The organism is Rhizobium sp. RM (assembly GCF_013390595.1).
Taxonomy (GTDB): Bacteria; Pseudomonadota; Alphaproteobacteria; order Rhizobiales; family Rhizobiaceae; genus Agrobacterium.
Genome location: NZ_JACAWV010000003.1, coordinates 1 through 376,869, shown reverse-complemented (window position 1 = coordinate 376,869; position 376,869 = coordinate 1). Strand labels below are relative to the sequence as shown.

331 protein-coding genes, 2 pseudogenes and 4 riboswitches are annotated in these 376,869 nt (G+C 56.9%); of the genes and pseudogenes, 144 read left to right on the top strand and 189 right to left on the bottom strand.

From position 1 onward, the window contains the following. Positions 1 to 322 precede the first annotated feature (322 nt). The 5 genes from HWX89_RS03885 to HWX89_RS03865 all read left to right on the top strand — a co-directional run bounded on the left by HWX89_RS03885 (position 323) and on the right by HWX89_RS03865 (position 8,057). Positions 323 to 1,273, top strand: a complete 951-nt coding sequence (locus tag HWX89_RS03885; RefSeq protein ID WP_138795386.1) for a phosphoribosylaminoimidazolesuccinocarboxamide synthase — start codon at positions 323 to 325, stop codon at positions 1,271 to 1,273. 2 nt (positions 1,274 to 1,275) lie between these two features. After that, positions 1,276 to 1,935: a TetR family transcriptional regulator gene (locus HWX89_RS03880; RefSeq protein ID WP_138795385.1), complete on the top strand. Its 660-nt coding sequence runs from the start codon at positions 1,276 to 1,278 to the stop codon at positions 1,933 to 1,935. A gap of 191 nt (positions 1,936 to 2,126) precedes the next feature. Continuing rightward, positions 2,127 to 3,323 carry an efflux RND transporter periplasmic adaptor subunit gene (locus HWX89_RS03875; RefSeq protein ID WP_138795384.1) on the top strand — a complete coding sequence of 399 codons (1,197 nt, stop codon included), beginning with the start codon at positions 2,127 to 2,129 and terminating at the stop codon, positions 3,321 to 3,323. 54 nt (positions 3,324 to 3,377) lie between these two features. Then, entirely contained in the window at positions 3,378 to 6,467 is a 3,090-nt protein-coding gene (locus tag HWX89_RS03870) for an efflux RND transporter permease subunit (RefSeq protein WP_138795383.1), read from the top strand. A gap of 150 nt (positions 6,468 to 6,617) precedes the next feature. Next, the gene (locus HWX89_RS03865) at positions 6,618 to 8,057 is read left to right on the top strand and encodes an efflux transporter outer membrane subunit (RefSeq protein ID WP_138795382.1); all 1,440 of its coding nucleotides are present in this window, start codon (positions 6,618 to 6,620) and stop codon (positions 8,055 to 8,057) included. A 186-nt stretch (positions 8,058 to 8,243) separates the two neighbouring features. On the opposite strand, the gene efp is transcribed toward HWX89_RS03865, so the two are convergent. Further along, positions 8,244 to 8,813, bottom strand: a complete 570-nt coding sequence (efp, locus tag HWX89_RS03860; RefSeq protein WP_138795381.1) for an elongation factor P — start codon at positions 8,811 to 8,813, stop codon at positions 8,244 to 8,246. A gap of 252 nt (positions 8,814 to 9,065) precedes the next feature. Here efp and epmA point away from each other — a divergent pair, with 252 nt between their 5' ends. From epmA to HWX89_RS03845, 3 genes are all read left to right on the top strand, one after another. Further along, a complete protein-coding gene (gene epmA, locus HWX89_RS03855) occupies positions 9,066 to 10,130 on the top strand; it encodes an EF-P lysine aminoacylase EpmA (protein WP_138795380.1) in 1,065 nt (354 codons plus the stop codon). Continuing rightward, entirely contained in the window at positions 10,127 to 11,191 is a 1,065-nt protein-coding gene (locus HWX89_RS03850; protein ID WP_138795379.1) for a lysine-2,3-aminomutase-like protein, read from the top strand. The genes epmA and HWX89_RS03850 overlap by 4 nt, the downstream gene beginning before the upstream one ends. A 382-nt stretch (positions 11,192 to 11,573) precedes the next feature. Beyond that, positions 11,574 to 11,765, top strand: a complete 192-nt coding sequence (locus HWX89_RS03845; RefSeq protein WP_138795378.1) for a hypothetical protein — start codon at positions 11,574 to 11,576, stop codon at positions 11,763 to 11,765. A gap of 101 nt (positions 11,766 to 11,866) precedes the next feature. On the opposite strand, the gene HWX89_RS03840 is transcribed toward HWX89_RS03845, so the two are convergent. Continuing rightward, entirely contained in the window at positions 11,867 to 12,103 is a 237-nt protein-coding gene (locus HWX89_RS03840; protein ID WP_138795377.1) for an Lrp/AsnC ligand binding domain-containing protein, read from the bottom strand. 149 nt (positions 12,104 to 12,252) lie between these two features. Then, entirely contained in the window at positions 12,253 to 13,179 is a 927-nt protein-coding gene (locus tag HWX89_RS03835; protein ID WP_138795376.1) for a LysR family transcriptional regulator, read from the bottom strand. 130 nt (positions 13,180 to 13,309) lie between these two features. Between HWX89_RS03835 and HWX89_RS03830 the strand changes: the two genes are divergently transcribed. The 7 genes from HWX89_RS03830 (at position 13,310) to modC (ending at position 19,917) form a co-directional block, all read left to right on the top strand. Next, positions 13,310 to 14,593, top strand: coding sequence for an NAD(P)/FAD-dependent oxidoreductase (locus HWX89_RS03830; protein ID WP_138795375.1), 1,284 nt, complete (start codon positions 13,310 to 13,312; stop codon positions 14,591 to 14,593). A gap of 369 nt (positions 14,594 to 14,962) precedes the next feature. After that, positions 14,963 to 15,364 carry a DUF350 domain-containing protein gene (locus tag HWX89_RS03825; protein ID WP_138795374.1) on the top strand — a complete coding sequence of 134 codons (402 nt, stop codon included), beginning with the start codon at positions 14,963 to 14,965 and terminating at the stop codon, positions 15,362 to 15,364. A 9-nt stretch (positions 15,365 to 15,373) separates the two neighbouring features. Then, positions 15,374 to 15,982: a DUF1190 domain-containing protein gene (locus tag HWX89_RS03820; protein ID WP_138795373.1), complete on the top strand. Its 609-nt coding sequence runs from the start codon at positions 15,374 to 15,376 to the stop codon at positions 15,980 to 15,982. Position 15,983: 1 nt separating this feature from the next. Beyond that, complete coding sequence (locus tag HWX89_RS03815) at positions 15,984 to 17,141, top strand: glutathionylspermidine synthase family protein (protein ID WP_138795372.1); 1,158 nt, start codon at positions 15,984 to 15,986, stop codon at positions 17,139 to 17,141. Between the two features lie 147 nt (positions 17,142 to 17,288). After that, positions 17,289 to 18,080, top strand: coding sequence for a molybdate ABC transporter substrate-binding protein (modA, locus tag HWX89_RS03810; RefSeq protein ID WP_138795371.1), 792 nt, complete (start codon positions 17,289 to 17,291; stop codon positions 18,078 to 18,080). A 56-nt stretch (positions 18,081 to 18,136) separates the two neighbouring features. Further along, positions 18,137 to 18,844, top strand: coding sequence for a molybdate ABC transporter permease subunit (gene modB, locus HWX89_RS03805; protein ID WP_138795370.1), 708 nt, complete (start codon positions 18,137 to 18,139; stop codon positions 18,842 to 18,844). Then, entirely contained in the window at positions 18,841 to 19,917 is a 1,077-nt protein-coding gene (gene modC, locus HWX89_RS03800) for a molybdenum ABC transporter ATP-binding protein (RefSeq protein WP_138795369.1), read from the top strand. The genes modB and modC overlap by 4 nt, the downstream gene beginning before the upstream one ends. On the opposite strand, the gene HWX89_RS03795 is transcribed toward modC, so the two are convergent. The 6 genes from HWX89_RS03795 to thiC all read right to left on the bottom strand — a co-directional run bounded on the left by HWX89_RS03795 (position 19,886) and on the right by thiC (position 25,140). After that, positions 19,886 to 20,287: a winged helix-turn-helix domain-containing protein gene (locus tag HWX89_RS03795; RefSeq protein WP_138795368.1), complete on the bottom strand. Its 402-nt coding sequence runs from the start codon at positions 20,285 to 20,287 to the stop codon at positions 19,886 to 19,888. The genes modC and HWX89_RS03795 overlap by 32 nt on opposite strands. Next, entirely contained in the window at positions 20,284 to 21,282 is a 999-nt protein-coding gene (locus HWX89_RS03790) for a P1 family peptidase (RefSeq protein ID WP_138795367.1), read from the bottom strand. Before HWX89_RS03790 ends, HWX89_RS03795 begins: the two co-directional genes overlap by 4 nt. A gap of 84 nt (positions 21,283 to 21,366) precedes the next feature. After that, a complete protein-coding gene (locus tag HWX89_RS03785; protein WP_138795366.1) occupies positions 21,367 to 22,140 on the bottom strand; it encodes a thiazole synthase in 774 nt (257 codons plus the stop codon). Positions 22,141 to 22,144: 4 nt separating this feature from the next. Continuing rightward, positions 22,145 to 22,342 carry a sulfur carrier protein ThiS gene (thiS, locus tag HWX89_RS03780; RefSeq protein WP_138795365.1) on the bottom strand — a complete coding sequence of 66 codons (198 nt, stop codon included), beginning with the start codon at positions 22,340 to 22,342 and terminating at the stop codon, positions 22,145 to 22,147. Beyond that, positions 22,311 to 23,318, bottom strand: a complete 1,008-nt coding sequence (gene thiO, locus HWX89_RS03775; protein WP_138795364.1) for a glycine oxidase ThiO — start codon at positions 23,316 to 23,318, stop codon at positions 22,311 to 22,313. The genes thiS and thiO overlap by 32 nt, the downstream gene beginning before the upstream one ends. Position 23,319: 1 nt before the next feature. Next, positions 23,320 to 25,140, bottom strand: a complete 1,821-nt coding sequence (thiC, locus tag HWX89_RS03770) for a phosphomethylpyrimidine synthase ThiC (RefSeq protein WP_138795363.1) — start codon at positions 25,138 to 25,140, stop codon at positions 23,320 to 23,322. Positions 25,141 to 25,235: 95 nt separating this feature from the next. Further along, positions 25,236 to 25,346: riboswitch (TPP riboswitch) on the bottom strand. 181 nt (positions 25,347 to 25,527) lie between these two features. On the opposite strand from thiC, the gene HWX89_RS03765 reads away from it, so the two are divergent. Genes HWX89_RS03765 through HWX89_RS03745 form a run of 5 tightly spaced genes read left to right on the top strand, consistent with a single transcriptional unit; the run spans position 25,528 to position 31,316 of the window. Further along, the gene (locus tag HWX89_RS03765; RefSeq protein WP_138795362.1) at positions 25,528 to 25,779 is read left to right on the top strand and encodes an acyl carrier protein; all 252 of its coding nucleotides are present in this window, start codon (positions 25,528 to 25,530) and stop codon (positions 25,777 to 25,779) included. Then, positions 25,779 to 26,960, top strand: a complete 1,182-nt coding sequence (locus HWX89_RS03760) for an acyl-CoA dehydrogenase family protein (RefSeq protein ID WP_138795361.1) — start codon at positions 25,779 to 25,781, stop codon at positions 26,958 to 26,960. Before HWX89_RS03765 ends, HWX89_RS03760 begins: the two co-directional genes overlap by 1 nt. A 4-nt stretch (positions 26,961 to 26,964) precedes the next feature. After that, positions 26,965 to 27,873, top strand: coding sequence for an amino acid--[acyl-carrier-protein] ligase (locus HWX89_RS03755; protein WP_138795360.1), 909 nt, complete (start codon positions 26,965 to 26,967; stop codon positions 27,871 to 27,873). 6 nt (positions 27,874 to 27,879) lie between these two features. Continuing rightward, entirely contained in the window at positions 27,880 to 28,863 is a 984-nt protein-coding gene (locus HWX89_RS03750) for a DUF1839 family protein (RefSeq protein ID WP_138795359.1), read from the top strand. After that, complete coding sequence (locus HWX89_RS03745) at positions 28,860 to 31,316, top strand: glycoside hydrolase family 2 protein (RefSeq protein ID WP_138795358.1); 2,457 nt, start codon at positions 28,860 to 28,862, stop codon at positions 31,314 to 31,316. The genes HWX89_RS03750 and HWX89_RS03745 overlap by 4 nt, the downstream gene beginning before the upstream one ends. 24 nt (positions 31,317 to 31,340) lie before the next feature. Here HWX89_RS03745 and HWX89_RS03740 read toward each other — a convergent pair whose 3' ends face one another. After that, positions 31,341 to 33,092 carry an alpha/beta hydrolase family protein gene (locus HWX89_RS03740; protein ID WP_138795357.1) on the bottom strand — a complete coding sequence of 584 codons (1,752 nt, stop codon included), beginning with the start codon at positions 33,090 to 33,092 and terminating at the stop codon, positions 31,341 to 31,343. A gap of 261 nt (positions 33,093 to 33,353) precedes the next feature. Here HWX89_RS03740 and HWX89_RS03735 point away from each other — a divergent pair, with 261 nt between their 5' ends. The 4 genes from HWX89_RS03735 (at position 33,354) to HWX89_RS03720 (ending at position 39,548) form a co-directional block, all read left to right on the top strand. Further along, positions 33,354 to 36,071, top strand: coding sequence for an ABC transporter ATP-binding protein (locus HWX89_RS03735; protein WP_138795356.1), 2,718 nt, complete (start codon positions 33,354 to 33,356; stop codon positions 36,069 to 36,071). Between the two features lie 44 nt (positions 36,072 to 36,115). After that, on the top strand, positions 36,116 to 36,571 hold the full coding sequence (locus HWX89_RS03730; RefSeq protein ID WP_138795355.1) for a cyclic nucleotide-binding domain-containing protein: 456 nt from the start codon (positions 36,116 to 36,118) through the stop codon (positions 36,569 to 36,571). A 185-nt stretch (positions 36,572 to 36,756) separates the two neighbouring features. Next, positions 36,757 to 37,617 (top strand): MBL fold metallo-hydrolase, encoded by an 861-nt coding sequence (locus HWX89_RS03725; RefSeq protein WP_138795354.1) that lies wholly within the window; start codon positions 36,757 to 36,759, stop codon positions 37,615 to 37,617. Positions 37,618 to 37,853: 236 nt separating this feature from the next. After that, entirely contained in the window at positions 37,854 to 39,548 is a 1,695-nt protein-coding gene (locus HWX89_RS03720; protein WP_138795353.1) for an adenylate/guanylate cyclase domain-containing protein, read from the top strand. 14 nt (positions 39,549 to 39,562) lie between these two features. On the opposite strand, the gene HWX89_RS03715 is transcribed toward HWX89_RS03720, so the two are convergent. Beyond that, the gene (locus HWX89_RS03715) at positions 39,563 to 40,045 is read right to left on the bottom strand and encodes a class I SAM-dependent methyltransferase (protein WP_138795352.1); all 483 of its coding nucleotides are present in this window, start codon (positions 40,043 to 40,045) and stop codon (positions 39,563 to 39,565) included. Between the two features lie 34 nt (positions 40,046 to 40,079). Beyond that, positions 40,080 to 41,420: a nucleotide sugar dehydrogenase gene (locus HWX89_RS03710; RefSeq protein WP_178340612.1), complete on the bottom strand. Its 1,341-nt coding sequence runs from the start codon at positions 41,418 to 41,420 to the stop codon at positions 40,080 to 40,082. A 127-nt stretch (positions 41,421 to 41,547) separates the two neighbouring features. Between HWX89_RS03710 and HWX89_RS03705 the strand changes: the two genes are divergently transcribed. Next, complete coding sequence (locus tag HWX89_RS03705; protein WP_138795351.1) at positions 41,548 to 42,645, top strand: glycosyltransferase family 4 protein; 1,098 nt, start codon at positions 41,548 to 41,550, stop codon at positions 42,643 to 42,645. Further along, positions 42,642 to 43,385, top strand: coding sequence for a polysaccharide deacetylase family protein (locus HWX89_RS03700; RefSeq protein WP_138795350.1), 744 nt, complete (start codon positions 42,642 to 42,644; stop codon positions 43,383 to 43,385). The genes HWX89_RS03705 and HWX89_RS03700 overlap by 4 nt, the downstream gene beginning before the upstream one ends. On the opposite strand, the gene HWX89_RS03695 is transcribed toward HWX89_RS03700, so the two are convergent. Beyond that, complete coding sequence (locus HWX89_RS03695) at positions 43,377 to 44,339, bottom strand: glycosyltransferase family 32 protein (protein ID WP_138795349.1); 963 nt, start codon at positions 44,337 to 44,339, stop codon at positions 43,377 to 43,379. The two genes, HWX89_RS03700 and HWX89_RS03695, sit on opposite strands and share 9 nt — an antisense overlap. 212 nt (positions 44,340 to 44,551) lie before the next feature. Between HWX89_RS03695 and HWX89_RS03690 the strand changes: the two genes are divergently transcribed. The 7 genes from HWX89_RS03690 to HWX89_RS03660 all read left to right on the top strand — a co-directional run bounded on the left by HWX89_RS03690 (position 44,552) and on the right by HWX89_RS03660 (position 54,248). Continuing rightward, the gene (locus tag HWX89_RS03690) at positions 44,552 to 46,447 is read left to right on the top strand and encodes an ABC transporter ATP-binding protein (protein WP_138795348.1); all 1,896 of its coding nucleotides are present in this window, start codon (positions 44,552 to 44,554) and stop codon (positions 46,445 to 46,447) included. Continuing rightward, the gene (locus HWX89_RS03685) at positions 46,444 to 48,345 is read left to right on the top strand and encodes an ABC transporter substrate-binding protein (RefSeq protein ID WP_138795347.1); all 1,902 of its coding nucleotides are present in this window, start codon (positions 46,444 to 46,446) and stop codon (positions 48,343 to 48,345) included. Before HWX89_RS03690 ends, HWX89_RS03685 begins: the two co-directional genes overlap by 4 nt. A gap of 1 nt (position 48,346) precedes the next feature. Next, positions 48,347 to 49,345 carry an ABC transporter permease gene (locus HWX89_RS03680; protein ID WP_138795346.1) on the top strand — a complete coding sequence of 333 codons (999 nt, stop codon included), beginning with the start codon at positions 48,347 to 48,349 and terminating at the stop codon, positions 49,343 to 49,345. Continuing rightward, positions 49,342 to 50,529 (top strand): ABC transporter permease, encoded by a 1,188-nt coding sequence (locus HWX89_RS03675; RefSeq protein ID WP_138795345.1) that lies wholly within the window; start codon positions 49,342 to 49,344, stop codon positions 50,527 to 50,529. Before HWX89_RS03680 ends, HWX89_RS03675 begins: the two co-directional genes overlap by 4 nt. 72 nt (positions 50,530 to 50,601) lie before the next feature. Then, positions 50,602 to 51,810 carry a glycosyltransferase family protein gene (locus tag HWX89_RS03670; RefSeq protein WP_138795344.1) on the top strand — a complete coding sequence of 403 codons (1,209 nt, stop codon included), beginning with the start codon at positions 50,602 to 50,604 and terminating at the stop codon, positions 51,808 to 51,810. 42 nt (positions 51,811 to 51,852) lie between these two features. After that, entirely contained in the window at positions 51,853 to 53,100 is a 1,248-nt protein-coding gene (locus HWX89_RS03665; protein ID WP_178340611.1) for a glycosyltransferase family 4 protein, read from the top strand. Further along, positions 53,082 to 54,248, top strand: a complete 1,167-nt coding sequence (locus HWX89_RS03660; protein ID WP_210271274.1) for a glycosyltransferase family protein — start codon at positions 53,082 to 53,084, stop codon at positions 54,246 to 54,248. Before HWX89_RS03665 ends, HWX89_RS03660 begins: the two co-directional genes overlap by 19 nt. Here HWX89_RS03660 and HWX89_RS03655 read toward each other — a convergent pair. From HWX89_RS03655 to HWX89_RS03630, 6 genes are all read right to left on the bottom strand, one after another. Next, complete coding sequence (locus tag HWX89_RS03655) at positions 54,214 to 54,954, bottom strand: copper homeostasis protein CutC (protein WP_138795342.1); 741 nt, start codon at positions 54,952 to 54,954, stop codon at positions 54,214 to 54,216. The genes HWX89_RS03660 and HWX89_RS03655 overlap by 35 nt on opposite strands. Before the next feature lie 25 nt (positions 54,955 to 54,979). Then, positions 54,980 to 56,185 carry an MFS transporter gene (locus HWX89_RS03650; protein ID WP_138795341.1) on the bottom strand — a complete coding sequence of 402 codons (1,206 nt, stop codon included), beginning with the start codon at positions 56,183 to 56,185 and terminating at the stop codon, positions 54,980 to 54,982. A 64-nt stretch (positions 56,186 to 56,249) separates the two neighbouring features. Then, entirely contained in the window at positions 56,250 to 57,683 is a 1,434-nt protein-coding gene (locus HWX89_RS03645) for a M81 family metallopeptidase (RefSeq protein WP_138795340.1), read from the bottom strand. A gap of 11 nt (positions 57,684 to 57,694) precedes the next feature. Next, the gene (locus tag HWX89_RS03640) at positions 57,695 to 59,614 is read right to left on the bottom strand and encodes a beta-N-acetylhexosaminidase (protein ID WP_138795339.1); all 1,920 of its coding nucleotides are present in this window, start codon (positions 59,612 to 59,614) and stop codon (positions 57,695 to 57,697) included. A gap of 45 nt (positions 59,615 to 59,659) precedes the next feature. Beyond that, the gene (locus tag HWX89_RS03635) at positions 59,660 to 60,442 is read right to left on the bottom strand and encodes an SDR family oxidoreductase (protein WP_138795338.1); all 783 of its coding nucleotides are present in this window, start codon (positions 60,440 to 60,442) and stop codon (positions 59,660 to 59,662) included. A gap of 33 nt (positions 60,443 to 60,475) precedes the next feature. Beyond that, positions 60,476 to 61,339 (bottom strand): MurR/RpiR family transcriptional regulator, encoded by an 864-nt coding sequence (locus HWX89_RS03630; RefSeq protein WP_138795337.1) that lies wholly within the window; start codon positions 61,337 to 61,339, stop codon positions 60,476 to 60,478. 242 nt (positions 61,340 to 61,581) lie between these two features. Here HWX89_RS03630 and HWX89_RS03625 point away from each other — a divergent pair, with 242 nt between their 5' ends. Next, complete coding sequence (locus HWX89_RS03625) at positions 61,582 to 62,067, top strand: hypothetical protein (RefSeq protein ID WP_138795336.1); 486 nt, start codon at positions 61,582 to 61,584, stop codon at positions 62,065 to 62,067. A 134-nt stretch (positions 62,068 to 62,201) separates the two neighbouring features. Here HWX89_RS03625 and HWX89_RS03620 read toward each other — a convergent pair whose 3' ends face one another. From HWX89_RS03620 to HWX89_RS03600, 5 genes are all read right to left on the bottom strand, one after another. Continuing rightward, complete coding sequence (locus HWX89_RS03620; protein ID WP_138795335.1) at positions 62,202 to 63,314, bottom strand: ABC transporter ATP-binding protein; 1,113 nt, start codon at positions 63,312 to 63,314, stop codon at positions 62,202 to 62,204. Positions 63,315 to 63,510: 196 nt separating this feature from the next. Further along, positions 63,511 to 64,743: an extracellular solute-binding protein gene (locus HWX89_RS03615; RefSeq protein WP_138795334.1), complete on the bottom strand. Its 1,233-nt coding sequence runs from the start codon at positions 64,741 to 64,743 to the stop codon at positions 63,511 to 63,513. 40 nt (positions 64,744 to 64,783) lie between these two features. After that, positions 64,784 to 65,641 (bottom strand): carbohydrate ABC transporter permease, encoded by an 858-nt coding sequence (locus HWX89_RS03610; RefSeq protein ID WP_138795333.1) that lies wholly within the window; start codon positions 65,639 to 65,641, stop codon positions 64,784 to 64,786. Beyond that, positions 65,638 to 66,522 (bottom strand): carbohydrate ABC transporter permease, encoded by an 885-nt coding sequence (locus tag HWX89_RS03605; protein WP_138795332.1) that lies wholly within the window; start codon positions 66,520 to 66,522, stop codon positions 65,638 to 65,640. Before HWX89_RS03605 ends, HWX89_RS03610 begins: the two co-directional genes overlap by 4 nt. An 11-nt stretch (positions 66,523 to 66,533) precedes the next feature. Then, positions 66,534 to 67,715, bottom strand: a complete 1,182-nt coding sequence (locus HWX89_RS03600) for a Gfo/Idh/MocA family protein (RefSeq protein ID WP_138795331.1) — start codon at positions 67,713 to 67,715, stop codon at positions 66,534 to 66,536. 429 nt (positions 67,716 to 68,144) lie between these two features. On the opposite strand from HWX89_RS03600, the gene HWX89_RS03595 reads away from it, so the two are divergent. From HWX89_RS03595 to HWX89_RS03580, 4 genes are read left to right on the top strand one after another with little or no spacing between them, the layout of a single operon-like run. Beyond that, complete coding sequence (locus HWX89_RS03595; RefSeq protein ID WP_138795330.1) at positions 68,145 to 68,900, top strand: GntR family transcriptional regulator; 756 nt, start codon at positions 68,145 to 68,147, stop codon at positions 68,898 to 68,900. Positions 68,901 to 68,925: 25 nt separating this feature from the next. Then, on the top strand, positions 68,926 to 69,948 hold the full coding sequence (locus HWX89_RS03590; RefSeq protein WP_138795329.1) for an SIS domain-containing protein: 1,023 nt from the start codon (positions 68,926 to 68,928) through the stop codon (positions 69,946 to 69,948). After that, positions 69,945 to 71,117: an N-acetylglucosamine-6-phosphate deacetylase gene (gene nagA / locus HWX89_RS03585; RefSeq protein ID WP_138795328.1), complete on the top strand. Its 1,173-nt coding sequence runs from the start codon at positions 69,945 to 69,947 to the stop codon at positions 71,115 to 71,117. The genes HWX89_RS03590 and nagA overlap by 4 nt, the downstream gene beginning before the upstream one ends. Positions 71,118 to 71,120: 3 nt before the next feature. Further along, a complete protein-coding gene (locus tag HWX89_RS03580; RefSeq protein ID WP_138795406.1) occupies positions 71,121 to 72,044 on the top strand; it encodes an ROK family protein in 924 nt (307 codons plus the stop codon). A 14-nt stretch (positions 72,045 to 72,058) separates the two neighbouring features. Here the strand turns inward: HWX89_RS03580 and HWX89_RS03575 are convergent, their stop codons facing one another. After that, positions 72,059 to 73,309 carry an FAD-dependent oxidoreductase gene (locus HWX89_RS03575; RefSeq protein WP_138795405.1) on the bottom strand — a complete coding sequence of 417 codons (1,251 nt, stop codon included), beginning with the start codon at positions 73,307 to 73,309 and terminating at the stop codon, positions 72,059 to 72,061. A gap of 36 nt (positions 73,310 to 73,345) precedes the next feature. Further along, positions 73,346 to 74,035 carry a phosphatase PAP2 family protein gene (locus HWX89_RS03570; protein ID WP_138795327.1) on the bottom strand — a complete coding sequence of 230 codons (690 nt, stop codon included), beginning with the start codon at positions 74,033 to 74,035 and terminating at the stop codon, positions 73,346 to 73,348. A gap of 134 nt (positions 74,036 to 74,169) precedes the next feature. Between HWX89_RS03570 and dxr the strand changes: the two genes are divergently transcribed. Beyond that, on the top strand, positions 74,170 to 75,363 hold the full coding sequence (gene dxr, locus HWX89_RS03565) for a 1-deoxy-D-xylulose-5-phosphate reductoisomerase (protein WP_138795404.1): 1,194 nt from the start codon (positions 74,170 to 74,172) through the stop codon (positions 75,361 to 75,363). 34 nt (positions 75,364 to 75,397) lie between these two features. On the opposite strand, the gene hemA is transcribed toward dxr, so the two are convergent. After that, positions 75,398 to 76,615: a 5-aminolevulinate synthase gene (gene hemA / locus HWX89_RS03560; protein ID WP_138795326.1), complete on the bottom strand. Its 1,218-nt coding sequence runs from the start codon at positions 76,613 to 76,615 to the stop codon at positions 75,398 to 75,400. 374 nt (positions 76,616 to 76,989) lie between these two features. Between hemA and HWX89_RS03555 the strand changes: the two genes are divergently transcribed. From HWX89_RS03555 to HWX89_RS03535, 5 genes are all read left to right on the top strand, one after another. Beyond that, on the top strand, positions 76,990 to 77,241 hold the full coding sequence (locus tag HWX89_RS03555; RefSeq protein ID WP_004443753.1) for a YMGG-like glycine zipper-containing protein: 252 nt from the start codon (positions 76,990 to 76,992) through the stop codon (positions 77,239 to 77,241). A gap of 174 nt (positions 77,242 to 77,415) precedes the next feature. Then, positions 77,416 to 79,341, top strand: a complete 1,926-nt coding sequence (locus tag HWX89_RS03550; protein WP_138795325.1) for an autotransporter assembly complex protein TamA — start codon at positions 77,416 to 77,418, stop codon at positions 79,339 to 79,341. 45 nt (positions 79,342 to 79,386) lie between these two features. Further along, positions 79,387 to 83,541, top strand: a complete 4,155-nt coding sequence (locus tag HWX89_RS03545) for a translocation/assembly module TamB domain-containing protein (protein ID WP_138795324.1) — start codon at positions 79,387 to 79,389, stop codon at positions 83,539 to 83,541. A 167-nt stretch (positions 83,542 to 83,708) separates the two neighbouring features. Further along, positions 83,709 to 84,185, top strand: coding sequence for a chemotaxis protein CheW (locus HWX89_RS03540; protein ID WP_003504949.1), 477 nt, complete (start codon positions 83,709 to 83,711; stop codon positions 84,183 to 84,185). A gap of 334 nt (positions 84,186 to 84,519) precedes the next feature. Further along, positions 84,520 to 86,295: a methyl-accepting chemotaxis protein gene (locus HWX89_RS03535; RefSeq protein ID WP_138795323.1), complete on the top strand. Its 1,776-nt coding sequence runs from the start codon at positions 84,520 to 84,522 to the stop codon at positions 86,293 to 86,295. Positions 86,296 to 86,307: 12 nt separating this feature from the next. Here the strand turns inward: HWX89_RS03535 and fdhD are convergent, their stop codons facing one another. From fdhD to HWX89_RS03495, 8 genes are all read right to left on the bottom strand, one after another. After that, complete coding sequence (fdhD, locus tag HWX89_RS03530) at positions 86,308 to 87,120, bottom strand: formate dehydrogenase accessory sulfurtransferase FdhD (RefSeq protein WP_138795322.1); 813 nt, start codon at positions 87,118 to 87,120, stop codon at positions 86,308 to 86,310. 232 nt (positions 87,121 to 87,352) lie between these two features. After that, positions 87,353 to 87,763 carry a F0F1 ATP synthase subunit epsilon gene (locus HWX89_RS03525; RefSeq protein WP_138795321.1) on the bottom strand — a complete coding sequence of 137 codons (411 nt, stop codon included), beginning with the start codon at positions 87,761 to 87,763 and terminating at the stop codon, positions 87,353 to 87,355. A gap of 125 nt (positions 87,764 to 87,888) precedes the next feature. Further along, positions 87,889 to 89,340: a F0F1 ATP synthase subunit beta gene (gene atpD, locus HWX89_RS03520; protein WP_138795320.1), complete on the bottom strand. Its 1,452-nt coding sequence runs from the start codon at positions 89,338 to 89,340 to the stop codon at positions 87,889 to 87,891. A gap of 23 nt (positions 89,341 to 89,363) precedes the next feature. Beyond that, positions 89,364 to 90,242, bottom strand: coding sequence for a F0F1 ATP synthase subunit gamma (locus tag HWX89_RS03515; protein WP_138795319.1), 879 nt, complete (start codon positions 90,240 to 90,242; stop codon positions 89,364 to 89,366). Positions 90,243 to 90,270: 28 nt separating this feature from the next. Then, entirely contained in the window at positions 90,271 to 91,800 is a 1,530-nt protein-coding gene (atpA, locus tag HWX89_RS03510) for a F0F1 ATP synthase subunit alpha (protein ID WP_138795318.1), read from the bottom strand. Beyond that, complete coding sequence (locus HWX89_RS03505) at positions 91,800 to 92,366, bottom strand: F0F1 ATP synthase subunit delta (protein ID WP_178340610.1); 567 nt, start codon at positions 92,364 to 92,366, stop codon at positions 91,800 to 91,802. The genes atpA and HWX89_RS03505 overlap by 1 nt, the downstream gene beginning before the upstream one ends. Positions 92,367 to 92,627: 261 nt before the next feature. Beyond that, a complete protein-coding gene (locus HWX89_RS03500; RefSeq protein WP_138795316.1) occupies positions 92,628 to 93,014 on the bottom strand; it encodes an AGROH133_08824 family phage infection protein in 387 nt (128 codons plus the stop codon). Between the two features lie 78 nt (positions 93,015 to 93,092). Further along, complete coding sequence (locus HWX89_RS03495) at positions 93,093 to 95,309, bottom strand: primosomal protein N' (protein ID WP_138795315.1); 2,217 nt, start codon at positions 95,307 to 95,309, stop codon at positions 93,093 to 93,095. Positions 95,310 to 95,430: 121 nt separating this feature from the next. Between HWX89_RS03495 and HWX89_RS03490 the strand changes: the two genes are divergently transcribed. Both HWX89_RS03490 and HWX89_RS03485 read left to right on the top strand, forming a co-directional pair. Beyond that, a complete protein-coding gene (locus HWX89_RS03490; RefSeq protein ID WP_138795314.1) occupies positions 95,431 to 96,378 on the top strand; it encodes a tyrosine recombinase XerC in 948 nt (315 codons plus the stop codon). Positions 96,379 to 96,458: 80 nt separating this feature from the next. Further along, positions 96,459 to 97,553 (top strand): TraB/GumN family protein, encoded by a 1,095-nt coding sequence (locus HWX89_RS03485; protein WP_138795313.1) that lies wholly within the window; start codon positions 96,459 to 96,461, stop codon positions 97,551 to 97,553. On the opposite strand, the gene HWX89_RS03480 is transcribed toward HWX89_RS03485, so the two are convergent. The 15 genes from HWX89_RS03480 to sdhC all read right to left on the bottom strand — a co-directional run bounded on the left by HWX89_RS03480 (position 97,537) and on the right by sdhC (position 114,075). Further along, entirely contained in the window at positions 97,537 to 98,025 is a 489-nt protein-coding gene (locus HWX89_RS03480; protein ID WP_138795312.1) for a DUF2867 domain-containing protein, read from the bottom strand. The genes HWX89_RS03485 and HWX89_RS03480 overlap by 17 nt on opposite strands. 121 nt (positions 98,026 to 98,146) lie before the next feature. Continuing rightward, on the bottom strand, positions 98,147 to 98,647 hold the full coding sequence (locus HWX89_RS03475; RefSeq protein WP_138795311.1) for a cytochrome b: 501 nt from the start codon (positions 98,645 to 98,647) through the stop codon (positions 98,147 to 98,149). A gap of 110 nt (positions 98,648 to 98,757) precedes the next feature. Beyond that, on the bottom strand, positions 98,758 to 100,164 hold the full coding sequence (gene lpdA, locus HWX89_RS03470; protein WP_138795310.1) for a dihydrolipoyl dehydrogenase: 1,407 nt from the start codon (positions 100,162 to 100,164) through the stop codon (positions 98,758 to 98,760). Positions 100,165 to 100,228: 64 nt separating this feature from the next. Next, positions 100,229 to 100,876 (bottom strand): LysE family translocator, encoded by a 648-nt coding sequence (locus tag HWX89_RS03465; protein WP_178340609.1) that lies wholly within the window; start codon positions 100,874 to 100,876, stop codon positions 100,229 to 100,231. Between the two features lie 65 nt (positions 100,877 to 100,941). Beyond that, positions 100,942 to 102,168, bottom strand: a complete 1,227-nt coding sequence (gene odhB / locus HWX89_RS03460) for a 2-oxoglutarate dehydrogenase complex dihydrolipoyllysine-residue succinyltransferase (RefSeq protein ID WP_138795309.1) — start codon at positions 102,166 to 102,168, stop codon at positions 100,942 to 100,944. Between the two features lie 56 nt (positions 102,169 to 102,224). Next, a complete protein-coding gene (locus HWX89_RS03455; protein WP_138795308.1) occupies positions 102,225 to 105,221 on the bottom strand; it encodes a 2-oxoglutarate dehydrogenase E1 component in 2,997 nt (998 codons plus the stop codon). 171 nt (positions 105,222 to 105,392) lie between these two features. Continuing rightward, on the bottom strand, positions 105,393 to 106,295 hold the full coding sequence (gene sucD / locus HWX89_RS03450) for a succinate--CoA ligase subunit alpha (RefSeq protein WP_138795307.1): 903 nt from the start codon (positions 106,293 to 106,295) through the stop codon (positions 105,393 to 105,395). A gap of 19 nt (positions 106,296 to 106,314) precedes the next feature. Next, complete coding sequence (gene sucC / locus HWX89_RS03445; protein ID WP_138795306.1) at positions 106,315 to 107,508, bottom strand: ADP-forming succinate--CoA ligase subunit beta; 1,194 nt, start codon at positions 107,506 to 107,508, stop codon at positions 106,315 to 106,317. Positions 107,509 to 107,539: 31 nt separating this feature from the next. Then, positions 107,540 to 108,502, bottom strand: a complete 963-nt coding sequence (gene mdh, locus HWX89_RS03440) for a malate dehydrogenase (protein WP_138795305.1) — start codon at positions 108,500 to 108,502, stop codon at positions 107,540 to 107,542. A 179-nt stretch (positions 108,503 to 108,681) separates the two neighbouring features. After that, positions 108,682 to 109,845, bottom strand: a complete 1,164-nt coding sequence (zapE, locus tag HWX89_RS03435) for a cell division protein ZapE (RefSeq protein ID WP_138795304.1) — start codon at positions 109,843 to 109,845, stop codon at positions 108,682 to 108,684. A 50-nt stretch (positions 109,846 to 109,895) separates the two neighbouring features. Then, positions 109,896 to 110,435 carry a protease inhibitor Inh/omp19 family protein gene (locus HWX89_RS03430; RefSeq protein ID WP_138795303.1) on the bottom strand — a complete coding sequence of 180 codons (540 nt, stop codon included), beginning with the start codon at positions 110,433 to 110,435 and terminating at the stop codon, positions 109,896 to 109,898. Between the two features lie 205 nt (positions 110,436 to 110,640). Next, positions 110,641 to 111,420 (bottom strand): succinate dehydrogenase iron-sulfur subunit, encoded by a 780-nt coding sequence (locus HWX89_RS03425; RefSeq protein WP_138795302.1) that lies wholly within the window; start codon positions 111,418 to 111,420, stop codon positions 110,641 to 110,643. Positions 111,421 to 111,437: 17 nt separating this feature from the next. Continuing rightward, complete coding sequence (sdhA, locus tag HWX89_RS03420) at positions 111,438 to 113,282, bottom strand: succinate dehydrogenase flavoprotein subunit (protein WP_138795301.1); 1,845 nt, start codon at positions 113,280 to 113,282, stop codon at positions 111,438 to 111,440. Positions 113,283 to 113,289: 7 nt separating this feature from the next. Next, positions 113,290 to 113,670 (bottom strand): succinate dehydrogenase, hydrophobic membrane anchor protein, encoded by a 381-nt coding sequence (gene sdhD / locus HWX89_RS03415; RefSeq protein WP_138795300.1) that lies wholly within the window; start codon positions 113,668 to 113,670, stop codon positions 113,290 to 113,292. Between the two features lie 12 nt (positions 113,671 to 113,682). Further along, complete coding sequence (gene sdhC / locus HWX89_RS03410) at positions 113,683 to 114,075, bottom strand: succinate dehydrogenase, cytochrome b556 subunit (protein WP_138795299.1); 393 nt, start codon at positions 114,073 to 114,075, stop codon at positions 113,683 to 113,685. Positions 114,076 to 114,380: 305 nt separating this feature from the next. On the opposite strand from sdhC, the gene HWX89_RS03405 reads away from it, so the two are divergent. Next, positions 114,381 to 114,746, top strand: a complete 366-nt coding sequence (locus HWX89_RS03405) for a hypothetical protein (RefSeq protein ID WP_138795298.1) — start codon at positions 114,381 to 114,383, stop codon at positions 114,744 to 114,746. Positions 114,747 to 114,789: 43 nt separating this feature from the next. On the opposite strand, the gene HWX89_RS03400 is transcribed toward HWX89_RS03405, so the two are convergent. The 5 genes from HWX89_RS03400 to tsaD are packed head-to-tail and all read right to left on the bottom strand — an operon-like array spanning position 114,790 to position 118,297. Further along, positions 114,790 to 115,434: a class I SAM-dependent methyltransferase gene (locus tag HWX89_RS03400; RefSeq protein ID WP_138795297.1), complete on the bottom strand. Its 645-nt coding sequence runs from the start codon at positions 115,432 to 115,434 to the stop codon at positions 114,790 to 114,792. Between the two features lie 10 nt (positions 115,435 to 115,444). After that, positions 115,445 to 115,888, bottom strand: a complete 444-nt coding sequence (locus HWX89_RS03395; protein ID WP_138795296.1) for an EVE domain-containing protein — start codon at positions 115,886 to 115,888, stop codon at positions 115,445 to 115,447. Between the two features lie 6 nt (positions 115,889 to 115,894). After that, positions 115,895 to 116,188 (bottom strand): YciI-like protein, encoded by a 294-nt coding sequence (locus tag HWX89_RS03390; RefSeq protein ID WP_138795295.1) that lies wholly within the window; start codon positions 116,186 to 116,188, stop codon positions 115,895 to 115,897. Between the two features lie 28 nt (positions 116,189 to 116,216). After that, entirely contained in the window at positions 116,217 to 117,200 is a 984-nt protein-coding gene (locus tag HWX89_RS03385; RefSeq protein WP_138795294.1) for an NAD(P)H-dependent glycerol-3-phosphate dehydrogenase, read from the bottom strand. Continuing rightward, positions 117,200 to 118,297 carry a tRNA (adenosine(37)-N6)-threonylcarbamoyltransferase complex transferase subunit TsaD gene (gene tsaD / locus HWX89_RS03380; protein WP_138795293.1) on the bottom strand — a complete coding sequence of 366 codons (1,098 nt, stop codon included), beginning with the start codon at positions 118,295 to 118,297 and terminating at the stop codon, positions 117,200 to 117,202. The genes HWX89_RS03385 and tsaD overlap by 1 nt, the downstream gene beginning before the upstream one ends. A 72-nt stretch (positions 118,298 to 118,369) precedes the next feature. Between tsaD and hemC the strand changes: the two genes are divergently transcribed. From hemC to HWX89_RS03350, 6 genes are all read left to right on the top strand, one after another. Then, a complete protein-coding gene (gene hemC, locus HWX89_RS03375) occupies positions 118,370 to 119,299 on the top strand; it encodes a hydroxymethylbilane synthase (protein ID WP_138795292.1) in 930 nt (309 codons plus the stop codon). A gap of 4 nt (positions 119,300 to 119,303) precedes the next feature. Beyond that, positions 119,304 to 120,044: a uroporphyrinogen-III synthase gene (locus HWX89_RS03370; protein WP_138795291.1), complete on the top strand. Its 741-nt coding sequence runs from the start codon at positions 119,304 to 119,306 to the stop codon at positions 120,042 to 120,044. 73 nt (positions 120,045 to 120,117) lie between these two features. Beyond that, positions 120,118 to 121,473 (top strand): COG4223 family protein, encoded by a 1,356-nt coding sequence (locus HWX89_RS03365; protein WP_138795290.1) that lies wholly within the window; start codon positions 120,118 to 120,120, stop codon positions 121,471 to 121,473. A 4-nt stretch (positions 121,474 to 121,477) separates the two neighbouring features. Continuing rightward, on the top strand, positions 121,478 to 123,094 hold the full coding sequence (locus tag HWX89_RS03360; RefSeq protein ID WP_138795289.1) for a heme biosynthesis protein HemY: 1,617 nt from the start codon (positions 121,478 to 121,480) through the stop codon (positions 123,092 to 123,094). A gap of 16 nt (positions 123,095 to 123,110) precedes the next feature. Then, complete coding sequence (locus HWX89_RS03355; protein WP_138795288.1) at positions 123,111 to 123,599, top strand: tellurite resistance TerB family protein; 489 nt, start codon at positions 123,111 to 123,113, stop codon at positions 123,597 to 123,599. Continuing rightward, entirely contained in the window at positions 123,589 to 124,320 is a 732-nt protein-coding gene (locus tag HWX89_RS03350) for a glutamine amidotransferase (RefSeq protein ID WP_138795287.1), read from the top strand. Before HWX89_RS03355 ends, HWX89_RS03350 begins: the two co-directional genes overlap by 11 nt. A gap of 15 nt (positions 124,321 to 124,335) precedes the next feature. Here HWX89_RS03350 and HWX89_RS03345 read toward each other — a convergent pair whose 3' ends face one another. After that, positions 124,336 to 125,571, bottom strand: coding sequence for an MFS transporter (locus HWX89_RS03345; protein WP_138795286.1), 1,236 nt, complete (start codon positions 125,569 to 125,571; stop codon positions 124,336 to 124,338). Positions 125,572 to 125,706: 135 nt separating this feature from the next. Here HWX89_RS03345 and HWX89_RS03340 point away from each other — a divergent pair, with 135 nt between their 5' ends. Then, entirely contained in the window at positions 125,707 to 125,997 is a 291-nt protein-coding gene (locus HWX89_RS03340; protein WP_138795285.1) for a YggT family protein, read from the top strand. Between the two features lie 107 nt (positions 125,998 to 126,104). Here the strand turns inward: HWX89_RS03340 and ppa are convergent, their stop codons facing one another. The 4 genes from ppa to HWX89_RS03320 form a co-directional block, all read right to left on the bottom strand. After that, complete coding sequence (ppa, locus tag HWX89_RS03335) at positions 126,105 to 126,638, bottom strand: inorganic diphosphatase (protein ID WP_138795284.1); 534 nt, start codon at positions 126,636 to 126,638, stop codon at positions 126,105 to 126,107. Between the two features lie 174 nt (positions 126,639 to 126,812). Continuing rightward, positions 126,813 to 127,319, bottom strand: coding sequence for a GNAT family N-acetyltransferase (locus HWX89_RS03330; protein ID WP_138795283.1), 507 nt, complete (start codon positions 127,317 to 127,319; stop codon positions 126,813 to 126,815). 198 nt (positions 127,320 to 127,517) lie between these two features. Then, positions 127,518 to 129,338 carry a translational GTPase TypA gene (typA, locus tag HWX89_RS03325; protein WP_138795282.1) on the bottom strand — a complete coding sequence of 607 codons (1,821 nt, stop codon included), beginning with the start codon at positions 129,336 to 129,338 and terminating at the stop codon, positions 127,518 to 127,520. Positions 129,339 to 129,486: 148 nt separating this feature from the next. Then, on the bottom strand, positions 129,487 to 131,547 hold the full coding sequence (locus HWX89_RS03320; protein WP_138795281.1) for a M3 family metallopeptidase: 2,061 nt from the start codon (positions 131,545 to 131,547) through the stop codon (positions 129,487 to 129,489). 171 nt (positions 131,548 to 131,718) lie between these two features. Between HWX89_RS03320 and HWX89_RS03315 the strand changes: the two genes are divergently transcribed. The 3 genes from HWX89_RS03315 to HWX89_RS03305 all read left to right on the top strand — a co-directional run bounded on the left by HWX89_RS03315 (position 131,719) and on the right by HWX89_RS03305 (position 133,941). Further along, complete coding sequence (locus HWX89_RS03315) at positions 131,719 to 132,144, top strand: hypothetical protein (protein ID WP_138795280.1); 426 nt, start codon at positions 131,719 to 131,721, stop codon at positions 132,142 to 132,144. 135 nt (positions 132,145 to 132,279) lie between these two features. Beyond that, complete coding sequence (locus tag HWX89_RS03310; RefSeq protein WP_138795279.1) at positions 132,280 to 132,741, top strand: MarR family winged helix-turn-helix transcriptional regulator; 462 nt, start codon at positions 132,280 to 132,282, stop codon at positions 132,739 to 132,741. Positions 132,742 to 132,744: 3 nt separating this feature from the next. Continuing rightward, positions 132,745 to 133,941 (top strand): multidrug effflux MFS transporter, encoded by a 1,197-nt coding sequence (locus HWX89_RS03305; protein ID WP_178340607.1) that lies wholly within the window; start codon positions 132,745 to 132,747, stop codon positions 133,939 to 133,941. Positions 133,942 to 134,001: 60 nt separating this feature from the next. Here HWX89_RS03305 and HWX89_RS03300 read toward each other — a convergent pair whose 3' ends face one another. Then, positions 134,002 to 135,225, bottom strand: a complete 1,224-nt coding sequence (locus HWX89_RS03300; RefSeq protein ID WP_138795402.1) for an argininosuccinate synthase — start codon at positions 135,223 to 135,225, stop codon at positions 134,002 to 134,004. Positions 135,226 to 135,559: 334 nt separating this feature from the next. On the opposite strand from HWX89_RS03300, the gene HWX89_RS03295 reads away from it, so the two are divergent. Beyond that, the gene (locus HWX89_RS03295; RefSeq protein ID WP_138795277.1) at positions 135,560 to 136,414 is read left to right on the top strand and encodes an SDR family NAD(P)-dependent oxidoreductase; all 855 of its coding nucleotides are present in this window, start codon (positions 135,560 to 135,562) and stop codon (positions 136,412 to 136,414) included. 123 nt (positions 136,415 to 136,537) lie between these two features. Next, positions 136,538 to 137,185, top strand: coding sequence for a LysE family translocator (locus tag HWX89_RS03290; protein WP_138795276.1), 648 nt, complete (start codon positions 136,538 to 136,540; stop codon positions 137,183 to 137,185). A 30-nt stretch (positions 137,186 to 137,215) separates the two neighbouring features. Here HWX89_RS03290 and HWX89_RS03285 read toward each other — a convergent pair whose 3' ends face one another. The 7 genes from HWX89_RS03285 to HWX89_RS03255 all read right to left on the bottom strand — a co-directional run bounded on the left by HWX89_RS03285 (position 137,216) and on the right by HWX89_RS03255 (position 143,015). Continuing rightward, positions 137,216 to 138,010, bottom strand: coding sequence for an ABC transporter ATP-binding protein (locus HWX89_RS03285; protein ID WP_138795275.1), 795 nt, complete (start codon positions 138,008 to 138,010; stop codon positions 137,216 to 137,218). After that, the gene (locus HWX89_RS03280; protein ID WP_138795274.1) at positions 138,007 to 138,885 is read right to left on the bottom strand and encodes an ABC transporter permease; all 879 of its coding nucleotides are present in this window, start codon (positions 138,883 to 138,885) and stop codon (positions 138,007 to 138,009) included. Before HWX89_RS03280 ends, HWX89_RS03285 begins: the two co-directional genes overlap by 4 nt. Before the next feature lie 87 nt (positions 138,886 to 138,972). Further along, the gene (locus HWX89_RS03275) at positions 138,973 to 139,926 is read right to left on the bottom strand and encodes an ABC transporter substrate-binding protein (RefSeq protein WP_138795273.1); all 954 of its coding nucleotides are present in this window, start codon (positions 139,924 to 139,926) and stop codon (positions 138,973 to 138,975) included. Positions 139,927 to 140,034: 108 nt separating this feature from the next. Then, a complete protein-coding gene (rlmN, locus tag HWX89_RS03270) occupies positions 140,035 to 141,273 on the bottom strand; it encodes a dual-specificity RNA methyltransferase RlmN (protein WP_178340606.1) in 1,239 nt (412 codons plus the stop codon). Positions 141,274 to 141,477: 204 nt separating this feature from the next. Beyond that, on the bottom strand, positions 141,478 to 141,981 hold the full coding sequence (locus tag HWX89_RS03265; protein ID WP_138795272.1) for an invasion associated locus B family protein: 504 nt from the start codon (positions 141,979 to 141,981) through the stop codon (positions 141,478 to 141,480). A 296-nt stretch (positions 141,982 to 142,277) separates the two neighbouring features. Further along, positions 142,278 to 142,658, bottom strand: coding sequence for a YkvA family protein (locus HWX89_RS03260; RefSeq protein ID WP_138795271.1), 381 nt, complete (start codon positions 142,656 to 142,658; stop codon positions 142,278 to 142,280). Between the two features lie 51 nt (positions 142,659 to 142,709). Further along, positions 142,710 to 143,015 carry a 4a-hydroxytetrahydrobiopterin dehydratase gene (locus HWX89_RS03255; protein WP_138795270.1) on the bottom strand — a complete coding sequence of 102 codons (306 nt, stop codon included), beginning with the start codon at positions 143,013 to 143,015 and terminating at the stop codon, positions 142,710 to 142,712. Positions 143,016 to 143,097: 82 nt separating this feature from the next. Between HWX89_RS03255 and HWX89_RS03250 the strand changes: the two are divergent. Further along, a pseudogene (locus HWX89_RS03250) lies at positions 143,098 to 143,578 on the top strand (low molecular weight protein-tyrosine-phosphatase). Here the strand turns inward: HWX89_RS03250 and thpR are convergent. Then, on the bottom strand, positions 143,512 to 144,105 hold the full coding sequence (thpR, locus tag HWX89_RS03245; protein ID WP_138795269.1) for an RNA 2',3'-cyclic phosphodiesterase: 594 nt from the start codon (positions 144,103 to 144,105) through the stop codon (positions 143,512 to 143,514). The pseudogene HWX89_RS03250 and the gene thpR overlap by 67 nt on opposite strands. A gap of 68 nt (positions 144,106 to 144,173) precedes the next feature. After that, positions 144,174 to 144,824, bottom strand: a complete 651-nt coding sequence (locus HWX89_RS03240; RefSeq protein WP_138795268.1) for an arylesterase — start codon at positions 144,822 to 144,824, stop codon at positions 144,174 to 144,176. 92 nt (positions 144,825 to 144,916) lie between these two features. On the opposite strand from HWX89_RS03240, the gene HWX89_RS03235 reads away from it, so the two are divergent. From HWX89_RS03235 to HWX89_RS03225, 3 genes are all read left to right on the top strand, one after another. Beyond that, a complete protein-coding gene (locus tag HWX89_RS03235; RefSeq protein ID WP_138795267.1) occupies positions 144,917 to 145,627 on the top strand; it encodes an ABC transporter ATP-binding protein in 711 nt (236 codons plus the stop codon). Then, positions 145,624 to 148,173: an ABC transporter permease gene (locus HWX89_RS03230; protein ID WP_138795266.1), complete on the top strand. Its 2,550-nt coding sequence runs from the start codon at positions 145,624 to 145,626 to the stop codon at positions 148,171 to 148,173. Before HWX89_RS03235 ends, HWX89_RS03230 begins: the two co-directional genes overlap by 4 nt. Positions 148,174 to 148,390: 217 nt before the next feature. After that, positions 148,391 to 149,128 (top strand): Bax inhibitor-1/YccA family protein, encoded by a 738-nt coding sequence (locus HWX89_RS03225; protein WP_138795265.1) that lies wholly within the window; start codon positions 148,391 to 148,393, stop codon positions 149,126 to 149,128. Positions 149,129 to 149,237: 109 nt separating this feature from the next. On the opposite strand, the gene HWX89_RS03220 is transcribed toward HWX89_RS03225, so the two are convergent. From HWX89_RS03220 to acnA, 3 genes are all read right to left on the bottom strand, one after another. Beyond that, positions 149,238 to 149,630 carry a DUF2794 domain-containing protein gene (locus tag HWX89_RS03220; protein WP_138795264.1) on the bottom strand — a complete coding sequence of 131 codons (393 nt, stop codon included), beginning with the start codon at positions 149,628 to 149,630 and terminating at the stop codon, positions 149,238 to 149,240. A gap of 296 nt (positions 149,631 to 149,926) precedes the next feature. Next, on the bottom strand, positions 149,927 to 150,667 hold the full coding sequence (locus HWX89_RS03215) for a DUF1223 domain-containing protein (RefSeq protein WP_138795263.1): 741 nt from the start codon (positions 150,665 to 150,667) through the stop codon (positions 149,927 to 149,929). A gap of 201 nt (positions 150,668 to 150,868) precedes the next feature. After that, positions 150,869 to 153,562 (bottom strand): aconitate hydratase AcnA, encoded by a 2,694-nt coding sequence (acnA, locus tag HWX89_RS03210; RefSeq protein WP_138795262.1) that lies wholly within the window; start codon positions 153,560 to 153,562, stop codon positions 150,869 to 150,871. Between the two features lie 272 nt (positions 153,563 to 153,834). On the opposite strand from acnA, the gene ccmA reads away from it, so the two are divergent. Genes ccmA through HWX89_RS03185 form a run of 5 tightly spaced genes read left to right on the top strand, consistent with a single transcriptional unit; the run spans position 153,835 to position 156,730 of the window. Then, positions 153,835 to 154,476, top strand: a complete 642-nt coding sequence (ccmA, locus tag HWX89_RS03205) for a heme ABC exporter ATP-binding protein CcmA (RefSeq protein WP_138795261.1) — start codon at positions 153,835 to 153,837, stop codon at positions 154,474 to 154,476. Next, a complete protein-coding gene (ccmB, locus tag HWX89_RS03200) occupies positions 154,476 to 155,135 on the top strand; it encodes a heme exporter protein CcmB (RefSeq protein ID WP_138795260.1) in 660 nt (219 codons plus the stop codon). Before ccmA ends, ccmB begins: the two co-directional genes overlap by 1 nt. A gap of 59 nt (positions 155,136 to 155,194) precedes the next feature. After that, complete coding sequence (locus tag HWX89_RS03195; protein ID WP_138795259.1) at positions 155,195 to 155,956, top strand: heme ABC transporter permease; 762 nt, start codon at positions 155,195 to 155,197, stop codon at positions 155,954 to 155,956. Between the two features lie 4 nt (positions 155,957 to 155,960). Continuing rightward, positions 155,961 to 156,134: a heme exporter protein CcmD gene (ccmD, locus tag HWX89_RS03190; protein WP_138795258.1), complete on the top strand. Its 174-nt coding sequence runs from the start codon at positions 155,961 to 155,963 to the stop codon at positions 156,132 to 156,134. Next, positions 156,131 to 156,730, top strand: coding sequence for a DsbE family thiol:disulfide interchange protein (locus HWX89_RS03185; RefSeq protein WP_138795257.1), 600 nt, complete (start codon positions 156,131 to 156,133; stop codon positions 156,728 to 156,730). Before ccmD ends, HWX89_RS03185 begins: the two co-directional genes overlap by 4 nt. A gap of 21 nt (positions 156,731 to 156,751) precedes the next feature. Here HWX89_RS03185 and HWX89_RS03180 read toward each other — a convergent pair whose 3' ends face one another. From HWX89_RS03180 to HWX89_RS03150, 7 genes are all read right to left on the bottom strand, one after another. Then, entirely contained in the window at positions 156,752 to 157,939 is a 1,188-nt protein-coding gene (locus HWX89_RS03180) for a GGDEF domain-containing protein (RefSeq protein WP_178340605.1), read from the bottom strand. Positions 157,940 to 158,062: 123 nt separating this feature from the next. Continuing rightward, positions 158,063 to 158,659 carry a DUF2585 domain-containing protein gene (locus HWX89_RS03175; RefSeq protein ID WP_138795256.1) on the bottom strand — a complete coding sequence of 199 codons (597 nt, stop codon included), beginning with the start codon at positions 158,657 to 158,659 and terminating at the stop codon, positions 158,063 to 158,065. Further along, positions 158,656 to 159,306 carry a septation protein A gene (locus tag HWX89_RS03170; protein WP_138795255.1) on the bottom strand — a complete coding sequence of 217 codons (651 nt, stop codon included), beginning with the start codon at positions 159,304 to 159,306 and terminating at the stop codon, positions 158,656 to 158,658. The genes HWX89_RS03175 and HWX89_RS03170 overlap by 4 nt, the downstream gene beginning before the upstream one ends. Before the next feature lie 2 nt (positions 159,307 to 159,308). Then, positions 159,309 to 160,772, bottom strand: a complete 1,464-nt coding sequence (ftsY, locus tag HWX89_RS03165; protein WP_138795254.1) for a signal recognition particle-docking protein FtsY — start codon at positions 160,770 to 160,772, stop codon at positions 159,309 to 159,311. Between the two features lie 23 nt (positions 160,773 to 160,795). After that, complete coding sequence (gene mtaB / locus HWX89_RS03160) at positions 160,796 to 162,070, bottom strand: tRNA (N(6)-L-threonylcarbamoyladenosine(37)-C(2))-methylthiotransferase MtaB (protein ID WP_138795253.1); 1,275 nt, start codon at positions 162,068 to 162,070, stop codon at positions 160,796 to 160,798. After that, positions 162,067 to 162,969: a diaminopimelate epimerase gene (gene dapF / locus HWX89_RS03155; RefSeq protein ID WP_138795252.1), complete on the bottom strand. Its 903-nt coding sequence runs from the start codon at positions 162,967 to 162,969 to the stop codon at positions 162,067 to 162,069. Before dapF ends, mtaB begins: the two co-directional genes overlap by 4 nt. 113 nt (positions 162,970 to 163,082) lie before the next feature. Then, positions 163,083 to 164,162 carry an MBL fold metallo-hydrolase gene (locus HWX89_RS03150; protein WP_138795251.1) on the bottom strand — a complete coding sequence of 360 codons (1,080 nt, stop codon included), beginning with the start codon at positions 164,160 to 164,162 and terminating at the stop codon, positions 163,083 to 163,085. A gap of 328 nt (positions 164,163 to 164,490) precedes the next feature. Here HWX89_RS03150 and ffh point away from each other — a divergent pair, with 328 nt between their 5' ends. The 5 genes from ffh (at position 164,491) to trmD (ending at position 168,195) form a co-directional block, all read left to right on the top strand. Beyond that, positions 164,491 to 166,059, top strand: a complete 1,569-nt coding sequence (ffh, locus tag HWX89_RS03145; RefSeq protein ID WP_138795250.1) for a signal recognition particle protein — start codon at positions 164,491 to 164,493, stop codon at positions 166,057 to 166,059. A gap of 14 nt (positions 166,060 to 166,073) precedes the next feature. Beyond that, positions 166,074 to 166,391, top strand: coding sequence for a chorismate mutase (locus HWX89_RS03140; protein ID WP_138795249.1), 318 nt, complete (start codon positions 166,074 to 166,076; stop codon positions 166,389 to 166,391). 31 nt (positions 166,392 to 166,422) lie between these two features. After that, positions 166,423 to 166,800 (top strand): 30S ribosomal protein S16, encoded by a 378-nt coding sequence (rpsP, locus tag HWX89_RS03135; protein WP_138795248.1) that lies wholly within the window; start codon positions 166,423 to 166,425, stop codon positions 166,798 to 166,800. A gap of 120 nt (positions 166,801 to 166,920) precedes the next feature. Further along, entirely contained in the window at positions 166,921 to 167,487 is a 567-nt protein-coding gene (rimM, locus tag HWX89_RS03130) for a ribosome maturation factor RimM (RefSeq protein WP_138795247.1), read from the top strand. A 3-nt stretch (positions 167,488 to 167,490) separates the two neighbouring features. Continuing rightward, positions 167,491 to 168,195, top strand: coding sequence for a tRNA (guanosine(37)-N1)-methyltransferase TrmD (gene trmD / locus HWX89_RS03125; RefSeq protein ID WP_138795246.1), 705 nt, complete (start codon positions 167,491 to 167,493; stop codon positions 168,193 to 168,195). Here the strand turns inward: trmD and HWX89_RS03120 are convergent. After that, complete coding sequence (locus tag HWX89_RS03120) at positions 168,177 to 168,923, bottom strand: sulfite exporter TauE/SafE family protein (protein ID WP_138795245.1); 747 nt, start codon at positions 168,921 to 168,923, stop codon at positions 168,177 to 168,179. The genes trmD and HWX89_RS03120 overlap by 19 nt on opposite strands. A gap of 266 nt (positions 168,924 to 169,189) precedes the next feature. Between HWX89_RS03120 and rplS the strand changes: the two genes are divergently transcribed. The 3 genes from rplS (at position 169,190) to HWX89_RS03105 (ending at position 171,497) form a co-directional block, all read left to right on the top strand. Beyond that, positions 169,190 to 169,729 carry a 50S ribosomal protein L19 gene (gene rplS, locus HWX89_RS03115; RefSeq protein WP_138795244.1) on the top strand — a complete coding sequence of 180 codons (540 nt, stop codon included), beginning with the start codon at positions 169,190 to 169,192 and terminating at the stop codon, positions 169,727 to 169,729. 125 nt (positions 169,730 to 169,854) lie between these two features. Beyond that, a complete protein-coding gene (locus HWX89_RS03110) occupies positions 169,855 to 170,652 on the top strand; it encodes a transporter substrate-binding domain-containing protein (RefSeq protein ID WP_138795243.1) in 798 nt (265 codons plus the stop codon). A gap of 83 nt (positions 170,653 to 170,735) precedes the next feature. Further along, on the top strand, positions 170,736 to 171,497 hold the full coding sequence (locus HWX89_RS03105; protein WP_138795399.1) for an amino acid ABC transporter permease: 762 nt from the start codon (positions 170,736 to 170,738) through the stop codon (positions 171,495 to 171,497). A gap of 46 nt (positions 171,498 to 171,543) precedes the next feature. On the opposite strand, the gene HWX89_RS03100 is transcribed toward HWX89_RS03105, so the two are convergent. Beyond that, entirely contained in the window at positions 171,544 to 172,824 is a 1,281-nt protein-coding gene (locus HWX89_RS03100; protein WP_138795242.1) for an MFS transporter, read from the bottom strand. Between the two features lie 226 nt (positions 172,825 to 173,050). Between HWX89_RS03100 and HWX89_RS26410 the strand changes: the two genes are divergently transcribed. Continuing rightward, the gene (locus HWX89_RS26410) at positions 173,051 to 173,173 is read left to right on the top strand and encodes a hypothetical protein (RefSeq protein WP_262523428.1); all 123 of its coding nucleotides are present in this window, start codon (positions 173,051 to 173,053) and stop codon (positions 173,171 to 173,173) included. Positions 173,174 to 173,237: 64 nt separating this feature from the next. Further along, positions 173,238 to 174,647: a 3-isopropylmalate dehydratase large subunit gene (gene leuC / locus HWX89_RS03095; protein ID WP_138795240.1), complete on the top strand. Its 1,410-nt coding sequence runs from the start codon at positions 173,238 to 173,240 to the stop codon at positions 174,645 to 174,647. Between the two features lie 60 nt (positions 174,648 to 174,707). Here leuC and HWX89_RS03090 read toward each other — a convergent pair whose 3' ends face one another. The 7 genes from HWX89_RS03090 to HWX89_RS03060 form a co-directional block, all read right to left on the bottom strand. Next, positions 174,708 to 176,234, bottom strand: a complete 1,527-nt coding sequence (locus tag HWX89_RS03090) for a M48 family metalloprotease (protein ID WP_138795239.1) — start codon at positions 176,232 to 176,234, stop codon at positions 174,708 to 174,710. A 243-nt stretch (positions 176,235 to 176,477) separates the two neighbouring features. After that, positions 176,478 to 177,194, bottom strand: coding sequence for a thiamine ABC transporter ATP-binding protein (gene thiQ / locus HWX89_RS03085; RefSeq protein ID WP_138795238.1), 717 nt, complete (start codon positions 177,192 to 177,194; stop codon positions 176,478 to 176,480). After that, on the bottom strand, positions 177,191 to 178,813 hold the full coding sequence (gene thiP / locus HWX89_RS03080; protein WP_138795237.1) for a thiamine/thiamine pyrophosphate ABC transporter permease ThiP: 1,623 nt from the start codon (positions 178,811 to 178,813) through the stop codon (positions 177,191 to 177,193). The genes thiQ and thiP overlap by 4 nt, the downstream gene beginning before the upstream one ends. Before the next feature lie 19 nt (positions 178,814 to 178,832). Next, the gene (gene thiB / locus HWX89_RS03075; protein ID WP_138795236.1) at positions 178,833 to 179,846 is read right to left on the bottom strand and encodes a thiamine ABC transporter substrate binding subunit; all 1,014 of its coding nucleotides are present in this window, start codon (positions 179,844 to 179,846) and stop codon (positions 178,833 to 178,835) included. 38 nt (positions 179,847 to 179,884) lie between these two features. Beyond that, a riboswitch (TPP riboswitch) is annotated at positions 179,885 to 179,996 on the bottom strand. Positions 179,997 to 180,042: 46 nt separating this feature from the next. Beyond that, complete coding sequence (locus HWX89_RS03070; RefSeq protein WP_138795235.1) at positions 180,043 to 180,435, bottom strand: VOC family protein; 393 nt, start codon at positions 180,433 to 180,435, stop codon at positions 180,043 to 180,045. A 92-nt stretch (positions 180,436 to 180,527) separates the two neighbouring features. After that, the gene (locus HWX89_RS03065; protein ID WP_138795234.1) at positions 180,528 to 182,354 is read right to left on the bottom strand and encodes an ABC-F family ATP-binding cassette domain-containing protein; all 1,827 of its coding nucleotides are present in this window, start codon (positions 182,352 to 182,354) and stop codon (positions 180,528 to 180,530) included. A 4-nt stretch (positions 182,355 to 182,358) separates the two neighbouring features. After that, the gene (locus HWX89_RS03060) at positions 182,359 to 183,012 is read right to left on the bottom strand and encodes a thiamine diphosphokinase (RefSeq protein WP_138795233.1); all 654 of its coding nucleotides are present in this window, start codon (positions 183,010 to 183,012) and stop codon (positions 182,359 to 182,361) included. Positions 183,013 to 183,102: 90 nt separating this feature from the next. Continuing rightward, positions 183,103 to 183,179, top strand: a riboswitch (SAM riboswitch). Positions 183,180 to 183,258: 79 nt separating this feature from the next. On the opposite strand from HWX89_RS03060, the gene metA reads away from it, so the two are divergent. Both metA and HWX89_RS03050 read left to right on the top strand, forming a co-directional pair. After that, the gene (metA, locus tag HWX89_RS03055) at positions 183,259 to 184,185 is read left to right on the top strand and encodes a homoserine O-acetyltransferase MetA (RefSeq protein WP_138795232.1); all 927 of its coding nucleotides are present in this window, start codon (positions 183,259 to 183,261) and stop codon (positions 184,183 to 184,185) included. Between the two features lie 67 nt (positions 184,186 to 184,252). Beyond that, positions 184,253 to 185,272: an aldose epimerase family protein gene (locus HWX89_RS03050; RefSeq protein WP_138795231.1), complete on the top strand. Its 1,020-nt coding sequence runs from the start codon at positions 184,253 to 184,255 to the stop codon at positions 185,270 to 185,272. A 5-nt stretch (positions 185,273 to 185,277) separates the two neighbouring features. Here HWX89_RS03050 and mtgA read toward each other — a convergent pair whose 3' ends face one another. Further along, positions 185,278 to 185,988 carry a monofunctional biosynthetic peptidoglycan transglycosylase gene (gene mtgA, locus HWX89_RS03045; RefSeq protein WP_178340615.1) on the bottom strand — a complete coding sequence of 237 codons (711 nt, stop codon included), beginning with the start codon at positions 185,986 to 185,988 and terminating at the stop codon, positions 185,278 to 185,280. 171 nt (positions 185,989 to 186,159) lie between these two features. Here mtgA and HWX89_RS03040 point away from each other — a divergent pair, with 171 nt between their 5' ends. Then, complete coding sequence (locus HWX89_RS03040; RefSeq protein ID WP_138795229.1) at positions 186,160 to 187,074, top strand: polyprenyl synthetase family protein; 915 nt, start codon at positions 186,160 to 186,162, stop codon at positions 187,072 to 187,074. Positions 187,075 to 187,109: 35 nt separating this feature from the next. Here HWX89_RS03040 and HWX89_RS03035 read toward each other — a convergent pair whose 3' ends face one another. The 6 genes from HWX89_RS03035 to HWX89_RS03010 form a co-directional block, all read right to left on the bottom strand. After that, complete coding sequence (locus HWX89_RS03035) at positions 187,110 to 187,772, bottom strand: YiaD family glycine zipper/OmpA-like lipoprotein (RefSeq protein WP_138795228.1); 663 nt, start codon at positions 187,770 to 187,772, stop codon at positions 187,110 to 187,112. 66 nt (positions 187,773 to 187,838) lie between these two features. Continuing rightward, positions 187,839 to 189,089, bottom strand: coding sequence for a flavodoxin-dependent (E)-4-hydroxy-3-methylbut-2-enyl-diphosphate synthase (gene ispG / locus HWX89_RS03030; RefSeq protein WP_138795227.1), 1,251 nt, complete (start codon positions 189,087 to 189,089; stop codon positions 187,839 to 187,841). 119 nt (positions 189,090 to 189,208) lie between these two features. Continuing rightward, positions 189,209 to 190,399, bottom strand: coding sequence for an MFS transporter (locus tag HWX89_RS03025; RefSeq protein WP_138795226.1), 1,191 nt, complete (start codon positions 190,397 to 190,399; stop codon positions 189,209 to 189,211). Positions 190,400 to 190,431: 32 nt separating this feature from the next. Then, entirely contained in the window at positions 190,432 to 191,211 is a 780-nt protein-coding gene (locus HWX89_RS03020; protein WP_138795225.1) for a DeoR/GlpR family DNA-binding transcription regulator, read from the bottom strand. 132 nt (positions 191,212 to 191,343) lie between these two features. Next, complete coding sequence (gene pyc, locus HWX89_RS03015; RefSeq protein WP_138795224.1) at positions 191,344 to 194,805, bottom strand: pyruvate carboxylase; 3,462 nt, start codon at positions 194,803 to 194,805, stop codon at positions 191,344 to 191,346. A gap of 189 nt (positions 194,806 to 194,994) precedes the next feature. Next, positions 194,995 to 195,732, bottom strand: coding sequence for a helix-turn-helix transcriptional regulator (locus tag HWX89_RS03010; protein WP_138795223.1), 738 nt, complete (start codon positions 195,730 to 195,732; stop codon positions 194,995 to 194,997). A 327-nt stretch (positions 195,733 to 196,059) separates the two neighbouring features. On the opposite strand from HWX89_RS03010, the gene HWX89_RS03005 reads away from it, so the two are divergent. After that, positions 196,060 to 197,823 carry a glucan ABC transporter ATP-binding protein/ permease gene (locus HWX89_RS03005; RefSeq protein WP_138795222.1) on the top strand — a complete coding sequence of 588 codons (1,764 nt, stop codon included), beginning with the start codon at positions 196,060 to 196,062 and terminating at the stop codon, positions 197,821 to 197,823. A 452-nt stretch (positions 197,824 to 198,275) separates the two neighbouring features. Here the strand turns inward: HWX89_RS03005 and HWX89_RS03000 are convergent, their stop codons facing one another. Beyond that, entirely contained in the window at positions 198,276 to 206,768 is an 8,493-nt protein-coding gene (locus HWX89_RS03000) for a glycoside hydrolase family 94 protein (protein ID WP_138795221.1), read from the bottom strand. A 582-nt stretch (positions 206,769 to 207,350) separates the two neighbouring features. On the opposite strand from HWX89_RS03000, the gene HWX89_RS02995 reads away from it, so the two are divergent. Further along, positions 207,351 to 208,529 (top strand): M20 aminoacylase family protein, encoded by a 1,179-nt coding sequence (locus HWX89_RS02995; RefSeq protein WP_178340604.1) that lies wholly within the window; start codon positions 207,351 to 207,353, stop codon positions 208,527 to 208,529. A gap of 69 nt (positions 208,530 to 208,598) precedes the next feature. Here HWX89_RS02995 and HWX89_RS02990 read toward each other — a convergent pair whose 3' ends face one another. Then, complete coding sequence (locus HWX89_RS02990; RefSeq protein ID WP_178340603.1) at positions 208,599 to 208,742, bottom strand: hypothetical protein; 144 nt, start codon at positions 208,740 to 208,742, stop codon at positions 208,599 to 208,601. 224 nt (positions 208,743 to 208,966) lie between these two features. On the opposite strand from HWX89_RS02990, the gene HWX89_RS02985 reads away from it, so the two are divergent. After that, complete coding sequence (locus HWX89_RS02985; RefSeq protein ID WP_138795220.1) at positions 208,967 to 210,067, top strand: NAD(P)/FAD-dependent oxidoreductase; 1,101 nt, start codon at positions 208,967 to 208,969, stop codon at positions 210,065 to 210,067. 3 nt (positions 210,068 to 210,070) lie between these two features. Here the strand turns inward: HWX89_RS02985 and HWX89_RS02980 are convergent, their stop codons facing one another. From HWX89_RS02980 to denD, 4 genes are all read right to left on the bottom strand, one after another. Further along, entirely contained in the window at positions 210,071 to 211,045 is a 975-nt protein-coding gene (locus HWX89_RS02980) for a threonine ammonia-lyase (RefSeq protein ID WP_138795219.1), read from the bottom strand. Positions 211,046 to 211,163: 118 nt separating this feature from the next. After that, a complete protein-coding gene (locus tag HWX89_RS02975; protein WP_138795218.1) occupies positions 211,164 to 212,948 on the bottom strand; it encodes an IlvD/Edd family dehydratase in 1,785 nt (594 codons plus the stop codon). An 8-nt stretch (positions 212,949 to 212,956) separates the two neighbouring features. Then, positions 212,957 to 213,859 carry an NAD(P)-dependent oxidoreductase gene (locus tag HWX89_RS02970; RefSeq protein ID WP_138795217.1) on the bottom strand — a complete coding sequence of 301 codons (903 nt, stop codon included), beginning with the start codon at positions 213,857 to 213,859 and terminating at the stop codon, positions 212,957 to 212,959. Beyond that, complete coding sequence (denD, locus tag HWX89_RS02965; RefSeq protein WP_138795216.1) at positions 213,856 to 214,842, bottom strand: D-erythronate dehydrogenase; 987 nt, start codon at positions 214,840 to 214,842, stop codon at positions 213,856 to 213,858. Before denD ends, HWX89_RS02970 begins: the two co-directional genes overlap by 4 nt. Positions 214,843 to 215,053: 211 nt before the next feature. Here denD and HWX89_RS02960 point away from each other — a divergent pair, with 211 nt between their 5' ends. The 6 genes from HWX89_RS02960 to HWX89_RS02935 all read left to right on the top strand — a co-directional run bounded on the left by HWX89_RS02960 (position 215,054) and on the right by HWX89_RS02935 (position 221,570). Beyond that, a complete protein-coding gene (locus HWX89_RS02960; RefSeq protein WP_138795215.1) occupies positions 215,054 to 216,499 on the top strand; it encodes an FAD-binding oxidoreductase in 1,446 nt (481 codons plus the stop codon). 115 nt (positions 216,500 to 216,614) lie between these two features. Then, a complete protein-coding gene (locus tag HWX89_RS02955) occupies positions 216,615 to 217,331 on the top strand; it encodes a FadR/GntR family transcriptional regulator (RefSeq protein WP_138795214.1) in 717 nt (238 codons plus the stop codon). Between the two features lie 194 nt (positions 217,332 to 217,525). Further along, entirely contained in the window at positions 217,526 to 218,686 is a 1,161-nt protein-coding gene (locus tag HWX89_RS02950) for a fumarylacetoacetate hydrolase family protein (protein ID WP_138795213.1), read from the top strand. A 21-nt stretch (positions 218,687 to 218,707) separates the two neighbouring features. Beyond that, the gene (locus HWX89_RS02945) at positions 218,708 to 219,238 is read left to right on the top strand and encodes a TRAP transporter small permease (protein ID WP_138795212.1); all 531 of its coding nucleotides are present in this window, start codon (positions 218,708 to 218,710) and stop codon (positions 219,236 to 219,238) included. 4 nt (positions 219,239 to 219,242) lie between these two features. Next, positions 219,243 to 220,520, top strand: coding sequence for a TRAP transporter large permease (locus HWX89_RS02940; RefSeq protein ID WP_138795211.1), 1,278 nt, complete (start codon positions 219,243 to 219,245; stop codon positions 220,518 to 220,520). 42 nt (positions 220,521 to 220,562) lie between these two features. Next, a complete protein-coding gene (locus tag HWX89_RS02935) occupies positions 220,563 to 221,570 on the top strand; it encodes a TRAP transporter substrate-binding protein (protein ID WP_138795210.1) in 1,008 nt (335 codons plus the stop codon). Between the two features lie 113 nt (positions 221,571 to 221,683). Here the strand turns inward: HWX89_RS02935 and acs are convergent, their stop codons facing one another. Then, entirely contained in the window at positions 221,684 to 223,642 is a 1,959-nt protein-coding gene (gene acs / locus HWX89_RS02930; protein WP_138795209.1) for an acetate--CoA ligase, read from the bottom strand. A 231-nt stretch (positions 223,643 to 223,873) separates the two neighbouring features. On the opposite strand from acs, the gene HWX89_RS02925 reads away from it, so the two are divergent. Continuing rightward, on the top strand, positions 223,874 to 224,575 hold the full coding sequence (locus HWX89_RS02925) for a DUF1013 domain-containing protein (protein ID WP_178340602.1): 702 nt from the start codon (positions 223,874 to 223,876) through the stop codon (positions 224,573 to 224,575). Positions 224,576 to 224,660: 85 nt separating this feature from the next. On the opposite strand, the gene HWX89_RS02920 is transcribed toward HWX89_RS02925, so the two are convergent. Further along, a complete protein-coding gene (locus HWX89_RS02920) occupies positions 224,661 to 225,320 on the bottom strand; it encodes a YggS family pyridoxal phosphate-dependent enzyme (RefSeq protein ID WP_138795208.1) in 660 nt (219 codons plus the stop codon). A gap of 194 nt (positions 225,321 to 225,514) precedes the next feature. On the opposite strand from HWX89_RS02920, the gene leuS reads away from it, so the two are divergent. From leuS to holA, 3 genes are read left to right on the top strand one after another with little or no spacing between them, the layout of a single operon-like run. Beyond that, entirely contained in the window at positions 225,515 to 228,145 is a 2,631-nt protein-coding gene (leuS, locus tag HWX89_RS02915; RefSeq protein WP_138795207.1) for a leucine--tRNA ligase, read from the top strand. After that, positions 228,138 to 228,683, top strand: a complete 546-nt coding sequence (locus HWX89_RS02910) for an LPS assembly lipoprotein LptE (RefSeq protein WP_178340601.1) — start codon at positions 228,138 to 228,140, stop codon at positions 228,681 to 228,683. Before leuS ends, HWX89_RS02910 begins: the two co-directional genes overlap by 8 nt. Before the next feature lie 11 nt (positions 228,684 to 228,694). Continuing rightward, positions 228,695 to 229,732, top strand: a complete 1,038-nt coding sequence (gene holA, locus HWX89_RS02905) for a DNA polymerase III subunit delta (RefSeq protein WP_138795206.1) — start codon at positions 228,695 to 228,697, stop codon at positions 229,730 to 229,732. Positions 229,733 to 229,785: 53 nt separating this feature from the next. On the opposite strand, the gene fdxA is transcribed toward holA, so the two are convergent. The 4 genes from fdxA to HWX89_RS02885 form a co-directional block, all read right to left on the bottom strand. Then, on the bottom strand, positions 229,786 to 230,124 hold the full coding sequence (gene fdxA, locus HWX89_RS02900; protein WP_138795205.1) for a ferredoxin FdxA: 339 nt from the start codon (positions 230,122 to 230,124) through the stop codon (positions 229,786 to 229,788). A 158-nt stretch (positions 230,125 to 230,282) separates the two neighbouring features. Further along, complete coding sequence (locus HWX89_RS02895; RefSeq protein ID WP_138795204.1) at positions 230,283 to 230,699, bottom strand: RNA-binding S4 domain-containing protein; 417 nt, start codon at positions 230,697 to 230,699, stop codon at positions 230,283 to 230,285. A 4-nt stretch (positions 230,700 to 230,703) separates the two neighbouring features. Next, on the bottom strand, positions 230,704 to 233,724 hold the full coding sequence (locus HWX89_RS02890; protein ID WP_138795203.1) for a helicase-related protein: 3,021 nt from the start codon (positions 233,722 to 233,724) through the stop codon (positions 230,704 to 230,706). Positions 233,725 to 234,171: 447 nt separating this feature from the next. After that, positions 234,172 to 235,401: a ubiquinone biosynthesis hydroxylase gene (locus HWX89_RS02885; RefSeq protein ID WP_286086198.1), complete on the bottom strand. Its 1,230-nt coding sequence runs from the start codon at positions 235,399 to 235,401 to the stop codon at positions 234,172 to 234,174. Between the two features lie 72 nt (positions 235,402 to 235,473). Here HWX89_RS02885 and tesB point away from each other — a divergent pair, with 72 nt between their 5' ends. The 6 genes from tesB (at position 235,474) to HWX89_RS02855 (ending at position 242,939) form a co-directional block, all read left to right on the top strand. Then, the gene (gene tesB, locus HWX89_RS02880; protein WP_138795201.1) at positions 235,474 to 236,358 is read left to right on the top strand and encodes an acyl-CoA thioesterase II; all 885 of its coding nucleotides are present in this window, start codon (positions 235,474 to 235,476) and stop codon (positions 236,356 to 236,358) included. Positions 236,359 to 236,570: 212 nt separating this feature from the next. Beyond that, positions 236,571 to 236,921, top strand: a complete 351-nt coding sequence (locus tag HWX89_RS02875; protein ID WP_178340600.1) for a P-II family nitrogen regulator — start codon at positions 236,571 to 236,573, stop codon at positions 236,919 to 236,921. A gap of 28 nt (positions 236,922 to 236,949) precedes the next feature. Next, positions 236,950 to 238,302: an ammonium transporter gene (locus HWX89_RS02870; RefSeq protein WP_138795199.1), complete on the top strand. Its 1,353-nt coding sequence runs from the start codon at positions 236,950 to 236,952 to the stop codon at positions 238,300 to 238,302. Between the two features lie 217 nt (positions 238,303 to 238,519). Then, complete coding sequence (locus HWX89_RS02865; protein ID WP_138795198.1) at positions 238,520 to 241,192, top strand: DNA translocase FtsK; 2,673 nt, start codon at positions 238,520 to 238,522, stop codon at positions 241,190 to 241,192. A 99-nt stretch (positions 241,193 to 241,291) separates the two neighbouring features. Beyond that, positions 241,292 to 241,966 carry an outer membrane lipoprotein carrier protein LolA gene (locus HWX89_RS02860; RefSeq protein WP_138795197.1) on the top strand — a complete coding sequence of 225 codons (675 nt, stop codon included), beginning with the start codon at positions 241,292 to 241,294 and terminating at the stop codon, positions 241,964 to 241,966. Between the two features lie 169 nt (positions 241,967 to 242,135). Continuing rightward, positions 242,136 to 242,939, top strand: coding sequence for an exodeoxyribonuclease III (locus tag HWX89_RS02855; protein ID WP_138795196.1), 804 nt, complete (start codon positions 242,136 to 242,138; stop codon positions 242,937 to 242,939). A 13-nt stretch (positions 242,940 to 242,952) separates the two neighbouring features. Here the strand turns inward: HWX89_RS02855 and HWX89_RS02850 are convergent, their stop codons facing one another. Together HWX89_RS02850 and HWX89_RS02845 are read right to left on the bottom strand one after the other, a co-directional pair. After that, complete coding sequence (locus HWX89_RS02850) at positions 242,953 to 243,408, bottom strand: cyclic nucleotide-binding domain-containing protein (RefSeq protein ID WP_138795195.1); 456 nt, start codon at positions 243,406 to 243,408, stop codon at positions 242,953 to 242,955. 99 nt (positions 243,409 to 243,507) lie between these two features. After that, positions 243,508 to 244,191 carry a response regulator transcription factor gene (locus tag HWX89_RS02845; RefSeq protein ID WP_138795194.1) on the bottom strand — a complete coding sequence of 228 codons (684 nt, stop codon included), beginning with the start codon at positions 244,189 to 244,191 and terminating at the stop codon, positions 243,508 to 243,510. A gap of 184 nt (positions 244,192 to 244,375) precedes the next feature. Here HWX89_RS02845 and HWX89_RS02840 point away from each other — a divergent pair, with 184 nt between their 5' ends. After that, positions 244,376 to 244,879 (top strand): L,D-transpeptidase family protein, encoded by a 504-nt coding sequence (locus HWX89_RS02840; protein WP_138795395.1) that lies wholly within the window; start codon positions 244,376 to 244,378, stop codon positions 244,877 to 244,879. A gap of 56 nt (positions 244,880 to 244,935) precedes the next feature. On the opposite strand, the gene HWX89_RS02835 is transcribed toward HWX89_RS02840, so the two are convergent. Beyond that, positions 244,936 to 245,505 (bottom strand): CarD family transcriptional regulator, encoded by a 570-nt coding sequence (locus HWX89_RS02835; RefSeq protein ID WP_138795193.1) that lies wholly within the window; start codon positions 245,503 to 245,505, stop codon positions 244,936 to 244,938. Positions 245,506 to 246,047: 542 nt separating this feature from the next. Here HWX89_RS02835 and HWX89_RS02830 point away from each other — a divergent pair. Next, positions 246,048 to 250,808 (top strand): NAD-glutamate dehydrogenase, encoded by a 4,761-nt coding sequence (locus HWX89_RS02830; protein WP_138795192.1) that lies wholly within the window; start codon positions 246,048 to 246,050, stop codon positions 250,806 to 250,808. 135 nt (positions 250,809 to 250,943) lie between these two features. Then, positions 250,944 to 252,338 carry an MFS transporter gene (locus HWX89_RS02825; protein WP_138795191.1) on the top strand — a complete coding sequence of 465 codons (1,395 nt, stop codon included), beginning with the start codon at positions 250,944 to 250,946 and terminating at the stop codon, positions 252,336 to 252,338. A 35-nt stretch (positions 252,339 to 252,373) separates the two neighbouring features. Here HWX89_RS02825 and phaR read toward each other — a convergent pair whose 3' ends face one another. Beyond that, positions 252,374 to 252,949 carry a polyhydroxyalkanoate synthesis repressor PhaR gene (phaR, locus tag HWX89_RS02820; RefSeq protein WP_138795190.1) on the bottom strand — a complete coding sequence of 192 codons (576 nt, stop codon included), beginning with the start codon at positions 252,947 to 252,949 and terminating at the stop codon, positions 252,374 to 252,376. A gap of 244 nt (positions 252,950 to 253,193) precedes the next feature. On the opposite strand from phaR, the gene HWX89_RS02815 reads away from it, so the two are divergent. The 4 genes from HWX89_RS02815 to bfr all read left to right on the top strand — a co-directional run bounded on the left by HWX89_RS02815 (position 253,194) and on the right by bfr (position 256,242). Next, positions 253,194 to 254,375 (top strand): acetyl-CoA C-acetyltransferase, encoded by a 1,182-nt coding sequence (locus HWX89_RS02815; RefSeq protein ID WP_138795189.1) that lies wholly within the window; start codon positions 253,194 to 253,196, stop codon positions 254,373 to 254,375. A gap of 101 nt (positions 254,376 to 254,476) precedes the next feature. Continuing rightward, positions 254,477 to 255,202, top strand: a complete 726-nt coding sequence (gene phbB / locus HWX89_RS02810; protein WP_138795188.1) for an acetoacetyl-CoA reductase — start codon at positions 254,477 to 254,479, stop codon at positions 255,200 to 255,202. 271 nt (positions 255,203 to 255,473) lie between these two features. Further along, the gene (locus HWX89_RS02805) at positions 255,474 to 255,785 is read left to right on the top strand and encodes a (2Fe-2S)-binding protein (RefSeq protein WP_138795187.1); all 312 of its coding nucleotides are present in this window, start codon (positions 255,474 to 255,476) and stop codon (positions 255,783 to 255,785) included. Continuing rightward, positions 255,751 to 256,242 carry a bacterioferritin gene (bfr, locus tag HWX89_RS02800; RefSeq protein WP_138795186.1) on the top strand — a complete coding sequence of 164 codons (492 nt, stop codon included), beginning with the start codon at positions 255,751 to 255,753 and terminating at the stop codon, positions 256,240 to 256,242. The genes HWX89_RS02805 and bfr overlap by 35 nt, the downstream gene beginning before the upstream one ends. 53 nt (positions 256,243 to 256,295) lie before the next feature. Here bfr and HWX89_RS02795 read toward each other — a convergent pair whose 3' ends face one another. From HWX89_RS02795 to rplU, 14 genes and pseudogenes are all read right to left on the bottom strand, one after another. Further along, positions 256,296 to 256,808 (bottom strand): RNA pyrophosphohydrolase, encoded by a 513-nt coding sequence (locus tag HWX89_RS02795; RefSeq protein ID WP_138795185.1) that lies wholly within the window; start codon positions 256,806 to 256,808, stop codon positions 256,296 to 256,298. Between the two features lie 59 nt (positions 256,809 to 256,867). Beyond that, positions 256,868 to 258,064 carry a divergent polysaccharide deacetylase family protein gene (locus tag HWX89_RS02790; RefSeq protein ID WP_138795184.1) on the bottom strand — a complete coding sequence of 399 codons (1,197 nt, stop codon included), beginning with the start codon at positions 258,062 to 258,064 and terminating at the stop codon, positions 256,868 to 256,870. 65 nt (positions 258,065 to 258,129) lie between these two features. After that, positions 258,130 to 259,455, bottom strand: coding sequence for a S41 family peptidase (locus HWX89_RS02785; protein ID WP_138795183.1), 1,326 nt, complete (start codon positions 259,453 to 259,455; stop codon positions 258,130 to 258,132). Continuing rightward, entirely contained in the window at positions 259,445 to 260,851 is a 1,407-nt protein-coding gene (locus HWX89_RS02780) for a murein hydrolase activator EnvC family protein (RefSeq protein WP_138795182.1), read from the bottom strand. The genes HWX89_RS02785 and HWX89_RS02780 overlap by 11 nt, the downstream gene beginning before the upstream one ends. A gap of 152 nt (positions 260,852 to 261,003) precedes the next feature. Continuing rightward, complete coding sequence (gene rlmH, locus HWX89_RS02775; protein WP_138795181.1) at positions 261,004 to 261,486, bottom strand: 23S rRNA (pseudouridine(1915)-N(3))-methyltransferase RlmH; 483 nt, start codon at positions 261,484 to 261,486, stop codon at positions 261,004 to 261,006. Positions 261,487 to 261,584: 98 nt separating this feature from the next. Then, positions 261,585 to 262,074, bottom strand: a pseudogene (rsfS, locus tag HWX89_RS02770) (ribosome silencing factor). 50 nt (positions 262,075 to 262,124) lie between these two features. Next, positions 262,125 to 262,709, bottom strand: a complete 585-nt coding sequence (locus tag HWX89_RS02765; RefSeq protein ID WP_138795394.1) for a nicotinate-nucleotide adenylyltransferase — start codon at positions 262,707 to 262,709, stop codon at positions 262,125 to 262,127. A 42-nt stretch (positions 262,710 to 262,751) separates the two neighbouring features. Then, positions 262,752 to 264,038 (bottom strand): glutamate-5-semialdehyde dehydrogenase, encoded by a 1,287-nt coding sequence (locus HWX89_RS02760; protein ID WP_178340598.1) that lies wholly within the window; start codon positions 264,036 to 264,038, stop codon positions 262,752 to 262,754. Next, positions 264,031 to 265,206, bottom strand: a complete 1,176-nt coding sequence (proB, locus tag HWX89_RS02755) for a glutamate 5-kinase (protein WP_138795179.1) — start codon at positions 265,204 to 265,206, stop codon at positions 264,031 to 264,033. Before proB ends, HWX89_RS02760 begins: the two co-directional genes overlap by 8 nt. Further along, on the bottom strand, positions 265,203 to 266,267 hold the full coding sequence (gene obgE, locus HWX89_RS02750; RefSeq protein ID WP_138795178.1) for a GTPase ObgE: 1,065 nt from the start codon (positions 266,265 to 266,267) through the stop codon (positions 265,203 to 265,205). Before obgE ends, proB begins: the two co-directional genes overlap by 4 nt. A 173-nt stretch (positions 266,268 to 266,440) precedes the next feature. Continuing rightward, on the bottom strand, positions 266,441 to 267,034 hold the full coding sequence (locus tag HWX89_RS02745) for a GNAT family N-acetyltransferase (RefSeq protein WP_138795177.1): 594 nt from the start codon (positions 267,032 to 267,034) through the stop codon (positions 266,441 to 266,443). After that, positions 267,031 to 267,663, bottom strand: coding sequence for a GNAT family N-acetyltransferase (locus HWX89_RS02740; RefSeq protein ID WP_138795176.1), 633 nt, complete (start codon positions 267,661 to 267,663; stop codon positions 267,031 to 267,033). The genes HWX89_RS02745 and HWX89_RS02740 overlap by 4 nt, the downstream gene beginning before the upstream one ends. A gap of 129 nt (positions 267,664 to 267,792) precedes the next feature. After that, positions 267,793 to 268,062, bottom strand: coding sequence for a 50S ribosomal protein L27 (gene rpmA, locus HWX89_RS02735; protein WP_138795175.1), 270 nt, complete (start codon positions 268,060 to 268,062; stop codon positions 267,793 to 267,795). 40 nt (positions 268,063 to 268,102) lie between these two features. After that, positions 268,103 to 268,417, bottom strand: a complete 315-nt coding sequence (rplU, locus tag HWX89_RS02730) for a 50S ribosomal protein L21 (RefSeq protein WP_138795174.1) — start codon at positions 268,415 to 268,417, stop codon at positions 268,103 to 268,105. Between the two features lie 328 nt (positions 268,418 to 268,745). Here rplU and HWX89_RS02725 point away from each other — a divergent pair, with 328 nt between their 5' ends. Continuing rightward, on the top strand, positions 268,746 to 269,183 hold the full coding sequence (locus HWX89_RS02725; RefSeq protein WP_138795173.1) for a metallopeptidase family protein: 438 nt from the start codon (positions 268,746 to 268,748) through the stop codon (positions 269,181 to 269,183). Between the two features lie 23 nt (positions 269,184 to 269,206). Here the strand turns inward: HWX89_RS02725 and HWX89_RS02720 are convergent, their stop codons facing one another. Together HWX89_RS02720 and HWX89_RS02715 are read right to left on the bottom strand one after the other, a co-directional pair. After that, positions 269,207 to 269,413 carry a DUF1737 domain-containing protein gene (locus HWX89_RS02720; RefSeq protein ID WP_138795172.1) on the bottom strand — a complete coding sequence of 69 codons (207 nt, stop codon included), beginning with the start codon at positions 269,411 to 269,413 and terminating at the stop codon, positions 269,207 to 269,209. 66 nt (positions 269,414 to 269,479) lie between these two features. Then, a complete protein-coding gene (locus tag HWX89_RS02715; RefSeq protein ID WP_138795171.1) occupies positions 269,480 to 270,394 on the bottom strand; it encodes an HpcH/HpaI aldolase/citrate lyase family protein in 915 nt (304 codons plus the stop codon). Positions 270,395 to 270,504: 110 nt separating this feature from the next. On the opposite strand from HWX89_RS02715, the gene HWX89_RS02710 reads away from it, so the two are divergent. From HWX89_RS02710 to leuB, 3 genes are all read left to right on the top strand, one after another. Beyond that, the gene (locus tag HWX89_RS02710; protein WP_138795170.1) at positions 270,505 to 270,738 is read left to right on the top strand and encodes a hypothetical protein; all 234 of its coding nucleotides are present in this window, start codon (positions 270,505 to 270,507) and stop codon (positions 270,736 to 270,738) included. Between the two features lie 158 nt (positions 270,739 to 270,896). Further along, entirely contained in the window at positions 270,897 to 271,502 is a 606-nt protein-coding gene (leuD, locus tag HWX89_RS02705) for a 3-isopropylmalate dehydratase small subunit (RefSeq protein WP_138795169.1), read from the top strand. A gap of 217 nt (positions 271,503 to 271,719) precedes the next feature. Continuing rightward, positions 271,720 to 272,832 carry a 3-isopropylmalate dehydrogenase gene (leuB, locus tag HWX89_RS02700; RefSeq protein WP_138795168.1) on the top strand — a complete coding sequence of 371 codons (1,113 nt, stop codon included), beginning with the start codon at positions 271,720 to 271,722 and terminating at the stop codon, positions 272,830 to 272,832. Here leuB and HWX89_RS02695 read toward each other — a convergent pair. From HWX89_RS02695 to cobA, 3 genes are all read right to left on the bottom strand, one after another. Continuing rightward, a complete protein-coding gene (locus HWX89_RS02695) occupies positions 272,813 to 274,063 on the bottom strand; it encodes a cytochrome-c peroxidase (protein ID WP_138795167.1) in 1,251 nt (416 codons plus the stop codon). The two genes, leuB and HWX89_RS02695, sit on opposite strands and share 20 nt — an antisense overlap. A 112-nt stretch (positions 274,064 to 274,175) precedes the next feature. Next, entirely contained in the window at positions 274,176 to 275,492 is a 1,317-nt protein-coding gene (locus tag HWX89_RS02690) for a cobyrinic acid a,c-diamide synthase CobB (RefSeq protein WP_138795166.1), read from the bottom strand. Positions 275,493 to 275,494: 2 nt separating this feature from the next. Then, positions 275,495 to 276,277 (bottom strand): uroporphyrinogen-III C-methyltransferase, encoded by a 783-nt coding sequence (gene cobA, locus HWX89_RS02685; RefSeq protein WP_138795165.1) that lies wholly within the window; start codon positions 276,275 to 276,277, stop codon positions 275,495 to 275,497. 58 nt (positions 276,278 to 276,335) lie between these two features. Here cobA and HWX89_RS02680 point away from each other — a divergent pair, with 58 nt between their 5' ends. After that, positions 276,336 to 277,466 carry a cobalt-precorrin-5B (C(1))-methyltransferase gene (locus HWX89_RS02680; protein WP_178340597.1) on the top strand — a complete coding sequence of 377 codons (1,131 nt, stop codon included), beginning with the start codon at positions 276,336 to 276,338 and terminating at the stop codon, positions 277,464 to 277,466. On the opposite strand, the gene cobM is transcribed toward HWX89_RS02680, so the two are convergent. From cobM to cbiE, 3 genes are read right to left on the bottom strand one after another with little or no spacing between them, the layout of a single operon-like run. Continuing rightward, entirely contained in the window at positions 277,421 to 278,194 is a 774-nt protein-coding gene (cobM, locus tag HWX89_RS02675) for a precorrin-4 C(11)-methyltransferase (RefSeq protein ID WP_138795164.1), read from the bottom strand. The two genes, HWX89_RS02680 and cobM, sit on opposite strands and share 46 nt — an antisense overlap. Next, on the bottom strand, positions 278,191 to 278,568 hold the full coding sequence (locus HWX89_RS02670; protein ID WP_353505652.1) for a cobalamin biosynthesis protein: 378 nt from the start codon (positions 278,566 to 278,568) through the stop codon (positions 278,191 to 278,193). The genes cobM and HWX89_RS02670 overlap by 4 nt, the downstream gene beginning before the upstream one ends. Further along, positions 278,565 to 279,836 carry a precorrin-6y C5,15-methyltransferase (decarboxylating) subunit CbiE gene (cbiE, locus tag HWX89_RS02665; protein ID WP_138795163.1) on the bottom strand — a complete coding sequence of 424 codons (1,272 nt, stop codon included), beginning with the start codon at positions 279,834 to 279,836 and terminating at the stop codon, positions 278,565 to 278,567. The genes HWX89_RS02670 and cbiE overlap by 4 nt, the downstream gene beginning before the upstream one ends. On the opposite strand from cbiE, the gene HWX89_RS02660 reads away from it, so the two are divergent. Continuing rightward, positions 279,835 to 280,602, top strand: a complete 768-nt coding sequence (locus HWX89_RS02660) for a cobalt-precorrin-6A reductase (protein WP_138795162.1) — start codon at positions 279,835 to 279,837, stop codon at positions 280,600 to 280,602. The genes cbiE and HWX89_RS02660 overlap by 2 nt on opposite strands. Here HWX89_RS02660 and HWX89_RS02655 read toward each other — a convergent pair. From HWX89_RS02655 to HWX89_RS02625, 7 genes are read right to left on the bottom strand one after another with little or no spacing between them, the layout of a single operon-like run. Beyond that, the gene (locus HWX89_RS02655; RefSeq protein ID WP_138795161.1) at positions 280,569 to 281,330 is read right to left on the bottom strand and encodes a precorrin-3B C(17)-methyltransferase; all 762 of its coding nucleotides are present in this window, start codon (positions 281,328 to 281,330) and stop codon (positions 280,569 to 280,571) included. The two genes, HWX89_RS02660 and HWX89_RS02655, sit on opposite strands and share 34 nt — an antisense overlap. Next, positions 281,327 to 282,109 carry a precorrin-2 C(20)-methyltransferase gene (locus tag HWX89_RS02650; protein WP_138795160.1) on the bottom strand — a complete coding sequence of 261 codons (783 nt, stop codon included), beginning with the start codon at positions 282,107 to 282,109 and terminating at the stop codon, positions 281,327 to 281,329. Before HWX89_RS02650 ends, HWX89_RS02655 begins: the two co-directional genes overlap by 4 nt. Next, positions 282,106 to 282,738 (bottom strand): precorrin-8X methylmutase, encoded by a 633-nt coding sequence (locus HWX89_RS02645; RefSeq protein ID WP_138795159.1) that lies wholly within the window; start codon positions 282,736 to 282,738, stop codon positions 282,106 to 282,108. Before HWX89_RS02645 ends, HWX89_RS02650 begins: the two co-directional genes overlap by 4 nt. Further along, positions 282,735 to 284,093: a precorrin-3B synthase gene (cobG, locus tag HWX89_RS02640; RefSeq protein WP_138795158.1), complete on the bottom strand. Its 1,359-nt coding sequence runs from the start codon at positions 284,091 to 284,093 to the stop codon at positions 282,735 to 282,737. The genes HWX89_RS02645 and cobG overlap by 4 nt, the downstream gene beginning before the upstream one ends. Beyond that, positions 284,090 to 287,437 (bottom strand): cobaltochelatase subunit CobN, encoded by a 3,348-nt coding sequence (cobN, locus tag HWX89_RS02635; protein ID WP_138795157.1) that lies wholly within the window; start codon positions 287,435 to 287,437, stop codon positions 284,090 to 284,092. The genes cobG and cobN overlap by 4 nt, the downstream gene beginning before the upstream one ends. A 2-nt stretch (positions 287,438 to 287,439) precedes the next feature. Then, the gene (gene cobW / locus HWX89_RS02630) at positions 287,440 to 288,477 is read right to left on the bottom strand and encodes a cobalamin biosynthesis protein CobW (protein ID WP_138795156.1); all 1,038 of its coding nucleotides are present in this window, start codon (positions 288,475 to 288,477) and stop codon (positions 287,440 to 287,442) included. Then, positions 288,474 to 288,899, bottom strand: a complete 426-nt coding sequence (locus HWX89_RS02625) for a DUF1636 family protein (RefSeq protein ID WP_502707569.1) — start codon at positions 288,897 to 288,899, stop codon at positions 288,474 to 288,476. Before HWX89_RS02625 ends, cobW begins: the two co-directional genes overlap by 4 nt. 118 nt (positions 288,900 to 289,017) lie before the next feature. Continuing rightward, a riboswitch (cobalamin riboswitch) is annotated at positions 289,018 to 289,233 on the bottom strand. A 131-nt stretch (positions 289,234 to 289,364) separates the two neighbouring features. Between HWX89_RS02625 and cobO the strand changes: the two genes are divergently transcribed. Both cobO and HWX89_RS02615 read left to right on the top strand, forming a co-directional pair. Then, the gene (gene cobO / locus HWX89_RS02620; RefSeq protein WP_138795390.1) at positions 289,365 to 289,982 is read left to right on the top strand and encodes a cob(I)yrinic acid a,c-diamide adenosyltransferase; all 618 of its coding nucleotides are present in this window, start codon (positions 289,365 to 289,367) and stop codon (positions 289,980 to 289,982) included. A 3-nt stretch (positions 289,983 to 289,985) separates the two neighbouring features. After that, positions 289,986 to 291,443, top strand: a complete 1,458-nt coding sequence (locus tag HWX89_RS02615) for a cobyric acid synthase (protein ID WP_138795154.1) — start codon at positions 289,986 to 289,988, stop codon at positions 291,441 to 291,443. Here HWX89_RS02615 and cbiB read toward each other — a convergent pair. Beyond that, positions 291,430 to 292,395, bottom strand: a complete 966-nt coding sequence (gene cbiB / locus HWX89_RS02610) for an adenosylcobinamide-phosphate synthase CbiB (protein WP_138795153.1) — start codon at positions 292,393 to 292,395, stop codon at positions 291,430 to 291,432. The two genes, HWX89_RS02615 and cbiB, sit on opposite strands and share 14 nt — an antisense overlap. On the opposite strand from cbiB, the gene cobD reads away from it, so the two are divergent. Continuing rightward, positions 292,394 to 293,440, top strand: a complete 1,047-nt coding sequence (gene cobD, locus HWX89_RS02605) for a threonine-phosphate decarboxylase CobD (RefSeq protein WP_138795152.1) — start codon at positions 292,394 to 292,396, stop codon at positions 293,438 to 293,440. The two genes, cbiB and cobD, sit on opposite strands and share 2 nt — an antisense overlap. Here the strand turns inward: cobD and HWX89_RS02600 are convergent. The 9 genes from HWX89_RS02600 to HWX89_RS02560 all read right to left on the bottom strand — a co-directional run bounded on the left by HWX89_RS02600 (position 293,422) and on the right by HWX89_RS02560 (position 302,830). Further along, positions 293,422 to 294,699 carry an L-fuconate dehydratase gene (locus HWX89_RS02600; RefSeq protein WP_138795151.1) on the bottom strand — a complete coding sequence of 426 codons (1,278 nt, stop codon included), beginning with the start codon at positions 294,697 to 294,699 and terminating at the stop codon, positions 293,422 to 293,424. The two genes, cobD and HWX89_RS02600, sit on opposite strands and share 19 nt — an antisense overlap. A 114-nt stretch (positions 294,700 to 294,813) precedes the next feature. Further along, the gene (locus HWX89_RS02595; RefSeq protein ID WP_138795150.1) at positions 294,814 to 295,143 is read right to left on the bottom strand and encodes an L-rhamnose mutarotase; all 330 of its coding nucleotides are present in this window, start codon (positions 295,141 to 295,143) and stop codon (positions 294,814 to 294,816) included. Positions 295,144 to 295,145: 2 nt separating this feature from the next. Next, positions 295,146 to 296,285 carry a mannitol dehydrogenase family protein gene (locus HWX89_RS02590; protein WP_138795149.1) on the bottom strand — a complete coding sequence of 380 codons (1,140 nt, stop codon included), beginning with the start codon at positions 296,283 to 296,285 and terminating at the stop codon, positions 295,146 to 295,148. Next, the gene (locus HWX89_RS02585; protein ID WP_138795148.1) at positions 296,282 to 297,292 is read right to left on the bottom strand and encodes a zinc-binding alcohol dehydrogenase family protein; all 1,011 of its coding nucleotides are present in this window, start codon (positions 297,290 to 297,292) and stop codon (positions 296,282 to 296,284) included. Before HWX89_RS02585 ends, HWX89_RS02590 begins: the two co-directional genes overlap by 4 nt. Positions 297,293 to 297,295: 3 nt before the next feature. Continuing rightward, entirely contained in the window at positions 297,296 to 298,117 is an 822-nt protein-coding gene (locus HWX89_RS02580; protein WP_138795147.1) for an amidohydrolase family protein, read from the bottom strand. Positions 298,118 to 298,121: 4 nt separating this feature from the next. Continuing rightward, a complete protein-coding gene (locus tag HWX89_RS02575; protein WP_138795146.1) occupies positions 298,122 to 299,135 on the bottom strand; it encodes an aldo/keto reductase in 1,014 nt (337 codons plus the stop codon). A gap of 77 nt (positions 299,136 to 299,212) precedes the next feature. Next, positions 299,213 to 300,154 carry an ABC transporter substrate-binding protein gene (locus tag HWX89_RS02570; RefSeq protein WP_138795145.1) on the bottom strand — a complete coding sequence of 314 codons (942 nt, stop codon included), beginning with the start codon at positions 300,152 to 300,154 and terminating at the stop codon, positions 299,213 to 299,215. Between the two features lie 79 nt (positions 300,155 to 300,233). Continuing rightward, positions 300,234 to 301,256 carry an ABC transporter permease gene (locus HWX89_RS02565; protein ID WP_138795144.1) on the bottom strand — a complete coding sequence of 341 codons (1,023 nt, stop codon included), beginning with the start codon at positions 301,254 to 301,256 and terminating at the stop codon, positions 300,234 to 300,236. 8 nt (positions 301,257 to 301,264) lie between these two features. Further along, a complete protein-coding gene (locus HWX89_RS02560) occupies positions 301,265 to 302,830 on the bottom strand; it encodes a sugar ABC transporter ATP-binding protein (RefSeq protein WP_178340596.1) in 1,566 nt (521 codons plus the stop codon). 254 nt (positions 302,831 to 303,084) lie between these two features. Between HWX89_RS02560 and HWX89_RS02555 the strand changes: the two genes are divergently transcribed. Next, positions 303,085 to 303,777, top strand: a complete 693-nt coding sequence (locus HWX89_RS02555; protein WP_138795143.1) for a FadR/GntR family transcriptional regulator — start codon at positions 303,085 to 303,087, stop codon at positions 303,775 to 303,777. 46 nt (positions 303,778 to 303,823) lie between these two features. Further along, positions 303,824 to 305,356 (top strand): UxaA family hydrolase, encoded by a 1,533-nt coding sequence (locus tag HWX89_RS02550; RefSeq protein WP_138795142.1) that lies wholly within the window; start codon positions 303,824 to 303,826, stop codon positions 305,354 to 305,356. 77 nt (positions 305,357 to 305,433) lie between these two features. Here HWX89_RS02550 and purH read toward each other — a convergent pair whose 3' ends face one another. From purH to htpX, 4 genes are all read right to left on the bottom strand, one after another. Beyond that, complete coding sequence (gene purH / locus HWX89_RS02545; protein ID WP_138795141.1) at positions 305,434 to 307,050, bottom strand: bifunctional phosphoribosylaminoimidazolecarboxamide formyltransferase/IMP cyclohydrolase; 1,617 nt, start codon at positions 307,048 to 307,050, stop codon at positions 305,434 to 305,436. Positions 307,051 to 307,144: 94 nt separating this feature from the next. Continuing rightward, positions 307,145 to 308,803, bottom strand: coding sequence for a heparinase II/III family protein (locus tag HWX89_RS02540; protein WP_178340595.1), 1,659 nt, complete (start codon positions 308,801 to 308,803; stop codon positions 307,145 to 307,147). 126 nt (positions 308,804 to 308,929) lie between these two features. After that, positions 308,930 to 310,315 (bottom strand): RsmB/NOP family class I SAM-dependent RNA methyltransferase, encoded by a 1,386-nt coding sequence (locus HWX89_RS02535; RefSeq protein WP_138795140.1) that lies wholly within the window; start codon positions 310,313 to 310,315, stop codon positions 308,930 to 308,932. Beyond that, positions 310,312 to 311,277, bottom strand: a complete 966-nt coding sequence (gene htpX / locus HWX89_RS02530) for a zinc metalloprotease HtpX (RefSeq protein ID WP_138795139.1) — start codon at positions 311,275 to 311,277, stop codon at positions 310,312 to 310,314. The genes HWX89_RS02535 and htpX overlap by 4 nt, the downstream gene beginning before the upstream one ends. Before the next feature lie 118 nt (positions 311,278 to 311,395). On the opposite strand from htpX, the gene HWX89_RS02525 reads away from it, so the two are divergent. Then, a complete protein-coding gene (locus HWX89_RS02525) occupies positions 311,396 to 311,596 on the top strand; it encodes a DUF1674 domain-containing protein (protein ID WP_138795138.1) in 201 nt (66 codons plus the stop codon). 73 nt (positions 311,597 to 311,669) lie between these two features. Here HWX89_RS02525 and HWX89_RS02520 read toward each other — a convergent pair whose 3' ends face one another. From HWX89_RS02520 to hemE, 8 genes are all read right to left on the bottom strand, one after another. Continuing rightward, entirely contained in the window at positions 311,670 to 312,551 is an 882-nt protein-coding gene (locus HWX89_RS02520; protein WP_138795137.1) for a ParB/RepB/Spo0J family partition protein, read from the bottom strand. 31 nt (positions 312,552 to 312,582) lie between these two features. After that, a complete protein-coding gene (locus tag HWX89_RS02515) occupies positions 312,583 to 313,377 on the bottom strand; it encodes a ParA family protein (RefSeq protein ID WP_138795136.1) in 795 nt (264 codons plus the stop codon). A gap of 19 nt (positions 313,378 to 313,396) precedes the next feature. After that, positions 313,397 to 314,014 (bottom strand): 16S rRNA (guanine(527)-N(7))-methyltransferase RsmG, encoded by a 618-nt coding sequence (gene rsmG / locus HWX89_RS02510; RefSeq protein ID WP_138795135.1) that lies wholly within the window; start codon positions 314,012 to 314,014, stop codon positions 313,397 to 313,399. Positions 314,015 to 314,025: 11 nt separating this feature from the next. Beyond that, positions 314,026 to 315,909, bottom strand: coding sequence for a tRNA uridine-5-carboxymethylaminomethyl(34) synthesis enzyme MnmG (mnmG, locus tag HWX89_RS02505; RefSeq protein ID WP_138795134.1), 1,884 nt, complete (start codon positions 315,907 to 315,909; stop codon positions 314,026 to 314,028). A 60-nt stretch (positions 315,910 to 315,969) separates the two neighbouring features. Continuing rightward, the gene (gene mnmE / locus HWX89_RS02500) at positions 315,970 to 317,298 is read right to left on the bottom strand and encodes a tRNA uridine-5-carboxymethylaminomethyl(34) synthesis GTPase MnmE (protein ID WP_138795133.1); all 1,329 of its coding nucleotides are present in this window, start codon (positions 317,296 to 317,298) and stop codon (positions 315,970 to 315,972) included. A gap of 85 nt (positions 317,299 to 317,383) precedes the next feature. After that, positions 317,384 to 318,649 (bottom strand): transcription termination factor Rho, encoded by a 1,266-nt coding sequence (gene rho, locus HWX89_RS02495; protein ID WP_004444236.1) that lies wholly within the window; start codon positions 318,647 to 318,649, stop codon positions 317,384 to 317,386. 186 nt (positions 318,650 to 318,835) lie between these two features. Then, complete coding sequence (gene hemJ, locus HWX89_RS02490; RefSeq protein ID WP_178340594.1) at positions 318,836 to 319,381, bottom strand: protoporphyrinogen oxidase HemJ; 546 nt, start codon at positions 319,379 to 319,381, stop codon at positions 318,836 to 318,838. Beyond that, a complete protein-coding gene (gene hemE / locus HWX89_RS02485; RefSeq protein ID WP_138795132.1) occupies positions 319,378 to 320,412 on the bottom strand; it encodes a uroporphyrinogen decarboxylase in 1,035 nt (344 codons plus the stop codon). The genes hemJ and hemE overlap by 4 nt, the downstream gene beginning before the upstream one ends. A gap of 409 nt (positions 320,413 to 320,821) precedes the next feature. On the opposite strand from hemE, the gene HWX89_RS02480 reads away from it, so the two are divergent. From HWX89_RS02480 to dnaQ, 5 genes are read left to right on the top strand one after another with little or no spacing between them, the layout of a single operon-like run. Then, positions 320,822 to 321,643, top strand: coding sequence for a pyruvate, water dikinase regulatory protein (locus tag HWX89_RS02480; RefSeq protein WP_138795131.1), 822 nt, complete (start codon positions 320,822 to 320,824; stop codon positions 321,641 to 321,643). Between the two features lie 31 nt (positions 321,644 to 321,674). Further along, complete coding sequence (locus HWX89_RS02475; RefSeq protein ID WP_138795130.1) at positions 321,675 to 322,274, top strand: Maf-like protein; 600 nt, start codon at positions 321,675 to 321,677, stop codon at positions 322,272 to 322,274. Then, positions 322,267 to 323,127 carry a shikimate dehydrogenase gene (locus tag HWX89_RS02470; RefSeq protein ID WP_138795129.1) on the top strand — a complete coding sequence of 287 codons (861 nt, stop codon included), beginning with the start codon at positions 322,267 to 322,269 and terminating at the stop codon, positions 323,125 to 323,127. The genes HWX89_RS02475 and HWX89_RS02470 overlap by 8 nt, the downstream gene beginning before the upstream one ends. Continuing rightward, entirely contained in the window at positions 323,127 to 323,735 is a 609-nt protein-coding gene (coaE, locus tag HWX89_RS02465; RefSeq protein ID WP_138795128.1) for a dephospho-CoA kinase, read from the top strand. The genes HWX89_RS02470 and coaE overlap by 1 nt, the downstream gene beginning before the upstream one ends. Further along, a complete protein-coding gene (gene dnaQ / locus HWX89_RS02460; protein WP_138795127.1) occupies positions 323,728 to 324,426 on the top strand; it encodes a DNA polymerase III subunit epsilon in 699 nt (232 codons plus the stop codon). The genes coaE and dnaQ overlap by 8 nt, the downstream gene beginning before the upstream one ends. A gap of 92 nt (positions 324,427 to 324,518) precedes the next feature. Here the strand turns inward: dnaQ and secB are convergent, their stop codons facing one another. Then, positions 324,519 to 325,001: a protein-export chaperone SecB gene (gene secB, locus HWX89_RS02455; RefSeq protein ID WP_138795126.1), complete on the bottom strand. Its 483-nt coding sequence runs from the start codon at positions 324,999 to 325,001 to the stop codon at positions 324,519 to 324,521. A gap of 83 nt (positions 325,002 to 325,084) precedes the next feature. Continuing rightward, positions 325,085 to 325,621, bottom strand: a complete 537-nt coding sequence (locus tag HWX89_RS02450) for an FxsA family protein (protein ID WP_138795125.1) — start codon at positions 325,619 to 325,621, stop codon at positions 325,085 to 325,087. A gap of 140 nt (positions 325,622 to 325,761) precedes the next feature. Between HWX89_RS02450 and HWX89_RS02445 the strand changes: the two genes are divergently transcribed. The 5 genes from HWX89_RS02445 to gyrB all read left to right on the top strand — a co-directional run bounded on the left by HWX89_RS02445 (position 325,762) and on the right by gyrB (position 331,095). Further along, positions 325,762 to 326,460: a Tim44/TimA family putative adaptor protein gene (locus HWX89_RS02445; protein ID WP_138795124.1), complete on the top strand. Its 699-nt coding sequence runs from the start codon at positions 325,762 to 325,764 to the stop codon at positions 326,458 to 326,460. Next, positions 326,457 to 327,578, top strand: coding sequence for a murein transglycosylase A (gene mltA, locus HWX89_RS02440; RefSeq protein ID WP_138795123.1), 1,122 nt, complete (start codon positions 326,457 to 326,459; stop codon positions 327,576 to 327,578). The genes HWX89_RS02445 and mltA overlap by 4 nt, the downstream gene beginning before the upstream one ends. Then, on the top strand, positions 327,575 to 328,144 hold the full coding sequence (locus tag HWX89_RS02435; RefSeq protein WP_138795122.1) for a Smr/MutS family protein: 570 nt from the start codon (positions 327,575 to 327,577) through the stop codon (positions 328,142 to 328,144). Before mltA ends, HWX89_RS02435 begins: the two co-directional genes overlap by 4 nt. After that, positions 328,141 to 328,506: a helix-turn-helix domain-containing protein gene (locus HWX89_RS02430; RefSeq protein ID WP_138795121.1), complete on the top strand. Its 366-nt coding sequence runs from the start codon at positions 328,141 to 328,143 to the stop codon at positions 328,504 to 328,506. Before HWX89_RS02435 ends, HWX89_RS02430 begins: the two co-directional genes overlap by 4 nt. Before the next feature lie 153 nt (positions 328,507 to 328,659). Continuing rightward, positions 328,660 to 331,095 (top strand): DNA topoisomerase (ATP-hydrolyzing) subunit B, encoded by a 2,436-nt coding sequence (gene gyrB / locus HWX89_RS02425; protein WP_138795120.1) that lies wholly within the window; start codon positions 328,660 to 328,662, stop codon positions 331,093 to 331,095. 87 nt (positions 331,096 to 331,182) lie between these two features. Here gyrB and HWX89_RS02420 read toward each other — a convergent pair whose 3' ends face one another. Then, positions 331,183 to 331,785 (bottom strand): nitroreductase family protein, encoded by a 603-nt coding sequence (locus HWX89_RS02420; protein WP_138795119.1) that lies wholly within the window; start codon positions 331,783 to 331,785, stop codon positions 331,183 to 331,185. Positions 331,786 to 331,912: 127 nt separating this feature from the next. Here HWX89_RS02420 and HWX89_RS02415 point away from each other — a divergent pair, with 127 nt between their 5' ends. From HWX89_RS02415 to HWX89_RS02380, 8 genes are all read left to right on the top strand, one after another. Continuing rightward, positions 331,913 to 332,755: a fumarylacetoacetate hydrolase family protein gene (locus tag HWX89_RS02415; protein ID WP_138795118.1), complete on the top strand. Its 843-nt coding sequence runs from the start codon at positions 331,913 to 331,915 to the stop codon at positions 332,753 to 332,755. A gap of 123 nt (positions 332,756 to 332,878) precedes the next feature. After that, positions 332,879 to 334,111 carry a polyhydroxyalkanoate depolymerase gene (locus tag HWX89_RS02410; protein ID WP_138795117.1) on the top strand — a complete coding sequence of 411 codons (1,233 nt, stop codon included), beginning with the start codon at positions 332,879 to 332,881 and terminating at the stop codon, positions 334,109 to 334,111. Positions 334,112 to 334,177: 66 nt separating this feature from the next. After that, positions 334,178 to 334,945, top strand: coding sequence for a M48 family metallopeptidase (locus HWX89_RS02405; RefSeq protein ID WP_138795116.1), 768 nt, complete (start codon positions 334,178 to 334,180; stop codon positions 334,943 to 334,945). 147 nt (positions 334,946 to 335,092) lie between these two features. After that, positions 335,093 to 335,755 carry a phosphoribosylanthranilate isomerase gene (locus tag HWX89_RS02400; RefSeq protein WP_138795115.1) on the top strand — a complete coding sequence of 221 codons (663 nt, stop codon included), beginning with the start codon at positions 335,093 to 335,095 and terminating at the stop codon, positions 335,753 to 335,755. Position 335,756: 1 nt separating this feature from the next. Next, positions 335,757 to 336,977, top strand: coding sequence for a tryptophan synthase subunit beta (trpB, locus tag HWX89_RS02395; protein WP_138795114.1), 1,221 nt, complete (start codon positions 335,757 to 335,759; stop codon positions 336,975 to 336,977). A 4-nt stretch (positions 336,978 to 336,981) separates the two neighbouring features. Further along, positions 336,982 to 337,821: a tryptophan synthase subunit alpha gene (gene trpA, locus HWX89_RS02390; RefSeq protein ID WP_138795113.1), complete on the top strand. Its 840-nt coding sequence runs from the start codon at positions 336,982 to 336,984 to the stop codon at positions 337,819 to 337,821. Between the two features lie 40 nt (positions 337,822 to 337,861). Beyond that, complete coding sequence (gene accD / locus HWX89_RS02385; RefSeq protein WP_138795112.1) at positions 337,862 to 338,761, top strand: acetyl-CoA carboxylase, carboxyltransferase subunit beta; 900 nt, start codon at positions 337,862 to 337,864, stop codon at positions 338,759 to 338,761. Positions 338,762 to 338,849: 88 nt separating this feature from the next. After that, on the top strand, positions 338,850 to 340,229 hold the full coding sequence (locus tag HWX89_RS02380; protein WP_422646305.1) for a bifunctional folylpolyglutamate synthase/dihydrofolate synthase: 1,380 nt from the start codon (positions 338,850 to 338,852) through the stop codon (positions 340,227 to 340,229). Positions 340,230 to 340,277: 48 nt separating this feature from the next. Here HWX89_RS02380 and trxA read toward each other — a convergent pair whose 3' ends face one another. The 12 genes from trxA to chvI form a co-directional block, all read right to left on the bottom strand. Further along, positions 340,278 to 340,598 (bottom strand): thioredoxin, encoded by a 321-nt coding sequence (gene trxA / locus HWX89_RS02375; protein WP_138795110.1) that lies wholly within the window; start codon positions 340,596 to 340,598, stop codon positions 340,278 to 340,280. A 78-nt stretch (positions 340,599 to 340,676) separates the two neighbouring features. After that, positions 340,677 to 344,231, bottom strand: coding sequence for a double-strand break repair helicase AddA (gene addA, locus HWX89_RS02370; RefSeq protein ID WP_138795109.1), 3,555 nt, complete (start codon positions 344,229 to 344,231; stop codon positions 340,677 to 340,679). Next, a complete protein-coding gene (addB, locus tag HWX89_RS02365; RefSeq protein WP_138795108.1) occupies positions 344,221 to 347,394 on the bottom strand; it encodes a double-strand break repair protein AddB in 3,174 nt (1,057 codons plus the stop codon). Before addB ends, addA begins: the two co-directional genes overlap by 11 nt. A 9-nt stretch (positions 347,395 to 347,403) precedes the next feature. Then, positions 347,404 to 348,135 (bottom strand): nucleotidyltransferase family protein, encoded by a 732-nt coding sequence (locus HWX89_RS02360; protein ID WP_138795107.1) that lies wholly within the window; start codon positions 348,133 to 348,135, stop codon positions 347,404 to 347,406. 13 nt (positions 348,136 to 348,148) lie between these two features. Further along, complete coding sequence (gene tsaE, locus HWX89_RS02355) at positions 348,149 to 349,663, bottom strand: tRNA (adenosine(37)-N6)-threonylcarbamoyltransferase complex ATPase subunit type 1 TsaE (RefSeq protein ID WP_138795106.1); 1,515 nt, start codon at positions 349,661 to 349,663, stop codon at positions 348,149 to 348,151. Next, the gene (locus HWX89_RS02350) at positions 349,660 to 352,161 is read right to left on the bottom strand and encodes a sensor histidine kinase (RefSeq protein WP_502707573.1); all 2,502 of its coding nucleotides are present in this window, start codon (positions 352,159 to 352,161) and stop codon (positions 349,660 to 349,662) included. The genes tsaE and HWX89_RS02350 overlap by 4 nt, the downstream gene beginning before the upstream one ends. 288 nt (positions 352,162 to 352,449) lie before the next feature. Next, positions 352,450 to 353,850 carry an adenosylhomocysteinase gene (gene ahcY, locus HWX89_RS02345; protein WP_138795104.1) on the bottom strand — a complete coding sequence of 467 codons (1,401 nt, stop codon included), beginning with the start codon at positions 353,848 to 353,850 and terminating at the stop codon, positions 352,450 to 352,452. A 130-nt stretch (positions 353,851 to 353,980) separates the two neighbouring features. Further along, positions 353,981 to 354,256: an HPr family phosphocarrier protein gene (locus tag HWX89_RS02340; protein ID WP_138795103.1), complete on the bottom strand. Its 276-nt coding sequence runs from the start codon at positions 354,254 to 354,256 to the stop codon at positions 353,981 to 353,983. A gap of 11 nt (positions 354,257 to 354,267) precedes the next feature. Beyond that, a complete protein-coding gene (locus HWX89_RS02335; protein ID WP_138795102.1) occupies positions 354,268 to 354,669 on the bottom strand; it encodes a PTS sugar transporter subunit IIA in 402 nt (133 codons plus the stop codon). A gap of 125 nt (positions 354,670 to 354,794) precedes the next feature. Continuing rightward, a complete protein-coding gene (locus HWX89_RS02330) occupies positions 354,795 to 355,259 on the bottom strand; it encodes an HPr kinase/phosphorylase (protein WP_138795101.1) in 465 nt (154 codons plus the stop codon). Next, positions 355,249 to 357,039 carry a two-component system sensor histidine kinase ChvG gene (chvG, locus tag HWX89_RS02325; protein ID WP_138795100.1) on the bottom strand — a complete coding sequence of 597 codons (1,791 nt, stop codon included), beginning with the start codon at positions 357,037 to 357,039 and terminating at the stop codon, positions 355,249 to 355,251. The genes HWX89_RS02330 and chvG overlap by 11 nt, the downstream gene beginning before the upstream one ends. 51 nt (positions 357,040 to 357,090) lie before the next feature. Continuing rightward, complete coding sequence (gene chvI, locus HWX89_RS02320) at positions 357,091 to 357,816, bottom strand: two-component system response regulator ChvI (protein WP_080827537.1); 726 nt, start codon at positions 357,814 to 357,816, stop codon at positions 357,091 to 357,093. Between the two features lie 338 nt (positions 357,817 to 358,154). On the opposite strand from chvI, the gene HWX89_RS02315 reads away from it, so the two are divergent. Next, entirely contained in the window at positions 358,155 to 359,765 is a 1,611-nt protein-coding gene (locus HWX89_RS02315; protein WP_138795099.1) for a phosphoenolpyruvate carboxykinase, read from the top strand. Between the two features lie 116 nt (positions 359,766 to 359,881). Then, positions 359,882 to 360,316 carry an alternative ribosome rescue aminoacyl-tRNA hydrolase ArfB gene (arfB, locus tag HWX89_RS02310; protein ID WP_138795098.1) on the top strand — a complete coding sequence of 145 codons (435 nt, stop codon included), beginning with the start codon at positions 359,882 to 359,884 and terminating at the stop codon, positions 360,314 to 360,316. A gap of 47 nt (positions 360,317 to 360,363) precedes the next feature. Here arfB and coaA read toward each other — a convergent pair whose 3' ends face one another. From coaA to hisB, 7 genes are read right to left on the bottom strand one after another with little or no spacing between them, the layout of a single operon-like run. Beyond that, positions 360,364 to 361,356 (bottom strand): type I pantothenate kinase, encoded by a 993-nt coding sequence (gene coaA, locus HWX89_RS02305; protein ID WP_178340614.1) that lies wholly within the window; start codon positions 361,354 to 361,356, stop codon positions 360,364 to 360,366. A 5-nt stretch (positions 361,357 to 361,361) separates the two neighbouring features. Continuing rightward, the gene (locus tag HWX89_RS02300; RefSeq protein WP_138795096.1) at positions 361,362 to 361,685 is read right to left on the bottom strand and encodes a phosphoribosyl-ATP diphosphatase; all 324 of its coding nucleotides are present in this window, start codon (positions 361,683 to 361,685) and stop codon (positions 361,362 to 361,364) included. A gap of 14 nt (positions 361,686 to 361,699) precedes the next feature. After that, positions 361,700 to 362,476, bottom strand: a complete 777-nt coding sequence (gene hisF / locus HWX89_RS02295) for an imidazole glycerol phosphate synthase subunit HisF (protein ID WP_138795095.1) — start codon at positions 362,474 to 362,476, stop codon at positions 361,700 to 361,702. Further along, the gene (gene hisA / locus HWX89_RS02290) at positions 362,473 to 363,222 is read right to left on the bottom strand and encodes a 1-(5-phosphoribosyl)-5-[(5-phosphoribosylamino)methylideneamino]imidazole-4-carboxamide isomerase (RefSeq protein ID WP_138795094.1); all 750 of its coding nucleotides are present in this window, start codon (positions 363,220 to 363,222) and stop codon (positions 362,473 to 362,475) included. The genes hisF and hisA overlap by 4 nt, the downstream gene beginning before the upstream one ends. Before the next feature lies 1 nt (position 363,223). Further along, entirely contained in the window at positions 363,224 to 363,874 is a 651-nt protein-coding gene (gene hisH, locus HWX89_RS02285; RefSeq protein WP_138795093.1) for an imidazole glycerol phosphate synthase subunit HisH, read from the bottom strand. 1 nt (position 363,875) lies between these two features. After that, positions 363,876 to 364,367, bottom strand: coding sequence for a DUF2628 domain-containing protein (locus HWX89_RS02280; protein WP_138795092.1), 492 nt, complete (start codon positions 364,365 to 364,367; stop codon positions 363,876 to 363,878). 23 nt (positions 364,368 to 364,390) lie between these two features. Then, positions 364,391 to 364,987, bottom strand: a complete 597-nt coding sequence (gene hisB / locus HWX89_RS02275) for an imidazoleglycerol-phosphate dehydratase HisB (protein ID WP_138795091.1) — start codon at positions 364,985 to 364,987, stop codon at positions 364,391 to 364,393. 200 nt (positions 364,988 to 365,187) lie between these two features. On the opposite strand from hisB, the gene hslV reads away from it, so the two are divergent. The 4 genes from hslV to HWX89_RS02255 all read left to right on the top strand — a co-directional run bounded on the left by hslV (position 365,188) and on the right by HWX89_RS02255 (position 370,539). After that, positions 365,188 to 365,712, top strand: coding sequence for an ATP-dependent protease subunit HslV (gene hslV, locus HWX89_RS02270; RefSeq protein ID WP_004444336.1), 525 nt, complete (start codon positions 365,188 to 365,190; stop codon positions 365,710 to 365,712). Positions 365,713 to 365,787: 75 nt separating this feature from the next. Further along, complete coding sequence (gene hslU, locus HWX89_RS02265) at positions 365,788 to 367,095, top strand: ATP-dependent protease ATPase subunit HslU (protein ID WP_138795090.1); 1,308 nt, start codon at positions 365,788 to 365,790, stop codon at positions 367,093 to 367,095. 195 nt (positions 367,096 to 367,290) lie between these two features. Beyond that, positions 367,291 to 368,250, top strand: a complete 960-nt coding sequence (locus HWX89_RS02260; protein ID WP_138795089.1) for a DUF1402 family protein — start codon at positions 367,291 to 367,293, stop codon at positions 368,248 to 368,250. Positions 368,251 to 368,370: 120 nt separating this feature from the next. Beyond that, positions 368,371 to 370,539 carry a malate synthase G gene (locus tag HWX89_RS02255; RefSeq protein WP_138795088.1) on the top strand — a complete coding sequence of 723 codons (2,169 nt, stop codon included), beginning with the start codon at positions 368,371 to 368,373 and terminating at the stop codon, positions 370,537 to 370,539. Between the two features lie 94 nt (positions 370,540 to 370,633). Here the strand turns inward: HWX89_RS02255 and HWX89_RS02250 are convergent, their stop codons facing one another. Next, positions 370,634 to 371,329: a L,D-transpeptidase gene (locus HWX89_RS02250; RefSeq protein WP_138795087.1), complete on the bottom strand. Its 696-nt coding sequence runs from the start codon at positions 371,327 to 371,329 to the stop codon at positions 370,634 to 370,636. 183 nt (positions 371,330 to 371,512) lie between these two features. Between HWX89_RS02250 and HWX89_RS02245 the strand changes: the two genes are divergently transcribed. Further along, the gene (locus HWX89_RS02245) at positions 371,513 to 371,998 is read left to right on the top strand and encodes an MmcB family DNA repair protein (RefSeq protein WP_138795086.1); all 486 of its coding nucleotides are present in this window, start codon (positions 371,513 to 371,515) and stop codon (positions 371,996 to 371,998) included. 7 nt (positions 371,999 to 372,005) lie between these two features. Here the strand turns inward: HWX89_RS02245 and HWX89_RS02240 are convergent, their stop codons facing one another. The 3 genes from HWX89_RS02240 to hrpB all read right to left on the bottom strand — a co-directional run bounded on the left by HWX89_RS02240 (position 372,006) and on the right by hrpB (position 376,487). Then, positions 372,006 to 372,596, bottom strand: a complete 591-nt coding sequence (locus tag HWX89_RS02240; RefSeq protein ID WP_138795085.1) for an ActR/PrrA/RegA family redox response regulator transcription factor — start codon at positions 372,594 to 372,596, stop codon at positions 372,006 to 372,008. A 72-nt stretch (positions 372,597 to 372,668) separates the two neighbouring features. Beyond that, the gene (locus HWX89_RS02235) at positions 372,669 to 373,997 is read right to left on the bottom strand and encodes an ActS/PrrB/RegB family redox-sensitive histidine kinase (protein ID WP_138795084.1); all 1,329 of its coding nucleotides are present in this window, start codon (positions 373,995 to 373,997) and stop codon (positions 372,669 to 372,671) included. Between the two features lie 3 nt (positions 373,998 to 374,000). Then, on the bottom strand, positions 374,001 to 376,487 hold the full coding sequence (gene hrpB / locus HWX89_RS02230) for an ATP-dependent helicase HrpB (protein ID WP_138795083.1): 2,487 nt from the start codon (positions 376,485 to 376,487) through the stop codon (positions 374,001 to 374,003). Between the last annotated feature and the right edge of the window lie 382 nt (positions 376,488 to 376,869).

The window sequence follows — 376,869 nt, the reverse complement described above, 5'->3', positions numbered from 1 at the left end:
ACAAACCAGCAAGTCAGCCAATCCGCTTGATTTCTCTAGAACGAAGCAGTTCGTCGCCAGCAGCGCCGCCGCCCTCGTTCAGTGAGCGGACTTATAAACCCACCCCATGAAACAAGTCAACACACCAATTTTCAAAAAACTGTCACTTTCTTACATACCATTGAAATTAAAAGGTATTTTCAGGTTTCGGGCATGGAGGCCCGTAAACGCGTTCCAATACGCCTTATACTGGCCCTCGCCCATGAAACATGCGATAGGAAAAAGGCCTAAGCCCGCGCAGGATGCGGGCCACAGGAGCGATATTGTCGAGATTGGAAAGCCCGTGCGTATCCTTGAAGAAGCCGTCATACCCGAACTGCCCAACTATTATCGCGGCAAGGTCCGTGAGAATTACGACCTGCCTGATGGAAACCGGATCATCATATCGACAGACCGTCTTAGCGCGTTCGACCGTATTTTGACCTGTATTCCATATAAGGGACAGGTTCTGACCCAGACGGCGCGCTACTGGTTCGAGCAAACCAAGGATATCTGCCCCAATCACGTCGTCAGTTACCCCGACCCGAATGTGGTGATCGGCAAGCGTCTCGAAATCCTGCCTGTGGAGATCGTCGTGCGCGGCTATCTGGCAGGCACCACAGGCACGTCTATCCTGACGCTTTATAAGAAGGGGCAACGCCAGATGTATGGCATTACCCTTCCAGATGGGTTGAAGGACAACCAGGTCCTGCCTGAACCGATCATTACCCCAACAAGCAAGGCCTTCGATGGCGGTCACGATGAACCGCTGACACCCGAAGAGATCGTCGAGAAGAAGCTGTTGACGCAGGACCAGTGGGATACACTTTCCCGCTATGCACTGGCGCTCTTCAAGCGCGGGCAAGAGGTTTCGGCAAAACACGGTCTCATTCTCGTCGACACCAAATACGAATTCGGCACTGACGAGAACGGCACAATCATTCTGGCGGATGAAATCCATACGCCAGACAGCAGCCGCTACTGGATTGCCGAAACATACAATCAAAGTTTCGAGAATGGTTCCCGCCCTGCAAGTTTCGACAAGGACTTCGTCAGGGCCTGGGTGGCCGAACGCTGCGACCCTTATAAGGATGACATCCCGCACATTCCCGAGGATCTCGTTCTGCAGACCTCGAAGGTCTATATTGATGCTTACGAGCGCATCACCGGCCAGAGTTTCATTCCTGACGATAACGGCGCAACGCCTCTGGATAGAGTGCGCAAAAATCTGGAGCCATATTTCCCCGGAGCCTGACCGTGAGCAAACCGAGCGGACAAACGCGGAAAAATGACAAGAACAACGGTCGCCCGGCAATTCGTCGGGCGCGTCGTTCCGCAGAGGAAACGCGGCGCGACATTCTCAACAAGGCCGAAGAGCTTTTCAGAGAGCGTGGCTTCGGCGCGGTTGCGATCGCCGATATCGCCGCAGCACTTTTGATGTCGCCTGCCAATGTCTTCAAGCATTTCAGCTCCAGAAATGCCCTGGTCGATGCAATCGCCCTGGAGCAGATCGGCCTCTTCGAGAGAGAAACCCACCTGCTCGACAAAGGCCACCCCCCCGTCGAAAGACTGAAACACCTTGCTCGTACGCTGATGGCAAAACATCATCAGGACCTGAACGACAATCCCTATATCTTCGAAATGATTCTGCTGACGGCCAAGCAGGATTTGAAATGTGGCGACTATTACAAGACGATGATTGCCAACAGGCTCGCCGAAATCATTCAAGACGGTGTCGCCGACGGCACCTACCCCATTGCCGAACTATCAACAGAACCAGAAACGGTTCTGCACGCTCTCACGAGCGTCATTCATCCTGTCCTCATCGCCAGGGAAGGCATCGACAATTTGGCAACACGTTGTGATGAACTCGTCAAATTGATCGATGCGGGCCTGCGTAATCCGCTTGCCAGGTGACGATTCTCAATTTACGTCACCTTCTCGCGACAGCTTGCGAAGCTGAGGCACCTGCGCTTCTATGAAGATTACGCATCGGACAAGAAAGAGTGCCGGTTCGTCTTCTGAAGAAGCAGCTTCGTTTTCGTATCCGCATTCATGCCGTCGCAAGCCAAAGAACTCAGAGTTCGACTGATACGCAGGGAAGAAAGATGAGCCGACGTAAATTACCTATTTTCGCTTCTCTGTGCATGGCTGCGATCCTGGCGGGATGCAGCGACAGCGGTGAGAACAAGCAGGCGGCAGGTCAGGGCAATGAGCGCCCACCGTCTCCCGTAAGCGTCATTCCGATGAAAGTCAGTGAATATCCCCTGACAACGGTCCTTCCCGGTCGCGCCAGCGCCTTCCAGACGGCAGAGATCCGTCCTCGTGTCACCGGTATCATCCGCGAAATTCCCTTCAAGGAGGGTAGCGAGGTCAAGCAGGGCGATATTCTCTATCAGATCGACGACGATACCTATCTGGCGGAAGTCGCGCAGGCCAAGGCAACCGTTGCCAAGGCCGAAGCCAGCATTCCCAGCGCCCAGGCAAACCTGAGCCGCTACGAGCGCCTGGTCAACAGCGGCGCAACGCAGATCGAATATGAAAATGCCAAGGTCACTCTGCTGCAGGCTGAGGCCGATGTCGCTCAGGCCAAGGCAGCTCTGGAAACCTCCGAGATCAATCTCAATCTTACCAAGGTCCGGGCACCCTTTGACGGCATCACCAGCACCACCGCGTTCAGCATCGGCAACGTCGTCACCGCCAATCAGACGACGGCTCTGACAACATTGCGTCGGATTGATCCGATCTACATCGAACTGATGGAATCGAGCACCAATCTTCTGCGGCTGCGAAATGCCATCGCCTCCGGCCAGCTCGGCGGAGACGCAAAAGCCACCGGTATTCACCTGACACTCGAAGACGGCACCGAATACAAGCAGGACGGCAAGATCGACATGTCCGATATGGCCGTCAGCGAAACGACGGGCAGCTTCTCGATCCGCGCTTTGTTCGACAATCCGGATGACCTCATTCTCCCTGGAACCTATGTCCGCGCAACGCTGAACATCGGCAAGGAAAAGGGCTATCTCATTCCGCAGCGCGCCGCGAACCGGGATGCCAGCGGCAACCTGACTGCCAAATTCGTCACAGCCGAAAACAAGGTGGAAACACGCACCTTCGCGTCCAGCCAGCAATCCGGCAACGCCTGGCTGGTCACCGAAAACGTCAAGGATGGCGACAAGCTCATCGTCGACGGCTTCCAGTGGATCGCCGACGGCGCAACCGTCGCACCCGTTGAAGTCACCATCGATGACCGGGGCATCGTCGTGCAGCCGGCCCAACCGGCCGCCGCTCCCTCGAAATAAGCATAGGCAGAGAACCTTTGTTCGAAGCTCGAAAAAGATAAGGCAAGGACTGCCATGGCCCATTTCTTTATCCGGCGCCCCGTTTTCGCATGGGTTATCGCCATCGTCATCATGCTTGGCGGTGCCTTGGCCATCGCGACGCTTTCCATATCGCAGTATCCGGACATTGCGCCGACGACGGTGCGCATCAGCGCTACATATAACGGTGCAAGTGCGGAGACAGTCGAGAAATCGGTGACGACAATCATCGAAGACGGCATGACCGGTCTTGATGATCTCACCTATATGACCTCGTCATCCTCGACCGGCAGCTCCGAAGTCACACTGACGTTCGGCAACAGCATTCTGCCGGATATTGCCCAGGTTCAGGTGCAGAACAAACTGCAGCTGGTCCAGTCGCAACTGCCGGATACCGTGCAGCAGCAGGGTATCCAGGTCAGTCGCTCGACATCGAGCATCCTGATGGTCGGCGCATTGATTTCAACAGATGGGAAGCGCAACTCCGCTGACCTCGGCGACGTCTTTTCCACCCGCATCGAAGATCAGATCAAGCGTCTTGAAGGCGTCGGCAGCATCAACGTGTTCGGTTCCGAATATGCGATGCGCATCTGGCTGGACCCATTCAAACTCAACAAATATCAACTCACCACCGCAGATGTAACGAGCGCAATCGAAAGCCAGAACACGCAGGTCTCGGTCGGCTCGCTCGGAGCGCTGCCGGCCGTAAAGGGTCAGCAGCTCAACGTGACGGTGACGGCGCAGAGCCAGCTCACGACGGTTGCGGATTTCGAATCCGTCATCCTCAAAGTCGAGAAGGACGGGGCGACCGTTCGTTTGAGCGACGTCGCACGCATCGAAATCGGCCAGGAAAGCTACGGCGGCGATTCCCGCTCCAACAGCCGCCCGGCAGCAGGTTTCGCGGTCAATCTGGCAACAGGCGCAAACGCCCTCGACACGGCGGCCCGCGTGAAGGATGCATTGACGAGGGTTGAAGGCTCTCTGCCGGAAGGCGTTTCGATCGAATATCCCTACGACACGACGCCCTTCGTCAAATTGTCGATCGAGAAGGTGGTTCACACCCTGATCGAGGCGATCATTCTCGTCTTCGTCGTGCTTCTGGTGTTCCTGCAGAATCTCAGGGCAACATTCATCCCGATGATCGCGGTTCCCGTCGTTCTGCTTGGAACCTTCGGCATTCTTGCGCTCACGGGCTATTCGATCAACACGCTCACCATGTTTGCCATGGTGCTGGCGATCGGTCTTCTCGTCGATGACGCCATCGTCGTCGTTGAAAACGTCGAACGTATCATGTCGGAAGAGGGCCTTTCGCCTGTCGAAGCAACGGAAAAGTCGATGGGTGAAATTACCGGCGCAATCGTCGGTATCGCCCTCGTCTTGACTGCCGTGTTCATTCCGATGGCCTTCTTCGGCGGGTCCACCGGCATTATCTACCGCCAGTTCTCCGTGACGATCGTATCGGCAATGTTGCTTTCGGCCGTTGTCGCTATCGTACTGACGCCAGCGCTTTGCGCCACCATGCTGAAGCCGATTGACCATCACAAGAAGCAGCGTGGACCTGGCGCGTGGTTTAACCGCGGCTTCGGGAAAACCACTGACGGTTACGTTTCGACCATTGGTTATCTTCTGAAGCGTCCGCTGCGTGTCATGGTGCTTTTCGTCGCCATCATTGGCGGTTGCGCATGGTTCTTCACGAAACTGCCAAGCTCGTTCCTGCCGCAGGAAGACCAGGGCGTTTTGCTGACCATCGTACAAACGCCAACCGGCTCGAACATCGAGCGGACCAACGAAGTGGTCAAACAGGTCGAAGCCTATTTCCGTGAAAAGGAAGGCAACAACGTTGAATCCGTATTCGGCGTGCTTGGCTTCAGCTTCACCGGCTCCGGCCAGAACAACGCTATGGTGTTCACCAAGCTCAAGGACTTTTCCGAGCGCACGGCACCGGATCAGCACGCAGCAGCGATTGTCCAGCGCGCAATGGGAACATTCTTCGGTTTCCGCGATGCGCAGGTATTCCCGCTTCTGCCGCCAGCAATTCAGGGCATGGGAACGTCCAGCGGCTTCTCGATGTACCTTGTCGACAGCGGCCGTAACGGTACTGACGCCCTGACAGCAGCATCGAAGGAACTGATCCAGCTCACCAACGGCAACCCCAACATCAGTTCGCTGCGAAGCAACAGCCGTGACAACGAATCGCAGATGAAGATCATTCTCGATCAGGAAAAGATGGGGGCCATGAGCGTCGATCTTGCCTCGGTGAATCTCATGCTGTCGACGATCTTTGCCGGACGCGATGTCAACGACTTCACGCTGAACGGTGAGTTGAAGCCGGTCTACGTGCAGGGTGATGCCCCCTATCGCATGCAACCAGATGACCTGAAATACTGGTATGCCCGCAACACGAATGGTGAAATGGTACCGTTCTCGTCCTTCAGCGAAGTCACCTGGATCAATGCACCGCCGACGCTTGCGCGGTTCAACGGCACGGGCGCCATTTCGCTTGAAGGAACCGCCGGACCGGGCGTTGCGTCTGGTGACGCGATGAACGAGATGGAGCGTCTGACGGCAAGCATGCCAGGTGGTTACACCGTCGCGTGGCAGGGCATTTCCTATCAGGAACGTTTGTCCGGCTCACAGGCACCGATGCTCTATGCGCTTTCGGTCCTGATCGTCTTCCTCTGCCTTGCCGCCCTTTACGAAAGCTGGTCGATCCCGTTCTCGGTCATCATGGCCGTGCCGGTCGGCGTGCTGGGCGCATTGGGTGCTGCGCTGCTCTTCGATCAATCGAACGACGTTTATTTCAAGGTTGGTCTTTTGACGACCATCGGTCTCGCTGCCAAGAACGCCATTCTGATCGTCGAGTTTGCGAAGGAGAGGCAAGAACACGGGCTTAGTCTGGTGGATGCGACGCTGGAAGCTGCGAAGCTTCGTCTGCGCCCAATCATCATGACCTCGCTGGCCTTTATCCTCGGTGTTGTTCCTCTTGCAATCGCAACCGGAGCAGGATCGTCGGCCCAAAATGCGATCGGTATCGGGGTGCTGGGTGGTATGCTTTCTGCAACACTCCTCGGAATTTTCTTCGTTCCGTCGTTTTTCGTGGTCATTCGCCGCCTTTCTAGGCGTTAACAAAACAAAAATGGGCTGTGCCAATTGTAAATACGCTGCTAGAAATGTTGCTGATTTGGCAGATGCTCGTTTCTACGGCACATGAGCGGCTTTGTTCGCTTCGTCATGACGCTGCATTCGGTAAGCCAACCGGAGAATTGGGAAAAATATATGCTGTCTATTCGTGCTACCATTCCCCTGACAATGCTTTTGCTGTCTGGCTGCGTTGTCGGACCAGATCACAAGACCCCGGAAATTCAGCTTCCCGGAAAATATGCAGAAGGTGGAAAAACCAGTAACGGTGACATCAGCAGTGTTGCCTGGTGGACGGCCTTCAACGATAGCCGCCTGAACGGCTATGTCTCGACCGGTCTTGCGCAGAACCTCACGGTCCTGCAGGCCCTCGAGCGCATCAATCAGGCTGAGGCCAACGTTGTCGCAGCCGGCGCCGGTTCGCTTCCAAGCCTCACGGCAAGTGGCCAGCACACCACAAGCCAGACCAAGGGCAGCTATCGCGACGTTCCCGTCACGAACGCCTCGTCCGGTGGCCTGAGCGTTTCCTGGCTGCTTGACCTGTTCGGTCAGTATCGTCGTGCCAAGGAAAGCGCCAATGCCTCGCTCGACGCGGCGTATTCCAACGTCGACACCCAGCGTCTGACGCTGATTTCCGCAGTGGCAGCCGCCTATATCGACGCTCGCTACTACCAGGAGCGTATCGCGATCGCCAAACAGAACCTCGGTTCTCGCCGCGAAACGCTCGACCTGACCAAGCTGCAGCTCGAAGCAGGTGCTGCATCGCGCCTCGACGTTGTGCAGTCCGAGGGCCTGGTGAATTCGACATTGTCGGAAATTCCGGGTCTTGAGACGAATTTCCGTCGCTCGGCTCACCGCATCGCCACCCTGCTCGGCATGCCGGCTTCGTCGCTTCTGACGGAGCTTCAGAAGGGTTCTCGCCAGCCAGTTGCCCGCAGCGTCCCGCGCACCGGCATTCCGGCAGATCTCATTCGCAATCGTCCGGACATCCGTGCGGCCGAACGCGAACTGGCCGCGGCCGTTGCGAGCATCGGTGTTGCCGAATCGCGACTTTATCCGAGCATCGAGCTCGGCGGCTCCATCACGCCAAGCTACAACTTCATCAGCGGCGGCAGCCGCGGATCGGCAAATAGCTGGTCGTTTGGTCCGAGCATCGTCCTGCCGATTCTGGATGGCGGCACCATCCGCGCCAACATCGATCTGACGAACTCGCAGGCTCGCGAACAGTATCTCGTCTGGAAGGCGACGGTTCTGAACGCTGTGGAAGAAGTTGAAAACGCGCTGGCCGCCATCAATCGCGATCAGCGGACTGCCGATGCGTTGCGCAAGACGGTTGCCTCCTATCAGGAAGCCCTGCAGCTCTCGACCGCGAGCTATCGTGACGGTGCGTCCTCGCTGCTCGACGTTCTCGATGCGCAGCGTCAGGTTTCCACCGCTCAGGCAAGCCTTGCTCAGGCCGTACAACAGACCGCCCAGGACTATGTTTCTCTGAGCGTCGCTCTCGGTGGCGGTTATGCCTATGGCCAGACCGCACCGAAGAAGGTCACGGAAACACAGACTGTCGCAAAGGGCATGTAACAAGCCTTTCGCAACAACAAAAAAGCCCGCGCTTTGCGCGGGTTTTTTTATGCCAACACATCCGTCAAATCAGGCAATAAAAAAGCACCGGTTTCCCGGTGCTTTTTGCATTTTCGGATCTGGATCGGCGCATCACCTCAAATAGCTGAAACGCTCCGAATGCGCCCGCGAGCACACATCCAGTGATCAGTTCTTGGCGCGCTCAACGTAGGAGTTGTCTTCCGTCGCGATCACAACACGAATACCGGCATCGATGTGCGGCGGAACCATGGTGCGAATACCGTTGGAGAGAATTGCCGGCTTGTAGGACGACGACGCGGTCTGGCCCTTGACGACCGGTTCGGTCTCAGAGATTTCCAGCGTGACATGGCGCGGCAGTTCTACAGAAAGCGGAACGCCTTCGTGGATGGAAAGAACGCAGGTCATGCCTTCCTGGAGGTAAGCCTTCTGGTCACCCATCGTATCAACATCGACAACGACCTGATCGTAGCTCTCAGGGTTCATGAAGTGGAAGCCTTCGCCGTCTTCATAAAGGAACTGGAAATTCAGGTCTTCAACAAACGCGCGCTCGACTTGTTCGGTGGTGCGCCAGCGCTCGGAAACCTTCACGCCATCGACGATGCGGCGCATGTCGACCTGCGTAACCGGGGTACCCTTGCCAGGGTGAAAGTTCTGGGCAGTGAGGACGACGTACAGCTTGCCGTCGACGTCGAGAACATTGCCCTTGCGGACGGATGAGGCGATAACCTTGACCATATGAGTTCCTTGTAACTCGATGAAATGCGTCGTAAAGGACTGCGCGGCTGCACCGACCCGGTAGACGTTTTGTCTTTTTTCTGGGGCGCAACTACCTTAAATCCGTGCGAATTGCCAGCCTTCTACAGCAATTCCGGGAAGAGTGCCTAGCGCTTTTCGGTCCAGAACTGCTTTAAATGGTATGATCGCACATGTAGCGGAGAAAAATCTCTGCAATGCCGCCGCCGCAACGACGGAAAAGAAGACAGGAAAATGGATTCAAGCAAACAGAAAGTATCGTCCTGGTGGAGGCCTGATGTTCATGCAGACCGTCGCGCTTTTCTGATCGGACGAAATGCGATCCAGTCTGCCTTCCGCGGTTATTTCGCCCGCAAGGATTTTCTCGAAGTCGATACTGCGACCCTGCAGATCTCGCCCGGAAACGAGGCTCATCTACACGCTTTCACGACACAGGGCATCACCACAAGTGGCGACAGGGCCGCACTTTACCTTCACACCTCGCCCGAATTCGCCTGCAAGAAATTGCTTGCAGCGGGTGAAAAACGCATCTCCTGTTTCGCCCATGTTTACAGAAACCGTGAGCGCGGCCCCCTGCATCATCCTGAATTTACGATGCTTGAATGGTACCGTTCCGGCGAGACATATGAAACGCTGATGAATGACAGTGCCGAACTTCTGGCACTTGCGGCCGAAACGGCGAAAACCAGAACCTTTAGCTATCGTGGCCGCAGCGTCGATCCGTTTCTGGCGCCTGAACGCTTGAGCGTCGCGGAAGCGTTTGAGCGATATGCGGGTATCGATCTTCTCGCAACGATCAGCCGGAATGGTGAAACCGACGCCAGGCACCTCGCCGCGAACCTCATCAACGCAGGCATCCGTGTTGCCGACGACGACACATGGGCGGACATGTTCAGCCGTGTCATCGTCGAACGGGTGGAGCCTGAACTCGGTTTCGGACGAGCCACCATTCTTGATGAGTATCCGACAAGTGAAGCCGCCCTCGCTCGAAAATCGCCGGCAGATGCACGTGTTGCAGAACGCTTCGAGCTTTATGCCTGCGGCGTGGAACTCGCTAATGCCTTTGGCGAATTGACCGACGCGACAGAACAACGGCGACGCTTTGAAGCTGAAATGCTAGAAAAGCAGCGCGTCTATGGAGAGATCTATCCGCTCGACGAGGATTTTCTTGCTGCGTTGGACATCATGCCGGCAGCAAGTGGAATAGCACTTGGTTTCGACCGGCTTGTCATGCTGGCAACCGGCGCGCCGCGCATCGATCTCGTTATGTGGGCACCCGTTGCGGAATATGGGCAATGACAGCAGCCGAAACCATCAAGACACCCGAAGCGCTGTTTGATGCAGGTCTGATAGACGCCAGTGCGCTTGATGGCCTGCGAGCAGTGGCACAACGTTATGCCGTGGCAATCACGCCCTCGATTGCCGCGTTGGTCGATCCGGCTGATCCGGCCGACCCGATTGCATTGCAGTTTGTTCCGACCGAAGCCGAGCTTCTACAGTTTCCAGAAGAACGTGACGACCCGATCGGCGACAAGCCGCATAGTCCCGTCCACGGCATCGTCCACCGATATCCGGACAGGGTGTTGCTGAAGGCCGTGCATGTCTGCCCCGTCTATTGTCGTTTCTGCTTCCGCCGTGAAACGGTCGGCCCGCAAGGAAGTGGTACGATGAGCCCGGACGAACTGGATGCAGCATTCGACTACATCAGATCTCGCCCGGAAATATGGGAAGTAATTCTGACGGGTGGCGATCCGCTCGTGCTATCGCCACGCAGACTTTGCGGTCTGATGCAGCGACTGCGCGACATTCCGCATGTCAAAATCGTCCGTTTCCATACGCGGGTGCCGGTTGTTGATCCGGCCCGTATTGACAGCGCACTGATCGATGCGCTGAAGGCGAGCGGCAAGACGACCTATGTTGCACTTCATGCAAACCATGCGCGTGAGCTCACAGATGTGGCAAGGGAAGCCTGCGCCCGTTTGGTGGATGCTGGAATTGTCATGATCAGCCAGACGGTATTGCTGCGGGGCATCAATGATGACCCAGCGGTTCTTGTGGACCTTATGCGTGCCTTCGTCGAAACCCGTATCAAACCTTATTACCTGCATCATCCGGATCTTGCGCCCGGCACCAGCCATTTCCGGCTGAGCATAGAAGACGGGCAGCGAATCGTTTCGGCGCTGCGCGGGCGAATCTCTGGTCTGTGCCAGCCGACCTATGTTCTCGATATTCCCGGCGGATATGGCAAAGCCGTTATCGGCGAGAATGCGGCGAAAAAAACACCAGAAGGTTGTTACTCAGTCTATGATTTCAACGGAAACGATCATATCTACCCACCCATGGACGGGAACGGCAATTAAAAAGCCAATCAAAAGCCCGCATTTCCGGGCTTTTGAAACCTGACGTTTTCAGAAACAAAAATTTCACATTTCCGCCCATCTCCTGTCATCATACAGAAAAATATTCTACCTATAACAATCGGTATTGATTTTAACGCCGATCCGGACTATCTGTCGTTTGAACTGGAGAACGAGTCTCCTGATATTCCGGGTCAACACCAACACAGGGAGTGTGTCATGTCGAAATATCCGCGCATCGTCGCAATCCTTGGTCTTGAATCCCGGGATGGTGGATTTAAATCCACATGTTCCCGCTGCTGTCGAATGTGACTTAACCGTCTCAATCATCTGAAAATTCAGTTCGACAACATGCTGTGAGATATAGCCACAGCGGGAGTGTATTATGCAGAAGCAAGTTATTGAATTCGCTGGCGAACCCGTCGGCATCGTTATTCCGGACAATGACCGGTTGAAGTTCATCGCAGTCAAGTTTCACGTCCATGATCTGGACGAACAGAAATTTGACAGCGCCGACGACGTACGCATTGCAATCCGCAATCTCGTGCGCGAGCGGAACTTCGCCGCTGTCGCTTGATGGAATGCATTTTCCGACAGTTTAAAAACCGATCAGAAAAACAAAAGCGCGCCCGATACTGATATCGACGGCGCGCTTTTTTGTTGTAACGCGTTTCGGCTTCAGAACGCAGTGAACGTCAAGGTGGTCAAAGACCGCACGATGCCGGGAATGTTGACGATGTTCTGGTTGATGAACTTGCCGATATCTTCTTCCGGCCCCAGATAGATTTTCAGCAGCAGATCATATTCGCCGCTCGTCGAATACAGTTCGGAAACGAGTTCGGTCTTGTAGATGGCGTCGGCGACATCGTAGGTCTTGCCGGGTTCACATTGAAGCTGAACAAAGATTGGCTTCACGGACGTCTCCCGTGGTTGGATTCGCAATAAATGGCTTTGCCCCGTGGGCATGCCGCACTATTGGCGCACCCGCATTCGTCTTGCAAGACCGTTCCGAGCCCGCCGTAAAAAAGTGTGCGACCATTTTGACCATGTTACGTAGAGCTACGTCAGCCGCGCGACGCGCCACGCAATTGAATATCGCCCTTTTTTGCCTGCCCGACGATCCAGTTCCTAAAACTTTCAAGCGGCAAATAACCTGCCCTGTCCGACATGCAGGCCAGATAATAGGCCTCTTCACTTTCAAGCGTTCCTGAAACTGCTTTGACCAGTTTGCCGGTTTGTATCTCATCTTCGATCATGAAGGAGGGAATGAGTGCCACTCCAACACCGAAAGACGCCGCCTCGGCAATCGTCGTAAACTGGTCAAACAGCATGCCATGCAGATTGTCGAAACCCACATCATGGCTTCGGAACCACTTTTCCCAGGCATCGGGACGGGTCGTCATGTGCAACAGCGGCACATTCAGCAAATGAGCCGGATCAGAAAGACCATGTCGTTCCTTGAAGTCAGGGCTACAGACCGGCACCACGCTTTCATGCATCAGGAAAACGAGTTCCGCTCCCGGCCAATGCGGCAGACCGAAATGAATGGCCGCATCGACGGTTTCGGTCCTGAAGTCGAACACAGACGAGCGCGTCAGGAGATTGACCGATATTCCCGGACAGGCCGCAATGAAATCGGGGAGGCGCGGTACTAGCCAGCGTGTCCCGAAACTCGGCAGAACTGCGAGATTGAGCGTGCCACCGTCGGGATTGGCGCGCAGATTGAGCGAGGCGGTGGAAATGCGGCGCAAAGCCTCGCGAATTTCGCGTGCATAACCCTCCCCCGCGCGGGTAAGCCGGATCGTCTGGCGTTCGCGTAAAAAAAGCGCCACGCCAAGCTGCTCCTCAAGCGCGAGAATTTGTCGACTGACCGCTCCTTGTGTCAGCCCCAATTCCCGGGCCGCCGCCGATACGCTGCCGATACGCGAGGCAGCCTCGAACGCCGCGAGAAGAGACAATGACGGCAAAAATCTACGCGGCGGAAGAACCATATTCCCTCACGGAATGAACTCTTGACGATATGTCGATATTCACCATGCGCGCCCGGCTGTAAAGTCTTCGGAACAAGGGCTTATCACTCATATATAATCAGCATGGATAGGCCCAAAAAATGGTGGAACGATGTACAACAACCCCCGCTCTCATGGCCTTTGGGAAAAGACCGCGCCCCAGCCCCCTGCGACCTCTTCATTGACGGACACGGTCCATGCCGACGTCGTCATCGTTGGAGGCGGTTTCACCGGCCAGTCAGCAGCACTTCATCTGGCGGAAAGAGGTGTGAACGTCGTTCTTCTCGAAGCAAAACAGATCGGCTTCGGGGGCGCTGGCCGCAATGTCGGCCTGATCAATGGCGGCATGTGGGTCATGCCTCAGGAACTGCCGGGGGTTCTGGGCCCGGTCTATGGTGAGCGCCTTCTCAACCTGCTGGGCGATGCGCCGCTCACCGTCCGAAACCTGATCGAAAAACACGACATCGCCTGCGAGATGGAAAAAAACGGCACCCTGCATTGCGCGGTCGGCGAAAAGGGGCTGGCGGAAATCCAGGCCCGATGTGAACAGTGGGCAGCGCGCGGCGCACCGGTCCGGGTTCTCGACGCCGACGAGACAGCAAAGCGTATCGGCAGCCCGGCCTACTCCGGTGCGCTTCTCGATACCCGCGCAGGCACACTGCAACCGCTTGCCTATGTCCGCGGCCTTGCAAAGGCTGCCGCGAAGGCCGGGGCAAGTATCTTCACCGAAAGCCCTGTCATCGCTACGGAACGTGACGGAAACCGATGGGTCGTCAAGACACCGCAGGGCGCTGTCTCATCCGACTGGATCATCGTCGCAACCGAGGCTTACAGCACGGGACCTTGGAAAATCGTGCGGGAAGAGCAGGTTTACCTTCCCTACTTCAACCTTGCCACTCGGCCACTGAGCGACAACCTGCAAAAAAGCGTCCTGCCAAACCGCGAAGGGTGCTGGGATACCAAGGAAATCCTGTCGTCTTTCCGGATGGACAAGGCCGGCAGATTGGTGTTCGGCAGCGTTGGCGCCTTGCGTGGAACGGGTACTGCCATCCACAGGAGCTGGGCAAGACGATCGCTGAAACGGCTCTTTCCGCAGCTTGCCGACATCGAGTTCGAATGCGAATGGTATGGCCAGATCGGTATGACGGACAACGCACTGCCGCGCTTCCACAAATTTGCAGACAAGGTCGTGGGCTTCTCCGGCTATAACGGCAGAGGCATCGCACCAGGCACGATTTTCGGCCGTACGATTGCCGACCACGTCCTGGGTGACCTCTCCGAAGATGACCTGCCCTTGCCCGTGACCGATCCTCAAGCCCAGCCATTTCGTGCGCTGAAGGAAAGCTACTACGAAGCAGGCGCGCAACTTGCCCATTTTGCCGGCGAGCGCTTCTAAAAATCGTCACACACAATAAAGCCACCTGACCATTGGGCGTCTCCATTGCCAAAGATAGCAGCTCTGCGTATTGATTTCAGGGTTGAGTTGAGCAGGAGAATCTTCTCAACCTGACCTTGCCTTGGCGGATATGGAGCCACAAGTCGAACTTGGCGCGTTCTGGTGGAGCAAACGGCGGGACCACAGGCCGAATGGAACATCCGGAGTGGTCATTTAAATTGAAGATATTGAGACTATGCATCTGATCGATCAGAGGCAAAATCATGGTCAGAGATGCAGCCGACACGACATCGATTTGTTGATCGTGTGGCCCTGGTGCCTGCCATCTGCATGGTACTGACGGTATTATATGTATTGGGGGACTTTTAAGTGATTGATTACGTTGCGGGCCTGCCCGCATTTTTGGGATATTTCTTCATCGGACTTGCCGCATACGCTGCTTTCGCTGCCATATACACCCGACTGACCCCTCATCGGGAGGCGGAGCTTATCCACGAGGGAAACCTTGCAGCCGTTATAGCTTTTCTCGGCGCACTGATCGGTTTCAGCCTGCCGCTTGCATCTGCGGCAGCCCATTCTGTCAGCATCGTCGACTACGTCATCTGGGCCGTAATTGGCATCGCCGCCCAAGTGCTCGCTTTCTACATTGCCAATTTCACGATGAAGAACCTCCATGACAAGATCACAAGCGGCGATATCGCAGCCGGATTGTGGGGTGGCGGTGTGGCGCTCGCGATCGGCATCCTCAATGCCGCCTGCATGACGTATTGAGGAGAGAAAATGCGCAGACGTTTGAGCGGGCACAGACGCCCAATCCTCATTTTCGGCTCCTTCGCCGCATACGCTTTGTTTCTTCACAACTGTACCAAGACCCCGCCCTACAACGTCATGTTCACCTCCGTGGATGAGTGCGTTTCCTCTGGCATGGATACGCAGGTCTGCCAGACCGCCTATCAAGATGCCATGCAGACGCATCTCACAAACGCTCCGCGTTTCGATGGCATGGCGGCCTGCGAGGATGAGTACGGAAAATTTCAGTGCACGGAACAACGAGGGCTAAAGTCGAGCGGGACGAGCGGCGGCTCCTTTACGCCGTTCATGACCGGATATTTTCTGTCTTCAACGATCAAAAACATCGCTGACTATAACAACTACCGTCGAGAGGAAAACGAAGAGGAAAGCAGCTCTTCCGGCGGCGCAGGTATCAGCGCCTCCCAACCGGTCTATCGCAACCGCACTGGCCAGACGGTAACACCGATGATGACGGCAAGCGGCGCGCACAGCGATACTGAAATCACAACAACGCGCGCCACCCAGATGGTCAATGTAAAAACCCAGAGCGTTTCGCGTGAAGGTTTCGGCGGCCGTTCCTTTAGCAGCAGCGGTTGATATGAAACGCATAGGCATTACGGCCCGACCCGACTGGCGCGAGAAAGCGCGCGCCGTCGGCTTTGGCTTTCATGAAATGTACGGCGAACCCTATTGGGTCGACGACACCGCTTACGTCTTTTCGTTTGACGAAATCGAGACAGAAATCGAGGCCCCGAGCCAGGAACTGCACGATATGTGCATGGACATGGTCGGCGACATCGTCACCAGTGAAGAGATGCTCGACAGGCTGGCCATACCACACGACATGCGCGACGTGGTCCTGCGATCCTGGCAACGCGGAGATCGCCATCTCTATGGACGGTTCGATCTGGCGTATGACGGATCGGGGCCGGTCAAACTGCTCGAATACAATGCGGACACGCCGACATCCATATTCGAGGCAGCCTATTTCCAGTATGATTGGCTGACAGATCAAATCTTGAGCGGCCAACTGCCGGACAGTGCGGATCAATACAATCTTCTGCAGGAAAGCCTGATCGAGGCTTTTGCGCAGTTCTCCAGGGAACCGATTTTCCATTTCGCTGCCGCGACCCGAAATGAAGAGGATCGCGGCACGACGGTGTACCTGATGGATTGCGCCCTGCAGGCAGGTCATCGCGTCGAGCTTATCGACATCAACGACATCGGGATCGACGCGAAAGGGCGATATACCGATCTTCAAGATCGGGTAATCGATCGCTGTTTCAAACTTTATCCTTGGGAACATATGCTGCGCGAGCCCTACGCCCGCCAATTGGCAAAATCCGGCGACGTGTTCATCGAACCGGCCTGGAAATCGGTTCTCTCCAACAAGGGGCTACTGCCGCTTTTATGGCAACGGCATCCCAATCATCCCAACCTGTTGCCGAGCTTCTTTGCCGACACCCCGGCAGCAACAGGCCTGATGGATTACGTGCGCAAACCGCTTCTTTCCCGTGAGGGAGAAAACGTCACCATTGTTCGCGAAGGACACGACGTGATCGAAGCTCCTGGCGAATATGGCGAAGAGGGCTTTATCATACAGGCCTATTCGCCACTTTTCGAAAGCGAGGCGGGCTACGCCGTGCTCGGAAGTTGGGTGATCGGCGACCGCGCTTGTGGTCTGGGCGTCCGTGAGGATCAATCACGAATTACCGCCAACTTGTCCCGCTTCGTACCGCACGTCATCATCGACTGATTTGATCAAAAGCGGCCATTTTCCATCCTGATCCCGCAAAGACGTCTCGACGTTTTCCCAAGATCGATATGTTCTTGAAAATATAATGATGGCGATGTACGGCTAGCGTTATATTCACGAAAATATCTCGATACCGGGGGAATGATTATGAAGCTTCTGCGCCGCACTTTTTTCAGATCCGTTGCTGCCGCCACATCCATGGTGCTGGCCGTGTCATTTGGCGCCCTACCGGCCAACGCCGCCGAAAAGGTGACTGTTTTTGCAGCCGCGAGCATGAAGAATGCTCTTGATGCCATCAATGGCGAATGGGCCACGGAGAGCGGCAACGAGGCCACGGTTTCTTATGCGGCAAGCTCTGCACTTGCCAAACAGATCGAAGCCGGCGCGCCTGCCGATATCTTCATTTCCGCCGATCTCGCATGGATGGATTACGTTGCAGACAAGAAGCTGATCGACACCGCGACCCGCTCCAATCTTCTTGGCAACCGGATCGTTCTCGTCGCTCCTGCCGACAAGGCCAAACCCGTTGAGATCAGCCAGGGCTTTGATCTTGCCGGCCTGGTTGGCGATGGCCGATTGGCGATGGGCGCCGTGGATTCCGTTCCGGCTGGAAAATATGGCAAGGCTGCACTGGAAAAGCTTGGCGTGTGGGCGTCAGTCGAGAAGAAAGTCGCGGGCGCTGAAAGCGTGCGCGCCGCACTGCTTCTCGTTTCGCGCGGCGAAGCACCTTATGGCATCGTCTACCAGACAGATGCTGCCGCCGACCCGGGCGTGAAGATTGTCGGCACCTTCCCTGAAGACAGCCATCCGGCAATCATCTATCCGGTTGCTGTACTTACGGAAGCCAAGTCCCCGGCGGCCAAATCCTATCTCGAATTCCTGAACTCGGAAAAAGCCAAGCCATTCTTTGAACAGCAAGGCTTTACGGTTTTGAAGTAAGGTGATCGCCGTGGCTTCCGAACAACGGCAGCCACGGCTTTTCACGACGACAGGATATGCATTTGGACTGGTGGACGCTCAGCCCTGAAGAATGGACTGCAATCAAGCTCAGCCTGCGGGTGTCCCTGGTCGCAATGTTCGCAAGCCTGCCACTGGGAATTCTCGTGGCGCTTGCCTTGGCGCGTGGTCGCTTCTGGGGAAAATCCATCCTCAACGGCATCGTACACCTGCCACTCATTCTCCCGCCCGTAGTCACGGGCTTTCTCCTCCTCGTGCTGTTTGGCCGAAGAGGCATGATCGGCCAGTTTCTCGATACCTATTTCGGCATTGTCTTCTCATTTCGATGGACAGGCGCCGCACTCGCCTGCGCGGTCATGGGATTTCCATTGCTGGTCCGCTCCATCCGTCTTTCGCTTGAAGCGGTAGACGGCAAGCTGGAAGAAGCAGCGGCGACGCTCGGTGCCAGTCCCTTGCGCGTCTTTCTCACCGTTACATTGCCTCTGATTTTACCAGGCATCATTGCCGGCATGATCCTGGCCTTTGCCAAGGCAATGGGCGAATTTGGTGCGACAATCACCTTCGTCTCGAACATTCCAGGGGAAACCCAGACACTCTCAGCCGCCATCTACACCTTCACCCAGGTTCCCGGCGGCGATTCCGGCGCGCTTCGCCTCACCATCGTCTCCGTCATCATTTCCATGCTGGCGCTGCTCGGTTCGGAATTTCTGGCGCGGATCATCGGCAAAAAGGTGAGCATGGAATGACGCTCTCGGTTAAAGTTCGCCACCGCCTTGGTTCTTTTGCGCTGGACGCGTCCTTTGAATCGCAGAGCGGGGTCACGGCTTTGTTTGGGCGCTCCGGCTCCGGAAAAACGTCGATGATCCGAATTATCGCGGGTCTTTTACGGCCGGAGAACGGGCAGGTTTCGCTTGATGGCGAGGTTTTGGCAGACAGTGACAAGAAGCTGTTCGTGCCCGTCCACAAACGTCGTTTCGGCTATGTTTTTCAGGAAGCACGCCTTTTTCCGCATCTCAGCGTGGCTCAGAACCTCAATTACGGGAAATGGTTCACGTCCGCCAAACTGACGAGGGCTGACGACCGCCGCATCATTGATATGCTCGGTATCGACCACCTGTTGCAGCGGCATCCCAACAAACTGTCCGGGGGCGAAAAACAACGCGTTGCGATCGGACGCGCGCTCATGTCATCACCGCGACTGCTGTTGATGGATGAGCCGCTGGCGTCTCTCGATGAGGCGCGCAAGGCCGAGATAATTCCCTATCTGGAACGGCTGCGTGACGAGATGAACATTCCGATTGTCTATGTCAGCCATTCGATCCAGGAAGTCGCACGCCTGGCCGACAACATCGTAGTCATGAAAGACGGCAGGATCGAAACGCAGGGCAAAGCGGCCGATGTTCTTGCCCGACCCGCTCTTAGTGTTCATCTTGAGAGGCGCGAGACCGGCAGCATTGTTTCCGGCCATCTGGACAGCTTCGATGCACACCATAACCTTGCTGCCGTGCGCCTCTCGAATGTCGTCCTGCAGGTTCCAGCCAAGTCTGGAACGGCTGGAGCAGCGGTGCGTGTCCTGATCCCCGCTCGCGATGTCATGCTGGCAACAGTAAGACCGGAAGGCTTGAGTGCTCTTAACATTCTTGAGGGAACGATTGCCGATATCACGGCCTCCGGCGACGGGATGGTTACGGTTCAGGTTGACTGCGGCGGCAACCTCATCCAATCGCGCATCACCGATCTGTCGCGTGAGCGTATGCAGCTTGAACCGGGCAAAGCCATCCACGCGATCATAAAATCGGCGGCTCTTGATCCCTATTGATCGCATCGCCCGCTTCAAGATTGCGATTGGCCTCCAGCCAGTCGAGATCGGCGCGTAAGGCATCGTTCATGCGCAGTTCCATGGCGCGATACCGCTCCAGGACTTCAACACCAAATGGGGTCAGGGACGCGCCGCCCCCCTGCTTGCCGCCGCGCTGCGATTCGATCACAGGCTGCCGGAACATGTGGTTCAGAGCATCCACCAGCAGCCATGTCCGTCGGTAGGACATGTCCATTGCCCGCCCGGCAGCGGAAATCGACCCCGTGTCGGCAATAAGCTCCATCAGCTCGATCCTGCCATGACCGAGGCGATCGCCAGGTGGAAAATCGATCCGAAGAACCGGCTTCAACGGTAAAGATGCGTTGCTCATTGCCCTGTGCTCCGGTGAACATCGCGAAATGCCTTTTGGGCACCGGCAACCGGCAGAGCCGTCGCTTCATAGACGCCACGCGCCACGGCGCGTGCCATGGTGATTGTCGCAAGGTGGCAGAGTTCTGCGAAGTGAACACCGGCCTGAAGTGTTTTTTCACCCGTTGCGGCAGAAAACATCGTGTCGCCATCGCTTGGCAGATGAGCTGGCAAAACGGCACGGGCAAGGCCATCATGCGCCATGATCGACAAACGATGTGCCTGTGCTTTTGTCAGCGCGGCATCGGTCACCACAGCGCCAATGGTTGTTGCCGTAAGGTTCACACCCTTCAAACGAAGCGCAGTATCGTGCGTCGCGAATTGCGAAGGATACCCAAAAGCCCCAAACTCGCCGTCCGCTTCAAACGGCGCGGACCAGAAATGGCGCCCCTCCCCGACAGTTGCAGAACCAAGTGCATTGACCGCAACAATCGCCGCAATCTTGTAGCCGCCGGAACTCATGGCACTGGCCGAACCAAGACCGCCTTTGAAGGTAGCAGTCGTTGCCCCCGTCCCGGCACCGACTGTGCCAAGATCAAACGGTCCTGTGGCAGCCGCCTTGAAGGCAGCATAACCCATGTCGCGGTAAGGAGAATTGAGGCCCCAATCCTTGTTCCCGCCATTCAATAGATCCATCAGGATCGCCTGCGGTACGATCGGCACCCGCGTGGTGCCTACCTGCAAGCCACGACCAATCTCGCGCAAACCGGCCTGAACGCCACCTGCCGCATCCAGCCCGAATGCTGAACCGCCGGAAAGCACGAGAGCATCCACCGTCTCGACCGTCATGGACGGGTCCAGCAAGGCTGTGTCCCTGCCGCCGGGCGCGCCTCCCAGCACGCTGCCAGAGGCAACAGCCGGTCGATCGAACACGATGGCGGTCACACCCGAGCCAAGTTGAAGGTCGGTGACGTTTCCGACTGAAACACCATCGATATCGGTGAGAAGATTATGCATAGCGGCGTTGTTCCCTCTTTTATGCCGGTATCCCGCCACGACTGAAGAGTGTCAACGTAAAACCAGCCTTCCGGAAAACGACGATCAGGAAAACACTGCCGTACCGATGATCGGCGTTGAGGGCACGGCCATGTCCCTTGGCTCAAGTAGCCCGGCTTGAAACGCATCACGCCCGGCAGCGATCGCACGGGCAAATGCCTGCGCCATGATGACCGGATGAGCTGCACCCGCAACCGCTGTATTGAGCAGGACCGCGTCATAGCCCAGTTCCATCACTGTAACCGCGTGGGATGGGCGACCAATCCCGGCATCGACGATCAGCGGTATGTCAGGGAAATGCGCCCGCATCGATTTGAGTGCCGTCACATTGAGGGGTCCCATGGCACTTCCGATGGGCGCGCACCAGGGCATCAGCACCTTGCAGCCGGCATCCAGCAGTTTTTCCGCCACGACTAGATCGTCGGTGGTATAGGGAAAAACCTCGAAACCCTCGTCGCAGAGAATTTTCGCGGCCTCGACCAGGGCAAAGACATCTGGCTGCAAGGTATCGTGATTGCCGATGACCTCGAGCTTGATCCAGTTCGTCGCGAACACCTCGCGCGCCATTTTCGCAGTCAAAACCGCTTCCTTGGCGGTATGGCAACCCGCCGTATTGGGCAGGATGTGGCAACTAAGGTCACGCAGCAGTTCAAAAAACTGCCCACCCTTCTTGCCGCCCGCCGTTTCCCGGCGCAATGAAACTGTCAGGATTTCCGTGCCACTTGCCCGGATAGCCTCTTCAAGAATGGCGGGCGATGGATAGCGGGCCGTACCAAGCAGCAGACGGGAAGAGATTTCGCGACCGTAAAACGTTAACATTCCGTCAGCCCCCCTGCATCGGCGAGAGAATTTCGATACGGTCGCGATCCTTCAACCTGCACGCGGCACGCTCGTCCGAATGGATGAGGTCGCCATTGACCGCCGTCGCCAGCCATTCGCCTTCATATTCAAGATCGGCAAGCAGAGCTGCCAATGTGTCTGCGGCGAAATCAAGTTCCTCGCCATTCACCAGAAGTTTCATGTTGTTTGTCCTTTGCAGATAGATCACTGAAGACGATACGCGCAGCTTCGCGCGCCATCGCTGGCGACAAAAGAAAGCCGTGCCGGTGCGCACCGTTGACGAGAATGGTCCTGCCGCTTTCGCTGATCTTCGGCAGATTATCGGGAAATGCAGGGCGGATACCGGTGCCTGTTTCGAGTATCTCCGCTTCGGCGAAAGCCGGATGGATGGTGTAGGCAGCATTGAGGAATTCCATCATCGAGCGGGCCGAGATCGGTCCGGTATGCTCAGATTCAATCATCGTTGCCCCGACCATGAAGCGCCCGCCTTCACGCGGCACAATGTAAAGCGGGATACGCGGATGCAGCAGGCGGACAGGGCGGGCCAGCGAAACATCCTGTGTGGCGAGATAAAGCATTTCGCCACGAACACCGCGAAGCCGGGGAAGCCGACCGACTCCCGCATGGCCGACACAATCGACCACACGGTCGAACGTATTTTCCTCCAGCTGGCCCATGCCCAGATGGAAGGCGACACCCATGTCCTGAAGGCGCGCATGAAGAGCTTTCAGCGCAAGGCGCGGATCGAGATGGCCTTCTTGCGGAAAATACAGCCCGAAACGGAAACGCCCCGAAAGATCGGGCTCGAGAGCTGCAATCCCATCCTCATCCAGCCATCTGTAACCACTGGTTCTGGAGGCAAAACGCGAAAGCTCGGCGCGATCGCGCGCCGGTGCAACGACAAGCGTGCCGTTGCGAAAAACGAGGCCGGGGGTGGCCCGTTCCCACCAGTCCAGTGCGGACTGACCAAGCGTTAGTACAGCCTCTTCTGCACTCTCGCGTTCACACCAGGGGGCCAGCATTCCGCCCGCATACCAGGAAGCACCGCGAAACGGTTCGGCAGCGGTATCAGAAACCTCGACCGAAGCACCCGCCAAAGCCAGTTCGAACGCCGCGGTTAAACCCGCGACGCCCGTTCCCTTGATGAGGATACGCATGCTAAGCGCCAGTCGAAGGATCGACAGGCAGATAGAGCTCCCCACCCTCCTGGAACCTGGCCGCCATTGCTTCCAGTCCTTCCTTCTGCGCCTCGGCGCGGATGTCATGCGAAATCCGCATGGAGCAGAATTTGGGACCACACATCGAGCAGAAATGCGCGACCTTGTGCGCCTCCTTCGGCAGCGTTTCATCATGGAAGGAGCGCGCCGTGTCGGGATCGAGCGAAAGGTTGAACTGATCTTCCCAACGAAACTCGAAACGGGCGCGCGACAACGCGTCGTCACGCACCTGTGCAGCCGGGTGTCCCTTGGCGAGATCGGCTGCGTGGGCGGCGATCTTGTAGGTAATGACACCCACCTTGACGTCATTGCGATCAGGCAGACCGAGATGTTCTTTCGGCGTCACATAACAAAGCATTGCCGTGCCGAACCAGCCGATCATCGCGGCGCCGATACCGGACGTAATGTGGTCATAACCCGGAGCAATATCCGTCGTCAGCGGCCCGAGTGTGTAGAACGGTGCCTCGCCGCAGACTTCAAGCTGCTTGTCCATGTTCTCCTTGATCTTGTGCATTGGCACATGACCAGGGCCTTCGATCATCACCTGGCAATCCTTGGCCCAGGCGATCTTGGTCAACTCACCCAGCGTTTCCAGCTCGGCAAATTGCGCCGCATCATTGGCATCGGCAATTGAACCCGGACGCAGACCGTCGCCGAGCGAGAAAGAAACATCATAGGCGCGGCAGATGTCGCAGATTTCCTCGAAATGTTCGTAGAGGAAACTCTCCTTGTGATGATGCAGACACCACTTGGCCATGATCGAACCGCCACGCGATACGATACCGGTAACGCGGTTGACGGTGAGCGGAATGTAATGCAGCCGGACGCCGGCATGGATTGTGAAATAGTCTACGCCCTGCTCCGCCTGCTCGATCAGCGTATCGCGGAAAACCTCCCAGGTCAGGTCTTCGGCAATGCCGTTCACCTTTTCCAGCGCCTGATAGAGCGGCACAGTGCCAATCGGCACCGGCGAATTGCGGATGATCCACTCTCTGATATTGTGAATGTTGCGACCCGTTGAAAGATCCATAACGGTGTCGGCGCCCCAACGGATCGCCCAGACCATTTTCTCGACCTCTTCCGCCATTGAGGACGTAACGGCCGAATTGCCGATATTGGCGTTGATCTTCACCAGGAAATTGCGGCCGATGATCATCGGCTCCAGTTCAGGATGATTGATGTTGGCGGGGATGATCGCCCTGCCCGCCGCCACCTCCTGACGAACGAATTCCGCACTGACATGATCGGGAACATGCGCGCCGAAACTCTCGCCGTCGCGCACAAGCTTTTCCCTGGCCGCCTCACGTCCAAGGTTTTCCCGGATGGCGATGAACTCCATTTCCGGCGTGATGATACCGGCCCGAGCATAGGCAAGCTGGGTGACGGCTTTGCCGTCTTTGGCCCTGAGCGGTTGATAGCGTAACGGAAATTCAGGCGTCAGGCGGGTGCCAGTCGCAAAACCGTTGTCCTCGGGTTTGACGTGACGTCCGTCGTAAGCCTCCACATCACCTCCGGCGAGCGTCCAGTCGCGACGCTGGCGTGGAAGGCCACGCTCAATGGCGGCACCGTAGGAAGGGTCGGTGTAGAGGCCGGAGGAATCATAGACTGTTACGGGCGGTTCGCCCGCTGTCGGATGGACCGCGATCTCGCGCATCGGCACGCGAATTTCTGGATGCAGGACACCTTGCCTGTAGACTTTCGTGGAGGCAGGCAACGGCCCGGTGGTGACGACGGGTGGGGTACTCTTGGCAACGATATTCATCTTGAGGCTCCAAAGTTTGACAGTGGAGACCCAGTTCGAGCCGGAATGATGGAAAATACCGCAAGGTGCTGCATGAACGTCAAGCGTCAGCAAACCCTTTGGTCTTTGCACCGTCCCTACGCCAGTATGAACTGGATCAGGTTCAACGGGTCACTGCGCATAACAGCAGAATCTCAGCCCCTTGCGGGACACCCCTGGTGAATGACCGAAAGAAAATGCACATCCCTGCTTTTGTCAAGGAGCGATATCGACACTTGGCAGCACCAACCGTTTGTCGCATGCTGCTGTTAGTTGCAGTTAACCTAACGGTTTAGTTGAATGTTATCGTTTGGAATGTAACCATAACATTCAAAGCGTCTAATATGACTTCATGGGAGACACGTCCAAATGAACGCGACTATTCGTGAAATACTGGCAAAGTTCGGCCAGCTTCCCACCCCTGTCGAAACGATCGCCGATGAGGCTGATCTTTACGCGGCGGGGCTTTCGTCTTTTGCGTCGGTACAATTGATGCTCGGCATCGAAGAGGCATTCGATATCGAGTTCCCCGACAATCTTCTCAACCGCAAATCCTTTGCGAGCATCAAGGCGATCGAAGAAACGGTCAAGCTCATCCTCGACGGAAAAGAGGCCGCCTGATGAACGTCACCGTGGCGCCGATAGATGAAGCTCTGTCCGCGCGTGCGGGCAAAGTCGCGGCGATTGCCGCAAAACATGCCGATGATGTCGATGCTGCCGGCCGGTTTCCCCATGAGGCCGTCGCAGCACTGCGGCACGAACGGCTGCTGGGAATTCAAATTCCTGAAAACCTTGGCGGCGAAGCTGCCTCCCTGCAGGCGATCGCTGATATCTGCGTCCGCCTGGGACAGGCATGCTCGGCCACGGCGATGATTTTCGCCATGCATCATATCAAACTGTCGAGCCTCGTTGAGCACGGCGAACAAAGCGACTGGCACGCGGCTTTCATGCGCCGTGTTGCGGGCGAACAGCTCCTGCTCGGATCGGCGACGACGGAAGGCGGCATCGGCGGTAATCTCCGCAACTCCATCTGCGCAATCGATATCCAGGGCGATATCTGCCAGCTGGAAAAGGACGCCACCGTCATTTCCTACGGTAGCGACGCCGACGCCATTTTGATCACCTCGCGCTCGCATTCTGACGCCGCTCCCACCGATCAGGTGATGACGGTTTTCCTGAAAGACCAGTATACGCTCGAGAAGACCCACGTATGGGACACGCTCGGCATGCGCGGCACCTGCTCCGACGGCTTCCTGTTTCGCGGCAAGGCGCCGGCCACCCAGATTTTTCCGAAACCCTTTGCCGAGATCGCTGCACAATCGATGCTTGCAACATCGCATCTGCTGTGGAGCGCGGTCTGGTACGGTATCGCTTCTGACGCTGTCTTGAGAGCGCAATCTTTCGTACGCGCTGCGGCACGCAAATCGCCAGGCACCGCACCACCAGGCGCCATCCGCCTTGCCGAAGTCTCGACCAAGCTGCAGGTGGTGAAATCCAACATCATCGCTGGCATCAAAGCCTACAATGACACCAAGAGCGATCCGGAAAAGCTCATGTCCATGGCCTTCGCCGTGGCCATGAACAATGTGAAGATCTGCTCTTCGGAATCCATTCTCGAAATCATCGACCACGCCATGCTGATCTGCGGCATCATGGGCTACAAGAACGGTACGCCCTACAGCCTCGGCCGGCATCTGCGCGATGCGCATTCCGCGCGCCTGATGATTTCCAACGACCGCATACTCGGCAATTCCGCCAACCTCCTGCTCGTTCACAAGCAGGACACCAGCCTCTTGGGATAAGACCATGGACATGCAGACATCGTTTGTTGATCGACTGTTTGAAGAGGGCCTGCTGATCGAGACGGGCGTGGATGGTCTTTATGGCCGCAGCGGTCAGTTCGAAGACGTCATCGCCGCGTTCGAGCGCCTGATTGATCGGACCGGTGGTCCGGATGGTGCAGAAGCGATCCGCTTCCCGCCGGGCATCAACCGCGCCTATTTCGAAAAAAGCGGCTACATGAAGAGCTTTCCGCAGCTTGCAGGCACGGTTCACTCCTTCTGCGGTTGCGAACTGGACCATGTCAGCCTGCTGAAGACGATGGATGAAGGTGGCGACTGGACGAAAGACCAGAAGGCCACCGATATCGTTCTGACACCGGCCGCGTGCTACCCGCTTTACCCGACGATTGCCAAGCGCGGCAACCTGCCATCCGGCGGTGGTCTCTACGATATCCAGTCCTATTGCTTCCGCCATGAGCCGTCCAAGGACCCGGCCCGGCAACAGCTTTTCCGCATGCGCGAATACGTTCGCATGGGCACCGAAACGGATGTCACGGAGTTCCGTCAGATCTGGATGGATCGTGGTGTCGCGATGATGGCTGCCGTTGGCCTCGACGTAACGATTGACGTGGCAAACGATCCGTTCTTCGGCCGCGCCGGCAAGATGCTTGCCAACAATCAGCGCGACCAGAACCTGAAGTTTGAGCTGCTGATCCCGGTGACATCCACTACCAATCCGACAGCCTGCATGAGCTTCAACTACCATCAGGATGCCTTCGGCCAGAAGTGGGGTCTGAACCTCGACAGCGGCGACGTTGCGCATACGGCGTGTGTTGGCTTCGGCCTCGAGCGCATTGCGCTTGCACTGTTTGCACATCACGGTCTCGACGTGAAAAAATGGCCTGAAAAGGTCGTGAAGACGCTCTGGGGCTGACCCGCGATGAAGCAGATATTTCCTGGCCTCGATCCTCAGAACTATGCGCAGCATCCCCTGCATTCCTCAGAGAGAATGTGGCCGGAAACCAATTGCTACGTCGATTTGTGGATCGAAGTGCTGGCGTCCCGAGGCCTGCCTCCGGAAGCCATGCTCGGCTTCACGCTGGCTCAGGATTTCGAAGGCGACCAGTTCACCTTTTTCAAGGTGCCGCTGGAAGACCTCGAAGCACTATACGACATCCGCGCCACCGAACTGGCGATCTTCGATCAGGTGGAAAACCACGTCGAGGCACAGCTTCAGCGCGGCCGCATCTGCCTCATCGAAATGGACAGTTTCTACATGCCTGATACCCATGGTGTGGGCTATCAAAAAGAGCATGGCAAAACGACTATCGCCATCAATCGGCTCGACAGAGACAAGCGCGAGCTGGACTATTTCCACAATGCCGGTTTTTTCCATCTGGCAGGTGACGACTTCGACGGTCTGTTCCAGCACCATCTGCAGGAAACCGACCCGCCTTTCCTGCCCTATACGGAATTCGCGAAATTCCCCGACAGCAACAATTCTGAAACGCATATCCGCAAGACGGCTGCGCGCCTGCTGAAACTGCATTTCTCCAGGCGTCCATCCGCCAATCCGGTCAGGGCGTTCTCGGCCGTATTTCCGGCTCAGGTGGAAAAAGTGGCAGACAGACCCTTCGGCTTTTTTCACAAATATGCTTTCAACACGTTACGACAGCTCGGCGCAAATTTCGAGCTGGCGGCAAGCCACCTGGAATGGCTGGATAGGGATGGCTTGCAAGAGGCGTCGCAACACGCTTTGCGCATATCGGAGGTCGCCAAGACCGTTCAGTTCCAGCTGGCGCGGGCTGTCACGCGCCGCAAATTCGATGCGCTTGCAACTGTTCTCGATCCCGCCGCAGATGCATGGGATGCTTTGATGCAGGCCCTCGACAAGAAACTGTCCGATGCCAGCGAGGCCGCGTGAGAGTGAGCCTTCCGGGAGAGACGGCGACCCTGTTGAGCGAAGGCTGGACGCTGACGCTGACATCAGCGGATGCCTATGATCTCCCGTCGGACATTCCGGCACACCTTGAAAGCCTGCCCGCCGACGTTCCGGGCACCGTGGCGCAGGCACTGGAGATCTCAGGCGAGTTCGATCGCTTTGCCCCAGAAGCCCTGAACGACAAAGACGCATGGTATCGCCTGACCCTGATTTCGGAGGTTAAGGGACGCGCGATATTGCGTTTCGATGGACTGGCGACCGTCACTGAGGTCTTTTTCAACGGCACATTGGTCGCCGCATCCCAGAGCATGTTCGAGGTTCTGGAAATTCCGGTTGAGTTGACGGGAGCGGACGAGCTGGCGATGTGTTTCCGGGCCTTATCCCCAAGGCTCGAGAAGACCGGCCCCCGCGCCAGATGGCGCCCCCAGATGATGAATTCACAGGGTTTGCGGCTGATCCGCACAACGGCACTCGGTTACATGCCGGGCTGGTGCCCTGAAATTCATGCAGCCGGCCCCTGGCGTCCTGTCAGCCTCACAAGGCAACCGCAAATCCATTACTCCATTCGTTCTTCTCTGGACGAAGCAGGAACCGGAACGCTCAGCATCGCTCTGGAAACGGATAGCGACGTATCGTTGGCGCGTTTGATATGCGGCGAGCACGCAGTCGACCTGAATACCGATGCAATTGGCAGGCTTTCCGGCGAGCTTACGATACCAGAGGTCACGCCATGGTGGCCACACACACATGGCGAACCGACCCTCCATGAGATCGCTTTGGAACTGGACGGCAAGCGCATCAGCCTTGGAACGACAGGCTTTCGACGGATTAACATCGACCACGGCAAAGATGGCAATGGTTTCGGACTGCGGATCAACGGAGAACCTGTGTTCTGCCGCGGTGCCGTCTGGACGACAGCCGATATCGTCCGGCTGCCCGGCGGGCGCGCGGATTACGAACCATGGCTCAAACGGGCTCTGGACGCCGGTATGAACATGATCCGCATTGGCGGTACCATGGCCTATGAGACCGCGGAGTTTTTTACACTTTGCGACGAACTCGGCATCATGGTCTGGCAGGATGCCATGCTTGCGAACTTCGACTATCCGGCCAAGGATGATGCGTTTCGCGAGCACCTAACGACCGAGATATCGCAGCTTCTTGACGCTACCGCATTATCGCCTTCGCTCACCGTCTTTTGCGGTGGCAGCGAGATGTATCAGCAGGGAGCGATGCTGGGCCTTCCCGAGCAAATCTGGAAAGGTCCATTGACGGAAGTGGTCCTTCCCGACCTTTTGAAAACAAAACGCCCTGACATCGCTTACGTGGCGAATTCACCGTCGGGCGGCGCGTTGCCATTTTTTCCCAATTCTGGCGTCGGCCATTATTACGGTGTCGGAGCCTATTGCCGCCCCCTCGACGATGCGCGCCGTGCTGATGTTCGTTTTGCCGCCGAGTGCCTGGCCTTTGCCAATATTCCCGAGCAGGAAACACTGGACCGCCATCTTGCCGTTCAGGCTGTGCATGATCCGCGATGGAAAGCCCGAACACCGCGTGACCGGGGTGCCTCATGGGACTTCGAGGATGTGCGCGATCACTACCTGAAACTCCTTTACGACGTCGAACCGGATGTCTTGCGCCGCGAAGACAGCGGCCGCTACATGGACATGTCGCGCGCTGCAATTGCCGAAGTCATGGAAGCAACCTTTGCGGAATGGCGTCGTCCGGATTCCCATTGCCAAGGCGCCCTGGTCTGGACTTTCCAGGATATCCTGCCCGGCGCAGGCTGGGGATTGATCGATGCCACGGGCCGACCAAAATCCGTTTGGTACGGGTTGAAACGTGCCTTCCGTCGGCTGCAGGTGACGCTGTCAGATGAAGGCACAAATGGCCTGGACGTCAATATCGTCAACGAAACCGCCCAAACAACTCAAGTCATGCTGGAATTGACTTGCCTGCGGGATGGCACGCAACCGGTCGTGCATGCCAAGCGGGCAATCGATCTTGCGCCTCGCCAGAGTCTCGTTGTCCCGGCAACAGACCTGTTCGGAGCGTTTTTCGACACAACCTATGCCTATCGCTTCGGCCCTCCTTCCCATGATGTGACGCTCGCGCGGCTACGCGACACGACAAGCGGACATGTGGTGACAGATGCGTTTCATTTTCCACTTGGACGGAAAAGAGCACTGCACCCCGCATCAATACAGATCACCAAAAACAACATAGGCGGAACTTGGTGGCTTGAGATCGAAACCGATCATCTGGCGCAGTCGGTCCATATCGCTGCGGAAGGCTATAGCCCCTCCGACAACTGGTTCCATCTGGCTCCGGGTGAAGCAAAGCGGATCGAACTTCGTCCAAACGTCGATGCCGATGCTGCCGAACCAACTGGCGAAATCATGTCGCTCGGCTCAAGTCGCCGCTTTTCCTTCTAGAGCATTTCCGGCAGAAGCAACCGGTCAGGGTTGAGATGCAAGACGCGTCACGGTCTCAAGGTAGACCGCGCGGGCTTGAGGCGTGGACAGATTATGGTCGGCATCGGGAATGATCGTCACCGACGCATTCGCATAGGCACCCAGCCCCCGTCCATCGGAATCGAAGTAGTAACGGAAGTGTTCGAGCCCGTCGTCATTGTCGCTATAGAGCAGCGTGACGATCGTGCCCTTTGCTCGCAATGTTTCGAAAGCCCGATAAACCGCCCGACCTTCCTCACTTTTGGCTCGAAAAAGGCGTGCGGTTTTTGTCGAAAGCTTTTTCGCCGTCGCTTTGATGATGTTCAGCACAGCACTTACAACGTCGACATCGCCGCTGAACAGGCGCTTGAACGTCGCCCCTTGCAAAAAGCGCTGGCGATATTCGCCGAAAGAGCGCGGACGTTTGTGTAGCGCCTCATCGACGGAGCGGCCTTTCAGCCAATGGAAAACAACCGGATTGACCGCGACGACAGCGCGGATGCGATCATCGGCAAGGGCACCGTTAAAGGCCAGATAGGCACCGCTGCAGCGCCCGGCGGCGACGATCGGACCAGCGATCTGCGCCGACAGAAAATCGAGAGCCGCGACGACATCGTCGTTCTGTCTGACGTCGTAAAGCACCTGTTCTGGAACGCCCTCAACCGGTGGACTGTCGGCGATGTTCGCGGCATCAAACCGCAAGGAAGCAACGCCATTTCTCGCGAGTTCGCGTGCCATCGTTACCGAAAGTCTGCCCCACCCCGCATGTCTGTCATAGGCAGCCCCCAGAAAAAGGACCGCAGACGATGCGCTCGCGTCAGCGGGTTTGCAGAAGACACCGAACAGACGTCCGTTCTCACCAAACTGGACAGGTTTTTCGATAAATCCATGTCCTCTCTGACCCGCGTTGGCGAGCTGTTCCCCGGCATATCCGGCACCATCACTCGTTTGCGCCTGCGACAGTGTCCAGTCCACGATGCGGCTGACGACACTGTCCGGAATCTTTGACAAGGTCGGACTGGAAACCAGATCGTCATAGCCTGTGAATTCGTCTTCTTGCACGTCGCCAGCAAGCGTTTGCAAATGGCGTGCGAAATCGGCATCCGTCACGCGCCCTGGCCGCGTCAGAACGAGCAGCCGCCCGGCAGGAACAACAGTCGGGCTGGAAAGATTGGTCTTCTTGATCCTCTCTGCAACGACGGCAGGCATCTCCATGCTGGCGATGGAACCGGGTGTCGCCAACCGTTGCTCGGGACGAAGGCCCAGACCGTCATCGATCATCGACGACCACATCGCAGTTTCACGCAGATAGGCACGCCCTGAAACGACAGGAGCAAGTAGAGCCATTCCACTTACGCTCGTCTCATCCGCAAAAGCCTGCATGGCAATCAGGCAGCCAAGCCCCTGCGCAACAATGACAACGCTTGAGACACCCGAAATCTCGCGGAGACAATTGAGAGCAGATCTGGCGTTGGCGGACCAATCGGCGTCCTTGCCCACATCTTGAGGATCGAGCGCATCACCCGCGCCATGGTAGTCGAACCGCAGGCTCGCAATGCCGACAGCACCAAGCCGCTCGGCAATGACCCGCTGGAATTTGCGGCTGCAGAGTTCTTCCATACCCCAGGGGCTGACGAAGAGAACCGCAGTATTTTTTTGGGTATCACCCAAGGCTGGATGAAAAATGCCGACACAACCATCAAAAGAAACTGGCTGCGCTTTCATACCGCCTGTTCGCTCTGAAATATTTATCGTCATTGGGCCTGCCACTTTTTGCGCCGATGCCTGGCTCAACCATACACGTTTACAGATACATCAAAGGTCTTAACACCAGTTCTACGACAACGACATCCTCGAAGGCACAAGCGTCGCTATTTTGCTCGAAACCCCCTCGAGATGCTGATAAATAGCAACTTGCATACTATCTGTAGGAGGGACCTTCGTTGTCTGGCAAACCAGTGCCGGAGCGTTGCGGGAACTAAACGACGGGTTTCACCCGAAAAATCATAGAAGTCTTTTATGGAACAAAGCCTTACGCGTTACATCTGGACGCACACGAAGCGGCATCAGCTCTTCATTCTGATGATCGTCGCTCTTTCGATGATTCCTTATTTTCTTGCCTTTGACCTTCCCAAGCAGATCGTCAACGGCCCGATTCAGGGTGACGGCTTCGAAGGCGCGAACGCGACTCAGCCGTTCATGAACATCACCGTCGACTTGCCCTATTGGGGTACGGTCACGCTGTTCGACGGACTTGAGCTCGACCGCATGTCCATGCTGATGGCCTTGAGCCTGACGTTTCTCGCGCTCGTCATCGTCAACGGACTCTTCAAATATTACATCAACACCTACAAGGGTCGGCTCGGCGAACGCCTGCTGCGTCGTATCCGCTACGAGCTGATCGACAAGATTCTTCGCTTCCCACCCAGCCATTTCAAACGCGTCAAAGGCGCTGAAATCTCGAGCATGGTGAAGGATGAGGTTGAGCCTTTGGGCGGCTTCACCGGCGATGCCTTTGTCCAGCCAGCCCTGCTGGGCGGACAGGCTCTGTCTGCGCTTTTCTTTATTCTTGTACAGAATTTCTGGCTGGGCCTGATTGCCGCTTTCATGGCCGCGATTCAGGTCGGCATTATTCCCAAGATGCGGCGCCGGCTTATCGAACTGGGGCGCCAGCGTCAGCTCAGCGCTCGTCAACTGGCCGGCCGTATCGGCGAAATGGTCGACGGTATTGGCACCATCCATGCCTATGATACGTCGAACTACGAGAGAGCCGACGCATCCCACCGGCTCGGCGATATCTTCAAAATCCGCTACGATCTCTACCAGTGGAAGTTCCTGGTCAAATTCATCAACAACTTCCTGGCACAGCTCACGCCGTTCTTCTTTTACGCCTTGGGCGGATACCTGACGCTGAAAGGCAGTCTGGACGTCGGCCAGCTCGTGGCCGTGATCAATGCCTACAAGGAATTGCCGGGACCATTGAAGGAACTGATCGACTGGGACCAGTCGCGTCAGGACGTTCAGGTCAAATACGAACAGGTGTTCGAGCAGTTCAACGCGCCCAACATGATTGATGAAAAGGTGCAGAAACTCTCTGCCGTGTCGACCACGGCACTCACCGCCCCGATCGTCATCACCAACCTGACGCTGGAAGATGACAGCGGCAGCAGACTGCTTGAGCAGGCCTCGTTGAAAATCGAACCGGGAGAAGTGATCGCGATCGTCGGTGGCTCCGGCGGGGAGGCACTTGCGGACGCCGTTGGACGTACTCTGTGGCCAGCAAGCGGCAAGATCACCATTGATGATGTCGACATCCTGGAGTTGCCGGAAGCCGTCACCGGCCGCCGGATTTCCTATGTCTCGTCGGACAGCTATTTCTTCCACGCCAGCCTCGCGGACAACCTTCTCTATGGCCTGAAGCATTCGTTGATCGCCGACAAGGTGTATCAGGGTGCGGAACTGGAACACCGAAAGTGGGAAATCCGCGAAGCCAAGATGGCCGGCAATCCGTCGGTCGATATCAACGGCAACTGGATCGACTACGCGTCCAGTCCCGCCGGTGACGACAAGCCGGAAAATCTTTCAAAGGCAGTGCTGGCGGTTCTCGATGCGGTGGATCTGTCGCAGGATGTCCTGGAGTTCGCTTTGCGCTCGTCCATCGACCCGCTGCATGACCTGAATCTGGCGGCACGTATCGTGGAACTTCGCCACATCCTGCGCTCCGAACTTGAAAAGGAAAATCTGAGCGGTCTTATAGCGCCTTTCGAGCTCAATAGTTACAACAACGAAGCAACTGTGGGCGAGAACCTGCTGTTCGGTACAATGCGGGATTCGTCGCAGACGATCCGGACAGTCATTGAGAGCGATTACTTCCGGACGCTGATGCGCGAAACCGGCCTTGTCGAGACATTGTTCGACATGGGTCACACGATTGCTGAAAACATTGTCGAAATCTTCTCCGACCTGCCGGGCGACCACCCGTTCTTCCAGCAGCTCACCTTTATGACGCCGGATGATCTGCCAATCTACCAGCAGATGTTGCAGCGCCTTCAGGGAAAACATTTCGCCGACGCCAATGAAAGTGAAAAGCGTGCAATGTTGCGCTTGAGCTTCTTCTATGTCGAACCGAGACAACGTTTCGGTCTGTTGACGCAGGAGATCATGGACCGGATCATCGAGGTCAGGCACATGTTCCATGCCAACCTGCCAGATGAACTTAAAAACATCATCGAGATCTACGATCCGTCCAAATACATGAGCGCCACCAGCCTCATGGACAATATCCTGCTCGGCAAGATCAGTTACCGATATTCGGATGCATCGAGACGCATCACCAAGATCGTCGCCGATGTCATGCGCAAACGTGGCGTCTACGAACGCGTTCTGGCCGTTGGTCTGGATTTCAACCTTGGTTCCGGCGGCAAAAGACTTGGGCCCCTGCAACGTCAGAAGCTTAACCTTGCTCGGGCGCTGATGCGCAAATCAGACTACTACATCTTCAATCGCCCGCTTCCAGGTCTCGATCATCGACTGCAGGAGGAAATTGTCGAGAGAGTCATCACATTCCTGAAACAGAACAACAATAACCCGTCCATCGTCTGGGTTCTGTCTAACGCTACACTCTCACGAATGTTCGATCGCGTTATCGTTGTACACCAGGGTTCTATAACTGCTGATGGAAGTTACGAGACTCTTGCGCAAGAAAACGGTACATTCAAGGAAATGGTCGCAACATAAAGTTAAGAGACGTGACCGAGGTGGAACGAAATCAGGATAAAGCGATGCTGTTTAAAGACGAAATACAAATGCTGAAACGAGTGCCATTCTTTTCGGAGATGGAACCGTCAAAGCTTAAACTTCTGGCTTTTGCATCGGATCGCGTATCCTACCACAGTGGTGATGTTCTATTCCGGCAGGGTGATGTGGGCGACGCCGCCTATGTGCTTCTGACCGGTAAAGTCGATGTGCTCATCGATTCTCCTGCCGGCCCCATCAAGCTGACGGAAATGACCGGAAACGCAATCGTTGGCGAAATCGCCATCCTCTGTGACAGCGTCAGAACGGCAACGGTACGGGCGTCGACCAATGTCGAAGCTCTGCGTATCGGCAAGGAACAGTTTTTCAAGCTGATGTCGGACTTCCCCGATATCACCATCAAGGTCATGCGCGTCCTTGCCGAGCGGCTTACGCAAACCACGGCGGAACTGAGCAAAGCGCGCACCATGGCGAAAACATAAGTGGCAATTCCTTGCTACCGTCACGCGCGATCTTGAAAAAACAGACGTCGCGCCATTGCAATATACATGAAATGCTGGATGAATAGTGAGACGTCTGCTGTGGGGCAGCAGACATAGGTAATGCGTTTACAACGAGCCTCCAGGGAGGAAAGCTTGCAAGGCTCCGTTGTGGTTTGGGGTGTATCATGGTGTTCGGTTCCGACGTAGCGGGTCGGGAAAATGATGAGAATTTTCGGATAAAGATCTGGGGAGCGCGAGGAACACTCCCCGTTTCAGGTGAGGATTTCCGGAAATATGGAGGCAATACGATCTGCATCGAGGTTCGATGCGGAAATCATGTGCTTTTGTTCGATGCAGGGTCCGGACTTCTGCCAGCCGGCCTGGCGCTGCGTGCGGAAGGTGTGACGGACGTCAACCTGTTCTTCTCACACTGCCATTACGACCACATTGTCGGCTTCCCCTATTTCAAGCCCTTCTACAACAGCGCCAATGATGTGAAGATTTGGTCCGGCCATCTGGCTGGCACGAAAACCACGCGCGAAATGCTCAAGGAATTCATGAGCCCACCGTGGTTTCCCGTTCCGCTGGAAATCTGTTGCGCCAGAATTGCGACCCGGGACTTTCTCCCTGGCGATGCCCTGGTCGTGCGCCCTGGCCTCTCCATTCGCACCGGAATGCTCAATCATCCAGGCAATGCGGTTGGCTACCGTATCGATTGGGCAGGTAAATCGCTTGCGATCATAACGGACACCGAACATGAGCCGGGTACCTTTGACGAGACGGTGCTTGATCTCATCAAGGACGTCGACCTCTTCCTGTATGACGCCATGTTCACGGACGAAGAGATGGGCCTCTATAAGGGCTATGGCCATTCCTCATGGCAGCAGGCAATCCGCCTCGCCAAGCTTGCCAATGCAAAGAGCGTCGGGTTCATCCATCATTCGCCAACACGCAGCGACGAAGAACTCGATGACATCGAAAAACAGGCGAAAGAGCAGTTCGACGGTGCATTTGCGGCGATGGATCATCAGATCATCGAACTCTGACGGAAAATTTCGCTCCATCGACCTGGCCGTCTCCATCCTTCGGAACAATCCGTGATACGAACACGTACAAGTGACAATAAGTGTGTGTTCCATTCCACGATGTTGCCGCAAGCCATTGCGCAATAACGCAGAAGAACAGTTCGTCGCGATGACGGGTGCTTACGCAATGAATGATGGGGGAACCGCGAGATTGGAACAGGCAACGTCACACCGACAGACCGCATAAAGGGATTTCCATGATCCGCTTCGTGCCGGAAACCGCGCTCAGACATGCCCGGATAGGCTCTGGCCTTGTCATGTTCGCGTTTGTCTGCAGCCATCTTTCAAATCACGCTCTTGCGCTCGTCTCACTGGAAACCGCAGAAAAAGGGCGCAAATGGTTCAGCCTGCTCTGGCTGAATCCAGCAAGCAGCATTCTGCTTTACGGCGCGCTTCTCGTTCATTTGGTACTCGTCCTTCGCTCCATTTATCTGCGCCGGACCTTGCGGATGCCTCTGCGTGAAGCATTGCAGACTGGTCTTGGGTTGCTAATTCCCTTCCTCATCATCGGTCATGCCGTAAACATCCGTTTTTCCAGAATACTTTACGGCGTCGATCTCGGTTATCCAGACATCATTCGCAGACTGTGGGTCGAAAATCCCGGCGCTGGTGCATGGCAGAGTTTTGCGCTGCTGGTGATTTGGACACATGGCTGTATCGGCGTATTTTTCTGGCTGCGCTATCGGGACTGGTACCCAAGATTTTCAGGTTTCTTCCTGACCTTTGCTGTCATGCTCCCGATCCTCGCCCTCTTGGGTTTTGCTGATGCGGGGAGACTGCTTGAAGAGGAGAGCGCCAGGCTGAGCCTGCCGCCGGGGCTTGCCGAATACAGCCAGCATCCGGAATATCAACGCTCGCCAAGCCAGATGGAAAATCACATCAAATCCATCACGACAGGTGCACAGGCGCTCTTCGCATCAGCGGTTGCACTTGTGATTGCAATGCGTGGCCTGCGCGCGTGGCGGCAGCGAACCGGCGCCATCGAAATCCGTTATGAGCATGGCGCGCAGGTGCGTGTACCTGCTGGACTGAGCATTCTGGAAGCAAGCCGTATTGGCGGTATTCCGCACTACTCCGTTTGCGGAGGAAAAGGACGTTGCTCGACCTGTCGGGTCAGAATTCTCGATAGCAAGGGGCCTTTGCCGCCTGTTGGCGACATCGAAAAGAACACGTTACGGCGCATTCATGCCGATTCCGATGTACGGCTTGGCTGTCAGTTGCGCCCGACCGACAATCTCAGTGTCGCGCTCCTTGTATCTCACAATCAGCAAAGCGATCTCCCACCCGATACGCAGACGACACGGCCAGGCCGGGAAGAGGAGATCGCGGTTCTGTTTTGCGACATCCGCAATTTCACCTCGCTATCGGAAGCGAAGCTCCCTTACGACGTCGTCTTTCTGCTGAACCGCTACTTCACGATCGTCGGGCAGGCTGTCGAACAGGCAGGCGGACGCCTGGATAAATTCATCGGCGATGGCGCCATGGCGCTTTTTGGTGTCGAGGGAAAAACCGAAGATGCCTGCCGCAATGCGATGAAAGCAGCCGCCACGATTTTACGGGAACTGTCGCTTCTGAACGAGGGATTGGAAAGACAGTTTTCCGTAAGGCTGGAAGTGGTCATCGGCATTCATTCAGGCCCGACCATTGTTGGCGTCATGGGCTATGGTTCAGCAAAAACCCTCACCGCCATTGGCGACACCGTCAATGTGGCAAGTCGGCTGGAATCGAAAGCCAAGGAGCTTGGTGTGGCAATTGTGGTCTCTGAACCAGCCATTATTCAGGCCGGTCAGGACATCGCCGATCTGCGCAACGAAAAGATCGCTATCCGTGGCAGAAACTCGCAACTGAAGGTCTTCCTCTTGTCAAAGGAAGAGAGCGAGCGGTTCCTGTAAAACCGCCGCACCTATCAGATCTTGCGGTAGATAAAATAACGGTCGGTGGGCACGCTGTCCGGCACCGGAAGCAGTTCAAGGGCCGGATGCTTGAGTGGCAGGCCACTGATGGCGATGCCGCCCATACCCAGCATGCCAGCCGCAAGCTGAGGAAGCCAGGTTAGGGTTATCGCGTCTTTTTCGGGATATCCCGTACCAATATCGGCATGCACTAGCGCAGCCTCCGAGCCGATATAGGCGGGAGCGGTTTCCGATATCTCGCCAATCACCATGTCCTCCGCCACCGGAACGGACGAAGCATGGGCGCCCATCGCCCTGTCGAAAGCGATGATACGACGCTCCGGGAAAAGTTCGCGCAGGTGATTGAACGTCCGCCCATTGCCAAGACCAACCTCCATGATCGCCCCGTTGCGTGGCAATTCGAGGTCGTCACGCACGTGGTTGAGAATATCCCGCTGTGCGGTCAAACGGCGAATGAAACTGTCGAGTCTGCTCATGCGATATCCAATGGAACGAGAAATGGGAGGACTATCAGGCCTTGAGGATATGTTTTGCGGCGATGCCCCGCCTTGCAAAGACGTTTCGGGTATCGATGATCAGTGGCGACCACTCCACGAGGGTCGCATAGTCCACGTCGTCGTGATCGGTCGCGATAAGCACGGCATCGAAGGCACCGATGACTTCCTTGCGCCACGCGACCGACTGCATGCCCATCAAGGCGCTGTATTCGCGCGTTTTCGGGATTTCAGCCACGTAGGGATCGTAATAGAACGGTTCGCCGCCACGCTCATGGATCAGCTCGATCAGCTTCAGAGACGGGCTTTCGCGAATGTCAGGCACGTTCTTCTTGTAGGCCAGTCCAAGCACCAGCACTTTGGAACGGCTCAATGCCTTGCCGGCATGAATATCCAGCGCCTCCGCAACGCGACCGATCACATGCCGGGGCATGCCGGTGTTGATTTCGCCCGCCAGTTCGATGAAACGCGTCGGCAATTCATACTCACGCGATTTCCAGGTGAGGTAGAAAGGATCGATCGGAATACAGTGACCGCCGAGACCGGGGCCCGGATAAAAAGGCATATAACCGAAAGGTTTGGTCTTGGCCGCATCGATCACCTCCCAGATGTCGATGCCCATTGCCTCGTAGACCACCTTCAGTTCGTTGACGAGCGCGATGTTGACCGCTCGGAAAACGTTCTCGGTAATTTTCACCGCTTCAGCCGTCGCCGTCGTTGACACGGGAACGACTTTTTTCACAACCGCACCGTAGAATGCCGTCATCAGCGTCCCCGCCGCTTCACCATCGCCGGCAACGACCTTCGGGATCGTCGATGTTTCAAAATCCCGATTGCCGGGGTCCTCGCGTTCCGGCGAAAAACCTATGAAGAAGTCGACGCCGGCCGTCAGCCCGGATGTCTCAAGTATGGTTTTCACCACTCCATCGGTCGTACCGGGATAAGTGGTTGATTCCAGCACGATAAGCTGTCCCACACGAAGATGCGCAGCGATGTCACGGCAGGTTTTTTCGACGTAGGAGAGATCCGGTTCACGATATTTCGTCAGCGGCGTCGGCACACAGATGGCGATCACATCGCAATCAGCCAACTTCGAAAAATCGGATGTTGCAACAAATCCATCGTCTTGGCGCACCTCTTCCAGAACATCGTCCGAGACCGCCTCGATGTAGCTTCGACCTGCGTCGATCGCGATGATTTTACTGGGGTCGATATCGAACCCGGTGACCTTGTAGCCCGCCTTGGCGATTGTTATCGCCAGCGGCAGGCCGACATAGCCAAGTCCGATCACGCCTGCTCTGGCGCGCTTGGTTTCAATCGTAGTGAGCAAATTCTGGAAGGAGACCGAGGAAGTCAAAGCGTGTTACGCTCCGCGCATTGCAAAAAGATGCCTTTCAGTTGGGCAAGAATGGACAAGCTGTCAAGGCTCGCGGCCCTCAAATTACGGTTGACGCAGTGACAGCGGCCGACGCAAAACCATGCAGATGAAAATCGCTTTTTATTCGCCGCTGAAATCTCCCAATCACCCTGTCCCTTCCGGAGACCGGTTGATGGCGCGCCTTTTGATGAAAGCAATGGCGATGGGCGGCCACGAGGTTTGTGTCGTTTCGGAGCTGCGCAGCTTCAACAAGCACCCCGATGCCCTCAATCGAGCGGAGATAAATGCTGCGGCAGAACGTGAAGTGGCGCGGATTTCCGGAGTGTGGAAAAACGAAGGAAAACCCGATCTCTGGTTTTGCTATCATCCCTATTACAAGGCGCCCGATCTCTTGGGACCGACGCTTTGCAGGGAATTCGATGTTGCATACGTCACGGCCGAAGCGTCTTATGCTCCCAAGCGCAATGCGATGGGATGGCAGGACATACAGGATGGACTTCTGTCCGCATTGGCAGATGCTGCCGTCAACATCTGCTTTACCGCACGGGATCAGGACGGGCTCTTGCGGGCGTCACCGGCCGTTCACACCGCAATGTTACTTCCCTTCATCGAAACCGGCGCCTTCCGTGATAACGAGCCAACGCCCGTAAAGGGAAAACTGATTGCAGTCGCAATGATGCGAGCGGGTGACAAGCTCAACAGCTATCAAGCGCTTGCCAATGCGCTCGTGATGTTGCCGAACGATCTGGAATGGACACTCGACATTGTCGGAGACGGACCTGAACGCGAACAGGTGGAGGCCATGTTCCGACCCTTCGACGCTCGGCGGCTCGTATGGCGCGGCGAAAAATCCTCCACCGAAATACCCACCCTTCTCTCCAAGGCATCGGTCTATGTCTGGCCGGGACATGGTGAGGCTTACGGGCTTGCCTATCTCGAGGCGCAAGCAGCAGGTCTTCCGGTTATCGCAGAGCAGACGGCCGGGGTGCCGGAGGTGGTAAAATCTGGAATGACCGGACGATTGACGCCCGCAGGCGATACCGGCGCCTACGCAAAAGCGATTGAGTCCCTGCTGACCGATGAGACAAGTCGTCGGATTTTGGCCGACGGCGCTCGCCGCTTTGTCATGGAGGAACGATCGCTGGAGAAAGCTGCCGAACGATTAAACGACATTCTTTCGCAAACGAAGGCGCAGAAATCATGAGTGTGGAAAAGCTTGTTGCTGCCCTGGACGCATGCGCGAAGCGTGGTGTCACAGCCGATCTCTGGCTGAGAGATGACGACGCGGTCGAACCTACGGCAAATCTCGATCGATTGCTCTGTCTCTCCGAAGATTTTTCGGTGCCAATGACCCTCGCTGTCATTCCGGTTGCCACGTCGGAGAAGCTGTCGACCTATCTCGATGGTGCACCTCTTGCGACTGTCGCCGTGCATGGCTGGTCCCATACCAATTATGCGACAAAGGAGGAAAAGAAGCAGGAGTTGGGGCGCCATCGGGAAACGGCCGTCGTTGTCACGGAGCTACAGTCCGGACTGCGAAAACTACGCGATCTGCATGGTGAACGTTTCACGCCGATGCTCGTCCCACCCTGGAACCGCATCGATGCCGGTGTCGTCAGCGAACTACCGCAAATCGGATATCGCGCCCTTTCCGTGTTTGGACCGGAAAAGGCGACAGAACCGCAATCTCTGAACACACACGTCGATGTCATGGACTGGCATGGCACGCGCGGCGGACGCGACCACGACACCCTGTTCGCGGAAACAGCCACTCGGATAACAACAACAATGGAAGATGGTGGGACGACAGGTATCCTCACCCATCATCTGGTGCACGACGAAAACGTCTGGCGATTTTTGACTGTGCTCCTGGAAGTCACGACAGATCATCCGGCATGCCGTTGGCGTTCGTCCGCCGATCTTATCGAAACGCCTTCACCATGATTTCCAGGCAATCAGCAATCCACCATCCTCGTCCTGAAGGCCGGCCCTGACAGCTTCTACCTCGTCAAACGGCGCACGATCGGCCATGGATGCGGCAACGAAATCTGCTGGTGCCAGGCTGATACTTCCTGCCCGGGCGATAATCGTGAAGATCAATGGTCCCGTCGCCCACCAGGCCGGAGCACGCGGCATATCCCTGACAATGCCTGGAAAGGCATCGAGAAGCTTGCGAAAGACAGGATGCCCGGCAGGTGCCGCAATAAATGAATTGGCCAGTAGAACGCTGCCTTTTCCAGTCTCGCGTGGTGTTTTTTCATCGAAAGCCATAAGCCCGATCATCGGCAAAACGGCATCGAAGCTCAAATCATCGCGCGCCGGATACCAGTCGCAATCGAGATAGATACCGCCAAAACGGTCCAGCAGCTTGTAACGAGCGACATCGACGGCACCGGGATAGTCACGTTTGTCCAACATGGTCTTGAAGGTCGCGTCGGCAAAAACACCTTCCCGCTCCAACCCGTCCTCGCGCCATAAAAAATATTCATAACCGTTCGCCCGCGCATGAGCCTCCCATGCGACGGTCGATACCGGTGGAGGTTTATCGCCGATCCATATTTGATGGATAATTTTGGGCACCGGCTGCCGACTTTTTTCCGCGACGGTGCGACGCTCCTCGACTGAGAACTGCGCGTATTTTGCGAGCGTCGAAGGGGGCGGTACCAGTGTGTACTGATAGCCGATCTTGGCAATCCTGTCGCCCTCGGCCTTGGCAAGGCGCAGACGGGCAGCATGCAACCTTCGCGGAAGCCCAAGCACGGTCGGCTCACCCATCAGGTGCCCATCCTCAACCGCAACGAGTGAAGACAGGATCGCATGCGCCTCGGCATACTTGCCATTGCCCTGCAACTGTCGGGCCTTATCCAGCAATGTGTCGTAATATTTCTTGTCCGACATTTAACCCTGTCCCGAAACACTGACTCACATATCGCCAAACCGAAGCCGCCAGGCAAGTCGCCGATTTAAGAAGCCGGCTTCGAATTCGCAGCATATACAGGCGTTTCAAGGGCATAGACAGACACAAAGCCCTACGATAACGTGACGTTAGAGCCTTGGATGAACTTCGTCGCAAGGCAATACTCAAGAAGACGACAGGGAACCTTTTTGGCATGAGCGCAGGCGCGGATTTGCTCCGCATCGAAAACTTGCAGGTGTCGTTTTCTCTCATGGGAGGAACCATCAATGCGGTAAGGGGCGCCAGCCTCCGCATTCTGCCGGGCAAGGTAACGGCGCTCGTCGGCGAATCCGGTTCCGGCAAGTCCGTGATCGGCCAGACCATCATGGGTATCCAGGCCAAAACCGCACGCGTGACGGGTCGCGTCCTGTTTTCCGATCCGGCCCTTCCAGCTCAGGCGCCAGTCGATCTGCTGCAACTGCCGAAAGACGGCAGGGAAATCCGCGCCATACGTGGTAACCGCATCGGCCTGATCTTTCAGGAACCGATGACATCGTTTTCAGCGCTGCACACAATCGGTAACCAGATCGATGAAGCGCTTAGAATTCACAGTGTCCTGACGCCAGCGCATCGTCTCGAAAAAATGCACGAGACGCTCGATCTCGTCGGTTTTTCCAATCCGGCCAAGATCTGCAACATGTATCCGTTCGAGCTTTCAGGAGGCATGCGTCAGCGCGCCATGATCGCGATGGCGCTGATCTGCCGCCCTGCCCTATTGATCGCAGACGAACCGACGACGGCTCTGGATGTGACCATCCAGGCCCAGATCTTGAAATTGTTGCGCGATCTGCAGAGCCGACTGAACATGGGCATGCTGCTCATCACCCATGATCTCGGCGTTGTCGCCAACATCGCCGACGAAGTTGCCGTCATTTACCAGGGCGAGATCATGGAGGCTGGTCCCGTCGACGACATCTTCAGAGCTCCCAGCCACCCCTATCTCAAGGGGTTGATGGCTGCCGTGCCGCATTTCGACATGAAACCCGGCCAGAGGCTGAAAGCACTTCGTGAAATCACGGTCGATCACGAAAGCCTGGTCGGCAAGAAAAAAGTCGCTCAGAGCGACAAAGCACCCGATACGATTCTGACGGTCGACAACATCAGCAAGACCTTCACGACGCGCAAATCCAGCTGGTTCCGCAGTGGCAAGGCTAACGCCACCAAGGCGGTCAATAGCGTCAGTTTCGAGATTCGCCGGGGCGAATGTCTCGGCCTCGTTGGAGAGAGCGGCAGCGGCAAAACCACTGTCAGCAAGATTCTCATGCGTGCCGTCCGACCGGACGAAGGTTCGGTAACGTTTCACAGCCGAGATGGCGACATCGACGTCCTGAATGCACAGGACGACGACCTCAAGCAGTTGCGCTCCAAAATCCAGATGGTGTTCCAGGACCCAATTTCGTCTCTGTCGCCGCGCATGACAGTGGGAAATATCCTGAGTGAACCTCTGGAAATCCATCGTCGCGGCGATGCGAAATATCGTGCGGAGAAGGTGCGTAATCTTCTCAAGGCCATCGGCCTTGGCGAAAGTGCCCTCAATCGTTATCCGCACAGCTTTTCAGGTGGCCAGCGCCAACGCATTGGCATTGCCAGAGCTCTGACACTCGGCCCTGAGCTTCTCATCTGCGACGAGCCGGTTTCCGCCCTCGATGTGTCGGTGCAGGCGCAAATTCTCAATCTGCTGAAGGATTTGCAGCAGGATCTCGGTTTGACCTATCTCTTCATCTCCCACAATCTGGCGGTCGTCGACTACATGGCGGACCGCGTCGCGGTCATGTGTGAAGGGCGCATCGTCGAACTCGCGCCACGGGAAATCTTGATGCGGTCGCCGGTCCACCCCTATACCAAATCTCTGCTGGCTGCGGTTCCGTTCCCCGATCTGGACCGCCCTCTCGACTTTCGCACCATCGGCAAGATCAGTGCGACGGGCAAATTCGATTGGGGCAAGCAGTTCCGCGATGAGGGCGAAGGAACGATGATCTCCGCAGATCTGGGTGAAGGCCATTTCGTGCTCGCCAACGGCAGCGCCGATATCCGAGAGTTGCGACCTTGATTACCCGCCGCACAACACTTGGCCTGCTGGCCTCCGTTTTTCTGCCGTTCACGGCACGGGCAGCTTATGTCGACCCTGGCTTTTTCAAAGAAAAAAGGGAGAAGGGCGAATTGCCGGATGTTTCCGAGCGTTTGCCGAAAAATCCCCGCATCATCAACATGAAAGAGCTTGGCCGTGAGCCGGGTAAGCATGGCGGTTCAGCACGAATGCTGATCGGCGGGCAGCGAGACATCCGTCTGATGCCGATCAACAGTTATGCACGTCTTGTCGGCTATGACGAGAACTTCAATTTCCAGCCGGATATTCTTGAGAGCTACGACATTCAGGAAGAGCGGATCTTCACGTTGAAACTGCGAGACGGCCATAAATGGTCGGACGGCAGTGACTTCACGACGGAGGATTTTCGTTATTTCTGGGAGGATGTTGCCCTCAACCGTGAAATCCACAAGGGTGGCCCACCGATCGAATTGCTTGTCTATGACAAGCCGCCTGTCATCGAAATCATTGATCGCCTGACCGTTCGTTACACCTGGGAAGGCCCTAACCCGGATTTCCTGGCGAAGCTTGCCGCCGCCTCCCCCGCGCGACTGTGTCTGCCGGCCGCCTACATGAAGCAATTCCACGTCAAATATCAGACGGCGGAAAATCTCGCGAAGCTCATCAAGAAAAACAAGACCGATGACTGGAGCGGATTGCACATCAAGATGTCGCGGCAGGTTCGTCCGGAAAACCCTGCATTGCCGACACTCGACGCATGGCGCAACATGACATCGCCACCGGCCGAACAATTCGTGTTTGAGCGAAACCCCTATTATCATCGTGTCGATGAAAATGGCCTGCAACTGCCCTATCTCGATCGTTTCCTTCTGAACGTGACGTCATCAGACATCATTTCGGCAAAAACGGCATCTGGAGACAGCGACATCCAGTTCCTTGGCCTCGATTTCACTGACTACACCTTTTTGAAGGATGCCGAAGAGCGCTTCCCCTTGAAGGTCAATCTCTACAAACGATCGCAGGGTTCGCGCATAGCTTTGTTGCCGAACCTGACCTGTGGCGATGCGGTCTGGCGAGAGGCGTTCCGCGATGTCCGCATACGCCGCGCCTTGTCGCTGGCGATCAACCGGCACGAAATCAACATGGTTTGCTTTTACGGCCTGGCGACCGAGAGCGCCGATACCGTGCTGCCTGAAAGTCCGCTCTATCGTCCGGAATTCGCCAAAGCCTGGAGCGAATTCGATCCCGCACACGCCAACCGTCTGCTGGATGAAGCGGGCCTCGACAAACGAGACAGCAGTGGCATGCGGCTCCTTCCAGACGGCCGGCCGGCCCACATCATCGCTGAAACCGCGGGTGAAAGCACTCTCGAGACCGATGTGATGGAGCTCGTCACCGATCACTGGCGGCACGTCGGCATCTCGCTTTCGGTGCGCCCGACCCAGCGCGACGTTTTCCGTAAACGTGCCATGGGTGGCGAGGTCATGATGTCCGTCTGGATGGGCATGGACAACGGGGTGCCAAACGCCGACATGTTGCCCTCTGGCCTTGCGCCGACGGGCGACGACCAGTTGCAATGGCCCGTATGGGGCGTGCATTATCTGTCCGGTGGACGAGAAGGCACGGCCCCCGATCTGCCTGAGGCCGCTCAATTGCTGGCGATGTTGAAGGAGTGGCGACGCACGGTATCCGACGAGGACCGCAAGCGCATCTGGCTTGAGATGCTGGAGCTTTATTCACAGCAGGTTTTCTCGATCGGCCTCGTCAACGGAGCGCTCCAACCGGTCGTTCACGTCACGCGCATGCGTAATGTGCCGGAGAAAGCACTGTTCGGTTACGAGCCGACGTCCTATCTCGGCGTCTATATGCCGGATGCCTTCTGGTACGACGGAGACGCTTGATATGTTGCGGTACATTCTCAAGCGCATCCTCGTGATGATCCCCACCCTGATCCTGATCTCGATGCTGGTCTTCACCATCATCGAGTTGCCTCCAGGGGATTATTTCGAAAGTTATGTCGCCGAAATGCGCGCCATGGGCGAGACGGCCAACATGGCGGAAATCGAGGAACTGCGTGTCCGTTACGGTTTCGACCAACCTGCGCCCATTCGTTATCTCCGATGGGTCAGTGGCATGCTGGTCGGCGATTTTGGCTATTCTTTCGAATATCAGCTTCCGGTCAACGAAGTCGTGGGCGACCGCCTGTGGCTGACGGTTCTGGTGTCCTTTGTCACCATTATCGTTACATGGCTGATCGCGTTCCCGATCGGCATCTACTCCGCTACCCACAAATATAGCTGGGGCGATTACGGGCTGACGTTTTTGGGGTTGCTGGGCATCGCCATTCCCAACTTCATGCTGGCGCTGATCCTAATGTATTTCGCCAACATATGGTTCGGCATTTCCATCGGCCATCTGATGGATCGTGAATATCTCAATCAGGCGATGAGCTGGGCCAAGTTCAAATCAATCCTTGAACATCTGTGGATTCCCGTCCTGATCATTGGAACGGCGGGAACGGCCGGCATGATCCGGCGCCTGCGCGCCAATCTGCTTGACGAGTTGCAGAAACAATATGTCGTCACCGCACGCGCCAAGGGGCTTCACCCTTTCAAGGTCCTGATCAAGTACCCGCTCCGCATGGCTTTGAACTTCTTCATCTCAGACATCGGCTCGATCCTGCCGGCCATTATCTCCGGTGCGGAAATCACCGCCGTCGTTTTGTCGCTGGAAACCACCGGTCCGATGCTCATCAGAGCGTTGCAGAGCCAGGATATGTATCTTGCCGGCTCGTTCCTGATGTTCCTGGCTTTCCTGACGGTGATCGGCGTTCTTGTCTCCGACATCGCGCTTGCCATACTTGACCCGAGAATCCGCTTCGGAGGCGATAACGTCAAATGACTTCACCCGCCCCGACTCCCATTCCCAAGCCCGGCGAACCGCTTCCGCACTATGTGTCGGCGGCGCCATTTGATCCTTATAGTGTCGAGCCTGCGACGTCGGGGCTGGCGGCCTTCGGAAAGGCATCGCAGTTTCGCCTGATGTGGTGGCAGTTCCGCCAGCACAAGATCGCCGTATGGTCCGGCGCGTTTCTGGCTGTCCTTTATCTCTCGATCCTGATCTGCGAGTTTCTGGCACCCTATAACCTGCACTCGCGCAACATCGACCACATCTACGCCCCGCCACAGCGCGTCCATTTCTTCAATGACGGCAAGTTTGTTGGACCGTTCGTCTACGGCCGGGAAATGACGCTCGACATGGAAAACCTGCGGCGCGTCTATCGGGACGTCCCGACTGATGTTCAGCCGCTGCGGTTCTTCTGCCAGGGCGATACCTATCGCTTCTGGGGATTGTTCGATGGCAACAGACACCTCGTCTGCCCGGCAGAAGGCGGCGAAATGTTCCTGCTCGGCACCGACAGGCTTGGTCGCGACGTCCTTTCGCGCATCATCTATGGCGCACGTATTTCGCTGACCATTGGCCTTTTGGGCGTCGCCATGAGCTTCGTTCTCGGGATTGTGATCGGTGGATTGGCCGGATATCGCGGCGGTACGTTCGATCTCATCGTGCAACGCCTTATCGAAGTGCTGCAGTCGATCCCCAGCATACCGCTCTGGCTGGCATTGGCGGCGATCATGCCCGTCACCTGGAGCCCGATTCTCGTCTATCTCGGCATTACCATCATCCTCGGCATGCTGGACTGGACCGGGCTGGCACGCGCGGTGCGCTCGAAATTGCTGGCGCTTCGCGAAGAAGACTATGTTTTAGCAGCACAATTGATGGGTGCGGGAACGACGCGCATCATTGGGCGGCACCTGATACCAGGCTTCATGTCGCACCTCATCGCGTCGGCCACGCTGACGATACCTGGCATGATTCTTGGCGAAACCGCACTCAGCTTCCTTGGCCTGGGCCTGCGCCCGCCGATCACAAGTTGGGGAATTCTACTCACGGAGGCGCGCAGCGTCAGCGTGATTGCGCTATATCCGTGGCTTCTCATTCCGACGATCCCGGTCGTTCTCGTCATTCTGGCCTTTAATTTCTTCGGTGACGGACTACGTGATGCCGCGGACCCTTTCAGATAAAATGGAACACGCCTTGATAGACTGCCCTTCCGCCATCGCCTTTTCCGTGAAAGGCACCAAGAGGTGTGGCCCATGACCTCCCGCCTGAATGATGCGCGCATCCTGATGTACAGCCACGACTCTTTCGGGCTCGGACACCTTAGACGGTGTCGTACGATCGCCCATGCGTTGGTGGAGGATTATCGCGGCCTCAACGTTCTTATCATTTCGGGTGCAACGATCGCCGGCGCCTTCGACTATCGCGCTCGCGTCGATTTTGTAAAAATCCCGAGCGTCATCAAGCTGCGCAACGGCGAATACACATCCATGGATCGACACATCGATCTTCAGGAAACCCTGAAGATGCGCCGTTCGATCATCTACCACACAGCCGAAAGCTTTAAGCCGGATATCTTCATCGTCGACAAGGAGCCGATGGGCCTTCGTGGCGAAGTCGAGGAGACACTGGCCTATCTGAAGCAGCAGGGAACCAAGCTCGTCATCGGTTTGCGTGACGTCATGGATGCGCCGCAGCTTCTTGAGGCCGAATGGAAACGCAATGACGTGATGAACAAGATCGGTCATTTCTACGATCACGTCTGGGTTTACGGACCACCGGATTTCCACGACCCACTGACTGGGCTCGATGTTCCACAGACCGTGCGCAGCAAGATGGATTTCGTCGGTTTTCTGCAACGCTCCAGAACACAGGCGGAAACCGTCTCGCATAAACCGGATGGCGATTATCTTCTCATCACGACAGGCGGCGGCGGTGATGGCAGCGAGCTGATCGACGACGTGATCAATGCCTATCACCACGACAAGGATCTGACCCACAAGGCACTTGTGGTGCTCGGTCCCTATATGCCGGTTGATCAGCGCCAGCGTTTCGTCAGCCTCGTCGCAGATATTCCGCATATCGAAATCATTGAATTCGATAACCGCATGGAAGACTTGGTTGCAGGTGCTCAGGCCGTCGTATCGATGGGGGGCTACAACACGGTCTGCGAAATCTTGTCGTTCGACAAGCCGGCTCTGGTCGTGCCGAGAACCATCCCGCGCGAGGAACAGTTGATCCGTGCCAGCCGCGCGTCGGAACTCGGGCTTTTCGACATGCTTTTGCCGGAAGACGCCGAAAATCCGGGAAAGATGGCTGCGGCTCTCAAAGCGTTGCCCTATCGTAATCCGCCTTCCGTCAATTCGCAGAACCTCAAGCTCGACGGCCTCGAAAACATTTCGAAGCGCATTGCCGAATGGCTGCACCCGGAAAGCGAAAAGACGCCGGCTGTCCAGACGGCATGACCGACCGGTTCGATGCGTCGACCTGAAAGAGACACGATCAACGTGACAAAAAAAGAAAAAATCGTGGTGCTGCTCAAGGGTTACCCGCGGCTGTCCGAGACCTTTATTGCGCAGGAACTTCTGGGGCTGGAAAGGGCCGGGCTTGAGCTGGAACTGGTGTCCATGCGCCGCCCGACCGACAAGAAGCGTCATCCGGTGCATGATGAAATCCGCGCACCTGTCACCTACCTGCCTGAATATCTGCACGAGGAACCCTTACGCGTCCTCAAAGCGCTCTGGGCGTGCCGAAAAAAAGTCGGCTTCGGCAAAGCCCTTCGCCAGTTCTGGCAGGACTTGCGCCACGATGTCAGTCGCAACCGCTTCCGGCGTTTCGGCCAAGCGGCGGTTCTGGCTCATGAGTGGCCCGTCGATGCTGGATGGCTGCATGTGCACTTCATCCATACCCCCGCTTCGGTTGCCGCTTATACCCATCTGATCACCGGCACGCCGTGGACGATTTCCGCCCATGCCAAGGATATCTGGACATCCTCCGATCGCGATCTGTCCACCAAACTGAACAGCGCCCGCTGGGCCGTTACCTGTACCGCCAGCGGCTTCCAGCACCTTCTTGGACTGTCCGGAAAAAAACAGAATGTGCATCTGAGCTATCACGGGTTGGATCTGACCCGCTTCCCGCATTTCGATGGTCCGCGTCCGATGAGAGACGGCTCGGACGCAAACGATCCGGTGCGTGTTCTAAGCGTTGGCCGCGCAGTCAAGAAAAAGGGGATCGATGTGCTTTTGCGAGCGCTCTCCTCTCTGCCATCACAGATCCACTGGCATTTCACCCATATCGGTGGCGGTGATGAGCTTGCGTCGCTCAAACAGCTTGCCAATGAACTCGGCATCGCCGATCGCATCGTGTGGACGGGCTCAATGGATCAGAAACAGGTGCTGGAGAACTACCGCCAGGCAGATCTGTTCGCGCTTGCCTGCCGCATCACCAGCGATGGTGACCGTGACGGGCTTCCCAATGTCCTGGTGGAAGCAGCCAGCCAGTCGCTGACGTGCATTTCCACCAATATATCCGGCATTCCGGAGTTTTTTGTTGATGGGGAAAATGGCCTGCTGACAGAACCCGAGAATCCAGTGGCCTTCGCCAATGCTCTGCAACGGGTGATCACCGATCCACAATTGCGCATCAGGCTTGGTGAGGCAGCGGAACACCGGGTTCGCACGGCCTTCGATCACAGAACCAGCATTGCGGACCTCAAGGCACTCTTTGAAAGCGAATGGGAGAAGGCATCGTGACGACGGCTGAACGGCCTCCCCGCGTCTTTTTTTATGTCCAGCATCTGCTCGGCATCGGTCATATCGCCCGCGCAAGCCGGGTTGCCAACGCGCTCCAGGAGGATGGTTTCGATGTGACGCTTGTAACAGGGGGCATGCCTGTTCCCGGTTTTCCAGGTGACGGAATACGCCATGTCGAGCTACCACCGATCGCCGTGAGCGACGGTAGTTTTTCCGGTCTTGTCGATGCGACGGGAAAGCCAGTGGACGACACTTTCAAAAAAGACCGGACCGACATGCTGATCGGCGCCTATCACGGCGCCAAACCGGATATCGTCATCATCGAGGCTTTTCCGTTCGGGCGCAGGCAGGTTCGCTTCGAACTTCTGCCGCTGCTGGACGAGATCGAGGACAGCGAGCCCAGGCCACTGGTCATGACCTCGCTTCGCGATATCCTTCAGGAACGTTCGAAACCGGGGCGGGACGAAGAAACCGTCTCATTGGTGAAGAAACATTTTGATGCGGTACTCGTGCACGGCGATCCGAATTTCGTGCGGCTTGAAGATACCTTCCCTCTCGCTGAACAGATCAGCCACCGCGTTGTCTACACCGGCCTTGTCGCCCCGCTCGCACCGCCACCGCCGTCGGAAAAATTCGATATCATCGTGTCTGCGGGTGGCGGTGCTGTCGGTGCAGCACTCATTCAGGCAGCCCTAGAGGCAGCGCCCAAAGTCAAAGGGATTGAAAACTGGTGCCTGATCGCTGGCCCCAACATGCCCCAGGCTGATTTCGAGGCAATTACCGCAAAGGCCGGGGACAACATCTCCGTTTTTCGATTCCGTAAAGACTTTGCAAGTCTGCTTGCCGGCGCGCGACTTTCCATTTCCCAGGCAGGCTATAACACGGTCTGCGATGTCCTTCAGGCAAAATGCCGTTCCTTGCTCATTCCCTTCTCGGCAAGTGGCGAGACGGAACAGAGTGCCCGCGCGGAACGTCTGCAAAAACTCGGGCTCGCGCATGTGCTGGAAGAAAAGGACGTTACGGTACAGTCGATGGCCGAAGCCATAGAAAGGGCTTTGGCGCTACCTGCTCCGCACCTCGTCTCCCTCGATCTGGATGGCGCATCGGGAACAGCTAGGGCGTTGCGCCATCTCTATGACGAGCGTTGAGAATATCCCTCAATGCCCGGACAGTCGCCTCGTCCGTCTGTTTGCGCTCCGGGCCGGCAAAACCAAGCTTTGAGACCTGGCTTTCAGGATCATAAGACTGGGCGGACGAACATGACGCATGAATCTCTGTTATCGGAAGCCGGTCCAACAGCGCTGGCGTGATCTGAGGACGAACCCCCGCGCCCGGCATGATGACAATCCGGTCACCTGCCATGCGGCAAAGCCGCTCCAGCATATCGATACCCTCCAGGGCCGATCTCGCACCTCCCGATGTCAAGATGCGCGAGAACCCGAGATCGACAGCCGCCTCCAGTGCCTCACTCATATCAGGCACCACATCAAAAGCGCGGTGCAGGGTCAGATCCAATCCCTCGGAGTGGCGGCAAAGATCTTCGATCAACGGCACGTCAAGCGCGCCGTTTTCACGCGATGCACCGAGAACGACGCCGGAAAGACCAGCGCGTCGAACGGCGTCGATATCATGTTTCATCTGATCGGCATCTTCACCGGTGAACACGAAATCCCCGGCGCGCGGCCGTATCATCACGCTTACCGGCACATCATACCGGGCCGCCAACTGCAAAAGACCCGATGACGGCGTGACACCGCCACCCGAAAGGGCTGCGCACAATTCGATGCGGTCGGCCCCACCTTTCACGGCGGCGGCCAGCCCGGCAGCATCGTCTACGCAAATCTCGAGAATCATCGACACCTCTTTCGTTGTACCGCCGTTATCGGCGACGGCCCTTCCCATCAAGTGCATAGAGCATGTAAATGCCGCCCAGACCGAACATCGCCCCGAGAATGGAGGTGCCGGCATAGTTGGAGAACAATGTTCCGATCGCAAAGATCAACGCACCAACGCCCGCACTGAGGAATATGTTCACGGCAATCAGCGAGCTTCCAAGTCCCGGCCGGTCAGCGATCAGTTCCTGCAGATAGGTAATGGGTATGCTGATGATCGCGGCAGCGCCAAGCGCGCTGATACCGGTCTGGGCATAGATGTGCCAAGGCGCGCTGGCCAGTCCCTGGAAGACCAGGTAGATGGCGTAGAGTACGGCACCGGTCGCAAGCGTGATCGTCTGTGGCAGCTTCTTCTCGATCCATCCCCAGAACAGGATGAAGGCGATTTCCAGTGCGGCTACGATACCGGCTACGATACCGATGTCTGCCACCGTACCGCCGGCCTGTCCCGTGATGATCAAAGGTCGCACGGAATCGTTCAGATGCAGCATCGAGCAAATCAACGCGATGGCAATGACGCGCAACAACACCCTGCGCGAACCAACCTCAGCCAGCGAGGCACGCAAACCGAAACGTGCCTCATTTCCAACCGAAATTGGCGTGGCGGTGCGCGGCAGATAGAAGGCGACCAACAGGAAACAGACGCCTGCACAAATGCCCGAGAACAGGAAAGACGACATCATGTTGCCGGTGTTCACCAGGAAGATGCCAACGATGCCAGGCACGAGAACCCAGGATAACGAAATCGTTGCCCGCATGATCGAGTTGACGGCGATCATGTCATTCATGGAGAGGTCGCGGGCGTCAGCGCGAACATGCGCAAAAATCAACGAATTCATGGCGCCGAAAATCGGCAACAGAACAAGTTTCGCCGCCACGAACGCGGACGCATTGGCAGCGAGATAGACAAGAAAATAACCGCTTACGCCAAACAGCGCGATGAACAGCATCGGCTTGCGATATTCGCCGAGCCTGTCTGCCACGATCCCCATCAGCACGCTGGCACTGACATTGATGACGGCGGCAAACAACATCAACAGCGAGTATACAGTATTGCTCAGTCCGATCTCGCGAATGCCGATGACCGCCTGATAGGGCGCGGTTGCAGCATTCGAAAAACCGAAGAACAGAATGGCAAGCGCCCCGATCCGGATCGACGGATTGCTGATAACGATGGAAAGAGCGGAGCGCATAAAAACTCACGAAAGATGATCCGCAAATCCGGATCGATACGAGGGCATCTTTCCCGACGCGCTGTTATCGCCAGCGCGCCGAGAGAACGGGTTCCGGGCTATAATCGAAAGACATGCTCCATGGGAAGATGGCTCCTTGCCGCCGGTGGTTCGGAAGACTTTCAATATCCTGATTGATGACGCCGTCCGTCAGTGCCATCAGATTTGGATTGGCGATTGGTGCAAGCTCTGGTGAGAGATAACCCGATTTCACCACAAGCAGCTTTGCCTCTTTGGGGTCGAAACCAAGCCGCGTAAAATCGGACAGCATATGATACGGTCTGCGCCGCGCAGCGAGGATGACCGTTATGCCACCAATGGCAACAACAGCCTGGCGCTGCTCGTTCGTGCCCGGGTCATCGAGTTTCAAAACCAGCGCTTCGACTTTCACGGATGGACTTTGAGGATCGAGGCTACCACCGATCTTCAGGCTCACAGATGCACCCTCTCCTGCCGCAAAACACGCCTCGACTGCGGGCTTGTCCGTAATACCGCCCATCAGCGCGCCCTGCCAGTTTCTGGCAATAAGCGCAGCCAGCACATCAGCCCGATCTCCCACCCCACCGCCGGTCGGGTTGTCACCGGAATCAGCCAGAATGATTGGCGTAGTCACTGTCTTTGCCGCAATGTCCAGAATGGCGTCCAAAGGCTCGGTCACCGGGCCAAACTCGAAGTCCTGACGCACATCCCAATAAGCCTGAGCAATCTCGACAGCGACGGCCTGCGCCTCTTGCCTGTTGGTGCCCGTTACCACTGCGCAGGCTGTTGCCCGAGGCTCATCCGCCCAGACATAGCCGATCATGAAATTCGCGTCCCAGATACCGGGTCGCGCATCATGTTGCGGCAACACCGCATAGAGACCCTTGGCAGGTTCATCTTCCGTCGAGGTTTTTTCACCTGGAAGCAGAACCGGGATCTTTGCCCATGCGACGCCGGGCTTCTCACCCGTTTTCAGGGCTTTCAGCAACATGGACCACGCCCGCACCATGGTTTCGCGCACGTCGATATGCGGTGCAGTACGGTAACCCGCAAAAATATCAAGCTGATCGATGATCCGCTGACTGACATTGCCATGCAGGTCATAGCTGGCCGACACGATCACATCTGGCCCGACAACGTCGCGGGCACTGGAAATCCAGTCACCCTCGGCATCGTCCATGCCTTCGACATTCATGGCGCCATGCATGGCAAGATAAAGCCCGTCAACCGGCAGGACCGCGCGAAGCCTTTCAAGAAATTCCGCCTTGAAAGCCTCATAGGCCTGACGTGAGACAGGGCCGCCGGGAACTGCCCGTGCATGCAGGAGCGGCAGAACTTCCGCCCCTCCATCACCCAGAAAATTGAAATACTCGGCCTCGACCAGATCCTGACCGCGGAAGACACGAAAATCCTCCGGCCTCATCAAAACCGGCGAAGACGTGCTGCATTCGGTGTGAATGCCACCAACGGCAATACGCATGGCGCTCCCCCTCAATAGACCGGGCTAAGAGGAACGATCGCGGCAAACCGCAGCCAATCCTTTTGTGCCTTGGGTGTCCACGCCGCTTCCGCAATAGCCGGGAGACGCGGGAAAACAAGGTGATTGAAGTAGGCGCGATTGAGGAAATGCTCCGACCAGATGCAGGCCTGTACGCCCTTCATGCGGTCCTTCAGCTCTTCCGGAAACTCGCCCACCGCCTCATAGGCATAGGTGTGCGACGGAGGCACCGTTCCAGCCCAGCTTGCGCCCGGCTCCTGCCAGGCCTCATCCTGCACCATGTCCAGATAGTAGGCTTGTCCCGGCGTCATCACCACGTCGTAGCCCTGCTTGGCCAGCGCAAGGCCGACCTCCGGTTTCTGCCAGGCCATCAGAAGTGTGCCTTGCGGATCGACACCGCCGCCGTGGGAAACTTCGTCCCATCCGGCAAGCTGACGGCCGCGCTCATGCAACATGCCCTGAATGCGCTTCATGAAATAGGATTGAATGCCGAACGTGCCGTCCAGCCCTTCTTTCTCCATCAGCGACTTTGCCAGCGGCGATGCCAGCCACGATCCATCCGCGACTTCATCGCCACCAATGTGGATGAGACGCGATGGAAACAGCTCGACCATTTCATCGAAGATCTTGCCCAGAAACTCATACGTCAACTCGATGGCCGGGTTGAGTGCGTTGTTGGGATATCCCTGCACAGAACGATAGCTATCGGGCGCCTCCTGGCCGTCCGTCAATTCCGGATAGGCCACCAGGGCTGCAGTGCTGTGGCCGGGGATATCGACCTCGGGAATGACTTCGACGTTCAATGCAGCCGCACGCGCCACAACGTTGCGGACATCATCCTGCGTATAGAAACCGGAGACCGGTTCGGCACTGTTGCCAAGCTGCGGCAGAAGCTGCGTGTCCGGACCACGCGTCGCACCCACCGTGGTCAGCAATGGGTAGGCCTTGATTTCAAGACGCCATGCCTCGTCATCCGTCAGATGCCAATGGAAACGGTTCATGCGGAACCAGGCCATGATATCGATCAGCCTCAGCACATCATCCGTGGGATAGAACTGGCGCGACACATCCAGATGGCAACCACGCCAGCTATATCGCGGCGCGTCACTGATGATACCGGAGGCCGGGAAACGGAATTTGGCGTCGCTGCGCGCGCCATGCAGCAGCTGGGCGAGCACCGTCAGAGCATATTGGAGGCCGGCAGCAGCAGAATATTCCACGGTTACACTGTCAGCAGCAAAGGACAGCCGATAACCTTCGGCTTCCAACCCACTATGCTTCTTGAAATTGAGTGGCTTTCCTTCATGCACGGGTGCAAGACTGAGCGGCGCATGACCGACCGCGAACAGTCTGCGGAAAAGCGAAAGCACGCCGTCCACAGCAAGAACTTCGTCCGTTGTCGCTTCCTTCGCCGGGAAAAGCGCCACCGGGAAGGTTTCGCCGGGTTGCACCTCAACATCGGCAGGCCATGGCTGCATGGAAAACGGCAGGTCGAGCTTTCCTTCCGGCAACAGGACCGGCGGCGGCTCGCTGTGGCGTCCATCCAGCATCAGATCGGCAACCTCGACGGTACGATGTGTGCCGTCTGCAAGGCTGACATAAGCGGATTTTGCACCATCCGTGCGGTGGCGGGCCGGACGCAGCAGACCATCGACCACAAACCGCCAGGATTTTCCGGCCTCCAGAACGAAACCCGGCGGCGGTGCAAACTCATGGAAGTTCGCATTCCGGCGCAGATAAACGGCATTCTCGCAAACAGGCTTGTCCACAGTGCGCGTCAGAGAGGTGTAGACAACACGAAAATCGCTCAACGGTTCGGAAGAGAGGTTGAACAACGTGAAGGTAAATCCACCGGACGCGTTGTCTTGCAACGGATGCCAGGAATTTTCGAGACGGTAACGTGTGAGCGCCATGATGCTCCCCTTATTATTGCAGATTGAGCCTGGTTCTGGCCCGGGTCAGTAATGTTCGGATTGCGAAAAAGTGTGGGCGAGCGGTGCCTGCCCGGCGGTCAAACCGCAGTCGACAGGCAGGCAAACGCCGCTGATGGCCATCGCTTGCGGACCGGCCAGAAAGGCGACAGCATTCGCCACATCCTCCGGTTTCACGATGCGGCGCAACGGATACCAGTGCTTCGCCTCTTCGAAGACTTGCGGATTGTTGGCCGCCCGCGCTTCCCATGCCTGTGTTCGAACAGTGCCAGGGGCAACGGCGTTGGAGCGGATGCCGAATTTTCCGTATTCGACGGCAATCAGCTTTGTCAGGTGGATCAGTCCTGCCTTCGCAGCGCTATAAGCCGGATGACCGAAAACCGACATCCCGTTCACCGAGGCGACGTTGACGAGCGCACCCTGCGTCCGCTTCAAAGGCTCCTCAAAAGCCCTGAAACACAAGAACGGCGCCTCGAGGTTGAGGGCGTTATCCTTGCGCCAGATTTCCGGCGTCGTGTCGTGCAGACTGACAGCGCGAGCCGCGCCGGCATTGTTGACGAGTGTTGCGACATCGCCAAGCAAAGCTACGTCGGCTGCCAGCCTTGAAAGATCCTCCGGACTGGTCACGTCACAGGTTTTGGCAACGAAGTTGGAGCCGGAAAGCAGGGAAAGCGCCTTATCAAGCGCTGCAGCATCAATATCCACCAGCACGACGGTCGCATGGGTCACCGATAGCTGTTCAGCAATTGCGCGACCAATATCACCAGCCGCACCCGTTACCACGGCGACGTGGTTTCTGCTGTCTGTCATGTCCTAAAGCTCCTCTGGCGTTAACCGCCCCTCTCAGTCGCCAAGCAATTGCCGGTCGTCCTTGTCGCGGTGTTCCACGAGCTGCTGCTTGATGTGACGCAAGGTCACCATCGACCTTTGCTGGTTGTGATAAGCGGCCAACGTCGCAAGAACATCGACGGCAGCCATATAGGCATAACGCGACGAAGTGGGGCGGAAGATATTGTTTCCTTCGGGAACATTGACCCCGACAACAATGTCTGCAGCGTCGGCAACCGGACTGTCGCTCTGGGTCAACGCTATGGTGGCGACGCCCATCTCGCGCGCCAGCCTGAAACATTTGACCAGCTCCATGTTCCGGCCCGAGAAGGATGAACCGATAATCACGTCGTCCTTGCGTGCGGCGGCGGTCATCATCAGTTGCATGCTGTGATCGGCGCTTGTCGCAACACGAAATCCGAGGCGAAACAGGCGGTTTTGAATCTCGTCCGAAATCATCGACGAGTTGCCGCCCGAACCAAAGGCATAGATCATGCCGCTATTCGCAATCCTTGCTGCAGCCTGATCCGCTATCGCTGGATCAAGCGTCTTGTGAAGCAGGAAAAGCGCGTCTTGCGCCTTTGCCAGAACCTCCTCGGTAACTTCGGAGGGACCAGTGCTAGTCGCCTCCGAGGTCAGATAACGGATACCGACATAGGCCGTCTTGGCAAGGCTGACCTTGAACTCGGAGAAACTCTGACAACCAAGGCGCCGGCAGAAACGTGTAACGGTCGGCGGAGAGACTTCGGCACGCGCTGCAAGCTCGATGATCGAGGCATTGACGGCAAATTCGAAGTCCGAGACTAGAATATCGGCGATGCGTTTCTCCGACTGGGAAAACTGCGCCTTGTCTTCTTGAATTTTTGCGAAAATATCCATGGTCATCGGTCCCCGTTACGCCAAAATCAGGCTTTGGCCTCGTTTCCGATGCACCGCAAATCGGCATGCCAGTCAACCGCCCGAATTCTTGATCCAAGGTTCGTTTGCCCAATTGACGGCAAGGCTTTCGCTCCCATTACGAAAATTATTTTCTTTGTTGATTGATATGAGAGCATATGCCAACAATCTCCACCAGAGAAATCTGCAAAATATGAAAATAATTTCAAAAACGGACTGTCGTCATGCGTGATCCCTTCAAGAACCCCTTTCCCGAAACCGATTTCGCCCGTCACTCCATCTGGGAGATGCTGGTGACGCGTGACATCGACGCTTTTCTCGCTGCCGACTGGGACAAGGTCGCCGATGATTTCGTCGAAGACGGCTTTCTCGGCATCAATGCCAACCGCGAGACCAATCCGGACAACTGGCGCCTGTCCTTCCCCTCGCTTGTTGCCTACCGCGACGAATGGCTGAGACAGGCACAGGATTTCCAGAAGGAAAAGTTTGCCGAAGATCCGCGCACAGCCATCTTCACGACGACGACGCTGGAAGAGATCGAGGTCGAAGGCGAAACAGCACTCGTTCGCAAGAAGTTCGATGGCGGCTTGCGAAAAGCAGACGGCAGTTTCGACACCATGAAATGGCAGACGCTTTATTATTGCCGGCTGCACAAGGGGCGCTGGAAAATCAGCGGCTTCACGGGCTACATGCCGAACCCGATGCCGTAAGGGCAAAGACGCAAAACGCCGGGCCGAAAACCCGGCGTTTTTTTTGCGTTTAGCGCCCGCATCTGAAGTACGAAATGCGGCCTTGGCAACAGGGGCGGATGTAAATGAAAATCCCATGATCCGCCCTCCTGTCGCTATTGAATGAGCTTGAGCACGGAGAGATCGACACGCCGGTCCAGGGCAATGCCGCTATCGTCAAACAGATGGCAATCGGATGCCTTGATACCCGTTACGATCGGCTCGTCGACAACCACCGGTGCGGAGCCAGACAGCAACGCGCAATAGTTTTCTCCGGTCGGAGAAACACCATAGGCAATTGTGTTCACGCCGAGCCGCTCGATCACGCTTGGCGCCACCGTGATATTGAGGTCTGCAGGTTCAAGACCGGTGTGTTCCGGGCGAATTCCAAGCGTCAATTGCGAACCTTCGAGACCCGCACGCGGTTCGACCGGAACAGTGATCTGCTGGCCCTGATAGTCCACCGTGACACCATCGGCGTCTGCCTTCACGCAGGTCACTTTCAGGAAGTTCATCTTGGGGTTACCGATAAATCCGGCAACGAAAAGATTGGCGGGTTTGTGGTAAAGTTCCAGCGGTGCGCCGACCTGCGCAATCTCGCCAGCATTCAGCACCACGATACGGTCAGCCATGGTCATGGCTTCCACCTGGTCGTGGGTCACGTAGATCATCGTCGCCTTCAACGTACGATGCAGATTGGTAAGCTCGATACGCATGTCCGCGCGCAGCGCCGCATCGAGGTTGGACAGCGGTTCGTCGAACAGGAAGATTTTCGGTTCACGGACGATCGCGCGCCCGATTGCAACGCGCTGGCGCTGACCGCCAGAAAGCATTCCCGGTCGCTGTTCAAGGCGCTGATCAAGCTGCAGGATCTTGGCGACGCCTTCGACCTTCTCCTTGATCTTGCTTTCTTCCATCTTTTCGACACGCAGCGGAAAAGCGATGTTTTCGAAGACAGACATATGCGGATAAAGCGCATAGGACTGGAAAACCATGGCAATGCCGCGCTTGACGGGTGGCAGCTCGTTGACCTTCACACCATTGATGACGACGTCACCACCGGAAATGTCTTCCAGACCTGCGATCATCCGCAGCAGCGTGGACTTGCCGCATCCCGAAGGTCCGACAAAAACGACGAATTCACCATCCTTGATGTCGAGCTGAACGCCCTTGATGACTTCGAAATGTCCATAATTCTTGCGGACGTTGTTGAGATAGAGTTGACCCAAGACTTGCCTCTCCCGTCACCAGCCAAAACACGGCTGCGTTCAGAGACGTTCCAGAACGAACAGGGCCGTTCGGACCGAAACCGTTTGAAATAAGACGGAAACCTTGCCCCTTCTGATGAAGTGATGATGTTTCCGCAGCGAAATTGAGGGGAACTGCGGGCTTTACGACAAGCCCGCAGTCATCAGCACATTTGGCTTACTTGTATTGCTCGAGCGCGCCCGATGCCTTCTTCACGGCATCTTCCGGCGTCGCCTTGCCCGTGACGACGGACTGTACCATCTCGATGATGACGTCCTGGAAGCCCTTGTAATCGGTGAAGAGCGGCTCAGGACCACCATAGGCGATACCGTCGACGAGCGGCTTCCAGAAGGGGTCCTTGGCAATGAATTCGTCAACCTTCGGCGATGGACGCAGCGGCGTCAGGCCGGCGCCGCCCTGCAGTTCATATTCGCCCTGTGGACCGGGAGAGGTAATGAACTTGGCGAATTCGGTCGCTTTTTCCTCAACACCCGTACCCTTGAAGATAGCAAGGCTGTCGGTGATGAGCAGCGTGCCAGAACCCTTGGCTTCGGGACCGAGCGGAAGTGTTGCGATACCCCAGTTGATCTTGGTTGCCTGGAGACGCGTAGCGGCACCGGAGCCTGCCTGGATCATGCCGACCTTGCCATCAAGGAAGATCGCGCGGATTTCGTTCTGCTCGTAGGCAGTCGGACCTTCGACGGAGTAAGGCGTGATGTCCTTGTAAGCCTGCAGCGCTGCCAGAACCTGCGGGCTGTCGACGGTGATCTTGTCGCCGTCGATGACCTTGCCGTTATTGGTGTAAACCCAATGCATGAACTGATGCATGGTGTTGTCGAAGGTCTTTGCTGGCAGACCGTAACCGGCAACACCGGTCTTTTCCTTGATCTGCTTTGCGAACGCAATTTCTTCAGCCCAAGTCTTCGGCGGCACTTCCGGATCAAGACCGGCCTGCTTGAACAGATCCTTGTTCCAATAGAGAGCCTTGGTCGAGAACGCGACCGGAACGCCCCACTGGGTATCCTCGAACGTCACCGTGTCGACGATGTTGGGATAATAGCTTTTCTTTTCCTCTTCCGTCATCGGCACCGGAACGATGAGATCGTTCTGCGCGAACTGCTTCAGAGTGCGCGAACCGACATAGGCCATGGCGACCGGCGTGCCGGCAGCAGCCAGCGTGGTTGCCTTGTCCTGGCACTGTGCCCAGCCGACGACTTCCGGAACAACCTTCCAGCCTTCGTTCTTGCCTTCCCATTCCTTGATGTACTTCTCATGGATGGGGTCCATCTTGTCGCCGCAATAGATCCAGCTGATTTCCTTGTCGGCAGCGTGCGCCGTCACCGTGCCAAGCGCGGTTGAACCGGCAAATGCGAGAGCGCAGAGCGCCAATCCGTAATGTTTCAGTGCCATAAGTAGTCTCCCATTCTCTGGTGGTCGTTCCGGTTGTTGTTTATTTCACCGCGCCGGCGGTCAGACCGCTGACGAGATATCGTTGCATGAAGAAGATCACGACCATGGCCGGCGCAATGCCGACAAAGCTGGCCGCCATCAACTCATTCCAGATGACTTCCTGACGACCGAAATAGGCGAACAGGCCAATAGGCAGCGGCATAAATTCGGTCTTGGAATTGAAGGTGAGGGCGAAGATGAACTGCTGGGCGTATGCGCCGATGAAGGTGGTGATCGACACCACGGCGATGCCAGGCATGGCAAGCGGCAGGATCACACGGCGGAACGTATAGAAATAGCTGGCGCCGTCCACATAAGCGGCTTCTTCAAGTTCGCGTGGAATGCGCAGCATATACGTTCTGAGCAGCCAGATGGCGGTCGGGATCAGGAACGCCGCACCTGGAATGATCATTGCGAAGTAAGTGTTGAGGACACCCATGTTGCGCATCAACCGGTAGAGCGGGATCAGGAGAACCGCACCTGAAAACATGTTGATGGCCAGAAACGCGCCCAGCAACTGCCCACGGCCGCGAAACTTGAAACGGGCGAAGGCGTAGGATGCGGGGACCACCAGAAGCAGCACGATCGCCGTCGAGATGGTGGAAATGAAGAAGGAGTTGAAGACGTAACGCGCGAAGCCCGGAACGCTGACCCACATGGTCTTGTAGGCTTCGAACGAGCCGTTTTCCGGCCAGAAACGATATGGCGAGGAAAACAGCAGGCTGAGCGGCTTCAGCGAAACCAGAAAACCCTCGACAAACGGTGCCAGCACGAAGGTCAGGAACACGGCGATACCGCAATAGATCCCGACGATTTCATACCACTTGTAGCGGTTGATCATCGCATTCTTGTCGGTCATCGGGTGGCCTCCTGAGAAATACGGCTGGTGACGCGGAAATAGAAGAAGGTGAAAATCGACAGGAAGATGCAGATAAGCACGGCACGCGCGGCACCTTCCCCGTATTTGTAGGAACCGATCGCGGTCTTGTAGGTGTCGATAATCATCGTTGTCGTCTGACCGGTCGGGCCGCCCTGCGTCAAAATCCAGATGATATCGAAAGAGTTGAACGTCGAGATCAGCGAAATCATCGACATGGTGATCATCGCAGGCAACATCAGCGGCAGCGTGATGCGGCGGAAGCGATACATACGGCTTGCACCATCGGTCCATGCAGCCTCGTAGAGATCCTGCGGAATGGCCTGTATGGCTGCCAGAAGGTAGAGCGTCACCATAGGCACGCCGATCCAGACGTCTGTCACGACTGTCGCCCAGAATGCGGTATTGCCGTAGGCAAGAAATGCAACCGGTCCATCGACCAGGCCGAGGTTCTGCAAGACGCCAGAGATCATGCCGAACTGGCCGTTATACATCCAGCCCCACATGAAAATGCCGATCGCCATTGGCACGATCCACGGCGGCATGGTTAGGATGCGGAAAAGTGCCCTACCTGGAACGGCCGAGTTCAGCAAAACTGCTCCGAACGTGCCGATGATCATCTTGATCGAGACGGAAAAGAACGTCCAGATGAAGGTCCGGGTGATGACTCCGGCAAAGGTCTCGTTGAAAATCTTCTCGTAGTTCAGAAACCCAACCCAATTCGTCGTCTTGCGAAGCGACGCATCGGTGAAGGAGAGAATGAACGTATCAACCAGCGGGTAGGCAACGATAACCGTTATATAGAGGAGTGCCGGAAGAAGGAGAAGCCAGGCGAAGATGACCGCGCTACGTTTCGCTTCCATCGCCCGTCCCCTTACGCGGATTTCGCCGTGGGCGCTTTTACCTGCCCATGGAGCGCGAGATCATACTCTTCCCAGACTGGCTTCAGGTCCACGACCTTGCGGCCATGACGAGCCTCATCCATGGCAAGCGCCAGAATGCCAGCCTCGATTGCATCAAGCGCCGAAACCGGAAGCGGCGTCCCATTCACCACATGCGCCACGACATCAGCGGCCATCTGTTCGTCGGCACCATAGTGCTGCGACAGGGCCGTTGCTGCGGAGTAGGTCTTCGAAACGGTTTTCTCGTTGGTGCGGGCATTGTGTACATTGAGGAAACCACGCACGAAATCACCTTCCGCCATGCCCTTTGCACCCATGACGCAGAAACGGCGAAAATCGTCCGGCACGTTCAGATTGGTATGGAAAGCGAGCGAGGCACCATTTTCATATTCGACGATTGCCGTCTGATAGTCGATGATATCGCCATCGCTGTCGAAGACCTTGTCGGACCCCATCCAGCCACTTGGCTTGCGATGATAGACCTCCATGTCATTGATGCCGTCGTTCTGCGGGGCATTGGCTGGCGTAAAGCTTTTGCGCCCACCGAAACTCGACACGAAACGTGGCCGCGCGCCGACAACACCGTTGTAAAGATCGAGGTCATGGCAGCATTTTTCCAGCATGAACGAACCGGAATAATGCTCGTAACGCCGCCAGTCGCGCATGAAAAACGCGCCGTGATAAGGCGGAATATGTTCTGAAGCCTCGATGGAGACGACCTCACCCAGCTTGCCCTCCGCCTGAGCCGCGCGCAGATCGCGGTAAAGTGGCGAATAACGCAGGACGAGGCCGACCATCAGCCGCTCATGCCCATGCTTATTCAGCAGGCGGGCAAGCTCGAGGCTTTCAGCAATACTGACGACAATCGGCTTTTCGGTGAAGATCGTGCAGCCGGCTTCAAGCCCGATGCGGATGTGGTCGAGATGCATATGGTTGGGAGACCCGATCATCAGCAGATCAAAGGTCTCGTTGGCGATCAGCTCTTCGGGGGTATCATAAACCCGACCAGCGGAAATTCCCTTTTCCTGCAAGCCGGGAAGGCCAGCAGGGGCAGGATCGACATAGCCGACGATTTCGAAATCCTTGTCGATTTCACTGAAAACGTAGCCCAGATATCCGAGACGGAATCCGAGTCCGATAATTCCCACTTTCATGAAGCTGTTCCCTGCTTTACCGTAATTCATTTTCGCAATTGCAGCCATTTCTGCGTCGGCCGTTCAATCAACTGCGATAATTTTGATCCATCATGAAATTAATTTTCAAGATGGTCAAATCAAATTCTAGACTTCCAGTCCTTGGCCCAGATTTTTTCACGGCGGCCCAACTCAATGGACAAACTTCAACCGAGGACCAATACAAAAACAATACCAAAAAAATGCCACTCGTCCAGAGAGGAAACGCAAAGCAGAAATTTTTTTTGGTTAACGCTGAAATATCATTGAAAACAGCCTAAAAAACATCAAACACAATGAAAAACCTCCATCACCGAACGGATTTTCGCAAATGGTTTGATTTTGGTATTGTCAGTGGTATCACGTGTGATATAGCGAAACCAGCCAAGGACTGGCGACAGAGGGTGACAGATGAACGAGGCAGCCTTGAATCTCGACGGCCTGCAATCAGGAAGCGGCGGACCGCTTTATCTGAAACTGCGCCAGACGATTGAAGACGCGATCAGTGGCGGCCGCCTGAAACACGGCGATGCCCTCCCCCCGGAAAGAGATATTGCCGAAAACGCCAGCGTAAGCCGCGTGACGGTGAGAAAGGCCGTAGACGATCTGGTTCGCGATGGCCTTCTGGTACGCAGGCATGGCTCGGGCACGTTCGTTGTGAAGCCGATAACACGCATGCAGCAACCTCTGACAAAGCTGACCTCGTTTACCGAGGATATGCGTCGCAGGGGTATGACAGCCAGCACGCGATGGCTCGACCGGGGACTTTTTTACCCCACCGGCGATGAAATGATGACACTCGGCCTCTCCCATTCCGCCATGGTGGCCCGGTTGACCCGTCTTCGCCTTGCCAACGACCAGCCAATCGCGCTGGAAGTCACGACCCTGCCGGACGACATATTGCCTGAACCACAACAGGTGGAAAACTCGCTTTATCTGGTGCTGGAACGGAACGGCATTCGCCCTGTCCGAGCCATTCAGCGCATCTCCGCACGCACTCTGACAGACGAGGAAACATTGCTCCTGGGTGTTCCGCCCGGGTCCGCCGCTCTTTCCGTGCAACGCATGGCCTATCTGGAGAGTGGACGTCTCATGGAAATATCGCACGCGCTTTACAGAAGTGACGCCTACGACCTCGTAGCGGAACTGACGATAGCCTCCGACTGAAACAAATCGATCAAGGACCAAACCGATGACAACCCTGATGCGCCAGGAAATCGACGAGATTCCCGATGCAGTTGCTCGCCTGCTGGACAATGCCTCGACAGAATTTCAGGAGGCAGGGCGAAAGTTGATGGCCCGCGACCCGGCTGTCATCGTTACCATCGCCCGTGGATCGTCAGATCATGCCGCACATTTCCTGAAATATGCCATCGAATTGCAGACTGGCCTTCCCGTTGCCTCTCTCGGCCCTTCGCTCGCCTCGATCTATCAGACAAAACTGCGGCTGGAACGGGCAGCAGCGATCGCCGTCTCGCAGTCGGGCAAAAGCCCCGATATCGTGGCGCTGGCAGAAAGTGCCCGCAAAGGTGGCGCACTGACCTTCTCCCTCGTCAACACCTTGCCCTCTCCCTTGGGCGATATGGCCGATCACGCGATAGACATTCAGGCTGGACCGGAAAAGGCTGTCGCAGCAACCAAATCCTTCGTCAATTCGATTGTCGCAGGCTTGGCAATCCTCGCGGCCTGGACGGAAGACAATCTGCTCGCGAAAGCCGTCAGCGCGCTCCCGCAAAATTTTGCCAAGGCCATCGCACTTGACTGGAGCCACATCGGCGAAGCCGTCAAGAATGAGGAATCGCTTTATATGCTGGGCCGTGGCCCGTCATTGGCAATTGCTGCGGAAGCCGCGCTGAAATGCAAGGAAACCTGCGAGTTGCACGCGGAGGCCTATTCCTCCGCTGAAGTTATGCACGGTCCGGTGTCTCTGGTGTCGCCGAAGTTCCCTGTCATCGCGTTTGCCGCACGCGATCGCGCCGAGGCATCTGTCACGGAGATTGCCAGCGGACTTGGCAAGAAAGGCGCAAGCGTCTTTGTCACGTCCACCAAGGGATCGCCGGCCACATCGTTGCCATTCGTCGAAACCAATCATCCGCTGACCGACGCGCTGTTGCTGATCGCGCCATTCTACGGCTTCATCGAGCAGCTTTCACGTGCACGCGGCTTCAACCCGGATGCGCCCGTCGCACTGAAAAAGGTAACGGAAACCCAATGAGCAGCATGAAAGCGCTGGTTGGTACCCGCATCTTCGATGGCACGACGTGGCATGAAGGCAAGGCCCTGCTGATTGATGGCGGACGGGTATCGCAAATCATCGACAGGGAAGCTTTGCCCTCTGGGACAATATCGATCGATGCCGCAGGCTTTTTGATGGTACCGGGGTTCGTTGACCTGCAGGTCAACGGCGGCGGCGGTGTGATGTTCAATAACCAGCCGGATGTAGAAGGCGTTGCCCGCATCTGCGCCGCTCATGCCAAATTTGGTACGACGGCCCTGATGGTAACGTTGATTACCGACCGGCCAGACGTCACCGCAAAAGCGGCGCAGGCAGGGATCGTAGCCTGGAATGACAAAGTTCCAGGCTTTCTCGGGCTGCATTTCGAGGGACCGCATCTCTCGGTCGCACGCAAGGGCACCCACGATCCCAACCTGATCCGGAAAATGGAATCAGGCGATCTGGCCTTGCTGACCGCCACAAAGGCAGACCTTCCTTATATTCTGACGACGATCGCCCCGGAAAGCGTTTCCACCGAGCAGGTCAGCGCGCTTCGGCAAGCTGGCATCATCGTCAGCCTTGGGCATACCGAAGCCGGATTTTCTGTTGCGAAAAATTATGCGGATGCAGGCGCCTCTATGGTCACGCATCTTTTCAACGCCATGAGCCCGCTTGGTCACCGCGAACCCGGTCTCGTCGGTGCGGCAATTTCAAGCAGCAAGCTGGACTGCGGTCTCATCGCCGACGGTTTCCATGTCGATCCTGCCGCAATGGGAATTGCTTTGCGCGCAAAAAACGGTCCGGGACGAATCTTCCTTGTGACCGACGCCATGTCCACCATCGGCACGAACGATGACGGCTTCGAACTGAATGGCCGCCGGGTTTATCGCAACGGCGGACGCCTGACATTGGCCGACGGTACGCTTGCTGGAGCAGATATCGACATGCTTTCCTGCATCCGGTTCGTCCACGAAAAACTGCAGATACCCCTTGAAGAAGCCTTGCGAATGGCGTCCACCTATCCCGCGCAAGCCATCGCGGCATCAGGAAAAGGCGAGCTTCTGCCTGGTTTCGATGCCGATTTTGTCTTGCTCACACCAAGCCTTGATATCGATTCGACCTGGATCGGCGGGGAAAAGATCTTTGACGCGAACACTTCCGGGATGTGAATGATGATCGTTTGCTTCGACATCGGTGGAACGACCATCAAGGGCGCGGCTGCCTACGCGCCAGATGACATCAGGCCTGCACCCCGCATCCCTACTCCAAAAACCAGCTTCGAGGATTTTGCCGCGAGCTTGAAGGCGGTCATAGACGCAAGCGGCACGACACCGGACTGTGTGTCGCTGTCGATTGCCGGGGTCATCGATGCAGAAACCGGCAAGGCGACGGTCGCCAACATTCCAAGTATCCATGGCAGGCGGTTGAAAGATGATCTGGAGAAGGCACTCGGCCTGCCAGTCATCGTTTCCAACGATGCCGATTGTTTCGTGATGGCCGAATCGGAGATCGGCTCTGGCAAGGGACACCGCGTTGTTTTCGGCGTCATTCTCGGAACGGGGGTCGGCGGCGGACTGGTGATCGATGGCAAGCTCATCAACAGCGACGGTGGTTTTGCCGGGGAGTGGGGGCATGGTCCGGTTGCTGCGACACTTGCCGGCAATCCCCCCGCCACTTTGCCGCGTTTCGAATGCGGCTGCGGGCTTACCGGCTGTGTCGACGCCATTGGCAGCGCCCGCGGCATGGAAAAACTGCATCAGCATCTGTATGCGAAAACGATGAGCAGCGAAGAGATCATTGACGCCTGGCAGAGCGGCGATGCTGAAGCCGCGCGGACCATCGACATTCTCGTCGACATCCTTGCCTCGCCTCTCGCCATGGTGATCAATGTCACGGGCGCGACCATTGTGCCGGTTGGAGGTGGGTTATCGAACTCGAAAGAATTGCTCGCAGCGCTGGATGAGGCCGTCAGAGCCCGTATTCTCAGACGCTTCGACCGCCCTCTGGTCGTTCCAGCCATATGCCGAATTGAGCCGGGGCTTATTGGCTCCGCCGTTCTCGGGTTAAAATTTGCCGAAAAACCGGAAATCGCCTGACCCCGGCCAATTGTTCAGCGCGCCAGTTTCTCTCGTCTGAAACCAAGCCCGATGAGCCTTCCTGCAAGATGGGCAAGCAAAGGAAACCGGGCGATGGCGCGAACAAAGCCCGGCGGACCCTTGGCTTTCTGCGCATCGCTCTGATCTTTCTTGCGGCGGCTGCGCATCATCAACTGCAATTTCTGCGTCGCCTTGGTCGGGAAGGACCGCCGCACCTCAATGGCAGCCAGCACCTTGTCTGGCACCGCACCGTCAAAACCAAGCGCCGGGATCAGAATATTGGCAGCGGCAACCGCATCCTGGATCGCCAGATTGACGCCAACGCCGCCGATCGGAGACATGGCATGCGCTGCATCCCCGATGCAGATCAGACCCGGCCTCCACCATCGTTTAAGGCGATCGATCCTGACACTCAAAAGGTGGACATCACTCCAGTCTCCGATCTCCAGCAACCTCTCCGCAGGCAGAGGGCACACCTTGGCAACAGCATCTCGAAAAGCATCGAGCCCCATGCTTTTCATCTCGGCAAACGTGCCTCTGCGAACCACGTAGCCGCACTGCCAATAGTCACCACGGTCGATCAGGACAAAACCCTGTTGTGGTCCCGCATGCCCCATCGTTTCCTTGGGGTCACCGGATTGTTTTGAAAGCCTCAGCCACAAGACCTCAGTTGGCTGACCGAAACTTTCAACCTCCAGCCCGGCCTTGTCGCGAACAATGGAGTTGCGCCCGTCTGCACCGATCACAAGATCCGTTTCCACCACGAGTGCGCCATCTGGTGTTTCAACCTCGAGCCCTGACACCCGACCGTTCTGCTCGACAATGCCGCAAACACGAGCATTCATCATCAACCGAAAACTATCGTATTGGCCGGCCTTTCCGGCCAGAAAACTCAAAAACTCCCATTGCGGCATGAAGGCGATAAAACGGTTCTTGACCGGCAGACGCGAGAAATCGGCGATGGTGATTTTCTCACCACCGATCTCGGCATGGAGTTTGGGGGCACGTGTGTGCGGAAGCTCGAGAAACTCGCGGATGAATCCAAGCTGCTCGACAATATCGAGCGTGGACGGGTGGATCGTATCACCACGAAAATCGCGTAGAAAATCGCCATGTTTTTCGATGACGGCAACATCGACGCCGGCTCTTGCCAGCAAAAGCCCGAGCATCAAACCCGCTGGCCCTGCCCCGGCAATCGCAACCCGTACCTTGATGCGACCCGCCAGCCCGGCATCGGCCTGCGCCTGCGGATTTGCCTGGTTCATTCCATCCACTGGAGAGCCCCCTCTCGCATCAAACATTCATACTGGCAGCGGCACATTTTTTGGCTGCGGCCAGCCGTTGGCGTCGAAACGAAAGAGCTTTTCGGATCGCGCAAAAATAAAAGCGTAAGCAACCGCCGTCCACAAACCGAGCAACAGCCCCGCAGCGACATCGCTTGGATAGTGCGCCCCAACGATGACACGCGAAATGCCGATGACAAGCGCCAACAACAGGAACACCCAGCGAAACCGGGGCATCAGCATCGCGAACACCCCGAAAAATGCGCCAGCGGCCGTGGAGTGCCCGGAGGGAAAGCTCTCGTAGAGATTGTCGCCGGTGAAGGGCGTGAGACTGTAAGCGCCCAACTCCAGAAGCAATTCAGGCCGTGCACGGCCTATCAAAAACTTCAGGGCATGAACAAGAACGCTGGCAGTTATGATGGTCAGAAAGAAATAGGTGAGAAGCCGCCACGCGGCCTTCAGACGTCCCGAATAGGTTCTCGCCTGGAAAATGCGGGCGGCGATGTAGACGCCGATAGCCAGAACACCGGAGGAATACAGCATCCATCGGAAGGTACCGAAATCGGTAACCGCCCTGTTGAAAGACACCACCGCACCAGGAAGGGCCTGCGCCCGCTCGGACAGCCGCGGGTCGAACGGCATGAAGACACACACAAGAATAAGGCTTGTGGCAAAGATCCAACCACTGGAAACAAGGAAACGTCGCATTCAGGTCCTCTTATCGTTTTCAAGCATATGGCTTTACCGTTCCCAAAAACAATAGCAGGGCTTTGTGCTTGTTATGGCCGGGTTTCACTTGTAGAGCCTAGAAACGGATGATTGAGACTGTCGACGGGCTGAACATGACGAATGCCAAGAACACGCCACGAAAATTGACGATTTTGGGATCGACGGGTTCCATCGGCACCAACACGCTGGATGTGGTGCGGCAGCTTGGCGGTCGTGATGATTTCGAGATCATGGCACTGACAGGTGCTGGCAACATCGCACTTCTGGCAGAACAGGCACGCGAATTCGGCGCCAAACTCGCTGTCACGGCAGACGAAGACAGGTACAACGACCTCAAATCCGCCCTCGCAGGCAAGGATATCGCGGTCGCTGCCGGAAAAACCGGCCTTGAGGAAGCCGCGTCAATGGACGCTGGCTGGGTCATGGCGGCCATTGCCGGAACGCCCGGTCTTGCTCCGACGCTCACGGCAGCGCGACGCGGTGCCGATATTGCCCTGGCAAACAAGGAATGCCTCGTTTCGGCTGGCGAGGTTTTTCTGCGTACCGTCAAGCAGGGGGGCGGCAAACTCGTTCCCGTGGACAGTGAGCACAGTGCCATTTTCCAGTGCCTGACCGGCGATCATAAACAGGCTGTCGAACGGATCGTCCTGACCGCATCAGGCGGACCATTCCGTACCTGGACACGAGAACAGATGGCCGGTGTCACTGCGGATATCGCCCGCGCTCATCCCAACTGGTCGATGGGGCTGAAGGTTTCCATCGGCAGTGCCTCGATGTTCAACAAGGGGCTGGAAATGATCGAGGCGAAATACCTCTTCGATCTCAGACCCGACCAGGTGGAAGTCATCGTCCACCCACAGTCCATCATTCATTCGATGGTCGGTTATTCCGATGGCTCCTACATCGCGCAGCTTGGGTCGCCGGATATGCGAACCGCGATTGGCTACGCCCTGACCTATCCGGCACGAGGTCAGCTCAATGTCGAACGGCTGGATTTTTCACGGCTTGCGCGCCTCGATTTCGAAGCGCCCGATGAAGAACGCTTCCCCGCACTTCGGCTGGCCCGTACCGCGCTCGAACGCGGTGGACTGCAGGGCGCTGTGCTGAATGCGGCTGAAGAAACCGCCTTTCACGCTTTCGTCGATGGCAATATCGGCTTTCTCGATATGGCTGAGATCGTTGAACGTGTCATGGAGCGCATGAATGACGGCCGCTCTGCCTCAACAACGGAAGATGTTTTTTCGGCAGATGCCGAAGCGCGCCGTCATGCGCAGGAATTGATTTCCGCCAAAGAAAAGGCCGCTTGAAGCGGCCATTTTCGTCTTTTCTCTTTATCGCGTCTCAGGCCACGGCACGCGCCAGCGCACAGTGCGACCAAAGCTGATGCAGCGCGCCGACAAGATGCTCGATATCGGCATCGCTGTGCAGCGGCGTCGGCGTGATACGCAGGCGCTCGGTCTTGCGCGGTACGGTCGGATAGTTGATCGGCTGAACGTAAACGCCGTGGCTGTCGAGCAGAATGTCCGAAATCCATTTGCACTTTGCCGCATCCCCGACCATCACCGGTACGATGTGGCTGGGATTGTCCATGTGCGGGATACCGCGTGCGTCGAGAAGTCCACGCAGCTTGCGAACCCTCTCCTGATGGCGGGCACGTTCGAACGGGCTTGCCTTCAGATGCTGTATCGAGGCGACCGCACCGGCTGCGAGCGACGGCGGCAACGCCGTTGTAAAAATGAAACCCGACGCGAAAGAACGGATGAAATCACACACTGCGGCAGAGCCGGCAATATAGCCGCCCATGACCCCGAATGCCTTTCCGAGCGTACCCTCGATGATCGTCAGACGATCCATAATGCCTTCGCGTTCCGCAATGCCGCCACCGCGCGGACCATACATGCCAACCGCATGGACTTCGTCCAGATAGGTCATTGCGCCATACCGGTCGGCGAGGTCACAAATCTCTTTGATCGGCGCAATATCGCCATCCATCGAATAGACGGACTCAAAAGCAATCAGCTTCGGCGCAGCAGGATCGGCAGCCTTGAGCTTTGCCTCAAGGTCTTCGAGGTCGTTATGCTTCCAGATCACACGCTCGCAACGGCCATAACGAATGCCTTCGATCATCGAGGCATGATTCAGCGCATCGGAAAAGATGATGAGGCCAGGAATTTTTTGACCGAGAGTTCCGAGTGTGGCCCAGTTGGAGACGTAACCTGAAGTAAAGATTAGCGCCGATTCCTTGCCGTGCAGATCGGCCAGTTCGCGCTCGAGAAGAACATGGTAGTGGTTGGTGCCAGAAATATTCCGGGTGCCTCCCGCACCCGCGCCACAGTGGTCGATCGCCGCTTTCATCGCTTCGACAACTTTGGGGTGCTGACCCATACCGAGGTAGTCGTTGGAGCACCAGACGGTCACATCCTGACGTTCGCCATTGGCGTTATAACGTGTCGCACGGGGAAAATTACCCTGATGACGCTCGATATCCGCGAAAACACGATAGCGGCCTTCAGAGTGCAAACTTTGCAGTTCCGCCGTGAAAAATGCCTCGAAATCCATTCCATGCTCCAGAATTGATCGCTGTGTTCTCTGCCTCGTGACCGAAACCGTCAACCCCGTTCAGCAAGTTTAGCCACGCCTGCGTCAATTCGCCGTTGTTTTGAACCATTCCAATAAAGCTCTTATACGGCCAGATGGGAAGTGCAAACTTGATCCACATCAAAAAAGCGCGAGATTTGGAACCTTTGGCGACAAAGCCCGTTCTATCGAACGCAATCAATTTACGCGTAAAGGAAAGCCGGTACAGACAAGGCTTCCCTAAAGCGAATCGAATTGATAGTTATTTGTGGCGGTCGGAAATTGCAGTCGCCGCAGAGATAAATATGGGACGCCTACCGAGCCACAGAGCTCATTGTAACGTTGGAGAGAGTTTCATGAAAAAGGCAATCATATTTGCGCTGGTCGGCCTGTCGCTTGCAAGCTGCACCCAGACCGAAAAGGGAGCTTCGATCGGCGCCGTTTCCGGTGCGGTCATCGGTGGCGCTGTAACGGGTAACGTCCGTGGCGCAGCAGTCGGTGCAGCGATCGGTGGCGTAGGTGGCGCCCTTATCGGTAACGCTTCTGAACCAGGTTATTGCTACTATCGCGACCAGTACGGTCAGCGTTACACGGCTCGTTGCCGCTAATTACAAGACGCAATAGCGTTGCACAGAAGCCCCGGTTCTCCGGGGCTTTTTGTTTTTAAGGCGGTAAATTGGAGTCCGAGAGTCCTCAAAGCGGTTCATTTATGATTAAATTGCAACGTTAACGGAGAGGAAACGGGTTGGAGCGAAAATAAATGCTCAACCATAAAGCAGCTTATGCGAAAAACACGAACTGCCCCGAAGACAAGTATTGCGTATCGGAAAGTCGGCACCGCTTTAGCGGTTGCTGTCGCGCTAGCTGCGTACCCAGTCCTCATCCGTGATGCCTACGCCTTCAAACTGTTCGGGATTCGGCTGTGGGGATCGGATGAGCCGGAAGTCGAAGTCACCAATCCCGTCAGCTATTCCGTCACCTTGAACGCGCCGGATGCGGACAAAAGCCTCCGCAGCAGCCTTGAGAACAGCTCTCTCCTTCTTGCAGACAAGGACAAGCCTGCTTCGGGCGATCTCGGCTTGCTGATCAAGGCCCGCGATGATCGCGACCGTCTGATCGCAGCACTTTACGAAAACGCCCGTTACGGTGGCATCGTGAACGTCACGGTTGCCGGCACGAATGTCGATGCGCTGCCGCCAAATCCTGTCTTCGATCATTCTGCACCGGTTCCTGTGGTCATCACTGTTACACCCGGCCCGGTGTTCACACTCGGCGCTGTGAGACTCGAGGGTGACGTGACCGGGCGCAATCTTGAGGATTACGGCCTGACGACCGGCGGCGATGCCGGTTCGCTCGCAATCATTCGCGCTGGCAACAAGCTGATCGATGATCTCAAGGCTGAAGGTCGCCCACTGGCGAAACTGACGAAACGCGAAGCGGTCGCAAACCACGCAACGAACACGGTCGACATTACCATGGGAGCCGAAGGCGGGCCGATCGCACCGCTCGGTGAGGTTGCCGTAAAAGGTGAAAAAACGGTTGATGGCGACTTCATTCGCCGCTATTCGCGCCTCAATGGCGGCGAACCCTATTCACCTGAGAAGCTGCGCAAGGCCTCGGACCGACTGCGGCAGCTCGGCGTGTTTTCCAGCCTGACAATCAAGGAAGCGGGAACCCTTGCACGCGACGGGTCCATCCCGTTGACCATCGAGGTCTCGGAAGGCAAGCACCGCTATTTCGGCGTTGGTGCGCAATACTCCACCACTGAAGGTATTGGCCTGCAGGGTTATTGGGGACATCGAAACCTATTCGGCAAGGCGGAATCGCTTCGTATCGAAGGCGCTGTTTCGCGCCTGGGTGAAGCCTCCAGCGTCGAAGGCATGGACTATTCGGCCGGCATTACCTTCACCAAGCCGGGCATGTTCAATCCCCGTACCACCTTCAAGACCAGTCTGATCGCCAAGACCGAGCATCCGGATACATATGAGGCGCGGTCCATTACCGGTGCGGCCGGTTTCAGTTACGAACTGAACGATACGGATACGGCATCCGCCGGCCTCGAGGTGCAATGGACGGATACCGAAGATGCCTTTGGTAAAAACCAGTACCTGACGACATCCATCCCCCTTGAATTCGTCCGGGATACCCGTGACGACAAGCTCAATCCGACAGAGGGCTTCCGCGCCTCGATTGCTGCCAAACCAAGCTATGAGGCGCTGAACGGCACGTTCTTCTCGTCCTTCGAAGGATCTCTGACAGGTTACAAGGGATTTGGCGCCGAAGACCGCCTGGTCATGGCTGGAAAACTTTCCGGCGGCGTTCTGGTAGGCGGCAGCGAGCTGCAGGATATTCCCACCACCCGTCGCTTCTACGCAGGCGGTGGCGGATCGGTTCGCGGTTACAGCTATCAGGAGATATCGCCCTACAATGATGCAGGCGATGCAACGGGCGGCAGATCCTACATCGTCAGTTCGGTGGAAGCTCGTATCAAGCTGACCGAGACGATCGGCATCGTGCCATTCATCGATGCGGGCGTCGTCTCTCCTGATATGGCGCCGGATTTCTCTGATATTCGCGCAGGTGCCGGTATCGGCCTGCGTTATGCGACCCCCTTTGGACCTCTGCGTCTCGACGTCGCCATGCCGCTTAAGAAATATGAAGACGGCAACAGTTTCGGTATTTACGCCGGCATTGGCCAGTCTTTTTAGGCATCGCGGTCGAACGACCTTAAAACTGAGTGTAGATTACCTTTTATGACGATGTTGATTCGATTGTTGAAGTGGCTGGGATACATCGTTTTATGCGGTGTAGTATTGCTATTGCTTGCCGTTCTGTTCGTCGGCTTTACACCGATCGGCGCGAGAATTGCTGCAGACCAGGTTTCTTCACTCGTTTCGTCACCGGACCAAACGATTGAAATCTCGCCGCCACGCGGCCTGCTGACCGGACGTCTGCGGCTGGACAACGTCACCCTTTCCGACCGTCAAGGTGCTTACGCGCGCGTTGATGACATTGCCGTAGACTGGTCGCCGCTGTCCTTGTTTGCCGGCACATTTCATGCTGACATGGTTTCGGCGCGCTCGATCGAGGTGGATCGCAAACCGCTTCCGGCGGCGGAGAAGGAAGAAACAAGCTCCAGCGGTTTCTCACTGCCAATCGAAATCGGCGTCGATAATTTCAATTTCCCGGATATCAGCCTTGCAGAACCATTGCTTGGGCGCGCTTTCGACCTTCGCGCCGAAGGCAGCCTGAAAGCCGCAACTGATGACATCAGGCTTTCTCTCGCAGCAAACCGACAAGATCTGCAGGATGCCGAAGTCAACGCCGATATCGCCTTCCTGCCGAACGAGAATGTTCTCAAACTCAAGGCAGAACTGAGGGAGCCCCAGGGTGGCCTGCTGGCAACGCTGCTATCGCTTCCAGATGCACCTGCGGTGTCAATCGATCTCAATGGCGAAGGTCCGCTTTCCGACTGGACCGGCACACTGAACGGCAATGTCGCTGGCAATCGCGTTCTTAATCTTTCCGGCCACCACGTACTGGCCGCGGATGGTGCGCGCCGCATCGAAATCACCGGTGGCGGACAGCCCGACTTGCTGCTCCCCCCTGATTTCCGTCAGCTCTTTGCAGGCGAAACAAAGCTCGACGTAACGACAACAATCTTCCCGCAGGGCCGGATAGAGGTTGGCAACAGCACACTGGAAACAGGTGCCCTGCTTTTGACGGCATCGGGCAACATTGACCCTAATGGTCAGAACGATCTCAACGCCAATCTCATCGGCATGGCTGGACCGGTCGATTTTCGCTGGCCGATTGAAAATGGCGAACTCCAGGCTCTGATTGACGGGATTGATCTTTCCTTGCGTGGCAATGCCGACGCAGCAAGCCTCAACGCATCCGCTTCGATACGCAGCCTGTCTCTGCCACAGGGAAAGCTGGATGCTGTCAAGCTGACGGCAACCAGCAATGACCTCAATCTCACGGATCGCAGTGGTACCGTCGAAACCGTGCTCACCGTCGCTCAATCGTCGTTCACAAGCCCGGACATTGATCGGGTCGTGCGGGCGCCCGTGACAATCAAGGCACCTTTGACGATCAGCGAAACGGCAATCGGTTTCGATGGCGCGACATTGGAAAGCGCCAGCGTCGGTGGGACGATCAATGGAGCATTCGATCTTTCCGGCAAAAGGCTGTCGTCGGCGGTTCAACTTTTTGCACTGCCGGCAACGCTTCCTGAAGCGCTAGCCTCCAAATTCGACACCACCATTGCGCTGAAGGGCGATATTGACCTTGTCATCGGCGGAAGCACGAGCGTTCGCAATCTCGACCTGAAATCCGGCATTCTGGAAGCGGCTGGCGATGTCAGTCTGGAAAATGGCTCGATCCGAGCAAACCTCACCGGACGGTTGCCGCAACTTCAGAAGCTGACACCACAAGCGACAGGAACAGCCGACTTCACGATCGATGCCAGCGGCGCGTTGTCTGCACCCGACTTCAATATCGGCATCAGTTCGGAGAGTGCTGTTCTCGCTGGGCGTAAACTTGAAGCACTGAAACTTAACGCGAGCGGCAAGGCAGACGCTTCAGCCCCCCAGGCAAAGCTGACGGCAAGTGGCAGTCTCGATAAACAGGCGATCAATGTCGATGCAAACGTCGTGCAGACGGAAACGGGAACGGCGATACCGGAACTGAATGTCGCGGTCGGGAAGAACATTCTGAAGGGGCAATTACAGTTTTCGCCTCAGTTTCTTCCAGAAGGCAACCTGTCGTTTGATTTCCCGGACCTTTCCCTGCTTGCGGCTCTCGCCGCGCAACAAGCCGCTGGTGACGTTGCCGGCACCATCGTTATCAGCAACGACGATGGAAAGATCGCCGCAACGATCAAGGCCAATGGCGGGACGATCAGACAGGGCACGACCACGATTTCCAAGCTCGCTGCCGATGTAACCATCGATGATCTGCAGGCGCTGGCAATCAATGGGACGGTGAAGGCAGACAGCATCAATGCCGGTGCAGCCGCTATCTCCGGGCTGACCGCAACCGTCGCTCACACGGGAACGAGCACCGAATTCAATCTCAACGGTCGCTATGACAATGCCCCCATTGTCGCGAAAGGTAGCGCCGAAACCGGCGGCTCTCCGATGACGGTCCGGATCGATGAGTTCTCTGCAGCGCCAAAGGGTATTCCGGTTCGTCTCGAAAAGCCGACCAGCATCGCCATCCAGCAAGGCACGGCGCGAATTTCAGACCTTGCAATCGTCACCGGTCAGGGGCGCATTGAAGTCAACGGAACCGCAGGCTCCGCTCTCGATCTGAATGTTGATATCCGCGCGCTGCCTGCCAGCCTAGCCAATGCGTTTGCCGCCGGGCTGGATGCCGCTGGTAATATTTCCGGCACGGTTACGGCCAAGGGCGCCGCATCCGATCCGGCAGTGACATATGACTTAAACTGGGCGGATGCCGCGGTATCCCAGACCAGGGCAGCGGGTCTTGCACCGCTTGGTATCAAGGCCAACGGCCGTTTTGCCGGTGGTAACCTGCAGATCGACACCAATGTGATCGGCCAGGGCGGCATGGCACTTTCCGGTGGCGGTTCGCTCGGCATCTCCGGCAACCGACCGATTTCCATGGCCTTCTCCGGCAATTTGCCGTTTGCTGCCCTTGCCGCACAGACTGCAGCACAGGGTCTCGATGTCAGTGGAACGGCCGCAATCGACGTGAAGATCAGCGGAAGCGCGACATCACCCGTTATAACCGGTTCCGTCACGACCGATGGCACCCGTGTGATCGACGTGCGCCGGAACCTGACGTTGAACGATGTCGGCGCCACTATCACCTTCGACCGCGATCGCGCCGTCATTTCGCGCCTGACTGGCAAACTGGCCGGCGGCGGTACGATTTCAGGCGCCGGTTCGGTTGGCATAACGGGAGGCTTCCCTGCCGATCTGACAATCACGCTCAACCGCGCCGGTTATAATGATGGGACATTGGTCACAACCGTTGTCAGCGGCACAGTGACGCTCAAGGGGCCATTGCTCAGCGGCCTGGTTCTTGGCGGCAATCTCACTCTGGACAGAAGTGCGATCACCATTCCCGAACGGCTTCCGGCATCACTGACCGAAATCGATGTGAAGCACAAGAACGCTCCCCCTCAGGTCCGTGCCCAAAACAAGGCACTTGGTGCAGACCAGGGCGGCAGTGGCAGTTCCTCAACCATCAACCTCGACCTGCAAGTCAACGCGCCGAGTGGTATTTTTGTCCGTGGCCGCGGTATCGACGCAGAACTGACCGGCAATCTGACCATTCGTGGAACGGCTGCGGTGCCGGTTATTTCCGGCGGTTTCGAAATGCGCCGTGGACGACTGGAAATTCTGACCCGCCGCCTGGACTTCAATACCGGCAACATCACGTTTGGCGGCGGTCTGGTGCCTGTCCTGGATATGGAAGCGCAATCGTCCGTTGGATCGACAACGGTGACGGTCGCTGTGACGGGCAACGCCAATGATCCGGCATTCGTTTTCTCGTCCTCACCGGTTCTGCCGCAGGATGAAGTGATGGCGCAGTTGATCTTCGGACAATCCATGTCGAAACTGTCTGCCTTGCAGATTGCCCGACTGGCGGATGCCGCAGGACAATTGGCCGGTGGTCGCTCCACGTCCCTCTTCGACAAGCTGCGAAGCAATCTCGGCGTGGACGATCTCGACATCTCGACGGACTCGGAGGGACAGGCCCGCGTTTCGGCCGGCAAATACCTCAACGAACGAACCTATCTCGAGCTGCAGCAGAGCGGCGATTCCGGCGCCAAGGCGATCATCAACCTTGACGTTGGCAAGGGCGTCAAGCTGCGTGGTGAAGCCGGTGGCGACGGTGAAGGGGCGGCCGGCATATTCTACGAGAAGGAGTATTGAGACCCTTCGCATTTAGGTTTGCGAAACGATCTTGTGTTACGATCTCCCTTATGAAGCCGGAAGTCTCCTCCCGGCCGTTCAGGCACCAGGCAGAACGCCAAACTCCGCATATGCAAGTGTCGGTGCACTTGCTCTGGCCTCCTCAGCGAAAATTGGGAAGAATTCTGATGGCAATGATTAACTCCACCAACTTTGGCGGCGAGACGCTGGAAATCATCGCATTCCGCCTGCACGATCAGGAATTTTGCGTCAAGACAACGACGATCCGCGAAATTCGTGGCTGGGCGCCGTCGACCCCGATCCCACACGCTCCTAAAGACGTTATCGGCGTCATGAACCTGCGCGGTTCCGTTATCCCGATCATTGATCTCGCACACAAGCTGGGCATGAAAAGCACCGTCGCAAACGAGCGTAGCGCCATTGTTGTCGCAGAAGTGCACAACATGGTCATCGGCATGCTCGTTGACCGCGTTTCCGACATACTGACCATTCCTGCCAACCAGGTTCAGCCGGTTCCGGAGATTTCCGCCTCGTTTGACAAGTCCTATTCCGAGGGCATAATCGCTAACGAGCATGGCATGATCTGCTTCCTCAACCTGGCAAAAATGTTCAAGGGAACGGAAGCGGAAGACCTCGCGGCCTGATCCGAAACAAAGTCATATCAAAGCAGTTTTCAAAGCAAGCGTAGCTCGGTGACCGATCTTGATATCTGAGAAGAACAGAGCCTGCGTTTCCTGAACAATAAAGCCACCGGCGGCCCCGCTCGGTGGCTTTTATTTTTATTTCCCTCAAATCAAATAAGAACATTTTAATATTATTTATTTCTAATATTGAAGAGCCAAACGAAGTCACACAAAACGATACGAACAACGTTACTTCATTTGCTCGAGACGAAGAGGGAATTCATCTTTTTCAACACTCTACAGCGGTCCGCAGAGCGACAGACTGTACCGTGTGGCCAAATCTGGGGGACGTCCAATGCTGGGGCTTGGGAAAAGTGCAGACAACAAAAACGTTCTTGATGCAATATCGAAATCGCAGGCTGTCATCGAGTTTGACCTCAAAGGCAATATTCTGACGGCAAACCGCAATTTTTGTCAGGCGCTCGGTTACGAGCTTTCGGAAATCGTCGGCAAGCATCACCGCATCTTCTGCGACAAGGAGCTGGCCGCGTCTCATGAATATCAGGAATTCTGGGCTTCGCTCGCACGGGGCGAGTTCCAGGCGAATGACTACCGCCGCATCACCAAAAACGGCTCGGTAATCTGGATCGAGGCATCTTACAACCCGGTCTTTCGCTCTGGCAAACCGTACAAGGTCGTGAAGATCGCGACAGACATTACCGCAAAGAAAATCAAAGCCGTTGAGGATGCCGGAAAGCTTGAAGCGCTTTCGCGCTCGCAGGCAACGATCGAATTTTTCCCCGACGGCACCATCATCACGGCAAACCCGAACTTCTGCAACGCGGTCAATTATGATCTGAAGGAGATACAGGGCAAGCACCACCGCATGTTCTGCGATCCGGCCTATGCTGCCTCCCCTGCCTATGCCGACTTCTGGCAGCGTCTGGCAGCAGGAGAATTCATCTCCGACGAGTTCGTGCGATACGGAAAAAATGGCAAGGAAATCTGGATTCAGGCCGCTTACAATCCCGTTCTGGATGACGCCGGAAAAGTCGCGAAGGTGGTCAAGTTTGCGACTGACGTAACGCCGCGTATGAGCGCAATCACTGTACTTGCAGGCGCGCTCCGAGATCTCGCCGACGGCGACCTGTTGCAAAGGCTTGAACAGACATTCGTGCCGAGCATGGAGCAGTTGCGAAAAGACTTTAACGAAGTCGTGGCCAAGCTGCAGACGACGATGCAGACGGTTGCCCACAACGCCTCGACCATCGCATCCGGTTCAAGCGAGATACGGATGGCCGCCGACCAGCTCGCGCAACGAACCGAACAGCAAGCCGCATCTTTGGAAGAGACAGCTGCTGCTCTCGAGGAAATCACAACGACAGTGGCGGACGCCAGCCGACGCGCTGGCGACGCAGGAAAGCTTGTCTCGGACACCCGAGACAATGCCGACAGCTCCGGCAAGATCGTTCAGCAAGCCATTTCGGCGATGGATGAAATCTCTCGCTCATCGGGTGAAATTACCAACATCATTGGCGTCATCGATGACATTGCCTTCCAGACCAATCTTCTTGCGTTAAATGCAGGTGTTGAGGCGGCGCGCGCAGGTGAGGCCGGCAAGGGCTTCGCCGTCGTGGCGCAAGAGGTGCGTGAACTTGCCCAGCGCTCGGCCCTCGCAGCCAAGGAGATCAAGTCGCTGATCAACAAGTCACGCGAGCAGGTCGCAAATGGCGTGGATTTGGTGGGAAAAACGGGCAGCGCCCTGCGAGACATCCTCTCACAAATGACGGAGATCGACACCAATGTCGCCGCGATCGTCGAAGCTTCGAGAGAACAGGCCAACGGTCTCGCCGAAATCAACCAGGCGGTAAACGTCATGGATCAGGCGACACAGAAAAATGCTGCGATGGTGGAAGAAACCACGGCAGCAAGCCACGGACTTGCCAAGGAAGCTGCCGATCTGCACCAGCTCCTCGCCCAGTTCAGGATCGCACAGGAACAGCAAATCCGCGTCATGCAGTCGGCAGACATCAGGAAAGTGCCGGCTCCAGTTGCCAGGCTTGCCCCTCAGCCGAGATTTGCAGCGACCGGCACATATGCCAATGTCGCCGCCGATTGGACCGAGTTCTGAAAGCGGCGCGACTTAAGCGGATAGAATGAGCCTGTCGGCGCGGGTGAAGATTTCAAAGTCTTCACCGCGAACGATAGCCACCAGCGTCATACCAGCCGTCTCAGCCGTTTCGATGGCCAGCGCCGTCGGAGCAGAAATTGCCACCAACATCGAGCTGCCGAAGATCGCCGCCTTCTGAACCATTTCGACGGACAGACGACTGGTAACAACGACAATGCCTGTAGCCCCAGAATAGCCGGCATTGATCGCAGCGCCGACCAGCTTATCCAAGGCATTGTGACGCCCGACATCCTCTCGAACAGCAACCAGTCCCCTGCCCGGCACATAGAAGCCCGCACCGTGAACCGCGCGGGTCTGTTGATGCAAGGGCTGCCCATCATTCAACGCCTTGATCGCTTCGACCAGTTCACGACCTGGCAGCTTGAGGCCCACAGCGCCGACATCGGGAATGGGCCGAACCGCCTGTTCGATGGATTCAATGCCGCAGAGACCACAACCTACCGGGCCGGCCATATGTCGACGTCTTGCCCTGAGAACATCGGCCTTCTCGTCCTGAAGTCCGACCTGCACATCGAAACCCTGGCCGGCATCAACGACCTCAATGGTGTCGATCTCGTCGCGTCGCGATATGATTCCTTCCGCCAGGCTAAATCCGACAGCAAAGTCCTCAAGATCGGCAGGGCTCGCCATCATCACCGCATGGGTTGAACCGCCATAGGAAAAAGCCACAGCCCTTTCCTCCGGTACCGATCGATGACCGATATCGACAGATCCGCCTTTGGATGCGGTTCTTAGAACACGTCGATAACTCGCTTCCGCAGACATTCTATGGGCTCATTTCTCTCTGAGACGGGACGGACGCTCGCCCGGAACTTCAGTTCGCGGCAAAGCCACCATGCGCTTGGCTACAGACAAACGACATTGCTGCGACGATAACGCGCGTCAGGCGCCTGTTCGACCATACTTAGGTATCAGAAGCAAAAAAGCGGCCACAAGGACCGCTTTTTTGTTTGAAATTTTTTGTGGGCAGTCATTCCTTGGAACCCGCCCGGTTCTTTCAAGCCGCGACAAGAACCTCATGCAGGTTCGTCAGCTCGTAGAGATGCTTTTCAAGCTTCGTCAGATGATCGTGGTGATGATTGCCTTCATCGATCTCGGCTTTCGCAGCGTCGATGCGCTTCTGCAGCGTGTCAGGCGAAATATCGTCTGCGGAAACAGCCGATTCCGCCAGAAGCGTGCAGCCCGTAGGCAGGATGTCGGCGAAGCCACCAAATACGACGTATTTGTGCTTCTCACCGGAGGCAAACGTTACGCTCACGATACCCGGCTTGATCGTGGTCATCGTCGGTGCGTGGTTGGCCATCACGGTCATCTCGCCGAGAGTAGCCGGAATGACGACTTCCGTAACCGTCTCGGAAACGAGCAGACGTTCCGGGGAAACCAGTTCAAACTTGAAACTGTCAGCCATGGCTATTCACTTCTTTTCAATTACGCGGACGGTCAAATGTCATTATATGCAAATCACGCGACCCATATGTTTCGCATAAAGCATACGGAGGCGCACGGAAGAACCGCGCGCCTCGTATTTCAGTATCAGGCAGCTTCAGCCAGCTTCTTGGCCTTTTCGATGGCTTCTTCCATCGAACCAACCATGTAGAAGGCAGCTTCCGGCAGGTGGTCGTACTCGCCGTTGACGAGACCCTTGAAGCCCTTGATGGTGTCTTCGAGAGCAACCAGCTTGCCCGGAGAACCGGTGAAGACTTCAGCGACGAAGAACGGTTGCGACAGGAAGCGCTCGATCTTACGGGCGCGAGCAACGGTCAGCTTGTCTTCTTCCGACAGTTCGTCCATGCCGAGGATGGCGATGATGTCCTGAAGCGACTTGTAGCGCTGCAGAGTCGACTGAACCTTACGGGCAACTTCGTAGTGCTCTTCACCAACGATCATTGGGTCAAGCATGCGCGAGGTGGAGTCGAGCGGGTCAACAGCCGGGTAGATACCCTTTTCTGCGATCGAACGCGACAGAACGGTCGTTGCGTCCAGGTGGGCGAACGATGTTGCCGGTGCCGGGTCGGTCAAGTCGTCGGCCGGAACGTAAATGGCCTGAACCGAGGTAATCGAGCCCTTGGTCGTCGTCGTGATGCGTTCCTGCATCTGGCCCATGTCGGTTGCCAACGTCGGCTGATAACCAACAGCGGAAGGAATACGGCCGAGAAGAGCCGACACTTCCGAACCAGCCTGCGTGAAGCGGAAGATGTTGTCCACGAAGAACAGAACGTCCTGGCCCTTGTCGCGGAAATCTTCAGCGATCGTCAGACCGGTCAGAGCAACACGAGCACGCGCACCCGGCGGTTCGTTCATCTGGCCGTAAACCAGCGCAGCCTTGGAACCTTCGCCACCGCCGTGCTTGTTAACGCCGGATTCGATCATTTCGTGGTAAAGGTCGTTACCTTCACGCGTACGCTCACCAACACCGGCGAATACCGAGTAACCGCCGTGCGCCTTAGCGACGTTGTTGATGAGTTCCATGATGAGAACGGTCTTGCCAACGCCGGCGCCGCCGAACAGGCCGATCTTACCGCCCTTTGCGTAAGGAGCGAGAAGGTCAACGACCTTGATGCCGGTTACGAGAATCTGGCCTTCCGTGGACTGCTCAACATAAGCAGGAGCTTCCTGGTGGATGGCGCGCAGGTTCGTCGTGTCGAGCGGACCAGCTTCGTCAACAGGCTCGCCGATGACGTTCATGATGCGGCCGAGCGTCTGGTCACCAACAGGAACCGAGATCGGAGCGCCGGTGTTCGTTACGGACTGGCCGCGAACGAGACCTTCGGTGGAGTCCATAGCAATGGTGCGAACAACGTTCTCACCGAGGTGCTGTGCGACTTCGAGAACCAGGCGGTTGCCGTTGTTGTCCAGCTCGAGCGCGTTCAGGATCGGAGGCAGTTCGCCTTCGAACGCCACGTCGACAACAGCGCCGATAACCTGGGTAACCTTGCCCGCGCCGTTGACCGCTGCGGTTTTCTTGGGGGTAGCTGCCTTAGCCATTATCCTTACCCTCTTTCCTTACCTCAGAGCGCTTCCGCGCCCGAAATGATTTCAATGAGTTCCTTGGTGATCTGAGCCTGGCGCTGACGGTTATAGGAAAGCGTCAGCTTGTTGATCATCTCACCGGCATTGCGCGTTGCATTGTCCATCGCGCTCATCTTGGCGCCCATTTCACCGGCAACGTTTTCGAGCAGAGCACGGAAAACCTGAACCGAGATGTTGCGCGGAATAAGATCTTCGAGAATGGAAGCCGCATCCGGCTCGTATTCGTAGACCGCATTCGCCGCCGCCTGGTCTTCTTCAACAACCGGCGTTGCTGCCGGGATGAGCTGAAGGCCGGTCGGAACCTGGCTGATAACGGACTTGAACTCCGAATAGATCAGCGTGCAGACGTCAAACTCACCTGCGTTGAACAGGGAGATGACCTTCTTGGCGATCTGATCGGCGTTCTCGAAACCGACTCTCTTCACATCGCGCAACTCAATGCGCTCGATGATGTTCGATGCAAATTCGCGACGAAGGCTGTCGTAGCCCTTCTTGCCGACCGTGACGATCTTGACCGTCTTGCCTTCGGAAACCAGCTTGCGAGCGTGATCGCGAGCAAAACGGGAAATCTGCGAGTTGAAACCACCGCAAAGGCCACGTTCAGCCGTGCAGACGACGAGCAGATGCACGTCGTCCTTGCCGGTACCGGTCATCAGCGCCGGAGCAACGTCTGCCTCAACCGCCTGGGCGATGTTGGCAAGCACGGCGCTCATGCGCTGAGAATAAGGCCGGGCGGCCTCCGCAGCTTCCTGGGCGCGCCGAAGCTTCGCCGCGGCGACCATTTTCATCGCCTTGGTAATCTTCTGCGTCGCCTTTACGGAGGCAATGCGGTTTTTCAGATCCTTTAGTGAAGGCATCCGTTATCCGTCCCAGTCAAGAGCTCAATTACGAGAAAGACTTCGCGAAGTTGTCCAGAGCGCCCTTGAGCTTGCCCTTGGTGTCGTCGCTGATAGCCTTTTCCGTGCGGATGGTGTCGAGGATCGCCTTGCCTTCAGAACGGAGGTAGGAGAGCAGACCCTGCTCGAACTTGCCGATCTGAGCGACCGGGATCTTGTCGAGATAACCGTTCACACCAGCGAAAATCACCGCAACCTGTTCTTCCGTCTTGAGCGGAGAGAACTGTGGCTGCTTGAGAAGTTCCGTCAGGCGTGCACCGCGGTTGAGGAGGCGCTGCGTGGAAGCGTCGAGGTCCGAACCGAACTGCGCGAACGCTGCCATTTCACGATACTGGGCGAGTTCACCCTTGATCGAGCCGGCAACCTGCTTCATGGCCTTGATCTGAGCGGCAGAACCAACGCGCGAAACCGACAGACCGACGTTAACAGCCGGACGAATGCCCTGATAGAACAGGTCGGTTTCAAGGAAGATCTGGCCGTCGGTGATCGAGATCACGTTGGTCGGAATGAACGCCGAAACGTCGTTACCCTGGGTTTCGATAACCGGCAGAGCCGTCAGCGAACCTGCACCCTTTTCGTCGGAGAGCTTTGCAGCGCGCTCGAGAAGGCGGGAGTGAAGATAGAAAACGTCGCCTGGATAAGCTTCGCGGCCCGGAGGACGACGCAGAAGAAGCGACATCTGGCGGTAAGCGACAGCCTGCTTGGAAAGGTCGTCGTAACCGATCAGGGCGTGCTGACCGTTGTCACGGAAGTATTCGCCCATGGTGCAGCCAGCGAACGGAGCAAGATACTGCATCGGAGCAGGATCGGAAGCCGTTGCGGCAACGATGATCGAGTACTGCAGAGCGCCACGCTCTTCCAGAACCTTCACGAACTGAGCGACGGTCGAACGCTTCTGACCGATAGCAACGTACACGCAGTACAGCTTGTCGCCATCAGGACCGTTGTCGTGAATGGCCTTCTGGTTCAGGATCGTGTCGAGAATGATCGCGGTCTTGCCGGTCTGACGGTCGCCGATGACGAGCTCGCGCTGGCCACGACCAACAGGGATCAGGGCGTCGATAGCCTTGAGACCGGTCGACATAGGCTCATGAACCGACTTACGCGGGATAATGCCAGGCGCCTTGACGTCAACGCGAGCACGACGGGTCGCATTGATCGGGCCCTTGCCGTCGATCGGGTTGCCAAGCGCGTCAACAACGCGACCGAGCAGCTCCGGACCAACTGGAACGTCAACGATAGCGCCGGTGCGCTTTACGGTGTCGCCTTCCTTGATGTCACGGTCGGAACCGAAGATAACCACACCAACGTTGTCGCTCTCGAGGTTGAGCGCCATGCCGCGGATACCGCCAGGGAACTCGACCATTTCACCGGCCTGAACATTGTCGAGGCCGTAAACGCGAGCAATACCGTCACCAACGGACAGCACCTGACCGACTTCGGAGACTTCCGCCTCGTTGCCGAAATTTTTGATTTGATCTTTCAGAATTGCGGAAATTTCCGCGGCGCGGATATCCATCAGCCAACCTCTTTCAGTGCAAGCTTAAGGGTGGAAAGTTTGGTGCGAAGAGACGTATCAATCTGACGCGAACCGACCTTGACGATCAGGCCACCAAGGATCGACGGATCGACAGTGACGGAGACCGCCACATCCTTGCCGGTTACGCTCTTCAGCGCCGCTTTCAGTTCAGTTTCCTGCGCTTCATCGAGCGCATGGGCCGAAGTCACTTCGGCGGTGATTTCGCCGCGATGAGCGGCAGCAATGGCGCGGTAAGACCGGATCATGCCCGGAACAGCGAACAGGCGGCGGTTGTTCGCAACAACCTTGAGGAAATTGACCGCAAGACCGGCAATGCCAGCCTTTTCGCAGATCGCCGAAATCGCCTTGAGCTGATCCTCGGCAGAAAATACCGGGCTCGCAACCAGACGCTTCAAATCGTCACTTCCGTCGAGAAGCGCGCCGAACTTGTCGAGATCGGACCCGACCGCATCAACCGCACCCGCTTCCAAAGCAAGCTCGAAAAGCGACGACGCATACCTTTCCGCTACACCGGATGTTCCATGGGAGGTATCTGCCACGGGCACTTTTTCCCTGCTAATCGTCCAAGATCATCAACGAAGGGGTTCCTCCGCATCAAATTCTTGAAATCGTTTCAATTTCCCCGAAAAAGACTGGAATTCCCCCCTGTCTTTTCCCAATTTCGCGGTCCGTCTAGCATAGGATGCCGGGACTCGCAACACGCGTAATAACGGAAAGCGCGGTTTGAACAAGGGGGAAAGCGCTTAAATTTTCGGATTTCGGCGCGGATGCGCGTCTGTTGCGGCAGAAATGCCAAACTGCCCGCTTCAAACCAGCCCGAATACATAGCCCAGCGAGAGCGCCGACAGCAAAAGATGCACAACCAGAAGTATGAAATTCCGCACTGTTGCGCCTCCGTCGGAGAGGATCGACAGGATGCCGCCGAAGACAGCAAGTGTGAAGGCCGCGCCAAATGCGAGATAGACCATCGGCTGCGCGAGCAGCAATGCAGCCGCGCCCAGACCAAGGTAAAATCCGGCGAGTGAGGAGCGGACCAGCATATAACCGTCTTTACGCTCACTTGCGGACTGAAGGCCGAACACGCGGAGCGTGACACCTGGAGCAAACATGAAGACGAGGCCGATCAGCACCGAAAGCGCAGCCGCGCCAAATGCCAGTTGCTCGCCGAATTCCGTCGGAAAATAAAACTCCATCTTGCTCCCCAAATCACCTGTGCCCCGTTGCCTTATGGCATGGTCACGACCGCAGGAAAACGGTTTCGGTACGAAAGTTCAAAGGAAACTTTGCGGATCGATATCGAGCTGGACGTGAATGCTGCCGCGCTCCTTCGGACCATTCGTCAGCAGGGTGCGCAGGAAAGACTGCATGTCGGAGTTACGACGACCATGCACCAACAGTCGGAAACGGTATCGGCCACGGATCAGCGCCAACGGTGCTTCTGCTGGACCGAGAAGCATAATGCCTGTCGCTTGTGGTGCGGCGGCACGCAGTCCACGCGCATGCGTTTCGGCCTCCGCGCGACTATCGGCCGATATGATGACGGAGGCCAGACGCCCGAATGGCGGCAACATCGCCTTTTCCCTCTCGACGATCTCGCGTTCGTAAAATGCCGAGGCGTCACCAGAAACGATCGCCTGCATCACCGGATGCTGCGGTTGATAAGTCTGCAGGAGGCCATGACTTTTCAAACCGGTTCGGCCGGCTCGGCCTGTCACCTGAGAAAGCAACTGGAATGTTCGCTCCGCAGCGCGCGGATCCCCATTGGCAAGTCCGAGATCGGCATCAACGATACCCACGAGCGTCATCAGCGGGAAGTTATGTCCCTTGGCGACAAGCTGGGTTCCAATGACGATATCCGCTTCGCCCTTGACGATCGCCTCCAGCTCCAGCCGCAACCGCTTGACGCCCATTAGGTCGGAGGACAGGACAATGGTGCGGGCCTCGGGAAAATGTTTCTCCACCTCCTCGGCAATTCGCTCCACGCCCGGGCCGCAGGCAACTAGATGGTCGAAAGTCCCACATTCGGGGCAATGGTCGGGTGTTGGTTCGTTATGGCCGCATTGGTGGCACTGTAACTGATTGCGAAAGCGATGCTCGACGAGCCAGCTTGAGCATTGCGGGCACTGGAAGCGGTGCCCGCAGACACGACAAAGCGTCAGCGGGGCATATCCGCGCCTGTTCAGGAAAAGCAGAGCCTGCTCGCCTTTTTCAATGGTTTTACCAATGCCGCGCAACAGAACCGGTGAAAGGAAACCACCCCTTTCGGGAGGATGCCTGCGCATATCGACAAGGTGCAGATCCGGCATGGCGGCATCGCCGAAACGGGTATGCAGATGGATTGTGTTGTAACGGCCCGAACTCCCGTTGACCTGGCTTTCCACCGACGGCGTGGCGGATACCAGAACAACAGGAAAATCGGCGATCCGCGCCCGGACAACGGCCATGTCACGCGCATTGTAAAAAACCCGGTCCTCCTGCTTGTAAGCCGGATCGTGCTCCTCATCGACAATGATGAGACCGAGATTGTCAAACGGCAGAAACAACGCCGACCGTGCACCCGCAACAACCTTCACCTCACCGGTGACAGCCTGCCGCCAGACCTTTTCACGCATGCGGGGCGAAAGATCAGAATGCCATTCCGCCGGTCGTGAACCGAAGCGATCGTGAAAACGATCCAGAAACGCCGCTGTCAGGGCGATTTCCGGCAGGAGAATAAGAACCTGCTTGCCCTGCCTCAGCGTCTCGGCAACCGCCTCGAAATAGACCTCCGTCTTGCCGGAGCCCGTCACACCATCGATCAGCGAGACGGCAAAGGTGCCATTTTTGACGTCATCCAGAATTTCGGACGCAGCTTGCTTCTGCGGGCCTTCCAGACGCGGCTCGACATAATCTGGGTCAGGTTCGGCAACAACAGGAGGAGCTGGCAAAAAGATCGTTTCAAACACTCCCTGTTTGACAAGACCATCCACAACACTGGTGGACACGCCAGCAGCGTGTGCGAGACCGCTTTTCGTCCAGCCATGTCCTTCCGCCGCCAACTCCATGACCCGCTCACGCGCCGGCGTCAGTCGTTCCGGTCGGCCTTCGGTCAGACGCAATCCTTCGATCATCGGCTCCGGATCGAACGCGGCTGGAGCACGAAGTGCCATTCGCGCAACGAGACCGGGCGGTGAAAGCGTATAGGCTGAAACCCAATCGATAAAGCGACGCATCTCCGGCTTCAGGGCGGGGCAATCGAATGTCTTGGTTATAGGACGCAGCTTTTTTGGGTCAACCTTGCTGGCATCACCATCATCCCACACGACACCAATGACCTGTCTCGGACCGAGCGGCACCTGCACGACGGAGCCGGGCTCCACCACCATGTCCTCGGGTACAGAGTAACTATAGGGACCTGGCGCAGGCATCGGCACCAAAACAGGCACTGAACGCACCAGCGACGGCGGATCGAACAATGCGCCAAACAGATCGGACGAATCTTTTGCCATGATGTGGCGACCATGCCCCGGTCGAGTGAAAAAGGAAACCGCCCGGATGTAATAGGCGTGAGCCGCGAAGTCCACGCCTTAACCAAATGCTGACCATAAACGGCTAGATTGAGTCACGGAAATGGAGATCGCCGTGAACGAAACTCTCACCTTCGCCGACACCGCCTTGCTGAAGGAGCGCGAGATCTGGTTGGCCGCCATCGCCGGCGAACGGCGCCTGTCGGACAACACGCTCGAGGCCTATGAGCGCGATACCCGCCAGTTTTTGATATTCATGACGGGCTATGTCGGCAGACCCACGCGGGTCGCCGATATTGCCGATCTTCGTCCCGCAGATCTTCGCGGTTTCCTGGCAAGCCGTCGAAAGGAAGGTGCCGGCGCCCGCTCTCTCGGCCGCCATCTTGCGGGATTGCGATCCTTCCTTCGGCATCTGCAAAAAAAAAGCCTGGTGAATGCGGCTGGCGCGACCGCCATGCGCGCGCCTAAACAGCCCAAATCCCTGCCCAAACCACTGACTGATCGACAGGCGCTCAAAATCACCACCGCGCAAGCGCAGCTTTCGGCCGAACCGTGGATTGCCGCGCGCAACGCCGCTGTGCTGGCGTTACTATATGGCTGCGGGCTTCGCATCTCTGAGGCTCTCGACCTGACGCCAGACGATCTCACGACGCATGCGCGTAGCCTGCGCATAACCGGCAAGGGCAACAAGACACGTATCGTCCCGCTTCTCCCGATCGTGCTTGAGGCCGTTGAAAGCTACAAAAAGCTTTGCCCTCATCATCTTCCAGCCAATGAGCCGCTTTTCCTTGGCGCCCGTGGCGGCAAATTGCAGCCTGCTATTATCCAGCGGGAAATGCAGAAACTCAGGGCAGCGTTCGGGCTGCCGGAAAATGCCACCCCGCATGCACTACGCCATTCCTTCGCCACCCATCTTTTAGGCGGCGGCGGCGATCTTCGAACAATTCAGGAGCTGCTGGGTCATGCCAGCCTGTCGACCACGCAAGTCTATACCGGCGTCGACACGGCAAGACTGCTGGAGATCTACGATAGCGCTCACCCGCGCGCCTGAATTAAGATACGCTTAACCATAATCATTAACCAGACATCCAAGCCGCCGGTCTATAAGCGATCCAGAACCGGATAACGTCCATGCATAGTCTGAACAAACCCCAAAACCTGACACTGGCCCTCATGGGAAAAGCGGGAGATGCCGTCCTCTGGCTGCTCGCCTTGCTGCATGTGACTGCCCTTGCAATCCTTCTGATGACCCTGCTGTCACTTGGTGAAGCGGAGGCTGCCCCACAGGAAACAAGCTGTGGCGGCGCCGATATTCTTGTCGCCATGCAGAAGAACGATCCGCAACGATACCACGCGATCGAGCAGGAAGCCGCGGCCATTCCGAACGGCAAAGGCACGTTCTGGCGAATTGAAAAGTCAGGGGCTGAGCCATCCTACCTTCTGGGGACGATGCATGTGACCGACCCACGGGTTCTGGAGATGCCAAACGGCGCGAAAGAAGCTTTTGAAAAAGCTGGCGCTGTGATCGTCGAGTCTGACGAAATCGTCGACGAGCAGAAAGTCGCGGTGTCGCTGCTGAGCAAACCCGAACTCACCATGTTTCTGGATGGCAAGTCAATCACCGACATCCTTTCCCCCGAAAATGCTGCCCGACTTGAGAAGGGACTGAAAGACCGCGGCATTCCGCTGAATGCCGTTTCGCGCATGAAACCATGGATGCTGTCGGGCTTCGTTGCCCTTCCTGCCTGCGAATTTACACGCAAGGCTGCTGGCGCTTCCTTCCTGGACAAGAAGCTGGCCGAGGACGCTCTGAAGAATGGCAAACGCCTCATTGGCCTCGAAACGATGGTCGAGCAACTGACTGCCATGTCGGAACTTCCGATGGAGTTTCATCTGCAGTCGCTGATCGAGACGCTGGAACTGGGTGACCGGATGGACGACGTCATGGCAACCATGACAGATCTCTACGTCAGTGGCGACATTGGCATGACCATGCCGATGCTCAAAAGCCTCGATACGAAGACCGCAGGAACAAGTGAGCAGGGATACGTCGCCTTCGAGCAGCGGATCATCACCGACCGCAACCACGTCATGGCAGAGCGCGCAGCCCCCGAACTTGAAAAGGGCAATGTTTTCATGGCTGTTGGAGCGCTGCACCTTCCCGGTTCAGAAGGCGTAATCGAACTGCTGCGTGCCCAGGGCTTCAAGGTCACGCGCGTCGAGTAGATTTGCCGTCTTCCCGAATGACAGGCCTGACATTCACACATATCGGCCGCATCGTCGCCGGTACGATGCGACGATGAAAAGGCCCAACCGCCAGTAAATAGAGGCGTCCCAACAGATTGTTACGCCGAACGAGCGTTGTTACATCGAGATACCTTCGATCCGCTCCTTCTCTGATGTCGACAACGATGGGGAAATTCAGGTGACGGTCATCGAAACCAAGGACGGTACGTTGCGGTGTCGATGACACAACAGGAAAACCACCTGCCGATGCACCAGCCACAAACGCGACCGTTTTCAAGCCCGCAATAGCGACGATGCGGTTTCGAAGCGACATCAGGGCGCTGATCCAGCCTGGAGGATGTTCCAAAAGCATCTGGCTGACTTGCAAGGAGTCGGCATCCGCGGAAACCAGCTCCCCACTGAAACGATCCCACCAGTCGGCTTTTGCAAGAATTGTTTCGACGTCACGCATATCAGCACCCCTCGATACGAGAGCGCCTACGCGGCCGAAAGTTTCTGTCGACTTCGGCCAAGGCACTTCAGAAGGTAGATTTCACGTTAGGCAGTGCGGTGCCAAGGTGACAAACCGTCGCTTACCCATGTGTCATGCGCTTCACCACATCCGTCTTCCAATAGAACTGATGGACGAGTGCCGCGGCAATATGCGCAACGACCAACACCCACATCAGCACCTTGAACGGACCGGAATGCAATTGCCCAGCCGCCTGCACTCCGAAGTAATAAGCCGCGATGCCGGACAGAGGCAGGATGAAAAACAGCGCATAGAAGGTGAAATGCGCGATGGACGCGGCAATCTGTAACAGGCGCGGCTCATTTTGCGGATGCGGAGGAACACCCTGCACGAAACGAAGACAGAGCCTGAGAAGTGCAAGCCCCAGAATGGCAAAGCCGACATAGGCGTGGATATTGGCGGAGAAGATCTGATCGGACGTCAACGCCTCCCCTCGCCTCATCAGTCGGTAGGCATGCTCCATGCCATCCGGAAACAAAAGATTGAAGAAGATCAGGAGTGCCATCGCCCAATGAAGGACGCGCTGTGGCATGGAAAAGGAAACTTGACTGGAAGATGCCATTTTATTGCCTTTTATCAAAAGGTTAGACACGCTCTCAGTGCAAATATGAAAAACCCCGGCCTGCGTGGCAAGCCGGGGTTATCCGAATGAATAAAATTTAATTCTGCCGATTACATGTGGATCGGCTTGAAGAAGGTTGCGAGAGCCGCTTCCTTGACCGCTTCCGACATCGTCGGATGTGCGTGGCAGGTGCGACCGAGATCTTCCGAAGAGCCACCGAATTCCATCAGAACAGCAATTTCGTGGATCATTTCGCCTGCGCCGAAGCCGACGATATGGCCACCGAGAACGCGGTCGGTTTCCTTGTCGGCAAGGATCTTCACGAAGCCGTCCGTAACCTGCATAGCGCGGGCACGGCCATTGGCCGTGAACGGGAACTTGCCGACCTTGTAGGCAACGCCTGCAGCCTTCAGTTCCTCTTCGGTCTTACCAACGGAGGCGACTTCCGGCTGTGTATAGACAACGCCCGGAATGACGTCGTAATTGACGTGACCATGCTGGCCAGCAAGAATTTCCGCCAGCGCGACGCCTTCGTCTTCGGCCTTGTGTGCCAGCATCGGGCCTTTCACAACATCGCCGATAGCGTAGATGCCGGGAACGTTGGTCTTGAAATGACCGTCGATTTCGACGCGACCGCGGCTATCAAGAGCAACGCCCGCTTCCGCGAGGCCGAGACCTTCGGTGTAAGGCTTGCGGCCGGTGGAAATCAGCACAACATCGGCTTCCAGCGTTTCAGCCGCACCGCCCTTGACCGGCTCGAACACCACTTTCGCGCCGCTCGCACCCTTCTCGACAGCCGTTACCTTGGCACCGAGCTTGAAGTCGATACCCTGCTTGGCAAACAGGCGCTGCGCCTGCTTGGAAACTTCACCATCCATGCCGCCGAGGATGTTGTCGAGATATTCAACGACCGTAACCTTGGCACCAAGACGACCCCAGACCGAACCCAGTTCGAGGCCGATGACACCGCCGCCAACGACGATCAGCTTTTCTGGAACCTTGGAGAGCGCAATTGCGCCGGTCGAGGAAACGATGACCTTCTCGTCGATTTCGACCTGAACGCCAGGAATACCGGCAACATCGGAACCGGTCGCGATGACAATGTTTTTCGCTTCGATTTCCTGGGTCTCGCCCTTGTCGTTGGTGACGGAGACCTTGCCGGCGGAAACGACCTTGCCGGTGCCCTGGAAAGCGTCGATCTTGTTCTTCTTGAACAGGAACGAGACGCCATCGACGTTGGCTTTCACCACGCCGTCCTTGTGCGCCATCATCTTGTCGAGGTTGAGCTTCGGTGCAGCGACTTCGATGCCGAGCGAATCGACGCCATGAGCAACGTGCGCGAAGGTTTCGGAAGCGTGCAGAAGAGCCTTGGAGGGAATGCAGCCGACATTGAGGCAGGTACCGCCGTAGGTCGCACGCTTTTCAACAACAGCCACCTTCAGACCAAGCTGGGCTGCCTTGACCGCGCAGACATAACCGCCGGGGCCTGTACCGATTACAACTACATCGTATGCCATATTCGTGTTCCTGATTGATTGCGGACAGACAGTGTGCGCTGCCCAACTTCGTTTGACCTGAAAATCAGGCCGCTTTTTCCGTTGCGAGTTTTATACCGAGAGCGATGAACACCACGCCGCTGGTACGATCGATCCACTGGCTGGCGCGGGCAAATGCCGCGCGCATGCGCGGCGTGGTCATGAAGAGGCTGACGCCAACAAACCAGGCGATCAGGCAACTGGCCATCACCAACCCATAGCCAAACTTGATGGCAACAGGGGTATGGGCATGAACCACCGTCGAGAAAATCGACAGAAAGAAGAAAACCGGCTTCGGGTTCAGCGCATTCGCGGCAAAGCCGAGCGTGAAGGCTTTCAAAGCCGTCTGCTCGCTTTTTCTGGCAGAACCGCTGATCTCATCCTCGGCAGCAGGCATTTCTGTCTTGCCGGCCCGCAGCGCCTTGATCCCGATATAAATGAGATAGGCGACACCGAGCCACTTGACGATATTGAAGAGATAGATCGACTGGGAAATGATCAGACCAAGTCCGAGGATCGTATAGGTGACATGGAACATCAGCGACGTTCCGACACCAAAGCTGGTGATGATTGCCTGTCGACGTCCATGCACCATCGCCTGACGCATGACCATTGCAAGGTCTGCACCGGGAGAAACGATGGCGAAGGAGAAAATGGCCATCAGGGACGCAAGTTCGATCAGATACTGATGCACGGACTATTCTCCACCAACCATGAAAACGGGGGCAACGTTACCGCAGCCCCCGCTCGGTGTGCTTCTTAGAGATCGAGAACCAGACGCTCCGGATCTTCCAGGCTTTCCTTGACGCGAACGAGGAAGGTTACGGCTTCCTTGCCGTCAACGATACGGTGATCGTAGGAGAGCGCAAGATACATCATCGGACGGATGACGACCTGACCGCCAATGGCAACCGGACGCTCCTGGATCTTGTGCATGCCGAGGATGCCCGACTGCGGTGCATTGAGGATCGGCGAAGACATCAGCGAACCGTAGACACCACCGTTGGTGATGGTGAAGGTGCCGCCCTGCATGTCGGCCATACCGAGCGAGCCGTCACGTGCTGACTTGGCGAGACGGCCGAGTTCCTTCTCAACGCCAGCGATGGAAAGCTGGTCGGCGTCACGGATAACCGGAACAACAAGACCCTTGTCCGTGCCGACAGCCATGCCAACGTGACAATAGTTCTTGTAGATGATGTCGGTGCCGTCGATTTCAGCGTTAACGGCTGGGAGTTCCTTCAGGGCGTGCGTGACAGCCTTGGTGAAGAAGCCCATGAAGCCGAGCTTTACGCCATGCTTCTTTTCGAACACGTCCTTGTAGCGGTTACGCAGATCCATCACCGCAGACATGTCCACCTCGTTGTAGGTGGTCAGCATTGCAGCCGTGTTCTGGGCGTCCTTGAGGCGCTTCGCGATCGTCTGACGCAGACGCGTCATCTTCACGCGCTCTTCACGAACGGCATCCTGCTCGGCAGAAACCGCACGAGGAGCTGCCGGAACCGGTGCGGCGGCTGGTGCGGAAACGCCCTTGGCGACAGCGGCCAGAACGTCACCCTTGAGAACCTGGCCACGCTTGCCGGAACCATCAACCTGGTCAGCAGAGAGGTTGTTTTCAGCAAGCAGCTTGCCGGCAGCAGGTGCTGGCGGCATGGAGCTGGCAACAGGTGCAGCAGCGGCAGCAGCCGCCGGTGCAGGTGCGGCAGCCGGTGCGGGCGCAGCGGCAGGAGCTGCAGTCGCAGTGCCAGCAGCGCCTTCGGCGATCTGACCGAGCAGAGCGTCGAGACCGACAGTCTCACCGTTCTGGGCAACGATTTCCGTCAATACGCCGGAAACCGGTGACGGGACTTCAACGGTAACCTTGTCGGTTTCCAGCTCCACCAGAGGCTCATCGGCCTTTACGGTGTCGCCGATCTTCTTGAACCAGGTGCCGACGGTCGCTTCGCTAACGGACTCGCCGAGGGTTGGTACGCGGATTTCAGTGGCCATGATCTAGTTCCGTTATTCAGGTGTCTTTTTCAACGAGGGGCGGTGCGGGAGAGTTTTCACTCTCCCAGCGCGTCTTCCAGGAACGCAGCAAGCTGCGCCAGATGCTTGGACATAAGGCCCGTCGCCGGAGAGGCGGCAGCCGGACGGCCCGTGTAGCGGACCTTCTGATACTTGGCGTCGATATGAGCCAGAACCCATTCGAGATACGGGTCGATGAACGACCACGCGCCCATGTTCTTCGGCTCTTCCTGGCACCATACCATCTCCGCATTGCGGAAGCGGCTCAGCTCGTTGATGAGCGCCTTGGCCGGGAACGGATAAAGCTGCTCGATACGAAGCAGGTACACATCGTCGATGCCGCGCTTTTCGCGCTCTTCCAGCAGATCGTAGTAGACCTTGCCCGTGCACATGACGACGCGACGGATCTTCGAGTCCTTCTGCAGCTTGATCGGACCGTCCTTGATGACTTCCGCATCGTCCCAAAGCAGGCGATGGAAGGAGGACTCACCGGCAAGCTCGGCCAGCGAAGACGTGGCGCGCTTGTGACGCAACAGCGACTTCGGCGTCATCAGGATCAGCGGCTTGCGGAAGTCACGCTTCATCTGACGGCGCAGGATGTGGAAGTAGTTCGCCGGCGTCGTAACGTTTGCGACCTGCATGTTGTCTTCGGCGCACATCTGCAACCAGCGTTCCAGACGAGCCGAGGAGTGTTCCGGACCCTGACCTTCATAGCCGTGCGGCAGAAGGCAGACGAGACCGGACATGCGGAGCCACTTGCGTTCACCAGACGAGATGAACTGGTCGAACACGACCTGTGCACCGTTGGCGAAGTCACCGAACTGGGCTTCCCAAAGCGTCAGTGCATTCGGGCGAGCCAGCGAGTAGCCGTATTCGAAACCGAGAACGGCTTCTTCCGAAAGCATCGAGTTGATGACTTCGTAACGGGCCTGCGTCGGCGCGAGGTTTGCAAGCGGAATGTAACGCTCTTCTGTCTCCTGATCGTAGAGAACCGAGTGACGCTGCGAGAAGGTACCGCGTTCGCAATCCTGACCGGACAGACGGATTTTGTGACCATCGACGACGAGCGAACCGAAGGCCAGTGCTTCCGCCATGGCCCAATCAAGACCTTCGCCGGTCTCAACCATCTGCGCACGGTTTTCCATGAAACGCTGGATGGTGCGGTGCGCCTTGAAGCCGTCCGGAATGGTCGACAGCTTGCGGCCGATTTCCTTGAGCTGCTTCATCGGAGCGCCGGTCTTGCCGCGACGCTGCTCATCGGCATTGTCGGCAGCACGCAGACCGGACCACTGACCGTCCAGCCAGTCGGCCTTGTTCGGCTTGTAGCTCTGGCCGGCTTCGAATTCCTGCTCGAGATGCGCGCGCCAGTCGGCCTTCATCTTCTCGAATTCGCCTTCGGTCAGGAGGCCTTCGGCGATCAGGCGCTCGGCATACAGTGTCGAGACGGTCTTGTGAGCGCGGATGACCTTGTACATCTTCGGCTGCGTGAACGCCGGCTCGTCGCCTTCGTTGTGGCCAAAGCGGCGGTAGCAGAACATGTCGACCACAACAGGCTTGTGGAACTTCATGCGGTATTCGGTGGCAACCTTTGCCGCATAGACAACGGCTTCCGGATCGTCACCGTTGACGTGGAAGATCGGCGCTTCGATCATCTTGGCAACGTCGGACGGATAAGGCGACGAGCGCGAGAAGCCCGGATTCGTCGTAAAGCCGATCTGGTTGTTGATGATGAAGTGCATGGTGCCGGCGACGCGGTGACCACGCAGGCCGGACAGGCCGAGGATTTCAGCAACGACACCCTGACCTGCGAAAGCAGCATCGCCGTGCAGCAGCAACGGTAGAACCTTGGCGCGCTCGGACAACGGAATGATGTCGCCGTCCCAGACCTTGGCAAGCTGGTCCTGCTTGGCACGGGCCTTGCCCATGACAACCGGGTTGACGATTTCGAGGTGCGACGGGTTTGCTGTCAGCGACAGGTGAACCTTGTTGCCATCGAACTCGCGGTCGGAGGAAGCGCCGAGGTGGTACTTGACGTCGCCAGAACCTTCGACATCATCAGGCTTGAACGAACCGCCCTTGAACTCGTGGAACACGGCGCGGTGCGGCTTGCCCATAACGTTGGTCAGAACGTTCAGACGGCCACGGTGGGCCATGCCAAGAACAACCTCTTCGAGACCGTCCTGGCCGCCACGCTTGATGATCTGCTCGAGCGCGGGGATCAGCGATTCACCGCCATCGAGGCCGAAGCGCTTGGTGCCCTTGAAACGAACATCCAGGAACTGCTCGTAGCCTTCAGCTTCGATCAGCTTGGAAAGGATGGCCTTCTTGCCTTCGGCTGTGAAAGCAACGCCTTTATCCGGACCTTCGATACGTTCCTGAATCCAGCCTTTTTCTTCCGGGCTGGACATGTGCATGAACTCGACACCGATGGTGGAGCAGTAGGTACGCTCAAGAATATCGATCATCTCGCGAACGCTGGCGTATTCCAGACCGAGCACGTTATCGATGAAAATCTTGCGGTCGTAGTCGCTCTCCTCAAAGCCGTAGGACTTCGGAGACAACTCGTTATAGTCTTCGACGGGTGCAGCAAGACCAAGCGGATCTAGCTTGGCATGCAGATGGCCACGCATACGATAAGCGCGGATCATCATGATGGCGCGAACACTGTCGCGCGTCGCCTGAAGCACTTCCGCTTCGCTGACCGGCTTGCCGGTCTCGGCGCTCTTGGCCTCAGCCTTCGCCTGAACCTTTTTCTCGACAGCCTTTTCGACCGTGGCCCAGTTGCCGTCCAGAGCGGAAACCAGATCGCCATTAGCCGGAATGGGCCAGTTCGAACGCTTCCAGGACGCGCCCTTGGCGGCCTTCTTCACGTCGTCAGGGTTTTCGGCCAATCCCTTGAAAAAGCTCTGCCACTCCGGCGACACGGAAGAGGGGTCCTCTTCGTACCGGGCATAGAGCTGCTCGATATAGGCCGCATTCGCGCCGTCCAGAAACGACGTGATCTGAAACTGCTCGTTCGCTTCTTGCCTTGCCATTGTGTTTTGCGGACGCGCCGTCCGCCTCCTCGATGCCGTTAGGGCCGTTAGCCGGCCTGCCGCTTTAATTGTTTGGTATGTCGCCGCCGAAGCGGCCAGTCATTTCGTGCAAATCATCGGGCGGTCTCATCGCATGAAGCGCGGGACCACCCGATGCAGTCTCATGTGGTCTTAGCCCTTGAGGACTTCAACCAGTGTCTTGCCAAGGCGCGCCGGCGAGGGCGAAACCTTGATGCCTGCTGCTTCCATGGCAGCGATCTTGGACTCTGCGTCACCCTTGCCGCCGGAAACAACTGCACCAGCGTGACCCATGGTACGGCCCTTCGGAGCAGTACGGCCCGCGATGAAGCCGGCCATCGGCTTCTTGCGGCCCTTCTTGGCTTCGTCGATGAGGAACTGTGCCGCATCTTCTTCAGCCGCACCGCCGATTTCGCCGATCATGATGATCGAAGTGGTTGCTTCGTCAGCCAGGAACATTTCCAGCACGTCGATGAACTCGGTGCCCTTGACCGGGTCGCCACCGATACCGACGGCCGTCGTCTGACCAAGGCCTTCGTTCGAGGTCTGGAACACAGCTTCGTAGGTCAGCGTGCCGGAGCGCGAAACGATACCGACAGAACCCTTGCGGAAGATGGAGCCAGGCATGATGCCGATCTTGCACTCTTCCGGCGTCATGATACCTGGGCAGTTCGGGCCGAGAAGACGGGACTTCGAACGGTCGAGGCGAGCCTTGACGCGAACCATGTCCGCAACCGGAATACCTTCGGTGATGCAGGTGATGAACGGGATTTCCGCATCGATCGCCTCGATGATCGCGTCAGCGGCACCTGCCGGCGGAACGTAGATCACGGACGCGTCTGCACCGGTCTTTTCCTTGCCTTCGGCAACGCTTGCGAAGATCGGCAGCGTTTCGCCCTTGGAGCCAGTCCAGTTGGTGCCGCCCTTGGAAGGGTGGATACCGCCGACCATCTGCGTGCCGTAATAAGCAAGCGCCTGCTCGGTGTGGAAGGTGCCGGTCTTGCCGGTCAGACCCTGAACAAGGATCTTCGTGTCTTTATTGACGAGAATAGACATTAATTCAGATCCTTCAAAATTAGCCGTTCACCGCGGCAACGATCTTCTTGGCCGCATCGTCCAGATCGTCGGCTGCCGTGATAGCGAGACCGGATTCGTTCAGGATCTTCTTGCCGAGTTCCACATTGGTGCCTTCGAGGCGTACAACGAGCGGAACCTTAAGGCCCACTTCCTTCACCGCGGCGATAACGCCCTCGGCAATAACGTCGCACTTCATGATACCGCCGAAGATGTTGACGAGGATGCCCTCGACCTTCGGGTCAGCCGTGATGATCTTGAAGGCAGCAGCGACCTTCTCCTTGCCAGCGCCACCACCGACGTCGCAGAAGTTTGCAGGCTCTTTACCGTACAGCTTGATGATATCCATCGTCGCCATGGCGAGACCGGCGCCGTTGACCATGCAGCCGATGTTGCCGTCGAGCGCCACGTAAGCGAGGTCCCACTTGGAGGCTTCGATTTCCTTGGCGTCTTCTTCGGTTTCGTCGCGCAGCGCCTTCACGTCGTCGTGACGGAAGAGGGCGTTGCCGTCGAAGGAAACCTTGGCGTCGAGAACACGCAGATGGCCATTTTCCATGACGATCAGCGGGTTGATTTCGAGAAGAGCCATGTCCTTCTCGTTGAACGCCTTGTAGAGGATCGGGAAGAGCGACTTCGCATCTTCAGCAGCAACGCCGGAAAGCTCGAGAGCCTTGCTGATGGCAGCGACATCAGCCTCGGTTACGCCAGCTTCCGGGTCGATCGCGATGGTGTGGATCTTCTCGGGCGTGTCGTGAGCAACGGCTTCGATGTCCATGCCACCTTCGGTCGAAACAACGAAAGCAACGCGACCAACAGAGCGGTCTACCAGCAGCGAGCAGTAGAGTTCGCGAGCGATGTCAGCGCCGTCTTCGATGTAGAGACGGTTGACCTGCTTGCCGGCGTCGCCGGTCTGCGCGGTAACCAGCGTGTTGCCGAGCATGTCCTTGGCGTGAGAAACAACTTCCTCGATGGACTTTGCCAGGCGAACGCCGCCCTTGGCGTCTGGGCCGAGTTCCTTGAACTTGCCCTTGCCGCGGCCGCCAGCATGGATCTGGCTCTTGACCACGTAGAGCGGGCCAGGAAGCTGCTTTGCAGCAGCTTCGGCTTCTTCGACCTTGAGAATGGCAACGCCTTCAGCAACCGGCGCACCGTAGCCCTTGAGGAGAGCCTTGGCCTGATATTCGTGAATATTCATGGAATAATCCCTGTTTGAGCCGCTTCGGCTATTACTTCAGCGACGGAGCGATGTTGACGCAGGCTTCGCAAAGACCTGCAACGGCACCGACGGACTTCTGGAAAGCAGCTTCCTCGTCCTTGTTCAGTTCGATTTCGATGATGCGCTCGACGCCACCGGCACCGATGATGGTGGGTACGCCGACATACATGTCGTCAACGCCGTACTGGCCGGAAAGGTAAGCTGCTGCCGGCAGAACGCGCTTCTTGTCCTTGAGGTAGGACTCAGCCATTTCGATTGCCGAGGCGGCCGGAGCATAATAGGCAGAACCGGTCTTCAGCAGACCAACGATCTCGGCGCCGCCGTCACGGGTGCGCTGAATGATCTGCTCGAGACGCTCAGCCGTGACCCAGCCCATCTTGACGAGGTCCGTCAGCGGAATGCCGCCAACGGTGGAGTAGCGAGCAAGCGGCACCATCGTGTCGCCATGGCCGCCGAGCACGAAGGCAGTGACATCTTGAACGGAAACATTGAACTCTTCCGAGAGGAATAGACGGAAGCGCGCGCTGTCGAGAACGCCAGCCATGCCGACGACCTTGTTCTTCGGCAGGCCAGAGAACTTCTGAAGTGCCCAGACCATTGCATCGAGCGGATTGGTGATGCAGATCACGAATGCGTTCGGGGCATATTTCTTGATGCCGGCGCCGACCTGCTCCATGACCTTGAGGTTGATGCCGAGAAGATCGTCGCGGCTCATGCCCGGCTTGCGAGCAACGCCTGCGGTGACGATGCAGACATCAGCGCCTTCGATGGCGGCGTAGTCGGAAGCGCCCGAGAGCTTTGCATTGAAACCTTCGACCGGGCCGGACTGGGCAATATCCAGACCCTTACCCTGCGGGATACCATCAGCAATATCGAAGAGGACGATATCGCCCAGTTCTTTCAGGCTGGCGAGATGTGCCAGCGTACCGCCGATCATGCCAGAACCAATAAGTGCAATCTTTTTGCGAGCCATCGAATGCTTCCTCTCGAGCTTCAATTCAATTTCACCACACAAAGTGGGAGGGCAAAATTGTCGCACCCCGATTAGCCCTATTGACCAGAATTGGCAACAGATTCTTTTGTGGCGAGTATTTTCAATCGTTTAGATGCATAATTTCTTACGTAAACGTAAGAAATTGCGTCACAAGAATGTCAAACTCGCTGCCGTTTTTCGTGGTGGAGAGCCAGATAATCCGCACTTCGCATTTCGAAGAGGCGTGAGGCGGTGCGATCGAATTCGAAACCTTCAGTGCCCTTGCGTTTGCCCAGAAGGTTTTCAGGCATAGCCGCCGCAGACGCAAAAAGCCGCACACTGTGGTCATATAAAGCGTCGATCAGGATGATGAAACGCTTTGTCTCATTGCGCTTGTCGGCATCGAGCAACGGAATGTGATCGACGAACACTGTATCGAAACGGTTGGCGATCGCCAGAAAATCGGAAGCGCCGTGTGGCTTCTCGCAAAGATCGGAGAAGGTAAAACGTGCAACACGGCCGGCAGCCTTCGGAACCAGAATGGAACGGCCCTTCATTGGGATTTCGGTGGGTGCAACCAGATGCCCCGCCGTCATATGCCGCCAGGCCATGTCCATTGCCTGATCGGCGGCGCCATCAAGCGGCGTCACATAAACGGGCAGGCTCTCCAGCTTTTCCATTCGGTAGTCGGTAGGACTGTCGAGCGACACCACCTCAACATGTTTTTTGAGCAAATCCACAAAAGGCAGGAAAAGGCCGCGATTGAGGCCGTCCTTGTAGAGATTGTCAGGCACGACATTCGATGTCGTGACCAGCGTACAGCCATTGGCGAACAATTCGCTGAAAAGCCGCGCCAGGATCATCGCGTCAGCAATGTCCGTCACGGTGAATTCATCGAAGCAGAGAAGCTCCGCCTCAGCCAGAATTTGCGCTGCCACAGGGGGGATTGGGTCGGCCTGCTTGGTTTCACCGTTTTTCAGCTTCTGCCGATGTGCATGCACCCGGTTATGTACGTCCGCCATGAACTCATGGAAGTGGCAACGTCGCTTGGCCGCGACAGGTGCCATTTCATAAAACATGTCCATTAGCATTGTCTTGCCGCGCCCGACGCTGCCATAGACATAAAGTCCCTTCACAGCCGCTGAAGGCCCGGGCTTACGTGCAAACATCCAGCCAAGAGCACTTTTTTTCTTGGCAGGCTTGCGGGCTTTGAGATCTGTGAGGATGCGATCGAGATGGGCTGCAACACCAAGCTGAGCAGCGTCCGCCTGCAAGGTGCCGGCTGCTGTCAGCGCGTTGAGCTGTTCAACGACACTATGATTGTAATCGGGCAATGGCTGCATGAGGACGCGCCCTCGGTGCGGACGCAAGGTTGCGTCCGCCAAGACAGGGATTATCGGCTAAGGCTGAGCGGTTGACCGCTGTTCGTCGTGCCGTCGAAACGTGCATCGGCACTTTTGTAAACGCGACCGATGGTATTGCCGGAACGATCCTTGAAGAGGACCATCTTGCCGGAAACCTCCCATGAGCCCATTGCCGTAAGTTCGCCTGCGCAGCCACGGGTGCCACCACGCGAACCGCTACCGAGGTTGGTGAGCGTTAGGAACATGTCGCAGCTTGCGCCTGCATTTGAAACGCGCCAGTTGCCGACCATGGATTCCTTGGTCACATCAAGAGCGGCGGGCGGCGGAGCAGCCGAAGCGACATTGGTGCCACCGGGCGCCGCCGATGTCGGAGCCGTCGGGAACTGGCTGCCAGATGCGCCACCGGGCGGAGGCAGGGCGCCAGACTGAACGGATGGAACGGGCTGTGCCTGAAGCGGCGGCGTGTAACCAGGGTTACCGCTGTTGTTGTTGTAATCGTAGGAGGTGCGCTGGCAACCGGCAAGGCTCATCACAACGGCGAGACCTGTTACCATATATCTGAATTGCATATCAAACTCCCGATTCTCTCGCTTCCGGAAAGACCATGTTCGAACAAGAAGGCCGAATTATTACTAAAGCCTTATCGTAAGCAAGCGACGGCAACGATAATTGCCGTTTTAGTCGATTTTTACCGAAATTTCTCATCATTCGGTTGCGAAAAAAGGCCGCGGTTTTGCCCGCGGCCCTGATATTCCTGATTGCCGGAAACCGCCGTCAAACGCGACGCTCGACCATCATCTTCTTGATTTCTGCGATGGCCTTGGCGGGGTTCAGCCCCTTCGGGCAGGCCTGCGCACAGTTCATGATGGTGTGGCAACGATAGAGGCGGAATGGGTCTTCGAGGTTGTCGAGACGCTCGCCGGTTGCCTCGTCGCGGCTGTCGATCAGCCAACGATAAGCCTGCAGCAGAACAGCCGGACCGAGATAACGGTCGCCGTTCCACCAGTAGCTCGGACAGGAGGTCGAGCAGCAAGCGCAGAGAATGCACTCGTAAAGGCCGTCCAGCTTCTGACGATCTTCATGGCTCTGTTTCCATTCCTTGGCAGGCGTCGGCGAAACCGTCTTCAGCCAGGGTTCGATCGAACGATGCTGGGCGTAGAAGTTGCTGAGATCAGGAACGAGGTCCTTCACAACCGGCATATGCGGCAGCGGATAGACCTTTACGGTACCGTTGATCTCATCCATGCCCTTGGTGCAGGCGAGTGTGTTCGTGCCATCGATGTTCATCGCGCACGAACCGCAAATGCCTTCGCGGCAGGAACGGCGCAGCGTCAGCGTCGGATCGATGTTGTTCTTGATGTAGAGAAGCGCATCGAGGACCATCGGACCGCAATCCTCGACATCGATGTAATAGGTATCGATGCGCGGATTCTGACCGTCGTCCGGGTTCCAGCGATAGACCCGGTATTCGCGAACATTCTTGGCACCATCCGGCTTCGGCCAGACTTTACCTTCGTTGATCTGAGAGTTTTTGGGGAGAGCAAGTTCAACCATGTCCAATTCCTCTCAAATCAGTAGACGCGCGCCTTCGGCGCGATCTTCTTGGGATCGATGCCATCGGCGATCAGTTCGGTGTGAACAGGGCGGTAGTCGAGCTTTACGTCGCCTTCCGGGCTGACCCAAGCGAGCGTGTGCTTGCGCCAGTTGACGTCGTCACGACCGGCAAACGGGCCGTCTACGAAGTCTTCACGCGCATGCGAACCGCGGCTTTCCTTGCGGGCTTCCGCACCGTAAACCGTGGTGATGGCGTTGGCCATCAGGTTATGCAGTTCAAGCGTTTCAACCAGATCGGAGTTCCAGACCATCGAGCGGTCGGTAACCTTGACATCCGGCAGTTCCTTCCAGATCGCCGAGAGCCGGCGGCAACCGCTCTCAAGCGATTCCTGTGTACGGAACACGGCAGCATCATCCTGCATGGCGCGCTGCATCTTGTCGCGCAGAACAGCGGTTGGCGTTGCGCCATTGGCGTAACGCAGGCTGTCGAAGCGCTCCATGATCTTGTCACAGGCTGCAACATTCAACGCCGGTACCGGCGCTGCACGGTCAATCACCTCTGCAGCGCGGATAGCCGCTGCGCGACCGAACACAACGAGGTCGATCAACGAGTTGGAACCGAGACGGTTAGCACCGTGAACCGATGCACAACCGGCTTCACCAACAGCCATCAGGCCGGGAATGACACGCTCTGGATTGCTGCTGTCAGCGTTCAGCACTTCGCCCCAATAGTTGGTCGGAATGCCACCCATGTTGTAGTGGACCGTCGGCAGAACCGGGATCGGCTCGCGCGTTACATCCACACCGGCAAAGATCTTGGCGCTTTCGGAGATACCCGGAAGGCGCTCGTGCAGGATCGCCGGATCGAGGTGATCCAGGTGCAGGAAGATGTGGTCCTTGTTCTTGCCAACGCCACGGCCTTCGCGGATTTCCATGGTCATGCAACGGGACACGACGTCACGCGAGGCAAGATCCTTGGCCGAAGGCGCGTAACGCTCCATGAAGCGCTCACCTTCGGAGTTGACGAGATAACCGCCTTCACCGCGTGCACCCTCGGTGATCAGGCAGCCTGCGCCGTAGATACCGGTTGGGTGGAACTGAACGAATTCCATGTCCTGAAGCGGAAGGCCCGCGCGTGCGATCATGCCGCCGCCGTCGCCCGTGCAGGTATGCGCGGAGGTCGCCGAGAAATAGGCGCGGCCGTAACCGCCGGTGGCCAGAACGACCATCTTGGCGGAAAAACGATGGATCGTGCCGTCATCAAGGTTCCAGGCGACAACACCGGTGCAACGGCTGCCGTCATCCGACATGATGAGGTCGAGCGCGAAATACTCGATAAAGAATTCCGCGTTGTTGCGCAGCGACTGGCCGTAAAGCGTGTGCAGGATGGCGTGACCTGTACGGTCGGCTGCGGCGCAGGTGCGCTGCACCGGCGGGCCTTCACCATAGTTCTGCATGTGGCCGCCGAATGGGCGCTGGTAAATCTTGCCTTCCGCGTTACGCGAGAACGGAACACCATAATGCTCGAGCTCATAGACCGCCTTGGGCGCTTCCATGGCGAGATACTGCATAGCGTCGACGTCGCCGAGCCAGTCAGAGCCCTTTACGGTGTCGTAAAGGTGCCACTGCCAACAGTCGGGCGTCATGTTGGTCAGCGAAGCGGCAATACCGCCCTGAGCCGCGACCGTATGCGAACGCGTCGGGAAAACCTTGGTGATGCAGGCCGTGCGGAACCCCTGCTCGGCCATGCCGAGCGTGGCGCGAAGACCAGCACCGCCGGCACCAACAACAATCACATCATAGGAGTGATCGACATAGGTGTAGGCCTTGCCATTCTGGGAAGGTGAACTTGGAGATGCCATGACCGGATTATCCTGCGAATGCGATTTTCAGAATGGCGAAGACGCAAAGGCCGCCAACCAGAATCGCGAAAAACGTATTGAGCATCAGAAGAACGAGCTTCGGGACCTCGGCGTGAATGTAGTCTTCAATGATCACCTGCATGCCGAGCTTCATGTGGATGAGGCCGGAAACGACCACCAGACCCATGATCACCGCAACAAGCGGGTTCGACAGCGCAGCGGCGACGTCCGCATAGGGAGCGCCAGCATACTTGATCAGGAAGATCACGAAAAAGATCAGCAGAGGAACGTTGGCAACAGCCGTGACGCGCTGACGCCAGAAATGCTCTGTGCCTTCCTTGGCGGAGCCAAGACCGCGGACCTTGCCGAGAGGTGTACGCATATCCATGAAAATATCTCCTCAGCGCACGATCAGGGCGATGACCCAGATCAGCGCGGTCAGACAGATCGACACGACGAAGGAAGCCTTCGCAAGCTTGGTCGTGAAGTGCTTGTCGAAACCGTGTCCCAGGTCCCACATGAAGTGGCGCAGACCGCCCAGCAGGTGATGAACAAGCGCCCAAGTATAACCGATCAGGATGAGCTTGCCGATGATCGTGCCCATCGCCCAGTCGACCCAGGCGTAATAAGCCTCGCCGGTCGAAATGGCGATCAGCCACCAGGCGACGAGTAGCGTGCCGAAATACAGTGCGCCGCCCGTAATACGGTGCACGATGGATGCAGCCATCGTCGGAATCATCTTGTAAACTTGAAGATGCGGCGACAAAGGCCGATTATTTGTCGTGTTCGCCATCAGAACCTCGCGGCGTTTTCCCGTGCGCCCGCAACTGCGAACGCCCCCAAGCAACAGCACATGACGAAAGAATGTGCATTGCACCAACCGCGACGTTTAATCGCATGGGAACATCACCACAAGCAGATTCCACGGTCGATTCGAATTTAATCGATTGGGGCGGACGATTTTTTGCAAAAAAAGTGTCGCAAAAATAAAAAGTCGAGCGTTTCCAAGATCACCAGCCCGAATTTTTTGACCTTTACGTAAATAAAAAATGCTGTAATTTACATTTTGTTAACTAAAAAAACCGGAGAAAAAGGATCATGTTACTGCGTCGAATCGCCGGCTTCTCCCTTGCATTCGCAAGCCTCATTTTCACGGTTTTGCCTTCCGCGTCAGCAGAGAATTTCAGCTATCGCCATTATAATCGGCACCGGCAGCAGACCAGTTTTTCAACCGATGGCCTGCCCTCCACGCTCCCCGGCGGCACCTACAGCGGTGCTATTGCCGCGCTGAGAGTACGTGGCAACGGCAACTACTTTGCCATTGGCGGTGGTTTTTCCTCTGGAAACAGACCCGCTTCGATCGGATTGCAGCCTGCCCCGAGAGCCAAAATCATCAAGGTGGATGCCGTAACGGCGAACGAAGCCTGTGCCTGGGAGCATGGCGTCTGCGTGATCCGCCCATGAGCGACCTGCTTCAATCCGTTGGAAAACTCTCTCTGCGCCGAACTCAGACAAACCGCCAGACGGTTGTCTTCTTGATTTCGCTTTCTTCCAGCGCACGCGTCACCGGCACCTGATAGGTTGCCATTGCCTCAAGGCGATCTTTCGGAAGATAAGCTCGGCCGGGATCACCGACCAGAACGGTAACGCCCTGTGTCGCCAGATGCCTTAACCAAGGCACCAGCAGATCAGCGAAAGAACGGTCATAAAACACGTCACCGGCAAGCAGCACCTCGGCGCCGATGTCCTGACCGATGAGATTGGCCGCCGAAAACGCAACATCGACGCCGTTCAGCGCAGCATTCAAAGCCACCGACGCTCCCGCCCAGGGATCGATATCGACAGCCTCCACCGCTGCAGCCCCGGACATCGCGGCTGCAATGGCAACCATGCCCGAGCCGCTTGCGAAATCCAGCACGCGCTTTCCCCGCACGCTTTCGGGATGATCGATAACGAAGCGGGCAAGTCCCTGCCCTCCCGCCCAGGCAAAGGCCCAGAACGGCGGTGGCAAACCGATCTCCTCCAGCTCCTCTTGCGTCTTCAGCCACAGATCATGGGCCTCTGTCGCCAGATGGAGCTGCAGTTCCGGCACATGCGGAGGGCGCATGATGCCGGTGTTGTCGAGGATGAAACGTCCGGGATCGGTTTTCACGCCTTCAGCATCATTCTGGCGAAAGCGGAGGATTATCGAGACCACCCATGCGGCAGACCTCGAAATATTCCTCTTCGGTCACCGGCTGCACAGAAAGCCGCATCGAGGTGACCAGCGACATGTTGGCAAGCTTAGGGTTCGCCTTCACGTCCTTCAGCGAGACGGACTTCGGCATGTCGCGGACAGCCTTGATATGCACGCAGTCCCAACGGGCATCGCCTTCCGCAGTGGAATCCGGCCGCGACAGCTCGCAGACCTCAACGATGCCGACGACATCCAGCCCCTCATTGGAGTGATAGAAGAAGCCCTTGTCGCCAATCTTCATGGCGCGCATGTTGTTGCGCGCCTGATAGTTGCGAACGCCGGTCCACTCCTCACCCTCTTCGCCCTTGGCTTTCTGCTGCTCCCAGGACCATTTGAACGGTTCAGATTTGTACAGCCAGTAATTCGCCATCGCCAATTACGCTCCCGGATTGTTGAAGACCCAGTTGTAGGGCTTTACATCAACGCTCTCGAACAATCCTGCCTTTGCATAGGGGTCGGCATCGGCCAGCGCCTTGGCAGCATCGATATCGGCTGCTTCGACGATAACCAGGCTGCCATTCGGCTTGCCTTCGCTATCCAGAAACGGGCCGGCGATCTTCAGCGTTCCCTCGGCATTCAGCTTGTTCAGGTGCTCCAGATGCGCCGGACGCGTATCCATGCGCACGTTCAGATGGCCAGGCTTGTCCTTGCAGATAAAAGCAAACAGCATTCTCGTCTCCTCATTTGGCCTGCCAACCTTATTCGGTGGTGATCGGCCGTGTCATCAATTGTTGCATGGCGCTTGCCACGTCCAGATTGCCGTCGATGATGGCTGCAACAGCTTCCGTCACGGGCATATCGACTGAATATTGTGCGGCAAGTCGAGCCGCGACGGCAGCTGCAAAAGCGCCTTCGACCAGACCACCGGACGCGTCCTTGCCTTCATCGCGACCAAGCGCGATACCGAAACGCAAATTTCGTGATTGATGGCTGGTCGCCGTTAACACCAGGTCGCCAAGCCCCGAAAGACCACGCACCGTATCCGCCTTGCCGCCCATGGCAACAACGAGACGTGACATTTCCGCAAGCCCACGAGAAATGAGCGCAGCGCGGGCAGAATCGCCAAGCCCAGCGCCCTCAACGATCCCGGCGGCAATGGCCAGCACATTCTTCAAGGCGCCGCCGAGCTGCACGCCGATACGATCGGCGGATGCATAGAGACGGAACGTCTTGCCGCTGATGGTTGCTGCCAGCCTCTCCGCAACAGCCACCTCTTCGGCGGCAATCGCCATCGCGGTTGGTAGTCCACGGGCGATATCGGCAGCAAACCCAGGACCGGAGAGAACCGCGACCGGATGGTGCGGCAATTCTGCTTCAAGAAGCTCAGTCAAAAGCCGACCAGAGGCGCGATCGATGCCCTTGGCGCAGGTGACAATGACGGCATCCCTGGCAAGATAGGGGCCATAATGTCGTGCTGCGTCCGCATGCGCTTGCGACGGCATGGCGAAAAGCACGATACCGGCATCGGCGAGCACATTTTCTTCTGCCGAAAATGCCAGCGCATCCGGCAGACTGACACCCGGCAACGCCGCCTCATGCACCCTGTCGGATCGAAGATCAGCCATCAGCGACGGATCACGGCCAAGCAAGGTGACGTCATGGCGGTTTTCCAGCGCGACGACCACGGCCAGCGCGGTTCCGAAGGCACCTGCGCCAATCACGACGATTTTTTCACGCTGCATCAGGCCTTGGCTCCTCTTTTGCCGAACCCGATCAGGGTTTCCGCATTGGCATCGAGCGGCCAGCGCGAACGCGGCTGAATATCGAGCGAATCCGGCTCACGGCCATCGGCCATACGTTCCAGACCCGCCCAGGCAATCATCGCAGCATTGTCGGTACAGAGATGGTGTGGTGGCGCAACGAAGCGGAACCTGTAGCTATCGCACAGCGCCTGCAATGTGCTGCGAATTTCCTGATTGGCAGCAACCCCGCCAGCCACCACCAATGCCGGTTCGCCAGCGATATCCGTAAACTCCTCGCGGAACCTCGCAAGCCCACGGCCGATACGGTCCTTCAGGGTACGCGATACGGCCTTCTGGAACGAAGCGCAGATGTCGGCAATGTCCTGATCGGAAAGCGGCGCAATGGCCGTCGCCGCCTGCCGCACGGCCGTTTTCAAACCGGAGAAGGAGAAGTCCAGCCTTGTTTCGCCAACCATTGGACGGGGCAGCGAAAATCGGTCCGGATTTCCTGTCGCTGCAGCTTTCTCTACGGCAGGTCCACCTGGATAAGGCAGCCCCAGAAGTTTCGCCGTCTTGTCGAAAGCCTCGCCAAGCGCGTCGTCGATGGTCGTGCCCCAGCGTTCATATTGCCCCACGCCACGAACAAGAACGAGCTGCGTGTGACCGCCGGAGACCAGCAGCATCAGATAGGGAAAAGACAGGCCATCCGTCAGGCGCGCCGTCAGCGCGTGGCCTTCCAGATGGTTGATTGCATAAAGCGGCTTGCCGGCCGCCTTGGCAATCGCTTTGCCGGTCATCAGACCAACGATCAGGCCACCGATCAAACCTGGCCCCGAGGTGGCGGCGATGGCATCGACATCGGCCAGGGTCACGCCTGCCTGCTCGAGCGCTTCCTCGACAAGCGTGTCGAGCGCTTCAACGTGAGCACGTGCAGCAATTTCAGGCACCACACCGCCATAGGCGCTGTGTTCGTCGAGCTGCGACAAAACGACATCCGAAACGATCTCTCCACGCCCGTCGGCATGGCGAACCACCACGGATGCAGCGGTTTCATCACAGCTCGTCTCTATACCAAGGATACGAAGAAAGGAGGCCATCAACCTGTTCGTTCATTGCGGTCAAAGGGAAACTTAGGTACGGAAACACCCGGTAACAATGGATAGACGCGGATGCAAACAAAACCTTTCCGAATCGGCACGCGCGGCAGCCCTCTGGCGCTAGCGCAGGCCTACGAAACCCGGAACCGGCTGATGTCAGCGCATGCTCTGCCGGAAGACATGTTCGAAATCGTCGTCCTGTCGACCAAGGGTGACCGCATCACCGATCGCGCTCTATCCGAAATTGGTGGCAAAGGCCTGTTTACCGAAGAGCTGGAAAACCAGCTTGTCTCCGGCGAACTGGATATTGCCGTCCATTCGTCCAAGGACATGCCGACGATCCTGCCTGAAGGGCTGCACCTTTCCGCATTTTTACCGCGCGAAGACGTCCGTGACGCCTTTATCGGCCGCACCGCGCCAAAACTGCTGGAATTGCCACAGGGCGCCGTCGTCGGTTCGGCCTCGTTGCGGCGTCAGGCCCTGATACGCCGACTGCGCCCGGATCTGAACGTCATCGTTTTCCGCGGTCTGGTCGATACGCGCCTGCGGAAACTTGCGGAAGGCGATGCCGATGCGACATTGCTCGCTTTTGCGGGGTTGAAGCGTCTCGGAAAAGAGGCGGTTCCGACGGAAATTCTCGATCCGAAGGAATTTCCCCCCGCACCCGCGCAAGGGGCAATCTGTGTAGAAAGCCGCATCGGCGATACGCGCATTGATGAATTGCTGGCCGCGATAAATCACAAGCCGACATTTGATGCGGTAACGTGCGAACGCGCGTTCCTCGGCGCGCTGGACGGCTCTTGCCGCACTCCAATCGCCGGCCTTGCCGTTTGCGATGATGGCGAGCTTCATTTCCATGGCGTGATCCTTACGCCCGATGGCCAGACAAGCCACAGCGTCGAGATATCGGGCAAATGTGCGGATGCCGCATCGCTGGGTCGAAAAGCCGGGGAAGATGTTCGCTCCAGAGCGGGCTCCAGTTTCTTCGAAGGGTGGAGCTAGGCTCATGCGGATCGTCGTCACCCGGCCGGAACGTTCCGGCGAGAAGACGGCGGCAAAGCTGAAGGCGCTGGGCCACGATCCAGTGCCTTTGCCCCTGTTCCATCCGATCCACCATGGCGACCTGGCCGAGGCGTCTCTCGTCGTGCCAAAATCCGCACTCGCAGTCACCAGCGCCGAAGCGATCCGGGCGCTGAAACCGCTCGGCACGTCACTCACCCCCTATTTCACGAAGCCGATCTTTGCTGTTGGCGAGGCAACCGCTGACGCCGCAAGGCAGGCAGGCTTTCATAACATTTTCACCGCTGCTGGCGACGGGAAATCGCTGGCAACGCTTGTGGTGGAAAATCGCGCCCTGTTGTCGCGCAGCAAACCTCTGCTTTATCTTGCCGGCACACCGCGTGCCCCTTCCTTCGAAGCAGGACTTCAGTCAGCCGCCATCGCATTTACGGTGGCCGAGTGTTACGAAATGCGGGAGAATGATTTTCGCCGTGACATCTGGGATGCGGCGCTTGTCTCTGCAAAAGTGGATGTGATTCTGCTTTATTCGGCCGAGGCGGCGCAGGCTTTTTTTCGCATCGCAACAAAACCGCCTTATGCTTCAGCGTTGGCGGGCACACGCTTCATCTGCATGAGCGAAAACGTGAAAGCCCATATCCCCGATGCTTTTAGCGCCCAGGCCCGCACGGCAGCGACGCCAAGCGAGGCTACAATGTTCGAAATCTTGCACGCCATCGCAGGAACCTAATTCCCTCTCGCCTCTTTCCTTTGCCGTCATCACTGACTAGGTTTAGACTATTGCAGGCAGAAATGAGGTTGTCATGGTATCGGGAAAGCCGCCACGCCACTCCAAGTCCAAAGCCGAGCCAGTCACGATTGATCTGGACGCAAAGGATGTGACGGAAATCGGCAAGGAAAGCCCACCGACGCCGGAGGTTTCAGTCTCCACCAACCAGACCGAGACGCCGAAAAACGCTCCCGCAGATACCGCCGGGACGGAAAACGTCAAATCGGAAGCGCCTAAACCCATCTGGGATCAACCGGTCAGGACTCCGATCGAACCACAACCCAATGTCGGGACGACGGAAGGCGTAAAAGTAGAAGGGCCTAAGCCGGAGGCCACTGCCAAACCGGCTTCGAGTGCAGCGCCGAAGCCAGAGCAAGCTAAGCCAGAGCCGCCAAAACCACAAGCGACGAAGCCGTCGCCCGAGACGAAAAGCTTTGGCGCCACGACACCCCCACCGAAAAAAGACGAGCCGGGCCGTTCGAACAATTCCGGCTTGATTGCAGCGGGTATCGTCGGCGGCCTCGTTGCCCTTCTTGCGGCGGGCAGCATGCAATATGCCGGTTACCTGCCACCATTCTCCGGAACCAGCAGCTCTGCCGAAGAACTGAATGCGCTGAAAACACAGATTGCCAACCTGCGCGAGCAGGTCGCCAACACGCCGGCAGCCACGACCGATACATCTGCCCTGGAGCAGCGCATCGCGGCCCTTGAAAGTGGCAACGCCGGCAGTGCCGATACTTCTGCGCTGTCCGAAAAAATCGCCGCGCTGGAAACTGCGCTGCAATCGCAGACGTCGGCGCAGGGTTCGGCAACAGAAGACCTGACGCGACGTCTTGGGGAAGCCGAAGCGAAGATCAACGAACCACGTGACGATATCGAAGTCGCTCGTGCCATCGCATCGGCTGCGTTGAAGGCGGCAATCGACCGTGGCGGTCCTTTCCTGACCGAACTCGACACACTCGCCAAGGTAACGCCAGATGACCCGGCCATTGCGTCCTTGCGATCGTTCGCCACGACAGGCGTTCCGTCCCGCGCCGAGCTGCTTCGGAATTTCCCCGATGTCGCCAACACCATGCTGTCGGCCATCAATCAGCCTGATCCCAATCAGGGGATCGTTGAGCGCCTGACGGAAAGCGCCTTCTCGCTGGTCAAGGTCCGCCCTGTCGGAAACATCGAGGGAGAGACCCCTGATGCCGTCATTGCGCGTATGGAAAACAAGCTTCGCAATGGCGATCTTCAGGGCGCAGCGCTTGAATGGGATTCCTTGCCCGATGCGGCCAAAACCGTATCCGCCGACTACAAGAAATCTCTGGATGCACGCATTAACGTCGAGAATCTGGTGGGTGATACGCTGAACCGCGCCATTGGCAGCACTGGCAAACAGGGGTAAGGGCATGACCAGAATTCTGACTTTCGTCGCTATCGTTCTGGCTCTTGGTTTCGGTTTTTCCTGGCTGGCAGACAGACCTGGCGTTCTGTCGATCGTTTGGCAGGGACAGCTGATTGAGATGAGCCTGATGGTTGCGGCATCCATCGTCGCAGCCCTCGTTGCCGTCGTCATGCTCGTCTGGTGGCTCGTCAATGCGATCTGGACTTCACCGAATGCAGCACGGCGTTATTTCAGGGCCCGCAAGCGTGATCGCGGCTATCAGGCCTTGTCGACGGGCCTGATTGCAGCTGGTGCCGGCAACGCGCTTCTGGCCCGCAAGATGACCGCGCGGACGCAGGGCCTGCTTAACGCCGACCAGGAACCTTTGATCCATCTGCTTGAAGCACAGGCAGACCTCATCGAAGGGAAATACGACGCCGCACGCCGCAAGTTCGAAGCGATGGCGCAGGACCCTGAAACACGCGAATTGGGCCTTCGTGGTCTCTACATCGAAGCCCGGCGTCAGGGCGCTCATGAAGCAGCCTTGCAATATGCCGAAGATGCCGCTGAAAAAGCACCCTATCTGCCCTGGGCAGCGCAGGCGACACTGGAAAACAAATGTCGCAACAATCAGTGGGATGACGCTATCCGTCTTCTCGATCAGCAAAAAGCAGCAGGTGTCATCGAACGTGGCGAAGCCGAACGCCTGAAAGCCGTACTCTTGACGGCAAAAGCTGGCGAAAAGCTCGAAAGCGATCCGGTTGGCGCTCGAGACGATGCCAAGCAGGCGTTGAAGCTGGCGAAAACACTGGTTCCCGCTGCTCTCGTCGCGGCGAAATCCTATCTGCGCGAAGACAACCTTCGCAAGGCCGCCTCTGTTCTTGAGCCTGTCTGGAAAAACAGCCCGCACCCGCAAATCGCCGAACTCTACGTTCGGGCCCGCAGCGGCGACACGGCAATAGACCGCCTCAAGCGCGCCGAGCGACTGGAAAGCCTCAAGCCGAACAACATCGAGTCGCTGTTTGCCGTGGCGCAAGCCGCCCTCGACGCCAAGGAATTTGTCAAAGCGCGCACGAAGGCGGAAGCCGCAGCGCGTATCGAGCCACGGGAAAGCATTTTCCTGCTGATGGCGGACATCGAGGAAGCGGAAACCGGTGATCAGGGGCGAGTGCGCTACTGGATGGCGCAGGGACTGCGTGCACCACGTGATCCGGCCTGGGTTGCAGACGGCATCGTCTCTGAAAAATGGCTTCCAGTCTCGCCTGTTACCGGGCGCCTGGATGCGTTTGAATGGAAGGCACCGTTCGGCCAGCTCGAAGGACCAGTCGAAGACGTTGGCATCGACCATGCTTTGGCAGCGGTTCCTGCAAAGTCGGAACCTGCGCCGAGAAGTGTTGTCGAAAATGAGCCGCCGCGCAAAGACAACGACATTACGGTTACCCAAAAACAACCCGAGACCGTGGAGATCAAACCCGCTGTGGTGGCCGTAAAGGAACCAGAAAAGGCGCGAGAGCCTGCACCGGCTGCGCCAATCAACGGCGATGCTGAACCCGTTCCCTTTTTTGGCGGCGCACCGGATGATCCGGGTGTGAAAAAACCGGGCAGCGAACCGGAAGCCAAAACCAGGCTCAAACTTTTCTGAGAGCACAAGGACAGATATGCTCAACCGTATCCAGTCGTTTTTCCAAACCCTTGTTGGCCCGCACACAGACGACTTCAGCCCCGATGATCTGAGAGTGGCTGTTGCCGCGCTCTGTTTTCAGGTGATGGAGGCAGACGGCACCGTTTCAAAGAGCGAGCGGAATCGTCTCCGCGAGATCCTTCAGGACTATTATCACCTGGACTCCGGAAAACTCGACGCCCTGCTTGCTGCGGGGCAGGAGGCAGGCAAGGAAGCCGTCGATTATTATCGCTTCACAATCGATATCCGCCGTCACCTCGATGAGGATCAGCGTATCGAGCTTATTGGTATACTGTGGGATATTGTTTACGCTGATGGTGAGCGAAGCGAGATGGAAGACCACGTGATCTGGCGTGTTGCCGATCTTCTCGGTGTTTCTGCTCGTGACAGGGTTCTGCAACGTCAGCAGGCAGCCACGCGGTCATTGCCTTCTGAAGAAAGCGAAAACGACGAAGATGCTGTTTGACCCCTCCCGGCAACAGAGAAGACAACCATCGATCCTCATCGTTCTGCATCAGGAGCGTTCAACGCCGGGGCGCGTCGGGCAGATGCTGGTGGAAAAAGGCTACAGGCTCGATATCCGGCGCCCCGCGCTCGGAGACGACCTGCCGACGACGCTGGAAAAACATGTCGGTGCCGTCATCTTCGGTGGACCGCAAAGCGCCAATGACCACCATGATTATGTAAAGACCGAAATCGACTGGCTGAAGGTGCCTCTGAAAGAAAACAAGCCATTCCTCGGCATCTGTCTCGGTGCGCAAATGTTGTCCAAGCATCTGGGCGGCAAGGTTGAGGCCGACAAGGAAGGCAAGGTCGAAATCGGCTGGTATCCGTTGCATCCCACGGAACATGGCCGTCTGCTGATGCCGCACTGGCCGAAAATGGTCTATCATTTTCACAAGGAAGGTTTCGAGCTTCCACGCGGCGCAGAATTGCTTGCCGCTGGCGACACCTATCCGCATCAGGCTTTCCGCTACGGAAAAAATGCCTGGGGACTGCAGTTCCATGCGGAATTGACACGCGCCATGATGCATAGCTGGGTGGTGCGTGGTGCGCAGCGTTTCGGCATGCCGAACGCACAGGTGGGCAGTCAGCATCTCGAAGGACGCATGTTGTTCGACACGCCGCTTCGCGCATGGCTCGGCAACTTCCTCGACCTGGTTTTTGAGGGCAAGCCGCAGCGCTGATGAGGCGAAGCGCTTTTAATCCTTCGGCAGGTCCAGACTGTCGATTTTCCGCAACTTGGAAAAACCGAGCGCCCAAATAACCGCGACGGCGAGCGTTCCGGCACCGCCTATGACGACCGCCGGTACAGCCCCGAAGACATGTGCCATCGTACCGGCGCGGAATTCGCCCAATTCATTGGATGCACCGACAAATACGGAATTGACGGCGTTGACACGCCCACGAACCTCATCCGGCGTCCAAAGCGCGATCAGTGTTTCACGGACGTACACGGACACCATATCGGATGCGCCCATGACAACCAGCGCCGCGATAGAGAGCCACGCTGTCTCAGAAAGACCGAAAACCACCGTCGAAACCCCGAAAAGTCCGACGCCGACAAACATCAGCAAGCCCGCGTGGTGACGGATCGGTTTGAAAGCGAGAATGACGGCAACGACAATCGCTCCGATACCTGGAGCAGCGCGAAGAAGCCCTAGTCCCCATGGCCCCAGTGTCAGCACTTCCTTGGCGAAAATCGGCATCAGAGCAACCGCACCACCGAGCAGAACTGCAAACAGATCGAGCGAGATCGCGCCGAGAACCACCTTCTCCTGCGCAATGAAGCGGAAACCCGCCAGCATGCTCTCAAGGCTGACCGCTTTTGCGGGGCTGCGCTGCTCGGGCTTGCGGATGATAAAAGCAAGAATGGCGGCAAGTGCAAAAAGGGAAAATGCCACCCCGTAAGCCAGGGAGGCGCCCACACCGTAAAGCAGGCCACCAACCACAGGACCAAGAATGGAGGCCATCTGCCAGGACGACGAATTCCACGCCACCGCATTTGGCAGATCTTCAACCGGGACAAGATTGGGTCCGAGTGACTGAACAGCCGGTCCCATGAATGCGCGCTCGATACCGATTACCACCAGGATGGCGAAGACCGGCCAGGGTGCAAAAGTATGGGTGAGCGTCAGGCCAAGCAAAGCAGCAGCACACACGGCAGCAACGATGAAACCAATCGCCATGATGAGCCGGCGATTGTGCCTGTCGGCGACCGTACCGGTAACGAGGATCAGAAGCAGCGATGGCAAAAACTGAAAAAGACCGATCAGACCGAGGTAAAAGGCATTTCCCGTTACCTCATACATTTGCCAGCCGACTGACACGCTGACAATCTGAAACGCAAACGCCGCGAAAAACCGGGCCGTGAAGAAACGACGGTAGGAACTATGCCGGAATGCGCCGAAACGGTTTTCGGCAGAAATCAGTGACATCGGCTGAGCGCTCTCGATAATATGAGGGCTTTCCCATAGAAGGATATCACAAGAATCGCCAGCGCTGTTTGGGCAACACTTGCCGGTTAACGCGCCAATGTCTAAATGTCTTGCAACGAAGACACGGAGATATTGATGCTTGCCCTGTTTCAGACAATCGATCTGGCCCTGAACCTCTTTGTATGGGTGCTGATTGCCAGTGCTATTTTTTCCTGGCTCTATGCCTTTAACGTCATCAATTCCCGAAACCAGTTCGTGAATGCGATCGGCAGCTTCCTTTACAACATTACGGAACCGGTTCTGCGTCCCATTCGTCGCATCCTGCCCAATCTCGGCGGCATAGACATTTCACCGGTGATCCTGCTGCTGATCATCTTCTTCATCCGCTCCTTCATGTGGAACACGCTTTATCCAGCGCTTGTCTGAAGCAGAGTGCCCGAGAGCGTTGATCGCGATATTCAGCGCCAACAACAAAAAACCTCCGGATCGATGTCGAGCCGGAGGTTTTTTTATCACTTGAGAAACTGGGCTAATCAGCCCTGCGTCTTGTAGCGCTCGATGGCTTCAACGATCAGCTTCTTGGCAACGTCGACGTTCTGCCAGCCGCCGATCTTCACCCACTTGCCGGGCTCCAGATCCTTGTAGTGTTCGAAGAAGTGCTCGATCTGCTTCAGGGTAATTTCCGGCAGATCCGTGTAGTTTTCGATCTTGTCATAGCGGCGCGTCAGCTTCGGCACCGGCACCGCGATGATCTTCTCATCCTTGCCACCGTCATCTTCCATGATCATCACGCCGATCGGACGAACGTTGATGACGCAGCCCGGAACGAGCGGACGGGTGTTGCAGATGAGAACGTCGATCGGATCGCCATCATCAGACAGGGTGTGCGGCACGAAGCCGTAGTTACCCGGATAAGTCATTGGCGTGTAGAGGAAACGATCAACGATCAGCGCACCGGCGTCCTTGTCCATCTCGTACTTGATCGGCTGACCGCCAACCGGCACTTCCACAATAACATTCACGTCTTCCGGCGGATTCTTGCCTACGGAGATTGCATCAATACGCATTCGCTTCCCTCATTTCGACGGGTTGGGTTCGGTTTTCGATAATGGGAAAGTCGTGGCATTGCAACATGGCTTTAAAAGGATCAGGCAGAATGCCTCATCCTTCGCTGTCAGGTTATCCACGATTTTTGGAAATGAAACGGAAGGGCAGCAAGCCACCGGCAACATCCGTTTCGCTCAGTTCCAGACGAAACCGATCTTGCGCAACGAGGTGCCGCCGAAATCTTCCATGCCCTCGGCAATGTCACGCCCGCCATGCGAACGGAAAAAGCGATTGGCGACATCACTGTCTTCAAGGCACCAGACAACAATCCCCTGGCAACCAAGCGACGTCAGCAGTCTGCGCGCCTCGGTAAACAGCAGCGAACCGAGGCCGATTCCCTGATATTCCGGTCGGAGATAAAGTTCGTAGACTTCACCATCATGCGGAAGGCCGCGCGCGCGGCTAAGGCCCAGCGTCGCATAACCGGCGACCACGCCGGCCACCTCGACAACAAGCATCGTGGCTGAGCCACGGGTTGCCTTCTTCCACCACAATTCGCCACGACGCTCGAGCATCTGCGTCAACGGCTTGTGCGGGATCAACCCGGCATAAGCCTGTTGCCACGACAGACGGTGCGCCTCTGATATGGCGCGCGCATCATGCGCTTCGGCACGGCGAACATCTATGGATAACGTTTTCATAACGCGATTCTGGCCCCGACTGCGGAAACTTGCCAGCCATAAAGGTTAACGGCACCAAGCTTACCCACAGCCTATTCATGTGGACGACCAGAAAAAATTAACGCATCCTTAACCTTTAATACAAGCCGCTTTCGACTCATCCCCAAATAAAAAACCCGGCACGAAGGCCGGGTTTTCAAGATCAGTCGCGATCGGCGATTAGACGGCAAGCTTTGCCTTCTCGAAACGCTTACGGTCGTTAGCATCGAGGAACATCTTGCGCAGACGGATCGACTTCGGCGTCACTTCCATCAGCTCGTCGTCCTGAATCCAGGAAAGGGCACGGTCGAGCGTCATGCGGATCGGCGGCGTCAGCTTGACGGCTTCATCCTTGCCAGCGGCACGGATGTTGGTGAGCTGCTTGCCCTTCAGCACGTTGACTTCGAGATCGTTGTCGCGCGTGTGAATGCCGATAATCATGCCGGCATAGACCTTTTCACCTGGCTCGATGATCATCGGACCACGATCTTCCAGGTTGAACATGGCGTAGGCAACAGCTTCGCCGGAACCGTTGGACAGCAGAACGCCGTTGACACGGCCAGCAATCGCACCCTTGAAGGGCTGGTAGTCGTGGAACAGGCGGTTCATGATCGCCGTGCCACGCGTGTCGGTCAAGAGTTCGGACTGGTAACCGATCAGACCACGCGTCGGGGCGAGGAACTTCAGACGAACGCGGTTGCCACCGGACGGACGAAGCTCGGTCATTTCAGCCTTGCGCTCGGACATTTTCTGAACGACGACACCGGAATGCTCTTCATCGACGTCGATAACGACTTCTTCGATCGGCTCGATGGTCTGACCATTTTCGTCCTTGTGCATAACGACGCGCGGACGTGAAACGGCAAGCTCGAAGCCTTCACGACGCATGGTTTCGATCAGAACGGCAAGCTGCAATTCGCCGCGCCCCGAAACGAAGAACGAATCCTTGCCTTCGGCTTCTTCGATCTTCAGCGCAACGTTGCCTTCGGCTTCCTTGAACAGACGATCGCGGATAACGCGCGACGTTACCTTGTCGCCTTCCGTACCAGCCAGCGGCGAGTCGTTGACGATGAAGGACATGGTGACCGTTGGCGGGTCAATCGGCTGCGCCTTCATTGCTTCGTTGACCGAAGGATCACAGAACGTATCGGCAACCGTACCCTTGGAAAGGCCGGCAATAGCAACGATATCGCCCGCATGAGCTTCGTCGATGGCGGTGCGTTCGATGCCGCGGAATGCGAGGATCTTCGAAATACGGCCAGTTTCAACGGTCTTGCCGTCCTGACCGAGAACCTTCACGGCCTGGTTCGGCTTGATCGAGCCCGAAGCGATGCGGCCGGTGATGATACGGCCGAGGAAGGGGTTGGCTTCAAGGATCGTACCGATCAGACGGAACGGACCTTCTTCAACGGTTGGCTCAGGAACGTGCTTCAGAACCAGGTCGAGCAGCGGAGCAAGGCCTTCATCCTTCGGGCCTTCCGGGTTGACGTTCATCCAGCCGTCGCGGCCCGAACCGTAGAGGATCGGGAAGTCGAGCTGTTCGTCGGTGGCATCCAGATTGGCGAAAAGGTCGAAAACTTCGTTGATGACTTCTTCATGGCGGCCATCCGGGCGGTCGATCTTGTTGATCGCAACGATCGGCTTGAGACCAACCTTGAGAGCCTTGGACACCACGAACTTCGTCTGCGGCATCGGGCCTTCAGACGAGTCGACCAGAACGATTGCACCGTCCACCATCGAGAGAATACGCTCAACTTCACCACCGAAGTCGGCGTGGCCGGGGGTGTCGACGATGTTGATACGAACACCTTTCCACTCAACCGAAGTCGCCTTGGCGAGAATGGTGATGCCGCGTTCTTTTTCCAGGTCGTTCGAGTCCATCACGCGCTCTGCAACGCGCTGGTTGTCGCGGAAGGAGCCGGACTGCTTCAGAAGCTCGTCAACGAGCGTCGTTTTTCCATGGTCAACGTGCGCGATAATCGCGATGTTGCGAAGGGCCATATGATAAATCTCTGAGGTTGGGGCGCTAATCGTATGGGGTGCGCCAATTTAGTTTGGCGCGCTCATAACCTTTTTTTTGTAAATGCGAAAGGGGGGCTTTGTCATAAGCCCCCTGCGCCTAGGTTCTAGCTGAAAAATGTGACGGTCTTTATGCAAGCCCGCGTTTGGCGAGCATCGCATCCGGACTGGGCATCTTGCCGCGGAAAGCGAGATAGGCTTCCTCGGGGTCAATCGATCCACCCACGGAATAGATATTGTCCTTCAGCTTGCGCGCCATTTCCGCGTTGAAGGCATCGCCGGTTTCCTCGAAAGCGGCAAAGGCGTCAGCATCCAGCACCTCCGACCACATGTAGGAGTAATAACCGGCGGAATAGCCATCACCCGAAAATACATGCTGGAAATGCGGGGTTGCATGCCGCATTACAATCGATTTCGGCATTTTCAGTTCGTCCAGCACCTCGCCCTGCACCGCCATAGGATCAGCCACCGCATCGCGCGTGTGGAAGGACATGTCGACGATTGCCGAAGAGGTAAACTCGACCGTGTTGAAACCGGCATTGAATGTCTGCGCGGCCAGCACCTTGTCGAGCAACGCCTTGGGCATGGGCTCGCCAGTCTGGTAGTGAAGCGCGTATGTCTCCAGAATTTCCGGAACGGTCAGCCAGTGTTCGTAGAGCTGCGACGGCAATTCCACGAAATCGCGGGATACGCCCGTCCCCGAAACAGAAGGGTACGTCACATCAGACAACATGCCATGCAGGGCATGACCGAATTCATGAAACAGCGTCCGGGCGTCATCGAGCGAAAGCAGCGCCGGTTTGCCTTCGGCGGGTTTTGCGAAATTGCAGACATTGTAGATGATCGGCAACTCACCGACAGCGCCGTTCTTGAGCGGCAGCTTGTGCTGCGATTGGAACGAACTCATCCATGCACCGGAGCGCTTGGATGGGCGGGCGAAATAATCGCCGAGGAACATTGCCTTCAGTTCGCCGCTGCCATTGCGGATTTCAAAAACCCGCACATCGGGATGATAGGCCGCGACACCTTTCGTTTCGACCGCGCGGATACCGAAAAGCCGGTTGGCAACATCGAAGCAAGCATCGATGATTTTTTCCAACTGCAGATAAGGCTTGAGCTCAGCCTCCGAGAAGCTGAACTTCTGAGCGCGGAGCTTTTCCGCATAGTGACGCCAGTCCCATGGCATCACGTCGTGGTTTTTGCCTTCCTCCGCAATGATTGCCGAAAGTTCAGCCTCTTCTTCACCAGCACGGGCAACGGCCTTTTCCCAGACCTGACCAAGCAATCCATTCACCGCATCGGGCGTTTTCGCCATGGTGTCGTCCAGCTTGTAAGCGGCAAAAGTCGCATATCCCAGAAGCTTCGCCTTTTCTTCGCGCAGCTCCAATGTCCGCTTCACCGTTGCACGGTTGTCAGTTTCGCCACCGTTTTCACCGCGTGCCACCCAAGCTTTGAATGCCTGCTCACGCAGATCACGACGCTCGGAGAAGGTCAGGAACGGCTCGATAATCGAGCGCGACAGCGTCACAGCAAATTTTCCATCCTCACCATGCTCGCGCGCGGCTCCTGCCATCGCATCGCGCAGGAATGCAGGAATTCCGGCAAGTTCCTCTTCGGAGGACAGCAGAAGCTTCCAGTTCTTTTCATCCGCCAGGACATTTTGTCCGAATTTGGCACCGAGCCCGGCCAGTTCCTCATTGATCGACGCAAGCCGTTCCTGGCTCGCCTTCGGCAGCTTCGCGCCGGAGCGGACAAAGCCCTTCCAATGACGCTTCAGAACACGCTTTTCCTCGCCTGTAAGGCCGAGATCATCACGCTTCTCCCAAAGGGCATCAATACGTTTGAACAACGCCTCGTTCATGCCGATCCTGGAATAATGGCGCGACATTTTCGGTGCGATCTCCCTCTCCAGTCCTTGAATGACCGGATTGGTGTGTGCACCTGCCTTATTCCAGAAGAGTGCCGAGACCCGTGAAAGATCGTCTCCGGCGATTTCGAGTGCAGTAACAGTATTCACGAATGTCGCCGGTTCGGAGTTATCGGCAATCGCATCGATTTCCTTGTCGTGCACAAGAAGTGCCGCATCGAAGGCTTCGGCGAAATCCTCGTCCCTGACAGCTTCAAACCTTGGCAGCCCATTCGGGCCATTCCAGTCTACGAGTGCAGGATGGGGAGCGGCTGCGGATGCCATTTCGTATTCCTCATGCGATTGCTGCTTTGCATCATATGGGCATGCCTTCCCCACCAATTCAATACGCGGATTTGATGTGGAGGACGATGACCCGACTGGTGCCGAATATTGACCATATCAGCGATGACATGGTTACATTTCCATCCATATCCCATGATGGAGATATGTATTATGGAGATTTATTCCTTAAGGTCTGCCAGCAGTTTTTTCTTCAGAGAAGATTCCAGAAACACCAGGGCCGTGGCCACCCCCGATTTTGAACAGACCACGCACAACGAAACGACCGCGACGTTTGAAGATTCCGTAAAGCGCGTCGATTTTACCAGCCTGAGCCCGCGGGAAGTGCGGGAATTTGCCCAAGGTTGCTACGACACCGGCAAGATCAGCCATGACACATGGGGCGAGCTCTCGTCCGACTTGCCAATGCAAACGCTGAACGCCAATGGCGAAGTTGTCGATACCAGCAATGTCACAGATGATACTCAGTTCGATTTTGTCGGCTACTTCTCGGACCGCCTTGAAATAGCGCGATCGATCGGCACCGTCGAAGAAACGGACAAGATAGAAAACGTCTTGTCCTTTTTCGCGTCGGCTTGAAGTGTTGCGGTAAAGGAATATCGCCCGGTATATTGACCGGGTCGGGAAATACTTTGTCCATTTACGACAAAATCTGTCATATGCCATTGATTGTCGCCGGGATTTTAGTAAGGCTGACTTACGAAAAGGCGGATCATGGGCACGAAACTCGAAAAAGATTCATTGGCTTTTCTGCTCAACAGCAGCGCACGCCTGTTGAATACAGCTTTTGAGCGCCGCATCGCCGATGCCGGTCTTGGACTGACACCCGGCGAAGCGAGGGCGCTGCTGACGGTTGCCATCATCGACGGCAGCAAGCAATCCGACATCGCCGCACGTCTTGGTATCGAGCCCATGACGATATGTGCCTATATCGACAAACTTCAGTCTCTCGATCTCGTCGAGCGCCAGCAGGACCCGAATGATCGCCGGTCAAAGCGCATCGTGCTGACGGAAAATGCAGACGAGATGCTGAAAGCCGTGAGGCAGGAAATCGACCAGCTTCTGCGTCAGGCCACGCAGGGTTTGAGCGAAGCCGACATCGCTACATTCCGCAATTGCCTTCAGGCCCTTCGGGAAAATCTTCAACCGGAACAGCCGTCCCAGAGCGGTCAGTAAGACATGTCATCAAAAACCATCATGTCCAGGCGGCGCACGGCCATGCTCGGCGCGCTCCTGACCGCACTCGGCCCGATCTCCATGGCGATCTATACCCCGGCCATGCCGGAGCTGGTGCACGGCTTTGCCACGACGGACTCCGCTGTGAAGATGAGCCTCTCGCTTTATTTCGCGGGATTTGCCTTGGCACAACTGATTGCCGGTCCTACCTCTGATGCGTTCGGACGGCGCACGGCAAGCCTGATTTTTCTGTCGATCTTTCTGCTCGGTAGTGTGCTCGCCATTCTTGCCCCGACGATCGAGTTTTTGCTGCTGGCGCGTCTGGTACAGGGGATTGGCGCCTCCGTCGGCATGACCGTTGCCCGTGCCTTTGTGCGTGACCAGTTTACGGGCGCCGAAGCCTCCAGCATCATGAACCTCATCGGCATCATGCTTGCCATTGGCCCCGCAATGGGCCCGACGATCGGCGGCCTGTCGCTCGCCGCTTTCGGCTGGCAATCAATTTTCTATCTGCTGGCCGGCCTTGGCGTCATCGCCATTCTATCGGTTGTTTTCTACCTCCGGGAGACAACAAGTCCGGACAAAAGCCGCATACGGCCGACGCGACTTTTTTCCGCCTATCGGGAATTGCTGGGGCAACCACGCTTTCTGCTGGGTGCACTCGTTCTCGGTGGCTCGATTGGCGCCCTCTATGCGCAAGCGACCATGCTGGCCTTCATCCTCATCAAGGATGTCGGCCTGTCGCCGACAGCCTTTGGTGTCGGCATGCTGATGCAATCCGGCTCCTATTTCTTCGGCTCGATCGCCCTGCGCTACATCGCACCGAAGCTCGGGGATCGGCATTCAACCGTTCTCGGCCTCTGTTTTTCAGGCACGGGCGGGCTTCTCATCATGCTCTCGGTGTTTCTCCTGCCGCCGTCCTTCCTATCCATCATGGGGCCGGTTGCCGTAGCAACCGTAGGGATCGCGCTGCTCACCCCTTCTATGGTCACCGCAACACTGGCCCCCTTCCCGCACATTGCCGGATCGGCGTCGGCCATGATGGGCTTCATTCAGATTGGCTCTGGCTTTATCGGTGGAGCAGCCGCCTCGCTGATCAATTCGCCGCTGACGAGCTTCGGTATCATCATTCCCGTCATGGAGTTCACTGCCGTCGCGAGCTACATCGCCTTCCGCGTCATCTCCAAAAAGAGCGCATGAAAAACCCGCGGACCAGAAGATCCGCGGGCTGACGTAGTAATCCCAAAATCGTCTCGACGATCAGCCGAGAAGATTGCGCTTTGCTAGCGTGCGAAGGCGCAGCGCGTTCAGCTTGATGAAACCTGCTGCATCCTTCTGGTCGTAGGCGCCGTGGTCGTCTTCGAAGGTTACCAGAGCGTCAGAATACAGCGACTTTTCGCTTTCACGGCCGGTTACCATGACGTTGCCCTTATAGAGCTTCAGCGTCACTTCGCCTTCGACATGCTCTTGGCTCTTGTCGATCAGCGCCTGCAGCATCTCACGCTCCGGCGAGAACCAGAAGCCGTAATAGATAAGCTCGGCATAACGCGGCATCAGCTCGTCCTTGAGGTGAGCAGCACCGCGGTCGAGCGTGATGGATTCAATGGCGCGATGTGCGGCAAGCAGGATGGTGCCGCCGGGCGTTTCATAAACGCCGCGAGACTTCATGCCGACGAAACGGTTTTCAACGAGGTCGAGACGGCCGATGCCGTTTTCGCGGCCATAGTTGTTGAGCGTGGCAAGCAGGGTTGCCGGCGACATTTCAACACCGTTGATGGAGCAGGCATCGCCCTTGCGGAAACCGATCTTGATAACGGTAGCCTTGTCCGGAGCGGCTTCCGGCGAGATGGTGCGCATATGCACGTATTCCGGCGCTTCCACTGCAGGATCTTCCAGAACCTTGCCCTCGGAAGACGAGTGCAGCAGGTTGGCATCCACGGAGAAAGGCGCCTCACCCTTCTTGTCCTTGGCAACCGGAATCTGATGCTCTTCAGCGAATTTCAGGAGATCGGTACGGCTCTTGAACGACCAGTCGCGCCACGGAGCGATGATCTTGATATCCGGGTTGAGCGCATAGGCAGAGAGTTCGAAACGAACCTGGTCGTTGCCCTTGCCGGTCGCGCCATGCGCGATCGCGTCAGCTCCTGTCTTTTTGGCGATGTCGATAAGGTGCTTGGAAATCAGCGGACGGGCAATCGATGTGCCGAGCAGATAGACACCTTCATAAACGGCATTGGCGCGGAACATCGGGAAGACGAAGTCGCGCACGAACTCTTCACGGACGTCCTCGATGAAGATTTCCTTGATGCCCAGCATCTCGGCTTTCTTGCGCGCAGGCTCAAGTTCTTCACCTTGGCCGAGATCAGCCGTAAAGGTGACGACTTCCGCGCCGAGTTCCGTCTGAAGCCATTTCAGGATGATCGAGGTGTCGAGACCGCCGGAATAGGCAAGAACGACTTTCTTTACGTCTTTCGGGAGTGCCATAGTGATGTCCATCTGCATGATGGCGGCATGGGGCATGCCGCCATTTCCTTGGGATTTCGGCACTTTTACAGTGCAACCCCGAAGGTGTGAAGCGCTTTTCCCAAAAAGACATGCGCCAAAACAAAGAATTGGAGAACCGAAACCCGGGGAACGGTACGGCTGGGCAGGCCGAAGCTTGAATGGGGGCTGGAACGAAGGAATTGTCACATGCATTATGTGTTTCGCGCCGTAACATCGACGGACGCAAAACAGAGAGCGTGAATGAAGCCACTCAGGGCTCAAGAAACGTTGCAAGCCGCTGGAAACAGCAGGAAACGACGGGAAGGAGAAACCGATGACGATCATCCACCCAGCATTCAAGGAAGACAATGTTGCCGTCATTACCGGCGCCGCGTCAGGCATCGGCCTTGCTGCGGCGCGTAAGTTTGCCGGCTTCGGCATGAGCGTCGTGCTCGCCGATCTGGATGGAGACAAGCTTGCCGAGGCACATGCCGAGGTTCTCAAGCTATCCAAGGATGGCGAGGCCCAAATTGTCGCCGTTCCGACCGACGTATCGAAGCTCGATGAACTTGAAGCACTCGAACGTGCCGTCATCCAGCGGTTTGGGCGCGTACATGTTCTGATGAACAATGCCGGAATTCAGCCGGGAAGTGCGATCTTCGGCCCACAGGCCAATTGGGAAAAAATCATCAACGTCAACCTGATGGGCGTCGTGAACGGCAGTCGGGTTTTCGGTCCAGGTATGGTCGCGCATGCTGAGCCGTCGCTCATCATCAACACCGGCTCGAAACAGGGCATCACCACGCCGCCCGGCGATCCCGCCTACAATGTATCGAAAGCCGGCGTAAAAGCCTTCACCGAGGCGCTGCAACATGAATTGCGGAATATCGCCAGCAGCGCTGTTTCTGCGCATCTGCTCATCCCGGGATTTGTTTTCACCGGTCTGACCGCCAATGGCAGAACGGAAAAACCCTCAGGTGCATGGACGGCCGAACAGACGGTCGATTTCATGGTCGACAGTCTTGGTAATGGCGATTTCTATATTCTTTGCCCAGACGGAGAGGTGGACCGCCCGACGGACGAAAAACGCATTTTGTGGGCCGCCTACGATATCGTTCAGAACCGCCCGCCGTTGTCGCGCTGGCATACGGAGTATTCGGCCGAATTTACAACGTTCCTCAAGAACTGATTTTTCGAACCTGCCGCGCCTTGAAAAGTGCGGCAGGTGGTCCTCTTCCCTAGGATTCAAAAGCATTGGCAGAAGCGCGAAATCGCGTTAATCAACGGCATCTCCAGTTTTTCAGGTGCCGTGATGGATTTCGTTCCAAGCCTGCCAACTCTTGCTGCATTCACCATCGCCATCCTGCTTCTGGCCGTAACACCCGGCCCCGATATGACGTTGTGGATCAGCCGATCCCTGCGGGAAGGCCGGAAGGCCGGTTTCGTGACCCTTGTCGGCTCCAACATCGGCATTACGGTACACACCCTGCTGGTCGCATTCGGCGTCGCAGCACTGATCGTTGCGTCACCAACCGCCTTCATGGTTCTGAAGACTGGTGGGGCCGCCTATCTCGTCTGGCTGGCCATTCAGGCAATCCGCAAAGGTTCTGATTTCGTGATGGTGAAGACCACGGGCGCAAAACCTCAGGCGTCCCTGAAGTCTGCCCTGTTGAACGGCATATGGGTGAACCTGCTGAACCCCAAGGTCATCATTTTCTTCATGACCTTCCTCCCGCAATTCGTCAGCGCCTCTGACCCTCACGTCACCGGCAAACTGATCTTTCTTGGCATCTGGTCAATCATTGTCGCGCTTCCGATCGGTATCGGCATTGTGGTTGCGGCGGATTCCCTGTCGAGCTGGCTGCAAAGCAACCGCAAGGTCCTGCGCGGGCTCGATTACACGATTGCCGGTGTCTTCTCGCTGTTCGCCGTCAAGATCTTCCTGACACAGGCAAAATAAAAGGCGCTACGAGGAGCGCCTTTTAATCCATCAGCCGATCAACAGCTCATCGTCATCCAGTTTCTGTCCGCGTATCTTGCGGAACATCTCGATCAGATCTTCAACCTGCAAGCCCTTGCGGCTTTCGCCGGAGACATCGAGGACAATCTCGCCGGCGTGCAACATGATCGTACGGTCACCATAGTCGAGCGCCTGGCGCATGGAGTGCGTCACCATCAGGGTCGTCAGCTTGCGCTCGGACACCACTTTGCGGGTGAGTTCCATGACGAATTCCGCCATCCCCGGATCGAGCGCGGCCGTATGCTCGTCAAGCAACAGGACATCGGACCCCGAAAGGGTTGCCATAACAAGCGAAACGGCCTGTCTCTGACCGCCAGACAGCAAATCCATCCGGTCTTTCAGGCGATTTTCAAGACCGAGACCGAGCGAGGCAATACGGTCCTTGAAGAAGTCGCGGCGTCCACCGCCAAGCGCCGGCATCAGCCCGCGCAGTTTGCCGCGTGCCGCTGCCAGAGCAAGGTTCTCTTCAATGCTCAAAACACCGCAACTGCCTGCCAACGGGTCCTGGAAGACACGTGCCACCTGACCGGCCCGGCTCGCCGTCGGCTTGCGTGTCACATCCACACCGCCAATCGTGACCTTTCCCGCTGTAGGCAGGACATCGCCAGCCAGCACGCCGAGCAACGTGGATTTTCCCGCGCCGTTCGAACCGATGACCGTCACGAAGGAACCTTCTTCGATGGTCAGATCAATCTTCGCCAGCGCCTGTTTCTGCAAGGGCGTCCCCTTGCCGAACACGACTTGAATATCGGACAGCGAAATCATGATGTGGCTCCCCGGCGCAGACGCGGCAAGATCAGCGCAACGGCGACCAGCACGGCTGTAACGAAATTGAGATCGGAGGCTTTCAGGCCCAGCGCATCGCTCGAAAGCGCGAGCTGGATAGCCAGACGGTAGGCAATCGAACCAAACACACAACCGATGAGGGCAATGAGAATGCCACGCGAACCAAACAGCGTTTCACCGATGATGACGGCGGCAAGGCCAACGACGATCGTGCCGACGCCGGATGTCACGTCAGCGAAACCGTTGGTCTGGGCAAACAGTGCTCCACCCAGCGCTACGAGCGCGTTGGAAAGCGCCATGCCAAGATAGATCTGATTGCCGGTTTTCACGCCTTGCGCCCGCGCCATGCGGGCATTGGCGCCGGTAGCGCGCATTGCAAGGCCCGCATCGCTTTCCAGAAAACGCCAGACAATGATGACGACGACCACCGCCAGTACACCAACGAACAGCGGCCGAACCAGGTATTCGGAAACACCGAGCCCGTAGAACGGTTCGATAACCGTTTCCTGGTTGAGCAGAGCCACATTTGGCTTGCCCATGACGCGCAGGTTCACGGAGAAAAGCGCGATCATGGTCAGGATCGAGGCGAGAAGATTGAGGATCTTGAAACGGACATTCAACAGCGCCGTCACCATGCCAGCCGCCGCGCCCGCCAGCATGGCAACACCCGTGGCAAGCCACGGGTTCAATCCGGCAATGATCAGCACCGCCGCGACAGCAGCCCCAAGCGGGAACGATCCGTCGACCGTCAGGTCCGGAAAATCGAGCACGCGGAAAGCGAGATAGACGCCGATAGCGACAAAGGCAAAAACCAGCCCAAGCTCGACGGCACCCCAGAAAGCGATTTGGCTCACAAGAAAAGTCCTTGGTTTACCCGCCGCACAAGAAACCGTTGCGGCTGGGGATAGCAGAAGGGCCGCTTTAAAGCGGCCCCGCAGGGATTAGTCGATGACCTTGGTGGCGCGTTTCGTGACGCTTTCCGGGAAAGTCACACCAGCCTTTTCAGCGGCGGTCTTGTTAAGAACAAGATCGGTACCAACAGCAACCGTAGCCGGAATGTCGCCAGGCTTTTCACCCTTGAGGATGCGAACAACGACGGCACCGGTCTGTTTGCCGACGTCGAAGTAGTTGAAGCCAAGAGCCGCAATGGCACCGCGCGCAACCGAATCCGTGTCAGCGGCATAAAGCGGGATCTTCGCTTCGGAAGCGACGCCCGCAGCAGCCTCAAAGGCCGAAACGATGGTGTTGTCGGTCGGAACGTAGATCACGTCCGCCTTGCCAACCAGTGCGCGGGTCGCACCCTGCACTTCGGCAGACTTCGTGGCGACGGATTCGACAACCTTGAGACCGGCCTTCTCGGCTTCAGCCTTCAGCACTTCCAATGTCGAAACGGAGTTAGCCTCGGCGGAATTGTAGATGTAACCGACGGTCTTGGCGTTCGGCGTGATTTCCTTGATCAATGCCAGATGCTCGTTCACTGGCAGCGCATCGGAAAGACCGGTGACGTTGCGGCCGGGCTTGTCCATCGCCTTCACAAGCTGCGCGCCGACTGGATCGGAAACCGCCGTAAATACGACCGGAATATCACGCGTGGCAGCAGCCACGGCCTGTGCGGATGGCGTGGAGATCGGTACGATCACGCTCGGCGCGTCGCCAACGAACTGGCGGGCGATCTGTGCTGCCGTGCCGGGATTGCCCTGCGCGGACTGGTAGACGAACTTCAGGTTTTCACCTTCCTTGTAACCGGCTTCGGCGAGGGCCGCCTTGACGCCATCACGAGCGGCGTCAAGTGCCGGATGCTCAACGATTGCGGTGACTGCAACGGTTACGTCTTCTGCTTTGGCCGGCATGGCGAGGGCGGTAGCAGCCGCCAGTGCCAGAATAAGTGCGCGCATGGGTATCCTCCGATTGTTTTCGTTTCTTTGCCTTCTTTAGGAAAGCGCCAAGTCGAAATCAATCACGCAAGCTCTATGGCAACCATCAATTCTTCTTTTGCAAGAAAATCAGTCGTCAGCGCCATGATTGGCGATCATCATTGCTTCGAAGGCAAGACGTTCGGTTTTGCGCATGCGCTCGGATTCGGACTTGAGCTGACCGCAGGCCGCCAGAATGTCGCGCCCGCGCGGCGTACGGATCGGCGAAGCATAACCGGCCTGATTGATGAAATCGGCAAACTTCTCGATCTGCGCCCAATCGGAGCACTGATAATTGGTGCCCGGCCACGGATTGAACGGAATGAGATTGATCTTGGCAGGCACGCCCTTCAGAAGCTGAATCAGCATCTTGGCGTCTTCCAGGCTGTCGTTCACATCCTTCAGCATCACATATTCGAAAGTGATGCGGCGGGCATTCGACAGGCCGGGATACTTGCGGCAGGCCTCGATCAGCTCCTTCAGCGGATACTTCTTGTTGATCGGCACCAGCATATCGCGCAGATCGTCGCGCACGGCATGCAACGAAATTGCCAACATAACGCCGATTTCGTCACCGGTCCGGAAGATTTCCGGCACGACACCGGATGTCGACAGCGTCACACGACGCTTGGAGAGCGAGAGGCCATCGCCATCGGTCGCAATCAACAGCGCGGTCTTCACATTGTCGAAATTGTAAAGCGGTTCGCCCATGCCCATCATGACGATGTTGGAGACCTTGCGACCTTCGCTCGGAACATATGCACCGACAGGCGTCGAACCATCGGGAAAATCGCCAAGACGATCGCGTGCCAGCAGTAGCTGAGCCAAGATTTCTTCAGCGGTCAGGTTGCGCACCAGACGCTGCGTGCCGGTGTGGCAGAACGAACAGGTCAGCGAGCAACCGACCTGGCTGGAAATGCAAAGCGTGCCGCGGCCCTCTTCTGGAATGTAGACGGTTTCCACTTCGACAGGACGGCCAGCACCGCGCGGCGGGAAGCGCAGGAGCCATTTGCGTGTCCCGTCGTTGGAGATCTGCTCCTCCACGACTTCAGGGCGAGCAATGGTAAACGCGGCCTTGAGCTTCTCACGAAGCTCCTTGGCGACATTCGTCATGTTGTCGAAGTCTGAAACACCGCGCACATAGAGCCAATTCCACAACTGGCTGACGCGCATTTTCGTCTGCTTCTGCGGTACGCCGATTTCCATCAACGCGTCCGCCATCTCCTCACGCGTCATGCCGATCAGCGAGGGTTTTCCGGACATAAGGTCGCTATTGGCCACAAGTGGCGTCTTGACTGCCAGTCCGGCAGTGGCTTCCATTACGGACATCACACTATCCCATCATCCAATGCATCGCCGGACCAGCCTTCTGGGAAGGCGGAAAATCGTCGGCATGTCGTGAAATTCAAAAGGCGGACAACGCAACACGCTTCCGCCTTATCCTGTTGCCGCGCCTTTACCATCAATACGGCAAAAACGCAAATGGCCGATCCTGAAGACCGGCCATTTCAAACGTTGAGGAAGCTGAAAAACTTACTTGCAGCTTTCGATCTGCTTCAGGGCAGCGGAAATGCCCGACAGAGAATAGGAGTAGGAGGTGGCGGTACCGCGTCCGGACGTTGCCTTCACGGTCATGCTTTTGCCACCCTTCATCGCGGCAACAAGTGCCGGCTCTTCAGCAGCGTTTTCAACCCAGGCAGCCTTGTCCTTGGTGAACATCACGAAGTTTTTGTTGTCGATGGTCACATTGACCTTCGAGCCCTGCTTCAGCGAGTAACCCACCATGGCCTGCGGTTCATAGGAAATGTTTTGGCCAGGGCGCTGCGAAACGATGAAGAAAATATCACCGTGATCGACGCTAGCGGGCTCCTTGGCGGTTGGAATGGACAGAACGTAGCAGACGGTGCTGTTGCCCGATTTGTACGAATACGCGCCCCATGCATTGAACTGCTGGATACGCGTGGGCGACTGTGCAGATGCTACGCCAACGCTGGTCAGCAAAATGGCTACTGCGGTTGCTACACTTCTTACAAACATAGAATTTCCTGCCGGGTTATTATCTTCCATTGGCCCGAAGCGGCTGCGGGCTCCGTTTTCAGAACGGCCACTTTCAGGTGCGGATCGTCTTTTCTCATTGTGGTCAGGAAGCGGTTACCAAACCGTCAACAGCACGCATAAAATGCCGAAAACGTCCTGTGGTGTTACAGATCGGCGACTCCCAGCACCCTGAGCGGAAGGACGTGGCACGACCTTCCGCTTCGTGTATGACACACAAATTCAGGCAAGAATTTGTCAGCTATCGGGCTCTGCGGATTGGGCACATCACAGAGGCGTTACCCTTGCTCCTGCTGTCGTTTCAGCATGGCGTCCGCGGCCTCGTAATGCTCCATCTTGATATGAGCACGGATCATGGCAAGGGCTGCGGTGACAACCGCAATGTCATCCGTAAACCCGATGACCGCCAGGACATCAGGAACCACATCCATCGGCATGACGAAATAGGCAAGCGCAGCCAGGATAATACCTTTGGCCTTCAGCGGCGTGCTACGATCGACGGCACAGTAATAGGCGGCTGCCGCGTCGCGAGCGAACGGCACCTTTGTCATCACCCGCTTCATTTTCGGCCAGAACTTGGCGCGGATCACGCGCTCACGTTCTTCCTGCTTGTCGGGTTCGCCGGGCAGGAGAATTTCACCGATTTTCACATCATCCATGATCGACGGTCCTCCAGTCACCGATATTATATGGGGACCGAAGTCTGGCGTTCAATTCCCTCGCCCGGCCGCAGCTTTCTGCATTGCCTCGGCCAGAAGGAAATCACGCTCCGTCACACCTTGCGAATCGTGGGTGGTCAGGCAAACCTTCACACGCGAATAAACGTTCGACCACTCCGGATGATGGTTGAGCTTCTCTGCAACGAGAGCGCATTCCGCCATGAAGCCGAAAGCCTCGGCGAAACTGGAAAACTTGAACGCTTTGACGAGAGCCGCGCCATCCTCCCGCAACGTCCAACCTTCGAGCTTGGCGAGTTCTGTTTTAATGGCGTCCGGTTCAAGTCTGGGATATTTCATGGTGCAACCTCCTTTGTCGGCGTCTTGCTTCCATCAGGAAGCTTGGAGGACGCCTCGTTTATCAGATCGGCTTATGGGTCTTATGAAACGCACATCCGTTCTTTTTGTCTGCATGGGCAATATTTGCCGCTCTCCGTTGGCCGAAGGTATCTTGGCACATCAGGCATCTGCGCAAGGTGTGATGGATCGGCTCTTGGTGGATTCGGCCGGAACGGGCGGATGGCATGCGGGCGATCCGCCGGACCCGCGCTCCATAACGATTGCGAAAAAACACGGCATCGATATTTCCGGACAACACGCCAGACAGGTCAAGCAAGCTGACTTCGCGACATTCGATCTTGTTCTTGCCCCTCGACGAGAACAATCTCTCGAAACTGCTGCAAATCTGCCCCGAGGCGCAAAAGCACAAGGTCCATCTGTTCCTTGACTTTGCATCCGGTCGCCGCAAAAGCGTCCCCGACCCCTACTACGGGGGCGAGGACGGCTTTCTCAATGTCTACAACATGCTTTTGACGGGATGCAGCTCGTTGCTCGAGAAGCTGGAACTGGACCGCGCTTCATGAAGCGGAAACGCTTCCTCCACGATGTATGGGCCGCCGCCAACCGATTCCTTCGATGACATCAGAACAAATCGACCGATACTGAAAGGAGAGGTACGGAAGTTTCCGCGTCCAGAAAGATAATGGACCACGTCATCAAGTCTTGAATTGCGCAACCTTGCCAACGTCACATGCGGCATGAACTTGCGCGGATCGGGTGGGAGACCGATCTTCTGGCAGATTCGTTCGATCTCTGCCTGCAGCGCATTCATTTCCGGTGAGGGGGAAACGCCAGCCCAGATGGAATGCGGCTTCTTTGAACCGAAGGACCCCATTCCGGTCAGGTTGATCTGGAATTCCGGACGGTCGATCCGGTCCAGCCGGTCAACGACCTCATCGGCGGTTCGCCCGTCGATATCACCGATAAAACGCAAAGTTATGTGATAATTCTCCACATCGATCCACCGGGCTCCCGGCAGACCACCGCGCAACAATGAGAGGCTCATGGCCGCATTGCGCGGAATTTCGAGGGCGGTAAACAGTCTCGGCATGGCGAGCTCCCCGAATCTCTTGGCAGAACAAGCATAGCGAATCATGCAATGCGGATTGGCGCAAGTGCTTATTTTTTTTGCGCACTGATTGTCGTGATGAAGCTTTCGACAGCCGGCAAAGATTTCTCCACCATCACCGCCACGCCTTTGGCGTTTGGATGCATCTTGTCATCCAGTTTCAACGCGTCATCCAGCACCACGCCATCCAGAAAGAAGGGGTAAAGCGGGAGATTATGTTTTTCCGCCAGACGCGGGAAAATCGGGTTGAAGCGATTGGCATAATCCTCACCCATGTTCGGAGGCGCCATGATGCCGACGAGAAGGACCGGTATGTTTCGGCCCTTGAAGGCGGTAATGAGCGCCTCAAGGTTCTTTTCCGTTTGATCGGGCGGGATACCGCGAAGCGCATCATTGGCGCCAAGCTCCAGAATGACGCCGTCCGTACCATCAGGAACAGACCAGTCGGCACGTGCGAGGCCGCCTGAAGAGGTATCACCTGAGACACCGGCGTTGGTGATGGCAATATTGGTGCCCTTGGCTTTCAACGCGGCTTCGAGCTGCGCGGTATAACTCTCGGTTGGCGGCAGTTGATAACCAGCCATCAGGCTGTCGCCAAACCCGACGAGTTGGAGGGTGCGATCCTGCGCTTTGGCGGAGACCGCGGCAAATGTTGCGGCGCAAATGACGATGAAGTGAAACAGGGCAGCTTTAAATCTCATTACGGCTTTCCTAATTTGGTTCGCATTACTCGAAATTCCGTCTGGGTCCGCACCGCCAGACCGCTTTATCATCCTATATAGGAACGCGAATTGTGACGAAAAGCATCATAGAGCTCAAGAAAGCCGACCTCACCCTGGGCAATGCCGCCGCCTCCGTTCACGTTCTCAAGAACATCGACCTGACGATCGGCGAAAGCGAGGCCGTCGGCATCGTCGGTCCTTCGGGTTCGGGTAAATCAACTTTGCTGATGGTGCTTGCCGGCCTGGAAAGGCTGGACAGCGGCGAAATCATTATCGCCGACACGGCACTGCACAAATTGAGCGAAGATGCGCTGGCGGACTTCCGCGGCCGCAATATCGGCATCGTGTTCCAGTCGTTTCATCTGATCGCCAATATGACCGCCCTCGAAAACGTTGCCGTTCCGCTGGAACTGGCAAATGTGCCAAACCCTTTTGATATTGCCAGACGCGAACTTGTCGCCGTTGGTCTCGGTGAGCGCCTGAACCACTATCCAGGCCAGCTTTCGGGTGGCGAGCAGCAGCGTGTCGCCATCGCCCGTGCACTGGCTCCTTCGCCAGCCGTCCTGATCGCCGACGAACCGACAGGTAATCTTGATACGGAGACCGGAAAACAGATCGCCGACCTTCTGTTCGCCAAACAGGCCGAACGTGGCATGACCATGATCCTCGTTACCCATGACCCATCCCTTGCTGCGCGCTGCTCGCGCCAGATCAAGGTGCGCTCCGGCCAGATCGAAGGCGACAGCGCCAAGGCAAAAGCCACTGAAAAGGTCATGGCATGATCCCGTCGGCTGCGCACATTCAGAATGCATTGCGGCTTGCCCGACGCGAAATTCGCGGCGGTCTGCGAGGTTTTTACATTTTCCTGGCCTGTATAGCGCTCGGAACGGGCGCGATTGCTGCGGTGAATTCCGTTTCCCGCGCCGTGACCGATGCAATCGCTACACAGGGGCAGTCCATTTTGGCTGGCGATGTCCGCTTCGAACTGCGCAACCGCGAAGCGAGCGACGAAGAACGAGCCTATCTCGGCACTCTCGGTCAGGTCGCCATTTCCACGGGATTGCGGTCGATGACACGTCTGGCAGACGGTTCCGCCCAGACTTTGACTGAAGTGAAAGCTGTCGACGGCGCCTATCCGCTTTACGGCAGCTTTGCCGCTGATCCGGCCCGCCCGCTTCCGGAACTTCTCGAAAAGAATGGCGACACCTATGGCGCCGTCGTTGCGCCACTTCTGCTTGAACGCCTTGGCATCAAGGTCGGCGACGAGGTCCTGCTCGGCAACGTCAAACTGAAGGTAACAGGCACTGTTGTGGATGAACCGGACGCGCTTTCCGATGGTTTCGGTTTCGCGCCGCGCTTGATGCTCAGCCGCGATGCACTGTTTGCATCCGGCCTTATCCAGACCGGCAGCCTTGTCGAGCATGCCTACAAGATCAGGCTGAATGACCTTTCCAAACGAGCGACGATTACCGAAGATACCAACAAGACCTTCCCCAATGCGGGCTGGTCCATTCGCACCAGCGATCGTGCCGCACCTTCCCTGACCGAAAACGTCAATCGCTTCTCCCAGTTTCTCACATTGGTCGGACTGACAGCCCTCATCGTCGGGGGCGTTGGCGTGGCGAATGCCGTGCGGGCGTTTCTCGATTCAAAACGCACCACGATCGCATCCCTGAAATGCCTTGGCGCACCCGCCTCGGTGGTGACGATGACCTATCTCTTCCAGATCGTCTTCATTGCAACTGTCGGCATCATGGTCGGGCTTGCCTTCGGCGCAATCGCCCCATTGGTTGCAATGCGTTTTCTGGAAGGTGTGCTCCCTGTCCCTGACGGTCTGGCCTTTTATCCGAAGGCGCTCGGGCTCGCCGCCCTGTTTGGCATCCTGACGACGCTTGCCTTCGCGATTTTGCCGCTCGGCCACGCGCGCGAAGTTCCAGCGACGGCACTCTTTCGCGAACAGAGCTTCGATGAGAGCCGGTGGCCGTCCTGGCCCTATATCGCGTCAACTGGCCTGCTTCTCGCGACACTTGCTGCTCTTGCAATCTTTTCGGCGGAAGACCGCTTCATTGCATCGGTGTTCCTGGCAGCAGTCGCATTCGCATTCGTTGTCCTGCGCGCCGTGGCAGCAGGCGTGAAGGCGATCGCCAAACGGAGCCCGCGTGTCCATTCCGCTGCATTGCGCCTTGCAATCGGCAACATTCATCGGCCCGGCGCCCTGACACCCTCCGTGGTTCTCTCGCTGGGACTTGGCCTGACGCTGCTGGTCACGCTTACACTGATAGACGGCAACTTGCGGCGCGAATTGACTGGCAGCCTGCCGGAACGGGCTCCGAATTTCTTTTTCGTCGATATTCAGGGAACCGAACTGCAGGGCTTTCGCGACCTTCTCAAACGGGAAGCTCCCGAAGGCAATCTTACTGAAGTCCCGATGCTGCGCGGCCGCATCCTGGCCCTGAACGGTCAGGACGTGACGAAGATGGAAGTTCCGCCTTCCGGACGCTGGGTTTTGCGTGGTGATCGCGGCATCACCTACGCCGAGGACCTGCCGGAAAACGCAGAACTGACGGAAGGAACATGGTGGAACAAGGACTACAGCGGGGAACCGCTGGTATCGTTCGCAGCCGAGGAAGCGGGTGAACTGGGTCTCAAGATAGGCGATACCGTTACCGTCAACGTTCTTGGCCGCAGCATCACGGCAAAGATCGCCAATCTGCGCAACGTCGAGTGGGAATCCCTGTCGATCAACTTCGTCATGGTCTTTTCCCCAAACACCTTCCGCGGTGCGCCACATGCCTGGCTTGCCACGCTCGCCGACCCCTCTGCAACGCCTGAGCGTGAGGGGCAGATATTACGTGCTGTTACCAACGCCTATCCAACGATCACCAGCGTTCGCGTGAAGGATGCGCTTGATGTGGTCGACAAGCTCGTCGGTCAGCTTGCCACGGCCATCCGTGCCGCGGCCGCCGTTGCTCTCGTTGCTTCGGTGCTCGTTCTTGCCGGAGCACTGGCGGCAGGAAATCGCGCCCGGACGCATGATGCCGTTATCCTGAAAACCCTGGGCGGCACACGTTCAATGCTGATCCGCGCTTTTTCTTACGAATATATGATCCTCGGCCTTGCCACTGCGGTCTTTGCACTTCTCGCAGGCGGTGTCTCCGCGTGGTTCGTGATCGCCCGCATCATGAAACTGCCCTCGAGCTTTTTGCCTGACGTGGCGGTTGGCACGCTCATTGTTGCCCTCGTCATGACGGTTGGCATCGGGCTTGCCGGAACGTGGCGTATTCTCGGCCAGAAGGCAGCGCCGATTTTGCGTCAGGCAGGGGAGTGATTGTGAATCTGCGGCGCTTAACTTTAGCGATTAATTCTTTGTAATAATCGCCAAAACGTGAGCGATTTTCGCGTCTATGGTGTCTTTTCGGTCGCAAAAGGTCTTGTATCGAACACGTTCTGCCATCATATTCTGAGGTAGGCTTGCTGTGGCTCCGCAGCGGCGCCAGGGAGCGATCCCGACACCGTAGCAATCACGGAGCTCAAAAGAGGAAACAATGGCTGACTTCAACAACTACCAGAACCGCATGGCGCAGAACCGTGCACAGACTGGTGCGATGATCGATGAAGGTCTCCGCACCTACATGCTTAAGGTTTACAACCTTATGGCGCTGGCTCTGGTCATCACCGGCATCGCGGCCTTCGGCACCTATACGCTGGCTGCCTCGAACCCGGCTTTCGCCCAGATGCTTTACGCGTCCCCGCTTCGCTGGGTCGTTATGCTTGCACCGCTGGCGCTGGTCTTCTTCCTTAGCTTCCGCATCCAGAACATGAGCGTTTCTGCTGCCCAGACGACCTTCTGGGTCTATGCGGCGCTGATGGGTGTATCGCTGTCGTCGATCTTCCTGGTCTTCACCGGCCAGAGCATCGTTCAGACGTTCTTCGTCACGGCTGCTTCGTTCGGCGCTCTGTCGCTTTACGGCTACACCACGAAGAAGGATCTTTCCGGTCTCGGCTCGTTCCTGATCATGGGTCTGTTCGGTCTCATCATCGCTTCGATCGTCAACATCTTCCTCGCTTCCTCTGCTCTGCAGTTCGCGATTTCCGCAATCGGCGTACTGATCTTCGCAGGCCTGACCGCCTACGACACGCAGAAGATCAAGGAAATGTACTTTGATGGCGACGACGTTGCCGTGGCTGGCCGCAAGGCAATCATGGGTGCGCTGACACTCTACCTCGACTTCATCAACCTCTTCACGTTCCTGCTGCAGTTCCTCGGGAACCGCGACGACTAAGGAACCCCGTTGAGGTTCGACATAAGAAAGGCGGCCAAATGGCCGCCTTTTTCGTTTGCACGTTTCGTTGCGAACGCAGACCCAGTCCTCTGACGAGGAACAGGTGATCTCATTCAATCAGTTTCAGAACCTTGTCGAAAACCTTGAGAACCTGTGGCAGTTCATGCCCGCGCTTGAGAATGCGTCCATCCGTATTCAGAACGCAGTAGGCTCCCTGTTTCGCCGCTAGCTTCGGATTTTTCTCGATGCGGTAAAGCGGCATCTCACCAGAGCGCTTGAAGACCGAGAACACTGCCTTTTCCTTCAGGTGGTCTATGGCATAATCTCGCCACTCACCTTCACCAACCATGCGCCCGTATATGCGCAGGATCGCATCCAGTTCACGTCTATGGAACGTAACCGGTAAGGGGTCCTTGTCTCGCTTGTATTCACGAAGATCGATGACGGTGGAATTGTCACGTGCGCTGGCCTGCACCTGCTGCACATCCGGTTGATCGGTCATCCAGTACCTCCGATTCCACCCAATCTCATGGCTCAATGTGAAGCCGCTGGCGTGAAATTGCAAGTCTTGGCCATTTCACGGTACGTTTGACAGCGAAATACCTTGAAACCACGGTAACCATTTAGGCAGGCAATTTGGTACCTGCTGCCGTATTTCGGTCAAATCATGGCCCGAATTGGGTGGAATAGTTTTATCGTCAATTGATGCCTAGGCACCAAGATGACCCGGTCCGGTGCATTGACCCTTTACCCCCAGCCCCCAATGCCCGGATCGGATCTCCAATCGCCCAGAGGCGATTATGGTGTTTCGTCTCCCATCAGCATGCTCGCGCCAACGATCGCTGCCGGATCGCCGTTCGCATTCGCCGTCTGCAGCAGAACGGCGCACCCGCCTTTCTTGACCTTGGCAACGACGCTGGCTGGAAGCTTGACCGTCATTGGTGAACCATCCCACATGCCGACCGTCTGAACATCGTAGACACTGTGCCAATAGGACATTTTCTTGCCCTGGTTTTCACCCTTCTGCACATCCACCGTTTGCTCGCGGGTGAAGTAGGCGACCACGACATCGGCCTTGCCACTGCCGGCACCAATATCGATCTCCACCTCATCTCCAGCGAATTTTGAGCTGACAGGCACGGTCAGACCAGCACCGGTGCGCTTGAATGCGTCAAGCTTGTCGTAGATGCCGGCAACATCAGCGCCTTTGACGTGATCGCGACCGTTCAGGATTGCCTGCGGGGTGTAGACGCCGTTGCGCCCAAGTGCTCGCATATAGCCGTATTGCCGCTCGGTATTCTCCTTCGATGCCAGTGAATCCGTCCAGCCAAGGTAATTCCAGTAATCGACATGGTAGGAAAGACCAACCACATCACCTTTACGGATCATCTTGCGCAATGCCTCATCGGCAGGGGGGCAGGATGAGCAGCCTTGCGATGTGAACAACTCGACGACGCCCTTCACCGCCTCCTGCGCATGCGCAGAGGTGACCATCAGCGTCCCGAGAACACAGAGCGAAAGGCGGAATTTCAACGGCATTACGAAAACCTCTATCCGGACGAATATCCAGACGAATTGATGCGATCAATATGTGTCGGGATGCAAGCCGGAAAATAACGTCGAACGACCTTCAATAGAAAGTCACGAAGGGGTGAGCGCTCTTCACAAATTACGTGCCCCTGCAAACATGAAAAAACGCCGGGATGTCTCCCGGCGTTTCTCGTATCGGTGCCTTGTTGATCAGGCTGCCAGATCGCGAAGAACGGTCTGCAGAATGCCACCGTTGTTCATGTAGATAACTTCGTCCAGTGTATCGATACGGCAAAGAAGTGGAACGTCCTTCACCGTACCGTCGCTGTAGGTGATCTTGGCGATCTTCTTTTCACGCGGCTTGATCTCGCCTTCCAGACCGTCAATCTCGACGATTTCATCGCCCTTGAGATTGAGACTTGCCCAGGTCGTGCCTTCCTCGAAGACGAAGGGAACCACACCCATGCCGACCAGGTTCGAACGGTGAATACGCTCAAACGACTGGGCGATGACGGCTTTCACGCCGAGCAGGTTGGTACCCTTGGCGGCCCAGTCACGGGACGATCCGTTGCCGTATTCGACACCGGCGAAGATGACGAGTGGCACACCCTCTTCCTTGTACTTCATGGCAGCGTCGTAGATCGACATCTCTTCCTTGGATGGATAGTGGATCGTGTATCCGCCTTCCTTGCCGTTCGGACCGAGCATGTGGTTGCGGATGCGGATATTGGCAAAGGTGCCGCGCATCATCACTTCATGGTTGCCACGACGCGTACCGTACTGATTGAAGTCGGCAACGCCCACTCCATGCTCCGTCAGGTAGGCACCGGCTGGCGAGGCTGCCTTGATCGAACCGGCCGGAGAGATGTGGTCGGTGGTAATCTTGTCGCCGAACAGGCCAAGCACGCGCGCGCCCTTGATGTTCTTCAGACCGGAGCCGGTCTTACCCATGCCAACAAAGTAAGGCGGGTTCTGAACGTAGGTCGACTGGTCATCCCAAGCATAGGTCTGACCCGCAGGTACCTGCACGGCCTGCCAGTTTTCATCGCCCTTGAACACGTCGGCATATTTGGTTTCGAACAGTTCACGCGTGACATATTTCTGGATGAAGGACTGAACTTCCGTCGACGTCGGCCAGATGTCCTTGAGGAAAACGGGATTCCCGTCCTTGTCCTCGCCAAGCGGCTCCTTGGTCAGATCCTTCTGCACCGTGCCAGCCAGCGCATAGGCGACGACGAGCGGCGGAGACGCCAGATAGTTCGCCTGAACATCAGGCGAGATACGGCCTTCGAAGTTACGGTTTCCGGAAAGAACACCCGCGGTGATCAGCCCCTTATCGTTGATCGTCTTGGAGATCGGAGCCGGCAGCGGACCGGAGTTGCCGATGCAGGTGGTGCAGCCGAAGCCAACGAGATTGAAGCCGAGCGCATCGAGGTCAGTCTGCAGACCGGACTTGGCGAGATATTCGGCAACGACCTGCGACCCGGGGGCAAGAGACGTCTTGACCCAAGGCTTGGACTGCAAGCCCTTGGCCGCGGCATTGCGGGCCAGGAGACCTGCAGCAATCAGCACCGAGGGGTTCGAGGTGTTGGTGCAGGAGGTGATGGCAGCAATCGCCACATCGCCATGACCGAGATCGAAATCCGTGCCCTCGACGGCATAACGCGCGTCAATCTGACCGGGCTTCTTGTAGTCGTTTTCGAGTGCCGTAGCGAAGTTCGGCGCGATGGTCTCGAGCGGCAGACGCCCTTCCGGGCGCTTCGGGCCGGCCATGGACGGCACGACATCGCCAAGATCGAGTTCCAGCGTATCGGTGAAAACGAGGTCGGAACCATCATTGTCGCGCCACATGCCCTGTGCCCTGGAATAGGCTTCGACCAGGGCGATGCGCTCCTTGGTGCGGCCAGACATGTTGAGGTAGTTCAGCGTCTCTGCGTCAACCGGGAAGAAACCGCAGGTCGCGCCATATTCCGGACCCATGTTGCCGATCGTGGCACGGTCGGCGACAGGCATGTTGTCCATGCCAGGACCGAAGAATTCCACGAACTTGGAAACAACGCCCTTCTTGCGCAGCATCTGCACAACGGTCAGCACGAGGTCGGTCGCAGTAACGCCTTCCTTCAGCTTGCCGGTCAACTTGAAGCCGATGACTTCAGGCAGCAGCATCGATACCGGCTGGCCGAGCATGGCAGCTTCCGCTTCGATACCGCCAACGCCCCAACCCAGAACGCCAAGACCGTTGATCATGGTCGTGTGGCTATCGGTTCCGACGCAGGTATCCGGATAAGCGAAGGTTTCGCCGTCTTCTTCCTTCGTCCAGACGGTCTGGCCGAGATACTCGAAGTTGACCTGGTGACAGATGCCGGTGCCAGGCGGCACGACGCGGAAATTCTTGAACGCCTGCTGGCCCCATTTCAGAAAGCGGTAGCGCTCGCCATTGCGCTGATATTCAAGCTCGACGTTGCGTGCGAAAGCCTGCGGTGTACCAAACTCATCGACGATCACGGAATGGTCGATAACAAGGTCGACGGGAACGAGCGGATTGATCTTTTCCGGGTCGCCACCCAGCGCCTTGATACCGTCGCGCATTGCCGCAAGGTCAACCACAGCGGGAACGCCGGTAAAGTCCTGCATCAGCACGCGCGCCGGGCGGTAGGCGATTTCGTTTTCGGTCAGGCCCTTGTTGTCGAGCCATTCGGCGACAGCGAGGATATGCTGCTTGGTTACCGACTGACCGTCTTCGAAACGCAGCAGGTTTTCCAACAGGACTTTCATGGAATAGGGCAGCTTGGAGACGCCCTTCAAGCCGTTGGCTTCAGCCTTCGGAAGGCTGAAATAGACATAGTCCTTACCGTCAACGGTAAGGACAGAGCGACACTGGAAACTGTCAAGAGATTTGGCCACGGATAAAACCCCGCTTCCTCTGATAGCCAACACGCGCGTGCGGACACCCGTGCATCAAAGTGCACATCAGGATGCGGGTACGGCCATTTCCGCTGTCCGCACGTGAAAGTCGCATTTTGCAACATTCAGGTCCGGCGCTATATGGTGATCACGCCGGCCGCTGGCGTGGTTGATATCCATATAGATAATTTCTCCGAAACGTGCCAGACCGGAAGCAGTGCTAAATCGATTTTTTTATATCGGATGACCAAAATCTTGAACGAGACCGGACCATGCTGCTGACTGCGGAAAACCTCAGCGCCCGGCGCGGGGAAGATTTCATATTTATGAATATTTCCCTCAAGTTAGTGTCCGGAGACGCCCTTATCCTGACCGGACCGAATGGCTCGGGAAAATCCACGTTACTGCGTGTTCTGGCCGGACTTTTCAGCGCCGAATCGGGCTCCATAAAAATAGCCGGCGAAGGAGTTCCACAAGACGCTCGCCCATCGGAAGCAAGCCACTACCTTGGTCATCGCAACGCGATGAAACAGGAGCTCACGGTCTCTGAAAACCTCCACTTCTGGAAGGACTTTCTGGGCGATTTCAGTGGCGGCACGTCACTGGACATTGGCGAAGCCGCCGAGGCTGTCGGTCTTGCCGGTATTACCCATCTGCCATTCGGTTATCTCTCGGCCGGCCAGCAACGACGCTTTGCCATGGCGAAGTTGCTGATCGCCTGGCGCCCCATCTGGATATTGGACGAACCAACCGCTGCCCTCGATGCCAGCGCAGACCGAATGTTCACGGGACTGGTCAAAGATCATCTCGGCAAGGACGGTATTATCATCGCTGCCACGCACCAGCCCCTTGGGCTCGACCATGCCCAGGAACTGAAAATGACGGGATTTTCCGGAACGGAGCTGACCTGGTGATGACCGCCCTTTTCTTTCGCGACATGAAACTTTCCATTCGCGCCGGCGGCGGCGCACTGATCGGCGTGCTGTTCTTCCTCACCGTGGTTGCCGTCATTCCCTTCGGCGTTGGACCGGACCTCAACCTTCTGTCGCGTATCGGGCCAGCCATTGTCTGGATCGGTGCGTTGCTGGCAGCCCTTCTCGGTCTTGACCGTTTGTTTCAGGCAGAACGCGACGATGGCTCTCTCGACCTTTTGCTGATGCATGAAAACCCTTTGGTGCTGACGGTGTTCGTAAAATGCCTCGCTCACTGGACGGCAACCAGTCTGCCGCTCGTGATTGCCTCACCATTGCTCGGCCTGTTCATGAACATGAGCGAAGTGGCAATCGGTGCGGTCATGGTGACCCTGCTTGTCGGCTCTCCCGCGCTGACCTTCATTGGTGCGGTTGGAGCCGCTGTTGCCGTTGCGCTGCCGCGCGGTGGACTTCTCGTCTCCATCCTCGTATTGCCGCTGGCGATTCCTGTGTTGATTTTCGGCGTCAGCGCATCCTATGCCGCTGTTCAGGACCCGGCACCGTTCATGCCGCCGTTTCTCATTCTTTGCGCGATCACGTTATTTTCAGCCGTCATCGGCCCTTTCTTTGCCGCGTTGGCGCTGCGCAATGCTATGGATTGAACCGCCGCCATTGACAGGGATCAATTGCGGCAAAAGCCTTCTCGGGTTACAGAAAAACCATGAACCAACAGACTTTCGTCATCACCAAGTTCAGCGACCTTGCCAACCCTACCCGGTTTCTGGCGCTGGCAGCCCGTATCCTTCCGTGGCTTGCGACCTTGTCGGCACTCTGTCTTGCCGCTGGCCTCTACATGGCCTTTACGACTGAAGGGGACTATCAGCAGGGTTATACCGTTCGCATCATGTATGTTCATGTGCCTGCGGCTTGGCTGTCGATGATGTGTTACACGGTCATGGCGCTGTCGGCGATCGGCACCTTGGTCTGGCGCCACCCCTTGGCCGACGTCAGCCATAAGGCAGCTGCGCCCATTGGTGCCGCATTCACGCTGATCGCTCTCGTCACGGGCTCTCTCTGGGGCAAACCCATGTGGGGTACATGGTGGGTCTGGGATGCACGACTGACATCCGTCTTCGTCCTGTTTTTGATGTATCTGGGGCTGATCGCGCTCAATCGCGCTATGGATGATCCTTCGAGGGCTGCGCGTCTAAGCGCTGTCCTGATCCTTGTCGGCTTCGTGAATATCCCCATCATCAAGTTTTCGGTTGAATGGTGGAACACACTTCACCAGCCAGCCAGCGTCATTCGCATGGGCGGCTCCGCAATCGATCCGACGTTCCTCTGGCCGCTTTTGACCATGGCCATCGGTTTCACCCTGTTGTTCTTCACGTTGCACATCGCCGCCATGCGCAACGAAATCTGGCGGCGCCGTGTTGCTGCCCAGCGACGCCTTGCAGCCCGCATGGTCAATCGGGAAGGATGAGGCAATGACACACACCTTCTATATTGGCATGTCCTATGCGGCGACTGGCCTTGTGGTTGTTGGCCTTATCATCTGGGTGATTGCAGATGGCAAAGGACGCCAGCGAGAACTGAGGGAACTGGAAGCGGCAGGTGTTCGCCGCAGATCAAAAACCGCGCCCGCGAGCGACGCATCATGACAAACGTCGACCAGGATACCAAACCGCGACCAAAGAGCCGGTCACGCTACGTGCTGGCACTTCTACCCTTGTTACTGTTTGGCGGTTTCGCGCTCGTCGCAGGCAAAATGCTCTATGATCAGGATGTCAATGGCCTGGATGTCAGCGCCATTCCGTCCGCCCTGATCGGCACCAAGGCACCAACGCTCGCCTTGCCTCCGCTGGAAGGGGCAAACGTTCAGGCTTTGACTGATGCGGCCATCAAAGGAAAGCTGACGCTCGTCAACGTTTTCGCATCCTGGTGCATCCCCTGTCGACAGGAACATCCGATTCTGGAAGAACTGTCGCAAGACGGACGCATCAGCATTGTCGGCATCAATTACAAGGATAAGTCCGACAACGCCCTGCGCTTCCTCGGCGAACTCGGCAATCCCTATTCGGCAATTGGCATTGACCCCAACGGCAAGGCAGCGATTGACTGGGGCGTGTACGGCATTCCTGAAAGCTATCTCGTCGCTGCCGATGGCACGATCCTCTATAAAAAGGTCGGCCCTTTCGATGCACAGAGCCTGCAGCAAGGTCTTTTCCCAGCCATCGAAGCGGCTGTCAAAAAGTAACGTTCCGCAGCTTATCGGCGCCTATTGATTCTTGGAGATGATCCGGATTGTCTGCGGCGCCGCTGCGGGCGGATGCTCACCTTCGAGCACCACCTGATCACGCCCGCCTCTCTTGGCAGCATAGAGGCTGTCGTCAGCACGCTTGATGGCATCGTGAATGGAGTGGTCACCACGCGCAACGGCCGACACCCCGAAGCTTGCCGTGATCCTGGTTGAAATCCCCCGGCTACTCCAGTCAATTCCGGCAAGTTCAGAACGCGCAGCTTCGGCAAAGGTGCCCGCCGTGTCAGCAGCACAATCCGGCAGGAAGGCGATAAATTCCTCTCCCCCAAAACGTGCAACCAGGCCATTGTCCGAAATCGTACGCTTCAGCAAGTCGGAGAGACCGATCAGAACGATATCGCCGGCGGCATGTCCAAAGCGATCGTTGATCTGCTTGAAATGATCGATGTCACAGGCGATTACCGCACCAACGGGCGCTCCTTCCCGGAAATCCGGAACGCGACGCTCGAAACCACGGCGGTTCAGCACATCCGTTAACGGATCATGTTCCGCGGCATGCAGATGCCTGTCCACAATGACAGATATCTGGCTTGCAAGGACGGCAAGCGCCATCAGAAAGCCGAAGATACTCGCAGCGACCTGCATATAGAAGGCATAATCGGACTCGAAGAATTCCCCCAGTTCGACCATGGTCCCGTGCGGGGTCATCACGATCAGCACAATGATCCTGAAAATGGTTTCAAGCACAACCAGCGACACAGCCGCCATCAAGACCTTGTCAGCCAATACCTGAGGGCGCTTTCGCACCATCCAGACAGGCCAGGCCAGCAATATGGCGACGACAGTATCACCAATCACCAGTTCGCGTTTCAGATCGGGTGTGACAAAGACATGGAAGGAAACGAGCACGAAAGCCAGGAAGACGATGGACAGCCGGGCTTTCGTGTAGGTTGGCCGCTGGAAATGCACCAGCAAAGCATGGCCGTAAAAGAAGAAGGCGGAGAAAAACAGAAGGTTGGAAAGAATGGCTTGCACTTCGAACGGCAAGGCACCCAGCACCAAAGGTGTCGCAAAACCGGCGCAAGCCGAAAGATAGCCGATACCCCAGTACAACGACGAGGCATGACCGATCCTCTGAAGGAACAGAAATATCACGCCGAATGTCAGCATGATGAAAGGAAGCAGGTAGGCGAAATTATCTTGCAACGTCTTCTGCCCGAAACCAGTATCTTGGGTTTGAAACCAAGGAAGCTATCAGGTGCCAGTTAAGAAAACCTGCCCCATGCGGGAAGATCCGGCCCATTATGGCTCAAGGCGGGATCATACCATTCACATTTGCGGGAGCGCGCTCTGCCATTCCTTGATAGCCTCAACCGGCCAGACAAGCATGACGACATTGAGCGTCAGGTTATCGCGGATCAGCCAGCCAGTGAATATTTCGAAGAAAATGGCAATGATGACGGTCAGCCAGACCGGAACACGGGCCGCGAACAGAAAGCCGAGCGCCATGAAGATCGTGTCCATGGCAGAGTTCAAAATGCTGTCACCGGTGTAACCAAGCGCCATGGTCGCAGTACGATAACGATCAATGATAATAGGCGAGTTTTCGAGAATTTCCCACGCCGCCTCAACCAGAACCGCGAGCGAAAGCCGCATCATGAGCGGCTTCTTGCGAAACAGCAGCCAGGCGAACCAGTAGAACAGGAAGCCATGAATGATGTGCGAGGGAGTGTACCAATCAGCAAGATGTTGCGAATTTCCCGGCGTATTCACACCTGGCTCGAACAGCTTGATGTAACCGCACTCACAGATCGGAATGCGGCCCATGAAATAGAGAATGACTATCTGCAAAAGAAGAAGCCCGGCAGCAACACCAAACCACTTCAGCGCGCTCGAGCGGGAAGCCGGCATCTCCGCAACTGTCATTTGTCGTCCTTGTTCAGCGGCTCAAGCGAGTGACGCATGACGAGCGGCATCTGTGCCATGGTGAAGATGATCGTGATCGGCATGGTGCCCCACACCTTGAACGCGATCCAGGTGTCGGTGGTGAACATACGCCACACGACCTCGTTCAGTACCGCCAGGAACAGGAAGAACACGCCCCAGCGCAGGGTCAGCTTGCGCCAGCCTTCATCTGTCAACTTGAATGCCGAGTTGAAGACGTAACCCAGAAGCGACTGTCCGAAGAACAGCCCGCCCAAAAGGATAACGCCGAACAGCGCATTGACGATGGTCGGCTTCATCTTGATGAAGGTATCGTTCTGCAGCCAGAGCGTCAGGGCGCCAAACACCAGCACCACGATTCCGGAAATCAGCGGCATGATTGGCAGCTTGCGAGTCAGCAACCAGGAGATGCTCAACGCCAGCGCCGTGGCAATCATGAACAGGCCGGTGGCGATGAAAATCGGGCCGCCGAATTCCGTCAGGACCGGGAAATGCGTCGCAAGCCATTCACCACGCGAATTGGCAAAGAAGAAAACAAGCAGCGGGCCAAGCTCGAGCACAAATTTAAGCAGCGGGCTGATCTCCGCCACCATTTTTTCGCTTTCCTTGGAATTGCTTTCGATATCCATACTCAAACTCCCGCGATAGCCTTGGCGAAATCCTCCGCCTCGAACGGCTCCAGATCGTCCACGCCTTCGCCCACGCCGATGAAATAGACCGGCAGCTTGTGTTTTGCGGCAATGGCAACGAGGATACCCCCTCGGGCCGTGCCATCCAATTTTGTCATAATCAGGCCCGAAACGCCCGCGACGTTGCGGAAAATTTCCACCTGGTTCATGGCATTTTGACCGGTGGTCGCATCAAGCGTTTGAAGAACGGTGTGCGGCGCATCCGGATCGAGCTTGCCAAGCACGCGCACGATCTTCTCAAGCTCCGCCATCAGTTCGGCCTTGTTCTGCAAACGCCCGGCTGTGTCGATAATCAGCACGTCGCTCTTTTTCGCCAGCGCCTGCTCATATGCGTCGTAAGCGAGACCGGCGGCATCAGCACCGAGCTTGGTACCGATGAACTCCGAACCCGTGCGGTCGGCCCAGATCTTCAATTGTTCGATGGCAGCGGCTCTAAACGTATCGCCCGCCGCCAGCATGACCTTGAGGCCGGAGCCGGAAAGCTTGGCAGCCAGCTTGCCGATGGTCGTCGTTTTACCGGTGCCGTTGACACCCACGACCAGAATGACATGCGGCTTGTGAGAAATATCAAGCTCAAGCGGTTTGGCGACAGGGGCAAGAACCCTGGTAATCTCGCCGGCCATGATACGCGCCACGTCTTCGCCACTGACATCCTTGCCGTAACGCTCCGAAGACAGGGCACCGGTAATGCGCATGGCTGTCTCGACGCCGAGGTCAGACTGGATGAGCAGATCCTCAAGCTCATCAAGCGTGTCTTCGTCCAGCTTGCGCTTGGTGAAGAGTGCCGAAATCTGGCTTGTCAGCTGTGAAGAGGTGCGGGCAAGCCCGGCGCGCAGACGTTGAAACCAGGTCAGCTTGGCCGCCGGAGCAATGTCCACGGGTTCGACACGCTCGCTGGCCGACGAAAAACCCTTTGGCAGCGATGGCGCAACGGCCGGCAGAGAGGTCTCCTCGACTTCAGGCGTGTCATCGATATTGGTCTCTGGCGCCAGATCGGCGCTTTCAACAACCTCGACAGGCTGAACAACCTCGGGAAGCGGCTCGGGCTGGAGGGCTTCCTCTTCTGCCGCAGCCTCGGCCTCAAGCAGCGAAAGCGGCACCATGCCAATCTCACCAACCTGTTCGCTACCGGGCAGAATAGGCGCGTCCTCCTCCTCGGAAGCCGCCTCGTCTTCGTTCAAATCGACAGCGACGTCATCAGGTGAAGGGCCACCGGCTGTCTCCACCTCGACGGCAAGGACAGGATCATCCGCGAGCGGAGCGGTCGCTTCGGCTTCGTGCAGGACCTCTTCAAAGGATGAAAGCGCGTCATCTTTGGCGGGCGCGGAATCGTCGAGCGGCTTCTCGCCTGTCTCGGCCTTATCCTTACCGAATGAAAAGACTTTCTTGATGAAGCCGAGGGCCATGAGTGTTCCGTGTCTTGTGAGCGTCAGGCCGCGTTCGCAGCCAGAAGCTCCATGCTGAGATGTTTGCCGTTGTGGCCCGTAATCGCAACCTGCGCAAGCGTGCGCGGCATCAGTGCAGGTGCTTCGACGAGCGTGAAATTGTCGGTGTGGGCAAAACCGTTATTCTCCACGAGGATCGTCTGCACAGAACCGACCATAGTCTCGAGATGGGCATGCTTCAACGCCTCACCGCGTTCGCGCAGTCGGGCAGCCCGCTCCTTGATCAGGCCGCGATCAAGCTGCGGCATACGCGCCGCCGGCGTTCCGGGACGCGGGCTGTAGGGGAAAACATGCAGACTGGAAATCCCGCACTCTTCCGCAAGCGTTGCAGCGTTTTCCGCCATTTCTTCGGTTTCGGTCGGAAAACCCGCAATCATATCGGCCCCGAAGGCAATGTCTGGCCGGAGCGCCCGCACGTCGCGACAGAAACGGATTGCATCGTCGCGCAAATGGCGACGTTTCATACGTTTCAGGATCATGTCGTCGCCATGCTGTAGCGAAAGATGCAGGTGCGGCATGAAGCGCGGTTCGTCGGCAATCAGGTCCATCAGATGTTTGTCGGCTTCGATGCTGTCGATGGAGGAAAGCCGCAGGCGCAAGATTTCCGGCACCTGTTTCAAAAGTGTTTTCGCCAGATATCCGAGCGACGGCTCACCCGGCAGATCAGCGCCGTAACTGGTTGCATCTACCCCTGTCAGAACGATTTCGCGATAACCGCCTTCCGTCAGCTTGCGGGCCTGCTCCACCACCGCACCCATCGGCACGGATCGGGAGTTACCGCGACCATAGGGAATGATGCAGAAGGTGCAGCGATGATCACAGCCATTCTGCACCTGAATGAAGGCGCGCACATGCCCGTCAATATGCTTGACCATCTGCGGCGCGGTCGCCTTGATGCTCATGATATCATTGACGCGTAGCTTCTCTTCGGCCGAAACGCCAAAATCGGGAAGGGAGCGGTAAGAGGCGCTTTTCAGCTTCTCTTCGTTGCCAAGCACGGCATCGACTTCCGGCATGTCGGCAAAAGTCTGTTTTTCGGTCTGCGCGGCACAGCCTGTAACGATGATGCGTGCATGCGGGTTGTCGCGTCGCGCACGACGGATCGCCTGACGGGCCTGCCGTACGGCTTCGCCCGTGACAGCACAGGTATTGACGAGAACGGCATTGTTGAGCCCGGCCTTTTCGGCCTCCGCCCGCATCACTTCCGATTCATAGGTATTGAGACGGCAGCCGAAGGTTATGACCTCGACGCCGCTCATATCGCCCCCTGCTCGGCAGCGGCATCGCGTTGCCATGTACCCGCGGCAGGATCAACCGACCCCGACCATTCCCATTCAGCAGGACCTGTCATGATGACATGATTGTCTTCGCGCCATTCGATCGTCAGCGGCACACGGATCGGGCTGGAAGCGACATCGATGGTCACCGATTTTCCGGTACGACCTGTCCGGGCAGCCGACACCGCCGCAGCACACGCAGCCGAACCACAGGCAAGCGTAAGCCCTGCCCCACGCTCCCAGGTCCGCGTGCGCAGGGCGCTATCGGATATGACCTGCGCCAGCGTGATATTGGCCTTCTCAGGAAACATCGGGTGGTTTTCGAGAAGCGGCCCGATGCGCTCGAGATCGAAACTCATCGGATCGCGATCCACCCAGAACACGGCATGCGGATTGCCCATAGACATCACGGCAGGCGAATGCAGGATCGGGTTATCGATCGGTCCGATCTGCAATTCGATACGGCTTGTGTCGTGGAACTCTTCCGAAAGCGGAATATCCTGCCAGCGGAAACGCGGAAGCCCCATGTCAACGGAGATCATCCCGTCTTCATGTTCCACGGCATTGAGGATACCCGCGACCGTCTGGAAGGTGAAAACCTTCTTTCCTGTTTCCGAGGCCAGCGCCTGCACCACACAGCGCGTTCCGTTGCCGCAGGCCTGCGCCTTGGTCCCATCGCAGTTCAGAATATCGATATAGGCGTCCGTTCCACCTGTGCGCGGGTCGTGAATGGCCATGATCTGGTCGAACTGCGTCGCCGGATCGGCATTGAGCGCAACCGCAGCTTCAGCACTGACCATATCCTTGCGGCCGCGCATGTCGACAACCAGGATCTTGTTGCCAAGCCCGTTCATCTTTGCAAATTCGACCGTATCCGCCATCGTTCTGAACCTGAAAACCGCTTAAAATGGAGACGCGCACCGGATTGATCCGGTACTTTCGCCCTATATGGCGGAAAAGGCAGTAAATTACCAGACCGGGCGCACCGAAACGCCTAGGACGAGGTGACCGGCACATCGAACACTTCGCCGGGACGCATAGGCCGGAAACGACCGTCTGCAACCCCATGTTCGCTCAGTGCCGCCTTGAGGGCAATGACCGGTGCATCGATGGCTTCATCAGTGAGCTGAACCGTTCCCCAATGATGACCGCAGGCATAGGCAGCGCCGCAAATCTTCATGCCCTCGACTGCCTCTGCAGGGTTCTGGTGCTGGCCTTTCATGAACCAGCGCGGTTCGTATGCTCCGAAAGGCAGGTTGGCGAGACGGAAGCCGCCGTGCTTCTTGGCCATGGCATGATAGTTGAGACCATTATGAAAGCCGGTATCGCCAATGTGATAGATCTTGCCACCCGGCGTTTCGATGACGAAGGCCGCCCAGAGCGCCATACGCCGATCGTTCAGCCCGCGCGCTGACCAGTGATGGCAGGGCTCGAAGTGGATTTTCATATCCGGACCGACAGCAACAATATCGCCCCAGTCCCCCGTCGAAATCCGCGCAGCCTCGACGCGCGTACGGATGATCGCATCGTTTCCAAGCGGTGTGACAAACAGCGGCTTGTGGTTCACATGCAGTCGATGAAGCGTTTCAAGATCCATGTGGTCGTAGTGATTGTGCGTTATCAGCACCACATCGATCGGCGGCAAGTCCTCGAAACGGATACCGGGAGCATTGACGCGTTTTGGGCCAGCAAAACTGAAAGGGCTGGTGCGTTCCGACCAGACAGGATCGGCGAGAATGTTCAGCCCCGCCGTCTGAATGAGAAAGGAAGCGTGGCCGACGAAGGTAATGCGCAGATCCTTGCCCACGACCCGTTCGCTGGGTTTTGCCAGGGGAAAAGGGCTCGGATAGTCTTCCGGCCAGGTGGATTTCTGGCCGTTGAACCGCCATTTCATCAGATCGAGAAAACCGCCTGGCGGCGCACCGCCGGGATTGAAGAAACGCACACCATCGAAATGGTCGGACGCCGGACCGGAATAATAGGCGCCAGCATTGGAACGGCTGGCAAAAAGCCCGCCGCCTGCCAGAGCAAGCGTGCCGATTGCAGCAAGGCGGAAGAAGTTTCGACGTTTCATAACAAAAGCTATAAGAAGCCTCATGGCCGCGTTCAAGGCACATTGCGCCGCATAAATGCGCCCTCACGAAGTCGTCAATGCGGGCGCATGTCAGCTAAAATGCCTGCACGCCTTGACTTTCGCCCGGCTTTACTGTTTATCCGGCCCGATTAGCTGGCAGTTTCAAGACTCCAAGCCACCGACCGGGACCCGAAAAGGTATAAAGAGATCCCGGAGGTCAACACCCGACAGCGCGATGCGCCCTCGGGTGCTTTTTGGCTTTGCGTCTTGTTTTTGACAGCAAAAGCACCGACGTTTCGGAAACCCCGGAACGAAGAAGGAAAAGACGATGTTTGAAAGCCTCCAGGACCGCCTTGGCTCCATTTTGAATGGACTGACCGGCCGTGGCGCACTGACGGAAGCCGATGTTTCCGCAGCTCTGCGCGAGGTTCGCCGTGCGCTTCTTGAAGCAGACGTGGCGCTTGAAGTCGTTCGTTCCTTTACCGACAAGGTGCGTGAAAAAGCGGTTGGCGCAGCCGTCCTGAAATCCATCAAGCCTGGCCAGATGGTCGTCAAGATCGTTCATGACGAGCTTGTCGAAATGCTGGGCACAGAAGGCGTCTCCATCGACCTTCATGCCGCAGCCCCCGTCGTCATCATGATGGTGGGCCTTCAGGGCTCCGGTAAAACCACAACCACCGGCAAGATTGCCAAGCGCCTGACGGATCGCGAGAAGAAGAAGGTGCTGATGGCATCTCTCGACACGCGCCGCCCCGCCGCACAGGAACAACTCAGACAGCTTGGCGTCCAGACTGGCGTCGATACGCTGCCGATCATCGCCGGCCAGTCACCGACCGACATCGCCTCTCGCGCAGTACAGGCCGCAAAGCTTGGTGGCCATGATGTCGTGATCCTCGACACCGCAGGCCGCACCCACATCGACGAACCGTTGATGATGGAAATGGCCGAGATCAAGAAAAAGTCCAACCCGCACGAAATTCTGCTGGTAGCCGACAGCCTGACAGGTCAGGACGCCGTCAACCTCGCGCGCAATTTCGATGAGCGTGTCGGCATCACCGGTCTTGTCCTGACCCGTATGGATGGCGACGGTCGCGGCGGCGCGGCTCTGTCGATGCGCGCCGTTACCGGCAAGCCAATCAAGCTGATTGGTACCGGCGAGCGCATGGGCGAACTCGACGAGTTTCATCCACGCCGTATCGCCGACCGTATTCTCGGCATGGGCGACATCGTTTCGCTGGTCGAAAAGGCTGCGGAAAATATCGACGCCGAGAAGGCGCGGGCCATGGCCGAAAAAATGGCCAAGGGCAAGTTCGACCTGAACGACCTCGCCGACCAGCTTCGCCAGATGAAGAAGATGGGCGGCATGGGCGGCATCATGGGTCTGATGCCCGGCATGGCCGGCATGAAGGACAAGATGGCCTCCGCCGGTCTGAACGACAAGATGTTCGACCGCCAGATCGCCATCATCTCTTCTATGACCAAGGCAGAGCGCGCCAACCCGGATATTCTCAAGCATAGCCGCAAGAAGCGCATCGCCGCCGGTTCCGGAACCGACGCTGCCGAGATCAACAAGCTGCTCAAGATGCATCGCGGCATGGCCGACATGATGAAAGCCATGGGCGGCAAGGGCAAGGGCGGCATCATGAAACAGATGATGGGTGGCCTTGCGGGCAAGATGGGCCTCGGTGGAATGGGCGGTATGCCCGACCTGTCGAACATCGATCCCAAGCAGTTGGAAGCGCTGCAGAAACAGGCAGAAGCTGCGGGCCTCGGTAAGCCTGGCGCCATGCCGCCAGGTCTTGGACAGGGCTTGCCCGGCGGGCTTCCCGGCTTGGGCAGCAAACTGCCCGGTCTTGGTGGACTTCCGGGCCTGCCCGGTTTTCCGAAGAAGAAGTAAGGCAGGGGGACATCATGACCACGACCGAAGTGAAGGCCCAGCTTTCCGAATACCGCCAGTCGATCGACAACATCGACGCCGCACTGGTTCACATTCTTGCCGAACGTTTCCGCTGCACCAAGGCAGTGGGCGTATTGAAGGCAAAATACAATTTGCCGCCGGCAGACCCGGCGCGCGAGGAATACCAGATCGATCGCCTTCGCCGTCTGGCAAAGGACGCCAATCTGGACCCGGATTTCGCCGAGAAGTTCCTGAACTTCATCATCACCGAAGTCATCCGGCATCATGAAGCAATCGCCGCCGAACATGGCGGCAACGAAAAAACCGCCTGATCGGCGGAAAACACCTCAAGGAGTAAATAACATGGCACTGAAAATTCGTCTCGCCCGTGGCGGTTCCAAGAAGCGTCCGTACTACCAGATCGTCGTTGCTGACGCCCGTTCGCCGCGCGACGGCCGTTTCCTCGAAAAGGTTGGTTCCTGGAACCCGATGCTTGCAAAGGATAACCCGCAGCGCGTTGAGCTGAAGGTTGACCTCATCAAGGAATGGATCGCCAAGGGCGCACAGCCGACCGACCGCGTTCTGCGCTTCCTCGCAGAAGCTGGCCTGGCTGAGCGCGACGCTCGCAACAACCCTGAAAAGGCAAAGCCGGGCAAGCGCGCTCTGGAGCGCGTTGCTGAGAAGAAGCAGAAGGCTGAAGACGCCGCTGCTGCTGCCGCAGAAGCCTCTGCTGCAGAATAATCTGCAAGCGATCGCTTGAAGAGCGGGTGGCGTGGTTTACCGCGCCGCCCGTTTTTGGTTTATTGTGCTGTGAAAACGCCATAAACCGAAGACGATAAACACCAGATGACGGACGGCCCGATGGCAAAACTGGAAAACCCGGTTCTCATGGCAAAGATTGGCGGCGCGCAGGGCCTGCGCGGCGAAGTGCGAGTGAGTTCGTATACGGACGATCCGATGGCGTTGGGCGACTACGGCAATCTGGTCAGCGCCGATGGCCGCGTCTTCGAGATACTGGAAGTTCGCGAAGGCAAGAACGTCGTGGTCATCCGCTTCAGAGGCGTCAACGACCGCAATGCCGCCGAAGCCCTGAACGGGCTGGAACTCTTTGTCGATCGCGACAACCTGCCCGACGAAGAGTTGGATGACGACGAATTTTATTACGCCGATCTCGAAGGGCTGGAAGCCGTCGATGCCGAAGGAAACAGCTATGGCGCGGTCAGTGCCGTATTTGATTTCGGCGCAGGCGATCTGCTGGAACTGAAGGGTGCCGGCCGCCGCCCGACGCTGATCCCCTTTTCGGAAGCCGCAGTTCTCGAAATCGATCTCGATGCCGGAAAAATTCTGATCGATCCCATGGCGGCAGGCCTGATCGACAATCCCGACGACAAGGACGAAACCGGCGTTTCGCCGTTCGGCAAGAAATAATCCATGACCTTCAAGGCTACCGTCCTGACGCTCTACCCGGAAATGTTTCCGGGCCACCTTGGCTATTCTCTGGCAGGCAAGGCCCTGGATAAAGGGCAATGGTCGCTGGAAGCGGTGCAGATCCGCGAGTTCACGACGGACAAACACCGCAGCGTCGATGATACACCTGCTGGCGGTGGTGCCGGGATGGTGCTGAAACCGGACGTTCTGGCCGCAGCCATCGATCGTGTATCCGAAGGCGATACGCGCCCACGCCTGCTGATGAGCCCGCGTGGCAAACCCTTGTCCCAGGAGCGTGTCCGCGAACTCGCCGCTGGTGAGGGCGCAATCATTGTTTGCGGTCGCTTCGAGGGTGTCGACCAGCGTGTGATCGATGCGCGCGAACTGGAAGAGGTTTCCATCGGCGACTACATTCTGTCCGGCGGAGAACCGGCGGCCTTGACGCTTCTCGACGCGATTGTTCGGATCTTGCCGGGCGTCATGGGCAACGATCTCTCAGGCGTTCACGAGAGCTTTGAAGGCGGACTGCTGGAGCATCCGCATTATACCCGACCGCAGATATGGGAAGGACGCGACATTCCTGCCGTTCTGACCTCCGGCAATCATGCCGCCATCGATAAATGGCGGCAGGCTCAAGCGCTGGCGCTGACAAAAGAACGTCGTCCGGACCTGCTGGACAAGCCTGCGTCTCAGGCCGACAGGAAATAATAGCCCGTCAACACCAGCCCGACGGCAATGACAAGCCATCGGATGATCCATTGCGGCACCCGCCTTGCCGCGTGAACACCAGCATAACCGCCAAGTGCGGCTGCCGGAAACATGATGAGTGCCGCCCACCACGACACGACGCCGCCACTGACGAAGATCGTAATCGCGATAATGGCAATCACCACCGACAGCAGGTTTTTCAGCGCATTGAGATGATGATAGCTGCCGCCGGACGTGACGCCCAGAATGGCGAGCATCATGATGCCCATGCCGGCCCCGAAGAAGCCGCCATAAACAGACGCTAACCCCTGGAAGACAAGGCTTGGCAGATTGCCTGGAGAGCGCTCAGCGCTCGATCTTGGACGCAGCCACGGCCCCGCCGCAAATACTGCTGTCGCGGCAAGCAGCAGCCACGGCACGAGTTGGCGGAAAGAAGGGTTATCAAGCGACAGGAGAAGTAGCGCGCCGGCCAGTCCACCTACCACGGAAACGGCTGAGAGCAAGATTGCCTCGCGCCAGTGTTTGCGAATTTCCGGGCCATAGGCGATCACAGAGGTGATGTAACCGGGAAACTGCACAATGGCGGACGTGGCATTGGCAACGATTGGCGGCAAACCGGCAAGTGTCATTGCCCCGAAAGTCAGAAATGTGCCGCCACCGGCAATGGCATTTACGACGCCCGAAAGAAAGCCGGTCGCGAAAAGCAGAAGAACGATAAAAATGGACATGGCCCCTCCCAAGGTTCTCATGCCATAAAGGCGAAGTTCGATCCCGACAACCGCCTCGATCAACGAGCGGAAGATAAAATATTGTCACAAAAGGGATGACAAAACGCGCGTCGTCGTGTATGTGCCCGCGTGGAAATGGGAAAACTCCCTTAACCGCAAGCAAAGAATGGCGAACCCGCTCCTGCCGAAAGGCACGATCCCAAGGCTGTGACCGAAGGATGAGATGTTGAGCGCTCTGGCTGTTTCAGAAGAAATTAGAGGTTAACATGACCAATATCATTCAGCAGCTGGAAGCCGAACAGGCTGCCAAGATCGAAGCCAAGCGCACCCTGCCCGACTTTTCTCCGGGCGACACGGTTCGCGTTAACGTTCGCGTTACGGAAGGTAACCGTACCCGCGTACAGGCTTACGAAGGCGTTGTTATCGCTCGCTCCGGCGGCGGCCTGAACGAGAACTTCACGGTTCGCAAAATCTCCTACGGCGAAGGCGTTGAGCGCGTATTCCCGGTTTACTCTCCGCTGGTTGAAGGCGTCGAAGTCGTTCGCCGTGGTAAGGTTCGCCGCGCGAAGCTCTACTACCTGCGCGACCGTCGCGGTAAGTCTGCACGTATCGTTGAAAACACCGGTACGCGCGCTCGCAAGCTGAACGAAGCCGAGCGTCAGGCTATTGCCGACGAAAAGGCACGTCTGGAAGCTGAAAAGGTTGCAGCAGCACAGGCTCTCGCAGCCGAGAAGGCAGCAGCCGAAGCCGCAGAAGCAAAGGCAGCGGAAGAAGCAGCAAAGGCTGCTGAAGGCGCAGCAGAATAAGATTTCCCATTACGGGATTTTTTCGAAAAGGCGGTCTTTGGACCGCCTTTTTTGTTGCCCGCTCTTTACTTGCCCCAGCCGTCGCAACCGTGCATTTTCGAGAAAACTCTTTCAGGAGATGCCTCGTGACCACCAGACGCCTGTTCCTCGCCACCCTCGCCGCTCTGAGCACCGCTCCTCTTCTGGCGCGCGCGGCCGAACTGCCCGATCTCAAGGGGCGTACCGTTGTTGTGGTGACCGAGAATGCCTACCCGCCGCTGCAGTTCATCGATCCGAAATCAGGCGATGCGATCGGCTGGGAATACGATGCCATGAAGGCGATGGCCGAGCGGCTGAACTTCAAGCTCGAATACCGGAATATCTCCTGGGATGCGATGATCCAGGCCGTGTCGGACGGGCAGTACGACATCGGCATGACCGGCATCAGCATCAAGGATGAACGCAAAGCGAAGGTCGATTTTTCCGACCCCTACATGCGCTCTGAAATGTTCATGCTGGTGCGTTCCGACGAAACGCGCTTCACCGACGCAAAGAGCTTTGCGGCCTTTGAAAAAGGCCTGGTCGGGGCACAGGCAGGAACCACCCCCTTTTATACGGCCGTCTACGATATTCTCGATGGCAATGAACAGAACCCCCGCATAAGGCTCGTAGAAACCTTTGGCGCCAGCGTCCAGGCTTTGATGACGGGCGATGTCGATCTCGTGCTCACGGATGGCGTGGCGGGAAAAGGATATGTGGAAGTCTCGAAAGGCGCTCTGAAGCTGATCGGCGATCCATTGGGGGGCGATGATTTCGGCTTCATCTTCAAGAAGGGCTCCGATCTTGTCGCGCCCGTAAATGCGGCTATTGCGGCTCTAAAGGCCGATGGCACCTTCGCGGCTCTCGATAAGAAGTGGTTCCTGGATTACAAGCTCGGCGAATGACCTGAGCCGACGCATGTGATGGGGACGAAATCGTTTTGAGTGCCGGACAGACGAAGAATGACGAGGATTTTCCGTGGTGGCTGATGGCGATCCTTGCCATTGGCATCGGGCTTGCGGCCCTAATCGCAGTCAATGACCTTTACACCCAGGTTTTCACCACCGTCGCGAAGGGTATCGGTATAACGATCTTCGTGACGCTGGTCGCCTTCATCCTCGCGACACTTCTGGGCCTTGGCATTTCACTGCTCAGCATGGCCGACAACATCGTTTTGCGACAGTTCGCTCGATTTTACATCGAAGTGATCCGCGGCATACCGGTTCTCGTCCTGCTATTTTACATCGCCTTTGTCGGCACGCCGGGACTCGTGAGTCTCTATAATTGGCTGACTGCACCTCTGGCTGAGAGCGGATTGCTTGAGCCTTTGTTGGTGCGCGACGTCTCGCTGACATGGCGCGCAATCATTGCTCTGGCGATTTGTTACGCCGCCTTCATTGCCGAAATCTTTCGGGCAGGCATTCAGTCGGTATCATCCGGGCAGATCGAGGCTGCGAAAGCGCTCGGTCTCAATCGCTATCATCGTTTCAGGCTGATTGTGTTGCCACAGGCATTGAGGACAATCTTTCCGCCGCTTTCGAACGACTTCGTCGCCATGGTCAAGGACAGTTCGCTCGTTTCGGTTCTGGGGGTCACCGATATTACCCAGATGGCAAAGGTCTATGCGGCAGGTTCGTTCCGCTTTTTCGAGACTTACTCGATTGTCGCCTATGTCTACCTGATCCTGACGATCGGCTTGTCGCTGATCTTGCGGCGCGTTGAAAAGGCTTTGCGCTCGAAGCAGCACTGAGGCGTGGCGCGACAGCCGGGAAACCCGGCTGCCGCATTTTCGTTTGTCAGGCAGTCGCCCTGTTTTCGCTGGCGATCGTGCGCGTGGCGATAATGACCAGCACGCCCGCAACAGCAAGGCAGAAAGCCAGGAAGAACATCGGTGCGATAGTGCTTCCGGTCTGATCCTTGATCCACGGAACCACGTTCTGTGCGACGAAACCACCGAGATTGCCGACCGAGTTGATGGCCGCAAGACCGGCAGCAGCGCCAGCTCCCTTGAGGAAGCGACCAGGCAGGCTCCAGAACACCGGCTGGCCAGCGAAAATGCCTGCAGCAGCAATGCAAAGGAACGTGAACTGCAGCACCGGAGTGGTCAGCAAAGCCGACATCAGAAGGCAGGCCGCACCAATGAAGGCAGGACCGACGATGTACAGCGTCTTGTTCTTGGCACGATCCGCAGCAGCCGGAATGACATACAGCGAGATTGCGACAGCGATCCACGGAATGATGTTGATGAAACCATTGGCCGTGTTGGAAACGCCGAAGCTCTTGACGATGGTCGGCAGCCAGTAGCTGAGCCCGTAGGCAGCAAGCGGGAAACCGACATAGCAGAGCGACATGAACAAGACGCGCGGATTGATCAACGCTCTGAAACCATCATCGGCGTGTTCTTCCATACCGGAATTTTCAGACGCGATACGGTTCTTCAACCAGTCCTTCTCGTCCTGCGTCAGGAACTTCGCCCTGTCGGGCGTATCGTCCAGATAGAAGAGCGTAAAGATACCGGCGATAACCGCAGGAACGCCGGTGGCAAGGAACACCCATTCCCAGCCTGCATATCCGAGCAGACCGTCCAGATCGAGCAGCATGCCGCCGAGCGGCGCGCCGATCGCATTGGCAAGCGCACTGAAGATCATGAACAATCCGACCATACGGGCGCGGTAATCCCGCGGGAACCAGACAGTCAGCAGATAAAGAACACCAGGGAAGAAGCCGGCCTCACACGCTCCCAAGAGGAAGCGCAGGATGTAGAACATCGTCGGGCTGCTTGTGTAGGCAAGCGCGATCGTGACCAGACCCCAGGAAATGATGATACGTGCGAACCAGCGGCTTGCACCGAAGCGCGTCAGCAGCAGATTGCTCGGAACTTCGAAAATAAAATAACCGATGAAGAACAGCGAAGCGCCGAGCCCATAGGCATATTCGCTCAATCCAAGATCGCCCACCATTTGCAGCTTGGCAAAGCTGACGTTCTGACGGTCGATATAAGCGATAAGATAGAGAACGCCAAGAAACGGCATGAGCCGCCAGGTGATCTTCGAGATAAGGGACTTTTCAGATACCATGTGCTTTCCCTCCCTTCGATTCCTCGTTCGAAATGCAGATGATAAGGCGCTCCGTCTATATGTGCAGCGCACAACAAGCAAGTTGCAATGCAGCAATCACCCCGCAATACAGGGGATTTCAAGGCATCTCGCGTAAAAAACTGGCATTTCGTGGCGATAAAATCGGCACTCTCGCCACCTCGGCATGATATTGCCGTAGCGTCCCCGATCTGGTATGAAGGCGGCCATGGAATCGAAATTCGGATGTCTCGCGCAGAATATCTACGTGCTGCAGGACCATAAGCGTCTGCCAGCCCGTTTTTTCGCGCGCATCGCCGGGGCGCTCAACAGCCGACTTAGGCTCGCCTGACAGTACCTGCTGTCCACCTCATATCGATCTCCAATTTACCTTTTGAATGACAAGGCAAAGAGCCATGAGCGCACCGCGTACCCTGTATGACAAGATCTGGGACGACCACGTCGTCAACCGCGACCCGGATGGGACCTGTCTCATCTACATCGACCGTCACCTCGTTCACGAAGTGACGTCGCCGCAGGCCTTCGAAGGCCTGCGTATGGCAGGTCGTCCTGTCCATTCGCCGACCCGCACCCTGGCTGTCGTCGACCACAACGTTCCAACCACGGCCGATCGTCTTGAGGGCATCAAGAACGAAGAAAGCCGTATTCAGGTCGAAGCACTGGCGCAGAACGCCAAGGATTTCGGCGTTGAATATTATTCCGAACGTGACAAGCGCCAGGGCATCGTTCACATCGTCGGCCCTGAACAGGGCTTCACCCTGCCTGGCATGACGATCGTCTGCGGCGACAGCCACACCTCCACCCACGGAGCCTTTGGCGCATTGGCGCATGGTATCGGCACCTCGGAGGTTGAGCACGTTCTGGCAACCCAGACGCTGATCCAGAAAAAAGCCAAGAACATGCTGGTGCGTGTCGACGGCAAGATACCGGAAGGCGTGACGGCAAAGGACATCATCCTCGCGATCATTGGTGAAATCGGCACCGCCGGCGGTACCGGCCACGTGATCGAATTTGCCGGCGAGGCGATCCGTTCCTTGTCCATGGAAGGCCGCATGACGGTCTGCAACATGACGATCGAAGGTGGCGCCCGCGCTGGTCTCATCGCACCGGACGAAACGACGTTCGAATATATCAAGGACAAGCCGCGCGCACCGCAGGGCGAAACGCTGGAACAGGCGATCGCCTACTGGAAGACGCTGAAGTCGGATGAAGGCGCGCACTACGACAAGATTGTCGTGCTGGATGCCGCCAGCCTGCCACCGATCGTTTCCTGGGGCTCGTCGCCTGAAGACGTGACATCCGTTCAGGGCACTGTTCCTGATCCGGACAAGATTGAAGATGAGAACAAGCGTGCCTCCAAATGGCGCGCTCTGGAGTATATGGGCCTGAAGCCCGGCACCCGCATGACTGATATTCCTGTCGATCGTGTCTTCATCGGCTCGTGCACCAATGGTCGCATCGAGGACCTGCGTGCTGCGGCAAAGATCGTTGATGGCCGCAAGGTCGCGCCGACAGTCTCCGCAATGATCGTCCCCGGCTCCGGACTGGTGAAAGAGCAGGCGGAAAAGGAGGGTCTGGACAAGATCTTCCTCGACGCCGGTTTCGAGTGGCGCGAACCGGGCTGCTCCATGTGCCTTGCCATGAACGATGACCGTTTGAAGCCGGGCGAACGTTGCGCCTCGACATCGAACCGCAACTTCGAAGGCCGTCAGGGCTACAAGAGCCGCACACATCTGGTTTCCCCCGCCATGGCGGCGGCGGCGGCCATCGCCGGCCACTTCGTCGATGTTCGTGAATGGCAATAAACGTCGAAGCCAAACCAGACTGACAAAAAACCCCGGAGCGATCCGGGGTTTTCTTTTTGGTTACTCCGAAATGATCTTCACCCGCTGGCCGGGTTGGAGAGTGGCTGTCGCGCTCAACGCGTTCAGTACCCTGAACATGTCAAGCTTGCGATCCGTGCCCATCATGCGCGCCGCCATCGTCGCCACGGTCTCACCGGGTTTTACGGTGATGACCCGTACGCGCAGCGGTTTCAGCGAGGCAATCTCCTGTGGCGTCATCCGCCGGAAGCTGCTGCGCAGAACGTTGGCAACACTGTCAAGCTGCGGGCTGCCTTTTGGCACGGCCGTCAGAAAACGGAAGATCTGTTGGCCGACACGGATGACGGTCACATCGAAATCCCACTTGTCGGCGGACGCACGGGCCGTTGCGGCCTCGAGCCCATTGACCTGGGTTTCACGAACGGTTTCCGGGATGAGGCCCGCCACCCAGCCACTCGTGAGATAGTTCGCAAGACTGGTCTGCTTGGGATCGGCAACGCCATCAAAACGGATGGCCATGTCGCCAGGTCCGGTCGCCAGAACGGCTTCCACCTTGTTATCGATCACGAAGCCTTCCGGAACATCGAAACGGATGCCGAGCGTGCCGTGCAGGAATGTCTGCCCACGGACGTAACCTTCCTGTGGACTGTCGCCATAAAGCAGCCCATCGATGCCATCGAGGAACCAGTCGCGGCCACGATCACCGACCTGCCCCTCCTGGCCGAAGGCGCGGGCATGACGCCGCGCCAATTCGATACGTTGTGGCGTATTCGGGTGGCTGGACAGGAAGTCGAGGCTCTGGTCGCTGTCGGGATCGGCGGACGTGAAGCGGGCGTAAGCGGCCATCGAGTCAAGGAACCGGGGCGACGCGAAAGGATCGTACCCTGCCTCGCCCAGCATCCGCACGCCGATAACATCAGCCTGCAGTTCCTGCTGACGGGAAAATGCTGCAAGTCGCAGCTTGCCACGTGCCAGCGCCTGCTTGCCGGCGAGGTCGCTGGACAGCACCTCGGCAACCACCCTGCTGGCAATAACCTCCGCCTCCTCACGGCGCTGACGCTCGATCCCGTGATTGGCGGTGACATGGCCCATTTCGTGCGAAAGCACAGCCGCTACTTCAGACGCGTCATTGGCAAGCGCCAGAAGGCCACGCGTCACGTAAAGATAGCCACCCGGCAAAGCAAAGGCATTGATCGCCGGTGAATTGAGAATTGTGATGCGATAGGATTGCTGCGGATTTTCCGATACCGCCGTCAGCGCACCGGTGATGCGCGCAACCAGCCGTTCCGTTTTGGCATCGTGATATTCACCACCGTAACTCGCCACGATGCGGGGATGCTCACGCGCACCCATCTGGGCACGCGGGTCGTTTTTTTGCACCTCTTCCACGGTCTGCGGATTGTCGGACGGCCGCAACGTGGATTGGTAAGCCGGGCTGAACAGAGACTGGCAGGAAGATAGAATGACGGAGGATGCCGCAAGCACAGAAAAAACTTTGGCCGCTCTGCCGAAACGCTGAACGCCTGAACCGGAGAACAAACCCCTCTGTGCAGTCACGCAATTTTTCATTCTGTTAGTCTGCTCCTAACGTTCCTGATCATCCGTTAATTGCAGACCAGAATATCATATTCCCCTCGACCAGCACATGAATGCCGCAGAGGTAAAAACGATCCTTCGCACCCGGACTATTTTTGAAGAAGGCAATAGTTACCGTGTTCTCGGACAACAACTTGAGTCTCGCAAGTGCAAATTAGCGTCATTGAAGTCGTGTGGTAAAGCGATTGCCAGCGGGCCGCGTCGAAAATAAGGCGATCATCCATTCAGGAAGCCCTCAATGACCTTCACATTTTGTGTGGCAAAGAAATCATCGACCGAACCCGAGTAGAGAACGCTGCCCTGATCAAGAAAAACCACATCCTGAGCCAGCTTCTTCACGTCATCGATATGATGCGTGACAATAACGACGGTATGTTGTGTTTCGGCTTGCAGTTTAACAAGCAATGAGACCATCCCGGACCGCAAACCCGGATCAAGCGCGGCAAAAGGTTCATCAAGAAGCATGACAGGCTTTTCGCGCACAAGCGCGCGTGCCAAAGCCGCTCGCTGCCTCTCACCGCCCGACAGCGTGTTCGGCATGCGTTTTCCGAACCCCGCCAACCCAACGCGCTCAAGCGCAAGGTCAATTTCCTGCCTGTCCTTTGCCTGCAATTTCAAAGACGGACTGACGCCAAGCGCAACATTGGTGAAAATGTCGAGATGCGCAAAAAGGTTGTTGTCCTGAAAGATCAATGAAACGGGACGTTCGGAGGGATCGAGCATCTTTACGTCCTGCTCATTGATCAGCACCCGGCCGGTGTCCGGCATCTCGAAGCCGGCAACAAGGTTGAGCAAAGTCGACTTGCCGGAACCCGAGGCACCGACGACAGCCGTAATCCGTCCTCTGTTGAAACTGCAGTCAAACTGAAAGCTCTGCGACCCGAGTGTTAAGTTCACTTCATCCAGCCGAATCGCCAGATTTTCCGTACTCATGCGCTTCCCTTTGATGATTTGGAACTCGGCACACCGCCAGCGGAAAGCAACAGGCAAACGAGACCGAGAATGAAGGCGTATCCCGCCGCATCATTCGTCCGATAGCTGCCCATATTGCTGTAAACCAGCCAGGGTAAGGTCACAAAGTTCTCCGAACCGAATAGGGCAACCGCGCCAAGGTCGCCAAGCGACAGTGCCATTGAAAATGACATGGCCATGGCAAGAGACCGCCACAGGACAGGCATGTCGATCAGACGCATACGCGAAAAAGTCGAGATGCCAAGACTTGCCGATAGGCGCCCGGTGCGGGCGCGGTGCGTCGCAATGGCTGGCTCCAATACCCGCATGACAAGCGGCAGGGCCATCAGCATGTTGATCAGGGCGACGAGCAAGGGGGCAAACAGATTGACATCGCCCAGTGGTCTCAAAAGCAAAAACCAGCCACTTCCGAGGACCACAGGCGGCACGAGAAGGACGAGTGAAGAGCCTGCTCCATAAAGTACCGAGACGAACCGCAAGGGCGCCGTAACTCTTCGTTTTGAAGAAATCGCCTGCCGCGCAGCAATCAACGCAACGCAGCAAAGCACGGCAAGTGTCCCCGACAGCAGCGCGATGAAAAAGCTGGTGGTCGCGGCCCGCACAAAGACCGGCGCCGAAACAAGCCGGATCAGATCGGCACTGAGCCCGGAAGCAGCGACGGCCGCAAGCGGCAAGCCGACCAGAAGGATCACGAAAACAATGGCCGCTCCGTCCCAGACCCGGGCAGCGATACCGAAACTGTCAAAACGACGGATCGGTCGTCCCAGGGATGCAATCTCCGCGTCCTGCGAGGGAAACAGGGAAAGCAAACCAAGAAGAACGGCCGTCAGGGTGATCTGCATCAGCGAAAGGGCAATCGCGCGCTGTGGATCGAAATCAAATCGCAGCGCCTGGTAGATGGCCACTTCGAGTGTCGTTGCCGCAGGTCCACCTCCCAAAAGCAGAACAAGCGTAAAACTGGTGGCACATAGCATGAAGATGAGCCCGGCAATGCCCGGCACGAGGCGCATGACTGCAGGCCACTCGATGAAGCGAAGCACCGATAACGAGCCCATACCAAGGCTCGACGCCATGCGCCAATATTCTGCGGGCACGCGCTCCAGCCCCGCCAGCATCAACCGAACGGCCAACGGCAGATTGAAAAATACATGCGCAACGAGAATGCCAGAGAGGCCGTAGATGCTGAATGGCTGCTCTTTGCCGAGTGACAAAAGCGCGGTGTTCAGCGCACCTTGCCTGCCCCAGATCGCGATGATCCCGAAGGCCCCGACAATTGCTGGCAGACCCATCGGAACCGCCAGCAGCCTGATTATCCAGATACGGCCGGGAAAACGTCTTTGCCGGGCCAGCGCCAGCGCCACCGGCAGACCCAGAATGATGGAAATAAGGGTGGACAGCGTTGCCTGATAAAGCGTGAAGCGGAGGATGCGCAGCGTATAGGCATCCAGAATTCCCGAAGCCGACGTTCCAGCATCAAACGAAAGCAGCGCGACGACGGCAAGCGCCATGAACAGAAAAACGGCGGTAAACGCCGCCGTTCCTCCAATCATCGACCATCTGTAGTCGCGACGCAGCATCATCTGTTCGCCTGAACTTCCCTTAATTGACGCTCATGGCCGCAAGCCACTCATCGATCCAGGCCTTGCGATTTTTCGCCACCTCGGCGGAGTCCATCAGAAAGGTCTTTTCCGGCTGCACAAGTTTAGAAAAAGCTTCCGGCAACGGCTTCGAAGTAGCGGAAACTGGCATCATCCAGTTGTTTTCCGGAATGGCGTCCTGAAAACCCGGCGTCAGAGTGAAGGCAAGGAACTGTTTGGCAAGCTCCTTCTCCGGCGCGTTTTTCAGAAGGCCTGAAACCTCGATCTGGATATAATGCCCTTCAGAAAACGCTGCGGCCTGATAACGATCGGTGTTCTCCGAAACCATGTGATAGGCGGGCGACGTGGTGTAGGAGAGCACCATCGGCACTTCGCCCTTGGTAAAGAGGCCGTAGGATTCCGACCAGCCCGGCGTCACCGTCAAAACGCGGTTCTTCAGTTTTGCCCAGGCCTCCGGCGCCTTGTCGCCATAGACCGACTTGACCCAGAGCAGCAGACCGAGGCCCGGCGTCGAGGTGCGCGGGTCCTGGATCGCGATCTTTTGCGACGGATCGCCGTCAACCAGATCCTTCAGGCTTTTGGGCGGGTTCTTGATGGTCTGCGTATCATAGATAACGGCAAAATGGCCGTAGTCATATGGCACGAAAACATCGTCCTGGTAGCCGCCCGGTACTTTCGCCGCGGACACATCAATGTCGCTTGCCTCGAACAGACCGGTCTGTTTGGCCTCCGCCACGAGATTGGTGTCGAGGCCGACCACAACGTCAGCCTTCGAGCCAGCGCCTTCCAGTTTCAAACGGTTGAGCAGCGCCACACCATCAGCAACACCGACGAAATTGACCGTGCAGTTGCAGATTTTTTCGAAAGCCTCTTTCACCTTGGGGCCGGGACCCCATTCTGAAACGAAGCTCTCATAGGTGTAGACAGTCAGTGTCTTTTTCTCTTGCGCCGCGGCAACACCCGGCAGCAGCAGAGATACGGCAACAATGGAGTTCAGCAAGAAACGACGACGCACGCGCACCTCCTAAAAAACGAAAAGGGGATCAGGCGCTTGCGTGAAAGCTGTCTAATCCCTACGCCGGTATGAACCGGATCAGGTTCTTCGGGTTGGCGAACCTCTCAGCCTTGTCTCCAGAAAGAAGACAAGACACCCCGTTAGATCAAAGCAAGGATGTAAACCTGCCGCTGTCGCTTGGCAAGACGGCCTGTTATCAGGCCTGCTCCGTCATATGCACGAGTTCCCAGACATGGCCGTCAGGGTCCTGAAAGCTGCCGGCATACATGAAGCCATGATCCTGAACCGGCTTCCATCTGCTGCCACCCGAGGCGAGTGCCGCCGTAATCGTACGGTCGATCTCCTCACGGCTCCCTGCCGAAAGGCAGGTCAGCACCTCTGTACTGCTCACCGCATCACAAATATCGCCATTGATGAAATCCCGAAAACGCTCTTCCTGCAGAAGCATCACGAAGATGTTCTGCTCGACAATCATGCAAAGCGTACGATCGTCAGAATACTCCGGATTGAAGCTGAACCCGAGCGCCGTAAAAAACGCTCTCGATCTCTCGATATCCTTGACAGGCAGGTTGACGAAAATCATCCGCATGGTCCGAACTCCTCCATTGGACTGACAGGAAAAGCCAATTTGCTTCCTCTGTCAAAGTCAGAGCAGACGAAACCGTTCCCGGAGTTCCGCTTTTATCCTTCAAGCTCTTCGCGCAGCATCTCCAGTTCCAGCCACTCTTCTTCCATGGCTTCCAGCTTTTCGCGCAGCTTGGTCATTTCCTCCGCCAGCTTGTTGAAGGCGGCCGGGTCTTTGGTGAACAGGTTGGGATCGGCCATTCGCTCTTCGCGCCTGGCGATTTCGCCCTGCGCTTGCTCCATTTCCTTCGGCAGATTTTCCAGCGCGAACTTCTGTTTGAAAGAGAGCTTTGCCTTGCCCTTTGCAGGTTCCGCAGATGAAGAGGCAGACGATGTGCTCTTTGCCTTTTCCTGCTTTTCCGCTTTCCGTTTTTCCTCGGCAGCACCTTTTCGCTGCGCCATCATATCGGAATAGCCACCGGCATATTCGATCCAGCGGCCATCCGGCGCATCGGGATTTGCCGGTGCGATGGTGGAGGTGACGGTACGATCGAGAAAATCACGATCGTGGCTGACAAGAATGACCGTCCCGGAGAACCCGGCGACGATTTCCTGAAGAAGATCGAGCGTTTCGATATCGAGGTCGTTGGTCGGCTCGTCGAGGATCAACAGGTTGGTCGGACGCGCGAGAATGCGCGCCAGAATGAGGCGGGCGCGTTCACCACCCGAGAGGTTACGGATCGGCGTACGGGCCTGTTCCGGCTGAAACAGGAAATCCTTCATATAGCCCGTCACATGCTTCAGCTCACCGTTGACGATCAGGTTGTCACCGCGTCCGTCCGTCAGGTAATAAGCCAGAGTGTCTTCCGGGTTCAAATCCTCGCGCTTCTGATCGAGCGTCGCAATCTCCAGATTGGTGCCGAGCTTGACCGTTCCGCCATCAGGCGCAAGCTGCCCCGTCAACATCTTGAGGAGCGTCGTCTTGCCTGCGCCGTTCGGCCCGACTAGGCCGATACAGTCGCCACGATGCACACGTAGTGAAAACGGTGCGACGATGGTGCGTTCGCCATAGGACTTGGTGATGGCGTCCGCTTCGATCACCAGCTTGCCTGACTCACGCCCTTCGGTCACCGTTGCCTGAACTGAGCCCTGCGGCCCTTTGTGCCCGCGATAGGAAGCGCGCATGGCCTGCAATTCACCGACGCGACGCATGTTGCGCTTGCGCCGTGCTGTGACGCCATACCGCATCCAGTGCTCTTCGCGCTCGATGGCCTTGCCGAGCTTGTGCTGCTCCAGTTCTTCTTCTTCCAGAACCTTGTCGCGCCATTCCTCGAAATGCGCAAAACCGCGATTGAGGCGGCGAGACTGGCCACGATCCAGCCAGACAGTGGCGTTGGACACCTTCTCGAGAAAACGGCGGTCGTGCGAAATCAGTACCAGTGCACTTCGCGTCTGCTGCAGCTCGTCTTCCAGCCATTCAATCGTCGGCAGGTCCAGATGGTTGGTCGGCTCGTCCAGCATCAAAATATCCGGCTGAGGCGCCATGACACGCGCGAGCGCCGCACGACGCGCTTCACCGCCTGAAAGGTTTTGTGGATGCTCCTGTCCCGTCAGGCCGAGATGTTCGAGAATGTAGGTGACGCGATAAGGGTCGTCGCCCGGCCCGAGCCCCGACTCGGCATAAGCCTGAACCGTATCATAGCCGTCGAAATCAGGTGCCTGTTCCAGATAACGGATGGTGGCGGAGGGATGACGGAAAACCTCACCTGATTGCGCTTCGACCAGGCCGGCGGCAATTTTCATCAACGTCGATTTGCCCGAACCGTTGCGCCCGACAAGGCAGATACGATCACCCGGCTCCACCTGCAGGTTTGCACCGTCAAGCAACGGCGTCACGCCAAAGGTGAGTTTGATATCGTCGAGTTTAAGAATTGGGGGTGCCAAGGTGTCAGGCTCCGGTCAGATCATAGGGTCGGGCAAGCACGATAGCTTTTCCGCTTTTCAGCGAAAAATGCGCCGTGCCGCCATTTGCGACGTTGGAAATAGTGCGGGACGAGCCGAAAGCAAGCGCGAACTCCGTAAGCGGATAGCGCACATTGGCAATGTTCAGCCCCTCAAGTGTGGAAATACCGGCAACGGAAAACAAGGAACCGGCTGGCAGATCGAGATCGAGCGCGCCAGGAAGCAACGGATAGGCTTCCTCGTCACCGGATGTCAGAACGACATCGAAACCGCGCTCGGCAAGTGCGACGGCATACAGGAAATGCTGAAGCGCATGATCGCTCCTTGCCCCTCCGAAAGCGCCGACCAGCACAAGCGAACGAGCCCCACGGACAATCGCCTCTGAAACGGCAATCTCGCCATCGGTAACAGCTTTTGCCGCTGGATAAGGTTGCCGCTCAATGCCCGGCCATTCGTCGAGAAGACCCGGCTCGGCGGAATCGAAATCCCCGACCCAAAGTTCCGGCGACAGCTCAAGCGTTTTTGCATGGCGCATGCCACTGTCTGCAGCGATGACACGCGTCCCCGACACCACCGTTTTCAGGCGATCCGTGACGGTGACATTTCCGCCAAGCAGAATGGTGAAGCGTTCTGTTTCCATGCCTTGCCTTATCGCAGGTAGGAGCGAAATGGAAAGGCTGAAACCCGCAGAAAACCGCCGATATTGATTTTCCGCCTCGACAGGATTATGTAATCCGCCAGTGGTGATTTGCCGACCGGCTTGCAGCCACTTTAAAGAAGTCGCTAAAGGGTCGAGGAAAAAGGCAATTTCCTGGAGCCGGTTGCGATTTCGCTGCCGGTTTTTTTGTTTTCACGGCCTTTGGCGGCCTGAAAGTGAGAGTTCAACATGCCGATCAAGATTCCAGATACCCTGCCCGCTTTCGAAACCCTCGTGCATGAGGGCGTGCGGGTCATGACCGAAACGGCTGCTATCCGGCAGGATATTCGCCCGCTCCAGATCGGACTTTTGAATCTCATGCCGAACAAGATCAAAACCGAATTACAGATGGCTCGCCTCGTCGGCGCCTCACCGTTGCAGGTTGAGTTGTCGCTGGTGCGCATTGGCGGTCATCGCGCGAAAAATACGCCGGAAGAGCATCTGCTTTCCTTCTATGAGACGTGGGAAGAGGTTCGCCATAGAAAGTTCGATGGCTTCATCATCACGGGCGCTCCTGTCGAGACGCTCGCCTACGAAGACGTCACCTATTGGAACGAGATGCAGAAGATTTTCGAATGGACGCAAACCAACGTCCATTCGACACTCAATGTCTGCTGGGGCGCGATGGCAGCCATCTATCACTTCCATGGCGTGCCGAAGCATGAGTTGAAAGAAAAGGCTTTCGGCGTTTATCGTCACCGCAATCTCAGCCCGTCTTCCATCTATCTGAACGGGTTTTCCGACGACTTCCAGGTTCCGGTGTCACGCTGGACGGAGGTGCGTCGCGACGATATCGAAAAGCGCGCCGATCTGGAAATCCTGATGGAATCGGAAGAAATGGGCGTGTGCCTTGTGCATGAAAAGCAGGGTAACCGGCTCTACATGTTCAACCACGTCGAATATGATTCGACCTCGCTTTCGGACGAATATTTCCGCGATGTGAACGCCGGGGTTCCCATAAAGCTGCCGCATGACTACTTCCCCCACAACGATCCGGAACTGACCCCGCTCAATCGTTGGCGAAGCCACGCGCATCTGTTTTTTGGAAACTGGATCAACGAGATATACCAGACGACCCCCTACGATCTCGACGCTATCGGAGAGCTTGCGGCATAAAACGCGATTGCACATCGTCGCAAAATAACGCAACGTCCGCCGGTCATTACAAGCGGGGAGAGCAGGAATGGGCGATGTGCCGGCACGGGAAAATTTCGGTTTCACAGCAACCGGAGAAAAGGTCGAGCGTGTCACCATATCCAAGGGTGGACTGACCGCGAAGGTCATCACGTGGGGCGCAGTCATTCAGGATCTGCGCCTCGACGGCCACCAGCCGCCACTCGTTCTCGGCTTCGACAAGTTCGAGGACTACAAATACTCCTCTTATTTCGGCGCGACGCCCGGCCGCAATGCCAACCGTATCGGTGGCGGCAAGTTCTCGATCGACGGCCACGAGTACCAACTCGAGTTGAATGAAAAAGGCGTTACCCATCTTCACGGTGGCAGCGACGGCTTGGGCAAACGCAACTGGATGTTGATGGAGCACGGCGAAAGCCATGTTGTTCTGGAAATCATCGATCCGGACGGCCGCGCCGGTTATCCCGGTAACTGCACTGTCACGGCGACCTACACGATCCTCGACGGCGGCGTGCTTTCTGTCGTTTACGAAACAACCACCGACAAGGCGACCATCGCCAACATCTGCCAGCACTCCTATTTCAATCTGGACGGTGCTGACACGGCACTTGGCCACGAGATCGAAATTGCCGCGAACTATTATCTGCCGACCACCGAACAGCAGATTCCGACAGGTGAAATCCGCCCCGTCGATGACACGGTTTTCGACCTTCGTCACCCGGCACCGATGCGACGCAAGGACAATGGCGAGCAGGTTCTGTACGACCACAATTTCTGCCTTTCGCCCGAGCGCCGGGCCAAGCGCAAAGTAGCGCGCGTCTACGCACCGGCATCCGACATCGCGCTTGAAGTGCACACGACTGAGCCCGGTGTGCAATTCTATTCCGCCTTCAAACTCGACGTTCCGGTTCCGGGCCTCGACGGCCGGACCTATGGCCCCTTTGCCGGTTTCTGCCTTGAAACGCAGAACTGGCCGGACGCCCCCAACCACGCCGATTTTCCGCATGCTATCCTGCGCCCAGGCGAGACCTTGCGTCAGGAAACGGATTACATTTTCAAGAAGGGCTGACTGGCTTAGTCCAGCACACAGCCGACATAGGCGCCGGATGCGCGGGCGCGTCGTTCGATAACGCCCGCGAGCCGTTGCAGGCCACGCCCTGGCTTGCTGGCGACACGGTCGATGGGATTGGGCAATGAGACCGCGAGAAGCGCCGCCTGTCTCTGGGTCAGCTTCGAGGCCGGCACCTTGAAATGATGCTGGGCGGCCGCTTCGATGCCGTAGATACCTGGGCCCCATTCGGCAACATTGAGATAAATCTCCATCATCCGTTTTTTGGACCAGACGAAATCAGCAACCACGGCAAGCGGCAGTTCCAGCCCCTTGCGCAGGAAAGATCGTCCATTCCAGAGAAAGAGGTTCTTTGCCGTTTGCATCGGAATGGTGCTGGCACCACGCGTGGAAGCCCCCTCCAGCGCATCCGTCACCACAGATTGCATCTGGTTCCAGTCAACGCCGCCATGGAAACAGAACTGTCCGTCCTCGGACATCATCACCGACTGAACAAGACGTGGAGAAATGTCCTCAATTGGCACCCAGCGCCTGTCGTAGCCCTGCAAAGTCACAAGATCGGCAAGCATCAACGTTGAAACGGGCCGCATGAAAGGAAGCGCATAGACGGGAATCAGCAGGTAAGGCAGGATCAGCAATGCCAGCAAAAACATGACGAAACGCTTTGCCAACGTGCGAAAATCCACCTTCGGACTGCTCCGGTCTTCCGCCAGCACGGCGTAGTCTGCGTCGCTTTCAGGCGTGCTGCTCAATGTTTTCCCCACCCAGGCTTATAAAAACCTTTCATATTCCATTGCCATGTTCAAGGCGAGTCCGCTCAAATGGGTTCCCGCAAGGAATCACGAAAAGGTTTGCTTGCCGACGTACGGCATGCCAAAGAGCGCCACATGGACGCTGCAATGACGACTTTTGAAACGAAGCTGCGCGACAGCGCGGCAAAAACCGAAGCCCTGCTCGGACGCCTGCTGTCAAGCGACGTGGGCCCGGACGAAATCGCTCGCCCTCAAAACCTTCTCGACGCCATGCGCCATGGCGTGCTGAATGGCGGCAAACGGTTGCGGCCTTTTCTCGTCATGGAAAGTGCGGCGCTGTTAGGCGGCAACGACGAGGCAGCCCACTATGTCGGCGCAGCACTCGAATGCCTTCATTGCTATTCTCTGGTTCATGACGATCTGCCGGCCATGGACAATGACGATCTGCGTCGCGGTCAACCGACAGTTCATCGCAAATTTGATGAAGCCACCGCTATTCTCGCCGGAGACAGTCTTTTGACACTGGCGTTTGACATCATCGCCTCGGACAACAATCCGCTGCAGGCAGATCGCAAGGCTGCACTTGTGCTGTCACTGGCGCGCGCTGCCGGAATAGGTGGCATGGCAGGCGGGCAGGCACTGGATCTTGCCGCTGAAAAGAAAGCGCCTGATGAGGCGGGCATCGTCACGCTTCAAGCGATGAAAACCGGTGCGCTTATCCGCTTTGCGTGTGAGGCTGGCGCCATTATCGCCGGGAGCAGCGCGTCTGAGCGGCAAAGAATGCGTCTTTTCGGTGAGAAGATTGGTCTTGCCTTCCAGCTTGCTGACGACCTTCTGGATCTGACGGCCGATGCTGCGACCATGGGCAAGGCGACCGGTAAAGATGCGGCACGTGGCAAGGGCACGCTTGTTGCCTTGCGCGGCGAAAACTGGGCAGGTCAAAAGCTACGTGAGCAGGTAAACGAGGCGGCAGAGCTTCTCTCGCCGTATGGTACCAAGGCCGATATCCTCGTTGCGGCAGCGCGGTTCATCGCCGAACGCAAGAGCTGAGCCGGAAACTCCGGCCCAGCGTTTTTATCGATGTCTCAGCCCTTTAGCGGCGAAATCAGAACTTCAACGCGGCGGTTCTGCGCGCGGCCATCCGGTGTCGCATTGGATGCGATCGGCTGCGACGGACCGAAGCCCAGCGTCGAGATACGGCGCTGGTCAACACCACGCGCACCCAGATAATTCGCAACAGACGCCGCACGGCGTTCAGAAAGCGCCTGGTTATGCTGCAGGCTGCCGGTGGAATCCGTGTGACCGTTGATGTCGATGAGGGTGCGGTTGAATTTGTTCAACACGATACCAACCGAATCGAGCGTCGCGTAGAATGGCGGAATGACCTGGTCCTGGTCGGTTGCGAAGGTGATGTTCGACGGCATGTTCAGAACGATGTTGTCGCCGCGACGGGTGACAGACACGCCGGTACCCTGCAACTGTGCACGCAGTTCCGATTCCTGCGTATCCATGTAGTTGCCGATCGCACCGCCAGCCAGCGCGCCGATACCCGCACCGATGAGTGCGGCGTTGCGGCGACCGACCGGCGAGCCGCCAACGGCAAGACCACCGAGCGCACCGACGACGGCACCGATACCCGCACCGCCGGCCGTGTTGGACATCTTCTGCTCGCCCGTATAGGGGTCAGTGGTCGTGCAGGCGGAGAGATAGGTCCCGCAAAGGGCAACAATCGCGATTTTTTTTATCATGTGTTTTGATGCTCCGAGAGGTTCAGGAGGTATGACAGAGGGATTCCGGCCTTTTCACGGTACTCTTTACTCCGCCGCGTCTTTCCGGCCAAAACGCTTTTCGATGTAGTCGATCACAAGCGCTTCAAAATCGGCGGCAATGTTAGGGCCGCGCAGGGTGAGCGCTTTCTGTCCATCGATGAAGACCGGAGCCGACGGCGTTTCACCGGTTCCGGGCAACGAAATGCCGATGTCGGCATGTTTGCTCTCACCCGGGCCATTGACGATGCAGCCCATGACCGCAACGTTGAGCGCTTCAACACCGGGGTATTTTTCACGCCAGATCGGCATGTTCTTGCGGATATCGTTCTGGATATTCTGCGCCAGTTCCTGAAACACCGTGGACGTGGTGCGGCCGCAACCGGGACATGCCGCAACAACAGGAATAAACTGACGGAAGCCCATGACCTGCAACAGTTCCTGAGCAACCTGAACTTCGCGGGTGCGGTCACCATTGGGTTCCGGTGTCAGCGACACGCGGATCGTATCGCCGATACCGTGCTGCAGTACGTAACCCATAGCGGCGGACGAGGCGACGATACCCTTGGAGCCCATACCTGCTTCGGTCAGGCCAAGATGCAGTGCGTGATCGGAGCGTTCCGACAACATCGAATAAACCGCGATGAGGTCCTGTACCTGGCTGACCTTGGCCGAAAGAATGATACGATTGCGCGGCAGCCCGATGTCTTCAGCCAACTCGGCGGAAATCAACGCAGACTGAACAATCGCCTCGCGAGTCACCTGGCGAGCGGAGAGCGGAAACCCCTCTTCCTTGTTCTTGTCCATCAGGGCAGTCAGCAGTTCCTGATCAAGCGAACCCCAGTTCACGCCGATACGTACGGGTTTATCGTAACGGATCGCCATCTCGACGATCTCGCCGAACTGCTTGTCTTTCTTGTCCTTGAAGCCGACATTGCCGGGGTTGATGCGGTACTTCGCCAACGCCTCCGCACAGGCAGGATGGTCGGCTAGAAGTTTGTGACCGATATAATGGAAGTCGCCGACAAGCGGTACGTCCATGCCAAGACGCAACAGGCGGTCGCGGATTTTCGGCACTGCTGCAGCACTTTCGTCGCGATCGACGGTGATGCGGACGATTTCCGAACCGGCCCGGAACAACGCCGCCACCTGCTGCACGGTGGCGTCAATGTCAGCAGTATCGGTGTTGGTCATCGATTGGACGACGACAGGCGCGCCGCCGCCGACGATAACACCACCCACATCGACAGCGACAGATGCGCGGCGGGGCTTCGGGTCGAAATCGGCGTGTGACGTCATTTTGGTCTCTGGGCTTGCGGCAAAATATGGCTATTGAGGTGAAACAAGGGGGAGGCCTTGTCAACACCCAACGCACGTGAGCTTCTACTTTACCGCAATCGTGGCAAAATTCGAGACGACTATTCCCGTCCAGCGCCGTCGGCATGCCGTGCAAGCTTCGAAAGCAGCAAGACGACAACATGCAGCAGCGGTAGACCTAAGAAGACAACAGCAAGACCGGTGTGCTCGGCAATGAACCCGATGGCCGAGGGCGCTACGAGAATCCCCGAATACCCCATGGTCGTGACGACAGACAATCCGATCCCAGGCGCCAGGCCAGGCATGTTACCGGCGGCAGAAAAGGCAATCGGCACCATGTTGGAAATGCCGATCCCGGCCACGGCAAAACCGATGATTGCCAGGGTCGAATTTTCTGCAAGACCGGCGGTCAACAAACCGATGATCGAAATCGTCGAGCAGAAACGCAAGGTGTTGACAGCACCGAAGCGGTCCCTGACCAGATCGCCAGCAAAACGCATGACAGCCATGGTCAATGAAAACGCAGCGAAGGCAAAACCGGACTGCGAAACGGACGCACCCAACTCGTTGCGCAGATAAAGGGCGCCCCAGTCAAGGATTGCACCTTCCGGCACCATCGAAAACAAAGCCATGAGACCGATGATCCAGGGCAGCGGTGTCAGCGGCAAGCCGCCCTTCGGCCGCTCTTCCTCCGGATGTGGACGATCGGCGAGAATGCGAGGCCAGGCAATGACGAGGAGGACCAGTGCGACCAGCGTCAGCGCAACCGCATGGCCGTGCACGCCGATGGCCGTGATCAGAAAGCCGCCGAAGCCCGCACCGATCAGACCGCCGAGACTCCAGAATGCGTGACAGGAGGACATGATGGCCCTGCGCATGTCTCGTTCCACGGCGACCGCATTGGCATTCATGGCAACGTCCATTGCCCCCGTCAGACCACCGAACAGGAAAACGGCAATGACTCCGGCCCAGATCGTGTTGGCCCAGGTGATGAACAGCAGCGTCGGAAGAAAAAGCACCGCCGAAACGAGAGAAACGGTGCGCGATCCGAAACGCGCGATCTGTGAACCGGCAATCGGCATGAACAGCAGTGAACCGACGCCAAACACCAGAATGACCAGACCCAGCGCACTTTCGCTCAGCGAGAGGCGGGTTGAAAATTCGGGAATTTTCGGTGCCCATGACCCCATCATGAAGCCATTCATCAGGAACAACAGCGAAACGCCGAGCCGGTGTCGCGTGAAGTACGAAGAGCGCGCCGGTGTGGGTGCGAAACTCGCAGGACCGTTCATCTAAAAATCCTTCAAACGTGAGCGCGGGCGGGTTAAGCCGCGTGGGTATCGGCAAAACGGATATTCACGCCGTGCGCCGCAAGCACATCGGCGGTCGTCTGTTCAATGCCGCGCTCCAGCGCGAGACAAAGAGAAGGCGACAGATCATGCACATGAAAAGCTGCCTTGTGGCCAAGCTTTTCCGTCGTGATGGCAGCAACAACCTGCTCACTGGCACTGCAGGCGAGCCGCTTGAACACGGCATCCTCAAAGACATCGGCGGATAATCCCGAGCTGAGCGTGATGCCGCAAACACCGAGGACGCAGAGATCGGGCCGCATCAATTCGAGCTGCCGCAACGCCATGGCGTCAATAGCGGCGCCAACCAGCGGATCGACCTTGCCACCGATCAATACCAGTTCAATGCCGGCTCGCCCCGTCAGTTCCGCAGCAATGGCCGGCGTGTTCGTGACAACAGTCAGCTTCAAATCGGCGGGGATTGCCCGTGCAATGGCAAGATTGGTCGAACCGGCATCGATAAAGACAACCAGGCCTGGCTCAAGAAGCGGCAAGACCGCGGCAGCAAGACGCCCTTTGCGATCCGCATCTTCGGCCATGCGTGTTTTCAGCGGCACCGTCGTGCTTTCGGCAAGCAAGGCACCGCCGTAAACACGCTGGCATTCACCTCTGCCCGCCATATCACGCAAATCACGCCGTATCGTGTCTTCGGACACACCGAAACTCTCCGCGAGATTCTGCGCCAACACACGACCGCTTTGCCGTAATTGAGAGAGAATGAGCGCCTGTCGCTCACTGACAAAATGTTCGTTCATTTTACTTCACGGGTAAACATGTAGAAACGTGCACAAACATGCATATTTGAGTTTTCTCAGAAGCGCAACAGCAAAACGCCCGCCAAAGGGCGGGCGCAATGCGTCGTCAGATGCAATGTCGCGATGACGGCATTAGGTTGCGTAGGTCACAAGCAGATCCTTTGCGTCGATCTGATCACCCTGGCGGACGAGGACTTCAGAAATGGTACCCTCGCGCTCAGCGTGCAGCGCCGTCTCCATCTTCATGGCTTCGATGGAAAGCAGCACGTCTCCAGGCTTTACGGCCTGCCCCGGATTGACGAAAACGCGGCTGATGACACCCGGCATCGGTGCGCCGATCTGGGCAGCGTTGCCGGGATCAGCCTTACGGCGTACGGCCGAACCTGTCGCTCCATGCGCCCGGTCTGGCACCTTGATGCGACGCGGCTGACCATTGATCTCGAAGAACACCGTCACCATGCCCTTGTCATCAGTGCCGGATGACGCCTGATTGACGATCACCAGCGTCTTGCCGCGCTCGATATCGGCAAACAGCTCTTCACCGTCTTCCATGCCGTAGAAGTAGGCATGAGTCGGCAGCACAGAGACCGGGCCATAGGTTTCTGCCGTCAGGGCAAAATCGGTGAACACCTTCGGATACATCAGGTAAGAGGCAAACTCGAAGTCGTTGACCGAACGCTCGAGCTTTGTCTCGATCGTCTTGCGTTCGGCATCCAGATCGGCGTCGGCAAGAAGCGAACCGGGACGCACAGTATAGGGTGCATCTCCCTTCAACGCCTTCTTCTGCAGCGCTTCCGGCCAGCCGCCCGGCGATTGGCCAAGATCACCCTTGAGCATGGACACCACGGATTCGGGGAAGGAGACTTCCTTGTCCGGATTTTCGACGTCGGAAACCGTCAGATCCTGGCTGACCATCATCAGCGCCATGTCGCCGACAACCTTGGAGGATGGCGTGACCTTGACGATATCGCCGAACATCTGGTTGGCATCGGCATAGGCCTGCGCCACCTCGTGCCAGCGGCTTTCGAGGCCAAGCGAACGCGCCTGCTCCTTGAGGTTGGTGAACTGACCACCCGGCATTTCATGCAGATAAACTTCGGATGCCGGTCCCTTGAGGTCGCTTTCAAACGCTGCGTACTGGTTGCGGACCGCCTCCCAATAGAAGGAGATACGACGAATCCATTCCGCATCGAGACCCGTATCGCGTTCGGTGCCGGCAAGTGCCTCGACGATGGACCCGAGGCACGGCTGCGACGTGTTGCCGGAGAACGCGTCCATAGCGGCGTCGACGGCGTCCACGCCCGCGTCCACAGCCGCAAGAACGGTCGCGGCGGAAATACCGGACGTGTCGTGCGTGTGGAAGTGGATCGGCAGGCTGGTCGCCTCACGCAAGGCCTTGAACAGAACCTTGGCAGCTGCAGGCTTCAGAAGACCTGCCATGTCCTTGACGGCGATGATATGCGCACCGGCCTTTTCCAGTTCGGCCGCAAGCCCCGTATAATATTTGAGGTCGTATTTTGGACGCGCGGAATTGAGGAGGTCGCCGGTGTAGCAGATCGCCGCTTCGCAGAGCTTGTTCTCTTCGGCAATCGCATCCATCGAGACGCGCATGTTCTCGACCCAGTTCAGGCAGTCGAACACACGGAAGAGATCGATGCCACCTTTGGCCGCCTGACGAACGAAGTACTTCACCACGTTGTCGGGGTAGTTCTTGTAACCCACGCCATTGGCGCCGCGCAGAAGCATCTGCAGCAGAAGGTTTGGCGCACCCTCACGGATGAGGGCCAGACGCTCCCATGGATCTTCCGTCAGGAAGCGCATGGAAACGTCGAAGGTCGCACCACCCCAGCACTCAAGCGATAGGAGCTGCGGCAACGCTTTGGCGTAGGCGCTCGCCACACCGGCAATGTCGTGGGTCCGCACACGCGTCGCAAGCAGCGACTGGTGTCCGTCACGCATGGTCGTATCAGTAACGAGAACGCGCTTTTCATTGCGCATCCACTCCGAAAAGCCCTTGGGGCCAAGCTTGTCGAGAACCTGCTTCGTGCCATCCGGCGTCGGGGCATCGATATAGGGCACGATCGGCTTGGCTGCCTTGTCCGATGGCTTTGCGCGACCCTTGGTTTCAGGATGACCGTTGACCGTGACATCGGCCAGATAGGTCAAAAGCTTCGTTGCACGGTCCTGGCGCTTGACCTGCGCGAACAGCTCCGGCGTGGAGTCGATGAAACGCGTCGTATAGGTATTGTCACGGAATTTCGTGTGGCCGATGATGGCTTCCAGGAAGGTGAGGTTTGTCGCAACACCTCTGATACGGAATTCGCGCAGGGCGCGATCCATGCGGCTGATTGCCTCTTCAGGTCCCGGCGCCCAGGCGGTCACCTTGACCAGCAGCGGATCGTAGTAACGTGTAATCACCGCGCCCGTATACGAGGTACCGCCGTCAAGACGGATACCGAAGCCGGAAGCCGAACGATAAGCAGTGATACGGCCATAATCAGGAATGAAGTTATGTTCGGGGTCTTCAGTCGTAATACGGCACTGGAGCGCATGACCGTTGAGGCGAATGTTTTCCTGCTTCGGAACACCCGATTCTGCCGCGCCGATGGCGGCACCTTCGAGAATATGGATCTGCGCCTTGACGATATCGATACCGGTCACGACCTCGGTGACGGTATGCTCGACCTGAATGCGCGGATTGACCTCGATGAAGTAGAACTTGTTCGTGTCCGCATCCATCAGATATTCGACAGTGCCGGCACCGATGTAGTTTGTCGCAGCGGCGATCTTCAACGAGTAATTGGCAAGTTCCTGTCGCTGTGTTTCGCTGAGGTAAGGTGCCGGAGCACGCTCCACAACCTTCTGGTTGCGTCGCTGGATCGAACAATCGCGCTCAAACAGATGAACGACATTGCCATGTGTATCGCCGAGAATCTGGCTTTCGACGTGGCGCGCGCGCTCGACCAGCTTTTCGAGATAAACCTCGTCCTTGCCGAACGCCGCCTTGGCCTCACGTTTGGCTTCCGTCACTTCACGTGCAAGGTCCTCTTTCTTGCGAATGACGCGCATGCCGCGACCGCCACCGCCCCAGGACGCCTTCAACATCACCGGGTAGCCGATCTCCTCAGCCATTCGCTCCACTTCGGCGATATCGTCGGGCAATGGATCGGTGGCCGGTACAACGGGGACGTTGACCGAAATGGCGAGATTGCGCGCAGCAACCTTGTTGCCGAGCTGACGCATCGTGTCGGCCGTCGGTCCAATGAATATGATTCCTGCCTTGTTGCAGGCCTCCACGAATTCAGGGCTCTCCGACAGAAGGCCGTAACCGGGATGGATCGCATCCGCACCGGACAACTTCGCGACCCGGATGATCTCCTCGATCGAAAGGTAGCTTTCGATTGGTCCCATGTCTTTCGTCAGGTGCGGCCCCCTACCGACCTGATAACTCTCATCCGCCTTGAAACGATGGAGAGACAGCTTGTCCTCCTCGGCCCAAATCGCGACCGTTTTTATTCCAAGCTCATTCGCTGCCCGGAAAACACGGATCGCTATTTCAGAGCGGTTGGCGACAAGTAGTTTCGAAATTTTCAAGACTGTCTCCCCAGAAACAAAAGAAGTTTTCTGCTGCACCGCGAAATTAAGCAGCAAAAAACGATCTTGGAAAGACCATTTCCGACCGGAAGCGATCGCTCCGGCCCTCTGGGGGCATAGAATTTTTAAATCGATTGAAAAACTTCGGCCAACTTCACGGTGCCAAAGGCGTGACGTTAGAGATCAGGGCTAACTGAGCAGTCCACGCCGAAATGCAAGCGCAACGGTATGCTGGCGATTCTTCGCGTTAAAGCGGCGCTGAATCCCGTTGATGTACCAGTCCACAGTATGACTTGAGATCGAAAGCTGCCGTCCGATTTCCGTCGACGTCATGCCCTCAGCCATGAGTCTCAGCACCTCCATCTCTCTTTTGGTGAGTTCGGGGGAAGACATTTCAGGAAGATTGAGAATGGCGTTGGCCTGTCCGGAAAGATCAAGCAGACGCCAGAATACGGCACGCATGGCGGAATCGAACAATTCGATATCCGCCGCCTTCAATTGCCGGTCCTCGCCGCCAATGAAAACCGCGCCGATGAAACCCGCACGTCCGTGCACCGGAAACGCGTAACCGCCCTGCAGGCCATAACGGCTGGCGTCGTGGAAAAAGCTGACAGCACGTTTGCGATGCATGGCGCGTGGCAGTTCACCAAGCGCATCTTTCCAATGAAATGGCTTGTGCACCAGCCCAATAAGTTTCTTCACCGGATCGACCAGGCTGTACTTCTTGGCGCGATAAACGTCCATCCAGCCGTCGGGGAGGTTTTGAGCGAGGACATATCCACCTGAGGTCAGGTCGCCGGCCATGCGTCTGCTGACAAGGAAATAGTCGAAACCATACTCCTGCAGAAGAGCGGCAAACTCAGACTGGACATCATCCACGTTCGCGATCTGATGACATTTGGCAATGAAATGAACGATATTATGCATAAGGACGCATGCCCGAAGCTGGCAGTGTTGACGGATGATTGTTGGACATGGTCCCGCGATGACGTCATGTTATTCGGGCGCCGGTCAGACGAGATTGCGCCGAACGTCGTTATCAATCACTGAAACGATACCGCAAAATCTTGTTAGGGCAACTGCGAACCGTTTTACGTGCGCGTCGTTTGCTTCAACAACGGTGAGACGTTTGTTAAGCCGCCATTCAGACAGAAAGAGCGATAATCCCGCCAGTTTCGCCGTCTATCAAGACGCAAGGGTTTGAAAGTTAACCCATCAACCGCATGAAAAAGACGCACGGATTGGATTGAAAATTTGACTTTGTTTCAGGTTTACACGCGCGCCCTGCGCTATCTGACCGTCCACAAATGGCGTGTGACGGTTGTCGTCGTGGCCAACATCATCCTGGCGGCCATCACCATCGCCGAACCCGTGCTGTTCGGGCGCATCATCGATGCCATCTCGTCAGGCTCCGACGTCACGGCCATTCTTGCGCTCTGGGCGGGCTTTGGCGTGTTCAACACAGTCGCTTACGTCGCTGTCGCCCGCGAGGCGGACAGGCTGGCACACGGTCGTCGCGCCACGCTTTTGACGGAAGCCTTCGGCCGGATCATCTCCATGCCGCTGTCGTGGCATCACCAGCGCGGCACATCGAATGCTCTGCACACGTTGCTGCGCGCCAGTGAAACGCTGTTCGGCCTGTGGCTGGAATTCATGCGCACGCACCTGGCAACCTTCGTGGCCCTTGTGCTTCTGGTGCCGACCGCAATGTCGATGGATATGCGCCTCAGCTTCGTGCTGATCGGCCTTGGCATCGTCTACTGGTTCATCGGCAAATGGGTGATGGGCCGGACGAAAGACGGTCAGGCATCCGTCGAGGAACATTATCACAGCGTCTTTGCGCATGTGAGCGATTCCATCAGCAACGTTTCGGTTCTGCATAGCTACAATCGTATCGAAGCTGAAACCAAGGCACTGAAATCGTTCACGGAAAAGCTCCTGAGCGCCCAGTATCCAGTTCTCGACTGGTGGGCTTTTGCCAGTGCCCTCAACCGTACGGCATCGACCGTCTCGATGATGATCATTCTCGTCATCGGCACCATTCTCGTGAAGAACGGTGAATTGCGCGTCGGCGACGTTATCGCCTTCATCGGCTTTGCAAACCTGCTGATTGGTCGTCTTGACCAGATGCGTCAGTTCGTGACCCAGATTTTCGAAGCCCGTGCCAAGCTGGAGGACTTCTTCGTTCTTGAAGATTCCGTCAAAGAGCGCGAGGAGCCGGGCAATGCCGGCGAACTTACCAACGTTTCCGGCACCGTGGAATTCAAGAACATCAACTTCGGTTTTGCCAACACCAAACAGGGCGTTCATGACATCTCCTTCACGGCGAAAGCTGGCGAGACGGTTGCCATCGTCGGTCCGACAGGTGCAGGCAAGACCACGCTCATCAACCTTCTACAGCGTGTCTACGACCCGAATTCCGGTCAGATCCTGATTGATGGCACGGATATTTCCACCGTCACCAAACAGTCGCTGAGAAACTCGATCGCGACAGTGTTCCAGGACGCCGGACTGCTTAACCGCTCGATCAAGGAAAACATCAGACTTGGCCGTGAATCGGCGACCGATGCAGAGGTGATCGAAGCGGCGGCGGCAGCAGCGGCGACGGATTTCATCGACAGCCGCATCAATGGCTATCTGACCCAGGTGGGTGAGCGTGGCAACCGGCTTTCAGGCGGCGAGCGCCAGCGAATTGCCATCGCACGCGCCATTTTGAAGAACGCGCCAATCCTTGTTCTCGATGAAGCGACCAGTGCGCTCGATGTGGAGACGGAAGCCCGCGTGAAGGCTGCTGTCGATGCGCTGAGAAAGAACCGTACGACATTCATCATCGCACACCGCCTTTCGACAGTCCGCGACGCCGATCTCGTGCTGTTCCTCGATCAGGGCAGGATCATCGAGAAGGGCACGTTTGATGAACTGAGCCAACGTGGCGGACGCTTCACCTCGCTTCTGCGTGCCAGCGGCCTGCTGACGGATGAAGGCGGCAACGGGCAACCGAAGGCCATCGCGTCCTAAACGCCTCCAGGCACAAAACAACGCTCAAAAGGGCGGACAGGCAATGTCCGCCCTTTTTTGTATCTGGCTGCGCCAAGTCGAGTTGATAGACGTTACGCAATCAACACTACAGTCAGCCCACCAGCAGCCCCCTGCTGAGCCGATGAACTGGATGTTGCCAACTCTCCATCCCCTCAATTCATCACCAGAGGATGCGTGGCTGGCAGACCCGCAGACCAGAGGCAGAGCCGGTTGCGGAAATATGCCCGTGTCACAGGAGATCCAAGCCGCCGTTGGGCGCGACGCGCGCATTTAGCGACGTCGATCTGAAAGCAGGCGGTAACCGCCGAGTTCCCGAACTTTCTCCCTCCCCCCTTACGGATCCAACGAAGCTCGATTTTTTGTGGCAACAAAAAAGCCCCTGCTAGTCGCAGGGGCTTTTGTTGATCCAGCCTTCAGACCTGAGCCATGGCTCAGGCGATCTTTGTCATGCCGTTCTTTGTGGCCGCTGCCTTACCATCGACAGATACGATGACATCTCCAGAGCCCGCCTTACGGCTGACGACGATATCCCGTGTCTTGCCGTCCAGCGTGATCTTGACCGAGAAGCCGCTCCAGTCGTCCGGCAGCGCCGGTGCAATGTGCAGTTTGCCCTCGACACGGGTAATGCCGAGGATACCTTCAACAGCCGCGCGATAGAGCCAGCCGGCCGACCCCGTATACCAGCTCCAGCCACCACGTCCCGCGTAGCCATCGCCACCGTAAACGTCAGCCGTCACCACGTAAGGTTCAACGCGATAGGTCTGCGAAGCGTCACGGTCCAGCGCGTGATTGACCGGGTTGAGCAGCTTGAAGCACTTCCAGGCATCTTCATGACGACCCTGCTTTGCGAGTGCAAGAACCACCCAGGTTGCCGCATGCGTATACTGGCCGCCGTTTTCACGCACACCCGGCGGGTAACCCTTGATGTAGCCCGGATCATGCGACGTCTGCGAGAAAGCCGGTGTGAACAGGCGGATAATACCTGTTTTTTCATCGACCAGATGTTCGAGCACGGCATCCATTGCCTGACGCGAACGACCTTCCTCACCCTCACCGGATAGAACGCTCCAGCTCTGGCCAAGTGAATCGATACGGCATTCCTCACTGCTGGCAGAACCGAGCGGTGCACCATCATCAAAGTAGCCACGACGGTAATAGCTACCATCCCAGCCGGCCGTCTCGAGTGCCGAACGCAGCTTGTCGCGATGGGCTGACCACTTTGCGACATGCGCGTCGTCGCCCCGTTTTTCGGCAATCGCGATGAAATCGCGCAGCGCACCGGCCAGGAACCATCCGAGCCAGACGCTCGTGCCCTTGCCGCCAACACCGACGCGGTTCATGCCGTCGTTCCAGTCACCACCCAGAATCAGCGGCAGACCATTTTCTCCGGTTCTCTGGATCGCCAGGTCGAGCGCCAATGCTGCATGGTCATATAGACTTGCAGACTTTTCGCTGGTTTCCGGCTGGAAGAAGGCGTCGTGCTGACCCGGCATCAAGGCCGATCCCTTGAGGAACGGAATGCTCTCATCAAGAATGGAGGCATCTCCCGTCGCCGACAGATATTGGTTGACCGCATAAGCGAGCCAAACAACGTCATCGGAGATGGTCGTGCGAACACCCGCGCCAGTCAGTGGCAACCACCAGTGCTGCACGTCGCCTTCGACAAACTGGCGCCCGGCTGCTCGCAGGATCTGGCTGCGGGCAAGATCCGGCTTGTAGAGGAGGAACGCCAGTGTGTCCTGAAGCTGATCGCGGAAGCCGAACGCACCGCTCGACTGATAGAAAGCCGTTCTGGCCAGGATGCGGCAGGCGAGCGCCTGATACGGCAGCCAGCTGTTGACCATATGGTTGAAACCGGAATCCGGCGTGGTGACCTGAAGCTGACCGGTAAATCCGTTCCAGAATGCCCTGCTCTCTTCGAGCGCCATCTGGAAGTCAGCGCGCCGCGCATCCTTCACCAGTGACTGGGCTTCTTCTTCGCTATCGGCATCACCAAGAACAAACATCATGTGACGTTCTTCGCCCGGCTTCAGATGAATTTCCTGCATCAGTGCTGCGCAGGGATCACCATCCACCTCGGTGTTACCAGCCAGAGCCGCACCGGAAACAACACCTTGAGGCGCCTGTATGGAACCATACCTGCCAATGAATTCGCGACGGCTGGTGGTGAAACCGCTTGCCTCGCTATCCAGTGTCAGGAACGAGGTCCGGGCATTGTAGTCGATGCTGTACGGGTTCGATGCGAAAATCGCACCGCTTTCGGCGTCATGCCTGCTCAGAATGAACGGGGCAGACTTTTGACCATTGTTGCCAAGAATCCATTCCACATAGGAATAGACCTTCAGGCGGCGGCTCTTCGTGCCCTTGTTGCGAACAATGACCTGCGAATATTTGAGTGGCTTTTCGCGGTCGACCGTTTGCGTAACCTCGATCTCAACCGTGTCGGCCTTGCCGGTAAACACGGAGTAGCCGAGACCGTGACGCGTTTCGAAAAATGCTTCCGGATCACGCGAGAGGGTTGCAAACGGCGTATAAACCTTTCCGGTTTCGACGTCGGATACGTAGAACGCCTCACCCGTACGATTGATGACAGGATCATTGCTCCATGGCGTCAACTGGTAGTCGCGCGAATTGCGGCTCCAGGTGAAACCCGCGCCTTCGGCCGAAATATGGAAGCCGAATTTTTCGTTGGAAATGACGTTGATCCACGGATGTGGTGTCGACTGGCCGCCATGCAGACGCACGACATATTCCTGACCGCTCTTGGCGAAGCCGCCAAAACCGTTCCAGAAATCCAGATCGTCCGCATCCTCGACAGGTTCGGCAACCGGGAAAGCCGGTGCAGGCAGACGCGCAAGCGCTGCTTCGGCACCGCCGTCCGGACCGCGATGTGCAGCAAAAAGCGACACGGCGCGGTTGATCTGGTCGACAATCTTGCCATTGCGAACGTGCAGAACCACACGCGACGCCGCCAGCAGCGCTGCCCAGGTTTCCTCATCCATCAGGTCACGGCGTACAGAGAAGACATGCGGTCTTCCACCGTCTGCCGGATTGATGCGGCGCTGGCCTTCGGAGATATGATCCAGCGCATGCTGCATATCCTGCGCGTAGGACGCTGCGCGCTCATTGACGATGACGAGATCGAAGATCACGCCACGCGAACGCAGATATTCGTGCGCGCTCAAAGCTTCGCGAGCGATGTCCATATCCATGTCATCGTTGATGCGCAGCGAGAAGATCGGGAAATCGCCCGAGATCGCCAGCGGCCAAAGCGCGCGTTGCGAGGTGAGACCGGTTTTCAGCGTCTCTGAATCGGCACGCAGATGCATGTCCGGATAGGTCAGATAGCGACCAAGATGCTGGAATGCCGCAGCCTGCTGCGATGTGACACCAACATGGCGCATCTGTACCTGCGTACGCGTCCAGGCATGAACGAGTTCATGCGCGAAGGCGTCCGGATGGCGGTAACGATCGATTGCCTTGTCGACTTCCTCACGGCTTGGCGCCGCAATCGTCCAGAAAATAACGCTGACCTTCTTGCCGGCAGGAACGCGAACGGTCCGACGCAACGAAAGCACAGGATCAAGCGTGAAACCGTCGGTGCTCGAAAGCGTGGCACCGCTGTCGAAAGCGGCAGCTTCCGCCAGCGAACGGCCGCGACCGATAAACTTCGCACGGTCGGTTTCGAACTCTGTCGGACGCGATGGGCCTGCATTGTCTGCTGCCAGATGCGCGATGACCGTGCCCGGATCACTCGGGCTGCGGCGATTGCGCCATGCCCGGATAACATCACCACGACGACCTATTTCGGTCTGCACGAACATACGTGAGAACAGCGGATGCGCGTTGTCGTCATCCTCGGACGCAATGACCGGCTCCATATAGGACGTCACTTCGATGTATCGATCTTCCGAACCGACATTGAGCAGTGTGACGCGACGGCCTTCGGCATCGTGTTCAGTCGCCACGATGCATTCAACGACGCTTTGCAGATCGCCGACGGCCTTGTGGAACTCCGCCTTGTCGTCAGTAAAGACCGTTTTCGTCTTTTCACCTTCGATTACGCGCGGTTCTGCGGTCGCACTCCACCATTGTCCAGACGACGTATCGCGCAGGAAGATGAAGGTTCCCCAACGATCCTCAGTCGGGTCGGCCTTCCAGCGGGAAATCGCCTGACCGTTCCACTTGGAATAACCGGCACCGGTGGATGTCAGCATGGTCGAATAATGACCATTCGACAGGAATACCACTTCACGGTCGCGAACAGCAGGATCGGCAATGGTACGGACTTCCGCACGCAGGAGATCCGCCTGCTCCTTACCGGGTGTCTCCGGCTCGTATTTGGCGCTCATCACCGGCACTTCGCGCGGTGCCTTTTCCTGCAGAAGCAGTTCCGCCGCCTCAATGACCGGGTCGGAATGGAACAGTTCGCGCAGCACGCCGTCGAAAGCGACGTTGGCAACGGCCGCAATCGACATGCCATGGTGGTGTGCATAGTAGTTATAGACCACCGCGCAGACCTTGCCGTCCGGCACGCGGGTCGGCGTGAAGTCGACCGCATCGTGGAAACCGTACTGGCCAAGCGCGCCAAGTTTGCGCAGCTTGTCGAGGTTTTCCAGCGCGCCTTCCGGATCGTACTGGCTGGCAAGGATCGACGCATAAGGCGCAATGACGGCGTTCTGGCCGAGGCCACGCTTGAGACCAAGCGTCGGCACACCGAAGTTGGTGTACTGATAGTTCATATTGTGATCGCGGGCGTTGAACGCCGCTTCGGAAATACCCCATGGCGTGCCGAGGCGGCGGCCATGGTTCATCTGTTCCTTGACGATCAGATTGTTGGTCTGGTTGAGAATACCACCCTGACGCTCCTGCATGACGAGAGGCGGCATGAGGTATTCGAACATCGAGCCAGACCAGGATACCAGGGCACCCTGAGCGCCGATCGGCACGACCTGACGACCAAGGCGATACCAGTGCTCGGTCGGCAGATCGCCCTTGGCGATGGCAAACAGGCTCGTCAGACGGCACTCGGACGCGAGAAGGTCGTAGCAGGCTTCATCGAGTTCCTTGCTTTCGACCCGGTAACCGATCGACAGAAGACGGCGATCCTTGCGGTAAAGGAACGTGAAGTCCATCGAGAAGGCAAGGTTGCGGCTACGGTCGCGCAGCGACGCCAGACGCTGACGAAGCGGTTCCATGTTGGTGAGATCGATCGCGCTGTCGGCAATATGCGCCTCACAGCATTCCACCAATAGCTGCGCCCAGCGGGTAACCTCGGTGCTCTGCGACGACTTGACCTCGTGGTCCACATTGGTGGCGAGTTTCTGGATGTCGCGCGCAAGAACCGCAAGATTGATCACACGGATCGAAGCGAACTCATGCTCACGCTTGACCGAAGCCAGAGCGTTCGAGAAGCCGATAATGCGCTCTTCCAGCCGGCGATGCAGCGGACGGAGGTTCTTGCGGTCATCCGGCAGCGCCTTCAGCGTCTCGCGCAGAATACCGGCAACATCGCCAATACCGTCAAGATTGCCCTGAAGATGTGCGGAAGGTGCTTCAGCCCAATCGCGGCAGGCCGACGAAACGGCAATCAGGTGACCCGCAAGGTTGCCGCTGTCGACAGCGGAGACGTAACGCGGACCAAGCGTCTGCAGTGTGTCCGTATGATACCAGTTGTAGAGATGGCCGCGATATTTCTCCATCTTCTCAACGGTCGTGATCGTATTTTCGATCCGCTCGATGGTTTCAGCGAAACTGATCCAGCCAAACCGGCGTGCCGAGATTGCCGACAGCAGATAAACGCCGATGTTGGTTGGCGATGTGCGCGAGGCAACGATCGGCTCCGGCGTTTCCTGGAAGTTGTCCGGCGGCAGATAGTTTTCCTGCGGCGTCACGAAGGCTTCGTAGTAACGCCAAGTCCGGCGCGCAATCTTGCGCAGTTCGAACGAAACATGTTCCGACACGAACATGCGGTCTTCGGTTTCAGCCGATTGGCTGACGTACCAGGCGACGGCAGGCGACAGAACCCACAACAGTGCGAAAGGAATACCAATCAGGAATGCGTTATCGCCAGGCAGCGCTGCAAACAGCAGCCCGAGAAGCGCAACGACCGGAGCATGCCACATCTGTTGATAATAACCGACCACGCTGCTCTGTGCGCTGGATTGCATCGAGGCAGCGGTACGCCATTCCAGCATCAGCTTGTGGCTGACCAGCAGGCGATAAAGCGAACGCGCGATGGCATCTGTCATCATGCAGGCGGAATCGGCAATGAAGACGATGCGCAGCGCGACCTGAGCGTTGGTTGCCCGGATCTCAGACCAGATCGTGTGGAAATGCGCCTGTGGCACGATATCCGTCGAACGTGGGACCAGACCGGAAAGAAGCGAGAGCGTCGGTGCCACGAACAGCGAAAAGATCAACAGTATCTGCCAGATCAGCGCGCCAAGCGGGTCCATGAAGTACCAGCCGAGTACGGACGCGAAGAACCACGCAATTGGCGTCAGAGAACGACGCAGGTTGTCGACCATCTTCCAGCGGCCAATTGCGGTCACGCCGCGTGCCCGATCGAGGATGTAAGGCAGAAGCTGCCAGTCGCCACGCGCCCAGCGATGCTGGCGCGAGACTTCAACTTCGTAGCGGGTCGGAAAATCCTCTACCAGCTCGACATCGGTTACCAGCGCGCAGCGCGCAAACGAGCCTTCGAGAAGGTCGTGGCTGAGAATGGAGTTCTCCTCGATGCGGCCCTTCAGCGCCGCTTCGAAGGCATCCACGTCATAGAGGCCCTTGCCGGTAAACGTCCCTTCAGAGGTCAGATCCTGATAGACATCAGACACCGTGAAGACATAGGGGTCGATACCACGGTTGATCGAAAAGACGCGCTGGAAGACGGAGGCATCCTTGCCGGTTGTCAGGGACGGCGTAACACGCGGCTGCAGCAGGCCGTAACCTTCCACAACGCGTCCCGAGACCGGATCGATCACCGGACGGTTGATCGGATGATGCATCTTGCCGACCAGCTTGGTCACAGCGTCGCGCATCAGGCGCGTATCGGCGTCCAGCGTCATGACGTACTTAACGTCGGCCGGCACGACATTTGCGCCGCTGAGGAAGGTTGTATCCTTGTCGCCGCGCAGCAGCATGTTCAGTTCATGCAGCTTGCCGCGCTTGCGCTCCCAACCCATCCAGCAGCCTTCTGCCGGATTGTAGAGCCGGCGGCGGTGCAGCAGATAGAATCGCGTCTTGCCATCAAAGGCATAACGGCTGTTCAGCGCAGCGATCTCGCGCTTGGCGTATTCGAGAATTTCGATATCGTCGCCGGACTGCTCCTGCTGTCCGTCGCGCCAGTCGCTCACCAGCGAGAAATAGATTTCACCATGCGGGTTGGCGAGATAATGCACCTCGATGTTGCGCATCATTTCATCAACGCTATCGCGGCTGGTCAACATGCAGGGCACGGCCACCAGCGTTCGAGCATCGTCCGGAATACCGTTCTTGAATTCGTATCCGACCAAGCGGAACGGCTTCACAAAGAAGGTCACGAGCGTGTTGAAGAGACCAGTTGCACCTTCTGAAGCAGGCAGAGCGAACATCAGCAGGAACGCGGTAACCACATACCAGGGCATTCCCGCTTCGGCCAGGAACCAGCCCACCGCCCACATTGCCACGGCCGTAATCAGAAGAACCGGCGCCGCGATCGACAGCCAGTTGAACCGGCGCATCGATCTTACGATGTGCTGGGAGACCAACGGCCTGTAGGCGATCTGCTTTTCAAGCTCGAATCGACTTTGCCCGACGAGCACGGAGCCGACATTGACGCGGCTGTCTGACCCCGCAACAGGTTGAAGCGTGCGCGCCATTTCAACAGCAGCGCGGGCAACTTCCACTTCGGTTTTCGGCGAGCGTCGCGCCAGAAGTTCGATTGTGTTGCGATAGGTGTTGCGCGAACCGAAATCGAGCGTTTCGTAGTCGGTTTCCTCGCGAAGAACCTTGTCGATGTGGCTGACTTCCTCGAACCAGACCGACCACTCCGTATCGTCGATTTCGCGCAGGCTCTTGACGATGTTACCCATCGTCACGTTGCCGGAGGCCAGACGGTTGTGCTCGGCCATCATGACGTTTTCGGCGTCGGTACCGGCGGCATGCAAACGTTCTTCCAGCCAGGCCAGTGCAAAACCCGAGGTCTGAGAGCCATTTCTCAGGCGATAGAGGAACTGGGTCGCAAAGGTCGGATCATCGACCAGCGAATTGACCTGACCAAGAAGAGCAGCCGAGGCTTCCGCATCGTTGAGACGGATAATCTCGTCGACAACCTCATTCGCCTTCTGGCGCATGCGGCGCGAGCGCTCGACGCGAATAGAAATACGGCGGAGATTTTCGATGAGAACAAAACGGATGATCGACGGCAACGCCCACAACTCGCCGATCTGCAGCGTCTTGGACGTCTGGTAACCGTCAACCAGTGCCGTCATGTTTTCGCGCGTCACAGTGCTGTGCGTATGCGCCACATAAAGCCAGCCGAGCGCCATGACGCGCGGTATGGTGACGCCACCAACCGTCATCGTCGGCAATTGACGATAGAACTTGCGCGGGAAATCGCGACGGACTTCCTGGATCGCTTCTTCGATCACGTAGTGGTTGTCGAGAAGCCACTCCGCGGCGGGCGTAATCGTCGCACCGTTTTCCGCGTCAACCGCGGTGGTACGATAGACGCGCAGGATTTCCTTCTCGTTTTCGCGATGGCGTTCGAAGAAATCGAACTCCATGAAACCGGGGAGGCTGTCAGCACCGTCGCGCGAAAGCGCGGCACCTGCCTCATACAATTCTTCGATCGTCATGTAGGAAGCACGGATCGAATCGTTGTGATCGATCTGTTTGGCTTCGGAATCACGGGCGGCGGCAGGCGGCGTAATATGAAATGACATCGGCTCGTATTCTAAAACGGTTTAGGTGCGTTGCTCGTCTTGCTCGGCATTTGCATCATATTGCTGAAAGCATCATGAAAACAAAACCGCAGTTATATGTCGCGTTCTTCATGAACCTTTGCTGAACCGGCAAAAAACGTGGCGCATTCCCGCGCCCGTTTCACCGCTCAGCCTAAAGCCTGCTGCATGCAGGCCTGAAGCACTCAAATTCCATAGCTGGCGGATATTCGTGAGAAAAACCGGAAAGGACGAGCCCCAAAACTTGGTCGTTCCATACGGATTTCGCATGCTCCCCCAAAGCGAAAACAACGTCAGCAAGGCGGCTTCCCCTTTTCCGTCTTCCCATTCCGGCAAAAAGCGGGATTGCCCCGTATCCTTGCCACCGAAAAGACGTAACGCCTTGCATCGCCAACCAGTTCCATGCCACCGGTTTCGGGCCGATGCAAGCGATGTTTCCAGGCTTTCGATCCAAACCGTAACACCGTCAATTTTAGGCCCACCGGCCTACCCCTATTCGGCATTTACGCGCTCGCAACATTGCTGTTATGGAAGGGTCTAAAAGCAAGGTAACGGAACCGCACGATGACCAGACAAACCGGAAACAGCAGCGCATTCGCCAACCATATGCCAGAGGTGGTCGCGATCCGGCATCATCTTCACCGGCATCCCGAAATCGGCCTTTCCGAGCACCAGACGTCAGACTTCATTGCCGACCAACTTGTTGCCATGGGCTACGACGTCACACGCGGCCTTGCCGGCACCGGAGTTGTCGCCACGCTGCGCAATGGCAGCGGGACGCGCACGCTCGGCATTCGTGCAGACATTGACGCCTTGCCCATTCATGAAGAAACCGGCGCCGACTACGCCAGTGAAAATCAGGGCGTCATGCATGCCTGCGGACATGACGGCCACACCGCCATGTTGCTCGGTGCGGCTAAAATCATCGCTGAACGCAAGAACTTCGACGGGAAGCTGCATCTGATCTTTCAGCCGGCGGAAGAAAATTTTGGCGGCGCCCGCATCATGATCGAGGATGGCCTTTTTGAGCGCTTCCCCTGCGACGCTGTCTTCGCCCTTCATAACGATCCCGGCCTGCCTTTTGGTCAGTTCGTGCTGCGTGAAGGTCCGATCCTGGCAGCCGTCGACGAATGCAGGATCACGGTGAATGGCTACGGTGGCCATGGTGCAGAACCCCAAGCTGCAGCTGACCCCATCGTGGCGGGTGCCAGCATCATCATGGCGTTGCAGACGGTGGTTTCCCGCAACATCCATCCGCAACTCTCCGCCGTTGTGACCGTGGGGGCATTTCACGCCGGGATCGCAAGCAATGTCATTCCGGAAACCGCAGAAATGCTGCTGACAATCCGCTCCTTCGATCCGGGCGTTCGCGACGAGCTCGAAAAGCGTATCCGCTCCATCGCCGAGGGCCAGGCGGCGAGCTACGGCATGAGCGTGACCATCGAGTACGAACGTGGTTACAACGCCACGATCAATCACAAGGCTGAGACCGACTACGTCAACGAACTGGCAAAGCGATTTGCCGGAGCCGAAAACGTCGCCGAAATGCCACGTCCGTCGATGGGCGCTGAAGATTTCGCCTATATGCTGGAGAAACGGCCAGGTTGTTATTTCTTCCTCGGAACGGCCCGTACCGATAACGATCCGCCTCTGCATCACCCGAAGTTCGACTTCAACGACGAGATTCTGCCAATCGGAACCTCGTTCTGGGTCGAACTGGCGGAAGATTACCTCAAGCGCTGACATCAAATGAAAAAGGCCAGTCGGAGGAGCGACTGGCCTTTTTCTTCGGTTTCCCGGAATATGGGAGGATCAGGGAACGAAGCCGAAAATGACTGCTGCGACAAAAGCGAAACAGACGCCGACCAGCGCAGTGTGAACCGTGTCACGCCAGTTGCGCTGTGCGTGGGATTGCGGAACGAAGTCTTTGACTTTTCCGGTCTTGGAATAAGACATTTCGCGCTCCTTTGCCTCATTGATCCACCGAGGTGGCCACTCGCTTATCTTGGTAAAGATTATCGCTATTCCCCACTATTTCAGTAGAGATAAAATTCCATAAGATTGGCCCAAAGGGAAAAATCGGATTGCGACTTGCCTGTCGAAACGCATCAATCTACCCATGGCGCGATATAAACGCTTTAGCGGGAATTCGGTTCGAGCCATCAAAAAACGGGAAGCCAATGACCGATATAGATGCAGTCATCATTGGCGCCGGTGTCATCGGACTGGCCACGGCACGCGAGCTGGCAATGCGCGGCTTCTCCGTTATCATCCTCGAGAGCGAAGCGGAGTTCGGCTCAGCAACGTCCTCCCGCAACAGCGAGGTTATTCACGCAGGGCTTTATTATCCGCAAGGAAGCCTCAAGGCCCGTCTTTGTGTCGATGGAAAGCATCGGCTTTATGCCTTCTGCCAAAGCCATGGCGTCGCCCACCGTCGTTGCGGCAAGCTGATCGTCGCCACTGACGATGGGGAAGCAGACCTGCTTGTCGGCCTCAAGAACAAGGGCCAAGCCAATGGTTGTGGTGATCTGGAGCTGATCGATAGGCAAAAAGCACTTCTGCTTGAACCCGCCTTGTCCTGTACGGCTGCGCTGTTTTCCCCGTCGACGGGAATTATAGACAGTCATGGCTATATGCTCGCACTGTTGGGCGACGCGGAAGATCATGGCGCGGCGCTGGCCCTCAACGCGCCTTTTCTTGCTGCAGAAACGGTCAGCAACGGCTTCCGTGTCCATGTCGGTGGCAAGGAGCCGATGAGCCTGACGTGCCGGTTCCTCGTCAATTCGGCTGGGCTTTTCGCGCCGTCAATCGCCGCAAAGATCGATGGGCTACAGCATGACACCGTCCCGATGGCGCGCTATGCAAAAGGAAGCTATTTTGCGCTTTCCGGCAAACAGCCTTTCTCACGGCTCATATACCCCGCGCCGCAGACGCACGGCCTTGGCGTTCATCTCACACTCGATCTGGCTGGGCAGGCACGCTTTGGTCCCGATGTCGAATGGGTGGACGGCATAGACTATGCCGTTAATCCCGAGCGTATGAGCGGTTTTGGCGAAGCAATACGACGTTATTGGCCGGGGCTGCCAGAAAATGCGTTGATCCCCGCTTATTCTGGCATCCGTCCAAAGATTTCAGGTCCGAATGACCCCGCCATGGATTTCCGGATCGACGGACCGGAAGCACATGGGCTTCCGGGCCTCGTCAATCTCTTTGGTATAGAAAGTCCGGGGCTCACGGCCTCGCTGGCCATTGCTCACGATGTTGCCGGGAAACTGGCCTGACATTCAGCCAAAACGGGAAAGCGCGTTTGCCATGATCGCCGGATCGACGTTGCCACCCGAGGCAACGGCAATCACGGTATCACCCGTCAATTCGCTTCCATGGAAAAGCGCGGCGGCAAGCGCCACGGCTCCACCCGGTTCCACAACGATCTTCAGTCTGTTGAAGGCCAGAACCATGGCGCGAAGCGCTTCGTCCTCGGAGACGGCAATTCCTTCGCCGCACAGAGCCGCCATGAGCGGGAAGGTGATGTTTCCAGGCTGTGGTGTCATGATCGCATCGCAGAGAGAGCCGGATGTGCTGGCATTGCGCTCGATCTTGCCTGCTGCAAGCGAACGCGCGACATCATCAAAGTGCTCCGGTTCGCAGGTACGGACCCTGTACGTCGGAGCTTTGGCATCCAGTGCAAGAGCAATGCCCGAGGTCAGCCCGCCGCCGCCACACGGGACAAGAACCTCAGCCGCACCGATGCCCAGTTCAGCACCCTGTTCGGCGATTTCAAGACCTGCTGTCCCCTGCCCGGCGATCACCAGTGGCTCGTCGAATGGCTTGATGAGCGTCAACCCGCGCTCGCGTGACAGCCGGTCGCCGATCGCGTCACGGTCTTCGTTCGCTCTGTCATACAAAACGACCTCGGCACCATAGGCACGCGTATTGTCGATTTTGATCTTCGGCGCATCGGAGGGCATAATGATAACCGACGGTACCCCATGCAGACGAGCGGCCAGAGCAACACCCTGAGCATGATTGCCGGAGGAAAAAGCGATCACGCCTTTGGTTCGCACATCCGCAGGCAGACCTGAGACCGCCGACCAGCCACCGCGAAACTTGAAGGAACCCGTCTTCTGCAGGCACTCTGCCTTCACGTATAATTTGCGGCCAGCAATCTCATCCAGAAAATGCGACGACAGCAACGGGGTACGCACTGCGTTTTTACCGATACGTTCGCGCGCCGCTTCAATCATCGCAATATTCGTCATCTTTTTTGCTCCCGTGCTGCTGATTTGCAGTTGCGAACATTAAGAGGCCGAATCGCGTTACGAAACCGCCTGAAACAAAAAAATCCCCGGCTTGGCCGGGGATTTTTCTCGATCGATATCAATGGTTATGCCGCGGCATCTTTTCTGCAATCCTGCGGAAATCGGCTGCGCCATCCAGAACCGCACCGTCGGAAAGCTGTGTCACCGACTTTCGGTAGATGCGCTGCCATGGCGTCGCATCGGCCGGAACGACCGGAATGCCGTCCGCTTTGCGTGCTGCGATTTCTTCGTCGGACACCAGCATGTTGCACTGGCCCTGGTTGAAGTCGATGCGAATGACATCGCCTGTCCTGAGCCACGCAAGACCGCCGCCCGCCGCACTTTCCGGAGAGGCATTCAGGATCGACGGGCTGTCTGCAGTTCCCGACTGGCGTCCATCACCGATTGTTGGGAGGCTGGTGATCCCCTTTTTCAAAAGCGCATCCGGCGGCTGCATGTTCACGACTTCAGCCGACCCTGGCCAGCCGAGCGGACCCGCACCTCTGATAACAAGAATGGTACGTTCATCGATATCAAGTGCCGGATCGTTGATCCGGGCGTGATAGTCCTCCGAACCGTCGAACACCACGCATTTGCCTTCGAACACGCCTTCACGGCCTGGTTCGCTGAGATAACGCTGTCGGAACTCCGCCGAGATCACGCTTGTCTTCATGATCGCGAAGTCAAACAGGTTCCCTTTGAGCACCAGGAAGCCGGCACGTTCCTTGAGCGGCTGATCATAAGGCAGGATCACGTCGCGGTCGGATGATTCCCGGCCTTCAAGGTTTTCCGCCATGGTCTTGCCGGTCACGGTCGGACAGTTTCCGTCGAGCTTGCCCGCTTTCAGAAGTTCCCACATGATCGCCGGCGTTCCGCCTGCGCGATGATATTTTTCACCGAGCCATTTACCGGCGGGCTGAACATTGGCCAGAAGCGGAATGTCGTAACCGTGGACCTGCCAGTCTTCTTCACGAAGTTCGACCCCGGCGTGTTTCGCCATCGCAGCAAGATGTGGCTGCGCATTCGTCGATCCACCGATGGCCGAGTTGACGCGGATCGCGTTGAGAAACGCTTCGCGTGTCAGGATATCGGACGGCTTGATGTTCTCGAGCACCAGTTCGACGGAACGAATCCCCGTGCGATAGGCCATCTGGCCGCGTTCGCGGTAAGCCGCCGGGATTGCGCCACAGCCGGTCAGCGACATGCCGAGTGCTTCCGCCATCGCATTCATCGTGGATGCGGTACCCATGGTGTTGCAGTGACCGACCGACGGTGCAGATTCCAGCGCCGCCTGCAGGAATTCCTCGCGGGTGATTTCACCGGCACCAAATTTGCGGCGCATACGCCAGATCACCGTACCGGAACCGACGAGATCACCCTCGTGGTACCCGTCGAGCATCGGGCCACCGGAGAGCACGATGGCCGGAATATCGACCGTGCTCGCCGCCATCAACGCCGACGGCGTGGTCTTGTCGCAACCCGTTGTCAGAACGACACCATCAAGCGGGTAACCGTAAAGCACTTCCACCAGGCTGAGGTAAGCGAGGTTTCGATCAAGCGCCGCAGTTGGGCGTTTGCAATTCTCGAACATCGGATGGGTAGGAAACTCGATCGGAATACCGCCAGCATCGCGAATACCGTCGCGCACACGCTTCACGAGTTCGACGTGAACGCGATTGCACGGCGTCAGGTCGCTGCCGCTCTGCGCAATACCGATCACCGGTTTACCAGAGCGAAGCTCTTCCGGTGTCACGCCGTAGTTCATGAAGCGCTCGAGATAAAGCGCAGTCAGGTCAAGGTGATCAGGATTGTCAAACCAGTCCTGTGAACGCAGGCGGCGCTTCTGTGTGATGTCATAGGCCATGGCTGGTCTCAACCCTGTTCCCGGTTGTTGAGTTTTTCGAGATAGAGCAGGATGCCGCTGTGATCGATATCAGCTCCGCCGTCGCCGACGAAATCATCAAATTCGCGGGTAACCTGCTGTGTCAGAGGAAGTGTCAGAGACAGATCCTTTGCCGTGACAAGTACACCATTCAAATCCTTGAGCTGGAATTTCGATGGACCACCGGGCACAAAATTGCGCTTGACCATCCGCTCGCCGTGCAGCTCGAGAATACGGCTTTCGGCAAAACCGCCACGGATCGCATTACGGAAACCTTCACGCGATGCACCACCAGCCTCGACCAGCATCATCGCCTCAGCAACAGCGCCAATTGTGATGGCGACGATCTGCTGATTGGCAAGTTTGCAAAGCTGCCCGGCACCCGAAGGGCCGACATAGGTCAAGCGTCCCATCGGTGCAAAGAGATCGGCAAGAGAAGAAACGACTGCTTCGTCACCACCCGCCATAATGGCGAGCGTGCCTGCAGTCGCACCCGGCACACCGCCGGACACCGGCGCATCGATATGGCGAATACCCAGCGCTTCCAGCCGCGACGCATGTTCGCGTGCAATCGGTGGAGCGATGGAGCTGCTGTCGATAACGACAGCACCCTTTTCCAATGCCTCGGCAACGCCCGTTTCAAACAGGACTTCACCAACCGCCTTGCCGTCGCTCAACATCGTAATGACGACATCGGCGCCCCTGGCGGCCTCAGCCGGCGATGCTGCAACCACTGCACCATCGGCAACAAGCGCTTCGGCCTTCTCGACACTGCGGTTCCAGACCTTGACGGCAAACCCCGCGCCCAGCAAGCGCCGGGCCATCGGACCGCCCATCAGGCCGGTTCCGATGAACGCGATAGACTGTTTCTTCTCCTCCCCGGCAACACTCATTTCAAAGAGCCCCCGAGTTCGTCTTCGATATGAACCTGAATGATTTCTTCGAACGAGCTTTCTGCCGTGAAGCCCAGTTCGCGGGCACGCTTGGCTTCGAAGCCGGGAGCCCAGCCTTCGCACATGCGCATGATCATTTCATTCGGTTCGCGACGGATGAGGGAAACAGCTTTTTCACCAGCAACCTTGCGAAGCGCTTCGATCTGTTCGCCAACAGTGGCGCTGAGCCCCGGCATGGAAAGATTGCGACGCGGACCGACCTTTTCCACGTCGATCGTCGCGCCGTGAATGAGGAAGCCGACAGCCGAACGTGGCGATGCGTGCCAGTGGCGAATGGTTTCCGGAACCGGCAACACCGCTTCCTGACCAATCAGCGGCTCGCGCAGGATATTCGAGAAGAAACCGGATGCGGCAGCATTCGGTTTGCCGGGACGAATGCAGATCGTCGGCAGGCGAATACCGATGCCGTCAAAGAAACCGCGACGGCTGTAATCCGACAGCAGCAGTTCGCAGATTGCCTTCTGTGTACCGTAGCTGGTGAGCGGGGTCGTGTGGAATTCATCCGGGATCGGGTAAGGAAGCGGCGCACCGAAAACGGCGATCGACGAGGTGAAAACGACGCGCGGCTTGTAGCCGTCCTTGCCGTTGGCAATCCGGATGGCGTCGAAAAGGTAACGCGTGCCATCAAGGTTGATGCGATATCCCTTGTCGAAATCCAGTTCGGCTTCACCCGACACGATAGCGGCAAGATGGAAGATGACATCAGGACGACCTTCCACCAGCTTCTCGGCTTCGCCGGGCGCGGAAAGATCGGCCGCACGCGTATCGACTACACCGAAAAAACCGGCCGGCGCATCAGCCTGGAACACGTCGATCAGCGTGAATTTTTCGATCGGCTTACCGCCCAATGCGCCGTCCTTGACGAGACGCTGGGTCAGCTTACGGCCAACCATGCCGGCAGCTCCGATGATTGCGATATGCATATTTATCCTCCTCATTGATCCGGTCACTCTCCCGGACCGAAAAACACCTCTGACTCGCTATCGAGACAGCAAGCCGATAAATTAGCTTGTAAGGTTGTCTGATAACCTTATATGATCCGCTTGAAAATAGTATTTTTTAACAAACCGGCAAAAGCAGGCACGAATACGGCCTGATGCGCAACCTTGAGCGGGTGGCATGGGAGAGGGTGGAATGCAGAACGTGATCGAGAACGACCTGACGGAAGTGCGGTTCTCGTTGAAAAACATGCTGGGAGAAGGAATGCTTCTGACGGCAGAGGAGGATATAGCCCGTTACTGCCGTGACTGGCACGGGGACGTGACGAGTTCGGCGGTCGCCGTCATTCGTCCGCGTTCGACGGAAGAAGTCTCTGCTGCCGTTCGCGCCTGCGCTGAACTGAAACTTGCCATCATTCCCCAAGGCGGCAACACCGGATTGGTTCTGGGCGCAACACCCGACGCACCTGCAGGACAGGTCGTCATCAGCCTCGAGCGCATGAATGCCATCCGCACCATCGACAGCGACGATTTTTCCGCAGTCGTGGAAGCCGGATGCATCCTCTCGGAATTCAAGGACGCCGTCGAAGACAAGGACATGTTCTTTCCGCTGTCACTGGGAGCCCAGGGTAGCTGCCGCATCGGTGGCAACGTCTCAACCAATGCCGGCGGTATCAACGTGCTGCGCTACGGCATGACGCGCGAACTGGTTCTCGGCCTCGAAGTTGTTTTGCCGGACGGCACGATCTGGAACGGCCTATCCACATTGCGCAAGGACAATCGCGGCATTGATCTCAAGCAACTGTTCATCGGCGCGGAAGGAACGCTTGGCATCATTACCGCCGTTGCGGTCAAACTCTATCCTAACCCTGAACACGTCGAGACAGCGCTGCTGGGCCTTAATTCGCTCGATGACGCCATCAAGCTTTATCGCCGCGCGCGCCGTGAATGCTGTGACCTGATGTCGGCTTTTGAATTCATGCCGCCGGTGGCTTTCACACTGGCGATCGAAGCCATTCCCGACCTCAAGATGCCGATTGCTGCGGATTATCCCGCCTATGTGCTGATGGAGATTTCCGGTTCGGGCCTGGTCGACACGGCCGATCTGATGGGACGTTTCCTTGAAGGTGTCATGGAAGACGGGCTGGTGCTGGACGGCGTCATTGCCTCATCCCGTGCGCAGGCGCAACAGCTCTGGCTGTTCCGCGAAGGCATGAACGAGGGCCAGGCCCTGCGCGGCTCGCATATGCGCACTGACATTTCCGTGCCGCTTTCGAAGCTCTCGGCCTTCGTGGCTGAAGCTGAAGCCGAACTGGCGGATCGCCTGCCGGAATGCCTTGCCGTGTCTTATGGGCATGTCGGAGACGGCAATGTGCACCTCAACGTTCTGCCGCCGAACGGCTCGACGCCGGACGAACGAACAGCGCTCATCTACAAATCCAAAACCCTCGTCAATGAGGTGCTGGATCGTTACGTCGGCAGCATCAGTGCCGAGCATGGCATCGGCCGCCTGAAGCGCGGCGACTTTGAAAGCCGCCTGTCCGACGTGCAGCGCCAGATGATCACCAACCTGAAATCCGCGTTTGACCCGGATTTGCGCATGAATCCCGGTTGCCAGATCAGCCTTTCGGCGGATAGCTAAGTAAAAACGTGGACGGCTTTACCAAAAAGCCGTCCACAAAACCTCTGCAGGCGAAGGAGGAAGTCGCACGCAGAGGCGAAGATAAAAGCAATAATTCCGCGAAACGGGAGCAGGCATGACGCTGGAGTTCAATCAGATACATCGCAACGATCACCTTCCCGGCCGCATTGCCGCGGAGATCGCCCGCGAAATCAACGATTCGAAACTTGGACCGGGTGACAGATTGCCCACCGAGCATGTACTGGCCAGAACCTTTGGTGTCAGCCGATCGGTTATTCGCGAAGCCATTGCGCAACTGCGCAATGAGGGTTTTGTTGAAACACGGCAAGGTGTCGGCGCGTTTGTCACCGATCCCAGGCAGCGCCTTTCCATTCGCATCGAGCGGTCCCGGCTGAACGACCCGGAAAACTTCAGGGATCTCTTTCAGCTTCGCATGCCGCTGGAGATTGAGGCTGCCGGCCTTGCGGCGCTTCATAGAAGCCCCGAACAATTGACGCGGCTTGCAGAGGCCTTGCAAGGAATGCGGACAGCCGAAGACTGGAGCAAGGACGGCGTGGCGGCGGATCTCGACTTCCACCGCATTCTCGCCGAGGCGACCCAGAATGAATATTTCCTGATGTTTCTTGGCTTTATTGCCGAACGCATCAGCTCTGCGATCAATATCGCGTTCTCCCGTGCAATATTTGGCGAAATCCTCGAAATCACCATCGCCGAACACGTTGCCATCTACGACGCGGTCGCCGCTTCCGATGCCACGGCGGCCAAAAACGCCATGCGCAAGCATCTTATCGGCGCAGCAAGTCGAGTGAACCTGGAACTCGACCTATTCTGAGCTGTAACGCAAAGCTATCGGACAGCTTTGCCGGGTTTTCATGATCAGGGCGACAAACAACGCGAATTTTTGTCTAGGGGACCGCTAGACTCGCTGCAAAAGTCATACTAAGAAAGATCAATATAGCTTGTCAGACATCCAGACAATAAGACCACATGGAGGTGGTCGTCGGGGTTCTGAAGTGGAGGACATACATGACCGTTGCTGGGCCAATCAACGCCACAGATATTTTGCCTGAAGATTTTGCGAGCGCCTTGCTGGTTGGTCGTGTCTGGTCAAAAAGCGAAGATGGGCCCTGCCCCGTGCTTCTGCGTGACGGCGTGCTTTATGATCTCACCTCACTTGCTCCGACCATGGCCGAGCTTCTCGAAAAGATCGATCTGGTCGATCTGCTCGCCGACGTCAGCGGTTTCGTCGCAATCGGCACGCTCGACGCATTTCTCGACGGTTCGGCCGGTGAACTCCTCGCTCCGAACGATATTCAGGCGGTCAAGGCAGCCGGCGTAACCTTCGCCGACAGCATGCTGGAGCGCGTCATCGAAGAGCAGGCCAAAGGCGACCCGTTGCGCGCCCAGGAAATTCGTGTGCGTCTGGCGCCGGTTCTCGGCGACAACCTCAAGGGCCTCGAAGCCGGCTCCGAAAAAGCTGCCGAAGTGAAAAAGCTGCTTCAGGAAATGGGTCTCTGGTCGCAGTATCTTGAAGTTGGCATCGGCCCCGATGCGGAAATTTTCTCCAAGGCACAGGCCATGGCATCCGTCGGTTGCGGCGCCCTCATCGGCGTTCACCCGAAGTCGCAATGGAACAATCCTGAACCGGAAGTCGTCCTTGCCATCACGTCGGATGGACGCATCATCGGCGCAACATTGGGCAACGACGTCAATCTGCGTGACTTCGAAGGACGCTCCGCCCTGCTGCTCAGCAAGGCGAAGGACAACAATGCGTCCTGCGCAATCGGCCCCTTCATCCGTCTTTTTGACGGAAAGTTCAGCATCGAAGATGTCAAGCAGTCGCAGATCTCGCTTCTCGTCGAGGGCACGGATGGCTTCACGATGACGGGCGTCAGCCCGATGCAGGCAATCAGCCGCTCGCCGGAGAATCTGGCTTCGCAACTCTTGAACCGCAATCATCAGTATCCCGATGGCGCGGTATTCTTCCTCGGAACCATGTTTGCACCGGTCAAGGACCGGCATGGTCCCGGTCTCGGCTTCACCCATGCCAAGGGCGACCGCGTGGAAATTTCCACGCCGAAGCTCGGCAGGCTCATCAACTGGGTTACCACCACCGACGAGTGCCCCGAATGGACGTTCGGCACCACGGCTCTGATGCGCAATCTGGCCAAACGAGGGCTACTCTAAAAATTTCTTCGGGAGGGGAAAATGCAAAAGACAATCAATCTCTTTTACCGGATTCTCGAAATCATTCTCGTCTTGCTGCTGGCCGGCATGTCGATCATGGTCTTCGTGAACGTTGTCATGCGTTACACGATGAATTCCGGTATCAACGTGTCGGAAGAGTTGTCGCGCTATTTCTTCGTGTGGCTGACCTTTATCGGTGCCGTTCTCACCTTTCGCGAGAACAGCCACATGGGCATCGAAACGCTCGTCATGTTCCTGTCGCGACGCGCACGCGTCTTCTGCATGATCATCTCGAACATCATCATTCTTGTCTGTTCCGCCATTTTCTTCTGGGGAACCTGGAAGCAGTCCGGCATCAACGCCAGCATGCACGCCCCCGTAACCAAGCTCTCGATGATCTGGGTGTACGGCGTTGGCATGTTTACCGGCGGCCTGATGTTCATCATCGCGCTCGAACGCCTCTACCGTTATCTCACGGGCCGCGTGACCGATGATGAAATCGCCCAGTTTGCGGGTGAAAACCTGACGATCGAACAGCTTTCGGAGCGCTGATACCATGACACTTTTCGTTTTTGTCGGCTCTCTGCTGGGAGCCATGGCGATTGGCGTTCCCGTCGCATTCTCGCTGATGTTCTGTGGCGTCGTGCTCATGGCTTACATGGGCATGTTCAACACCCAGATCATTGCTCAGAACATGATCTCGGGCGCTGATACCTTCACGCTGCTGGCTATTCCCTTTTTCATTCTTGCCGGCGAACTGATGAACTCCGGTGGCCTCTCCCGCCGCATCATCGACTTCGCGATTGCTCTCGTCGGTCACATTCGCGGCGGTCTTGGCATCGTTGCGATCATGGCTGCGATCATCATGGCCAGCATCTCCGGTTCGGCTGCGGCTGATACCGCAGCGCTTGCCGCGATCCTGATCCCGATGATGGCGAAAGCCGGTTACAACATTCCGCGCTCCGGTGGTCTGATCGCCGCAGGCGGCATCATTGCTCCGGTCATCCCGCCGTCCATGGCCTTCATTGTTTTCGGCGTTGCCGCGAACGTCTCGATCACCCAGCTCTTCCTTGCCGGTATCGTCCCAGGCGTCCTGATGGGTATTTCGCTGATCGCTGCCTGGCTGATCGTGGTACGTAAGGACAATGTTCAGCCGCTGCCGAAGACGTCGGCAAAAGAGCGCCTGACAGCCACGGCACGCGCCGGATGGGCGCTCGGCATGCCGGTCATCATCCTCGGTGGCATCAAGGCCGGCATCATGACCCCCACCGAAGCCGCCGTTGTGGCCGCCGCCTACGCTCTGTTCGTCGGCATGGTCATCTACCGCGAGCTGAAGCCGGCGGACCTCTTCCACGTTCTCCTGCGTGCCGCAAAAAGCACCTCGATCATCATGTTCCTGGTCTGCGCCGCGCTGGTTTCGGCATGGCTCATCACGGCTGCGAACATTCCGAACGAAGTCGCAGGCTACATTGAACCGCTGATCGACCGCCCGATGCTCCTGATGGCCGTCATCATGGTCCTCGTCTTCGTCGTCGGTACGGCGCTCGACCTGACGCCGACCATCCTGATCCTCACGCCTGTTTTGATGCCGATCGTCAAACAGGCGGGTATCGATCCGGTCTACTTCGGCGTACTCTTCATCATCAACAATGCCATCGGCTTGATTACCCCTCCGGTTGGCGTCGTTCTGAACGTTGTCAGCGGTGTGGGACGCATTCCGCTGGGCAAGGTGACGGTCGGTGTATGGCCGTTCCTCGTGGCCGAACTCATTGTCCTGGCGCTGCTTGTCATCTTCCCGGACATCGTTCTCGTGCCGCTGCAATATCTCCGTTAATCCGCAATCCGCTTCTCGCTCACAAATCCAAGGGAGGATATTATGAGAAAGCTTCTTCTGACCACCACTGCAATCGCTTTCGCCGTTGGCGCTGCAGCACCTGCGATGGCTGAATTCAGCAGCCGCAACATCCGTGTTTCGAACGGCATCAATGCTGACCATCCGGTTGGCAACGGCATCAAGGCGATGCAGGCCTGCCTAGACGACAAGTCGGGCGGCAAGCTGAAACTGACGGCATTCTGGGGCGGCGCTCTCGGCGGCGATCTTCAGGCAACCCAGGCACTGCGCTCCGGCGTTCAGGAAGCCGTTGTGACGTCCTCGTCCCCGCTCGTTGGCCTGATCCCGGCCCTCGGCGTGTTCGACCTGCCGTTCCTGTTCTCCAACGCTCAGGAAGCTGACGCCGTTATGGACGGTGAGTTCGGCAACATGATGAACAAGAAGCTGGAAGAGCAGGGTCTCGTAAACCTGGCTTACTGGGAAAACGGTTTCCGCAACCTGTCGAACTCCAAGCACGCTGTTAACAAGTGGGAAGATTTCTCCGGCTTGAAGGTTCGCGTGATGCAGAACAACATCTTCCTTGACACCTTCCAGAACCTCGGTGCCAACGCAACGCCGATGGCTTTCGGCGAAGTCTTCTCCGCACTTGAAACCAACGCAATCGACGCGCAGGAAAACCCCTACGTAACGATCGATACGTCCAAGTTCTACGAAGTCCAGAAGTACATCACGGAAACGAACCACGCTTACACGCCGTTCCTGTTCCTCTTCTCCAAGCCGATCTTCGACAGCTACGCTCCTGAAGAGCAGGCTGCCCTGCGCGAGTGCGCGGCCGTTGGCCGTGACGAAGAGCGCAAGGTCATCCGCGATCTGAACCAGAAGTCCCTGGAAAAGATCAAGGCTGCCGGCCTCGAAGTGAACACGCTGTCGGCTGAAGAGCAGGCCCGTATCCGCGAAAAGTCGATGGTCGTTTACGAAAAGCACAAGGCTGAAATCGGCGCTGACGTCGTTGACGCCGTTCTCGCGGACCTGAAGAAGATCCGCGGTCAGTAATCGCACTGACCTAGAATGAAAAACACCCGGAGGTTCCGCCTCCGGGTGTTTTTGTTTGTGCCATCGGCAAGAAGAAAGGCTGCCGAAGCAGCCTTTTCAAGACAGTTGGACGATCAGGACGCCGCCAGCCGGTTCTGCCGGTTGGCGATGAGATCTTCGACCACCGCCGGATCGGCAAGTGTCGAGGTGTCTCCCAAGGCTCCGAAATCGTCTTCGGCGATTTTTCTGAGAATACGGCGCATGATCTTGCCGGAGCGTGTCTTCGGCAGACCGGGTGCGAACTGGATCTTGTCAGGCGTGGCGACGGGCCCGATCTCGTTGCGCACGTGTTTGACCAGTTCCTCGCGAAGCGCATAGTCACCGTTCTGGCCGGCCATCAGCGTCACATAGCAATAAATGCCCTGCCCCTTGATGGCATGCGGATAACCGACAACCGCCGCTTCCGAAACCAGATGGTGCGACACCAGCGCCGATTCCACTTCCGCTGTGCCAAGTCGGTGGCCAGACACGTTGAGCACATCGTCGACGCGGCCGGTAATCCAGTAATATCCGTCCTCGTCGCGACGGCAGCCATCGCCGGTGAAATACTTACCCTTGTAAGTGGAGAAGTAGGTGTCGATGAAACGCTGGTGATCGCCATAGACACTGCGCGACTGCCCGGGCCAACTGTCGGTGATGCACAGGTTGCCGTCGGCCGGGCCTTCAAGAACGTTGCCTTCCGCGTCGACAAGCTGTGGCTGTACGCCAAAGAATGGTCGTGTCGCCGAACCGGGCTTCAGATCGGTCGCGCCCGGCAGCGGCGAAATCAGGATACCGCCAGTCTCCGTCTGCCACCATGTATCGACGATCGGGCTCTTGTCCTCACCGACGACGTGGTAATACCACTCCCAGGCTTCCGGGTTGATCGGCTCGCCCACGGTGCCGAGCAGACGGATGCTGGAGCGCGACGAGCGCGTGACAAACTGGTCACCCGCGCCCATCAGCGAACGCAACGCTGTTGGCGCCGTATAGAAGATATTGACCTTGTGCTTGTCGATCACCTCCCAGAAACGTCCCTGATCCGGAAAGTTGGGCACGCCCTCGAACATCAGCGTTGTCGCGCAGTTCGCCAGCGGTCCGTATACGATATAAGAATGCCCGGTCACCCAGCCAACGTCGGCCGTACACCAGTAGACCTCTCCATCCTTGTAATCGAACACATATTCGTGCGTCATCGAGGTATAGACGAGATACCCGCCCGTCGTGTGCAGAACGCCCTTTGGTTTGCCGGTGGAACCGGACGTATAAAGAATGAAAAGCGGATCTTCCGCCCTCATCTTCACGGGCGGGCAATCCGGTTTCACGGTGGCAATTTCCTGATGATACCAGACATCGCGGCCGGGTGCCCAGCCAGTCTTGCCGCCGGTGCGGCGGACAACCAGAACCTTGTTGACGATGACATATTGCTTCGCCGCGATGTCGATCGCCTTGTCGGTATTTTCCTTCAGCGGGATCGGCTTGCCACCACGCACGCCTTCATCGCAGGTGATAACAAACGTCGACTGGCAATCGACAATGCGGCCCGCCAGCGCTTCGGGCGAGAAACCACCGAAAACCACGGAATGAATGGCGCCGATACGCGCGCAGGCCAGCATCGCATAAGCTGCCTCCGGGATCATCGGCATATAGATGGTAACGCGGTCACCCTTTTTGACGCCATGTTTCTTCAGGACGTTCGCGAGACGGCAGACGTAATCATAAAGCTGATTGTAGGTGATCTTCTTGTCGATATAGGGATTGTCGCCTTCCCAGATGATCGCGGTACGTTCGCCATGCGTCTTCAGATGCCGGTCGATACAGTTGTAAGAAACGTTGGTAAGACCGTCCTCAAACCACTTGATCGGCACGCGCCCGCGAAACGAGGTGTTCTTGACCTTGGTATATGGCTTGAACCAGTCGATCCGCCGGCCGTGCTTGTCCCAGAACTTTTCCGGGTCCTCGACGCTCTCCTGATACCATTTCTGGTAACGCTCGTTGTCAATGAGCGTACGGGCCTTTGCCGACTTGAGCACCGGATAGATTTTGGCAGACATGAACTCCTCCTGGAACCAGATATGTCTTGTTTTCTGCCCAAGACTCCCACCTCAGACATGTGTTCAATTCATAGCAGTTCAACTTCGTACGGCAATTAGACAAAGGTCATTTGTTGCACAAAGAATTGCAATTCTGATGCAATGCAGCTATAGAGCCTCCATATCCCGGAAATTAGTGGTTAGTACCCACGGCCCGCGACACCGGCGCGGACGGACAGAAGGATTGTATCTATGGCTCAACAATTGCTCATGCCAAAGGCGACCGCCGTATGGCTGGTTGATAACACCGCGCTGTCGTTCGATCAGATCGCTACGTTCTGCAAGCTGCATCCGCTCGAAGTGAAGGCAATTGCCGACGGTGAAGCCGCGCAGGGCATCAAGGGTCTCGACCCCATTGCAACCGGACAGCTTTCCCGTGACGAGATTGTCCGCGCCGAAGGCAATCCGAACCACAAGCTGAAGCTTTCCGAGCCGAAGGTTCGCGTGCCGGAATCCAAGCGCCGTGGCCCGCGTTATACGCCGGTTTCCAAGCGTCAGGACCGTCCGAATGCCATTCTCTGGCTGGTCCGTAACCATGCTGAACTGAAGGACGCGCAGATTTCGCGCCTCGTTGGTACGACCAAGTCCACCATCGAGCAGATTCGCGATCGTACGCACTGGAACTCGGCCAACCTTACGCCGATGGACCCGGTAACGCTCGGTCTCTGCAGCCAGATCGATCTCGACCTTGAAGTCGAACGCGCATCGCGCGGCCGTCCGCTGCCAACTGCAGAAGAGCTGGACAACACGCTGCAGCCTGCAGCCGCGACCGAAGGCCTGAACTACAGCTTCCAGCGTGAAGAGGAAGAGCAGATCGACGCCGACGCCGTGTTCAGAAAGCTGAGCTCGTTGAAGTCGACGAAGACCGACGAAGATGAGGACGATCAGTACTGATTCGTCCGCAGTCATCGGATTTACAAAACCCGGCTTCAAGGCCGGGTTTTTTGTTAAAGGCTTAGTCTTTTTCCCTCACTCAGAGTCAGCGAGCACCGAAAATCGCTGAGCCGACACGAACACTGGTTGCGCCAAACTCCACAGCTGTCTCGAAATCGCCGGACATGCCCATGGAAAGCTTCTCGAGGCCACACTGAGCGGCGAGCTTGGCCAAAAGCGCAAAATGCGGGCCAGGATTTTCATCTGCCGGGGGGATGCACATCAGCCCCTCGACCGGCATCTTCAATTCGTCACGACAAAAAGCGACAAAGGCTGCCGTTTCGCGCGGATCGATACCGGCTTTCTGTTCTTCAAGCCCCGTATTGACCTGAATATAAAAACGAAGATGACGTCCCTGCTTTTCGCATTCTGCCGCAAGAGCACGGGCAATTTTTTCCCGATCGACACTCTGGATGACGTCGAACAGTTCCACGGCGTCTACTGCCTTGTTGGATTGCAGCGGTCCTATCAAATGCAGTTCGATATCAGGGGTCTTTTCTTTCAGCGCCGGCCATTTGCCTTGCGCCTCCTGCACACGGTTCTCGCCGAAAACGCGCTGACCACAGTCGATCACCGGCTCAATCGCGTCAGCGTCAAAAGTTTTCGAAACGGCAACAAGCGTAACATCATCCGCCTTGCGACCGGATTTTTCAGCAACATCCGCAATCCGGTGCCTGACATCTTCAAGACGCGCTTCGATTTCCATGGGAGGACCTTCGTTTGAACCGTTTTCAACGCTAACTAGACGCCTGCAGCCTTGATGCCAAGCAGGTTTCGCACCATTTGATGAGCGCTGGCCAAGTTTGAACGTCCTAATGCCCCGCCAAACTTGACGCCCCGGTCGTTTCATGGTGAAGGTCAGCGCAAATTTTTCCCCTCGATACCCGGATTTCTAAAGACATGGCCATCGAACGTTACAATCCTCGCGACGCCGAGCCGCGCTGGCAGCAGAAATGGAACGAAGACAATGTTTTCGTCACCGACAACAGCGACCCGCGTGAGAAATATTACGTTCTAGAGATGTTCCCGTATCCATCGGGCCGCATCCACATGGGCCATGTGCGCAACTACGCCATGGGCGATGTTGTTGCGCGTTACAAGCGCGCGCGCGGTTTCAACGTTCTGCACCCAATGGGCTGGGACGCTTTCGGCATGCCCGCCGAAAACGCTGCCATGCAGAACAAGGTTCATCCAAAGGACTGGACCTACCAGAACATCGCCACGATGCGCGGCCAGCTGAAGTCCATGGGCCTGTCCCTGGATTGGACCCGCGAATTTGCCACCTGTGACGTCGAGTACTACCACCGTCAGCAGGCGTTGTTCATCGACTTCATGGAAAAGGGCCTGGTCTATCGCAAGCAGTCCAAGGTCAACTGGGACCCGGTCGACCATACGGTTCTGGCTAACGAACAAGTGATCGACGGTCGCGGCTGGCGCTCCGGCGCTCTGGTCGAACAGCGCGAACTGACGCAATGGTTCTTCCGCATCACCGATTTCAGCCAGGATCTGCTGGACGAACTGGATACGCTGGACCAGTGGCCGGAAAAAGTTCGCTTGATGCAGAAGAACTGGATTGGCCGATCCGAGGGCCTGTCGCTGCGTTGGCAGACAGTTGCGGCGACAGCGCCGGAAGGTTTTTCGGATATCACCGTTTACACCACACGCCCGGACACGTTGTTCGGTGCATCGTTCATCGCCATTGCCGCCGATCATCCGCTGGCCAGGGAACTGTCCGCAAAGAACCCGGCCATCGCCGAATTCTGCGATGAGTGCCGTCGTCATGGCACCTCGCTCGCAGCTTTGGAAACGGCCGAGAAAAAGGGCGTGGACACTGGCGTGAAGGTCGTTCACCCGCTGGACCCAACTTGGGAACTGCCGGTCTACATCGCCAACTTCGTGTTGATGGACTACGGCACCGGTGCAATCTTCGGCTGCCCGTCCGGCGACCAGCGCGACCTGGATTTCGCGCGCAAGTACGGCCTGCCGGTCGTTGCGGTTGTTGCGCCTGAAGGCCCGGATCAGGATAACTTCACTGTTGGCGACACAGCTTATGTCGATGACGGCGTGATGATCAATTCACAGTTCCTGAACGGCATGAAGACGGCAGACGCATTTGAAGCGATCGTGCAGAAACTGTCCGCTCAGACCTTGGGCAACGCGCCGCAGGCAGAGCGCAAGGTCAATTTCCGCCTGCGTGATTGGGGCATCTCCCGCCAGCGCTATTGGGGCTGCCCGATCCCGGTCATTCATTGTGAAGTCTGTGGCGTCGTTCCGGTTCCGAAAAAGCAATTGCCGGTCAAGCTGCCTGACGACGTGACATTCGACGTCCCCGGCAACCCGCTGGATCGTCATCCGACATGGCGTCACGTTGCCTGCCCGCAGTGCGGTGCAGACGCACGTCGTGAAACCGACACCATGGATACTTTTGTCGATTCGAGCTGGTATTACACGCGCTTTACCGCACCATGGGAAGACGAGCCGACCGATCCTAAGGTTGCCAATCGCTGGCTGCCGGTCGATCAGTATATCGGCGGCATCGAACATGCGATCCTGCACCTGCTCTATTCGCGTTTCTTTACCCGCGCGATGCGCGAGACCGGCCATGTCGACGTGAAGGAACCATTCAAGGGCCTCTTCACGCAGGGTATGGTGGTGCATGAAACCTACAGCCGCGGTGAAGGGACTGCGCGCGAATGGATCGCACCTGCGGACCTGCGGATCGACGAAACGGACGGAAACCGTCGTGCATTCCTGTTGTCGTCTGGCGACGAGGTGAAGATCGGCTCGATCGAGAAAATGTCGAAGTCGAAAAAGAACGTTGTCGATCCGGACGACATCATCGCATCTTACGGCGCTGACACTGCCCGTTTCTTCGTTCTGTCCGACTCTCCGCCGGACCGTGACGTCATCTGGTCTGAATCCGGCGTTGAAGGCGCACACCGCTTTGTACAGCGCGTCTGGCGCATCATCGGCGAAGCCGCCGAAGAGTTGAAGGCCGTGACAGGAAAGCCTGCGACGGACGGCGAAGGCTTGGCTGCCTCGAAGGCTGCGCACAAGACGCTGAAGGCGGTTCAGGAAGATCTGGACAAGCTGGCCTTCAACAAGGCCATCGCACGCATCTACGAACTGGTCAACGCACTGGCCGGCCCGCTCGCCGACGTGTCGGCTGGTGGCAAGCCAGAGGACGTCAAGGCAGCGGCGCGCGATGCCGTCGAAATTCTGATTCGCATGATCGCGCCGATGACACCGCACCTGGCCGAAGAATGCTGGTCCGTGCTTGGCAATGACGGTCTTGTGGCGCAGAGCCCCTGGCCGACGTTCGTTCCCGCGCTGGTCGAGGAAAACGACGTCACCATGCCGGTGCAGGTCAATGGCAAGAAGCGTGGCGAATTGACAATCGCGCGCGATGCGGATCAAGATGCCGTCCGTGCGGCCGCCCTTGCGCTGGATGCCGTCAAATCTCTTCTTGCCGGCGGCGAGCCCAAGAAAGTCATCGTGGTTCCGCAAAGGATTGTGAACATTGTTGTCTGACGCATTTTCGAGATGGAGCCGCACTGCGGCGGCACTTTCCGTCGTGCTGGTGGCTGGCGTTCTTGCCGGGTGCCAGGCCCGGCCGCTCTACGGCGGAGCGTCGGGAACGAAAGAGAGGCTGGCGGCTGTCAGCTTCGCTCCTGCGCATGACAGAATCTCCCAGGAAGTTCGCAACAACCTGATCTTCCTGGCTTCTGGCGGCGCTGGCGAACCTGCTACGGCTCAGTACAATCTCAAGATGACAGTCAGCTCGAGTGCGACCTCCACCGAAGTCGAAAACTACGATCTGACGTCGCGAACCAACAACAACTACGATGGTCCCTACCCGGGCCGCGTGGTGATGAATGGTCAATACGTGCTGACGCGCGTGTCCGATGGACAGATCCTGCGCTCTGCGCGCCGCAGCGTGACCGCACAGGTCGATCTGCCGCAGCAGGAATTCGCAAAGATCCGTGCGATCCGCGACGCAGAAAACCGCGCAGCGCGCGAACTGGCTGAAATCATCCGTACGGATATCGCCGCCACGCTCGGCCGCTGAGACCGGGCGCGATGACGGAAATAAAGTCTCATGAATTCGAGCGCTTCGCCGAAAACCCGGCGGAGCGTTTTCGCATTTTTGTGATTTATGGCCCTGATCGCGGCCTCGTCTCCGAACGCGCAAGCCTCATTGCCAAGAAAACAGGCATCGATCCCGATGATGCTTTCGCGTCGTTGAAACTGAGTGCTTCCGATCTCCAGGGCGATCCGGGCCGGCTTCTCGATGAAGTCAATGCCATCGGGCTTTTCGGCGGAGAGAAACTCGTCTGGGTCAAGAACGCTGCGGCCGAAAAAGCGCTCGTTGATGCGCTTCAGGTTCTTGCCGAAACACCGCCGGAGGCAAGCTTCCTGATTATTGAAGCGGGTGACCTCAAAAAGGGAACGGGACTGCGCAAGATCGCCGAGCCCGCCCGATCAATCGCCGCGATCCCCTGCTACGCCGACGATGCCCGTGCTCTTAATGCCCTGATCGACCAGGAACTGTCCGGAGACAATCTGCGCATCGCACCCGCTGCACGCCAGCGCCTCATTGAATCGCTCGGCGGCGACCGCATTGCCTCCCGCAATGAGATCCGCAAGCTCGCACTTTACGGCCGTGGCATGGAGGTGATTGAGGAAGACGACGTGATGGCCATCATCGGCGATGCCAGCGCGATTTCGACCGACGATGCCGTCGATGCCATCCTGAAAGGTGATCGAAACGCCTTCTTCCATGCGACGCAGAAGATCATTGCGTCGAAGACGCCGATTTTCCTTGTCCTTCAAGGCTGCCTGAAACAGTTTCAGCTTCTGGACCAGATGCGCGCGGAAATGGATGAGAAAAAATTGCAGGCCGGACAGGTCATGCAGACACTTGGACGGCACATTCATTTTCGTCGTAAACCGGTGATCGAAAGAGCTCTGCGCACGTGGCAACCAGCGGCGATCGCCAGGGAAATGAACCGTTTGCAGGCGGCTATCCTGCAAAGCCGCCAGCGACAAAGCCTGGAGGAAAGCGTGGCCTTGCTGACGCTGCTCGCAACGACGCTGCAATCGGGTCGATCCGGATAAAACAAAAGCCCCGGCTTCTAGACCGGAGCTTCTGAAATCATCTGATATGGTGCTTAGTCGCCCTGACCGGCTTCAGCGGAGAAGTAAAGCTCCAGCTTGCCTTCCACGCCATCCATTTCCTTGGCTTCCGGCATGGGATCACGCTTGACGGTGATGTTGGGCCAGATGGCGGCATATTCGGCATTCAGCTTCAACCACTTGTCGAGACCTGGCTCCGTATCGGGCTTGATAGCCTCGGCGGGACATTCCGGTTCGCATACGCCGCAGTCGATGCATTCGTCAGGATTGATGGCAAGGAAGTTTTCGCCTTCGTAGAAACAATCGACGGGGCAGACTTCAACACAGTCGGTATATTTGCAGCGGATGCAATTATCGGTCACGACATACGTCATGATGAACTCCAGAATATGCAGGCCGGGTCATTGGGCTTCGGAACACAAGCCGTCGCCCGGATTTTCAGACAGGGCATTTTCGCATGTGACGTAATGCGTTTGTCATCCAATGGCAAGGATAAACAGTTCTGAATTGGGAGCGTACGTAGACGCTTATTCTAATCGCGGTCTTCGCCAGCGTCTGAAATGAACTTGTCGAGCGCACGGCGCTCTTTTTTCGTCGGGCGCCCGGAGCCCGGCAGTCGCATTGCCTGCTCGAGATGCGTTATCCGCTCTCCCGGCTCGCGCGGCGGCGTGATGTCGTCGTAAAGGAGCTTTGCTTCCTCGAAAGGCCCACGGCGCTCTCCGCCACCTTTCACGATCAGCACGCGATCCATCCGCTCGAAGCGAATGTCCAGCCTGTCGCCCGCCTTGACCATGTGACTGGACTGGCGGATGACCGTATCGTTTACCCGTACCAGACCGGACTGGATATAGCCCTGGGCAACTGAACGGGATTTGGCCATGCGAGCAAAGAACAGCCACTTGTCCAGACGCTGGCGCGTACTTTCCGGTGACTGTTCCTTGCTTCCCATAGACTTACTTCTTCAGCTGCTCCTTGAGAGCAGCGAGCTTTGCAAAGGGTGAATCCGGATCAAGCGGCTTTTCCTTGCGGGGCGGCTTTGCCTCGAAGCGCTGGCCCTGCTGGGGCTTGCCGCCACGATCGTTGCGATCCGGCCTGTCCTTACGCTCGCCGCGATCATTACGATCGTTGCGGTTGCCGCGATCAGGACGACCACCATCGCGCTTACGCTCGCCGTCACCACGATTGGATGCCTCACGGTTGTCGCGACGGCCTTCGCCACGACGCTCGCCCTGCTCACGTCCACCCTGTTCGCGACCCTGGCCACGATTACCCGGGCGGCGATTCTCGCCACGCTGGTTTTCGTTGCGACCACCTGGACGCCACAACAACACAGGCTTCGGCTCGGCAACTTCGCCAGCCGATGCATCGGCTGCAGGGGCTTCCGCAACAGCAACCTCTGCCGCTGGTGCCTCGGCAACAGCTTCACCCTCGGATGCATCCTGCGGATCGGCGTCGTCGTGGGCCTCGGCTGCATCCACTGCACCAGCGTCGTCGGCCTTGGCAGGCTCACCGCTCTGGCTTGCGAGGAACGCCTGCGCTTCTTCCGCCGTCACCTGATCAGCACGGTAGCCAAGACCCTTCAGGATCTCTTCCATATCGTCGAGCGTTGCACCGAGAATGGACAGCATGGCCGTCGTCGTTGTGAAACGGCGACCGTCATAGGCACCCTCCGGCCGCGACTGCTGGCCCGGCTTCCACTGCAGCAACGGACGGATGAGGTCCGCCAGACGCTCAAGAATATCGATACGAACCGCACGCTTTCCAAGGAAACGGAAGCCAGCAAGCTTGTAGAACATGCGTTCGAAGCTCGGGTCGGTAACAACGGAGGTACGGCCTGCAGCCAGAACAGGGATCAGGTCGCCATAACCAGGCTTGCCCAATCCGTCATTCTTCAAGGCCCAGAGCAGCGTCACCAGTTCTGCCGGTGCGGGCTTGAGAAGCGCCGGCAGGAAAACGTGGTACGCACCGAAACGCACACCATAGCGGCGCATTGAGGCGCGCATGTCCTGATCCAGCGACTTCACCTCTTCGGCGACATCGCGGCGGAACAGTACGCCAAGATTTTCAACGAGCTGGAACGCCAGTCCCTTTGCCAGACCCTGAAGGTCTTCGGCGCGGGAGATATCGTCGAGCGGCTTCAGCACGGTCGCAATCTGATGATTGACGAAACGTTCGACGCGCGCCACCGCATGGTCACGGGCATTGCCGGTCAACTGATCGTCTGCCAGCAGGATGACCCGCGGCTTCATGATATTGTCGCCCGCAGCAAGACGCGCCACCGGCTCGCCCAACCAGCGCACGAGGCCATCGGAGCTTAAAGCAAGGTCGCCATTGCCGCTGGCATGCAGACGCGCAGCACGCGCCTCGAATTCTAGCGCAAGCGCCTTTTGCGCCGCAGACTGTACGGCCTTCTGATCCGGCCCTTCCGTTCCCGGTGCCGGCGTAAACCGGAACCCGGCCAACTGGCCGACGTGATGACCTTCTACGAAGACATCACCATTCACACTGATTTCAGCTTCAAGCATCGCATTCTCTCTCAGGCGCCTCATGAGCACAGATGTCCTGCGATCAACAAAGCGTTTCGTCAACCTTTCATGTAGCGCATCGGACAATCGATCTTCGATTTCCCGAGTCTTTTCTTGCCAGTGTGTCGGATCGGCAAGCCATCCTGGGCGGTTCGATACATAAGTCCATGTTCTGATCTGCGCAATCCTTGCAGACAGCGTATCGATCTCTCCATCAGTGCGGTCCGCCCGGCGCACCTGCTCGGCCATGAAATCTTCATTCACAGTACCGCGTTTGACGAGGTCGAAATAGAGTGTCGAGATCAGATCGGCGTGCTGGGCAGGCGCAATGCGACGATAGTCCGGAAGCGCACAGGCCTCCCACAACTTTTCCACCCGTTCGGGGCTGGTCGTAACGTCGATGATCTCTGGATATCGCGACAGATACTCAAGTGCCTGCTGGTCAATGGCTGGGAGCGCACGCGACAGTCCCTGAATGGTCGGTGCGGCATCCAGGCTCAAACGCAGATTGCCGATCGACGAAAAATCGAAATTCTTGGTTCGCCATTGCAGCACTTTGACGGCATCGAACTGATGCGTCTCAATGCGCTCCACCAATTCATCATCGAAAGGATCGACACGGCCGGTAACGCCAAAGGTCCCATCCCGGAGATGGCGACCGGCACGACCGGCGATCTGACCCATTTCAGCCGGATTGAGATTGCGAAACTGATAACCGTCGAATTTGCGATCCTGCGCAAAAGCGACATGATCGACATCAAGATTGAGCCCCATGCCGATAGCGTCGGTCGCAACGAGATATTCGACGTCGCCGGATTGATAGAGACCAACCTGCGCATTGCGGGTGCGCGGTGAAAGCGCGCCGAGAACAACGGCCGCGCCGCCGCGCTGCCGGCGCACCAGTTCGGCAATCGCATAGACCTCATCGGCGGAAAACGCCACGATGGCCGTGCGTTGCGGCAAACGGGTGATCTTTTTCTGACCCGCATAAAAAAGTTGCGACAAGCGCGGGCGCTCGACCACAACAATGCCTGGCAGCAGTTTTTCCAGTATCGGGCGCATCGTACCGGCGCCCAGAAGCAGTGTTTCTTCCCGCCCCCGCAGATGAAGCACCCGATCGGTGAAAATGTGTCCGCGCTCCAGATCACCGGCGAGCTGGACCTCATCGATCGCTACGAAGGCAGCATTTGTCTCACGCGGCATCGCCTCGACGGTACAGACAGAATATTTTGCCTTGGGGGGAGCGATCTTTTCTTCGCCGGTGATCAGCGCGACATTGGCAGCGCCCACTTTTTCAACCAGACGCGTATAGACTTCCCGCGCCAGCAATCGCAGCGGAAGACCGATGACACCACTACCATGCGCGACCATGCGCTCGATGGCGTAATGCGTCTTGCCGGTATTGGTGGGGCCGAGAACGGCCGTGACACCGCGGCCGCTCAGGATCATGGGGCGAAAATTCAACGTACTGTCCGCTAAATCGACTGCTATTGTCCGCCGCACGCCTCGTTACCAAGGATGCGACTGCACTGAAACACACATGGCAACAGCGACGGCGAAAGGCAATAGCCCGTCATCAATGAAGTCGCGGAACGTGCAATGCCTGTTAATTTTCCATAATAAATTCATACGCTTATTACGAAAAAAGAATCCGGCGACGCACTCTTTTGATTCGGGTACGGAACAGTTTGAGAACGAATCGAATACGAATCGCTGACTCGAGCTGATTCATTTTTTGTTCACGGCAACATATGGACAGGAATCGAAAACGGCATACCAGATTGTGAATCCGGATAAGTGCGAGCATCCCAAAGGGTAATTTAAGCATCGAATCCGGGATTCGGGCTGTCAAGCGCCTCTTCGACATCCCCCGTCAAACATGGCGAAACAGCCGCCTTAAAGCGCCTGGCCGGCGAGGAGGCGCGGCGCGTTTTTATCGGTGGTGCCAGCGGCCTGTCCAATGAAGTAGGATTTCAACCCCGGCAGGCGATCAACAACACCAAGACCGAAATCGCGCGCGACGCGAATAGGACCGACGTCATTCGAGAAAAGCCGGTTGAGAACATCCGTCGTTATCCCCATGCGCAACGTATCGAAACGTCGCCAGGCCTGGTAGCGTTCCAGAACATTGACAGAGCCGATATCCAGCCCCAGCCGGTCCGCTTCAATGACCGTTTCGGCAAGTGCGGCGACATCCTTGAAACCAAGATTGAGCCCCTGGCCGGAAATAGGGTGGATACCGTGGGCCGCATCGCCCGCCAGAGCCAAGCGCGGAGCGATGAACGCCCGCGAAAGCGTCAGTCCCAGCGGAAATGCGTTCCGCCCACCCACAGGACGGATAGAACCGAGTTTATGCCCGAAGCGGCGTTCGAGTTCTTCCTCGAAGACGAGGTCGTCGGATGCAATCAGGCGGTTGGCATCTGCCGTCCGCTCAGTCCAGACCAGCGACGAACGATTGCCCTTGAGTGGCAGAATGGCAAAAGGACCGGATGGCAAGAAATGCTCCTCGGCGCAGCCGTTATGCGGGCGTTCATGCTCGACCGTGGTAACGATGCCGGACTGGTCATATCCCCAGTGAACCGTTTTTATGCCTGCCATGTCGCGCAGCGCGGAGCGAACACCGTCACAGGCAACCAGAAGCTTCGTGTCTACGGATGTACCATCCGACAACGTCACCGACGTTGACTGTGGGCCAGCAGAAAAACCGGAAACGCTAAGACCATGACGGATTTCGACGCCAAGGTGCTGACACAGACCGCGCAGCGCTCCAACCATCGCAACATTCGGGATCATGTGGGCAAATGGCTTGCCCTCTTCAACGGCACCATCAAATGTCAGAAACACTGGACGAACCGGATCAGCCGTCTTTGAATCGGTCACGATCATCTTGTGGATCGGTTGCGCTTCGGGTGCGATTTCATCCCAGATACCGAACACATCGAGCATGCGTGTTGCCGCCGCGATAATGGCGGAAGCCCGGAAATCCTTCTTCCAGACATCCTCCGGCGCCGCCTCGATCACCTGCACACCAAGATGCGGCGCAGCCTGCTTTATTGCGACAGCAACGGAAAGTCCGACATACCCGCCTCCGGCTACCACCACGTCAAGCATTGCGCTTCTCCTCAAATCCTTGTGCACACATCATGGTCACACTATAGACGATGTGACGTATTCCTACAGCCGGAGCAGGCCGAAAAAATGTCGCATCCTTCGCAAACGTCAGATCCCATGGAAAACCTGATCGCCACACTCGACCTCGAGAAGCTGGAGGAAAACCTTTTTAGAGGCGAGAGCCCTCAGATCGGATGGCAGCGTGTTTTCGGCGGCCAGGTTATTGCTCAGGCGCTGATCGCGGCTCAGAGGACGGTTGACGAAGATCGCTTCATTCATTCCTTGCATGCCTATTTCATGCGGCCTGGCGATCCGCTTGTGCCCATCGTCTATCAGGTCGAACGCATCCGCGACGGATCGAGCTTCTGTACGCGCCGGGTGGTCGCCGTGCAGCATGGAAAGGCAATCTTCTCCATGTCCGCTTCATTCCAGATCTACGAAGATGGCTTCACCCATCAGATCAAAATGCCGGACGTGACGCCGCCGGAAAAACTGATGAGCGAAGAGCAGATGCAGGCAGCATTCCTTGCCAAGGCGCCGGCATCGATTCGCAAATACTGGGCGAACAAGAGGCCAATCGAAATCAGACCGGTCTCCCTGACCCATTACATCTCCAGGGAAAAACTGGAGCCGCACCAGGATATCTGGGTCCGTGCCGTTGGTAGCGTCCCCGATAACCCGCATTTTCAGTCCGCCATTCTTGCCTATCTCTCAGACATGACACTGCTTGACACGTCGCTCTACGCACATGGCACAACGATTTTTGACCCGGCAATCCAGGTGGCGAGCCTCGATCATGCCATGTGGTTTCATCGTCCGACCAAACTGGACGATTGGCTTCTCTATACACAAGACAGCCCCAGCACATCAGGTGCGAGAGGCCTTACCCGCGGCAGCATTTTCACCCGAACGGGTGAGCTGATCGCATCGGTCGCCCAAGAGGGGCTGATTCGCAAAAGAGCAAATGATTAATTAATGTGCTTTTTCTCGAAATCGCACATTTTATAGACGCAAAATGCGGCATCAAATGCCGCTTTTTCAGACGCACGTCATATAATTTTTATATTTCAATAACTTACCTATACCACTAAAACTGGCACGCCCTTTGAATGTATGTCGTTAGTCGCTGTTACTGATCTGCCAGCGGCAAGGAGAGTCGGCTCCGTGCCGAGGACAAACAAAGGATGGGAAACCAGATGAAAATTGTGATGGCCATTATTAAGCCGTTCAAGCTGGACGAGGTGCGCGAAGCCCTTACCGCTGTCGGCATCCAGGGCCTGACCGTGACCGAAGTGAAGGGTTACGGACGCCAGAAGGGGCACACCGAAATTTATCGCGGCACGGAATATGCAGTGAGCTTTCTTCCCAAACTGAAGATCGAGATCGCTGTCGCCTCGGACGTAGTGGACAAGGCCGTCGAAGCAATCGCGTCCGCTGCCAAGACCGGCCAGATCGGCGACGGCAAGATTTTTGTCTACTCTATCGAACAGGCCGTGCGCATCCGTACCGGCGAAACCAACACAGAAGCGCTTTAAGCACGGCTGACAGGGGAGTCTTCCAACCATGCAATTCAACAAATTTTCCACGCTTGGCCGTTTGGGCGCCGGTGCGGCGGCCCTGATGGCCCCGGCCATTGCTTTCGCCCAGGATGCTGCGCCCGCAGCCGCTGCCGCTGCAGCGCCGGTCCCGGAAAAGGCCGACACCGCATTCATGTTCCTCGGCACGATCCTCGTCCTGTTCATGATCCTGCCCGGCCTCGCTTTGTTCTACGGCGGTCTCGTCCGCACCAAGAACATGCTCTCCGTTCTGATGCAGTGCACGGTCGTCACCGCAGTCATGATGCTCGTATGGGTGATCTACGGTTACTCCTTCGCCTTTGGCGGCGGCACCGGCCCTTATTTCGGCGGCTTCGGCAAACTCTTCCTCTCGGGTGTAACGCTCGACAGCACCTCGTCAACCTTCTCTGAAGGCGTCGTTATCTACGAATACACCTTCATCGCCTTCCAGATGACCTTCGCGGCCATTACCCCGGCCCTGATCGTTGGTGCATTCGCAGAACGCATCAAGTTCTCGGCTGTCATCCTGTTCACCGTTCTGTGGGCCACCTTCGTCTATTTCCCGGTTGCACACATGGTCTGGGACGCAAACGGCCTGATCTTCGGCATGGGCGCTCTCGACTTCGCTGGCGGCACGGTCGTTCACATCAACGCAGGTGTTGCCGGTCTTATCGGCGCGATCATGGTTGGCAAGCGTACCGGCTATGGCAAGGACATGATGGCTCCGCACTCCATGACCCTGACGCTCGTCGGCGCTGCGATGCTGTGGTTCGGCTGGTTCGGCTTCAACGCCGGCTCCAACCTCGAAGCTTCCGGCGGCGCGGTTCTCGCGACCATGAACACCTTCCTCGCAACGGCCGCTGCTGTCGTTTCCTGGTCTGTGGTTGAAAGCTTCACCCGTGGCAAGGCATCCATGCTGGGCGCAGCTTCGGGCATGATCGCTGGTCTGGTCGCCGTAACGCCGGCTGCTGGCTCCGTTGGCCCGATGGGCGCAATCGTACTCGGCCTGATCGTTTCGCCGGTATGCTACTTCTTCGTTTCCGTCGTGAAGAACAAGTTCGGTTACGACGATACCGCTGACGTCTTCGGCGTTCACGGCATCGGCGGCATCATCGGCGCTCTCGGCACCGGTATCTTCACCTCGCCGCTGCTGGGCGGCACCGGCAAGGAAGACTTCTCGATCGCTTCGCAGGTCTGGACGCAGTTCATCGCTGTTGCCATCACCATCGTCTGGTGCGCTATCGTCTCCGCGATCCTCTACAAGATCGTCGACGTCATCGTTGGTCTGCGCGTACCGGTCGAAGCCGAGCGCGAAGGTCTCGACCTCGCAACCCACGGCGAAGCCGCTTACCACTCCTAAGAAACGACGAGAGGTCCTTGGGACCCGATCGGAAAATGAAAGGCCCGTCTCGACGGGCCTTTTTTTGTGAAATGTTTGCCGCTTACGTCAGTCCAGGCAGCGAAAAACCGCATGGTTAACATCGTATTAACCAGCAGGCGGTTAGTTTTCCCTGTCAATCCGGGATTCGGCGATCTGTCGAATCTTGCCAAAACCAGAAAAGCAACGGGTTCAGGACATGGGCAGAGCCAATTCTCCGACATTCGATGGTCGTCACAACAGGTTTGTGCTGACGGCCTTTTTCATGCGGCAGATTATGGCCCTAGGCGGCTTTACGCTTCTTGCCCTGATCGCACTTGGCATCGCAGCACTTGCGACATGGAATGTTGCCGACCCAAGCCTGTCCTACGCGACGGCAAACGAGCCAACCAATCTTCTGGGCCATAGCGGCGCAATTTTCGCCGATCTCATGATGCAGTTCTTCGGCCTGTCGTCGATCGTGTCGCTTTTGCCGGTTCTGGCATGGGCGATCATCCTGATCGCTGGGCGTAAATTCAACAGGGTTCCGGCACGTCTGGTTGCGTGGGTCGCAGGTGCTTTTGTTGGTGCCGCGTCACTTGGCTGTTTTCCCGCACCGGTAACATGGCCACTTCCCAACGGCATCGGTGGCGTGATCGGCGATATGATTCTGCGCTTTCCCGCGCTGTTTATCGGTGCCTATCCAACCGGCACGGTCGCTACTGTCCTTGGTGTCCTGTTTGCTCTGCCAGCCGCATGGCTGATGTTGTTCGCCGCAGGTCTTCTCGGAACGCCGGATGAAGAAGACTACGTTGAACCGGTCGCGCCCACCCAGAGCAAGGCACGCTCCGTGCGCCAGGAAGAAGAGGACGAGGACGATGATGGCGAGGGTTTCCTTGCCCGCATCCTGCCTCTCGGTCTGCTCGCTCACTACTGGTACATCACACAGGCACGGTTCCGTCGTCTTTTCGGACTGAAGTCGAAATCCCTGCACGACGAATTCGAACAGCCTTACGATTTCAACGAATATGAATTCGGCACGCTGAATGAACCATCGCGCCTGAAGACAGCGATCAATCGCCTGGATCAGCGCGCCGAGCCTTCGTTCGAAGAACGGGCAGCCCGCCGCCAGATGTCGCCCCCGCCAATTTCCCTGGACCACGGCGACGAACATGACGACGATCCGCCGTTTAATATGGACGAGCGCCGCCTTCCCGATGGCATCCTCTCAGGCGACGAAGACGACGCCGATGCCAAGTTCACCAACCGGCAGCCAGCAGGGCGCGGCCAAACCCGTATTACTGCGCCTTCGGCACGTCCGAAGCCCAGCGAGCGCGGGGTGCGTGAAGCTCAATCCTCCTTCATCGCGCCCGATGGCTTCCAGCTCCCGACCGTTCATCTTCTGGCAGAGCCCAAAAACGTCGTTCGCGACAATACGCTGAGCGAGGAAGTGCTGGAGCAGAATGCGCGCCTTCTTGAAGGCGTTCTCGAAGATTTCGGCGTCAAGGGCGAGATCATCCATGTGCGCCCCGGCCCTGTCGTCACCCTTTACGAACTGGAGCCTGCGCCGGGCATCAAATCATCGCGCGTTATCGGCCTGGCCGACGACATTGCCCGTTCGATGAGCGCGATCGCAGCGCGTGTCGCAGTTGTTCCTGGCCGCAACGCCATCGGTATCGAATTGCCCAACCAGAGCCGCGAAACCGTGTTCCTGCGTGAACTGATCGGCAGCCGCGACTTCGAAAACAGCAAGGCGAAACTTGCGATGGCGCTCGGCAAGACCATTGGAGGAGAACCGGTCATCGCCGATCTCGCCAAGATGCCGCATCTGCTCGTTGCGGGTACAACAGGCTCGGGTAAATCGGTCGCGATCAACACCATGATCCTGTCGCTGCTTTACCGCATGTCGCCGGAACAGTGCCGGCTTATCATGATCGACCCCAAGATGCTTGAACTGTCCATCTATGATGGCATCCCGCATCTGCTCTCTCCCGTTGTAACGGATCCGAAAAAGGCAGTCGTTGCCTTGAAGTGGACCGTGCGTGAGATGGAAGAGCGCTACAAAAAGATGTCGAAGATCGGCGTCCGTAACATCGACGGCTTCAACAGCCGTGTCCAGCAGGCCATCGACAAGGGTGAAATCCTTACCCGTACAGTACAGACCGGCTTCGACCGCCAGACCGGTGAGGCGATGTACGAAACGGAAGAGTTCGACCTGAAGCCCCTACCCTATATCGTCGTTATCATCGACGAAATGGCTGACCTCATGATGGTTGCCGGCAAGGACATCGAAGGTGCGGTTCAGCGTCTGGCGCAGATGGCGCGTGCCGCAGGCATCCACGTCATCATGGCGACACAGCGTCCTTCGGTTGACGTTATCACCGGCACGATCAAGGCGAACTTCCCGACCCGTATCTCGTTCCAGGTGACATCGAAGATCGACAGCCGCACCATTCTTGGCGAACAGGGTGCAGAACAGCTGCTCGGCATGGGCGACATGCTCTACATGGCTGGCGGCGGGCGCATTCAGCGCGTTCACGGCCCCTTCGTGTCCGACAATGAAGTCGAAGAAATCGTCGCCTATCTTAAGACGCAGGGCGCACCAGAATATCTCGAGGCCATCACCGAGGAAGACGACGACGAGGATGGCGGTGGCCCTGCGGGCACCGGCAATCTGTCCGAGTCCGACGATCCCTACGATCAGGCAGTTGCCGTTGTATTGCGTGATGGGAAGGCATCCACCTCCTATGTCCAGCGACGTCTCGGCATTGGTTACAACCGCGCCGCATCGCTGATCGAGCGGATGGAGCAGGAGGGGATCATCGGCCCGGCAAATCACGCCGGAAAGCGCGAAATACTCGTCCCGACAGAAGCAGACATCATCGAACGATAGACGCGCAACCAGACAGGCCATGTAAGCGTTATTCGTCGCTTGCAGCGTCATGAAGCCGCCGCGTTTGTGCGGAAAATCGATGCGATGAAGGAGAATAGAATGGACCATCTCACGACCGGCAAGACTGTGTCGGCAACATCATCGCAAAACGGCATGTCACGACGCGGCGTACTCACCGTATTTTCTATGGCAGCGGCGATGGCCGGTTTGTCGCCGTTGCATGCTCTTGCGCAGTCATCCGGCGAAAACGCCACGGCACAGAAGATTGCCAACCACTTCTCGTCGGTCAAAACCATGATGGGAGAATTCGTCCAGTTCGGTCCCCGCGGGGAACAGACGGGTGGTAAATTCTACATCGAGCGCCCCGGCAAGCTACGCTTCAATTACGAAGATCCGTCACCGATGCGTGTTATCGCTGACGGCAAGAATGTCGTGATTGGTAACGCCAAGCTGAAAACCTGGGATTTGTACCCGCTATCGAAAACACCGCTCAGCCTGCTGCTCTCGAACAAGATCGATCTAAGCAACCAGAAGGTTCGCGATGTCAAGGAAGAGTCCGACCTGACCACCATCGTGCTTGGTGACAAGAGTGTTTTCGGTGACTCCACTATCACCTTGATGTTCGACCCGAAAACCTTCGATCTGCGCCAGTGGACGACCACCGACGCGCAGAACAAGGATACGACGGTTATGATCTTCAACGTCCAGACGGGCGTAAATTTCGACGAGCGCGTCTTCAACATCAACTATGAAGAAGTCCGCAAGCGCGGCTGACGCTGTATTTCGCACAGTAATTCAGGAAAGGCGGCCATCGGCCGCCTTTTCTATTTTGCCGCGAAAATACGTTCCCGTTTGCTTCGTGATGTTATAAGCCTTCGGCTTTGCGACGGACCGGATCAAGAGCGGCTTCAGGATTTAGGGCATCAACAGCGGGGCACATTTCATGACATTTTCGATAACCACCTGGAACATCAACTCGGTGCGACTGCGCATGCCACTCGTTGAACAATTCCTGGTTCGTTACAAACCGGATATTCTTTGCCTGCAGGAAACCAAGTGCCCAAATGGCGAATTTCCGATGAAGCCGTTGAGAGCACTCGGCTACGAGCATGTGGTCATTCACGGCCAGAAGGGCTACCACGGCGTCGCTATTGCTTCGAAAATTCCGCTCGTCGAGGATCATCGTCAGGACTATTGCGGCATCGGCGATGCCCGGCATATCTCCGCCGTGGTCGAAGTGGGATCGCGTCGCATTCGGCTTCACAATTTTTACGTTCCCGCAGGTGGCGACGAACCTGATCGATCGATCAACCCGAAATTCGGCCACAAGCTCGATTTTATCGAAGAAATGAAAGCCTTGCGGGCGAATGGCCTACCCGGCACCTCGTCAATCTTGGTGGGTGATCTCAACATCGCACCGCTTGAAAACGACGTCTGGTCGCATAAGCAACTCCTCAAGATCGTCAGTCACACGCCTGTCGAGACTGAAGGGCTACTGGACGTGATGAAACAAGGGGACTGGCTTGATCTGATGCGGCTGAACGTGCCGGACGGCGAGAAAATCTACACCTGGTGGAGTTATCGCGCCAAGGATTGGGAAGCAGCCGACCGCGGACGGCGTCTGGATCACATCTGGTCGTCACAGGATTTGGGCGCATCGCTTGAAAAAATCGATATCCTGCGTGAAGCGCGTGGCTGGAACCGCCCTTCCGACCACGTACCCGTCACCGCCCATTTCCGCTTCTAGATCCGGTATTCGGTCATGCGAAGCGGTTTTGTAACCGCGCCGTGCCTGCAGCGAGTGAGGCGATGTTATCGCGAATACGCGCGGTAACGATATCCGCGACCTCAGGAAACTCTTCGACCAGACGGTGAAAGAGGATGCGCGTGATACGGATGACTTCAGAGTCCTCCGCCGCAATGGCCGTGAATTTTCGCTCACACAACGTAAAAAGCGCCAGCTCCGATAACAACGCGCCTCGACCGGGCGTTGCCTGCAGCACGGGTTTGCCATCGCGGCCGGCACTGAAAAGTTCGAAGCGGCCGGTGGTGACAGCAAATGCGCATTCGGCAGGAGAGTGCTCGCGAAACAGGGTCTGCCCGGACGAAACCTTGCGACGCTCTGCCCCGAAGGCAATCAGACGCAACTGGTCATCACTGAAGCCCGCAAACAACGGAACCTGCCCCAGCAGCATGATGTCGTCCGTTAAGGCCATATCGATCCCAGCTCCAGAAAACCGCTCATTCTATTATAGAGCGGTTTTCCGTTATCGGCGTGAGGAAAACAAGGCACGACCACCCGAAACAAGGTTTGTTCAGGGAACGATTTTGTAACCGCCGTTCTCTGTGACCAAAATCTCGGCGTTGGACGGATCACGTTCGATCTTCTGACGCAGGCGATAGACATGCGTTTCAAGCGTGTGCGTCGTTACCCCGGAATTGTATCCCCATACCTCTTCAAGCAGCACGTCACGAGTAACGACCGTACTGCCAGCGCGATAAAGGTAACGGATGATGGCCGCTTCTTTCTCGGTGAGGCGGATTTTCTTGCCATCTTCGGTCGTCAGCAGCTTCTGACTCGGCTTGAACTGGTAGGGACCAACCGTGAAAACCGCGTCTTCGCTCTGCTCATATTGCCGAAGCTGCGCACGGATGCGAGCCAGCAAGACGGCAAACCGGAATGGTTTCGTCACGTAGTCGTTTGCGCCAGCCTCAAGGCCGAGAATGGTGTCGGAGTCCGTATCATGCCCGGTGAGCATGATGATCGGCGCCTTGAAGCCACCCTTGCGCAAGAGCTTGACAGCTTCACGACCGTCCATATCGGGAAGACCAACGTCCATAATCAAAAGGTCGACTTGGGACGATTTGGCGATTTGTGTAGCCTGCGCCGCATTGGCGCCACTCAGAATCGAGAATTCCTCATAAGGAGACAGTTGCTCGGTCAGCGTCTCCCGAAGATCGTCATCGTCGTCTACGAGAAGTATAGTGCGGGCCGTCATTCGGATTCTCAGCCTTTCTTTGCTTTAATCGTGAGCCAATTCAGCGGTTTGCCGGTAAAACGTCAACCCATTGCCATCATATAACGACGTGCTATGACTTCACGTTGAATAACCTTCAAAGCAAAATCTCGTGAAACCAATCGCCAGACCGCCTGTTAAACAATATAAACGCACTTCGACGCTGGTGGTTCGGCAGGCGCCGTCGAAAATCAATCGCGCCATCGTCCAGCTCGGTTATCTCACCTTCCCGGCAGCTATAGGCCGCAACGGAAGAACGTCCATGAAGCGCGAAGGTGATGGAAAATCACCGATTTCCACGATGCGCCTTCTGTATGGGTTTTATCGTGGCGACCGCGCCGCAAAGGCAACGACCGCTTTACCAATGACGCGCATCCGCAAATCAATGTTGTGGTGCGACGCCCCTTCCGACACGAACTACAATCGTCTCGTCAAAGCCCCCTTTGTACCAAGCCATGAAGAAATGGCCCGTACTGACGGCCTTTACGATGTGTGTCTGGTCCTGGATTGGAACATCTCTTCACGTCGACGCCATCGTGGTTCGGCGATTTTTATGCATCTGATCCGTCCCGGCTTCGAACCGACGGCAGGATGCGTTGCGGTTCGACCTCGGGACATGCAGAGAATTCTCACCAGTGTGCGTAAGGGCAGCCGTATCCGTATCCTTTGATGCAAACAAAAAACCCGCCATCACTGGCGGGCTTTTTTAGAAGGAAGAGCCGTAAATTAGGCGGCTTCGTCCTGAGAATCGTCTTCTTCGACGGCCTTGCCACGCTTCGGACCCTTGCTGAGATTGGTCTCAACCAGGCGAACTGCTTCGGTTTCGGACATCTTGTTAACGGCCGCAATTTCGCGAGCCATACGGTCGAGTGCTGCTTCGTAAAGCTGACGCTCGGAGTAGGACTGCTCCGGCTGGTTTTCTGCACGATACAGATCGCGCACCACTTCTGCGATGGCGATCAGGTCGCCCGAATTGATCTTGGCATCATATTCCTGGGCGCGACGCGACCACATGGTACGCTTCACGCGCGCTTTGCCCTGAACAACTTTCAGTGCGCGCTCAACGAAATCTCCTTCGGAGAGCTTGCGCATGCCGATGCTGACTGCCTTGGCTACAGGAACCTTGAGGCGCATCTTGTCTTTTTCGAAATCGATCACAAAAAGCTCGAGCTTCATGCCGGCAACTTCTTGTTCCTCGATTGCAGAAATGGTACCGACACCATGAGCGGGATACACGATCGCTTCACCGGTCTTGAAACCGTGACGTGCTGGAGATTTCTTCTGCTGGGTCGTCATTCGTTCTAAAAACTCCCTGTTACATACCCGTTGTAGCGGGTTGGGTCGGTCAGGCCCTGATGAGACGGGGGAAACCGTCAGGTGACTCCGCACTGGTCCAACTGTGCGCGCAAAAACATCCCTTCTCGCAACTCGGGTTTCGAGAGCGTAAACGCTCGATATGTCACGGGAACCGCGTGCAAAAGAAGAGTTGCTTTCGTGGTGTTTTTGGGCACACAAATGCCGCGCTGTGGATCAGTGTCCGTGGTGTACCACAAAAATAGGCGCGAATCAATAATTTGCTTCCATCGTGGCCACAGCAGCACACAACGGTCGGTGAACCGCGTCTGAAAACGGCTCCCAAAATACCGCTGTTTTGCTTCTATGGCTCGACAAAATCGGCAAAAGCAATAAATTTTCACTGCCAAGCGTCAGAAACGCAAATGCCTCTTAAACTCTTCGCAATTACACGCCAATATCCGATTCGACCGAGAAGGCAAAATCGTGACTTTCACGATGCTTTTTCTCTTTAAAGTGTGATTTTTTGGAGGAATCCGCGCAAAATGGGCTACAGAAACAATCCAAAACGTGAAAAACAGATCGAAAAAGCACGAAATCTCGCAAGCACCCAGACAGCGCCATTTCTCGATCCAGGCATTCTTTACGGGCGCGCAAGCCCTGACGACATAGAATATTATTCCGCCGAAATGCTGGCCACGAGCGCAGCGCATACCTATGAGGCGCTGGCGCGTTCGAAAGGCGAAAAACCCTATATCAGCATATCGTCGGTCGAAGGTGTAACACCGAAGGATATTCCCGTTACAGTCTTGACCATCATCGGGCGGAACATGCCGTTCCTTTACGATTCCGTGATGGGGGAAGTGACCAGCAGCTTCCGTGGTCTCTACCTTGCTGTGCACCCTATTCTTGTTCACGACGAAAAATCAGAAGCAGGCTACCGCCTTGCCGAAGCAGAAGATGATCCGGCCCAAAACATCAGCCTCATTCAACTGCATATCGCACCTCTGACGCCACAGGCTGCTGCCACCCTCGAAGAACGGCTGCGCTTCGTACTGGCCCAGGTCCACTCCGCCTATAGCGACTGGAAGCCCATGCTTGCCAAGCTGGACGACGCGCTTGCGGAACTGTCGGAACGTGGATCTGCAAGACGCAAGACCGAACGCACGGAAGCGGTCGAATTCCTCAACTGGTTGCGCAACGACAACTTCACCTTCCTCGGCATGCGCGATTATACCTATTCCGGCAAGGGGAAGAACGCCCGCATCGAGCGCGGCGATGGCGTGGGCCTCGGTATTTTGAGCGATCCGGACGTTCGTGTTCTGCGTCTTGGCAAGGATGCGGTCACAACGACCCCGGAGATCCTGGCATTCCTTGATGGCCCCGACTTCCTGATCGTCACCAAAGCCAATGTGAAATCCATCGTCCACCGCCGCGCCTATATGGACTACATCGGCATCAAGCGCTTCGATGAAGATGGCAATGTCACCGGCGAGTTGCGCATCGTCGGCCTCTTTACCGCCACCGCTTACACGCGTCCTGTCAGGCAAATTCCCCTGCTCCGCGCCAAGGTGGCAGAGGTTGAGCGCCATTTCGGTTTTGATCCGAACAGTCACTCCGGCCGAATTCTTCACAATACGCTGGAGGCCTATCCGCGTGACGACCTCTTCCAGATCGAAGAGGATTTGCTGATCCGCTTTGTCGAGCAGATCATGGAACTCAGCGATCGCCCGCGCGTGCGCGTGCTTGCCCGTATCGATCGCTTCGACCGTTTTGTCTCCGCCATCATTTTCGTGCCGCGCGAGGAATACAATTCCTACGTCCGCGAGAAGATCGGCGACTATCTGAGCAAGGTCTATAACGGCCACATCTCGGCCTATTATCCGGCCTTCCCCGAGGGCGCCGTTGCCCGCGTGCATTTCATCGTCGGTCGTACGGACGGAAAGACGCCGCGTATTGCTCAGGACAAGCTGGAAGATGCCGTCAGCGATATCGCCGCGCGCTGGATAGACCATTTCGTTGCGCTCTCCGAAGCCGGAGCACCGCTGCTGGATGTGGATCAGGCCTACCAGGAAGCCTTTACGCCGGAAGAGGCTGTCGGCGACATGCGCGACATCGTCGCGACAGCAAAGGGTGAAGCGGTCCGGATCGAGTTCTATCGCCAGGACGATCAACCACAGGACAGGCTGTCCCTCAAAATCTTCCACCGCGACGGCCACCTGCCGCTGTCGCGCCGCGTGCCGCTGCTTGAAAATCTCGGCTTCAACGTTATCAGCGAACGTACCTTTGATATCGGTGTCCTGTCAGAAGGTGACCGTCAGGATATCGTGCTGCATGACATGGAGCTGGCAATTGCCACCGGTGCTGCACTTGATCTCGCCGTCTACGGCCCGCGTCTTGAAGACGCATTTCTGGCGGCATTTGCGGGCAAGGTTGACAACGACAATTTCAACCGCCTCATCCTCGCCGCTGGCGTGACGGTGCGGGAAGCCTCTGTGCTCCGCGCTTACGCCCGTTATCTGCGACAGACCGGGATCGTGTATTCGCAGGAGCATATCTCCGAAACGCTGTTCAAATACCCGGCCATCACCCGCAAACTGTTCGATCTGTTTACGACAGACTTCGATCCGGCCATCGCCGAAAAGACCCGCGTCAAAAAGCTCTCCGAGCTGCACAAGGCGATCGAGACGGCCCTCGCCGGCGTCCCGAACCTTGATGAAGACCGGACATTGAGACGTTACGTCAATGCCATCGACGCGACATTGCGTACCAACTATTTCCAGAAAAACGAGGATGGTACACCGCGCGAAGTGCTGGCCTTCAAGTTTGATCCGAAGCATCTCGACGGCCTTCCCGATCCCCGCCCCTTCCGAGAAATCTTTGTCTACGGAACCGAGGTCGAGGGTGTGCACCTGCGCTTTGGAAAGGTCGCTCGCGGCGGTCTGCGCTGGTCGGATCGCGGCCAGGACTACCGCACCGAGGTGCTCGGTCTCGTCAAGGCGCAGCAGGTCAAGAATGCTGTGATCGTACCTGTGGGTGCAAAGGGTGGCTTCTTCCCGAAAGCACTACCGGCCGGCGGCACACGTGACGAAGTATTCAATGCCGGTCGCGAAGCCTACAAGACCTACATTCGCACGCTGTTGTCGATCACCGACAATATCATCGGCGATGACATTGTTGCACCGGCCGACACCTTGCGACTGGACGGAGATGACCCCTATTTCGTCGTCGCAGCCGACAAAGGAACGGCGACCTTCTCCGACACGGCCAATGGGCTTGCCCGCGAAGCGAACTTCTGGCTCGACGATGCTTTTGCGTCCGGCGGATCGGCCGGTTACGACCACAAGAAAATGGGCATTACCGCCCGTGGCGCGTGGGAAACCGTAAAACGCCACTTCCGTGAAATGGATACCGATATCCAGACGACGCCGTTCACGGTGGCTGGCGTCGGCGATATGTCCGGCGACGTATTCGGCAACGGCATGCTGCTGTCTGAAAAGATCAGACTGATTGCAGCCTTCGATCACCGCGACATCTTCATCGATCCAGACCCCGACACGGATCAGTCCTTTGCCGAGCGCAAGCGTATCTTCGAATTGCCGCGCTCCAGCTGGCAGGACTATAATCGTTCGCTGCTTTCAAAGGGTGCGATGATTATTTCCCGCGCGGAAAAATCGGTCACGCTGACACCTGAGGCGGCGGCAGCCATTGGCATCGACAAAACCGTTGCCACGCCGTTTGAAATCATGACGGCGATCCTGAAATCGCCTGTCGATCTGCTGTGGTTTGGCGGTATCGGCACCTACATCAAGGCGGCAGTCGAAACCAACGCCGAAGTTGGTGACAGAGCCAATGATCCGATCCGCGTCAATGCCACGGAAGTTCGGGCCAAGGTGATTGGCGAAGGCGCCAATCTCGGCATCACCCAGAAAGGCCGTATTGCCTATTCTCTGGCTGGCGGACGTTGCAACTCTGACGCCATAGACAACTCTGCAGGCGTCAACTCCTCGGACGTCGAGGTCAACATCAAGATTGCGCTGGCGTCTGCCGTTAACAGCGGTCGCCTGACCCTGCCAAAGCGGAACCAGCTTCTTGCATCCATGACGCCGGAAGTGGCGCACCTGGTGCTGCGCAACAACTACCTGCAGTCGCTGGCGATTTCACTGACCGAACGACTGGGTACCGGTAACCGCGAAGAACTCGGCCGGTTGATGAGTGCACTGGAAGCGGCCGGGCAATTGAACCGCAAGGTCGAAACCCTACCGAACGACGCCGAGTTCACCGAACGTTACGCAAGCGGAAAACCGCTAACCCGCCCTGAAATCGGTGTTCTGCTCTCCTATGCAAAGCTGACGCTGTTTGATGCACTGGTGGCAAGCTCTCTGCCGGACGAACCCTATCTCCAGCATCTGCTGGTGGATTACTTCCCCGTCAAAATGCAGAAGACCTATGCAGCGGATATCACAAGCCACCGGCTGCACCGCGAGATCGTTGCAACCGCACTTGCCAATACGGTCGTGAACCGTGGCGGACCTGGCTTCGTACAGAAGCTTGCCGATGCCAGCGGCCTTTTGCCTGCCGATGTCGTCAAGGCGGCCATGATTGTCGAAGACGGTTTCGGTCTGAAGCGCCTCTGGTCTGAGGTCGATGCACTTGACGGAAAAATCAGCGGCAACATCCAGAATGAGCTCTACGCACGGATCACCCGCATATTCTCCGAGGTGAGCAGGCTTTATCTGCAAGCGCGCGGTGCGAGTGCTGGCACAAATGCCATGGCGGACGAGATCGAGCGCCTGAAAAGCGCCGTGAAGTCCCTGGCTCCGGCGGCAGCGAAGTATCGCCAGCAACTCGGTGCCACGGAACTTGAAGGGGTGCCATCCGGCCTGCTCCAGGAACTCGATACTCTGTCGCTCCTGGTCTACGTTCCGGAGATCATGCTTATCGCCGACAGCGCCTCGACGTCTCTTGCGCGTGCAGCAGAAAGCTATGCGACAGTCTCCGCGACGTTCCGTGTGGCAAGGTTGCTGGAAGCAAGCCAGCGCATTTCGCCTGCCGACCACTATGAAAGTCTGGCACTCCTGCGCAATCAGGATCAGATTTCTTCGGCGAGACGCAAGATCGTCGTGTCTGCGCTGACGGAATACGCAAAGGAGAAGGACCCTGTACAGGCCTGGTATGCTGCTGACCGCGTTCGCGTCAATCGTATCGTCTCGGAACTCGCTGCGTTGAGCGATAGCGGCGAAATCAATCTGGCACGACTGACGGTCGCAGCTGGATTGCTGGCCGACATCGTTCTGGCTCGCTGAGATCGACTGAGTTCCAGATCAGTGGAGCAGTAAAGCCGCTCCAATACGCAAAACGACTACCCGGGCACCTGCACGGGTAGTCAGACAAAAGCGTCGCTTTCTCCTCCCAGACGTCCTTCTGCTACAGGATACCGAATGACCGCTTCCTCCCCACCCGCCGAAACGAAGATTGCAAAACGGGGTATCTGGGGTTGGGTCATGTTCGACTGGGCGGCACAACCGTTCTTCACGGTCGTCACCACTTTCATTTTCGGCCCCTATTTCGTCTCGCGTCTGACGGAAGATCCAGTCTCGGCGCAAACGGTCTGGAGCAACATGGCGACGATGTCCTCCATCGTCATTGCCATTTTTTCCCCGATCCTCGGTTCGATTGCCGATCAGTCCGGATCACGCAAGCCGTGGATCGCCTTTTTTGCCGTCATAAAGATCGTCAGCCTGTCGCTCCTGTGGTTTGCTGCGCCCGGCTCTCCGATCATCCTTCCAGTCGTCTGCATGATCTTTGCCTCGATCGCGGCGGAGTTTTCCATCGTTTTCAACGATTCCATGATGCCGAGATTGACCAATCCGCAAAATGTCGGCCGAATTTCCAACCTTGCCTGGGGGCTCGGTTATCTCGGTGGCATGGTGGTATTGATTGCTGTTGTGACGCTCCTCGCCGCCAACCCGCAAACTGGCCGTACGATTGCCGGCATAACGCCGCTTTTCGGGTTAAATCCTGTCACCGGAGAAGACGCTCGAATAACAGGGCCGATCGCCGCGCTGTGGTACCTCGTGTTTATCCTGCCGATGTTTCTCTTCACTCCCGACAGTGACAAGGGCTTGCCATTCAAGTCAGCCATCCGCTCTGGACTGACGGAATTGCGGGCAACGCTGCGAGAGCTTCGTGGTCGCCCTGTCCTGCTGCGGTTTTTGATCGCCCGTATGCTCTATCAGGATGGCGTCAACGGCGTCCTCATTCTCGGTGGTGCTTTTGCAGCCGGTATGTTCGGATGGGCGACAATGGAGATCGGGCTGTTCGGCATTCTTCTGAATGTCGTTGCCATTGCGGGCTGTTTTGTTGCCGGCCGCATAGACCATCGCCTCGGCTCTCGCACGACAATCCTCATCAGCCTCGTGCTTCTGTTGATTGCGACCATCGGCATTGTATCCACGGAACGTGGCTCGACCCTCTTTGGCTGGATGGCGCTATCGACCACTGATGATGGCGGTATATTCGCGACGGGCGCAGAGAAAGCCTATCTCGTCTACGGTGTGCTGATCGGCCTGGCTTTCGGTCCCGTGCAGGCCTCGTCACGCTCCTACCTGGCGCGCAATATCACTGTGGCGGAAGCGGGCCGTTATTTTGGGATTTACGCACTATCGGGACGCGCTACCAGTTTCATGGCAACGCTGAGCTTTTCGGTCGCAACCGCCATGACCGGCTCAGCCCATGTCGGCATGGCAACCTTGATCGTTTTCCTGGGAGCCGGATTTCTGCTGTTACTGCGCGTTCCCGAACGCACAATACCCCAATCCGAAGACAAGAAGTGACAGGCGGACCGGCCAAGGCCGGTCGCAGCAGGTTTTCAAAGCTGGTCGAGTTTTTGCTGCAATGCGCGCAGTTGTTCTTTCAGCTCGTCAATTTCAGAAGCATTCGGCTTACGCGTCTCCTTCGGAGCCTGCGGCATCGAAAAAGGCGCGAACCCCTGCATGGCCTGACGGAAAAGTTCCGTGTTGCGGCGGATCTGCTCTTCCATCATCTGAAGCGGTGCCTGGAAATTCCGGGCAAGCGAACCGTCGCCGAAGGCCTTGGCCATATGCTCCTGCATCTGGCTCTGCTGATCGGAAAAGGTCTTCATCGAGTGCTCGAGAAACGTCGGCACGACCATCTGCATCTGATCGCCATAATAGGAAATCAGCTGCCTGAGAAAAGCCGTCGGCAGAAGCGTGTTGCCGGTTTTGGCTTCCTGCTCGACGATGATCTGCGTCAGCACTGCATGGGTAATGTCTTCGGATGTCTTTGCGTCCTGAACCTTGAAGTCCTCACCGCGCTTGACCATCTGCGCCAGGTCATCAAGCGTCACATAGGTGCTCGTGCCCGTATTGTAGAGCCGCCGATTGGCGTATTTTTTGATAATCGTTTCGCCGTCGTGCTTTGCCATCCTCGCCTCCTCGCGATGCTGGTATTTTTTTGTTTTTTGGTGTTATTGCTCTTCCCGTTGTGAAGTGTAAGCGCAAAACCAGCCCTGTGACAAATGTTTTGTGCAATGCAACAGTTTGTTTTTTGCGCAGCAATTTTTGGCAAGATATCGCATTGCTTTCGCAACATCTTTCAAAGCGCCCGACACCGTTTGACTTGGATGAAAACCTTTGCCAGTCTCCCGCCCGAAAGTGAGGAGGAACATAATGACTTTGCCTTCAATCGTGATCGCCAGTGCGGCCCGCACTGCTGTTGGTTCGTTCAATGGAAGCTTTGCCAACATCCCGGCCCATGAACTTGGTGCTACGGTCATTCGCGCCGTTCTGGAGCGTGCGGGTGTCGAGGCAGGTGAAGTCGATGAGGTGCTTCTGGGGCAGGTTCTGACGGCCGGCGAGGGGCAGAACCCGGCACGACAGGCCGCCATGAAGGCTGGCATTCCGCAGGAAGCGACGTCTTTTGGTATCAACCAACTCTGTGGATCAGGTCTGCGCGCTGTAGCGCTTGGCATGCAGCAGATTGCAACGGGTGACGCGGCAATCATTGTCGCCGGTGGTCAGGAGTCCATGTCCATGGCGCCCCACTGCGCGCACTTGCGTGGCGGTGTAAAAATGGGCGACTTCAAAATGATCGACACGATGTTGAAAGATGGCCTGACTGACGCGTTCTACGGTTATCACATGGGCATCACAGCCGAGAACATTGCCCGGCAATGGCAGCTCAGCCGTGACGATCAGGACCAGTTTGCCGTCGCCTCCCAGAACAAGGCGGAAGCGGCACAAAGCGCAGGACGCTTCCAGGACGAAATCGTGCCTTTCACAGTAAAGGGCCGAAAAGCCGACATCATTGTTGATACCGATGAGCACATTCGCGCCGGTTCCTCAATGGAAACGATGGCGAAACTCCGCCCCGCCTTCGACAAGGAAGGCACCGTTACGGCCGGTAACGCTTCCGGCCTGAACGACGGCGCCGCTGCAACCTTGCTGATGACCGAACAGGAAGCTTCCCGACGCGGTATTACGCCATTGGCGCGCATTGTCTCCTGGGCAACAGCGGGTGTCGATCCGCAAATTATGGGAACAGGTCCCATTCCTGCCTCTCGCAAGGCGCTTGCCAAGGCGGGCTGGTCAATCGGCGATATTGGACTGGTGGAAGCGAACGAGGCCTTTGCGGCACAGTCCTGTGCCGTAGTTCGCGATCTTGGTCTTGATCCGTCAATCGTCAACGTCAACGGTGGCGCCATCGCGATCGGCCATCCCATTGGTGCGTCCGGCGCGCGCGTCCTTAACACACTTCTGTTCGAAATGCGCCGCCGCAATGTCTCCAAGGGTCTTGCGACGCTGTGCATCGGTGGCGGCATGGGCGTGGCGATGTGTGTGGAGGCCCTCTGAAAACCATTTTGGTTTCAGAAGCGATGCTGTAGAAGCAGCCTCCCATTGGCCGCATTTATGTGGCCGTTGAACACCATCTTTTACAGGTCATGGAGGCCAGCATGAGCCGGGTTGCGTTGATTTCAGGCGGAACGAGCGGAATCGGGGCAGCAATTGCGCGTGCATTACAGGCCGCCGGTTACAAGGTGGCTGTCAACTACGCCTTTACGACCGATCGTGCGGCGGCGTTCCAGAAGGAAACCGGCATACCGGCGTTCCAGTGGGACGTACGCGACTACGACGCCTGCCTGGCGGGCATCGCCCAAGTCGAGGCAACATTGGGCCCAATCGAGGTTCTTGTGAACAATGCCGGCATCACCCGCGACGCGATGTTTCACAAGATGTCACCCCAGCAATGGCGTGAGGTCATCGATACAAACCTCACCGGTGTGTTCAACATGACCCATCCCGTCTGGCCGGGCATGCGGGAGCGGGGATTTGGACGTATCGTCAACATATCCTCGATCAACGGTCAGAAGGGGCAGGCGGGGCAGGCGAACTACTCCGCCTCCAAGGCGGGAGATATCGGCTTTACCAAAGCTCTCGCCCAGGAAGGCGCGAGCCGCAATATCACGGTCAACGCGATATGCCCCGGATATATCGGCACGGAGATGGTCAGAGCCATTCCCGAACAGGTCCTGTCAGAGCGCATCATACCGCAGATCCCGGTGGGACGGCTCGGCGAACCCGAAGAGATCGCCCGTTGTGTTCTGTTCCTCGTCTCCGACCAGGCGGGATTTATCACAGGCTCCACCCTTACGGCCAACGGCGGACAATATTTCGCCTGACAGGCATTGGCAGACTTCCGGCCGACAGGACCCCACGTCAGTAAACTTTTCGTGATAACGCCCCGTCGGCGGAGGTGTCGCACAAAAACTTGAGTCAGAAAAACGCCTATGGAAATGAATGCTAACCAGATGAAAAGGCGACTCTTTTTGTATAGTTTAGAAAGACTCTAAGTTATACAGGTGACTCAGAAACCATGTTTTTCTTGACACTGACTATCCTGTTTTGGTTTAAGAGCGAAAACAACGTGTTGCGTCATACAGGCAGTTAGTCATGCTGGTTTGCAGCTGCAATTACATTACCGACAACGACATCCGCGACGTCATCAATGAGTTGCTGGACGAGGACTGTTGGCAGCTTATTGTCCCGGCAAAAGTCTATCATGCCATGGCAAAACGTGGCCGCTGTTGCGGCTGTTTTCCGACTGTAGTCGACCTCATCATCAAAACGACCGAGGACTATCACGCCCGTCGCCACTCGACGGAAGCCGAGGTTTTTGATTTTATGTCCCGCCTGAAGCGATTCCACGAAGAGAACAGGAGAGCGGACATTGAAAGGCGACAAAAAAGTCATCGAGCAGCTTAACGAGGCGCTGTTCCTCGAACTCGGTGCAGTCAACCAGTATTGGCTCCATTACCGTCTGCTGAATGATTGGGGCTTCACAAAGCTTGCCAAGAAGGAACGTGCTGAGTCCATCGAAGAGATGCAGCACGCCGACAAGATCATCGACCGCATCATCTTCCTTGAGGGTCACCCGAACCTTCAGACCGTCGCTCCCCTGCGTATCGGCCAGAACGTCAAGGAAGTGCTGGAAGCTGATCTCGCGGGCGAATACGACGCACGTACCGCCTACAAGAAGTCGCGTGACATCTGTCATGACGCCGGCGACTACGTGTCGATGAAGCTGTTCGAAACGCTGCTCATCGACGAGGAAGGTCACATCGACTTCCTGGAGACGCAGCTCGACCTTCTCAACAAGATCGGTGAAAACAAATACGGCCAGCTCAACGCTGACTCCGCAGACGCCGTCGAATCCGAATAATCGGACCGTCATGAACATGAAAAAGGCGGCACCGGTGCCGCCTTTTTGCGTTTTTACTGACCAGCCAGATGCCGAAACTCGGCGACCACCTGCTCATAAACGCCCCGTTTGAAGGGCACGATCAATTCAGGCAGGCTTTCCATCGGCTTCCAGTCCCACGCATCGAATTCCGCCTCATGGCCTGTCGGCGGCGGATCAATCTGGATTTCGCTCTCGTCACCGTCGAAGCGGAACGCAAACCAGCGCTGCGCCTGCCCACGATATTTGCCGCGAAGACCGATACCGATCAATTCCGGCGGCAAGTCGTAGTGAATCCAGTCACGCGCTTCCGCAAGCAGCGTAACGGTCTTCATGCCCGTCTCTTCATAAAGTTCACGAACGGCAGCTTTTAGCGGCTGCTCGCCGTCGTCGATGCCACCTTGCGGCATCTGCCATAGATGCGGAGAACCGTCATATTCGGAGTTACCCTCCTTGATACGCCGTCCAGCCCAGACAAGGCCTTTGCTGTTGAGCACCATGATTCCGGCGCAAGGGCGATAAGGCAAATCTTCTGCTTTGATAGTCATCAAAAACCCGCTGGCTTTGCGCGCCCATTAAGGCGCAGGGAGAGAAACCGATCAAAGGTTTACTGTCCTGCCTGTCCCGAGACAAGCGCAGAAACGCCAACGATCTCAATGCCTCGCGCCGACGCCTCCGGCGACCACTTCGCGATGGCAGCGATGCTTTCGTCAAATGCCGACGCCACTCCGATCGCAGAACCGTTGCGGCGCGCTATCCGTTCCAGTTCGTCGAGCTTGCGCAGGATGGCACCTTCGTTGACCTCATTGTCGAGTTGAACGTCGGCGAAGCCATGAGGTGCGGATATCGCCTTGCCGATGTTGCCACTTAAAGACTGAGCGGATGAGCCATCATCGAGAAACAGCAGTCCGCGCTTGCCGATATCACGCATCACAGGCTCCAGCGCCTTTTGATCGGCGAGAAAGCGCCCCCCGAGATAGTTCATGACACCGGTGTAATTGGTGATTTTCGCCATGGAACGATGCAGGCGATCAATGTTGACCTTGGCCGGGTCACCCGCCAGCAAGGTATCGGGCCCAGGATTGGTTCCCGGATAACCAAAGGGTTCAAGCGGAACCTGCAGCAAGATCTCATGACCTTCGCGACGCGCTTCCTGCATCCAGCGTTGCAGGCTGTTACCGCTTGCCGCGAAGCCCAGCGTCACCTCTGCAGGAAGATCACGAATGGCCTTCTGGGAGCCAGTCTGGCTCAAACCCAGGCCACCAACAACGATGGCAATACGCGTCCCGCGCGCGCCTGACCACGGCCTGGCATATTGTTCCACCGAACGCAGGCCATCCGCTGCGACGATCGGCAAGCGACCGAATGCAGTATCTTCCAGCAAGGTGTCATTGGGCCTGGTGGCCATACGAGGGTCCTGGCCATAGGTCTGACCACTCATCAAAACCGGCCCATCATTATCCCGCGTCCGAGGGGAATAGACGGATACGACGTTACCATCGGCCATCGTCGAGCGATTGATGTTTGCGCCGGAGCGCCCGCTTTCCGGCTGCAGACCTGTGGTCTCAGCACTTCCTGCTATATCGGCCGGCTGTTCCTGATCCTTCTCAGAACGCGTCGCAGCAGCTTGCGTATTCGCGGTCGTTCGCTGGAGGTTATCCGGATATAGCGCCGTATAGATCGACAAGCCGCCAATCGTCAGCACAGCGACACCGGCAAGGCCCATAATTGCCGAAAAGCGCCGGTTGAAACCGGCGCTTTTTTTATTGCGGCCCATGAGCGGTTTTCGCAGGTCCGAAGGCAATGAAGGGTCCACTCGACTGATGCGGCAAAAAGGGAAAAAAGCGCCGTCAAACGGCGCTTTTCGTCTTACTGCTTGTTGACCACAGCCTTTTCCGGGTTCGGCGGGAAGGACGGATCGGTCTTGTTGCCGCGCAGAAGATCCAGCGCATAGTTGAGCTGAATGTCGTCCTTTGCTTCCGGCGGAACATAAGCGGAAGAACCAGAACCTTCTTCGGTTTCGCTCTGTCCCTTGATGTGACCGGTCAGACCCGATTCACCTTCGCTTGTGACCTTACCCTGCAATTCCGGTGGCAGCGGCTGTTCAACCTTGATGTCAGGCTGAATACCCGTACCCTGGATCGACTTGCCAGACGGGGTGTAATAGAGCGCCGTGGTCAGGCGCAGTGCGCCTGCTTCGCCAAGCGGAATGATCGTCTGGACGGAGCCCTTGCCGAACGAGCGCGTACCGACAACCGTCGCACGGCGAAGATCCTGCAGAGCACCAGCTACGATTTCAGACGCCGAAGCCGAACCGCCGTTGACAAGCACGATTACCGGCTTGCCATCGGTCAGATCGCCTGCAGTCGCGTTGAAGCGGCGGGTTTCATCCGGATTGCGGCCACGGGTCGAAACGACCTCACCACGCTCGAGGAAGGCGTCGGAAACGTTGATCGCCTGATCAAGCAGACCGCCTGGGTTGAGGCGAAGGTCGAGCACATAGCCCTTGAGCTTGTCGGCCGGAACGTCCGCTTTGATTTTCTTGATCGCCTTTTCGAGGTCGTCATAAGTCTTCTCCGTGAAGGAGATGACACGAAGATAACCGACATCGCCTTCAACGCGGGATTTGACCGCACGCACGGCAATGATGTCACGCATCACAGTGAATTCGAGTGGCTTGTCTGCGCCTTGACGGATGATCGTCAGTTTGATCGGCGTCTTGACGGCGCCGCGCATCTTTTCAACGGCCTGCTCCAGCTTCAAGCCACGAACCGGTGTTCCGTCAATTTCCGAAATGAAGTCGCCTGCGAGAATGCCGGCGCGAGATGCGGGCGTATCGTCGATGGGCGTGATAACCTTGACCAGTTCATTTTCCATGGTCACTTCGATGCCGAGACCGCCAAACTCACCCTTGGTCTGGGTGCGCATGTCGTTGGCGTCCTGCGCATTCATGAAGCTCGAATGCGGATCAAGCGAGCTGAGCATGCCGTTGATGGCATTTTCGACCAGCTTCTCATCATCTGGTGGCGTTACATATTGGGCGCGGACGCGCTCGAACACGTCACCAAAAATCGACAGTTCCTTATAAGTCGAAGGTCCGGCGGCCTGCGCCGGCATGCTCGCCGAATAAATCACACTCATCGCCGTGGCGCCCATAAGCCCACCGATAAGGAGAAGCGAAACCTTACGAATCATTGTGCGCCCTTCCGGTATTTTTTGCGGTCCACCACGGTTGAGAATCAACCGGCACGCCGTCTTTCCTGAACTCAATGTAGAGCGTTGGCCTGTCCGTTTCCAGCGCCAATGCTGCTGCACTTGCTACTCTTTTTGCACCCATCGAAGCGATGGGCTCGCCAGAGAATACAAACATTCCCTGCCTTGTCCTTACATTGTCCATGCCCGTCAGAACCACATGATAACCATCCCCGGTATTGAGGATGATCATGCGGCCATAACTGCGGAAATCGCCCGCAAAAACCACAAAACCGTCTGCAGGGGCCGTCACCAGCGCCTCGGGGCCCGTTGCAACCACGAGACCTCTGGAAAAGTGACCTGTTCCGTCGGCGTCTCCAAAGCGACGCAGAACGTCGCCAGCCACCGGCATGTCCAGCTTACCCTTCAAACTTGCGAAAGGATATGCTGGCGCAATACGGTTTTTATCGGGCGTTCCCGCCTCTGCGTCGGCTCTCTCTTTCTCTCGTTCTGCCTCGGAAAGACGCGCCAGACGTTGCTCTTCCGCCCGCGCCTTTTCCATCGCCTCACGCACCGAACTGATCTCGGTTTCGAGAGAACTTACAAGGCCTTCCAGACTCGTTGCCTTGCCGGCAAGTTCTTCCGAACGCTTGCGTTCTGCTTCCAGTTCAGACGCAGTCTGCGTATTGCGACGATCATTCTCTGCCAGCAAAAGGTCGAGGCGTTTTTCCTCTTCCAGACTGGCCGTCATCATACCCGTAAGATCGCCTTTTTCGCGAGCGATTGCCTGCTGCAGATCGGTCAATTCTTTGAGAGCGGCAACGAGCTTGTCAGTCTCGGCACGAATACCCGGAACAACGGCGCCGAGCAGAATGGCGCTGCGAACCGAAGCAAGCGCATCTTCCGGCGAAACGAGCAGGGCAGGCGGCGGGTTGCGCCCCATGCGCTGCAGTGCCGCCAGAACCTCGGCCAACACACCACGCCTCTCGCGCAGAGAAGCCTTCACGCCATCTTCGCGCACACCGAGTTTTGCCAGCCGGTCTTCGCCATCGCTGATTTTTGTTTCGAGATCCTTACGCCGCGCCGCCGAATCGATCAGTTCCTGGCGGATACGCGTGCTGTCTTGGTCAAGCGCGGCGATGCTCTCTTCAAGCTGTCGGGTCTTGTCTTCGGAAAGCCCAATGCTGTCGACCAGTTCCTCGAGATCTTGACGGTTCACGTCGCGGCGCTTTTCAAGCGCCTGCAGATCATCGGGCGGGGCATTGGTGGCATCCGCGCTGGCCGCGCCCGCATCATCGCGCGCGACGGTAAAGCCAGCGGGAAAAAGACCGAGGGCCAAGGCAGCGATCACCGCGCCTGCAACAGCCATCTGCCCCTTTTTCTGCCGTCCTTTGTCCATTTGAACTTTCTTTGATGCCGAAGCGCAATGAACGACATTACGCTGCTTCGCCACAATTCACCAAGAGGCAACCGCCAAAGCCGATCCACACCGTGCCGTGTTCGGGAATTTTCGTGTTGAAATTGAGACACCAATTCGCCGAAGAGGGCTCTTCAAACGCGATGATAGGGGTGGCCGGAAAGAATGGTGACGGCGCGGTAAAGCTGTTCGGCAATCAAAATGCGCACGAGTTGATGCGGCCAGGTGAGTTTTCCGAGATTGAGAACCGCGACGGCCTTCTCGTAAAGCGACGGATCAAGCCCATCTGCCCCGCCAATGGCGATAATCAGATCACGTCGACCGCTGTCGCGCAGATTACCAAAAAACTCGGCAAACGCCGGACTGTCCAGCGCCTTGCCGCGTTCATCGAGCAACACCAGAGCCGCTCCATCGGCCAGATGCTTCTCAAGCATCGCCGCTTCTTCGCGCTTGCGTGTCTCCGCGTTCGATGCACGACTTTCGGCGACTTCAATGACGCGTGAAAATTCCAGACCGATCGCTGGACCGGTTTTTGCGAGACGCTCGAGATAGCGGGCCGCAAGATCCTTTTCGGGGCCGGATTTCAACCGTCCCACCGCAAAAATCGAAATCCGCATTCAAAACCGCCCTGTCGCAACCCAATCGGGTTACGCTCATAACAGCATCCTCCGCGAATTCCTATGCAGCCAGCTCTCAAGTCGACATCAGAACCGCATCAATGCAGGGTTTCCTCCGGCATATCCGGCGTCGCCCACATCTTTTCGATGTTGTAGAATTCACGGATTTCCGGGCGGAAAACATGAACGATGATATCGCCTGTATCGATCAGCACCCAGTCGCCGGTCTCAAGACCTTCGACGCGGGCGTTTCCGAAGCCCTCATCCTTCATATCTTTGAGAAGATGCTCGCAGATCGCCGAAACATGCCTGTTCGATCGCCCGGAGACCACGACCATGTAGTCCGCAAGCGCCGATTTTCCGGCAATGTTGAGAGATACGATATCTTCAGCCTTGGAGTCCTCGAGACTCGCGAGGACGGTTTCAAGGGCATGGTCGGCGGCATCGGCGCCACTGTCCTGGCCCTTCGGGATAGCAACATGTGCTCTTCCCTTGGCGTGAACTGTTGTCAGAGGTTTTCCTTTCCCAAGAATGACAAAACAGGCACTGCGCGACGTGATTCTCTACGTCACACAATGAAGGTGGCATCAAAGCATTAACTTTTCAAGATATGGCCCCTGAAGGCCACCGGCCATACATCATTTGTGACCGTTACGAAGAGCGGTGGAACTGAGCGTCGAACGCGGGCCATGAATGAAAACCCAAGCGGGCGCGTTTTTTTTCCACAAAACACCCGCATCATCCTCGTCGACCCGCGCATGGCTGAAGGCTTGCGCCATGGTGGAAGACAGATAGGCCAGCGTCGAACCAGGCCGGTCGATCACGGCGATCGGAAAGGTTTCAGCGATCTGTCGCCATTTCTGCCAGCGGTGAAAGCTCTTCAGATTGTCGGCCCCCATAACCCAGATAAAACGGACATGAGGATTTTTCGCCTTTACCTTGGCAAGCGTGTTGGCCGTATAGCTGATGCCAAGCGACTTTTCGAACGCCGTAACCTTGATGCGCGGATCGCTCACCAGCCTTTCACAGGCGGCAATGCGATCTTCCAGCGGTGCAAGGTCTGCGCGACTTTTGAGCGGATTTCCCGGCGTCACCATCCACCAGAGCTGGTCAAGCCCGAGCCTTCGAAGCGCGATTTCCGCCACCAGCGCATGTCCGGCATGCGGCGGATTGAAGGACCCGCCGAAAAGCCCGATGACCATGCCGCGCTCTGCATGCGGCATGGTGAGGTAACGCCTGTCGATCCGTACTTCGGCTACCAAATATCAGGTCCGTGTCTGGCCGGTGCCATGCACGCGGTACTTGAACGAGGTAAGTTGTTCGACACCGACCGGTCCCCGCGCGTGCATCTTGCCCGTCGCGATGCCGATTTCTGCCCCCATGCCGAATTCGCCACCATCAGCGAATTGTGTCGACGCATTATGCAGGAGAATGGCGGAATCGATTTCGTTGAAGAAGCGCTCGACGACTGACGGATCTTCCGCAATCACGGCCTCGGTATGATTGGACGAGTAGGTGCCGATATGGTCAATCGCACCAGAAATACCATCAACGACGGTAACGGAAATGATCGCATCGAGATACTCGGTACGCCAATCCTCTTCCGTTGCGGATACTGTCCCTGCAACGACATCGCGGACCGCCTGCGAACCGCGAACCTCGCAACCGGCATCGACCAACGCTTTCACCAGCGGTTCAAGATGCGTCGACGCCACAGCTTTATCGACCAGCAGGGTTTCGGCCGCGCCGCAAATACCGGTTCGGCGCATCTTGGCATTCACGACGATTTTTTTCGCCATGTCGAGATCGGCGGATTGATCGACATAGATGTGGCAAAGCCCTTCGAGATGCGCAAAGACCGGTACGCGCGCTTCGGATTGAACGCGGGCCACCAGGCTTTTGCCACCGCGCGGCACGATTACGTCAACGGTACCATTCAATCCACCGAGAAGCGCACCAACCGCAGCACGATCCGTTACAGGAACGAGTTGGATAGCATGCTCTGGAAGGCCGGCAATCTTCAAGCCTTCGACAAGGCAGGCATGGATAGCACGCGATGAATATTGCGAATCGGAACCGCCGCGAAGAATGACCGCGTTACCAGCCTTGAGGCAAAGCGCGCCCGCATCCGCTGTGACATTTGGGCGGCTTTCATAGATGACACCGATAACGCCAAGTGGCGTGCGAACGCGCTCGATGTGCAGCCCGTTCGGCCGGTCCCAGGCGGCGATAACTTCACCAACCGGATCGGCAAGGGCGGCAATCGAGCGAATGCCTTCGGCAATTCCGTCGATCCGCGCCTCGTTCAATGTCAGCCGATCAATGAAAGATGCAGCAATACCGGCGCCTTCAGCGGCCGTCAGATCCTTGGCATTGGCAGCAAGAATCTTGTCTTTCGCTGCCTCAATGGCTGCGGCCATCGCAAGGAGCGCACGGTTTTTCTGTTCAGTCGACGCGATCGACAACGGTCGTGCAGCAGCTTTCGCCTGTGTGCCGATGGCTGTCATCAGCGCATCGATATCATGGCTCTGCTTCACGGCCTGTTCAGGCATCGACTTCATCCTTCTTCGTGGTTTTCACTTTGACAGCAGGCCCCGTCATGACCAGATCGTCACGATGGATCATGGCCGCGCGTCCGACATAACCGAGAATTGCCTCGATTTCATTGGACTTGTGGCCATAGATCTGACGCGCTTCGTCAGCATCGTAACCCGCAAGGCCACGAGCAATTTCACGTCCCTCAGAGCCGATGATGGCAACAGCATCACCGCGACCGAAGTTTCCCTTGACCTGACGTACGCCAGCGGGAAGCAGGCTCTTGCCCGCCTGCAGCGCTTTCTCCGCACCTGCATCCACATGCACTTCGCCAGCGGGCTGCAACTGCCCGGCAATCCAGGTCTTGCGCGCAGTGACGGGCGTGCCCGAGGGGGCAAACCAGGACGACCGCGCACCATTCTCAATGGCTTTCAAAGGATTGAGCGTCTTGCCGGACGCGATAATCATGCCGCAGCCGGCAGCCGTCGCGATCTTGCCCGCGTCGATCTTCGTGCGCATGCCGCCACGCGACAGTTCCGAAGCCGCCCCGCCTGCCATGGCTTCGATTTCGGGCGTGATATCGGCAATCGTCTCGAGGAACCTGGCATCCGGATCGAGATGCGGTGGCGCGGTATAAAGGCCGTCAATGTCCGAGAGCAACACGAGAAGATCCGCACCCGTCATTGTCGCGACACGCGCCGCCAGACGATCATTGTCGCCATAACGGATTTCGGTAGTGGCCACCGTATCGTTTTCGTTGATGATCGGGATTGCACCGATTTTCAGAAGCTGGCTGATCGTCGCACGCGCGTTGAGATAACGACGGCGTTCTTCCGTATCGGACAATGTCAGCAGGATTTGTCCCGCAACGATCTCATGCCGCGACAGGCTTTCGGACCAGGCGCGCGCCAGCGCGATCTGTCCGACGGCCGCAGCCGCCTGGCTTTCCTCAAGCTTCAACGCACCGGAAGGAAGCCCAAGCACGGTGCGGCCAAGCGCGATAGCGCCTGAAGAGACCACCTGAACATCCACACCGCTCTTCTTCAGGGCTGCGATATCTTCGCAGATGGCATCGAGCCAATCCTTTTTCAGTCCGCTCTTTCGATCGACCAGCAGCGCGGAACCGATCTTGATGACGATCCGATTATGATTGCCAAGAGGTTTTCGCGCCAAGGTCGACGTCATAGCCGGTCGTCCCCATCCTCGATTTCCTCGATCGGCATGGATCGGTCGGGCAGGGCCGTTTCACCACCGTCGCTGGCCGAAACGATAATGTCGCGAAGGGCGCGAAGGGCCTCTGTCATACCGATATGGGCAGCGGCCGACAAAAGCAGCGGCGGACGACCGCAGGCCTTTTCAAGTTCCTTGGCCTTCTTTTTCAGCTCTTTTTCGTCGAGCACGTCGATCTGGGAGAGCGCGACGATTTCCGGCTTGTCGGTCAAACCGCCACCATAGGCGTCCAGCTCAGCCTTGACGGTTTTATATGCCTTGCCGACTTTTTCTTCCTGTGCGGAAACCAGATGCAGCAGAACGCGGGTACGCTCGACGTGACCGAGGAACCGGTCACCGATACCCACGCCCTCATGCGCGCCTTCGATCAGACCTGGAATGTCGGCAAGCACGAACTCGCGACCGTCGATGGTGGCAACACCGAGATTGGGGTGCAGCGTCGTAAAGGGGTAGTTGGCGATCTTCGGCCGCGCCCGCGTAACCGTTGCCAGGAATGTCGACTTGCCTGCATTCGGCAGACCAACGAGACCGGCATCGGCAATCAGCTTGAGCCGCAACCAGATCGTCTTTTCTTCGCCCGCCAGACCGGGGTTGGCATGGGTCGGCGCCTGGTTGGTCGACGATTTGAAGTAGGCATTACCGAAGCCGCCATTGCCGCCGGCGGCAATACGAAAACGCTGGCCTTCCTTTGTCAGGTCAACGATCAGCGTTTCATTGTCTTCTTCAAAGATCTGCGTGCCAACGGGTACCCTCAGCGTCACATCGGCGCCCTTGGCACCGGTACGCGTCTTGCCCATGCCGTGCTGGCCGATCGAGGCCTTGAAGTGTTGCTGAAAACGGAAATCGATCAGGGTGTTGAGACCATTGACGACCTCGATCCAGACGTCGCCACCGCGGCCGCCATCACCACCATCCGGTCCACCGAACTCGATGAATTTTTCGCGCCGGAACGATACGGCACCCGCGCCGCCATCACCTGACTTGATATAGACTTTTGCTTCATCGAGAAATTTCATCAGACTGCCGTTCTGTCAGCTTCACGCGCAATTGCGGCAAGCATATTGCCATCGCGCTTCAAACAAAGGTTCTGCCGCTTCGAATACAGGCGCTTACCCTGAACGTCAAAGACTATCGTGGGAAAGCGCCCGGACAACAAGGCCGGTTTGCGGCAAAACCGGCCTTGTTTCTTTCAGTGTCTCGGCTTTGGACGCACAAGTCCGTCCTCGGTCAGGACCGTATCTATATGCGCGACCATGGCGGCACGCGCGGTCGCATAGATCTGATGGCACCCGGTAACGCGAAAGCCGAGCTTTTCCTGCACCCTGAGGGATGCCGGATTGTCGGCGAACACACCAGAATGCAGCACAGTACCAGGCATACGGCGGAAGAACCGTTCACCTACGGCAGCGACCGCTTCAGTCATATAACCCTTGCCCCAATAGAAGCGGTTGAGCCAGTAACCGAGATGCCATTCGCCATGTCGCAATTCCACGGAAACGACGCCGATGAGGGTGTCATCTCCATTGGTAATGGCAAAGTCCCAATCCGGCAAAGTCCCGGATGTGCGAAGGATCAGCCATTCCAGCGCATCCTGACGATGGTAGGGCGCCGGAACGCGTGCCAACATCCGCGTGACCTCGAAATCGCTCAAGGATTCGGCAATGCTGCCGGCGTCTGACAAACGCTGAGGGCGCAGCACCAGACGACGCGTTTCGAGAGTAGGGCAGGGGCCGGGCGGTGACGCGGTATTAACGCGACGACGGGTCAGTTCCAGTGCACTCATCCCATGTCCCCCCAACTCTTCAGCGAAACCCAGGTCTTGCGATCCAGACGGTACCATTCAACCGGCACCATGCCACCAAGCGCCAGTGAACCGACCATGCCGGAACTCTGGAACTGAAAACCGCACTTCTGAATAACCCGCCGTGAGGCGATATTGGTGACCCGGCACCGCGCATCGATCTGGTCGATCTCGCGGGTTCGGAACGCCATATCGATCAACGCATGTGCCGCTTCGGTCATGTAGCCACGGTTCCAGTAGGGTTCCCCCAGCCAATAACCGATTTCCAGGGTCTTTTCATCTTCCTGGGGCTCGAGGCCGCAGCATCCCATAAACTCGCCATTGTCCATGCGCGTAATCGCATAGACGCACTTGCCAATCTCGCCAGCTTTGGTGCGTCGCACGAAGTCCACGGCGTCTTTCGCCGTGTACGGATGCGGCATACGCGACACCATGGTCGCGATATTGGCGTTGTTGGCAAGATGGGCAAGGGCGTCGATGTCTTCTTCGTGAGGCTTGCGCAATACCAGCCTCTGCGACAACAAAACGGGGCAATCGCTCCTTGACCGATCGGGCCTCGGCCGTTCTTGGGGTGACCGTGATTGGTCGACCCTTAACAATTCAGCTTGCATGGTTCAGTCCCTCCATGAGGTTAAAGAAAAAGGGGAGTTGGGTGGTGCCCCAACTCCCCTTTTTTATGACTGAACCTGATGCGTCTCAGCCGGGTCGTTGGGACACCGGCTGCATATGACGCTGCCGGCTTATTCTGCGGCTTCGGCTTTCGGCGCGACGGATACGAACACGCGGCCGTTAGCCTTCGTGCGGAAGCTCACGTTGCCTGCCGTCAGTGCGAAAATCGTGTGGTCCTTGCCGATGCCAACGTTGGCGCCCGGATGCCACTGCGTACCGCGCTGACGCAGAATAATGTTGCCTGGAATGACAGCTTCGCCGCCGAACTTCTTTACGCCAAGGCGCTTGGAATTCGAATCGCGACCGTTACGCGAAGAACCGCCAGCTTTTTTGTGTGCCATTGGATTGCTCCTTTAAACCTAGTTTCCCGTGTCGCGCCGATCAGGCAGCAACGATGTCCGTGATGCGGACGACAGTGTGATGCTGACGATGGCCGCGCGAACGCTTGGAGTTCTGACGACGACGCTTCTTGAAGGCGATAACCTTCTTGCCGCGGTTGTGCTCGACAACTTCAGCCTTGACCGTTGCACCAGCAACGAAAGGAGCGCCGAACTTTGCGTCAGCGCCAACGCCGATCACGAGAACTTCGGTGAATTCTACAGTTGCGCCAGCTTCTGCTTCCAGCTTTTCGATGGTCAGCACGTCGTTGGCCGCTACGCGGTACTGCTTACCGCCGGTCTTGATGACTGCGAACATTTTTTATCCTTTCATGTTCGTTCCGGCTCTGCCCGCAAACGCGTGCTGGCCGTCTTTTTGTCAGTCGGATGAGCGGAATTTCGTCCGGGCTGAATGCCCTTCTAAACTCTGCCGGTGAAGCCACCCCGATAGGCGTGACATAAACAGAAGGCGCAATACGCCATCAATTTGGGTGCGGGATACGCGAGACTCCGGCTTGTGTCAAGACGATGAAGCTTTGAAAAGTAACCGTAACGCCAAGAATTTCAGGCGATTTCGGCTCTTCTTGCAGTCCCCCCTCGAAATTTGCATCGCAAGTGTATATATGGCGCGTAAATAAGGAGCAGAAATGGCCCGCATTGACCAGACCGACGATTGGCGGGACCGCCACGCGCCGACAATTTCAGCATTTGAATCGCTGGCCATCGAGGCCTATGGCCACCTGCCGGAAGAATTCCGTGCGCTGACCAAGGACCTCATTATCGAGATCGCCGATTTTCCGACTGACGAAGTCTTTGAAGATATGGCGCTTGAAACACCGTTTGATCTGCTCGGACTATTTGAGGGCCGCGGCATTTCAGAGCGCTTTACCATGGAAACCGGCGAAATGCCGAACCGGATCACGCTCTATCGTCGTCCCATTCTCGACTATTGGGCGGAGAATGACGAAACGCTGGGCGATATCATCACCCATGTCCTCATCCATGAAATCGGCCACCATTTTGGCCTCTCGGACGACGACATGGAGCGTATAGAAGAAAGCGCCGAGGCTGCCGTGGACCGGTAATCCGGTCCACACCAATCACATCATCACTGTTCGCCGAGCTTCATGTCCGGGTTATATTCCTTGCCATCGACCGTCTTGGTCACCGCTTGGCCGCAGTGCATCACACCGGCTGCGGCATTGAAGGCATAGGTCGGCGAACCTGCAAGCTCCCAGCCCTTGTTGAGCGCCTCGGTAACGCGATGGCAAAACTTGGAGTCGTCCGGACCTGTGATGAAACGATAGACTTTCACTTTTCCTGCCTTTCTGGAGAAACGGGGCGAACAATCTGAACCTGGTCAGATTGCGCGACGCCCCAACTAGATTCTGTTTTTTGCGGCGCCATGAGCGATGGCGTCAGCGAGGGCCACAAGCCTTTCGGCTTGGCCTACATGCAGTCGTTCGATCATGCGCCCGTTTTTGTTGATAACATTCAATCCAGCGGATTCGGGTTGGGCAAAAGCAGCAATGATATCCCGAGCTTCGGCAACCTCGGCCTCTTCCGGAGCAAACCGGCGGTTTGCCGCCTCGATCTGGGCAGGGTGGATCAGCATCTTGCCATCAAACCCCATATGGCGCCCCTGTTCGCATTCGAGATCGAAACTGCCGAGATCGCGAAAATCGTTCGACACGCTGTCGATGACATCCAGTCCATACGCGCGGGCAGCCAGCACAACCTGCATCAACCATGGAACCAGATAAGCGCGACCGGGCAGGGCAGGAACTCTTGTTTCCTTACGCAAATCGTTCAGCCCGACAACAAAGGCAGACAGCCGCGCGTCAGCCGTATGGGCCGCTTCGGCAATTGCAGCAGCATTGAGAACGCCGCGTGGCGTTTCGATCATCGCCCAGATTTTCAGATCCGCGGGAGCATCGCTCTCCGAGAGAAGATCGGCCACCTGATGAATATCGGACGGGGTGTCCACTTTCGGCAGGAGAACGGCATCGGGACGACAGGAAAGGACAAGCTCCAGGTCCGCTTTTCCCTCAGTCGTTTCGAAGGGATTTATGCGGATAATTGCTTCACGCGCAGCAAGCGGGCGATCCTGAAAGAATGCCCTAAGATTGTCCCGCGCCTTCTCTTTCATATCAGGCGCAACAGAATCTTCCAGGTCGAAGATCACCCCATCGCAATCAAGATCGTGAATCTTGTCGAGCGCTCGGGTGTTTATTGCAGGAACAGAGAGCAACGAACGACGAGGGCTGACGATGTTGTGATGCAAAAAATTAGCCATGCCGCACTTGTGTCAACCTTTTATGACATCTGCAAGCTGACAATCCACTGAATCCTCTTGCAAGCCGGATGAAGAAGGCCCACATTCATTTGGAAAGAAAGGTTTGGATCATGCAAGGCATCCGTTCGTTTTTCATCGCCGCATCCGGCATCGCAATTCTGGCTATGGCCGCTCTCTTCACCGCTTCGCTGACGGTGGCGTTTGTGGGCGTGCTCGCTGTTCTCAGCCTCGCGCGCCTTGTCTCCGCCCGTCTCAAGCCGGCGCCAATTCCGGTGAAAACTCGCGGTCAGCAACGCGACATGCGCGTATGGAACGACGGCAAGGGCACGATCATCGATCTCTAAGCCCCGGGCAGCAGGGTAAAACGCCAGGGTATTGACAAAAGCGTACCGAATTGAGCGTGTTTGTGCTTCAAAACCCATGTGTTTTGCAGTATTTCCCACAGGGAACCTGAAGCAGGCCTTGGCGCTGCTGTTCTGTTAAAAGAATTCCGGAGCGACAGATGGAAAAGTTCACCAAGCTGACGGGCGTGGCCGCCCCTATGCCGGTCGTCAACATCGACACCGACATGATTATTCCGAAAGACTATCTGAAGACCATCAAGCGCACCGGTCTTGGCAAGGGTCTTTTCGCGGAATCGCGTTACCTCGAAGATGGTTCGCCAAACCCTGACTTCGTGCTGAACAAGCCCGCCTATCAGAACGCGCAGATTCTCGTCGCCGGCGACAATTTCGGTTGCGGATCGTCGCGTGAGCATGCGCCGTGGGCGCTTCTTGATTTTGGCATTCGCTGCGTGATCTCCACCAGCTTCGCCGATATCTTCTACAACAACTGTTTCAAGAACGGCGTTCTGCCGATCGTGGTCAGCCCGGAGAACCTTGAGAAGCTGCTGGACGACGCCTCTCGCGGTTCCAATGCTGTCTTGTCGATCGATCTTGAGCGCCAGGAAATCAGCGGACCGGATGGCGGCACGATTGGCTTCGAGATCGACGCATTCAAGCGCCACTGCATGTTGAACGGTCTCGATGACATCGGCCTTACGCTCGAACATGCAGGCGCAATCGACACCTTCGAAAAAGCCAACGCATCCGTCCGTCCCTGGGCGTAAATCTAAGCTGCTTATGATGAAAGCCGATCCTGTCGCATAAAAGCGTACCGGATCGGCTTTTGCTTTGCTTGAAAAGCCCCTCCACCAGCGATAAGAAGCCCCACCCGTCCCCACCGTCGAATATGCGGCAACCGGATGGAAAACGAGTTTCATGCTGCGTCCGCCATTCTCGAAAACGCTTTGCGATGTTTTCCGGTGTGTCGCCAAGGAGGTTTTGATGACAGTTCGCACGCTTTTCCTGCTGCCCGGTGACGGTATCGGCCCCGAAGCCATGGCCGAAGTCCGCAAGCTGATCGCCTACATGAATGACGAGAAGAACGCCGGTTTCAAGATCGAGGAAGGCCTGGTCGGCGGTTCCGCCTATGACGCACATGGCGTCGCGATCTCCGACGCTGACATGGAAAAGGCGCTGGCGGCAGATGCCATCCTGTTTGGTGCAGTCGGCGGGCCGAAATGGGACGGCGTTCCCTACGAACATCGCCCGGAAGCCGGTTTGCTGCGTCTTCGCAAGGATCTCGAACTGTTCGCCAATCTGCGTCCGGCAATCTGCTATCCGGCACTCGCCGCCGCCTCTTCGTTGAAGCCTGAACTGGTTGAAGGCCTCGACATTCTCATCGTCCGCGAATTGACCGGCGGCGTCTATTTCGGCGAACCCAAGCAGATCATCGATCTGGGCAACGGCCAGAAGCGTGGCATCGACACGCAGATCTACGACACCTTCGAGATCGAACGCATTGCAAGCGTCGCTTTCGAGCTCGCGCGCACCCGCGACAACCGCGTTTGCTCCATGGAAAAGCGCAACGTCATGAAATCGGGCGTCCTGTGGAACCAGGTTGTCACTGAAACGCATGCCGCAAAGTACAAGGACGTTCAGCTTGAGCACATGCTGGCAGATGCCGGCGGCATGCAGCTTGTTCGCAAGCCCAAGCAGTTCGATGTCATCGTGACCGACAACCTGTTTGGCGACATGCTGTCCGACGTCGCTGCCATGCTGACAGGCTCACTCGGCATGCTACCTTCGGCTTCGCTGGGTGCACCGGACGCCAAGACCGGCAAGCGCAAGGCCATGTACGAGCCAGTGCATGGCTCGGCACCCGATATCGCCGGCAAGGGTATCGCCAACCCGATCGCCATGATCGCGTCTTTCGCGATGTGCCTGCGTTATTCGTTCAACATGGTCGAAGAAGCCACAAAGCTCGAAACCGCCATCGCCAACGTGCTCGACAAGGGTATCCGCACGGCCGATATCATGGCCGAGGGGTCGCGCCAGGTCAGCACGACCGAAATGGGTGATGCGGTTCTCGCCGAATTCAAGGCGCTTTCGGCGTAACAGAAACAGCGATTGGCTGGGCAGGTGGCACCGTTGCCTGCCCGGCCTCTTTTGGTAGAAGGTGTTCGTACCGCTTGTCGGTCAGCGTCTTCAAAAACGCGACAATGGCGTCCACGCGCTTGTCGTCCAGTGCCGGCGCCGAGGTCAATTCCTCCATGGCGATATTATCAGGCACTTCCGGCGCATCCCATTTTTCCCCGGTTTCAGGGTTGATCTGACGGCTCGGCTTCTTGCTTTTGTATTTCACGTAAAACAGCACGGCGGTGCGCAGATCCTTGAACACCCCGTTGTGCATATAAGGCGCGGTGACGGCAACATTGCGCAATGTCGGCACCTTGAATTTGCCACGCGCAGACGGGTCACCCGCGACAAGCGGGTTCTGTGCCAGACCAAGATCGACCGTATCTGCTTTCGACCCGTTCGCCGCACGCACCGCCTTGTTGGCGGGGACGCCGATGTTGAAATATTTGTGGTTGGTGAAGAGCCCGTCTTCCAGTCCCTTCGAGCCCCGGATTTCGTGGCAGAGATTGCAATTGGTGAACTGTGTCGATGACATCAGCACCCGTCCAAGCTCTTCCTGATCTGTCAGTTTTTCCTCGCCCCGCAGAAAGCGATCATATTTCGAGTCAAAGGTGGAAAACTGATCCGAGCGCTCGAAACTGGCCAGCGCCTTTGTCATGGCTGCAAAAGCTGTCTCATCATCCTGAAAGACATCCCCGCCGAACTGCGTGCCGAATGCGGCGACATAATCCGGATTTTCTTTCAGCCGCTGAACAACAGCGGCCTTGTCCGGCATGCCCATTTCTATCGGATTGAGAGGAGGGCCGGCGGCCTGATCCTCCAGTGAGCCGGCCCGCCCATCCCAGAACTGCCCGCCGACATATTCACCCGCGTCATTTTTGCCGAAAGGTGGCGAGAATTTCGTATAGGCCGCAGTCGGCGCATTTCGATCGCCAAGCGAAAAACCGTCATCGCCCAAAGAAACGTCGCGGCCAACCTTGTCCGCCTCGCGCGCATCCGAGAAACCGGCAGCCTGCATATGGCAGGTGGAACATGCCATCGTTCGGTTCATCGATATGTTGGGATCGTCGAAGAGGGCTGCGCCCAGTTTTTCGAGCGTCGCATAATCTTCACCGCCGTGCGCTTGCAGGCTCTCCAGGCCCGCTCTCACAGGCGCCATGGCGAAGATGGAAGCAAGAACGATAGAGGTGATATATCCGGGTCTGGTCATCGGTACGGCACGCTTCAGGAAAATGCGCGATTAATGCCCGCCTTATACCACTTCACATGTTCTGCGCCCACAAACTTTCACAGCACGCTCCAGTTTATCGCAGCAGGGAAGGTCACGTCCCTTTTGCAATCGCATGAAAGAAGCTGCCGGAAACAGGTCCGCGTCTTCCACCGGAAGGTCCGAGTACACGGCCTTGCCCATCGGCAATCTCCGCAAAAGGTTCATCCCGGCCCGGATCGGTCACACGCGCATAATGGAATTCATGGCCGCGCAACACCTCACCCGCCCTGCCAAGCGGGCCATCAACGGCGATCGTCGCCTGTCTATAACCAAGGTTCATCTTGCGCTTGGCGAAACTGGTGGCGTGCGACAAAAGCCCCGTCATCGCATGCGTAACACCATCTGCATCTTCCAGCGCCTCACCCAGCACCATGTAGCCACCACACTCGCCGTGAACAGGTTTTTTTGCGGCAAAGCGCGCAAGACCGGCTTTGAAATTCGCAGCATCTGCAAGCGTACCGGCATGGAGCTCAGGATATCCGCCTGGCAGCCAGCAAACATCGCACGTCTCATCGGGCGCTTGGTCGGCGAGTGGCGAAAACGGTACGATCTCCGCTCCCACCGCGCGCCAGTGGCTTTTGAGATGCGGATAAAGGAAGGTAAATGCAGCATCCTCCGCAAGCGCGATGCGCTGACCGGGAGGAGCAATTGCCGCCTCTACGGAGCCAGATGGGACCTCGACAGGAGTGGCCAACGAAAGCAGCACATCAAGATCGATGGACTTTTCCATCGTGTCTGCCAGCCGTTCGATATGGGCATCGATTTCCGGGTGTTCACTGGCCTGAACCAATCCCAGATGCCGTTCCGGCAGGACAAGTGAAGGATCGCGCAAGACGCAACCGACAACGGGAAGGCCAATACTTTCGATTGCCTCGGAACAAAGCGTACGGTGCCTTTCGCTGCCAGCACGATTAAGGACAACAGCACCCATGCGGACTGCCGGATCGTAATGCGCGAAACCATGGGCAATCGCCGCAGCCGTCTGCGACTGACCGGAAACATCGAGAACAAGAAGCACGGGTATGCCGAAAAGCCGCGCCAGATCGGCAGCCGACCCGCTACGGTGTTCTGCAACAGGGATACCATCGAAAAGACCCATGGCGCTTTCGATGATGACGAGGTCCGCGCCGGCTGCCTGCTCCAGAAAGAGATATCGCAACAGATCGGGCTGCATGGCCCAACTGTCGAGATTGAGACCAGCGGAACCGGTCGCAAACGCATGAAAGCCGGGGTCGATGTAATCCGGGCCGGTCTTGATACCACGCACATTGACACCACGTCGGGCGAACGCGCGCAGCAGGCCGATCGTCACACTGGTTTTGCCGGAGCCGGAGCGTGGTGCGCCAATGATGATTGCCCGTGTTGTCATGATCAGGATATTCCGAGACGATGTCGCATGGAAACAATATCACCAATGACGATCAGGGCTGGCGCCTCGAAATTCTCACGCTTTGCATCGTTGGCTATGTTTTTCAGTGATCCGATGAAAATGCGTTCTTGCGCAGTCGTCGCAGCCATGATGACCGCAACCGGCGTGTCACCCGACCGCCCGCCTGCCATCAATAGACCGGCAATGATGCCGATGTTCTTCAGACCCATATAGACGACGATTGGCTCCTTCGTCTTGGCAAGCGCCAGCCAGTCAAGATCGTCCTCGGTACCTGCCGCATGGCCTGTAGCGAGCGTTATGGCCCGGCTGACACCCCGCATCGTCGCTGGAATACCAGCCGCCGCCAGGGCCGTAAACGAGGACGTCATGCCCGGCAGCACGCGAAATGCAATGCCAGCCTCGCGCAGCGCTTCGATTTCTTCGCCACCCCGGCCGAAGATGAAGGGATCGCCACCTTTCAGGCGCAACACCTTCTTCCCTTCCCGGGCAAAATCAATCAACGACGCTGTAATATCATCCTGCACGGCAGAAGGCTTGCCGCCCCGCTTGCCGGCAAAAACGATCTCCGCCTGCGCACCCAGGGCAATAACCTCATCGCTGACCAGAGCGTCGCGCACGATGATGTCTGCTTGTCCCAGCGCAAGGGCGACATCCAGTGTGAGATAACGCACATCACCTGGCCCGGCTCCGGCCAGCCAGACATGACCGGCTTCGAAGGCCGGTCCTTTTTGGGCGATGTTATCCATAATTTGCGATATCGACATACTTGCTGCTTGCTCTTTACCGATGACGGACAAAGCCGTCCCGGCTATAGGAATTCAAATGGAAACGGATGGAAAGACCCTTCGCCGCGGCTGGACCACGGGCACCTGCGCGGCAGCCGCCACGAAGGCGGCCTGCGTCGCCCTTCTGACCGGCGAGTTTCCTTACCCTGTCGAGGTTGAACTTCCAAGCGGGGCGCGACCGGCATTTTCGCTTGCGACCCAGGAAAAGGGTGAAAATTTTGCCCGGGCCGGCGTCATCAAGGATGCGGGAGACGATCCGGATGTCACGCATGGTGCACTGATTGAAAGCACCGTGCGGTTGGGAAAACACGGAAGCGGCATCGTTTTCAAGGCTGGCAAGGGGGTCGGCACAATCACCCGGCCAGGCCTCCCCTTGCCCCCCGGCGAACCCGCAATCAACCCCGTTCCTCGCCGCATGATCGAAACTGCAATTCGTGAAGTTGCCGGTGATAACAGGGATTTCGAGGTTGAAATCTCGGTTCGCGACGGCGAAAAAATGGCTGAGAAAACGCTGAACGGTCGGCTTGGAATTATCGGCGGCATTTCCATTCTCGGGACGACCGGGGTGGTTATTCCTTTCTCCTGTTCGGCATGGATTCACTCGATCTGGCGCGGCATCGATGTCGCCCGTGCGACCGGTCTTACCCACCTGCTTGGCGCGACCGGCAACACATCGGAAAAGGCAGGACAGGCGCTGTATGAGTTGCCCGAAACGGCCTTGATCGACATGGGTGATTTCATCGGCGGCATGCTCAAATACCTGCGCAGCCATCCGGTCGAACGGGTCACCATTGCGGGCGGTGTCGCCAAGATGACCAAGCTGGCGCAGGGCATGCTGGATGTTCACTCCAAACGCGGTCTTGCCGATCTCGAAGCCCTTGCCGAACTGGCCATCGGAGCCGGTGCGGACGACGTGCTTGCCAGTGAAATCCGGCAGGCCAATATGGTGGCACACGCTTTTCAACTGGCTGAAGCCGCAGGAATTGATCTGGGAAATATCGTTGCTGAGAAAGCCTGGGTCACCGCCGCCGCCGCATTGAAAGATCCGGCTGTCTCGCTCGATATTCTGGTATTCGACCGGCAGGGCAATCTGAAAGGCCGCACCGCCTTCACGCCGTCCGATCACCCTTCGGCATTCTCCTTCGAAGAGCGGAACCGACGGACATAATCGGCGCTGTAAAGCGCGCTTTCGCGGAAATCCTCGGACGCAAGTCCACGCCCGACAAAGATCAGGGCTGTGCGCTCCACAGGTTCGGCAGCGAGCTTGCCTTCGATATCGGTCAATGTGCCACGAATGACCCGTTCCTCGGGCCAGGATGCACGAACGACGATCGCAACCGGGCAATCGGCTCCGTAGAGCGGCGTCAACTCCTCGACCACTTTGCCGATGGCATGAATGGCAAGATGGATGGCGAGCGTTGCACCGGTCGCACCGAAAGCCTTCAAGGTCTCGGTCTCGGGCATTTTCGACGCGCGTCCGGAAACACGGGTCAGCACCAGGCTTTGCGCAACCTCGGGAACCGTCAACTCGCGCTTGAGCGTTGCAGCAGCGGCAGCAAAGGATGGAACCCCAGGCGTGACAGTATAGTCGAGACCCAATCGCTCGAGGCGGCGGATCTGTTCGCCCATGGCGCTCCAGACGGAAAGATCACCAGAATGCAGGCGGGCCACATCCTTACCCGCTCTCGCTGCGGCGACGAACTCAGCCTCGATCTCGTCCAGCGACAAGGAAGAGGTGTCAACAATGCGCGCGCCCGGCGGGCAGTAGTCGATGAGCGCTTTCGGCACCAGCGAACCGGCATAAAGGCAGACAGGGCAGGCTGCGATCAGGTCGCGCCCGCGCACCGTGATCAGGTCGGCAGCACCCGGGCCAGCGCCGATAAAATGAACCGTCATGTTTCTTCTCCAGAAATGGCAAAGGCCACCGTGATATCGCCAACCACGAAACGCGGTGCGACCAGTTTCGAATTCTTGCCAGCAACGGCGAGGGCTGAGGCTTCGCTGACACTGGGCGATCCTGTGTGAGTGAGGCTGACTTCCGAAATCGTCAGCACTCTCGCCGCCGCAGCATCGAGACTCACCTGGTCGGCCACGAGCAACCGCATTCCAAGTTGCCGCGCCGCACTTTTTATACCCGGCTCATCAGCCTTGATTGGCGCCGTGGCAAGAAAATCCGCGTTTACGTCAAACGCCTCCTGTGCAGCGCGCAATGCTGCCACGATAGCGTCTCCGCCGACGCCTTTACGGCATCCTATTCCCGCAACGATCACGTTTCCTCATCCCGTGATTTGGTCCAGCTCCACTGCGTGACGGGCATCGCCGGTTTCCAGCCCGACATCGACCCGACCGCCGACGCACGCGAGACGTCGAGCCGGATGAGGGAACCACCAAGGCGCGCCTGCGCAGAAAGCAGCATCGCTTCCATTTCCAGCGTCACGGCATTGGCGATAAGCCGGCCACCTGGCTTCAGAGCCTCGATTGCACCGTCCAGAACGCCCTTTTCGCTACCACCTCCACCGATGAAAATCGCTTCTGGGCGAGGTAGACCTTCAAAAGCTTCCGGTGCCGCGCCGATCAGAATTTCAAGTCCGGGAACGCCGAAGGCTTCTGCATTGCGCGCGATACGCTCGGCACGCTGACTGTGCTGTTCAATCGCGATGGCTTTGAGCGAAGGGTGCGAAAGCATCCATTCGATCCCGATCGACCCGGAGCCAGCGCCGATATCCCACAAAAGTTCACCATGGCGCGGGGCAAGCGACGACAAAGTGACCGCACGTATCTCGCGTTTGGTAATCTGCCCATCATGTTCAAACAACGCGTCATCAAGTCCGCTGGTGTAGGGTAAGATACGCGCGTTTGCGTCAGCGACGATATCAATCGCCACGACGTTCAGGGGATCGATATTCTCCAGAGAGAAATCCTGAGCCTTGGCGTGACGCAACCGCTCACGTTGCCCACCGAGCGCTTCCAGCAAGAGAAACGTCGAATGCCCGAACCCAGTCTCCGAAAGCAATTTTGCGATAAGAGCGGGCGCTTGAGCATCGGAGGTCAGTACGATGATCTTTGCACCTTGATGCAGGTGCGGCCGAATGAGATCAATGGAACGGCCGTGCAAAGACACGCATTCAACGGATTGCAGAGCCCAACCCAGACGTGATGCCGCAAGAGAAAATGCGGACGGCGACGGATGGGAAACCGTCTCTTCGGCGGCAATCTTTCTCAGCAGCGTTACCCCGACGCCGTAGAAGAACGGATCGCCAGATGCGAGAACACAGACTTTATGGCCGCGTAGTGCCACGACTTCGGACATCTCGACATCAAATGGTGTAGGCCAGGACCTCGCCTGACCCTTGATTGCGGATGCCGCAAGCTCCAGGTGGCGCACACCGCCGAAAACAACCGCCGCACTTTCAATGGCACGACGAGCGTTTTCGCCAAGTCCGGACAATCCATCCTCGCCGATCCCCACGATCGAAAGCCACGGCTTTTTTGCCTTTTCAGTGGCAGCTTCATCCGTTCCAGCATATTCAGAGACCATGACACGCTCCATCCTGATCCTTGGCGGCACAACGGACGCCCGCCTTCTCGCCGGAAAGCTGGCCGAGGACTCCGGCTTCCGCATTCTGCTGTCCATGGCTGGACGCACACGAGACCCGGTTAAACAACCGGTACCCACCAGAACCGGCGGTTTTGGCGGATCGGCCGGACTTGCAGAATTCATCCGAAACGAGAAATTTGATATTCTGGTGGACGCGACCCACCCCTTTGCGGCGCGTATTTCGCGTAACGCTGCAGAAGCCGCCTTGTTGGCTGATACTCCGCTGATTGCGCTCGACCGTCCAGCATGGCGACAGCAACAGGGCGATCGATGGCAAAGGGTGATGACGACGCATGACGCGGTTACCGCACTTGGCGCTACCCCCAGACACGTATTCCTTGCGCTGGGGCGACAAGAGCTTTTGCCATTCGAAATGGCACCGCAACACTCCTACCTGGTCCGCAGTGTCGATCCGGTCGAGCCGCCACTCAAGCTGCCGGACATTCGCTACATAACGGCACGTGGACCTTTTGTTCTGGATGACGAAATCGCCATGCTGAACGACAACGGCATTGAGATCGTGGTCTCCAAGAACTCCGGCGGCAATGCTTCCTATGGAAAGATCGAAGCGGCACGACAGCTCGGCATTCCCGTCATTATGATCGAACGGCCGGAACGTCCCGACGTGGCGACGGTGCCCGATATAGACACTGCGCTGGCCGCTATCCGTCATCAGTTTTCCCTTGCCGAAAAACGCGGCGAGTAAACCAGCGACGGTTGGTTTTTGCGGTCAATGATCCGGGTTTCGACCGATCCGACGATAATGCAGGTGGCCATGTCGGCCATATCACTCTGCGCTTCAGACAAGGGCACGACGCGCATGCGCTCATCCTGTCGACCCGCCGCCCGGCCGAAAATCACCGGCACCGACCCCGGCAAATGATTACGCAGGATATCGAATGCCGTCGTCAACTGATGCGGACGGGCCTTGCTGACGGGATTGTAGAAAGCCATGACGAAACCGGCTTCCGCCGCTGCAATCAAGCGCTTTTCAATAATGGCCCAGGGTTTCAGGTTGTCCGAAAGGGAGATGGCACAAAAATCATGGCCAAGTGGCGCTCCGGCACGTGCGGCAACAGCAAGCATGGCTGTCACCCCCGGCACGACTGAGAATTCGATATCCCGCCATTCGGCAGGACCATCTTCCATGGCTTCACACACGGCGGCAGCCATAGCGAAAACACCGGGATCACCGCCGGAAACGACACAGACATTGCCGCCTGATGCCGCAAGTCGAAGCGCCTGTCCGGCCCGCGAAATCTCCTCGCGATTGTCGGAAGCATGGCGACGCTGATCTGGACGCAGCGACAGCCGGTCGAGATAGGGAATGTAACCGAAGAAATCCACCGCCGCTTCGACTGCGGCCAATGCCTCAGGCGTAATCTGCCCGGTATTTCCAGGGCCAAGGCCAACGACCGTCAGCTTGCCGGTCATTGCGCATCCTCGTTCGAAGGCCTGTTCTTCCATCCGGGAACCAGCACCAGCGAGAAATAAGGTGCTGGCGAACCGTCTCGCTCGGCCAGCCGCATGGCTTGACCGTTTTCCATTGTGCCGCGCTCGACGTAGAGCGCATTTTCCAGTTTTCCAGCCTTCTCAAGAGCACGGCGGATTTTCGGCAGGTTGCGGCCAACCTTCATGATGACGGCACCATCTGTTCCCGAGAGCCGGGTTTCCAGGATTGCCTCGTCGAGCGTTCCCGGAAGGATGCTCAGGATGTCGTCCCCCTGAACCAGTGGCAGGCCGGCCATCGACCAGCACCCGGACATCGCGGTTATGCCTGCCACGACTTCCGCCGGATAGGATGGAGCGAGGCGCAGATGCAGATGCATATACGAACCATAAAACAGCGGATCGCCTTCCGACAGCACCGCAACATTGCGCCCAGCGTCGAGGTGAGCAGCAATATCCTTCGCCGACTGGTCGAAAAATGCGGCAATGGCGCCGCGATAGTCGTCACCGTTTTTGTCGCTCTCAACAGTGATAGGATAAACAAGCGGCATTTCCAGCGTGCCGGGACGAATGAAGGCTTCGACGATACGACGTCCGTTACCCGTGCTGCCCTTTTTGCAGAAAAATGCCACGACATCGGCTGTGTCGATGGCCCTGACAGCTTTTAGTGTCAGCAATTCCGGATCGCCGGGACCCGTACCGACGCCGATCAGCTTGCCCTTCAGCATCTTTTCCTGTGTCGGCTCCAACAAAGCAGCACTCATAGACCCGCCCTCGCGATAGCGTTGACGGCAGCGGCCGTCATTGCAGAACCACCCATACGTCCTTTGACGATGGCGTAGGGAATACCAAGCGAGCTTTCCTCGAGTGCATCCTTTGATTCCATGGCGCCAACGAAACCGACGGGCATCCCGATGATCGCGGCGGGACGAGGAGCGCCTTTTTCCAGCATTTCCAGAAGATAGAACAGAGCGGTGGGCGCATTGCCGATAGCAATAACCGCACCTTCCATCTTCTCGATCCAGAGATCGAGAGCAGCAGCGGAGCGCGTATTGCCAATTGCCTTGGCAAGTTCAGGCGTGCGCGGATCGCGCAAGGTGCAGATAACGTCATTATTGGCCGGCAAGCGGGCACGGGTAACGCCATGCGCAACCATCTCCGCATCGCAGAGTATGGGTTTTCCCGCAGCAAGCGCACCACGCGCTGCCGAAACGAAATCGGGCGAGAAGCGGAAATGACGCGTCGCCTCCACTTGCCCGCAGGCGTGGATCATACGGATGGCGATATCCGCCTGCTCTGGCGTGAAAACCGAAAGATCGGCTTCTTCACGGATGATGGCGAAGGAGCGCTCATAGATCGCATCGCCGTTGCGGATATAGTCATAGTTGGTCATCGGTCATCCTGTCGGAGCGCCGCGCTGACCCTGTCTTTGCCCAGGCGGACAAACAGGGTGCGGGCATTTTCTCCGGGCTTATGTTCTTTTTCGTAAAGTCGGGCAAGCCGCGAAAGCACGGCCTTTTGTTCATCAGACGGCAAAACAAGATCCGGTGCGTCGGAAACGCGGCCTGACAGCGAAAATGCCAGTCCTTCCGGAGAGCCTGAAATGGCAAGGAGGGACGGAGAGGGGTGCGCGCAGCCTTTCCCACAACCGGACACATGCAGTGTCAAAGAGCCATCCAGCAACGACGCGCACTGCTTTGCCGCGAAATCGGCAAGTTCGTGGGTTGGCAGGAGGGCTGACGCGCAAGCCGGGGCACCGGAACAGGTTGCGAGAGACGATCTTGGATCGTTTCCCGCAACAATCAGGCCGGATGACTTGGCATAGGCAATCAGCAGCTCACATTGAGTGCGAGTACCGAAAAAAAATAGCCCGTGCGCCGGCCCCGGCCGCATTGCATGGATGCCGACGCTGAGCGCAGTGCGGCACAACGAGGAGAGCGACGCCGTCGCAATCTGCCCAAAGGGAGGTGCGATGCCAGCCGCAAAACCATCGTCACCCAAGGCGATCAAACCGTAAGGAGATTTTGATGTCTCGGACAAATCGGGCGCCAACTGCTCCAACAGCACATCGCCGCAAATGGCGTTCACCGCATCACGGTCCAAATCGCGCCCACGCGCAGTTTGGCCCTGTTCAGCCAGGTGGCACAGAAGTGCCATGACAGCGTCGGCAGCGTGTTCTGGATGAAGGACACCGGCATAAAATGCCTTGTCTTCCGTTCCTCCCAGCATCACTTGCCAGAAGATCTGACCGTGGCGCTGTACCGCCTTCAATCGAACATCCGCGAGAAGGTCGCTCATGCGAATCTGGCCACCGCCATCGACCACAACGGACATTTTTGCGGCAACACGCTCGTGCAAACGGAGTTCGAGAGACTTTTCGTGAATGCACCTTGCAAGGGCAAGCGAACTGCTTGTTTCTGTCACATCACGCCCGGCAAGAGGCGAGGTTTCTACCGCCAATCCTTCTCGAACCGGCAGAGCTAGAGCGAGAACATCGTTTTCCAGGAGACAGGCGCTTGGTGATGTCAAACCACGAAACTGCAAGCCACCTCGCGCCGTCACATCAATCAACCCGTTGCCATGGCGGGCAGCCAGATCGCAAAGATTTGCGAGATCCTGCGGTGATATGTCGCCGGTGAAAGCGACACGGGACAACAGTCCGTCACCCGTCTGCATCGGCGCCGACAAGGCAGGACAAACACCACGTCGGGAAAACGGCTGGACAGGATCGAGGTGCGCCGCGTTCATACGCTTACTCTCTCGGAATGTGGAGCGATCAGCATTTCCAGTTCCGCATCCACCGCATTGCGGCGACTATGCCACAGGTTACGATGCCGCGCCGAGAGAAAACGTCGGGCCATGACCTCTGCCGCCTGCGGGTTTTCCCGAAGGATGAACGTACGCACAGCTTCATCGCCGAAATAGGCATCGTAGAGCGCTTCGATCAAAGACGACGAAACGGCGTGTGTGGTTTCGGCAAAACCGATCAACCGGTCCACGGTTTCAGCAAACTCCGCAGCACCACGCGGACCGTGCCGCATCTGGCCGGCAATGAAGCGTGGGTTCACGGCGCGGGCACGCACGACACGCGTCAGGGCCTGTGCGATTGATCGGGCGCGCGGGCGACCGGGATTGGTGGTGTCCAGTGCCACGACATCGGCGGCTTGGCCGAGCAGCGCCTTGGCGGCGGAAAAACCACCAATAAATGCCACGTCGGACGATCCGTCGAGCAGATCGCGTCCGGGGTCATCGCCTGTATGGACGAGCAACTCGGCCTTCTCGACCTGTACGGCAAAGCCGGCATTCTCAGACATCTCGAGACCATCTGCGCCACCGAAGGCGTGGTTTGCGGCATCGAGATAGGTACGACCAAGTTCTTGTCGTTCGTCCCAAGACCCATTTGCCAGCTTTTCTTCGATCCCCGCGCCATAGGTGCCGGGGGCAGATCCGAAAATACGCGCCGGGATAAACCCGAGCGCCAACGCTTCTTCTCCCAATGGATTGTCACCTGGGGCTTCCTCACGACGCGCAATCGCCTTGGCCGCAGCATCGAGAAGCGCGATAAGCGCCGGAAACATATCGCGAAAAAGACCGGAAACGCGGAAGGTCACATCGACACGCGGTCGACCGAGCGCCGCAGGGGGCAAAACCTCGATACCGGTGACCCGACCAGTAGCTGGATCGTAAACCGGTCGCGCGCCCATCAGATGGAGTGCCTGCGCGACATCCTCACCGCCATTGCGCAACGATGCCGAGCCCCAAAGATCGAAAACCATGTGCTTTGGCCAGTCACCGTGACTTTGAAGGTAATGCCGCAGCACTTCCTCTCCTGCCATGCGGCCCAATTCGAAAGCCGTTGGCGTCGGCATCGTCCGGGGATCGGCCGCATAGAGATTTCGGCCGGTGGGCAGGACGTCCAGACGCCCGCGCGCTGGCGCGCCGGAAGGGCCCGGTGGAATGTGTAGACCATCCAGAGCTGCAAGCAGTGCCGTCTTTTCCGACGCGGCACTTTGCAGCCTCAAAGGATCAACGTCACCCGCAGCACTGCGTCCGAAAACATGCTGGCCATCCTTGATGGCAAAATCCTTCAGGTCACAGAGAAAGGCGTCAATACGAGACAGGGCAGTGTCTGCGTCGTCTTGAGTGCCGACGCCTGCGTCGGCCGCCAGACCTGTCTCACGTGCTTTCTCCACAATCAGTTTCGCCAATCGATCACGGCGGCGGCGATCCAGCCCGTCCGCCTGGGCATATTCATCCACAAGCTGTTCGAGTGCCGTCTGATCCGCCGAGAGGCCGGCATCAACAAGCACCGGCGGGACGTGACCGATGGTAACAGCGGCGATACGGCGTTTGGCGACCGCCGCCTCGCCGGGATTGGAAACGATAAACGGATAGATGACTGGCAAAGCCCCGGCAACGACCTCCGGAAAGCAGACTTGCGACAGAGCAACCGTCTTGCCGGGAAGCCATTCCAGTGTGCCATGCGCGCCGACATGGACGACGGCGTGGGCATCGACTTCCCTTTGCATCCACGCACCGAATGCCGCCAGTGCATGACGCGGTGGCAAGGCAGGATCGTGATAATCCACGCGGCGATCTTCGTTACGGCCGCGATCAGGGGCGAGAGCCACCGTGACGGAACCAAACGTCGCGGCACGAAAGCGGAATGCCCCCGCGCGGACAGCATCATCCCCCTCGGCAGGACCCCACGTCGCCTCCAATGCGTCACTCACCTCTGCCGGAAATGCAGCGCGAAAATCCGCGTAGGCAGAACAATCGATCTGCACATGCCCCTGTTCGACGCGATCAAGCAATGTACGCGCCGTTTCTGGAATTTCCGAGACCGAATATCCCGCAGCCTTTAGGTCGCGCAGCATTTCCAGAACGCTTTGTGGCACATCGAGCCCGACGGCATATCCGGTTCGTCCGGGTGCAGCACCCGGATAATCGGGCATCAGAACGACAATACGACGCTCCTGACGCGGTGTCTGTTTCAATCGCAGGAAGGCTGCAATGCGGTTCGTCACCTCCAGGACGCGGTCTGGCTCAGGCACATTGATGAGGGCTGAGTTACCCTGCGTACCGGGCTGCTTGAATGAGATTACACCGGCAAGAATCCGGCCATCCAGTTCCGGGAGCACGACGTGCATGGCGAGATCGGAAGGGTTTAGGCCACGGCTATTGTCCGCCCAACCGTCACGCCGGGTTGTTGCCATGATGACCTGAAAGACCGGCAATCCCAATCGATCGAACAGGGTTTTTCCATAGTCATCGACCTGACTGGCAAACGCCGTAGCAGCAATAATGGCAGCCGGTTTTAAGCCGGGAAGCACACGCTCCAGAAATCCCGCCGCATCCGCATCCTTCAGGCCGCTGACAAAGATTGGTAACGGCGCGAAACCACGCGCCTTCAAGGATGCAAACAAAGCGTCGATGGGCGCGACATCGGACGCCAGCAGCATCGAGCGATAAAACAGGATGGGCAGGACTGGGGCATTGACGCCAAAATCCTCCGTCGCCCGTTTTTCAGCAACGAAGCCCTCACCCGGCCGATAAAAGCCGGTCTTTGGCAGGGGAACAGGTTCAACTTGCGGCCAGTTGTAACCGCCTGAGAGCGCCGCCAACCCGCTGGCGAGACGCTCCATGTTCTCCGACCCTCCTTCGCGGAAGAAGGAGAGGATCGCAGCAAGTGTCGACTGGTCGATCGTTGAGGCCACTTCCAGCTTGTCGTCGCGTTCGCTGCATTCACCAGGCAGAAGCGCAAGCTTCACACCGCGCCGTCGCGCCATCTGCGCAAGCTGATCCACGCCATACCGCCAGCGATCCGCACCACCCAGAATCCGGATAAGGATAAGCTTTGCGTGTTCTGCGGTCTTCTCGATCCAGAGATCGACCGACATGGGGTGGCGAAGTTCCGAAAGATTGGCGGAAACGAGGGTAGGGCGTGCCTGATCCTCCCGCCATGCCCGTTCCACACCAGCGAGATCACTGGCCGAAAAGGACAAAACCACGACATCTGCCTGCGGCTGGTTGAGATCAACCGGCTCGATCAGGTCGTCCAGAGACGACGATGTCGTGGCAAGGATATGCATTGTCAGGCAGCCAGCATCTGTTCAATCTTCTCGCGGTTCAGGCCTTTTTCACCGATGACGACCAGTCGGCTGCGCCGCGTCTCGCCGGGCGCCCACGGCCGGTCGTAGTAGTGATTGACGCGGCTTCCGACCGCCTGCACCTGAAGGCGCATTGGCTTGGCCGAAACCTCGATGAAGCCTTTGATACGAAGGACGTTTTCCGCTGCAGCCGTTTCCGCGATGCGGACGGCGAGGGCTTCCGGATCGGTCACCGCGGGCAGGTCGATAACGAAGCTGTCGAAATCGTCGTGATCGTGATCGTGTTCTTCATCGTGATGCGTATGACGGTTTTCGATATCCTCTTCAACCGCAAGGCCGAGGCCAATCAGCACGGCAGGATCAACGGCGCCGTTCGATGCGACGACGATCTTGGCAGCCTTCGGCAGATGTTCCGAGACGTGGGCTTTGGCCTTTTCAAGACCGGCAGCGTCAAGCAGATCGGCCTTGGTCATGACGATGAGATCGGCACAGGCAACCTGATCTTCGAAAACCTCTTCAACCGGATCATCGTGATCAAGCGCTTCATCGGCCTGCCGCTGTGCGGAAAGAGCCTCCATATCGTGTGCGACCTGGCCTTCAGCCAGAGCTGCGCCGTCAACGACCGCGATAACGGCATCAACCGTGACACGGCTTTTGATCGCCGGCCACTGGAAAGCCTGAACAAGCGGCTTTGGCAGTGCCAGACCCGAAGTCTCGATCAGAATGTGCTCGACCTTCGGCTGGCGGCTGAGAATCTGCTCGATCGCTGGCTGGAAGTCGTCCGCCACTGTGCAGCAGATGCAGCCATTGGCCAGTTCGACAATGTTTTCTTCCGGGCAGCTCTCGATACCGCAACCCTTGAGAATTTCGCCATCGATGCCGACATCACCGAATTCATTGACGATAATGGCAAGACGTTTCCCGTCGAGTTTTTCGAGAAGGCCACGCAGAAGCGTTGTTTTTCCGGCCCCCAGAAAACCGGTAACGATGGTGCAGGGAACGCGATCCAGAAGGGTGCTCATTTCATCTCCTCGGTAAAATCAAATGGGGGAATACGCGCGACCATGCCGCGCTTCAAACTATCAGGACGGCCGCGCCAGGGCATCAGCCCGTCCGGCGCAGTGGCCAGCAGTCGAGCGCCAACAAGCAAATCCTCGGCATTGTCGGGCGTCAGTCCGCCAAACACATAAGACCAGCCATCGGCGCCACGTAAAACAGCGCTCAGCCCACGCTTGCAATTGGCAAGACAATTGACGCTTCGCACCTCGATACCCGCGTTGTGCGCCTTTTCGGCTGCACGTTCCGCCAGAATGGACCCGGGACGGGGATCGAGATCTGGATCATTTGCATCGCGACAACTCCGGCACACAAACACGACCACGCCGGAAACGTCATCGTTTTCCAACCCATCTTTGGTGCATGAGGATGTGACTGCGATATCCAAACCGTTTTCGCTTTCCGCGCCTTTAAACTTTTCGGGGTGCGCATCTCGAAAACGGCACGCTTGCCAGGCAAGGCGGCTCGTTCGATTTCATCGACTGGCCGGAGCACCCCGCCCGGCAGACGTTTTTGCGTGAACGGCAGGTCTCCTGGCTCGCGGCTTGATCGATACCCGTTTGACACCGCCTTCCCGGACATGTTCGGTCCAGTGGCTTCACGGTGTGGGCTTACCGCTTACAGTTGCGGGGGCAGCCACGGATTGACCCAACGGGGCTTGAACCGTGTTCCCTCTTAGCTTTCCCCGTTGCCGGAAAAAGACCGTTTGCTCGATACACTTAGGCTGAACGCCTTTTGCGGTCAATGCCATGCTGTCCCTGCCAGCGGATTGCCGGGTGCGGCAAATTGGGTATAGTCGCCGCTTCCACGGCGAGGTGTTCACACGCGCTGCCGAAAAACAGGGACATGCATGATGAACCGCGAAATCAACGACGCCGAAGCCGAGCGACACCGGCAGAAGATGGTGAACCGTAAAGCGGTACAGGATGCCGAAGTTGCTGAAAAGACGGTCGAAAAAGGCCTGCTGATGGTCAATACCGGCCCCGGCAAGGGTAAATCGACGGCGGCGTTCGGGCTCGCCTTGCGCATGCTCGGAAATGGCAGGCGTGTCGGCGTCGTGCAGTTCATCAAGGGCGCATGGTCGACCGGTGAGCAGCAGGCACTGAGCCTGTTTGGCGACAAGGTGGAGTGGCGAACCATGGGCGAAGGCTTCACATGGGACACGCAGGATCTGAAGCGCGATGTCGCCGCGGCAACCAAGGCATGGGAAGAGGCCAAGACCCTGATGGCCGATAAAAGCATCGGTCTTTTGATCCTGGATGAGCTCAACATCGCACTGCGCTACGACTACCTGCCTCTGGAAGAGGTCATTGCAACGCTTGAGGATCGCCGGACTGATTTGCATGTCATCGTCACCGGCCGTAACGCCAAGCCAGCCCTGATCGAGGCCGCCGATATGGTCACGGAAATGAGCCTCGTCAAACATCACTTCAAGGCGGGCGTGAAGGCACAGGCAGGAATCGAGTTCTGATCCATGACTGCACGCGCCCTTATGTTTCAGGGAACCGGCTCCGATGTCGGGAAATCGCTAATGGTGGCGGGGCTGGCACGTGCCTTCGTCAAGCGCGGCCTGAGCGTCATGCCCTTCAAGCCGCAGAACATGTCAAACAATGCGGCAGTTACGGCGGATGGCGGTGAAATCGGCCGTGCGCAGGCCCTGCAAGCGCGTGCCGCGGGCGTCGCGCTGTCGGTTCACATGAACCCCGTCCTACTGAAACCGCAAAGCGAGACCGGGGCGCAGGTAATCGTGCAAGGGAAGATCGCCGGCAACGCAAAAGCCGCAGAATATCAGGGCCTCAAGGCTGGCTTGATGCCGAAGGTCCTCGAAAGTTTCGAGTTGCTGAAGCAAAAAGCCGATCTGGTTCTGGTGGAAGGTGCCGGCAGCGCTTCGGAAATCAATCTGCGTGCCAACGACATTGCAAATATGGGTTTTTCCCGTGCCGCCGATGTACCGGTCATCCTGATCGGCGACATCGACCGGGGTGGCGTGATCGCGAGCTTGGTCGGCACCAGTGCGGTGCTGAATGACGCCGATGCCGCGATGATAGAAGGCTTCATCGTCAACCGTTTTCGCGGCGATCCTTCATTGTTCGACGAAGGCATGCGGATCATCGCTGCCAAAACGGGATGGCAATCCGTCGGCCTTCTTCCGCATTTTCCCGACGCCGCTCGTCTGCCGGCGGAAGATGCGCTCGGCCTCTCCAATGTCCAGACCGCCAAGGACGGCGCAAAAATCCGCATCGCGGTTCCGATCCTGCCGCATATTTCAAACTTCGACGATCTCGACCCCCTGGACATGGAGCCGGATGTCGAACTGGTCCGCATCCGGCCGGGCCAAGCAATTCCTGGCGACTGCGCGCTGGTCCTGCTCTGTGGGTCAAAATCCACCATCGCAGACCTGAACGCTCTGAAGACATCCGGGCTTGATATCGACATCAGGGCTCATCTGCGCCGTGGCGGCATGGTGCTTGGGCTGTGCGGTGGTTATCAGATGCTCGGCAAAATGGTCTCAGACCCTGACGGCATCGAAGGTCCTCCGGCCACGGTCGAAGGTCTTGGATTGCTTGATGTCGCAACAACCCTCACCGACGACAAGAGATTGGTGTCCGTGCAAGGGACCAGCTTCGATGGAACATCGTTCACCGGCTACGAAATGCATGTCGGACAAACATACGGAGCCGACTGCACACGGCCTTTCTCGAAAATCGGCAATCATATCGAAGGTGCTATCTCATCTGATGGACGGGTCTTCGGCACCTATATTCACGGTCTTTTTGCCGATGATGCACAAAGAAGCGTCTGGCTGCAGCGATTGGGAACGGAAAGCTCCCGCTTGAACTACGAAGCCGATGTCGATGCAGTGCTCGACCGGCTGGCTGAGCACATGGAAGTCCATCTCGATCTCGACGCATTGCTTGCTATAGCGCGATAGCGAGCGCAAGCACGCCAAACAGGCTGATCAACAGTCCATCCGCAATGCGAGCCAAAAGCAGAGCCTGGCGAATATCCGACGCTGTCAGATCACGTCTCCCGCCGTCGCCCATGAAGCGGGCCTCGATCATCTGCCCCCCATAGGAACGTGGCCCGGCAAGCGCAAAACCGAGCGCACCGGCAAGCGCGGCCTCTGGCCACCCGGCATTGGGAGAACGATGATGGCGGGCATCGCGGAAAACAGCACGGATCGCCTGGCGAGGCGAGGCATCTTTCACAAAAAGCGCAGCCACGACAAACAGAAGGCCGCTCAGTCGTGAGGCTGGCAAGTTGACGAGATCATCTAGCCGGGCTGACGCCCAGCCGAATGCTTCATGGCGTGAGGATCGATGCCCTATCATACTGTCTGCCGTATTGATCGCCTTGTATCCCGCCCCGCCCGGCAAGCCGAGCATGGCAAGCCAGAAGGCGGGCGCCACGACACCGTCCGAAAAGTTTTCTGCCAGGCTTTCGATCGCTGCACGGCATACCGCCGCCTCATCAAGCTTCTCAGGATCACGCCCGACAATCATCGAAACGGCCTTGCGCCCACCTTCAAGCCCCTCTTGCTCAAGGGCTGTCGCAACGGCTGCGACATGCTGCTCAAGGCTCCTTTGCGCGGGAAGGGATGCACCCACGATCGCAACAAGCAAAAGACCAAGCGGCATAAGTAACAAGGTCGATTGGGCAATCCATGCGACAAGGATCGTGCTACCGAGGAATACGGTCAACGCCATCAAACCCGACATATTGCGCTGTGAAAATGCGTCTTCTTCCCGGTTCCATTTTTTGTCAAGGAGCGCGATAAGCGAACCGATCCAGGTGACGGGATGACCGACGCGCTTGAAAAGCCAGTCCGGGTATCCCGTCAGACGTTCGATCACGAGCGACAAAAAAGCGAGAGCAAGGAACATGGGCGACAACGTACCAGAAAAGGCGCAACCTGCGATCCGTCACGGCGGTAATCTCGGTCGGGCACGTCGGTTGTTTCCTCAGGCACCTGAACCATGGATCGACCTTTCGACCGGGATCAATCCGCACTCCTATCCGCATTCGCCCATTCCCGCTAGCGCATTTGCCCGCCTGCCTGAACCCGACACCCTGTCAGCGCTGAAGAAGCGGGCAGCAGAGAGTTTTGGCGCACCTTCTGAGGATCATATCGTTGCCTCGCCAGGCACGCAGATGCTGATGCCGCTCCTGGCACAACTGGCACTCGATCGCGGTGCACGGCGAGGGGGTGTCCTTGCGCCCGCCTATGCCGAACATGCCCGAACGGCCCGAATGGCAGGCTTGCCAATGACGGAAGTCCAGTACGTCAACGACCTCCTGGCCTGTGACTACGCGACGATCGTCAATCCCAACAATCCCGATGGACGAGTCATGGATCGAGACGCGCTGTCGGCAATCGCCACTTCCATGAGACACAAAGGCGGCCTGCTGGTCGTCGATGAGGCCTTCATTGAAACCGGAACCGCAGAAAGTCTCGCAAGTCTCACAAACGAGGGTGCACTTGTTGTCCTGCGATCTTTCGGAAAATTCTACGGCATGGCGGGCGTGCGCTTGGGTTTTGCAGTCGCCCATCCCGATATCGCCGCCGATCTGGAATCCCGGCTTGGTCCATGGGCTGTATCGGGACCGGCCCTGCATATCGCAACGGAAGCGCTCGCTGACCGGACGTGGCAGGACGCCATGCGACTCCGGCTAACGATGCAGGCTGGTCGTCTGGATACGCTTCTTCGAAAGGCCAATTTGTCGATCGTTGGTGGAACGTCGCTGTTCAGATTGGCGAGAGATGAGCGCGCGCCACACCTTTTCGACCACCTTGGTCAAAGCGGCATATTGGTGCGCGTGTTTGACGAAAGGCCGAATGATGTTCGTTTCGGCCTTCCCGCAACCGAGGAAGAATGGCAGCGCCTCGAAGACGCGCTGCGCACATTCGATTATCCTTCGAACGTATAGGTCTCGATCGACTCCTGCTTCATCTCGATTGAGAAGCCCGGCAGCCTTGGTGGCATGTAGGCCGCATTGCGAATTTCGCAGGGTTCGATGAAGTGCTCGTGCAGGTGATCGACATATTCGATCACTCGGCCTTCCTTGGTCCCGGAAACGACGAGGTAGTCGATCATGGAAAGGTGCTGCACGTACTCGCAAAGACCTACGCCACCGGCATGCGGCCAGACCGGAAGACCATATTTTGCGGCGATCAGCAGAACGGCCAGAACTTCATTCAGTCCGCCCATGCGGCAGGAATCGATCTGCACCACATCGATTGCACCTTCGGCGATGAACTGCTTGAACATGATGCGGTTCTGGCACATTTCACCGGTCGCAACCTTAACCGGACCGATGGCTTCACGGATCTTGCGATGGCCAGCAATATCATCCGGGCTTGTCGGCTCTTCGATGAAGAACGGCTTGGCGAAAGCGAGTTTTTTAACCCAGTCGATCGCCTGATCCACTTCCCATACCTGATTGGCATCGATCATCAGATAACGATCAGGACCAATCACCTCACGAGCGATGGTAAGGCGGCGAATATCGTCTTCCAGATCACGGCCAACCTTCATCTTGACGTGGTTGAAGCCGGCATCGATTGCCTCTTGGCAGAGACGACGCAGCTTCGCATCGTCGTAACCGAGCCAACCCGCCGACGTCGTATAGCAGGCATATCCCTCGGCCTTCAGCGTCTCGATACGCTCCTTTTTGCCACCCTCGGCTTTTTTCAGGATCGCCAGCGCTTCGTCGCGGGTCAGCACATCGGTAAGATAACGGTAGTCGACGATATCGGCGATTTCTTCGGCGCTCATATCTGCGACAAGCTGCCAGACAGGCTTGCCCGCCTTTTTGGCCAGCAGGTCCCAGACGGCGTTGACCACCGCACCGGTGGCAAGATGCATGGCGCCCTTGTCTGGACCGATCCAGCGAAGCTGGCTGTCGCTGGTCAGATGGCGCCAGTATTTGCCAGGATTTTCAAGAACCGTCGCAAGATCAGCACCAACGACCAGATGATGCATTGCCTCGATTGCCATGCAGCAAATGTCGTTGCCGCGACCAATGGTGAAGGTCAGTCCATGGCCTTTTAAACCAGGTTCGTCCGTGTCGAGAATGACATAGGCTGCGGAATAATCAGGGTCTGGATTCATCGCATCGGAGCCATCAAGGCTTTGAGACGTGGGAAAGCGCAGATCGAAAACGCGCAAATCTGTAATCTTGGTCATGCCGTTCACTCGCGGTCAGGGGTCACTAATAGGTTAGAGCGTGGGAATAAAATGCAGAATGTTTTCCATCGCTCTCTCGTTGTTTCGGCCTCGGACTGTCTTTCTGTCCAAAGCCTAATCGTGGTGGAAAACGTTCTCCATCATTGCCCACCACTCGCCATCCTTGCGACTTTCGAGTGGCTGCTGGCAGGGAATGGTGAAGGCCCACCATTCCCGGTTCTTTTCACTGGCGGCCATCTTGGCCATGTCCGCATCGAAGTCCGTGCCGTAATATTCCCAGGTGCCAAACAACAGGTTTTCCGGTTCACGCAGGAAAATCGTATAGTTGCGGATGTTGCAGTCGCTGATGAGCGCCAGAACCTCCGGCCATACGGCAGCATGCAGCCGTTTGTATTCCGCAATCATCTCCGGCTTCACGCCGATGAGCATTCCCATACGTTGCATCGTCATATCCCGTTATTGATAGTCGCCAAGCCGGCACGAAGCTTCAGTTGCGGCAGGGAGAGTTGCAGACGTTCGGCCCAGGCAATGACCGGAGCGAAACGTCGACGTTTTTTTTCGTCGTGATTGCTGGCAATATCGGCAAGCCTGTGCGCCAGAAACGGATTCATGAAGCGTTCGCGCACCTCGTCGACATAGGCTGACGCTTCATCGCCCATCCCGGCAGCGGCAAAGACGGGCAAAACCTCGCCACGCCAGACAGCTTCAAGATCGGCCGAAAGGCCCTTGTCCTGCATCGCTTCACGTACCGTTTCATCCGGCGCACGACCATCCTGCTGCCAGCGCTCGGCGAGATAGGAATGTCCGAGATTAAGCAGAAACAGTTTCAGCGTCTCATATCGATTGAGGTCATCCGTCAGCACAATCGCCGGATGGCGGCAGGGCAACGTCAGCCCTTCCTGTTTTTCGATCGCCCAGAGAGCGTAGGGCTCCGCCACCGCTCCAACCGGGTCGATGGCTTCGGAAACGATGCGATCGACCAGACTGTTGGCGAAACGGCACTTCTCGTTGAGATAGAAGGCAAATCCGGCCGGTAACTGCCAGGCATTCGCCAGGTCGCGCAGAATGGATTTTAGCCTGTCGCCATTACGAGGAACGAGTTCGCACGGAAATATCGAAACCGGAACCTCCGGATTTTTCTGAAATCGCTCCAGAAGCAGCATGCAAAGCTTCGCTGGAAAACTCCTCGGAACCGACGTGAAATCCGCCGCCAGATGAGGCCCGTCGCCAGCATCGAGATCGTAACCGCGATCACCGGTGTTGGATAAAATGACATCGGCTTTCATCGCGATATCACGAACGTCGCCCCAGTCATTCGCCGCAGTCAAAGACCTGATAACGGCACGCCCCGTATATTCGTGATCGACAACCTCGCCACCCTGCAAACCCCGGATACGAACAGGATAGCCTTTGTCAGAACCAAGCGCTGCAATGCGCTTGGCGCTTTCCGCGCTGCTGGTAGTCTGTACAACCGCAATACGTCCAATCGCCTTACCTGTGGCGAGAGCCTCCGAAATGAAAAAATCCGCGTGTGCCAGCAGGAAACGACTGGTGCCGAATTGCAGGATCGGGGTGTCGATCGTCATGCGACCTCCACCATGCCCTTGATGACGCCAGCCTTCGGATCGGTGAGACCGGCGAATTTCGACGGCACCTCGGAGAGAGCCATACGATGAGTAATCAGTGCTTCCGGCACCTTTCCGGCGCGTAACGCTTCCAGCACCCGCTCAAAATCATCAGGCGTCGCGTTACGGCTGCCCAGCAGGGTGGTTTCACGTTTGTGAAACTCCGGATCATTGAAGCTGATGTCGCTGGCAACGATGGAAACAAGAACATAAGAGCCACCGTGCCCCACGAAGGAGAAACCGCGCTCCATGGCTTTCGGATTGCCGGTCGCATCGAAGACAACATCAAAGAAATCGCCGCTCGTGATATCCGAGAGTTGATCCTTGTCGCCTTCACCGAGCGCGACGACATGCGCCGCACCGAGATGCGTCTTGCAGAAATCCAGCCGGTCCGCGCGACTATCGATCATCGTCACCACACCGCCGTTCAAAACAGCAAAAACAGCCACTGCCATACCGATCGGTCCGGCGCCGACGATCAGAACCTGCTGGTCTTGTTCAACAGCTCCGCGCCGCACGGCATGCGCACCGATGGCCAGGAACTCGGTCATCGCGGCCTGATCCAGCGTCAGCCCTTCGGCCTTCAGCACGAACTGTTGCGGCACACTCAGATATTCGACCATCCCGCCATCGCGATGGACGCCCAGAACACCGATATTGCGGCAGCAATTGCTCTTGCCTTTCAGGCATGCGCTGCAATGACCACAGGACATGTAGGGAATGATGGTGACGACATCCCCGTGCGACAGCACACTTCCATCGGGCGCTTCTTCGACCGTACCGGAGAGCTCGTGTCCCATGACACGCGGATATGATAGATAAGGCTGATTGCCGGTAAAGATATGCAAATCTGTTCCGCAGACGCCGATACGACGGATGCGCACCAGCACCTCACCTTCGCCGCGCGCCGGTTTAGGCAGTTCGCGCGCGCTCAATTGACCGGGTGTATCACAGAAAATTGCCAGCATGGGTCACCTGTCGGAAAGTCTGTAGAAACGGGCGGCATTGCCGCCGAATACTGCTGCGTGGTCTGTAGGGGGTATGATCTCATGGCAGAAATCGATCCACTGCTGGTAGTCGCCAGCAAGGCGCAGGACTGGCCAATCACTACCAAAGATTACCCTTGCCGGACCAAAAAGCTCAAGAATGGTCTCGGCATAAGGACGTATTGCCTCGGGCTTTTGTTCTCCCCGTTCAGTCAGCAGACCGGAAAGCTTGCAGTGCACATTGGGAAGCGCTGCCAATGCGGCCATGTCGGCACGCCAGCCGGCATAGATACCCTTGGCGATCAACGGCTTTGCACCATGATCGATGACGACAGGCAAAGCGGGATAACGGCGCGCAAAGCTCAGAAGATGCGGCAGGTGCGGAGGTAGAACCAATGCATCAAATACCAGCCCATGATCGATCAGGGCTTTGACTGCAGGCTCCAATGCGACGTCATCGATCCAGTCAATGTTGGCAATGTCCTGCAACATGGGGCGGACACCTTTGAAGGCTGGATGCGCCGCCCTGCTTGCAATCATGGCAGGAGCATTGTCGGCCTTCAGATCTACCCAACCGACCACAGCCTTTATGAAGTCATTCTTCTCCGCCTGCGCCAGCATGAAGTCGGTATCGGCAGCGTTTTCCATCGTCTGCACGAGAACGGTGCCGGTCACACCCGCCTTTCGCATCAGGGGAAAAAGATCCTCGGGAAGAAAATCACGGTAGATGGCTTGCAGGGAGGGTGGCGGCCATTGACCGGCACGATCCTTCAACAGCCAGAAATGCTGGTGGGCATCGATGACCATTTTATCAGGCCTTTCCACCCGGCACCGGCGAACCCTCAGCAATCAAACCGCGACGGTGCAGCTCTGACCAGAATTCATGCGGAATTTCCTGTTCGAACCAGCCGATATTGGAAGAAAGCTGTTCGGCATTGCGTGCACCGGATACAACGGTAACGGCTGCAGCATGGGCGAGCGGGAACTGCAGCGCAGCAGCCTGCAGTGAAACACCAAGCTCCTCGCAGACATCATGAAGCGCGTCGACGCGGGACAATATCTCCTGAGGCGCGTCAGCATAGTTGAACTTGCGGTTACCGGCGAGAATGCCGGAATTGAATGCGCCCGCGACAACGATGCCGACACCCTTTTCCGCGCAGGCATTCATGAACGACAGGCTCTGCTGTTCCAGCAACGTATAACGGCCGGCCAACATCGCAACGTCTATGTCAAAGACTTCCATGGCATCACGAACGATCTCCCATTCGTTGACGCCAAGCCCGACAGCACCTGTCGAACCTTCTTCGCGCAGCCTGCCAAGTGCCTTGAAACCACCGCCCGACGTCAACTGCTCCCAGTAATGCTGGTGTCTGTCGCCGTGCGTGTAAGGGCCGATATCGTGAATATAGAGAATATCCGGCTTCAGGACACCGAGCCGCTGCTGGCTTGCTTCGAACGAGCGCAGGATACCGTCATGGGAATAATCATAGACCGGGCGGAACGGCAGAGGCGCGACATAGGCATCCTCTTCCGGTCCAACTGTTTCGTCAGGCACCATGACGCGCCCGACCTTGGTGCTCAGCGTATAGTCGTTACGATCGTGCTCCGTCACCATCGTGCCGAGGCGGCGTTCGGAACGGGTGTAGCCGTAAAATGGTGCAGTATCAAAATAGCGGATACCGCTTTCCCATGCCTTGTCGAAAGCGCCCTTCGATTCCGCATAAGGCGTAATCCGATAGAGATTACCCATCTGGGCACAGCCAAGACCCATCAGGGTAACATCGACATTGCGACGAGGCAGCTTGCGTGTGTCGGAGACTTTCATTGCGGGCACTTTCGAAAATACACGGGACTTGGGCGGATGAGCGCCGCACGAGCGGCACCCATCCTGAGTTCAGACAATCAGTAGAGAACGTTCTTCGCTTCCGGCTTGTCGATGTTGTCCTTGGTCACGACAACCACACCGGTATCGACGAACTTTTCGGCCTTTTCCTTGCCGATAAGCTTCGCGACGGTTTCAACACCCTTTTCGCCCATCTGGTAAGACCCCTGAACGACGATGCCAGCAAGCGTGCCGTCCTTGACGAAGCTCTGCAGATCCTGGTTACCGTCAAAGCCGATAGCGACGACCTTGCCAGCCTTGCCGGACTGAGCCAGTGCGCGACCAACACCAATTGCTGTCGGCTCGTTGGCACCGAAGATACCCTTGAGGTCGGCATTTGCGGCCAGAACGTCGGTGGTCTGGTTCAGCGCCGTTGCCATCTGCGACTGCGAATAGAACGGACCGACGATTTCAAGCTTGGAGTTGGCCTTGATGTAGTCAGTGAAACCGCCGACGCGGCCGATTTCAGAACCTGCACCTGCAACATAGGACATCACGGCAATCTTGCCTTCCTTGCCAACCTTTTCGATCAGCGCCTGGGCAGCAAGTTCACCGGCCTTCTTGTTGTCGGTTGCGAGGAAGGACTGGTAATATTGCTCCGCGCCCTTGGCGAGCTGGGAGTCGACAATCACCACCGGAATACGGGCTTCCCAAGCCTTCTTGACAGCGGGAACCAGCGCATCCGGATCGGAAGGGGCCAGAACGATGCCTGCAACCTTACGGTTGACGGCGTTCTCAACCATATTGACCTGATCGGCAATGGCCGATTCCGATGCCGGACCCTGGAAGGTCATGGTGTGACCGGAGGCGTTCTTGATCGCTTCATCCGCACCTTTCTGGACGTTCTGCCAGAAGGTGGAGTTGACGGTCTTGACGATGACGGCAATTTCACCGGCCTGCACGGTGGAAACGCTCCACAGGGCGATTGCGGATGTCAGAAGGGCAGTCGCGATTTTTTTCATTTTTTCCTCCATTTTGTCGGCACGCCGGGCCTCCCCCATGCCGTTCTTGTTTGCGGAAAGGGTCCGCAGCCCCTTTTCATCAGCGACGATTGCGAAGCTGGTCGATCCAGACGGTGACCAGAATGACGAGGCCGATGATAATCTGTTGCGTGAAGGCAGAAACGCCGTTCATGTTGAGACCATTGCGCAGAATGCCGATAACGAAGGCGCCAATCGCCGTGCCGGAAATCGTACCGACACCGCCAATCAACGACGTGCCACCAATGACCGCGCTGGCGATGGCATCGAGTTCGTACATCACGCCTTCATTCGGCTGTGCGGTGACAAGGCGCGACATCAGCACACAACCCGTCAGACCTGCCAGTGTACCGGACAGGATGTAGGTGAAGTTGGTGACGCGGGCGACGTTCACACCGGAGAGACGGGCGGCTTCCGCATTCGAACCGACAGCATAAATGTGACGTCCGAGGATCGAACGGTTGAGCATGAACGAAACGGCAAAGGCAATCACCACCATCAAAATGACGGGGTAGGGGATGCCTGGGAAAACCACGTTGGGAAACCCGTCATCGCCAATCGTCACGATGCGGAAGAGGGCACCATTGCCGAGTTCACCGAAGGATTCGCCAAGACCGGAAACAGCACGTGCGCCGGTAATCTGCAGGGCAACGCCACGGGCGATCAACATCATGCCGAGCGTCGCGATAAACGGTGGCAACTTGAAGCGCGTCACGAGAAGACCGTTGATGAAACCACACAACGATCCCGTCAGAATGCCGAGCAACATGCCAATCGGAACCGGCATGCCGAATTCCTTCACGGCGAGTGCGGCAACGACGCCGGCAAGTGCCAGAACCGAGCCCACCGAAAGATCGATACCACCGGTGATGATGACACAGGTGGCGCCTATGCCGAGAAGGGCAATAGACGTCACCTGAAGCGCGATCGTCATGGCATTGTTGACGGAGAAGAATGCGCTGCTGGTGGCGGAGAATACCATTGTCAACGCCACGAGACTGCCGAGCGCCGCAAACTTCTGGATGATATCCTTCTGCCGGTCGCTGAACGTGAAGCTCTTCTGGGGTTCTGCAATATTCGACATGTGTTTCCTCACTGCACCGGCCGGCTGTAGCCGGATGCATAGCGCATGATTTCTTCCTGATTGGTCTTGGCGGTTTCGAGCACGCCGGTAATCCTGCCTTCATGGAAAACAGCAATGCGGTCCGTCAGCCCGAGAACCTCCGGCAACTCGGAACTGATAAGAATGACGCCGATGCCCTGAGCAGCCAGCTCATCCATGATCTTGTAGATGGCAAACTTGGCGCCCACGTCGATACCGCGGGTCGGCTCGTCGAAAAACAGAACCTTCGACTGACGAAACAGCCATTTGCCGATAATGATCTTCTGCTGGTTGCCGCCCGAGAGAAGTCGCACGGTCTGTCCGATCGATGGCGTACGGACATTCAGAAGGTCGACGTATTTTTTCGCGACCATATCGTGCTTCTTGAAGTCAATGAGGCCGAAACGGTTCGAAACCTCTTTCATGTTGGCAAGCGTTGTATTGGCCGCAACCGACATCTTGATCGCCAACCCATCGCTTTTGCGGTCTTCCGAAAGATAGGCGATGCCTTCTTCGATTGCGTCCTGTGGCGATGAAATGGAAAGCTCGCGCCCGTTGAATACTATTTTTCCCGCATCTAGCGCATCGGCACCGAAAATCGCCCGCGCCACTTCCGTACGTCCAGCCCCCATCAAACCGGCGAAACCGAGAATTTCGCCTCGACGCAGGGAAAAACTGACGTCCTGGAACACGCCGGCGCGGCTGAGCCCCTCGACCGAGAAGATGATATCGTCTGAAGGTTGTGAGGTACGCTCGGGGAATTTGTCTTCCAGGGAGCGGCCAACCATGCGCGTAACGATATCGTCGACCGTGATTGCTTGGAAATCGTCCGTCGAGATGTAACGACCATCCCGCAGAACCGTGACGCGATCAACAATCTCCGCCATTTCATCAAGCCGGTGCGATATGTAGACGATACCGACACCGGCCGTCTTGAGATCACGAATAACCTGGAACAGCAAACGGGTTTCCTGTTCGGTCAGCGATGAGGTCGGCTCGTCCATGATGAGGACTTCCGCATCAAGCGAAAGCGCCTTGGCGATTTCCACCATCTGACACTGCGCAACGGAAAGACCACGGACAAGTTGATCGGGATCGATATCCACGCCCAGCCGATCGAGACAGCGTTTCGCATCAGTTCTCAATTTCTTGCGGTCGACAAGAAAACCACGGCGCGGCTCGCGCGCCAGATAGATGTTTTCCGCGACACTGAGGTGAGGAACAAGATTGAGTTCCTGATGAATAATGGCAATGCCCGCCGCTTCCGATTCCAGCGGCGAGGCATATTGAACCTTATTGCCTTTGTAGACAATCGTTCCGGAGGTTGGCTGATAGACGCCGCTAATGATCTTCATCAGCGTTGATTTGCCAGCACCATTTTCTCCGCAGACCGCATGGACCTCACCAGAGCGCAGGTCGAAATGCACATCCGACAAGGCTTTGACGCCTGGAAATTCCTTGCTGATATTGTCGAGCCGCAAAACGGTCTCGCCCTTTCCAGCCGCAACACGTTCAGGCGATGAGCCGCCCTCAATCGTCGATGCACCCTGCTGCATCCCATCCTCCCAATCGCGCGCCCGCTCCGTCGGGAGACAGCGAATTGGCGGAATGGTTAGGCCGGTTTCGAGATATGGTCAAGCCAATTTATCCAAATTCTCAATGCAGAGTCGCATGAAGATCCATAACACTATCTGGAATAACATAAAAAACTTATTGTTTTCAGTCGCATAAACATCAACTTGCCTATTGAATTCAATAAAGATACGGTAAGGCCAAATAACCGATCAAAAAAGGTTTCGGCAAAACGCACATGAATGGTCAGGCCAAAATACTGGAGCCACGCAGGCTCTACCAGCAGATCGCAGACCAGATCCGGGAATTGATTGAAGCAGGTGAGTTTCAGCCTGGAGCCCGTCTTCCGGCAGAGCGAGAACTTGCCCAGAAACTCGGTGTATCGCGTCCGTCACTTCGTGAAGCGCTGATCGCACTTGAAATCGACAATACCGTTGAAATCCGGATGGGCTCCGGTGTCTACGTTTCTGCAGAACCGTTGCAGCCCCGGCACCACACAAAATCGCTCGGCGACAGTCCGTCTGAACTGATGCAGGCACGCGCAGCCGTCGAAGGGGCAACGATCGTGCTTGCTGCAAGCCGTATGACGGATGAAACTGTTACAAATCTCCGTCGAATTCTCGCGGCCATGCGCAAGGAAATCGAAGCAGGCCGCAAACCACTCGACCAGGATCGCCTGTTCCACGTCACAATTGCCGAACAATCCGGAAACAGTGTTTTAGCGCGGCTCGTCGCAAACCTGTTCGATGAACGGCACAGCCCTATTTCTGCGCAGCTTCGCGTCAAATTTGAAGATCGTGACACCTGGGCGCATGCGCTGCAGGAGCATGAGACCATCCTCGCAGCCCTTGAGGCAAGGGACCCACTGCTGGCGCAGGCCGCCATGCACGGGCACCTGGAAAGTTCCAAGCGACGCTGGGTAGACGACTGACATCACCAAACATTGCAGGCATTGCATATCGGGAGGAGGAAAACCCGTGAGTGAAAGTTCCGAGGCAACCATCTTGCTAAACGCTGGCGACAATGTCGCAGTGGCGCGCCGTTCTATACCGGCCGGCGGCGTGACAGGGCGAGGTGACTTAAAAGCACTTGATCTGATTGGGCGAGGGCACAAGGTTGCACTGAAATTCATCCGGTCAGGCGAAGACGTCCTGAAATACGGACAGGTCATCGGTATCGCGACCCAGGACATCGAGCCCGGGCGGCACGTACATCTTCATAACCTTGCGATGGTTCCGTCCGAGCACGCTCACCAGTTCAGCGTCGATATCGAAGAGAAGGGCATGCTGCCCGAAGCCGGTCGCCGCACCTTTCTGGGTTACGATCGCGGTCTGGGTGGTGTCGGTACGCGCAATTACATTGGCGTGATAGCTTCCGTGAACTGTTCCGCCACGGTGTCCCGTTACATCGCTGATTATTTCAACAAGCAGGGCGGGCTGGACGGTTTCGACAATGTGGATGGTGTCGTTGCCTTGACCCACGGCGGCGGCTGCGCACTCAATACCAAATCCGAAGGCTACCGCCTGCTGATCCGCACCATTCAGGGATATGCTCGCCATCCGAATTTCGGCGGTATTCTTCTGATTGGCCTTGGCTGTGAAACCAACCAGATCGCTCCGATCCTTGAACATTACAAGATGGAGGAGGGCGAGCGGCTGCGGACCATGACAATCCAGCAGCATGGCGGCACGCGCAAGACGATTGACGCAGCGATTTCCGAGATCAAGGCGATGCTGCCGATCGTCAATGCCGCAAAACGCACCGAACAGCCGCTATCGAAACTGAAGGTGGCGCTGGAGTGTGGCGGCTCCGATGGTTATTCCGGCATTTCCGCCAATCCGGCGCTGGGATACGCCTCCGATCTGATCGTACGCAACGGTGGTACCACCGTGCTGTCTGAGACGCCTGAGATTTATGGTGCCGAGCACCTTCTGACACGCCGGGCTGTCACGCCGGCCGTTGCCGAAAAGCTGTTGCAGCGGATTGACTGGTGGCGTGACTACACGGCACGGAACGGTGATGAGCTGAACAACAATCCGTCCCACGGCAACAAGCTGGGCGGCCTGACCACCATTCTTGAAAAGTCACTGGGTGCTGTCGCGAAAGGCGGCTCCATGCCATTGAAAGCCGTCTATGAATTCGCGGAAACCGTGACTGAGCAAGGTTTCGTCTTCATGGACACGCCCGGTTATGATCCTGTTGCCGTAACAGGCCAGGTGGCAGGCGGCTGCAACGTCATCTGTTTCACTACTGGACGTGGCTCCGTCTCCGGCTTCAAACCGTCACCCTGCATCAAGATCGCAACCAATTCCGAAATGTACGAACACATGAAGGAAGACATGGATCTGAACTGCGGAGAGATCGTGACGGGTGCTGAGACCATTGAAGAATCCGGCAAACGAATTTTCGAACATATCATCGCAGTGGCCTCCGGCGAGAAAACCGTCAGCGAGATTTATGATTACGGCGACAATGAATTCGTGCCGTGGCAGGTCGGTGCCGTGACATAACGTTTCATGTGAAACACTGACCATAAAAAAGGCCCGAAGAGCGATCTCCGGGCCGTTTTCATTTTGGGTATCAGTGCTTAGTGACGGAAGTGGCGCATGCCAGTGAATACCATCGTCACATTGTGCTCATTTGCGGCGTCGATGACTTCCTGATCGCGCATCGAGCCACCCGGCTGGATAACCGCTGTTGCCCCTGCAGCGATGGCGGCCAGAAGGCCGTCTGCAAATGGATAGAAGGCTTCCGAAGCGACTGCCGAACCCTTGGTCAGCGGCTCGGCAAGACCCATGGCCTTAGCAGCGTCTTCCGCCTTCTGCGCAGCGATACGGGCGGAATCAACACGGCTCATCTGGCCTGCACCGATACCAGCCGTCTGACCGTCTTTCGCGTAGATGACAGCGTTCGACTTCACGTGCTTGGCGATCTTGAAGGCAAACTTCATGTCTTCAAGTTCCTGTGGCGTCGGCGCACGCTTGGTAACGACCTTCAGATCCAGATCTTCGACCATGCCATTGTCGCGGCTTTGAACCAGAAGACCCCCAGATACGGTTTTTGCCGTAATACCAGGCGCGCGAGCATCCGGCAGGCCGCCTGCCGACAGGAGGCGCAGGTTCGGCTTTCTTGCAACGATGGCCTTTGCCTCTTCGGTGACGTCGGGTGCGATAATCACCTCGGTGAAAAGCTGGATGATCTCTTCCGCCGTTTCGGCATCGAGCGTGCGGTTGAGCGCGATCACGCCACCGAATGCAGAAACGGGATCGCATGCCAGCGCGCGCTTGTAGGCGTCAAGGAGTGTAGAGCCGGTCGCAACGCCACAAGGATTGGCGTGCTTGATGATGGCCACTGCGGGCGCGGTTTCCGGCAGAAACTCCGCAACGAGCTCATAGGCTGCATCGGTATCGTTGATATTGTTGTAGGAAAGCTGCTTGCCCTGAAGAAGCGTTGCCGTTGCAACACCCGGACGTTTCTCGCCGGTCAGATAGAAACCAGCGCTCTGGTGCGGGTTTTCGCCATAACGCATCTTTTCTTTCAGAACGCCGCCGACTGCGCGGTAGTGCGGTGTCTCGATTGACAGAGCCTCAGCAAACCAGTTGGAAATGACAGCATCGTAAGCGGCGGTACGGGCATAGGCCTTCGCTGCAAATTTCTGGCGCAATGCATAGCAGGTCTGACCATCATCCGCCTGCAACGCTTCCAGAAGTTCCGGGTAATCGCTGGGGTCTGTTACAACAGTCACATAAGCGTGGTTCTTGGCCGAGGCGCGGATCATCGCCGGACCGCCAATGTCGATGTTTTCAACCGTCGTCGGGTAATCGCCGCCCTTGGCGCGAACCTCTTCGAACGGATAGAGATTGATAACGGAAAGATCGATACCCTCGATGCCGTGCGCGCGCATGGCTTCCACATGGTCGGCGTCGTCGCGAATGGCAAGAAGGCCACCATGAACATTCGGGTGCAGCGTCTTGACGCGACCGTCCATGATCTCCGGGAACTTGGTAATATCCGACACATCCGTGACGGGCAGGCCAGCTTCAGCAATGGCTTTGGATGTTCCGCCCGTCGACAAAAGCTTCACACCAAGTTTGACGAGTGCGCCCGCCAGTTCGATGATGTCTGTCTTGTCCGAAACGGAAAGAAGTGCGGTGCGAATTTTCACCTTATCGGGGGCGGGGATTTTTTTGGAAGCGACGGCCATCGGGCTTACTCCGTGATGGGTGGAGGACAGGCCGGAGGCGATTATCCGGCGGTTGCCGCCGCGTTAACACAGCTTGCCGGATTAATAAACAGCACTAAGCCTTTCGTTCGATGATCCAGCGAATTTCGCTGGTTTTCGCAAGGTTGAAGGCAATTTCAATCTGCTGTGAGGGACGGATACCGGACGCGTCTGCCATGAAAATGTCGTCAGACACAAAGAGCTCCAGACCTGGGGCAGTCAATAGCCACGTCGTACCATCCGCTGCCTGCATATAGACCGATTCCTCGTCTTCCTGATGAAGCTGTATATGCGGATGAATATGGAACCTCGACACGGCGGCGATGCTCGGCATTCTCGCCGCATCATCTTCAAGCCGCAGCGCATCACGACCTTTGATTTTTGTACCTGTCGGGTTGAGCTCAATTTCGCGCTCGTGAAACAGTCCGAAGGACTTCAGATATCCGTCATGTGATGCCCGTAGAACGTCATTGCCGTTCGCCTTGCTGCGCAGCGTTTCAACATGGCTGACGCCAGATACCATGATGGGGCCAAGCAGACGCGACCGTGACAGGCGGCACGATGACGTATCTGCGAGTGTGACCGTCGAATGGGCGGCAGTCGAACGGCTGGCGGCCTGAAACTCAGGTGCAGCGTTCCTTGGAAAACCTGAATTGACGATAAAGCGGTTCCGGCCGCAGGACATTTCGAACGACAGACAACCGGCATGGGCATTGCGCGACAACTCCGATGAGCCGGGATAACCGGTATCGACGATGATCACCGTCTCGTCTTCTGCAAGCCGATGATAGGCGACGTCAGGGAGGAGTTTTGAGGGTTTTCCCGATGTCTCGTCATAGCGCAACACAGAGACAAGTTCATTCGCGAGTGTCGCCGTTGCTCCGTTAAACAGCGCAAGGTCGCCGCCCTGATGGCGGAAGAACCGGATAGCCGGAAACATGCGATCCACTGCAGGAACCAGGCCGGGCGGCAGATCATGGCCCAGATTGATATAGCTTTGGCGAAGCGGCAGAAGGTCGAGCAACAGATCCAGCATCACCCGCGGATTGCGTGAAACATGTCCGCCATCGGGAAGGATCTGCCGCTCCAGTTCCTGAGCGAGCTTCCTTCCACTGCGCGCAATTTTCGACGCTCGCGTGGGAATGGTGATCGAAGCCATGGCCAGAGCTATTCTTATTCGCAGCCTGATTTCGCCATCGGGCACGTGCTTGGCGATGCGATCGAGATATCGAACGTGGAAAGACAGGCTTTTCAGAAAGCGTCGATAAAAACCGGCATCGGCCTCATTGAGGACAACAGGAGAATGCGAGAGCCAGGCGATCAACCGCTGTGCAGCAATATCCGGTGACCAGGCAATCCCACTTGTCCGCTTCCCGCTGACCGACATCCAGTCAGAGACGATCCGGCGCGCTCTTGCACATGCTTCACCAGACTTACTGGCCCGCACGTGTCGCAACCAACTGAAAGCGTTCAACCGCTCTTCGAAAACAATTGAGGGGCACTCGAGCTGGAAGGGCGAGGCACCGCCAGTTTCCAGAACACGTCCCGCAAGACCAATCCGGCCATGCAACAACTCTTCGGCGAAATATGGATCAATTGCGCGAAGATCGGTTGGTGCCGCTACAAGACCATCAGGACTGCCATTTGCCAGACGCAATGTGTGGATATGCAACGGCGCAAGACCGATGCACACACGACGATATATCATGCGCGAAACGAGACCGGCGGCGCTCATGCCACCTGCAAAAGACCCTAACAAGCTGTGTTTCCCGTTTCACATGTTTTATTTTTGTCAGTGAACCGCGACGACCGGAACGCTATCTACAATTTTAAAATGATTCGCCAAAAGCTTGGCGCGTTTCTACTTTTTACGCAAGACGCTGCTAAAAAACCCGTCTACTCCACCGAACATATCTGGGGTTGTACGCAAATCCCCATTGGCGGTGATGGCCAGCTCCATTCCAGGCCAGTCTTCCTTGCGCGCAGGCACACGCTCAAAATCCGGATTTTCTGCAAGGACCGCCTCAACCATGGCCTCTCCCTCCGAAGGATCGAGAGAGCAGTTTGAAAAGGCGACGAGACCGCCGGAATTTACCAGTGTCAGCGCATGACGAAGCATCTGCCCCTGAAGCGATGCCAGTTTTGCAATATCGGCCTCATCCTTGGTCCAGCAAACGTCAGGATGTTTGCGCAAGGTACCAGTCGACGAACACGGAGCGTCCAGCAGAACCGCATCGAAGCGATCCTCCGGGTTGAACTTCAGCATGTTGGCTTCGACGGTTTCGGCCGTGAGGCCCAGTCGTGTGAGATTTTCTTTCAGGCGCTTTAAGCGATTGGCGGATTGATCGAGCGCCGTTACGTGCGCGCCCGCCAATGCCAGTTGCGCAGTCTTGCCACCAGGCGCCGCACACAAATCGGCGACGCGCTTACCGGCAATGTCCCCCATAAGCTTGACGGGCAAGCTCGCTGCCAGGTCCTGAACCCACCATTGACCATCAGAAAATCCCTCGAGAGACGGTATCTGCCCCTCGAATTCGCCAAGGCGAACGCTGCCATTGGGAAGGACCGTCCCACCGAGCTTCTCCGCCCATAGTGCAGGATCACTCTTGACCGTCAGGTCGATGGAGGAGGGCGTCAATTGCGCCTCGGAGATCCGCGCCGCAACTTCGGAACCATAAGCCTCGACAAGCCTCTGGAAGAACCATTTCGGCAGGACAGGGACTTCGGAGATGGCTTCGATGATTTCCGACTTCTCTCTGCCAAGCCGTCTCAGGACCGCATTCACGAGCTTGACGAAACGCTTGTTGCGGGGATCTCGGTGTGCTTGCTCGACAGCGAGATCAACGGCGGAATGATCCGGTACGTCGAGATAAAGCATCTGCGCTGCCCCAACCACAAGCACATGATGCAGGGAACGAGCGCCCTGGGGGAGTGGCCCGTCCAGCAACATGGAAAGAGCGGCCTCGATACGCGGGAGGTGACGGAGAGCACTGTTGACGATTGCACGGACCAGAGCGCGGTCTGCTATGGACAAAGAGCGATAGACCGGATTGCCATTTTCAGAATCCAGCATTCCATCCAGCGATGTCTTTTTTTCAAGAACGGCTGCAAGGATACGGGTTGCTGCGATACGAGCGGAAAGGCCCGGCTTATCCTGGAAAGACGAAGGGCCGTCTTCACGGCCCCCGAAACCTGCCGGTCTTGCTTTGTTACGCCGCGCCGGCTTTTTTTCTACGTCAGATGTCAAGACCAGGGTCCCTTACGCTCGTTTTCATTACCGCGCCCCCAACCGGTGGTCGGCACAGAACGTGATTTGCGCAACGGCTTATCACTGGACGCCGGTGCAGTCGATCCTCGCGTACCAAACTCTTGTGCCATCGCATGGAGGGCAGCAACGCGGTTTTCGGTATTCGGGTGGGTCGAAAAGAGGTTATCCATTCTTTCGCCGGATAACGGATTGATGATGAACATATGCGCTGTTGCAGGATTACGTTCGGCATCGTCGTTATGAATGCGCTGGGCCATGCCCGCGATCTTCTGCAGCGCAGATGCCAGCCAGAGCGGATTGCCGCAAATCTCTGCACCCCGGCGATCAGCTGAATATTCGCGTGTACGGCTGATCGCCATCTGAACCAGCATGGCTGCCAAAGGCGCGACGATCATCGCCACGATCACACCGATGAAACCCAACGGATTGTTGTTGTTCTCGCGATTTCCACCAAACAGGAAAGCAAAATTACCAAGCATCGAAATAGCACCGGCCAACGTGGCGGTAATCGTCATCGTCAACGTGTCGCGGTTTTGAACGTGGGCCAGTTCATGTGCCATCACGCCGGCGACTTCCTCTGGCGTCAAACGCTCCAGCAATCCCGTCGAGGCGGCGACGGCAGCATTGTCAGGATTTCGACCTGTTGCAAAGGCGTTGGGCTGCGGGCTGTCATAAATATAGACCTTCGGCATGGGCAGGCCTGCGTTGTGCGACAGGTCGCGGATCATATGGAAAAATTCAGGCGCATTTCGCTCATCCACCTCCTGGGCGCGATAGGCTGAAAGAACCATCTTGTCCGAGTTCCAGTAAGAAAACAGGTTCATACCGGCAGCGATAAGCAGCGCGATCATCATGCCGCCTTTTCCGCCGATCAGAAAACCGACACCCATGAACAACGCGGTCATAAACGCCAGAAGCATTGCCGTGCGCATCATGTTCATCCGTTTAATTCTCCTTCTGAGGCAACAAAGACATACCGGGGTTTATCAAACCCGTTTCATTATATAATCTGGTGGGTAATCGAAGCATTTCAATATCCCGTCATTGTGAAGGAAATCCATGCAGAGCGCCGACAACGACAATAGCACACACGTGGGCAAGAAGCTTTCACCCGCGGCAGAACGAGCCCTCCAGGAAGCCGAGGAACGACGCAAGCAACAGGCTGAGATGCAATTGCCTCCTGAAACCGGAGGGCGCGGCGGCGCTGAGCCGGTTCGATTTGGTGACTACGAAATCAACGGCCGAGCAATCGACTTCTGAGATCGTCAAAACGGAACCAAAATAAAAAATCCCGCTAGAAGCGGGATTTAACATTTAAATCATATAGTTAGACTTATTTTTGCTCGAGAAGCCGACATACAGCTTCCAACTGCTCAAGAGTGCGGTAACTGATCTTAATTTGACCTGCACCTCCCTTGTGGTTGATCTTGACATCTAGGCCAAGCGCATCCGACAGGCTACGTTCAAGAGCAATCGTATCGGAATCCTTCTCGCCCGAGGAACGTTTTTCCTGAGGTTCACCTTGCGACTTGATATCGTTCTGCGCCAGACGCTCCGCGTCGCGAACAGAAAGGCCTTTCGATACAATCGTTCTTGCCAAAGCTGCAGGGTCCGACGTCGAAACGAGCGCGCGTGCGTGTCCGGCGGACAACGATCCATCCGAAAGCATGTCTCTAACCGGGTCAGGCAGCTTCAGAAGGCGAAGGCTATTGGCGACGTGGCTTCTGCTTTTGCCGATGATTTCACCAAGATCGTTCTGGGTATAACCATGTTCCGCAATCAATTGCTCATAACCCATCGCCTCTTCAAGCGGATTGAGGTCTGAGCGCTGAACGTTTTCAACAATCGCCAGTTCAAGAGCAGTACGATCGTCGACATCGCGAATGATAACCGGAACTTCGGTAAATCCAGCCAGTTGTGCGGCACGCCAGCGACGCTCACCAGCGATGATTTCATAACGGTTGGCCGAAACGGTACGAACGACAACCGGCTGAACAATACCGTGCTGGCGAATGGACGACGCCAGATCCTGCAGTTCATTTTCATCGAAATGACGTCGCGGGTTTCGCTGGCTACGAGCGATAAACTCGATTGGAATTGTCCGATCGGCGCTCACTGTACGCTGCGGCTCACCAACCGGAACCGGCTGATCCATTTCTCCGATCAAGGCTGCAAGGCCGCGGCCGAGGCGGCGTTTGGAAAGATCATCACTCATAGAAACTTACTCCATACATTCCGTCGAAAGCTTACGCTGCCTTGCGCAAACGCTCTCTCTGAATCACCTCGGACGCCAACTGCAGATAAGCCTGGCTGCCAGCGCATTTGAGGTCGTAAAGGATCGCGGGCTTACCATATGACGGCGCCTCAGACACACGGACATTGCGGGGAATGAGCGTATGGTAGACTTTTTCCCCGAGATGCGTGCGGACATCGCTCACAACCTGCTGAGCAAGATTGTTGCGCGCATCAAACATCGTCAGCACAATACCCTGAATATCAAGTCCCGGATTTACCGAGCTGCGGATCTGACTGACAGTGTCGAGCAACTGGCTGAGACCCTCAAGGGCAAAGAACTCGCATTGCAATGGGACAAGCACGGAATGCGCCGCAGACATCGCGTTCATTGTCAGCAAGTTGAAAGAAGGCGGGCAATCCAGAAGGATGTAGGAGTATCCTTTTGCCTCTTGCGTTTCCAGTGCGGTTCGCAAAAGGAAAACTCGGTTGGCTGCATTGGCCACCTGCATTTCAAAACCAAGCAAGTCCATCGTTGATGGGATAATATCCAGATTGGGAACAGCCGTAGGAACAGCAACTTCGGCAACGGAGTTATCACCAACGAGAAGATCGTAAGAGGATAGCTTGCGCTCCTTACGATCAATACCGAGACCCGTGCTGGCGTTTCCCTGTGGATCGAGATCAACGATCAGAACTCGTTCCCCGATGGCTGCCAATGCCGTCGCGAGATTGATAGCAGTGGTTGTTTTTCCAACGCCACCCTTCTGATTTGCGACTGCAATAATCCGGTTTTTATCGAAAATCATACCGCACCTGCCTTGGTTGTCAGCCCTTCAAAGCGAGGTTGCTGATCTCAAGCACAACAGAATCTGCCTCAATGGCACTACGGTGTTTTACCAGATCGAATTGCCAGCGACTACGCGCTTTCTGCACTTCTGATTCGTAATCCCGGCCTTTATTCAAATATGCGCGTAAATTTGGATTCCGCGACGCCCATGGATGAATATAATCAAACAGCAGATCGAGCTCAGCGAGTGCACGCGCGGATATGACATCGCAACGTTGAATGGTTTCTGGAGCTTTTTCAATCCGAACCGGATGAACAGCGCCCCGTGCACCGGTTTCTTTGAGAGCGATCCGCAAAAAGGCAGCCTTTTTGTTATTGCTTTCAACGAGATCTACCCAGCCGTCATTCAGCTCCGCAAGAAATATTGCGGTGATAACGCCGGGAAAGCCACCGCCGCTTCCTAGGTCTACCCATCTTTTCGGTTCAGGAGACAACTGGAAAATCTGAGCACTGTCCGCCACGTGCCGGCTCCAGAGCTCGGTCAGGGTCGACGGGGCGACAAGATTGGTGGTTTTGTTCCATTTCTTGAAAAGCTCGATAAAAAGCTCAAGCCGCTCCTGTGTTTCACGTGAAACACTTTGGCCGTTTATCTCCATCGTCAGACTCGCTATTGGTGCAAACGCAACTTCTGGCTTTGCGCGTCCGAGGACTTCCGCAAAAGGGCGAGCAGCAGCGATATCGCAGCCGGCGTCATTCCGTCAACACGAGCCGCCTGTGCAATATTCTCCGGGCGCGCTTTTTCCAGCTTTTGTTTCAGTTCGTTAGAAAGGCCGGATAAAGACTGAAAATCGAAATCTGCGGGTATCTTTCTTTCTTCGTCGCGTTTTATGTCGATGATGTCAGCACTTTGACGCTGCATATAAACCGCGTAGCTAGCCTCGATTTCCAGAATTTCGGCAGCCTTAGAGGACACGCTGTTCAATTCAGGCCAATGCTGCTTGAGATCGCTGAGCGAGATATCGGGGTAAGCGAGCAATTCATAAACCGATCGACGCTGTCCGTCCTGGTTGAGTTTCAATCCCTGCTTTGCAGCTTGCGAAGGGCTGATCGACAGCTCCTTCATCAACTCGCGCCCACGACCAAGTTCGTCAACGAAACGCGCGTACCGCTCTGAACGATCTTTTTGAACGATGCCCGCAGCCATGCCTTGAGGAGTTAGCCGAAGATCCGCATTGTCGACACGAAGCGATAAGCGGTATTCCGCTCTGGATGTGAACATGCGATAGGGTTCGGTGACGCCTTTCGATGTGAGATCATCGATCATCACACCGATATACGATTCCGTGCGGCTGAAATACACTGGCTCAGCGTCACTTGCGAGGCGCGAAGCATTCAATCCAGCGACTAGTCCCTGCGCCGCAGCCTCTTCATATCCTGTTGTACCGTTAATCTGCCCAGCCAGGAAAAGACCGGGGATTTTCCGGCATTCCAAAGATGGCTTCAGTTCTCTCGGATCAACATAGTCATATTCAATTGCGTAACCAGGTTGAAGGATAGTCACGTTTTCCAGGCCGGGAATGGTACGGATGAACTGTTCCTGTACCGAGGCGGGCAGGGATGTCGAGATCCCATTCGGGTATATTGTGTGATCATCCAGCCCTTCCGGCTCGAGAAAGATCTGATGGCCATCTCTCTCTCCAAAACGGGTGATCTTGTCCTCAATCGACGGGCAGTAACGCGGACCTACGCCCTCGATCTGGCCTGAGTACATCGCTGACAGATGTATATTGTCTTGAATGATCTTGTGCCCTGCCGGCGTCGTTCTTGTCACACCGCATTCGATCTGTGGGTTGACGATTCGATCTGTCATGAATGAAAAGGGAACAGGTTCCTCGTCCGCGCCCTGACGGTCAACTGCATCCCAATTGATGCTGCGTCCATCGAGCCTGGCTGGAGTACCGGTTTTCAAACGCCCCATGTTAAGTCCAAGCCGCGATAGGGTCTGGGAGAGTCCCAGAGACGGCTTCTCACCGACGCGACCGGCCGGTATCTTTTCGGAACCGATATGAATGAGGCCGCGCAAAAACGTTCCGCTGGTCAGAACAACAGCGCCACATGGAATCCGGCTACCGTTTGCCATGACAACGGCCGACACTCGCCCACCCGTCATGTCTATGTCGAAAGCATCCCCTTCAATCACGGTCAGGTTGGCAATACTGGAGATTTCGCGTTGCATCGCCTCTTTGTATAGACGGCGGTCCGCTTGCGTTCTCGGTCCACGAACAGCCGGTCCCTTCTTGCGATTGAGCATGCGAAACTGAATTCCACCTGCGTCGGCAACACGACCCATCAGCCCGTCCAGAGCGTCAACTTCGCGTACCAAGTGACCTTTTCCCAAACCGCCAATCGCCGGATTACAGGACATCACTCCGATCGTATCACGCTTGTGCGTGACCAGCGCCGTTCGAGCACCAAACCGGGCGGCCGCTGCGGCGGCCTCACTGCCGGCGTGGCCACCACCAATAACGATGACGTCAAAAGACTGATCCATGCACTTAGCCTCATATCCAACAACAGATCAGACAATTTGTCTGCAGATGTTTCACGTGAATCATTTACCGATGCAGAATTCCGAAAATATGACGCCGAGCAATTCTTCGACATCTACTCGTCCGGTAATCCGCCCAAGTGATGTCGCCGCCAGCCTAAGGTATTCGGACCGGATCGCCAGGTCCGCAGCTTCGAAATTGAGCGCATCACTAACATAGTTCAGCGTCTCTTCAAGTCGTTTTTTATGCCGCGCCCTTGCCGGCGCCAGCGTATGCGATGATCCAGTTCGTTTTTCGATCTCAAACTTAATTCGCGACCGAAGGTCATCCAGACCGCGACCATCTTTAGCAGAAATCGATAGGTCAAATTCATTCTTGTCTATCTGCGTAAGAAGATCGAGTTTCGTTCGAACATCCAGGCACGGAACATCCTTAAACCGATCGTCAAATTGTTTCGATACCGAATCGTTGTCATGCAATGCAAGGATGAGGTCAGCGGATGCCGCCGTGGAAACCGCCCGCCGGACACCTTCCTGTTCGACAACGTCTGCGGTTTCACGCAATCCTGCCGTATCGAACATTTTGACCAAATAACCATCGATGTTCATATCGACCGTCAGAACGTCACGCGTTGTTCCAGCGATATCTGTCACAATAGCAACGTCTCGTCCGCTCAATGCATTCAGAAGCGTTGACTTTCCAGCATTTGGCTCGCCAACCAAAGCGATCCTAAATCCGTCGCGTATGATTTCGCTGCCTTGCCCACGCTCGAGATGTTCGGATATTTCACGTTTGAGCTGCGCGACGTTGAACCAGACCTGATCTGCAACAGAATCTGGCACGTCCTCCTCGTCAGCAAAATCAAGTTCCGCTTCGATGAATGCGCGAGCACGTGTCAGGCGCGTGGCCCAGCCATCATAAAGAGCTGAGAGACGGCCTGTGCTCTGTTCCACAGCGAGCCGACGCTGCATTTCGGTCTCGGCCTGCAGAAGATCAGCCAGACCTTCCACCTCGACCAGATCCATCTTTCCGTTCTCAAAGGCGCGCCGCGAGAATTCACCCGCTTCTGCCGGTCGAATGCCTTGGTTTCGTTGCAGTTCCTCAAAAATCGAAGCAACGACTGCGCGACTGCCGTGGCATTGTATCTCGACGCAATCCTCACCCGTGAAGGAGTTCGGCCCAGGAAAGACCATGACCAGCGCCTGATCAATCACGTCAGCGTTTCGGTTACGAATCGAACGCAGCGTGGCCTTTCTGGGCGGCACAGATACATCGCCAATCAATGCCGAAAGGGCAGTGAACGCAATCGAGCCGCTTACTCTGAGCACCGCCACACCAGCCGGAAGCGCACCGCTGGAAAGAGCGAAGATCGTGTCATTGGAAGAGGTCATTTCACACCTGTGATCCAAAAAGGGAAGCCGCACCCGTTGGAAACGGACGCGGCTTTTGTAACACTGAAATGAATCCGGATAAGGATCAGGTATTCATTGATTCGAAGAAATCCGAATTGTTCTTTGTCTGCTTGAGCTTGTCGATCAGGAACTCGATCGCGTCCATCGTTCCCATCGGTGCAAGAATCCGGCGGAGAACGAAGATCTTCTGCAGATCCTGACGCGGAACCAGGAGATCTTCCTTACGGGTACCAGACTTCAGGATATCCAGTGCCGGGAAGATACGCTTATCAGCGACCTTGCGGTCAAGAACGATTTCCGAGTTACCTGTACCCTTGAATTCTTCGAAGATCACTTCATCCATACGGCTGCCGGTGTCGATCAGCGCCGTTGCAATGATCGTCAGAGAGCCGCCTTCTTCGATGTTACGCGCTGCACCGAAGAAGCGCTTCGGGCGCTGCAGGGCGTTCGCATCTACACCACCCGTCAAAACCTTACCTGAAGACGGCACAACTGTGTTGTACGCGCGGCCAAGACGCGTGATCGAGTCGAGTAGGATCACAACGTCGCGACCGTGTTCAACAAGACGCTTGGCCTTTTCGATTACCATCTCGGCAACCTGAACGTGGCGAACGGCCGGTTCATCGAAGGTGGAAGAAACAACTTCGCCCTTCACCGAACGTTGCATATCCGTCACTTCTTCTGGACGTTCGTCGATGAGAAGAACGATCAGGTAACATTCCGGATGATTCGCCGTTATCGAATGAGCGATGTTCTGCAAAAGAACAGTTTTACCCGTGCGTGGTGGAGCAACGATCAGACCGCGTTGACCTTTACCGAGTGGCGCCACCAGATCGATCACACGAGAGGAAAGATCCTTCGAGGTCGGAACATCAAGTTCCATCTTGAAGCGCTCGTTTGGATAAAGCGGCGTCAGGTTGTCGAAGTGAACCTTGTGACGGATCTTTTCGGGATCATCGAAATTGATCGTGTTGACTTTGAGAAGGGCGAAATAACGCTCGCCTTCTTTCGGACCACGGATGGGTCCTTCAACCGTATCACCTGTTTTCAGCGAAAAGCGGCGGATCTGCGAGGGCGAAATGTAAATATCGTCCGGGCCTGGCAGATAGTTTGCATTGGCGGAGCGCAGGAAGCCGAAGCCATCCTGAAGGACCTCGACAACGCCTTCACCGATAATTTCGATGTCCTGACTTGCGAGAACCTTGAGGATCGCGAACATGAGTTCCTGCTTGCGCATGGTGCTCGCATTTTCAACTTCCAGGGATTCGGCAAAAGTCAGCAAGTCGGTAGGCGATTTGCTCTTGAGTTCCTGAAGCTTCATTTCAGCCATGAAGAGAAGACCGTTTAGTAATGTTATGTCGGGGGAGGGCGTGTTCGCGAATCAGATACTGTGGGAGATACCCCAGGTGACTGAATAATTCACATGCCACGAAGATGAGTGCGGTGAAAATAGCGAGTGAACCTCTTCACCGCAAGGGGGAAGCACGAATTCCGCGAAATTTATCGCAATGGCTCCCTACACGAAGGGTTTCACAACCACAAGTATGACAATCACAATCATCAACAGGGTCGGAACTTCATTCATCAACCGCCAGTGACGGGCCGAACGAGTGTTCTCGTCTCTGGCGAAGCGCTTGGCGCTACGCGTGAAATAGACATGGGTGACGGTCAGAAGCACGACCAATCCGATTTTGGCATGCAGCCAGCCACCGGAAAATCCATAGACCGACCAGGCAAGGTAAAGCCCAAGCACCCACGAAATCATCATGGCAGGGTTCATGATGATCTTGACGAGCCGCTGCTCCATGACCTTGAACGTTTCGGATTGCTGCGAACCAACAGGCGCATCCGTGTGGTAGATAAATAGGCGCGGCAGATAGAAAATCGCCGCCATCCAGGAAATCACCGCGATGATGTGCAGCGCCTTGATCCACAGATAGAGATCCGCGGGGTCCGAAAAGAAAATCAGGGCGACGGCAATTCCGAACAGACAGAGGGCTGTTGCGGCACGAAAGGCCGCTCTGCTGCCGGCACGAACGGAAGTCTGTTTCTCCTCGCTCATCCCCTGTCTCCAAAACCGTGAACGCGTTTCACGAGACGCGCAACATTTTCCGGGTCCGCCTGTGGTGTGATCCCGTGCCCAAGATTGAAAATCAGCGGTCCCTGGCCCAGCGCCTGCAACACAGCATCAATTCCGTCATCCAGTGACTTGCCTCCGGCAATCATCAGCATCGGATCGAGGTTGCCTTGCACCGGACCGTCTTTCTGCAGCTCACGAGCAAAGCTGAGGGGAACTGACCAATCTAGTCCAATCGCATCAGCTCCGGTTTTTTGCCGGTAATCCTTGAGGAGATAGCCTGCACCTTTGGCAAATGCGATAATCTTTGCCGACGGGCGTCTTGCCCGAACCGAAGAGACGATCCGCGCAACGGGTTTTATCGCATATTCCTCAAATTCCCTCTCGCCAAGAACCCCGGCCCAGGAATCAAATATCTGGACGGCGTCTGCACCTGCATCGATCTGCTCAACGAGATAATCGGCAGAGATATCGGCGAGGAGGGAAAGCAGCTTTTCCATTGCCCCGCGCTCCTGATAGCCGAAGAGACGCGCCGGGGCCTGGTCTGGCGTTCCGTGGCCGGCAATCATGTAGGTTGCCACTGTCCAGGGAGCACCGCAAAAGCCAAGAAGGGTCGTCTCGCCAGGGAGCGCCTTGCGCAAGCGTGACACCGTCTCAAACACCGGCGAAAGATGGGAGAGCACATTCCTCGCATCCAGCTTGTCAATGCCAGCCGCGTCGATCGGGTCCATTGCCGGTCCCTTGCCTTCGCTGAAAGTGACGTTCCGGTTGAGGCCATCTGGTATCACCAGAATATCGGAAAAGAGAATGGCTGCATCGAGACCAAAGCGACGGATCGGTTGCAACGTCACTTCGGTCGCCAGTTCCGGATTATAACAGAGATCAAGGAAACTTCCTGCCTGCCTGCGCGTTTCCCGATACTCGGGGAGATAGCGACCAGCTTGTCGCATCAGCCAAACGGGCGGTGGTGTGACCGTCTCTCCGCTCAACACTCTCATCACCTTACGCTCTGTCATGGCATCCTACTTTTCCAAATCTAAAATCAAAGAGATTTAAAAGATTTTCTATTTCTTAGAGTCGGTGGGTATCAAGGATTAAAATCTTTCCAGTCGAAATGCCGCATCTCGGGGCATTTGTCTGTCGGCGTGGATAAAACGTCGGCCTAGTCCGTCTTGAGAGCAGGATAACCAATTTAATCCATATTTATCAGTAGCTTGAATTATCAGTTAGACCCCATCATGCTGTGGATAGTCTGTTGATAGAATCTCGCAATGGAAATCTTGTTCACGAAATTCACAAGCCCTGTTTTTCGAAACAAAGCCACTTGCGGATTGTGGAAAAAGGGAACCTTATTCGCACCGCCGGTTCTGCCAGGGAACATTTCCCGAGTTTGTCCAGCGTTATCAACAGCGGGAGAAAAACAGCGTGGAGAACAAAAAAAGTTTCTTCCATTTGCATTTGATTTCGGACTCAACGGGAGAGACTCTTATGTCGGCCGGCCGCGCCGTCTCCGCGCAGTTTCATGCTTCCATGCCTGTGGAACATGTTTATCCAATGATCCGAAATCAGAAACAGTTGGCGCGCGTTCTGGATCTGATCGATCAGGAGCCGGGCATTGTCCTCTACACGATCGTCGATCAGCAGTTGGCGGAGTTTCTGGATCTGCGCTGTCATGCGATCGGTGTTCCGAGCGTCAACGTTCTGGAACCGATCATCGGCATTTTTCAGACATACCTCGGTGCACCATCGAGGCGACGGGTCGGAGCGCAACACGCGTTGAATGCCGATTATTTTGCGCGGATCGAAGCGCTGAATTTCGCGATGGACCACGATGACGGACAGATGCCCGAGACCTACGACGATGCCGACATCGTCATTATTGGTATCAGCAGAACATCGAAAACACCGACGAGCATCTATCTGGCCAACCGTGGCATAAAGACAGCCAACATTCCCGTGGTGCCAAACGTGCCGCTACCAGAAAGCCTTTACAGGGCAACGCGTCCGCTCATCGTGGGGCTGGTCGCGACATCAGACCGCATCTCGCAGGTTCGTGAAAACAGAGAACTTGGTGCAACAGGCGGATTTGACCAGGGGCGGTACACCGACCGCGCCACGATTATGGAAGAACTGAAATATGCGCGCGCGCTCTGTGCTCGCAACAACTGGCCCCTGATCGATGTCACGCGTCGCTCAATCGAGGAAACGGCAGCGGCAATTCTTGCCCTTCGCCCACGGACACGATAATTCGGTTTTCGATTTTCGGAGCAGTTGATCCATGAAACAAGACCTGATCCTCGCCTCGTCCAGCGCGTCCAGGCAAATGTTGATGCGCAACGCGGGACTGGTGTTTTCGGCAATTCCGGCCGACATCGATGAAAGAGCGATCGACGAGAGGCTGGAAAAAAGCGGGGTCTCTCCGCAAGAGGTTGCGCTTGAACTGGCGAAGGCCAAGGCATGTGCTGTCAGCAAACTGCACCCCTCCGCGATAGTGCTTGGCTGCGACCAGACCATGGCGCTCGGCAGCAGGGTTTATCATAAACCGAAGGACATGGATGAGGCACATTCCCATCTGATGTCTCTCTCGGGAAAGACGCACCGGTTGAACAGTGCTGCCGTCTTGATGAAAGACGGCGAGACGATCTGGCAGATCGTCACGACTGCTGATTTGACAGTCCGCACATTGACGGACAATTTTGTGACAAGGCATCTGGAAAAGGTCGGGACGAAGGCGCTTACGAGCGTGGGTGCCTATCAGCTTGAGGGAGAGGGAATCCAGCTATTCACCTCCATCGAAGGTGACTATTTCACCATTCTCGGTCTTTCGCTTCTGCCGCTTCTGGAAAAGTTAAGGGAACTTGGTGTCATCGATGGCTGATTCACGTGAAACATTAACCATGAACGCCTTCGTTGTCGGCTACCCAATCAAACACTCCCGGTCACCCATCATCCATTCTCATTGGCTGAAAACATTCGGCATCGACGGTACGTACCGTTCAGTGGAAGTCTCGCCTGACGCATTCGCGGCCTTCATATCCGATCTGAAGGAACAACGATCTGACGGTTTCGTCGGCGGCAACGTCACAATACCTCACAAGGAGGCAGCCTTTAAGCTGGCGGACCGGCCGGACACGCTGGCCGAAGAACTGGGCGCTGCCAACACGCTCTGGTTCGAGAACGGAAAACTCTGTGCGACCAACACGGATGGGTATGGCTTTGTCTCCAATCTCGATGATCGCCACTCTGGCTGGGACAAAATAAAAAGTGCTGTTGTCCTTGGAGCGGGCGGCGCAAGCCGCGCCATCATCCAGTCCCTGAGAAATCGCGGCATTGCTGAAATACACGTTCTCAACCGAACAGAGGAACGGGCACGGGAGCTTGCCGACCGCTTCGGAAAACAGGTTTTTTCCCATTCCATGTCTGCCTTGAGCGAAGTGATGAAGGGCGCGGGCCTGTTCGTGAACACAACGTCGTTGGGAATGGATGGGACGGAAGCACCGCATTTCGATTTCTCGCGCTTGTCAGACGGCGCTGTGGTGACCGATATTGTTTACGTGCCGTTGAAGACACCTATTCTGCGCATGGCCGAAGAGCAGGGAATTGCGACTGTAGATGGCCTGGGCATGCTTCTTCATCAGGCGAAGCCGGGTTTTGAGAAATGGTTCGGAAAAATACCCGAGGTTGATCAAACGCTCCGCTCGATGATTATCGAGGATATGGAGAAACATTGATGTTGGTTATCGGTCTTACCGGCTCCATCGGAATGGGCAAGACAACGACCGCAGGCCTTTTTGCTAAAGAGGATGTAGCGGTTCTCGATTCCGATAGGGTGGTGCACGATCTTTATCGAGACGAAGCAGTTGCTTTGATCGAGGCGGCGTTTCCGGGATCGACGGGAGAGGACGGAGTTGATCGGGTGAGACTCGGTGAATTATTAAAGGAGAATCCGGCTAATTTTAAGAAGCTGGAAAACATCGTGCATCCGCTTGTTCAAAAGAAGCAGCAAGAGTTTCTCCAGTCCTCGCGAGATCAAGGCAGAGAATTTGCCCTTCTCGATATTCCCCTGTTGTTTGAAACCGGTGCCGAGCGAAGGGTCGACACCGTCGTGGTTGTCACCTGTGACGCTGATGTCCAGCGAGAACGCGTGCTGTCCCGACCAGGCATGACTCCAGAAAAGTTTGAACTGATCCTCAGCCGACAAATGCCAGACGCTGAGAAGCGCCGCCGTGCTGATTTCATCATCGACACTGGTCATGGTATCGAAGCAGCGCACGGCAGGGTAAAAGAAATCCTGAGCGATTTGGCTGGAAAAAGAGACGCGGGAAAAAAAGATGCGTGAGATTATCTTCGATACCGAAACCACCGGACTGGAATCAAAGCTGGATCGTGTGATTGAAATCGGTGGCGTCGAACTTATCAATCACTTCCCTACGGGAAGGACACTGCATCTTTATATCAATCCGGAGGATCGCAAGGTTCACCCGGACGCCTTGGCCGTCCACGGAATTACCGACGAGTCTCTTCTGGACAAGCCGAAATTTGCTGAGGTCGTCGATCAGATCCGCGACTTCTTCGAAGGTGCCCGCTGGGTCGCGCACAATGCGACATTCGATATGGGATTTATCAACGCGGAATTTGCACGCCTGGGCATCCCGCCGGTCGCGCCGGAGCTGGTGACGGATACGTTATCACTGGCACGACGAAAAAATCCGATGGGGCCAAACTCCCTCGATGCTCTTTGCCGACGTTACGGCATCGACAATTCGCATCGAACGAAACACGGCGCTCTTCTCGACTCCGAATTGCTGGCCGAAGTTTACATCGAGATGATTGGCGGTCGCCAGACCGCGCTCGGTTTCGGTTCTGTCGTTAAAGAAGAAACGGTGGTTGTCGAAGACGAGGGACCGATCGAGGAAATGCATCGCGTTCACCCCCTGCCTCAAAGGCTGGATGCAGATGCCGCGGCAGCTCACGGAAAGCTTGTTCTTGCAATGGGCGACAAGGCAATCTGGAACCGCTATCAGAACTGACGGAGTTTATGGAAAGCGCTCGGCGTTTGTCGAAAATCTCCCAACAAAAAACCGGGCTGAAGAGCCCGGTTTTTTTATGCGTCTTATTTCGATCAGTTCGGAACAGCCTGAACCTTGGCTCTGGCCTGCTCTTCGGCAACGCGCTGTGCAAACATCTGTGCGAAGTCAATCGGATCGATCATCAGCGGCGGGAAGCCGCCATTGCGCGTTACGTCAGCAATGATCTGGCGTGCAAACGGGAAGAGGAGACGCGGGCACTCAATGAAGAGAACCGGCAGCATGTGTTCCTGCGGGAAACCTGCAATCCGGAAAACACCGCCATAAACCAGCTCGGCAGCAAACAATACCTTGTCGCCGTCCTTCGCTTCTGCGTTCAGCGTCAGGACAACGTCGAAATCCGAGCCGGAGATCGGGTTTGCATTGACGTTGACATTGATGTTGATCGAGGGCGCATTTTCACGGCCCTGAAGCGAACGAGGAGCACCCGGATTTTCGAAGGAGAGATCCTTGATGTACTGGGCAAGAATGTTGAGAGATGGGCTTGCTGCGCCCTGTGCACCATTTTCAGCGGTCATGCTATTTCCTCGCGGCATGAATTTGTGGGAGGCGGTCTATCATTTCACCCGGAGCCTTACAACCCTACCATTTGCCCGGTCTGTCAAGGTTTGGGCAGATCACGATCATCGGGTTTGTTTGACCAGGGAGAATTGTTCGGGCCATCGCGATGAAATTCCTCTTCGCCCAGATCGACGACCTTCGAGCCGCCCGCGTCTCTCGGCTCATTGCGGAAACCGGATTGTGCTCCTGCTTCAAAACCGGATTGACGAAAAGATCCGGCGACAACGACGCGCGGTCCAAACGTCTTCCAGAAAAATCGTCTGATTGCGGGAGACATAAGAAGCAAGCCGATAATGTCGGTGATGAAACCGGGAAGGAAAAGCAATATGCCAGCGACGACGCGCATGGCACCATTCACCAGTTCATCGGCCGGCTGCCGACCAGCGCGTCCGGCATCCTGAAGGTTTCTGACCATGCTGAGCCCGCCCAGACGCAGGATAAGCAGGCCGAGAAATGACGTAAAAACGATAAGCGCCAAAGTGAGCCAAAGGCCGATGGCCTTGCCGACGATAATAAAACCGGCAATCTCGAGGATCGGCATCATCAGAACGATGACGGGGAGGAAGGAAAAACGCATATTCTAGCCTTGCGTGTGCGTCTTGGGCAGATTGTGTGCCTTAAGGACACCGATGATTGAATCTGCATGTTTGAATGATGATAAGATGCAGACTATATGATGTTCAAGATTTCGGATTTAAATGGCGGCCTCGGTAAAAGATGAACTTTAGCGACTTTATCACTTTGTTTTTCCTCGTGGCAGCGGTGCTGATCTTTCTTCAGTTGCGCAGCGTTCTTGGTCGCCGGACAGGCAATGAAAAGCCACCGTTCGATCCCTATAGCCCTCGTGATGTCGCAAAGGGCGCTACTTCCGACGATAACAAGGTCGTGACCTTGCCGAAGCGCGGAGAAGGTGATGAGGAAACCCGCTTCTCCGAAGTGGACGCCATGGCGCCGGCTGGATCTGCGCTGAATTCGGCTTTGCGTGACTTGATGGGCAAGGATGCATCCTTCAGCCCCAAGGAGTTCCTCAACGGGGCGCGTATGGCCTATGAGATGATTGTCATGGCTTTTGCCGATGGCGATCGCAAGACTCTGAAAAACTTGCTGTCGAAAGAGGTGTTCGAAGGCTTCGATGCCGCCATCTCCGAACGGGAAGCACGCGGAGAGGTGGTCAAGTCTACCTTCGTCGGCATTGAGAAAGCTGATATCACGCAGGCTCTTGTTCGTGATTCCGAGGCACAGATCACCATTCGTATTGTCAGCCAGCTTATTTCGGCCACCTATGACAAGGATGGAAAGCTGACGGACGGTGATCCGGAAAGTGTTGCCGAGGTGGATGACATCTGGACGTTCTCGCGCGACACGCGTTCTCGTGACCCGAACTGGAAACTCATCGCGACTGAATCCGAACAATGAAAACGCCATCGGCCGAGTTTTCCGTCGAGGAGGTCTCTTTCGGCGATCTGCCGCAATGGCAGAATGACGATCCGCGCGAACTTTTTTCTGCGATGCGCAGAATTCTCGGGCACCTGCGGACCGCGAAACCTTACCGGACGGGAGAACTTGGCCTTTCGGCTGATGACCTCATTGCGTTATTGGAAACAGCCGAACATGCAGATCCAAAAGATGCCAGTGAAGCGCGCCGGTTTTTCGAAGACAATTGTCGCCCTTTTCGCATCTCGCAACACGACGGGAAGGCAGGGTTCGTAACTGCATTTTACGAGCCCGAGCTGCAGGTTTCGGCTGTCCCGGATGACGTATGGAAATATCCGATATATCGCAGACCGGCCGATCTCATTGACATTGACGACAAAAATCGCCCGGAAGGCTTCGATCCTTATTACGCCTTCGGGCATCAGGATGGCGGCGGTATTTCCTATTTTGCCGATCGCCGGGCGATCGATGAAGGGTGTCTTGAGGGGCGGGGACTTGAGATTGCCTGGGCGAAATCCAAGGTCGACCTTTTTTTTGTCCATGTCCAGGGCGCTGCACGGCTGGTATATCCCGACGGACAGATAAGGCGCGTGACCTATGCCGCAAAGGCCGGACATCCGTTCTCGCCGATCGGAAGACTTCTTCTCGATCGGGGAGAGCTGGATCCGAAAACCATCTCGATGCAGACAATTCGGGCATGGCTCGCCGATCATCCTGATCAGGTTGACGAGGTGCTGTGGCATAACCGGTCCTACATCTTCTTCCGCGAAGCCGATGTGACCGACTTGGATCTGGGGCCGGTTGCCGCTGCAAAGGTTCCGCTCGTTGCTGGCCGCTCGCTCGCTGTCGACCGGCTAATCCATACGTTCGGGTTTCCGTTTTACATTCACGCGCCGACGTTGATGCACCTCGATGCCGAGAAACCCTTTGCGCGGCTAATGCTGGCGCTCGATACGGGATCGGCAATTGTCGGTCCGGCCCGCGGGGATATTTTCACGGGTTCCGGCTTTGATGCGGGTGAGCTGGCTGGAACGGTGCGCAACGACGCCGATTTTTATATATTGATGCCACGCGCGGCGGCGGAGAGGTATCGGGGATGAAAGGCAGTCGGAAGCTCGGCAAGGATGAGCGGATTCTGTGGGGGAGAGTGGCAAAAACCACTCGGCCTATCTCGGGCAAGCTCGAAGATTTGCTGGCTTTTGATGATGTCGAGGAGGAGGCGCCTGAGCCTGTTGTCGTGGAAAAGAGCAAGCTCGGTTTCCCACGCATGCTGGTGGAAAATGCTGAAACTCCGCCCAATGCAGCACCGGCAAAGCAGAGAATTCATCACCCGCTCGAAAAGCCCGTCAAGCGCAAGCTGACGCGCGGACGATTGCCGTTGGAAGGACGTATCGATCTGCACGGCATGATACAGAGCGAAGCACATGCCGTTCTCTTGGATTTCCTGATGCAGGCGCATGAACGCGGCTTGCGTCATGTACTCGTTATAACCGGTAAGGGGCGTTCAATGGGCAGTGATGGCGCCTTGAAGCGTGCTGTCCCCATGTGGTTCTCGAAGCCGGAATACCGCTATTTGATTTCATCCTACGAGGATGCCTCGATCAACCACGGTGGAGAAGGTGCCCTGTACGTCCGGTTGGCGAGACGCCGCGGTGAGAGATCATGACGCCCTTTGCAGAAGCCGTTCGCATGCTGCGGGAACGCAAGGGTGTGACGCAGAAGGAGATGGCGGCAGCCATCGGCGTTTCGCCTGCTTATCTTTCTGCATTGGAACATGGAAAACGCGGCCGACCGAGCTTCGATCTTCTTCAGCGCATCGCCGGTTACTTCAATATCATCTGGGACGAGGCCGAGGATCTGTTTTTTCTGGCAGGATCGTCCCATCCCCGCATTGTCATCGACACGGCCGGTTTGCCGCCACAATATACCGCTTTGGCCAATCAGCTTGCGCGTGATATACGCAAGCTGTCGCCGACTATGATAGAAGAACTGACGGCGGTGCTGCAAAAAAGCCGTTCTTGCGATTGAAAGCCTTATATCCCCTGCTTTATGCAGCGGTTGGGACATGCGGCCTTTGGATATTGGCTGGGAATTTCTATAGTCGTATGTCGGAATTTGAGTGATTCGCTGGCTTAAGCCTCTCAGAAAAACTTGGCCGGGAAAACTTTGGAAAGAGTACTTATGACCGAAACATCGTCAAGCGAAGTCGGCACGAACACGGAATATGGAGCCGATTCGATCAAGGTTCTCAAGGGCCTTGATGCCGTGCGTAAGCGGCCCGGCATGTATATCGGTGATACCGATGACGGTTCCGGTCTGCACCACATGGTCTATGAGGTGGTGGACAACGCCATCGATGAAGCGCTGGCCGGCCATGCCGATCTGGTGACAGTGACGTTGAATGCCGATGGCTCCGTCACGGTAACGGACAATGGCCGCGGCATCCCGACCGATATCCATTCCTCCGAAGGTGTATCGGCTGCGGAAGTGATCATGACGCAGCTGCATGCTGGCGGAAAGTTCGACCAGAACTCCTACAAGGTCTCGGGCGGTCTGCATGGCGTGGGCGTGTCGGTGGTAAACGCACTTTCGGTCTGGCTGAAACTGCGCATCCGTCGCAGTGGCAAGCTGCATGAAATCGGCTTCACGCATGGCGTTGCAGATGCGCCGCTTTCGGTTATCGGCGAGTATGAAGGACGCTCCGGCACGGAAGTGACGTTCCTGGCGAGCCCTGAAACCTTCACGATGACCGAATACGATTACAACACGCTCGAGCACCGTTTGCGCGAACTGGCGTTTCTTAATTCCGGTGTTCGTATTTTGCTGACCGACAAGCGTCATTCTGACGTCAAGCAGGAAGAACTGCTTTATGACGGCGGTCTCGAGGCGTTCGTGCGTTATCTGGACCGCTCCAAGAAGCCACTGGTTGACAAGCCGGTTGCCATTCGTGGTGAAAAGGACGGTATTACCGTTGAAGTCGCAATGTGGTGGAACGACAGCTACCACGAAAACGTACTTTGCTTCACCAACAACATCCCACAGCGCGATGGCGGCACGCATATGGCCGGTTTCCGCGCGGCATTGACGCGCCAGGTTACCTCCTACGCGGACAGCTCCGGCATTACCAAGAAGGAAAAAGTCAGCCTTCAGGGTGAAGATTGCCGCGAAGGCCTGACAGCTGTTCTTTCGGTGAAGGTTCCCGATCCGAAGTTCTCGTCGCAGACCAAGGACAAGCTTGTTTCGTCCGAAGTTCGCCCGGTTGTCGAAAACCTCGTCAACGAGGCCTTGAGCACATGGTTCGAGGAACATCCGACCGAAGCAAAAATCCTGGTTGGCAAGGTTGTTGAAGCGGCTGTTGCCCGCGAAGCAGCACGCAAGGCACGTGAACTGACGCGCCGCAAGGGTGCGCTTGATATCGCGTCGTTGCCCGGCAAGCTCGCAGATTGCTCTGAACGCGATCCGGCCAAGTCCGAACTGTTCCTCGTTGAGGGTGACTCTGCAGGTGGTTCTGCCAAGCAGGGCCGTTCGCGCGAGACCCAGGCCATTCTGCCGTTGCGCGGTAAGATTCTGAACGTCGAGCGCGCCCGTTTCGACAAGATGTTGTCCAGCCAGGAAATCGGTACGCTGATTACGGCGCTTGGCACGTCTATCGGCAAGGACGAGTTCAACGCGGACAAGCTGCGTTATCACAAGATCATTATCATGACGGATGCTGACGTCGACGGCGCCCACATCCGTACGCTGCTTTTGACTTTCTTCTTCCGTCAGATGCCGGAACTGATCGAACGAGGCCACCTTTATATCGCCCAGCCGCCGCTTTATAAGGTCACGCGCGGCAAGTCGATCCAGTACCTCAAGGACGAAAAGGCACTGGAAGATTACCTGATCTCGATGGGTATCGAAGAAGCGTCGCTGACGCTGGGCTCCGGTGAGGTTCGTGTGGGTGAGGATCTGCGCGAGGTTATTCTCGACGCGGTACGCATGCGTTCGATGATCGATGGCCTTCATTCCCGTTATAACCGCTCGGTTGTCGAACAAGCTGCCATTGCCGGCGCGCTCAACCCCGAACTTTCGGCGAATGCCTCGCGTGCTGCAGAAACAGTTGCAGAGGTTGCGCGTCGTCTGGACATGATTGCCGAAGAAACCGAACGCGGTTGGATCGGCACGGTACTCGAAGACGGCGGACTACGGTTTGAGCGCATGGTGCGCGGCGTCAAGGAAGTCTCGACACTCGATATGGGTCTGCTTGGTTCGGCCGATGCGCGTCATATCGACCAGCTCGCTGTGCGTACCCGCGATGTCTATGCGACGCCTCCGACCCTGCAGCGCAAGGAAGGGACGCTGGAACTCTCTGGTCCGCGTGCGCTTCTCGATGCGATTTTTGCAGCGGGACGCAAGGGCCTGTCCATGCAGCGTTATAAGGGCCTCGGCGAAATGAACGCCGAGCAGCTCTGGGAAACCACGCTGGACGCCAATGTCCGCTCGCTGTTGCAGGTGAAGATCAGCGACGCAACGGATGCGGATGGCCTGTTTGCTCGCCTGATGGGGGATGAGGTTGAGCCTCGTCGCGACTTCATTCAGGAAAATGCGCTGAGCGTTGCCAACCTCGATATCTGATCTGGGGATGCGTCTGCATCCACGATTCACGTGAAACAGAAAATTAACAAAAGGCCCGGCAGTGTCGGGCCTTTTGCTTATTGAGCCTCAGTCGGCCTTTCCCGTAAATTTCCCCTCAAAAGCCACCTCGGCGAGGGGAAGACGTTTGCTCGGAACCTCACGCTCCGCCAGATCATCAGGCAAGGTATTTTTGTCCGTCAAAGTGCCGATAGCCACGGCCGCATTGACGACATAACCTTCGGGAACATTGAGTTTCTCGACGATCTGATCCTTGAAGATACCCGCCATGCCATGCGCGTGATATCCAAGCAGATGGGACTGCATTGCCAGTGAGAACCAGGCTGCGCCCGCGTCAAAGGCGTGAGTAGCGGATGGCTTTTTCTCTCCTTCGCGCGATAGGTTGTAGCTTCGGGAAATGACGAATAGCAGCGCCGACGCATTCTTCGCCCAGCGCTGGTTTCCCTCCATCAGCAGTTCCAGGAAGAGTGGCCAATCCTTGCTGTCGCGTTGAGCATAGACAAATCGCCAGGGTTGTTGATTGGAAGCGGATGGAGCCCAATGGGCCGCATCCAGGATCGTCAGCAGGTCTTCGTGCGGCATCGCCTTTCCATCAAAAGCGCGCGGCGACCAGCGATCAAGAAAAAGCGGATCGACGGGAAATTCTGATTGTCTTGTATTGCTGTTCGTCACGATCGGATCCTTGTGGTTGACGGAATGGAAAAGGTATTTTTCAAAACTTGGGTCGGTCAAGGGGTGACAAGTATAAATGCATCGTTCATATATGCATCACCTTGTCTGACAACTGGGAGAGAGCTCCATGAAATTGATGCGCGTCGGAAAGCCCGGCCAGGAAAAACCCGCAATCCTCGACGCTGAGGGTAAAGTCCGCGATCTGTCCGCTCATGTGAAGGACATTGGCGGTGACGCCATTTCGCCAGAAGGTCTGAAAAAGATCGCTGCGATCGATGTTACGACGCTCCCTGTTCTCAATGAGGATCGTATTGGCGCTTGCGTTGCGGGCACTGGCAAGTTCATCTGCATCGGCCTGAATTTCTCGGACCATGCGGCTGAAACCGGTGCAACCGTACCGCCGGAACCCGTCATCTTCATGAAGGCGACCTCCGCCATCGTTGGACCGAACGACAACGTTGCCATTCCACGCGGTTCTGAAAAGACCGACTGGGAAGTCGAACTTGGCGTGGTTATTGGCAAGACTGCGAAATACGTCTCGGAAGCCGATGCTCTGGACTATGTGGCCGGCTACTGCGTTTCGCATGATGTCTCCGAGCGTGCTTTCCAGACGGAGCGTTCGGGACAGTGGACCAAGGGTAAGTCCTGCGACACCTTTGGCCCGATTGGTCCATGGCTCGTCACGAAGGACGAGATCACCGATCCGCAGAACCTCGGCATGTGGCTGAAGGTCAACGGCCAGACGATGCAGGACGGCTCCAGCAAGACGATGGTTTACGGCGTGGCTCACGTTGTTTCTTATCTCAGCCAGTTTATGTCGCTTCAGCCGGGCGATGTCATTTCCACCGGCACGCCGCCCGGCGTTGGCATGGGCCTGAAGCCGCCGCGCTACCTCAAGGCTGGTGACGTCGTTGAACTCGGCATTGAAGGCCTCGGTTCCCAGAAGCAGACCTTCGTCGCCGACATCTGATCTGTTTTTCACCTGGAAATGAGAAGGCGCTGGCGGGAAACCGCTGGCGCCTTCAAATTTGTGCAACTGCGAAAAGCTGCTATGGTGAAAAAAAGAGCGTGATTTGCGAGGGAGGCGTAATCAGTGTTCTACCATCTTTATGAAATGAACCATGCTGCAATGGTGCCGTTGCGCGCCGGTGCTGATATGATGCGTCAGGCATGCAATAACCCCTTCAATCCGCTTTCAAGCACTGCGTTCGGCAGAAGCCTTGATGCCGGTTTTGAGGTTTTCGAGCGTCTGACACGTCGCTACGGCAAACCTGAATTCGGCCTTTCCGAAACTGTTATTGGTGGAAATAGCGTTGCGGTGACGCAGGAGATTGTCTGGTCGCGGCCATTCTGCAATCTCATTCATTTCGCGCGGGCTGCTGAAACAGAAGATCGACCCGATCCAAAGGTCCTGCTTGTCGCTCCAATGTCCGGGCACTATGCGACACTGTTACGGGGAACGGTCGAGGCGCTACTGCCATCGGCCGACATCTACATTACCGACTGGATCGACGCCCGCATGGTTCCCGTAACTGACGGGAAATTCGATCTGGATGATTACATCAGCTACGTCACCGAAATGTTGCAACACATAGGGGAGGGAGCGCATGTGGTTGCTGTCTGCCAGCCCTCCGTGCCGGTTCTCGCTGCCGTTTCGCTGATGGAAGCAGAGCAAGACCGTTTTACTCCCGCATCCATGACCCTGATGGGTGGGCCGATCGACACGCGTATCAATCCCACTGCCGTCAACGGACTTGCCAAGGCAAAGCCGATCGAGTGGTTCCGCGACAATGTCATCATGGACGTTCCCTGGCCGCAGCCAGCTTTCGGCCGCTCCGTCTATCCAGGTTTTCTGCAATTGTCGGGCTTCATGTCGATGAACCTCGACAAACACATGACGGCGCACAAGGATTTTTATCTGAACCTCGTGAAGAACGACGGGGATTCTGCCGAAAAGCATCGCGATTTCTACGATGAGTACCTGGCTGTCATGGATCTGACCGCCGAATTTTATCTCCAGACGGTTGAGACCGTGTTCATCGAACATGCGCTGCCGAAAGGTACGATGATGCATCGGAGTCGCACGGTTGATCCGTCCGCCATCCGCAATGTTGCTCTTTTCACCGTGGAAGGTGAAAACGACGATATTTCAGGTGTGGGTCAGACAAAGGCGGCTCACGATATCTGCTGCAACATTCCCGAGGATAAGCGCGCACATTACATGCAGCCGGATGTCGGCCATTACGGCGTGTTCAACGGTTCGCGTTTCCGCAAGGAGATCGTGCCGCGCATGCTCGCGTTCATGCATCAACACGCAAAAGCCTAGGGAGACAGGGGCGCTCGCACCGTATTTTCATGGTCAATCGGGGTTCGAATCGGCTATGAAAACAGCATGTTTTCGCTTCTCAGAAAATCCGTGAAGTCAACGGCGCCCAAAAGAGCCGTGCAAAGCCAGCGCACAGTCGAGGTGGCTGGCCGTAGTCTGCCGATTACAGTGAAGGAAAATCCACGCGCGACGCGCATCACTTTGCGGATAGAACCCGGTGGAAGAGCTTTGAAGCTCACGATACCGTTCGGGCTGCATCACGGGCAGGTGGACGATTTTCTGGAACGGCACCACGGCTGGCTTGAAGGCAAGCTTGGCAAGATTGGTCCCGATAACGGCCTGCGCCCCGGAGCAACGATCGAGATTCGTGGCGTCCCACACCGGATAGAACACACTGGGAGCGTGCGCGGTATAACCCGTATGTCCGAAGATGCGGATGGAGTGGCAATTCTCTCCGTCAGTGGTCTCCCCGAACATCTCGGGCGACGGATTTCGGCATTCTTGAAAAAAGAAGCCAAGGCGGATCTCGAAAAACTGGTGATGCACCACGCGAGAAGCGTAGGGCGACCGGTTCGTTCGATCACCATGAAGGATACGCGCAGCCGTTGGGGTTCATGTTCGCACGACGGCAATTTGAGCTTTTCGTGGCGGATCGTCATGGCACCCGAAAAGGTCATCGATTATCTTGCAGCCCACGAAGTGGCCCATCTGGCAGAGATGAATCATGGCCCTAAATTCTGGGCGTTGTGTGAAAAGCTCTGCCCGCACACAGAGGAAGCGAAAGCCTGGCTGAAGCGTCACGGTTCACAGCTTCACGCCGTCGACTTCGATTGAAGACGGTTCAGTGAATGACTATTTCTGGATTCACGTGAAACAATCGATACTAAAGCGCATCGTTGGCCCCCAAACGCAGTGGCGGATAGGCGGCATTCCCTGCGCTTTATACTCGACTCTTTCGACATTTCGTGTCAGGTCGCAGGTATGAAACCGGATATCAAGATTTGCGGATTGAAGACGCCGGAAGCGGTGGAACGCGCGGTTAGACGAGGCGCGTCCCATATCGGCTTCATCTTCTTTGAAAAAAGCCCGCGCAATATCGAACCCGATATTGCCGGCAAGCTGGCTGACACCGTTCGTGGCAGCGTGAAGGTCGTTGCCGTCACCGTCAACGCTGACAATGACGAACTGGACGAGATCGTCGATCTTCTGAAACCCGATATCCTCCAGTTGCACGGTAATGAAACGCCGGAACGTGTGCTGAACGTCAAGGCGCTGTATGGTCTGCCGGTGATGAAGGCAATTTCCATTCGGGACGCCGCTGATCTTGCCAAAATTGACCCTTATGTTGGTATCGTTGACCGCTTCCTGCTCGACGCCAAGCCGCCGACTGGATCGGACTTGCCTGGCGGCAATGGTGTGTCCTTTGACTGGACGCTTCTTCGCTCTCTTGACGGCAGCATTGATTACATGCTTTCCGGAGGGCTGAACAAGGATAACGTCGCCGGCGCTCTGGCTGAGACCGGGGCGAGGGGAATAGATATATCGTCCGGCGTGGAAAGTGCGCCGGGAGTGAAAGATCCGGCCATGATCGATACATTTTTCGATGCCGTGAACAATCGGTCGACTGGCCCAAAGGGAGCTTGAAGTGAACGACACGCCAAAACCCAATTCTTTCCGCGCCGGTCCCGATGAGGACGGACGCTTCGGCATTTACGGAGGCCGCTTCGTTGCCGAAACGCTGATGCCGCTTATTCTGGATTTGCAGGCGGAATGGGAGAAGGCGAAGACCGATCCGGAGTTTCAGGCTGAACTGAAACACCTAGGTGCTCACTACACCGGCCGCCCGAGCCCGTTGTATTTCGCTGAGCGTCTGACGGCTGAACTTGGTGGCGCCAAGATCTATTTCAAACGCGAAGAGCTGAACCATACCGGCTCGCACAAGATCAACAATTGCCTTGGCCAGATCCTTCTCGCCAAGCGCATGGGCAAGACCCGCATCATCGCCGAGACCGGTGCCGGTCAGCATGGCGTTGCCTCCGCAACGGTTGCGGCGCGCTTCGGTCTGCCTTGCGTCGTCTACATGGGCGCGACCGACGTTGCCCGTCAGGCGCCGAACGTATTTCGCATGAAGCTGCTGGGCGCCGAAGTGAAGCCGGTGTCGGCCGGCCATGGTACCCTCAAGGATGCCATGAACGAAGCGCTGCGCGACTGGGTCACCAATGTCGACGACACCTATTACCTGATTGGCACGGCTGCTGGTCCGCATCCCTATCCCGAAATGGTTCGCGATTTTCAGGCTGTGATCGGTCAGGAAGCAAAGGCGCAGATGCTGGAGGCTGAGGGCCGCTTGCCTGACGTCGTTATCGCTGCCGTTGGTGGCGGATCGAACGCCATCGGTATTTTCCATCCATTCCTCGATGACGAGAGCGTCAAGATTGTTGGCGTTGAAGCGGGTGGCAAGGGCCTTTCCGGCGATGAGCATTGCGCATCCATCACAGCGGGATCGCCCGGCGTTCTGCACGGCAACCGCACGTACCTGCTTCAGGACGAAGACGGTCAGATCAAGGAAGGCCACTCGATCTCCGCTGGCCTCGATTATCCAGGTATCGGTCCGGAGCATTCCTGGCTGAACGATATCGGCCGCGTGGAATATGTGCCGATCATGGATCATGAAGCGCTCGACGCGTTCCAGATGCTGACGCGCCTCGAAGGCATCATTCCTGCCCTCGAACCGAGCCATGCTCTGGCTGAAGTCATCAAGCGCGCGCCGAAAATGGGCAAGGACGAGATCATCCTGATGAACCTCTCCGGACGTGGCGACAAGGATGTCCACACCGTCAGCAAGTTCCTTGGAATGGATGTATAAGATCATGACCGCACGTATGGACAAACGCTTCGCCGATCTGCGCGCCCAAAATCGCCCGGCCCTGATTACCTACTTCATGGGCGGCGATCCGGATTTTGACACATCGCTTGCCATCATGAAGGCATTGCCGGAAGCTGGTGCGGACGTGATCGAACTCGGCATGCCGTTTTCTGATCCTATGGCCGATGGCCCGGCAATCCAGATGGCCGGTCAGCGCGCATTGAAGAGCGGTCAGACGCTGAAGGGCACACTCGATATCGCCCGAGAATTCCGCAAGGATGACGACGCAACCCCGATCGTTCTTATGGGTTACTACAATCCCATCTATATCTACGGCGTTGAAAAGTTCCTGGCCGATGCACTCGATGCAGGGATCGATGGACTGATCGTTGTTGATCTGCCGGCGGAGATGGATGATGAGCTTTGCATTCCCGCGCTCAAGTACGGCATCAACTTCATTCGTCTGACCACGCCGACGACAGATGAAAAACGCTTGCCGACCGTTCTCAACCATACGTCCGGCTTCGTTTATTACGTGTCGATGAACGGTATCACCGGTTCGGCTCTGCCAGATCCCGCATTGATCTCCAAGGCTGTCGGACGTATTAAGGCCCACACCGATCTTCCGGTATGCGTCGGTTTTGGCGTAAAGACTGCAGATCACGCCCGGACGATTGGCGCCATGGCTGATGGTGTTGTGGTCGGTTCGGCAATTGTTGCACAGGTTGCAGGCAGCCTTAGCGCAGATGGAAAAGCGACAGCCGATACCGTTTCGTCTGTCACGACACTGGTAAAGGGACTTTCAACGGGCGTGCGTGCATCGCGCCTTGCTGCTGCCGAATAATCTTGTTCGGTTAAGCGCAGTCAGTCACAGGAGTATTCAAGTGAACTGGATTACCAACTATGTTCGGCCGCGGATCAATTCCATGCTCGGCCGTCGCAACGATGTTCCGGAAAACCTCTGGATCAAATGCCCGGAAACCGGCGAAATGGTCTTCCACAAGGATCTCGAGGAGAACCTGTGGGTAATCCCGGCCTCCGGCTACCATATGAAGATGCCGGCGAAAGCCCGTCTTGCGACCCTTTTTGATGGCGGCGTGTTCGAAGCGCTTCCGCAGCCGAAGGTTGCTCAGGACCCCCTGAAGTTCCGCGATTCAAAAAAATACACCGACCGTCTGCGCGACAGCCGCATCAAGACGGATCAGGAAGACACGATCCTTGCCGGTGTCGGTAACCTCAAAGGCTTGAAGATCGTTGCCGTCGTGCATGAATTCCAGTTCATGGGCGGTTCGCTGGGCATTGCGGCCGGTGAAGCAATCGTCAAGGCATTCGAACGTGCCATTTCCGAGCGTTGCCCGCTGGTCATGTTCCCGGCTTCCGGTGGCGCCCGTATGCAGGAAGGCATACTTTCGCTGATGCAGTTGCCGCGTACGACTGTTGCCGTCAACATGCTGAAAGAAGCCGGCATGCCTTACATCGTGGTTCTGACGAACCCGACCACAGGCGGTGTTACGGCATCCTATGCAATGCTGGGTGACGTCCATATTGCCGAACCGGGTGCAGAAATCTGCTTCGCGGGCAAGCGCGTTATCGAGCAGACAATCCGTGAAAAGCTCCCCGAGGGCTTCCAGACATCGGAATATCTGCTGGAGCATGGCATGGTGGACATGGTGGTCGATCGCCACGATATCCCCGATACGCTGGCCAACCTCCTGAAGATCATGACGAAAGCTCCGGCTGATGTCACTGAACACAACCAGGTTGCGCTCGCAGCATCGGCCTGAAGAACAGAGAATGTCGCCCGAGGCCGCGCGCCGGCTTCGGGACGATGATACACCGACGCAGGACGACACCCTCCGATGCGGCGGACAGATGACCGGATCAGCGCCTGAAAGGCGGTTAGAAGACATGACGAAGCCCGCAATAAGCGAGGCCGAGCAGATCATCGAAGAGCTGATGCAATTGCATCCGAAAGGCTTCGATCTCTCGCTCGACAGAATTTCCCGCCTTCTTGAAAAACTCGGTAATCCGCAGAAGCGATTGCCGCCGGTTATCCATGTTGCCGGCACGAACGGCAAAGGGTCTGTTACGGCCTTCTGTCGCGCCTTGCTCGAAGCGGCAGGCCTTTCCGTACACGTGCATACGTCACCGCATCTGGTCAACTGGCATGAGCGCTACCGTATTGGTGTCTCCGGCGCCAAGGGCCGCTATGTCGAAGATGCCCTGTTCGCCGATGCTTTGCGGCGCGTGGCAGATGCCAACGACGGGCAGATGATTACGGTTTTCGAGATTTTGACAGCGGTGATGTTCCTGCTGTTTTCGGAACAGCCCGCTGATGCAGCCATTGTCGAGGTTGGGCTTGGTGGCCGCTTCGATGCGACCAACGTCATCAACAACCCTGCCGTATCCGTCATCATGCCCATATCGCTCGATCATCAGGCCTATCTGGGCGATCGTGTCGAGCTGATTGCCGCGGAAAAGGCGGGCATTATGAAGAGCGGTTTCCCGGTGGTGATTGGTCATCAGGAATACGATGCCGCGCTTGATGTTCTGGTCAACACAGCGGAGCGGCTGGGCTGTCCGGTCACTGTCTACGGACAGGATTTTGCTGCGCATGAAGAATTTGGCCGAATGGTCTATCAGGACGAGTTCGGGTTGACGGATGCGCCGCTTCCCAGACTTCCCGGCCGTCATCAACTGGCCAATGCTGCCGCTGCTATTCGCGCCGTCAAGGCTGCCGGTTTCGAGGTGACGGAGCGTATGGTTGAAAAGGCGATGACGTCCGTCGAATGGCCTGGTCGACTACAGCGCATTCAGGACGGCAATATCGCCGATCTGGCGCCCGAGGGTTCAGAAATCTGGGTCGACGGTGGCCACAATCCTGGCGCCGGTGAAGTTATCGCTGAAGCCATGGCTGGTTTCGAGGAAAAGAAACCCCGACCACTGTTTATCATCGCGGGAATGATCAACACCAAAGATCCCGTCGGTTATTTCAAGGCGTTCGCTGATATCGCCGAATATGTCTTCACCGTTCCGATAACGGGTACGGATGCGGCGATTGATCCGGTGGTGCTTGCCCATGCGGCTTTTGATGCAGGTCTGGTGGCTGCTCCCACATCTTCCATCTCCGAGGCATTGGAAGAGCTGGTTCGCCATCTTGATCCTGAGGCGCCGCCGCCGCGTATTCTGATCGGCGGTTCGCTCTATCTCGCCGGCAATGCGTTGGCTCTGAACGGAACAATACCTCAATAAAAAAGCCCCGGTAAACCGGGGCTTTTTTCATCTCAACATACTGTAATCTCAGGCAGCGCCGGAAATCCAGGCGGAAAGCGCAGTCTTGGGAGCTGCACCAACCTTGATGTCTGCCACTTCGCCACCCTTGAACATGGCAAGCGTCGGAATGGAGCGAACGCCAAACTGGGCGGCCAGTTCGGGGTTTTCGTCGATGTTCAGCTTGGCAACCTTGACCTTGCCAGCAAGCTCAGAAGAGATTTCTTCAAGGCTGGGGGCGATCATCTTGCACGGGCCGCACCATTCAGCCCAGAAGTCCACGACAACGGGTTCAGCGGAATCGAGAACTTCGGACTGGAAGTTGGCGGCATCGACTTTTACGGTAGCCATATCTGGCTCTCCTTTCAGTGAATCTTTTTCCGCTATCGATGTGATGCGGGCAGGGGAGAATTTCAATGCCCCGGTATCTCACTTTGTTTTTATTGCGGCAAGGGCCTGCGTCATAGCATCGTTTCCAAGCGTCACGAAAGACGCGTTTTCCGTATAAACCAGTGCGCAGACAAAGGTCTTGTCCGGATAGAGCGGGGTCAGGATTTCCCGATAGATGGCAAGCTGCGCAATATGCGCAAAAGGAATTTCATTGGCAGCGCGAGGCGGAGCCCGGTTGGTCTTGTAATCGACCAGAATAACGCGGTCGCCATCGACCGCCAGCCGGTCGATGCGGCCGGAAACGGCATAATCCTGCCTGCCGAGTGTCATGGTACCCATGACAGAAACTTCTGCCCTGCTGTTCGGTGAAAAGGCGCATTGAATGGCTGGCTCCGAAATCACGCGCAACACCGCTTCGATCAATGATTCACGCTCGGACGAAGGCCAGAATTGCGCTGCGCGATCCGCATAACGCCGGGCTGCCGCTTCGCGCGCATCATCGGGGAAATCCGGCAAGGTTTGCAACATGCGATGCACCAGCCTTCCTCGTTGCAGGGCTAGCGTCGACCCCACCGTTTTCTGCGTAAAAAGCCGCGAGGATACGATCAGGTCGTCGGCCCCGTCATCGACGATCATACCGACGCCCGAGGGGCTAAGGGGTCGTGGGAGTGAAGGCAGCGGTGGCAAAGGCGTCAGCAGTCCGGCGGGAAGATGGATTTCCTGCTCATCCGCGATTTCCGCCGTTGCCTGTGTGTGTTGGACCGAACGCACGTCCGAGGATCGCCACAGCACGCCGTCCCAATCCTCGCCTCCGGCAGAGAACTGTTGTGGCTTTGAACGCTCTGGATGGTCGGAGAGGGCGGTTTTGACAATTGCATGCCAGCATTCAGGGTTTTCTGTCGGGCCCCGATACCCGCAAACAATCAGGTGGTCGGCGGCGCGCGTCATTGCCACGTAAAGCAGGCGCCGGTATTCTTCTTCGGCCGCATCCTTCAGCCTGTCTTTATCCGCTTCCACCAGACTGTTGGAAAAACCACTGCCGGGTAACCAGACCGGGAAGGCGGTGTCGGGCTTTTCGATAAAACGCAGGCTTGGCAGATGGCTGTGGTTGAAAGCCTTTGAACCGCCATCAACGACAAACACGACCGGCGCCTCAAGCCCCTTTGAAGCATGCACAGTCATGATGCGTACTTCGCCACGATCCTTGTCCTGCTCGCGCTTCACCTCAGGAGAATCGGTTTCCAGAACCGATATGAATGCCTGAAGGCCGGGCATGCCGGCCTTTTCGTGATCCAGCGCGAAAGAAAGAAACTCGTCTAGAACGTCACTGGCCTCGTTGCCCAATCGGCCGAGAAACTGTTTTCGACCATCAAACAGGGTCAGAACGGCGGCGAAGAAATCATGCACCGTTGCTGTCTTGGAAAGCGAGATGAAACTTTGCAGTTTCTGCCGAACCATCCCGAGACGGCTGTCGTTTTCGGCAAGGTGTATCAGCCGTTGCCAGGCACTTTCGGTATCCGCGCGTTCGGCACAGACCGCGAAAACATCGTCCTCGGTCAGGTTGAAAAGTGGGCTTTTCAGGAGTGCAGCGAGCGAAAGATCGTCCTGCGGCAACACCACAAACCGGCCAAGTGCAAGCAGATCCTGGACGGCGATGTGATCGGTCAGCCGAAGACGGTCGGCACCGGCAACAGGAATATTCTTGCGCTGCTTCAACTCACGGGTCAGCGCATTAACGAAGGCATGGCGTTTTCGCACCAGCACGAGAATGTCACCCGGCTCGATTGCCCGCTCGACACCTTTCTCGGCAATCGTCTCCTTGCCGATCATCTCCGCGATGCGCGCAGCTATCCTGCGTGCGACTATCGCAGGGGGAGCGCTCTCTCGCAGCGCATCAAAGGGCGCAGTCCAATCCTCTTCGTTTTCGGTGATTTCTGGGACCACCATGTCCCAGACTTCAACCGTTCCCGGCTGTCCGGCCCGGTTGGATCGGTGTTCGACCGGCTCCTTGTCGGCACTCAAACCGCTGGCGTTGTCGGGGTTGGCAAATACCTGGTCGACAGCAGCCAAGACATCTTCGGTGGATCGGAAGGAGAGCGGTAGCCGGATACGATGAAACTGCTGTTCCACGGCATCCACGCGTCGTTTGGTCTCTTCGCGTTCCTGCGAGAAACGCTCCGGCCGCGCCCCCTGAAACGAGTAGATCGACTGCTTCTCGTCACCCACTGCAAACAGGGTGCGCCGGCCCTTGCGGGCACTCTCGCCGCTAAAGAAATCTGCCGCAAGCGACTGAATGATGGACCATTGCACCGGGCTGGTGTCCTGCGCCTCGTCGACGAGAATATGGTCAATGCCCTGATCCAGCTTGTAGTGAACCCAGGCGCCAGCCGTATCCCGGTTCAGGAGATTGGCGGCCCTTTCGATCAGATCCTCGAAATCGAGCTGACTGCGTTGCTTTTTCAGATCCTCGAAGTCGCCGATCAGCCGCTCCGCCAACACCAGAGCAGCCTGGGTGGCTTCCAGCATACGCAGCAGGCGGTAGCGTTCCCGGCACGATGCGACATGGTCTCTCGCCAGCGTCAGCGCATCGATGAGATCGGGTGACGCTTTCTGCATGGCCTTGTTGATGACGTAGGCATCCGATTTTTTATCGCCCTTGGCCGTTAAAAGAGCGGCCTCAACGAATGCCATGCGTTGCAATGGGTCGGTTTGCCGTTTGGCTTCCCGCAATGCGTAGGCTACGTCGATAACGCGGGAGCCACCGAGTTCGTCGGCGAGCGTCAGATAAGTGTCGAGTGCCAGACCCGAAAGACCGGGCAGGGGCCAGTAGGCGGCGGCGGCCGTTTCAAGCGTTTCTCCCGCCTTGATCTGCATGGCAAAGCGCAATGTGGCATCAAGGCCGCCTGACTGCCGTGCTTCATGCAGGAAGGCGCGCAGCGCACTGCGATTGGCGATAATGGCGCTCAACAGCGATTCAAGGCCGCTTTCATCGGCAAGATCAAGAACATAGGCAAGGGAACTCGCCAGCTCGGCATCGTTGTCTATTGATACCGCTGTCAGAAGAGATCGACGCGCCTCCGCAAGCAGGGTGGCGGCTGCGCGATCATCCAGAACGGAGAAATGCCCGGCAACATTGGCCTCGAGTGGAAACTGGTGCAGCAAAGCTTCACAAAACGCGTGGATGGTTTGGATTTTAAGACCACCAGGTGTTTCCAGCGCCTTGGCGAACAGACGGCGAGCCTCCGCAAGCTTGATAAGATCAGGTATCTTGCCTTCGATGGAAGCAATCCGGTCTCTGAGATCGGAATCCGGCAAAGTAGCCCACTCGGCCAATCGATCGAAGACGCGGCTCGACATTTCCGAGGCCGCAGCCTTGGTGTAGGTAAGGCAGAGGATGGCCGAGGGCCGGCAACCGGCAAGCAGCAGACGGATCACACGCTGGGTCAGCACATGTGTTTTGCCGGAACCGGCATTGGCGGACACCCAGGCGGAGCTTCCCGGATCGGACGCAAGCCTCTGGCGCGCGGTCGTCCAGTCGATCCAGCTTTCAGGATTGTCGGCGATAGGGCCAGCATCGAAAAGATCAATCGCCATCGCCGTCTCCTGGTTCTGCCGTCGACCATTCGGAAACGCGGGCAAGGTGATCATATTCGCCACCGTAAGATTGCTGTTCTTCAGGCACCAGACGGGAAGCAAAACCGTTTTTGCCGTCTCTCAGGGAGCCAACGAACTTTGCAAGCTGATCGATCGATTCCGTTGCCAGATCGATGGCAGACTTCGGTGGTTTTTTGCTTCTTGCAGCGCCTTCGTTGTTAACCTGGTCCCAATGAAATCGGTCGCCTGGGCGCAACCGGACATAGATCAGGTTTTCCGGAGTTGGCGATCCTGCATCCTTGAATGCGCCGCGCATCAACGCGGCCGCCTCCAGCGAAAGCTGCGGGTCAAGAAGAGCACGAGCCTGATTGACGGAAGGAGCAAGCCCGGTCTTGTAGTCGATGATATCGGCATGACCGCTTGTCTTGATGTCGATACGGTCGGCAATGCCTGTCAGACGAATGCCTGCCTCAGCAATTTCCTGTCCGGCTCTTGCCTCGAAAAAGCTGCGTCGGATCGAGGGATATCTCTCGCGCTCCCAGTCGATGAAGGCGCGCGCCACGGCTTCGAAGCGTGGACGCCAGATGACATCGACATGTGGCGGCAGATTTTCCGAATCGAAACATTCGTTGAGAATGCGGTGCATCGCATCCAGTGAAGCAGGCGTTCCCGGAATATGGCCTTCTCGCGAATAACGTTCGATGATGGTGTGGTAAAGCGTGCCACGGTCGGCCGCACTTGGGTCGCGGTTGAACTCTCCCAGAGGATCGAGGCGCAGGATGCGTCGTGCATAGATAGCATAGGGGTCGCGGCGTAATTTTCCGACTTCACTGAAGGAATAGCTTTTCGGCTGCAGCTCTGCCGGTGGTTTTGGTGCTGGGCGTTTTGCGGCGTCCTGTTCAATACCGGCGTCGAGGAGGGTCGCCCAGCGTCGGAATGTTTCACCCCGATCTCTGAGATGTTCGGCGAAGTCCTCACCGCCCAGTGCCAACAGGCGTTGCAGCCAACGTGATGCGACGGCTGGCGTGGAGCCCTGCCGCAAGGCCCGGCTATAGACGATGTGGCGCGTACCGTTGGCCATTTCGAAATCATGGGCCAGCTGTCCGACACTTCGTTCTGGTGGTTCCAGGCCGATTGCCGTTTTCATGGTTCGCGACAGGAACGGATTGTTGGCTGTTTGCCCCGGCCACAACCCTTCATTCAGTCCGCCGATGACAATCGTATCGACATTTTGAAGGCGTGCTTCCAGCGCACCAAAAATAAAGACGCGCGGATGACTCATCGCACGTGGCTTGATGGAATCACCGGTGACAAACGCTGCGAAAATATCGATCCATTGGGGTCCGTCCGCATCGAGAACATCACCGCTTTCCATCAATTCGGAGAACAATGCGGAGAGTTTGTCTCCGGCTTCGCCAGACCACAGTCCCGCCAGATCGCCATTTTCGTCAGCGCAGATCGCCTCGATCACGCGCCCGGTTCGCTCCGACCAACTGGAAAGCGGCAGCTTCTCAGTTAAAGCACGTCCTGAGCGGCTGCGGCTGACAAATGCAGACTGAAGCGGTTCGATTGCCGCCTGGATTCGTCTGGCGAGATCACGGGCCGTTTCCACGCTTCCGTCCGGCAGTGCTGTGCGCCATTTCGGCGGGTGGCGATCATCCTTCTGCATTAGGAGTTGGGCATCGAGGACGGCCTCCAGATTGCCAATCTCGGTTTCCAGTCTTCCACCACGCAGTGCGATCAGTTCCAGAGCTGTTGCCGCGGCCTCAAATGCATCTTGTGAGAGGCCGAACCGCGCCAAGGGGTGTTTGAGAAGCGAAACAGCGGAGACGGGGTCGCCGGGTCTCAGGACGGCTTCTAGCACAAGCTGAACCAGCCCGGCCTGCGGTGTTGCCGATAGCGGTGTACCGGCTGAATCATCGGCAATGATGCCGAAGCGCTTTAATTCTGTCGCCACGCGTCGCGCCAGACCGCGATCGGGCGTGATGAGGGCAGCTTGTGACGCGCGGCCTCGAACCGGTCTTTCCAGCGCCAACTTCAGTGCGATCGCGACTGCAGTAGCCTCTTCTCGTTCATTGGCAGCTTCGATCAAGGTAGCGGAGGTGAAGGCGTGATCGAAAAAACCATCGGGTTTGGATTCGCGCCACCTGTTCCACTCGCTTGTGGATTTTACCGGGGCAAGCGCCATCGAGAATATAGAGGCACGGTCTTTGAGATCGTTATCCAGTTGACCGATCTGCTCGACGTCCTGCCGCAATACAGCAAGTTTCCGGAGCAGCAAGAAAAGACCGTATTGAGAGTGCGTCCGGCTCGCGGGATCGGTCAAATCCTCACCGATTGCCTGCCATTGCTCCTCGGGCATGGCGAGATCGAGACCGGGCAGCACGACAACACCTTGCGGCAGAGACGCAACCGAAGCGATGAAGTCCGCGGCTGCGGGAATGGAGCCTGTGGAACCGGCAACGATGATCGGCCCAGTGTCTGGTATTCTGCCAAGCCGTTCTGCTTCGGCGCGCAGAATGGCATTTCGGTGCCGCCCGGCCGATGACCGGTTAAGTTCGCCCAGGCGGGCTGGCCAGAACACACTGGCGATTTTCAGGAACTCAGCGGTGAGTTGCCACCATTGGGCATGTTCGCCAGTGTCCAGTTCGGAAAGCGCTTCCCAATCCTTCTCTTCCGTGTCCATTGCATCGATCACTTCACCAAGCGCACGCGCAAGCCATACGGCATCGGCAGGACTTGCTGGCGCGACGAGCGGTGAGTCCGAGTGAACGGCGCGGATCGCATCGGGCAGGCTGTTGCGCCATGCCAGAATCAGGCGAGCCAGTTCGATCAGGCGTCCGGTGCCGGAAATTGGTGGCGCCATATCCATGATTTCAGGATTTTCGATATCGAAGAATCCACTGTCGTCATCGCTTTCGCCGAGTGGCCGAATAAGCGGCAGAATAGCCGACCGCCCGCCCAACAGGTCCACAAATTCGGACCGCAAGACGCGGGCAGAACGGCGGGTCGGCACGTAGATCGTAACCTTGGCCAAGGAAAGCGGATCGGCCGTATCGTATTTATACGACGCGGTGAGTGTACCGTTGCACAACTCTTCCGCGAGTGTTCTGAGGAACGGCGTTCCCGGTGCAATAGTCAGAATGCGTTTGGCAGATGCCAATGGCTTGTCTCACTGTGTCGTTGAAAATGCAGCGATGGTTTTCTCTGCATCCTCTATAGCATCCGGCGTGCCGACCGTAATCCACTGACCGTTCAGCGAGAGTCCAAAAAGCCGTTTTTTGGCAATGGCGCGGTCGAAATAGATGTTGAGATTGAAGGCGTCATCCGGCGCATCATCCAGCAGCCGTGAATCCATGGCAATGGCACCTGCATAGACGACCGGGCGCGGTTCACCTTCATTGTAGCGCGTCAGGAGACCATCATCAGCCAGGTTGAAGTCTTTTTTGCCGTTATGCCCGGTGGTGCGATCCATATCGACGCAGAGCATCGCCATATCCATCGTCTTCGGATCGAAAAAAGTCGCGAGTCTATGCAAACTCGTCTCGGTGCCAGGCGCTTCACCAACCCAGAAGAGGTCGGCATTCATGACGAGAACCGGGCCCGGAGGCAGAAGCTTCAGGCCCTTGGCAAGACCACCACCAGAGTTCATCAGTGTTTCCCGCTCATCGGAAATCAGGATATTGACGTCTTTGCGGCTTTCAAGGTGCGCGACCATCTGGTCCGCATGGTGATGGACATTGATGGCGATGGTTTCGACGCCCGCGTCGACCAGCACGTCGAACACGTAATCGATCATTGGCCGACCCGCGATTTTCACGAGAGGTTTCGGGATCGTATTGGTGATGGGCCGCATTCTTGTACCGAGACCGGCCGCCAGCACCATTGCTTGTCTGATCGTCATGTCGAAAGCTTCGTTATGAGTTGAGGTCTACACCGGCGCCCGAAAGCCAGTCCCGCAGAGGCGCAAGATCGGGATGCATGAGGGCGGAATGAAGATAAGAGAACGTGCGCGGCATATGTTTCATATAAGCCGGTTTGCCATCCCGTTTCATCAGCCTTACCCAGATACCCACGAGCTTGCAGTTGCGCTGTGCCGCCATGATGGCGAAGGCTTTCAAAAAAGCTTTCTCGTCAAAGGCCGGGTTTCTGCCGCGAATATCGAGGTAATGCTGCATCAGTCGCGCTTGCATTTCAGGTGAAATCGTCACCCGCGCGTCCTGCACGATAGAGGCGAGATCGTAGGCATTCGGCCCGATCATCGCATCCTGAAAATCGATGAGACCGACCTGGTCGATGCCAGATTTGTCATGCTGCCAGAGGATGTTGGGCGAATGGAAATCGCGCAGCAACAAACCCGTTTCCGCATCGTTAAGCTTGGCGATCAACTGGTCCCAGACCGCGAAATAGGCCTGCTTTTCGCTGCCGTCGATTGCCTCGACCCCACGAATATAGGGCAGGTACCAATCGACCAGCAACGAGGTTTCGATTTTCATCGCATCCGGATCGAAGGCCGGAACATCATGGCTTGTCCCATCAGGAAGCGCGATCATGCCAGGAGCAGGCGCCTCGTGCAGGGCTGCAAGGCAGGCGACGCTTTGCATGTAACGCGCTTCGATTGGCTTGCCGTCTTCGTCCAGCACACCATCACGCCCGATATCCTCCAGCAGCAGAATCCCGTTTTCCAGGCTCTGCGCCACAATGGCCGGTGCCGAAAATCCGTTTTCTGTCAGATAGCTGTCGATGGCGATGAATGGCTTCACGTCCTGAGCAAGATGCACGATTTCCGCGTAGGTCTTGCCATCCTTGATGATCGGTCCGCGTGGGGGTGGTTGCCAGTCCATCAGCACATATTGCGTGCCGTTGTCGCGCACCAGCTCATAGGTGCGGTAGGAAGCATCGCCGCTGAAATACCGCCGCGAAGATCCTTTTTTGTCATTGGCTTCAAGGAAACTACGGATTGCCAGAACACGTTCTAGCCGGGCGCGCTGCTTGGGTGGCGCATCAATGATCGCGACGCGGCCTTCACCTTCATGCGTCAGCCGAAGCGTAATGGTGCTGTCTCTGGGGAGATCGCTGGCCGCAATCTCTGGCCACTCGATCAGGCAGACACCATCGGAGAGCATTTCGTCTATACCGAGTTCATCCAGTTCGGAGATATCGGAAAGGCGATAAAGGTCCAGATGCGCGACAGGAAAACGAAGCGAATAGGATTGAACGATGGTGAAGGTGGGGCTTGGCACTTCCAGCCCATCGTCATCGGCAATGGCGCGAATGAGCGCACGAGCAAGTGTCGATTTTCCTGCGCCGAGGTCGCCGACCAGTGCAATGCAATCGCCGGGCTTGACAGTCAATGCCAACTCCTCACCGAGCCGGATCGTTTCGGCTTCATCGGCGAGGAAGATGGAAAGAGGCGAAGTCGTATCGTTCATTCTGCGGCGATGGAATGCGGATTGACGCCGGCAGGAATACGGCAGGTGACGACGGTGCCATTGCCGGGGCGGCTATCGATGGTCACTGTTCCATGATGAAGGCTGACAAAGCTCTCGACGATCGAGAGACCAAGGCCTGCACCCGTCTTGCGCCCACCGTTTCCGTGTGTCGAGAAACGATCGAACACCGACTTCAGCATGTCTTCTGGAATGCCGGGGCCCTTGTCGGACACCGAGAAGACGAAATCACCTTCGCTGCGCTGGCAGGTGAGCTGAACGGATGCGCCATCCGGCGAGAAGTTGATTGCGTTGGTCAACAGCTTGATGAGGATCTGTTTCAGACGCTGATGATCTGCCACCAGTGTCCCAAGGTGGACCGGCGCGACGACTTCGAGCGAAATACCACTTTCCTGCAAACGGTCGGCGATCTGCAGGGAAACGTCATCAAGCAGTTCGTTCAGATCGTTGTCCGAGTAATTGAGCTGCATGATACCGGCATCAACAGTCGCAAGATCAAGGATGTCGTTGACGATGGTCAGCAGAACCGCCGAGGAGGTGGAGATGTGGTCGAGATATTCGGCCTGTCGTTCCGTTAGGTCGCCAATTCCCGGCGTTTTCAGAAGATCGGTAAACCCGATGATGTTGGTCAGCGGTGAGCGCAGCTCATAAGAAACATGCTGTACGAAATCGTTCTTGAGTTCGTCGGCCTTGAGAAGCGCGTCGTTCTTTTCCTTCAGCGCTCGCTCGGCACGCACGCTGTCCGTCATGTTGACGAAGGTCAGCATGGTCTGTGCATCTGGAAGCGGAATGATCGCATAGTCGAGAACAAGACCGGATAGCAGTTCCAGCGTACCTTGCTTGGAAGGCCGCTCGTCGTCGAAACTGGTAATGAACCGGCTGAAATCACGCCAGCCATCCGGCTTGTCGTAGGATTGTTCGCAGGCTGTTTCGATAGCGCGGATATGAGTTCCGGTTTCTGCCTGATCGGCGGTAATGCCCCACAGGGCGCGGAAAGCCGGATTGGAAAGACGGATACGTCCGTCAGCGCCAAACACCGCAACCCCTTCAGCAAGGTGATCGATGGTTTCGCCCTGAACCTTGACCAGCGTGTTGTAACGGGTCTGAAGATCGACCTGCTCGGTCAGGTTCTCGAACACCCACGTCGCTCCGCCCTGCGGATGGGCTGTGGCGATGACCCTCAGCGTCTGTCCGTTCGGCAGGTGCCAGAGATCGGTCTTGGTATCGAGCGAACGGTAAACAGAAAGCGCTGTTTCTTTCCAGTTCTTCCAGTTCAGCTGTTCAGGCAGCTTGCCGGCGGTACGCAGGCGGTCAAGAAGTTCGGAATTGTCGGGCTTGCCTTCCAGGAAAACCAGATCAAAACCCCACAGGCTGACAAAGGCCTGGTTATAGAACTGCAGGCGCTGGCGACCATCAAAAATGGCAACAGGCGTTGCAAGATGATCCAGCGTTTCCGCGTGGCTCTTAAGCACACGCTTCAGTTCTTCACGAAGTGTTTCCGCTTCCGTGGCTTCGATGGCGATGCCCGCCGAGCCACCAGTCGTCTTGACGTCCACCACATCGAAGAAGGTCCGATTGCCTGAAACGACGGTAGAGATGCGATCGTGGTAGGGAGAGTCGGGCGTTGCTGTCGCGCGTATCTTTTGCCGCGTGACGGTGTTCAGCAATTCACGCTTTTCTGTAATCGCCAGCGATGCGTCCCGCGCATCCACAGACTGAGCATAGGCGTGATTGACCCAGGTCAGCTCGCCGTCGCCATTGCGGCGCCAGACTGGCTGTTCGAGAGAATCGAGTAGCTCCTGGAATGTCGAGATCGAGGCGATCAGGCGTTCGCGCTCGACCTGCAATTCGGCGTGTTCGGCACGCAGATTGTTGAGGGCGACGAAACGCGCAAAGGCGTTTCCACCGGACACGCGCCCCTGAACCTCAATGACTTCGCCGCGCTGTGTCTCGACAGTCAGGTCAAAGCTCTGGGCATGGCTACGCAGTTTCTCGATGGATTTTTCAAGCTCACCTGCAGAGGACGGCTTGAGCCAGCGCCCGAAAGCCAGAAAATCCTGATCTGCCTGTGGCGCACCAGTCTCGACGGGTAGCTGCCCAAGAAATTCCGGACGCTTCTCGGCGCCATCCCAGATGACGATGCGACGGCTCTTGTCGGAGATCAGTGCTTCGTATTTCGTGATCTTGTGATGGGATTCTGCAAGTGCCCGGCGATACTCGCTGCTCTCCGCTTCGATGTTACCGCGTTGGCGAACCAGCCAGACAATCGAAAACAGCGTTGCTGAAAGAATACCGACAAACAAGGAATAGGTGATGGTTTCCCCGGAGGAAAACAGCCGCGCTCCGGTTGCCACGGGCGAACCGTCCTGCGCGACAGCGATCGTCGCTGAACCGCCCAGAATAGTGCCGGCTAGCAAAGCCGGAACTCTCGACAGACCTGATCGCACGATCTTGAATGTGCGCTGGCAACGCGCCAGCATTTGTGCGTGCAACGATACGCCGTGAAGCGCGTCGTCACCGCTTTGAGTTACCCGCTCGCACGGATAGGAATTGTGTACCGACATCCCCGGTCTGTCTCCGTCCTGTGTGCCGCATCTTCGACAAGACATCCCATTTCGCCGCGCCGCCTGACGCATACGAATCAAGTCCAAAGACAATACCGCCTTCACAAAAGACCGGGAAGGGAGGGCGCAAAAAAGATGCCGCGCGCTTTGTCAAGCGCACGGCATCTACATCTTGTGCAATTTCAGTGGATATTAACTATAAAATTAATATCTGTAGTGTTCGGCCTTGAACGGACCCTGCTTGGAGACGCCGATATAATCTGCCTGGACATCAGAAAGTTCGGTCAGGCGGACGCCGAGCTTCTCCAGATGCAGGCGTGCAACCTTCTCGTCGAGGTGCTTCGGCAGAACGTAAACCTCGTTCTTGTATTCGCCCTGCTTGGTGAACAGCTCGATCTGGCCGAGAACCTGGTTGGTGAACGAAGCCGACATCACGAAGGAGGGATGACCCGTGGCGTTGCCGAGGTTGAGCAGGCGGCCTTCGGACAGAAGGATGATGCGGTTACCCTTCGGGAACTCGATCATGTCGACCTGCGGCTTGATGTTCGTCCACTTCTGGTTACGCAGCGATGCGACCTGAATTTCGTTGTCGAAGTGGCCGATGTTGCCAACGATCGCCATGTCCTTCATCTCGCGCATATGCTCGATACGAATGACGTCCTTGTTGCCGGTCGTGGTGATGAAGATGTCAGCCGAAGACACGACGTCTTCAAGGCGGACGACTTCGAAACCGTCCATGGCAGCCTGAAGCGCGCAGATCGGGTCGATTTCGGTGACCTTTACGCGTGCGCCAGCACCCTGCAGAGAAGCGGCCGAACCCTTGCCCACGTCGCCATAACCGCAAACGACGGCAACCTTGCCGGCCATCATCACGTCGGTCGCGCGGCGAATGCCGTCCACGAGGGATTCCTTGCAGCCGTATTTGTTGTCGAACTTCGACTTCGTAACGCTGTCGTTGACGTTGATAGCCGGGAAGGGAAGGAGACCCTTCTTGCTGAGATCGTAGAGGCGGTGAACGCCCGTTGTGGTTTCTTCGGTAACGCCCTTGAGCGCGTCGCGCTGCTTGGTGAACCAGCCGGGAGACGCCTTGAGGCGCTTCTTGATCTGTGCGACGAGAATTTCTTCTTCTTCCGAGCCCGGATTGGAAAGAACGTCTTCGCCAGCTTCGGCACGTGCACCGAGCAGAATGTACATGGTGGCGTCGCCACCATCGTCGAGGATCATGTTGGAGAGGCCACCGTCAGCCCACTGGAAGATCTTGTCGGTGTATTCCCAGTATTCCGTCAGGCTTTCACCCTTGACGGCGAAAACCGGAATTCCAGCTTCAGCGATTGCCGCTGCGGCGTGATCCTGGGTCGAGAAGATGTTGCACGAAGCCCAGCGAATGTCTGCGCCGAGCTCTTTCAGCGTTTCGATCAAAACGCCGGTCTGGATCGTCATGTGAAGCGAACCGGAAATGCGTGCGCCCTTCAGAGGCTTGCTCTCGCCGAATTCCTTGCGGCAGGACATCAGGCCGGGCATTTCTGTTTCGGCAATGTCCAGTTCCTTGCGGCCGAAGCCGGCAAGGTTGATGTCGGCGACGATATAGTCCTTCTCAACGCTCATGAGGTTCTCCAGATTAAAAACGCCGGGCTGATGGGCGCGGCCTTGCAAACGTAGCTGCGGTTTAGCAGGCCACGAGCAATCTGGCAATGATGATATAAAGAGGTCTTTATGTCTTTATATGATGCTTTGGTCAGGCTTCTTCGCCAAACCGGTCGGCAACCAGGGCTTCCAATGCAGCCAGCGCTTCATTTGCCTGGTTGCCACTTGCCTCGACATAGACACTGCATCCCGGGCTGGCGGCCAGCATCATGAGACCCATGATCGACGTACCGCCAACGGTCATTCCATCTTTGGAAACGGTGATCGTTGCGTCAAAGCCTTCGACCATCTGCACGAATTTTGCCGAGGCCCGGGCGTGAAGGCCACGTTTGTTGACAATCAGCATTTCCCGGGACAGTGACGACATCGCTTATCTTCTTATTTGCCGCTCAGGACACGGCTTGCAACGTTGATATATTTTCGTCCGGCGTCGGACGCTTCCTGAAGAGCCTTATCCATGTTGTCTTCGCTGCGTACGCTCGCAAGCTTGATAAGCATGGGCAGATTGACGCCGGCGATCACTTCGACATTGCCGCTATTCATGACCGATATAGCGAGGTTGGAGGGTGTGCCTCCAAACATGTCGGTCAGAACGATTACGCCATTTCCATCATTGGCACGCGTGACGGCATCGATGATGTCCTGTCGGCGCTGATCCATGTCGTCTTCGGGACCGATACAGACCGTCTCGATCAATTTCTGAGGCCCGACGACATGCTCCACCGCATGACGAAATTCCTCAGCCAGCTTGCCATGGGTGACAAGCACTAGTCCGATCATGAAATGCTCCCTTACACACGCACTCTCATTGCCGACTATCGCAACGCGGCAATCCTGTCCATCGGTGGGAGTTTATCTTGATGAGGAAAATCGGAAGCGCAAGCCTAAAATCGCCCGAATCACGTTCACGACCTATTCGCTTTTAAAAGATTGTGAGCAAGCGCAGCAAATTTTCCATAGGGTGTCAGACTTGATAGCGGGATGCGCAGCAGTGGTAACTGCCCTCCACAGGGAAACGCCATCGTCTCGTTTTCTTCCGGCAGCCTTGGATTTTCCGGCGAGAGAACCGTTGTCACAGCAAAATGAAGCGCTGCCCTAGCAACGCTTTTGACGGAAATGATGCCGCTGCCGCGAAGTTCCAGCAATCCTGCAATCGTCTCCGGCCGCTCCGCCATGATCGTTTCATCCTGGCGATACACGAAAATCTGATCATCTGCGATCAGCGCTGCGGGCAGACCGCACCGCTCTGCCTCCGTCAGAAAGCTGAAAGCAAGTTCGCTTTTTCCACTGCCGGATGGTCCGGTAAAGACAATACCGGTTCCATCGACGACAATGGCCGTTGCGTGCAGGTTGAAACGATCAGCGCTCATGGGTTTCGGCCGCTGGAAGCGACAGGGTGAAACGGGCGCCGGAAATGACGCCGTATTTGTCTACGACGTTTTCCGCTTTCAGGCTGCCGCCATGGGCTTCAGCGATCTGTCGGCTAATGGAAAGGCCAAGACCGGAATTCTGGCCAAAACCTTCGCTTGCCGGGCGGTCCGTGTAGAAGCGCTCGAAAATCCGGTCGATGTCCTCGGCTTGAATGCCGGGGCCGTTATCTTCGATCTGGACGAGGCAGCGGTCCTTGTGGCGCGCGAGACGAACCGTAATGCGACCGCTATCCGCAGCGACGAAGGAGCGTGCATTCTCGATAAGATTGGTGACGATCTGGCTGAGACGGAGGTCATGACCATTGACGACGAAGGACGGCTTTGCCCCCGCCTTTCGGTCAACCACGTAGTCGATCGCCACACTCTTTTTCTTGGTGCTGATCTGTCGAGAAATATCGACAAGGCCCTTCAGCAACACGTCAAGATCCAGTGGTGAGGCATCGGCACGGGCGAGTTCGGCATCGAGACGCGAAGCATCGGAAATGTCGCTGATAAGGCGATCGAGGCGGCGCACGTCGTGGAAGATGATTTCGGTCAGGCGCTGCTTCGACTCTTCGGTTTTGGCGCGCGGCAGGGTTTCCACAGCACTCCTGAGAGAGGTCAGCGGGTTCTTCAGTTCATGGCTCACATCGGCGGCGAAACTTTCAATGGCGTCGATACGGTCGTAAAGCGCCGTTGTCATTTCTCTCAAGGCGATCGAAAGGTTGCCGATCTCATCCTGACGCGCAGAGAAATCCGGAATCTCCTCGCGGGTTCTTGCGCCACGGCGAACACGGATCGCCGCAGCTGCAAGCCGTCGCAACGGCGTTGCGATGGTGGACGACAGGAGCAGGGAAAGCACGATGTTGACCAAGGTCGCGATACCGAAGACGCGCATGATGGCGAGACGTTCGGCATGAACGATCTTGTCGATATCACCGGCTTGTGTGGACAGCAGCAGAACGCCGAGCACTGCACGGAAGCGTTGGACCGGAACGGCAACCGAAACAATCAGCTCGCCTTTTTCGGTAACGCGCACCACCGCTCCACGAACGCCGGTCAGCGCGTTCATGACTTCAGGGTAAATCGAGCCGTCGCCGCCGGGAGCTTCTTTGTATTGCGGCAGGCTGCTTGGCTGCAGCATGCGGTTGAACAGGCTGGCGAACCACTCACTCCAGGTCTGGGTTTCCGGCGTGACCGGCGGAAGGTCGAACCGCAGCACCTGTCCACGTGAATAAAGATGACGCGAATCAAGCAGCAGGTTTGCGTCCGCGTCGAACAGACGGGCGCGGGTGCGGGTGGGGGAAATCAACCGTCGCAACACCGGAGCGACGCGTTCCGGATTGATCGGGAAACTCAGATCTTCGTCGTTCGGGGCAGGCGTTATGCTCTGTCCGGCCTGTAGCTCGAGTAGCTTTTCCGGATTGATGGTAATCGAATTGGTGTCGACCGACGCGGAGGCAGAAATTGCGCCCGCAATGATTTCGCCTTGTGTCAGCAGGCTTTCCACGCGGGCATCGATAAGCCCTTCGCGGAACTGGTTCAGGTAAAGGATACCACCCACCAGAACGACAGTCGCCGCGACATTGAAGAACAGAATGCGACGTGTGAGACTGGAAAACACCGCATTGCCGAAAATGCGCCGGATAATCGTCAGCGGATGAATACGGTGCCGTCGTTCGCTGCCGCGATCTTCGGCATCGTCATCTTCCGAGACGGTTTCCGGCGATTTGTTCAACACGTCATGTCCTCTCAACCACGTTAACGTGGTCGACGCCTATTCAGGCTGTTCTCACGCTGCTTCGCGGAAGCGATAGCCTACGCCGTAAAGCGTTTCAATCATGTCGAAGTCGCCATCGACCAGCTTGAACTTCTTGCGAAGCCGCTTGATGTGGCTGTCGATCGTGCGATCGTCAACATAGACCTGCTCGTCATAGGCCGCATCCATCAGTGCGTCGCGGCTCTTCACGACGCCGGGGCGCTGCGCAAGCGAGTGCAGAATAAGGAATTCGGTTACCGTCAAAGTGACCGGTTCACCCTTCCAGGTGCAGGTATGGCGTTCCTGATCCATTGCAAGCTGACCACGTTCCAGCGTTCGGGCCTGTTGATCGGCCGTCGGCTTGAGCGTGCTTCCGGTTGCAGCGGATGCTTCCCTGCTGCTGGCACGGCGCAGAATTGCCTTGACGCGCTCGACGAGCAGTCGCTGCGAAAACGGTTTGGTGATGAAGTCGTCGGCACCCATCTTCAGGCCGAAGAGCTCATCGATTTCCTCGTCCTTCGAGGTCAGGAAAATAACCGGCAGATCGGACTTCTGTCGCAGGCGGCGCAACAGTTCCATTCCGTCCATACGCGGCATCTTGATGTCGAAGATGGCGAGCTGCGGCGGGCGCGCAATCAACCCGTCCAGTGCGGAAGCACCGTCCGTATACGTTTCGACCCTGTAGCCTTCGGCTTCAAGCGCGATCGATACCGAAGTAAGAATATTCCGGTCGTCGTCCACAAGCGCGATTGTCTGCATGTAGTTGGTCTCCATCGTCATTCTATCGTTACTCCCGACATTCACCCAGCCAGGTTATGCGCCGTGAGTTCCCCTCATGAGTATAAAGGTGGAACAAATTGTGGCAAAGCAAAAAGGGCGGGTGTCGATCAAAGTTGAGGCGATGGAATTTCCGGAAATGCATTCCAATGGATTCTAATGCGACTTCAACCGATTTAAAAAGAAATAAAATCTTTTAAATCGATTAATATATTGAAATTGCTATATTATTTAAAATGCCGCTCTTGCGTTTCCAAAAGCCAGCACGTATTTTCAAGGAAATTTCAACGGCCTTATCTTTCTCAACTAAGGAACGCGTCATGAATGAGCTTGGGGTTCATAATCCTGCCAACGGAGTTTCGGAACTCGGACTGGGAGAGGCTTTTCAGGTCTTTTATAACCTCAACGAAAGCGAACTTTATGAGCAGGCAATCCGCAACGGCGAAGCGGAACTGACCATTGACGGTGCACTTCGCGCCGTTACCGGCCAGCACACCGGCCGTTCGCCGAAGGACAAGTTCGTCGTCCGCGATGCCTCGACCGAAGACAAGATCTGGTGGGACAACAACAAACCGCTGTCACCCGAACACTTCAAGATTCTGCACCAGGACATGCTCGCTCATGCGGCTGGAAAAACGCTTTACGTTCAGGATCTGATCGGTGGTGCGGATGAGGAAAATGCGCTTCCGACACGCGTTGTCACCGAACTCGCCTGGCATTCGCTGTTCATTCGCAATCTGTTGATCCGCCCGAAGAAGGAAGCGCTTGCATCGTTCAGCCAGAAGCTGACGATCATCAATCTTCCGAGCTTCAAGGCAGATCCGGCGCGCCATGGCGTTCGTTCGGAAACCGTCATTGCCTGCGATCTGACCAAGGGCCTCGTGCTGATTGGCGGTACGTCTTACGCTGGCGAAAACAAGAAGTCGGTCTTCACCGTTTTGAACTATCTGCTGCCAGCCAAGGGCGTCATGCCCATGCATTGTTCGGCCAACGTCGGTCCGGCAGGTGACTCTGCCGTATTCTTCGGCCTGTCCGGCACCGGCAAGACCACGCTCTCGGCTGATCCGTCGCGCACACTGATCGGTGACGACGAACATGGCTGGGGTGAGCACGGTATCTTCAATTTCGAAGGCGGCTGCTATGCAAAGGCGATCAAGCTTTCGGCAGAGGCTGAGCCAGAAATCTACGCCGCAACACGACGTTTCGGCACCGTTCTGGAAAATGTCGTTCTCGATGAAAACCGTGTTCCGGATTTCAACGACAATTCGCTGACGGAAAATACCCGCAGTGCCTACCCGCTGCACTTCATCCCGAACGCATCGGAAACCGGTATTGCCGGCCATCCGAAGACGATCATCATGCTGACGGCTGATGCCTTCGGCGTCCTGCCTCCGATTGCCCGGCTGACACCGGAGCAGGCGATGTACCACTTCCTGTCCGGTTACACCGCAAAGGTCGCTGGTACGGAAAAGGGCGTGACGGAACCGGAAGCAACGTTCTCGACATGCTTCGGCGCACCTTTCATGCCGCGTCATCCGGCCGAATACGGCAATCTGCTGCGTGAACTGATCGGCAAGCATGGCGTTGACTGCTGGCTGGTCAACACCGGTTGGACCGGTGGCGCGTACGGCATCGGCAAGCGCATGCCGATCAAGGCGACCCGTGCCCTGCTGACCGCTGCTCTGACCGGCGAACTGAAGAATGCTCAGTTCCGTACCGACGCGAATTTCGGTTTCGCAGTACCGCTGTCTCTCGACGGCGTCGACAATGCGATCCTCGATCCGCGCTCGACTTGGGCTGACGGTGCCGCTTACGATGCGCAGGCCAAGAAGCTGGTCTCGATGTTCGTGGCGAACTTCACAAAGTTCGAAGATCACGTCGACAGCACGGTTCGCGACGCGGCGCCCGGGCTTTTGATTGCCGCTGAATGAATGGCATCCTGCGTTAGTGGGAGAGGAGGGGACCCGGCCTTAGTGCCGGGTTCTTCCGTTTTTGCCGCTGTTTTCATTCTTGAAGATCTGTGGCATGACCGGCGCGGAGAAAGATCATGGCCAGCGCCCCGCTTTACATCAGTAACCGTATCACCATTGCCAGCTGGGAGCTGACGGAGCAATTCGTCTTGTCCGGCGGTCCGGGTGGCCAGAACGTCAACAAGGTTTCGACGGCAGTTCAGCTTTTCTTCGATATTGCCGGTTCGCCCTCACTTACGGACCGCGTCAAAACCAACGCCATCAGGATTGGCGGTAGGCGCGTATCCAAGGACGGCGTGCTGATGATCGAAGCAAGCAGGTTTCGAAGCCAGGACAGAAACCGCGAAGACGCCCGCGACCGTCTCAAGGAGCTTATTCTCGAAGCGGCCGCGCCACCGCCGCCTGTCCGAAAAGCAACCAAGCCGACCCGCGGTTCCGTGGAACGCCGGCTGAAGGAAAAGTCCGGTCGTTCCGACGTCAAGAAGATGCGCGGCAAACCCTCTGGAGACTAGAGCGCTGTGCGTACCTCTGCACGAGCGCTCCGCACAGAAGCGCTTTGTCAGAGTTTGCGCAGGGCCACCGTCTCGATCAGGTGGTTCTTGCCTTTGCTGAGAATGAGATCGGCGCGTGGTCGCGTCGGCAGGATGTTCTGGCGGAGGTTTTTCAGATTGATATTCTGCCAGAGACCCTCCGCAATGCTCAGTGCTGCATCTTCGCTGATCGAGGCATAACGGTTGAAGAAGGAGTTCGGGTCGCGGAATGCGGTTTTCCGAAGATTCATGAACCGGTTCACATACCAGTTGTGAATGAGACCCTCGTCCGCATCGATATAGATCGAGAAGTCGAAGAAATCGGAAACGATGGGAACGATGCGCCCGCCGGCCGGTAAATCCCGCGATTGCAGAACATTGATGCCCTCGAAGATCAGGATGTCCGGCTGATCGACGATGGTGTATTCGTTAGGCAATACATCGTAGGTCAAGTGCGAGTAGCGCGGTGCTTTTACGTTCGGTTGCCCCGCCTTGATCGCCGAAAGGAAGCGCAGCAATGCGCCGATATCGTAACTTTCGGGAAAACCCTTGCGCTCCATCAGGTTGTCGCGGCGCAAAACCTCGTTCGGATAAAGAAATCCATCCGTGGTGATCAGGTCGACCTTTGGGCTGGATGGCCAGCGGGCCAGCAGTTCTTTCAGGATACGCGCGGTTGTCGATTTGCCCACAGCCACCGACCCGGCAATACCGATCACGAAGGGCGTCTTGTTGACGTCAGCCATGTTCAGGAAGCGGTTGCGCTGTTCGAAAAGAAGCTGTGACGCCTCCACGTGCGACGAGAGCAGGCGTGAAAGCGAAAGATAGATCCGCCGTACTTCATCCAGATCGATTGGGTCGTCCAGCGAACGAAGCCGTTTTACTTCATCACCCGAGAGGGTGAGCGGTGTGTCTGCGCGAAACTTTGCCCATTCTTCCGAGCTGAAGAAGTGGTAGGGCGAATATTCATCGGCGCGAAAGTGATCGAGTGTTCCTGGCATGCCTCTCTCCCCGCTGCGTGCCATGGTCGTCATGATTTCGGCCTCGATGCTTTTTCCTGAAGGCCGGTCTGGCCGGTGCGGCGCTCAAGCTCCGCAAAAACGTCGGCCAGGGGGATATCGGCAATCTTCAAAACCACCAGCAGATGGAAGAGCAGATCGGCGGCCTCGTTTTTCAGGCCGTCGTGATCTTTGGCAATTGCGGCGATCACTGTCTCAATGGCTTCTTCACCGAGCTTTTTGGCCGCGCGCTCCTGGCCCGACGCAACAAGCTTTGCGGTCCAGGATTCGTCCGGGGACGCGGCTGCACGGGTTGCGACGATGCGTTCCAGATCAGAAAGGGAAAATGCGCTCATGATGTTTCCTGCTGTCAGTCGAGGCGCATGGCGATGCCATGGTTGGCCATATAGGCCTTGGCTTCGCCGATAGAGTAAGTGCCGAAGTGGAAAATGGATGCCGCGAGCACGGCCGTCGCGTGACCATCACGAACACCGGCCACCAGATCATCGAGGTTGCCGACGCCTCCGGAGGCAATGACCGGTACCCGAACCTGGTCGGCGATGGCGCGCGTTAAGGCGATATCGTAACCGCTTTTTGTGCCATCCCGGTCCATGGAGGTGACGAGCAGCTCACCAGCGCCACGCTCGACCATCTTGATAGCGAACTCTACCGCATCGATGCCGGTGGATTGTCGCCCGCCATGGGTAAAGATTTCCCAGCGGGCAGTCTCGCCATCGCCCGAGACTCTTTTGGCGTCTATGGATACGACGATGCACTGGTTGCCGAATTTGTCGGCGGCCTGCGCTACGAAATCCGGGTCCTTGACGGCAGCAGAGTTGATCGACACCTTATCGGCGCCGCACAGCAGAAGCTTGCGGATATCGCCGACACTGCGAACGCCGCCGCCAACCGTCACAGGCATGAAGCAATGGTCGGCAGTCCGTGAGACGACGTCGAAAATTGTGTCGCGATTGTCGGAGGAGGCGGTGATATCGAGGAAACAAAGTTCATCGGCACCGGCTGCGTCATACGCTTTCGCTGCTTCGACGGGGTCTCCCGCATCGATCAGGTCGACGAAATTGACACCCTTGACGACGCGGCCGTCCTTCACATCAAGACATGGAATAACGCGTGCTTTGAGTGTCATGCGCCTGCCTCCTTGTTTCGAGCTGCCCGAATAAGCGCAAGGGCTTCTGCCGGATCAATCCGCCCATCATAAAGCGCGCGGCCGGAAATCGCGCCTTCGAGCTTTGCCGCATCTGGTTCAAGCATGCGTTTGATGTCGTCTATGGAGGCCAGTCCACCAGAGGCGATCACTGGAATGGAAACCGCATTGGCCAGTTCGAGTGTCGACGACCAGTTGATACCTGCCAGAATACCATCGCGGTCGATGTCGGTGTAGATGATAGCGGCAACGCCAGCACCTTCGAAGCGCTTGGCAAGTTCGATAACACCGAGCTCTGACGCTTCTGCCCAGCCCTCAACGGCCACCTTGCCGCCCTTGGCATCGATCCCCACGGCCACCTGACCGGGGAAACGTTTGCAAGCTTCCAGCACCAGCACCGGATCGCGGACCGCGACCGTGCCGAGAATGACGCGGGCAAGCCCGCGCGTTAGCCATGCTTCGATATGATCGAGCGTGCGAATGCCGCCGCCGAGTTGCACCGGATTTTTTGTCGCCTTGAGAATCGCATCGACGGCAGCGCCGTTCACACTCTCGCCGGCAAAAGCACCGTTCAGATCCACGACATGCAGCCATTCGAAACCCTGGTCCTCGAAGGCTTTTGCCTGTGCGCCGGGGTCGGTGTTGTAGACGGTTGCCTGGTCCATATCGCCAAGTTTCAGGCGAACGCACTGGCCGTCTTTAAGGTCGATTGCAGGAAAAAGGATCATGTCAGGGCTTCCAACGCAGGAAATTCGAAATGAGGGCGAGGCCAAGCGTCTGGCTCTTTTCCGGATGGAACTGCGCACCCGCCATGTTGTCGCGACCGACGAACGCCGTCATCGCACCGCCATAACTGGTTGTGGCGATAACGTCGGCAGGATGTTTCGCGGCCAGATGATAGGAATGCACGAAATAAGCATGCAAGCCATCCGGGCCGGTCTTGATGCCGTCAAAAAGTGGGTGCGCATGGCGGATTTCCAGCGTGTTCCAGCCGATCTGCGGGATCTTCAGGTTGGGATCGGAAGGGGTCATTTCCACGACATCGCCCTCGATCCAGCCCAGTCCCTGGCTGACAGTCTTTTCTAGACCACGCGACGACATGAGCTGCATACCGACGCAGATACCAAGAAACGGGTGTGCCTTGTGTTCCACTGCCTCAACGAGTGCCTCGTGCATGCCGGATACCGCATCGAGACCGGCACGGCAGTCGGCGTAGGCGCCGACACCGGGCAGAACGATACGGTCTGCCGATGCGACGTGATCCGGCTTGTCGGTCAGTTCTATAGTTGCATTGATGCCGGCTTCGTGGGCGGCGCGCTCGAAAGCTTTTGTAGCAGAGCGCAGGTTGCCTGAACCGTAGTCGATGATCGCGACACGCATGTCAGCGCCTTCCGTTTAGATCGAATAGAAACGATCCGGCCGGATCGTTGATGAAGCTGTTTCCGCCAGTTTTCTCCGGATTGGGAGCCCATACTGGCTGGGTGATTGTCATGTCCGGAACATCCGTGGATCGCTCGGAGAAATATAGGTCTTCGGCGGAGGAAAGATCAGGGGCCGTAACGATGGATTTCATCTGCCAGCCCTTTTTCAGCAGATGGCGGACCAGAAAATGCCTGCCTTCCAGCGCCGTGATGACGGATATCGCCAGACCGACCAGAAGCCCCACCGGTTCGAATCCGGCTAATGCAGAGATTTGTCCGGCGATGATGAGTGCCGCAAATACTAAGATCGCGGCAAGCCAGAGCCGATTGGTGGCAAGCCAGAGCCACGGCGCAAAAAGTGCCAGCCAGACGAAACGGTCTGCAATGAAGCGGGTCGTTCTGTGATCTCTGTCCGGCCCACCAGGGGCTTCGAGAACCAGATAGCTTGTCATGGGCGTCCTGACAGCGTTTGCAGTTAGGCAAGCATACCCTTCGTGGAAGGAACGCGGTCTGCCTGCCGGGGATCGATCTCAGTTGCGGTGCGAAGAACGCGTGCAACGGCCTTGAAGCATGTTTCGGCGATATGATGGTTGTTTGCGCCGTAATGGTTCAAGATATGCAGGGTGATGCCCGCGTTCTGCGCCAGAGCCTGGAAGAACTCGCGCACCAGTTCAGTATCGAATGTACCGATCTTGGGTGCGGAAAAATTCACGTTCCAAACGAGGAAGGGGCGCCCGGAAATGTCGACTGCAGCCTTTGTCATGGTTTCGTCCATGGCAAGATCGAGCGAGGCATAGCGGGTAATGCCGCGTCGGTCGCCCAGGGCTTTGGCAATTGCCTGGCCGATGGCGATGCCGGTATCTTCGACGGTATGGTGGTCATCGATATGCAGATCGCCTTTGACGTCGATTTCCATGTCGATCAAAGAATGGCGGCTGAGTTGGTCCAGCATATGATCGAAAAATCCCACGCCAGTGGAAATTGTCGATTTGCCGGTGCCGTCGACATTCACGCGAATCGAAACCGATGTCTCGTTCGTTTTGCGGAAAATCTCGCCTTTACGTTCTGCCATTTTGGCCGCTCCGTGGAAATGTTGCCGTTCCTTATCAGCACAGAATGCAAATATCCAGTTGTTCCATCGTCTTGTCTCGTATGGCCTCCCACGTCGGCCGACAGGATGATTGCAATCGTAAAAAGCAAACTTACATAGAACCGGAAAGGGCCGGATGTGGCCCACCAACCACACGCCCGACACGGGCAGACAGGTGTTTGATGACAACTATTATTACAGTCAGAAAAGGCGGCAAGGTCGTCATGGCTGGCGATGGTCAGGTAAGCCTCGGCCAGACCGTCATGAAGGGCAATGCGCGTAAGGTCCGTCGTATCGGCAAGGGCGAAGTGATCGCCGGATTTGCTGGTGCAACAGCAGATGCCTTCACACTGCTCGATCGTCTTGAGAAGAAACTCGAACAATATCCGGGCCAGCTTATGCGTGCAGCCGTGGAGCTTGCCAAGGATTGGCGCACGGACAAGTACCTGCGCAATCTCGAAGCCATGATGCTGGTTGCCGACAAGTCGACGACCCTCGCCATTACAGGCAATGGAGATGTGCTGGAACCGGAACATGGTGCGATCGCCATTGGCTCTGGCGGCAACTATGCTTTCGCGGCGGCGCGCGCCATGATGGACACTGACAAGTCTGCGGAAGATGTGGCGCGCCAGGCGCTGGATATCGCTGCGGACATCTGCGTTTATACCAACCACAACCTCGTCGTCGAAACACTCGACGCCGAATAACGATTTTATCTCACCCAAGGGTCCTGTGGACCGGGCCGTCACGGCCGGTCGGGGCAGGAAAGCCAAGAGGATAGGATGACCACTTTTTCTCCCCGGGAAATCGTCTCGGAACTGGACCGTTACATTATCGGCCAGCACGATGCGAAACGCGCTGTTGCTATTGCGCTGCGCAACCGCTGGCGGCGCCAGCAGCTTGATGAGAGCCTGCGCGACGAAGTCATGCCAAAGAATATCTTGATGATCGGACCGACGGGTGTCGGCAAGACGGAAATCTCCCGTCGCCTTGCCAAGCTGGCTGGTGCTCCCTTCATCAAGGTCGAAGCGACAAAGTTCACCGAAGTTGGCTATGTCGGCCGCGATGTCGAGCAGATCATCCGCGATCTCGTCGAGATCGGCATCGGACTGGTGCGCGAAAAGAAGCGCGCTGAAGTGCAGGCCAAGGCACATGCCAGCGCCGAGGAGCGTGTGCTCGATGCATTGGTCGGATCGACAGCATCCCCTGCAACGCGCGAAAACTTCCGCAAGAAGCTGCGTGACGGAGAACTCGACGACAAGGAAATCGATATCGAGGTTGCTGATGCCGGTTCTGGCATGCCCGGTTTCGACATTCCCGGTATGCCGGGCGCCAACATCGGCGTCCTCAACCTTTCTGAAATGTTCGGAAAGGCCATGGGCGGCCGCACGAAAAAGGTTCGCACGACGGTCTCCAAGTCCTATGCCGATCTTATTCGTGATGAGTCCGACAAGCTGCTGGACAACGAAATGATCCAGCGCGAGGCGGTCAAGTCGGTGGAAAACGATGGCATCGTGTTTCTCGACGAAATCGACAAGATCGCCGCACGTGATGGCGGTATGGGGGCAGGTGTTTCTCGCGAAGGCGTGCAGCGCGATCTGTTGCCGCTTGTTGAGGGCACGACTGTTTCAACCAAGTATGGTCCGGTGAAAACGGATCACGTCCTGTTCATCGCGTCCGGTGCCTTCCATGTGGCGAAGCCCTCCGACCTGTTGCCGGAACTCCAGGGACGTCTGCCGATCCGCGTTGAGCTGAAACCGCTGACCAAGGAAGATTTCCGACGCATTCTGACTGAAACCGAGGCCAGCCTGATCCGTCAGTACAAGGCGCTGATGGCGACGGAAGAACTGGATCTGGAATTCACTGATGATGCGATCGATGCCTTGGCTGATGTCGCTGTTCACCTCAACTCGTCTGTCGAGAATATAGGTGCACGTCGTCTGCAAACGGTGATGGAACGGGTTCTGGACGAAATTTCGTTCAACGCGCCGGATCGTGGTGGCTCGTCGGTGAAGATCGATCACGAATATGTCCGAAAACATGTCGGTGATCTTGCTGCCGATACAGATTTGTCGCGCTATATTCTCTAAGCGTCTTATCCGATAATATCTGGAGTGCGGCCATATTTGCCGCACTCTTTTATTTTACCAGCCTCGTCTCGCCTTCGGCCCGCAATTTGTTTATGGGAGAGGCACTGCATTCCGATTGGAACCGCTCTATGGACGCGGCCGGTTTTTCCTCAACTCTTGTTTTCGACAAGCCGGCCTGAGAAAAGGCATTCGCTCGTGCGCAAAACTCTTCTGGCATTCGCCGTTGCTCTGACCTTCACGACTGTGTCGTCGTCTTTCGCTGAAGCTGCGACAGTCGTGCCGCCTGGAAACCGCAATGCCGAACAGCCGGGCGTGCCAGGCGCGTCCGCGCGCCGCACGAAAGCGTCCAATACGTCTTACGAGCGCAAGTACCAGAAAGTCATTGAACTTCTGTCTTCAGACAAGGCGTTGATCGGCAAGATCAAGGCGACGGCGGGACGATATGGTATTGATCCAATCCATATGATCGGCGCTATCGTTGGCGAACACACTTACAACGTCGATGCCTACGACCGTTTGCAATCCTATTATGTCAAGGCTGCGTCCTATGCAGGAAACAGTTTCCGCTTCGGTTACAAGGATGAATCGATCGCGCAGTTTTTGTCGCATTCGCAGTTCGGCAAATGTCAGTCGAAAAAGGATTCCTACGCTCTCTGGAGCTGCCGGGAAGATGTGTGGGACGACAGCTTCCGCGGCAAGAAGGTTGATGGCGTATCCTATCCTGACAATCGTTTCAGCGCGGTCTTTTTCCAGCCGTTTTATGCCGGGCAGACGTTTGGCCTCGGCCAGATCAATCCGCTGACGGCCCTTATGTTGACGGATATGGTCTCGAGGACGTCCGGTTATGAAAGACTGGACGAAAACGACGCCGCGGCCGTCTACACAGCCATCATGGACCCGGACCGGTCATTGGCCTTCATGGCAGCGTCCATCCGCAAGTCGATCGACGATTACAAATCCATCGCGGATATGGATATTTCCAGGAATCCCGGTGTCACCTCGACTTTGTATAACGTTGGCGGCTCTCAGAACCGCGCCGCGGCCCTTGCGCAGAAAAACCTTCAGCGCGCAGGCGGTGATATCATCTTGCCGGAAGAAAATTATTACGGCTGGCTGGTAAATGATCGCATCAAGGATTTGCAGGGGCTTTTGTAAGAAACGACCATTATCGTTTCCATTATTTCCAATCTGGAAATAATATTTGGTTGCTTCACGCGATTGACGTAGCCCACCCTCATTGTTCAATTTAGACGAAATGAACACGAGGAGGCGCATGTGAGCCGCACGGATAAATTCGGTCTTTCCATCGACAACAGGCTTTATGCTTTTCTGACAGAAGAGGTCCTGCCCGGCACAGGTCTTGACCGTGAGGCCTTTTTTGAAGGCTTTTCGGGGATCATCCACGATCTTTCGCCGAAAAATCGCGAGCTTCTTTCAAAGCGTGACGCTCTGCAAGAAAAGCTGGATGGATGGTACCGCCAGAATGGTGCCCCGCTGGATTTTGGCGTTTACGAAAACTTTCTGAAAGAGATCGACTATCTTTTGCCGGAAGGACCGGATTTCAGGGTCTCGACAGAGAACGTTGATGCCGAAATGGCCGTTGTCGCCGGTCCGCAACTCGTCGTCCCTGTTATGAATGCACGTTATGCATTGAACGCTGCGAACGCGCGCTGGGGTTCGCTCTATGACGCGCTTTACGGCACCGATGCGATTTCCGATGAGGATGGTGCTGAAAAGGGCAGGGGCTATAACCCGAAACGCGGCGAAAAGGTCATCACGTGGTCGAGAAACTTCCTTGATCAATCTGCGCCCGTGGACGGCGCGAGCTGGTCGGACGTGACTGGTATCAAGATCTTGGACGGTGTCTTGCAGCTTTCCGTTGGCGACAAGACCACAGGTTTGAAAGATGTGTCGCAGTTCGCTGGCTTTGGTGGCGATGTTGCGTCCCCGTCATCGATCCTGCTGAGCAAGAACGGTCTGCACACCGAAATCGTCATCGATCCGTCGACGGAAATCGGCAAGTCCGATCTCGCGGGAGTTTCCGATGTCATACTTGAATCGGCCCTGACCACGATCATGGACTGCGAGGATTCGGTTGCTGCCGTGGATGCGGAAGACAAGGTTCTCGTCTACGCTAACTGGCTTGGTCTGTTGCGCGGCGATCTGGCCGAAGAAGTTTCAAAAGGTGGAAAGACCTTCACCCGCAAATTGAACCCCGACCGTTATTATACCGGCCCGGACGGTTCGGCCGTGACGTTACATGGACGGTCATTGATGCTGGTTCGAAATGTCGGGCATCTGATGACCAATCCTGCAATCCTCGACAGGGATGGGCGTGAGGTTCCAGAAGGCATCATGGATGCCGTCGTTACCGCTTTGATTGCTCTTTACGATGTCGGTCCGTCTGGCCGTCGCCAGAATTCGCGCGCCGGTTCGATGTATGTCGTCAAGCCCAAGATGCATGGGCCGGAAGAAGTGGCCTTCGCCAACGAAATTTTCACGCGGGTCGAAAAGCTTGTCGGCATGACACCAAATACCATGAAGATGGGCATCATGGATGAGGAACGCCGTACGACGGTCAACCTCAAGGAATGTATTCGTGCGGCGAAAGACCGGGTTGTATTCATTAATACCGGCTTCCTCGATCGTACCGGTGACGAGATGCACACATCCATGGAAGCCGGCCCGATGATCCGCAAGGGCGACATGAAGCAGGCGGCCTGGATTGCGGCTTACGAAAACTGGAACGTCGACATTGGTCTGGAGTGCGGTCTTGCTGGCCATGCTCAGATCGGCAAGGGCATGTGGGCGATGCCGGATCTGATGGCAGCGATGCTGGAACAGAAGATCGCGCATCCCAGGGCTGGTGCCAACACGGCATGGGTGCCTTCGCCGACGGCGGCGACGCTGCATGCAACGCACTATCATACGGTCGATGTCGCGGCTGTTCAGGATCACCTGAAGAGCCGAGGCAGGGCGAAACTCTCCGACATTTTGTCGGTACCTGTCGCATCTCGCCCCAACTGGACGCCAGAAGAAATCCAGCGCGAACTCGATAACAACGCCCAGGGCATTCTGGGTTATGTCGTCCGTTGGGTCGACCAGGGCGTGGGTTGTTCGAAGGTTCCGGACATCAACAATATCGGCTTGATGGAAGACCGCGCCACTCTGCGGATCTCCGCACAACATATGGCAAACTGGTTGCGTCACGGCGTCGTGACGGAAGAACAGATTGTCGAAACCATGAAGCGCATGGCTGTTGTGGTTGACGGTCAGAATGCTGGTGATGCCGACTATCTGGCAATGGCACCTGATTTTGACGGTTCCATTGCTTTTCAGGCTGCCGTCGAACTGGTCCTTAAAGGACGCGAGCAACCGAACGGTTACACCGAACCGGTTCTGCACCGTCGCCGTCTCGAGTTGAAAGCAAGGCAGGCCGCCTGACTTGCAAAAGCGGCGGGTATTCCCGCCGCTAGCCAACAAAAAAGCCGCCGGGATGTCCTGGCGGCTTTTTCATTTTCTGGTCTTGATCCGGATATTACTGGATCACGATAACCTTGGTGTTCCGGCCCGGACGGACGCGGCTGTAAAGGTCGATCACGTCCTGGTTGATCATGCGGATGCAGCCGGAAGACGCTGCCGTGCCGATCGACGCCCATTCAGGCGATCCATGGATGCGGAACAGGGTATCCTGACCCTTTTCATTGAAGAGGTACATTGCGCGTGCACCAAGCGGGTTTGTCAGGCCAGGCCCCATGCCGGCTTCGACGTACTTCGCGACTTCCGGTTTGCGGTCGGCCATTTCCTTTGGCGGATGCCACATCGGCCATTCCTGCTTCCAGGCGACATAGGCTTCACCGGCCCACGCAAAGCCTGCCTTGCCAACGCCGATGCCGTAACGAACGGCGCGGTTACCCGGCATGACGTAATAGAGGAAACGCTCACGGGTGTTGACGATAACTGTGCCCGGCTTTTCAGGAGTCTGGAATTCCACGATCTGGCGACGGAACTTCTCATTGACGCGGTTGATCGGGATAGCTGGAAGGGCGTAACCGGCATCCGTGACAGGGCCGTAAACGTCGTTGAAAATCTGGACGGTTTCAACCTTTGTCGGAACAGGCGCCGGCGCGGCTGCGACGGGCTTGTCGGACGATTGGGAAGTGGTCTCGGCGCAGCCGGCCAGAGCCAGTACTGCCGTCAGACCAAGTGCGGTCAATGATGTACGGATGCGCATGTCGTTCTCGCGGAAAATTCGCCAAATTGTGCGAAAGAGTAGGCTGAATTGGATAATGGGGTTATTTTCCATTAAGCTGCGCTTGGCAAGCCGTAGCGCCTCGGCAACGAGCGCCGGCATGTAAAATTGCCGGTTCATTGTCTTTTTGCAACAATAGTTCACACGTCCTTGAATGCGTTATCCATGACTATTCTTTCCGTCACCAATAACAATCCGTTAATTGATGGTCGCCAATCGGATAAGGCCATGTTGGTGCGGCGCGGCGTGCAGATCTTGCTGCATGAGATGCGCCATTCTGTTCTGCCCGAACTGCCTCTGGCGAGCGGGCGACGAGCCGACCTCATCAGCCTGTCCGTCAAGGGTGAAATCTGGATTGTCGAAATCAAATCCTCGATTGAGGATTTCCGTGTCGATCGCAAATGGCCGGACTACCGGTTGCACTGCGACCGGTTGTTCTTTGCCACACATGCCGAAGTCCCGATCGACATTTTTCCGGAGGATTGCGGCCTAATCCTTTCCGACGGATATGGCGCTCACATGCTGCGGGAAGCGCCGGAGCACAAACTGCCACCTGCGACGCGCAAATCACTGATGCTGGATTTTTCCAGAACTGCGGCCACCCGCCTCATGTTGGCGGAATGGACAACGGGCCGCAGCTTCGGAGAATGACCGACGTTTATTTGGGGGCGCGTTTCGCAAGAATGCGCTGCAAGGTACGGCGGTGCATGTTGAGACGGCGAGCGGTTTCCGAGACGTTTCTCTCACACATCTCGTAAACCCGCTGAATATGCTCCCAGCGTACCCGGTCCGCAGACATTGGATTCTCTGGAACTTCAGTCTTTTCACCCTTGCGCTGCGTCAACGCATTAAAGACATCATCGGCATCGGCCGGCTTTGCGAGATAATCGAGCGCACCGAGTTTGACCGCGGTAACGGCAGTGGCGATATTTCCATAGCCCGTCAGAACTACGATCTGCGTATCCGTTCTGCTTTGCCTGATGGCCTCGATCACTTCCAGCCCATTGCCATCTCCAAGTCGAAGATCGACGACGGCATATTTCGGCGGCGTCGCCTTTGACTTGGCGATGCCCTCGCTGACCGACTCGGCGGTATCGACATTAAACCCGCGCGTTTCCATGGCGCGAGCCAGGCGGCGGAGAAACGGGCCGTCGTCATCGACGATCAGCAGCGACTTGTCGGCGCCGATTGGATCGTTTTCATCGGCAATGGCCTTGTCATCGAGAGGGGCTTGATCTTTTGTATTCATGGTTCCGGCCTTCCGGCAACTTCCTGAGCCTGTTGTCTTCTTATCGCTTCTTCAAATCGGATCGTAAAGCGTTCAGTGGCTTTTATCGTCCATAAGGGCGCGGGGCCAGACGATTGTGATTCGCGCTCCGCTCTCTGTCACGCCGCGATTCTCGAATGTCACGGTCGCACCCGAGCGTTCCAGCAAAGTCTTGGCGATAAATAGACCGAGCCCCAATCCGCCTGCGCGGGCATCATTGTGGCGCTCTGTCATATAGGGTTCGCCAATGCGGGCGAGAATGTCATAGGCGTAACCAGGTCCGTCGTCTTCAATTGCGACTTTTACCGTCTGGGCATCATAGGCGGCGGTCACCGTGACTTTCGTTCGCGCATAGTCCACGCCATTTTCGATAAGGTTGCCGAGACCATAGATAATGCCGGCGTTTCTGATACCGACAGGCTCATCGACGCGGTTATTTTTCTCGATCAGTTCAAGCTCGATGCCGAATTCGCGATAAGGTGCCATGACCTCATCAAGCAGGGAAGAAAGCGGCAGGCGACGCATATGTTCTTCGCTGTCGGCTGAAAGTGAGGTCAGGCGTCGCAAGATATCGCGGCATCGTTCGCTTTGGCTGCGCAGCAGGGCGATATCTTCTCCCAGGCGTTCGTCGTTTCCGAGTTCTCTTTCCATCTCCTTGGCGACGACGCTGATGGTTGCAAGTGGCGTCCCAAGCTCGTGCGCAGCCGCAGCCGCGAGGCCGTCGAGCTGTGACAGGTGTTTTTCACGCTCGAGAACGAGTTCCGTTGCCGCCAGAGCATCGGCAAGCTGATTGGCTTCATGGGAAACACGGTATGCGTAAAATGCTGCAAACGATGTCGTCGCGATAATGGCGAACCACGTGCCAACATGCAGCAGAAGCTGGATCGGCAAAGTTTCGCCCGGATACCATGGAACCGGGAAGGGCGAGAAAGCGATCGCTGTCGAGCAAATGACCGCGAAGGCGAGAAGAATAAGAGAGTGCCTCAGCGGTTGCGAAGCGAAAGCGATAATGACCTGTACGCAGATCAAAGGCGCGAAGGGGTTGGAGAGACCTCCCGTGATGTAGATGAGTGCCGTCAACTGCAAAAGATCGAAGGCGAGCAGCAACGTCGCTTCCCAGGGCTCCAGGCGGTAGGTGGATGGAAAACGAGCTGTCAGAAACAGATTGGCCAGCGCCAGCGCGGCGATCAGCAGCGAGCACGCCAGGAGTGGCAGCGGGAAGTGCAAGCCGAGGGCGACGAAGAGAATTGTTGCACTTTGACCCGCGACGGCAAGCCAACGCAGCCAGACGATTGTCTGCAGCCTGATTCGTCGGCTGGCACGACCAAGTCTCGTCGTTTCGATTGCCTGGATTGCCGTCTTCGTTTCTTTTACGGGTTTCATTGCTTACGTTCCACGTGGCTTTGCACGGTTGGTGGGTTGCGCGGATGCCGGATCTTCCGGCCACGGGTGACGTGGATACCGGCCACGCATGTCAGCGCGCACATCTTTCCACGACCCCGACCAGAAACCAGGCAAATCGCGTGTCGTTTGTATCGGTCGATGAGCGGGAGAGGTCAATTCCAGAACGAGTGGCAAGCGGCCCTGCGCGATCGTCGGATGCGCCTTCAGTCCGAACAGTTCCTGTACACGAATGGAAAGTGTGGGTTCGCTTCCGTCGTAGCGGATAGGGTGCCGTTGCCCAGTCGGCGCTTCGAAGTGGGTCGGCGCCAATTTCGCGAGCTCTCGCACCACCTCGTGTGGAACAAGTGACATCAGCCCTTCGGAAAGGCTGCCGGAGCGAATATCCTGAAGACTGCGGACACTGTTTTGGAATGGTACGAACCATTCATCCAGGCGTGCTGTCAGAGCTTCGTCGCTGACATCCGGCCAGGGGTCTCCAATGCTGGCATGAAGAAAGCCGATCCTCTCGCGAAGTTGGTCCGCTTCCCTTGAAAATGGCAGGATCGACAGCCCAAACTCGCGTACCCCGTTGGCGAGTGCCTGTGCGGCCTGCGGTCCCTCCGGCTTTGGCAAAGGAGCTTCATCGAGAATGATGGCGCCAAGGCGCGTCACGCGACGTGCCCTGACCTGCCCGCTGGCCTTGTCGAAGAACAGTTGATCCTGCGTTTCGATGAGGTGTGGCATCTCATCTTCGATATCGCTGCGCTCTATGGCGACAGCGGAGAGAATTCTGGGCTGGGCCGCCCGTCCCGTAATGTCTACAACCACCAGCATCTTGTTTGTTGCCAGCCGTTCCGTTTCGGAGATTTCCGCGCCGCGACCATTCGCCATCACATATCGTCCGCGTCCGCCACGCTGAAATGCGATTCGGTCAGGATAGGCATGCAACAACAAAGAGCCGGTCTGAACAGCTGGGTTGCTCTTTGTTGTCGCGACGCGAAGCGAATCGAGCAGGCGACGCGCCAGCTTGCGCGCGGCGTCGGCACGATCGCTTCTGTCTCGTGAAAAATAACGCAGCCGCTCGTCTAGATCGATGTCGTTGCCGCCAAGGCCTTGCTCCGTCAACATGACGGCCAGCATTGCCGCTTTTTCGCCGGCGCCCTCGTTTGCGGCAGCAATCACCATGGCGGAAAGACGTGGCGGCAGTGATAGATTTCGCATCAGCCTGCCCTGTTGCGTCAGGTTACCCTGTTCATCCAGCGCGCTGAGGTTTTTAAGAAGGGCAACCGATTCCTTAAGGGCGGCATCCGGTGGCAAATCCAGAAATGCGAGGCTGGAGGGGTCTTTTACGCCCCAATGCGCCAGATCGAGAGCAAGAGACGACAGATCGCTCGCAAGGATTTGTGGCGGTGTGAAAGCGGGCAGGGCGGCTGTCTGCCCCTGGTGCCACAAACGAATTGCCACACCGGTCTCCGTTCGCCCGGCGCGTCCTGCTCGTTGGTCGGCAGAGGCGCGGGAGACACGAACCGTTTCTAGCCGGGTGATGCCGGTTGATGGCTCGAACACCGGCAACCTTTGTAAACCGCTGTCGATGACCACCCTTACGCCGTCGATGGTTATCGACGTTTCCGCAATCGATGTCGCGAGAACGATCTTTCGCCGCCCTCTGGTGGTAGGTCGGATCGCGGCGTCCTGCTCCTTCTGTGAGAGATTGCCGTAGAGAGGGATAACATCTGTGTTTTCAGGGAAGCGGTTTTCCAGCCGCATCGCTGTCCGTGTGATCTCGGCCTGTCCTGGCAGGAAAGCAAGGATGGAGCCCGTCTCTGAAGCGTGTGCCTCGATAATGGCCTTTGCAACCTTCTCATCTGTCGATACGCCCTGCCATCGGTCATCATGGCGGATATCAATGGGAAAAGTGCGTCCGAGACTTTGGATGACGGGTGCGCCCTGCATGAGTTGACTGATGCGGTCCGTGTCGAGCGTTGCCGACATAACAAGAACGCGCAAATCCTCACGCAGGCCGCCCTGTACGTCGAGGGCGAGAGCCAAACCAAAATCACCATCAAGCGAACGCTCGTGAAACTCGTCGAAAATGACCGTCGAAACACCGGAGAGCTCAGGATCGTCCAGAACCATTCTGGCAAAGACGCCTTCGGTCACCACCTCTATACGGGTTCGAGATGAAACGCGGTTATCGAGCCGCATACGATAACCAACGATGTCGCCAACGTTCTCGCCAAGCAATGCCGCCATTCGTCCGGCGGCTGCACGCGCCGCTAATCGGCGAGGCTCAAGAAGAATGATCTTGCCATCGCCTCGCCAGTCCTGCTGCAGAAGGTGAAGAGGGACGAGGGTTGTTTTACCCGCGCCTGGGGGCGCTGAAAGCACCGCGCGCCCCTCGGTTGCCAAAGCCTTCGCTATGTCCTCGAGCACTTCCGTGACGGGGAGGACGGTTTGGGCGCCTTGAGTGGGAAATGAAGCATCGGTCATGGAAATATCGGCAGCATCCGCTCGTTGGATGGTTCTTTATATGGGGTATTGTGACGTTTCTAATCCAGCGATCCGGTCTTTGACAGGCAAATTTGGCGTATTCAAATGCAGGGCATGCTGGTGAAACTGCGGCCCCGCACGAAAGATCTGGACGCGGACGGGCAAAATAGAGCGTAAAATCGCTCGTCTCAGCCCGAAACCTGAAAATACCTTTTAATTTCAATGGTATGTAAGAAAGTGACAGTTTTTTGAAAGTGGTGTGTTGACTTGTTTCATGGGGTGGGTTTATAAGTCCGCTCACTGAACGAGGGCGGCGGCGCTGCTGGCGACGAACTGCTTCGTTCTAGAGAAATCAAGCGGATTGGCTGACTTGCTGGTTTGT

Excerpts from the sequence above, each read along its gene's own strand:
- cobO (WP_138795390.1), top strand. The coding sequence starts at position 289,365 with ATGAACCGCGAAATCAACGACGCCGAAGCCGAGCGACACCGGCAGAAG.
- cobM (WP_138795164.1), bottom strand. The coding sequence starts at position 278,194 with ATGACGGTTCATTTTATCGGCGCTGGCCCGGGTGCTGCCGACCTGATC.
- dxr (WP_138795404.1), top strand. The coding sequence starts at position 74,170 with ATGACGAATGCCAAGAACACGCCACGAAAATTGACGATTTTGGGATCG.
- HWX89_RS02990 (WP_178340603.1), bottom strand. The coding sequence starts at position 208,742 with ATGTCTTATTCCAAGACCGGAAAAGTCAAAGACTTCGTTCCGCAATCC.
- HWX89_RS03655 (WP_138795342.1), bottom strand. The coding sequence starts at position 54,954 with ATGATTCTCGAGATTTGCGTAGACGATGCTGCCGGGCTGGCCGCCGCC.
- HWX89_RS03290 (WP_138795276.1), top strand. The coding sequence starts at position 136,538 with ATGGATTTCGTTCCAAGCCTGCCAACTCTTGCTGCATTCACCATCGCC.
- HWX89_RS02975 (WP_138795218.1), bottom strand. The coding sequence starts at position 212,948 with ATGGCCTATGACATCACACAGAAGCGCCGCCTGCGTTCACAGGACTGG.
- HWX89_RS02475 (WP_138795130.1), top strand. The coding sequence starts at position 321,675 with ATGAAACAAGACCTGATCCTCGCCTCGTCCAGCGCGTCCAGGCAAATG.
- efp (WP_138795381.1), bottom strand. The coding sequence starts at position 8,813 with ATGGTCAAGGTTATCGCCTCATCCGTCCGCAAGGGCAATGTTCTCGAC.
- thiC (WP_138795363.1), bottom strand. The coding sequence starts at position 25,140 with ATGAATATCGTTGCCAAGAGTACCCCACCCGTCGTCACCACCGGGCCG.
- HWX89_RS03305 (WP_178340607.1), top strand. The coding sequence starts at position 132,745 with ATGTCATCAAAAACCATCATGTCCAGGCGGCGCACGGCCATGCTCGGC.
- HWX89_RS02360 (WP_138795107.1), bottom strand. The coding sequence starts at position 348,135 with ATGACGATCAGACAAGCAATGGTGCTGGCGGCCGGTCTCGGTACAAGA.
- HWX89_RS03675 (WP_138795345.1), top strand. The coding sequence starts at position 49,342 with ATGACTTCACCCGCCCCGACTCCCATTCCCAAGCCCGGCGAACCGCTT.
- HWX89_RS02955 (WP_138795214.1), top strand. The coding sequence starts at position 216,615 with ATGACGCTGGAGTTCAATCAGATACATCGCAACGATCACCTTCCCGGC.
- HWX89_RS02660 (WP_138795162.1), top strand. The coding sequence starts at position 279,835 with ATGACACGCTCCATCCTGATCCTTGGCGGCACAACGGACGCCCGCCTT.
- proB (WP_138795179.1), bottom strand. The coding sequence starts at position 265,206 with ATGACGTCGACCTTGGCGCGAAAACCTCTTGGCAATCATAATCGGATC.
- HWX89_RS03020 (WP_138795225.1), bottom strand. The coding sequence starts at position 191,211 with ATGAACGAACATTTTGTCAGTGAGCGACAGGCGCTCATTCTCTCTCAA.
- HWX89_RS03615 (WP_138795334.1), bottom strand. The coding sequence starts at position 64,743 with ATGGCACTGAAACATTACGGATTGGCGCTCTGCGCTCTCGCATTTGCC.
- dapF (WP_138795252.1), bottom strand. The coding sequence starts at position 162,969 with ATGGCGGATACGGTCGAATTTGCAAAGATGAACGGGCTTGGCAACAAG.
- thpR (WP_138795269.1), bottom strand. The coding sequence starts at position 144,105 with ATGCCGAGACTGTTTACCGCCCTCGAAATTCCGCGCAATGCGGCCATG.
- HWX89_RS02525 (WP_138795138.1), top strand. The coding sequence starts at position 311,396 with ATGCAGAGCGCCGACAACGACAATAGCACACACGTGGGCAAGAAGCTT.
- typA (WP_138795282.1), bottom strand. The coding sequence starts at position 129,338 with ATGGCCCTTCGCAACATCGCGATTATCGCGCACGTTGACCATGGAAAA.
- atpA (WP_138795318.1), bottom strand. The coding sequence starts at position 91,800 with ATGGATATCCGCGCCGCGGAAATTTCCGCAATTCTGAAAGATCAAATC.
- HWX89_RS03690 (WP_138795348.1), top strand. The coding sequence starts at position 44,552 with ATGAGCGCAGGCGCGGATTTGCTCCGCATCGAAAACTTGCAGGTGTCG.
- HWX89_RS03170 (WP_138795255.1), bottom strand. The coding sequence starts at position 159,306 with ATGGATATCGAAAGCAATTCCAAGGAAAGCGAAAAAATGGTGGCGGAG.
- HWX89_RS03340 (WP_138795285.1), top strand. The coding sequence starts at position 125,707 with ATGCTTGCCCTGTTTCAGACAATCGATCTGGCCCTGAACCTCTTTGTA.
- HWX89_RS03760 (WP_138795361.1), top strand. The coding sequence starts at position 25,779 with ATGAACGTCACCGTGGCGCCGATAGATGAAGCTCTGTCCGCGCGTGCG.
- coaA (WP_178340614.1), bottom strand. The coding sequence starts at position 361,356 with ATGGCACGCAGCGGGGAGAGAGGCATGCCAGGAACACTCGATCACTTT.
- HWX89_RS03610 (WP_138795333.1), bottom strand. The coding sequence starts at position 65,641 with ATGACCGACAAGAATGCGATGATCAACCGCTACAAGTGGTATGAAATC.
- coaE (WP_138795128.1), top strand. The coding sequence starts at position 323,127 with ATGTTGGTTATCGGTCTTACCGGCTCCATCGGAATGGGCAAGACAACG.
- phaR (WP_138795190.1), bottom strand. The coding sequence starts at position 252,949 with ATGGCAAAGCACGACGGCGAAACGATTATCAAAAAATACGCCAATCGG.
- HWX89_RS02590 (WP_138795149.1), bottom strand. The coding sequence starts at position 296,285 with ATGACGATCGACACCCCGATCCTGCAATTCGGCACCAGTCGTTTCCTG.
- HWX89_RS03185 (WP_138795257.1), top strand. The coding sequence starts at position 156,131 with ATGACAAACGTCGACCAGGATACCAAACCGCGACCAAAGAGCCGGTCA.
- HWX89_RS03355 (WP_138795288.1), top strand. The coding sequence starts at position 123,111 with ATGCTCAACCGTATCCAGTCGTTTTTCCAAACCCTTGTTGGCCCGCAC.
- HWX89_RS02890 (WP_138795203.1), bottom strand. The coding sequence starts at position 233,724 with ATGATCCTGAGCGGCCGCGGTGTCACGGCCGTTCTCGGCCCCACCAAT.
- HWX89_RS02780 (WP_138795182.1), bottom strand. The coding sequence starts at position 260,851 with ATGGACAAAGGACGGCAGAAAAAGGGGCAGATGGCTGTTGCAGGCGCG.
- mnmE (WP_138795133.1), bottom strand. The coding sequence starts at position 317,298 with ATGACCTCTTCCAATGACACGATCTTCGCTCTTTCCAGCGGTGCGCTT.
- HWX89_RS03570 (WP_138795327.1), bottom strand. The coding sequence starts at position 74,035 with ATGCGACGTTTCCTTGTTTCCAGTGGTTGGATCTTTGCCACAAGCCTT.
- HWX89_RS03370 (WP_138795291.1), top strand. The coding sequence starts at position 119,304 with ATGCGGATCGTCGTCACCCGGCCGGAACGTTCCGGCGAGAAGACGGCG.
- HWX89_RS03820 (WP_138795373.1), top strand. The coding sequence starts at position 15,374 with ATGCGCAGACGTTTGAGCGGGCACAGACGCCCAATCCTCATTTTCGGC.
- rlmN (WP_178340606.1), bottom strand. The coding sequence starts at position 141,273 with ATGTCCGTAATGGAAGCCACTGCCGGACTGGCAGTCAAGACGCCACTT.
- purH (WP_138795141.1), bottom strand. The coding sequence starts at position 307,050 with ATGGCCGTCGCTTCCAAAAAAATCCCCGCCCCCGATAAGGTGAAAATT.
- metA (WP_138795232.1), top strand. The coding sequence starts at position 183,259 with ATGCCGATCAAGATTCCAGATACCCTGCCCGCTTTCGAAACCCTCGTG.
- obgE (WP_138795178.1), bottom strand. The coding sequence starts at position 266,267 with ATGAAATTTCTCGATGAAGCAAAAGTCTATATCAAGTCAGGTGATGGC.
- HWX89_RS03550 (WP_138795325.1), top strand. The coding sequence starts at position 77,416 with ATGCGAAAAACACGAACTGCCCCGAAGACAAGTATTGCGTATCGGAAA.
- nagA (WP_138795328.1), top strand. The coding sequence starts at position 69,945 with ATGAGCAGCATGAAAGCGCTGGTTGGTACCCGCATCTTCGATGGCACG.
- modC (WP_138795369.1), top strand. The coding sequence starts at position 18,841 with ATGACGCTCTCGGTTAAAGTTCGCCACCGCCTTGGTTCTTTTGCGCTG.
- HWX89_RS03870 (WP_138795383.1), top strand. The coding sequence starts at position 3,378 with ATGGCCCATTTCTTTATCCGGCGCCCCGTTTTCGCATGGGTTATCGCC.
- rsmG (WP_138795135.1), bottom strand. The coding sequence starts at position 314,014 with ATGGAGATAAACGGCCAAAGTGTTTCACGTGAAACACAGGAGCGGCTT.
- HWX89_RS03010 (WP_138795223.1), bottom strand. The coding sequence starts at position 195,732 with ATGCATAATATCGTTCATTTCATTGCCAAATGTCATCAGATCGCGAAC.
- HWX89_RS03630 (WP_138795337.1), bottom strand. The coding sequence starts at position 61,339 with ATGGATATTTTCGCAAAAATTCAAGAAGACAAGGCGCAGTTTTCCCAG.
- HWX89_RS03265 (WP_138795272.1), bottom strand. The coding sequence starts at position 141,981 with ATGTTTGTAAGAAGTGTAGCAACCGCAGTAGCCATTTTGCTGACCAGC.
- HWX89_RS03635 (WP_138795338.1), bottom strand. The coding sequence starts at position 60,442 with ATGACAGACAGCAGAAACCACGTCGCCGTGGTAACGGGTGCGGCTGGT.
- cobD (WP_138795152.1), top strand. The coding sequence starts at position 292,394 with ATGGGCGACAACGTACCAGAAAAGGCGCAACCTGCGATCCGTCACGGC.
- HWX89_RS02855 (WP_138795196.1), top strand. The coding sequence starts at position 242,136 with ATGACATTTTCGATAACCACCTGGAACATCAACTCGGTGCGACTGCGC.
- HWX89_RS03285 (WP_138795275.1), bottom strand. The coding sequence starts at position 138,010 with ATGATTTCGCTGTCCGATATTCAAGTCGTGTTCGGCAAGGGGACGCCC.
- HWX89_RS03345 (WP_138795286.1), bottom strand. The coding sequence starts at position 125,571 with ATGTCACTGATTTCTGCCGAAAACCGTTTCGGCGCATTCCGGCATAGT.
- HWX89_RS02400 (WP_138795115.1), top strand. The coding sequence starts at position 335,093 with ATGAAACCGGATATCAAGATTTGCGGATTGAAGACGCCGGAAGCGGTG.
- HWX89_RS02795 (WP_138795185.1), bottom strand. The coding sequence starts at position 256,808 with ATGACTATCAAAGCAGAAGATTTGCCTTATCGCCCTTGCGCCGGAATC.
- ccmB (WP_138795260.1), top strand. The coding sequence starts at position 154,476 with ATGACCGCCCTTTTCTTTCGCGACATGAAACTTTCCATTCGCGCCGGC.
- sdhD (WP_138795300.1), bottom strand. The coding sequence starts at position 113,670 with ATGGATATGCGTACACCTCTCGGCAAGGTCCGCGGTCTTGGCTCCGCC.
- HWX89_RS02875 (WP_178340600.1), top strand. The coding sequence starts at position 236,571 with ATGGGAAACCAGATGAAAATTGTGATGGCCATTATTAAGCCGTTCAAG.
- HWX89_RS03695 (WP_138795349.1), bottom strand. The coding sequence starts at position 44,339 with ATGTCGGACAAGAAATATTACGACACATTGCTGGATAAGGCCCGACAG.
- fdxA (WP_138795205.1), bottom strand. The coding sequence starts at position 230,124 with ATGACGTATGTCGTGACCGATAATTGCATCCGCTGCAAATATACCGAC.
- modB (WP_138795370.1), top strand. The coding sequence starts at position 18,137 with ATGCATTTGGACTGGTGGACGCTCAGCCCTGAAGAATGGACTGCAATC.
- HWX89_RS03755 (WP_138795360.1), top strand. The coding sequence starts at position 26,965 with ATGGACATGCAGACATCGTTTGTTGATCGACTGTTTGAAGAGGGCCTG.
- HWX89_RS26410 (WP_262523428.1), top strand. The coding sequence starts at position 173,051 with ATGGAATCGAAATTCGGATGTCTCGCGCAGAATATCTACGTGCTGCAG.
- HWX89_RS02540 (WP_178340595.1), bottom strand. The coding sequence starts at position 308,803 with ATGAGCGCCGCCGGTCTCGTTTCGCGCATGATATATCGTCGTGTGTGC.
- zapE (WP_138795304.1), bottom strand. The coding sequence starts at position 109,845 with ATGCAGCCATTGCCCGATTACAATCATAGTGTCGTTGAACAGCTCAAC.
- HWX89_RS02925 (WP_178340602.1), top strand. The coding sequence starts at position 223,874 with ATGGCTCAACAATTGCTCATGCCAAAGGCGACCGCCGTATGGCTGGTT.
- HWX89_RS02280 (WP_138795092.1), bottom strand. The coding sequence starts at position 364,367 with ATGACAAGCTATCTGGTTCTCGAAGCCCCTGGTGGGCCGGACAGAGAT.
- trmD (WP_138795246.1), top strand. The coding sequence starts at position 167,491 with ATGACCTTCAAGGCTACCGTCCTGACGCTCTACCCGGAAATGTTTCCG.
- HWX89_RS02845 (WP_138795194.1), bottom strand. The coding sequence starts at position 244,191 with ATGACGGCCCGCACTATACTTCTCGTAGACGACGATGACGATCTTCGG.
- HWX89_RS03575 (WP_138795405.1), bottom strand. The coding sequence starts at position 73,309 with ATGAACCAGGCAAATCCGCAGGCGCAGGCCGATGCCGGGCTGGCGGGT.
- ccmA (WP_138795261.1), top strand. The coding sequence starts at position 153,835 with ATGCTGCTGACTGCGGAAAACCTCAGCGCCCGGCGCGGGGAAGATTTC.
- HWX89_RS03700 (WP_138795350.1), top strand. The coding sequence starts at position 42,642 with ATGAGTGTGGAAAAGCTTGTTGCTGCCCTGGACGCATGCGCGAAGCGT.
- hemE (WP_138795132.1), bottom strand. The coding sequence starts at position 320,412 with ATGACAGAGCGTAAGGTGATGAGAGTGTTGAGCGGAGAGACGGTCACA.
- cobW (WP_138795156.1), bottom strand. The coding sequence starts at position 288,477 with ATGAGCACCCTTCTGGATCGCGTTCCCTGCACCATCGTTACCGGTTTT.
- thiQ (WP_138795238.1), bottom strand. The coding sequence starts at position 177,194 with ATGAGTACGGAAAATCTGGCGATTCGGCTGGATGAAGTGAACTTAACA.
- HWX89_RS03300 (WP_138795402.1), bottom strand. The coding sequence starts at position 135,225 with ATGGCACTCCCGAAAGACGTAAAGAAAGTCGTTCTTGCCTATTCCGGC.
- HWX89_RS02645 (WP_138795159.1), bottom strand. The coding sequence starts at position 282,738 with ATGACCAACTATGACTATATCCGCAACGGCGATGCGATCTATGAGCGC.
- trxA (WP_138795110.1), bottom strand. The coding sequence starts at position 340,598 with ATGGCTACCGTAAAAGTCGATGCCGCCAACTTCCAGTCCGAAGTTCTC.
- HWX89_RS02595 (WP_138795150.1), bottom strand. The coding sequence starts at position 295,143 with ATGCAACGTATGGGAATGCTCATCGGCGTGAAGCCGGAGATGATTGCG.
- HWX89_RS03060 (WP_138795233.1), bottom strand. The coding sequence starts at position 183,012 with ATGGAAACAGAACGCTTCACCATTCTGCTTGGCGGAAATGTCACCGTC.
- HWX89_RS03105 (WP_138795399.1), top strand. The coding sequence starts at position 170,736 with ATGGCGATCCTTGCCATTGGCATCGGGCTTGCGGCCCTAATCGCAGTC.
- HWX89_RS03230 (WP_138795266.1), top strand. The coding sequence starts at position 145,624 with ATGATCCCGTCGGCTGCGCACATTCAGAATGCATTGCGGCTTGCCCGA.
- HWX89_RS03260 (WP_138795271.1), bottom strand. The coding sequence starts at position 142,658 with ATGGATGATGTGAAAATCGGTGAAATTCTCCTGCCCGGCGAACCCGAC.
- HWX89_RS03455 (WP_138795308.1), bottom strand. The coding sequence starts at position 105,221 with ATGGCAAGGCAAGAAGCGAACGAGCAGTTTCAGATCACGTCGTTTCTG.
- leuS (WP_138795207.1), top strand. The coding sequence starts at position 225,515 with ATGGCCATCGAACGTTACAATCCTCGCGACGCCGAGCCGCGCTGGCAG.
- HWX89_RS02405 (WP_138795116.1), top strand. The coding sequence starts at position 334,178 with ATGTTTTCGCTTCTCAGAAAATCCGTGAAGTCAACGGCGCCCAAAAGA.
- HWX89_RS03090 (WP_138795239.1), bottom strand. The coding sequence starts at position 176,234 with ATGAAAAATTGCGTGACTGCACAGAGGGGTTTGTTCTCCGGTTCAGGC.
- HWX89_RS03725 (WP_138795354.1), top strand. The coding sequence starts at position 36,757 with ATGGTGTTCGGTTCCGACGTAGCGGGTCGGGAAAATGATGAGAATTTT.
- HWX89_RS02435 (WP_138795122.1), top strand. The coding sequence starts at position 327,575 with ATGAAAGGCAGTCGGAAGCTCGGCAAGGATGAGCGGATTCTGTGGGGG.
- HWX89_RS03740 (WP_138795357.1), bottom strand. The coding sequence starts at position 33,092 with ATGACGATAAATATTTCAGAGCGAACAGGCGGTATGAAAGCGCAGCCA.
- ccmD (WP_138795258.1), top strand. The coding sequence starts at position 155,961 with ATGACACACACCTTCTATATTGGCATGTCCTATGCGGCGACTGGCCTT.
- hemA (WP_138795326.1), bottom strand. The coding sequence starts at position 76,615 with ATGGATTTCGAGGCATTTTTCACGGCGGAACTGCAAAGTTTGCACTCT.
- secB (WP_138795126.1), bottom strand. The coding sequence starts at position 325,001 with ATGACCGCTGAAAATGGTGCACAGGGCGCAGCAAGCCCATCTCTCAAC.
- HWX89_RS03495 (WP_138795315.1), bottom strand. The coding sequence starts at position 95,309 with ATGGCAAAAGATTCGTCCGATCTGTTTGGCGCATTGTTCGATCCGCCG.
- tsaE (WP_138795106.1), bottom strand. The coding sequence starts at position 349,663 with ATGAACGATACGACTTCGCCTCTTTCCATCTTCCTCGCCGATGAAGCC.
- hslV (WP_004444336.1), top strand. The coding sequence starts at position 365,188 with ATGACAACTATTATTACAGTCAGAAAAGGCGGCAAGGTCGTCATGGCT.
- HWX89_RS03350 (WP_138795287.1), top strand. The coding sequence starts at position 123,589 with ATGCTGTTTGACCCCTCCCGGCAACAGAGAAGACAACCATCGATCCTC.
- HWX89_RS02380 (WP_422646305.1), top strand. The coding sequence starts at position 338,850 with ATGACCGGATCAGCGCCTGAAAGGCGGTTAGAAGACATGACGAAGCCC.
- HWX89_RS02680 (WP_178340597.1), top strand. The coding sequence starts at position 276,336 with ATGGAAACGGATGGAAAGACCCTTCGCCGCGGCTGGACCACGGGCACC.
- HWX89_RS02995 (WP_178340604.1), top strand. The coding sequence starts at position 207,351 with ATGACCAGACAAACCGGAAACAGCAGCGCATTCGCCAACCATATGCCA.
- HWX89_RS02315 (WP_138795099.1), top strand. The coding sequence starts at position 358,155 with ATGAATGAGCTTGGGGTTCATAATCCTGCCAACGGAGTTTCGGAACTC.
- HWX89_RS02515 (WP_138795136.1), bottom strand. The coding sequence starts at position 313,377 with ATGATTTTCGATAAAAACCGGATTATTGCAGTCGCAAATCAGAAGGGT.
- hisB (WP_138795091.1), bottom strand. The coding sequence starts at position 364,987 with ATGGCAGAACGTAAAGGCGAGATTTTCCGCAAAACGAACGAGACATCG.
- HWX89_RS02245 (WP_138795086.1), top strand. The coding sequence starts at position 371,513 with ATGACTATTCTTTCCGTCACCAATAACAATCCGTTAATTGATGGTCGC.
- HWX89_RS02980 (WP_138795219.1), bottom strand. The coding sequence starts at position 211,045 with ATGACGAATATTGCGATGATTGAAGCGGCGCGCGAACGTATCGGTAAA.
- HWX89_RS03625 (WP_138795336.1), top strand. The coding sequence starts at position 61,582 with ATGCGTGATCCCTTCAAGAACCCCTTTCCCGAAACCGATTTCGCCCGT.
- leuD (WP_138795169.1), top strand. The coding sequence starts at position 270,897 with ATGGAAAAGTTCACCAAGCTGACGGGCGTGGCCGCCCCTATGCCGGTC.
- thiS (WP_138795365.1), bottom strand. The coding sequence starts at position 22,342 with ATGAAACTTCTGGTGAATGGCGAGGAACTTGATTTCGCCGCAGACACA.
- HWX89_RS02865 (WP_138795198.1), top strand. The coding sequence starts at position 238,520 with ATGGGCAGAGCCAATTCTCCGACATTCGATGGTCGTCACAACAGGTTT.
- HWX89_RS02340 (WP_138795103.1), bottom strand. The coding sequence starts at position 354,256 with ATGTCGTCACTGTCCCGGGAAATGCTGATTGTCAACAAACGTGGCCTT.
- rpmA (WP_138795175.1), bottom strand. The coding sequence starts at position 268,062 with ATGGCACACAAAAAAGCTGGCGGTTCTTCGCGTAACGGTCGCGATTCG.
- holA (WP_138795206.1), top strand. The coding sequence starts at position 228,695 with ATGACGGAAATAAAGTCTCATGAATTCGAGCGCTTCGCCGAAAACCCG.
- HWX89_RS02235 (WP_138795084.1), bottom strand. The coding sequence starts at position 373,997 with ATGAAACCCGTAAAAGAAACGAAGACGGCAATCCAGGCAATCGAAACG.
- rpsP (WP_138795248.1), top strand. The coding sequence starts at position 166,423 with ATGGCACTGAAAATTCGTCTCGCCCGTGGCGGTTCCAAGAAGCGTCCG.
- HWX89_RS03430 (WP_138795303.1), bottom strand. The coding sequence starts at position 110,435 with ATGCAATTCAGATATATGGTAACAGGTCTCGCCGTTGTGATGAGCCTT.
- HWX89_RS03515 (WP_138795319.1), bottom strand. The coding sequence starts at position 90,242 with ATGCCTTCACTAAAGGATCTGAAAAACCGCATTGCCTCCGTAAAGGCG.
- HWX89_RS03175 (WP_138795256.1), bottom strand. The coding sequence starts at position 158,659 with ATGACAGTTGCGGAGATGCCGGCTTCCCGCTCGAGCGCGCTGAAGTGG.
- HWX89_RS02615 (WP_138795154.1), top strand. The coding sequence starts at position 289,986 with ATGACTGCACGCGCCCTTATGTTTCAGGGAACCGGCTCCGATGTCGGG.
- HWX89_RS03275 (WP_138795273.1), bottom strand. The coding sequence starts at position 139,926 with ATGCGCGCACTTATTCTGGCACTGGCGGCTGCTACCGCCCTCGCCATG.
- hslU (WP_138795090.1), top strand. The coding sequence starts at position 365,788 with ATGACCACTTTTTCTCCCCGGGAAATCGTCTCGGAACTGGACCGTTAC.
- HWX89_RS02250 (WP_138795087.1), bottom strand. The coding sequence starts at position 371,329 with ATGCGCATCCGTACATCATTGACCGCACTTGGTCTGACGGCAGTACTG.
- leuC (WP_138795240.1), top strand. The coding sequence starts at position 173,238 with ATGAGCGCACCGCGTACCCTGTATGACAAGATCTGGGACGACCACGTC.
- ftsY (WP_138795254.1), bottom strand. The coding sequence starts at position 160,772 with ATGGCCCTCGGCTTCATCAAGAAAGTCTTTTCATTCGGTAAGGATAAG.
- HWX89_RS03525 (WP_138795321.1), bottom strand. The coding sequence starts at position 87,763 with ATGGCTGACAGTTTCAAGTTTGAACTGGTTTCCCCGGAACGTCTGCTC.
- HWX89_RS03040 (WP_138795229.1), top strand. The coding sequence starts at position 186,160 with ATGGACGCTGCAATGACGACTTTTGAAACGAAGCTGCGCGACAGCGCG.
- dnaQ (WP_138795127.1), top strand. The coding sequence starts at position 323,728 with ATGCGTGAGATTATCTTCGATACCGAAACCACCGGACTGGAATCAAAG.
- HWX89_RS02690 (WP_138795166.1), bottom strand. The coding sequence starts at position 275,492 with ATGACAACACGGGCAATCATCATTGGCGCACCACGCTCCGGCTCCGGC.
- HWX89_RS03735 (WP_138795356.1), top strand. The coding sequence starts at position 33,354 with ATGGAACAAAGCCTTACGCGTTACATCTGGACGCACACGAAGCGGCAT.
- HWX89_RS03555 (WP_004443753.1), top strand. The coding sequence starts at position 76,990 with ATGAAAAAGGCAATCATATTTGCGCTGGTCGGCCTGTCGCTTGCAAGC.
- HWX89_RS03670 (WP_138795344.1), top strand. The coding sequence starts at position 50,602 with ATGACCTCCCGCCTGAATGATGCGCGCATCCTGATGTACAGCCACGAC.
- HWX89_RS03715 (WP_138795352.1), bottom strand. The coding sequence starts at position 40,045 with ATGAGCAGACTCGACAGTTTCATTCGCCGTTTGACCGCACAGCGGGAT.
- HWX89_RS02815 (WP_138795189.1), top strand. The coding sequence starts at position 253,194 with ATGACTTTGCCTTCAATCGTGATCGCCAGTGCGGCCCGCACTGCTGTT.
- odhB (WP_138795309.1), bottom strand. The coding sequence starts at position 102,168 with ATGGCCACTGAAATCCGCGTACCAACCCTCGGCGAGTCCGTTAGCGAA.
- HWX89_RS03330 (WP_138795283.1), bottom strand. The coding sequence starts at position 127,319 with ATGAAAACGTTATCCATAGATGTTCGCCGTGCCGAAGCGCATGATGCG.
- addA (WP_138795109.1), bottom strand. The coding sequence starts at position 344,231 with ATGGCGATTGATCTTTTCGATGCTGGCCCTATCGCCGACAATCCTGAA.
- rimM (WP_138795247.1), top strand. The coding sequence starts at position 166,921 with ATGGCAAAACTGGAAAACCCGGTTCTCATGGCAAAGATTGGCGGCGCG.
- HWX89_RS03680 (WP_138795346.1), top strand. The coding sequence starts at position 48,347 with ATGTTGCGGTACATTCTCAAGCGCATCCTCGTGATGATCCCCACCCTG.
- HWX89_RS02825 (WP_138795191.1), top strand. The coding sequence starts at position 250,944 with ATGACCGCTTCCTCCCCACCCGCCGAAACGAAGATTGCAAAACGGGGT.
- HWX89_RS03295 (WP_138795277.1), top strand. The coding sequence starts at position 135,560 with ATGACGATCATCCACCCAGCATTCAAGGAAGACAATGTTGCCGTCATT.
- rho (WP_004444236.1), bottom strand. The coding sequence starts at position 318,649 with ATGGCTGAAATGAAGCTTCAGGAACTCAAGAGCAAATCGCCTACCGAC.
- HWX89_RS03545 (WP_138795324.1), top strand. The coding sequence starts at position 79,387 with ATGACGATGTTGATTCGATTGTTGAAGTGGCTGGGATACATCGTTTTA.
- fdhD (WP_138795322.1), bottom strand. The coding sequence starts at position 87,120 with ATGTCTGCGGAAGCGAGTTATCGACGTGTTCTAAGAACCGCATCCAAA.
- tesB (WP_138795201.1), top strand. The coding sequence starts at position 235,474 with ATGTCGCATCCTTCGCAAACGTCAGATCCCATGGAAAACCTGATCGCC.
- HWX89_RS02870 (WP_138795199.1), top strand. The coding sequence starts at position 236,950 with ATGCAATTCAACAAATTTTCCACGCTTGGCCGTTTGGGCGCCGGTGCG.
- HWX89_RS02765 (WP_138795394.1), bottom strand. The coding sequence starts at position 262,709 with ATGCCGCATGCAGAGCGCGGCATGGTCATCGGGCTTTTCGGCGGGTCC.
- rplS (WP_138795244.1), top strand. The coding sequence starts at position 169,190 with ATGACCAATATCATTCAGCAGCTGGAAGCCGAACAGGCTGCCAAGATC.
- arfB (WP_138795098.1), top strand. The coding sequence starts at position 359,882 with ATGGCCAGCGCCCCGCTTTACATCAGTAACCGTATCACCATTGCCAGC.
- HWX89_RS02860 (WP_138795197.1), top strand. The coding sequence starts at position 241,292 with ATGGACCATCTCACGACCGGCAAGACTGTGTCGGCAACATCATCGCAA.
- HWX89_RS02740 (WP_138795176.1), bottom strand. The coding sequence starts at position 267,663 with ATGCAAGCTGAATTGTTAAGGGTCGACCAATCACGGTCACCCCAAGAA.
- phbB (WP_138795188.1), top strand. The coding sequence starts at position 254,477 with ATGAGCCGGGTTGCGTTGATTTCAGGCGGAACGAGCGGAATCGGGGCA.
- HWX89_RS03500 (WP_138795316.1), bottom strand. The coding sequence starts at position 93,014 with ATGGAGTTTTATTTTCCGACGGAATTCGGCGAGCAACTGGCATTTGGC.
- HWX89_RS02760 (WP_178340598.1), bottom strand. The coding sequence starts at position 264,038 with ATGCCTGAACAGGCCGTGAAGCAGAGCCATGATATCGATGCGCTGATG.
- hisH (WP_138795093.1), bottom strand. The coding sequence starts at position 363,874 with ATGCGTGTCGCGATCATCGACTACGGTTCAGGCAACCTGCGCTCTGCT.
- HWX89_RS03835 (WP_138795376.1), bottom strand. The coding sequence starts at position 13,179 with ATGGTTCTTCCGCCGCGTAGATTTTTGCCGTCATTGTCTCTTCTCGCG.
- HWX89_RS02960 (WP_138795215.1), top strand. The coding sequence starts at position 215,054 with ATGCAGAACGTGATCGAGAACGACCTGACGGAAGTGCGGTTCTCGTTG.
- HWX89_RS02850 (WP_138795195.1), bottom strand. The coding sequence starts at position 243,408 with ATGGCCTTAACGGACGACATCATGCTGCTGGGGCAGGTTCCGTTGTTT.
- HWX89_RS02745 (WP_138795177.1), bottom strand. The coding sequence starts at position 267,034 with ATGAGTGCACTGGAACTGACCCGTCGTCGCGTTAATACCGCGTCACCG.
- modA (WP_138795371.1), top strand. The coding sequence starts at position 17,289 with ATGAAGCTTCTGCGCCGCACTTTTTTCAGATCCGTTGCTGCCGCCACA.
- HWX89_RS03385 (WP_138795294.1), bottom strand. The coding sequence starts at position 117,200 with ATGCAGCGTGAAAAAATCGTCGTGATTGGCGCAGGTGCCTTCGGAACC.
- epmA (WP_138795380.1), top strand. The coding sequence starts at position 9,066 with ATGGATTCAAGCAAACAGAAAGTATCGTCCTGGTGGAGGCCTGATGTT.
- HWX89_RS03315 (WP_138795280.1), top strand. The coding sequence starts at position 131,719 with ATGGAGATTTATTCCTTAAGGTCTGCCAGCAGTTTTTTCTTCAGAGAA.
- HWX89_RS03120 (WP_138795245.1), bottom strand. The coding sequence starts at position 168,923 with ATGTCCATTTTTATCGTTCTTCTGCTTTTCGCGACCGGCTTTCTTTCG.
- ahcY (WP_138795104.1), bottom strand. The coding sequence starts at position 353,850 with ATGAGCGTTGAGAAGGACTATATCGTCGCCGACATCAACCTTGCCGGC.
- leuB (WP_138795168.1), top strand. The coding sequence starts at position 271,720 with ATGACAGTTCGCACGCTTTTCCTGCTGCCCGGTGACGGTATCGGCCCC.
- HWX89_RS03225 (WP_138795265.1), top strand. The coding sequence starts at position 148,391 with ATGGCTGACTTCAACAACTACCAGAACCGCATGGCGCAGAACCGTGCA.
- HWX89_RS02805 (WP_138795187.1), top strand. The coding sequence starts at position 255,474 with ATGCTGGTTTGCAGCTGCAATTACATTACCGACAACGACATCCGCGAC.
- HWX89_RS03875 (WP_138795384.1), top strand. The coding sequence starts at position 2,127 with ATGAGCCGACGTAAATTACCTATTTTCGCTTCTCTGTGCATGGCTGCG.
- HWX89_RS03220 (WP_138795264.1), bottom strand. The coding sequence starts at position 149,630 with ATGACCGATCAACCGGATGTGCAGCAGGTGCAGGCCAGCGCACGTGAC.
- HWX89_RS03750 (WP_138795359.1), top strand. The coding sequence starts at position 27,880 with ATGAAGCAGATATTTCCTGGCCTCGATCCTCAGAACTATGCGCAGCAT.
- HWX89_RS03490 (WP_138795314.1), top strand. The coding sequence starts at position 95,431 with ATGGAGATCGCCGTGAACGAAACTCTCACCTTCGCCGACACCGCCTTG.
- cobA (WP_138795165.1), bottom strand. The coding sequence starts at position 276,277 with ATGTCGATATCGCAAATTATGGATAACATCGCCCAAAAAGGACCGGCC.
- HWX89_RS03000 (WP_138795221.1), bottom strand. The coding sequence starts at position 206,768 with ATGTCATTTCATATTACGCCGCCTGCCGCCGCCCGTGATTCCGAAGCC.
- lpdA (WP_138795310.1), bottom strand. The coding sequence starts at position 100,164 with ATGGCATACGATGTAGTTGTAATCGGTACAGGCCCCGGCGGTTATGTC.
- acs (WP_138795209.1), bottom strand. The coding sequence starts at position 223,642 with ATGTCTGCCAAAATCTATCCGGTGCTCAAGTCGGCAAAGGCCCGTACG.
- HWX89_RS02950 (WP_138795213.1), top strand. The coding sequence starts at position 217,526 with ATGACCGTTGCTGGGCCAATCAACGCCACAGATATTTTGCCTGAAGAT.
- HWX89_RS02920 (WP_138795208.1), bottom strand. The coding sequence starts at position 225,320 with ATGGAAATCGAAGCGCGTCTTGAAGATGTCAGGCACCGGATTGCGGAT.
- HWX89_RS03485 (WP_138795313.1), top strand. The coding sequence starts at position 96,459 with ATGCATAGTCTGAACAAACCCCAAAACCTGACACTGGCCCTCATGGGA.
- hemJ (WP_178340594.1), bottom strand. The coding sequence starts at position 319,381 with ATGAGCGAGGAGAAACAGACTTCCGTTCGTGCCGGCAGCAGAGCGGCC.
- ppa (WP_138795284.1), bottom strand. The coding sequence starts at position 126,638 with ATGCGTATTGATGCAATCTCCGTAGGCAAGAATCCGCCGGAAGACGTG.
- HWX89_RS02985 (WP_138795220.1), top strand. The coding sequence starts at position 208,967 with ATGACCGATATAGATGCAGTCATCATTGGCGCCGGTGTCATCGGACTG.
- HWX89_RS02895 (WP_138795204.1), bottom strand. The coding sequence starts at position 230,699 with ATGGGAAGCAAGGAACAGTCACCGGAAAGTACGCGCCAGCGTCTGGAC.
- HWX89_RS03790 (WP_138795367.1), bottom strand. The coding sequence starts at position 21,282 with ATGCATAATCTTCTCACCGATATCGATGGTGTTTCAGTCGGAAACGTC.
- hisA (WP_138795094.1), bottom strand. The coding sequence starts at position 363,222 with ATGATCCTTTTTCCTGCAATCGACCTTAAAGACGGCCAGTGCGTTCGC.
- HWX89_RS02575 (WP_138795146.1), bottom strand. The coding sequence starts at position 299,135 with ATGAAAGTCTCCGACACACGCAAGCTGCCTCGTCGCAATGTCGATGTT.
- HWX89_RS02560 (WP_178340596.1), bottom strand. The coding sequence starts at position 302,830 with ATGCAGCAGGGTGCATCGACGATTGAGGGCGGCTCATCGCCTGAACGT.
- cbiE (WP_138795163.1), bottom strand. The coding sequence starts at position 279,836 with ATGGTCTCTGAATATGCTGGAACGGATGAAGCTGCCACTGAAAAGGCA.
- HWX89_RS03815 (WP_138795372.1), top strand. The coding sequence starts at position 15,984 with ATGAAACGCATAGGCATTACGGCCCGACCCGACTGGCGCGAGAAAGCG.
- HWX89_RS03025 (WP_138795226.1), bottom strand. The coding sequence starts at position 190,399 with ATGAACGGTCCTGCGAGTTTCGCACCCACACCGGCGCGCTCTTCGTAC.
- chvI (WP_080827537.1), bottom strand. The coding sequence starts at position 357,816 with ATGCAGACAATCGCGCTTGTGGACGACGACCGGAATATTCTTACTTCG.
- HWX89_RS02580 (WP_138795147.1), bottom strand. The coding sequence starts at position 298,117 with ATGGTCATCGATGCCCACCAGCATTTCTGGCTGTTGAAGGATCGTGCC.
- rplU (WP_138795174.1), bottom strand. The coding sequence starts at position 268,417 with ATGTTCGCAGTCATCAAGACCGGCGGTAAGCAGTACCGCGTAGCGGCC.
- rlmH (WP_138795181.1), bottom strand. The coding sequence starts at position 261,486 with ATGCGGATTTCGATTTTTGCGGTGGGACGGTTGAAATCCGGCCCCGAA.
- HWX89_RS02945 (WP_138795212.1), top strand. The coding sequence starts at position 218,708 with ATGCAAAAGACAATCAATCTCTTTTACCGGATTCTCGAAATCATTCTC.
- HWX89_RS02585 (WP_138795148.1), bottom strand. The coding sequence starts at position 297,292 with ATGCTGGCAATTTTCTGTGATACACCCGGTCAATTGAGCGCGCGCGAA.
- cobN (WP_138795157.1), bottom strand. The coding sequence starts at position 287,437 with ATGCATATCCTTGCCACGACATCGTCGTCTCTGGACGACCTGATCGAG.
- HWX89_RS03035 (WP_138795228.1), bottom strand. The coding sequence starts at position 187,772 with ATGATAAAAAAAATCGCGATTGTTGCCCTTTGCGGGACCTATCTCTCC.
- HWX89_RS03730 (WP_138795355.1), top strand. The coding sequence starts at position 36,116 with ATGCTGTTTAAAGACGAAATACAAATGCTGAAACGAGTGCCATTCTTT.
- HWX89_RS02520 (WP_138795137.1), bottom strand. The coding sequence starts at position 312,551 with ATGAGTGATGATCTTTCCAAACGCCGCCTCGGCCGCGGCCTTGCAGCC.
- HWX89_RS03785 (WP_138795366.1), bottom strand. The coding sequence starts at position 22,140 with ATGTTAACGTTTTACGGTCGCGAAATCTCTTCCCGTCTGCTGCTTGGT.
- HWX89_RS02970 (WP_138795217.1), bottom strand. The coding sequence starts at position 213,859 with ATGAGTGTTGCCGGGGAGGAGAAGAAACAGTCTATCGCGTTCATCGGA.
- HWX89_RS03050 (WP_138795231.1), top strand. The coding sequence starts at position 184,253 with ATGGGCGATGTGCCGGCACGGGAAAATTTCGGTTTCACAGCAACCGGA.
- HWX89_RS03320 (WP_138795281.1), bottom strand. The coding sequence starts at position 131,547 with ATGGCATCCGCAGCCGCTCCCCATCCTGCACTCGTAGACTGGAATGGC.
- mtaB (WP_138795253.1), bottom strand. The coding sequence starts at position 162,070 with ATGAGCGGCGTCGAGGTCATAACCTTCGGCTGCCGTCTCAATACCTAT.
- HWX89_RS03405 (WP_138795298.1), top strand. The coding sequence starts at position 114,381 with ATGTTACTGCGTCGAATCGCCGGCTTCTCCCTTGCATTCGCAAGCCTC.
- HWX89_RS03845 (WP_138795378.1), top strand. The coding sequence starts at position 11,574 with ATGCAGAAGCAAGTTATTGAATTCGCTGGCGAACCCGTCGGCATCGTT.
- HWX89_RS03195 (WP_138795259.1), top strand. The coding sequence starts at position 155,195 with ATGAACCAACAGACTTTCGTCATCACCAAGTTCAGCGACCTTGCCAAC.
- HWX89_RS02715 (WP_138795171.1), bottom strand. The coding sequence starts at position 270,394 with ATGGCTAATTTTTTGCATCACAACATCGTCAGCCCTCGTCGTTCGTTG.
- mltA (WP_138795123.1), top strand. The coding sequence starts at position 326,457 with ATGAAAACGCCATCGGCCGAGTTTTCCGTCGAGGAGGTCTCTTTCGGC.
- HWX89_RS03150 (WP_138795251.1), bottom strand. The coding sequence starts at position 164,162 with ATGAAACGTCGAAACTTCTTCCGCCTTGCTGCAATCGGCACGCTTGCT.
- HWX89_RS02935 (WP_138795210.1), top strand. The coding sequence starts at position 220,563 with ATGAGAAAGCTTCTTCTGACCACCACTGCAATCGCTTTCGCCGTTGGC.
- trpA (WP_138795113.1), top strand. The coding sequence starts at position 336,982 with ATGACCGCACGTATGGACAAACGCTTCGCCGATCTGCGCGCCCAAAAT.
- HWX89_RS02835 (WP_138795193.1), bottom strand. The coding sequence starts at position 245,505 with ATGACGACCCAGCAGAAGAAATCTCCAGCACGTCACGGTTTCAAGACC.
- HWX89_RS02785 (WP_138795183.1), bottom strand. The coding sequence starts at position 259,455 with ATGATTCGTAAGGTTTCGCTTCTCCTTATCGGTGGGCTTATGGGCGCC.
- HWX89_RS03720 (WP_138795353.1), top strand. The coding sequence starts at position 37,854 with ATGATCCGCTTCGTGCCGGAAACCGCGCTCAGACATGCCCGGATAGGC.
- tsaD (WP_138795293.1), bottom strand. The coding sequence starts at position 118,297 with ATGGCCTCCTTTCTTCGTATCCTTGGTATAGAGACGAGCTGTGATGAA.
- HWX89_RS03640 (WP_138795339.1), bottom strand. The coding sequence starts at position 59,614 with ATGGCGCTCACACGTTACCGTCTCGAAAATTCCTGGCATCCGTTGCAA.
- HWX89_RS02555 (WP_138795143.1), top strand. The coding sequence starts at position 303,085 with ATGAATGGTCAGGCCAAAATACTGGAGCCACGCAGGCTCTACCAGCAG.
- HWX89_RS03395 (WP_138795296.1), bottom strand. The coding sequence starts at position 115,888 with ATGGCGAATTACTGGCTGTACAAATCTGAACCGTTCAAATGGTCCTGG.
- HWX89_RS03365 (WP_138795290.1), top strand. The coding sequence starts at position 120,118 with ATGGTATCGGGAAAGCCGCCACGCCACTCCAAGTCCAAAGCCGAGCCA.
- HWX89_RS03605 (WP_138795332.1), bottom strand. The coding sequence starts at position 66,522 with ATGGAAGCGAAACGTAGCGCGGTCATCTTCGCCTGGCTTCTCCTTCTT.
- HWX89_RS02695 (WP_138795167.1), bottom strand. The coding sequence starts at position 274,063 with ATGACCAGACCCGGATATATCACCTCTATCGTTCTTGCTTCCATCTTC.
- HWX89_RS02600 (WP_138795151.1), bottom strand. The coding sequence starts at position 294,699 with ATGACCAAGATTACAGATTTGCGCGTTTTCGATCTGCGCTTTCCCACG.
- HWX89_RS02335 (WP_138795102.1), bottom strand. The coding sequence starts at position 354,669 with ATGATCGGACTAGTGCTTGTCACCCATGGCAAGCTGGCTGAGGAATTT.
- HWX89_RS03140 (WP_138795249.1), top strand. The coding sequence starts at position 166,074 with ATGACCACGACCGAAGTGAAGGCCCAGCTTTCCGAATACCGCCAGTCG.
- HWX89_RS03480 (WP_138795312.1), bottom strand. The coding sequence starts at position 98,025 with ATGCGTGACGTCGAAACAATTCTTGCAAAAGCCGACTGGTGGGATCGT.
- cobG (WP_138795158.1), bottom strand. The coding sequence starts at position 284,093 with ATGAACGCGGCGCACCTCGATCCTGTCCAGCCGTTTTCCCGACGTGGT.
- HWX89_RS02570 (WP_138795145.1), bottom strand. The coding sequence starts at position 300,154 with ATGAAAAAAATCGCGACTGCCCTTCTGACATCCGCAATCGCCCTGTGG.
- HWX89_RS03425 (WP_138795302.1), bottom strand. The coding sequence starts at position 111,420 with ATGGTTGAACTTGCTCTCCCCAAAAACTCTCAGATCAACGAAGGTAAA.
- HWX89_RS02655 (WP_138795161.1), bottom strand. The coding sequence starts at position 281,330 with ATGACCGGCAAGCTGACGGTCGTTGGCCTTGGCCCTGGAAATACCGGG.
- HWX89_RS03765 (WP_138795362.1), top strand. The coding sequence starts at position 25,528 with ATGAACGCGACTATTCGTGAAATACTGGCAAAGTTCGGCCAGCTTCCC.
- HWX89_RS02940 (WP_138795211.1), top strand. The coding sequence starts at position 219,243 with ATGACACTTTTCGTTTTTGTCGGCTCTCTGCTGGGAGCCATGGCGATT.
- HWX89_RS02350 (WP_502707573.1), bottom strand. The coding sequence starts at position 352,161 with ATGCTGGCGCGTTGCCAGCGCACATTCAAGATCGTGCGATCAGGTCTG.
- HWX89_RS03475 (WP_138795311.1), bottom strand. The coding sequence starts at position 98,647 with ATGGCATCTTCCAGTCAAGTTTCCTTTTCCATGCCACAGCGCGTCCTT.
- HWX89_RS02450 (WP_138795125.1), bottom strand. The coding sequence starts at position 325,621 with ATGCGTTTTTCCTTCCTCCCCGTCATCGTTCTGATGATGCCGATCCTC.
- HWX89_RS02300 (WP_138795096.1), bottom strand. The coding sequence starts at position 361,685 with ATGAGCGCATTTTCCCTTTCTGATCTGGAACGCATCGTCGCAACCCGT.
- sucC (WP_138795306.1), bottom strand. The coding sequence starts at position 107,508 with ATGAATATTCACGAATATCAGGCCAAGGCTCTCCTCAAGGGCTACGGT.
- ispG (WP_138795227.1), bottom strand. The coding sequence starts at position 189,089 with ATGACGTCACACGCCGATTTCGACCCGAAGCCCCGCCGCGCATCTGTC.
- mdh (WP_138795305.1), bottom strand. The coding sequence starts at position 108,502 with ATGGCTCGCAAAAAGATTGCACTTATTGGTTCTGGCATGATCGGCGGT.
- HWX89_RS02710 (WP_138795170.1), top strand. The coding sequence starts at position 270,505 with ATGCAAGGCATCCGTTCGTTTTTCATCGCCGCATCCGGCATCGCAATT.
- HWX89_RS03255 (WP_138795270.1), bottom strand. The coding sequence starts at position 143,015 with ATGAAATATCCCAGACTTGAACCGGACGCCATTAAAACAGAACTCGCC.
- HWX89_RS03705 (WP_138795351.1), top strand. The coding sequence starts at position 41,548 with ATGAAAATCGCTTTTTATTCGCCGCTGAAATCTCCCAATCACCCTGTC.
- hemC (WP_138795292.1), top strand. The coding sequence starts at position 118,370 with ATGCAAACAAAACCTTTCCGAATCGGCACGCGCGGCAGCCCTCTGGCG.
- hrpB (WP_138795083.1), bottom strand. The coding sequence starts at position 376,487 with ATGACCGATGCTTCATTTCCCACTCAAGGCGCCCAAACCGTCCTCCCC.
- HWX89_RS03215 (WP_138795263.1), bottom strand. The coding sequence starts at position 150,667 with ATGCCGTTGAAATTCCGCCTTTCGCTCTGTGTTCTCGGGACGCTGATG.
- atpD (WP_138795320.1), bottom strand. The coding sequence starts at position 89,340 with ATGGCTAAGGCAGCTACCCCCAAGAAAACCGCAGCGGTCAACGGCGCG.
- HWX89_RS03795 (WP_138795368.1), bottom strand. The coding sequence starts at position 20,287 with ATGAGCAACGCATCTTTACCGTTGAAGCCGGTTCTTCGGATCGATTTT.
- gyrB (WP_138795120.1), top strand. The coding sequence starts at position 328,660 with ATGACCGAAACATCGTCAAGCGAAGTCGGCACGAACACGGAATATGGA.
- sdhA (WP_138795301.1), bottom strand. The coding sequence starts at position 113,282 with ATGGCATCTCCAAGTTCACCTTCCCAGAATGGCAAGGCCTACACCTAT.
- HWX89_RS02445 (WP_138795124.1), top strand. The coding sequence starts at position 325,762 with ATGAACTTTAGCGACTTTATCACTTTGTTTTTCCTCGTGGCAGCGGTG.
- HWX89_RS03535 (WP_138795323.1), top strand. The coding sequence starts at position 84,520 with ATGCTGGGGCTTGGGAAAAGTGCAGACAACAAAAACGTTCTTGATGCA.
- HWX89_RS03600 (WP_138795331.1), bottom strand. The coding sequence starts at position 67,715 with ATGAAAGTGGGAATTATCGGACTCGGATTCCGTCTCGGATATCTGGGC.
- HWX89_RS03865 (WP_138795382.1), top strand. The coding sequence starts at position 6,618 with ATGCTGTCTATTCGTGCTACCATTCCCCTGACAATGCTTTTGCTGTCT.
- thiP (WP_138795237.1), bottom strand. The coding sequence starts at position 178,813 with ATGATGCTGCGTCGCGACTACAGATGGTCGATGATTGGAGGAACGGCG.
- HWX89_RS03830 (WP_138795375.1), top strand. The coding sequence starts at position 13,310 with ATGTACAACAACCCCCGCTCTCATGGCCTTTGGGAAAAGACCGCGCCC.
- HWX89_RS03645 (WP_138795340.1), bottom strand. The coding sequence starts at position 57,683 with ATGCGTATTGCCGTTGGTGGCATTCACACCGAATGCAGCACGTCTTCG.
- HWX89_RS03100 (WP_138795242.1), bottom strand. The coding sequence starts at position 172,824 with ATGGTATCTGAAAAGTCCCTTATCTCGAAGATCACCTGGCGGCTCATG.
- hisF (WP_138795095.1), bottom strand. The coding sequence starts at position 362,476 with ATGACACTCAAAGCACGCGTTATTCCATGTCTTGATGTGAAGGACGGC.
- HWX89_RS02650 (WP_138795160.1), bottom strand. The coding sequence starts at position 282,109 with ATGAGTGCTGCTTTGTTGGAGCCGACACAGGAAAAGATGCTGAAGGGC.
- HWX89_RS03850 (WP_138795379.1), top strand. The coding sequence starts at position 10,127 with ATGACAGCAGCCGAAACCATCAAGACACCCGAAGCGCTGTTTGATGCA.
- HWX89_RS02830 (WP_138795192.1), top strand. The coding sequence starts at position 246,048 with ATGGGCTACAGAAACAATCCAAAACGTGAAAAACAGATCGAAAAAGCA.
- HWX89_RS02565 (WP_138795144.1), bottom strand. The coding sequence starts at position 301,256 with ATGTCGAATATTGCAGAACCCCAGAAGAGCTTCACGTTCAGCGACCGG.
- HWX89_RS02470 (WP_138795129.1), top strand. The coding sequence starts at position 322,267 with ATGGCTGATTCACGTGAAACATTAACCATGAACGCCTTCGTTGTCGGC.
- HWX89_RS02415 (WP_138795118.1), top strand. The coding sequence starts at position 331,913 with ATGAAATTGATGCGCGTCGGAAAGCCCGGCCAGGAAAAACCCGCAATC.
- HWX89_RS03070 (WP_138795235.1), bottom strand. The coding sequence starts at position 180,435 with ATGCGGATGATTTTCGTCAACCTGCCTGTCAAGGATATCGAGAGATCG.
- HWX89_RS03240 (WP_138795268.1), bottom strand. The coding sequence starts at position 144,824 with ATGAGATTTAAAGCTGCCCTGTTTCACTTCATCGTCATTTGCGCCGCA.
- ffh (WP_138795250.1), top strand. The coding sequence starts at position 164,491 with ATGTTTGAAAGCCTCCAGGACCGCCTTGGCTCCATTTTGAATGGACTG.
- HWX89_RS03595 (WP_138795330.1), top strand. The coding sequence starts at position 68,145 with ATGAACGAGGCAGCCTTGAATCTCGACGGCCTGCAATCAGGAAGCGGC.
- HWX89_RS03310 (WP_138795279.1), top strand. The coding sequence starts at position 132,280 with ATGGGCACGAAACTCGAAAAAGATTCATTGGCTTTTCTGCTCAACAGC.
- HWX89_RS03540 (WP_003504949.1), top strand. The coding sequence starts at position 83,709 with ATGGCAATGATTAACTCCACCAACTTTGGCGGCGAGACGCTGGAAATC.
- HWX89_RS03390 (WP_138795295.1), bottom strand. The coding sequence starts at position 116,188 with ATGCTGTTTGCTTTTATCTGCAAGGACAAGCCTGGCCATCTGAACGTG.
- mnmG (WP_138795134.1), bottom strand. The coding sequence starts at position 315,909 with ATGGATCAGTCTTTTGACGTCATCGTTATTGGTGGTGGCCACGCCGGC.
- HWX89_RS03590 (WP_138795329.1), top strand. The coding sequence starts at position 68,926 with ATGACAACCCTGATGCGCCAGGAAATCGACGAGATTCCCGATGCAGTT.
- HWX89_RS02240 (WP_138795085.1), bottom strand. The coding sequence starts at position 372,596 with ATGAATACAAAAGATCAAGCCCCTCTCGATGACAAGGCCATTGCCGAT.
- cbiB (WP_138795153.1), bottom strand. The coding sequence starts at position 292,395 with ATGTTCCTTGCTCTCGCTTTTTTGTCGCTCGTGATCGAACGTCTGACG.
- HWX89_RS02330 (WP_138795101.1), bottom strand. The coding sequence starts at position 355,259 with ATGAGCGCTGATCGTTTCAACCTGCACGCAACGGCCATTGTCGTCGAT.
- HWX89_RS03650 (WP_138795341.1), bottom strand. The coding sequence starts at position 56,185 with ATGCGCTCCGCTCTTTCCATCGTTATCAGCAATCCGTCGATCCGGATC.
- HWX89_RS02430 (WP_138795121.1), top strand. The coding sequence starts at position 328,141 with ATGACGCCCTTTGCAGAAGCCGTTCGCATGCTGCGGGAACGCAAGGGT.
- sucD (WP_138795307.1), bottom strand. The coding sequence starts at position 106,295 with ATGTCTATTCTCGTCAATAAAGACACGAAGATCCTTGTTCAGGGTCTG.
- thiO (WP_138795364.1), bottom strand. The coding sequence starts at position 23,318 with ATGCGTATCCTCATCAAGGGAACGGGCGTCGCGGGTTTAACCGCGGCG.
- denD (WP_138795216.1), bottom strand. The coding sequence starts at position 214,842 with ATGCATATCGCAATCATCGGAGCTGCCGGCATGGTTGGCCGTAAGCTG.
- htpX (WP_138795139.1), bottom strand. The coding sequence starts at position 311,277 with ATGAACATGATGCGCACGGCAATGCTTCTGGCGTTTATGACCGCGTTG.
- HWX89_RS03360 (WP_138795289.1), top strand. The coding sequence starts at position 121,478 with ATGACCAGAATTCTGACTTTCGTCGCTATCGTTCTGGCTCTTGGTTTC.
- HWX89_RS03660 (WP_210271274.1), top strand. The coding sequence starts at position 53,082 with ATGGGAGAAGGCATCGTGACGACGGCTGAACGGCCTCCCCGCGTCTTT.
- HWX89_RS03580 (WP_138795406.1), top strand. The coding sequence starts at position 71,121 with ATGATCGTTTGCTTCGACATCGGTGGAACGACCATCAAGGGCGCGGCT.
- HWX89_RS02725 (WP_138795173.1), top strand. The coding sequence starts at position 268,746 with ATGGCCCGCATTGACCAGACCGACGATTGGCGGGACCGCCACGCGCCG.
- sdhC (WP_138795299.1), bottom strand. The coding sequence starts at position 114,075 with ATGGCGAACACGACAAATAATCGGCCTTTGTCGCCGCATCTTCAAGTT.